We start from the raw sequence: 461373 nt of genomic DNA, 5'->3' as shown, positions 1-461373 counted from the left end.
GGAAACCCACGTGTCTTTTGGAAAATCGAAGACAAGCAATCAGGCTATGGCATCGTGAACCCCGAGCTGTATCAATATGTCACGAAAGTAGGTCACTACTTAGAACCTGAACTGATCCAATTCATGACGTACGATACCTACCAAGAGAAAGTCAATGCAGCATGGCGTCAAGGCGTCAATTACGAAACTGGTGAAAAACTAGACCCACTCTTAGGCAGTCTCGTCTCTACCTCACAATACGTCAAAGACGGCTACACATGGATCAATGAATCTGAACTGGGTCAAGCCTTGATGGTCTTAGGCTTTACTTATGCGTCTTACAAAGTATTGACGACTACTGGTGTGAAGCAGGTGGAAAATGGTAAAATTGGAGAGGTAGTAGATGCTAGGCTGGATAACCTAAGTCCTAAAGAGATTAGTCAGATGTCATTAAATGAATTAAAGAATAGTATACCGAAAGGTTGGCAAATATTTGAACACAATGGTCGAGTTCATATCAAAGACGTACAAGGTAATTTTAAAATTCGGATTGACCCACCAGATAAAATTACCAAATATAAACATATGCATATTTTTGATGAAAATAAAAATTCATTGGATATGAAAGGAAATATTGTAGACAAAAAAAGTTCTGATGCGCATATTCCTTGGTCTGATAATTAATTTTGGAGGTAAATGATGAATATTGAATTATTACAAAATAAAATTGATAATACTGAATACTGGGATATGTCAATATTGGATATTCAAACTCAGTATTATGGTGATGAGGTATACATTTTTATAGAAAATAATGAAGAAAGTTGTTGGAAAATCTGTTTTTTATCTTGTTATAAAGTCAGTTATGAGACCGATTCAAATTGGCGAACAATCGATAATGTAAAAGAAATGCGAGGGGGGCAACTTGGATATGAAGGACAAGATATTTCCTTGAAAAAATATGAAGGGAATGAGAACTTTGTAGAATGTTCTCTTGATCTATCGATGATGACAATGAATATCGTTTGTAAAGAGATTCAGGTGGAAAAATTGAACATGGAAGAAAATCGATTCTTTTGGCAAGAAAAATCAAGTTGAAATAAATGTTTTGGTTTCTGACGAAAGTTAGAGAATCGAGAAGTAACGAATCAACCGATTTACCAACAAGAGCAATCCACGTAACTATTTAAACTAGGAGCATGCGCATGTATAAACTACTTTCCATAGAAGCATCAGTAGCTACACGGAATTTAGAGTTGGAAAATTTAGATACAGCTACAATTGATTTATGTTTTGATGATTCTGCTGTTACTAGTTTTAAAAATTTTGATTTTATGCAAATAAATGAAGTATATGATTGTAAAATTTTTCTTTTTGGTGGACAAGATGATAGTGGTGAAAAATTTCAATATATTAATGATGTTTCAATCGGCAGAACAGTTTTATCAGAAGTTGCAAACGAAAAAGGGGATGTGTACTATATCAATAAAATTTCTGCAAGTGAGTCCTTTAGTAAACAAAAAAAGTTAAGTTACAAATATACTCGAAAAGATCTTATCCAAGTGAAGACTATTATTCATGCAGCTTTCGAATAATGCTATATTAAAACATTTTTGACTGATTACTATCATATAGCATAGACTTGACTAGTAAAAGATAAGTTTACTTATAAAATGAAGGACATAAATCACTTTTCTCATCCGTACCTCTCCAACATAGATTTTCAGTACCAGCTATGCTAAACTAGCTAGGACGAAAAAAGTGGAGGAATGAATAGATGTTTACAAATGAAATGAAAATCATGTTATACGTAGATGATGTTGAAAAAAATGCAGATTTCTGGCAGCAGATCGGTTTTGTTGTGTTGGATCGTCAAGAAATGGATGGTACATTGATTATTGAGATTGCCCAATCAAAAGATGCGGGTACTGCGTTTGTTTTATATGATCGTGAATTTATCGAACAGCATTCACCAGGCACAGCTAGTGGGGCACCTTCTTTGATGTTTTATAGTGCGGACATTTTTGGTTTATACAAAAAGATGCAACAATTAGAAGTGACATTAGGTGATTTAGTCCATTTAGGTGAAGAATATGTATTCAACTTTGCAGATCCTGATGGGAATTACTTTGCTGTGACAGGAAAATAACTTACTTAGTAAGAATGAAGCAAGAACTCCGACTGAAATTTTAGTCGGTTTTTTTGTGTCTATGAATACATAAAATTACAATATTTATATTATGTAAACTATACTTGCGCAAAAATGCACAAGCAGAAAAATCGTCATTTCAGTTAGACTTCTTTATACTATTATGGAATGAATTGTAGGAAGGAAGTAACTAAATGGATTACCAAGTACTATTATATTATAAATATACAACGATCACTGATCCTGAACTTTTTGCGAAGGAGCATCTTGCTTTTTGTAAATCTTTGAATTTGAAAGGTCGTATCCTTGTCGCAGAAGAAGGAATCAACGGCACGGTTTCTGGAACGATCGCAGAAACTGAGGCATACATGGAAGCGATGTTGGCAGATGAACGTTTTGCTGACACATTTTTCAAAATTGATCCTAGCGAGGGTCATGCATTCAAAAAAATGTTTGTTCGTGCGCGTCCTGAACTAGTTTCACTAAAACTAGAAGATGACATTGATCCAAAAGAAATGACGGGCGCTTATTTATCGCCTAAAGAGTTTAAAGAAGCGATTCTTGATGAAGATACGGTTGTGATCGATGCACGAAATGACTATGAATATGATCTTGGGCATTTTAGAGGAGCGGTTCGCCCTGATATCCGTAGCTTTAGAGAACTACCACAATGGATTCGTGACCATAAAGAAGAGTTTATGGAAAAACGGGTCGTTACTTACTGTACAGGTGGCATCCGCTGTGAGAAATTCTCAGGGTGGTTAGTGAGAGAAGGATTTAAAGACGTCGGTCAATTGCATGGTGGTATTGCGACATATGGCAAAGATCCAGAAGTCCAAGGGGAACTATGGGATGGCAAAATGTATGTTTTTGATGAGCGTATCGCTGTCGACATCAATCATGTAGATAAGCAGATCGTAGGGAAAGACTGGTTTGATGGTACTCCTTGCGAACGTTATATCAACTGTGCAAATCCAGAGTGTAATCGTCAAATGTTAGCATCAGTGGAAAACGAAGAAAAACATTTAGGATCATGTTCAGTAGCATGTGCCAAACATCCGCATAATCGCTATGTCAAAGAAAGAAATCTAACAACAGAAGAAATCGATGCACATTTAGCAGCATTTGTATAATTTTTCTAACAATAAAAGCAGACGTAGCTAGTGTTTATAAAATAAAATGAGAGTCATGAAAGTTGTTCTTCAAATTTTCGTGGCTCTCATTTTAATCTGAAATCAGGAGATTTTTCCTTTAACTATTCGGAAATTGTTGCTACCTATGATAGTGGAATTACGATATAATCAAATGAAAAGGTGGTGGTATCATGAATAAACCATTTGTCTATGCAATCGGGGATGTCCATGGAAGTTATGATCTTTTTCAAAAGCTATTAACACATTATGATCTACATCTTCATCAATTAGTCTTGATTGGTGATTTGAATGATCGTGGACCAAAAACAAAAGATTGCTTATTACTAGGAATGAAGTTAGTGAAAGAAACTGGTGCGATCTACTTGCGAGGCAATCATGAAGAGTACTTCTTACAGTTTCTCCAAGAACCAGAAGACTGGTATCCGTCTTATTTACGAAACGGTGGAAGAGAAACAATGGAAAGTCTTTTGCATCCAGGTGCAGCAGAAGAATATTCACCAACTGAGATTGCCATGATGATTCGTTCAAGATATCGTGAATTGGTCGATTTTTTATGTAATTTGCCTTTATATTATGAATGGGAAAACTATCTTTTTGTCCATGCGGGTGTTGATCTAACTAAAAAAGATTGGCGTGATACTAGCCCTAGAGATTTTTTATGGATCAGAGAGCCTTTTCATGAGCATAAGAATCGGACGGGTAAGACGATCGTATTTGGTCATACGATCACGCCACTACTCCATGGAGATATGCAGACAACTGATTTATGGATACAAGATCAGAAAATCGGGATCGACGGTGGGGCTGTCTTTGGCGGATCAATGCATGGTGTCGTTTTTGATCCAATTGGAATCATCCAAGATATCGAGTATCAAAACAATCAAGGACCATGGCAACCACGTGATTGATCAAAAAAAGTTTTTGATAAAAGTGTCCAGTTGTGATTTATAAGCCGAGAAACCCGAAATTTGTTTTTCAAATTTTTGGGCTTTTTCGCTTAGTCCTGAAGGTCAGATTTTGGAACACCGATAATTCGTTTTAAAATTAAAAACAAAAATGAATTTTATTTTTGTTCTAGACACTGTTTAGTTACATTTAGAAATACCAGAATCTATGCTAAAATAAATCAGTATGATTTTTTGATTCTTGCTTTTTAATGAGTAAACCGTAGCAAGAATCGATTTCGACTTAGAAAAGAGGCTATTTAATGACAGACAAAGTAAATCCAACGATTCTAGATCTTGTAAAGAAAGAATTGGCAGATTATCAAGCAAAACAGTTGACGACTGTTTTAAATCTATTAGCAGAAGGAAATACGGTGCCTTTTATTGCTCGTTACCGTAAAGAAATGACCGGAAGCTTGGACGAAGTACAAATCCGTGAAATTGAAGAGCGCTATGCTTATTTAGAAAATTTAGAAAAGCGTAAAACCGAAGTCTTGCGTTTGATTGATGAACAAGGAAAATTAACTCCAGAATTACAACAAAGTATTACACAATCTGTAAAAATGCAACAAGTAGAGGATTTATATCGTCCGTACAAACAAAAACGAAGAACGAAAGCAACGATTGCGAAAGAAAAAGGGTTAGAACCTTTAGCCACTTGGTTATTGACCTTTACATCTGAGGATGTTTTGACTGAAGCAGCTAAATACGTCACTGAAGAAGTTCCGTCTCCTGAAGAAGCCTTGCTAGGTGCCCATGAAATCATTGCGGAGCAGGTAAGTGACAATGCAAAATTCAGAACATGGGTCCGTTCCTATACGTACAACAAGGGCCTGTATGAAAGTACGGTCAAGAACAAAGAGAATGATGAAAAAGGCGTATACGAAATGTATTATGATTTTTCTGAACCGATTCATAAAATCGTTTCTCATCGCATCTTAGCGACCAATCGTGGAGAAAAAGAAGAAGTATTGAAAGTCAATTTAACGGTTGATGAAGCTGCACTTTTAACTTACTTGGAAAGACAACTGATTCCTGATACAGCTTCGCCTTCTGCTAGTTATGTACGTTTGGCGATTCACGATAGTTACAAACGATTCATCCAACCTGCGATTGAGCGGGAGGTCCGTAATGAATTGACCGAAAAAGCGGATGAACAAGCCATCGCTATATTTGGTGAGAATCTGCGTAACTTGTTATTACAACCACCTTTAAAAGGGAAAGTTGTCTTAGGCTTTGACCCAGCTTATCGTACCGGTTGTAAATTAGCAGTGGTGGATGCGACAGGTAAGGTTTTAGCGATCGAAGTGATTTACCCGCATAAACCGGCAAATCAAGCAAAAAGAGCCGAAGCAGGCCCTGCATTTGTGAAATTGATTGATCAGTACCATGTGGATATGGTTGCGATCGGTAATGGAACGGCGAGCCGTGAATCGGAGTTATTTGTGGCAGAACAGTTGAAGTTAGCCAAACATCAAGCGTTTTATGCCATCGTCAATGAAGCCGGAGCTTCTGTCTATTCTGCAAGTGATATTGCCCGTAAAGAATTTCCTGAGTTACAAGTCGAAGAACGGAGTGCAGTGTCGATTGCACGAAGACTACAAGACCCGTTGGCTGAACTAGTGAAAATCGATCCGAAGGCTGTTGGCGTTGGACAATATCAACATGATGTTTCACAAAAAAGATTAGCAGAACAGTTGGATTTTGTTGTTGAAACGGCAGTGAACCAAGTAGGAGTCGATGTCAATACAGCGAGTCCTCAGTTGTTGCAACATATTTCTGGTCTAAATAAGACGACTGCTCAAAACATCGTGACGTATCGAGAAGAAAATGGTGCATTTGCTTCTCGAACGCAATTGAAGAAGGTCCCACGTTTAGGGCCAAAAGCGTATGAACAAGCGATCGGTTTCCTGCGTGTGCCTGGTGGGAAACATGTACTTGATAATACTGCGATCCATCCAGAGAGTTATGCAGTAGCAAAAGAGATCTTACAGGCTAACCAATTATCTGAAAAAGACTTAGGAACAAAAGAAGCAATCGAAAAATTAAGTCAACTTTCTCCGCAACGTTTGGTGCAACAAGTGCCAGTAGGTGAAGAAACATTGAAAGATATTCTTGAAGGGTTGACCCAACCAGGACGAGACATGCGAGATGAAATGCCTGCGCCACTTTTGCGTTCAGATGTATTGAGTATGGAAGACTTGAAACCTGGCATGGAATTAAAAGGAACAGTCCGAAACGTGATCGATTTTGGGGCATTCGTCGATATTGGGGTGAAACAAGATGGTTTAGTCCATATCTCTAAATTAAGCAATAAATTCGTCAAACATCCAACTGACGTTGTTTCCGTTGGGGATGTCGTCACTGTTTGGATCGAACAAGTGGATACGAACAAAGGGCGCATCAGTCTGACGATGCTTTCGCCTTACGAGGATCAAGCGTGACACAAGAAGAATTACAACAGTTAGTCGAAGAGATTTCTTTGACAAGCTTCCAGCGTCCGTTCATGCACCAAGCAATGTTCAATAAGCGTTTGAAAACAACAGGTGGTAGGTATCATTTGAATGACCACCATTTGGATTTTAATCCGACGATGTTTGCAGTAGCCGATCAAGCTACGATCATCGGGATCATCAAACATGAGCTGTGTCATTATCATCTTCACTTGACTGGAAAAGGCTATCGTCATCGTGACTCAGATTTCAAACATTTATTGTTAAAGACGGGTGGGTTACGTTATGCACCTGCCATTCCTTCAAATAGAAGGCAAAAAATCGAAGGATATCAATGCCAAAAGTGTGCTGAATGGATTTATCGTAAAAGGAAAATCAATACAGATCGCTATTTGTGTGGGCGTTGTAGAGGACGATTGGTATGGAAAGAAACCACGTACTTGGATGTTGAATAATTGTATGAGGAGAGAAATAGAATGACAGGTGAACGATCAAGAAATGCAGACTGGAATTGCTTATTGGATTTTTTAGCCGACCCTGGCCCACAGGAGTGTTCGGAACTAAAAGCACCTACACTGATTTTAGCGGGGAATTGTCTGCCCGTCCTAGTAGATGAAGCAGCAAAGGCGTACTTGAATCAGCAGGTTGAGCAAATCGTTTTAGTTGGTGGGATCGGACATGCGACGAAGTATCTCTATAAAAATTTTGAAAAACAAGGATTCTTATTTGAACAAGGTTTAAGTGAAAGTGAGATTTGTGCCCGCTATTTGCTTGAAAAATATGAGTTACCAAAACAGGCGCTATTGTTAGAAACAGAGTCAACCAATTGTGGCGAGAATGCTTCATTTTCTTACAAGTTATTAAAAGCACAGGGCCCATTACCTGGACGTGTTCTTTTAATGAATGATCCGACCTTGCAACGGCGGACAAAGGCGACTTTTGAGAAGGAATGGAATAATGAGTCTGTACTTTTTTATAATTATGTACCGATACTTCCACAAGTGACAGAAAGTACCAAGGGATTCAACTTCTCTGATCAAAGACTAAATGACTTGTGGCCTTCTGATTATTTCCAAGCCTTAGTGTTTGGAGAAATGGTTCGTTTGAAAGATGATGCCCAAGGTTACGGACCTAATGGAACGGGATTTATCGGTCATGTCGACATCCCAGATGAAGTGTGGTCTGCTTATTTACGTCTCTTAGCGATGAATGAAAAAGTTTCGCTAAAAAGGTAATAAGAGCCCTAATATTCAAGGAACTAAAGATCATCCGAATAAATTTGGTTGAAATTTTTTATCGTTTATAAGATAATGGGTTTCGTGTTGAATGTATGAATAAAATAATGGATGATAGTTAAGAGAAGAGGATTCAAATGAAAAATCAAGAAAATTTGTACCACTTTGTTGGTATTAAAGGCTCAGGCATGAGCTCTTTGGCACTTGTATTACATGAAAAAGGATTAAACGTTCAAGGATCAGATATCGAAAAATATTTCTTTACCCAAAGAGATTTAGAAAAAGCCAATATCCCGATCTTGCCGTTTGATGCAGAAAACGTCAAACCAGGAATGATCGTGATCGCCGGTAATGCTTTTCCAGATTCACACGAAGAGATCCAACGTGCAAAAGAGCTTGGATTAGAAGTGATCCGTTACCATGATTTTATTGCAGATTTTATCCAAAATTATACGAGTATCGCTGTCACTGGTTCCCATGGGAAAACAAGTACGACAGGTCTATTATCACATGTATTGACAGGGATTCGTCCGACAAGTTACTTGATTGGTGACGGCACTGGTCATGGTGATCCAGAGGCAGAATTCTTTGCTTTTGAAGCATGTGAATATCGTCGCCACTTTTTAGCTTACTCTCCTGATTATGTGATCATGACGAATATCGATTTTGATCATCCTGATTATTATACAAGTATCGATGATGTTTTCTCAGCTTTCCAAACGATGGCAAAACAAGTCAAAAAAGCGATCTTTGCTTACGGAGATGACGACTATCTAAGAAAGTTAGAAGCGGATGTTCCGATCTATTATTACGGTATGAATGAAGATGACGATATCCAAGCACGTAATATTGAACGTACGACAACTGGTTCAGCTTTTGATGTGTTCCATGGCGAAGAATTTGTTGGACACTTTACAGTTCCAGCATTTGGCAAACACAATATTTTGAATGCACTTGGTGTTATCGCAGTTGCCTACTTCGAGAAGTTAGACGTGAAAGAAGTTGCTGACGAAATGTTGACATTCCCTGGAGTGAAACGTCGTTTTAGCGAGAAAATCGTGGCTGATATGACAGTCGTTGATGACTATGCTCACCATCCAGCTGAAATCAAAGCAACTATTGATGGCGCTCGTCAGAAATATCCAGACAAAGAAATCATTGCAGTCTTCCAACCACATACATTTACTCGTACGATTGCCTTGATGGATGAATTTGCCGAAGCCTTAGATTTAGCTGACCGAGTGTATCTATGTGATATTTTTGGTTCTGCCCGTGAAGAACAAGGGGACGTTAAAATCGAAGACCTAGGGGCAAAAATCAAAAAAGGTGGTCAAGTAATCAAAGAAGATAACGTTTCACCGTTATTAGACTACCATGAAGCAGTGATTATTTTCATGGGTGCTGGTGATGTTCAAAAATTTGAACAAGCCTATGAAAAATTATTGAGTAGTACAACGAAAAACGTTCTTTGATCAGTTAAGTGAATAAAAGAAGTTAGCGTCAAAAGGGATTGTCAGGTGGCAGCCCCTTTTGACGTTTATTTGTGGGTGATGGGTAGTTCGTTTTCAGTAATGTTTCGCCTGCTTATAGTGACCGTACGTATTCGATCGAATTAAGAAATCCTAAAGTATCCAGACAAAATACGAACGGTTTTTATTCAACTATGCTATAGTCTACAATAAATAATGTACGATCATCGAAGTGATTGCTTACATAAGTGAAAGACCAAAGCATGTTCTGTAACTTGCGTTTTTTGTATGATTTGGTACAATTGGTACGAATGAATAAATAAACTGGAGGGTTTAAACTTGAACATAAGTAAACCGCGTAAATTAGGAAAAACAATCAATGAAATCGAGGAAGGTGACTCGTTATCTTTAACAGAATCAATTGAAGATAATCAGTTATTATTGTATTTAGGATTAACAAACGATGCCAACCCTTTATATATCCAACATGATTTTGCACAGAAAACGGAATATCATCAACCCATTGTTCCAACTGTGATGCTAATGGGAATCATAACAAGTGCAGTGTCCAAACACTTGCCTGGTCCAGGTTCTCATGTGGTGAATTTTTCAGCTAATTTTGTCGAGCCGGTTTTTCATTATGAAACATTGACTTTTCAGTTTGAAGTCATTCGAGTGGATAAGATGAAAAATGTTGTGACTATTTCAGTGGAGGCCACGAATACACAAGACAATCGTGTATTAGATGCGGTAGTCATGGTACAACCACCAGAATTAGAACAAGAATTAACTCTTGAAAGTGAAGGTGAATAAGATGAACAATCAAATCATATCAAATAGTATCAACCGCTTTTATGCGAAAGTCTACGGATTTTTAGGAATCGGTCTAGCACTGAGTGCGATCACTTCCTATTTAGCGATCCAAGTCTTTCCTTATCAAGTAGCAAGTTTCATCAATAATTTTCCATTAGGTTTTATGGGATTATGGATCGTCCAAATCATTTTGGTTTTAGTTTTAGGAGCAAAAGCACAAAAAAATCCAAGCTTAGCAATCGGTGGATTTATCGCATATTCCTTGTTGAACGGTATAGTTTTAGCTGTTACATTAGCTTTCTATGATATCGGAACGATCACGACTGCTTTTATTTCAGCAACTGGGATGTTCATTGGGATGTCAGCAATCGGGATGTTCACTAAAAAAGATCTAACAGGTGTGGGTCGTGCCGGTATGGCAGCATTGATCGGTGTGATCATTGCGATGGTCTTGAATGTTTTTATTTTAAGAAGTAGTGCAGTTGAATTGTTCATCTCATTACTACTTGTCGTGATTTTTGCAGGTATCACTGCTTATGATAACCAAAAGATCGCAAATGTATATGTCCAATCAAATGGACAAGCAAATAGTGGGATTGCCGTATTCTTGGCACTTCAACTATATCTAGATTTCATCAACTTGTTCTTGGCATTCTTACGAATCTTTGGACGTAATAACTAAGCAATAAACGAAGAGCAAGATAAAAATATCTCTCATATGAAAAGAAAGAATCCACAGAATTTGATCGTCAAATTCTAGTGGGTTCTTTTTTTGGTCATCGATACCAGTAAGCACTATTATTTTATTTTTATCCTAAATTACTTTGTTTGCCATCTAGGATAAACGGTATTCAAAAAGTAACACTGATGTCTTCTACCTTAGTACGTACCGCTTTTCTAACAACCTTTTGCCTGTCCGTTTTTTCTTTTCGCATTCTTTGGCATTCTTTGTTAGAATGAGAATGAACTTTATAGTAAGGAGTTAAGCGGATGACTAAAAATAAATTATTGCTCGTTGACGGAAATAGTGTGGCCTTTCGTGCATTCTTTGCGTTGCACAATTCGTTGGAACGTTTTAAAAATCGTAATGGGTTGCATACAAACGCAATCTATGCGTTTCATAATATGTTTGAAAATGTCATGCAAAAAGAACAACCAACCCATGTTTTGGTTGCTTTTGATGCGGGGAAAACAACATTCCGAACAGAAATGTACGCAGAATACAAAGGTGGCCGTTCAAAGACACCGGGAGAATTCAAAGAACAAATGCCTTATATCCGTGAGCTTCTAACCGGTCTAGGGGTGAAGTATTACGAGTTGCCGAACTATGAGGCAGACGATATCATTGGTACTTTAGCAGAAAAAGTGGATAAAGAAACATTCGATGTAGTTGTCTTGTCCGGTGACCGAGATTTAACACAATTGGCATCAAAAGAAATCAAAGTCGATATCACTGTGAAAGGTGTAAGTGATATTGAAAGTTATACGCCAGAACATGTGGCGGAAAAATATGATGGACTTACACCGAAACAAATCATCGATATGAAGGGATTAGCAGGGGATGCTTCAGATAATATCCCTGGCGTAACAAAGATCGGTGAAAAAACAGCGATCAAATTATTGAATCAATATGGCTCTGTGGAAGGGATCTATGAACATATCGACGAAATGAAACAAAGTAAGATGAAAGAAAATCTGATCAATGACAAAGAGCAAGCTTTCTTGTCTAAAAAATTAGCAACGATCGATACCGATGCGCCGGTAGAAGTTGATATTGACTCCCTTGCCTATCAAGGGAAAGACTTAGATAAACTGGTGCCTTTCTTCAAGGAAATGGATTTCAAACAATTCCTTGCTAAATTAGATGTGGTCGAAGAACAAGTAGAAATGAAAGATATTTTGTTTGAAGTGGTCCATGAATATGATGAAAGCATGTTCCAGACAAATATGGCTTTATATGTCGAGATGATGGGCGACAACTATCATACAGAAGACATCGTTGGTGTGGCTTGGGGAACACCAGAGAAAATCTATGTGACAAATGACTTAGCGATTTTTGAAAATGAAGCCTTTCTTTCATGGATCGGGGACAAGACTCGCCTGAAAAATGTATATGATGCTAAGCGTACGTATGTGGCATTGAACCGCTATGCAACGAAATTACAAGGGATCGACTTTGATGTCTTACTAGGTGCATATTTATTGGATACGAACGAGAAAAGTGAGGACATCGAAGGGATAGCGTCACATTATGGGTACCACGATATTCAATCGGATGAAGCAATCTATGGAAAAGGCGCGAAGAAAGGTCTACCAGAAGATGAAGAAGTTTTCTTTGCCCACCTAGCACGTAAAGTTTCAGCAATCAATGGCTTGACACCTAAACTAAGTCAAGAATTAGCAGAAAAAAATCAAGAAGATCTTTTCCGAAAAATGGAATTACCTTTGTCGATCATCTTGGCTGAAATGGAAATCAGTGGGATCAAAGTGGATGCGACTCGTCTTCAAGAAATGAAAATCGAATTTTCGGATCGATTGAGAGAGATCGAACGAAAAATCTATGAAGAGGCTGGAGAAGAATTCAATCTAAACTCACCCAAACAATTAGGTGTCATCCTTTTTGAAAAGATGGGTCTTCCAGTGATCAAAAAAACCAAGACAGGGTATTCGACTGCGGTTGATGTCTTAGAACAATTGCGTGAGCAAGCACCGATCGTTGATGATATTTTGATTTATCGACAAATCGCTAAAATCCAATCGACCTATGTCGAAGGTTTACTGAAAGTGATCCAATCGGACGGGAAAGTCCATACTCGCTATGTTCAAACATTGACGCAGACAGGCCGTTTGAGTTCAGTTGATCCCAACTTACAAAATATTCCGATCCGTTTAGATGAAGGTCGCAAGATCCGTCAAGCATTCGTTCCTAGAAATGAAGATTGGTTGATCTATTCTTCTGACTATTCTCAGATCGAATTACGTGTATTGGCGCATATCTCAGATGACGAGCATTTAAAAGCTGCCTTTTTAGAAGGACAAGATATCCATTCAAGTACAGCAATGCGTGTGTTCGGCATTGAAAAAGCCGAAGACGTGACACCAAATATGCGTCGTCAAGCGAAAGCAGTCAATTTCGGAATCGTTTATGGAATTTCTGATTATGGGTTATCACAAAACTTAGGCATTACTCGTAAAGCGGCTCAACAATATATCGATACGTACTTTGAAAAATATCCAGGTGTCAAAGAATACATGGAGCGTATCGTTCGTGAAGCGAAAGATCAAGGTTTTGTTGAAACGTTATACCATCGTCGTCGTTATTTACCCGACATCAATTCAAGAAACTACAACATTCGTTCATTTGCTGAACGAACAGCGATCAATACACCAATCCAAGGAAGTGCGGCGGATATCCTGAAAATCGCCATGATCGAATTAGACAAACGCTTGAAAGAATCGGACTTGCAAGCGACGATGTTGCTTCAAGTGCACGATGAATTAGTCTTTGAAGTGCCAGAAAGTGAATTAGAGAGGTTAGATAAATTAGTCAGCGAAGTAATGGAACAGGCGGTTGCTTTACATGTTCCATTGATCACAGATAGCAGTTGGGGCAAAACATGGTATGAAGCAAAATAATTCTTTACTTTTATACTGACAGACAAACTTTGAGGGAAGCACTTGGATCGGGTTCGTTCGATGCGGGAGTAGATTGTGACTGAAATATCCAGCTCCGAGAATAAGGCGAGAAACCCGAAAATTGTTTTTTAAATTTTTGGGTTTCTTAGCTTATTCCTGAAGGAGTTGTTTCTGGAGTACCGTTTATCAAGGTTGTGATAAACGCATTTTGACCTGAGCCGTAAGATAGAAAATAAAAAAATAGTTTTTTATATTTTACAATTTTATTGCGTAATGTTGAAGGTCAGCTTCTGGAACACCGTTTATTCGGTTTTAAGCTCAGGAACAAAAAAGATTTTATTTCTGTCCCAAATAAGTTCAATTTAAATCAAATAAGTGAAAAATGTAGGTGAGAAAAAGCATGCCCGAATTACCAGAAGTTGAAACTGTCCGAAAAGGATTAGAAAAATTAGTGAAAAACAAAAAAATCAAAAACGTTCAAGTGCTGTGGCCGAGAATCATTGAACAACCGGAGGTACCAATTTTTGAAGCAACGTTAATTGGTGAAACCATCGAATCGATCGGTCGTAGAGGGAAATTTTTGATTTTTCACTTGAGTCATTATGAAATGATTTCCCATTTACGGATGGAGGGAAAATATCAATATTTTGAAAAAGAAGAACCAATCGATAAGCACACACATGTGATTTTCTCTTTTGAAGATGGCAGCCAATTACGATACCACGATGTACGAAAATTCGGTCGGATGACGATTGTTGAAAAAGGGGCGAGCAATACCTATAAAGGGATCTTGAAATTAGGTCCAGAACCTTTACCAGATTTGTTCTTGTTGAAAGACTTTACCTTAGGACTACAAAAGTCACACAAAGCTATCAAACCTTTGTTACTTGATCAAAAGTTGGTCACAGGACTAGGAAATATCTACGTAGATGAAGCATTATGGGAAGCGAAGATCCATCCAGAGCAACCAGCTGATTCTTTACGCCCAAAAGAAATCAAATTACTCCGTCAAGCAATCATTGATGTGTTGTCACGAGCAGTTGAAGCAGGGGGGACAACGATCCGAAGTTATCTCAATGCGTTAGGTGAGTCAGGGAGTTTCCAAGTGGCTTTACATGTCTATGGACAGACAGGAGAAGCATGTGTTCGTTGTCAAACACCAATCGTGAAAACGAAAGTTGCGCAAAGGGGGACGCACTATTGTCCAACATGTCAGAAATTAAGAATACCCAAGTAGGATTTGTTTTAGGTTTGACAGGAGGAATTGCGACAGGCAAGAGTACTGCCGCTGCTATTTTCCAACAATATGGCTTTCCAGTAATTGATGCCGATCAAGTGGCAAGAGCGGTCGTTGAACCGGATACGCCAGGACTTCAAGCGTTGGTTCAAGCGTTCGGCAAGGAGATCCTCCAACAGGATGGTCGCTTAGACCGGGCAAAACTTGGACAATTGATTTTCGGCTCTGTCACCGCTCGTGAGCAATTGAATCAAGTATTAGATCCATTTATCCGTGGGAAAATCACTGAAGAAATCATAGAGAAGAAAGTAAAATATCCGCTGATCGTCGTCGATATTCCATTATTATTTGAGGGACAGTATGATACACAAATGGATGCCGTCGCAGTGGTCTATATTCCAGAATCCCAGCAGATCGAACGTTTGATGGTACGCAATCAATTATCAAAAAAAGACGCAGAACAACGGGTGAAAAGTCAATTGTCGATCGAGGAAAAAAAACGACGTGCGGATATCGTGTTCGATAATCGTCAAACCAAGGAAGATTTATCCGCTGAAATCAAAAAATGGTTGTTACTTAATCGCTTTCTTTGAGTAAATCGCAACATTTTGCTATGCTATTTATATAAAGAAAGAGGGGGAGATGATACGATGGGTACATTCAAAAACCAAAAAGACAAAGTAGTAGGTTCTGCGAAAGAAAAGATTGGTGAGATTCTCCACAAAGAAGACTTACAGGAAAAGGGCCAGATCCAAGCAGAAGAAGGTAAAATCCGTGAAGATGAATACCGGGCGAGAATTGCTGAGTTAGAAGACCAACATGTCGAAAAAGAAGCCAAACGCCAAGACTTAACAACAGAACGCAAAGATCCAGAGACAAGTCCTGAAGAAAAACAAGCCCCCCAATTCGATCATCGTTCAACAGAACAAAAAATCGAAGAAGAACGAATGAAACATTATACGGGAATCGAAGATAAACTATAGAGATTACCCAATCATTTAGTAAAACAGAAAATCCAAAAGAAACAGGCTGGTGCTTAACGCCAGTCTGTTTTCGTTCGTTGAGATGAAAACACAACAAATCTTTCAGTTCAAGCGATTTTTTAACTGGGACAGTCGCATTGCTTAATTGTTTCATGTTATACTAAAGTTAGTAATAAGAAAACGTTTATTACGATCCACTTGAATTAGTTCAATAAAAAATCAGTGGGAAAAAATCTAACACAATTAAGCAGTGAAGTTGTAAAAATTATTTTGACCTGAGCAATAAGATATAAATTGAAAAAGTCCTTTTCATATTTTATAATTTTTAAGCTTAGTGTGAAAATCAGCCTTTTTAACACCAATGATTCATAGTAGGTGGAAGAGTTAACTGATGGAACAACTTCATTTGGTACATTCAAATAAGCGATCAAACTACACCAAGAGAGGTGAAAATTACGATGAGATGTCCTAGATGTCAACATAACAACTCAAGAGTGATCGATAGTCGTCAAGCTGACGATGGTCGAGCGATAAGAAGACGCCGGGAGTGCGAAAAATGTTCCTTCCGTTTTACGACCTTTGAACGAATTGAAGCGGCACCTTTATTAGTTATCAAGAAAAATGGTGAACGGGAAGAATTCAATCGTGACAAGATTTTACGTGGATTGATCCGTTCTGCCGAAAAACGTCCAGTAGCGATGGAACAAATGGAACAGATCGTCAATCATGTTGAAAATCGTGTAAGAAGTCTTGGCGAAAATGAGGTTTCAACTAATCTGATCGGCGAATACGTCATGGAAGATTTAGTGAACTTAGATGAAATCGCCTATATTCGTTTTGCGAGTGTTTATCGTCAATTCAAAGATATGTCTGTCTTTTTGAAAGAATTACAAGACATTGTTGATAAAGCCAAAGATTCGGGTAATAGTGAAAATGATGCGTAATTAATAAAGGAGGGAGCATTCCTTGGAAAATGCGTGGAAAGAATTACAACCGAAAAATATTTACCAAGGAAGAAAGAGCAGTCCTTTAAAAGAAGAAGGAAAGTCAGCCTTGTTATCCCTTTACCAACCATTGATCGGGGGAGAAGCGTTGAGTCTTTACTTGACGTTGTACTCGGAGATCTCGTTAGAAACTGGCGTAGGTCCTGAAGGATTACACGCCGATTTATTGAGTAGTCTAAGTTGTGGATTACCACAATTTTATGAGGCGCGAAAAAAACTAGAAGGAATCGGTCTTTTAGAAGTCTATTTCAAAAAAGATGAAAATTTGGGCAATTGTTTTCTTTATGAGTTGTTAGAACCGATGGACGTTCCTGCGTTTTTCAATGATACGTTACTTTCTTTTTTACTTCTAGAAAAAGTTGGTGAACGTCGATTCAACCAATTGACAGAGTTATTTAAGCCAAAAAATCTTTCGCATGAAGGCTATCAAAAAATTACTAAGAAGTTTTTGGAAGTCTATCGGTTCAATGAAACAGTCTATGCAGCAAACCAAGAACAAGTGGAATCGATCCAGCAAAAATTCACACCTGTTGAACCCAAATCATTGATAGCAGATTCAGACTCGTTTGACTGGACGTTTCTGACCGATTGGTTGAAGAAACAACACATCAATCAGTTGACAGAACCAGTCCTTCAACAAGTGAAAACATACCAACAACTCTATGGCTTTGATGAACTGACATTAGGAGAGTTGATTCTACAGTCGTTTGATTTTACGACAGAAGAAGTATCTTTAAAAGAACTTCAACGGATCGTCTTGCTACGGCAGCAACAGCAGAATGCGTTGCGACAATCGAGCAACACTCTGGATACCGATCAGCCTGCTGAAACTGGTGTCCCTGTCAATCAGGCGTTGCCTAGTGCTGCACAACAATTGATCCAAGTCGCACGACAAACCCCACCGATGCGTTATCTCGAAGCGATAAAAAAAGAAAAAGGCGGGTATGTTTCCAAACAGGAAAATTGGTTGTTGCAAGATTTGGTCACCCAATCCGGTCTGTCTAGCAGTGTCATCAACATTTTGATCAACTATGTGTTAGTCATAAAAAACCATGCGAGCTTGAATGCGAGCTTCGTGAATACGATCGCCAATGAGTGGGCGCAAAAAAAAATCAGTACGCCAGAAGATGCGATTGAGCATCTCCATACATTGAGTACGAAAGCAAAGCAACCAAAAGCGACAAAACAAAACAACACGTCAAATTATCGACGAAACGTAAGGCGAGAAAAATTGCCTGATTGGGTCAATCAACCAAAAGACGAAACGCAAATCAGTACAGAGAAAAAAGCCGAGATCGATCGTCGCTTCAAAGAGTATCTGGCTAAAAAGGAAGGTGAGAGCTAATGGAAGATGTAGGAAAAGAACTGAAGAAAATCATCAGTAAACGCAACTACCAAGAAAAGTATTCCGAGATGATTGCTGAAGTTTTGAATGATGCGGATGTTCAAGCCTTTCTATCAGCCCATCAAGACCGATTGACGCAAGCGGATATCGAAAAAAGCTATGCCAAACTCTATGAGTATGTCCAAGAAAAAAGAAAATATCAAACGAACGATCCAACGATGATCGCTCCCGGATATGAACCAAAATTGACATTGAATTTCCACTATGTCGATGTCACCTATGTGCCGACAGAAGCACTCTTAGCTCGTCAAAAACAAGAAGAGATCAAGAGTCGTGTGAAAGCAATGGATATGCCCAAAGACATCCAATCTGCTTCCTTTGAAAATTTCGAACGAACAGATGGACGTGGCTATGCAAGCTTAGAAGCATTAGACTTCGTTGAACAATATTCAGCTGATCCTAAAAACTTCCACAAAGGGTTGTACTTGGTCGGAAGTTTTGGTATCGGGAAAACCTATCTTTTAGGTGCAACAGCGAAAGAACTGGCAATCAAAGGATTCACCACAACGTTGGTTCATTTCCCAACATTTGCTGTTGAAATGAAGCAAGCCATCGGCAAAGATCAAGTGGCTGAGAAGTTAGATGCGGTGAAGAAATCGCCGATCTTGATGATCGATGATATTGGAGCGGATGCGATGAGTAGTTGGATCCGTGACGAAGTATTTGGTGTCATCCTACAGTATCGGATGCAAGAACAATTGCCAACATTCTTTTCTTCAAACTTCACGATGAACGAATTAGAACAACATTTGACGGTGACACAACGAGGCGATGAGGAACCGTTGAAAGCCAAACGGATCATGGAACGAATCCGCTATTTGACAAAAGAAATCGAAATGACAGGCCGAAATCGTCGAAATGGCTAATGCCAGCAATTGATTTTTACAGAAACAGGTTGGAGTATCTACTCAACTGTCACTGTTTTTCACCTTTTCAATAAAAATTCATAAAATGAACAAAGTTAAGATGAAACGAATCCATGGACTTGAAGAAATAACCGGATGGAATCATCAAAGCAGTAACGCAAGAAATTACACGGAGGATGTATGATGAAAGCTATTTTAACTGGTCTAGTTGCTGCCGGTCTCGTGTTTGCATTGGCAGGCTGCGGCAACGAAGAAGGAAGTACAGGTTCAATCGATTCGATCAATGCAGAATCGACAGTGGAAACAGATAGTTCTACCGAACAAAAACAAAGTGTGTTTACAGGTACGATCGAAAGCTTCGGCGAAGCGGAAGGTGATGTGTACCAAATCACCGTCAAAGATGTAGAAGAAATAGAAGATCCAGCAAATATCGGTACGTCCTTCAGCAATGATGGAGTGATCTTGAATGCTTCAGTGGATCAAATCACTGGTGGTGTCGATTCCTTAAAAGAAGGAGAAAAGATCGAATTTAAATTGGTAGAAATGGCGGTCATGACGATGTCGATCCCTCCACAAGTTCCTGGAAATTCGATCATTGAGATCACTGTCCAATAAAAAAGAATCAATTGAAATCTTTTGATTACTTGTTAAAAAAAGACTGGGATATTTTCCCAGTTCTTTTTTCTAGTGAACATAAACTAATGTTATGATAGGGACAAGAACAATAGTTATCCAAAAAGCGTAAATAAGTAGGATAACTTTAATAAGTAAGTGTTTGTCCAAAGTCATGACAAATTGGATGCTATCCAAACATTCAGTAGTTAAGGAGTGGAAAAATGAATCACACAGAGTTATCGAAACGTCTTGAAACTGTCGGACGTTTTGTACCAGAAGCTGCTCGTTTAGCAGATATCGGTTCAGATCATGCGTACTTACCCGTCGCATTGATGCTCAAAGGAAAAATCGACTTTGCTGTAGCCGGAGAAGTCGTTAAAGGACCTTTTGAATCGGCAAAACGACAGGTGATGAAAAATGGACTGTCTGAGCGAATTGAGGTACGCTTGGCCAATGGATTAGATGCCATCGAAAAGCATGATCAAATCAGCGCGATCACGATTGCTGGCATGGGAGGCTCTTTGATTCGTGACATCTTAGAAGCTGGTCGGCAAAACCAGCGCTTATCGGGAGAAGAACGTTTGATTCTACAGCCCAATATTGGCGAAAAAACGTTACGAACGTGGCTGAAAGAAAATAACTATCAGATCATTGCAGAAGAAATCATCGAAGAAAACAAAAAGATCTATGAGATCATCGTAGCTGAAAAGAAAGAACAGCCCATTGACTATTCTGAAAAAGAGCTGATGTTCGGGCCATTCTTACTCGAAGATAAAAACGCTACTTTTTCGGCAAAATGGCAACGGGAGCTCAAACAACGTGAAGTGATCTTAGAGCAATTAAAAAATGCGAGTGAACAAAACAGATATGAGACAATCCAACAAGAGGTGGAATGGATCAAGGAGGTTTTATGACATGTCCATTAAAGCACAAGATTTCATCAAAAAATTTGAAAGCTATTGCCCGCAATGGTTAGCGGAAGAAGGCGATCCAGTTGGGTTGCATATTGGCACTTTGGACAAACCGATCCAACGTGTGATGATGACTTTAGATGTCCGACCAGAAGTGGTGGCAGAAGCCATTGAGAAAAAGATCGATCTTTTGATTGCAAAACATCCCCCGATTTTTAGACCAGTCAAACGTTTGATCACTGATTCTCCACAAGAAAAAATGTACGCTGATTTGTTGAAACATGATATTGCAGTCTATGCAGCCCACACAAACATGGATATCATTGAAGATGGGTTGAACGATTGGTTTTGTGAGCAATTAGGAATTGAGGTCACAGGTCATCTTGTTCAAACGCATGAACGTGGCTACAAAAAATTGATCAGTTATCTTCCAGTGGAGGATGCTCCGCGTTTAAGAGCTGCCTTGGCAAAAGCGGGTGCCGGAGAACAAGGAGAGTATGATAGTACAAGTTTTACCTCGATTGGCCAAGGTCGATTCCGTCCAAAAGCTGGAGCGAATCCAACAATTGGTGAAGTCGGCCGTGGGGAACAAGTCCAAGAAGCCAAAGTCGAAGTGATCTTCCCAGAAAATATAGAAGAGAAAGTCTTACAAGCGATGTTTGCAGCACATCCATACGAAGAGCCGGCATTTGATTTGTTCTCGATCGATGCACCAGTTAAAACCTGGGGATTAGGTCGCATTGGGGAACTAGCAAAAGAACAGAGCTTGGATGATTTCGCAGCCCATGTAAAAGAAGTTTTTCAATTGGAAGGTTTACGTGTGGTTCGCCCAACGACAAGCCCACAAAAAATGATCAAACGAGTCGCTATTTGTGGTGGGAGTGGTGAGAAGTTTTATCCCGCAGCCTTGGCTCAAGGAGCGGATGTCTATATTACTGGCGATATTTATTTCCATACAGCGCAAGATATGCAAAGTGCGGGATTAGCTGCAATTGATCCTGGCCATTATATCGAATCATTGTGTAAGGAAAAATTTGTAGAGAAATTTGAAAAGTGGAAAAACGAAGAGAATTGGACGGTTGACTTTTTTGTTTCAGAAACATCGACCAATCCATTTGAATTTAAATAAAAAGGAGAGTCATTTATGTACGAGAACTTATTACCCCGATTTTTAAGATATGTCAAAACGGAAACACAATCCGATCCAACAAGTCGTACTACGCCATCTACGCAAACGCAAGTAGAGTTTGCGCAAGTCTTGAAAAAAGAATTAGAAGATCTAGGCTTGTCTGATGTAACATATAATACAGAAAACGGTTTTGTGATTGCTACACTACCTAGTAATATCGATCATGACGTACGTTCGATTGGTTTTATTGCTCACATGGATACAGCTGATTTCAATGCAGTAGGCGTAAATCCTCAGATCATTGAAAATTATGATGGAGAATCAACGATCGTTTTAGATAAAGAAGGGCGCTTTACATTGAATGTCAAAGATTTCCCTAATTTAAAAAATTATGATGGCCATACATTGATCACAACTGATGGTACGACATTATTAGGCGCAGATGACAAAGCGGGTATTGCAGAAATCATGACAGCTATGGAGATTTTGTTGAAAAATCCTTCCATTCCTCATGGGGAGATCAAAGTCGCTTTTGGTCCAGATGAAGAAATCGGAGTTGGTGCGGACAAATTTGACGTAGAACAGTTCAACGTGGATTTTGCTTACACGATCGATGGTGGACCTTTAGGAGAGCTACAATACGAAACGTTTAGTGCAGCGCAAGCAAACATCACGATCCAAGGGAAAAATGTCCATCCTGGTACAGCGAAGAATACAATGATCAATGCTTTACAAGTAGCGATCGACTTCCACAATGAATTACCAGCTGATGAAGTTCCTGAAAAAACAGATGGTTATGAAGGATTCTTCCATTTGATGGCTTTGAATGGAAGTCCAGAAGAGGCGAAAATGAGCTATATCATCCGTGACCATAAACGTGAGTCATTTGAAGCAAGAAAAGCAATGATTACAAGCATTCAAGAAAAAATGAATCAACGGTTTGACCAAGAGCGTATTCAAGTAGAAATGTATGATCAATACTACAATATGCGTGAAATCATCGAAAAGGATATGAGTATCGTTGATCTAGCTGAAAAAGCAATGATCGATTTAGACATTAAGCCAGTGATCGAACCAGTACGTGGTGGGACAGATGGCTCAAAAATCTCTTATCTGGGGATACCAACACCAAATCTATTTGCGGGTGGCGAAAACATGCACGGACGTTTTGAATTTGTGTCCCTACAAGTCATGGAAAAAGCGACAGATGTCATTGTTAAAATCGCGGAGTTGAATACGCAGGTGTAATCGATCCGTTTCATTGATAAAAAAGATTAAATTTCAACCAATAATCTCACATTATTGGTTGATTGCTACACTGCATTGACATATGATTGATTCGAGGCTATTTTAGTCAGTGCTCGAATCACTGTTCATGGGGGAGGGTGAGCGTTTATTTCGCATCCACTCCCTTTGTTTTTTGCAGGAAAGTAGGAGGAATATGGTTTATGAAGAAGTTACTGGTATTTTATAACAAAAGTTCAGGAAAGGATGAAGGGGAACAATTAGCAGAATGGTTCAAAGAGTATGTCGCAAAACATCGACCAGAACTAGAGGTTTATCTAACGGAAACTGGACCGTCGATCAAAGATGAAACATTGAGAGAAAAAGCAAAAGAACATGAGGTAGATACACTAGTCATCATTGGTGGTGATGGCACGATCCACCATATCATCCAAGCATTCCAAGATGAATTAGACCATTATCGTGTTGGCTTATTACCTGGTGGAACGATCAATAACTTAGCGAAAGTGTTAGGCATTCCTTTTGAGAAAGAAGAAGCTGCAGCGATGATGTTAGAGGAATCGATCCGCAAAATCGATTATGGGAAAGTGAATGATAAAGTAGTCATTTCTACTTTGACTATTGGCATATTAGCCGATACAGCGGTCTGGATCAGCCAAAAAGAGAAGCAAAAATACGGTTCATGGATCTTTATCAAACGTTTCGTGAAATTATTGCTAAAAAAGAAAAAATATCATTTAGATATCAAGACGGAAGAAGCGCATTGGAAGGGAAAAGCACAGTTGTTGACGATCACGATGTCCAACTCAGTAGGCGGTTTTACTGGTTTTGATGATTCCGCTGCGCCAGATGATGGCAAGTTCCACATCACCATCGTTCCTTCATTAGATTTTTTCCGGTTTGCATTTTATCTCCCACGTATGATCAAAGGTAAGATCTATTCTGTTCCTGGCATCAAATATCTGACAGCTAGTCAAGTCAATATCCAGGCACGAGAAAAGAAAGTGACAACTCGGACGGATGGTGACACTACAGATGACTTACCGATCGAATTAAAAGTCATCCCAGAAGGTATAACGATCTACGTACCAAAAGAAGAGCAATAATTGGAGGAAGTTGATGGAAGTATTGATGCATAATCCCTTATGGTTTTACTTATTCATTGTGAATGTTTATCTATTTGGCTTGATGGGTTATGATAAACGTCAGGCAAAAAAAGGCGCTTGGCGTGTACCAGAAAGTAATTTGTTGTTTGTTAGCTTGTTAGGCGGTGGTTTGGGCGGTTTGTTCGCACAACGCATATTCCGTCACAAAACTAAAAAAAAGAAGTTCACGATCGTTTTCATGTTAGGAATCATGATTGATCTCGTCTTGATCTATTTTTTCCATTAAGGAGTCGTACATGTCTACTAAAGGAACAAAAATCAAAATCATCATTAATTTATTATTATTGACTATTATTCTCGCTATTATTTATTATTTGATCAACCAATCTTTTGCGGATATTTTCAAAGAGTTGCTTTCAACAAGTGTCCAAGTGCTTCTGGCGATGTTTTTTTTCGGTACACTTTATCAAATTGTAGAAGGTCGCTCAATCAAAGAGATCGCCAAGCCGTTTTCCAAATCTTTCAGTACAAGTGATGGGTTCTGGACGTCTTGTTATATTGCCTTTTATCGGATCGTCTCATTTGGAACGGGTACACTGATCTCAGAAATTTATTTTTACAATAAAAAAGGGCTGAAGTTTTCTCAAGGAGCAGGAGTCACTGCCTTGCATATGATTATGTATAAATTAGCGGTGATCACTTATGCAGTCATTGGCTTGATCGTTCAATTTTCTTTGTTCTACGAAAAGGCACCCAATATGATTTGGTTTATCATTGCTGGGATCATTTTGACGGCTTTGATCATTTTATTTCTTGTGACCGTCTCCGTCAGTTTGAATCTTCAAGTTTTTTTCGTCAAAGTGTCCAATCGTTTATTCAAAACTGAACGTTTACGTCACTGGGTCGATACGTGCAACAGCCAGATCTATTCACTGAGAGAAACGGTACAAACGATCATCCAAGACCGCACCGCATTGATCAGGATCTATTGTTGGAACCTGCTAAAACTACTCTGTTGGTATGTGATGCCTTATCTGTTTTTAGTAGAAAACCATCCACATCTTGATTTTCTTTTGACATTTTCATTTATTAGCTTTGCAGTGGTTTTATCAGGAGTCTTACCAACTCCTGCAGGCATTGGCTCGTTTGAATTTGTCTATCTATTGCTCTTTCGACCTGTAGTTGGAACGTTGGATGCTGTTTCTTCCTTATTACTTTACCGATTTGGCTCGTTCATCTTGCCATTCATTTATGGTTTTTTCTATGTGATTGCAGAAAGACGGAATATCTTACGTCAAGAGATCCATGAAGTAAAGGCAGAAAAAAAGCGTACAAAGGGGAAAATTTAAATAATTTGAACAACTTTCAAGTAAAATTTAAATGGAGAATCAGTCTGAGCTGAAAATGCTTAGATTGATTCTTTTTTCGTTTGTTAAAAAATATCTGTTCAACAATTGTTTTCACGCAGAATAGGCTAGACGTTGCTATCTCTCAAACAAAACAGTCCCTCGAAATGTATGGAAGAAACAATCAACACCGGTAGGGTAAAATTAAAATCCCACGATTAGTTGCTGAAAGTCTATACTTAATGGTATATACTATATATAAAATCAATCGAAAACTTAGCTTTCGACAAGAAAGATTTTCTTGATTTTACTCATCCTACAAGCAGGATAAAAAACGATAGAAGTTGCTCTTTCATTTTGGACAGTTCAACTTTTAGACGTTTGACTTTTGATGTCAGAATGAATCGACTGTTTGATGAATGATATGTAGTTAGAAAGTAGGTAATAAAGTGAAAAAACAAGCGGTTTTCCAAGATATAGCTGAAAAAATTGCACAACGAGTCAATGATGGAACTTACGTGACCAGTCAAAAGTTGCCTTCAGATTATGATTTAGCGGAAGAATTTCAATGCAGTCGACTGACAGTACGCAAAGCAATTGATCTTTTGATCAGTCAAAATATTTTAGTGAAAGAAAGAGGAAAAGGAACTTATGTCATGAAGCAACCGAAGATCCAAAGCGGTTCCGGTGGCTTACAAAGTTTTACTGAAACTGCCAAGGCTCAAGGAAAAAAGACACGGACAGAAGTATTGCAAGTTGAGATCGTAAAAGAAGTACCGTTGAAGATTCGCCAGATGTTCGCTGACTATGGAAATGAAGCAATGGTATATCTGTCTCGTTTACGTTACTTTGATGATGAACCAATGACAGTAGAAAACCTCTATATACTAAAACGTTATTTGCAAAATGAAAGTGGTGAACTTCCTCAAGCTCAGCTGGCATCTTCATTATATGAAATAATTGAAGAGAACATTGAGATTGGCTACGCGCATCAAGAAGTCGAAGCAGTCATAAGTCCCCCAGATATTGCCAAGTTATTGCATGTATCAGAAGATGATCCAATGCTTCTCGTCCATTCGATGACTTATTCCCCTTCTGCTAAACCGATATTGTTCGACACGTCTTTTTATCGTGCAGATCAATATACGTTTAAAAATACATTGATACGTCAAAAATAAGAGGTGAAAAATGGATCAAATCAACACAGCAATCGAAGAGAATTGGCTAGATTTTCTGGATTTACTCAAACAAGTCATGCAAGTTCCTAGTGTTAAGTCAGTACCTGGACCAGGAGCTCCCTTTGGTAAAGAAGCACGCTCGGTTCTTTCTTTGGTCATGGACAAAAGTGCCGGGTATGGGTTCCAAACAAAAGTAATCGATGATGCGATCGGCTATGCCCAGTGGGGGAATGATGGAAGTGATTATATCTGGGTCCTGGGACATCTTGACGTGGTTCCTGCTGGTCAAGGATGGGAGTTTCCGCCGTTTGATCTCAGTGAGAAAAAGGGTCGTTTTTATGGTCGAGGAATATTAGACAACAAAGGGCCTATCATGTGTTGTCTGTATGGCATGAAACTATTAAAAGACCTAGGACACCAGCCAAAAAAGAATCTTCGGATCATCTTTGGAACGGATGAAGAAAGTGGCATGTCAGATATTTCTCATTACTTAGCCGAGGAAAGCCCTCCGTTATTCGGGTTCACGCCCGATTGTAAATATCCTGTGGTCTATGGCGAACGTGGGATCGTAAATGTGGTACTCCACTTTACTTTACCCGAAGAGGAACATCAACAAATCAGTCGATTCGAAGGGGGCCAGTTCCGTGATCATGTTCCAGACCAACTGCACGTGAGAATTGCCAAAAAAGAAATAAGTGCCAGTGGTAAACGAGCACCAAGTAACGCGCCTGAGTTAGGAGAAAATGCTATCACGATCTTGGTGTCAAAACTAGCTGAAGAACGAATGATCACGCCAATTGCACAGGGTTATTTTCGCTGGATTTGTCAAAGCTTTCATCAAAAACATTTTGGAGAAGGGATCGATTTAGCGTTTGAAGACGAAGATTCAGGCAAGTTGATTTTGACACCTGTTGTGCTACAAAAGTCTCCAGAAGGCTTGCTATTAGAAATTGCCTTACGTTACCCGGTGACCGTATCAGAAAAACAAGTCGTGTCACGTTTGAAAAACCAATTGCCTCTAGGTGTTGATTTAGAAGTGGTTCGTAGTATTCCTGGATTTTGTCGGACAGAAGAGCAAAAAAAAATCGATACACTGTCAATGATCTATCATCAAGTCACCGGTAATGATCCTAAACCAGTGACAACAACAGGCGCCACGTATGCGCGTAAAATGCCGAATATCTTAGCATTTGGTCCTTCATTTCCAGGGCAAAAAGGGATTGCGCATACGGCGAACGAATACATGGATTCCGCAGATTTGCGAACAAATTTAGAAATCTACATGCGCAGCCTCCAAGCATTAACAGAATAAAACATTCAGATAGAACGAACAATTGAAAAATAAATTTCACGTAAAACGAGTTTCTAATAAAACGATGAGTTTTAAAAAGAAACTCGTTTTTTAGTATAGACATAATAGTATATACCATATAGAATATACTTGAAAGCGCTACAAATGTTAGGTGATGGAGGGAAAGAAATGTGGGGAATGATTGCAACTTGGCGCATGGCACATGAAGGTGTCTTGGCGGCTAAACAACAATTAGAAGCACAGTTTTCATGTAAAGATGCTGTGGAAACGGCGATCAAAGTGGTAGAAGATTATCCATTTTATAAATCCGTTGGTTATGGTGGGTTACCAAATGAAAAAGGAATCGTAGAAATGGATGCTGCTTTTATGGATGGAGAAACATTTAAGATTGGTGCAGTTGCAGGGATTACTGATGTAGCCAATCCGATTTCTGTTGCTCGGCAATTAAGTGATGAAAAATTCAATAGTTTTCGAGTAGGACAGGGAGCAACAGAATATGCAATGCTATCTGGTTTTGAACGAAAAAATATGTTAACAGCACGTGCAAAAAAAATCTGGGAACAACGAGTAAAAGAAATCGCTACGTTGAATTTAGATCCTTACGATGGCCATGATACGGTCGGGGTTGTCGCGCTCGATACGCAACAACAGATGGCAGTAGGAACATCCAGTTCCGGTTTGTTTATGAAAAAACATGGACGTGTAGGAGATTCGCCATTATCTGGTTCGGGATTTTATGTGGATAGTACGATTGGCGGTGCGACAGCTACAGGCTTAGGGGAGGATCTTATGAAGGGCTGCCTCTCTTATGAAATCGTTCGATTGATGGGGAATGGATTTACGCCACAAGCGGCTTGTGATCGAGCCGTTTATGGATTTGATGAGCGATTGCGCAAACGTTATGGCAAAGCGGGGGCGTTCTCGTTAGTAGCATTAGATAAATATGGCGAATGGGGGGTAGCTACGAACGTTGAATTTACATTTAGTGTCGCAACGATGGCTCAAGAACCAGCAATTTTTATGGCCAATCCTGGTCCAGATCAGACGACAGTGATCACACCAATCACACAAGCATGGCTTGATGCCTATGAAGCACGTATCAAAGCACCAATTTAACAGCGAATCGGATAAACGGTTAACAAGAATAAAATGGAGGAATAAATATGACAACTAAAAAAATTTATTTGTTTTGTGAAGCAGGAATGTCAACAAGTATTATGGTCAATAAAATGATGGAGGTCGTCAAAAAACACAAAATGCCATTAGAAATTGCCGCTTTTCCTGCGATCCATGCGGAAGAAAAAGTCGCACAAGAAAAACCTGTGGCTATTTTATTAGGGCCTCAAGTCCGTCATTTAGCGAGTAAAATGAAAGAAACGTTTGACCCAATGGGGATACCTGTTGGCACGATTGCTCCAGAAACATATGGCATGATGGACGGGGAAAAAGCGTTGAAAGATGTCTTGGGCTTGATCAAAAAATCAAAAGCGCCAAAGTAGCTTAATAAAATGGGATTTCAATCGAAAAATTGTGTCCTCAAACAAAAATAAAGCAGCTGGATGGGAGGAAGAAACATGCAAAAATTTTTGGATTGGTTAGAACGTGTGTTAACACCAATGGCGAAAACAATCGGTGAAAATAAGTATTTGATTGCGATTCGTGATGGTTTTTTGCTATCAACACCCTTACTGATTGTAGGATCGCTCTTTTTAGTTTTGACTAATTTTCCAATTCCAAATTGGAATGAAACGATGAGCCATTTTCTCGGAGATAACTGGGCAACGATGTTGAATATGCCTGCCACGGCAAGTTTTGATATTATGACGATTTTAGCGGTTGGGGGTATTGGATATAGTCTGGCAAAACAATTTAAAGTAGATGCCATGCAAGCGGCAATTATTTCATTGGTCGCTTTTTTTATAGTGACCCCTTTTACAACCCTATTTACACCAGAAGGCTCCACTGAAGTCTATGAAGTAGGAAGCTTGCCATTACGTTGGATGGGTTCTAGCGGCCTGTTCTTAGGGATGGTCGTGGCTTTGGTTGCTACCCGATTGTTTGTCGCTTTATTACGTAAAGGTTGGACGATCAAAATGCCTGAAGGTGTGCCACCAACCGTCGTACAATCCTTTGAAGCGTTGATCCCAAGTTTTGTGATTGTTACTCTTTTTATGATTGTCAATTGGTTAGCAAATCTAACCTCATATGGTAATTTACAAGAAATACTATTTAAGTTCCTACAAACTCCTTTACTTAGCTTAGGAAATACTCTAGGCGCGATGATCATAGCCTACTTATTCTTGCATTTTTTTTGGTTTTTCGGTATCAACGGTTCGAGTGTAGTTGGGGCAGTATTCAATCCGATTTTACGAGCACTATCCGTTGAAAATTTAGATGCCTTCAAAAATGGCGCAGATATACCAAATATCATCACAGGTCAATTTCAAGATATGTTTGCTACTTTTGGTGGTGGAGGATCTACGCTTTCATTGATTTTAGTCATGATACTAGTATGCAAAAGCCAACGAGTAAAAAAACTGTCGCAATTGTCACTAGTACCAGGGATTTTTGGAATCAATGAACCGATTATTTTTGGATTACCGATTGTCTTAAATCCAGTCTTACTTATTCCATTTGCACTTGTACCCACGATCAATATTATCATTTCCTATTTTTGTATGGAGGTAGGTTTAGTTAATTATACGAATGGTATTCAACTACCATGGACAACGCCACCGATCATTTCTGGTTTTTTAGTTAGTGGTTGGCAGGCATCTGTTTTGCAAGCATTACTGATCCTATTAGGAATGGCTATTTATTATCCTTTTATTAAAGTGCTAGATAATCAGTATTTAAAAGAAGAAGCAGAGGCGGTACAGGAAGAAGAAGAAATCGATTTTGATGAATTCGATTTTGATGATTTATAGGAAAAGAGGCCATAGGAATGAAAAAAATAGTCTTGATTCTCAATCATTTGACTGCAGGCTTGGGCAGTGATGAAAATGCCCAGCTACCTCCTGGGGGCAAAAAAACATCTCTTGGACCAGGGCGTACCTTAAATCCACTTTTTCAAGAACACGATACAGAAATCATTGCTACATTGTATTGTGGTGATCAGTATTATCTTGATCACCAAGAAGAGGTAAACAAAAAATTTATAGGTTTTGCTAAAAAAATGGGTGCAGATGCTGTTCTTTGTGGTCCCGCGATGCATTATGCTAATTTTGGCATGATGGCGGCCCAATTAGCCTTGGTTTTCAGTGAACAAGGAATCCCAAGTGTAGCTGCGATGTCTGAAGAAAATCCTGCCTTTGTACGCTATGCTAAAAAGATCAATATAATAAAAATGCCTAAAAAAGGCGGAATTGGTTTAAATGATTCATATAAAAATATCAGCTACTTTATTTCAGCGCTCACTCATCAAAATCAATCCTCATGACTTGATTTTGATGAATCAACTAGTTTGTGCTAAGCAATCATCAGAAATAAATACCTCTAGGTCGGAATATAACCAGCCTCTAGAATGAAGGGTAACAACCACGGAATCGTTCTGTAAATGACTGTGGTTGTTGCCCTAATTTTATAGAGGTTTCTTTTTTTTGCCGTTTATTTGGTATAGAGTGACAGACAACATTTACTGTCACTTTTGTCTCAAATTTTTTTGATAATCCTGAGTATAATCTTTGACCAAAGCTGACCAAATGAGTATAATAATCATGTAAAGGTTAAAGAAAACGAGACTTTAGACGGATGTTATAGACGCTAGAGAAAGATATAGTTGACTTTGACCAAACAACTTCTACTACAGGAGGGAAATATATGAATAGTGAAAAAATGACAACTACGCTCCAAGAAGCGATTGCAGAAGCACAACAAGTAGCGATGACAAGAAAACATCAAGAAATAGACATCGTTCATTTATGGAAGATCTTTTTACAGCCAAATCATTTTGGCCGTAATCTATATACAGATGCAGGCATTGATGCAGATGCCTTTGAACAAGAGATTGATCGAGTGTTAGATGAATATCCAACAGTCTCAGGCAGCAATGTCCAATATGGACAAAATCTTAGTCAAAATCTTTTTCATTTATTGAACGAAGCGGATCAATTGAGAGAAAGTTTTGGCGATGAATTCTTATCCACTGAGATCGTGCTATTAGCTTTAATGAAATTAAAAAATTATCCACTGACGGTTTATTTGACCAAACAGGGACTGAATGAAAAAGAATTGCGTAAAAATATCGAAGACATGAGGGGAGGAGAGCGTGTGACCTCTAAAAATCAAGAAGAACAATATAAAGCGTTAGAAAAATATGGTGTCGATCTCGTCCAACAAGTCCGTAGTGGCAAAATGGACCCGATCATTGGCCGAGATGAAGAAATTCGTGATGTGATTCGGATCTTGTCACGTAAAACTAAAAACAACCCTGTGTTGATCGGGGAACCTGGTGTGGGTAAAACAGCGATCGTTGAAGGATTAGCGCAACGAATCGTCCGTAAAGATGTACCAGAAAACTTAAAAGATAAAACCATTTTTTCTTTAGATATGGGTGCCTTGATTGCCGGAGCAAAATTCCGTGGAGAGTTTGAAGAACGCTTAAAAGCAGTCTTGAAAGAAGTGAAGAAAAGCGATGGGCGGATCATCTTGTTCATCGATGAGATCCACAACATCGTCGGTGCAGGAAAAACGGAAGGTAGTATGGATGCCGGTAACTTGCTTAAACCGATGTTAGCTCGTGGTGAACTACATTTGATCGGTGCGACTACTTTAGATGAATACCGCCAATACATGGAAAAAGACAAGGCGTTAGAGCGACGTTTCCAAAAAGTATTAGTGAAGGAACCAACTGTTGAAGATACGATCAGTATTCTGCGGGGGTTGAAAGAACGTTTTGAGATTCACCATAGCGTCAATATTCACGATAATGCTCTGGTTGCGGCAGCTACATTATCCGATCGCTATATCACAGATCGCTTTTTACCTGATAAAGCCATTGATTTGATCGATGAAGCAAGTGCGACGATTCGAGTAGAAATGAATTCCATGCCAACGGAATTAGATCAAGTGACTCGTCGTTTGATGCAGTTGGAAATCGAAGAAGCAGCCTTGAAGAAAGAATCTGATGATGCAAGTAAAAAACGTTTGAAGAACTTACAAGAAGAACTAGCCGATCTTCGAGAAGAAGCCAATGCGATGAAGATGCAGTGGGAAACTGAAAAAGAAGAAGTAAATACCGTATCTTCTAAACGTGCAGAAATCGATAAGGCAAAACATGAATTAGAAGACGCAGAAAACAATTATGATCTTGAGCGTGCCGCTGTTTTACGTCATGGTACGATTCCACAATTAGAGAAAGAATTAGCAGAACTAGAAGCCAAAACAAAAGACAGTGACATCAAGATGGTACAAGAATCTGTCACTGAAAATGAGATTGCTCAAGTTGTAGGTCGTTTAACAGGGATTCCAGTAACGAAACTCGTGGAAGGTGAACGAGAAAAACTAATCAAGTTGAATGAAACACTTCATAAACGTGTCATTGGGCAAGATGAAGCGGTAGACGCAGTGAGTGATGCGGTCATTCGTTCTCGTGCAGGATTACAAGATCCAAACCGACCATTAGGTTCATTCTTATTCTTAGGACCAACTGGTGTCGGTAAAACAGAACTGGCAAAAGCTTTAGCAGAAAACTTGTTTGATTCTGAAGAGCATATGGTGCGGATCGACATGAGTGAATATATGGAAAAACATGCGGTTTCTCGTTTAGTTGGTGCACCTCCTGGTTACATTGGCTACGAAGAAGGTGGACAGCTAACAGAGGCTGTGCGACGAAATCCATATACGATCGTTTTGCTCGATGAAATTGAAAAGGCACATCCAGATGTCTTCAATATTTTATTACAAGTATTAGACGATGGTCGTTTGACGGATTCCAAAGGTCGTCTTGTTGACTTTAAAAACACGGTGATGATCATGACAAGCAATATCGGTTCTCAATTATTGTTAGAAGGTGTCACCGCGGAAGGTACAATTCCAGAAGAAGTCGAAGAACAAGTGAGAACGATCCTTCGTGGTCATTTCAAACCAGAATTTTTGAATCGTATTGATGACACGATTCTATTTACACCATTAAGCCTAAACAATGTCAAAGGGATCGTTGACAAGATGGTTTCTCATTTGGCACATCGTTTAGAAAATCAAGAAATCATCTTGGAAATCAGTGACGAAGCAAAAACATGGATTGCAGAAAATGCGTATGAGCCTGCATATGGGGCACGCCCATTGAAACGATTCATTACAAAAGAAGTTGAAACGCCGTTGGCTAAAGAAATCGTAGCTGGCAAGATCATGCCAAAATCGAAAGTAACGATCACTTTGTTTGATCACCACTTGGCATTCGCAACTGAAAACTTACCCGAAGACGAATAATAAGAAGCGCTTGTATCACCATTATACATGACAGAAGCGGAAATCATTACCTGTCAAAGTAGTGGACTATTACTGATAGTCTGCACTTTGACAGGTATTTTTTTTCGTCTATACTTTAATAAACAATTAGTTGGTTCATTGAAGAAACAGAAACTAAAAAATGAATGGCGTAGTCAAGTTAGCGACTAAACCTATGATTTACTGTATTCAAAACGGTAAAAGTAAGTGTTTTCATAAAACGGCAGACAAGCTAAGATAGAAAATGTAGATGAGGTGATAGTGTGATGATCAAGGAACGGGAAAAAGCAATCATTCAATATATTTTGATGAACGAACATACGACGGTCACAAAAATAGCAAAACACATGAATTTATCGAATAAAACAGTTTCACAATCACTAAAATTGATCGATGAGCTATTTAGCGGAACAACCATCGAACTAATTAGAAAACCACGAGTCGGTGTCTCGATCAACGGTGATCCAAACGAAATATTAAATCAGATCGATACAACGAACATGGTAACAGTTCCAGCTTCTAAAAAAGAACGTATTCAATTCCTCTGTTTTGAACTCTTGAAAAAAAAGACCTATTTCACTCGCCAAGAACTACAAGATACACTATTTATAAGCAAATCGACATTAGAAGGTGATATGATCCAAGTCCATGAGATTTTCCGCCATTTCAACGTTAGCATCGATCGACTGCCTGGTAAAGGTTCATTTCTAAACTTATCAGAGCAAGAAAAAAGACGCTTAGCCTTTGATCTGATTTACTATTTTTGGGGTAGTAATTGGAAAATCACCAAAAAGAACCAACTATATCTACACTCGATCCAAGGTATTCCTCCTTTTGTCAATGATTTCATCGACATGAAGAATATCACATTAGTTGATACAATGTTGCAGGAATATCTAAAAGATGCACAAATAAGGTTGAATGATACGACCTATCATTCATTATTGCTCCATCTGTTGATCATGATTGATCGCGTAAGAGAGGATAACTATTTAGAAAGTGAAGGAGTATTTGGAAAAGTCAGAGAAAATAAACCATTTGATTTATTCATTCTAAAACTAGAAAAAACTTTCTCATTGACATTACCTTCTTCTGAAGTCCGTTATATTCTCTTACACTTAGAAGGTGATACGTTGCTTGAACAAACGAAGCAAATGCAAGAAGTAACAGATGAACGCATTCGACAATTGATTCACGAAAATGTAACCCTTTACAATGAAAGTATCATTTTAGGATTAGTTACACACATCAAAGAAGCAGTCTTGCGTATCAAAAAAGGACTGTTGATCCATAATCCTTTTTTACAAGATGTGAAGAAAAACTTTCCTGTGGCGTTTACAGAAGCGATCCAATTAGCTAATGCCTTGAGCCAAGATTTTGTGATCAACGTCCCAGAAGATGAAGTCGCTTTTCTTGCTGTCCATATCCAAGCAATGAAAGAGCAAAAAGAAGAAAAATATCAGAAGAAAGTCAGTGTATTACTTGTTTGTAGCAGTGGCAAAGGCACATCACAACTCTTGGCTGCCCGACTTCGTAGAAATTATGAGAAGATCGAAATTTCTAGGATACTTTCAATCCAAGAGTTGATGCAGACATCGATCAATGAAGATCTGGTGATATCGACTGTCAACTTGAACCTAGAGACGATACCAACGATCAATGTTTCACCGGTTCTCAACAAATCAGAACGTCAAAAAATTGAGCGTTTTTTAAAGGATGCTCAAAATAATACCATCAAGCCAACGAATCACTTTGCGGACTTGATCAAAGAGGAATTGATCTTTTTGGATCATTCATTCTCAGACTATCAGGAAGTGATTCAATTCGTTGGACAACAATTGATTGAAAAAGGATACGCAGAAGAAAAAATCATCTCTTCTTCTTTAGAAAGAGAACAGCTTTCTTTTACCTCTTTTGGAAAATTTGCAACACCACACGGGGCCCCTAAATACGTTAAAAAATCGGCGATCGTCTTTTTACGCTTAGCTAATGAATTGATGTGGGGAGAAACGAAAGTCAAATATTTATTTTTCATCTGTATCAAAGATGAAACAGCACAAGAGCTGGAAGAAGTCTATGATGTCATGCTAGAGATCATCGAATCTGGTGAAAAAAAACATTTGCTAAAAGGAACAAAAAATGAGATCAAAAACTATTTGAAAGAGGAATTTTAATATGAGCATTGCAACTTTACTACCTTCTAATCATATTTTTTTAGATATGGAGAGTACAACCAAAGAAGAAACGATTCGTCAATTAGGGGAAGTTTTAACGAATAACGGCTTAGTCAACAATAAAGAAGCTTATATCCAGTCTGTATTAGAAAGAGAAGAACATTCGACGACAGGCATTGGGAACAATATTGCCATTCCTCATGGGAAAAGTGAAGCAGTCAGTGAGCCAGCAATTGTTTTTGCACGATTGAAACAACCAATCGATTGGCAATCGTTAGATGAAGAACCAGTTTTTGTGGTCATTTTATTGGCGATCCCAGAGTCACAAAAAGGGGATACCCATCTAAGAATCTTATCTGAAATTGCGATGAAATTAATGGATGATGACATTACGGCACAGTTAAAAACTGAGACAGATAAACAACAAATCGCGAAACTATTAAGCGAATAAACAAATGAAAAGAGGAAAAAGAGATGAAAAGAAAAATTATCGCAGTTACAGCTTGTGCTACAGGGGTCGCTCATACGTATATGGCAGCTCAAGCACTAAAGAAAGCAGCAGCAAAACGTGGAGATTTGATCAAAGTTGAAACACAAGGAGCAACAGGTATCGAAAATGAGTTGACTGAAAAAGATTGCAAGATTGGCGAAGTCGTTATTTTTGCAGTAGATACAAAAGTGAGAAATGAAGAGCGTTTCAAAGGCAAAACGATCTTAAAAGTGCCAGTTGCCGCACCAATCAAGAATGCCGAAAAAGTCATCGAAGAAGCTTTAGGAATGATCGACTAATCAATTAATCAGTGGGGGAGAAAGTAAATGAAAAAAATAGCAAGTGAAATCAAAAATCATGTTTTAACAGGAATATCTTATATGATACCGTTAGTGATCGCCGGAGCAGTAATCATGGCCATTTCTCGTGTGGGTGGTTCATTTTACGGAATTGTGGATATTTGGGACGGTTCTCATGGCGAGAGTGGGAATGCGATCATTCGTTTATTGCATAGTTTAGATGGTTTCGGTGGCACAGCACTTGGTTTGATGTTCCCAGTGATTTCCGCATTTATTGCCTATTCGATCTCAGATAAACTAGGGATTGCTCCTGGTTTAGTTGGCGGGATGTTAGTGAAAGATATCAATGCAGGCTTTTTAGGCGCAATCGTTTCTGGTTTGATCGCTGGTTATGCTTGCTTGTTGATCAAAAACAAAATCAAATTGCCAAAATCAATGGCATCAGTTGTACCAGTATTTCTAGTACCAGTTTTAGGTACATTGATCACCGTTCTATTAGTCAATTATGTGATCGGTACGCCATTTGCAGCATTGAACGTTGGGTTAGAATCATGGTTGAACGGTTTAAGTGGTGGAAATGCCATCGTTATGGCAGCAGTCGTTGGCGCAATGGTTGGTTTTGACTTAGGTGGACCAGTCAATAAAGCGGCGGTGACAACAGCAATGGCACTATTGACTAGTAATGTTTATGCACCAAATACTGCAGCACAAGTGGCCATCATCATTCCACCAATCGGGTTAGGATTAGCCACGATCTTTGCGAAAAATAAATACAACAATGAATTAAAAGAAGCTGGAAAATCAGCTGTGATCATGGGACTTGTCGGTATTTCTGAAGGAGCGATCCCATTTGCCGTTGAAAATCCATTAAAAGTTATCCCAATCAATATGATTGGTTCTGCCTTAGGTTCTGCGATGGCAGTTGGTTTAGGGGCAGTGAACACAGCACCAATCTCAGGGTTTTATGGCTGGTTCACAGTGGAAAAATGGCCGATCTATGTACTTTCGATCGCTACAGGTGCATTGTTCATCGCGATCTTAACTAGCGTGCTACGTTCAAAAGATGCTGGACAAGAAGTAGAATCAGCAGTAGAAGAATTTGACGAAGCTGCTTGGGAAGAGCAATGGGAAGCGTAACTATGACAAATATACACATTGTAAATCATACACATTGGGATAGAGAATGGTACTTTACTTCCATGGATTGCATCGTTTTAAGTGATCAGTTATTTACAGATGTTTTGGAAGAGCTGAAAAGACAGCCTAATGCTACTTTTGTATTAGATGGACAGCTTTCGATCTTAGATGATTACTTGGAACTATATCCAGAAAAATTACCAGAGATCAAAGAATTAGTTGCGAAGGGTCAATTATTTATTGGCCCTTGGTTCACACAAACGGATGCGTTTTTTGCCTCAGGGGAATCTATTTTAAGAAATGCAATGGTAGGAGTTTTTGAAAGTAAAAAATATGGGAAGTATCTACCTATTGGTTATCTTCCAGATACATTTGGATTCAATGCACAAATGCCGACGATTTTAAACGAGGCGGGGTTTGACAATATTATTTTTTGGCGTGGGATCGACTTAGGTGAACATGTCCAATCGCCATATTTCAAATGGAAAAGTCTAAGTGGAGAGAATGAATTGTATGCGGTGAACTTTCCTCAAGGTTATGGTGCGCAACAACAACTAGAACCAACGAAGAGTTATGTGGAAGGCCGATTAGATAAAGGCATCGATTTTATCAAGAGCTACGCAGATGAAACAGACATCTTGATTCCAACAGGAAACGATCAATTAGGCATCATCTCATCTTTAGAAGAGAAAATCAATAAAATCAATCAAATCGGTAAATATAACTATCAAACAAGCACGTATCAAGCGTTCATGGACTTGGTTCGTCAAAAAGATCTGGAAGAGTACCAAGGAGAATTTCGTGCACCTGTTTTTGCTCGCGTACACAAAACGATTGGTTCTGTCCGGATGGATTTGAAACGTGAGATTTTCAGATTAGAAAATAAACTGACATTAGAAATCGAACCAATGGTCGTGATTGCGAAGGAGCTAGGCATCGTTTTGAGCAATCGGTTAGTCATGAAGGCATGGAAAAAATTATTTGAGTGCCAAGCACATGACAGTCTAGCCGGCTGTGTGTCAGATAGTGTCTCGCAAGACATCGCTCATCGTTTGAAAGAAGTATCAGAAATCTGTGATAGTATCGAAAACTTAGTATTGAAAAGAATTTCTGAAGGACTACAGCTGACGGATCAACAATTCTTGATTTTGAATACTTCAGTTACACCTTTCAAAGGAAAAAAAGTGGTAAAACTCATCTCAAAAGTCAATCAAATCGAAGTATTGGGCCATGATTCTGTTGTCATCTCGATGGATTATGTACCTAGTCGTCAAAATATCATGGAAGAAACCCCAGCCGGCAATCGTTTTATCGAAGAGCCAGGATACTATATTTTACTAGTAGCTGTTGATTGTTCATTTGCTGGGTTAGGCTATCAAGTCTTCGATTTCGTCAAACAGACTACGGCTGGTCTACCTGACATGACCCCACGCATGATGATCTCAAAAGGTAACTATTCTTTGACTTTTGAAGAGGGACAACTTGCCTTTTCAGATGGTCATCATACGATCAAAGACTTCTTGACGATCGTGGATGATAGTAATGCCGGAGACACTTACGATTATTCTCCGATACCTAATGATCACCCATTCTCTTTGCCGTTTGATTCATGTAAAGGCGACGAAGAAACCTTGATCTTGGAAGGGAAACTGGCGCTTCCTTATACATTGGCAGAACGTATCGCCGGTCAAACAACGAAAATCTTCGCTTACCAGCTGACATTGAAGTTAACGGAACAGGGAGAGGTCCAAGGCAGTCTTTCTTTTAGAAATTCTGTGTTAAATCACCGTATTCGCATCAAAACAAAGTTGAATCAATCGATTGAAAAGGTCGTTTCTGCGATCCAATTTGGTTACTTGGAAAAAACAAACCAGTCGATGAACGATTGGGAACAAAAATATTCTGAAATGCCAGTAAATATCGAACCTTTTGAAAAACAAGTGATCGCGTATAGTTCCGAAGAGGCATTAGTGTTTTATACCGAACAAAGTAAGGAATACGAATATATCAATGACTCCTTATATGTCACCGTATTAGCCACAACGGATTCGTTAGGGAAACCAGATTTGATGTATCGTCCAGGACGAGCTTCAGGAGATACGACGAAAAAAGGGCATATCATGATGGACACACCGCTTGCTCAAATGGAAAATCAACGGATCGATTTTGACTTTTCTATGCGCATGGCACCAACTGATATTTCAGAAAACACGTTAGTGACATGGAAAGCAGAAAAAGAACAACCGTCGATTTCGTATCAATTGCAAGATTTGAATTATTTCGTTTATCGAATCGACAATAAGATCCAAAGTAGAATCCAACCACTTTCTTTGAGTGAACGTACGTATACGCAAATTTCGTTAGATTTAGCAGAAGGATTAGCTGTCAGTGCGATCCATAACGCTTATTATTCAGATGGTGTAGTGATTCGATTATTCAATGGCACTTCAGAAAAACGTTACCTTGAGCCAGAGAAGCTTTTTGCAGGATTTAAGTACACACGTATCAATGCCTTGGAAGAAGAAGTGACAGAGACAAAATCGATCAACGGCTATGGTTTAGCCACTTATTTATTAACAAAATAAAAAATACATTGAGGCACAAGTTGGTTCTCAAGGCGTTGCTTCTGGAACACCGTTTAGCGGGTTTTAGGAACAGCAAGTTGACTACTTGTGTCTTTCTTTAGTTGTGAAATTGAAAGAGGAGAAATTATGGCGATACACCATTTATTTTTAGCATTGATCCCAGCATTAGGGTGGGGCATGATGCCAATATTATCTAAGATCATGGGGGGCAAGTCAGAAGAACAATTGATCGGCACCACCATTGCTGCCTTACTATTTGGTTTGATATTTAGTTTGTCTCAACAAGTGACGTACCAAACGGTTTCATTTATTATTTGTTTTTTGTCCGGAGCATTTTGGGCGGTGGGGCAATACTTTCAGTTCCGCGCATTAGAAAAGGCCGAAGTATCAAAAGCCATGCCCATATCTGTTGGGACACAATTAGCCTTTGTTACGCTAGTCTCAGGCATTTTTTTGTTAGAATGGACGAGTATCTTTGTAGCTATTATGTCGATCATAGCTTTATCTGTCATCTTAGTTGGCATATTGTTGGTAACGAAAACAAGTAATAATAATGGCAAGATTGCCAAACAAGTCATTGTCTTTTTGTGCATTTCATCTGCGTTTTTGATGCTATATGTAACAATCACTAGTTATTTTGATATTCATGGACCACAAGTTTTTCTACCTCAATCCATCGGCATGTTTGTTGGAGGGATGGTCATCTCAATGAAGAGGATCAGACAATTGAAAGTCAATGCCATTGCTCGAAATATCATCACCGGTTGTTCTTGGGTGATCGCTAATACGACGTTATTTGTTGTATCTGCGTCTTTAGGTGTGGGTATTACTTACTCGTTTTCGCAAATGAGTTTGCTTGTCGCGACCTATGGAAGTATCATTCTTTTGAGAGAGAAGAAAACGGTATTAGAGAAACGTTCTGTGTATTTGGGTACACTGGTGTATGTCATCGGTGTAATTGGCATGAGCTTGTTGAAGTAAAAATTTGCAGAAAAAAAAGTGAGTCAGGAATCTTTAGGATCCCAAACTCACTTTTTTTAGTAAGGTTACTGTTGATACTAGCAATCAATCTTCCAATTTTTTTAATCGGTAGCTCTCAAAATGTGCTGGGTCTTTTTTCACTTGGACCCACGCATAAACACCCATGATAAAGGCGCCGACTGTATTTGTTAGTAAATCTCCCATTGTATCCATCAATGCTTCGCGTCCGACGAAGAGTGTACCATCAGAAGCAGCAAATCGTTGCAGGTTCATCCCTAAGAATTGATCGCATAGAAATTCCCAGAACTCCCAGAAAACACCGCATAATCCGGCAAAAGCAAATCCAAATAAAAGAAATAGCCAAGGACTTGTTTTCTCGATTGGCGCGTCTTTCAGCAAGAAGCCAATCAAACCGTAACCTAAGGCAGTCAGAACCATCGGGCTAACGGCGTGTAAGATTTTATCCCAAAATGAAATAATACTGATCAAGTGCATACCTGTTCCTAAAAAGACAGAGATAAACAAGAAAAACCAATAAAATAAAACAATTGCATCAGGAACATGGATCTTGAACAATCGGCGAATGATCTGTGGCAAATAAATCAATAAGATACCTGCCAAAGATTCGACGATAAAGGTGATTCCTTGTGTGGTCGAATATTTATTTGTTACAAATTCGAAAATGTTATAACCCACAACAAATAGACCGAAAATCGTTAATGCAATCTGAACTTTTTTTACTGTCTTACTCACTAATATTTCCCCCAGCTAGATATGATTTCAATGCTTCGAACAAAGCTTCTTCAGAAGACACGATCGTTCCGTTCAACTTGATCAAGCCGACCGTATAAAGATTTAAATAATGAAACTGATTTTCACCGGCCTGTTGCAAGGCAGCGACTTTTTTTGGATGAGTCGCTCCTTGTTGGCGGCTATCTGTATATAAACCAATGATCGGAATGCCTTTTGCATAGGCGACACCGATTTCAGAAGCAACTCCGGCATCGATTGTTAATCCATCTAAAAGAGCGATCATCAGGTCACTTTCTAGTACTTTTTCTGTATCAGCCAAGGCGATCATTTTGCTGTCTGCATAGGCAGTCTTATCATTGATTGCTTCGTTTTCTTGTGGTAGATAGATCGATAAATCAGAAGAAATCTCTCTGATTTTTTTTACAAGAGATTCGTTATAAAGCAAATCTCCTTTTGCAAATAGTGGTGCTGCAAAATAAATATTCATTCGTTTCAACATCCTTTGTATTAGAAATAGTCACTAAAATAAGCTTCCATGTTTGGGATGATCCGCTCTAATGTCTTGATCATGTCCTCATCCGTGGTTATGCGCTCGATTCGAGCAAGGTAAGAAGCACGACGATAATTCATCATTAGGCATGTCAAGGTTTGGATATCTAAGCGAACCATTTTTCCTAGGGGTTCGTTAACAATCGACAAACGACCATCTCGCCATGTCAAGCCAAATACGCCATTGTTCCAAGGTGCCACGGAATCTTCCACGATGAAATGGAAATCCTCTGCTGTACCAGAAAAAGGGAAGCGCTGGATAAATTCTTTGACGTCAACGATTCTTGCCATAAAATAAGGTTCGATCTGTTCTTTGATTTGACTATCTTCTAATAAGAAAGCGAGGGGTTCATTTTTGTAGATATCGCCATGTACCCAGTAAACCATTGAGAAATGTGCAGAGATGAAGTTCCACAACCCATTACGCGCCTCTTGGTTCAAATAAAACATCTCTTTGACATGGAAGACTTCTTCAGCGACCCAATAAAAAAGTACACCTGTTGGTTCATTGTCGCTATTGTAATAAATCGCCGCAGTCCGTTCTTCTTCATTTTCGAAACGCCAGTATTCTTCCCAGTGAAAGGCACTACGAAACAGTGCACCATGATTCTTTCCCGCAAACTGTTGATAGACACGGAAAACATCTTCGTGATCGACAGGCAGTCGTTCCACGATACCAGAAACAGGTACTTGTTTAGGTAGTTGCGTATCACGTATTTTAAAGGATAACTTATCTGACATGATTTCCCAACCTTTACGCCTGTAATAAGGGATATTGTAAGGATAAAGATATGAGATCCACTGTTTGTTTTTGCGCATGTTGTCTAATGCGACGATGATCAAGTCTTGCATCAATCCATGGTTGGCATATTCGGGATAGGTTCCAACGCCAGTCACACCACCCATTTGGTACCGTGTACCGTGGATATTGACCTCGCAAGGATAGATCGCGATTTGAGATATCAATTTTTCTTTATGAAACCAGCCGAATACATTGGATAATTCTAGAATCGGTCGCTTGGAACGTACAAATTCCCGTTTGTTTTCGAATCCACTTTCTTCAATATCAGAGTCAGTGACTTGAAAAACGTAGGAAAGTAACTCATTGAACTGGTCAACATGTTCCTCCGTGACAGGCTTCAACTCAAAATTTTCTCTAAAATCTGTTTGGTCCATTTTTTCAACTCCAATTTAGTTACTTGTTCACAGTATAACAAAAGTTTCTAAAAAAAACTTCTAAAGTCCTTAGAAGGAAAAAGTCTTTAAATTCCTCCTTTTCGTTGGTATAATGAAAAGTGCTGATTATATGAAAAGAGGAGACGCTATGGATATAAAGAAAATGAAACAACGCCAAGAGCAAATTCGAAATTTTTCGATCATTGCTCATATCGACCATGGGAAATCAACTTTGGCCGATCGGATTTTGGAAAAGACGAACACTGTGACGTCTCGCGAAATGCAAGATCAGTTATTAGACTCCATGGATCTAGAACGTGAACGTGGGATCACGATCAAACTAAATGCCGTAGAATTGAACTATACAGCTAAAAATGGAGAGACATATATCTTCCATTTGATCGATACCCCAGGGCACGTCGATTTTACCTATGAAGTATCCCGAAGTTTAGCTGCCTGTGAAGGAGCAGTCTTAGTCGTGGATGCCGCTCAAGGGATTGAAGCACAGACATTAGCCAATGTTTATTTGGCATTAGATAATGACCTAGAGATTTTACCAGTCATCAATAAGATCGATCTACCAGCCGCAGATCCAGAGCGTGTGCGTAATGAAATCGAAGAAGTGATCGGCATCGATGCCAGTGAAGCGGTGTTAGCAAGTGCGAAGTCTGGGATCGGTATCGAAGAAATACTAGAACAAGTAGTGGAATATGTCCCAGCACCTTCTGGCGATATCGAAGCTCCTTTGAAAGCATTGATTTTTGATTCGATCTATGACAGCTACCGCGGAGTTATTTTAAATGTGCGTATCACAGATGGTGTTGTCAAAGCAGGAGATAAAATCAAATTGATGAGTAATGGCAAGACCTTTGATGTGACCGAAGTTGGTGTATTCTCACCAAAAACCATTGCGCGTGACTTTTTGATGGTCGGTGATGTCGGTTATATCACTGCAAGCATCAAAACAGTCCAAGATACAAGTGTCGGGGATACAGTGACACTTGCGGATAATCCAGCTACAGAAGCATTACCAGGTTATCGTAAAATGAACCCAATGGTCTATTGTGGTTTATACCCGATCGACACATCACGTTACAATGATCTACGTGAAGCATTGGAAAAACTTCAACTAAATGATGCTGCTTTGCAGTTTGAACCAGAAACATCACAAGCACTCGGCTTTGGTTTCCGTTGTGGCTTCTTAGGATTGCTTCACATGGATGTCGTCCAAGAACGTTTAGAGCGTGAGTTCAATCTTGAATTGATCACGACAGCGCCTTCTGTAATCTATCATGTCAACAAGACAGACGGTTCGATGGTCGTTGTTGATAATCCTGCTGATTTTCCTGAACCAGTCACGATCCAAGATGTCGAAGAACCTTTTGTGAAAGCACAGATCATGGTACCTAATGAGTACGTTGGTGCAGTCATGGAACTTTCGCAACGTAAACGTGGCGATTTTATTACAATGGATTATTTAGATGATTATCGTGTCAATGTCGTTTATAACTTGCCTTTGTCAGAGATCGTCTTTGATTTCTTTGACAAACTAAAATCAAGCACGAAAGGCTACGCTTCACTTGACTACGAAATGTCAGGTTATCAAAAGAGCAAGCTAGTGAAAATGGATATCTTGCTGAATGCTGAAAAAGTTGACGCATTAAGCTTCATCGTTCATCGTGATTTTGCCTATGAACGCGGAAAAGCCATCGTTGAAAAACTGAAAAAACTGATCCCTCGTCAACAATTCGAGGTTCCGATCCAAGCAGCGATCGGTCAAAAAATCGTTGCCCGTTCAGACATCAAAGCCTTACGTAAAAATGTGCTGGCTAAATGTTACGGTGGTGACGTTTCCCGTAAACGTAAACTTCTTGAAAAACAAAAAGAAGGTAAGAAACGAATGAAACAAATCGGTAACGTCGAAGTCCCTCAAGAAGCCTTCATGGCTGTTCTGAAAATGGATGAGGATGAACCGAAGAAATAGCCTAATAGGCTATTGCAAAAAAAACTTAGCTCTTTGTCAAATGATGTTGGTGAAGAGGAATATTAGAATAATTATGACAGAAAGAAGTGGAGAATTTCTTTCTGTCTTTTTTTCTGGAAAACAATGTTTTTCCATGTTGAAACAAGATCCTTCATTTGAAAATGCAATGACTTCTATCACTTTAAAGGTTTCGCTTTAATATCTTAAGATAATTGTTAGCTATCCAAGCATTCTATATAGAATAGCTAAAACATAGTAGGTTCTTGATGCGTATTTTTTAGATTGATTACTTAATCTTTAGACATAATAAGGCTAAAGTCTAATTGTTTCTACAATTTTCTTATGCTACCTTAAATTTAGAAATACTAAATAAGGAGGCTGCTGGTAAATGTGTAAGTTAATTATTAAGCAATTTTTACAGCATTGGAAAATTTGGCTATCAATACTACCTATTTTTATTGTTTCTGGATTAATATTTAGCACTGCTTTTGTGATATTAAATGCTTTAAGTAGGGCTGATCTTAACAGTTCGGTTGATTATGGTGTTTTTATGCAGTTACCAATAGTTATAGGGATAGTAGTGTTGTTTTTATTGACTACCAATGCAATGAAACAGTGTATAGATTTTTTTGATGAAACAAATGACATATTGCTTCTTTTAGGAGCTTCTCCAGCTCAAATTAGTTTGGTAATGACCGGTCAAATGTCATTAATCGGTATGATTGGAGCGTTTTTTGGAAGCTGCTTTTCCTTAAAATCTTCACAGCTTTTTTTATCCACATTACCTTCGAGTGCTGCTAAAGAATCTCTTGTACATATCCCTCTTCAGTTCTCATGGAATATCATTTTTGCTGTGATAATGATTCAACTAGCAATTATTCTATATACATGTATGCGCTATTGTCTTAAAAATTACAAGAAAAGAAAGGGAAGCCTTTCCTCTCATAGAGCATCTAATAAAACGAAGAACAGTGGTAGATTTTTGGGAATAATTGCGTTACTCATAAGCGTAGGTGCGACAGTATATTTATATTTCAAAAATATTCCTGATCCAACTTTAATAAAAGAATATACTCAAAGTATGAGTAACTCAATGAATTTATTGCTCCTTCTGTGGCTTTCTATACTTATGACTATGAATTTTTTGATTCGTCTCATATTTCGAGGGATCGTACATATAATTGTTGGATTACCAAAAATGACAAAGAATCCGATGATCCGCACTGCATTTTACAATATGCAATACAATATAGAAGAATTAATAAAATTAATTCGTCCTGTCAGCATCATTACTTTGCTAGTTGGGAATTTTATAGCTTTGTTTCTCAACACTAAACTACTGATTGATGGTACAAATGATAACTCTTATATTTCAGATTTGGTCATCAACCTTATTTTTGTATTTGGCGCTCCAATACTCATCAGCTTGGCCAATGTATTTGTGTCAATTTTTCTTTTTAGAATTAAAACAAAAGTTGAATCTAAAGAATACTTTTATACTGGATGTACACCAAATTGGATTTTTAAAATGAGAATCATTGAAATCAGTATAGTTTCACTCATCTCAATAATAGTTACTTTCATTGGAATGATAATGTTTGCGATTCCATTATTAAGAGTGACCTATCTGGGTGGGGGCAATATTTTTAAGGCGAACTGGTCGATTAATATTCTATTATCGTTAGGAACTTTTGTTGTCTTCGGTTTGTGTTTTATTTCCATTTATTGTTTTGAACGTCATACATCAAAGAAGTATGTGGAGTAGATTTATTAGTATACTAAAAGAATCCATCTGTTTTCATTGATTTGAGCATAAGAGAATAATTAGTTTAGATTGAAAGATGTAAGGTAATAGCTGAAAGGGGAGATCCTTCTACTATCAGTGAGTAGTTTGCGCCCTACAGTTCTATATGAGAATTCGATTTATAAACTAGAATGATTTTGTGGTAAGGATAGTACTATAAGTATTATTAAATTTTTGGAGGTTAAGACCGATGAGAGAGATAGTGATTTCAATAACTGAATTAAAAAAAGAAATAGAGCTTGCGAAAGGAAATCTTTTACAAGTGCTTACTGATATTTCTTTTGATGTAAAACAACAAGAGTTTGTATCAATCGTAGGACCTTCTGGTTCAGGGAAAACAACGTTGCTTCATTGTATCTCTAGCTTATTACCTCCTACAGAGGGAGAGGTGATGATCTATGGCAAATCTCCTTATGGATGGAGTGCAGCGAAATTAGCAAAGTTTCGCCGTAAAAAAATCGGCTTTATTTTTCAAGATTTCCAACTCATACCTTCATTGTCAGCCTACGATAATATGGTACTCCCAGGAACATTGAATGGTCACAAAATAAAAAGGGAAAATGTTTATTCTCTGGCAGAACGATTGGAATTAAAAGCGGATTTACACCAACCCATTGATGCTCTTTCGGGTGGTGAACAACAAAAAGTGGCAATTGGTCGCACAATATTAGCAGATCCAGAAATATTATTTTTAGATGAACCTACTAGCGCATTAGATACTCACTCACGTGTCCTTATTATGGAAGTACTGAAAGAATTAGTAAGCAAAGGAAAGACAATCGTTATGGTGACTCATGACCTAGAGCTTGCCAGTCAATCTTCCAGAGCAATTGTTTTAAAGGATGGGCGCATTCATAATAATATATGTTCGCCAGCATTGGAAAACCTCATATTCTAAAAGATAAGATTCATTCATTCCTACCTTAGCTCCATCTAGTTTTACTCAATGAAATTAGCGTATGCTTTCTTTGGTTCTCAAATAAATTAAACAAATCATTCGGACAAAAAAATAGATTCATGTATAATTTAAACAATAGTATATATTACTATCGTTATAATATTTTTAGGAAACATCTTATGTAAAATCTATTGCTATTTTTTGTTCATTTATGAGGAGGAAAAAGATGAAAAGGGGATTTATTACTAAGGGGATTTGTGGGTTCACGATACTTGCGATTTTAGCGAGTTCGTTTGGTGTGAGTCAAGTTTTTGCAGAGGATTCGTCTACAATGGCTACCTCGACTGAATCGACTCAAACGTCAGCAGCTCCACAGATAAATAGTACAGAAACGACAGAAACAGAGGTACCAACGCAAGAGTCACAACAAACACCATCAGTACAAGCGAGTGAAGAAACAGAAGTTCAACCAGAGCAACCACAAACTGCAATCGTCGATGGAGTAGAAGTCGCTTTGGAAGCGCCAGAAAAAGCTGGTAAAAACGAAGCGGATATCACACAAGCGCCAAAAGAGGAATTGATCGAAGGCTCCCCAAGATTATTTCGAGCAGCTGTGCAAACGATTCCAATGTATCGTTTATTCAATCCACATAGTGGTGAGCATTTTTACACGAGAGATACTGGTGAACGAGATAATTTAAGAAGGATTGGTTGGAATTACGAAGGTGTTGGTTGGCAGGCACCGACAAGTGGTGATCCTGTCTATCGTTTGTACAATCGCTATAATGGGGAACATTTTTATACGTTGAACGCAAAAGAAAGAGATAGTATCACGAAACAAGGCTGGAAGTATGAAGGAATCGGTTGGTATTCCTATAAAGGAGCGAATGCCATTCCTGTCAGTCGTTTATATAGTAAACGAGTGAACTGGCACCATTACACGTTAGATGAAAACGAGAAAAAAGTAATCACGAAACAAGGCTGGGTCTATGAAGGTGTTGGTTGGTACGCAGTTGGTAGTGGTCAACAAAATCAAGAGGACTATAAACTATTGGGTGTGAAAAATTACAACCAATATGCGTTAGGTGCGCCAAGTGGATGTGAAGGGGCTTCTTTATTGCAAGCACTTCAATATAAAGGGAAGATCACAAATTGGAGTTTGACTCAATTCTTGAATACGATCCCTAAATCACCGAATGGTAATCCAAACAGCGGTTTTGTCGGCAGCCCATTCGTCGAAAATTCATGGACTTATTCTGCAATTTATCCTGCACCTTTGACGACGTGGGGCAAGAAGTACGGAAATGTCCAAAATATTTCAGGTAGCTCGATGAATACGTTGCTAAACGAAGTCAAAAATGGCCATCCGGTTGTTGCTTGGGTGACGATCAATTTCCAACCAATCCGTTGGGGGAATTGGAATTTTGGTGTCGCAGCGAATAATAATCATGCGGTCACTCTTGATGGATATAATAAAGGAAGTAATCAAGTCCATGTATCAGATCCGATCAGTGGTCCTTATTGGATGAATCGGACAACATTTGAGAATATTTATAATGCACGTAAATACGCGGTAGTTGTAAGATAGACTAAAGCTGAACAAACCAATTGTAGTAGTAATGCTTTTCTATAGCCTGTAAAATCCGAGAATATTTTGGGTTTTACGGCTTATTTTCATTATATTATTCTACCTAGGTCAAAATCAGTCACTAGATAAATTTTTATGACGTTAATGTAAGTTAAACATAGGAAGAATAGATTTCGAATCATTGTTTTATTTAGTATGATTTAGACAGGAAATGAAAAAGAATTAGGAAGTGGGAATGATAATGGGAAAATTAGTAAAAGGATTATTAGTAATTGCGCTTATTTTAGGAATTGGTGCATTTTTTATTGAATCAAAGACAGAAGGCTTTCAAGCATTAACGGATAATTTTTTATCTGATAAAGAAGTGAAAGAATACTATGTCAAAACAAGTAGTGGGGATAAAAAAGGGAAGGATTATCTCTACACGTTTGAAGGATACGATGAAGATGGCAATCAACAAACAGTAAAAAAATTAGTGGATCACGAGTTAAAACAAGGTAAATACTTAAAAATCTATGCAAAAGGAATGCAAGGAAAAGGATGGAGTGAAGTACCAGAAAACGAAGTGCCTACGAAGGCGTTGGAAAAAATCAATTCGTAATGGCTAGGATGTTGAATTCTTAGTGTCCATTTATTAATAGTAGAAAAAGCTCACAGTGATGTTAAGGATAAATATCATTGGAGCTTTTTCAATGTACTCGAAAGATGAGCTCAGTCTGAAGTCGTTAATAAATTGACTTTATTCGTATTTCTTTTTTGACAAACAAATAAAGAAGTGGTATTGTAGTTCTACACAAAACGTAATTGTTACGATTTGATAAATATAAAGTGGAATAAAGGAGCAGATTATTAGTGGCAAAAAAATCAAAAATTGCAAAAATGAATAAGCAAGTAGCTTTGATCAATAAATATAGTGAACAACGTCAAGAGTTAAAAGCAGCAAAAGATTATGAAGGACTAGCTAAGCTACCAAAAGAGTCTAATCCTAATCGTTTGAAACTGAGAGATCAGACAGACGGACGTCCTCGTGGCTACATGAGAAAATTTGGTATGTCTCGAATCACATTTAGAGAACTGGCGCATCAAGGATTGATCCCAGGAGTTAAAAAAGCAAGTTGGTAAAATAGGAGGAAAAAGTCATGGCAGTACCAGCAAGAAAAACATCGAAAGCAAAAAAACGTTTACGACGAACACACCAAGGTTTGACGAAACCAGAGATTTCTTTTGACGAGGTGACTGGTGATTATCGTCGAAGTCATCACGTCTCCTTAAAAGGTTATTATAAAGGACGGAAAGTGACAGAATAATCGATTGGACGATGCAAGGAGGCTGCAAGAAATGGAAATTATTTATCCGCCATTGGTCGAACAAGGAATCAAATATTATTCGGAAACGGAAAACGAACCTGTAGACAAAGGAGAATTCTATCGTGCGATGGTCGATAAGAAACTGATTACAGAAACTGGCCTTCCTACAGAACATGCGATAGAGCAAGGCTTTGTCAAAGACTATTACGAAAAACAAAACTTATCCTTTGAAGAATTTTTGAACATTTATCCTATTTTTCAAAAGTATGATGCCGATTTGTTCAAATCTATTGACGGCTTCTGGGAGATTCCTGTAGACTTGAAAATAGAATTAATGGAAATGCTTGAAACGGATCAACTGGATTATGATGACGAACAACAAATCAACATCTATTTAGAAGATCGGTAAAAGGATAGAATAAGAAAAGCCAAAAGGACAATCTATATGCACAACTTTCGTAAAACAGGAATAAAACCGTGGGATATCATCATTATTTTTGTTCTGGTAGTTGCTTCTTTCGCTCCGACAATTGTTTTTGCTTTGTCATTTGATAATGCAGAAACTGAAAATAGCGTGAAGTATGCGATAGTCAAAATCGACGGAAAAGAAGTCGAACGTTTTGATTTAGATGGAATCAGTAGCAAGATGGTGACTTACCATCCATCTGATACCCAATACAATATTGTCGAAATCCAAGAAGGTAAGATCAGAGTCAAAGAAGATAATAGCCCCGATCAAATCGCTGTAAGAACAGGTTGGATCTCGGAACCTGGACAGACTAGTATCTGTTTGCCTCATCGACTAGTGATAACCATTGAACAAGAAGGAAAGTCTGATTATCACATCTATTAAGTAAAAGAAAACTGCTATTGTCAGCTTGTAGAAAGTTGATGGTGGTAGTTTTTTTTCTCCAGAGTAACAGGGTACAATCGGATATGATCATACATTAAAAAATATGTATTTAAAAATTAAAGAAGATGGCATGAGCTATTTAAATGATTTCAAAATTTAGAATTTATCAACCAAGAAAAATCGCTCGTTAAAACTATAGCCTCACCTTTACATACGTGTTGGCACGTGCTATAGTTGTTTTTGTAAGGAGGTATAGTGCAGAATGCCGCTTACAGGAAAAGAAATGCTTCGGTTATTGAAGAAGAATGGTTGGATTGAGCGAAGGCAGGAAGGCTCTCATCATCATCATCACCTTTATAAAGATGGCGTTAGAATTACTGTCCCTGTTCATGCCAATCAAGATCTAGGCCGAGGACTTGAGCAAAAAATTTTGAAGGATGCGGGATTGAAATAATCTCGCATTTGATTACAAGAAGGGATTGACTGAAATGTTAAGCGAACCTTTAGCAAAAACATATCCTGCTATTTTTAAACCCGAAGAAGGTGGCGGTTACTTCATTGAATTTCCTGATATTCAGGGTGCTTATACAGGAATCAATGAAGATGATATCTCTTATGGAATTGCTATGGCACAAGAGGTGTTAGGTATGGTTCTAGCGGACTATATTGAGCACGAAGAGCAAATACCAGAGCCAACGCCGATCAAAGAAGTCTTTGCTGAAAAAGATTCCTTTACGACATTGATTCGTGTAGATGTTGCTAAATATCTAAAGGATACAGAACTTGTCAAAAAGACTTTAACGATACCACGATGGGCCGATACGTTAGGCAAACGTGCGGGGATAAATTTTTCAGTCCTTTTAACAGAATCCATTGCAGATAAAGCGGATGATATTCTTCATTCAGAGAAAAATAATAGATAAGAAAAGAACCTGGACAGACTAGTATCTGTTTGCCTCATCGACTAGTGATAACCGTTGAACAAGAAGGAAAGTCTGATTATTACATCTATTAAGTAAAAGAAAACTGCTATTGTCAGCTTTGAAAAAGTTGAGAATAGCAGTTTTTTGATCGCATAATAAATTATACCAAGCCGCAAATATTTGTTACTCCACTGGATCAAAAGCAAAATCCTTTTATTCATCTATGCTAGAATATAGTTATTATCAGATTGTAGGAGGTGGCAAATGGTAGCAAATGAAAGACAAATCGAACGAACGATCCAAGAGTACGTCCCTGGAAAACAGGTCACACTTGCGCATATTATCCCAAATGCAGATCGTGAAGTTTTTACAAAACTTGGATTAAGTGAAGCAAGTAATGCTATCGGTATTTTGACGATCACACCGAGTGAGGCGTCGATCATTGGTGCAGATATCGCAAAAAAATCTGGAGATGTGGCGATTGGTTTCATGGATCGCTTTAGTGGATCAGTCGTTTTTACTGGTGAGGTATCTTCAGTTGAATATGCTTTGCAACAAGTCATCCAAACAATGAGTACGGTTTTGGGGTTTGATACGCCTAATATTACAAAAACCTAAATGGTTGGTAGTTATTTATTTATGAGAGACGATAGGTGAAGAGATGCGTCGAGTGATTTTTATCGGACAAACAGGTAGCGGTAAAACTACATTGTCACAGTGGCTACAAAAGAAAGACATTTCTTATCACAAGACTCAACAAGTGTATTATCTGGATGAGTCAATTGATACACCGGGTGAGTTCATGGAAAATCAGTTTTATTATAATGCGTTGGTCAGTGCTTCAATCGAGGCGGAGGTAGTGGCATTCGTTCAAGATATTACAAGCGCACAAAACTATTTTCCACCTTATTTTTCATCGAGATTCAACAAAGAAGTGATTGGTGTGATCTCCAAAGTCGATTTAGCAGATCAGCAGACGCTAGCAAAAGCCCGTGAATTATTGGAGTTAGCCGGTGCTTCTAAGATATTTGAAGTTTCTACGATAACAGGTTTTGGTTTAGATGAGTTAAAGAAACACTTGTCTACGAATGGATAAAAGCCAAAAACATTTTTTTAAAATAAATCGTTTCCGTTATCTATTGACCGCGATTGTGAATTAATGTATAATTGAAAATAATAAAATATGAGCACATGATGTGAAGGGAACAAGGTGCGAATCCTTGACAGACCCTTTTTACTGTATATGCAGACGACCCCTCAATTTAGCCACTTACGGGAAGGCGAGGTAGTAGGATGAAGCAAAGTCAGGATACCTTACATGATGTGAAAGTGATTTTATTGGGAAAATTACTTTGCGAGCCAAACCGATTCCTATTGAACGGTTTGTTTAGTGAAGTGTTTTTTCGAAGACACTTCATTTTTTTATTAAACAAAAAGACAGTCGGACAACTGTCTTTCAGTGGATCAGCTCGTTCTTCGAAAGGAAGCAGGAGTTGTTCCGGTCTCTTTTTTGAATAACTTACAGAAATAGCTCGGTTGGGTATAACCGATGCGATAAGCAATTTTTTGAACGCTTAAATTGGTTTGGCGTAATAATTCTTTTGCTTGTTCGATTCTCTGTTTATTAAGGTAGTTGACAAAACTGATGTCTAATTCTTTTTTGAAGAGTCTGCTGAAATAATAATGACTTAAATAGACATGATTTGCCACTTCATCTAAGGTAATATTGCGAGAGAGATTTTTATTGATATATTCGATTGCTTTATTGATTTCTCCATGGTCGGAGTCGATTCGTTTGTTTTTAGACTTAATCGGTTTATGTTCAGCTGTTTTGATATTGAATTTGATTCGATCTCTGGGATGGTTTTCTTCTTTCTCATAATGTTGAGCAATCGTTTCGAAAAGTGAGGCGGCAGCCGTGACCTGTTTTCTGTTCACTACGCGTACCTTATTACGTGCATGCCTCAACTCCGCATGCTCTTTCCAATTCGTGATGGATGGATGAATGCGGTCGATTTGATGATCTTCAATATCTGATACTTTTACTTGCCCAAAAAGTGCAAAACCGTGCAGTTGTCGATCATGGATCAAAGGCAATGAAATATCCGTCAATCCAGCATGGCATTGATAAATGTGTGGTTTTCCAGTCTTTGATGCTTCTAAACCACCGTAAGCATCACACTTTTGACAGAGATGTTTGAATTGTGGATTTGCTCGCATATTTTGGCAAAAAGGAGAAAAATTAAATAGATTTGACGTTTCTTTGCCGTGAATATCAACTAAAACAGCGCCATAATCGACTGCTAATGCAAATTCTTCCAATATCTTTGTTAGTCTATCTGAATGAATTCCTTTTGGATGACCTTGAATCATGCAACAGCCCCCTTTCATGGCACTTATTTTAACAGAAAAACAAAGGTTATTGTATAAAACATCACAAATACCACAATTTTGACTATCAAATGACAAGAATTTGATAGATTATTTGGCTTGAATTATTTAAATTTAAGCCTATTTGTCGTGTTTTCTTTTTTTATTCACAGCAAATTATTATTATTATATCAATAGGTACAAAAAAGATGGGGCAATTATTTCCCATCTTTTTTTATTATGATAGTTTTTGTAAGCGCTACTAAAATTAGGAGGTATGACAATGGGTCAAGAAGCTTTAGGCATGATTGAAACTCGCGGTTTGATTGGATCGATCGAAGCAGCAGATGCGATGGTGAAGGCGGCAAATGTAACGCTGATCGGCACTGAAAAAATCGGTTCAGGTTTAGTCACTGTTATGGTCAGAGGAGATGTAGGTGCAGTAAAAGCCGCAGTTGACGCTGGCGTGACAGCAGCTAGTTCTGTGGGAGAAGTTGTTTCAAATTACGTGATTCCACGCCCTCACTCTGAGGTTGAGAGAGTACTCCCAAATTTAACTGACTGAGGTGATTAAATGGTTGAAAACAATGCAGCAGTAGAAGAAATCTTGAAAAAAGTTTTGAATAAAATCGAATCGAATGAAACAAAGGAAACTACATCGGGAGGAACAAGCAAAATGATTGAAAAACATTGTGGATTAACAGAATTTGTCGGTGCATCAGCATTTGGAGATACTATTGGTTTAGTGATCGCAAATGTTGATTCAGCCTTATTGGATACGATGAAATTAGAGAAAAAATATCGCTCGATTGGTATCGTAGGTGCTCGTACCGGTGCTGGTCCGCATATTTTAGCGGCAGATGAAGCAGTCAAAGCAACAAACACAGAAGTCATCTCGATCGAAATGCCAAGAGATACTAAAGGTGGCGCTGGTCATGGCTCGCTTATCATTTTTGGTGGGGATGATGTTTCGGATGTTAAACGAGCGGTAGAAGTGACGTTAAAAGAAGTGGATACTCGCACGTTCGGAGATGTGTATGCGAATGAAGCAGGCCACATTGAATGTCAATACACTGCCAGAGCGAGTTATGCATGTAACAAAGTATTTGGAACTCCAATCGGCAAATCATTTGGTTTGATCGTTGGTGCACCAGCTGCAATTGGTGTAGTGATGGCGGATACAGCCATGAAGGCGGCGAATATTGAAGTGGTCAGCTATGCGACTCCACAAAATGGACAGAATTTCTCAAATGAAGTCACGATGACATTTAGTGGTGATTCAGGGGCTGTCCGTCAGGCTGTTATTTCTGCTCGCGAAATCGGTATCAAACTATTAGCGACATTAGGTAGTGAGCCAACAAATGATCAGCCATCATATATTTAAATTGGAGAGTGAGTAAATAGATGAAATCGAAACGATTTGAAGAATTATCAAAAAGACCAGTGAACCAGGATGGATTTGTTGATGAGTGGATAGACGAAGGTCTGATTGCCATGCAAAGTCCTAATGATCCAAAACCAAGCATCAAGATCGTTGCGGGTGAGGTCGTTGAATTAGATGGGAAAGCAAAAGAAGACTTTGATTTGATCGATGCTTATATCGCACAGTATGGCATCGACATCACTCGTGCGGAAGAAGTCATGCAAATGTCATCGAAAGAATTAGCGAATAAAATCGTTGATCCGAACATTTGTCGTGAAGAAATCATCCAATTGACGACTTCTGCTACACCGGCAAAAATCAATGAAGTGGTTGGCTACATGAACGTGGTTGAAATGATGATGGCTGTGCAAAAAATGCGTGCTCGCCGTCGTCCTACCACCCAATCTCACGTAACAAACTTACGCGACAACCCAGTGCAGATTGCTGCGGATGCCGCTGAAGGCGCTTTACGTGGCTTTGATGAGCAAGAAACAACAGTTGCGGTTGCACGTTATGCACCATTTAATGCCATCTCGATTATGATTGGTTCACAAGTTGGACGTCCAGGGGTGTTGACACAGTGCTCATTGGAAGAAGCAACTGAACTTGACCTTGGTATGAGAGGATTCACAGCTTATGCTGAAACGATCTCAGTTTATGGAACAGAGAAAGTATTTACCGATGGCGATGATACGCCTTGGTCGAAAGGATTCCTTGCCTCATGTTATGCGTCTCGCGGCTTGAAGATGCGTTTCACCTCAGGGACTGGTTCAGAAGTACAAATGGGTTATGCAGAAGGCAAATCGATGTTGTACTTGGAAACTAGATGTATTTATCTGACAAAAGCAGCGGGGGTTCAAGGGTTACAAAATGGTTCGATCAGTTGTATCGGTATTCCAGGTGCGGTGCCATCAGGGATTCGTGCGGTCTTAGCGGAAAACTTGATCGCTATGTTGCTTGACCTTGAAGTGGCCTCTGGAAATGACCAAACATTCTCTCACTCAGATATCCGTCGAACAGCTCGTTTATTGATGCAATTCTTACCAGGGACTGACTATATCTCTTCTGGCTACTCTGCAACTCCGAATTACGACAATATGTTTGCGGGTTCAAACTTTGATGCAGATGATTTCGACGATTACAACATTTTACAACGTGACCTTCGTGTTGATGGTGGTTTACGACCAGTCAAAGAAGCAGAAGTGATCAAAGTTCGTAATAAAGCAGCGAAAGCGATGCAAGCACTATTTGCAGAGTTAGGGTTACCAACGATCACAGACGAAGAAGTAGAAGCGGCGACTTATGCTCGTGGTTCTGATGACATGCCTGCTCGTGATATGGTTCAAGATATCAAAGGTGCAGAAGAGTTGTTGGCTAGTGGAGCAACTGGTTTAGATCTAGTCAAAGCATTATCTAAAACAGGCTTTGAAGATGTGGCGGTCAGTGTATTGAATCTATTGAAACAACGCGTTGCCGGAGACTTTTTACAAACTTCTTCTATCTTTGATAAAGATTGGAATGTCATTTCTGCTGTCAATGATAAAAATGACTATGCTGGACCAGGAACTGGACACCGTTTAGACGGCTCAGAGTGGGAAAAAGTGAAAGCAATTCCTAACGCAATCAACCCGCAGGATATATAGGAGGAGTATGAAATGGCAGAAATCAACGAAAATTTACTAAGATCGATCATTCAAGAAGTCTTGACTGAAATGGATACAACGAAAAGTGAACAAACAGTTGCATTCAAAAGTACACCGTCAACGGTTGTAATGACAGACAACAATTCTGAATCTTGGTTCCGTTCAATCGGTGTCGCACAACCTGGCAATGCACAAGACGAAGTGGTTATTGCAGTTGGACCTGCATTCGCAACATCTCAAACAACGAATATCATTGGTGTGAGCCATAAAGATATCTTGAAACAAGTGATTGCAGGAATCGAAGAAGAAGGGTTGAAAGCCCGTGTAATTAAAGTTTTCCGTTCATCTGATGTGGCATTTGTCGCAGTTGAGGGAGATAAGCTTTCAGGTTCAGGAATTTGCGTGTCGATCCAATCAAAAGGAACGGCGATCATTCACCAAAAAGATCTACAACCATTGTCAAATCTTGAATTATTCCCGCAAGCGCCACTGATCACGCTGGAAACGTATCGTGCAATCGGTAAGAACGCTGCGAAATATGCAAAAGGCGAATCACCAAATCCAGTGCCGATGATGAATGACCAAATGGCACGTCCGAAATACCAAGCACAATCTGCTTTACTTCACATCAAAGAAACAAAGCATGTTGTCATTGGGAAACCAGCAGAAGAAATTGCTGTAACATTATAACGAGGTGAAACAGATGAACGAACAGACATTAGAAAGCTTGGTAAGAAATATCTTACAAGATATGAATAATAAACCGACTGGGACAACTGAAGTTGCGAATGGCGCCCAAGCGACGACTGCTGACTACCCAATTGCTGTCAAACATCCAGACTGGGTGAAAACAAAAACGGGCAAAACATTAGAAGATATCACTTTAGCTAATGTATTGAACGGTTCTTTAACGCCAGAAGATTTGAAGATCACACCATCGATCTTAAAAGCGCAAGGTGAAATTGCTCATAGCGCGGGTCGCAAGACGATTTCTTCTAACTTCGATCGTGCCGCAGAATTGACAGCAGTCCCTGATGAGCGTGTCTTAGCAATGTACAATGCGTTACGTCCGTATCGCTCAAGTAAACAAGAATTGTTAGATATTGCCGACGAATTAGAAACGAAATACCATGCGAAAATCTCTGCTGCTTATTTCCGTGAAGCAAGTGAACATTATGAAACACGTAAGAAGCTCAAAGGGGATAATTAAAGGATCGCCAGTTATCGGGAGGAATGTGCATGAAACGTATTATAGGTATTGATATTGGAAATTCCTCAACGGAGATCGCACTTGCAGAGATCGATACGAATGATCAGGTTCATTTTCTACAATCGGCTATTACTGAAACAACGGGGATCAAAGGAACGAAGAAGAATCTCTTTGGGATCTATAAAGCAATCAATGAAGCTTGCACTAAAAATGACCTTACGATCTCTGATATCGATTTGATCCGTATCAACGAGGCAACGCCTGTCATTGGTGACGTGGCGATGGAGATGATCACTGAAACGATCATCACCGAATCGACGATGATCGGTCATAACCCAAAAACGCCTGGCGGTCATGGCTTAGGCGTAGGAAAAACGATCAAATTATCAGAATTAGTCCAAAAAAAATTCAGCGATGATGACTATGTCGTCGTCGTTGAAAAAGAAATCGAATTTGATCAGGCGGCAAAATGGATCAACCAAATCGTTGAAAGTAACATTCGGGTCACAGGTGCGATTCTTCAAAGTGATGATGGGGTTTTAGTCAATAATCGTTTGACCCATAAGATCCCGATCATAGACGAAGTTGCTTATATTGAAAACATCCCACTAGGCATGTTAGCTGCGGTAGAAGTAGCGCCTGCCGGTCAAGGGGTTGCTCAATTATCGAATCCATATGGTATTGCGACAGTTTTTGAACTGGATTCAGAAGCAACGAAAAGTATCGTTCCTATGGCTCGTGCGTTGATTGGTAATCGTTCTGCCGTTGTGATCAAGACACCTCAAGGGGATGTACAAGCACGAGTGATCCCGGCAGGAAGTATTGAGATTACAGGTGGCAATCGTCGCAAGATCGTTGAAATCTCTGCTGGTGCAGAAGATATCATGACTGCGGTGAGTTCGTTTGCAGAAATCGACAATGTGACTGGTGAGTCAGGAACCAATGTCGATGGGATGCTCGAAAAAGTTCGACTAACGATGGCGAATTTAACGGAACGCCCCCTCGCAGAAATTTTCATCCAAGACTTACTGGCAGTCGATACTTTTGTTCCTATAGAGGTCAAAGGTGGTGTTGCCGGTGAGTTCTCGATGGAGCAAGCAGTAGGGATTGCTTCGATGGTCAAATCGGATCATTTGCAAATGTCGAAAATCGCACAATCCATTGAAGAAGATTTGAAAACACCTGTTGAAATTGGCGGAGCAGAAGCAGAAGCGGCTATTTTAGGCGCCTTGACGACACCTGGTACAAGCACACCTTTAGCTATTTTGGACTTAGGTGCTGGTTCGACTGATGCGTCGATCATTGGGGAACAAGCGATTTCTGCTACACATTTGGCTGGTGCAGGAGATATGGTGACATTATTGATCAAGTCGGAGTTAGGGATCGACGATATTTACTTGGCAGAAGATATCAAAAAGTATCCTTTGGCAAAAGTAGAGAACATCTTTTATATCCGACATGAAGACGGTAGTGTGCAATTCTTTGAGGAACCGTTAGATCCTCATTTATTTGCGAAAGTTGTCGTTGTCAAACCAGAGGGTCTCATTCCAATTCCACTTGATCTTTCGATCGAAAAAATCAAATTGGTTAGACAGACAGCGAAAAAACGAGTATTTGTAACAAACACGATTCGAGCATTGAAACGAGTAAGTCCAACTGGCAACATCCGTGATATTCCTTTTGTTGTGATCGTTGGAGGATCAGCACTTGATTTTGAGATTCCCCAAATCGTGACAGATGCGTTATCTCACTATGGGTTAGTTGCTGGACAAGGAAATGTCCGTGCGTGTGAAGGTCCTAGAAATGCGGTTGCCACTGGGTTGATCCTTTCACATTTGAGGAGGAATGAACATGGATAGACCGTCGATCATCATCTACGTAGATGGAATAGACGAAGAAATCTTGACTTCCTTACTCTATGGGATAGAAGAAGAAAGCATTCCGTATAAGCTAGAAGCAAAAGTGTTTGAGGATGCAGCACAAGCGGCGTATGAAGCGGCTTTAGCTTCTCCTTTACAAGTAGGTATTGGTGGGAGCAGGGACACTCTTTGCATACATCATAAAAGCTTGAAAAAAGAGAAACCTTATCAAGTGTTGGAGCATGTTTCAATTGTCCCTTCTGCGATCTTGAGAAATCTAGGAAGTAATGCTGCTCGAATCGTCAAAGGTATTCCATTAAAATCCTTGGAATTATTGGAGGTGAAACAATGAATCAAGCAATCGGAATGATCGAATCAACAGGATTAGCCAGTGCCATCAACCTTTCTGATATCATGGTGAAATCCGCAAATATTGAACTTTTGAGTATAGAAAAAACAAAAGGTTTTGGCTGGATGACCGTGATGATCCAAGGGGATGTCGGGGCGGTCAAAGCAGCGATCGATGCAGCAAAGTCAGCTGCCATTGGTCTGGATGCTTACGTCTCTTCTCTAGTTATACCAAGACCAGGAGACAATATCCTTGATGTCTTTTCTTCAAAAGAAGAGCAACATGAGCCGATCCAAGAAGAGACACCTGTCACTATTGTTGAGGAAACAGCAACGAAGCAAGAATCCTCATTAGACAAAACCACACCAGTGAAGAGTGAAAATGTACCTGTTATCAAGGAAGATAAGAAAGAACCTACTTCACTTAGCACTGATGAAGTGGCAAGCAAAGAAAAAAAGTCAAAAGATTCTTCAAAAAAAGGAAATAAAACTGCAACCAAAAAAAATAAGAAAAACTAGGAGGAACACATAAATGAATGACGCATTAGGAATGATCGAAACAAAAGGTTTAGTAGGGGCTGTCGAGGCAGCTGATGCAATGGTGAAAGCCGCTAACGTACAATTGATCGGAACGGAGAAAATCGGTTCTGGTTTAGTAACGATCATGGTTCGTGGAGATGTTGGTGCGGTCAAAGCAGCGACAGATGCAGGTTCTGCCGCAGCTGAGCGTGTAGGTGAAGTGGTTTCTGTACACGTGATTCCTCGCCCTCATCATGATGTGAACAAACTATTAGTAGGTCAAAACAATGCTTGATTTTTCAAAAGCTGAGTTGAAAGAAATCGTTCGGAAGGTGATCGCAGATCTTGATCAAACCTTTCCGATCGGTATCTCTAATCGTCATATCCATTTGACACCTGCTCACTTTGAACAACTTTTCCCAGGACAATCCATCGAAAAATTGCGTGATTTAAAGCAACCAGGTGAATTTGCGGCAAAACAAACGGTGACGTTGATCGGTCCAAAAGGAAAGATCGAAAGAGTGCGGATTCTGGGTCCGTTCCGCAATCGCTCACAAGTAGAAGTATCAAAAACAGATGCACGTCTATTAGGGATCAATCCACCAATCAAACTTTCTGGTGATCTTGATGAAGCAGTAGAAATCACTTTGATGACCGAAGCTGCTTCAATTACGATCCCAGCTGCAATCATCGCACAACGTCATATCCATTTGAATCATGAAGATATGAAACGTTTGGATCTGCATAAGGATGAGAGCGTTTCAGTCGAAATTTTATCTGGCGAACGAGGAACTGTCTATCATGAGGTTGCGCTACGCCCGCACGAAAAATTTATCATGGAAATGCACATCGATACAGATGAAGCCAATGCGGCCAATGTCACTACCGAAACTAGAGCAAGGATCATTCGTTGATCAGAAGGAGCAAAAGATGCAAGGAATTGAGAAAGGCAATGAGTTACTAGAATCTTTCAATAAAATCGTCCATTCTTTTGTGCCAACTGGTCACAAAGCGGCCGATGGCTATAAGGTTGGTGTGGATCTGGGCACAGCTTCGATCGTCTTAGTTGTCTTAGATGCTGACAATCAACCATTGTTCGGTGCGTTCAAAGAAGCCAAAGTGATACGTGATGGCTTGGTCGTTGATTATCAAAAAGCAGTAAAGATCGTTGAAGTATTAAGGGAAGAAGCGGAAGCGGCTTTAGGGTTTGCACTTAAAGCCGCTTCCGGGGCTATCCCCCCAGGAACGATCGGCAACAACAAAAAAGTCGTGGCAAACGTCATTGAAAGTGCCGGCATGGAAATCGACCAGTTAGTGGATGAGCCATCAGCGGCTGCCTTGACACTTGGCATTGCAGATGGGGCCGTCATTGATATCGGGGGCGGTACGACGGGGATCAGTGTCCTTAAAAATGGAGAAGTTGCCTTCGTTGATGATGAACCAACTGGTGGTACACATATGACTCTAGTGATCGTCGGTTATCATAGCGTAGATATAGATGACGCAGAAAAAATAAAGAGAAATCCCAAAAATGAAGCAGAAAATTTTACGATTTGTCGTCCAGTGATCCAAAAAATGGCGACCATCGCCAAAAAAATGCTAGATGAACATCCAATCGAGCCGATTTTTGTTGTCGGCGGGGCTGCCTATTTTTCACAGTTTGAAGAAGAAATGAGTAGCGTCATTGGTAAGAAAGTATTGAAACCTGTTCATCCGCAATTCGTTACACCGATCGGCATAGCGATGGCCTCAAAAGTCATTGTGGAATAGGAGTTTCGTATGGAAGATATTGTTCAAAAAGTAGTGGGTTGGCTAATAAAAAGAGAAAAAAGTACATTGTTCGTATCAACTGATTCCGTTCAAACGGATTCGATCAGCCCTTTTTTGTCGAATAAATATATCTATGTCAAAAATTGCGACTGCTTCTTTTTAACGAAATTTGCAACAAAAAATGAGAACGACCCATTCGTACGATGGCTATTTCGTAGCTTGGACTACGGTTGTGAGCTTAGATTTCAATGCTCTTTTTCGGATCTGACTTTGATACCTGTAGAAATCTTCCATTATAACGTCGAAGTTTTTACAGTTGCTGAAAAACCATGTTATGCCTTTTCGAATCGGTATATCACTTACAAGCAAGTGGCTGTTTTACCGAATCAAGCAGCGTTGATACTTTCAACGAATCAAAACTTTACATTATTGGCGCAAGAAAAAATTCAGGAAAAACAGATGACTATCTGTAAAAGGAGCGGATCGCAATGTTAATGGGAAAAATTATTGGTAGCGTTGTTTCTACTCAAAAAGATTCCTCTCTTGTAGGCAAAAAATTAATGATCGTGCAACCGATAAATGCTCAAAAAGAGGCAGTACGTTTTCAACAAGTGGCAGCTGATACGGTAGGTGCTGGAATTGGTGATTATGTTCTGTTAAATAGCGGTAGTTCAGCGAGACATTTATTCTCGGAGCCATCAGAAGCGGTGGATTGTGCGATTGTTGGTATCATCGATACGTTTGATATGTAAGGAAGTGAAAAGAATGCCGATCTATACAAAAACTGGTGATCAAGGAATGACGAGCCTTTTTGATGGGACACGAGTAAAAAAAGCAAGTTTACGAGTAGAAGTCTATGGAACGTTTGACGAGTGCTGTGCGCAAATCAGCTTGGCACAAAAAATGTTGAAAAATCCAGAAAGCCAACAAGCGCTTAACTGGGTGCAAAATAAACTTTTTCAGATGAACGCAGAATTAGCGACAGCAACAAAAAAGGATAAATTAGCGCATAAAAGCGACTTGATCTCTGCGGAAGATATTCATCAATTGGAAATCTGGATCGATGAAAAAACAGCAAAACTACCAGAAATCCATGAATTTATTTTGCCTGGAAAAAGTCTAGCAGGGGCGCAGTTGCATGTTGCTCGGACGGTTTGCCGTCGTGGGGAACGTGTTCTTGATCGCTTTATGGAAAACGAAGAAGTCCGTTCAGAACTCAGCAAGTTTGCCAACCGTTTATCTGATTGTCTGTACTCTTTTGCCCGTGAAGCAGATCATGAACAGGAACAAGAAGTGCTGCTTAATCAAATCATCCGTCGTTATCAAAAACGGGTGCAACAACCAAAGATCAAACTTGATTTTGAAGAGATCGTTCACGCGTGTATCGATCATGCGAATTGTTTGAGCGTACCGGTTTCTATTGCAATCGTTGATAAAAACGGGGCTTTGAAACAATTCTATCGAATGGACGATGCACTGATTGTGAGTGAAAGCATGGCAATCAAAAAGGCTTATACAACGGTCTCAATGAAAGCTGACACCCACGAACTAACGGAGTTGGTACAACCAAACCAGCCGCTTTTCCAATTAGAAACATTAAGTGATGGAAAGCTTGTGACCTTTGGTGGTGGATTCCTTCTCAAAGATGGGCAAGGAAACATTGTTGGTGGTATTGGTGTGAGCGGTGGTAGTCCAGATCAAGATAGGGCAATTGCAACAAAAGGAATTGAAAAGTTTAAGGAGCGAGCATGATGGGCGAAGAACAATTAAAAGAACAAATCATGAAAGTGATTCAAGGAATCCTTTTAGAAGAACCGACTACCGCAACAGTTGCAACTTCTTCCGTCGGGATTTTTCCAACGGTTGATGCAGCAGTTGCCGCAGCAAAAGTAGCACAAGATCGTTTAGATGACTTGTCATTGGAACAACGAAGAGCAATCATTGCTACGATTCGTACTGGAATGACACCTCATATCGAAACAATTGCTCGTGAAACAGTGGAAGAAACGAAAATGGGAAGATATGAAGATAAGATCCAAAAATTGACTCTTGCGATCAACAAGACACCAGGTGTCGAAGATCTTATTACTGAAGCGGTCACTGGTGACAACGGAATGACCCTTTATGAGTTATCTCCGTATGGCGTGATCGGTGCGGTGACACCAAGTACTAATCCGGCAGAAACGTTGATCTGTAACGCAATCGGAATGATTGCAGCAGGCAATGCTATTTATTTCAGTGTTCATCCAGGCGCGAAGCGCATTTCTGGCTGGGTCGTTTCAAAATTGAATGAATTGATTTATCAAAGCTGTGGCATCCATAACTTGGTTGTAACGATCGAAAAACCTTCGATTGAAGCTGCTCAAGAGATGATGTCCCATCCAGACATTTCACTATTAGTGATCACAGGCGGTCCTGGTGTGGTGAGACAAGCAATGAAGAGTGGTAAGAAAACGATTGCTGCTGGAGAAGGCAATCCACCTTCACTTGTTGATGAAACCGCCGATCTTGATAAGGCAGCGGCAGATATTGTCTTGGGTGCATCTTTTGATAATAATATTTTATGTACGGCAGAGAAAAGTGTCGTTGCTGTCGAACAAGTCGTTGACTACTTGATTTTACAAATGGAAAAACAAGGGGCTTATTATGTAGGTGATGAACAAATCATTCAACGATTGATCGAACAGATGATTGCGGAAAATGGTGCGCCTAACCGACAGTTTGTCGGTAAAAACGCGAGCGAGATCTTAGCCGCCGTAGGTGTCCATGTATCAGCGGACATTCGAGTGATCATCATGAAAACAGAGAAAGATCATCCATTTGTTGTCAAAGAAATGTTGATGCCGATCTTACCGATCGTGACTGTAAAAGATTTTGATGAAGCATTACCGACAGCATTAGGAATCGAAAATAAATGTCACCATACAGCAACGATGCACTCCCAAAATATTCAACGATTGAACCTTGCAGCGAAAAAATTCCAAACCTCGATCTTTGTAAAAAATGGCTCTTCATTTGCAGGATTAGGATTTGGTGGCGAAGGTCCAACCACATTCACGATTGCAACACCAACCGGCGAGTGTACGACGACTGCTAGAAATTTTGCTAGAAAACGTCGTTGTGTATTAACGGACGGATTTTCGATTCGTTAGGAGGAAACAGTTTTGAATCAATGGTCAATGAAAACAAAAGTAGCTGTAACAACGGACATCGTTAAAAGGTTCGAACGTTTTTCAGACGAAACTGTCTTGTTCGTTTTTGATCCTTTTTTGAAAAGCAATCAAAAAGTACGTGAAATGATTGCATATCTAGAACAAAAAAATCGCGTGATCACTTTTACGGAGATCGTGCCAGATCCGCCGATTGAAAAAGTGGTAACAGGCATGCAAATGGCTTTGCAAGCTGAACCAACCGTTGTGATCGCAATTGGCGGTGGTTCAGCGTTAGACACGGCAAAAGGGATCATCTATTTCTATCAGAAGGTAGCAAAGCAATCAATCAATTATTTTGTTGCGATCCCAACAACGAGTGGCACTGGATCTGAAGTGACCAGTGCAGCTGTGATCACCGATACGGCAAACAAAATCAAATATCCGATATTTGCTGAAGAGTTGATTCCTGACGAAGCAATCTTGTCCATTGATTTTGTGATGACAAGCCCACCTTCGATCACGGCATACAGTGGTTTGGATGTCTTGACTCATGCCTTAGAAGCATTGGTCGCAAAAGGTCGAACAAATTATTCTTCTGCGCTTGCAGAAAAAGCAATCACGCTTGTCTTTTCGAATTTAGTTGAGTGTGTCAAAAATGGCCAAAATGAAGATGCACGCATCCAAATGCACGAAGCAGCAACACTTGCTGGAGTGGCTTTTGACAATGCTGGTTTAGGTGTTTGCCATGCTTTAGCACATCAAGTCGGCGCGCTTTTCAAAGTTCCTCATGGTTTAGCAAATGCGATGTTGTTACCACATGTCGTTTTAGCGAATGCCAAAGATTGGACGGCAAAGTCTTTATACGCTGATGTGTCAAGAAAACTTAAATTATGTACGAACGGTCTTTCAGACGAAGTGGCTGTGATCAAATTAGTAGATGCCATCAAGCGATTGAGTAAAGATTCTGGGGTGCCAGCAACATTGGCCGAATGGAACATCGAAGAATCAACAGCGATCAGAGCAGCGGAACAAGTAGCTGACAATGCGATAAACGATTTTACTTTCCAATCGAATCCAATCTCGTTTGATCGTACAAAACTAAAAGAAATCTATCATAAAATCGTTTGAAAAGGGGTACAAAAATGGATAATACAGTATTAGGTGAATTTATTGGAACGTTAGTCTTAACACTTTTCGGTTGTGGTGTTGGTTGTAGCATCAACTTGAAGAAGACTTTGGCCAAAGCAGTTGGTGCCAACTGGGTATTAGTTGCGTTTGGCTGGGGTGTTGCCGTAATGTTAGGGATTTATTCTGCGGGCTACTTTGGATCGCCAGGTCATTTGAATCCTGCGGTTTCGATTGCTTTTGCGATTGGCGGACTTTTTGAATGGAATATGGTTGTACCATTTGTTTTAGCGCAATTTGCAGGTGCTTTTTTAGGTGCATTGATCGCTGCAATCTCATTTATGGCTCACTTTAAAGAAACCGGACCAGATGAAGGAAACTCCGTAGGCATCTTTGCTACAGGTCCAGCAATCGACGCACCTATTGCGAATGTCATCAGTGAGATCATTGCAACATTTGCATTTATCTTCACCTTATTGTTACTTCCAGCGGGAGACTTCCCAGGAGGATTCCAACCAGTTGTTGCATTGTTCTTGCTAGTAGGAATTTCATTTTCATTTGGTTCGACAACAGGCTACGCGATCAATCCAGCGCGTGACCTTGGTCCGCGTTTGATGTATACATTGATGCCATTACCAAATAAAAACACTGACTATAACTGGAAATACGCATGGGTACCATTAGTAGGCCCGATCGTTGGTGCAACGATTGCTGTGCTTTTAGTAAACATTCTGTAAAAGATTAGATTGAGGGGTAAAGCATTGAAAGAATTAATTATTGCAATCAATTCAGGAAGTTCTTCGTTAAAGTTTCAAGTCTATGAGTTTCCTGAAGAAAAAAAGATCGCCAAGGGATTGTTCGAACGAATCGGGTTAGCAAGCTCCATGGATTTGACGTATTCTTTAGACGGTGGTAAAAGCAGTCGCTCAGTTAAAGGTGAAACACATGAAGATGCAGTCAAGTATTTACTAGATTTTTTATTGGAAGAAAAAATCGTTGCTGATTTGTCAGAAATCACTGGTGTCGGCCATCGTGTCGCTCATGGTGGAGAATTCTTCAAAGGGTCCTGTATCGTTGAGGATGAATCATTGAAAAAAATCAAATCGCTTTCTCATTTAGCACCGTTGCACAACCCAATCAACATCATGGGGATCGAAGCGTTCAAAAATAATTTGCCAGCTTGTCCGCAAGTGGCTGTTTTCGATACGTCATTCCACCAAACAATGCCAGAAGAAAACTATCTTTATCCAATTCCTTATAAATTATATGAGGAAGAGGGAATTCGCCGTTTCGGATTTCATGGGACAAGTCATCAATTTGTGGCGACGGAAGCTGCCAAGTCTTTAGGTAAAAAGCTTGAGGATTTAAAAATCATTTCCTGTCATTTAGGAAATGGGGGGAGTATTTGCGGGATCAAGAATGGCCAGTCTGTTATCACTAGTATGGGATTCACTCCTTTAGCAGGTATTATGATGGGTACTCGCTGTGGCGATATCGATCCTTCCATCGTGACCTATCTAGGCAGAAAAAAACAGATGAGCTTCGCAGAAATCGAGCAGATGATGAACCAAGACTCAGGATTCAAAGGAGTTTCTGGCATCAGTAGTGATGCTCGTGACATCGAAGAAGCTTTTGAGCAGGGCGATCCAAAAGCGGTTTTAGCAATGAACATGTTTTGTGGTCGCGTAAAACAAATGATCGGTGCTTACGCTGCTGAACTAGGCGGACTTGATGTGTTGATTTTCACGGCTGGCATCGGAGAGAACTCGCCAATCATTCGTCAACTATCTTGTGAAGGATTGTCATTGTTTGGCATAACTGTTGACGAAGAAAGAAACAATACAAGACAAGCAATTGTCAGTCAAGAAAATGGTCGAGTGGCTGTCATGATTGTACCGACGAATGAAGAACGTATGATTGTCCGTGAGACGAATCAATTGATTTCGAAATAAAATAGTCGATCAACCTCCTTATGAATACATGATGTAAAACGCATTCTAAAAGACTTTAAAAAGCTTTTAGAATGCGTTTTAAAGCTGATACATTTGTTTTACAAGTAGTGGAAAAGACCATTAAAAGTTTTCAGCAGATGACAACCAATAGTGAGACAAAAGGACCCATCTACGTATTGATTTAGATGGGTCCTTTTTCTCTGATGTCAAGTAAAAACTAGTTGGATCGGGCTATAGTTATTTCTAGGAGTGTAGCCCTTATAAGCATATCTTGACTGGTCTGCTACTGTCAGCTGGCGATGATTTTTAATGCTCGCTAGTACGTTTTCTTGCTGCTTTTCAAAGGTTACTGTAATTTGAAAAAAATCCTATTTGTAAAATCATTAAATTCAATAAGCGTATCGTCCCCAATCGGAACGAGCAATGCAACTTTGCCTTTGTCCGTACCACCTTCGTACAAATCTTTGTTCCCAAATTCTTCGTTGCCTAAGTAGCTATAGCTTTCCTGATTGACTTCTTCACCAGTTGAACTAACTGGTACGAATCTAGAAAAAGCGCGATATGGCTCATCTTGGCTCCCTTTATTGACAGTTAGCTCTGCATCAAAAACTACCCATTCTTTTCCTTCTGGTGCTGGTTCATTGTACTCATCCATGCTGATCATATAATTATACGCTTCTTCACCACGGACAACGTTACTGATGGTTAAGGAAATATTTGTATCGATTTCTTCATATTCGTCATCATAATAAACAGTGTCGAACGTGATCGGGTTGTCGAGGGGCACAGGGTTTGAGCGTTTGCCAAAAGCAGAATCACCTGACGCGTCATCCGAGCCGCTTAGTTCAGTTGAGTTATCAGTGATATCTACGAGAGATGAATCATCTGTTGCGTCTTTATCAGTTGTGGAGCTGTCTGAAGAAGTAGAAGATGTTGCTGTTTTACTTTTATCATATGGCTTCAGAACAATTTTTTTATCTTCCTCGTTATCTTTGGTAGGTGTGAGAATAATATTTTTATCTTCTTTTGTTACTGTATACTTGCCTGTTTCCCCGTCGTTTTCCCAGGTCATGATATTTCCTTCTAACGTGTATTCAAACTTATGTTGAAATTCTTCAAGCATGCTTTTCGCAAATTCTTCACCCAAGGCTTCCCATTCATTGGTAGCGGTCGATTGGTAAGAAGAAGGATCAATGCGAAACGATACCACATGATTTGAGAAAGAGGCAATCATGTCTACTTCCTCCAATTCTTCAATCAGCCAATCATTGGCTTTCAGGTCATCAACACTGACTTGCTTTCCACAGGCAGCTAGAAATAGTAGAACGAACAATAACACGGAACGACTAACGATTTTTTTCATTTTTTTCCCCCAAAAAATTATTTTCACTACTATGTAAATGTAGTAGTTTCCAAAAATGGTTAACACAAGGTGCGGTTAGAAAACGTATTCAATTTGTGATGAACGAGCTTTTGTATCTAATTTTTTGTCGCTTCATCGAAAACACACTAATATTATATCTTTATCTAATGAATAATACAAGACGTGATAATATTACGTTGGTTTTTTATAGTTTTAAAAAATAGAGAATATGTAAATTAGTGTAAAATAATTGTTGTTTAGGATTTTTCGAAGTTAAATATATTTGAAAAATAGAAGCTTGTTAAATGATTTTACATTAAAAAATAACAATAAAATGTAAAGTTAAAAGATTGCCTATGGTATAATCAATATCTAAGCACTTGATACTGGAGCAATATTTAGTATGTAGGAGAATTGCAATGAGAGAAAAGGACAAAAGAAGTGAATTGTTGAGTATCGGGGAAATGGCGAAAATAACCGGTGTCAATATTAAATCGTTAAGATATTATGAACAAGTCGGAGTGTTGTTGCCGGTATACATCAATCCAGATTCTGGCTATCGCTATTATTCCTTAGCCCAAGTGAGCGCGGTCGAGCTGATTCAAGCATGTGTAGAGATTGGTTTACCATTAAAAGAACTGCATCGCTTTAGTGATCCAAATAATTCCATCGATTATCTATCTTTTTTATCGTATAGTGAAGAATTGATGAAGCAAAAAATCGAGTTACTTCAACAAAACTTAAAAGGGATGCAAGAGGTCAAAGAGGAAATCAAATTATTAAAAAAATACAGACATTCTAAAAAGCAACATATTCGCCAATTGTCAGAAAAGTACTTATATGTTTTTCCTTACCAACCGACTGATAACAAAAAGACTCTTTATACAGAAGCAGCCCATTTGTTTGATCGCTCAATGGAAGCGGGGTATGAGCCTTTATATGATTTTGGCATTCTCTATGAATTTATTGATAAAGACGTGCAGCAGTATATGTATATAGAGATCAAGCCTACAAAAAATGTCGGTAACAATATCAAGATTTTACCTAGTGGAGAATACGTATGCCGATTTAGTCCTAAAAGTTACGGTGAGCGCCTTCCAGAGTTGTTTCCAGAAATCTTTGAAAAAAAAGCGGCAGTTCTTGCGATTGAAGCAGAAGCTTCCACTGGAACATTAGAAGAAATCGTTTATGAGATTCGTGTTTTCAGTGATGGAATGAATGAGTGAAAAATCCGTCATCACTGAACAAACGACGAAAAGTCAAATGTTGAAGTAACTATCTCCATGAATAAAGGTAATACCATTGAAGTAACTAATCATGCTGACCTACAATACAAGTTTTATTATAGTTGATTGGTTTCATGAGGGTTTCAAATAAAATCTATCGTAAAACGGCATAATAGCGAATCAAAAATACAAAAACTGATTTCGATCGACGATCAAAATCAGTTTTTTATTCATGTTACCTATAATTTGTTGTGAAAGTTCTATGCTTTGTTCATATACCCATGCTTAAGAAAGCGTTATCATTTTTGTGTATCAATTAAATTTAGGGGGAGCGGAGATGAAGAATAAGAAAAAAATAGCAGTCGGACTCTTTTGTGCAGTAGTAATATCAAGTGCAATTGGTAGTGGGACAACGTATCACGCAGAGACTAAAACGTTTGATTACAAAGAAACAGAAGCAGCAACTTATCAACGAGGATTGGATAATCAGCCGGAATCGTCTTACTGGTTTCCTGAAGAATTGTTAGAATGGGAATTTTCTAAAGATCCGGATGCACCTTATAACGTCAGTAAAGTGCCTTTAGCAAAACGGATCGATAAAAAGGCACTGACAACTTCAAATGACACGCAAACACCAGAAATGAAAGTGGTCGCTTTGTCGATCATGAATAGAAGTACAAGTGGGAATGCGCCTAGAGGTATCAATACTTTTGATGCCAATGTATTTTCCAATTGGCAATATATCGACCAACTTGTGTATTGGGGTGGTTCGTCTGGTGAAGGGATCATTGTACCGCCAAGTCCTGATGTCATTGATGCGGCCCATAAAAATGGTGTGCCAGTATTAGGGACAGTTTTCTTTCCGCAGTCCGCTCATGGTGGTAAAATCGAATGGTTGGATACATTCTTGCAAAAAGATGAGGATGGTACCTTTCCTTTAGTTGATCAATTGATCGAAGTAGCTACTCGATATGGGTTTGATGGCTGGTTTATCAATCAGGAAACGGACACACTAGTCACAAGTTTTGATGATGCAAACAATCAAAAAAAGGTAGAAGGGGCAAATACAGCAGGAGGATTGAGTAAAGAACATGCGGATTTGATGCAAGAATTCATCAAACAATTCAAGCAAAAAGCAGCAGCTTTAGAAATCATGTGGTACGATTCGATGACTTCGGAAGGGAAGATGGATTGGCAAAATGCGCTGACAGATAAAAACCAAGCGTTTTTAGTCGATGCGGAAATGAATCCTTTAGCTGATAGCATGTTTTTGAATTTTTGGTGGAATACCGATCGTTTAGCGAGTCAAGAATTATTGAAAGCTTCAAAGAAAAAAGCCAATGAATTAGGGATCGATCCTTATCAATTATATGCGGGAATCGATGTCCAACAAAATGGGTATGATACCCCTGTGAACTGGCGGCTATTCACAGATGAAACTGGCACTCCTTATACTTCATTAGGACTGTATGTCCCGAGTTGGACCTACACATCAGCAAGTGATCCTGCTGATTTTCAACGTCGTGAAATGCGTTTTTGGGTCAATGAACAAGGTGATCCAACGAAAGGGAAGGCACCGGTAGAAAAAGAATGGCCTGGGATCTCTACGTATGCAGTAGAGCAGAGCGCTATTACCAGCATACCTTTTGTAACGAATTTTAATGTGGGGAATGGGTATGGTTACTTCATTAATGGAAAAAAAGTATCTAATCTACAGTGGAATAATCGCAGTATGCAAGACGTGATGCCAACGTATCGTTGGATCTTTGAACATCAAGGAGAAAATCAATTAGCAGTTGAGATGGATTATGATGAGGCGTTTCGTGGCGGGAATTCTTTGCTTCTTAAAGGGAGTATGGTGAACGAGGCATCAAGTACAATCAAACTATATCGAATGGATGAAACCATTTCCGACAAGACTTCTGTCACAACAACGGCAAAAGCAACGAGTATTAGCCAGCTTGATTTAGTTTTAGAAATGGCTGACGGGCGAAAAGAAATCATCTCGGCAAGTGAACCAATCGGTCGGGATTGGACAACTGTCAGCTATGATGTCAGTCGGTTGGCAGGAGAAAAAATCAACACACTCTCTTATCAGCTTGCTTCTTCAGAGACTCAGTCCGATTACGCGCTACACTTGGGTCAATTAGCACTGACAGAGGGAAAGGAACTTCCAACCGCAAAAGTTTCGGGACTGACGCTTGAAGATGTTGCATTTGATGAAGAAGAAGGGCGATACGCTGGCATACGACTTGCTTGGGATGAGACGAAGAGTCAAGCAAGCTATTATGAGATCTACCGGTTGAATCCTGATAACTCAAAATCTTTCTTAGGAGCAACACCAGCTACGAATCATTATATCAATGCCCTTGAACGAACCTTAGACACCACGCAAACAAAATTGATTGTCGTGCCTGTTGATGCGCTGGGTAATCAAGGTGAACCTTCAGAGACCGTTTCTTTTGATTGGCCGGATAATAAAGTGCCGAGAGCTAATTTTACTGCTTCAAGAACGTTAGCCGCTCCAGGGTCAGCGATTACTTTTACAAACACGTCATCTTTAAATACCGAAACGGTTACTTGGGAATTTGAAGGTGGGGATATTACGACAAGTCATGAAAATTCGCCAGTTGTCACTTACCACAAAGAAGGTGTTTATAAAGTCAAATTAACGGCAAGCAATCAAGCAGGGGAGACACCTGTCGAAAAAGTCGGTTTGATCACAATTTCTGATAAAGTACCAACTGAGTTGCCGCTGTTATCACGAGACGCGAAAGCGACCGCTTCTTCTTACACCAATGAAGCGGAAGCACCTCATTTTGCAATAGATGGCGACTTGACGACTAAGTGGTGTGCAACGGGTACGCCGCCACACGAATTGACACTTGATTTAGGGCATGTTCAAACCATTAGTGAAGTTCGTATAGACCATGCGCAAGCAGGTGGAGAAAGTCCTGATATGAATACAAAAGCATATGTGATCGAACTAAGTGAAGATGGAGAGATATATAAAGAAGTCGCCAAAACTACCAATAATACGGCGAGTAGCTCGGTCGAGACTTTTGCGGTACAATCTGCACGATATGTCCGATTACGTATTGACAAACCAACACAAGGATCAGACACTGCAGCAAGAATCTATGGATTTGAAGTATTTGGATTGCCAGAATTATTACAATAGCTTGGTGGTATAAAAAGCGTATTTGTCATCCCATCAGTTCTATCATTTAATATAATTGAGATCCACTTCATTATAAAATAAGCGTCACCCTTTTCGAAACCATAAAAATGATTTTCGAGAGGTGGCGCTTATTTTTAACTATATTTCTAATGCAGTTTTCGTTGCCTTTACATAATCAAACGAGTTTTATTTATTAAGGTTGGAACGTCGTTTTTTTTCATAGAACGTCAATCCAGCAATAATCAATACTACAACAAAGTATGTTGTCCAACTAATCACATTAAAAAGTAATAAAGCTAATCCAATGATCAAACATAATAGTAAAGTCCATACGGTTAGATTCTTTTCCATATCAAATTGAAAACATGGAGACAGCCATTTTTTCTATCACGTGAAGAGTGAACTGTCGCTGTTTTCATTTCTAAACCTCCTTGTAAACGGCTTCTAAAGACAAAAATATTTTTTTATCTTGAAAAAGAAATTTTAGCATAAAGCAAAAAAGATTGTAAGGATTAGTTGAAGATTAGTGCCAATAAGGTCATTATTCCAGTTGCTGAAAATAGGATCGAATAATTTAAAAAAGAATATTCTTAAGAATAAGCTAGGATCATCCGATCATCATATGTAAAATAAGAGAAGAGTTTCGTCACGCATATAAAATTTAAGACACCTACTTTGATCTTTCAAGTAGGTGTCTTATTGTGAACTAGAGTTGCAATCGTCCATTCGAGGTTTTCACTCCTATGCGGATTTTTTAAGTTCTTGCACTGCTTGTTCGATCGTTACACCAGTCGCTACACGATTGCTATCTTCTTTGTCGAACACGACGAAAAGATTTAAATCGGTATTAAGAGTGACACGATATTGTAATTCTTTGTTATAGAATGTCATAGTCATTCTCCTTTCTTATTGTTCTGTTGAAAGGCAACGATACGTTGATAACGAAATTCCATAACTATTATAGCACAGATAGTTGAATTGAATCAACTGTATTTTTATTAAATAATAATGATTATTATTTAAAGGGCAACATTGACACAAAAAAATTGGATTATTTAAATGAAAAGAAAGGATAAGAAGATGTACACTAAATTATAAAGTTGATAAGAAAAAAGCAGTATACGAGATCGGTAGCGATCTCGTATACTGCATAAATTATTTTAGTAACATTTTTCGCAAGGGGTCAATCCGCGTGCCAATGCTTCACTCATTGTCGCAGGATAGTAGTCACCGTTACCACACTTATGCGTATGGTACTTTGCTCCAGTTCTGGTAACTAAGACTTGTGCTTCATTCGCTTGTGCTTGTTGCGCTTGAGCTGCGGCTGCTTGTTCTTGTGCCACGCGTTGGGCTTCTGCTTGTTCAGCGGCTACACGAGCTTGTTCAGCGATACGCGCTTGTTCCGCTGCCTGTGCTTGTGCTGCCTGTTCTGCTTCAAGACGAGCTTGTTCTTCCTGTGCTTTCTTTTCTGCTTCAAGACGAGCTTGTTCTTCTTGTGCTTTCTTTTCTGCTTCAAGTTTTGCTTGTTCTTCTTGCGCTTTATTTTCCGCTTCACGTTTCGCTTGTTCTTCTTGTGCTTTCTTTTCTGCTTCACGTTTCGCTTGTTCTTCTTGTGCTTTTTTCTCAGCTGCTAATTTTTCTTCTTTCTTTTTCTCTTCTAATTCTTTTTTTTCAACCGCTTCTCGTTGGGCTTTATCTTCACTGGATGTTGAAGTGGTTTCCGAAGTAGCAGTATCTGCTTTTGACGCTTGATTGGTACCAGATCCGCAAGCGCTACTGATTAGTAGTAAACCGAATAAAGCACTAAATAAAATGAGATGGCGCTGCCAAGTTTTTCCATTTCTTTTACTTGATCGGCTAAATAGATGGAGACCAAGTATCAAACTGATTAATCCTAACAATAACAACAATAAATTCATTTTTTCCTCCTGTTTCTACAAAAAATAGATCGCTTTCATACAAAGCTCCCCCTAATAAAAGCGATTGGTTTTATTTACGGCGCTTGACCGTATTCTCTATGTCGGAATCGAACCGACGAAAGCCAGTTAGAGAGTGTAGATAAATCAAAAAAGAATAGTAGTACAAGAAAGCGCAACGTTATAATTATATAAAGAAATAATAACAAACAAACTTTATTTTATCATTAAGATGAACATAATAACAGAGAGTTTTAATGGATGATGATTTTTTTAATATTTGTTTTTTTAATGTAAAAAATGTTATATTTGATGAAGAAAAGTATCGTTTTGATATCATAATCGTTTGAATATAAAAATTAACCAAGAGTTCATATGAAAAAAAGAGTGAGGATGAAAAACTGGGTAGAGGAGGAGATAATATGCGCATTTTGTTTATTAATGCAAGCCCGAACAAAGAGGGGATGACCGTTAAATGGGGAGAAAAAATCTTAAAAGATATCGACTATACGGTCCTGCATTTAGTTGATTATTCGATCAATCAGTTAGGACAGATGACCGAAGAGGATGAATTTGACAAAGTCATGGGAGTAATCAAACAAGCTGACGTCTTGGTGATTGGTACACCTATCTACTGGTGGGATGTGACCGGTCTGTTAAAAACATTTATTGATCGCTGGACGGATCTATTTGAGTATGGGTTAGACACACCAGAGGCTCCTTTGTATCAAAAATCTGTTTTCTGGTTTGTTCAAGGATCTGCTGCAGAAGAAGCTATCAGCGGAATTAGACAAATGTTGTCAAATGTGAGTGAGCGTTTTTTGATGCAGGAGTTAGGGATGATTTATCAAAAGAAAGACATTGCTTCATCTAATGAACGAATCAAACAAATGAGATAAATAGAGAAATTGAAAGTACCGAGGGTTTATAGTTGTGTTTTATGAAAGGGCATGCTATAGTATAAAAGTAATCTATTTTGAAACGTAATTTGAGCTATAAGTTAAACATTATAAGACTCCTTTTGCCTATCAAATATTTATTGCACTATAAACGTACGTTGATACGTATCAGGAGGAAATATACATGAATAACGGTACAGTAAAATGGTTTAACGCAGACAAAGGTTTTGGATTTATCACTGGTGAAGATGGAAATGACGTATTCGCTCATTTTTCAGCTATCCAAGGTGACGGTTTCAAAACATTAGACGAAGGTCAAGCTGTGACTTTTGATGTTGAAGATGGACAACGTGGCCCTCAAGCAATCAACATCGTTAAAGCATAATCAAACGATTGATATCTTACTGCTCTTTCTTATGAAAGAGCAGTTTTTTTGTGTCTAATTTCAATAAAAGCCTCTCGATTCAGTAATCGAGAGGTTTGATAGAGCCATGAGTTATTACTTGTTTATAAGATGATCCCTTTCTGTTCTAAGTTTGCCACGCATTCGGCTAAGTAGATCTGATCATGTTCTGGATAAAGGGGTGAGGTCCATTCGATAGGGGAAAGGGTAGGATAAGGTTCGCAGATCTTCCCACGATACAAGGGATCAAACCATTCTTCACCAGGTTTATAATTCTGTTTCTTCATTTCTTCCATTACTAACAAATGATATTGAAATAATTTATAAGGCGAATGTGTAAAAACGTAATCGACAGTTGCATGTTTTCGTCCCCAACCATTGCCTCTCAGAGCACAACATTCGCGATGTTGTCCTAATAATTGTTGGCGTGGAAGTGATTGCAAGAGGCTTTGATGCCATAAGCGCATATAAGATTTCCTTCTTTCTAAAACAGTGAATTGAGTGTTTAGGATGCTTCCGTTCGACCAATCAAATAATCGATGGTCGTGTCGTAAAAATCTGCGATAAAGATTAATTCGATAATACTAGGTATATTTTTTCCATCTTCATAGCTTTTATATGTCTCAATCGGTAAGTTCACTTTTTCAGCAACCTGTGGTGTAGTTAAATGCTTTTTATCTTTGAGGAAGTTTAAACGGCAATGCAGTGTATCCAGTAAAATCGCTTCTTCAATGGTCATTTTACCTCACCTTTCTCTAAATAATTATCTATGAGAGTTAACGTTTATTTTTTCTGTTTAGATAAAATAAATACCCAATGACAAAGAGTATGGAGAAAATGAACCCAACTAAATTAAACGTGAAGATCTGGAAGGGTTCGAAAAACTGATAATTTAATACTTTGTACATAAAATAGATCGCAGGAAAACTAGCCAAAGCGATTTTTTTTCGTTCTTTTGTCCATTTGATAAATGAAAAAACGATCGGTACAAAGATAAAAACAGGAAAAATAAAAGCAAGTCGGCTCAATTCCAGCATAATAAATAAACTCCCATAGCTATATTTTATTCGTGCATAAATTGTGTTTTGAGTTATTCTATTTGAGAATATACTAGATTTATATTCACTAAATAAAAGATAGCATGTTATACGATTCTGAACAAATATTTCGATAAAAAACATGATTTTTCTGTAGACGTATCATTTGAAAAAAATAAAAAAAGGTGGAACCTTCATTCCACCTTTTTTATGCTTTTCGATTGGTTTCGACCATTTACTCTTTAACATAAACATTAAAGTCTTTTAGAAGTTTAAGTGCTTGTGGCTCATGATTACGACTGCTGACTAGTGACGAATCAATGATAAAGTCAGCTTCTGGAAAGGCGCTTTGTAAAGCAATCGTGTTGGATAAGACACACAAATTCGTTTCGATCCCAACTACTTCAATTGTTTTTTGTTCTTCTTTACGTTCAAAAAGTGAATGTTTGATCTCTGTTAATATTTCTGGAGGCAGAGTGAAGTAGTATTTTTTGATTTCACGCTCATCTGATAGAGGGGAGAGAGCGGGAATGATTTTAAGATCTTCACTCTCTGCCTCATCTTTCCGTTCGATAGGGATATCTCGAGTGAATAGTACGTATTCATTCGCTGCACGTGCTTGGTTTAAGCGTGTGTTTACACGTTCAACTAATGCTTCACCATCTTCTAAATAAAATTCACTAGTTGGATCTAAAATATGATTTTGCATATCGATAACCACTAACATCTATCATCTCTCCTTATAAAAAGTGATCATTCAAAAAGTTTGCGACACCGGCTTCGTCATTAGTTTCTGTCACTTCATCTGCTAAATCCTTCACATGTTCTTGCGCATTGCCCATAGCCACGCTTAATCCACTGAACTCAAGCATTGCCAAATCATTTTCTTGATCACCAAACGCCATGACGTCTTCTGAAGATAAACCTAAGTACTCAGTTAGGAATAAGAGAGAGTGTGCCTTTGTAATATTTCTAGGAGTGATTTCCAGGAAATGTGGGTCTGAAAAGACAGAATCAATTCCTTCTTTCTCCAACTCTACTTGGATTTTTTTTAGTTTTTCCTCATTTTTATCCGTCAGTGCCAGTTTCAAATAGCTCAATGAAGGATCGTCCAACTGTGCTGTGATCTCATCGAAAGAATGATTTTGCAAGTTAAAGTGTTGATAATAAGGGTCGTCTTTTACTAAGGCATTTTCGTTAAAAGTGATTTGGTCATCTTGTGTTTCTCGGCTTGCGATGATCGATATTTTTGCTTCTTTTGCTAAATAAAAGGCCTTTTTTAGTATAGGTACTTCAATTTTTGAGCGTCTTAATACATGATCGATCTTGCCGTCTTTCATTTCCGAAATTAATGCACCGTTAGAAGAAATCAAATAGCCACTAACTCCTAATTGTGCAAAGACATCCTTTGCAGAAATACTATTTCTTCCTGTAGCGATCGTTACGATTCCTCCATTAGAGGAGAATGCTTTTAATGCTCGAATATTTTCTTGTGGGACAACTCCTTGGGAATCAAGCAAGGTCCCGTCTAGATCGATTGCTGCTAATTTCATCTTTTTACGCTCCCTTAGTCTTTTTTCTTTCACCAATAGCTTAAATGAGAAACTTCTAAAATAAAAATAAAATGCTTTAACTCTTTGAATTTTTTCAAAAAAGATTTTTCATAAAGGGTGAAAAGGATATTAGTAAGTAAATGGTTAAGACCGCTGTATAAAAAAGCATAACAATCTTAATGTTTTCGTTTTCATTTTCATAAAAAAGGTCAAATTTAGGGTAATATTCATAAAAAACAAAGCATATCTTTTGCTTTCAGGAAAAAGTAGGCATATTGTAGATGTAGAACAGGTTAGAAAAAGATTAAAAAAAGGAGTGATTTTGATGGAGATTAAGTATGGGACTGTACCGGTTGTGACTGCTTCAGATGAAAATTATGCTCCTTATCTAAGCGTAATGATTGCAACGGCACTGGAAAATGCGAATAAGATGAGACATATATATTTTTATGTGATTGATGATGGCCTATCAGAATATAGTAAAGAAGGATTGCGTCAGACAGTTGCACAACACTCAGAACATGCAAGCATCCAATTCTTGACAGTGGAGAAAGATGTATATGAAGATTTCTTAGTCAGTGACCACATTACAACAACTGCGTATTTACGAATTTCTCTACCTAAGATCTTAGCAAAATACAATTATAAAAAAGTGTTGTATCTAGATGCAGATGTTTTAGTATTAGATGATATTGTTGCATTATATGATGAATCATTGAACGGTAAAACAATTGGGGCAGTAATTGATCCAGGACAAACGAAAGCGTTGAAGCGCCTAGGGATCGATTCAGAAGAATATTATTTTAACTCAGGTGTTATGGTGATCGATATTGATCAATGGATTGAAAAAGACATTACAGATAAAACGATCCAATTCCTAAAAGAAAATGGTGATCAGATTATCTATCATGACCAAGACGCATTGAATGGTGTCTTATATGGAGATTGGGAACAACTTCATCCAAAATGGAACATGCAATGTTCGTTGATTTTTGAACGACACCCAGCTCCAGATAAAAAATATGAAGAGTTATATAAGAGTGGAAATGAAGCTCCTTCAATCGTTCATTTCACAGGGCATGATAAACCTTGGAATACATTGGAGGATCATCCTTATACACAAATCTATCTAAAAAATCTAGCGCATAGCGTATTAATGAAAGTAGGCGAGGTAAATGAATAGAAGAAAAGAAGTAGCAGTTGTCTCTAGTTGTAATACAAAATTTGTGCCTCATCTAGCAGCACTGTTCGTGTCGATTTTAGAAAATAGTGACCCAAAAGTGTTTGTACGATTCTATGTGGTTGATGATGATATTGAATTAGAAAGTAAAAATCTTTTACGTTATTCAGTGAAGAATTCACGAATGAATACAGATGTAGAATTTTTGAAAATCAATAAAAAATTCTTCAAAAACTTAGTAACAAGTGATCGTATTCCTGAAACAGCATACTATCGTATTGCAATCCCTGAGTTGTTTAGAGGGAAAAATGTGGAACGTGTCCTTTATATGGATTGTGACATGATCGCGTTGAACGATGTCAGCAAACTATGGGATTTAGAGTTTAACGGCGCAGTCATGGCAGCAGTTGAAGATGCTGGTTTCCACCAACGTCTTGAAAAAATGGAGATCGAAGCAGACTCAATGCGTTACTTTAACTCAGGCTTGATGCTGATCAATGTTGAAAAATGGTTAGAACAAAATATCACGAAAAAAGTTCTTAACTTCATTGAAGAAAATCCAGAAAAACTTCGATTCCATGACCAAGATGCATTGAATGCTATCTTACACGATCGTTGGATTGCTTTGCATCCAAAATGGAATGCACAAGGTTACATCATGGCGAAAGCAAAACAACATCCAACAGCTGAAGGAGAAAAAGAGTACGAAGAAGCACGTCGTAAGCCTTATATCATCCATTACTCTGGACACATCAAACCATGGAGTGAAGATTTTAAAGGTGCTAGTAAAAAATACTATGAAAAGTATGCAAATATGACCGCTTTTCGTTGTGTTAAATCATTCCCTAAATATCCAATGTACGCTCGTGTTAAACGAAATACAGAATTAAGTCATTGATCGATAATAGAAAAACTTACTATTATATAGAGGAGATGATCGATATGGAAATCACGCTGACAAGAAATGCGATGGACATCTTGAAGGAAAAAGCAGGCGAACAATCAAAATTAGCACTTGCATTGATCAATAGTAAAGATCCTTTTCTTAGAGACAAAGGAGCTTGTGCGAAAGGTAGCTTTTTCCAAATTATCCCTTTTGTTACTGAATTTGGACTATACGTCACAAAAATCAATCATCCTTCGCTAGAAATCTATACATCACAAAGTGAACAATGCTATTTAGGCAAATATTTGACGATGGATTATGATCATGTATTGAACAGTTTCTCATTAGAAAATGAGATTGCTGTACTAGATCATAATATCAAACTAACTAATTGTTTCTTTAGTTGATTGCATACTGGAAAGGACGATTCACCATGCTGGAATATTACTTGATTGATGAAAACAAGAAAGTAATAGCCGCAGATGAAGAACATTTTAATTGGCTTGTTATTGATACGAGCGATACTGAGGAAATCGAACAGGTTACTCGAACCTATCAGCTTCCTGAAGATATTTTTGTCGGTATGACTTATCCAGAAGAGGTCTCACGGCTTGAACATCTATCAGGAACAAGTTTGAACAACCCGATTTCCTTAGTACTGCTCAACCTTTCAAGTGAAAAAGAAAAAATCGAACGTCGCCTGACGCCATTGTCGTTCGTCATATCAAATGACTTATTGATTACTTGTCGGGACGAAAAAACCAATTTTATCGATCGGCTGATTGAACATCATGGTAATAAAATCGATTCTTTCGAAAAAGTGATTGTTTATGCGGCATTAGATATCTATACCCATTTTGTCAAAGAACTTCGTGAAATGAAAACGCGTATTGATGCGTTAGATCAAGAAGCTCGAAAAACGACAGAAAATGAAGAGCTATATAAGCAAGCTGATTTAGAAAGAGACATTGTTTACATCGATCATACGTTGCGGGATCAAAAAGAGACAATGGAACTATTGTGGGAAACACCTGAATTCAAAGAACGTGTCAATGACGAACAGCTTCTTTATGACGTTCGTTTAAGGCAACGCCAAACAGAGAAGATGATTCTGATTTATCGCGATCTGTTAGAAAGTATCGGCGATCTGTTCAATGGAATGATGGACAACAATTTGAATCATCTGATGAAATATCTGGATTCTACCGCATTGATCATCTCTGTACCTGCGATGATCGCTGGTATTTGGGGAATGAATACCGGTGGATTACCAGGAGAAGATTCAGCAACTGGTTTTCTTTTAGTATTAGGAGGATCAATCCTTGCGGCTGCTGCGCTAGGGTATCATTTATTTAGAAAAGATTACACAAAATAATTAATATGGGCTTTTATGCCCAAATTTATAACGTCAGTTATGACTAAAAATTAGGAGGATCAACATGACAGAACCAAATTTAATCGACCCAAGAAAACTATACCACACAGAAGAATTTCCAAAACAGGATCAAGAAACTCCGGCTTTGCAAAAGGATATGAAACCAGTGCCTGATTGCGGTGAAGAAAGTTATAAAGGTACGGAGCAATTAGCAAATCGACGTGTCTTGATCACAGGTGCAGACTCTGGTATTGGACGTGCCGCTGCCATTGCCTTTGCACGAGAAGGCGCAGATGTAGCCATTCAATTTTTCCCAGGTGAGGAAGAAGACGCGCAACAAGTAGCCCATTATATCGAGGAAGCTGGACGTAAAGCATTACTATTACCTTATGATTTGCGAGATGAAGCTGCACCAAAAGAAATCATCCAAAAAACAGTGGATGCATTTGGTGGATTAGACACACTTGTTCTGAATGCGGCGCAACAAATTTCGTCTCCTTCAATTGCAGAAATCCCATTAGAACAAGTAAAAGATACTTTTGCTGTAAATATCATCGCAATGTTTGCACTTGTGAAAGAAGCAATTCCACATATTCCAGCAGGAGGAGCAATCCTTACAACGACTTCTGTCCAAGCATTCAATCCAAGTGAACACTTGTTAGATTATGCAGCGACTAAAGCTTCGATTGCAAACTTCACCATTGGTTTAGCAAAACAATTAGCACCAAAAGGAATTCGTGTCAACGGCGTAGCACCAGGACCAATTTGGACACCATTACAACTAGATGCAGGTCAACCAAAAGAAGATCTACCTGAGTTTGGTCAACAAGCATTGTTGGAACGTGCAGGTCAACCAGCTGAGCTAGCACCTGTTTATGTCTTTCTTGCATCCAACAAAGCAAGCTATGTCACAGCACAGATTTACGGTATCACTGGTGGAGAAGCTATCAATCTATAATCAGTGACTAGAAGCTAGGAGGGCGAGAAAATGAACAAAGGAGCCAAAACGATAGGAGCGATCTTACTGATCCTTCTGCTGTCTGTTTTAATATTTGCAATGTTGCTAAGCTCAGTGTATCCATTGCCGTTTAAGTTAGAAGAATTTCGCTTTTTATCATTAACTAACTTTTACGTACAACAATATGTCTTTTGGGTAACCGCAGCGTTTGCTGTGTTGACGTTGATATTGATTCTAGTCTTATTATTCTACCCAAAAACTTACCGGTCATTCTTATTAAAAAAAGGTGATGGAGAGTTAACATTAGATAAAAAAGCAATCGAAGGAATGGTTCGTTCACGATTGACGAAAGAAGACTTTGTTTCTTCCCCAAAAGTAACGATCAAAGCAACAAAAAATAAAATTGACGTAAAAGTAAAAGGCGAGTTGAAACGTACGTCATCATTAATCGGTAAAACAGGAGCACTAATGACAGACATTGAGCGCGATGTAAAACAAATCATCGGCACAGATGAACCAGTGAATGTCCTGATCAATTATACCGGTTTTGATTCACCACAATCAAAAAGAGTTGAACACTCACGAGTACAGTAAGGGGGAGAGAAAATGAACGAGATCTTTTCGACATACAAGCTCCCAATTATTTGTGGCGCGCTTGGATTGATATTAGCTATTTTGCTAGTAGCTGTCGGATTTTTTAAAACATTGCTGATCGTGATCATGGTTGCACTTGGCGTAGCCATCGGCATGTATTTAAAAAGAACCGGAATTTTAGAACATTACTTTAAATCTTAGGAGGCTTTACCATGGAAAACAATCATACAAATACAAACGGAAATACACCGAAATCAGCACATCCAGATCCAACAACGCCAAATCAAGCGCAAGGGATCAAGGATGAAAAAAATAAAACAGCACCGGTATCTGCACATCCAGATCCAGTGGTGCCACATGTAGAAGAAAAAGTAGCGCATGATCAAAAAGAACACCATGATCATCCACATCATGAAGCAAAAAATCCAGGTGTGCATACTCCAACTCATGAGGCAAGTAAACAGACAAACGAAGTGAAGGGCAGTGAGGAATCAATGAACGGTGAAGTAACTTATGATGACAAAGTCATTCAAAAAATTATTGCGATCGCATTAGAACGTATCGACGGACTATTAACAGTAGATGGAGGCTTTTTCTCAAATGTTGCTGGTAAATTAGTCAATACGGACAATGAAACAGCAGGCATCGAAACAGAAGTTGGAAAAAAACAAGTGGCTGTTGATATGTCGATCGTCGTTGAATATGGCAAGGACATCGAAGATATCTTTAAACAAATGAAAGAGATCATCAGTGAAGAAGTAGCGAATATGACACATTTAGATGTCATCGAAGTGAATGTCAATGTCACAGATATCAAATCAAAAGAAGAATTTGAACAAGACCAAGTCACTGTTCAAGATAAAGTGACAGATGCTGCAAAAGCAACTGGAGAATTTGCGTCAGAACAAACAGACAAAGCAAAACATGCAGCAAACAAAGGAACGGAAAAAGTAAAAGAAAATAACGAACCAAGAGTACAATAAAGTATCTTGGTGAGTCAAAAAAACTTTTAATTAAAATAAATAAGATGTCGCATTGAAAAAATCGGCTAGACACTATAGGAGGAAATACAGATGGGTTTTATTTGGTCATTAATCGTAGGTGGAGTTATCGGAGCAATTGCAGGAGCAATCACAAATAAGGGTTCTTCAATGGGTATCATTGCAAACGTCATTGCAGGACTTGTTGGTTCAGCAATCGGGCAAGCAGTGTTAGGATCATGGGGACCAGTAATTGGTGGTATGGCAATCGTTCCATCATTGATCGGTGCGATCGTCTTAGTATTGATCGTGTCATTCTTTGCACGTAAATTATAAGAATAAAGAAGAAATTTGCAATGAATGCAAAAATTCTTCTACTTTGAAATAATCGGTAACATTCAATTACCAGTTATTTGATTGAAGGATCTTTACAAGTTGACTTGTTCAACGAAGTGAAGATCCTTCTTTTTTGTTGTCCTTTCGGCGTTTTAGCAAGTAGATAAGCAAAAGATTATTTTCTCACAAAAAACCTCCTTTCAATTACTCCCAATCGAAAGGGAAAAAATGGCGTTACACAAGATGCGGATGACCGATAAGCTTGAATAAGTAAAGCTTTTCGATGCTTTTCTAAATGATTTGAAAAAGGAGTGAATAGTAAAAAGACGATTAAGAAACGGAAAATACATAACGTTTTTAATAAAAGAGTCATTTGAGATACTACGAACATCCTTTGAAGGTAAAATAAATGACTACCAACAGAGAATGAAACAGACGAAATGTTTATTCTCTTGTTGTTTGAGAATAGGGAGGTAATGATTTGAGAACAAGAAAAAAACTGTTGAACAGTGCTTTGATCCTAGGATTGACTTTAGGTAATCTTAATGGCACAGTTGTTCAGGCAGTGACTGCATTCAATAATTTAGGAATGAGTCAAAATAGACAAGTTAGTAATAGGCAAAAAAATGATGACTCTGACAAGGCGATAGAAAACACTGAAGATAATAAAAAGGTAAATAAAAACGCCAGTAGAACAACAGATAGTACATCAAATAAAGAAGAAACAAATTCTCGCACGGTATCAGAGAAAGAATCAAAAGAAGAACAAGAACGAATTTTGGAACGATTATTAAATCCTAGATATGCGATAGACGTTCCAGATAGTATCCTAGTTGCTCCTAGTACTAATTCAATTCGTTTAGGTGAGTTTTTAGTTAATGAGATGCAAAAAGGGATCAATGAACAATTCAATACAGACAATGATAATTTAAGTGTTAATGACACAATGATATTTAGAAACGTGACACCTATTTTTTATTATTCCTCTAGTGTGAGTACACCAGGAGTAACAATCAATAATCTGAGCCCATTAAGGGCGAATGGGGATTCTGCACCAAGAAGAGTTTTCAGGATCAACGCCATTTCACGTAGTGGAAATTGGCGAATGGAAATCACCCCTACGGAAAGTTCTACAGCTCAAAATTTGAATATTGGAGAAATAAATGTTGTATTTACTCGTCTAAGAGTAGCTCCACCTCAAGAAGAAATATTTGATGTAGAGAGATTTCCGTATTCTTATTATTGGTATATTGAACCCTGGAATGAAGCTTGGAGTACGGTAAGAATTGCGACGGAGTTTAAATTTGATTTTTCAACTACGGATATTGGTGATCTACGTGCGAATGTCAAGCCAGGTACACATACACTTAGCCATGGGGAGACAGTTCCCGATCCTGAAAGCTATGTAAACGTAGTAAATTCTCGTGGAGATGTCAGTTACCGATGGTTAACGGAACCAGATACGAACAGAATAGGTAAGCAACAAGTACGCATAGAAGTCAGGGATCAAACTGGCAGACCTCCAGTAATCGTGACTTTTGATATGGAAGTCCTACCATTGATTACTACAAAAGAAGATCAAATACAAGTTTATCAAAATGATCCAGTACCAGCTTTGGATGAACTTTTTGACGTCAATTATCAAGGTTCCTATCAGTTGTCATGGATTACTCCGACGAGTACAGCGACCCCAGGTTCCTTCGTATGGCAAGCGCGAGTTCGTACACAAGATGGCAGAGAAGCAACCGCTTCTGTGAATGCTGAAGTAATACCAGACCAAGGAATAATGATTGAGTTACATCCAATCAGAGCTCAACAGCTAGGTAATACAAGATCTTTATTGAATAGTAATGCATTCAGAGATTTAATCAAATCTGCATCTTTTAGAGGAACACCACTAGATATCGATTCTCTTAGATTGGTTGCTTCAGAATCATTTGAGCCAGATTATCAAACAGTTGGTGAACATCAATTAAGATTAACTGTTGAAGGACAACGACCAGACGTAAACGTGAGAACCACAGGAACAATTGAAACTACTGTTAACGTGCGTTGGGATAACACAATTTTGATGAGATCGATCAACGGTCAATCAGCTGGGGCATTTTCATTATTATTAAGTAATTCAGATTCTAATAATATTCCCCTAAGAATTACTAATGGCTTAGCAACAGACATGGACGCTTCTGTAGGACGATTAACTTCTCCTTTTTCTACATACTATTCGATCCAAATTATGCGTAATAACAATGTAATCTACAATCAAGAGATGTCGAATCGTACGACTCTACAACAAATCATGGATCAATTTGGTAACACAGACAATATTTTCAATGTCCAATTGGGCGATGTAATTCGTATCCATCATCCGGAACGAACAGCCAACAGCTCAGTTTTGATGATGAATGAAGAAGAGCATGATTTTACCTATGACACAGAATATGCATACTACGAAGTCACCTCTTCTGGTTTTAGACCTGCTCCGGTCATGGAAGCGCAAGCTTCACAAAAAAACTTTGCATTAGGTGAAAACACCTCCAACATTGATCCTAGCTCATTGATCGATAATGTGACGATCAATGGTCGAAGAATTGATAATAGCCAATATACAGTAGAATCACTGATTGATTTTGACACGAGTACGATCGGCACACGTAATATGCGTCTAAGACTAAATATGAATGATGGTCTTGCCTCGAATGAAATGGAAGTAGAATACGGTGTGAATTGGGGCCATACTTTTGTGTTAAGAGGACTGAATGAAGCAACGGTTGGTGCGTTTAGTTTGCTTAAAGAAGACGGACAATTGGCACTCCATGCATCTCAAGGCGTAAGTGGTACGAACCTTGCCAATCCAGTCAACAATCACTTTGGTCGCGATACGTATTATTCGATCGAGATCATGGGAGGAACTAGCTCGAATTTTACATATGAAGTAGCAGGTAACTCCTCGATCCGAGATGCGATCAGTGGCTTCAATAATGGACAGCCTTTACCAGTTGAAAAAGGCAATGTGATCAAAGTTTACCATGCAGATCCTCAAGGTGCTTCGCAAGGGCGAAACTTGCTCATGCAAGACGAATTAGTTCGTGATTACACGATTGGTTCAAATTATGCTTATTACGAAGTGACAGATAATGGGTTAGAACCAATTATTACCGTGGCTGCAGAATCTTCACCACAAGAATTTACTTTAGGCGATAGTACAGCAGGCATCAATGGAGCAAATCTGATCGATCATATCACAGTCAATGGGGTCGAATTAGCACCGAGTCTATATACAGTGACTCAATTAGAAGAATTTGATACATCCACTGCTGGTAAGAAAGATTTACGCATCCAATTTGAAACAAGAGATGGATTAGTTTCAAAAGAAATCACTGTCCCTTATGAAGTCAAGTGGGGGAATACGATTGTGATGCGTTCAGCCAATGGCGGTGCGGCAGGAGCTTTCTCTTTAAGACCAGGAAGTAATAATTCGGTGCGTCAGTTAACGATGTTCCCGGGGATTGATTCACCGTTAAATGAGCAGTTGAGTCCAAACTCTTCCTTGTATTACTCAATGGAGATCATTCGTGGCGATCGTACAATTTATTCTCAAGATATGCCAGGACGAGCAACGCTACAACAAGTGATGGATAATTTTGGAACCAATCGCGCGGTAACCGTTCAATTTGGAGATATCATCAAAATTTATCATCCGCAACGTTCAGAAGGAAGTTCAGTGTTATTTGTTAATGAGGAAGAAAAAGACTTTACTCATAATTCTTCTTATGCCTACTATGAGGTAACCGCATACGGATTTGAACCAATGGCAGTAATGGATGCTCATACAGCAAATAAGGAACTTGTTTTAGCGCAAGATACAACCAACTTTGAATTGGAAGAATTATTAGATAGCGTGACGATCAATGGAGAACCTGTGGCAGAAGATACCTATACGATCGAGCGCTTATCTGATTTCGATACTTCAACCATTGGTAAACGAGAAGTTCGTTTGAGAATGGCTATGAAGGACGGTCTAGCCTCCGTGGAGCTGGAGATTCCTTATGAAGTGAAGTGGGGTAGTACGTTCTTATTGAAGGGCTTAGAAAATGCAACAGTTGGGGCATTCAGTATCGTCGAGCAAGATGGGCTATCAAAAATCCACGCCACTCAAGGCGAGGAAGGAACGATTTTAAACAATGCGGTGAATAATGTTTTTGGTCGTGATACGTATTATCGAATCGAAATTTTAGCTGATCCAGAGCAGCCAGAAAGTCGCCTGTTTCCTGATAATATCAAATACAGCTATGAAGTGACAGGACATATGACGATCAGACAAGCAATCCAAGGCTTTAATAATGGGCAACCGTTAGAAGTAAATGAAGGGGATATTTTCAAAGTTTATCATGCGGAAACAGAAAATCGTAACTTGTTGATGCGTGATAACTTGGTCAGAAACTTTACGGCGGGATCTAATTATGCCCATTACCGAATCCAAAACGGTGAGTTTGAACCAATCACTATGATCCATGCAGAAAAACAAAATCAAAGCTTGGTTTTAGGTGAAGATGCAAGTGAATTGGATGCAACAAAGCTGATCAATGAAGTCCGCTTTAACGGACACCAATTATCTAGTTCGTTATATAATGTGGAACAAATTGATGCGTTCGATACACAAACAGCTGGTCAAAAATCAGTGACCGTTCGTGTATCCACAGCAGATGGTGTAACCGCAACAGATATTGAAGTGCCTTATGAAGTCAAATGGGGTAGCACGATCCATTTAAAGAATCGTCAAAATGAGACAGTAGGTTCATTTGGTTTAGTGAAAAGTGGTCGCCAAATCGAGATTCAATCCATTCAAGGTTCGGATCGTACGATTTTAAATAATCGAGTAACGCAAGTGGACGACAATAATGTGTATTATGGAATCGAAATCATCGGCCAAGATGGACGGTCGAAATATCAATATGAAGTTCGTGGAACACAAACGATCCAACAAGCTATTTCACGGTTCAATAGTGGAAGTGCCTTTCCAGTAGTTGAAGGAGATGTTGTCAAGGTCTTCCACCAAGATGCGAACAACAATATCTTGATGCATGAAGAACAAGAAAGAAACTTCACTTATGGAGGACAGTTTGCTGTTTATAATGTGACAGAATATGGCTTTGAGCCAACAGGGGAGTTAGATGTTCGAACACGAGTAGCTTCTATTGCGATTGGCACAGAAAGAGTCGATCCGAAATCTATGGTTGAAACAGTAAGAGTAAATGGTCGCGAAATTCCAGCCAATTCTTATACGGTTCAGTTACAAGAAGATTCACAAATCGATACATCTGCACTTGGAAGTAACAATGTTGTTGGTTTAGACATCCAAGTCAATGAAGCACATGGTGGTTTTACAACAAGTGCTGAAGGAAGATACTCAGTGGTTGAACAAGGTGCAGAAGATACTCCAGGTGCTGCTGGTGAAGAGGGGACTGGAAGTGATACCGGCGAGAACGGAGAAAGTGGACCAAATGACGGAAGTGATCAAGAAGCAACAGGCAACTTACCACAAACAAATGCCACTAGAAACACGCTTCTCTCTGTATTGGGTACCATATTACTGACATTGGTTGGCGGCATCTTCTTTTGGAAAAAACGATCTACTGACGAGGTGGAAGAAGAGTCAAATGAATAAAACAACTTTTTATCCACTTTTTATCCATTGGAGAAAAAATAGTTTTTAGAGAAGAAAAAAGACCACTAAAATTAAATAAGGGAAACACTCAAAGGAGGGGAGACCCAAATTTGAGTGTTTTTTATTTGTTAGTGAGGTGAATAGAAATGTTGAAAATTTTGTCAAAAAAATTAAAAAGACAATTGAAATTACTAGAGTACTTATTTGAAGGCAATACCTATCGTTTTAACGACTTAGAAAATTTACTTGGTTGTTCAGCAAAAACTTTGAGGAATGACTTACTTGATCTTAACTCTTATGCCAGTGATATTACCATTCAAATGACACGAGAAGAAGGGGTTAAAGCAACAATTCTACCTCATGTAACAGAAGATTATATTTATCAAGTGATCAAGCAAGAGTCGATCGAATATCGTTACTTAGAAGCTATATTATTACATAAGTTTAAGAATTATCTAGAATTAGCAGACTATTTATTTATTTCTGAAAGTACCTTGCGACGAATTGTCGATAAAATCAATCCGATGTTACAAAGTTTTGATCTGAAAGTACAAGCATTGATTAAGCTTGTTGGTAACGACCAAATCATTACTGAAATGACTGTACAGTTCTTAATGGAAAAATATCATTATTTTGAGGATGCTTTCCCTGCGACTTTTCGGTTGATTGTTACTCAACTAGCACAGGAGTTTGTTGAAGAAAATAACTTGCAACAAACGCTGATTAGTTTGGAGCCACAAGAGAAAAAAATATTTCATTTTTGGATTGCGAGCCGTATACTATTGCTCCAAAATGATAGTGCGCTAGTTTCAAACAGTAAAAAAACAAAGAAATTCAAGTACGAAATATTAACAACTAAGCAATTGCACCTACCTAAGAAGAACGAATTGATTAATGAGCACTTGGCACGGTTTATATTCGATCAACCTTTTATTTTCCAATTATTCGATATAGATACTTTGAATCAAAAAAATCCCATTATACTTGCATTAGATAGCTTCATCAAAGAGGTGGAAGAGAAATATGGAATTGTATGCGAAGACAAAACAAAGATCTTCCACAAGATCACTATTTTATTACAACAAAATACGGTGCCATTTTCCATAAATTACCAAAAGCACTCACTTTTTTTAAAAAACACTCACTCAGAAATGAATAAAATCCAACTTCGATTATGGAATAAGTTAAAACATTACGTCCATACGCATAATATTCTACTAAATGATTTCGAAGAATTTGCGACAACTGTATTTACAGAAATATTATTGTACTGGCCAGATCTAATAAAAAAATTCGAAGATAATAAACATGTACGTGCATTAGTCATAACCAATTCTACCCTTAAATATGACGACTATTTGCTCAGCAAGCTAGAACACCAGTTGGGCAATCAATACGAATTTGTCGTGAAAAACAATAAAGTATTATCTCAGGATCTAATTAATTATGAGAATTTTGATTGTATTATTTCAAATATTACGATTGATAAAACATATAATATCCCTATATTCGGTATCTCCGTTTTCCCTAAAACAAGGGAGATACATAATCTGATAAACTTTTATCAAGAATTGCTTGCTTGATAACGAATAAAAAAATGCAAGTCCTCCAAATCTTGAGATTATGGGGCTTGCATTTTTATAATAGCTGAAATAGTTAGATTTCTTTATCTTTTTCAAAGACAAGAAGGTCACCTGGTTGACAATTTAAAACTTCACAGATTTTATCTAACGTAGTGAAGCGGATCGCCTTTGCTTTTCCAGTTTTCAATATTGAAAGATTAGCCATGGTTATGCCAACTTTCTCACTTAGTTCAGTTACTGACATTTTCCGTTTTGCTAACATCACGTCTAAATTAACAATGATCGCCATCCCGCACCTCACACTGTCAATTCGTCATTTTTCTTCAAACGAATTGCTTCTTCCAATATTTTGATCAAGACATTCATTAATACTAACCCTGCAAAAGGTAAGAAAACCAGTGCAAGGCCTAATAGCATCAATCCAGGAGCATCATCCGCATCTGCCATTTGGTAGAATTTTGGTAAAATACCAAAAGCACTGAGTGATAAGAAAATCATTACTTTCCGGATATAGCTAACTAAACGATGGGAATGCTTTGAAAATGTCTGGTCTTTAGATACGATTGTTAATAATTTAAAAATGATGCCACCAATGATGATACCTGATAGCAGAGTAGTGAAAATGACTAAAATCATAAGAATGGTTTGCCAATCTAAGTGGGTGTTTGATTCATTGGTTAATAACTGAGTACCAAATAATAGACCAAATAGACCGAAAACGACACATACTCCGATAGTAGTTGTTTTTAAAAATAATGAATGTATTTTCATTTGTTTAACTCCTTAAATAAATATATATTGATATTCAATTATTATTTATCGTTTTTCGATAAACAAATAGCTGAACGATTGCCTTTCCCGAAGAAAAGGCAATCTAACGAAGCATTTGTGTTACTTAAAACCTCTAAAGAGGCGATTACTCTATATTAACTCTTTCTCATTTAAACAATGTATTCCCTAACCACTAATACATCCTTGTAACCCTTTAGTTACGCCAGTGGGATTAAATTTCATAAAAACAAATTAAGATGTCGTATAACATATGATCCGTAATAACTCTATTATAGCACAACATGCTATAGATGTAAATAGACTATAACTTTCAGAAAAAAACATTGGCTGTACCGAAAAAATGAAAAGTTCTACGCAGTTTATTAATCAACATGTAATCCAAAAGACTAGTGAAATGTGCTACAATCTTTTTTGTTGAAAAGGATTAAAACGTTTTTGTTATCGAAAGATACATAAAATGAAGAACTTAGGCTTTGTTTAAGAAAAATAGGTTAAGAAGCAATTCTTTGTTGTTTTTGGTTTGTTGTGTACGTGAGGACTTACTTAAATTAGGGGGACATTTTGTGAATTTAGACACGCTGGAAAGCTTGTTGATTGTCATCGTTCAAACGGCTTGCATCTTTTGGGTGACTAGCTATTTGGATACGCATTTAAAAAATCGGTATTACGTCATTTTGTCGATCATTGGAATCATTTGCTATATGGCACTTTATTTTGTGATCAATGTTTTTGCAACTGCAGTTTTATGGGCTAGTTTATGTGCCGTAACTTATTACTTCCGGCGAAATATTTATATTGCGCTATTTATCCCTTCTGTCACATTCTGTTTATATATTTTTTCCGATTATATCATCAATTTCAGTTATACGATTCTTCACTTGGTTCTAAATATAAGATTAACTGTGATTTTAGGAACCCTTCTTTTTTTCTTCTTTGCATATATTTTCAAAACACGGTTATTAGAAAAGTGCTACAAAGATCTCTTGACGATGAAAATCAGCGGAGTCATTGCGACAGCGACGATTTGTGTCTATTTTAGTCTAGTGGTCATAGAAAGATTTCCTAATTTGCGCATTTATTTGATCGATGCACATGAGCTATTCATGATATTGTATGGGCTGTTGTCAGCAATCATTTGTTTTTCTTTTATTTTCATAAAAAGAACGGAATATGAAAATAGAGAACAAAAACGCCAAATGAGTTACTTGATCGAATACAGTGAACAAGCTGAAAAAAATTATCTAGAGATTCTAAAATTTAAACACGATTACAAAAACATTCTTATTTCATTAGAAGAGTATATCGAAACTGAAGATCTAGCAGGACTAAAGGATTATTTTAGAAATAGTATCAAGGCGACAGGTTCGATTTTTGATCAAGAAATTTTCAGGATGTCTTCGATTTCGAATATAAAAATCCGAGAAATCAAAAGTGTGATCATGAGCAAGTTATATATGGCACACCAGAAAGGGATACATGTGAGTATTTCGGTGCCTGAGGTGGTCAATCATGTGGAAGTGTCTACGATGGTACTCGTAAGAATGCTGGGGATCATTTTGGATAATGCAATTGAAGCCTCAGAAGAACTTGAACATCCAGAGATCGAACTAGCAATCGTGGCAGACCATAAAGACTGTACCTTTATGTTGATCAATAACTGTCCAAGTGATTTGCCTAAATTACATGATTTAAAGAAAGCAAGTTTTACAACAAAACCCGGTAATTCTGGGATAGGTTTGACAAATCTGGATGAGCTAGTCCAGTTGAATGCAAATGTGTTTTTAGATACAAAGATCCAAGATGATAAGTTTATACAAATCATAACTATATGTGAGGTAGAGGGGTAAGTATGTTAAAAATTTTTATTTGTGATGATGAAGAGATCCATCGTAACCGCATCACCAACATTATTAAAAATTACGTAATGATGATGGATTATGATGTTGAGTTCCAACTAGCTGCAGATAACCCGTATGATATTTTATCTTATGTATCAACTAACAAAACAGAGGGTATCTATTTTTTAGATATCGATTTAAATTCAGATATCAATGGCGTAGAACTAGGGAAGCAGATCCGACTGTATGATCCAACAGCCAAAATCATTTTTGTTACGACGTACACCGATTTTGTCTATCTTACTTTTCTTTATAAGGTAGAGGCGTTGGATTATATAATCAAAGATAATGAAGAACAATTGCAACAAAAAATCATCAGTTGTATTGATATTGCGATTGAACGATATATGAATACTGCGTTGTCTACTAGAGAACAGATCTGGCTAAAAAGCGGTGCCGTCGATGTAAAATTATATGTTGATGAAATTCTCTTTTTTAGTTCAAGTCCAACACCACATAAACTGATCGTACACTTGGACAATCGCATGATTGAGTATGCGGGGAAAATCAAAGAAATCGAAAAATTAAGTGATTCTTTGTGTCGTTGTCACCAATCGTTTGTCGTCAATTTGGCAAACATAGCAGAAATCAATAAGAAAGAGCGAAAAGTGATCATGACGAATGGGGAAGAATGTTTAGTCTCTACCAGGTATTTAAAAAAATTAGTCACTCGCTTTGAAAATGAGTTTTCGCCCAAAGCATAAATGCATCGATTTTTGCACTTTTGACAAAATTAGAAACACTTTTGATAAAATAATCTATAGATTAGTAAAATAGGTATAATAAACTGCGAAGGAGCGTGAAAGATGACTGAAGAGTACATTTCAATAGAGGAAAAATTATCAAAGAAAATAAGTGGACATTTCGCTTCACAATTAGGCCTTTCACCGATTGAACAAGCAAAGATGGAATATGGGTTATCGATCCTATTTGTTGATCTGTTCAAGATGATCGTGATGTATGGGATTGCGTTTCTCTTACACATTGTGGGAGCAGTGTTCATCACACACCTTGTATTCATCTCAGTTCGTTTGACAACGAAAGGATTTCATGCAAGTAATAGTGCAGTTTGTACAATACTTAGTGTGCTGTTCTTGGTTGTTTTGCCTTGGATCACCGCTTCGATTGGTTTTGAATTGACTCGTCCTTTGTTTGTTCTCGGAATTCTATTCGTTGGCTTAGGAATACTCGTAAAAGAGCGAACGATCAATCAAACAAAAGGACCTTTCCGATTAAGAAAAACGGTCTTTATCATTCTGTTCATCACAACGATCGGCGTGCTTTTACCTAGTGACAGTATTCGTACATATCTCTTGTTAGGTCTAGCAATTGCTACATTGTTGATGTTTATTAAAAATAAAGGGGTAGAGTAAATATGTTAACAAGTCTAAAAACAAAGAAATTACAAATGATGCAGGTTATCTCAACAATGGCGATTGCTATCGCAACTTATGCAATGGGAACGATCGGTGCGGATTGCACATTCGTTATCTACGAACCAAAAATGCCAGAAGCATTAAAAAATGAAATGAATAAATAAAAATAAAAAAGCAATTTAGAAAAAATCTAAATTGCTTTTTTTTTTGTAAATGTCAATTCATTTCTTTCGATAATTTTGTAGTAAGAGAACGAATAAAAAGAAAAATAATGATTCCCACAACGTAGTTGTCCAGCTAAATTCTTTTGACACCCCAAAAAATAGATTGCCAGCATTGGAAACAATCAAATAAATAATCGTTATTATAAATGCGTATATGGATTTTTTTAACATGTGACACCTCTTTCTAAGAATAATAGCTTAACTAAATCAAATTACTATTATTCTAACATTTTTCTTCAACTTATTATAAAATATTTCAATGATTTTTGAAAAGGGTATCATCCTTTATAATAAAAGATTAAAACATTTGGTTTGAAAGCGGGAAATTATCGGTTCTCGCTGTATTTTGTCATTTTTATTTTTTATTTTGTAATATAAATGAGCATTATCTTTGCAATTTTTAATCTTGAATACTATTCTTGTAGTATAGCCAGCAAGAAACAATAGAAGTTATATAATAATTGTTACTGTTATTTAAGATTTCTATACAGGGGAGAGTACCAAAGTTATTTTGAGCCTGCACTTTTTGGTAGCGCTTACTTAAAGTAGGTATTCCTATAGGTTCCTCAAGCGATATACTTGTTGGTCATGTGTTGAAAATAAAAAATAAGATACTTAGGAGGTGGAAAATGAATAAGGGGGTAAAGATCATCGGTGTAATTGTAAGCATAATTTTACTTTCAGTACTTTTGATCATCGCTCTAGTTAATGCACCATATGTCTTACCTGAACAATTGGAACGTTTTCGCTTTTTTACGATAACAAATTATTATATGCAACAATATATTTTCTGGGCTGCAGTCGTATTTGCAATTGTTGTCGTTCTCATCTTATTATTTGTTCTTTTCTATCCAAAATCGAAAGGAACCTTCGTATTAAAGCACAAAGATGGAAAATTGACGTTGGATAAAAAAGCCATTGAAGGACTGACTCGTTCGTATCTACACGAAGAAGAATTCATTCAATCACCAAAAGTCAAAGTACGATCAACAAAACAGAAAATCAATATTCATGTAAAAGGCGATCTAAAACGTACTTCTTCTCTTATTGGTAAAACAGAAATGTTGATGCAAGAAGTGAGAGAGCAAGTTGCCAATGTCCTTGGTTCAGAACAAGAGATCAAAGTAGCTGTCAATTATAGTAGTTATCAAGATGAAAAAGAACATGAAGACAACCAGCACTCACGAGTAGAATAGGAGGGCACACAAATGAAAGAATTCTTTTCACTATATAAGCTCCCTATTATCTTTGGGGGTCTTGGCTTACTATTAGCCGTTTTATGGTTAACAGTTGGATTTTTCAAAACTCTTTTAATATTGATCATGACCGCTATTGGTGTGGGTATTGGTTTTTATTTAAAAGAAACAAGATTATTAGATGAATATTTCAAATCATAGGAGGAATTTAATATGGAAAACAAAGATTTCAAAAACGTGAACACTACTACAGGTACAAATCCAGTTGCTGACACTGCAGCAAAAGGTGAATTGACTTATGAAGACAAAGTCATTCAAAAAATCATTGGTTACGCATTGAAAGATGTTGACGGTTTGTTGACTCTTGATGGTGGATTTTTCTCAAACATTGCTGAAAAATTAGTCAATACAGACAACGTGACTGCTGGAATCAATGCAGAAGTTGGTAAAAAACAAGTTGCTGTTGATTTAGATGTAGTTGTTGAATATGGCAAAGATATCGAAAACATTTATGATCAAATCAAAGAATTGATCAGTACAGAAGTGAATGAAATGACTCATCTTGATGTGATCGAAGTCAATGTAAATGTTGTTGACATCAAAACACAAGCAGAATACGAAAAAGATCAAGAAACAGTTCAAGATAAAGTAACTGATGCAGCAAAATCAACTGGTCAATTTGCTTCAAAACAAACTGACAAAGCAAAATCAGCTGTTGGCAAAGGTGCGCAAAAAGTAAAAGAAAACAATGAACCACGCGTACAATAAACTTAATTTTTTAGAATTTTAGGAGGAAACAATTATGGGATTTATTTGGTCATTAATCGTTGGTGGTATTATCGGAGCAATTGCAGGAGCAATCACAAATAAAGGTTCTTCAATGGGCATCATTGCGAATGTAATCGCAGGTCTAGTTGGATCAGCTATTGGTCAAGCACTTTTAGGTACTTGGGGTCCAGTGATCGGTGGAATGGCAATCGTACCATCACTTATCGGAGCAATCATTTTAGTATTGATCGTTTCATTCTTTGCACGTAAACTTTAAGCAAAGGGCGCTTACTCAGATTGAATGATTTGAGATTAAGTAATAGATCGACTAAACATTCTAACCGACCACAAAGAGTAGTTTCTGTACTTACTCTTTGTGGTCGGTTTATTTGTACATATTTTCGAACATCCATTGTTTGTGTGTTTCAATCGATTGATTAATTTGAATCGCTGTGTTGCCCATAAAAATAATATGTAAACTATATTTTTTTGATATTAAAAAAATAACAAAATGTTTTATCCATAGCATTCTTTGAGGTTTAACTGTTAGACAACTGTTATTTCTTGTCTTAATGTTAAATGTTGCTATAGATAAAGCATTTTTTCTTTGTTATCCTTTTATTGAAATATTATATGAAGAGTTTTCATAAGTATCATTTTATAACATTGATTTCAATTTTTACCAAAAAACAACCATAAAAACAAGGAGTTGAGAATATTTTCAAGATATTTACATATAATATATGTAATCTAAATATTCGAACGTTAAGATGAAGATATAGAAAGAAAACAGCTGTCATAAAAATATATGGAAGAGTGGAGGGTCACTTATGATTGAGGTGATCGGATTACAAAAAACTTTTGATAATGGCTTTGAAGCATTGAAGCAAGTGGATTTTACGATAGAAAAAGAGGAACTTGTTTGTCTTTTAGGTCCTAGTGGTTGTGGTAAATCGACAATGTTGAACCTCATCGCAGGACTGTTACAACCGACAGATGGTGATATTCGTTTTAAGGGGGAATCGGTCATAAAAACGGAGCCCAAAGATCGAAATATCGGATTCGTATTTCAAAATTACGCATTGTATCCACATATGACTGTTTTAGAGAACATCATGTTTCCATTATTAGTTGGGGATAATAAAAAGAAAAAAGGTGATGCTAAAGCGATTGCTGAAAAATATATGGAATTAACCAATATCAAAGAGTTACAGAATAAGAAACCTGGAACTTTATCTGGTGGGCAACAACAACGAGTAGCTATCACGAGAGCGTTAGTACAAGAACCAGAAGTCTTATTATTGGATGAACCTTTAAGTAATCTGGATGCTCGATTACGCTTGAAGATCCGTGAAGAGATTCGCAGGTTAGTGAAAGATGTGGGGATCACAACGATTTTTGTCACCCATGACCAAGAAGAAGCTTTATCGATCAGTGACAAAATCATCTTGTTAGAAGATGGCAAGATACAGCAAGAAGATGATCCTCAAAATCTCTATTTAGAGCCAGAAAATTTATTCGTTGCAAAGTTCATCGGTAATCCAATCATTAATTTTTTACCAATTGAAATTGTCGATGATCGGGTCAAACATGCGTCATTTGATTTACCACTCACTCATTTTATTGAAAAGCGTTTCAAAAAATCGATCACAAATGGGAAATATTACTTAGGCATGCGTCCTGAAGATATTTTACCAAGCGATAGTGGTCCTTTAAAAGGGAAGATTGAAAGTGTTGAGTTGATTGGTCGTGAACGAATTTTACACTTTGAACTCGCAGGAGAGCGAGTAAAGTCAATCGTAGGGGTGGAAAATGAGATCACTGAAGGAACTACGGTTACGTTTGACTTAGCTTATCACAAAGTGTTCCTATTTAGCTTTGATGGAGAGAGGATCTATTGATGGGAAAGAAAAATTATAATTCTGAAAATCAATTAAAAGCTTGGTATTTTTTACTTCCAGCATTACTTGCAATTTTTGTATTCAATATTTATCCGCTTTTTCGGGCTTTTTTTATGAGCTTTCAAAAAGGGACATTGATCAATCCTCGATTTGCAGGAGTTGAGAATTATCAACGTTTGCTTAGTGATCCAGTATTTTTCCGCGCGTTGAAAAATACTGCGTTCTACAGTTTTACCGTCGTACCAATTGCTTTGATTCTTTCACTGGCGATTGCGTGGGTGATTTTTGAAAAAGTAAAGTACAAGTCATTTTTTGAAGCAATTTTTTTTATGCCTTATGTCACGAGTACGATTGCGATCGGTATTGTTTTTCGCTATTTTTTCAACGGATCATACGGGCTCATCAATTACTTACTTGAATTTTTTGGGCTCCCACGAGTGAATTGGTTAGATAGTGTATCAATGAGTATGCCGACTTTGATCCTCTTTGGCATTTGGACGAGTTTAGCTTTCAATATTATCATATTATTAGCGGGATTCCGTAACATCGAGAAAGAGCATTACAAAATCGCGAAGATGTTTGGCGCAAATGAATGGGAGATTTTTGTGAAGATTACTTTGCCACAATTGCTTCCTACACTCACGTTCCTCTTAACAGTCAATTTGATTGGTGCATTTAAAATCTATACGCAAGTTTACGCACTATTTGGTGGTCAAGCTGGGATTGCTAAAAGTGCGATGACCGCAGTATTTTACATTTATGATAAGTTCCATGTTGCAGGTAGACCAGGTCTAGCTATGGCAGCAACACTTGTTTTATTCTTGCTTATTCTAAGTATTACTTTTTTCCAACAGTTGATTTTGAAGAAAGTGGGGAGAAAAGGATGAAAAAAATCGTTACATTGCTCTCACTCTTATTTTTGACACTCCTAGGAATCATTACGGTGTTTCCATTTATCTATATGATACTTGGTGGATTGATGACATATCGGGAAGCGACAAGTATTCCACCAACTGTTATACCTGATTCCTTTCAATGGGTGAATTATTTCACAGTATTCGAAAAAGCGCCATTTATCCAATACTTCATCAACACTTTATTTGTATCGTTAGTGACCACAGTGGCAACCGTTCTCACTTCACTGTTTGCAGCATTTGCCTTAGCAACTTTGGAATTTCGCTACAAGAAAGTAGTGATGGTAGGATTGATTTCTTTGTTGATGATTCCATACGAGTCGATCATATTTACGAATTATAATACAATCGCACGTTTAGGCTTATTGAACTCTTATACAGCTTTGATCTTGCCGTTTTTGACGAGTATTTTTTATATTTATTATTTGACTAATTACTTGAAAAGTATTTCGCGTTCCTTTTATCAAGCAGCTAAGATCGATGGAGCTTCTGATATGGAATATATCAAAAAGATCCTTATTCCGATGTCCAAGCCAGCACTGGTCACAGTAGGGATTTTGACTTTCATTTCGAGTTGGAACTCCTTTTTATGGCCGTTATTGGTCACAAATGACAAAAAATTTCGATTATTGAACAATGGCTTATCTGCATTTACGAGCGAAAGTGGCAGTGACGTTCACTTACAATTAGCAGCAGCTACTTTAACCGTATTACCAATCGTGCTTATTTACTTTATTTTTAGAAAAGAAATCATCCGAGGAGTGGCAAAAAATGGGATCAAAGGCTAATCAAAAAACCAGCATTACCTTTCACAGTGGGCTCTTGACGATTGGTGGGACAGTCATTGAAGTTGCTTACGGCGACGATAGAATCTTTTTTGACTTTGGAACAGAATATCACCCTGAAATCAACTTACCAAATGAAGAGCTATCGACTTTACTAGATGTGGGATTTATTCCAGCAATTGATATTTATGATCCGCGATTGACCACACGCAAGAGGGATTCTAAGTTTGTAAATACCGCCGTATTTTTATCGCATGTTCACTTGGATCACACAAAAATGATCAATTATCTTGATCCAGAAATCCCATTGTATACATTAGAACCAACCAAAGTTTTATTGGAAAGCTTAAATCGTAACGGAACATTCTTGCTGTCTTCACCTTATATAGAAGGAAATACACGAACGATCAAAACGATTGCGCCTTGTCAGGATCTTCACATCGGCGAATTGATGATTCGTTTGTTTCCTGTAGATCATGATGCGTATGGTGCGGCAGCCTTTCTTATCGAGACACCAACTGCTTTGATTGCTTATTCTGGTGACCTTCGACTTCATGGATTTGATCGACATTTGACAGAGACCTTCTGTGAAGTGGCACAGAAGGTCGATGTATTGATGCTTGAAGGAGTCAGCATTAGTTTCCCGGAAAAAGAGAAGAAAAATGAGGCATCACCAGACAGTGAACGAGCGTTGACGGAGCAACTGGTGAAGATGATCCAAGAAAACGAGAATCGTCAATTGACTTTCAATTTTTATCCAGCCAATATCAAACGCTGGGAAGCTTTGATTGATGCTTCCCCACGACGAGTAGTTGTCGAAGCAGAAATGGCTTTACTCTTACAAAAAGTCGCAAAACGAGAAGTCCCTTATTACTACGCTGAGAAGAAAGAGCGGATCGGTACATTAGACCCCCGACTTGAGTATTCTTACGAAACTTTATTAGCAGATTCGACGGATTATTTCTGGCAATTTGTTGGTGAGGTTGATTCATTACAAAAAGGAGGTCTGTATATACACAGTGATGCCCAACCATTAGGCGAGTTTGATCCCCAGTACGCGATTTTTAGAGGAGCATTTGAAAAGCAACAAGTGGAGTTTAAGCAGTTATCATTATCAGGTCATGCAAAACCAGCGGATCTAGCTGAAATCATCGATCGGATAAAACCAGCTATGTTGGTTCCCATCCATACTTTAAAACCTGAGAGTATGCACAATCCATATGGAAGCAGAGTATTAGTAAAAAGAGGCGAAACCATTCAACTATAATCGGAGGAAAATGAAAAATGAAATGGACAACTATTAGTAAGTTTTTGGTAGCATCAGCAGCTGTAATGACTTTAGGCGCTTGTGGGAACACTGGCTCGAATGCCTCTTCATCTAGTGAAGAAATCGTCACTGATCTAACAGAAGAGACGACGATCACTTTTTGGCACGCAATGAATGGTGCGCAAGAAACAGCGTTACAAAAAATGACCGATGATTTTGTCAAAGCAAACCCAACTATCAAAGTCGAATTGCAAAATCAAGCCCAATATTCTGATCTACAAGCAAAGATCAATGCTACTCTTCCATCAGCAGGAGATCTTCCAACAATCACTCAGGCATATCCTGGTTGGTTATATAACGCGGCTCAAGATGAGATGCTCGTCGATCTACAACCTTTGATCAATAATGACACGATTGGATGGCAAGACCAAGAAGAGATTCGCACCTCTTTGATGGATGGCGCCAAGATCGATGATGTCCAGTATGGTATTCCTTTTAATAAATCGACTGAAATGCTCTTTTATAATAAAGATATGTTAGAAAAATATGATGTCCCTGTGCCCACGACATTAGATGAACTAAAAGAAGCATCAAAAACGATTTATGAAGCAACGAATGGCGAAGTGGTAGGAGCCGGATTCGATTCTTTGAACAACTATTATACGATCGGTATGGAAAACAAAGGAGTCGAATTTGACAAAGAGACAGATTTGACTAGTGACGAATCCAAAGAATTGATCAACTACTACGCGGAGGGTGTCAAAGATGGGTACTTCCGGATCGCAGGATCGGACAACTATTTATCTGGTCCGTTTGCCAATCAAAAGGTAGCGATGTTTATTGGTTCGATTGCAGGGGAAGGCTATGTAAAGAAAGATACGGAAGGTGTATTTACGTATGATGTTGCTCCACGTCCTGAAAAAATCAATTTACAACAAGGAACGGATCTTTATATGTTCAGTAGTGCCACACCAGAAGAACGGACAGCAGCATTTTTATATATGAAATTCTTATCAGAGCCAGAAAACCAGTTGTATTGGGCAACCATGACTGGCTATATGCCAACGATCGAATCAGTATTAGAAAGTGATGACTACAAAAATTCATCTGAAACAAAAGTACCACGACAGTTAGAGGGTGCAACTAAAGAATTGTTCTCGATTCCAGTTGTGGAGAATAGTGACAATGCGTTCAATGAAATGCGTACGATCATGGAAAATATATTAGCTAATACGAATCAAGATACAGATCAATTGATCTCAGATTCAGTACCCCAGTTAGAAGACGCTTGGAATCAATAAAAACGACTGAGAGGATGAGATAATGGAAGTGACAATCCTTGCAACAAGTGACATGCACGGTTACATTCTGTCGACGAATTATGCCAGTGACTTAGAACAACCATTTGGCGTGGCGAAAGTAGCCGGAAAACTGAAGGAATTAAGACAGGCAGTAAGCGGTCCGGTATTCATGATTGAGAACGGTGACTTTATCCAAGGTTCGCCACTTAGTTATTTTGTTGCAAAACAATCGGAGTATTCTGTCTCGACGTTAACGAAGCTTCTAAACGGCATGAACTATGATGTTGGTGTGTTAGGCAATCATGAATTCAATTATGGCTGGTCCTATTTGAATGAAGCAATCCAATCCTATGATTTCCCAATAGTCGTGGCCAATATGTTGAGGAAGAATCAACAGGAATCAGTTTTACCTCCGTATCAGATCATTGAGAAACAAGGGATCAAAGTGGCTGTTTTGGGACTCGTGACCCAGTATATCCCCAACTGGGAAAACCCTGAAACAATCAAGGATCTTCATTTTATGTCGGCTGTTGAAACCGCCAAAAAATACGTGCCTTTATTACGTGAGTTAGCAGACTTAGTCGTCGTCGCATACCATGGCGGTTTTGAAAAAGATTTAACAACAAACGAGCCGACTGAAGCATTGACCGGTGAAAATGAAGCCAGTCGGTTGTTACAAGAAGTGCCTGGGATCGATGCGTTAGTCACAGGGCATCAACATCGTGAGCTTGCTGAAATCGTCAATGGGGTACCTGTGATCCAGCCAGGCTATCGTGGGGCTTTTGTAGGAGCAATCCAACTAACTGTCAAAAAACAAGACAACAAGTTTGTCGTCTTGGATCACTCGTGTAAACTTTATCCAACGAAAGAGGGTTCTCCAGATCCTACAATCCTTAAACAAATTGAACCGGTTTCTAAAGCATTAGATATGTGGCTAGACCAACCAGTGGGAGAAGTGCTGGGCAATCTACGGATTGTTGATCCTATAGCAGCAAGAGTCAATGAGCATCCATATATTGAACTGATCAATCGAATACAGATGGATGCAACTGGAGCAGAGATTTCAGGAACAGCCTTATTCAATAATGAAGTGACGGGATTCCCACAATCTGTCAGCATGCGTCATATTCTTACGAATTATATTTACCCGAATACTCTGGCTGTTGTACGTGTGACTGGACAAGAACTGAAAGCAGCGCTCGAACAAACAGCTGGTTACTTAATGGCAACCGATGAAGGAATTACGTTTGACCCAAAGTATATCCAGCCCAAGCCTCAATATTATAACTATGATATGTATGAAGGTATAAATTACACGATTGATTTAAATCAACCAATCGGTCATCGTGTGACACGCTTTGAAAAAGCAGGAGAGCCAATTCCCTTAGATAAACCACTAGAAGTGGTGATCAATCAATATCGAGCAGTAGGTGGTGGTAATTATAAGATGTTTTCAGCGGAGAAGATCGTAAAAGAATGTCCAATCGATATGACCGAATTGATTGCCGACTATCTCAAACGAAAAAAAGTGATTGTTGCAAAGGTGAATCATAATTTCAACGTGATCGGCAAATAAAAATATTAGCATGAAAATCTCCCTCGAATGCGTGTACATCGCATTTTAGGGAGATTTTTCAGCGCTTATATTTATTTTATGATTGAGTCAGTTGTGCCAATATCTTAGTATATCCCAGTTCTCTAGCATAATCTTCCGCAGTTTTTCCTTGATTGTCACGTAATGTTTTGTTTGCGCCATGATTCAACAGTTCTTTAACGATTTGTTGATAGATTTCAGACCCATCTCGTAAAGCAACTGCTTCAATCAACGCGGTATAACCATAATTATTTTGATGGTCGATGTCCACACGTGCGTCGGTTAATAGAAGTTTCACATTATCTAAATGGCCTTTTTCAGCTGCTGGAATCAAGGCATTACCGCCAAAACGATTGACAATTGCTTGATTTGGTTCACGATGTTCCAACATATAAGATAGAATCTCTGTTTTTCCTTGTGCGGCAGCGTAAAGGTAAGGGCTGTCTTGGATCGTATCCTGGATGTCGATCGACGCACCATGATCGATCAGAAGTTTGGCGATTTCAACAAAATCATGATGGGTGGCAATCAGTAAAGGTGTCTCACCTTTGTCATTTTGTTCATCGATTGAATACTCTGTTTTTAGAATATCCTCAACTTTCTTTCGATCGTTGTCTTCAACTGCGGCTAATAAACTGCCAGATGCGTAACTCATAAGCGATTCCTCCGTTTCTTCAATTAAATGATCGGTTTGTTCAGTGGTTGTTTGCTCGATAGTAGAAGTGGTCCTTTTCGTTTGATCAGGAACGGTCATCTGCTGTGGCTCTTCACAACTCGTTAATGAAAACAGTAAAACTGCAAAGGGTAAGATCAGCCAAGCGCTCATACATACACCCCCCTTTGTATCATCATATGATGAAGCAATTGATACCGCAAATGAATGAACTTACACCAGCAAAAGAGCAAGGGGATAGATGTTATTATAGCTAGAGTTATAGTTTTTTTTACAAATAAGAAATAACGAAAATTGAATCATTCAAACTTTGTTAATTTATAATAAAAAAATTAAGAATAGAAACAAGTAATATTTTTTTGGAATATCTATTACTAAAATACGTCCATAAAATCTTGTTTATACAACATTTTGTACGGTGTTTTAACATTTTTTTTGTAATTTATTATTACCTTGCTTGCGGTAATAACCGGTTAGATTTAATCATATCTGTCTGTTATTCTTAATTTAAGATAACAAAAGCAAATACATAATAGAATTTTTTTGAAAAATCTGGAGTTATCTATATTAATCGTTAATTATGGAGGGAAACATGAAAAAACAAATTTTAGGAACCATTTTATGCTCAAGTATTTTATTTGGAGCAAGCTTAGCAATTGGTGGGAATGAAGCATCTGCACATGGATATGTACAGTCTCCTATCAGTCGTGGGTATCAAGGACATTTAGACAGAAATTCAAACTGGACTGCTGCTTTTCAAAAATATGGGGCTGTTATCAACGAACCTCAATCTTTAGAAGCATTAAAAGGATACCCACAAGCTGGACCAGCCGATGGACAAATTGCATCAGCAGGTGGTTCGCTTGGTGATTTCAATCTTGATCAACAAACCTCAACTTTATGGACAAAACAAGGAATCAACCAAGGTGCGAATTTATTTACATGGCGCTATACTGTCGGACATGCGACGACAAAATGGCATTATTATATGACGAAAGCTGACTGGAACCCAAATGATAAATTGGAACGTTCTGATTTTGAATTGATCGGTACAATCAACCATAATGGAACACCAGCATCAACGACACCACACGCAATCAACGTACCAAGTGATCGTTTAGGTTACCATGTGATTTTAGCTGTTTGGGATGTAGCGGACACAGCTAATGCATTCTATAACGTGATTGACGTGGATGTAAAAGGTGATTCAGCTATTCCTGTGAAACCTCAGGCTCCTCAAAATGTACGTGCTGAAAATGTGACTGCTTCTTCTGTAGAATTAGCATGGAATGGACAAGCAAATACTGTATCATATAACGTTTACCGTGACGGTGAATTAGTTGGCAATACAAATGATCCAGAATTTAAAGATGCAGGACTAAATGAAGAAACAACCTACAACTATGAGATCGAAGCAGTTAGCCAAACTGGATTGACATCTGACAAAACAACGATTTCAGTAACAACTAGAGCGACAACTGCGGAAGAAAAACCAACTGCTCCTAAAAACTTACATTCAATGGGTGAAACGACTTCAAGCGTATCATTGATGTGGGGAGCTTCAACACATACACAAGGAATCAAACAATATGATATTTATCGTAATGGTCAGTTAGTGGCTTCAACACCATCTACGAGTTACACAGATGAGAACTTAGCTTCTGGTACAACCTATTCATACGTGGTACGTGCAATCAGTACTACAGACGAAGTTTCAGACGCAAGTAACACTCTATTAGTGACAACGAAACAAGATGAAACAATCGAAGGTGTCCGTGAATGGAGATTAGGTTCTATGTCTTCACCGGAACTTTATACTGCAAACGAAGAAGTAAGCTTCCAAGGACGAGTATACACAACCCTTGTAACACATTTTAACTTTGGTGATGTAACATGGTCTCCAAATCAAGCGCCGACATTATTCCGCTTGAAATAATCAAATTCACACTCAGTGCATCTAACTGCACTGGGTGTTTTTGTATCAAAAAAGCTAGTAGTAAGAACGTTTAGTTGACAATGCTTTAGATTGTTCGATACCATGATTATCATCAGAAATGGTCATTCAACCAGAAAGTAGGAAAAGAAATGTTCAAACGAGTACCTTCAGACTTAACAGAAAGAGAAAATTATAAACTATTGATCGGTTCAGTTATCCCTCGTCCGGTGGCAGTGGTTGCAACAAGATCTTTACAAGGAGTGACCAATGTTGCACCATTTAGTTACTTCAATATTGTTAGTTCAAATCCACCGATTCTTTCTTTAGCTATCCAAAGAAAAAATGGGGAGTGGAAAGATACGGCAAAACATCTTATCGATACAAAAGAAGCAGTGATCCATGTTCTAGACGAAAGAATTCTGGTAGATGCTAATCAGACAGCTGCTAGCTTATCGAGCGAAGAAAGTGAATTGACGTTGACTTCTTTCACTACTTCCGAATCAGATACTATCAGCGTCCCAAGGATCAATGAAGCAAGTATTGCCTTTGAAACGACACTATACCAACACGTGCCGATCAAAAAAAAACAAGAAACGACCGCTGATTTATTTTTACTGCAAATTTCTACTTATCAAATAAGTGAAGCTGTTTATGATGAACAAACAGGCTATATTGATCCGAAACAGTTACAACCAATCAGTCGCTTAGCAGGAAACGACTACGGAAAGTTAGGTGAGATCATTCGCTTGTTGCGTCCGGAATAAATGTACGTCGATAACGCAGTTTTTTCTAACGTAAAAATGATTTATGGATCAAATGATATCCTCATATTTATTAAATAAAGTTTAATTTAGTTATTTTATTCTTTATTTTATTGATTATCGATGCGAAGAGGAATATGATAAATTTTGTGAAAATCAAATAAGTACTAACCTTGTTAGGTGAGGCTCCTATACAAACATAGGCTATTGCCCAGAAACGTCGAAAGACGCCAATGGGTCAAACAGGAATTGTCGGATTAAGGCTTTTTCCAATAGCTAAGAATACGTTCTTTACGTTGTATAGTGCTAAAACTCGGACGATGAGATGATGCTAGGTCAGAAATCTTGTTCGAAAAGGTTTCTGGCCTTTTCTTATGCTTTCTTTCCCTTTTTTGCTCGCTTTGCCTAACTTGTGTCTGGAGAAGAAAGGGGATGCGCTGGAACAAGCTATTTGATTTTATCAACAGAGGTATTCATATCACTACAAAGAATGCTGCACGAAATAAACCAGATAGACAAACAAAAAAGGTCGACGAGTTGCAGCTCAATCGACCGAAAGACATGAAAGAGAATAAACTCTTTACTTGACTCATCATAATAGACAAAGCTACACGTTTCAAGTAGAAGAGTTTGAAAGGAAGGGTCAACTGAATGAAACCATTTCAAAAAATCGTATTAAGTATCTTGTTAGTACTTGCAATGGTCATTGGCTTTTTTTCTTTTGAATTTATTCAAGGGTTCTCATCAGTGAAACAATCTGCAACAGTTGAGAAAGTCAATGCACAAGATGTCCCATCGATCATCAATGTGGCATTGATCGGTTCTGATGCACGATCAAAAGAAGAAAATGGCCGTTCAGATTCTTTGATGGTCGCCCAATATGATCAAAAGACCAAACAAGCCAAATTGATTTCTATCATGAGAGATTCTTACGTCTCTATTCCTGGTTATGGAATGAATAAGATCAACGCTGCCTATTCTTATGGTGGTATCGACTTATTGAACCAAACCTTACAAGAAAATTTCAAGTTGGAGACCCCTTATTATGCAAGTATTACGTTTCAAGATTTTATTGATTGTATCGATGAATTGTTTCCAGATGGCGTAACGATCGATGCAGAAAAAGATTTAGATTTAGATGGGGTAGCTATCAAAAAAGGAAAGCAAACGATGGACGGAAATACCTTGCTACAATATGCTCGTTTTCGTGAAGATGAAGAAGGTGATTTTGGACGTATCCGTAGACAACAACAAGTTGTTGAGGCGGTAGCCAGTCAATTGAAAGATGTCACATCGATCATCAAATTACCTAAGGCGATCGGTAAACTTTTAGGTAGTATCCAAACAAATCTACCGGAAAGTGTTCTGTTAGATTGTGGGTTAGATTTCCTAAATGACGAGAAGAAAATCGATACACTATCCGTGCCCGTTGATAAAAGTTGGGACTTCAATGATAATACACCAGCTGGTAGTGTCTTGGAAATCGACTTAACTAAAAATCAACAAGCGATACACGAGTTTTTAGATAAATAACTAAATGACTATATTGATAGAGATCGAGGCATAAGTGTTTAGCCTCAATAAATAAGGCACCATCCACGAAAATTGTTCCTCAAATTTTTATGGATGGTGCCTTATTTCCTATGAAGTTACATCTGTCCCCACCGTTTATTCGATTTTAGCAAATGCGAGAGGGCAAATGTCCCACTCTCTATTTTTGATTAAAATAAAGTTAATATAAGAACAGTACTGATTAAGAATCATTTGGGCTGCTATTCTATTTCCCCTTCCATGTGTTAGAATATCTTTGATTCGTACTTTTAATAAAGAGAGGTATTCAAAACATGAAGAGGAGTGACAGACAAAAGAAAAAATCGACTGGCATCTATATTGGAGCGGGAATCGTCGTCTTGCTTGCAGCAGCTGGTGGTGGCTTCTTTTATTATCAACACGTCCAGGAACAACAAGCGGTAAAAGCTGGAGAAAAAACGATTGAAGGATTTATCGACTCTCTGAACCAGGAAAATTATGAAGAAGCGGTGAAATCACTTCAAGTAGAAAACGGTAGTGATCTTACTGAACAAGATATTTTAGAGAAATATCAAAATATTTATGGTGCAGCAGAAATCAGAGGGATCAAACTCTCAGATTTATCCGTGACGAAAAAAGAGAATGATACGTATGAATTTACGTATAAAGCTAAAATGAATACGACGCTAGGTGAATTGAAAGACTTAGCATACGAAGGAACCTTGTCGCAAGAAGGAGATCAAACCAAAATCAATTGGCAACCTAATTTGATTTTTCCGCAAATGGAAGGGCAAGATAAAGTCAGCTTAAGCACAGACATAGCGGCTCGTGGTGAAATCTTGGACCGCAATAAACAGCCCTTAGCCACGACCGGAAAATTAAAACAATTAGGTGTCGTACCTGCAAAATTAGGTGAGGGTGAGGAAAAAACAACAAATATCAAAGCAATCGCTGAAGCCTTCGATTTGACTGAAGACAGTATTGAACAGGCGATTTCTCAAGGTTGGGTCCAACCCGATTACTTTGTTCCTTTAAAGATCATTGAAGGGGAAACACCAGAACTTCCAAGTGGAGCAACGATCCAAGAAGTTGACGGTCGTTATTATCCGTTAGGGGAAGCCGCTGCCCAATTGATTGGTTACGTAGGAGATATCACCGCAGAAGATATTGAAAAAAATCCTGAGTTGAGTAGCACAGGAAAAATCGGGCGTTCGGGCTTAGAGATGGCTTATGACAAAGAATTAAGAGGAACGAACGGTGGGAAATTAAGTGTGACAGATGAAGAAGGAAATGAAAAAGCTGTCTTGCTTCAACATGAAGTGAAAAATGGTCAGGATATCCAGTTGACGATCGATGCCAATGCGCAAAAAACGGCATTCGACAGTCTAGATGGAAAACCAGGTTCTACTGTGGCGACAGCCCCTAAAACTGGAGATTTGTTGGCACTTGTCAGTTCACCTAGCTATGATCCAAATAAAATGACGAATGGTATTTCACAGGACGATTACAAAGCTTATGAAGAAGATCCCAATCGTCCGTTTATTAGCCGTTTTGCAACAGGTTATGCTCCGGGTTCAACATTTAAAATGATCACCGCAGCCATCGGCTTAGATAATGGGACATTGAATCCAGATGAAATATTAACGATCAATGGATTGAAGTGGCAAAAAGATAGCTCTTGGGGTTCTTACCAAGTGACACGTGTCAGTGATGTACCACAAGTGAACTTGAAAAATGCTTTAGTTTATTCTGATAATATCTATATGGCACAAGAAACATTGAAAATGGGGGAAGAAGCCTTTAGAAAAGGACTGAATCAATTCATTTTCGGTGAAGAGCTAGATTTACCGATCCAAATGGATCCTGCGCAAATCTCAAATGAAGACTCATTCAATTCGGAGATTCTGTTGGCAGATACTGGCTATGGTCAGGGACAATTGTTGATCAACCCGATCCAACAAGCTGCGATGTATAGTGTTTTTGCAAATAATGGCAGTTTAGTTTATCCACGATTAGTCATGGATCAGGAAACTAAAGATAAGAAAAATGTGATCAGTGAATCAAGTGTCCAAACGATTTTGCCAGATTTAGTCGACGTTGTGCAAGATCCTAACGGAACTGCACATTCTTTAGCTGCTCTAGGCATTCCGCTTGCCGCGAAAACAGGAACAGCTGAAATCAAAGAAAAGCAGGATGAAAAAGGACAAGAAAACAGTTTCCTTTATGCGATCAATCCTGATACAAATGGCTACTTGGTGATCAGCATGTTAGAAAACAGAGAAGAAGGCGATTCTGCTACTAATCGAGCGCCTGCTTTATTACAATATTTGAACCAAAATTACCAATAAATATAGAGTTTGAAATCGGATACAAAATCATTGGTTATTTTCCTTTTCTAGTGATACACTAGTCTATAGAAACGAGTGTAAATAACAAGAGGAGGAGACAAAATGACTGATGTTCCAAGAGCATTAAAAGCGGAGATGGCAGCAAGCATGTTGAAGATCCAATTTGATAATGGGGAAACAAGATATTTAAAATCACATTTAGCCAAAGAACATGCAGAAGCTTTTTCGATGAAAAATGGCAAGAGAAAGAATAGTTTATTGGCTTCACAAACAACCTGGGTAGGATCGACCATTGAAATTCAACCAGATGGCACTCTTGTTCTGAATGAAAATGATTATTACTCGCCAGAAGAGTTATGGAACGATAGCAAAGAGCATATTATTTAATCAAAAATAGAGCCTTTCTATTAGATTCGAAAAATCTAGTAGAAAGGCTCTCTATTTATCTGAGAACGAATCACCCATGATACACTTTTCTAGTAAAGTATTTAAGAATCAATGGAGAGATCAAGGTACTTAATAAGATTACGATCACAAGTGGAGAATAATATTTTGCTTCAATCAATTGGCTTTGTTGTCCAATTTGTAAAATGATCAGCGCCATTTCCCCACGTGAGATCATGCCAGCTCCTACCATAAAGGCACTATTCGTTGAAAAACCGGCTACTTTCGCCCCTAGATAACCACCACCAAGTTTAGTCAAGACTGCAACAGTCGTTAGGATCAAGATAAAAATCAATTGTTCTCCAAAGTTAGAGAAATCGACTTCTAGTCCAACACTGACAAAAAAGACTGGGATAAATACGGCATAACCTAATGCCTCGACATTATGATACACTTCTTCTTTGACCGAGGTTTGACTTACCGCGATCCCTGCAAAAAATGCACCAATGACTGAACTTAGTCCAATCAAATCAGCAATGTAGGACATACCTAGACATAAAACCAAGGAAACAATGATAATCGCAGAGTTAGCATAGATTTTTCCAGCTAGTGACATCAAAAATGGGGCAATCCATTTGACTAATAAAAATATAAAAATAAAGTAAATCACTTGCTCCAATAAAAGAAGCGGTAAAGGGAGGCTGCTGCCAGATTCTCCCGTCAAAAATGATAAGCTGAAACTTAACACCAATACAACAAGAATGTCATCAACTACTGAAGCGCCTAAGATAGTCGAACCTTCTTTTGTATTGACTACATGAAGTTCTTTCAATACCTCAACAGAGATACTTACAGAAGTTGCTGCGAGGATGATTCCAAAGAAGATAGCTTCATTCCTAGTCACTTGGAAAATTTCACCTGTCAACCAACCAAATAATACGGGGAGTATGATCCCTAATAAAGCAACGAACATTCCTGGTCGAAAGTATTTTTTCAAAAGAGAAAGATCGCTTTCCAATCCAGCTAAAAACATCAATAAAATGACACCTATTTCTGAAAAATCGTGGACGAGAATATTTGGATGCACCCATCCCAGACCCGCACCACCAAGCAAGACGCCAACGAGTAGTTGACCAATCACCGCAGGTACACCAAACCTCCGTGAAAGGTGAGAGCCAATGGTTGTCGCTAACAAGATCAAACAGAGAATACCTATAAATTCCATTCTTTTCATCCTTCCTTTCTCAAAAAAGAATTTATTTTATTCGTGTCAAATGACCTCCTAAACAGGATAACATAAATAACGTTATTTATGTAGTATCGTCCATTGTGTGGATAGATGAAAGCGCACGACAAAAAAGGCTAGGCATTAAGCCCAACCTCGAATTTAAATAACTAATCAATTGACATACATATTTCTTACTTTAAAGTAGTTGATGATTTCAGAAATCCCCATAAAGATCAAGATACCGCCAAAGATTTGGAAAAGTACCATCAAGCTTTGGAATGGATTAAATAATAAAATCAATCCGCCAATCAGTAAAATCACGCTGTATAATGACCATCCTTTTGATTTCGTATTCAAACTGATGAATAATTGAAATGCGCCATTTGCCAAAATCATCAAGCCTAAAAGAATTGGTAAGATCGAAACGATTGCTGATGCAAATAAGAACACGATCAGTCCGAAAATCAGAAAAGCAATTGCACTGAAAAGTCCAAATCCCCAAGCACCCGTTTTTTGCTTGTTTTTATAGGCTTCAAATAAATTGATCAGACCTAATAAAACAAAATAAGCAGTGATAAGATAGCCGACAAAATTAAATACGGCAGTTGGATTGATGACTATGGCGATACCAGCAATGATATAAATAGCTGCTCGTAAAATAGCATGTCTTTGAAAATTACTTCGAATAAGTTCATACATTATTATAATCTCCTTTTTTTTATTTTAACGGTTATTGATGTATAAACCAACTAATAACTAGTAATTCCATTATTTTCTAAGGATTTTTTCCATTTTCTTTCCTTTGGCTAACTCATCGATCAACTTATCCAAATAACGAATTTCTTGCATCAATGGCTCTTCAATATTTTCTACTCTAACACCACAAATGACGCCAGTGATCAATTTTCGGTCAGGATTCAATCTCGGTGCCTCAGCAAAGAAAGTTTTGAAGTCCTTTTCCAGTTTGATCTGTTCTTCTAATTTAGTTTGTTCATAGCCGGTCAACCAATAAATGATTTGGTTAACTTCCTCTTTTGTACGATTTTTTCGTTCTGCTTTTTTTAGATAAAGAGGATAGACAGAAGAAAAAGGCATAGTAAAAATTCGATGTTCAGTCATAAAGAAGCTCCTTTTTCCATTATTATATAATGAACTGTTCAAAAAGAATAGCTATAGTGTCAAGTCTCATGAAAGTTCAGTGAACAAGGGGATAGATAGTAAGAATGCTACATGATACTAATTGTATCTGTGAAGATCAATCAAAATCAGCGTAGTCACGTTCTTGTTTGATCTCAAAAATAAAGGTAGCTAACTGAGCAATCATCTTTTTCCAATCATCTGGACGAACGATGCCGTTTAACAAATAAATCTTTTTGATACTCTCAGGTAGCTGGTTTAGCGGGCAATCACTAATGACGATATCGCATTGTTCCATATAGTAACGTTGGATGACGATTGCCTCTTTTGAAAAAATTTGTTCGATTTTAACAATTAAATCTTTACTGATATAAAAGTCTTTCGTATGATTCACACCGATGATGATCGGTGGTTGCTTTTTGAAACGGTCGTAGAAATGGAGTAATTCTTCGATTACCCATGAAATATTTTCTTTTTCTAGAAAATCTGGTAAGTAATGCCAATTTTCTTGCCGGAAATTCTCATAAAATTCAGCTACGACTTTTTTTAAGTGTTCATAGTTTTTCTGATCTTTATAAAGTAAGAAAGTCGGTAAAGGCGTATTTGGCTGTTCGCTATCCAAAAAGGTATTGTGAAGTTTATTGATCGTAAAGGACAGTGCATATAACTTTTTTTGTTTTTCAGGTAGCTCTAAAGCGAAACGCTGACTGAATGCTTCAACTAATTTCTTGGAATAAATCAAATAAGGAAAATCGATCGCTAACAGTCTTTGATAGTGCGTCAAACTTTGCTCTTCACTATCCAACTGAGAAATCGTTAGGCGTGCTAATAAATTGAGTATGATTCGTTGTTCCCGACAAATCGGTAAATCAGGATTCAAAATATCCACATCAGGTTCAATCAAAAGATCAATATACTTAAACTGACTTAATTCTTTTTGAACATTTTCTAAAGAAGTCATAGGAAAGTTGTCTTGGCAAAGTTTTAAGAGAAGATACAACTTGTCCAAGACGCCACCATTCATCCCATCCAATAACTCTTTCTTGAAGAAGACATGGAGTGTGTACTCGATTTTTTTTGGCTCTTCCTTGTGATAGGGAAGGGAGGTATTAGCAAAAATCGTCCAATAGACATCTAGAAAACAATATTGGATTTGAACTTCACTACCAGTGATTATTTTTTTTCCTTTACTTGAAAACTTGAAGGAGATTCCATATAAAGCTAAAAATTGGTTGATTGCTTTCATTTTAGAATAGAGATATGAAGGACTGTAATTTGTCATTTGGCTGATCGTGACCATTGAGTTGACTTTTTGTCGAAGTAAGGCAGCGATGATTTGAAAATTAGTTGATTCAAAACAATATTTACCAAATAATTCGTAATAACACTTCGCAAGGTCAGCATCGTTCAAAGAAATTTTGACAAACTTTTTGTTTTTCACTACTTCAAGATTATTTATGCCCAAAGCATGGAAGTCCTGTTCGATTTCATGAAGATATAAAAGAAAATTTGAATCAGACATCTTAAAATGGTCGGCTAGATAGTGCGTGGTGATAAAGAACTGATGCTCAGTTAAAAAAAGAAAAATCTCAAGTTTTGTTACATTTTTCTTCTTTAATAAAAACGTTTTGATTGCTTCTTGTGTTTGCATTGAAATTCCTCCGGTTGAAAATTTTACTGAAAATTTCTTTATTTTACACAAAAAAACAGTAAATCTTCCGTCTCAATCTATATTATCTTATGTTTAACATGATAATGATATTAAATAGGAGGAATTCTCATGAAATATTTAAGTCTTCTCTTTGCTTCTGTTTTACTGAGTAGTGTTTCTGTACCAGTCGAAGCTGCACAGACAGATGAACAACCTAGCAATGATGTCGCTCAACTAGCTTCTCATTCCGTCTGGGCAAATGTGAATCAAATCAAATTTTTAGAAGAACATGTTTCAGCAAACTCTGGTATTATGAGACTTAAACTAGGAGAGACGATCACGGTGAAGGCACTGGTGACTTATTCAGGGGATATTCAACCGATTTTACAGTCTGTTGTCCAATTTGAAAACGTTGATCCAGCATTGAAGATCGAACACGATCCATCTTCACTTGTATTCCACAACAAACTAGCAACTTTTACGTTTAATATTACATTAACACAACCAATCAATAGACCTGCTTTATTCTCTGTAAAGGTGGCAGATGGTCAACCTGGAGATAGACATCATTTGACACCATATAGTCAATGTCAAACAGTTGAACAAAAAGCGGGAGGAACAGGTGGCGTGACTGATCCAGATCCTAATCCAAATCCTAAACCGGATAATCCAGATGAAAACCCAGACGAGACACCGGATAATCCAGATGAAAATCCAGATGTGACACCGGACAATCCGGACGAGAACCCAGATGTGACGCCAGATAATCCGGATGAAAATCCCAATGTGACACCGGATAATCCAGATGAAAATCCAGATGAGACACCGGATAATCCGGATGAAAATCCCGATGTGACGCCAGATAATCCGGATGGAAATCCTGATGTGACACCAGATAATCCGGACGAGAACCCAGTTGTGACGCCAGATAATCCAGATGAAAATCCCGATGTGACACCGGATAATCCAGATGAAAATCCAGATGAGATACCGGATAATCCGGATGAAAATCCCGATGTGACGCCAGATAATCCGGATGGAAATCCTGATGTGACACCGGATAATCCAGATGAGAATCCAGATGCAAAACCGGATAAACCAGAGGGGAACAATGGAAACTATGAAGGAGATAACGAGGAAGATGGAAATGGTGGACATGGTGGTGAAGAAGTGATTAAACCACAAATCCACCCTGAAGGCAGCAATCCAACGATCACAATACCTGAGCAAGTAAAACCATTGTCTCAAATTCGAAAACAATCAATTCCATCTGTTGGTACGACAGATGTACTGGTAAATAAAAAATCGTCTGAAAATGCGAAAGAAATTCTACCAATGACAAAAATAGCTCACTCTTCAAATCAAGCAGCTAATTATAAAAATTCTTCAACAGCAACAGAGGAAGCAACGAAGCAATTACCTAAAACGGGCGAGCACAATCGCTTCTTTACATGGATATTTGGTCTGCTGATCACAGGAATGAGTATGGTTACTTTTAGAAAAATCAACTAATGATTGTAATAGGTAAAAAACGCCTTGAAACGGAATGTTTCAAGGCATTTTTGCGTAGAAAATGATTAATAATCAGTTAACATAGTGGACTTGTTCTTCTTCAATCAATGGATAGGTAAGTAATTCTGTACTATCTAAATCTTCTTTCGTCATATCGACTGCATTAATTTGGCTATTTGTGTAAGTCGTGTAGTAATAGATTCCTTTATCCACATTGCAACAAGAAGAATAGATCGTATACTCAAATTGACCATTCCCAACGTCACATAGTCCTTTTTGTTGTTCGACCGATTTTAGGATATGGAAGAATTGACTAACGCTTTCCTGTTCAGTCGTTGCTTTGACAGAATTTAATTTTGTAAATGCAACTTTGACAAAACGAGAAGCAGATGATAAATCTCCAGGTAAACCTAATCCGCCCATACCGCGAGAATAGACCGATAAATCAAGTTCATCGGAGAAATGATTTTTAAGGGTAGTCGGTGAGACTGACCGATAGTTGTTCAAATTAAATAATTGATAGTCAAAGGTTGGATTATTTGTTAGTACACCGATTGGATTATCATAAATTTTTAATCCTTCGGCAACTGATTCAATAACAATCGATGTTTTTTGATCTGCTAATATCCAATGAAGAGGAGATAACGGTAGTTCTTCACTGAAATTGATGTTGACTAAATTGATATCCGCTAATAACGTACGAGCTTCTTCCACGTTTTTACATTGACTCAATATCCAAGGAATAAATTCAAATGGTGTGATATTGGTCTTTTCGGCATCTTCGTCAAAAAAATGGGCATTTCCAGGGAAATTCAAACCAGCCATACTCAAACCTTTTTCATTTGTTGCATCATAATAGAGGGGGTAGTTATCTACAACTGCTGCCATACCGATGATCGCATAGTGAGACTCTTGTTTTGGTGCTTTCCGATAAACAAAAGGAAAATTTCTTGGAGTGATCGTCACCTGTTCATTATAAGAAATCTCTAAATCCAAATTCCGTCCAAAATAATGATCGTTTGTTGTGTAAGTAATAGATGTACACATTATAATAACCTCCTTTGTTTAATTCTATATTAAGACGATAAAGGAAAAATTACTAATAAAATGATTCTCTTTTCTTATAAACTGGTCAATCAAGCGAAAAAAACTCGGTAATGTGATTACCGAGCGTGTTGTTCTTTATTAAAATTTTTAAGCATTTTTTTAGTCAAGTAAAGTAGCATAGATAATTCTTCTTCATCTAAAGGTAAAAAATCAAGGATCTTTTCTGGAATGTCTTTTGCTTGTTCTTGCAACAAAAGTCCTTGTTCAGTTAGAGATAGGATAGATACTCGTTCATCTGAATCATCTCTTTTACGAGTGATATACTGCTTACTAGTTAATTTCTTTATTACGGGAGTCAAAGTTCCTGAATCCAAACACAAGATCTTTCCTAATTCCTTCATGGTGATTTGTTTTCTCTCCCATAAAACAAGTAAAACAAGATACTGCGTATAAGTAAGATCCAGTGGCTTCAACAAGGGCGTATAGTAACGAGTAATTTCTTTAGAGGTGGCATATAAAGGAAAGCATAATTGATTTTTTAGTAATAACTCCTCCAAATAGACCACCTCCTAATGTGCTACTTTATAGCATACTTGTTTTTTCTAAAAAAATCTAGTTCTCTACGGCTGTCAAAGTGACTTCAATATTGCCAGCTATTGCTTTTGAATAAGGACAAACTTTATGTGCAGCTTCTAGTAATTCTTGTGTTTCTTCGAGTGATAAACCTTCAACTGAACCTTCGATCTCAACGCCTAACACAAAACTCATTTCACTTTCTGCATATAGAGACACTTGAGCGCTGATTGTTGATGCACCGTCAATATTTTTTTGTGTTTTGATCAAGTCTAGTGCGCTGTTGAAACATGCACTAAAGCCAGCGGCAAACAATTGTTCCGGATTTGTTGCATCTTCTACACGTTTACCTGGAGCTGCAATGTTAAGCTCGAATGAGTGATCTGGACTGTGTACTTCACCAGAACGTCCGCCAGTATTGATCATTTTTGTTGAATACATTTTTTTCATTAAAAATCACTCCTCTTTTTATATTTGATACAATTAAATTGTACACAATTTATTTAGGTAGAGCAACTAACTTGTTTTGAAAAAAAGTCTACTCCTGATTTATGAATAAAAACCAAGAGTAGACTTTTTTATAGGAATAGGCCGTTCATTTTAATTGGGACATCATTCGATCGGATGGTACGTAAATCCACTACCCATGACTTCTGCTACACTATTGACGATGACAAAAGCATTCGGATCGATTTCTTCAATTATCGGTTTGACTTTAGAAAATTCTTGGTCAGTTACGACCATCAATAACACTTCTTTTGATAGATTACTATAACCGCCTCTAGCTTCTAGGATCGTGAACCCTCGTCCAATCTCCTGACTTAAACGTGTGTGGATTTCTAAAAGATGATTCTCGCTTAGCACCATGATCGATTTTTGACGATTTGTTCCTGTTTCAATGTAATTCATCACGATGGATGTAATTACGATCGACAGAATCGCATAGAGAAATTCATCAAATCCAAAAACAAATAAGGTTAACGAAACAACGACAGCATCGGTCAACAAAAGTCCAATGGAAGTACTTAAATTGAAGTATTTTTTGAAGATAAGGGGAGGGATCGTGGTACCGCCACTAGATGAATTATTTTTGTATAAGATAGCTACACCTAAAGCAAAGATCGCACTACCGAAAATGACTGATAAGAGACGATCCGGCGTGATCATATATTCTGGGACGATCTCAATGATCGCTGGGAAGACTAAACTACCAAATAATACTTTAAAGAAAGGTTTCTTGCCTAAAAAAATCAAGGCCAAGATCAACATGATGATATTCAAAACCAGTATAACTGTTGCTCGGTTCAAACCTAAAGCTGACTCAAGTAAAATACCAAGTCCACTTACACCACCAGCTGCAATATGATGCGGACCTAAAAACATGTTGATACTGATAGCTAAAATAGTTAAAGCAAACACTATTTTAATGTATGTCCAAATTATATTTCTACCGTGTTTCATTTATCCACTTCCTACTATACATTTATTTCCAACTATTCTCATTATACATTAATTTTGTATAAAAGTTAACAAAGTTGAAAAAGAAAGTTAGATAAACCTAAATTTATAATGAATCGTTCAAAGCTAAAATGGGTCGAAATAGTGGACACCAATCAATAAAAACAATTATGAAATGGAACAAAGAATGAGATTTTTAGAGCTGGTTCAATCTTTTTTTAATTTTCCTTATAAGAGTTAATTGACCAGCAAAGTGCATTGGCCAGTGGCGATTTTCAAATCATTATCTAAATAAACCGTTGCCTGCCAAAAGTGAATAGTTTTCCCGACTTTCTCAGGATGTGCGACCACTTTCAAGGTACCTGTAGAGGCTTTATTTAAATGTTGGACTTGCAGATCGATCCCTACAGCAAAGTGGGGGGCTTGTAAATATTCGTTAGCCCCAATGCTACAAGCCGTTTCGATCAATACAGCATTGATTCCTCCATGCAAATAGCCATAAGGTTGGTGATGCTTTTCTTCAATTGCAAAAGTCAATTGGACTTCTTTTGAACTGACGGATAGTATTTCGATTCCAAGATATTGTAATAGATCCATAGGTATGCTCCAATCTTGTTTTTTTTTAGTATAACAGAAATTCTAAATTTATTTTAAGATACTCAAACGTTTTCTTTTTTCTTGTGTATAATAAATTTAATGAATTTTAGGAGGAGATAGAAATGAGAGAATGGAAAACAATCAAGGAATACGATGAGATCCTATTTGAACAATATGGGAAGATTGCTAAGATAACAATCAATCGCCCAGAGGTCCATAATGCTTTTACACCAAAAACAGTCTTTGAGATGATTGAAGCTTTTACAATCAGTCGTGATCGTCAAGATATCGGTGTTATCATTTTGACAGGAGCTGGTGACAAAGCATTCTGTTCAGGTGGTGATCAGAAAGTTCGAGGAAATGGTGGGTATGTTGGTGAAGACCAAATTCCACGTTTGAATGTATTAGACTTGCAACGGTTGATCCGAGTTATTCCTAAACCAGTGATCGCGATGGTCAAAGGTTGGTCGATCGGTGGGGGCAATGTCTTACAACTTGTGTGTGATATCACAATCGCAGCGGAAAATGCGAAATTTGGTCAAACAGGGCCTAACGTTGGTAGCTTCGATGGTGGATATGGCTCAGGTTACTTAGCTCGGGTCGTAGGACATAAAAAAGCGAAAGAGGTTTGGTTCATGACGAAGCAATATAGTGCTGAAGAAGCATTGGCAATGAATTGGATCAATACGGTCGTACCAATCGAACAAGTGGAAGACGTGACGATTGAGTGGGCAGAAGAGATGTTGAAGAAAAGCCCGCTAGCTCTACGAATGATCAAAGCGGCAATGAACGCAGATACAGATGGCTTAGCAGGTATCCAACAATTGGCCGGAGATGCGACGCTTTTATATTACACCATGGATGAAGCACAAGAAGGGCGCGACGCATTTAAAGAAAAAAGAGAACCTGATTTTGACCAATTCCCTAAGTTCCCTTAAACCTCAACCTAATAGCTGGTTGCAAAAACAAACAATGCTTCATCCAGATGCACCAGCTTGTCAGTGGAACGATCAATGTTTGTCTTTTCGCGAACTGACTTCCCACGTTCAGAGTTTTGCAGAGTATTATCATCGAATATTACCCAAAGCGAGTGAACGAGTTGCCTTGTATTGTGAAAATGATCTAGATGGCTATTTATCGATCTTAGCATTATGGGAATTAGGAAAAGAGATCCAGTTTGTCAATACACGCTTGACAACGAATGAGATCAGTGAACAGATGGCAGATGCAGGGACATTTATTCTTATTTCCGCCAAAAAATTAGCGGTCAACGAACAAATCACTTGGTATTCATTTCCCGATCCTTCGGAATTACACGTTCTACAGCCGAAGGATTGGTTTGATGAGGGGTATCAAGAAGCGTCAATCGCATCAATCATGTATACTTCTGGAACGACAGGTAAACCGAAAGGCGTACCGCAAACATTTGCCAATCACTATGCGAGTAGCCAAGCGACTGCGCTAAGTTTAGAAGTAGATCGTTCAGATAGCTGGATCTGCTGTGTGCCACTCTATCACATTAGTGGCTTATCTATTTTATTACGCTCACTTGCTTTAGGCATCCAAGTGACTCTGTTGCAGGGATTCTCTCCTCAACAAGTCCATCAACTTTTAGCAAATGGAAGTGGCAACTATATTTCTTTGGTCAGCAAAATGTTGAAAGACCTTGAACCATTGATCCCAGAAAGTGGTTATGCTCCCTCATTCAAAAAAGTATTATTAGGGGGAGGGCCGGGAGAAAGACGAGTCATGCAAGCATGTATGGAAAAACAGGTGCCTGTGATGCTTTCTTATGGCATGACAGAAACCTGTTCACAGATCGTCGCCCTTTCTCCGGAGTCATTCGGAGCAAAAACCGGTTCTTCTGGTAAAGCTTTGTCTGAGGTATCGATCCGTATTCAAAAAGATAAGAATTCAGATCAAATGGGAGAGATTTTAGTCAAAGGGCCATCGATCATCGACCACTATTTGAATTGCGTCAATCCGGATTCTTGGACAGAGGATGGTTGGTTTCACACTGGCGATTGGGGGTACCTTGATGAAGAGGATTATCTTTATATTGTCAGTCGCATGAGTGAACGTATTATTTCGGGGGGAGAGAATATTTTCCCAGTTGAAATCGAGCGAGTACTTTTAACTTGCAATAAAATTGCGGAGGTCGCTGTCGTAGGCACTTGGGATGAAACGTGGGGACAAACTCCTGTGGCTTATGTGCGATTGAATGAACCCCTTACTGATAGAGAAATCACAGAGCTATTAGCGCCATTAGCACGTTACAAGCATCCTACTAAAATCTACTGTGTCTCTGAAATTCCAAAAACTGCGACCGGAAAACCAATCAAACGTCTTTTAATGACAGAAGAAAGAGTGAATTACATTGAATATCAAATTAGATAGCTCAATCGATGATCAGCTTTTGGGAAATCATCTTTATTTTACTTATAGCTACGAGCTTGGTGAACAAACGGTTAAAAAACTCTTGTCTCTTGTCCCCTCTAAAGGAGATCGCTTTTATTGGTGTACTCCTGATGAGGAATGTGAATTATTAGGGCTAGGAGAAAATTTATTTGTTGGGGAATATGATGACATACCCAGTGCTATAAAAGGATTCTCTCTTGAGTTTTCTAAAAGTTTTTTAAACGTATCGAGACAGAAGGGGGGACCTTTGCTTTTTGGAGGCTTTCCATTTGATCCAAACAACCTAAAAGAAAAAATTTGGAGTAAGCTTGAATCTGGCTTTTTCATTTTACCAAGTATTCTTTTCAAGCGAATAGGTTCAAAGACTCAAGTTATTCTGACAATCAGAAAAGAAGCTACAACAATCAGAAGTCTTTTAAAAGGTTTTTCGTATTTAGATAGTCTTGTTAGTGAATTGTTAAAAGGCAAAGAACAAGAACAATCTGCAAATATCTTTGTGTCGTCAGAAGAGCTGGCAATTCCAGCTTTTCTATGCAATGTAGAGGATGCGAGGAAAGAAATCGTACTCGAAGCAACTTCGCTTAAAAAGGTCGTCTTAGCGAGACAAATGGCAATACACGGATCATTCCAGTCGACAACTCAAATTCTTCAGCGTTTATCTGAACAACAACCACAAACTTATCTATTTCTTTTAGCATCCGATCAACATGCTTTCATTGGTGCTACACCAGAACGATTGGTCCAAGGAACGAAAAGCCAATTTATGACTGCTGGGATAGCTGGTTCGGCACCTAGAGGATCGACTGTGCAGGAAGACGATGAAATCGGTAAAGAACTTTTAAAAGACTTTAAAAATACACAAGAACACGGAATTGTTGCTCAACGATTAGAGAATCAATTAGCGAATATTGTCGCCGGTGATGTCGCTGTCTCATCCCGCCGTTTATTGAAAAACCGCGATATTCAGCATTTAGCGATGACTTTCTCTGGAGAACGTAAGCAGGGAGTCTCATTGATCGATGCAGTAAAATTGATCCATCCTTCTCCTGCTTTAGGTGGTGAACCGAAAGAACTGGCGTTGCAATGGATCAAAGATCATGAACCTTTCGGTAGAGGGTTATACGGGGCACCAATCGGGTGGTTGGACCCGATCGAGGATGTCGGAGAGTTTGCTGTAGGCATCCGCTCGGGTATCTTGACTGAAACCGAAGGAATATTATATGCAGGTTGTGGCATTGTTGCGGATTCTGATCCTGAGGCAGAACGCCAAGAAACATTGCTAAAATTTCAACCTATGCTTAGAGGAGTGAAGGGATGACTAAACAACAAGAAATGACTGCGTATTTATTGGCTTTCATCAAGGGAATGAAAGAAGGCGGGCTTAAAAATGTCGTCATCAGTCCCGGTTCACGATCGACCCCACTTGCCTTGTTACTTCATAGAGATCCGGAAATCAAAACAACGGTGATTGTAGACGAGCGATCTGCGGCATTTTGTGCATTAGGTATGGCGAAAGCATTAAAGCAACCAGTTGGAGTTCTTTGTACGTCGGGAACTGCCGCAGCGAACTTCTTTCCAGCAGTTTGTGAAGCAAAAGCAACAAACATTCCTTTGCTAGTGCTTACAGCAGACCGTCCACCAGAAGCACGTGGCGTTGGGTCGCCACAAACGATGGACCAACAAAAGTTATTTGGTTCGCATATCAAAAAGTTTATCGAATTAGCACTTCCTGAAGCCACTCCGGAAATGATACGGTATAGCTACTGGCATGGCGCCAATTGTGCCTATGAAGCAATGCGTGTACCGGCAGGGCCAATTCAGATCAACTTGCCTTTTAGAGAGCCTTTATTGCCTGATTTAACTTTTTCTCTTGATGGATCTTTTCATCCCAAAAAACTGGTTACTCAAATTGTGTCGAAGCAAATGCCAGAGCTTGTTCCTTGGTTATCAAAAAAAGGGATTATGATCGTCGGTAAAGAATTGACACCTGATGAGGCAAAAGCGTTACTTACTTTAGCAACATCTTTACAATGGCCAATCATTGGTGATCCCTTGGCAAATTTAGGTGCTTGTCAACAAATGAGCGATGGCTATCTTCCGCATGCAGATTTGATTTTTTCTGGACCGGTTCCTGAAACTCCTGAAGTCATTTGGCAATTTGGTAATCTTCCTGTAGCTAAAAATGTGATGCTTTATTTAAAAAAAAATCACGAAGCTATTTCTGACTATGTGTTGATCGATGAGGAAGAATGGCGTGATCCATTGCATTTAGGAACAAGTTTTATCCAAATCGGTGTACTTGATTTCTGTAAACTAGTATCGGAAACTTTGGATGCACTACCTAATTCGCCAACCTCTGACGAATGGTTGGCGCAATGGAAAAGAGCTTATCAAAAAGCGAGAGAAGTCATCACTAAAGAATTGTCTATCGATGAATGGAGCGAAAGCAATGCTAGTTGCCAGTTATTGCAAGCGATAAAATCAGAGGAAGCTTTATTTTTGGCAAATAGTAACGCGATCCGCTTTGTTGATCGTTTTGCTTCGCGTACTGGAGAATCATTTCCAATCTACGGAAATCGAGGGGTCAACGGGATCGACGGGTTGATTTCTACAGCGGCAGGAATCGCTTTGGTAAGGAACAAGCGGATGTTTGTCTTGATCGGCGATCTTGCGCTGTTTCATGACATGAACGCGTTGGAGCTAATTCGACGTTATCACTTACCTGTTACTTTAATCGTATTGAACAACAATGGTGGGGGAATCTTTTCTTTTCTTCCTCAAAACCAACTCCCAGAGACTGATTTTGAACCATTGTTTGGTACGCCACTTGATTTAGAATTAGAGAAGGTAGCAGATTTATATAATGGTCATTATATACAACCAACTTCAAGTAAAGAGTTTGAGCAAGCGATTGAAAAAAGCCGGAATCAAAGGGATTGGACATTGATTAAAATTAGAGGGCAACAACAAGAACCTGTCCAGTTATGGGAACAGATGAAGCGTCGTTATCAGGAGGAAATAGGCTGATGCCAGTTAAGACTGTTCGAGCTGCTACTTACCATTACCGTTGGTTACAGCATACTGATCCAAAGCAACCAACGGTTGTTTGTTTGCATGGCTTTACCGGTAGTGCACAAACGTTCATGTTTGAGAATCCTCAGTTTAATTACTTAGCCATTGATTTGATCGGTCATGGAAAAACAGCGGTTTACCTGCATCCTTATCGTTACCAACTTACGTCATTAGTAGCCGATTTGACGAGTTTTGTCTCATTATTAGAAATTTCCTCTTTTTATGTATTAGGCTACTCGATGGGTGCACGAGTGGCACTTGCTTGGGCAATCGAACAACCACAAGGAATCAAAGGGCTCATTTTAGAAGGTGGAACTGCCGGGATTGCGGATGAACAGCAACGAAACAGTCGTAAAAAAGCTGATCGAAAACTTTCTTTACGTTTAATGAGAGAGCCTCTGATTGATTTTGTTGATGATTGGGAGAAGTTACCACTATTTGCTTCACAACAGGCGTTACCCTTGGAACAAAAAAGCAGAGTAAGAAACGAGCGACTTGCTCAAAATAAGCTAGGTTTAGCATTAAGTCTTTACTATATGGGAACTGGCGCGCAAAAAAATTATTGGCCAGATTTAGCGAGTATCGAATGCCCACTATTGTATCTTGTTGGTCAAAAGGATGAGAAGTTTCAAAAGATCGGTAAACAAATGACAGATGTTAAAGAGATTTTTTGTTGCCAGGTCCTTGCGGATTGCGGGCACTGTTGTCACATCGAGCAACCTAGGCTATTTGAAACAACTGTTACTACTTGGATCAATGAAATGGAAAGGGAGTGGACGCCATCAAAATAGTCAACATCCAACAGTACTGTTTGCGACTACCCTTAGTGACACCTTTTAGAACGAGCTATGGTCGATTGGAAACAAAAGCTTTTGATTTGTTGATCGTGGAAGACGAGTTAGGGAATCAGGGGATAGGCGAGCTGGTCGCTTTTGAACGAGCAGATTACATTGAAGAAACGATTGATATGAGTCGATCGGTATTACAAAAAGAGCTGATTCCTTGTTTATTCGAACTTGACTTCTCGCATCCCTCAGAAATTTGGTCAGCTTTCAAGCATACGCAAGGGAATTTTATGGCAAAATCAGCAGTTGAAACAGCTGTTTGGGATCTTTATGCTCGTCGAATAGGACGCCCATTACAAAAGTTGTTTTCTGCCGAACGATCAGCGATTCCCGTAGGTGTCAGTATTGGTGTCCATGACAACCCGATAGATTTACTTGCGACTGCAAAAACTTATGTTGATCAAGGGTACCAACGAATCAAGTTGAAAATCACTCCTGGCTATGACTTAGTGCCACTGCAAGCGTTGCGTGAGCAATATCCAGAGATCCAATTGATGGCAGATGCAAATTCTGCTTATACGATCAACGATCTGCCGTTATTCAAGAAAATGGACGCCTTGAAGCTTGCGATGATCGAACAACCTTTTCACCCTCGTGACTATGTTGACCATGCCATACTTCAAAAGGAAATCAAAACAGCTGTTTGTCTTGATGAGAATATCCGAACACTGGAAGACGTAAAAACAGCTCATGCATTGGGAAGTTGTCGGGCAATCAATTTAAAGATTCCCAGAGTGGGAGGGATCACTGAGGCTTTAAGGATCGTTGATTTTTGTCAGGAAAATGACTTGCTCGTTTGGTTAGGTGGCATGTTTGAATCCGGAGTCGGTCGAGCGATGAATCTGCATTTTGCAAGTCAAGATTGCTTTACTTTTCCAGGAGACTTGTCTGCTTTTGATCGCTATTTCCATGATGATATCGTCGAACCAAAAGCTAGAATCACAAATGGACTTTTGATGATTCCTGGTCAATCAGGGATTGGTGTCACATGGCAAGAAAAGCAGTTGTTGAAGTATGCGTACGATAAAAAAACATATAGAATTAAATAGTATTTAAGAAGATGAATCACGCGTGTTTTGTAAACAGTGTGTCATTCATCTTTTTTTTTGATAAAAATCTTGTTACCGATAACAGGAATGTAAGCGTTGTCTTTCGGTTATTTATCTTTTATAGTTGTTTTTGTTAACTGAAAGACAAGGGAGGACTGAAATGAATACTGCAGCAATTTATCATCGACCCGAAAGTGAATTTGCTTATTTATACAGTGAGACAACAATGCGGATTCGCTTACGTACAAGTAAAGATGATGTCAAACACGTTTCTGTGATCAGCGGAGATCCATATACGATTTTCTCAGAAAATTGGTATTTAAAAGAACAACCAATGAAAAAAGGGTTAAGTACACTTCTTCATGATTACTGGGAAATCGAGTTGACGAGTGATACTAGACGATTGCAATACGGGTTTCACATCGTGGGAATTGATGGGATGGATTGTTTTTACGGAGACCAAGGAATATTCCCTTATCAAGAAGAAACATTGGCGAATGCAAACTATTATTTCCGTATGCCATATTTTCAACAAATCGATCGCTTCAAAGTACCTGAATGGGCAAAACAAACGATTTGGTATCAAATATTTCCTGAACGCTTTGCGAATGGTGATCCAACAAATGATCCTAAAGGGACGTTGCCTTGGGGAAGTAAAGACCCGGATCGAGAAGATTTCTTTGGCGGAGATCTTCAAGGGGTGATCGATCATCTCGATTACCTAGCTGATTTAGGGATCACAGGGATTTATTTCTGTCCTGTTTTTGAAGCAACCTCGAATCACAAATATGACACGATCGATTATTATGCGGTCGATCCACAATTTGGTGATAAAGAGTTATTGAAAGAGTTAATCACAAAAGCGCATGATAAAGGAATCCGAATCATGCTGGATGCCGTGTTCAATCATATGGGTAGTCATGCACCACAATGGCAAGATGTGATCGAAAATGGCGAGAAATCCCGCTACAAAGACTGGTTCCACATCCATTCATTTCCAGTGGATGCCTATCAAATGACAGATGTTCCTGAAACAGCCGAAAATCTGGCATATGATACGTTTGCATTTACGCCATTTATGCCTAAGCTCAATACAGCAAATCAAGAAGTACAAGATTATTTATTAGATATTGCCACGTATTGGGTCAAGGAATTTGATATCGATGGATGGCGGTTAGATGTAGCAAATGAAGTGGATCATCATTTTTGGAAGAAATTCAGAGAAGCGGTCACTACGATCAAACCTGATATTTATATTTTAGGTGAAATCTGGCATTCTTCTCAAGCTTGGTTACAGGGCGATGAATTCCATGCGGTGATGAACTACGCCTTTATGGATTCGATCAAAGACTATTTCGTCCATAAAAAAATCACACCCACTCAAATGGTCAGTGGCATGAATCATCAGCAAATGCTATATCGTGATCAAGTCAATGAAGGAACATTCAATCTATTGGATTCTCATGATACAGCAAGAATATTGACTTTGTGTAAAGAGGACAAGGAACTGATGAAATCAGTGTTAGCTTTCATGTTCTTACAAAAAGGGGCGCCTTGCATCTACTACGGAACAGAAATCGGCATGACAGGTCATGATGATCCTGACTGTCGAAAATGTATGGTCTGGGAAAAGGACCAGCAAGATCTTGAATTGAAGGGGTTCGTCAAAGAATTGATCTGTGTGCGTAAACAAGTGCAACAAGTGTTGATTGAAGGGGATCTGACTTGGCGATCGGTCGACGATAAAAACGAACAAATTCATTTGACTCGTCATCTCGATCAGCAAACCATTCATGCTTATTTCAATCAAGGAACAGAACCGTACTTGGTCGATTTAGAAAATGATGTTTTATTCAGCCAAAATTGTGACATCTTAAAAGACGGCAAAGCTGAAGTCCAAACGAATGGATTTTTGATCCTTTGTTAAGTTGTTATCGGTAACATAGAGAAAGCGTTTGCAAATCAAGCTTTTGTAAACATATAATCAAATTGTAAGAGGAATAGAATAGAATCGGAGGAAAAAAAATGAGTAAACAGTTGCTAAAAAAATTCGGGTTAGGTGCATTATCTTTAGGGTTTATCGGGGGACTTGCTGCCTGTGGTAATGGCGGTTCTTCAACTGCAGCAAATGAAGAAGATGGAAAAACATTGACGATTTCTGTCGATTCTGGCTACAAAGATTATGTCAATGAGATCAAAACAAAATTTGAAGAAGATAACGACGTAAAAATCAAGTTAGTCGAAAAAGACATGTTCGAACAATTAGAATCGCTTGCGTTAGATGGTCCTGCAGGAAAAGCACCAGATGTCATGATGGCAGCTTATGACCGGATCGGAGCATTAGGGCAACAAGGACATTTGGCAGAAGTGAAATTGGGGAACGAAGCAGATTACAATGATACGGATAAAGCTCAAGTAACGTACGAGGATAAAATCTATGGAGCACCGGCAGTTATCGAGACACTAGTTTTATACTATAACAAAGATCTAGTTGACACTGCACCGACAACTTTCAAAGATTTGGAAGCGTTAGCAAAAGATGAACGTTTCAATTTTGAATCTGAAGAAGGAACGAATACAGGATTTTTAGCAAAATGGACTGATTTTTATTATTCATATGGCTTGATTTCTGGTTACGGTGGGTATGTATTTGGTGAAGATGGAACAGACCCATCTGAAATTGGGTTAAACAATGCAGGAGCAGTAGAAGGAATCACTTATGCCACAGATTGGTTCCAAAATGTTTGGCCTAAAGGAATGCAAGATATCAAGAGTGCTGGCGACTTTGTCAACCAACAGTTCATGTCAAACAAGACAGCAGCGATCATTGATGGACCATGGCAAGCACAAACTTATCAAGAAAACGACATCAATTATGGCGTATCAAAAATCCCAACATTGAATAATGGTGAATCTTATCAACCATTTGGTGGAGGAAAAGGTTGGGTCGTAAGTAACTACTCTAAGAATAAAGAAGTGGCTCAAAAATGGTTAGATTATGTAACCAATACAGAAAACCAAGAAAAATTCTTTGAAATGGTCAACGAAGTACCAGCCAATCAAGCGGCTCGTGAAACAGCAAAAGGCACAAATGATGAATTGACGACTGCAGTTATTGAACAATATGAAACAGCACAAGCAATGCCAAATATTCCAGAGATGGCAGAAGTTTGGACAGGCGCAGAAAACTTGATGTTTGATGCTGGTTCAGGCAGAAAAACACCAAAAGAATCGGCTGACGACGCGGTGAAGACGATCAGCGAAGCAATTGAGCAAAAATATTAATTAGATCATCAAAAAGGTTGGAGCTGTGAAGGAAATTGCTTCTCAGCTCCATGTTTTACCTTTGATGAACGTGAGATGATTTTATAGAAAAGGCGCTTCAACATATAGCACCTGTTTTTAGTATCAAGAGGGGGGAACAACACCATGCAACAAGAAGATACAGCGGTCAATGTCAAAGGCACGATGTTACGTTCGATCATTCCAGGATTGGGTCAATTTGCAAATGGTCAAGTATTTAAAGGGGTCGTATTTTTAGCACTATTTATCGGATTTATCATCCAAATGGTTTTAGGTGGTTTTCAATCCTTAATTGGTTTAGTTACTTTAGGTAGTGTACCAATGGAAGATCACTCATTATTTATGTTGATCCAAGGAACTTTGCAATTGATTGTGACTGCCTTGTTTTTATTTTTTTATTTCATCAATCTAGTAGATGCAAAACGTGTCGCAGTCATGAGAAAAGAAGGAAAAAAGATCAATCGAACAATGAAGGAAGTCATACATAATGTGGGTGATGAAGGCTTTCCTTATCTCTTGACGCTTCCAGCGTATCTATTGATGATTTTCACGATCATCTTTCCGGTTCTAGTGACATTATTTACAGCATTTACAAATTATGATTTCAAACACATCCCACCAGCAAGTTTGATCGATTGGGTGGGAGCAGAAAACTTCTTCAGTATTTTCTTTTTAAGTTCTTATCGAAACACGTTTGTTGCCGTATTCTCTTGGACCGTCATCTGGACGCTTTGTGCAACTACCTTACAAATCACGTTAGGTGTATTTACAGCAGTAATTGCGCATCAGAAATTTATCAAATTTAAACGTGTTTTTGGAATTATTTTCCTTTTACCATGGGCAGTCCCAGCATTTATCACGATCATGAGTTTTTCGAACATCTTTAACGATAGTGTGGGAGCAATCAACACGCAAGTCATTCCATTCTTGAATAATATCCCTTTTGTAGATATTGCCTCCGTTCCTTGGAAAACTGATCCGAACTGGACAAAAGTCGCAATCATCTTGATACAAGGCTGGTTAGGTTTTCCTTACATCTATGTGATGGTCACAGGTATCTTACAATCGATTTCTGAAGATCTTTACGAAGCAGCGAAAATCGACGGTGCGAATGCTTGGCAGCGCTTCTCAAGTATCACGCTTCCAGCAATCTTTCTTGTAGCAGCACCAACGTTCATTACGCAGTATACAGGGAACTTCAATAACTTCTCCATGATCTACCTCTTCAATAATGGGGGACCGGGAAGTGTCGGTGGTGGTGCAGGATCAACAGATATCTTGATTTCGTGGATCTATAAATTGACCACTGGGACCTCGCCACAGTATTCGATGGCTTCTGCGATCACGCTGATCATTTCGATGATCGTCATTGCCGTTTCTCTGTTGGTATTCAAGAAAACTAATGCGTTCAAAATGGAGGACTAGTCATGAAAAAATTTAGTACGAGTGCTAAGTTCCAACGGAGACTTTCGCATTTCTTTACTTATGTGTTTTTGATCCTATTGTCGATCATTATCATCTATCCGTTATTGATCACAGCTAGTACTGCTTTCAAACCAGGGAATATTGCTGCTTTTAGTTTGGATTTCACCGGTGATTGGACCTTAAATAATTTTTCTCGCTTATTCAATGAAACCTTGTATGGCACGTGGTATAAAAATACGTTGATCATTTCTGTTTTAACGATGGTCATTCAAGTAACTGTTGTGACACTTGCCGGTTATACGTATAGTCGTTATCGTTTCATCGGAAGAAAATCAAGTTTGATGTTCTTTCTAGTGATCCAAATGGTACCAACGATGGCAGCATTGACCGCTTTTTATGTGATGGCCTTTCTATTAGGTGCATTGGATCGTTATTGGTTCCTGACAATGATTTATATCGGTGGCGGAATCCCAATGAACACTTGGCTGATGAAAGGGTACTTCGATACAGTCCCAATCGATTTAGATGAATCAGCTAAATTGGATGGCGCAGGACACTTTAGGATTTTCTTGCAAATCGTCTTGCCATTAGTCAAACCAATGATCGCAGTCCAAGCGCTTTGGGCATTTATGGGACCATTTGGTGACTTCATGTTGGCACGTTTCCTACTTCGTACGCCTGAAAATCAAACAGTCGCAGTTGGATTACAAACCTTTATTTCTGATGTAACCAACCAACGCGTTTCTCTGTTTGCGGCGGGAGCGATCTTGATTGCTGTACCAATATGTTTATTGTTCTTCTTTTTACAAAAAAACTTTGTGACCGGACTGACATCAGGCGGTACCAAAGGTTAGGAGTCGTTTGCTATGGATAAATTCCCACTCAATTACTTTTCAAGCTTAAGAAGTCCAAAACAGTTGTTTCTAGGTAGAAAACAACTCACTTGGCCAAAATTTATCATGATCTTTCTGTTTCTGATTTCTTTTATGGTCATGCCCATTACTTTATTTTATACGAATCAAGTCTCGGCGATCCCGATGGAACAATTCTTATCGGTGAATACGTTGATCGATCAGGAAGGGGTGGCACGCTTACGTGAACTACAACTTACCAACGGTCGCTTAACAGCTGACTCTGAGATCATCAGTGTAACAAACGATGTCATCATCGGAACAGCACTGACAACAGAAGAAATGGCAGAAAGAGGAGCCGCAATCAATTTTGAAGAGACCAGTTGGACGATTCGTCAAGAAGAGGATGGACAAACACGAGAATATAGGATGTCGTATCCCTCCTCATTTGATTTTATGAGAATGACAAGTCCTAAGGAGTTTGAACAGTTTTTAGAGAATGAATTTTATGCGAGTAATCGACCGATGATCATTTTATCTTACAGTTTGACGTTGGGTATTTTATTATTTATCATGACTGGCTTGATTTTGTTCGGCGCTGCCTTCTTTTTATGGCTAACAAGAAAAAGCAAATTTTCTTCTATAAAAAACTTTAAAGAGAGCGCAAATTTGATGTTGAATGTTCTAGGTGTGAGTTCGATAATTGCTGGTTTTGTCGGTTTCATCCATTTTGATTTTGTCTTGATGATGGGAATCCAGTCGACCATAGCCGTTTTATTGTTACTATGGATTTTTGCTAAAACTGGCTTCAAAGATTCAAAAGCGATCCAAGTCTGATCGAATCAAAAAATGAAGAATGTAAGAGGGGAAGCAGAAATGTCTCCGTCCTTGCATTCTTTATTTTTGTGTTTCTGAAATTTTCAAAAAGCTTTTATTTATTACCTGTAATCTGTTGATTCTTTGGCGAAATAGGTATAACGTAATAGTGTAATTTTTGTTTTAGGAGGATCATTATGTTAGAAAAAACAATTTATCATCAACTATTTTCGCACTCTTTTTCACTTCCAGTAGAAGTCACATATTGGGATGGAACGACGAAGCAGTATGGGGATACCGATAACCCTCCGCAAATCAAGATCACGTTCAATGAAGAGATCCCAATCAAAGAGTTGACTAGAAATGCTTCTCTTTCTTTAGGGGAAGCTTATATGGATCATCGCATTGAAATCGAAGGAAACATCCAATCATTGATCAATGATGCTTACAGTCATACCGATAGTTTCTTGCGTAGCAAAGATTATCTGAAGTGGTTACCAAAAAAAGAGAAACACACAAAGCAACAAAATAAAGCGGATATCCATGCTCATTATGACTTAGGCAATGATTTTTATCGCTTATGGCTTGATTCAACGTTGACGTATTCTTGTGCTTATTTCAAAACTCCAGAAGATAGTCTGGAGCAAGCACAGATCAATAAAGTCCATCATATTTTAGATAAGCTATTTATCAAAGAAGGGGAATCCCTCTTGGATATTGGTTGTGGCTGGGGAACGTTACTATTTACTGCTGCAAAAGAATATCATGTCAAAGCGACTGGTATTACTCTTAGTGAAGAACAATACAACTTCATCACCAATAAAATCAAAGAAGAGCATCTAGAAGACCAATGTCGTGTGTTTCTAATGGATTACCGTGAGTTGAAAGGGGAGACTTTCGATCATATCACCAGTGTGGGGATGTTCGAACACGTAGGGTCAGAAAATCTACCTGAATATTTCAAAGTAGTCAAAGATTTGTTGAAACCTAAAGGAACTGCTTTGATCCATGGAATCAGCCGACAACAAGGTGGTGCAACGAATGCGTGGATCAATAAATATATTTTCCCTGGCGGTTATGTACCAGGTGTGACGGAACTGATTAAGGATATCACGGAAAACGATCTACAAGTGATCGACTTAGAAAGTTTACGTCGTGATTACCAATGGACATTACAACATTGGACACAACGTTTCCATGCGGTTCAAGAGCAGGTGACTCAGGAGATGGGTGATCGGTTCTATCGTATGTGGGATCTTTATTTACAAGCCTGTGCCGCATCCTTTGAATCGAGCAATATCGATGTGATCCAGTACTTGTTAGTCCATCCAGGGAACAATTCGATCCCAATGCATCGAAAATAACTAACTAATTTTTTGTTTTTTTTATTTAAATGAAAAGAACCTGTTTTTACTTTTTTACGTAAAAACAGGTTCTTCTTTTTTTTTAAAATCAGACTGTAGACCGATTTTTCATGGTATCGGCTGACAGTATTCACTCTTTTCGTTATACTGAGAATAGATACCTAATAAAAAGGAGAATTGTTATGAAATCAAAAGTTATTTTTACAGGCTTATTTTCTTTACTACTTTTAGCGGGGTGCCAGCCAAACCAAACAAATACCCCTTCAAGTACGACCAACCAGTCGTCAGAAACGACCGTAACTTCTACGAATAAGACAGAAGAATCTAGCACAACTGCTGGTTCTGCTGCTTCTAGTGATTCATCCTCTTCACAAACAGCAAACCCTGATATTCAAGTTTCTGCGGATCGCGCGATTGAATTATTCCAAAACAAATACCCAGATGCAGCAATCACTAGCTTAGAACTCGATAGTGATTGGGGAAGCTACTTCTACAAAATTGAAGGTGTCGATGATCAAAACGAATATTCAGTGAAAATCAATGCGATGGACGAAAAACTTGAGGCAGAGAATCCAGAGCAATTAGATCGTGACGAACAAAACGGCCAGAAAAAATCAGAAGACGGTTTAGATGTCAGCAATCTGATCTCGATCGAAGAAGCTGGGAAAATCGCGGTTGAAAAAGTTGGCGCTGGAACTGCTACAGATTGGGACCTTGATAAAGAATTAGGAACTACTTATTGGGATGTCAAAGTGAAAAATGGCAACCAAACGACAAATGTAAAAATCAATAGTCAAACAGGAGAAGTATTGTCTTCAGAAATCGATGATTGATCGAACATTCGATAAATTTTTGTTGATTTTGTTCGCTTAAATGATACACTAGAAAAAACGCTTTATTAAAAGGAGAGAATAACTTGAGCTTAACGACTACTTTCTTAAATCATTCTTTTGAAAATCCCTTGATGAACGCTTCTGGTGTCCATTGCATGACTACAGCGGAATTAGATGAACTTGCACATTCGAATGCGGGGGCGTTCATTACAAAAAGCTGTACCATCAATGAGCGAGCAGGAAACCCTGAACCTCGTTATTATGATGTGCCACTGGGGAGTATCAATTCGATGGGCTTACCAAACTTAGGTTTTTCCTATTATCTGGATTATGCATTGGCCTACGAGAAAGAGCATGGACAAGAACAACCATTGTTTTTCTCGATTGCCGGTATGAGTGCAGAGGAAAATCTGGAAATGTTGAAGTTGATCGAAGAAAGTGATTACCAAGGGATCACTGAGCTGAATCTTTCATGCCCGAACGTTCCAGGAAAACCGCAGCTAGCTTACGATTTCGAGGCAACAGCAGCTTTATTGAAAGAAGTCTTTCAAGTGTTCTCAAAACCGTTGGGGATCAAACTTCCTCCTTATTTTGATTTCGCCCACTTTGATCAAATGGCGGAAATCTTGAATCAGTACCCGATCGCCTATGTGAACTCGATCAACAGTGTGGGAAATGGCCTTTATATCGATACTGAGAGTGAAACAGTCGTCATCAAACCAAAAGATGGTTTTGGTGGACTTGGAGGAGAATATATCAAACCTACTGCGTTAGCGAATGTCCGGGCATTTTATACCCGCTTGAAACCAGAGATCAAAATCATCGGTACTGGCGGTATCCGCAATGGACAAGATGCTTTTGAACATTTATTATGTGGCGCAAGTATGTTACAGATCGGCACGGAACTTCACAAAGAGGGAGTAGCTATTTTTGATCGTATCAGTAAAGAATTGGAGACGATCATGGCGGAAAAAGGCTACCATTCAATCGACGAATTTAGAGGGAAATTACGCTCGATGTCGTAATACCTCTTTCATTCTTATAACTAGAGTAGAACACTTGAAGCATTCAGCTGCTTTAAGTGTTTTTCTATTTAGAATAAGAGACTAGGCGTAAACATTGTTGCTTTTTCTGTCATATGAGAAAATAACCGTAACTGAGGAGGGAGAGCATGAAAGATGCAACATATCTTGCGAATGGTTTAAAAACAAAGCAATTCAGCTCGGAAGAACTTTTTACAGAAACAAAGCGAAAAATCGAAAAGCTCAATCCAGAAATCAACGCATTTGTCACACTTGAATCACTTGATTTCCAATCAAATGGAAAACAACCACAATTGGAGAGTGATTCGCTACTAGCAGGAATCCCATTTCCTTTAAAAATGCTAGGACAAGAAAAAAAAGGCTGGTTAGCAACTTCTGGTTCACGGATTTTTGAACAACACCGAGCGTCTAAAAATTCGAATTATGTCCAAGCAGTTGAAAAAGCTGGTTTAGTTCCATTTGGACAAACGAATGCGCCTGAATTTGGCTTTAAGAATATTACCGATCCACAATTATATGGCCCAGCACGAAACCCATGGAACTTGGCATACTCTCCAGGAGGATCAAGTGGCGGAGCTGCAGCGGCAGTTGCGGCAGGGATCGTTCCGATGGCAGGTGCCAGTGACGGGGGTGGTTCGATCCGTATTCCAGCCTCATTTTCTGGCTTGATCGGCTTGAAGCCATCAAGAGGAACAATGCCAGTCGGTCCAAATGCTTGGCGAGGCTGGCAAGGAGCGTCCATCGACTTCGGATTAACGGTTTCCATGAGAGATACGAAAGCGTTGTTCCACGCTTTACAAGGAATCAATAGTGGGGCACCTTATCAAGTGACACCAGCATTTTGGCAACAGCATCCAGTAAAGGAACGTTTGAAAATCGCTGTCTGTGTTGATTCACCAATCGGCTCGAAAGTAAGTGTAGATGCTCAAATTGCTATTCAAAATGCACTGCATTTTCTAGAACAATCAGGACATGAAATCGTTGAGATTCCATATCCTTTAGATGGACGTACATTGATCAACTCCTATTATCAAATGAATGGTGCTGAAACGGCAGCAATGATCGAGTCGATCGAAAATGGGTTGCAGCGAGGGATAGAAAGCAACGAGCTGGAGCCAATCTCATGGACAATATGGCAATATGGTAAAAAACTTTCTGCAGCAGACTATGTGCATTCATTGCACGTATGGGATCATGCAGCTGTCACAATGGAAAGCTTGTTTGAGTCCTTTGATTTGTTTCTTTCGCCAACCACTGCGGATACTGCGCCTAAAATCACAGCTGACTTACAAAGTGACTTGATCCGTCAACAGATGGCTGATGTCCCTCATTTATCGGCAGATGAAGGGTTGGCAGTCGTGTCAGCGATGTTTGAAGAGAGCTTGACGATCACTCCTTATACACAATTAGCGAACTTAACTGGGCAACCTGCAATCAGTCTACCTACACATGTTAGTGAAGAAGGATTGCCACTAGGGATTCAGTTTATGGCTGCCAGAGGAAGAGAAGACTTACTGTTTCAGATTGGGGAATTATTTGAAAAACATGGTTTGTTTTATCTTCCACCAGAAATCGAGAAAGCGTAAGAGAGTATAGAACAAATGAATCGTGTAATTTTTAATACGGCATAGCACTCAGGTAGAAGATTTTACCGTTGAGCTGATCGATCAATAAAAAACGAGTTCAATTGAAAAGACGAAAAATGTGATGTTTTAGTTGCATTTTTCGTCTTTTCTATGTTGCTTTTTTATTGTTAGACAAGTCGCATACAAAAAAATAAAATGGTAGTTGGATTATCTTGGCTTTTCAGGTAGAATAAAAAGCGAAAATATGTTCGGAGGTGAAATGTATGAAAACTCCTTTAACGATCGAGCTGGAATCATCGTTGTATCATTATTGTATCGAACAGGGAGGGATCGTGGTCGAGGAAGTGACAATGCCTGAGGATCATGGAATCGTGGACACATTAAGTTGTCTGATGAAATTTGACGGAACAAGAGAATGGCGCTGTTATGAATTGAAAGTCACAAAAGCTGATTTTCGTTCAACTGCTAAATTGTCCTTTGTTGGCCACTATAATTATTTTGTTTTACCAAAAAATTTATATGAAGAAGTCAAAAGTGAGATCCCACCAGAAATTGGTGTATTAGTTTATCGTTCGTATGCACTAGAAGAGGAAATGCCTGTTCCTGGAACTTTTATTATTGCAAAAAAAGCAATGCGCCGTGAGTTAGGTGTAGCAGAAGAGGCATTGACTAATCGTTTTATGGCTTCATTGTTTAGAGAAGTCAGAAAGGCCAAACAAATGGAACGGGGAGTAAAATATTTCCCTTCAGATCAGCTGTACAAAGAATTAAAAAAACGCTCAGAAACGCAAGATCCTTTCTCAAAAGAACGCTACTATGAACGGTTTATTGAAGAAATCGAAAGTCAAGCAATCCATGATCTGCAAGAAGAAAATCGTGCCTTGCGACAAGAACAGGACTGGTTGCGCCAGCAACGTCATATTCGACGTCTGCCAACTGAACCAATGGAGTGAATAATATATGTATTATCCTTATTTACGTGGCAAACAATTCGATCTACTTGCATTAAAGGAAAGTTTGAATCGTGGACTTTTATCCACTAAGATTCAGCCAATCATCGAGCCAGTACGTGATTCGGCGACGCTAAAAAATGTTGTCGAGTTGTTTCAAAAAAAGAATCATCCGCTGATTATCATAAAGAATCCGCAAGTGGGTCAGTTCAAACTGTTCGATCAACCGATTCACACATGGGTGACCAGTGAAGATAGCTCGTTAGCAGAGGCAGAGATCATTACGCCGAGCAATTATGAAAGAATGATTGAATCACCCCCGCCATTCATTATTTTTGATGGACAACATCAACCTAGAGAAAATGCGATTTGGCAAGCTTTGATCAAAACTAATGCGACATTTTTCATTCCTGATTCTAGTCGCTTACGCATGCAATTGCCTAAGAATAAAATCATTGTCCGTGATCAATTTCAAACGAGACGGCATGTGGAAAATTATGCAGAAAAAAATGATGATTTTTTTAGCGATGATCATCTTTTCTTTCAAATGGATGGCTATCATGGGTTTTCCGATTTTACGATCGAAGGCAGTCGTTACTTCGATAAAGGATTTCCCAGTCGAGCGTTGGCCTTGCATATTACATACGTCGATGCTTATGGGAATATGCGAATCAAACACTTCATTTCAGATACCAATGATTCCGCAAAAGATCAAGCATTGAAATTTATGGAAGCAGCCAATAAAATGTACGGTTGGTTGATGAGGAACCATCAACAAATTTATATCACGGAAGGATTACTTGAGCTTGTCAGCTTGTATCGCCAACAAAAATTCCCGGGTCTGGGAGTTTTGAAGAAATGGACATTGTTACATCATCTTGAATTAGTTAGTCAGCTTTTAGATCATCCGACAGACTGGTTACGCAGTGGTTCAAGAATAGACAAGCTATACAAGTTGATCACAGATCAATAAAAGGAGCAGAGATATGTACCTTAGAAAAACTACATTAGATGATGTGCCGAGAGTGCTACAAATCATTGATCAAGCTGCAGCATACCTTGCTGAGCAAGGATTGCCTCAATGGCAGGGAGAGCAAAAACCATCAAAAGAACGAATCATCGAAGACATTGAAAGGCAGGAAAGCTTCGTCTTGATTGACGAAGAAGACATCGTTGGCACTGCGGCGCTTGTTGCAGGCATTGATCCGGTCTATACAGCAATTGCAGGAAATTGGGAGGGGAGAGAGCCGTATCTTTCCATCCATCGAGTTGCTCTTGATCAAAATGTAAGAGGAAAAAGACTTGGCAAACAATTATTAGAACATTTATTGACCGTTGCCGCATGTCAAGGAATCAAGGACGTTCGGATCGATACTTTCCCCACCAATCATCCAATGGAAAAAACGATTTACTCGGCAGGTTTTCATTATTGTGGCATGATTGAATTTCCATTCACACACGGAGAAAGAAAAGCCTATCAAAAATTATTGTGAATTGCTCAAAACCAAAAGCAAGCCAACTGTTCAGCGATGATCCGCTGCATGGATGGCTTGCTTTAAATTTTTTGTTTCGATTTCTAACGTCTGATTATTTTCAAATGAGATCAAGGTAGGAATAAGTGTTAATTTTTCAAGTTCTTTTTGATCTTTTTCAAAGAGAGCGAGCCTTTGCCTGATTTTATCTGGTGAGTCTCCGCGAAGTACAAATCGTTCATACAACTTTTCTTTTGCTACTGTGATGAAGACAGGTACGATACAACGACCAAATTGTTCATACAAGTGCCAAAAACCTGGGGCTGTAAGGACCGTGAAGCAGTCACCCTGTGCAAGCTTCGTTGAGATCTCTTGTTTACTTGAGCCATAATAGTGATCGGCGTACCGATCCCATTCGGCAAATTCCTGATGGGCGATCATTTCTTCAAAGGTCTCTTGAGAAACAAAATGGTAATCAAGGTGATTTTTTTCATTTTTTCGTGGGGGGCGGGTCGTATACGTAATGATCTTTTGTTGTGGAGAAAAAATTGCATGAGCTAGTGTCGTCTTTCCGGAACCAGAAGGCCCAATAAATACATAACATTTATTCATAGGAAATATTCCTTTCTATAGTTACATGATCAAAGACATGTACATAACTAATATATACCGAAAAGTGGAAATCTGTCATTTAAAATAAAAAAACTTAACCAATTTAAACAGGTCATCTGTTCAAACCAGCCAAGTTCAGTATACTTAAATGTTAAAATAAAAGATAGCTTTATACCAGTATACCAGTAACAATTGCGCTTAAAAAGCTGACTAATGAAGCGGTGAACAAAATTTTCAATCCATGTTTTGCTACAAGATTACCTTTTTCTTCATTCAACCCTTTCATTGCCCCTGAAATGATCCCAATTGAAGAGAAGTTCGCAAATGATACTAAGAAGACTGATAAGATAGCGGTGGTACGTTCTGTAAATTCAAAAGTCCCAGTCGATAATTCAGTCATTGCTACAAACTCATTTGTCACAAGTTTTGTTGCCATGATACTACCGGCATCAACCGCTTCTTTCCAAGGAATCCCACTGATAAATGCAAATGGCGCAAAAATATACCCTAAAATCTGTTGGAAGGTAATCCCAAAAATCCCGTTGAACAAGGCATTGATCATAGCAATCAAAGCAACAAAACCGATCAACATTGCAGCCACCGTGATCGCTACATGGAAACCATCTAAAATATATTCGCCTAACATTTGGAAAAATGTTTGTTCTTTGTCTTCTTCAATCACTAATTCATCTTCTTTTTCGTCTAACTCATAAGGATTGACGATCGAAGCAAGAATATACCCACCAAAAAGATTCAACACTAAAGCAGTGATCACGTATTTTGAATCAATCAATGCCATATAGGAACCCACGATGGACATCGAAACAGTTGACATTGCAGAAACACTCATCGAGAACAGACGCTTTTCTGTCAAGAAAGGTAGTTCCTTTTTGATGGAGATAAAAACTTCTGATTGGCCTAAAATTGCTGAAGCAACACCATTATAAGATTCTAATTTACCCATTCCATTGATTTTACTCAATCCTAAACCGACTGCTTTCATAAATAAAGGAAGAATCTTGATGTAACGCAAAATCCCAATAATTGCAGAAATAAAGACGATTGGCATCAACACATTCAAGAAGAATGGGGCACTTCCAACGTTTGTTACACCTCCAAAGACGAAATTGACACCTTCACCGGCAAATGCCAGTAAGTGATCAAATAGCTTGGCTAGCATCGCAACAACCGCTGTACCAAAAGTCGTACGTAGTAAAACAAACCCAAACGCAAATTGCAAAACGAGCATGATGATCAATGGTTTGCGTTTGATGGCTTTTCGATCGCTACTGATCAAAACCGCTAACCCAAAAATTAAAAGTAAACCTATTATTCCAATAAACTGACTCAAAAAAATCACTCCTTACCAAATTCCGTTTAATTCTACATGTTATTTTTAAAGAATACGAATCTTTTGAGAGAAATTTCATGAGATTTTTAGACTAAAGCGTATACATGGAAGAGAGGGGAAAGACAGGTGTCTTTTAATGGGGAGGAGTGGATCAGGAAATCCTAAATTATTGATTTACTTTAACGGTGGTGGCATATATATCTACTTATATTTATTAGCTAACTATGACCTGAACCTGTTAGATAAATAACACCTTTACTTTATTATTTTCCTTTGAAACCTGTAAAAGTCAGAAATAGAAGCAGCTTCTAAAAAAAGAGTACCCACAAAAATTTGAGCAATTTTCATGGATACCACCTTATTTTTCGAGGTAACTTCTATTTTTCTATCTTAGCCATCTTCGAAGAATTATTTATTGATAATACAAGTTTTCTGAAGGGTAAACAGGCGCACTAGTGATGTCGATACCTAATTGTTTCAGGTTTTGTTCATCATTCTTATTGATCATCACAGTTGAATGTGCTTGCGCACCTTCAAGTTCTGCTAATTTTTCATAAGCAACTTGTGCGATTGGATTAGTTACTGCACTGATTGATAAAGCAATCAACACTTCATTGAGATTGAGTGTATCGATCGAAGAGTGCAATGCCTTACTTTTAAGTCCTTGGATCGTTTCCAAGACGAGAGGCGATAACAACGGAATGTCATCAGAGATGTGGGCGAGATATTTGATCGCATTCAAGACAACAGCAGCCGAAGCATCCATTAATTGACTTGTCCGACCGGTAAGGATCACTTGGTCAGGAAGTTCGATCGCAATCACTGCCATCGATTCAGTACTAGTCGCTTGACTAGTTTTTGCATACTCATGAGCAGGGGTCACGACTTTACGGTCTTCGGGACGTAAACCGACTTCCTCCATGATCAATTTGATACGATTGACGGCATCTTCATCTGTCAAACCTTTTTTAAAGTCACAAGCCGTTTGGAAATAGCGTCTGATGATCTCTTGTTTCGAGGCTTCCTGTACGACTTCATCATCCGTGATACCGAAGCCTACGCGGTTGACGCCCATATCAGTAGGAGACTGGTAGACCGATTCCTTACCAGTGATTTTTTCGATGATCCGTTTAATGACTGGGAAAGTCTCTATATCACGATTGTAGTTGACTGCCACCTTATTATAGGCATCAAAATGAAAAGAATCGATCATATTGACATCTTTCAAATCGACTGTTGCTGCTTCATAGGCAATGTTCAAGGGATGTTTCAATGGAACATTCCAAACAGGGAAAGTCTCAAATTTAGAGTAACCTGCTGCATTGCCTTTTTGGCTTTCGTGATACAGTTGGTTCAAGCAAGTAGCTAATTTCCCACTACCTGGACCAGGAGCTGTCACGACAACGATTGGTTTCGTTGTTTCGATGTATTCGTTCTTGCCGAAACCCTCCTCTGAAACGATTTTTTCAACATTGATCGGATAATCCTCGATTTCAGCGTGTTTATAGACTTTGATATTCCGACGCTCCAATTTATTGATAAATACTTTAGTTGCTGGCTGTCCGTTATACCGGGTGATCACTACACTATTGATCGATAATCCATATCCTCGCAATTCATCGATCAAGCGCAAGATATCCATATCATATGTGATCCCATAATCACCACGAATCTTATTCCGCTCGATGTCACCAGCATACACACAAATCAAAATCTCCGCTTGGTCACGCAACTTTTGCAATAATTTGATTTTAGCATCTTCTTCAAATCCTGGTAAGACACGTTTGGCATGCTTATCATCGACTAATTTTCCACCAAATTCTAGATACAACTTATCATAATGATGAACGCGTTCAAGGATATACGCAGATTGCTCTTCGATATACTTTTCTGAGTCAAAACCAATTTTTTTCACTTGTTTCCCTCCTTAGCTACTCTCGCATTTTTTCATTTTTTGAAGGTTTCGTCAACTATCAATTAAGTATATAAAGAAATTTCAAAGAAAAAACAAAAGAAACATGCTTGTCTCAGAAGGCATTCATTGGTATGATAGGTTTGATAAGGAAGGTGTCCTATGAAAAAAAGACAAAAAAAGAAAAACGCGTACAAACAGTATATACGCTCAATTTTTACAGGATATGAGCATATGCTAGAAGATAGTGAACTAAATGAATTAAAGTTCTCTTACTTAAATGAAGAAACATTACTTACACGAGATGAAAATCAACGCATCCATTTTACAACAAGAGATTTACCCAAAAAATAAAGCTAAGAGCGGGGAATCGCTGACCCGCTCTTTTATGTTTTCTAACTTTCAATTAATACGAGTAAAAGTAATTTTTGTTCTAAGTCAGCGCATACTTAGTAACACTTTTTTCTTAGAAAATGATACTATTGGATTACATAGAATAATTGATGGAAAATTGATGCGTTCAAAAGCAAGAGGAGGCCAGTAAGATGATAGACCCACAGACGAACGAACATTATGATGAAAACGAACAAGAGGAAGCATCTTCGTTTTACGATATCAAAGAAAAAGCAAGTATGAATCTTTCACAATTATTAGAAGATCTACAAGCTTTTGAACAAGCTGTCCGCGAGGAGAATATTCCCGCGATCTATCAGTTATACAATGGACGCTTGAACGATGAGCTTAAAAAAAGCTCAAATGAAAATCATGAGATCGATCAGCTGTTGATGCGTAAGATCCATGACCGTTTCTTGCAAGAATTTCCCTTCATGAAACACACAGAGACCATCTCTCCGACGATGAGTTATTACCAGATCGGCACCTATTTTCATGAGCGAGCAACGATCGGGATCGATGCTAGCTTACCTGAAATCTTTGTATTACCGCAAATCGATGAGGAATGGGAGAACTATGCGACACAACAAACCCATGATTTTGATAAAAAAATCAATGAGTTAGAGGCAAAAGTGATCACTGCAAAAACAGAGATCGAGCGTTTAGAAGAGACCATCAAAGAGATCGATCGACAAATCACTGAGTTAGATGATACGAAAGGATTCTTAAATCGTAAAAAAATAGACGAAGAAATCCAAGCGTTAGAACAAAAGAAACAAGCACTCGAAAATGAAAAATTAGGTTGGTTGCCTTATATCGAAGAACCAGAAAAAATCCAAAAACAAAAGCAAACCTTATTACATGAAGAAAAAGCGGACCAGTTACGCGCTGCAATCGTTGAAAAAGAACAACGTCAAATCAAAAAGTATTTTGGTGACATGGAAGGTTTCAGACAGTCGATCCATCATTTCTTGATGTCGTACCTTGGCAGTGAAAACCCTGAAATAGTAGAAGAGGGAGGGGACGAGTGATGACAAAACAAGAAGATTTAGACCTACAAGAAGTAACAGCTGAAAATCATGGAACGACCGAGCCAGTAGAAGAAGCATCAAGCACCGACAAAGAGATGGCGAATGAAGTAGAAGAAATTCGCGAAGAAGCCAAAATCCATGAAAAAGAAAAAGTCGTCCCAAACTCGACGAATCAAACAGATAATGCGCGTTCAACGATCGAGCAAGCGGTCAATGAAAATCAAGCATATCTTTCTGGTAAACAACATGATCACGAAGACATCGTTGACTTGATTGCAGCCGCAGAAGAAGAGTTAGCTGATTTACGATTACGCAAATATTTGATCGAAGCGGATTTCAATGAGTTATTGGTCGCATATCATCGCTATGTGTTAGAAGATACACCGATTTCTGCCATTGCTAAGACAAGTTTGATCGAATACTTCGCTTACGAGATATTAAAACCATTGAATGATATCGGCTTGGAATTATCCAAACAAGCATATGATGTATGGGAAACAAGATATTTTTCAATCAATTATAGTTTGACCCCACAAAAAGAATTGATGTTCTCATTTGTGTTACCGACGATCGACCAACGATACCAAGTAGAATCCATCAATTTGATGCGAGTATCCCCAGAACAAATGACGATCGAGATCGATGATGACCGAGTGTTAGCATTGATTCGTCATTGGTCTGTTGAACGAGTGTTTTCGGCTAGTCAGATCACGATTTTCAATCACAAATTGAATCAATTATTTGCTTATGCACGTAAATTAGGCTTTACGGTCGATCAAACCTTGTTAGACAACACGAAGCCACTAAGATTAGATATTGCAAGTAAGTTTCCAGCCACGCAAGAAGTGTTAGATGATATTTTTATTGTCACAATGAAAAATCCACAGTATGATATGGAGAAATTAGACGACACGACTTATAAGGTGTTGCTTGATAAAGGACAGTCGCTCCAAATTTCTCTTAAAGACACAACACGGACAGATCTAGCGATTTCTTCTGGTGACTATCATCGTTCAGTGATCGATTTCTTTATCAATTATGAATTTTTAGTACCTTTGATGGTTCGCAAAGATTGATGGAAAAAGAGCAATCGTGCGATATATATTTCAGAATGATCGACTCAGATGATCGATGAAAAAAGAGCCAAGGAATCGGGTTTCTCCTTGGCTTTTTTATACTTAGGAGGAGTAAAATGAAAAGAATAGGAACCAGTTTGCTCATTGTCTGTTCGATGTTGCTTTTCTTTACCGGTTGTACAGATCAAGAGACAAAAAAAGCGGATCCAAAACCGTCATCCATGGTGTCGAATGAAACAGCAACTATCACCTTGCAAGAAGATGGGGTCGATACCTTAGTAAAAAAAGTGACTTTCCATACAGGAGAAAACCTACTGGATGTGCTGGAACAAAACTTTAGTGTGGAAGAAGACAAAGGATTTATTACTTCGATCAATGGCCAGAGCCAAAATACTGAAGAAAAAAAATATTGGATGTTCAGTGTGGATGGTAAAAATACAAAAATGGGCGCAAAAGAAACGATTTTAAAAAATAATCAAACCGTCATCTTTAATTTAGATACTCTTTGATGTTGTTAAGAATGAAAGGAAGAAAAAGCAATGGAGAATTTGAAGAAGAGCGGAATGTTTTCTGTATTGGCAGCGTTGGGTGCTAATCTCTTAGTTGCGTTTAGTAAATTTGTCGGTTATGCCATCAGTGGCAGTGCCGCTATGTTGAATGAAAGTATTCATAGTATCGTTGACTGTAGCAATCAAGTATTACTACTAGTCGGTGACAAACGTGCGAATCGTGGTCAAAGTGAATTACACCAATTTGGCGAAGGACGAGCAAAGTATTTTTTCAGTACGATTGTTGCCATGATGTTGTTTTTTGGCGGGGGGGCGCTAGGTGTGATGGAAGCTTTTGAAAAACTTACCCATCCCGCCCACGAAGTTGGTAATCCTTGGATCGTCATCCTGATTCTATTATTTGGTCTCGCTATAGAAGGTAGTTCATTACGAATCGCAATGAAGGAAATCCACGAATTGAATACTGAAAACCTTTCAACCATGCGCTTTTTACGCGAAAGTCGCCACAGTGAGATCCTCGTGATCTTCACCGAAGATCTCTGTGCTGTAATTGGTCTCGTTCTTGCCTTAGTCGGCACTGGGTTGACCATGGTGACAGGGATCGCTGCTTTTGATGCCATCAGTGGACTATTGATCGGCTTTTTATTGATGGGTGCTGCTATCTTTCTGGCAAAAGAATTTTATAGTTTGATTATTGGCGAGAGCGTGACTACAACAGATTTGAAAAAGATCAAATTTGCTTTTGAGCGAAATGAAGTGAATCGCGTCATTGATATCAAAACTGTGCACTTAAGTCCGACAGAGATTTTAGTTGCGGCAAAAATCGATCTAGATGAAAACAAAGAATACCAAGTACACATGATCATCAATGATATTGAGCGGACGATCCGTGAACAATTAAAGGATAAAAAAATCTATATTTACATTGAAACAGATAAATATGATCCAAATTATTCGCAAATAAAGAAAACACAAGAAACGACGATAGAGAACGTCGAGAAATAATTTAGAAACTAGTGTTATTTTTTACTTATAAAAAAGTTTGATAGCAAAAAAAAACTCGTTTATATATAGAATAAAATCATCGGAAAAGTAGGAGGAAAATGAATTTCCTCTTATATTTTTCGATGATTTTTATTTTTTTTAATAGTTGTGCTTTGAAAATGAGAAAAATATCATGTTGTTTAACGATAAAACGGCTACATTTTTATTTATTTATGTTACAATTAGTCCGCTATTTATTTGTTGTAAATTGAAGGAGATATCGTTAATGAATAAACAGAAACGGGCGCCTTGGCAGGATTCGCTACATGCTTCGTTGCCACTTTGCCTTAGTTATATCCCAGTTGGGTTAGCTTGCGGAGTCTTACTGCAGCAAGTTGGCTTTGATCCACTCTTAGCTGGTCTATTATCTATCTTAGTATTTTCTGGTGGCGCACAATTCTTAGTTGCCTCTATGTTAACCACACAAGCGCCATTTTCAACTACACTTTTGATGGTTTTTTTCTTAGAACTACGGTATATTTTGCTAGGGTCGAGTCTTTCAGGCTTTATGAAGAAAGAAAAGCGATTCTTTTTAGCTGTGTTCTCTCAATCATTGAATGACGAAAATTATGCAGTCAATTATTTGAAGTATTCCACTGATCCCACTTGGGACAAGCGAAAAGCTTTATATGTCAATTGGTTTTCAATGGGGGCTTGGGCGATCAGCAACATGGTCGGAAATATTTTTGGATCAGTGATCCGAGTGGATACGGATTTGGTGCATTTTGCCTTAACTGCTATGTTTATTTTTATGTTCATCATGCAAATGAAAAATGCTTTACTCATCTTCACAGGGATCTTTTCTGGGATACTCAGTGTCATATTCATGGTACTTTTCCAAAACACTTTCGGTTTGATCGTTGCAACATTGATTGCTTCTTCAGCAGGTTTTGTATTAGAAAGAGCCTTCAAGAAGGAAAAAGAAAAGAAATCCAGCAAAGAGACCCAACCTTTGAATGAGCCATTGTTCCATTTCCCAGAACAGGAGGTGCAACATCATGAATGAGTGGTACTTGTTGTTATTGGTGATCAGCTTATTTGTCGTTGCCTACATTCCACGAGTTTTTCCTATGCTTTATTTTACACATCGAAAAGTGCCTAAATGGTTTAGCGAATGGATGAAATATGTACCAGTTGCTTTGTTTGCAGCGTTAGCCTTCAAAGATGTTTTTATCACGCATGAACATTTAGATATTGCGTGGAACATCAAAATTGTTGCAATGCTATTTGTAGCAGGTGTTGCTTATAAGACTCGCTCAATGGCGTTGTCTGTCATTACAGGACTTGCGTCTGTGTTTTTATTATCAATGTTATAGAATTTCTTAAGCTTCTCCAAAAAATTGGGGAGCTTATTTTTTTGTTTTCCTCAACGAGTTGTCCTCCATGTTTTTTTTGTTATAATAGGGAAGATGTTTATTCTAATAGAGATAGTTGAGGTTGACATATGAATAAGAAATTGATGCAAGGGACATTTTGGCTTACCTTTGCCAATCTACTCTGTAAAGTTTTAGGTGTCGTTTATTTGATTCCTTGGTTAAGTATGATGGGAAACAATCAAGATGGCATGTTAGCAACTACCCTTTATAATGTGGGCTATTTACCATATGGCCTTTTCCTGATGTTAGGTACTGTTGGGTTTCCAAATGCGATAGCAAAAAAAGTCGCGGTGGCGACAAAAAATGGTGATGAACAAGCTTGTCGGGTCATTTTTCGCAGTACGATCAATATCATGTTCGTTATCGGGATCATATCTGCCGTATTGATGTATTTGTTTGCTCCCGCTTTGGCGAAAATCAGTCCGATCTCGAATGTCGATAACGGTATTTTAGCGATTCGTAGTCTCTGTCCTTCCTTAGTAGCGATCCCAGTATTAAGTGCGATGCGCGGTTACTTCCAAGGAAAAAATCATCTTCGCCCTTACGGTACTTCCTTGATCATTGAACAGGTGATCCGTGTGATCGTGATCTTAGCTGGTACGTATTATTTGCGTGTGTTGACAGATGGCACGATTGTGCAAGCGGTATTGATCAGTACTGTTGCTTCTTTCTTCGGTGGACTTGCGGCTATTGGTCATATGTTTGTTGTCGGACGGCAAAACGATTATTTCCGTTTAAAAGATTTCTGGATCTCAAGTCGCTATTTCCAAAAAGACAATCGTTCTGCGTCTGTTTCGATCATTCGAGAAACCTTACCATTCATCTATGTTGGTTCGGTGATCACGATCGTGCAAATGATCGATCAGGTGACGATGAAACCATTCTTACATTTATTCAGACCGGAAATTGCCGACCAACAACTCGAATTTTTGTTTAGTCGTGCATCAGTCAATCCGAACAAATTGACACTGATCTTGATTTCAATGGTCGGAACGGTCGCAATCAGTAGTCTGCCGATCCTAAGTACATTAGGAAAAAAAGACCGACTACAGATTGAAAAAACAGTCGGGGACAGCTTCTCGATTGCTTTATTGATCCTTTTGCCTTCGCTAGCAGGGATGTCCTTATTAGCAGGACCGTTATACACCTTGTTTTTTGGCTATGATCCAGAGAGTGTCGGCTACTTCCAGATGGCACTTTTAGCTTCCTTGTTCTTCTCGTTGTTTACGATTTTATCGACGATGCTCCAATCATTGAATCATCATTTGGTTGCGATCAAACTGACAACAGAAGCTATTATTTTAAAAGTCGTATTCCAAGCGATTGGGTTAGCTTTATTTGGCGGATACGGAATGAGTTTATCTAATACAGTGGCTTTTGCTTTTGTGTTTGTTCGTGGGTATCTTTATTTATCAAAAGAATACCGCATCTCGCCATTCGCAAAGATCAGTCATTTCTTCTTGAAGACGTTTCGTTCGACAATGGCCATGTTGCTTCTATGCTGCATTCTTTTCTTCGTGTTGAGTCTTTCCTTATCCATGACATCAAAAACGCATGCAGTCATTTATTGTGTGGTGATCGGTGGTGTCGGCGGCTTGACGTTTGCCTTTGCCCAATTTGGCAGAAATGCCATGCAAATGGTCAAGAATTTCAGACGATAAAGGGATGCAGTGGCAAACACCACTGATTCTATAGGTAACTAAGAGTGCAAGCTAATTTCAAATAATAAGTCAGGACTTTAGAAAAATTCTTTCAAGTCCTGGCTTTTATTCGTTCTTATAAAGGATGAAAGTGATAAAAACCTTAGATTTTAATAAAAAACATGGGTTGCTTTTTCTATAATCCGGACAAAGGTTCAAATCTTTTCTTACTTATGATATAGTATTAAGGACTGGTAAAATTCTTTGAAACGAGGAACTTAAATAAATGAAATTAGCAATCGTAACTGACAGTACAGCTTTCCTGCCAACACGTATCAAGAACCATCCTGATTTATATGTGATTCCTATCCCTGTAATCTTGGATGGAAAAATTTATAACGAAGGCATTGACATCGAAGCAGACGAATATTACGGACTATTGAAAAACAGTAAAGATTTTCCAACAACTTCCCAACCTGCTGTAGGTGAAGTTTTGGCACTATATGAAGAACTAAAAGCCAAAGGCTATGATACGATCTTAAGCATACACTTATCAAGTGGGATCTCTGGATTCGTCAATACATTATTTGCGATGAAAGACGACGTCAAAGAGATGACGATTGTTCCTTATGATTCAAAAATCACCAGTATGCCAATGGGGCATATGGTTGAATCTGCTTTAGACTTGAATGATAAAGGGTATTCACTTGAAGCCATTTTAGCTCACATCGATCGAATCAGAGACAATACATACGCCTATTTGATCGTTGACGACTTGAACAACTTAGTCCGCGGAGGTCGCTTGACTAATGGTGCTGCGCTGATCGGGGGGCTATTGAAAATCAAACCGATCCTGACTTTTTCGGAAGGAAAGATCATTTTATTCGAGAAGATCCGTTCAAGCAAAAAAGCTTTTGCCCGTGCAGAACAAATCATTGGCAAACGAAATGAAGAAATCAAGCCACCAGTAAAATTGTATGTGATCCATGCAAACAATTTAGAAGTTGCCGAAGAAGAAAAAGCAAAACTTCAAAAACAATATCCACAAGCAGAAATCGAGATCGGCCACTTTGGACCAGTGATCGGTAGTCACTTGGGTGAAAAAGCAATCGGTATTGCGATCTCTGCACAATAAAAATGCCAGAAAGCAAAAAATATAAAAAAAAAGAACAGTTTGAGCAATGATTTGCTTGGACTGTTCTTTTTGCATTTCTCACTTTATTATCTTATACTATCTTTAATTATCTAGTAATTTACTAAATCACTAAATTACTAAAAAGGAGTAGAGAAGGATGGAAATACCAACAAATTTGAAACATAAACCAGTGATCGTCGTCGAAGATTATGATAAAGTTGATGGCAGAAATGCCTTGCATACAGATGCAAAAGGACTATCTTTAGGATTAGCTCAGTGGAATGATCGAGGCAAAGTCGATATCTCAGGAAAAGTGTGGCGTCATACAGGAGAAAAGTGGTCACGTCAATCAGAAGAATTACCGATCACTCGTATTCTTGACTTAGCGATCTTAGTGGCGCAAGGAAGTGTTTACTTCCAGGATGCCTACCGCCATGAAAAATTTTACGACCCTGAAAATCCCGTCGTTGATATCATCGGTTTGCAAGGAAACCGGATGACGGTGGAAGTGGACACGAAAAACCCTAAAATCGATGAAGATATCATGTTATACTACGATGCTTTACAAAAAGATGGCGAATTACTTGGTGAACGTTTTCGTATCTTGAAACGTCTATTAGATGATCTAGGGTATTAATGTTATAAGGAAGTGTTTAATCATGGAAAACTTTTCACTCACCAATCAACGAACGTTTACACCGATCGAAAAACAAATGATTTGGAAAAAACCAACAAGTCATCAAACAAGTGCTGAAGAGCTGCGTATTGCAACTGAAATCAAAGCAAACTGGCTAGATCCGGAAATGAAAATCAGCAATGTGCTATTAGAAGGGGATGCAGGTTCTGGGAAAACGCAATTAGCAAAAGCTTTGTCTTTTGATCTGCAGTTACCTTATACGAAAGTAACATGCTTTGCTGATATGGATAAATCAGATGTCTTTGGTGCGTTACTACCTGTCATTGATTCAGACCAAGAAGAGGATCAAGAGTTATTGACCGCTATTTATCAAACGGATACATTAGCTGCGGTATTGACGTTGATCGAACAATATTACTCCGTCGATCCACTCACGGCAAAACAGAAATTAGCCGATCTCGTGCAACGAATCGAAAACAACCAAGAAAGTACGATCCACTATAAATACTATCCGTCAGAAATCGTTCGTGCCATTGAAAAGGGCTATCTTTTAGAAATCCAAGAGCCGACTGTAATACGTGATGCTTCGGTCCTTGTCGCCTTGAACTCTGCCTTAGAAACAAACGGTTTGTTGAACTTACCTACTGGTGTGATCAAACGACACCCAGACTGTATCATTATCATTACAACAAATCGTAACTATCAAGGGAACCGACCATTGAATGAATCGCTTCGAGATCGTATGCAACATGCTGAGAAAATGGATCTGCCAGAGCTTTCAGTCATGGTGGAACGTGCTATCAGCAAGACACAAGTTAACGAGCCGATACTTTTATTGAAAATGGCAGAAGTGATCCGTTTGTTAGATGAAACTGCAAAAGCAAATGCCATCAAAGGTGTGGCAGGTATGCGTTCTTATTTTTATTGGGTCAATACAATGAAACAAAATCAAGACATTTTCGTATCGCTCTATCCTAAAGTCTTATATAAACTGACGACTGATCCAGATGAATTACACATTTTGACGACTGCACTAACTGATAGTGGGCTTTTAGATGAACTGAGAGACTTACTTCGTCAAAAGAAATGGGGGGACTTATCAGACGAATCCCCACGAATCAAAGGACGGACCATAGGTGCAGAAGAAGCGATAGAACGTCAAATCGATCAGTTGGCAGAAGAAACAACATCCCTTGCTGAACAACCCTCAGAAAAAGAGGAAGTGTTGCAAGAAGAAGAACAGACAAAAGAAGCAACGGCGAAAGAAGAAACTCCGATAGACACGTTGCCTTTATCGGAAGAGCGGAGCCAAGAAGTCGAAGGGCGTAGTCAACAGCAATCAGATGACGAATCCCAAGAGATGTCAGCTTCAGATATGGAAGCCTTGGACAAACAGCTCAAGCGTGAACTTAATAAAGAAGCGCGGCAGCTGATGAAAGGTACGATCCATGAAAAAGAAGGAATGATCGTTCATCGCCCTAAGTTTGCTGTCATAAATCCTGAAGTAGCGACTATCCGACAAGAAATCGATCCGATCGTGGATTCATTGAGTCGGCAAATCCTTGATCTTTTGGAAAATGAACAAAGTGAAACTTACCAAAAAGGAAAGTACGAGGGACAACGTTTTAATGCTAGTCGAGTAGCTTATGGTGATTTACGGCAATTTGATAAAAAAAATCCCCCTCATGAACAACCTTCTTTGGCAGTGGCTCTACGAATCGATGAATCTGGTTCGATGGTTCGTGAAGACCGCATGACAGCTGCAAAAAAAGCCGCATTTGCCATCGCCGCATTTGCTAAAAAAGTACGTATTCCTTTGTTGATCTATGGAGATACAGCAGATGTTTCGACAAGAGAAAAAACATCTGTCTTTTCGTACAAAGAATTTTCGGATTCATTTGAGTGGTTGGAACAGAAATTAGTGACTATGAAGCCAAGACAAAATAATCGTGATGGCGCAGTCTTGCGTCTGATTGCTGGAAAGCTGACAGAACAACCTGCGACAACCAAACTGATCGTTAACATCAGTGATGGCCAACCTAAAGCGTTACCTGATTATACAGGCGCTAAAGCAAAAAAAGATATCCAAGAAGTGTTGACCGAATATGAACGCCAAGGTATCGTCTTTATTTCTGCGGCAATTGGACAAGATAAAGAAGAAATCAAAGAAATCTACGGCGCAAGTCGCTTTGTAGATATTACCGATTTATCGACATTTCCCAAACAATTGATCCAATTGATTTCTCGTTATTTATAAATAAATAGTAAGCGAATATCAAAGATGATGCGTCACTCATGGTCTTTGATGTTCGCTTTTTTGAGTTCTTTCATTTATGATAAGCACTACTCCAACTGATGTAAGCATAAAAAAGTTAACGGTAACAGATATGTAACCGCTTGAAATTGAGCTATAATAAAGAAAAAAGGGGGATAAGCATGAAGCAGTCAGAAAAGTGGTGGAAAGAAGCAGTTGGTTATCAAATCTATCCAGCGAGCTTCAAAGATAGCAACAACGACGGTATTGGTGATATCAACGGGATTCGCCAAAAACTTAGCTATTTGAAAGAGTTAGGGATCGACTTTATTTGGATCAATCCTATTTATCAGTCCCCATTTGTCGATAACGGCTATGATATCAGCGATTATCAAGCAATTCTCAAGAAGTTTGGTACAATGGATGAGTTTGATGCTTTATTAGCTGAAGCCCATCAGATGGGGATAAAGATCATCATGGATCTAGTCATCAATCATAGTTCCGATCAGCATGAATGGTTTATTGAATCTCGTCAGTCGGTCGATAACCCTTACCGCGATTACTACATTTGGGTCGATGGTACACCTGATCAAGCCCCGAATGAATGGCAGTCGATCTTTGGTGGTTCAGCATGGCAATACGATGAGCAAACTGGTCAATACTATTTACACATTTTTGCGAAAGAGCAGCCTGATTTGAACTGGGAAAGCGACAAGCTAAAAGATGAACTCTTCACGATGATTCGCTGGTGGTTAGATAAAGGGATCGACGGATTCCGCTTAGATGCAATTTCTCATGTAAAAAAAGATGAATATTCTGTCAAGGCAACTGAGAACCCATTTTCTCCTTTTCAAAATGTCTCCGGCATCGAAGATCATTTGACAGAATTAAAAAATGTCTTTGATGAATATGATATTATGACGGTAGGAGAAGCGAGTGGTGTATCCGCAAGCGAAGGTCCTGAGTGGGTAGGCGAAAACGGCTATTTTGATATGATTTTTGAGTTTGACCATATTTCGATCTGGAAACATGAAAAAGACGGGGATCTAGATGTATTGAGTTTGAAACAATCATTGAGCGCTTGGCAACGAGCACTGGATGGCAAAGGTTGGAACGCTCTTTATATGGAAAACCATGATGTACCAAGATGTGTGTCTGTCTTTGGAGATACGTCTCCTGCATATTGGCAAGTTTCTGCAAAAGCAATCGCCATGATGTATTTCTTTTTACAAGGTACGCCATTTATTTATCAAGGACAAGAAATCGGTATGACGAATCTACCATTTTCCTCTATTGATGAGATCGATGCAGTAGATTCGAAACGATTGTATCAACAATTGCTTGATGAAGGACGTTCTGAAGAAGAAGCATTGGATATCGTTGCCAATACGACAAGAGATAATAGTCGTACACCGATGCAATGGAATGATCATTTGTATGCTGGTTTTTCTGAGGTTGCCCCTTGGTTGCTCGTCAATCCGAATCATCAAATGATCAACGTTGCTGATCAAACCAATGACCCCGAATCGATTTTATCTTTTTACAAAAAAATGATTGCTCTACGTCGAGAAAACAAAGGGTTGGTTTATGGTAGTTTCAACGAATACCTACCTGAAAATGAACAGCTCTTTGTCTACGAACGAGTCCTAGAAGAAGAACGTTATCTGATCATCGTCAACTTGACTGATGAAGCAGCGACTTATACATTACCAACGGAAATTAAAACAACTTGGGAAGTATTATTGGAAAATCAATCCGGTCAAGAATTTCAATCAAGTGGTACATTCGCCCCATATGAAGCGCGTCTTTATCGAAAAATTTAGCTGACATGAAAAAAAACTACGAACATAAGAAAGGGAACACCCTCTTATTCGTTCGTAGTTTTTTCTTATTCGTATTGCGCGCGAGGTCCGCCAATGTATTTAGGACGAGACCGTAAAGCAGTGACATGCGCATGACCTAATGTGTTAGAACGAGGACGTACAGGCACTTGAACATGCTTGATGTGCATCCCGATCGCAGTATCACCGATGTCGATTCCTGCTTGAGCAACGACATGTTCCACTTCGACGGGATCGCTGAATTGTTCAAATGCTGAAACTGAGCAGGCACCTCCTGCATGGAGTGCCGGAATGACAGAGACGATCTCAAATTGTTTCTTTTCCGCTACTGGACGTTCGACGACTAATGCTCGATTAAGGTGTTCACAGCCTTGGACTGCTAACGAAATGTCAAGAGGGTCTAATTGTTCTTTCAATGTTTCGATGACCCATTGTCCGATTTCTGCATTTGAGTTTTTACCAATATGTCCACCAACAATTTCACTAGTACTGCATCCTAGAACGAATAGATCGCCAGCTTTAAGATTGGCTTCATCGAGGACGTCAGAAACTATTTCAGATAATTGTTGTTTGAAACTGTCTTTTGATACTTCCATTTTCAATTCATTCCTTTTATTTGTTTTTTACCGTTGATTGTTGCAGAGGTAAACGCATCAATGCCTTTATAAGTGGAATCGCCACCACGATACCGACGATATTTTGGACCAAATTACTTGGTAAAGATGCGACACCGACGGGCCAGTCATAAAGCAACCAACTAGCAAAGAAGTAGCCTGCCACCATGATGATCGTACCAAGTGATAGCCCAATGCCCCAACGTACAGAACCTTTACCTGCAAAAGAGCCAGCAACCAGTCCTTGTAAGCCGTGGATCAATAAAGAGAAGATCGCCCATTGGGGATAGCCGGATAATAAATCAATAAACAAGCCACTTCCTGCACCAACGATCAATCCACCCATCGGACCAAAAAGGGCAGCTGCGGTATAAATGCCGACTTCACATAAGGTGACAAATCCGTTGGTTCCAGGTATTGGGATCAAGATGACCAAAGAGATCCCCACAGTTAAAGCCGTCAGCATGGCATAAATCGCAATTTTTTTAGTATTCATTCGTTATTTCCACTCCTTTTCCTTTTGACCAAACACTTCCTGTTTGGTCATTCATCATGACACCATTCAAGATACAGTCATAAACAAAAGCCTTACTCCGGGCAACCGCATCTGCCAAAGGATAATCTAAGGCCAGATTTGCAGCAATCGCGGAAGCAAACGTACATCCTGCACCGTTGACAGTCTGTTCTTCTAACTTTTCTCGCCTAAAGGAAATTGTTTCCTTTCCATTGAATAAAACATCCAGTGCTTCATTACCAATAATCCTAGTGCCACCTTTGATCACTACGTTCTTAGCACCAAGTGAATGAATATATTTTGCACAATCGATCATTTGAAGAAATGTCTGAACTGGTTGACCATAGAGCAGGGAGGCTTCTTTCAAATTTGGGGTCAATATATCCGCAAAAGGAAATAACTCCTGTATCATTTTTTGCATATAGGCTTGATTCAAGGTATTTGATGTTTCCTTAAAGGCAAACACAGGATCGATCACAATGGGAATATCCTCAAAATATGTAAGGAAATCCTTCACAACGTCAATGGCTTCCAATGAATGCAATAAGCCAATTTTTATCCCATCTAAATCTGTCATACGTTGAATCGAATCTAACTGCTTGGCTAACCATTCAGGCGGGATCGTCTCTAATATAAACGAACCATCTGAGTCAAGCATTCCGATACAGGTCAATGCACTCATCCCAAAAATATGATGGTTTTCAAATGTTTTTAGATCGGACTGTATGCCGCCACCAGCAAACGGATCAGAGCCGCCAATCGTTACTATTTTCTTCACTTTCATCCCTCCACAAAAAGAGTATACCTTGTTCCATTAAAAAGAAAAACAGCCAATTGGCAGATTATCAGGTCAGCCACTTTAAGTCGGAGAGGGAAAAGAAAACTATATATAAAAAAAACAAGCACTTTCCTCACTAGAGGAAAAGTACTTGCCTGAACCACTGGATCAGTAATTATTTATTGGCTTCTTTAAATTCCTTTTCAATTTGTAACCGTTGGACTTTCATGGTTGCTGTTCTTGGAATATCTTCGTAAGCACGAATGATCGGTGTATTCAAACGTGGCAATTCATGGACTTGGTTCCACCAACGATCCCAATCCATCTCTTGATTCGGCGCTAAAGCAATGATTGGTTGTGGTGAATTGTCTTTATCGCGAACGATGACGACTTCAGCTAAAAATTCCAATGAATCCAACAAATAATCTTCGATCGCTAAAGTACTGTTGATCGTATCGATCAAGTCAACTTGACGATCTTTCAAATGCAGATGGCCATTTTCGTCGATACAACCATAGTCGCCACTATCCCACCAAACACCATACACATTTTCTTGGAAACGAGCATCTTCTTTATAATAAGTCAATGCGCGACCTTTTGATAACAAGTGGATATGACCATCTGTGTTCGCAGGTAATTCATTACCTTCTTCATCAGCGATTCTTGCTTTGGTCAAGTCACCTAGACCGACCCCCATATCACGTGCATCACTTGTTTTTAAGCTCTCCAACGTATGAGCTTTCAAAATCATCGGTCCACATTCACTTTGTCCGTAGACTTGCAAAAAGATTGCTTCTTTTGTTGCTGACGTTTGAAGGAATACTTCCATTGTTTGATTGTTGATGGCATCAAATGTAGAGTGATAGTAGCGAATACCTGAAAAAGCTTCTGGATGCTCTCTTGCAGTGAAACTCCACTGAACAAAGTTATTTGGATGTGTCTCTAAAGCAATTGGTGGATTTTCTACTAACAGTTTCACTACATGTTCACCTTGAGGATCTGCGATTGGCATCATCGGAAAGCCCATCGCCATAAGAGAAGAGATGCCGATGTTGAATCGTGAATGAACCGGCGAAATATGAAAAGCGACTAATTTCTTCTCGGCGATCTTAGTAAATACCGTTTTTTGCCACTTTGTCCGCCAACCCATTGAATGTGCAGAGTGGCAAATCAATTTAGGGATGCCGGTCGTGCCAGAAGTGTGAGTCATATAAGAGATTTCATCATTATCTAATTTCTTTTGTTCCACAGAAGTTGCGGGTTGTTTGAGCAAATCAGCTACAGCTAATTGTTTGCTCTTTGTACCATTAGTGATTCCTGCAACACGTTCACTTGTCACTTCGTCGAATAAGATAAAAGGATCTTCCAAACGATCAACAAATACTTCTAAGGTACTTGTTGGCAAATGATAGGAAGGCATGACAGGAACTGCACCTAGATAAGACGCAGCAACGGCCATCAAGTAGGTATCAAAAGCAGAGCTTTTGTAAATCATGATTTTATCACCAAGTGTCACACCTAAACTAGCGAGTTGATAGGCACGCGTTACTACTAATTCATGACATTGCTTGTAAGTGCTTTTAAAACCAAGCTCCGGATAAGCCACTAATGCCTGATCAAAAATCATTGGGACATCAGGTGTGCGTTCAGCAGCTTCTTGAAAATTCGTATAAAGATTAAGTGGGGTATAGTCGATTGTTTCCATCTTTCACGCTCCATAAATAAATTTGTTAATAAATGTACAAAGTCTAATTTATGATAGCATATCCTCAAACTAAATAACAGAAAAACCTGGATGTAAAGTTATCTATCGAATCGAGAGAAAGACCGGGAAAAAACTACACATCCACTTGATATGACTTAAAGAGGGGATCTTTTGAGAAAATACTTGCCCCATCGCTTTTTCAATTTTTTAAACTGCTAAGAGGGGAAACTCCTACTAATGAATTTTTATGAACAAAAATATACCATAGACTTCTATACCTTTCATATTTTATCACTCAGATAATTAAATGGAAGCTTTGTTAATACATAACAATTTTCTATTACATATAAATAAAAAAGCTTATAACAAAGGGTTTTTTCGACATTTTTTTATTTTTTCCAAAAAAATAGTACTTAGAATCAGTTATTTTTTTAATAATATAAACTAAAATAATAGATATACCACTTTAATTAATCAGCTGTATTGAAAAGGAGCGAAAAAAATGCCAATCGAAGAACATCGTAAAGCAGTCGGTACATTTGAGAATAAACGCAATAAAAATTCTGATCAAAATGCAAGGCAAGAATCAGTCAATTTCATCTCTAGCACTGCAAATAACCAGCTAACGGAACGTATTAGATGGTCTCCATTACTTTTCTTTCAACTATTAGTTATTACTGATTCTTTAGCTGTGAGAGGGGAACCACTGAGACCTCTGCGCGCAAGTAGGCCGGCTTTTGAAGCCGATACCACTGTTGAGATCGGACCATTAGAAACAAATGCGAACAAAACCACGATCCATTCACTCTTTTTTCGTTCGAGTGTGAATACGACCCTCGTTCAACCAGCTCAACCGATCAATGCTTCTGAATACCTTTCTGATCCTGTAAAAAATGCAACCTTACAAGAACCTATTTCTTTAGCTGAATTTACACACCATTGGACACTGCAGGTCCATAAAACCATTCATAATCTGGAAAAGATCGATAAGTGTAATACCACCGTCACGCCCATGTCCGTACTTGAGTATGGGTTGTGGGAGAAGAAAAATCATACACTCTATCATTTTAATACGATCTGTGAAGAAGCGAAATCAAAATCACTTCAATTAAGAGAACAAGCAAAAGACGATCAGCAAGAAATCCAGCATTTTTCTTTTAAAAATAAAGATTCAAGGAATAAAGTAGACTTGGGTAAGATCCAACGTGAGTCAAAAAATATTGCTCGTATGGTTCTATCATCTTACTATGATCATGAAGCGGAACCTTCAAGTAGTCACAGCGAAAACAATCATACTCGGCCGTTCCTGCCAACCTCTTTTTGGGACAACTTAACAGATACTTTCACTTCTTTTTTTCACGAATACCAGAATAGTAGTCACACGACTGGTTCAGGTGAACCACCAGTGGAGAGCGTATTATCAACGTTTTTTACAGTATTAGCACGGACATTCTCAGCGGAACATCTTGCAACTGAACATGCTCAAAAAGAAAGTAGAAGGGGCGCTGGGGCAGCGTATTTTCCTCAAGTACTCATGAGTGAACAACCTCAGTCATCTATGCGCCACCAAGATCAGGCACCCAAGAACGACCAAGCAACTGAGGCACCGATTTTGGAAGAAGAAGAAGAATATCTCGCAGCGCCATTATTAGAATTAGCAAAAAAATTCAACGAACGAATCGATCAATTCTTTGAAAAGAGCAACTTTCAGATATTTCCTGGAGCAGAAGCGTTACCAATACCTAAAAAAAATCCGACTGATCACTTTTTACCTTATGCCTCTAGTACGAGTGTTTTAATGAATTATATGGAAGAAGAACCTTCTGTGGAACTAAAAGCAACAGTCAATGAGGTACTAAAGCGTTACGTGAATATTGAACCTTCACTTTCAATAACTGTTAAACAATTGACACCCTTTTGGTTTCATCTAGTGCTCTTTCAGAAGCGATATAAAGTGGATGCAGTAATGAATACCCTCAGAAAATCGCTTTGCGAGTTGTCCGATGCCGTTTGTTTCTCGAATAGTATTTCCACAAAAGAATTGTTTCGTGGGCTTCAGGAATGGGGAACTTCAAAGGACCCAAGTGATTACGAACAAGTCCTAGAAAGAAGACAAAAGATAGCCAAACTCATTTTAGAAGCTTATGACGTAAAAGTAGATGGGATTACTGATATCGAAGCAGTCAAAATCTTTCTACAAGCGCGAAATAATCATGCCTTTAAGTACTATACATTTCATGAACCTAAATCATTGGATACAGCCAATCAACAAACAATTAGTTCATCCTCCTTACCTGATGTCCGCCCTTATGATGCTAGTCAAACGCCACTGAACTCAGCCGTAGCAATATCAGCACTAACTCGAGCCTTCTTTGACCAAACAATGGATGCCTATATGAAAGATCAGCCTTTACCTATTCCACCAAAAGAACCAATAAACGCCATGTGGTTTGACTTAGATGTCTATCAGCAGCGTACCAAAACTGAAATCGCTACAAATAAAATGAAAGAGAATGTTTGTGAATATCTCGGATTATGTTTGATTGATGATCTGTCGACCAAAGATTTTTTCCTTACCTTACAAAAATGGGGAAGTAAAGGGATGTCAAGTACTAGCATACTGGAGAAGAGACTTCAAATCGCTCACCTCATCCTTCAAAGTTACGGTTTGAAGGACGAGGTGATTTCCGACGAACGTGCGATTGCGATTTTCATCCAATGGCTTCATAACGACGCCCTAAAACATGTTCCATTTACCGAACAGCATCTAATAGACCTACATCCTATCCAATCAGTTCATTTAGAGCATAAGAAACTTTTACCTTATGACATCAGCGCGCAAGTATCGTTAAAATCAACGAGAGAGCTTTCAGAAGAAGAACAATCAGTCGTCAATAAAATAGTCATGGCTCATTTGAAGAATCAGCCTTTACCAGACAATTCCTCTGTGCCTTTACCTCCGATATGGTTTGATTCAGAGTTATTTGATAAAAGGGAAGAAACTGAAAAAGTCAACGGCCTCATTATTAGAGAACTTAGTAGCCAGTATGTTGAATTAAACCAATTATCGGAACTAGCACCAAATGATTTTTCGCTAGTTTTGCAGAATTTTGCTAGTAGAGGACGATCAGATGCGGTGATCATTGCGCGGAGACTTCAAATTGCCAAAACGATTCTTGATAAGCATGGGTTACCTGCCCATAACTTATCGGAAAAACGCGCAATCGCTATTTTTATGCAATGGCGCTATAACAATGCTTTTAGGGGCTACAATTTCAAAGAAGAACGCGAGAAACACTTCATCCAAAAACGTACAGGGGGAAGATCAGATAATCCTTACCCAGGAACTTCATTGTATGAAACTGCTCAAAGTTTACAAGCGCCATTATTTTCATATGAGGAACTGCACATAGATGTAGAACACAAATTAAAATTATGGACTATCTCCTATCTTGACACGAGATACTTGTACAATACATTGATACCACATGTCATACTAATGCCATTCTGGTATCATTCGATCATTTTTGAAGAGCGAAGCCAAACTGAAACAATCAATGGGGCTGTGAAAGATTATCTGGCTCATGAAGAGGGGGATTTCCGTCAATTAAACGACTCAGTCATACGCTATACCTTCATTGAGCTAGCCTCACTGGAAAGTGAAGAAAGTCCTGATCAGTCATTGATTCGAAGGAGAAAAATCGCACATGTCATACTTGATACACTCAGACGTCCAGCGACAAAATTGACGGATGCAGAAGTAAATGCGATTTTCTTACAATGGCGAACGAACAACGTGTTTATTGCTGCCAACTTTAAAAATATAAAAACGATTCCTTTACTTGAATCCCCACAAGTTGATGAGATAGCAACTACGGATCAAACGGTGAATCCTTCTCTTTCATCTCAAGAGAAGGATTTGATACAAATCAAGAGAATCGTGCAAGAAATTAGCAATAATAGGCAACCCTCGGAGGCAGATAGACAGAATATCCCGAATTGCTATTTTGTTTTTTCAATTTATCAAAATATCTATAGAACGCATGTAGTCAAAGAAAAAATTAGGAAATACCTACGCCAGCAAAATATTGTTGGCGAACTCGATACGTCTGAGAAATTGATTAACGAAGTGGACAAATGGGTAGGGGAAGAATGGGAAGTTGAAAATAGTGTCGATGCGGGAAAGATGCAATTTCTCACGTACATGATCTTGGAAGAATATCGTGTGGAGTTTATGAGATTTGGAGAGGTCCTTTCAACAAGAAAAATGCAGGCAATTTATATGCAATGGAAAATGAATACATTACTTGAAGGTGGCACATATAAAGACACGGATGAACAAACGATTTATTACAAATTATCTCCTCCAGAATCTCCATATGTTATCAGTAACTTTCAACATAAACAGGACAGTGATCAAATCTATAGAGCCTTTAGTAGGGGGTATAATTCCGAACTTTCTACTGAAAAACCAATCATTCCATATGTCTATTATAAAAATATTTTCGATAAACAGGAAGAAACGTATTCCGTCAATCCAGGGGTTAGAAACTATCTTCTTACACAAAAAGTCCCGACCATACCTCAAGAAACCGAAGGTTTGACAAAAGCATTGGAAGACTGGATACTTTCCGAACCAAACTATTATCACATGGTTGAACGTGTAAAAAAAGCGGCAAAAATCATTCTGCAAGAATACAACGTTAATGAAGAGGATTTAACCCTTAACAAGGCGTATGCGGTAATCCTTCAGTGGGTTAACAATAATGCGCAGTTTGATTTCACTTTTGATATGCAGAAAATATGTTTTGCCTATGGAACAGAAGAAGCTAGCAAAAATCAAGAAATACTTGAAAAAGCGAAAGCATTTATTTCTGAAAACAACATCGAACAAAGTACGGAAACAATCGGGCAAGCAGAAATTGATACATTCGGAAGATCTGCGATACAAGTGGAAGCAACATTTAAAAAAATAGCTGATTTTTTAACTTCTGAGGGATATCCTTGTGATACTGACGATACAGATAACTTAGTAAGAGTGGCATCTTATTGGACACTTAAAGAGGGAACGGCAGAAGAAATACTTGATTTCGGTAAAATCAAAAAATTAGTCGTAATGATTCTAGGCGCAAGACAAGCACAAAGACTTTCAAACAATGAGCTGCAACAAGCATTCGTCAAATGGGCCGTGGAAACCTTAGAAATGGCTGCTCCACCAACAATAACTTCTGCACCAGTAATCACTCCCGCGCCTGCTCCTATCGATCAATCCTTTGGTACTAGAGAAGACCGTGAATGGCGTGATCTAAGCATCAGAAAGCAAATCGAAAGTTTCTTTCAAGACAAAAAGTTACTTCCTGATAAAGCAGCAAAAGAGGATATATTGATTGCTTTTGCCAAATGGTTTTCACAAGATGGGGCGGGAATCACACTAATGCCTGACAAAACCCAAGAGATTGCAAAAGTCATTCTAAGAGCCATGAACCGATATGGTGGTGAAACAAGCGAAGTAATCAGTCACAAAAATGCAGAATTAACGGTAACAAAATGGATTTTTGAAAATATATTAGGCTGTTCAATCGAAGCCTATGTCGCTAAGAATATCCTTGCTTCGTCAAATCCATCCGTCTTTACCATCGGTCAGCTAAGGAAATTGTTTGAGATCGACGAGATGCTTAAAACAGGCACTATCTCATTTGGTCAACTACGCACGGCTAATGCAACAGAAGAATCTTTGATACTTTTAAAAAAAATGTGGATTCTTTTGGTTCAAAAAACATTACCGAATTATTTTCTTGAGACGAGTCAGTTAGCAGACGAGTTACTGATTTCTGAATTTGGCTCATTGGTTCAGCTGGTCGGATCGAAATTACTTGATAATGAAGGCTACATCAGCCAGTTCAATCAAACTGAGATTCGTAAATTAGGTGCCGCGTTCTGCGAGACGATTAGTGTACAAGGCATTTCAACTCTGGACGAATTGAATCATGTCTTAATAGCAGCGTTGATTGCTACAGCGCAATTCGATCCAGAAGGATTACGAGAAGCAGGTAAGACCGGAGATTATAAAGGCTATGCGTTAAAAGTCTTTCTAGGGTATTGGCAAAAGCGGCATGAACTGAGTTTACAACTTCAAGAAGAAGTCCAAAAGCGATTTTTGACTTTTCAAGCAGCGATGATCAACTGGCGACGAAAACAAGTGATCACAGAAGAGGTCGTCCAGGAATGCGTACGGCTTGGTGCACAGTCAACCTTTGGCATAGGGGAAACCTACCTAGGCGGAGGTAGCCCATGCCCAAGTCTATACACTCCTGTAAATATTGAAGTTGCTTATACAAGCTTGACAAAACAGGTGTCAGAAACTTATTTCAGCTTTGATCAAAAGATCATTGAATTTTCATTTAATACGATGAATCTAGTAGAATACGATTTTATATTTTCTCCTACTACTCAAATTTACGGCGCAACTGCTCAATTAAAAAATAAAGTGCACTATTACGCTCCCTCTGGTCCTGGAGTGATGCCTCCCGTCTTTTTTGCTCGACGTGAAACATGGTTAGACACCACTCTTTCTCTCGATCAAACCGATTTATTTGTGGCGATAAATGGGACAGAAGAACGATTATATGCGTTGAAAAAGCTACCAGATGAAGGTGGCTACATTATCTATCGTGTGGATAAAAAACCATTACTCTACCTTAACTTTGGTTTATTCAACAACAAAAAAGTTTGGGGCCAGGGTTATCAAGCAGAAGGGGATAAGATTCGCATTGGAGATAAACTTTTTACCTTTACTGTTGAGATCAATAAAGAGAAGAAGCTCAGTCAAGGAATCGATAATCAACCGTTAATCGATTATTTTGCTCATCTACACAAAGATATACTATACAAGCTTTTGTATGATTTTGGAAACGATAAAACCATCAAGGAGAAAGTATGGAATATCGTTAAACACTTTATTCCGTTTTATGATTGTGTCGTCGGCATTATTGATCAAAATGTAGGTGAAGCAGCCACGTCTTGTGCCATTGATGCTATTTTCTTGATCCCTTTCCTTGGCCAAGTGACCTCTGTGACTTCAAAATTTGCTTTAGGGACAGCAAAAGCAATGGCAACGGGTGGTATGAAATCAGTCATAAAAAATGCTCCTCATTTTCTTCCTACCATAACTGATGTAAAGTTCTTATTGAAAAGCAGTGCTCGTTACGTAGATCCGGGATTTGAGTTATTGATGGGCGGCGGAAAAATAGCTATCAAGCGATTGATCAATTTGCAATATACACATTTAATTACAGAAGAAATGAAATTGTTACTAAAAAAACTAGAAAAATATCAAGGGGCAAAGATGGCTAAATCAATGGAAAAAGACATGGTTTTAGCTAAATTGACAAAAGATGGTCCGTACATCTTTGTTAAACGTAAAAAAGGTCACTTGTATCTGCAGGTAACAAATATAGAAACAGGTGATGTCTTTGGTCGCTACTATACATTGAATGGTGATCAATTGAAAGTATTTGAAGGGCCTATTCCTTCAACCCCTGAACAAATTGAATTGGTTAAACGGTTAACAAGCTCAGTAGTTGTTTATAAATCGTTTGGAGAGGAAAAAAATTTAAATCCAAAAGGGTATGGTGAGGGTACCATTTTAACGATCACAAAAGTAGATCAACCAATTGAGTATTATATCAAGATCAATGCACAGACCGTTCCAGTCCGAGTGACGACGATTGATGGTCAAGGTACTCGCTATGACGTGTGTGAAGGAAATAAAGTATTTCCTGTAATGTATAATGGGATCGAATGGGGGTTTGAGCCACCCTCATCCCAAACGGTGACAAAAGAACTCATCGAGTCGCTGGAAAAACAGCTGGATCAGTCTGAAACATTGAAAGACCCAACCACGCTTTCACCACCCGATGAAAACGGATTGATGTGGAATGCTCAAAAGAACGCCTACATCAAGATCAAGGATCAGTATGTCCCAATTCAATTACTTGATGCAGAAGAAAGTCGCTATTCTATAGTAAAGAAAAATGCGAATGCCCCAATGACAGTTTTACGTTTTGAACCTGAGATGAATCAATTTCGCTTTGAAACACCAGAAGAAAAAAAAATGATTGACCTAAAAAACGCGATACTAACGGCTGGAAAGAGGAAGAAATACGAAGAAAAAGTCATTCCTAGCACGTCAAAAGACGCTTCTTCAAGTTCACAAGCTGAAGGACCACCCAAAAAAACGCCTCAGTATATTGAATATAACACTCTTCCACCAAAAGCTGGAATGGAAAAAGAATGGAATGCACTACGAGATACTGTCCCATATGCAGACAGTATCGCTAGAACGATCGATCTTAGCATCAAACTTGAACCTTTGACTGCTTTTATCCCAGAACTACCCAACCGAGTCTTAACAAACCAAGAAGAGCGCCTAGTAAATGAACTCACTGGCGGAATCAACTTACTTTTACCAAAAAAACCTGCGCTTCTTTATCGCGTATTTACAGGGCTTGATCCAACTACATTTCCAAATTTTCTCCAACCATTTATCAATAAATTTAATGAAGAAGTAGAAAAATCTTCAGCAGTTTTTCAAACGTTTATAGAAAAAGCGGACGAGTGGTTAAGTCATGATAATATCGCGGATACAGAGGCTGCCAAACTCTTAATTCCATTCTTTGAATTGCAGGGTGTTGCAAACAGGGAAGCAATCATGAGAGCAACGCTCAACAGACTCAAATCAGTGTGTGAAAAAGGGAACCAATTTATTCAACAATCGTCTGCTTTTGGCTTTAATAATATTTTGACAGTATCGACTAATTTAGTTTACCAAAAAAAAACAAAAAAATACCTCTCTCGGTATAGCACCCCGCCACAAGCAAATGCCTTTGTTTTGCGCTACGATCCAGAGGCTCGAATTATTATTCTAGCAGATTCTTTTCATGTAAATCCAGCTCTAGCGGAAGGCAAGGATACAGAATCTATGGTAAAGCAAACCCTTATCCATGAAATAACACACCTTGTATCTCTCACAGATGATTGGCTAGCCTTTGATTTTCCAGACATAGGTGAGGATATGCTTAGTCTCAAACAAGTATTAGATGAATATAAGGAGGATGCGGCTAATCTAATAGTATCAAAGCCATTTAACGACTTCGTTGATCAAATTTCCAAACAGCTCAACTTACCAGGTCTATCACCCGAAAGCGTCAGAGAGGCACTAAAAACAGATCCTTTTCTACAAGCAAATATCAAAATGACTGATGCAGAAACAGTGACAATCCTACTTATAAGTCTTGCTGAGGGATTACCGTTCGAAAAAGCAAAACTAAACAAAAGAGACATAGCGAATAGTCAACTAGGGTCTGGTTATCTTATGCTTGCTATTGCCTTATCAAGTATCCTGAATTATACCGCACATAAGAAAGAAATCCAGCTGGAACAAACCCAAACGATTGAAAATAATAAGACTACAACTTCTGCTCCAGTGAGTGAAGAACATCCTAGAGAAAAAAGAGGGATCAACACCATAATCACTTATGGGAAAACAGCTAGCACTATTACCAATACACAGGGAGCGATCACAAAACAAAAAATGGAAAAAAATTTCTACAACCCATTCAGATTGTACAAAAAGAATCAAAAGGAACAATATCCTTATGATCCGTCCAAGTCTGGCAAGAATAAATCAATGAAGCGCAGCGATTTGAATCTATCTCAACGATGAAGTTCCAATAAATGTGTTAATCCGGCAATAACCATGATTTTCTCAGAAGATGGTCAGTAACCCTAGTTGTAAAAGAATGATGGAAGCAAGAACAGGTAGATCTTCTTGATTGTCTAAACCAAAAAATGCCATTTTAAATAGGTTATAACGGAAAAACACAGCTCCGAGTAGTAAGTAGGCAAGAATCTGGGACACCCCCCATGTCGCTAACGTACCTACCTCACAGGCTGAAAATAATAAGAAAGAAGACCTAAGATCCATTTATGTCGATAAAAAATCAACCTAGCAAGTTGATAGAACCAGATAACACAAGCAACTTGCTAGGCGATTAATTTGATTATTTGTTTATTTCAGTGTCGGAGAAATCACACTTCTTTGCACCGACAGCAGCAAATGAGTGGGAATGAGTGGGAATGAATGTAACGATTGCTGCAGAGATAATTCACTGCATCTTTATCTCCTAAGTATAATTTAGTTTAGTAGTGGAAGGTTGTCCGATGCAATTTCGGTGAAATATTGTTGTATACGTGATTCACTCAAGAATCTGGCGAATCGTGTTGGGGGAGATTTGTTCATCGTGAGAAGAGAGAAAAAAGGAGTCTCCAAGTCCGCCTTTTTATGTTGGATAGAATAATTTGTTAGTATCGGAAATCCCGTCATTTGGAACAGGTAGCCGATACACAGGATGGGTTCTGTACCACTATACTTTTCAAGTAAAAAAAAACGAAAAACTGTATGACTAAATGATGTGCTTCTAATGGATCGGATATAAAATGATCGTTGAATAAGATGTTCATTCAACATTATTTATTCTTATATAAAAAATAGGACTTGGTACGAGTTATTTTCTATATATGATTAATTTAAATAGAAGGTATACCAATATCAATGATAAATAGAATTAAAAAGGAGTGGAAACATGCCAATCGAAGAATATCGTAAACCTGTCGGAATGCATTATAATAAGCTGAACAAAGGATCGAATCCAAAAGATAGACAAGAAGCCGCGAATTTTATCTCTAACCAAGCGAATACCAAGATAAATGAACGGATCAGGTGGTCCCCAATGCTCTTTCTTCAGCTATTAGTCATCACTGATTCTCTGGCTGTGAGAGGGACCCCTCTAAGAGCCCTCCGAACAAATAGACCTGCCTTTGAAGCTGACACCTATGTGGATATTGGTCCAGTAAAAACTGACGAGAATCATATTATGCTGGATCACCCCCCAGTAAATCAGACCGCAACGAATCAGACCAAGACATACCAGCCGACGATCCATTCTCTTTCTTTTCGTTCAAGTGTAAATCCGGCCCTCGTTGAACCAGCACAACCGATCCATGCGACGGAATACTTTTCTAATTCAATAAAAAACGCAACCTTACAAGAACCGATTTCTTTAGCTGAATTCACCCATCATTGGACACTGCAGATACACAAAACTATTCATAATTTGGAAAAAATCGATCAATGCAATACGACAGTTACAACTCAATCAGTACTTGAGGGAGGAATGTGGGAAAAGGAAAATCACACACTTTATCATTTTAATACGATCTGCCAAGAGGCGGTGTCAAAATCCTTAAAACTAAGACAAGAACCAAAAGATGATGTACAAGAAATCCACCATTTTTCCTTTAAAAATAAAGAGGCAAAAAATAGAGTCGCTTTAGGGGAAATTCAAAAAAAAGCCAAAAATATCGCTCGTCTGGTTATAGATTCATATTATAAGAATCTAGCAGGATCACCAAGTAATCACAGTGAAAATAATCAAACTCATTCGACTCTGCCAACATCTTTTTGGGACAATTTGACAGATACCTTTACTGCTTTTTTTTACGAATATCAGAATAGTAGTCACACAGCAAGTTCAAATGACGTGCCGACTGAGAGTATCTTATCAAAATTTTTCACAGTCTTGGCACGGACATTCTCAGCGGAACATCTCGCAACTGAGCAGATATCAAAAGAGGAGAGAAAGATCCGTGAGGTGCCTTACCTTCCTCAGACATCTAAAAGCAACCAAATTCAGACACCCAAGAGTAGCCAAGCAACTGAAACACCGATATTGGAAGAAGAGGAAGAATATCTCGCAGCCCCGCTGATAGACTTAGCAAAAAAATTCAATGAACGGATCGATCAATTCTTTGAAAAGAGCAACTTTCAGATATTCCCCGGAGCGGAAGCGCTACCGACACCTCAAAATAATCTGAATGTTCCTATCTTACCTTATGCCTCCAGTATGAGTGTTTCAATGAATTATCTGGAAGACGAACCTTCTCTTGAAATCCAAAAAACAGTCAGTAAGGTACTGAAATCCTATGTGAATATTGAACCTTCACCATCAGTCACTACGAAAACATTAACGCCCTTTTGGTTTCATTTAGTGTTATTTCAAAAGAGACATAAAGTAGGCATGGCAATGGAAACGATTAGAAAATCACTTTGCGATTTGTCTGATGACGTTTGCTTCTCTAATAGCGTCTCCACAAAAGAACTGTTTCAAGGTCTTTATAATTGGGGGACTTCAAAGAATCCAAGTGATCAGGAGCTAGTATTAGAAAGAAGACGACAAATTGCGCAGGTCATTTTAGAGGCTTATGGCGTAAAAGATGAGCCAATTACAGATGTCCAAGCAATAAAAATATTTCTACAAGCACGTAACAATCATGCCTTCATGAACTATAAATTTCAACTTCCAGACACATTGGAACAAGTGACACAACGAATCGATACGCCTTCCGCCTCAGCGGATGTGCCCCCATACGATGCGAGTAAAATACCACTGAATTCAGTGAAAGAAATCACACAGACGACTCGATCCTTTATTAACCAAAGAGTGGATATGTATACAAAAGGGCAACCTTTGCCTATACCAAAAACCGAATCGATTGACGCATTTTGGCTCGACTTAGATGTCTTTCAACAGCGCATGAAAAGTGAAGTCGCAACCAATCGGATCAAAGAGCGTGTGTGTGAATACCTTGGTTTCTGTTTGATCGATGATTTGTCTACCAAAGACTTTTTCCTCGCTCTACTAAAGTGGGTGGATAAAGACATATCAAGTGTTGCCATCCTGGAAAAAAGACGCCAGGTCGCTAAAGTTATACTTCAATGCTACGACATAAATGATGACACCATTTCAGACGAGCGAGCCATAGCCATTTTCTTTCAGTGGATTTACAACGATGTGTTTAGCGACATCCAGTTCAATGAACTGAGCCTAACAGACATACAACACTTAAAATCATCTTCTCCAACACAAAAAAAACTATTGCCTTATGACATCAGCTCGCAAGTATCTTTGAACTCCTCTAAAGACCTTTCGCAAGAAGAACACGCTGTCGTAAATAAAATAGTCATGGCTTATTTGAAAAATCAGACTCTACCTGAGGAATCAGGTGTGACTTTGCCCCCGATATGGTTTGATCGAGAATTATTTGATCGAAGAGCAGAGACGGCGAAAGTCAATGATCAAATCATCGAGGAACTTGTCGATCAGTATGAAGAATTAAAAGGATCATCAAGACTAGCGTCAAATGATTTTTCACTTGTTTTGCAAAATTTTGCCAATAACGGAGGCTCAAATGCGGCGATTATCGATCGGAGATTACAAATTGCTAAAACGATTCTAAAAGAACATGGACTACCTGCACATAATTTATCAGAGGAACGAAGTATCGCTATTTTTTTACAGTGGCGCTATAACAACGCGTTTAGTGGCTACGCATTCAAAAAAGAACCCGATCATTTGATTCAGAAACGGTCAGGCGAACATATCCCAGGTACCGATTTGTATGAAAGTGATAAAAGCTTACAAGCGCCATTATTGTCATATGAAGAGCTAAATATGGACGTTGAACATGAGTTAAAATTACGGCTCATATCCTATCTTGATATAAAGCACTTGTACACGAACTTGAAAATGGATGCCGTGTTAACACCCTTCTGGTTTCAATATGAGATTTTTAGAGATCGATATCATACAGAAACAATTAATGAATCCGTAAAAGAGTTTTTATCCCTTGAAGAAAATCGTTTTAGCAAACTGAGAGGATCACTCATACGCTATATCTTTATTGAATTGGCTAAATTAGAAAGTGAAGAAAGTCCGACTCTATCACTGATTAGAAGGAGAAAGATTGCCCATGTCATACTTCATACACTTAGTCGCCCAGTGACAAGATTATCTGATGCAGAAGTAAATGCAATTTTCCTACAATGGCGAGCGAATAATGTCTACCAAGATGCCAAATTTCAAGACATAAAAACAATCCCTTTTTTTGAATCTCCTGAGTATACTGAAACAGCAACGACAAATCAGACGGAGAAAGTGATTCCTTCAGATCAGGAAAATGATTTGATAAAAATCAAAAAAGTGGTGCAAGAAGTCATCAATAACAAGCAACCTTTAGAAGCCGAAATACATGATCTGCCAAATTTTTATTTTGTTGGTTCTATTTATCGAAATCGAAATAGGACCGCTAATGTAAATCAGAAAGTAAGAAATTACCTTATCCAGCAAAGAATCGTGGAAAAGCTAGACACCCCCGAGATTCTAATTGAGCAAGTCGAAAAATGGATAGGTAAAAACTGGCAAACTGAAAATAGTGTTGATTCAGAAAAAATGCATTTTTTTGCATACATGATCTTGAAAGAATACGATGTACCACTGATAAGATTAGGTGAACGGTTATCAACAAGAAAATTGCAGGCAATTTATATGCAATGGAAACTGAATACTTTAGTAGAAGGAGCGACCTACCGAACGATAAATGAAAAAACAACCTATTATAAAATATCTCCAGATGAATCACCATACGTTTTAAGTAAATTCCAACAGAAGCAGGAAAGCGACCACATCTTTAGGCTATATAGTAAGGGCGTGACGCCCAATATTTCTAATGAAAAACCACTCATTCCATATGTGTATTATCTCAATATTTTTAATAAAATGGAGAGAACATTCTCTGTTAATAGAGGGAAAACATTGTCTGTTAATGAGGTAGTTAGGAAATACATGCTTACAAAAAATGTCACATTGAGGCGTGTAGAATCCCGCTTTTTAACCAAAGCAGTGGAAGACTGGATACTCTCTGAGCAAAGATATCATTTTATGGTTGGAAGGGTGTATAAAGTAGCCAACATCATTCTTACTGCATACAATATTAATGAGGAAGATTTGACTCTTGAAAAAGCATATGCAGTGATACTCCAATGGACAAATAATAATACGCAGTATGGGTTCACTTTTGATATGAAACAATTGAATTTTGCCTATGGAAATGATGAGGATAGCAAAAAGCAAGAAATGAAGGAAAAAGTCAAAGCATTTATTTCTGAGAATGGCATCAATAAAAGTGGGAGACAAATCAGTGATGTAGAGATTGATAAATTCGGAAGTTCTGCAATACAGGCTGAACAAACATTACAAAAAGTAGCTGATTTTTTAACTGGCTATGGCCATCCTTGCAGTCCCGATGATAAAAATAACTTAGTAAAAGTGGCCACCCACTGGACGCTCCAAGAGGGATCATCCACAGAAAAAGTGGATATGAACAAAGTCAGAAACTTATTAGTTCTTTTTGTCGGAATCTTTAAAGTTCGAGAACTCTCAGATGAAGAGGCGCATCAAGCATTTCTTAAATGGGCGATGGATACACTAGAAACAGCTGCTCCACCGATAGAGGGAATACCGGAACCTCCTCCAAGCGATCCATCATTCGTCATCTCTGAAGATGGTCGCTGGCGAGATAAAAATATTAGAAATCAAATCGAAATATTCTTTCAACAGAAACAACTGCTGCCTAGAAACCCAAGTAAAGAAGAATTGTTGGTCGCTTTCGGCAAATGGTTTTCTCAAGATAGCGCAGGGTTCGTCCTCATGAATGATAAAACGCAACCTATAGCAAAAATCATTCTGAAAGAAATGAATCGATATGGTGGGGAAGCAGACGAAAAAATCAGTGAAAAAAATGCAGAATTAACGGTGACCAAATGGATATTTGAAACGATATTAGAAAACTCAGTCGAAGCTTATGTCACAAAAAATATTCTCGACGCACAAGATCCATCGATATTTACTATTGGGCAACTACGAAACTTATTTGAGGTGGATGAATTAGCAAAAGCAGGTGTGCTCAATTTGTCAAAAACAGATGCGAAAATATCAGAGGACTCCCTAAGCATTTTAAAAAAAATCTGGATTCTATTTGTTCAAAAGACCCTACCAAATTATTTCCTTGAGACGAGTGAAATTTCCGACGATTTACTGATATCGGATTTTGGATCGGTGATACAGCTGATCGGATCGAAATTACTTGAAAACGTAGGCTATCGTACGAAATTTGATCAAACTGAAATTCGCAAGTTGGGCGCTCTGTTCTGTGAAACGATCAGTACCCAAGGAATCACAACAATTGATGAACTAAATCATCTGTTGATCCCCGCATTGATCACGACGGCGCAGCTCGATCCAGAAGGACTACGCAAAGCAGGGAAAGAAGGAAGCTATAAAGAATATGCGCTGCAAACCTTTATTGGTTATTGGAACAAACGAGATAAAATACGTCTTGATATTCAAAAAGAAATAGAAAAAAGATTTATACCCTATCAACAAGCAACCATCCATTGGCGCAGAAAACAAGCGATAACAAATGATGTCGTTCAAGAGTGTGAGCGACTTGGTGCTACCTTTTCTATTGGAATGAGCGAAATCTATCTAGGTGGTGGAAATCCATGTCCTCACCTATTTACGCCCGTCAATATTGAGGTCGCCTATAAAAGCTTGACAAGAGCTATTTCTGATAGTTATTTTGACTTGGATCAAAAAATAATTGAACTTTCATTATATTCACTAAATACGGAAGATCAGCATTTTATCTTTTCTCCGAATACTACTGTTTTTTTAGCATCTGCCAAATTATACAACAAGGTACATTACTATGCTCCTTCTGCCCCTGGTTCAATGCCTATGATCTTTTTCAAACATGATCCATGGTTAGACACCATACTTGAACTTGAACAGACGGATCTATTTGTGGCAAATAACGGAAAGGAAGAACGAATATACGCGTTAAAAAAACTGGCAGATGAAGGGGGATATATTATCCATCGCGTCGATAGAGACCCCTTACTATTCCTTGAGTATGGTTTGTTTAATAACAAACATCTTTTGAAACAAGGCTATACAAAGGAAGGCGATCGGATTAAAATAGGCAAGAAATTATTTACCTTTACCATTGACATCAAAAAAGATAAAAAGCTATGTCAGGGATATGATACAAAACCCTTTATTGATCAACTTGCACGTCAACACAGTGATTTTCTCTATAATATCATGTATGAATTTGGCAATGATAAAACAGTTACTGAAAAAGTCTGGAATATAGTCAAACATTTTATCCCATTTTATGATTGTGTTGTGAGTATCATTGATCAAGATGTTAATGAAGCGGTGACATCCTGCACGATTGATGCGGTTATGATGATTCCTATTTTTGGTCAAGTCACAGCACTCAATTGGAAATTTGCGCTAGGTGCATCTAGAGCGCTAGCGAAAGGGGGAATAAAATTAGTAATCAAAAATACTACTTATTTTCTTCCTAGTATATCTGACATAAAAGCATTGATGAAAAGCGTTGCGCGATCTGTCGATCCAGGATTTGAGTTGTTAGTCGGAGGAGGACATTTGATCATCAAACGGTTGATCAGTTTTAAATACAGTTCACTGGTTACGACAGAAATGAAAATACTATTAAGCAAATTAGAACGATTTGATAGTGCATCTAAAGCGAAATTTATAGAAGAAGAGATATTACTTGCTAAGCTAGCAAAAGATGGACCACATATCTTTGTCAAGCGTACAAAAGGTAATTTGTTTTTACAGGTGACCGATATTGAAACTGGTGATGTCTTTGGCCAATATTATACGTTGCACGGCGATCAGTTAAAACGCTTTGAAGGGCCTATTTCCTTCACTTCAGAACAAAAGGAATTAATCAAACACTTAACAAGTACAGTTGCTGTATATAAATCTTTTTCTGAGGAAAAGAATTTAAACCCAAGAGGGTACGGAGATGGTCCAATCTTAGCAATCAAAAAAACAGATCTACCAACAGAGTATTATATCAAGTTAAACGGTCATATAGTCCCAGTCAGAGCGACAATTATCGAAGGTCAAGGAATCCGTTATGACGTATGTAACGGAGACAAAATATTTCCGGTAAAATATAATGGAATCGAGTGGGGATTCGAGCCACTAACATCACCGATGGTTACAAAAGAAGTAATCGAAACAATTACAAAACAGTTGGGACAAACAGAAACGATAAAAGATCCAAGTACGCTTTCACCACCAGATGAAAATGGTTTGATGTGGAATGCTCAAGGAAAATCCTATCTCAAAATCAATGATCAGTATGTTACAACCGTATTACTCAATCCAGAAATAAATCGCTACGGTTTATTGAAGAAAAACGGGAGTGATCTGCTGAGGATTTTACGCTTTGATTTAGAAAATAATTATTTCCGCTTGGAAACCTCCGAAGAAAAACGACTGTTTGAGCTGGAAAAAACGATCCGAAGATCTGGAGCAAAAGACATCCCTTCGCAAGAGTTACCAAGTAGTTCGCAAGCAGGGACGTCAGCTGGCGCATCGAGTTCACAAACTACAGGTACAAACAAAGAACCAGACTACTCTGTTTTTCCGAAAAATCCTGGAAGAGAAAAAGAGTGGAATATGATTCGAGATGCTATCCCTTACATTAATATTGATGCACTCAGATTTGTGGATCATAGCGTAAAACTTCCTCCTTTAGAAGGGTTTATTCCACTACCTAGAAACCGAGTCAGAATAGACGCAGAAAAAAATTTGTTAAGTGATCTAGCAGAGGTCATCCAACTATATTTACCTAAAACGCCCGAGCTTCCCTACAAAGTTTTTTCTGGTCTTGAACAGAGTAAGCTTCCGCCTTCTCTCAGACCGTTTGCAAAAAAATTCATAGAGGAAGTTCAGGAAACGGCATCTATCTTCGAAAATTATATAAAATTAGCGGATTTCTGGCTAAGTCATGACAAAATAGAGACTACAGATGCAGCCAAACTTTTTATCCCGTTATTTGAACTACAGAACGTTGAAAATAAGGAAGAGGTCATGCGAGCAGCAGTTAAAAGGTTATTATATATCGCTAAAAAAGGTCTTCAGTTCGTTGAACAATCTGCTGCTTTTGAATTTGAAAATATTTGGATAGTTTCTACTGATTTGGTTTTTCAAAAAAGCACCAATAGTTATTTTTCTCAATATACAACACGCCCACTTGCAGATGCATTTGTTTTAAGCAATGATCCGAATTGTCGCATCCTTATTTTTGCTGATACTTTCCATATGGATTCAAAAATAGATTTGAATCGACAAGTACGTCCGGGTATAAAGGAAACCTTTATTCATGAAATCACACACACTATGGCCGGAACAGAAGATTGGATATGTTACACCTTACCCCCTCGAGGAGTATTCATGAACAGTCTGGAAGAGATACGAGATTCATTTAATAAAAATCAAAATAAGCTTTTACTATCCCCATCATTTCAAGAATTCGTCAAGCAGGCAGCGATGTGTTTTGGTTTACCAGAACTATCACCAGAAAGTGTCTTGGTGTCCATAGGTACAGATCCTTTTTTAAGTGCAAATATTAAATTGACTGATGCAGAAACTGTAATGAACCTTATCATCAGTCTGGTTAAAGGACTACCTTTTGCGCGGGCTAAAGTACAAAAAAGAGAAACAAAAAGCATGGATCTAGGGAATGGATATCTTATGATGGCGATTGCCTTATCAAAAATATGGGACTATAAGGCGAATGAGATAGAAATTCCATTGGACAATGTCCATACGCTCCTAAATAATAAAACAGTCACTGCCACTCCGGAAAGAGACACTGGTCATAGAGAAAAAAGAGGAATCGAAACCATCATAAACGAAGGAAAAGAGAATAGTGAAATCGTTAATGTATTCGGCTTGACTGGAAACACGGAAAATAAACGGAATGTCTTGGATCCGTTTGGATTGATCAGGAAACAAAAGATGAAGAAAAAACAAAGAACAGTCCGAAAGCAAAGTCCTTTTAATCTCTTTGGACAAGGAGGGAACAACGATAAAAAAATGAAACGAAGTGATTTGAATGTATCACAAAGATAAGTTAGTCACTATGATTGAACCGCTTCTTAATCAGTCAAGTGCAACTGTTTAAGATCTCAGTAGGATGAACAGTTACGACATACTTTCCTCATTTCAAAAAAATAAAACATCAAATTGATCGTTTTAAAAAAACTTGAAGTGAGGTTAACTACCCGTTAATAAAAATCATCGACAAGAAATAGTTCGCATAGAAAGTGAAGAAACAAACTAACTTTCTATGCGATGTTTTCATTCCATAGATCGTTGAACGATTTAGCGATAGGAGAAGTCACGCATCTTCTCGTAGATTTCTTCAAATGAGTGAGGACGTACGTAGCGATTGCCACAGAGATAATTCACTGCATCTTTGTCGCCTAAGTATAATTCAGTATAGTAGCGGAACGTTTTCCGACACAATTCCGGTGATACATTTTTGTACACCGTGATTCGATCAAGGATTTGGCGAATCGTGCGCGGTGAGATTTGTTCATCGTGTGAAGAGCGGAAAACATAGGATTCACCAGATGCGCCATTTTTATGTTGGTTGGCATAATTCGCTAGTACCGGGAGTGCTTCATTTGGAATAGGTACTCGCTCCAAACGATTCGCTTTGCGATCAACGACTAAAATCTGTTTCTTAAAATCAATGTTTTTCCACTTTAATTCAACGACTTCATGGATTTTCAACCCACAATAGAGAAGAACAGCTACGATTGCCAGATTTCTTGCACGATTTTTTTGTTCAAAAAGTGCTTCACGTGGGGAATTAAATCCTTTTTCCGGAATGAAAAGTGAATCGAAATTACTTAATAAAGAAGCGTCGATATAACGAGGAGCGGAAGAGGTAGTTTCTGGTAAACTATCCCCTAACAAGGAAATCTCTTTTTCAACAAGGCCTTTTTCATACAAAAAGCGTAGAAAATGATTCAAAGCATATTGCTTACGGGAGATCCCGTAGTAACCATTTTTGAATTGCTGTTGCGTTTCTTGGGCAGCAGCTGTATGGAAAGCTCGCGTGTGAAGATAAACTTCACTCAAAAAATTAAGATAGACTTGTTTTTCCAATTGGATAATCAACTGATCATTGATTTCCTGCTTATGGGTTTTTCGTAAGTAATCTGTAAATAAATGGAAATCTTTTGCATATTCGTAGCGACTAGCTAATGATAATTTTTTTGCGTTTGCCTGCAAAAAATCATTGAAGATCGGTGGTAACTGGAGCATCCGTTGTTTCAACTTTTCTTGTATCTGTTTTCTTGTTTTGACATCCATGCAAAAAACCTCCATTTCTTATCCAAGGTCAAGGTAACAGTAACTAGTGTTTTTACTGCAAAGATTACGTCTGCTTCCCAAAATGTATTAGCCTTTTAGGGTGAGCAATGAAGGACAACTGTTGCTGGTTATCCTAGCCTCATTTTACTACAATCATTCACTTAATACTAAAAACTAAATCAACAAAAAAGACACTTCGATGTAGCAGCAGCTATTTTTCAAAGTGTCTTAGTCATATATCACAAAAATTTATTTGATAGGCAACTGAATCTTAAAATCAACACCCATAGGAAGGTGATCAGACACAGTCAATTGCCCCTTATGTTGCTCGATCAATTGTTTCGCAATCGCTAATCCTAGCCCATAGCCGCCAGTTTCTTTCGATCTTGCTTGGTCTTCACGGTAAAACCGATCAAAAATGCGTTTTTTGTCTTCATCACTGATCGAAGGACCAGTATTTTTGACATGGATCACCCATTCTTTATTCGTACTAATTGAGGTCACAATGATTTGGTCGTGTTTACTCGTGTATTTGAGTGCGTTATCAAGCAAAATAACTAATACTTGATGGAGTTTTTTCGGATCGACTAAAACGCTCATATCAGCATGGTTATCTATTAGAAATTCTTTTTGATCGATCGTTGCCATCTCTTGGAACGGTTTAGTCAGCTCAGCGATAAAACCTTTTGTTTGTAAGGCTTGTTTTACAAGCGTATCTTGACTCGAATCGCTTCTAGCTAAGGTCAACAAGTCAGAAGTTAAACCAGTTAGACGTCTCGTTTCAGACAATGCTTGCGCAATACTTTCAGATTCTTCGATGATCGTATGATTTGGTTTAGTGAATAGGTGTTCCAAACTATTTTGGATGATTGTTAATGGTGTTCGCAATTCATGGGAAGCATTTTCCACAAATTCTCTTTGTCGACGCCATGATGCTAAGATTGGACGCATGTTTAATTTAGACAAATAGTAGCTGACGCCAATGGAGCCTAACCAAAAGACGATCATACAAAGGATCAAAATCGTTTGGAATGTCCCGAGAGAGGAGTTGATTTGATTGGTATTTTCCAAAACTTGGACATAGGCAACTTCTCCTTGGTTTGTTGCTTTTTTGGTAATTGAACGAAAATAAAGGGACGTTCCTTGATCAGCTTGTGCCAGATCAATATTTTGGATCGTATCTAAATGGGTAGTATCCAATTTGATTTCTTCGATTTGGTTAAAACGCCCACCAATGGTTTCTTTATTCAATACTTCCCCCGATGCAGACCATAAAATAACCTGAGTATTGAAACGATCTCCTTCAGGTAACGAATCCGCTTGTCGCGGGGGGATCTGAGAGTTTAAAAAAGGATCTCCTTGTTGGTAGCGTTCGATCTCTAGTTGCACCATATGTGAGTTTATCGAGATATTCTTCAACATTAGATCCGTTTCTCGATAGGCAGATTGATTCAATAATTGTAGAATGATCCCCCCAAGCAAGAGAAATATCAAAGCAAAGGCTGTCACATTGGCTGCGAAAAGTTTCGTACGTTGTTTGTTGAAAATACTGTCTGTCATCGCATCACTCTCCTTGTAGAATATAACCGACATTACGTAACGTTTTGATTTCTTTATCCAAACCGGTCTCGCGAAGATGCTTTCTAAGATTACTCATATAGACTTCTACGACAGTGATCGTAGTATCAGAATCAAATCCCCAGATACGGTCGAAAATCTGTTCTTTCGTCAAAATGATCCCTTTATTTTGCAAGAAATAAACAAGCAACTCAAATTCTTTCCCTTGGATCGGAAGTAGTTGTTTCTTGTATTCGACGGTATTTTGTTGCAGGTCACAGACGATTCCTTGGTATTCTAACGTGTGATCACTGAAAAGACCTAATGAACGTTTCAACAATGCTTTGATCCGCATCAGTAATTCTTCACGATAAAATGGTTTGGTCAAATAGTCATCCGCACCACGCTCGAATCCTTCAATTTTATCTTCTAAGCCATCTTTAGCTGTCAAGATCAGGACAGGGGTCAAGATGTTCTTTTTTCGAAGATGCGCTAATACTTCATACCCATTCATTTCTGGGATCATCAAATCAAGAACCGCTAGATCATAAACACCAGATTCCAATTCATATAAGCCTTCGCTGCCATCATAGACTTGAGTTACTTCACCAATTTCAGAAATGATCTCTTTGATATTATCCGACAATACGTGATCATCTTCGACCACTAATAACTTAATCATACATTCCACCTCTATTGTTTTCACCATATAGTTTGATTTTACCATGATTAGCATAAACAAAACTTAAATTTCGGATTAAGTTCCATTTAAGCTAACCTTTGTATGCTAGGTGACATCACTTGATAAGACAGGAGGAAGAAAATGAAATTAAAAAATGTATTCCAACGCAAAGAAACAAAATATCTGATCCCAACGACACAGTTCCATTCTTTTTTAAAAGACTTGAAAAAACAGATGCAGATCGACGAATACGGGCTGCATACCATTTTATCGTTGTACTTTGATACACCAGACGATCGTTTCATTACCAATTCTATGACGAAACCAAAATACAAAGAAAAATTCAGAGTAAGAAGCTATGGTATTCCAAAGGAGACATCGATGGTCTTTCTAGAAATCAAAAAGAAGGTCAACGGCATCGTCTATAAAAGAAGAATGCCACTCACTTATGCTGAGTATCTGCAATGGCTTGATCAAAAACATTTCCCTAAAAATGAAGACGAACAAATCCCACAGGAAGTGAACTGGTTGTTCAAAAGAAATCCAGATTTGTCGCCTAAGACAATGATCATCTATGAACGAATGTCACTATTTGGCACGTCAGATCCAGATTTCCGTGTGACGTTTGACCAGAATATCCGTTTTCGCAGTACCAATTTGGATCTATCAATCACAGGGGAAGAAACTTTGGTTGCTCCTGAGATTGGCGTATTGATGGAAGTGAAAGCGCTAGGGGCGTATCCCTTGTGGTTTGTGGAGCTATTGAACGATTATCAGCTAAGAAAAGGGAGTTTTTCAAAATACGCAGAAACGTATCAGCGACATTTATTCGTTCGTACAAAGGAGGGAAATAACTATGCTATCTAGCTTGATCGAATCAGGGGCAACCATTCAACCTAAAGAATTATTGATTTGTATTGCCACTTCATTAGTTTTAGGGTTATTAGTTGCAACTATCCATATGCAACGTAACGTCTATACGAAAAGCTTTGTTGTGACTGTTGCAGTCTTACCGATACTGGTTCAATCAGTCATCATGTTGGTCAACGGCAATCTTGGAACAGGCTTGGCGGTCGTCGGCGCTTTTAGTTTGATACGCTTTCGTTCGGTTGCGGGCGGTTCAAGAGAGATCACTAGTATTTTTTGGTCGATGGGTATCGGGATTGCAACAGGGATGGGCTATGTTGCATACGTGGTGATATTCTCAGTTATCGTCGCGCTCTTTTTACTACTGCTTTATCTTTCACCTTTTGGCAATCAGAATAATGTAGCCGAGCGAGAATTGAAGGTAACGATTCCAGAAGATTTGGACTACCCTGAATTATTTACCGATATTTTTGAAGAGTATACGTATACGCATCATCTCAGCTCTGTTCGAACAACAACAATGGGAAGCTTATACGAGTTACGCTATATTCTTCTATTGAAAAATCAACAGCAGGAAAAAGAAATCATTGATCAAATACGTGTTCGCAATGGTAATTTACCAGTCGTGCTTGGTAAAGTAGCCACGAATCGTGAAGAATTATAAGGGAGGAACTCGCATGAAAAAAATGTATTCATTGATCGCTACCAGTCTCTTATTAACAGCCTGTTCCTCAGCAAACTCCGCTTCTTCGGGTAAGACTAGCACAGAGAAAACAGATACAAGTACAGTGACAAATCTCTCGACAGATACGACATCTACGGAATCAGAAACGACGTTCGGTAATTATGAGACAGAAGATCTAACAACTAGCTATGACGAAAGTTCCGCTATCGACATCCAATTAGGGGAGGAGACAGAAGTGACAGGAGAAGGTGTCGAAGTAGCAGATAAACAAGTAACGATCACACAAGGAGGGACTTATGTCATCAGCGGAACATTGACTGACGGTCAATTGATCGTGAACGTACCGAAAGAAGAAAAAGTCTATCTGATTTTCAACGGTGTATCGATAACCAATTCTAACGGACCCGCAGTGGATATCCAACAAACAGAAAAGGCGATAGTGACTTTGGCAGACAACACCGATAATCACTTAGCTGATGGAGAGACATATACTCTAGCTGAAAACGAAACTGAGCCAGATGCCACATTGTACAGTAAAGAAGATTTGACGATCAATGGTACTGGCGCGTTGACTGTCGATGGCAATTATAGCAACGGTATTCGCAGCAAAGATGACTTAGTTTTGATCTCTGGAACCTATACGATCAATGCGAAGAACAACGGATTGAAAGGAAAGGATGCGGTATCCATCAAAGGCGGGAGCTATCAGATCACTACTGAAGAAGGGGATGGTATCCAAGCAAATGGGACAGAGGATGAAACAAAAGGTGCGGTGGCAATAGACGGTGGGACTTTCAATATAACCAGTGGAAGAGACGGTATCCAAGCAGAAACATCCATCCGTAGCCAAGGAGCAGATATCACGATCCAGACGGCAGACGGAGCCGATAGCACGAACTTAGATACAAATGAAAGTTACAAAGGGATAAAAGCTGGGAATAACGTACTGATCAGTAGCGGAACGTATAGCATCAATAGTGCCGATGACAGTATCCACACCAATAACAGTGCTGAAATAACAGGTGGCACACTTACATTAAACTCTGGGGATGATGGTATCCATACAGACAATGAGTTGACCTTTAACGGTGGCACAATTGACATCCAGCAATCCTATGAAGGAATTGAATCCGCAGTTATCACCTTCAATGACGGAGAAATAACAGTCACTGCCACTGATGATGGGATCAATGCCGGTGGTGGCAGTGACACAGAAACAACTACTGGACAGTTTGGCGCTGACAGCTTTGGTGGCCCACCGGATGAGGCAGATGAGAACAAAGAAGTCACGATCAACGGTGGCACAATCTACGTTAATTCAGAAGGAGACGGTTTAGACAGCAATGGAAACATTCAAATGTCCGGTGGTACAATGCTGATCGACGGCCCCGTAAATGGTGGTAATGGTGCATTGGATTATGGTGGGACATTTACTCTAACAGGTGGGACATTTGTCGCTGCTGGTTCAAATGGGATGGCGCAAACAGTTAGTGATAGTTCTACTCAAGCAACAGTAGCGATCAGCTATGACACTGTCCAACAAGCAGGTACACTTATGAGCCTTCAAACAACCGAAAGTGAAGCAGTGATTGCGTATCAACCTGCTAAAAATTATCAAACAATCGTTATATCATCACCACAGCTTACAGTAGGGGAAAACTATACGATTGCTACCGGTGGCACGACTCAGGCTGAACTGACTAATGGTTTTAGTGAACAACTATCAATCAGTGACGCAGAAGATTTAGGCACGTTCAGCTTCACAGATACTTCAATGACGATTTCTCAATCTGGGGAAGCAGTTTCCTTTGGTCAAATGGGGCCAGGAGGTTTTTAGTTCCATCATAGAAGATAACGAAGGATAATGATCCCAACAATAGCGGGCGAACAAACGCTATTGTGGGGATCATTATTTTGTTCATTCCTACTTTCGTAAAAGATAGCAAACGCTTGTGGTACTTAGAAAATGGCTATCTAGTGTTCTTTTTTCTTAAAAATACGATTATTATGAATGAATTCATCAAACGCAGCAATTGACTTATTGTATACACAAGCGCTATACTTTTCTCCAGTGACACTTTGTCACTCATAAATAAATCGAAACGGAGGAATCAAAAAAATGTTTTTAGCGATAAAGGAAATGCGCTATGCCAAACTACGTTATGGGCTGATTATTGGGATCATGTTCTTGATCGCTTATGTCGTGTTTATGTTAACTGGTTTAGCAAGTGGACTCTCCGAAGAGTTCAAAAAAGCAATTGTTGACTGGCAAGCACAAGAAATCGTGTTGTCAGAAGATGCCAATAAAGTCTTTGCTGCCTCTCAATTGACGAGAGAAGATCTGGATCAAGTAGACGCAAAAGACAAAGCGCCTATTGGCTTATTCAGCGGAGCAGTCAAAGCAGAAGAAAAGGAAAATATCACTGTATTCGGTACGACAAGAGATGCGTTTTTATTGCCTGATTTATTAGACGGTGAGATGTTCGAACAAAAAAATGAAATCATTATTTCCAAAAATATGGCAGATCTAGGTTTTTCGATTGGTGAAAAAATCAAAATCGGTAGCTATGATGAAGAACTAACGATCGTTGGGATCTTCCCTGAAACTTATTACACGGTTGGTCCGGTCGTTTATACAGATCTTGATACATGGACACAGTTGAAATTTGGCGATCAGCCTTTTGCTTCTGATGAGAAGAAGCCGATCAATGCCATCGTCACGAAACAAGCTGCCACTATTCAATCAGATGGGGCATCAAAAACATTACAAAAATTATCGATTGAAGACTTTATTCAAAGTCTACCAGGTTATTCTGCACAAAACATGACATTGAATGCGATGATTTATTTCTTGTTTGTCGTTGTTGCAGCAGTTGTAGGCATCTTTATGTATGTGATCACCTTACAAAAAACAGCGATTTTCGGTGTCATGAAAGCACAAGGGATCAGAAATTCATTTATCGCCCGTTCCTTACTAGCACAAGCATTCATCGTAGGAGTGGTTGGTGTAGCATTCGCAGTAGGGCTTGCGTTCTTGACTAGTTTGATCTTACCGGCTGCCATGCCTTTCGCGATCATGTGGCCTCAGTGGCTTTTATATAGTGGGGTATTGATACTCGTAGCAATGATCGGTGGACTATTCTCCATTCGGACAGTCGCTAAAGTTGATCCAGTTATTGCGATAGGAGGGTAATAGAAAAATGAAAGAAATCTTGACAATGAAAAATATCGTCAAAAAATTCGGCAACGGCCGAACAGAAGTGACTGCACTAAAAGAAATCAATTTTTCAGTGAAACAAGGAGAATTTGTCAGCATCATCGGCCCTTCAGGTTCAGGGAAAAGTACATTTTTAACCATTTCTGGTGGACTTCAAACACCTAGTTCAGGTGAAATCCATATTAACGGTCATTCGTTTTCCGAATTAAATGAAAAAAAACGAGCAGACTTACGCTTTAAAGAAATTGGCTTCATTTTACAAAGTTCAAATTTGATCCCTTTCCTAAAGGTCAAAGAACAGTTTTACTTAGTCGATCGTGTCGCTAAGAAAAAAGCAGGGGATGAGCGAATCGACGAATTGCTGAAGTCATTGGATATCTATGAATTAAAAGACAGTTATCCAAAAGATTTATCCGGTGGAGAAAGACAACGAGTAGCGATTGCGAGGGCTTTATTCAATGATCCAAGCTTGATTTTAGCGGATGAACCCACAGCAAGCTTAGATACCGATCATGCCTATGAAGTTGTCAAATTGTTAGTCAAGGAAGCCCATGAGAAGCAAAAAGCGACCGTCATGGTCACGCATGATTCTCGGATGATCCAATGGAGCGACCGTGTCTATCGTATGGAAGATGGTTACCTAACAGAACAAGCTAAAGCTTAAGCAGTAAGGAGAGTGCTTATGCCAAAAGAAACATTTTTCAATATTTCCAAAGAAAAACAGCAATGGATCTTAGAGATTTTATTAGATAAATTTTATGATCAGCACATCAGCCAAGTCAAAGTTTCAGAAATCGTTGAAGCAATGGGCATGTCTCGTGGGGCATTTTATAAATATTTTCAGGATTTAGAAGATGCGTATACGTTCACTGTCCGAAACTACTCCAATCAAGTCCATGGAGATATCATTGCTTCAATCAATCGAAATCGAGATCATTTTTTCTTAGGAATCGAAGAATATCTCGCTTGGTGTGGAGAGCTAAGTAAAGAGAGTTCTTACTGGCGATCCATCAAATTACTCACACGAGCAAACGATCTTGGTTCAACGAAGCGTTCAAATGAGCAAAGTGACACATCAATGGTTGAACAATGGCTTGATTTGTTGAAAATCAACCAGATTGCCATGGCTACAACGGAAGAAGCCATTAGCTTTTTATATTTCGTGATGGCTCTTGTCATGAATTCTTTGACAGATTATATGATCAACCAATGGACAGCGGAAGAATTGGTGGAGGATTTCCGCTATAAAGTCAAATGGCTAGAGATAGGAATAAAAAGCAAGACTGATAGCTAGATAAAATCTACAAATAAAAAAGAAGCGACTACTTCCCCAGAATTTTCCGATGTTGGGAGTAGGCGCTTCTTTTTTATACAGTCGCTGAATAACTATTATTAAAGCTTGATGGTAAACATCTGGAGCATTGATCATTTCAAGTCAAGACAACTTGTATACCAACCACATCGAAAAAAATAGGTTTTCTATTGACTTGGAGTTTACTCCAGAGACTATACTAAATAGTGAAGATACATATTCAAATCGACAGGAGGTCTTTAAATGAAAAAACTTTATCTCATGCGCCATGGTCAAACCTTGTTCAATCAATTAGGGAAAATCCAAGGGGCTTGTGACTCTCCCTTGACAGAAGCTGGGATCAGACAAGCAGAGGTGGCAAGAGACTATTTTGAAACCAATCAAATCACCTTTGATGCGTATTATTCATCCACACAAGAACGAGCTTCCGATACGCTAGAAATCATTATCGGGCAAAAAGAATATCAGCGAAGTAAAGGATTAAAAGAATGGAACTTTGGCCGATTTGAAGGAGAAAGTGAAGCGTTGAATCCTAAACGACCAGTTGGCGAAACTTCTTATGGTGATTCATTTGTTCCTTATGGCGGGGAGTCTTCAAAAGAACTCCAACAAAGAATGAACACGACCTTGATCGACATCATGGAAAAAGAGCACCAAAGCGTGTTAGCAGTTAGCCATGGTGGTGCCATGTATTTATTTATTCAAAAATGGTTACCTTATGAGCAAGTAGCCAAGATAAAATTTTCAAATTGTTGTATTTTAGAATTCGAGTATAGCGATCGTCAATTTACATTTATCCAAGCAATCAATCATCAATTTTAAGTTATTTTGATAAATGAAGCGCTATACGCCCATACTAATAGCCCAAAGACTAAACGAAGGATTCAGTCTTTGGGCTATTTCTTTGTTCCTACAACGCTTACTTCTTGTATTCCTTTAACAAGCCTTTTTGGATCAGTTCTTGTTTTTCTTTCAAATTCAATAAATTTTCTTGGTAGTTTTGCGTATACATCAAGGAGTACAAGGTATTCAAGACATAGTCGAAGGCAATTTGAGAAGAGAATGTAGCAACTTTCGCAAAATCATACTCTTCTTGGGACACGACCAACCGCATGGCTGCTTTCTTTGCCATTTCAGACTGTTCATTTCCTGTGATTAATAAACTAGGTGCACCAATATGTGCCAGATAGGTAAGAATACGTTCGTAATGATGGATGCGTCCACTATAGCTAATAAAAATTGCGCAGTCATTTTCCGTCAAATTAGCTGCATTCCAGGACGAATCGCTATATTCTTCGGCTAAGATCAAGAACTTATTTAGTTTGACTAATTTGTTTTGGAATTTCCGAGCGGTTGTTTGCGAATCACCTTTTGCAAATAAGAAAATGCGCTCTGCTTTGTTTAAAACAGTCGCGATGGTTTCTAACGATTGATCTTCCATTTGGAATTGCGCTTTTTTGATGGCTTGAATGGATAGATCCGCCATTTTTTTGGCAATCATCTTCGCATCATCATCAACGGTAAAAGGAAAATTAGGATCGATGACTTGATTGAACTGAGCAACCAGTTGGTGGACTTCTCGCCCTAATTCAAAGCGAAATTCTTTAAATCCGCTATAGCCGATTTTTTTACAGAAGCGGATAATTGCGGAATGGGAGGTATAGGTCTCCTTTGCCAGCTCTTCAATCGTCATATAAACTGCTGCTTCCAAGTTCATACGTAGATAATCGGCGATCCGTTTTTCATTTGTAGTAAATGTTTCTTGTTGGGTTAATTTTTCTTCGATAAGCATCCATCACACACCTCCAAATCTATCTTACTGAATAACTAGAAAAATAACCACTTCTTTTTAGATTAGTCTAAGATTGAACATCTTTTTCAAAAATATCGTCATTCTTTCAATTTCTTTGAACATTTCTACCAAAAAAACTAGAATCGGCTTTCTTTTATCTATTGTGCGCTATACTCAAGAAACGAAATCATTCGAAAGTAGGAGGAAACGACATGTTAACAATCGCATATTTAGGCAATGGCAAAAGTACCAATCGCTATCATTTACCGTTCTCAAGAAGACTACCAGATAAGATCAACGTCAAAAAAATCTACTCTCCATCAGCACCTATTTGGAAGACTTTTGATGAAATCGAATATACCGATCAGTTGTCTGATCTGTGGAATGATCCTGAGATCCAATTAGTGGTCATCACGACACCTAGCCAATTTCATGCAGAATACGCAAAACTTGCTTTGGAAAATGGTAAGAACGTATTAGTCGAAAAACCTTTTGCAGAAACTTCAAAAGAAGCAAAAGAATTATTCGACTTAGCAGCGGAAAAAGGACTATTTATCCAATGTTATCAAAATCGCCGCTTTGATTCGGACTTTTTGACCGTTCAAAAAGTGATCGAAAGTGGCAAACTTGGTGATATTTTAGAAGTGGAAATGCACTATGACTACTTCCGCCCAGAAATCCCAGAGGGTACAAAGGAATTTTCAGTTGCCAATAGCTACTTATATGGCCATGCTTGTCATACAGTGGATCAGGTCCTTTCTTATTTTGGTGAACCAGATGATATCCATTACGATGTCCGTCAATTACTAGGTACCGGCCGAATGAATGATTACTTTGACTTAGACTTTTACTACGGTCGAATGAAAGTTTCGATCAAATCAAGTTACTTCCGTATCAAAGAACGTCCTAGTTTTGTTGTCTATGGCAAAAAAGGGATGTTTGTCAAACAAACAAAAGACCGACAAGAAGAACACTTGAAAATGTTCTATATGCCTGAAAATGCTGACTTTGGGATTGATCAACCGGAACACTATGGTGTATTGACCTACATTGATGAAGAAGGAACTTATCATGAAGAGAAAGTTGTTTCTGAAGTCGGAGATTATCGCCGCGTGTACGAAGGAATCTACGAAACGTTGATCAATGGCGCAGAAAAAATCGTAAAAGATGAAGAAACGTTATTACAAATGAAAATATTAGAAACAGGTATCCAACAGATCGAAGAAGCAAAAACTGCATTTGAAAATTAAGGATGTTGTTACATCCAAAAGGGGAGACACTTTTTCCAAGTAATGAAAGAATCGAGCCGTAAATCCAAATGGTGATTTACGGTTTTTTCGTTTATTCTACCCACTGATTCACACAGAACAACAACAAATCCTCAGAGAATGAATGCTAAATTTTTCATTCGCCTTTTGTTTAATCATCTGTTACTATTTAGTAAACAGTAAACAAGAGGTGAGTAAATGGCATCTATACGTGATATTGCCAAAATCGCTGGGGTTTCAGCAGCGAGTGTTTCCCGTATCCTGAATGAAGATCCCACATTTAGCATCAACGAACAAACAAGGATACGTGTGATTGAAATTGCCAATCAATTAAACTATTCAGTCGACAAAAATAAACGTGGCAGTCGAAGTCTAGGAGATGAAATGACGATCGCCTTGATCGTTCGACATCAAGAAGAAGCAGAATTAGATGATCCCTATTTTCGCAAAATCCGTGGTGGCATCGAAAAAGAAGCGGCAAAGTGGCGCTTTCGTACAATACGTGCTTTTCATATGAGAGATGCCCATAAAGAGTGGAAAGAGTTAGCAAAATATGGTGCAGTGATCATGATCAGTGAAATGACGATTGAAGCAACGAAAAAAATCGCTACGATCAATCCCAACTTGATCTTGGTCGATAATTACTCTAACTCTGAAGAATTTGACTGTATCCAAACCGATTTCCAACAAAAAACCGTTGAAGTTTTAGAGGTCCTCTACAAGAAAGGCCATCGAAACATCGCATTTATCGGTGGATACAGCAGTCAAGTAGCTGAAAACGGTGAAGTTCATAAAAACAAAGAGGAGATCCGGGCGGAATCTTACCTGAAATGGATGAAATTAAATGGCCTGCAACATTATGCCAACACCTATCAGGGAAACTGGAAACCTGAAGATGGCCTTCGGTTAGGCAAAGAGTTATTGGCGCAATCCTCACCGCCCACAGCAGTTATCGTCGCCAGTGATCCGATGGCAGTAGGTGTTTATAAAGCAATCAGTGAAGCAAATAAAAAAATCCCTGATGATATTGCTGTCGTGAGTTTTGATGATATCGAAATGGCTCAATTCATGACACCAAGCTTATCAAGTATTAAGGCAAACCCGGAAGAAATGGGGCGTTTAGCTGTACGCTTAGCGAAGGAACGCATGCTAAAAGAACGAACGATGCCGATCCGTGTGATCTGTCGCAGTGAACTCGTGTTACGAGACTCCATCGGACAGGACATCCCGCTTTAGATTAACTCATTTTACACATTTATCCCTTGAAAAAGTTCGAGAATCTCTCTTTCTCGAACTTTTTTTGTTTTCTCACTTGTGTAAACATTAAGTAAACAATTATACTCACCAAGTAAACGTTTGCACATATTAAATAAAAGGAGTTATCACACATGAAATTTGTCGATAAATTAGCTGAAAAAATGGTGCCCGCTGCAACGCTGATCGCAAATAATAAATATCTACTCAGTCTCCGAGATGGTTTTATGATGGCTTTTCCTGCAACAATGTTTGCTTCCATCATGATCATTATCCAAAATTTGCCAACAACATTTGGCTTCGCTACTTTTCTGCCAGAAGCATTCAATACCTTTTTAAATGAGTTCTTTGGACCTGTCGGCAATGCGACAATGAGTATTTCAGCACTTTTTATTGTATTTGGGATCGGTTATCAATTGGCTGGTCACTACAAACAACCACAAATCTTTGCTGGTGCCATTTCACTTTCTTGTTTCATCATGCTGTTACCGTTTGGGAGCGATGAAACCATGGGTACGTTTATTCCTTTATCGAAACTAGGTGCTGAAGGGATGTTCGTGGGTATCTTGACAGCAATCGTCGCTACAGAAATCTATAGTCGGATCAGTCGCACAGGGTTTACGATCAAGATGCCAGAATCCGTTCCACCGATGATTGCTGAATCTTTTGTGGCCATCATCCCTGGAGCTGCTCCTTTGTTTTTATTCAACATCATCCGCTATCTATTTACTTTTACCACCTGGGGAAATGCAGTCGATTTCGTTTATCAGATGTTGCAACAACCTTTGATGGGACTTGGCGGAACTTTACCCGCTGTATTGATCGCTGTTTTCTTTACGCAACTTTTCTGGTGGTTCGGTATCCACGGCACGTTAGTCGTCAATGCAGTGATTGATCCAATCATGGGTGCTTTAGCAATTGAAAACTTTGAAGCATATAAAAATGGCGCAGAACAGTTGCCACATATCATCAACACGACCTTTATGGGCGTGTTCGTCAATCAAGGAATGCAACTTGGTATTTCGATCACAATGGCATTCTTTATCGCTCGCTCAATTCGTATGAAGAAGACGATGAAAACGATCATTGCACCAGCGATTTTTAATGTATCAGAACCAATGACTTTTGGCCTGCCCGTCGTGTTGAACCCAGTGGCATTCATTCCTTGGATTTTAGCGCCACTAGCTTCTACTACGATTTCATACTTTGCGATTTACTTTGGCTTAGTTCCTCGTCCAATCGGGGCAACGGTTGTCTGGACGACGCCGATTTTACTGTCAGGTTGGTTAGGAACTGGTTCGATCACCGGCGCACTTTTACAAATCGTGACTGTAGTTGTGATGACACTGATTTGGGTGCCTTTCTTAGTTGCGATGGACCGTGAATATTTGAAGGAAGAACGCCAACAAGTGAAACAAGAAAAAGAAAACCAACTGATGGATGGAAAAATCACCATAGAAGAACAGTAGGGAGTGAACCCCATGCGGATCGATACCTTGAACTACCGAAAGAAAATACCGACACAAGCCACACATTTTTACCAAATACTACTGGAAGAACAATTAAGCTATTTTCACAGCAAGGACTCTTCGATTACCGAGCTGACAGAAGGAGCAGCCGTCACGACTGCGCTTCGAACAAAACTCGGGCAAGCGACTGTCGAAAGCACGATGACGATCCAACGTTTAGTCAAAGATGAACTACTTGAAATGACTACTGATTACTCCGGTGGAAAAATCGTTCAAACCTACCAACTGAAACGTCAAGATGAGCAGGAGTTCACGTTGCATTATTCTGAAAGAAATGAACTGATTGATGCCAAAACGCAGCTGAGTTTGCTTTTTGTCCTGCCATTTTATAAATTCTTTTACAATCATCAGTTAGCTAAAAGAGTCAATTATTTGATACAAAAGCTCTGATTTCTCCACAAACAAGGAATGGAGGAACAAAACGTCGCTCTCTTCATTCCTTGTTTGTTTTACTAACTAAAAATTAAGAGGTGTTGCCTTCCATGATTGAACAATTAAACAATCGCATATTTCACATGAATAATTCGCAAGTTAGCTTTATTCTCCATGTCATGCAAAATGGACAGATCGAGCAAATTTATTACGGAAAATCTTTACATGGTTTATCTGTCGAAGAAATCGACTACTTGGTCACAGATCAAAATAAATCTGCTGGAACAGTCAAGTTTTTTGAAGATGACCCTAACTTTACCTTGACCGATCATCCACAAGCATATCCTGTGTATGGTTCTTCTGATTTCAAAGAAGGAGCGATCGAACTTTCAAGTAACCAAACGCCTTACTACACCGATTTTCGTTTTGTCGAAGCAACGACTAAAAAAGGCAAGGAAAGAAACTTAAAGTGTCCGGCTGCTTATGGGAAAGAGGAAGAAACGGAAACACTCTCTTTGCGATTAGTGGATCAGGAACGTCAGTTAGAGCTGATACTTCATTACACATTATTTTGCGATTCCACCGCCATCGTTCAAAGTCAGACGCTGATCAATCAATCTGAGACAGATTTACAGATCCATCGCATGCTTTCAGGCGTCTTGAATCTTTCTACCAAAGCGTATGATTTCACTCATTTTTCAGGTGCTTGGTTAAAAGAACGACATGAAAAGAAACGGCCGCTTGAACAAGGAGTCGTAGCGATTGGGTCACTAAAAGGTGCAAGTAGCCATCAGCATAATCCCTTTATCCGGCTGGAACATCAAAATTCAACGCTTGATCAAGGAGAGGTCTATGGGATGAATCTCGTTTATTCCGGCAATTTTCTCGCTCAAGCAGAAGTGGATGAATGGGATAAAACGCGAGTGATGATCGGTATCCATCCGACACAATTTACTTGGACATTAACGCCTAAGGAAAGCTTTACGACACCAGAAGCAGTCTTGATGTATAGCGCTGCAGGTACGAATGGTCTTGCCAAACAATTTACGCATTTTATCGAAAACTATTTGATTGATCGTCAATGGCAAAACACGCCAAGACCAATCGTGTTCAATAACTGGGAAGCAACATATTTTGATTTTACCGAAGAAAAACTCTTGTCGCTTGCGACCATTGGAAAAAAATTAGGAATGGAATGTTTTGTCTTAGACGATGGCTGGTTTGGCAAACGAAACAACGATCGGTCCTCGTTAGGTGACTGGACGCCTGATAAGCAAAAATTCCCACACGGATTGGCTGCCTTTGCAACAAAGCTCAAAAATATGGGCCTTCAATTCGGCATGTGGTTCGAACCTGAAATGATCTCTCCTGATAGTCAGTTATTGGAAAAACATCCTGATTGGGTAGTGAGACATCCCTATTCACGTATCTCGGTGGGACGTGGGCAATATGTCCTTGATTTTGCGAATCCGGCCGTTGTTGAAGAGATCTATGAGCAAATGGCAAAGATCATTGAAGAAACAAATTTAACTTATATCAAGTGGGATATGAACCGAAATATTACTGAAGCCTATTCCGCCTATTTAGAAAAACAGGGGGTTCATCAACAGGAGTTCTTCCATCGCTATGTCCAAGGCGTCTACACGCTTTATGGCAAATTATTGACCAGCTATCCTGATCTTTTGATCGAAGGTTGTGCTGGTGGTGGAGGCAGATATGATTTAGGTATATTATTTTATAGTCCGCAAATCTGGCCTAGCGATACCAGTGATGGGTTGGAACGATTAAGTATTCTTAGCGGAACATTAGCAGGATATCCCCTTTCTAGCTTTAGTAATCATGTCTCTGCTTCTCCGAACCACCAAGTGTTACGTGACACTTCCTTAGCATTCCGCCAAGATGTGGCGATGTTTGGCCCTTTAGGCTACGAATTAGACCTATTGGCTTTGACAGAAGATGAAATACAACAGATCAGTGACCGGATCACTTTTTACAAAGCCCATCGTCATTTGCTGACTCATGGGGAATTTCTCCAGATTTTGCCAAACCATCCTGCTGATAATGAAATTTGCTGGGGTGTTTTCAGTCACGATCAGTCAGAGGCAATCATTGGTTATTATCAAAAATCGGCACGTGCCAATCCAGCCGCAAAGGCATATTTACCACTTCCAGAATGCCTGAATAAGGATAGTTATTATCAAATCAATCAAAAAGAAACGATTAACGGTAATTTCCTGATGAATGTCGGTCTGAAAAAACCACGTTTGTTCAATGGAGTGAATCATACCACTTACCAACTTGCAGGAGACTGTCAATCATTCATCTATCATCTTGTAGAAAGGAGGAAATGAAGTGAAGACTTATAATGACACACGTTTACTCCATGGTGGGGATTATAATCCGGAACAATGGTTGAATCACCCTGAAATCTTGAAAAAAGATTTTGAGTTGATGGATAAAGCACATGTCAATACCGTAACTGTAGGGATCTTTTCATGGAGTACATTAGAACCAGAAGAAGGGGTTTATCACTTTGAGTGTTTAGATAAAGTATTTGAAGAGATGCACAAACGTCAAGGACGTGTGATTTTAGCCACACCAAGTGGTGGACGCCCTCAATGGTTGAGTGAAAAATATCCAGAAGTGAATCGAACGAATGCACAAGGACAAAAGCATCATCATGGTTTTCGCCATAACCATTGTTACACATCAACTGTTTATCGGGAAAAAGTCCAGCAAATCAATCGCCGTTTAGCTGAACGATATGGTGACCATCCGGCATTATTGCTGTGGCATATCAGTAATGAATACTCCGGAGAATGCTACTGTCCACTTTGTGCAGCCAAATGGCGTGAGTGGGTCAAAACGAAATATCAAACCTTAGAAGCAGTGAATGACGCTTGGTGGATGACATTTTGGAGTAATGATTATTCCAGTTGGTCCCAAGTTGTGCCGCCTTCACCTCTTGGAGAACATAAAGTGCATGGCATGGATCTAGACTGGAAACGATTTGTGACAGATCGGACGATCGATTTCTTTTTACATGAAATCGAACCGATTAGAGAAATCACACCAGCTATTCCAGTAACGACTAATTTTATGGCAGAAGGCCATGACCAGCATGACTTTATTCCCCTGGAAGGACTTGATTATTCTCGATTTGCAGAAGTTGTTGATATCGTCAGTTGGGATAGCTACCCCGACTGGCATAACCCGTACGAACCTTTACATGTGACCGCCATGAAATCAGCTTACGTCCACGATCAATATCGTTCATTGAAGAAACAACCATTTCTCGTGATGGAATCGACGCCTAGTTACGTGAATTGGCACGCATTCAACAAGGCGAAGAAGCCAGGAATGCACCTGCTAAGTGGGATGCAACAACTGGCACATGGGTCAGATAGCACACTCTATTTTCAATGGCGGCAATCACTAGGAAATTCCGAAAAATTCCACGGGGCAGTAGTTGAACATGACAATTCAGAAAACAATCGAGTCTTCCAAGAAGTAGCGGCTTACGGAAAACGATTAGACACTTTGTCTTCGATCAAAGGTACACAAACAGAGGCAAAAGTCGCTATTTTATTTGACTGGGAAAGCAATTGGGCATTAAAAAGAGGCGGTGGTTTTGGTCGTCCAACTCGTCGTTATATCCAAACACTACAAGAACATTACCGATTCTTTTGGGAAAGAGATATAGCTGTTGATATTTTGACGCCAAATCAAGACTTCTCTAATTATGCCTTAGTCGTTGCACCAATGCTCTATTTGATGCGTGAAGAAACGATGGTCAAACTCTCAGAATATGTGACAAAAGGTGGCACCTTGATTGGTAGCTATTTTACCGGAATGGTCAATGAACATGATCGGTTACATCTTGGAGAATGGCCACAAGTTTTGCAAACACTTTTTGGTGTCCTTCCAAAAGAGCTTGACACGCTTTATCCAGGAGAACACAATCAAATCCTTTACAAGGAACAAACATATCAAACAAAAGACTACTGTGGCATCGTCAACGAAACGACAGGGAAGGTGAGAGCTACTTACAAACAAGATTTTTATGCTGAAACGCCAGCTCTAGTTGAAAATCAATTAGGCGAGGGAACTGCTTATTACTTAGCAGCTCGTACCGATCTCGATTTTCTAGAAGTGTTTTACCAGCCAATCATCGAAAAATTACAGTTGCAGCAAGGAATCGTTAAGAGTTCAAATCCAAAAATTTCGATTCAATCGCGAACCGATGGAACACACTGCTATTACTTTCTAATGAATTTTTCTGAGGAGAGGCAACAGCTTGAGTTGCTTGATCCTTACTTGGCTATCGAAACAAATCAAACGCTTACTGGTATCCAAACGTTTGCACCTTACGAAGTGAAAATTCTAAGGAAAGAAAATTAATACGAATGTTCCCGCCTTTATGTTTTGACAGTTATTTTATTCTTGTTGTAGGATAGAGACAGAGCAACAAGGAGGACGAGAAACATGACAAATTATGATGGAGAAAAAGAAAAACGTTTAAGAGGTTCCATGGCGCCTAAAACAGATGATGAAGTTGCGTTAGCTGGAACTAATTCAGGTGAAACAACAGATAAAGAAGAGGCGTTAGCTGGAACCAACTCCGGTGAAGAAAAAGAAGTCGCGATGTCTGGTTCAAACGCAGTGGAAGAAGAGTCCGAGCATCCAACAAAAAAACATCATTTGAAGGATGAACTAGAAGAAGTGGTAGAAGAAGCGAAAGAAAAATTTGACGCTTTTAAAACGAAACACAAAGAATAAGTAAAAAAAGAACTTGTATCCGCGTGAGCCATGTTGAAGGCTTACAGATGCAAGTTCTTTTCTATTTTTTCAAAATAAGCAAAAAAAAGTTTTTTTAAAATCATCCTTTCATTATAAACTATGATTGCTTATTGTATGTCTAAAGGAGGTGAAAAATAGTGATTGGTCAAACAGACATGATTCAATTAATCACAAAATATTTTGTCAATAACACATCTATGATCATTGGTATCACGAGTTTTGTTATTGTTTTATGTGTTTTTATTTCTGTAAAAATGGTTGCACAACCTAAAATGGAGAAACCATCTAAACAAGCACTTGCTAAAAGTCGGTATAAAAAGACTAAGTAAGTACTGGAGCAAAGAAGAGTAGGGGGAAAAAAATGGGAATGTACTGGGTTTTAACATTTATTGCGCAACAACAGGAAAATTTTCCATCAGCTAGTCAAGCAGGTAAGCTTGCTGCCTTTCTTATGTCATTTATTATTCAGTTTGGCTTTTCTGGCTTTTTCACGGTTTACTTACTTGTCGTGATCATTTGGCAAATATTCAAATATATAAAAAGGGTGACTCGTAAAGACCGCAGACACTTCAAAAAAGAAGTTGCGGCTTCTTACAAAGTCCAAGAAGAAAGAGTTAAGAGCAATATAGAAAAAGAAAAGGCCAGAGCGAGTAGACAAAGAGATGTCTTTGAGCCATGGCATCAGAATGAGGAGCAAGAAGATTGAGGGATTTTATTTTGTATCAGTTGCATCGATTATTCAATACAAATACATATCGGGAAATGCTATTCCAACGAATCAACGAAGCCATCTATTCGACTTATCATGCTACAAACTATCCCAAGTATACTGGTGAAAATGAAATGGAACGGTTAGCTAACAAACTCAAGCGCAGTGAAAGAAGAAAAAACTGGTTCCCTAAACTTGGTGATCCACTCTATAAAAAACCTTCTTCAAGAATTTATGTCGAAGATCTACAACTAAAAATTTCTCCTATTCGTTTGGAAGGGGTTCCTAATCTTAGTCATATCTCACGACAATTCAGTACCAGTTCCTTACCTAAGGAACACCAAGCTTATCAAACAGCAAAACCTGAACCTATGCCTTTACAATCAAAAGTTACAAACCTTTCACCGCAAATGAGCGCTTCCGCAAAAACAAAGAATCCATCAATTAATGACTTGTCCACTTCTCGTAAAGAAATACCAAGAGTGAGAAGAACACAATCCGATCATGGACGTTATTGATTTTCTATAAAAAATTATTATAGTATATATAATTTCTATATTATTGAAAAATGATAGCAACCGATTTATAATTTTCATGAAAATAACAAAGAACGGATGAAAGGTGTGTTAGACATGAAAAAAACAAGTCGTAAAGTTGTAATCGTAGGTACAGGATTTGTCGGTACAAGTATTGCTTATGCGATGATCAATCAAGGTGTTGCCAATGAACTTGTCTTAATCGATGTCAACCAAGAAAAAGCAGAAGGAGAAGCTTTAGACTTACTAGATGGAATGGCATGGGGCGAAAAGAACGTTTCCGTATGGTCTGGCACGTATGAAGAATGTAAAGATGCAAATCTAGTGATCTTAACTGCTGGCGTGAACCAAAAACCTGGTCAAACTCGCTTAGATCTAGTGAAAACAAATGCAGCGATCACTCGTCAAATCGTTAAAGAAGTCATGGCTTCAGGTTTTGATGGTATCTTCGTTGTTGCTTCAAACCCAGTCGATATTTTAACTTACTTAACATGGCAAGAATCCGGCTTACCAGCTTCAAGAGTGGTAGGAACTGGAACAACTTTAGATACAACTCGTTTCAGAAAAGAAATTGCTTTGAAACTTGCAGTTGATCCACGTAGTGTACACGGTTATATCTTAGGTGAGCATGGGGATTCAGAAGTAGCTGCTTGGTCACATACTACAGTCGGTGGTAAACCAATCATGGAATACGTTGAGAAAGATCATCGTTTAGAAGAAAATGATCTAACAGTACTTGCTGACAAAGTAAAAAATGCAGCTTATGAAATCATTGACCGTAAAAAAGCAACTTATTACGGTATCGGTATGAGTACGACTCGAATCGTCAAAGCCATCCTAAATAATGAACAAGCTGTACTACCAGTTTCAGCTTACTTAAATGGCGAGTATGGTGAAGAAGATATCTTTACTGGTGTGCCATCGATCGTTGATGAAAATGGGGTAAGAGAAATCATTGACCTATCGATCACACCTCAAGAAAAAGCAATGTTCCATCAATCAGTCAGTGAATTAAAAGCCGTACTTGATACTGTACGCTAAACCCATAAATTCTCCTTTCTTTTCTATATACTCTTCTATCATCAAAAAAAAAACGGGAATAATCGGAAATGATAGTTTGCTATTTCCCGATTTTCCCGTTTTTTGTTTATTTCATTGCTGATGTTAGCTATTGTTAATGAAAAAATAATGCCTTTGGTTGGTATTGCACTATTATTATGGTTTATGATTCTCAGTTTGTTGCTTGTATCTTTACTATGGAAGAATAAGAAAGCAACGTACAGCTGGGATAAAAAAGGAGCCAAGGTCGTTCCGTTAGTTTTTGCTGTTGTTTTACATATTCTATTTGGCGTATTTATCGGGATTATTTTTTATCATATTTCTGTGATCCGTTTTTAGTGAATTATAAGAACATTTGAATGGAGAAGAGGGCATTCGTAGATAGAGAAAAAAGAGGCTATAGGGCTTAGACTCTTACAATTTGTTGAATTTATCAACGATTTTCTTCTTCTCCATTGCGATTTTTTCTAAGTCTAAAATCGCTTTCTTTGCACGCATCAGCTCGATCATTTCAATCATATCTTGTTCATTGGCTTCATTTAATATGTACTGTTTGATTTTTTCTTTCTCTAGTTTAACAATTTTCATTTTTTATCACCTCAGTTATTATTCTATAGATAACATATCACATTAAACTTGGCCTAAGAGAACCAAAAACATGAATAAACATATAGAATTAGCAAAACATATTATTAGAATGGATGATATAGATTAGTTGATGATAAATACATAAATTGACGAAGTCATAAAAAATTCTTGAGTCCAACTTAAATCTGATGACAGAACGTCAATCTAATTTTTTGTAGATTGCAGGAACATAGATTTAAAATCATTGGTTTCTAGTAAATGAGTAATGAATAACTAGTCAGAGAAAATAAATCAAGTGCAAAATAATTTTAAAATTTTGCAGAAGGGTCAAAAATCGGTTTTGTGGTAAAATTCGGATTAATTCAGGTTGATAACGGTTCATACTTCATTTGAATCTACTTTGTATAATATATATTATGTAAACTAGAATAAATGAAAAATGATTACCTTTATAATTCCTCGTTCTAACCTCTTATACTAGTCATAAATTCCCATAATTCTCTAGTTTTTTTGTTATCTGTATTTATTTTTATCATTTGCGCTTTTTTAAGTCATTTTAAGAAAAGTTCGTCCGTAGCTTCGGGAAAAATAAACTACAGACGAACAAAATTAAACTTAACTAAGAGAAAATCCTTCAGGTAATTCTTTAAAACAGATGTGTCCATTTTTTCACTTCGATATAGGCTACTGGAATAAAAGATAAACCAAGAACCCATAGCCAGTTGGAAAGTCCAATCGTAACAAATCCAAAGATATGTTGTGTCAGAGGGATTGTCACTAATAAGACAATAATCAATGCACCAATTGCTGTAGTTAAGACTAACAATGGATTGCCCAAAAATTTCAATCGTAAAATAGATACTTCACTGCGACAATTATACATATGGCTGATCGTGGATAACCCTAAGACAATAAATGTCATTGTTTCAGCAATCGCTACTGATTGTGTACGACCAATAACTATAGCCAATAATGTTACGACGGTAAACACAACAGAGATTTCAAGGATCTTAAAGGTCAATCCTTGTGAAAAAATACTGTCGTATTTATGGATCGGTTGTTTTTCCATATTTTTTTCCTCTGCAGGTTCGACACTTAAACTAAAACCAGGGATGCCATCTGCGACTACTTTGATGATCAACAATTGGATTGCTGTGACTGGCGCGCCCCAACCTAAGATCAGAGAAATCAATACGATCGTTAAAGCTGAAATATTACAACCTAACATGGCATATAGAGATTTACGGATATTTTGATACACTCTTCGCCCCTCTTCTATCGCTTGGACGATCGTTGCAAAATGATCATCTACTAAAACCATGTCAGAAGCTTCCTTCGCCACTTCCGTTCCACTCCCCATAGCAATGCCGACGTCCGCTGCTTTTAATGCCGGAGCGTCGTTCACTCCGTCCCCCGTCATGGCGACGATTTCGTCATTTTGTTGAAAAGCTTTAACGATTCGTATCTTGTCCTCAGGTGACGTTCGAGCAAACACTCGATACATATCGATCGTTTCGGCTAACTGTTTATCACTCATTCTTTTCAGTTCTGCCCCTGTCATTGCCCGGTCTCCTTCTCCCATTATCCCTACTTCTTTAGCAATACGTGAAGCTGTTAATAAATGATCGCCAGTGATCATAACGGTTTTAATTCCTGCTTTTTTGGCTACTTCCACCGCTTTTGCTGCTTCTTTTCTCGCTGGATCAATGATGCCGATAAAGCCGGCAAATGTCAGCTCCTCCTCTAATTTTTCCTCTGATAGTTCTTCGATTGATTGTTGGAATACCTTGTAAGCTACCCCTAATACACGGTACGCTTGATCAGCAAGTTGATCATGTTCTGCTTGATAATCTTCGTTTAGATTCACCAAGTGTAGTCGATCGAATGCTCCTTTTGTGACTGAAAAATATTCTTGACCCATACGATAGACGACAGTCATACGTTTTCTTTTTGAATCAAAGGGCAACTCTTTGATTTTTTCCAAATCTGAAAGATGTTCCTGTAATTCCTTCTCTGAAAAGCGATTATTTACAGCTTTTTGAATCGCTAATTCCGTTGGATTGCCCCCTCCTTCGTTCTCAAAAAAACCACTCGCAAGATAAAACAGCAAAAGTAGATTTTTTTCCTTGTCTTTAGTGAAGTCTAAAAGAGTAGGTATTTCTATTAATGGAGCGATTTTTTTCACAGACATTTTGTTTTCAGTGATCGTACCGGTTTTATCTGAGCAAATCACAGAAACGCCACCTACTGTTTCAACCGTTGATGGTGTCCGAACAATGGTTTTCTTAACTGCCATATTCCCCATACCTACAGCTAGAGAAATGGTTACGACAACAGGTAATACTTCTGGTATTGCTGCAACTGCCATTGAAATTGCAGTCATGATACTTGATTCTAGGCTCAAACCTTTTACTAAACCAATTACAATTGCCAAGAAACCAGCAGTGATTGCGACTAGCCCTAGCACTTTACCCAGTCTTTGCATTTTGATTTGCAGTGGTGCGACAAGCGTTCCTTCATTCGTGATCAAATGAGAGATTTTTCCGATTTCTGTAGCATTGCCAGTTTTTTCAACTAAGACTGTCGCTTTACCTGTCACGACTAATGCACCAGAAAATACTAGATCTTTACGATCACTCAATCCTTCATTATCAGTAGGTTGATAAGAAGCGTCTTTTTCACTCGGTTCACTTTCTCCAGTCAAAAATGATTCGTCAACAAAGAAATTAGTACTTGTAATTACTTTCGCGTCAGCAGGGACACGATCACCCAATTTAAGTTGTACGATATCACCAGGAACGATCTCAGAGCTGTTAATTTCTTTAACGGAACTTTCTCTCAAGACACGGCTAGATGGCGTACTCATTTTTTTCAGTTGATCCATTGATTTTTCCGCACTTTTTTGTTGCCGTATCGATAAATAAAGATTTAATAGGACAATTGAAAAGATGACAATTGGTTCTGTAAAATCGTCCGGATGTGTTTGATAAGCAATAAACGTAGATAGTCCTGTGGCAACAAGTAAAATCAAAATCGAGACATCTTTCATTGCTTCTTTGAAATAAACAATAAAAGATTTAGTTGACTGAGTGTCAATCGAGTTTACACCGTAGTATTCTAATCGATCGTTTGCTTCTTGTTCCGTTAATCCTTTTTGTCTATCTGTCTGTAAGTTTTCTATTTTCATTCTGCCTATTCCCTCCCAAAACAAAAAGGAGCCAGGCAAACGAACCATTAAAGCCTACGGTTCGTTTGTCTGACTCCTACAAGATCGTTCCGGCGAACGCTCTTAAGTCATAAATTTTTTATGAAGTTATTATTTCACAGTTCAAGCAATGGGTCAAGGGAGAAGTTGATAAAAGAATGTTCCTCTGAGTACAAAGTAAATTGACCCTTCCGTTCATTTGTATTACGATAAATAAACACGATAGAAAAGGAGCCTTGTCCGATGCTGATCCGAGAAATCAAACCACAAGATGATCCAATCATCAAAGAAATTATTCAAACTTCCCTAGAATCACTCGATTTAGCGATTGAAGGAACTGCCTATTTCGACCCACAATTAGACCATTTAACAGACTACTACCATGCTCTCCCCTGTGCTGCTTATTGGGTGGTGGAATTAGAAAATAAAGTAGTTGGCGGAATCGGAATCGCACCTTTCGACGAGCAAAAGCAGATATGTGAATTACAAAAATTGTACTTAGCCCCAGAAGCAAAAGGTTTAGGAATTGCCAACCAATTGATGGAAACAGCATTGTCTTATGCCACTCAACATTACCGTCAATGCTATTTAGAAACGATGCATTTATTAAAGCCTGCTTGTAAACTGTATGAAAAGTTCGGCTTTCACTTGATAGCTGATCCACTAGCAGGTTCTGAACACTCCACGATGGACGCTTGGTATATTAAAGAGTTAAAAAAAGACGGCGAATAAGGAAATTTTTCTCTTATCATCGTCTTTTTTTATCTATTTATATGAACTGTTGAATAAATTGAGTAATCACTGGTAAGAAATAAACAACACCCGCCGCAGCTAATACGAAAAGCAACTGTTTCCGTTGTTTCTTTCTTTTCAGTAGACTACTCGTTGTATGCAACAAGTAAGTGCCGCTCTTAGCTGCTGCGGTCAAAGTTGTCAAAATGACCGTCGGTGAGTAGCCAGTCGGATGTTTTGTAATAGCTAATAATTTGGTTCCGTATTCTGGATATGCGATTACCGCTTGATATAGCGCAACCAACGTTAACAACCCCATTGCATAATTCAAAAGCGAATTGATTTTTTTCACGTACAAGTACTCCTCTAATAATGATTACTTTAGTATTTTTTGGTTTAGGTATTATGACTTTTCGGAATATATATACCTACTCTTGTTTTTCCATCCAAGGAAATGAAAAGCCGATCGTTAAATCTTCTTTCAAAATTAGGACTGCATCAAACTTTCCTTTTTTACCAGTGAATCCTTTGACCACTTTACTAGTCTTTCCTTTTGAGAGTAACTCTCTAAGATTTGTTTTGGTCAATTTCTTCTTAGCAATCGTAGGCCATAATTTAAAATCACATTCCTTATTCGTACATGTCGCGATTTTTGGATACAACATCACAATGCCTTTTTTACATTTCGGACAGCGCCCGATTTGGTCATTCTTCTTCTCCATTGCTTCGATTTGCATCAAGCCGCTTTGCTCGTCAGACAAATCGACTGTTTTTACTTGTTCTGGGACGACTTCTAATAAATGCAGAATAAATTTTTTGATATTTTCTAAAAAGACTTCCGGCGTTCCTTGTCGTTCACCGATTTTTTTCAAATAACTTTCCCACCGTGCCGTCATCTCAGCGCTTGTCAGTAAAGATTCTCCTGCTACTGCTTTACACAAAGTGATACCTTTGGCAGTCACTTGAATATCATTTTTATTGACTTCGATATAGTGCCGTTGTTTCAAGTTTTCAATAATGCTCGCGCGGGTAGCTTCCGTCCCGATTCCTTCCACTTCTTTCAGAATCTCTTGCGCTTCTTCATCGTCTAAGGTCTTTCCTGCGGTTTTCATCGCAGTGATCAGCGTTCCCTCATTGTAGGGCTTAGGCGGTTGAGTCTCTTTCTCAAGGCTTCTCAGATCAACAGTCACTACCTCTTGCTCACTGACTTTAGGCAAAAGCTGACCATCTGATTTTTTCTTGCTTTTTACGGTCAAGATTTGTTGCCAGCCTTCTGCAATTGGACGTTTCCCGACACTTTTTAAACGCAATCGTTCCACTCCTGTAAGGATCACGGTTTCTTCATAGCGATAATTTTCTGCAAACATTGCTAAAGTCGTACGCATCACCTGCAAATAGATCGCTTGCTCTAGTCGGGAAAGCTTCGCAAAACGTTCCTTCGTCGGTATCGTTTTGGTTGGAATGATCGCATGATGCTCTTGGACTTTTTTTGCATCCACATATCGTTTTTTAGGAAATGTTTCTGGTGTCGCTACCTCTGTGATCCCTAAAAACGCTTTATAGCGATCAAGATTTTGGACAAGATACTGGTGTTCGCTTTCTGTAATGTAAAAAGAATCTGTTCGAGGATAACTCAAAAACTTACTTTCGTACAAACCTTGAACTGCATCAAGTGTAGCTTTCGCACTGACTTTCATCAGTTGATTCATTTTCGATTGCAAACTAGACAAAGAAAACAAACGTGGACTACTTTGTTGTTTTTCTTTTTTTGTTACTTGTAAGATCGTTCCTTGTTGTTTCCCTAAATGCGCACCTTTTCCCTCAATCGCAGCAACTAATTCGTCCGCAGTCTTAAAGGTTTGCTTCGGCTCGATTTTACCAACAAACTGACCATGTTGACTTTTGATCTGCGCTTCTCCTTCGAAATAAGGCTCTTTTTTAAACTTCCTGATTTCTTCTTGTAACTGGTAGATCATATAAAGCGTTGGCGTCTGCACGCGCCCTAAGGAGAAGCTCCCTGAGATTCCTTTTTGTTGCAGCAGCAAACTATACAGTGGACTGCCATTCATCCCGATCAGCCAATCCGCATGTTGACGTGCTTGTGCTTCTTTATATTTTGGATAAAATTGCTCCGCCGGTTTCAGTTGTTTGAACCCTTGATAGATGGCTTCTTTTTCCAATGAATTGATCCATAAACGTAAGTACTGCTTTTGCTTCGTAAAGGCTTTCGCTTGCTGGATGATCGACCAAGCAATCGCTTCACCTTCACGGTCGCTATCTGTTGCGATAATGATCGTATTCGCCGCTTGCAATTGTCGTTTAACGATCGCAAATTGGGCCCGCTTCTCTGGAGGGACCGTATATTTGAACTGATCTGGAAATATCGGCAAGTTGGGCAATGACCACTTAGCCCAGCGTTCTTCATACTCTCCAGGAGGAACCATTTCCACTAAATGACCAAATCCATAAGTGATCGTTACTTCACCTGTGAATAGTGGATCGCTGACTTCAAAATAACCTTCCTGCTTTTTCCTTTTTTTGAACGTTTCCGCATATGCTTTTGCTTGAGAAGGCTTTTCAGCAAGTATCACTGTTTTCATGTTTTCCCTCCTCTTGATAAAATAAGAATTCCTTAACAGTTTACCAAATGGTTTTCAAAAAGAATAGCGAAAAAATTGAAGATGTTTTTGTTGAATGGAAAAAAGCGTTACAAAAAAATAACTATAATCACCTAAAGAAGAACATTTATCTTTTTATTATTATCATCCTGTTATTTTTAAATAAGAATATAAACATTGATAAAAGAACAGCAAGACTTAACATATAATTAGTATTTGCAAAGAAAATAACTATATAAAAAATGAGTTTTTTTATAATTATAATTTTAAATAAACTTGAAGTTTGTTGTTATATTTTGGAAAATATAATTAAGCAATCTACGACACAAATAAGGAGGTTTTTGGTAGTTGAACTGTTGGTAGTCACTCAAGCCATTTGATAAAAAGGAGTAAATGAAAAAATTTTATCGCCTATTACTTGTTGGTCTGTTGCTCGCACCTTTTGCCACTTTGCCACTTGATGTCCACGCCCAAGAAGCGATCGCTAGCGAAATCACCCAACCTGACGAAGCCATCGTTCCGATCGATACCACCTCACCGATCCCTTCGTCCGCAGAACCACAAAATGCAGCAGTTGCCTTAAACGTTTTTAATGGAATCAGCATGTCTGCTTATGCATCTGGTTTATCAGGTAGTACACTTAGCGCTGGCTTACTGTCGACCGCCGCCTCCGCTGTTCTTGTCCCCGCTCTGCTAGGAATTGGTCTAGGGGTCGGCTTTTATCAGCTCGGTGCCTCTTTAGGCGTCGCAACAGCTGATTTAGCGAAAACAAACAGTGGCTTATTTGAATCGATCGGTAGCAGTGCCTCCACTCAAAATGAACTGAACGCTTTTGCAATGTCTGGAATCGATTCGACAACAAATACCTACAATTTCTCCGCAGCCTTACAAAACCGCTACGCAAAAGATGTAACAAGCAATGCGTTGATGCGTGAGTACTTAACTGGCGAGAGCGACCACGGAATCTTTACTTTCAGCGTCAGTGACCGTGTTGAACTTTATCGTCGCTACATCAACTACACCATCCCTTGGACACTACGAGAGCAAGCAGCGGTGGTCGGACGTAACACGGCACTAGCCGATTCTCTCTCCCAGAATGAGTTCTTCGTTTTAGAAAGCATCCAGTATGGCGAATCCGTTCGAGGTGCAGATGATGCCATCTTGAACATCACCGGTTCTTCTTACTACGGCTATGATTTCCCAGAACCTTTTAACTATCAAGTCAAGCTTGATACGAGTATCTCCACGCTCTTAACAGAGATCACAACAAAAGAACAATTGCTCGACTACGTCCAAGCAACCACACCATTTGAATTTGGGGTCGTCAATGAACCTTCTAAAACCTTAGCTATTGAAACTGCCCAAGAAATGGCTGTCGCATATGATGAACGAACCAGCCAAATCAGCCAAAGTTTAAGCGAAGCCTTAGCTCCAAACAACAATGGATTAGACTTTGACCCCTCAGGAATGATCGCTACATTATATGGTGCCGCAGTTGTATTGGATCACGCTGGGAACTTTATCTATGCACAAACGCAAGAAGCCGTTCCAGCGCATTTAGTTGGAGCGATTGAGTTTTCTTATAGTGATGAGGCACTACCAAATGATGATTCGATCACTATTGATGGAAAACGTGGGGTGTTGGATGAAGAGACTGGAAATATTATAGATGATAAGACAAAAGAAATTTTAATCCTAGGCGCAATGGGAGCTAGTTGGCTCTCTGAAAGTTTAGAGAAAATTTATCAAAAGATTAAGGAATTAGCAGATGTTGATGTTGAAGATGAAGAAATTGAGTGGTACACTCCTGTTGATTTATATTACGATGAACATTTTGCAGATGGAGGGAAGGGGCATACGATTGCTAGTCATATAGGGAAAAATCATGGAGAATTAAAAGGACGTTTAGATATATCGCATGATTTAAACTATACATCGACTTTTAATGATCCCATTCAAGCGTTGGTATATATTAATATCGCTATTTTTACTGCGAATCAAAATTACTTAGACGGAAAAATCAAGCTTCCTTTAGGAGAATGTCGTTTAAAAACATCAAATAATCGTGTTATCTATCAGTCTCATGCCTATATTTCTGGAATAGTCCCGAATGGCTGGGGACTTTGGAGAATAGTTGAAGGAAAAAATGATTATTTACCTGTTAGCAATATTACCTACTCTTGCGTAGTAATCCAGCGTACTCGTAATGTGATACGAAAAAAAAGAAAGTATTATATTCTCACTGCCTATCCAGATCTAAAAAAAATGATAGAAATGAACCCGCTATTAGCGGGTTCTATTTAAAAAAAATACTAATCTGCATAGTCATTTTCTGTAGATTAACGCCAATTATTTAAAATTTTTAATTCAATAATCTGTAAATATGAACCTATATTATCTCATGATACCTTATATTACGCCGGTTCTGCTAAATAAATACTGATGATCGTAAAGATTTGGGTTCTATAATCATAAACACTCCAAAGATAGGCGCCCCAGCCCACACGCGCATAATTGAAATAATTTGTAAACTCTGTATTCCATGAATAGATGATTAATTTGTCTTTTGAAGGAAAGAACCGTTGATTTACCAGATTAAAGTCTTTCTTAGATAACTTTGTACCATGAAATTCATTAAAAAAAGCTTCCTCATATACCCCGCCTTCCATAAAAAAATCTTCCGCAGTAAGTTCAGTGCCTTCCATCATCTCTTCGTTGACTTCAATGGGGTAGCCATCTAAATTTAACGTAGTAGGATCAATTTCTGTGTATGTAATTGAATCAGAATTCAGTTCACGAAATTTCGCTACATACATTTCACGGGTAACAGTTTTTCCAGTTTCTTTGCGTTTTTTTGATGACCAAAGATTTGTTTTTGCTAAACGACTTAAATAATTTAGGTAGGCTATGATTGCCTCTTTATGGGTGCTCTTTCCTTGGTAATTATTTTCCTTAAAGAACGTATAACCAACGTAATACGGAAAAAGTATATCCCTTTTTTTTCTTAATTCTAATGTTTCTTTTACCAATAATTCCATGTCTTTTCCTCCTCGAAGTTTTATGTATTACATGATACCTATTTCGTCATAGTTATTGTTTTTCTTGAAAATGTTAATCAACAATGATTGTGACTGGATTTGCCTACTAAGTAGGATAAAAATTTAAAAATCTTAATTAAACTCAATCTGTCATAGAAGATCCTATGACAGTCAGTTTATTCGATGCAGTATCGTAAATCGTCCAAAGAAAGGCATCCATCCATTCTCTCCCAGGAGAAAAGTAATTCGACCAATTGTTATTCCAAGCATAAATGATCAACGCACTTTTCTTAGGGAATAATAATTTATTCAAGGAAATAAAATCTTCTTCGTTCCCACTATATGAATATGGTGGAAAAAGAAATGTTTGTGCATACCAATTTAAATAGCTTCCAGAAGCTGTTTTTTCAACAGAAAAGAAAACATCTGTCTTCATCTGTTTTCCATACATTAACTCTGGATTTACGGCATAACTCAACTTAATTGGGCTACATACTATGGGTAAGTGATCGAAATAATGCAAATCTGTATATAGAAGACCTGGAATATTTCTTTTTTCATTCATTACTTTGATAAATTCAAGAGCGGCTTTACGATGACTGGAGTATCCACGATAACCTGTTTCTTCAAAAAATACATAATCGAGTAAAAGTCCATTGATTGGAAATTTTCTTAAATAGAGTTTTTGTTTAAATTGATACGTATCTTCTTTTAATAACTTCATTCTGTCCTCCTCATTCACATGATTAATGATTCAATTGTTTAACCTAAATATAGGTTTGTTATCATTTTACCCCTGTTCCGCTAAATAAATTTCGATGATCGTAAAGATTTGGGTTCTAGGATCATAAACACTCCAAAGATAGGCGCCCCAGCCCACACGCGCATAATTGAAATAATTTGTAAACTCTGAATTCCATGAATAGATGATCAATTTATCTTTTAAAGGAAAGAAACGTTCATTTACCAGATTAAATTCTTTCTTAGATAACTTTGTACCATGAAATTCATTAAAAAAAGCTTCCTCATATACCCCACCATCCATAAACAATTCTTCCGCAGTCAGTTCTGTACCTTCCATCATCTCTTCGTTGACTTCAATGGGGTAGCCATCTAAGTTTAACGTAGTAGGATCAATTTCTGTGTAAGTAATTGAATCAGAATTTAGTTCACGAAATTTCGCTACATACATTTCACGGGTAACAGTTTTTCCAGTTTCTTTGCGTTTTTTTGATGACCAAAGATTTGTTTTTGCTAAACGACTTAAATAATTTAGGTAGGCTATGATTGCCTCTTTATGGGTGCTCTTTCCTTGGTAATTATTTTCCTTAAAGAACGTATAACCAACGTAATACGGAAAAAGTATATCCCTTTTTTCTTCTAATGCTAATGTTTCTTTTACCAATAATTCCATGGCTTTTTTCTCCTCTAAATAATGTTGTATGTACTCAATAAGTATAATTCCTATACTTTACAAAAAGACCTATTTATCTTTGGATCACCAAACGTATACTTAAATTTCATAATCATCCTCCGAACCTCTAAAAAATTAAACAGAAAACCCAAAAATTGTTTTTAAATAGTTATTTTATATATATTTGAGTAGAATAACCATCTTAATAAGTTTATATTATCGCATGATAAAGAAATCGACAAGTTTCCTCAATTGATTTATCTTGTTTTTTTATCAAGTCATATCTGCGAAACAAAGATTTATTTTTTAAGAAATAAAAGTAAAAAAATAAGCTCATAAAAAATGTAAAATTGTAAAAAAATTCAATCTGAATAATAAGTGGATTTTTGCGAGGAGGATAAACTGGAGCTATTGGAAAAAGAAACACTAGCATGCCGGGATAGGAGTGGAGAAAATATTCCAATTTATGTTAATTATGCCTTCTTTATTGAAAATAATGATCAAGGAATTCATAGTCACCAACAAGCCGTACTAGAATATCTAGAATTTCTAAATCGAATCGTGCAATGTAACCGCTGGGCATCAGACCTCAGAGGAAAAACTGGGAACCCTGCAAGTATAGAACAATTCAACGAGTATTTCTGTTCAATAAAAGCTAACCCACTTATCTATATCAAGCGAGACCCTAATTACTTAGGTTGGAAAACAAACCCAAATTACGTCAATAAAGAAATGATGAAAGCAGAAGAAGTCAAACCCGATAGTCTATTTAAAAATAGAGGAATCTTTTAAAAAACCTTTTTCCATGAAACTCAAACAACTAATGTGAGTAAAGAACAATTTTTAGTGCTTAATCAACGATTCTTTCCTGAAAGAGAGCATTTAAAAATCTACGAGTGGGATGCATCCTTCTCCAATCGCTTTAATCGTGCGCGTGATTGTTACGGTGCCTATTTATGGAGTATTTACGATGAAAAAAAAAACGATTTACAGTAATCAGTGTATTTTTGAATCCTTAGTGATGAACCCGAATTTGAAAAAATGCTTTTTCTTCATTTATTTATATATGCCACTGAATGTCATATGATGACTTTCAGTGGCATATTATTGTATAGTTTGATCGATTATTCATAGTGAGTCCATGCAGAGTATATCTCAACAATTTTTTCTTTCTCATTTATTTTATACACCACTCCATGTTGGCGATTCAATCTTCTTGAATACCTTCCTTCATGAGTTGGCTTTAGCTTTTCAAATGCTTGTTTAGGGCAATAAGGATCAGTTTTTAACGTTTCGATAATAGCAAGAAATTGATTTTTTTAAATTAGAGCTCTTTAGCTTTTTTAAAATCTGTTTCAGCTGAGTTTTTAACCACTACCTTATAACTCCCCATCAAAGGTCATCCCAATCAATATCGTCTACATTTATAAATCTCGTATCGTCTTGTTCTCTTTTCTTTACGATGTCAAGTGTACCAATTTGTTCCAAAAATAGCGTTTCTTTGATTGCTCGCCAATCTTCTAAACCAATCAAGACCGCGTTATTCTCATTACGCTCACTAATAATCTCGATTTCTGTATGATTTTCATTCACTTCTTTTAACAATTGATAAAATTTTTTTCGTGCAGTACTCGGATTTAAAGTAGTATTAGACATTTTTTTCTCCTTTTTGCATTTATTACCTATATTTTGACGTACTCAATTAAGTAAATCAATTATAAAACTATTCTTATAGCAAGCAAAATAAATTCACATCACAAAAAGACTCTTCTAGAACTAAATACTTCTAGAAAAGCCTTTTAAAAAAACATCAACGATCATTCACTCAAAAATTGTTCAATCTTTTCACGGTTCATTTGTTTATCTAATACGAGGATACTACCCGCATAATCACTTTGACCATAGCTCCAAGTATTATCAGCTGGGACGCTTAACCGGTCGATTCCGCCAGCACCACGTAAGATAGAGAAACTGTTTCTGACTAAAAAAGTCATCGGTACATCGGTGGATGTATAACCGATTGCTTTTCCGGCAGCATATGGCGCGCGGATCAAGTTCAATGGATTTTTTAGTTGTCCAAAAATCGCATCCATTACTTGTTGCTGTCTGCGGACACGACCGAAGTCGCCTTCTTCATCCATACGGAAACGCGCATATTGCAACAGCACATGACCGTCCATACGTTGTTTGCCTTTAGCGATATCAACACCGTCTAGATTCAAGTCTTTTTCAGCATCGAGCGACACGCCGTTCATGAACATGGCATCGATCACTTTTTCAAATGATTTGAAATCGACTTTCATATAGTATTGACAGTTCAAGCCAAAGTTCTCTAACAAGGTCTGTCGAACTAATTCAGCGCCACCATAAGCATAAGCTGCATTGATTTTATTGTCTCCGACGCCAGGGATCGTCACGAAGCTATCCCGCATGAATGAGATCAATTTGGGTTTACGAGCTGGTCCATCTAATTGCAGAACCATGATCGTATCTGCTCGTCCCGCATCTTCACCCCTTGTATCACTGCCTAAAATCAAAATGTTGTGTGCGCCGCTTGTTGATTGGGTGCCATTGAATGTTTCTGAAGTCGCTGGTTCCAGTGACTGATCATTTTCAGCCACGAACTTGCCGACGAAAAATGAAATCAGTGAAAAGACAAACAAGACTAGTAAAATACCTAAAATGATTTTCCACCAAGACCGCTTTTTACGTGGACCTTTGGGCTGTTTCTTTTTAAAGAGTCCTTTTTTCTGGGGTGGTTGTTCTGAATGAACGTGTTCTTCGTAAGGCGTTGAGTATCGAGAATCACTTGGACGTTCTTCATAAGTTTGTTCGTAAGAAGGGATTGCTTCCTCTTCAGGCTCCGCTTGTTCCTTACTTGCGCGTCGCCAAGATAGCGGCGATGACTTTTCTTTGATTGGTTTTGCTTTTTTATGGATGTTCTGATAGCGATCCATCCGACTCATTTGATTTCCTCCCTTTGTTCAACTCAGTAAAATCATACGATACTTCTTAATGAAAAACAGTAAGATCGTTGTAAATTTAACTAAAAGCTAACGAATCCTTTGATATCACGCGTTTCATTCCTTTGAAACGAGTAAAGGTTGGATTTCCTCAATCGGCATGGTCTCGTCTGTCCAAAGCTCAAAGGCAATTGCTCCTTGGTACATCAGCATCCCTAGCCCATTTCGTGTGAGACAGCCGATTGCTTTGGCTTCTTTTAGAAAGCGTGTTTCTTTAGGGGAATAAATCAAATCAAAAACTGCGATTTTCTTATGGAGAAATTGAGGATCAATTGGCATCAACGCTTTTTTTGCGCCCATGCCCATATCGGTACCATTGATCAAAAGGTCCGCATCTTCTAGATCTTTTTTCAACTGTTCAGTATCTGCATAATCTTTGACGATGATAGGACAATTGGTTTGTTCCGCTACTCTCTCAAAATCCGCAACGACACTCGCAAAAGTAGCATTCTTCCTTTTATAGATGACGATTGCTTTTGCTTGATCTAATGCCGCTTGAACAACGATTGCTTTCGCTGCGCCACCTGCACCTAGCATGATTATTTTTTTGTTTTTGATTGAGACACCCGCTTCGTGTACTGAACGCATGAAGCCCATTCCATCCGTATTATAGCCGATCAAGCGGTTGTCTCGATGAACGATGGTATTCACAGCGCCTATCAACTGCGCTTCTTGACTTAATTCATCTAAATAAGGAATAACTGCTGTTTTGTTAGGCATGGAAAGATTGACACCCAACATGTTGAATGTACGAATGCTTTCAACCGCCTGCATAAGATTCGTCTGATCGACTGTGAATGCCAAGTAAACAGCATCGATCGAACGCGCTTGAAAGGCTGTATTATGCATCAATGGAGATAAACTATGGGTAACGGGAGATGCAAAAATCCCTGCTAATCTTGTTTTTCCTGAAATCATGTAACGCCTCCTATAATACGCTAAAAATGCCGCGTCCATTCGTAGAACCTACGAAGGAACAAGCGGCATCAATCATTTTTCTAATATGAATCGTATTGATTTTGATTGTTATTATACCTGCTATCACAAGTATAAATTGAAGGAAACAAACTTGTCAAACGGAGATAGCGTTCTCGAATGACTAATCGATGACTTCCTCGAAGAAGTGTAAGAGATCGTTCATGGATAATGCTTGTTTTTCTTCTTTCGCTAAGTCTTTGACGATCCGGCCTTTTTGTAAGACGATCAAGCGATTCCCATAGTTCAAAGCATCTTCCATACGGTGCGTGATCATCAAGCATGTTAACTTTTGCTCTGTGATGCGTTGGTTGGTCAATTCCATCAGCAGCTTGGCTGTCTTAGGATCTAGTGCTGCGGTATGCTCATCTAATAAAAGTAATTCTGGCGCTTTGATCGTTGCCATCAATAAACTTAACGCTTGTCGTTGCCCCCCTGACAATTCGCCAGCAGGTGTATCCAAATGTTGCTCTAATCCATTGCCTACTTCTTGGCATATTTTATAGAACGCTTCTTTTTGGGTTTTCAATTGACGCAAACGAAGCATCCGTTTCTCACCACGTTTTTGGGCTAACAATAGATTTTCTGCCACCGTCATTCGTGGTGCAGTCCCCATTTTTGGGTCTTGGAATACGCGTGATAGAAATAAAGCTCGTGCTTCTTCTGACAACTTAGTGATTGGCTGGTCTTTAAAATAAACCCCGCCTTGACTTAATTGCAATGTTCCGGCAATCGTATTGAACAAAGTACTTTTGCCCGCCCCATTACCGCCAAGAACAGTGATAAAATCTCCTTCATTGATGGTCAATTGGATATCATCCAATAATACTTTTTCTTCGTGCATCCCATTGTTGACTACTTTTCTACCATTTTTGATCGTTAAGATAGCTGTCATCGTTAGACCTCCTTTTCAAAGCCAGTTTTTAATTTCAATGCTTGTTTTACTTGTGGGATCATCAGGCAAGCCGCTAAGATGATCGCTGAGAATAATTTCAGATAAGTTGTATCAAAACCTAATTTGATAACAGCTAAAATCAATAATTGATAGATGATGCTTCCGACAACGATTGCTAATAAACGCTCGATCAGTGTCAACTCCTGGAAAATGACTTCCCCGATGATGATCGAAGCTAGTCCGATCACGATCACGCCGATTCCTTTGTTGACATCCGCATAGCCATCGTTTTGAGCGATCAATGCGCCTGATAAAGCAATCACTCCGTTAGATAAAGTCAAACCTAAGATTTTCATACGGTCGGTTTTGATTCCTAATGAACGTGCCATTGTCTCATTATCTCCAGTGGCAATATAGCCTTGCCCTAGATCTGTATTGAAGAAAAAGATCAACACGCTGATCAATAAGCCCAGCGATAATAATCCTAATAAGACAGTGTCAAAATAATTCGGTAAATGTAGTGCGTGGAACACATCTTGTAAGACTGGATGATTCAACAATGAAAGGTTGGGTGTGCGCATCACGAACAAGATGACTGAGTTTAAACCTGACATTACTAAGATACCGGCTAAGATGACTGGAATCTTTCCTTTTGTATAAAGTAAGCCTGTGACAAGGCCAGCTGCCATTCCGGCCAAAACACCTAGAATCGTTGCCAATAATGGACTAACGCCATGCGTGATTGCTGTTACACAGACAGCCCCACCAAGAGGGAATGAACCTTCTGTTGTCATATCAGGGAAATCTAAAATGCGGTAAGTCATAAAAATCCCTAAACCTAATATGGCCCATAACATACCTTGTGAAATTGCGGATACGATCATTGTTCTTCCTCCTTGATCTCTGTCAATACTTTTGCATCTTGTTTGATGGATTCAGGAATCGTGATTCCTAATAGTTCTGCTTGTTTTTCATTGACGATGATATCGCCTTTATCAAAGACATAGACAGGGGTTGTGGCTGGTTCTTTCCCATTTGCTAAAGCGGCTGCCATTTTACCTGTTTGTACACCTAATTCGTATTGATTGATTCCAATTGTCGCTAACCCACCTTGTTCGACCATCGTATCGACAGAAGGAATTACTGGGATATCTGCTTTATTTGCTTCTTTGATGACCGTTTGCATCGCGTTAGCAATCGTGTTATCTAAAGGAACATAGATAAAATCAACTGATTGGCTCATTACTTGGACGGTTTGCGCAATTTCATTCGTTGAAGGGACGGCATACTTCACTGGTGTTAGTCCTTTGGCTTTTGCCGCTTCTTCTGCTTGGCTGACTTGATAACGTGAATTGTCTTCTGATGATGCATAAAGAATCCCGACCGTTTTTGCTTTTGGTAATAGTTCTGTCGCTAATTGGATCTGCGCTTCCACAGGTGGTTGATCCGACACTCCTGTGATGTTGCCTCCTGGTGCTTCTAAACTTTGTACTAGTCCTGCCCCTACAGGATCAGTTACTGCGCCCAAGACAAGTGGGATATCCTTTGTAGTGTTTGCGATGGCTTGTGCTGCTGGTGTCGCAATACCTACGAGAACGTCTGGATTATTTTGAACCAATTGTTGACTCATAGTAGCTAACTTACTTTGGTCGGCTTGACCATTTTGGAAATTGATTTCTAGGTTTCGTCCTTCTTCCAAACCTGACTCTTTTAATCCATCTTTAATCCCCCGATAGATTTCATCTAACGCAGGGTGACTAACGAACTGTAAGACCCCAACAACTTTCTTATCATCTGTTCGATTTCCTTCAACAGGTGGCTGATCCTTGATCGTTTCGTAGATAAATGTACCGGTCAAATAGATAAGTATCAGTGCGATTACTGCGATCAATCGTTTATTTTTCATTTTTATTTCCCCTTTTTGTTATGTATTTTTTTTAAATAAATCGGCTACGTGTGTAACTTCGAGCGAATGAACAAAAAAAGACAATCACCGCTGGTACGGTCATTGTCTTTTACCAACAAAAAACCGCATAGAGCCATCTATGCGGTCATCAAATTCTTGTCCAGCATAGATACAAACTTTAGAATCGTACATTGTTGTACTCTAAAAAGTTGTATCTACGAAAAAGTTCGCCCTTGATACAACTTATCTACGCCAGTTACGCCAATTATTTTTATGTTCTGATAAAATTTGAATTGATAAGTTCATCTTGGACCATCCTTTCCTTTAAGTGTTATCCTAAGTCTAATCGAATTTTATTTATCCGTCAACTAATTTTTTATTTTTTTGACTTTTTGTTATTTATCACTAAGTATTCCGCTACACTTACTCCAAGGTACTCTCTGTTGTTTCTTCCGCTTGTTCGCCGTTTGCTAATTCTTTTTCAAGTTGTTTGATGTTGATCAATGGCAATCGATTCAATGCAGGAACCAAGGTTTTCTCAAGTTCTTCTTTATTTTGGTCAGAAAGGACTAAGCGATTTCTCTCTTTTCCGCCATCAAAGAAAATAATAGTGATTTTATCTTTTTCGATCCCATACCGTTGTTCTAATTCTGGGGTATCATAAATGAGTGGATAGAAGAAAATCTTTCGATTCAACTCACTACTTTGTTGCGGATCTTCAAATATATCCATCACTTGTTTGTAAAGCTCACCCTTTGGCAGACTAAACATGACTGAGATGGCTCGACTATCAGTAATCTCTTGATGCGCGGAAGAAAATGGCAAAGGCTGTAACTTTTCGGAATGGATCGAGGAATAAATCAATGAATCCACCTGTGCTTCTTTAATTTTACTTGGCAAAAAAAACATTGCAGCCGTCAACAAAAATGAACAGCTCAGAAGAAGACCGATCCGTCTGAAGTATTTTTGAGGATGTTGTTCAAAATCCTCTGATAAATTCGTGTAGCTCATTATGATTTTTTCCTTTATTTCTACCATCAATCGCTGCATCTTCTTTTCCCCCACCTGTCCTTTCTCTAATTATACCTAAAATCAAGCGAAAGAACGAAATAAAACACTAGTTTTTCATGTAAATTCTTTCGTTGTTCTCTCTTTTACAGAAGAAATCATCCGGTCCATTGGTCTTTCCTTTCTTTTTTCGTTATAATAAGTGTACTTATGAATAGAAATGAGGAATGAATCATGTCCTTTGATGGTGTATTTACCCATGCAATGATCCATGAATTGCGCGAAACACTATTATCTGGTCGGGTCTCAAAGATCCACCAACCGTATGAAAATGAAATCATTTTGGTGATTCGTTCTCGTGGAAAGAACCACCGATTGTTGTTATCTGCTCATCCAAGCTATGCCCGTGTCCAGATCACAGAGATCGATTATCAAAATCCAGAAAATCCGCCGAACTTCGTGATGATGTTGCGCAAACATTTAGATGGTGCGATTTTAGAAAATATCAAGCAAATCAAAAATGACCGAGTCATCCACTTCCATTTTTCAAAACGGGATGAACTAGGTGACTTACAAAATATTGTTTTGATCGTTGAATTGATGGGACGACACAGTACCATCGTTTTAGTGAACCAACAAACACAAAAGATTTTAGACGCCATCAAACATATCGGCAGCTCACAAAACACGTATCGTTCGTTACTCCCTGGTGTCGAATATGTCGCACCACCTGAACAAGCGGTACTTGATCCTTTTGAAGCAACAAAAGAACAAGTATTTGAACGTCTATCAAAAATCGAGCCAAATGCCAAAGCACTACAACAAGCCTTTCAAGGATTAGGCCACGACACTGCGTTAGAATTAGTCGAACGGATCAATCAGCGACCGAATGAAAAAATGGCTGTCTGGGAAGAATTCTTTACTGCAATCGATCAACCTACACCCACACACTATGAAGTGGGCACAAAAGAATACTTTACGCCGATTGCTTATCAAGAATTGGCGAAACAAGCCGATTCAGTGCAAGAATACGCAACTTTAAGCGCGTTATTAGATGCGTTTTACCAAGAAAAAGCGGAAAAAGATCGAGCGAAGCAACAAGGCGGCGAACTGATCCGTAAAATCGAAAATGAACTGAAACGTAATCGCAATAAATTGAAAAAGCGCGAGCAGACCTTGCTTGATTCAGAAAATGCGGAAGAATTTCGTCGTGATGGCGAACTATTGACGACTTTTATGACTCAAGTTCCTCGTGGTGCGACTGAAGTGACCTTAGCGAACTATTATGAAGAGAATCAACCAATCCGGATTGCTCTTGATCCCGCCTTAACACCTAATCAGAATGCGCAAAAGTACTTTCATCGCTACCAAAAACTTAAAAATGCGGTCAAATTGATCGGGAAACAAATCGAAGAAGCGAAAAGCGAGATCCAGTACCTTGAATCTGTCCTTTCGCAATTGGAGATTGCTGGACCGATGGATATCGAAGTGATCAAAGAAGAGCTATTAGCAGAGGGCTACTTGAAAAAGAAAACAAACAAAAAACAAAAGAAAGCAAAACCTTCTCAACCTGATCGCTACTTCTCTTCTGACGGCACTGAGATTTTAGTTGGTAAAAACAATCTGCAAAATGATCAATTAACCATGAAAACTGCAAGAAAAACGGATCACTGGTTGCACGCGCAAAACATTCCAGGGTCTCATGTGATCATCAAGAGTGATCAACCTTCTGATGAAACCATTACGGAAGCTGCGGAACTAGCTGCGTATTACTCAAAATATCGCCACTCTGCACAGGTGCCTGTGGATCTAGTGCAAGTCAAACATATCCGCAAACCGAATGGCGCAAAACCTGGATATGTGATTTACGAAAACCAAAAAACGATTATTGTAACACCAGAAGAAGAAAAAATCCAAGCAATGACAAAAGATTGATTTTGCTGAAAAAAACCGACGTCAAGAAGTCATGACTTCTGACGATCGGTTTTTTTGTGGTTCAAAATGCGAATGACAAATTAAATTCGATAGCCTGTCGCAATGATTTCTTTTGTGCCAGTCGTTCGATCGAAGGCTTCTAAGACAAATCCTGAACCATAATCGACACGATAGGTACCAGCACCAATTTTTTGTCCTGCCACATTTGCATCGACTTTCTTCCAGTTATTACGACTTTCTGTGATATAGCGATCCCAATAACTATCTGACAGCACTTGACGGTCGCCAACTACCGTTCCAAGTCCGTATGTATGGATACGCCCAGCAGAATCTTTTTTATACGGGATATCTGCTCGGATGCGTTCTTGTAAATCAACCGTTCCTGTTGCTTCACCCGTATAAAATACCCAATTGACTTCGACTGTATGTCCCGGTCGAACATTGATGGCTTGACCAGGAACAGTCCAGCCTTTTTGTGTTTCCCGAGTATGTGAAGTGGTTGTACTAAAATTGTAACTTAATTCAAGACCCATACTTGCCGAACCAAACATTGGTACGCTGATTTCAGTACTCGCTGATGTAGAAATACCTGCAGAATGTGTGGTTGATGTCGTAAGCGAATCTATATAAGTTTCGGTATAAGAAGGTGTGGTAAACGTTTGATCTTGATTTGTTTGATTATGAAAAACACTTGTATTCACAGTTTTTGACGTTTGTTTCGTTCCCATATCACTATTGACTCCTACTGAATAGGATTGACTGGACACATTTTTTGGATTGTATTCATTGCCAGTGAGTCTTTCATTCACACCAATATCTCCCCATTGATACATTTGGTAGGACAAAGCATAGGCCATCGTACTCATGCGATCGATCGTGCTTTGATTGACCGATTTCAAATACCCTTCTCCGATTTGTGGAAGCGAATCATCCGCACAAGCAACCGACTCCCCTTTAAATAGTCCTACACTCGTCGCTCCAACTACTCCTAACATTAATTTTATTACTTTTTTCATTTTGTTGATCCCCTTTATCATTATTGATAAACCAATGGTGAAATCGTTCCCAATCGATTTATTAATGACAGTATGAATCATTTTTTTAACTATGTAACATTATGTACTTTACTGCAACAATACAGTCAGACTTGAACGAACAAAAAATAAGCCTGAAATCAACATTCGCTGATTTCACGACTTATCTTTTGCTTCATCTTCTTTTCCAATGAAAGGATTGATTCGATTTTAAACGTTCACTTCATCTGTTTCATCACCTGTTGGATACTTGTGATAAACTTCTTGGCGATATCACTTAATGGCTGCTTTCCAGAATAAATGACATATAACTCATTCATCGGACTATCAGCTAATGGAATCAAGCGTAAATATTCTTTGATCTCCCCGATCACGATGCCAGAACCTGAAGCGTAAGCATCTGTTTCTAACACAATGTTCATCAATGTGCCACGATCACTCGTATAGATCACCGATTCTTGTTCAGGGATCTCAATTAGATCTTCATAAAAGTAAGGGAAATTATTGCCATCTTGTGTAAACCGAACTTGCGGAAATGCTGCTAGCTCTTCTACCTTTATTTCTTCTTGCTGGGCAAGTGGATGGCGCTGTCTAAGAAAGATATGGGTCTTAAATGTTCCTAAAGACTGCGCGATCAATTCCCCTTGTTCTAAGTAACGCTTGATTCCTGTGCGATTATGGTCATTCATATAAAGGATACCTAACTCGCTTTGCTGCTGTTGGACTTCTTCGATCACGTTTGCTGTCGTCGTTTCCATGATCCGAAACTGCTTCACTTCTGCTTTAAAGGTCTCGATCAGTTGCGCAGTCAATGGCCCTAAAAAATCATAGTGTTGTGAAGCAATCGAAAAGCTTTCTCGCTTTTCACTTTTCTGGTAATAGTTTTCCAAAGAATCTAATTGTACTAAAATCCGTTCCGCCCGTTTTAAAAAGGCTTGACCTTCTTCTGTTAGATAGGCACCTCGATTCGTGCGGGTAAATAAAGTGATACTTAATTCGTTTTCCAATTCTTTGATCGCTGCAGAAAGGCTTGGTTGAGAAACAAACAATTTTTTTGCTGCTTCTCGAAAACTTCCATTATTCGCTACCGCAGTGACATATTTCAATTGTTGGATGTTCATTTCGTCCCCTTGTAATAATAAATTTTTCGTTCCTTTACTGGTTGTAATGGACGATTATTTGGCTGCGCATATTGTCCTTTGAATGGGATCAGAAAATCACGATTCAATTGACCGACTTGATCCATGACGAACCATTGGATCGGTCCACTCGTTGGGGGAGTGGTCAATGAACCAACGTAATGATAATGACTTTTCTGCTCAGGGAAAAAGACAGAGGCATCGGTCCAATGTTCATGTGCATCAAGGTCCCATTTGTCGCCATTTTGGCGATCATATAACCAACCCTTATCATTTGATAGATGGTACATCGCACCAACCACTAAGTTTTCTTGTCGTTCGTTCGTATGGACAAAGTGAAACTCGATATCTTCTTGTTTCCCATTGATGACGTGTTCTGACGGCATGTGAAAATGGATGTCGGTCAAATAGTATGTCTCTTCATTGAAAAGAACGTAACTAATTTGATCGTATGGCACAAGATGGATCGTGTTCTTGAACTCCTTATCCGTGAAGCGTTGCTTCTGATAGTGAAAAGACAGTGTTTCTTTCGTGTCACTGCTTTTTTCACATGTAACTAGAGGAATGGGCGATTGCAACTCAAATTCGGCTCCTTTTGCAAACCAATCGCACAACTCTGCCCAATGTTCCGGTCCTCTTTCACCAGAATAACCCCACTCAACATCCATATTCTTCTTCAACTAAAATTCCTCCTGAATCAGTTACCTACAAGGCACTTCGACTATTCTTTTTCTTTTTTGACAATATTTGAAACAGCTGCTAAGAAATCCTCTTTTCCATAGAATTCTTGATTGAGCAACTCCGGAAAGATCTCCTTGAAAAAATATTGGACGGACGGTCGATGGTCAAAGCCTTTGATCGTTGTGACCGCCTCAATAAACATCTCTTTATAGACTTTTTCCGGATTATTTTTACTGATCTCATCAAATGATTCATACAACAAATCGATTTTATCTGATACAGCTAGCAATTCGCCTTCGACCGTATCGTCTTTTCCTTCGAACAAGCGGCGACGATAGACGTCTTGTAATGCTTCGGGAATTTCTTGATTGATAAACTCATCCGTCATTTTTTCTTCGACGGTCTGTAGCATCCCTCGCAATTCTTTACTTGCATATTTTACTGGAGTTTTGATGTCGCCGATAAAACGTTCCGTGTAATCATGGTTCAAAGCTTTTTCATACAAGAGTTTCCAATCGATTGGTTGCCCATGGAGTTCTTCAATATCACCTAAGACTTGCGCAATTGAAGCCACACGATAGGAATGAGCAGCAACAGTATGTTCAGTATGTTTGAAGAAACCTGGCGCCCGTGTGATTCTTTCTAAGTTATTTAGTCCTAAAATAAATTCATTCAATCCCATAAAGATTCCTCCTCCTTGAGATGACTTTTCCGATAATCTTATCATTAAATAACTTGAATTCGCAAATTTTCAGCTTATTATCTTTAGAGGTTTTCATTTATAAAAGATTAGTTTTTACTATGTACCGTCAGGATTTGGCTAGTTCACAAATAGAAAAAGGGCTGAAACAACAAATGTTTTCCCGCCCTTTTTTCAACTTAATCCGTTACCCAATTCTCAGGATCTTTTTTCCATTCTTTTAGTAAAGCTAATTCTGTTTCGTCGATGGTTTTGTTTTCTAAAGCAAATTCGATCAGCACAGAATAATTCGTCAAAGTAACCAATGGCAGACCCGCTGCTTCAAAGTTAGCTTTTCCTTTTGGCAACTCGTAAGTAAAGATAGCTGCAACACCTAAAACATCCGCCCCTTCTCGTTTTGCTGCTTCAGCGGCTTCTAGCACACTTCCACCTGTTGAGATCAAATCTTCAATGACCACCATTTTTTGTCCTTCGAAGATCCGTCCTTCGATTTGGTTCCCTTTGCCATGAGCTTTCGCTTTGCTGCGAATATAGACCATTGGTAAGTCTAAGATCTCAGCTACCCAAGCTGCATGAGGGATTCCTGCAGTTGCTGTTCCAGCAATCACTTCGACTTCTGGAAATTCTTGCTTGATTTTTTCAGCTAATCCTTGAGCGATTTCTTTTCTGACTTTTGGGTAACTCATCGTGATGCGATTGTCACAATAGATGGGGCTTTTGATGCCACTTGCCCAAGTAAATGGTTGATTGGGGCTTAAGAAAACAGCTTCGATTTCTAAAAGGTCTTTCGCAATAGTTTGTTCGATATTCATAGATCAACGACTCCATTCTGCTTTGATTGTTTGATAGGCTTGATAAGGATCTTCTGCTTGTGTGATCGGTCGTCCGACAACGATAAAGGTTGAGCCGATTTCTTTTGCGCGGGCTGGTGTCACGATTCTGGTTTGGTCACCAGCAACTGTTCCTTCTGGTCGGATGCCAGGGGTTAGACACGTAAATGTGTCACCTGTTTTTGCTTTGATCGATGCTACTTCAAGTGCTGAAGATACGACCCCATCTAAACCTGCTTCTTTTGCACAAGCTGCGTAGTGGATCACACTTTCTTCTAAGGGCACTTCGATCAGTTGATCATGGTGCATCTCTTCTTCGCTCGTTGAAGTCAGTTGCGTGATTGCTAAAAGTAAAGGTCGTTTCTTACCTTCGGGTGTGCCATCTGTCAAACCACGCATCGCCGCTTCCATCATACGGATACCGCCGGCAGCATGGACACAAGTGATGTCTACGCCTAATTTTGCTAAGCCACGCATCGCTTTTTCCACGGTATTCGGGATATCATGTAATTTCAAATCTAAGAAAACATCATGTCCCGCGTCTTTTAACCAACGAACGATGATTGGTCCTTCTTGATAAAAGAGCTCCATACCGATTTTAACGAATAACTTTTCGTCTTCTGGGAAACGTTGCATAAAGGTTTCTACTTCTTGCCAAGATGAAAAATCTAAAGCAATAATTGGTCGTTGATTCATTGATTTCTACCTTCTTTCACTTCTTTGATCAATTGCTCTAAAGACTCAATGCCTAACTCGCTCATTCTCGCTGGTAGGTCTGCAATCAGTTTTGGACAGATATAAGGGTCGGTAAAGTTGGCTGTCCCAACAGCAACTGCACTTGCACCTGCCATATACATCTCCAGTACATCATCAACGGTTTGCACACCGCCCATCCCAATGATCGGCAAGTTAGAGACACCTGCCACTTGATGGATCAAACGAATAGCCACCGGTTTGATCGCTGGCCCTGAGAGACCGCCTGTTTGATTGGCAAGAATCGGTTTTCTAGTTTTCAGATCGATACGCATCCCCAGCAAGGTATTGATCATCGTAAACCCATCGGCGCCGCCAGCTTCAATAGCCTGTGCCACTGGAACGATATCCGTAACATTAGGAGATAATTTGACATAGACAGGGACATTCGCCACTTTTTTCACCGCTTGTGTCAGTTGGAACGCCACATCTGGGTCAGTACCAAAAGCAATTCCGCCGTGTTTGACATTTGGACACGAGATATTAAGTTCGATGGCATGGACATTCGGTGCATCACCGATCTTGCCACAGACTTCAACATAGTCTTCTTCACACGCGCCAGCGACATTTGCTATGATCGGCAAATCTTTATAGGTGGCTAATTCAGGTAGCGATTTTTCCATGACCACTTCCATTCCAGGATTTTGCAATCCGATCGCGTTGAGCATACCAGAAGGTGTTTCTGCTACTCGCGGCGTGGGATTACCAAAGCGCGCTTTAGGTGTCGTCGCCTTGACCATAATCGCGCCAAGTTGGTTCAAATCGTAGTATTTGCCATATTCTTTGCCAAATCCAAAGCAACCACTTGCTGGCATGATCGGATTCTTCAAGTTTAGGCCTGGAAGTTTAACTGCTAAAGGGTTACTCATAAAATCACCTCTCCTGCTTGGAAAATCGGTCCTTCATCACAGACTTTCAAGCTTTTCGTTCCTGTTTCATCGTCTGGGACATGACAGACACATGCGTAACATGCACCGACACCACAGGCCATGCGAGACTCTAATGACAGTTGGACGTTAGGGTGACCGGCGAAAAGCTGTTCCACTGTCTTTAGTAATCCATTTGAACCGCATGCAAAAACAGCAGCAGGCTTATCTTTTGCCGCAAGCAATAGATTACCGACATTCCCATGCAGTCCATAAGTGCCGTCATCGGTTGCGATCCTTGTATCACCTAGTTTTAGAAATTCTTCTTCATAATACATTACTTCTTGTGAAGCAAAGCCTAGAAAGTGAATCGCTTTGACGCCTCGTTCCTTCAGCTGTTTCGATAGTTCGTATAAAGGAGGAACACCAATCCCTCCACCGACAATGAAGACCTCATCTTCTTTTGTTAATCCTGAAAGATCGAAGCCATTCCCTAAAGGTCCTAAGACGTCTAAAGAATCACCAGCAGTCAATTCTGCGAAATGCTTTGTTCCGTCTCCTTCTACACGGTAGATGATACGACAAGTTTTTTGTGATTGATCGATCTGGTTGATACTGATTGGTCGGCGCAACAACAAATCTGCTCGGGGTACGCGAATATGAAGGAATTGTCCAGGGCGTGTCATTTCTTGGACTAATTCCCCAGTCAGTGTCATTTCATAGATTCGTGGTGCTAGTTGCCGTTGGTGAACGATTTTCATTACTTCTTGTTTCATCTCTACACTCCTATGTTTTGGGACTTTTTCGCTAGACTGCTTTGCTTTTTTCATTTTTTAAATAGGAGGGCAATTGCCCTCCATGATTAGATTGCTTGTGTTGAAAATGCTCGGGATTCCATCACGCGGACGATCGCATCCGCGGTATCAAGGGAGGTAAACAATGGCGTGCCATGCTCTACTGCTTCACGTCGAATGATAAAACCATCTTTTGACGCATTCCCACGATCTTTATCAATGGTATTGACGACCACTTGTGCTTTGCCAGCACGAATCAGGTCAACGACATTTTTCTCTTTTGTTTCTTCAGAAATTTTAGCCACTGGGGTCACCACAAGTCCGTGTTGTTCAAAGAACGCTGCAGTATTTTTCGTTGCCAATAAGCTATAGCCGATTTCTGCAAAGCGTTTTGCTAGACCTAAAGCTTCTTCTTTCGTTTCATCGGCGATCGTAAACAAGACAGCCCCATAATCAGGCAAGCGTAAACCAGATGCTTCGAACGCTTTATACAGCGCTTTGTCTAAGTTTTGATCCGAACCCATGACTTCACCTGTCGATTTCATCTCTGGTCCTAAATAAGTGTCCACTTTATGCAACTTCGTAAATGAGAAGACTGGCGCTTTGACATGGACGTTGGCAGTTTCAGGGTACAAGCCATCTTCATAGCCTAAGTCTTTCAATTTTTCTCCTAAGATGGCTTTTGTCGCGATCTGTGCCATCGGGATATTCGTCACTTTGCTCAAGAAAGGAACCGTTCGACTCGCACGTGGGTTCACTTCGATAACATATACTTGGTTGTCGTGGATCACGAATTGGATGTTCATCATCCCGATACAATTCAACCCTCGTGCTAAACGGATCGTGTAATCTTCGATTGTTTGCTTGATTTCCTCTGACAGCGCTTGTGGTGGATAAACCGCCATCGAATCGCCTGAATGGACACCTGCACGTTCAATGTGTTCCATGATTCCTGGGATCAAGACGGTTTCACCATCACAGATCGCATCGACTTCGCACTCACTACCGATCAAGTAACGGTCGACTAAGACTGGATGTTCTGGTGAAGCTTTCACCGCATGTTCCATATAATCTTCTAAGTCACGTTGATTCTCGACGATCTCCATTGCCCGACCTCCCAAGACATAGCTTGGACGAACGAGCACTGGATAACCGATTTTGTTTGCGACTGCCACAGCTTCTTCTTTACTTGTCGCAGTATCTCCTAGCGGCTGAGGCACCCCTAATTCTTGTAACGCTTGTTCGAATAGATCACGGTTCTCCGCACGATCAAGGTCTTCGATCGTTGTTCCTAGGATTTTTACACCTGCTTTTGCTAATGGTTCAGCTAGATTGATCGCTGTTTGTCCTCCAAATTGGACGATGACACCGATTGGTTGTTCCAACTCGATGACATTCATCACATCTTCAAAAGTCAAAGGCTCAAAGTAAAGTTTATCAGAAATCGAGAAATCTGTCGAAACGGTTTCAGGATTACTATTCATGATGATTGCTTCATAGCCTGCTTGTTGAATGGCTTTCACTGAATGAACTGTCGCATAGTCAAATTCTACCCCTTGTCCGATACGGATCGGTCCAGAACCAAGTACTAGAACAGACGGTTTTTCTGAACGATGGCTTTCATTTTCGATTTCATACGTACTATAGAAGTAAGGTGTGTGGGATTCAAATTCGGCAGCACACGTATCGACCATTTTGTAAACAGGCTGAATGTTCTTTTCTGTACGTAATTGGCGAATCGCTTCCGTCGTCGTTTTCCACAATTCCGCAATTTTTCGATCTGTGAAGCCATTTTGTTTCACAGTAAGAAGTAGATCCAACTGATTCGGTTGTTCCGAAAGCTCGGCTTCTAATTCAACGATGTGCAACAATTTATCCAAGAAGAATAAATCGATTTTCGTCAAGTCTGCCAACTCTTGGATCGGATAGCCACGACGGATTGCTTCGGCTAAGTAGAATAAACGATCATCTTGTGCCCGAACGATTTTCTCCATCAAACGTTCTTCACTGACTGTCTTCAGTTCAGGCAATTCAAGGTGGTGTGCCCCGATTTCTAATGAACGAACCGCTTTTAATAAAGATTCTTCGATGTTACGACCAATCGCCATCACTTCGCCGGTTGCTTTCATTTGCGTGCCTAAGACACGTTCACCGTTTTCGAATTTGTCGAAAGGCCAACGTGGAATCTTGGCTACTACATAGTCCAATGCGGGTTCAAATTCAGCAAAAGTCGTTCCTGTTACTGGATTTTTCATTTCATCCAAGGTCAAGCCTAACGCGATTTTAGCTGCTAATTTTGCGATCGGATAGCCGGTCGCTTTACTTGCTAAAGCAGAGGAGCGTGAAACACGAGGGTTCACTTCGATGACATAGTAGTTGAAACTATGAGGATCTAATGCTAACTGAACGTTACAGCCACCTTCGATTTTCAATGCACGGATAATCGATAGTGATGCATCTCTTAACATTTGATATTCATGGTCTGCTAATGTTTGACTTGGTGCAAAGACGATCGAATCCCCTGTATGGATACCGACTGGATCGAAATTTTCCATGTTGCAGACGACGATGGCATTATCGGCAGAGTCGCGCATCACTTCATATTCGATTTCTTTGAAGCCTGCAATACTACGTTCAATCAAACATTGTGTGACAGGCGACAAGCTCAAGCCATTTTCCGCGATTTGGCGTAGTTCGGCTTCATTCTCACACATACCACCACCAGTCCCCCCTAATGTGAAGGCTGGTCGAACGATGATCGGATAACCGATTTTATTGGCAAAGGCAACTGCTTCTTCCACCGTTGTCACGATTTCTGATTCTGGGATCGGTTGATTTAATTCTTCCATCAACTTTTTGAACAAGTCACGATCTTCTGCTTGGTCGATCGCACTTAATTTTGTCCCTAATAATTCGATGCCTAATTCGTCCAAGATTCCTGATTCAGCTAATTCCATCGCCATATTCAAACCTGTTTGCCCACCTAATGTCGGTAAGATCGCATCAGGACGTTCTTTTCGCAAAATTCGTGAGACAAATTCTAATGTGATTGGTTCTAGGTAGACTTGATCGGCGATTTCTTTATCGGTCATGATCGTTGCTGGATTGGAGTTGACTAAGACGACTTCGTAGCCTTCTTCTTTTAAAGCAAGACAAGCCTGTGTGCCTGCATAGTCAAACTCAGCGGCTTGACCAATGATGATCGGACCAGAACCGATCACCATGATTTTATTGATATCTGTGCGTTTTGGCATTAGAATTGCTCCTTTCCAGCGTCCATCATTTCCATAAATTCATCAAATAAATGTAGTGCATCATGTGGGCCAGGTGCTGCATCTGGATGGAATTGCACACTGAAGGCAGGATAGCGACGGTGACGGACACCTTCGACTGTGCCATCATTGACTTCCACATGAGTGACAAGTAATTGTTCCGGATCGATCGTTTGTTCATCTACCGCATAGCCATGGTTTTGTGACGTAAAATCGATTCTTCCTGTTGCAACTTCACGAACAGGATGATTCAGTCCACGGTGACCAAATTTCATCTTGTACGTATCTGCACCATTTGCTAGTGCAAAAAGTTGATGCCCCAAGCAGATGCCGAAAATCGGGATCTTGCCTTGGATTTGTTTGATCATCTCGATCGCTTCTGGTACATCTTTCGGATCCCCTGGTCCATTCGTCAACATCACGCCGTCTGGCGATAAGGAAAGGATCGTTTCCGCATCCGTATTGTACGGTAAGACGGTTAAATTACAGTCACGCTTACTCAATTCACGTAAGATGCTATGTTTCAATCCAAAATCAATGACTGCCACATTTCTTCCTGTTCCTGGGCTAGGATAAGGTTTATTGGTTGAAACTTGTTGGACTTGGTTCGTTGCCAAAACGGTTGCTTTTAGTTGGTCAAACGCATGTTCAAATGTGTCGCCTGCATCCACGATACTGGCTTTCATCGTCCCAACTTCACGGATCTTTCGTGTCAACGCCCGTGTATCGATGCCAGAGATACCAGGGATTCCCTTTTGTTTCAAGAACTCGTCTAATGTCATTTGGTTACGCCAATTTGACGCAACACGTGCATGCTCTTTGACCACTACACCTTTACACGTTGGTGCAATCGATTCATAATCATCACGGTTGACGCCATAATTCCCTACCATCGGGTACGTAAATGTAATGATCTGTCCATTAAAACTTTGGTCTGTGATCGTTTCTTGATATCCTGTCATACTTGTCGTAAAGACGATTTCTCCAAACACATTGGCTGTCGCGCCAAATGATTTCCCTTTAAATACTGTGCCATCTTCTAAAATCAGCAACCGTTCCATCCAATTATTCCCCCTTATGCCAAACAAGTTTTCCGTTGACAAATGTCATCAATGTTTCCCCTTTGATTTCCCAACCGACGAAAGGTGTGTTCTCGCCTTTTGATAAGAAATCTTTTTTATCGATTACTGCAGCATGCGCAATATCGTAAACTGCCAAGTCTGCTGGTGCGCCGATCGTCAAGGTGCCAGCTTTCAAACCAAAAATGGCTGCTGGTTTGACTGCCATCCAGTCAATCACTTGCTCTAGTGTGAATTTTCCGGTTTCAACAAAATGTGTATACACGAGTTGGAAGGCAGTTTCACTTCCAACGATACCGAAAGGTGATTGCAAGAAACTTTGACTTTTTTCTTCTAATCCGTGAGGGGCATGGTCGGTGGCAATACAATCGATCGTGCCATCAAGCAAGCCTTCGATCAATGCCTCGCGATCGGCTTTGCCTCTCAATGGTGGATTCATTTTCCAAAAACCAAAATCTTCTGGGATATCTTCATCGATCAAGATCAGATGATGTGGTGAAACCTCTGCAGTCACGTGGATCCCGGCCTTTTTCGCATCGCGGATCACTCGCACACTTTCTTTTGTTGAAACATGGCAGACATGATAGTGAACGCCTGTTGCTTCCGCTAATAGGAGATCACGAGCAATTTGAGAAGACTCAGTCACACTCAAAATACCTGGCAACCCTAGCTCTTCTGCTTTTTCCCCTGCGTGCATCACACCGCCAAATAATAATGATTCATCTTCTGTGTGAGCAACGAGTGCTTTATTGTTTTTTGCGGCTTCTTTCATCGCTAAGTACATCGTGCCTGCTGTTTGCACGCCGACACCATCATTGGTAAAAGCAAATGCGCCTTCATTGATCAATGCTTCTTGATCGACCAGTTCTTCACTTCGAAGATTCTCAGTGATCGGTGCATACTGTAATACTTTGACGACCGCATCACGTTTAATGATGTCATAGACTTGTTTTAATTTTTCCGCTGTATCAGGTACTGGGTCAAGATTTGGCATCGCACAAACAGTGGTGAATCCCCCTCGAGCAGCTGCTTTCGTGCCAGCTTCGATCGTTTCCTTGTAAGTAAAGCCCGGCTCTCTCAAATGGACATGGACATCCACTAATCCAGGTGTGATCAACTGCCCTTGTGCATCAAACACTTCATCAAATTCAGCCTCAGGAAAGCCTGTACCGATTGCTTTGATCTTTCCTTCTTCGATCCAAATTTCTGCTGGAGTTGTTTCATTTCTTTTTGTATTGATTTGACCGTTTTTAATGAGTGTTTTCATGTTTCTTCCTCCTCTTATGTTTATGCTTTTCCACTTAATACAGCTTCTAAGATTGCCATTCTGACAAACACGCCATTGCTCATTTGTTGAATGATCCGTGACTGTAACCCTTCAACCAGTGAATCCGCCAACTCGACATCTCGATTGACTGGTGCCGGGTGCATGATGATTGCATGTTTTTGCATTTTTTTAGCGCGTTCGACCGTCAAGCCGTACTCTTGATGATAGCCTTCTTTTGAAAAACTTTCTTTTCCATCGTGGCGTTCATGTTGCACCCGCAACATCATCATGACATCGACTTGATCCAGCAAGTCATCTAGTGGTAAGTAATGACCGTAAACTTCAAATTCATCGTCATACCATTCTCTTGGACCTGAGAAGAAAACCTGCGCACCAAGACGTTTCAACATCTGCATATTCGATTTTGCGACACGAGAATGTGTGATATCTCCGACGATCGCCACTTTCAAGCCTTCGAAATAGCCAAATTCTTCATAGATCGTCATCAAATCAAGTAAGCACTGCGTTGGATGTTGCCCACTACCGTCACCGCCATTGATGATTGAGCATTGGATCGTTTTACTTTGGATCAATTCGTCATAGTAGTTTTCATCTCCATGACGGATAACAGCTACATCCACCCCAAGTGCAGACATCGTTAGAACGGTATCGTATAATGTTTCACCTTTTGTAACTGAACTTGTACTTGCTTCAAATTCGATCACTTCAAGACCAAGTTTCTTTTCTGCTACATCAAAACTTTTATGGGTTCGTGTACTGTTTTCAAAGAACAAGTTTGTTGCAAAATATTGGGATTTTTGTGGTGACCAAGTTGCGCCTTGCTTGAACTCTTGTCCTCGTCGGATCAACCCCATTACTTCTTGGTCTGTCAATGCCTCTACCGTTAATAAGTGTTTTAAACTGATGCGTTCTGATTTGATGATCATGCGATGTCCTCCTTAATTTTCTTCGCTGCGTGAAGTTTCTGGTAAGATAAGATTCAAAATGATTCCTAAAACTGTTGCTAATGCCATGGCAGATAAAGTGAATGTTCCTACTTCAAGGACTAATCCCCCGATACCTACGACTAAGATGACTGAAGCAATCAATAGATTTTTCTTTTTATCAAAATCGATTTTGTTTTCGACTAAGATTTTCATCCCGCTTGCCGCAATCACTCCGAATAGGATGAAACTGATACCTGAAATGACTGGGCCAGGAATACTTAATATCAAAGCACTTAGTTTGCCAATAAAGCCAAGGATCACTGCGAAGACCGCTGCGCCTCCGATCACGAACACGCTGTGTACACGAGTGATTGCCAAGACTCCGATATTTTCACCATAACTTGTCACTGGAGGTCCACCAACGAAAGCTGCCACTAACTGAGCCAATCCATCTCCTGTCAATGTACGGTGTAAGCCTGGATCTTCAAAGAAATTACGTTTCGTCAATTTGTTCAAGACCATCAAATGGCCGATGTGTTCGGTCATTGTGACAAAGGCGATCGGTGCCATTGTGGTGATTGCTCCTATATATAACTTCGGTTGATATTGGACAAATGGAATCTCGAAGTTAGGTAGTGCGAACCATGGTGCGTCAATGATTGGTTGTGTGTCAACGATCCCGAAAAGTAAAGCGACGATGTAGCCAGAGATGATGCCAAGCAAGATCGGTAACAATCCTAGGAATCCGCGTAGAAACATATTGAAGAAAATCGTCAATCCTAAAGTGATCAACGCAACTGATAGATATTTGAAATCATAATGGTCTTGATTGAACATCGCGTTGTTTGCTGCATTGGCAGCTAAACCTAAACCGATGACCATGATGACTGGGCCAACCACGATCGGTGGCAAGATTTTGTCTAACCAGGCGGAACCGATTTTCTTGATGATCAACGCAACGATCAGATAGACGAGTGCTGTCGTCATTGCACCTTGGGCAATCGCCGGGAAGCCGTCGGTTTTCATCAACATCTGCATGGCTGCGATGAACGCAAAACTACTGCCTAGATAAGCTGGGATCTTCCCTTTCGTTGTAATCAAGTAAACGATTGTTCCTAATCCTGAACTGACCAAGGCAATCCCTGGGTCGATTCCAACTAAGATCGGTACTAAGACAGTTGCACCGAACATCGTGAATAAATGCTGTAAACTTAATCCCACCCAGTGTCCAATGGTTGGTCGATCATGGATGTCTAATACCACACTATCGTTGTGGAACTTTTTTTCTTCTGCCATCTTGCCTTACTCCTCTACTTTTCCTCGTTTAAGATCATGATGCGATCTTGTCCATCTAATTCTTGCATCTCTACTAAGATTTCTTCTTTTTTTGCTGTAGGAATATTTTTTCCTACGTAATCTGCGCGGATCGGTAATTCTCGGTGTCCGCGATCAACTAGAACCGCTAGTGAGATTTTTCTTGGACGACCAAAGTCCATGACCGCATCCATTGCAGCGCGGATCGTCCGTCCTGTGTATAACACATCATCGATCAAGATAACTTCTTTTCCTTCTAAACTGACTGGAATATCTGAAGAATGCAATTCTGGTTCTTGAGCGATTTCTTTTTTATCGTCACGATACAATGTGATATCAAGTTCTCCTACAGGTACTTCAATATTTTCGAGTTGTTTCAGACGTTCGGCAATTCGAGCAGCGATATAGATCCCTCTCGTTTTGATTCCGACTAAAACGATCTCTTCGATACTTTGATTTCTTTCGATGATTTCGTAAGTGATACGTGTTAGCGCTCGTTTCATCGTTACTTGATCCACTACTTCTTTTGCTTGCATCATTTTTCCCCCTCTATTTTTTACACAAAAAAACTCCTGCCCTAAGAGGACAGGAGGAATGTTTAGACTGAGTGTATACTACTACACTGGTCGCTTTGTGTATGCGACGTCATTGAGCAAGTCTCGCTATGGCGCACCACAGGAATTCTTACTCACACCCTTCTTAGCCTCACGGGACTAAACTTAAAGGACTTCTATTAAGTTTTTCTTTTATTGTTTAATACTATACCGTTAAGTACTTTAAAAAGCAATATCTTTTCTCAACTTCTCTAAAGTTTTTTCAAAAACTTCTGGCAATGGTGCCTCAAAGGTCATTCGTTCATTTGTTTGAGGATGAGTGAAACCTAATAATTTCGCATGTAAAAATTGGCCATTGCCTTTGAGAGTTTTCTTTGGTCCATATACGGGATCACCTGCTAAAGGATAACCAATATACTTCATATGCACACGGATCTGGTGCGTGCGCCCTGTCTCTAATTGTAATTCTACTAAAGTAAAATTCTCAAAACGTTCTAGTACAGTAAAATGCGTCACAGCTGGTTTGCCATCTTCACGGATGGCTTGTATTTTTCGATCGACTTTTGAGCGGCCGATAGGTGCATTGATCGTCCCTTTTTCATGTGGAATGACGCCATGGACTAAAGCAATGTATTTTCTTAGGGAAGTTTTATCTTTCAATTGCTGTGCCAACGCTTCATGGGCTTGATCATTTTTGGCGATCATCAATAATCCAGACGTGTCTTTATCGATTCGATGGACGATCCCTGGACGGATCACGCCATTAATCGATGAAAGATTTTTCATATGGTACATCAACGCATTGACTAGTGTTCCTTGGGCATGACCAGCAGAAGGATGAACGACCATGCCTTGTGGTTTATTGACCACAGCTACGTCGTCATCTTCATAGACGATTTCTATTGGTAAGTCTTCTGCTACGATCTCAAGTTCTTCAGGCTCTGGTACTTCAACGATGATCGCATCCGCCGATTTTACTTTGTAATTCGCTTTTACTGGTTCACCATTTACGGAAACGGCACCGTCTTTTAACCATTGTTGGACTTGTGAACGACTATGATCCGCAAATAATGCTGTCAGAACTTTATCGATCCGGCCTTTTTCTTCTTTGATAGTTGCTTTTAATTGTGTCATTTTTTTCGTTGGTCCTTTTCATCTAAAATAATATAAATCAATACGCAGATCACACCGATTACTAGAGAAATGTCTGCCACATTAAAAATCGGGAAATTCATGAAATCAGTTTGGAACATATCGATCACATAACCTAAACGAACACGATCGATAAAGTTACCGATTGCTCCTGCTAGAATCAATGTCAGACCGATCATGAACCAACGATTTCCGTTGCTGCGATTTTTGATCATCAACGTCAAGATCACTACAACTGCGATGATCGTCACGACAGTAAAAAACCACATTTTTCCTTCTAGTAAACTCCAAGCTGCTCCGAAATTACGGATATGATTCAAGGACAAGATCCCTGGAATCACTGATTTCGTTTCTCCTAAAGCAAAGTTATCGACGATCAACCATTTTACCCATTGATCTAATCCGATGATCAACGCACTTATAATCCAATATATCGCTAACAAACAATCATTCCTTTTCTACTTCATGATAAATATCTCTTGGTCTGATGATCCCTAATAAATTTCCGTTAGGGTCGCCGTTTTTGGTGATCAACACAGCTTCAAGCGTACCCTGCTCACCAAACATTTTTTCTACTTCAGCAATCGTTGTCTGAGCTGAAACAAAATGATAATTGGTGTACTTGCCATCTTGTGTGATCAGATCGGCAGCTATTTTTCCTTGAAGATCGATCACACCATGGTGACTTTCTTTGGCCAACCAAAAACCTAACATACGCAACGTCACTAATCCTTTGAATGTTCCTTTATGATAAAGCGGGAACTGAGAATAACGCTTTTTAGCAACAGTCTCCAATAAACTAGGTAATGGGATGTCCCATTCAAACCCAGTCACATGCTTTGCGAAACGCGGTAACACTGTTTCTGGGCGAATCAGTTCTTGCTCGATTCTTTGGATACGCTTCGTCGCCCATTCATTAGGCTCAGCGATGATAAAATCGACGGCGATCCGATCATGCACGATCGCATTACGTAATTGAGCCAACTGTAGTAAGTCATCCTCATATTTTTTTATACTTTGGTGTTGCTTTTGTGCTAAACGACGAACGAGTTCAGTAAACCCCATATTTCGTGGATTCCCCATCTCTTCTTGCATCCATTTTTCGATCCGATTAAAGCTACTCAAAAAAAGATCAGAATTCTTCATCACTAGCCTCCTTGATGACATATGCTTTATTTTTTATAAATAGAAAGAAACCAATCATTACGACGACGATCAGTAAACTATAAAGGATACTTTGAATAACAATAGCACTGATCCCTGTAAACAAGAAAAGCAAGGGATACAACTGTAATAGTAATAGATTCATCGTGATCCGATAATTTTTAGTTGGTTCTGCTATCGTATAGACTGGACTTTTCAACCAAAAAAAGGTGACTTGCATCTGAAACGGGGGCTCAACATCTAGAGTAACAGATTGGTTTTGCCCCAAACTGATTTTCCGACCATCCACCCGCAATGTGATTGGACTACCCATTCCGTAAAATCCCGTATCTCTAGTAACATTCACTTCCATTTTCGCTCCTCCTATTATGCGTTAGTCTCTATCAAAACACAAGCGGAATCTCTGTTATCTCCTATGAATCGATCCTTATGCCATCTTTTTCAGAAGTCATTTTTCCTCATTCTCATCCTCTATTTTACTCTCCAGTCTTTTCTGTCCAAATCGGTTGACAGAAGAAACCAAGAATACTAGGCCAGACATAAATAAAACCGAGGATATAAACGTAATCCCTAAAACGGCTAAAAAATGAGGATCAAAATAACCAGTATATAAATCATGGTATAAGGTATAATTTCTGACTCCCGTCACTATGGAAACAAATAAACTCGCAACAATCACTGCTGACACACGCAATTTCTTTGCATGTTTGGATGGATCAATGAGCTCATGACCAATCAGCGAACCTCGAATCAATAGATAGATGAACGCTATTCCTAACAATAATAACTCAGTCAACAATTCAGAAACAGGTTGCTCCAAAAGATAGCTCTTTACAAAGATAGAAGTCGTTAATAATACCAATAATAATAAAAAAGCTTCGCTTTGTATTTGATTATTGATCTGTACAATACGTTCGTCTTTAGGCTTATTCTTTTTCATCTTTATCCTCCCAAAATAGATCATCTAGTGTTTGATTTAATTCATGGCAGATGGCTTGACACAATTTAAGTGTCGGATTATATTTCCCTGCTTCAATCAATCCAATCGTTTGCCTTGTCACCCCAACACGTTGTGCTAATTCTTCTTGGCTTAAATCATTTGCTAAACGTGCGAGTTTCATTCGGATGTTCTTCAACTTGATGACTAACCTCCATTCTTATCTCTTACTCATATTGTAAACTATACATTACTAAATGTAAAATATATATTGCTAAAATAAGCGTAAACGTAAAATAGGAATAGCAAAAAGACTGGTTGGTTAGCCCTCTCGTCCGAACTCTGAATAAACGACAGGAACAGAAGTCACCGCTTCGGAAAACAAGGCGCCATCCATAAAAATTTGAGGAACAATTTTCGTGGATGGCGCCTTGTTTTTTGAGGCTCAACAAAAAGTGTTTAACTTTGACTAGTTTCCATTACTTTTGAAGATTTAAGTCGCTCTTTTTTTTTGCAGGGGTGTTTACTTGCCCACCATTCACAAATCCACTGATTTTTGTGCTAAATCCAACCAGTTTATTTATTCGCGTTTTTTTCTGTAGGGGCTTGTTCTGATTCGTCTTGCTAATTGGTAAGGGACTTGTAGTTGTCTTCACCGACTGTTTTTGTGTAATTGTCAACTCCGAATTTCTTTCTGCTGTATGAAACTGTCCAGAATTCATCAATGCAAGAGTGACAAGCATTTCCCCATTGATTTTTGGTTTGTTTTGATTATTACTGAGGTCTCGTTTCAAAAGTTTTGGTCGTTGATTGACTGGACGCTTATTGAAAGGATTTCCTAATGCAACATCTCTGATCATTATCATTAGAGTTTCTGCATCAAGGATTTGAATATTCATACTCATCATCGCATCAGATTTTTCTGCAAGAATAACCGCCTCCTCTGATAATGTCGGGGACTGCTGATAATCTGCTAACTGATCAACATAGCGAGTGAACTGGTTTGTTTTGAAAAAACCTGTATATTTTTTAAAATATTGGTTGCGAACATCTACTCCAGATTTTGAATACCCCGGCACCATATACGGATAACTTGGAATAACATCATATGCCATAGCCACGATATGAGTTGTTTCATGGATAAGGGTTTCTTTTGGATCTACAGATATCTGCATTTTTGGCATATAATCTGGATCAATATGATTGGTATCAGCAATAAATATGATTCGACATTCCGGATCATGACTCAATATGAACGCATATGCTTTCGGAATTGCCTCGACCTTTGAATAGAATGCCTGCGTTGTTTCACTTTTTGCTAATTCAGTAGATACGATCCAAATATTTTTAAATCCCCAATCTGCTGATTGCCGTAGAAAGCGCTCGCCTTTTTCCGCTACAGTTAACAATCTTTTAAAAATTTCTTTTAAATAAGGTTCACGGTTTTCAATCAGATACATGTCAAACATCTCTACTGCATACTTACCTTCCGGTGTTTCCGCAATGTTATGTAGCTTCAACAACTCGATACATCTTTCTTTTGTAGTTTTGAAATAATTGATTGCTTCAAAAAATCCATCTGACATTTCTTTAAAGTAGGGTTTAAGATAATCTGGTACCTTGCTAATATCCAAACCAGAAAAAACTTGGTAATCTACAGGTTGCGAATGATACATCATTTCAATTCCTTTAGAAATTGCTATTTGCGTACTTTTTTCATCCAAAATAACCTCGATCTGTGGTTCTGGGATAAAAGCAGTTAATTTTTTACATTCTACATTTTTATCAGTCACCCTTGGCAGCGGATCAGTGCCCACTACCACTGCTTGTCTAATTTCATTCCATTCTTTCCATCTTCCTGGCGTGTTTGGTAACAGCTGGGAGGGAGCGGTTCCCTCTTGTGACGAACCAGCAGCATCGCTTGAAGTACCAGGTAGCGACTTATCAGCTGTTCCGGTCCTTCTTATTTGATTTTGAATATCAATCGTTTGTTTTTCTAGCTCAGATTCAAATCTAAAAGAGTGATTGATTGGATCAAACCTTAAAACAGTCATCGTTTCAAGGAAATCTTTTTTTACTAAATGATACCGATCTACTTCCTTATCCAATAAGATCAACGGGAGATACCGGTCATTGATCTTGATGTAGGACCTGCCATCCATGTTCCACATCAAACCTCGTTCATCTGGGGGCGAAAGAATACTTGGATCCCATAATGCTTCAAATTGATTGATTCGGTTCGTTACGTCTATTTCTACAGATTTCATAACAATTGGCGATGTAGGAGGTTCAAAATACCATTCAATCCCATTGAAATTGACGGGTAACAGCTGTTCTCCATCAGAAACATCGTAGCGTACGCCATGCTTTTTGAGCACAGTTATTTCGACAGGAATCATATGCCCATCCATTTGAAGCACAGAAACTCGTTGACCATCTCTTTTTTTGAATGTAAAGACGTTCCCTTCTCCATAAGCTTTAGGATTTAAATTAGGTTCTTCTACGAATACTTGATCAACATCCAATGTTCTTGAAAGTCGTTGGATCACTACCTTTTGTCTTGGTGTAAAGGTAGCAGGTCCTTCGAATTCTCTCAACTGATCACCTCTTAAAGTAAAGTACTTCCCAGAAACATCCCCATTTCTAAGATCACTTACCCTTAAATATAAGTTATTTGGCATGCGCTTCACTCGAACTTCTGGGCCATCCTTGGCCAAGCGTGCAGTCACATAACTTTTTGTCCAATCGGTCTGTTTACTTCCTAAATCATCTAATTTTGTCAATGCTGCTTTCAATTCTTTCCCTATAAATTGTTCATTGCTAAAATCCACTAAACGTTTCAAAATGAAACGTCCACCACCTGAGAGCAACTCTACTCCTGGATCTAAATAGCGTATAGCATTTACTAACAGCCCTCTAAGCTCGGTTAGAGTCGGAAGAAAGCGCGTGCTCGTTTTTAGCGTAACACTCAGCCCACTTTTAACGACGGATTTTGCAACTCCTAGGGCAAACCTCATGTTGAAAGTAGTTACTTGACCTAGAATAGGAATCAATGAGACAGCATCAATCAGACAATTAGGTACCGCTTCTTCGACATTTTGCTCGGAAATGCCGACAACACAATCATAAAAAGGAATCACGTGTTTTAAGACGTTCCAGACTTTTGTAGCGGTCGTTTGTTCATTTCCTGAATCATATAATTGTTGATAAAGCGCATCTCTATGTTTCAAACTGATTTGATTGGCTAATGTTTGTTTCGCATCCCCAAGAGAAAATTCCTTATCAGTATACACTTTCGTGGTAAATGAATAATCTTCCTTTCCAATCCGGATCTTATCTCCATTTTTTCGAAATTGCCCATCCCAGAGATCATTTTGATCCATCAGACCATAGGTAAGGAATAAAAATGGATCTTTGTCAACACGATAAAAATTGTATCCCCCTTTTTCTACTTGTTTCAATGCATACCAGCGCTCTTCATTTCCCTTGATGACGACAATCAGATCTGTTTGATTCAAATGGAGCGTCGAGTTCAATAATTCCTCCTGTTTATAAAATAAAAGCGGAGGAACTGAACGTAGATTTATTGGAAACTGATATTGCCGGACTTCACTTTTAAATTGAGCCGAAGCTGGATAAATTCGGCTATCTGGAGAAAATAAAAAATCCAACTCCTGTTCCCCGATCGATTGAATGGACAGTTGGATAAGGAACTCATTGAGCAAGTGAAAAGAGTCTGAGACATCTTTGGTCAGTCGAGTATACCATCTTTCAAGATCTGGTGGTATCCATGGACCGGGACACGGGTTTCCGCCAGCTAGATACACTTGACTCGCTGCCAAATCAAGCCTTATTCCAAGTCGATTGCACTCTGCTAATACTTCATCTACTAACACTACTTTTCGTCTGTTGACCACAGCTTGTCGGTACGTAAAGACAAGATCATCAGCAATCGCTTGCGTTTTCATCATTTGGAGATACCCTTTGTGCGAATAACCAATAAATGTAGTAAGTGCTACTTCGATATAGTCTCCCTTCACTAGCGCTTCTTGCATTTTATCAGGTTCTAGTTGCGCCACAGTAAGCAAGGCTGGTGTCAAAAGGAAGGACAACTCTTCGAAGTGATGGATTCCCTCAAAACTAAGTGTTTCTAAGAAAAATTCACCTAGCAATCGTGTTTCAGTCTGATTGAACTGTTTCGAAAAACCTAAATCGGCCATTAAGCTCGCACCTGTTAGTTGAGTTAACGAATGATAATCAGAAATCAATAACTTGTCTGGAAGATTGCTTGATTTCAGTAAGTAATGGGGCAACGCTCGATTGGATAAAGAAATCCAAAGTTTCTTTAGATACATCTCTGCATCCTCAGCTCGAATGCCATGTTGTAAGGCTACTTGTGTCTGAGAGAGGTTGATCAATCCTGCTTTTTTTAATTCTTCAAACATAAACAAGCTTCTTAGTTGACCAATCGTAAAAGCTGATGGGTCAGTGGCTTCAACGATTTGCTTTGCGATATAGGCTTCAATCGAGCTACCTAAGACATTCTCAAACGTCCACTTCATCACCGTTCTTTCGGCACTGGAATCAGAGATCATTTCATCTGGACTACCACCATACAATTTCAGTTCTTTTAAGATAACTGAAGCAACTGCCTGAACTTTCTCAGGCATGATAATCGTTTCCTTCTCAGCTTCGATGAACCATCTTCCCATCGCACTCAATACATCCTCTTTTGTTGCCATACCAATGAGTAGTCCTTTGTTACGAAAAAAATCTTCGACTTGTTTCATTACTTTTGGACTACGCCACTGTTCTTTATTTACTGTTTCTTTCGATTCCTTGTCTTCTTTATTCGTTGATTCTGTCAGAGTAATCCCGTTCAAGTCTGTAGAAGATGAGACTGTACTATTTTCAACTACCGATTCATTGCTCACTGATCGTGGCACTACAGTCAATAATGAGTCATTCGCTTTAATCAGATCCCACAACCATTTTGTAAAAGTGATTTCAGCATGTTCATTTGAAATAACCCCATCTACCTTTTCATTGAGGATCACTTGGGCGATTTGCTTGACTTTTACCATATCGATAATGTCTTGAGTAGCTCCCTCAAGTAAAATCCAATGTGATACTGTCTCAGCAAGTACATTTTGATTTGATGCATGACACACAACACCCTGTTCAGATAAAAATATCGCCACTCTTTGACGTACCATATCGTCCTCATTTGTTGAATGCATATCCGGTGATTTTTCTGGTTGTTCCAGATTATTTATGGATGTATCTATATTATTTTCACGAAGAAACAATTCGGTTTTTTGTTTCACTTGTTCTTTACGTTCTTTTTCCTGATCCTTTTTGATGTTATTGATATCAATGCCCAGAATTTTTTTCTTAATTTTCTTATATGTATAACCGGTCTGCGCATTGTTGTCTTCCCATTGCAGCAAAATCGCTCTTGCCTGATTGACCATTAAATTTTTCTCTGTCATGCCATAGGCTTGCAAAAGTAAGGTGGCTGCTGTTCGTTCTCTTTGCAGGATTTCGTCGTACAGTTTCCCATTTAAAATCCATTTTTGCATCCCAGAAACTAATCCTGCAGGCGTTGGCTTGTTCAAATAAATTCGTTGCTTATAAAGAAATTTTTGAACGATATCGTTTACTTCGACTGTTTTTGTTCGCAGGTTGAAAGTATTTTTATGATAATAGATCGCTGGAATTTTTGTATCCTTAGAAACACTTCGTGGCCGCTGATGTATAAAATCCGCATAGATTTGATTGTTTATTTTTTTTTGATTTTGGAATTGATTCACTGTAGCTGTCTCTACAGGTGATAAGTGATACTGCTTCGTTTGTTGATTGATTTCTAAAAAAAGATAATCAATCAACAAAGTATTCGTTTTCCATTGCTTATAGATCGACTGTAATCTTATGTCCGATAAGAAGTCACCTAATCGTACATCTTCTATCCCATATCCTTCAAGTATTCGATAAGCAAGATACTGTGCTCTAGCGGAGTACAGCGAATCTTCATTTTTCCAATTCATTCCGGCCCATCTTTGAACAACTTCAATCAACTCTAGATCAGTTGCCTGTGATCCAAGTAAACTCTGATCAACAAAAAATTCTTTTAAATGAGTATTTACTTGGGCTGTTTGATTCCTTCTTTGAGAAAGCAACACGTCATAATGAAAATTCGGTAATGGGGACAAAGCGCCTGGAGGTTTTTTATTTTTAGAAATAGCTTCAGTGATTTGAATGACTTGTTCATATTCAGAGTCCTTAGAAGGAAACAATGGTTGATCCTCTAGACTTATTCCCACAGAATGAAGAGTTGTAGATTGGTCGGACGTTGCTCGACCAATGGTAGGCGCTGCTTCAGCGCCTCTTGTGACTAAAAAATCATATTTTTTTACAAAGTAATCAAGTTTTTCTGTCAATTTGTTGGTGAGTTTGAGTTCCCTTAAAGGAGCCATGATTCCCGCCTCAACTTCCTTTACGGCCGGTTCGTTCATTGAAGCTTGAGTTTGCGTTTGATCAGATAAAACTGACGCTAGAGGAATATGCGCATTCTGATTTATTTGGCTATCAACTGTATCATAGGTCGAATAATTGACCGAGAATGTTTGGCTCATCCATTCAACAAAATAAGCCATCGCCGAGTAGCCATTAGCATCATCTAGTGGTTTCTCTGTATAAGTAGCATTCTCTGCTTTGCCGAAAAAGGTCGTAAAGAGCTCGGTTAGTTCTCCCCAAAAAGCATCAATGACTAGCGTCTCTTGAATAGGAATACTCTGCTTTTTCATCTTTTCTGTCGTTCTTCCATTATTTGTTTGATAGAATTCTTCCACAGTTGATTCGAATACCGTTTTCATTTTTTCAGCTGCTTCTTCGGCAGTGAACGTGCGTGTCTCCTTCTCTATTGCTTGCTTCTTAAAAGAAAACTTTTGAATGTTCGCAGGCATATCTTTCCGTTCTTCATTTGTTGTTTGTGATTTTGTAATGGCTGTCTGACAAATCGTTTTAAAATGAGCTTGTGTATGATTGGCACTATTCCACAAGCCAAGAGGGTTTTGATGAAAAATCTCACTCGTAGTCGTACAATTTTCTACTTGCGCCATTCGATGCGCCATTTTGTGCATCCCAATGCTCCATTGATGGGCCTTTTCGACTAAATAGATGAGCGGATTCGAAGGCAGGGCCGCGTCAATGAACGAGCTCGTAGGGATAGGTGCATTATTCACCATAATTGGAATAAATCGCTGGGGATTCGCGGTAGAACTTGACAATAAAGAATCTAAAGTGATCTCCGCGCCTTGTTGTCGTGCTCCTACAAAAGTATCCACTTCAAACGCTGCAGTAGTTTCTTGCACTGCACGCTGTCGATTAGGTAAATTTGTGTCCGATATTCGAAGATTTTGACCAATACTTAATAAGTAAAGTATCCCTGTCGACGACCAAACGCCTCTACCGACAGGATAATGCCCAAAACTTTGAGCAAGTAAATTCAAGTTTCTTCGTTGCTCATTGTCAGTTATATATCTCTGAGACTTGTTGGTGAATTGACCGATTCTTTCTCGATGTTGTTCGATAGGCATCCTCTAACTCCTTTATTTATTAGGTCTTTGCACACATTTCAATAAGAGATAGATTGTATGCACAACTGAACCAAAAATTTGCATCATTAAATCAATACTTGACTGAGTAAAACTAAATTTATTTGAACGGATTTTAGGAATAAAAATATACTACTTCTACCTAAATATATGCCAATAATCATTAAATAACCATCGTCCACATCGAAATTATCAACGCACGTTTTACTCTTCAATAGCATTCATACATCGTGATTGTAGTATCTTAATTTTGTAAATTTATTCCAAACTGTTTCCTTTTATTCTGTCTAATTGTTGAAGTTCTATTTAGCGTCTGGCTTCTTCTGATTCCTCTATTTATCCTTGCGAAGAAATTATCATAAACCGCAGGATTGGTACTCACGGGGTGAGCTGAGGTTGTTTGTTGGGCAGGTATCGGTTGAAATGTTCCCTGATTGATCTCCCCTTCCGATAAATTCAAATCACTTCGTTTCACTCTTGATTGTTGTGAAGGACTCTCTCTATTTTGCGATTGACTATTGGGCATTTTTGCGTCTATCGCTGAAGCAGAACTTGCCTTTTTCGAACCTACTACGGCAGAAAATTCTGTTGTGGTAGCTACTCCACTAAGAGTACTTCCTAAAGAAGGTTCTTTCGTCACTTCCAATCCAATATTTTTTTCTGCAGTTCCAAATTCACCGATTGACATCAAGGACAGACTTATAAGTATATTGCCACTTCCAAGCTCCTGAATGGGTTCTTGACTTGGTTCATCAACAGAGCGTTTCGGTCGCAAGAGCGGTTGATCATACTTATATCCATAGGCAACATCTCTTAGTAGAGTCCCCACCATTTCCGCATCAGTCAGCATATAATTAGCAAACAACATAGAATCTTTGCCAAAATTTTGAAAAACGGCCATCCTTGATAAACCATCTAATCCTAAATAATCAGCGATCAGTTGAACAAACTGGATAAAACTAGCCGTTCCGAAATTAGTATGATACTTTGAAATGAAGTCTATTTGTGCATCTTTCCCACGTTTTAATAATCCACGGTAAGACGGTCCGTACGTGACGATATCATTAGTCATTGAAACAAGATGAGTCGTTTCATGGAGCAACGTTTCTGAAACAGGTGGTGCTATTTCAGCTTCTGGCCAAATCTTAGGGTCCTTATTGAAAGAATCAGCGATAAGCACGATTCGATTTTCAGCATCATTTCTAATCACAAATCCATACGGCGAAATACGTTGTTTGCTTAATGAATAGAATGCCTTGGTAGTCGCATCTTTTTGTAAATCGGTCGAAGCAATCCAAATATTCTTAAATCCCCAATCTGCTGACTGTTTAAGAAACGCTTTGCTTTTTTCTGCGATTGACTTAAGCCTTTTGACTCCTTCTTTTAATACCGCCTGTTCTTCGGGTTTGCCATATACATTAAACATATTAGATAAATAGATTCCTCTCTTTGTGGAACTTATTTTTTCTAGTTTAAGCATATATGTACATTCTTCGATAACTTGATCTAAGATAGTCAGTGCTTCATTATATTCTTTTGCAACTACGTCCCGAAATGCTTTTAGATGTTCAGGCATCTTAGCGGCATCTAAACCAGCATACACGCGAAAATTTTTTTTCAACTCATCGGGTAAACAACTTTGGATTCCCATCGCGATTTTTTTTAGGGTCAACGCTTCATTTGTCCTTATCTGTTTTTGTGGTTCTGGTATGAACTTAGTTAGTGGTGGAAGTACCACTCGGCTATCTTCCACTATAGATACAGTACTGGGACCAGCTATCTCAATTGCGTTCATATGCGTCTTCCATTCCGGCCACTTTTCAGGTATTTTAGGCAGCCCCATATATGGTGGATATTTAGGATTGTTAAGCGTTAAAGTGGATAGCTGGCCTCTGACAGGGACATTTCCACCTTTGGAAGTGCTTGCGCCTTGATCAAAGCCACCAGCCAGTAATAGATCGTCCAGATGTTCAACTACCCTTTTCTCCAATTGAGTTTCAAAACGGAACTGATCGATTCCAGGATCCAAACGCAAGACAGTCATTGGCTCAAGTATATCTTTTTTCACTAAATGATATCGGTTGTTTTCCTTATCTAATAACGCTAAAGGAATATAGCGTTCCTGGATTTTAATATAGGATCGACCTTCTGCACTCCACATCAGCCCATTTTCATCTGGTGCCGAAAGGGTGCTTGGATCCCATATGGCCTCAAACTGATTGATACGATTCGTCACTTCGATTTTTACTGGTCTCGAAATTATTGGGGATGTATCTGGTTCGAAATACCATTCAATACCATTAAAGTTCACTGGCAATACCTTATCGCCATCTAATACGTCATAACGCACACCGTATTTTTTGATTGTTTGGATTCTAACAGGAACAAGTTGATCGTCCATTTCAATCACAGTCATTTTTCTTTCGCCGTTTTTCAATATGTCCATGACCGTTCCTTCACCATAACCCTTAGGATAAAAATTTTGCTTTTCGATAAACATCTCATCAGGCTGGATATTTATTTTTAAAGAGTTGATGATTTCCTTTTGTTTTTGAGAAAAAATTGCTGGACCTTCAAATTCTCTCAATTGTTCTCCTCTTAAAGTAAAATATTTCCCATAAACTTCACCCTTTTTAAAATCTGAAACTTTGACATATAAACTGTTCTTCATTTTTTTTACAAGAACTTGCGGACCATTTCTAGGTAAACGGGCGTTGATACCCATTTTTGATATAACTGGTTCTGGTATCTCTTTTTCAAATTTTTCTAGTTTTATCAATACAGGTCCAAAATGAATATTTCTCGCAAGAATTGGTTGGTCTTTAAGTTTCAATAAGTTCTTGATCACAAATCGTCCGCCATTAATTGCTGCCTCTATACCTGGGTCGATATACCGCACGACACTTGCCAAAAGACTTCTCAGATCGGAAAGTTTTGGAAGCACTTTTGCGCTATATTTTATTAATCCCGTTACCCCATTGTTTGCAATAACTCTTGCTGCTCCCAATGCAAAACGGATATTGATAGTAGTGACTTGTCCTAATACAGGAATGACAAGAAGCGCATCAATGATACAATTTGGCACTGCACTTGCAGCATCCTTATTGACAATGCCAATTACGCAATCGTAAAAAGGAATGAAATGACTAACAGTATCCCACACTTTACTAGCTAACGTTTGGTCATTTCCTGAGTCATATAGTTGTTGATACAGTAAATCTTTATGTTTCGTACTGATATTATTGAATAACGATTCTCTATCATCACCATGAGATAATTGTTTATCCATGTGGATCTGTGTCATAAAAGAATAAGAATAATCGCCGATCCGAATCTTATCCCCTTCTTTTTTATATTTCTTCCACCAAAGTGATTTTAGGTCCATTAAATCATGCTCTAAAAATAAAAGAGGATCTTGGTCAACACGATAAACACTATACCCCCCCCTCTTTTTCTAACCGCTTCAATGCATATGTGCGTACTTCATTGTCCCGAATAGCCACTAACAGATCAGTCTGTTTAAGGGGGAGGATCAAATCATCCCTATTTTCTTTTCTGCTAGCAATCATCAAAGACGGAATCGATCCAATCGGGTTCGAAGCAAGAGCAGCCTCATCTCTAAACTCAGCCGTCCCTTCATAGACACGAGTTTCAGGAGAAAACATAAAATCTAACTCTGTCTGATTGAATGAATCGACAGATAGCCCAATCAATTTTCGGTTCAATAGATGATACGACTCTGCCACATCACTTGTTAACTCTCTATACCAAGGTTCGATACTACGCGGAATCCATGGTCCTGGACAAGGATTACCTCCAGCTAAATATACTTCTCCTGCAGAGGGAGGCACTCTTATCCCAAGTCTTTCACACTCTTTAAGGACTTCATCCACTAATGCTTGTTTTCGCCTAAAGTTGATGACAGCTGTTTTATAGTTTCGATAAAAGCGGTTAAATTCTTCTTCGTGAACCATAACCGTAAAGTAGCCTCTTTGATAGTAGCTTATGAATGTACTAATAGCTACTTCCCGATAGTCACCCGCCTCCATTGCTATTCTTAATCGTGGCGCATCTAACTGAGCCGTCGTGAATAATGCCGGTATCAACAGATGATCTAATTCTTCGATATCCTGTACTCCTTTTTCACTGACTGACTCAAAGAAAAGTGCACCCAACGTACGAATTTCCTCTTTTTCAAATTTATTAAGAATACCTGAAGCTACTAGTATTCTTGAGCCTGCAATCTGTAACAATGAACCATAGTCGGAAATCAGCAGATTATCTGACAACGCACTTGATGTGAGAAAGTAATTAGGGAGTAGATAGTTCAGACAACCAATCCACAAAGATCTTATATTAGCTTCTAATTCTTTATACTTTTTAGGATCGCTTTTTTTATTAAGCATGATCCGTTTGTCCTTAATCAATTCATTCAGTTTAAATGAATCTCTAAGCTCACCAATCGTAAAGGTAGCAGGATTAGGATGATCAAGGATTTTTTTTGTCGCATATTCTTCAACTGAGCTACCTAGCACATTTTCCATGACCCATTTCATGACTGTTTTTTGTGCATCATTGTCAGAAATCAACTCATCCTCTGCTCCACCATATAAGTTCAACTCTTTCAATATGACTGTTGCTATAGCTTGTACCTTTTCAGGGTTTATCTCCCCATTATTATTATTTTGTGCAAACAATTTCCCAATTCCACTCAGAACTTCCTCTTTTGTTGCCATCCCTGTGATCAAATTATTTTGACGTAAATATTGTCCCACTTTATCAATCACTTGCTGACTTCTCCATTTGTTATCTTCATTTATTGACACCGGTTTAACAGTTTTGGGTTGATTTTCAGGCAAACTAGGAGATTCTTTCTTTGCCATTTTTTTCTCTAACCAATTTGAAAATGTCAATTCTGCTTCCTTATTTGAAATAAGACCATTATCTTCTTGATTCAGTATCGTTTGAGCGAGTTCCTTTAGTTTAACAGGATCGATCACTTTTTGAACAGCACCCTCAAGCATTAGCCAATTTGATACCTTGTCAGCTAACAACTGAGGATTTGATATATCACAGACAATACCCTTTGTTTTTAAAAAATGACAGATTCGTTTGTCGATGACTTCTGATGGTTCATCAGGGAATTTTTGTTGTTTATTTTCTTCGTTGACATGAGTGGTTGCATTCATAGGTATGATATGATTTTCTTTAAGGAAAGATTGAACTTGTTGTTCCTCGGTCTGATCTGATTTATCCTTGCGAGCATCCGGCGCAATCGCATTTATACGATTTTTTTTATACCGATAACCCGCTTGCGCATTATTATTTTCCCATTGGAGTATGACCGCTCGTGACTCGTTTGTTCCCGCAAGTGTCATATTTGATCCATATGCTCTCAATAACTCTTTCGCTACTAGTTCTTCTCGACTCACGATCTCTTCATATTTTCCTAATCTCAATAGCCACATCCGCGTCCATCGGACCAATTCACTTGCAGTAGGATTCTTTAAAATGAAGCCTTGCTTTTGTGCAAAATCAATCAATTCTTTATTCACTGATTCTGTTTTCTCTCGATTGTTAAAGAGATCGCGATTGTAAATAACTGCAGTAATCGTCTGTTTTTTTGGTACAGTAGCAGGAGCATCATTGATGAAGTCCGAAAAAATTTGATTGCACACATTTATTTCTGTTCGATAATAAGCCTCAATCGTTTTTTCCACTGGTGACAGTTGGATTGGTTTCGATTTTTCTTGGTAGGTATAGTTTGCCAAGTACACATTGACTTTCAATTGCATAAAGATTGCTTGTAGTTGTGTCGTCGTCAAAGCATCACCTATTCTGATATTCTTGAAACCATAGTTTTTACGAATGAGAGAGGCGGCAAATTGGACTTTGGAAGCGTCTTGTGAAATATCATTAATACGACGGATTCTAACCCAATTTTCAAGCGCTTTGATCACTTCCACATCATTAGCATTTTTAGTCACAGCTTTTTGTTTGATCAAAAAGACTTTCAACTTTCTTACTACATTCTTTGTCTCGCTCTTACTCCGAAATAAATATTTATCGTAAAAAAAGTTGGGTAAAGGCTCTTTGTATCGACTAGTTGGGACTCGATCATGCTCAATATCCTCTATGATTCCTTTCACGATTTCAATCTTAGTAGATCCAGGATTCTTCATTGTTCCCTGTCCCCGCTGATTATCTTTAACTGTCTCGACTTCACTTTCCTCTCTAGTATTGAAGCGCGGATCATTGATCGGCCTTCCCTCAGCCCCTCGAACAACGAATAGATCCCACTTTTTTATAAAATTGGTTAGTGTTTCATCCATTTTGCTAAACAACATCCAAAATTGTGTCGCAAATCCTTCCTCTTCCTTATTCAAAGTTGGAACTTCACTTGAAAAGGCATACGCTCGAAAAGAATGAGGAACATTCATACCATTTGAAGGTTTAGCTGTATCAGGAATTTTTTCTTGATAGGAAATACTTTGAGCCATCATGGATAAAAAGCGAGTGATCAGCGAATCTCCTTTTAAACTTTCAAGTTTTTCTGTATAGATTGGTTGATCAAAATCATGAAAAAATGTAATGAATGCCTCTGTTAAACCCTCAAAGAAACTAGCTGACTCAGGAACATCATTTTTCACATTTTCTGTTGTCTGTTGCTTCGTCTGATTGGTTGTTTTGTTAAATGATTGTTGAAAAATTTTTTTCAATTTTTCCGCCGCATCTTCAAATAAAAATTGTTGTTCTGAACGATCACTTACACCTTTCTTGAAGGAAAAATGATGTAGATCGGCGGGTTTATCTATTTGTTGTTGATTCATCTTATGAGATTCAGCAATCGCACTCTGACAAACGGTTTTAAAGTGGACTTTTGTATGCTTGAGTTGTGTGTGATTAGAAGTAGTTGACCCTTCCCATAATTTTGTGAGGTCTGTGATAGTCTTATTTGTTGTGCAACCATATGTTTCTGCAATGCCATGTGCTATTTTATGTACGTTCAAACTCCAGTGATGAGCAAAATCTGTTAAATTATAAGCAGTATTATCATGAAAAGCTCGTGAAGGCAAAGAAACAATTGCAGTTGTATTCTCTGTCAAAGCTGGGGTGATCAACGTACTGTTCACTGTCGAATGCGAAGTAAGCGCATGTAGCACTTCTGTTTGATTCGCATGTTGCTTCACTTCGACAATAGTATCTGCTTCAAAAACAGCGCCACTATTATGTATTGGTTGGCGTTGATTAGGTCCCTCACCTCGCACGACCACATTTCCTAAAATGCTCGAGACGTATAATGACAATAACAATGGTGAATGAAGAATCTCTGGTGTAGGGGCATGACCGACACCAGAAGAAATTGCTTTTACTGCATCTTCAAAAGCCTGCTTATCTTCTTTATTATTCTTTTCATTGTTGAATTGACCATTTCGTTTTCGATTACTTTGATTATCGATTGGCATAACTCTCTCTCCTTATTTTGTTGATGAGATACAAACCTAAAGGTAGATTTTATGCCACAATTATACATGGTAGTCTGTTCAGCCTCGTGACTAGTTTTTTTTTAATAATAAAAACTTGAACTTTTTTGTCATTTAAATATACATCAATAAGTATAAAAAAAGCGTAAAAGCTAAAAATAGATCAGCTATTTTTTAGCTTTTACACCTTCGTATTGAAAAGTTTAGTTAGGACTACTTCAAAATTTTTCGATTAGAATAAACCGACTACCTCTCCCTTATTCGTCACATTCATATTCAATGCAGCTGGTTTCTTTGGCAATCCTGGCATTGTCATCACATCACCTGTCAAAGCTACTAAAAATCCTGCACCCAATTTGGGTACAAATTCACGGATCGTGATCGTAAAATCTTCCGGTGCACCTAGTAATGTTGGATCGTCAGAAAAAGAGTACTGGGTTTTCGCCATGCAAATCGGTAGGTCAGACCAACCATTTTTCTCAAACTCAAGGATTTGATTCTCTGCTTTTTTGCTAAAAGAAACTTCTTTACCACCGTAGATTTTTTGAACGACTGCATTTACTTTTGATTTGATTGAATCACTAGATTGATACAATGGAACGTAATTCGCGTCTTTTGTATCGATCAATTCTACAACTGCTTTTGCTAATTCAACTCCCCCTTCGGCACCATTTTCCCAAACACTTGCCCGTTTTGCTATGACTCCTTCTTTTTCGCACAATTCCTTCAGTAACTCTAATTCAGCCTCTGTATCAGTCACAAATTCATTGATTGCAACGATCACTGGGATCTTGTAACTTCTCATATTACGAATATGCCGCTTCAAGTTAGCAAATCCTTTGTGTAAAGCCTCAAGATTTTCAGTTTGTAGTTCTGCCTTATCCAGTCCCCCGTGCATTTTCAACGCACGAACAGTCGCTACGATCACAATCGTATCTGGCGCTTTTTGCAAATTAGGAACTTTGATATCTAGGAATTTTTCTCCGCCTAAATCTGCACCAAAACCAGCTTCAGTAACAACATAATCAGCAATTTTCAATGCAGTTTTAGTTGCCAATACACTATTACAACCATGAGCAATGTTTGCAAACGGTCCACCATGGATAAATGCGGGTGTACCATAGATCGTTTGCACGAGATTCGGTTTAATCGCATCTTTTAACAACAAAGCAAGGGAACCCTCTGCTTTTAAATCACCAGCTGTTACAGGACGACGATCGTAAGTATATCCAATAACGATTCGTGCTAATCGAGCTTTTAAATCATCTAAATCAGCAGCTAAACACAATATCGCCATGATTTCACTCGCTACAGTGATATCAAATCCGTCTTCTCTTGGAACCCCCTGAATCGGTCCACCTAATCCAACGATCACATTTCGCAATGCACGATCATTCAAATCCACGACACGCTTCCAAATGACACGTCGCGGATCGATCCCTAGCTCATTTCCTTGGTGGATGTGGTTATCTAATAAGGCAGACAGTGCATTATTTGCAGAGGTGATTGCATGCATATCTCCAGTAAAATGCAAATTGATATCTTCCATTGGTAATACTTGCGCGTAGCCTCCTCCAGTAGCTCCACCCTTGATTCCCATAACTGGACCTAAGGATGGCTCACGTAATGCAATCACAGCTTTTTTATCTAATTGATTCAAGGCATCACCTAATCCGACTGTAACTGTTGATTTTCCTTCACCAGCTGGTGTGGGATTGATAGAAGTTACCAGAACGAGGCGACCATCCTCTTTTTTCGAAAAATTCTTCATTGTGGTAAAATTTATTTTTGCTTTGTATTTCCCATATAATTCTAGATCATCTTCATTGATTCCGATGCTATCCGCAACTCTAATTATCGGTTTTAGCTGTGTTTCTTGTGAAATCTCTAAATCACTTTTCATCAAAACGCCCCTTTTCACGAACTATCTATACGAATATTTATTTTTTGTTAAGTTATACTTATTATACCTGTTTTCATTGTAAAAAAAAACAAAAAAAACTGATTTTTGATTTATTTGACGTACCTATTAATTCTCTTTATAATATAGGCTATGATCAGACATAGAAAGGTCGTGAGTGTTTTGACCACAGGAATGGTGAAATGGTTCGATAACAAAAAAGGATATGGCTTTATTAGTTATGATGAAACAGAAGAGATCTTCGTACATTTTACTGCAATCGAAGAAGAAGGATTCAAAACACTTGAAGAAAACCAAGTGGTAGAATTTACCGTTATTGAAGGGAATCGAGGCGTTCAGGCGGCCCATGTCAAAAAGATCAATGAATAAACACAGCCAAAGCAAATAAAAAAAGCTATTCCAATTGATTGGAATAGCTTTTTTATTTTTTATTCCTTTTCATTATTTCTGCCTGACTACTAGATTAGTCAGGTTACTACTCTCTGTTACTATTCTCTGCTACTACCTAGTATTCTTGTTTCGATTCTTACTGGTGCCTCTAAACTCGTACAGAATCTTTATCTTATTCAACTACATCTTTCGTATTCTTAAGTATTGATGGCATCGTTACCGTTTTTTTCATAGGATATTTCAAGTGGTCCAGTAATTCTACTTGCGCCTTTCTTTTTACAAAAATCACAAATGGCTCTTTATTTTTTTCAATTGTTAAAGATAATTTGCGTTTTTGTACATGGACGTCCTTGATTTGATCAATTGGTATTTCACGATCTCTCCAAAAAGCAGCATATTTTATTTTTATTGCCTCTTTTTTTAAAACTAGTGAGCGTCGTAACCCTAGCAAAAGGAAAATAAAGAATACCCCCATTAAAATATTACTTTTCCAATAAGGTCTTGTATTTTCTAACGATAAGATCAAACTCAAAAATAAAATAATAAATGTTGATGACCAATAAATGATCGACTGTGCCGTTTCGGGCTGCCAGCGAATATTTTTTTTCATTCTTCAACCTCGTGTCTTTATCTGTAATGGTATAATAAGTCGAACCGACAATTTTTGAAGGGCGTGTTTTTCCTTATGTTAAAAGTATACATTGATGCATCAACAAAAGGCAACCCTGGACCTAGCGGTGGAGGAATATTACTAGTCGCTGATCATCAACAAGAACAGTTGTCTATCCCTTTATCCTTTGGTTCAAACCATCAAGCCGAGTTTGAAGTCTTTTTAAAAACTTTAGAAATTCTAAAGAATAGACAGATGACCGAAGAAATCATTCTCTGCTATTCCGATAGTAAAGTGCTTGTATCAACCATCGATAAAAATCATACTACTAACCAAGATTTCTTGCCCTATTTAGAAAAAATACAAAGTCTATTAAAAGATTTTTCAATGTTGATTCTTCAGTGGATACCTGAAAGTAAAAATAAAGGCGCAGATAATCTAGCTAGACAAGCTTTACAAAAATCATTATAAAATATTGTGCGTGGAACATGACTCCTCTCGCGTATTCTAAACCCGAATAAACGACGGGAACAGAAGTAACCTCTTCGGAAATAAGGCGCCATCCACGAAAATTGTTCTTCAAATTTTTGTGGATGACGTCTTATTTCTCTAGGCTAGACACTTCAGTTCTGATCTCTTCTTAGGTTTGACTTTCCTCTTTTTTATCGATCTCTGAATGTATCCTTTTTAGTTAAGGCTTTTCACATTCAATTCTTTTTTATTTACATTCGGAAATGAAAAAGTTAACGTCCTATTTACTTCCTTGCTATTTGTTGATGCTTGTTGGATGATGGCAGCAAAGCTTCTTTTTTCACGAACATTCGTAGTAGTTGGAAGCGTTGGGTGATTATGGTCCTCGCTTGAATTCCCTGCTTTAGTTTGGTTTTTTTCTATTTCATATTCTTTTTCTAAGATGAAAAAATTTCCCGTGTGCATCAGCGCAAAAAACATGAGAATTGTAGGATCGATTAAAGGCCCATCATTCAACACTCTTTTCACACGTATGCGATTGAAAAAATCATTATCTAATACAAGATCTCTAATAATCGTCATCACAACTTCCGCATCTAAAAGCAGAAAATTAGCAGCTAACATTGGATCAACTAAAAGCTGCTTAACCACCTCACTACGTGCTAATTTAGGCAAATCAAATTCTTGAGCCAAATGGCTAACAAAGAGATCAAAATTCTCAGAGAATGTTATGTCCAGGTATTCAAAGTCAAACCGTTTTCTGATATCTTCCCCACTACTTTGAAATCCTTTCGGAGGATCTGCAAATCTAGCATAATCCAGTGTGCTTGATACAACATGCGTTGTTTCATGGATCACTGTTCCAAATAAACTAGGTCTAGTTTGAGTATCTGGCCTATCTGATGGCTTTATATGGAATTTATCCGCCATGATCAGTATTCGACATTCTGGATCAGCATTTACGACAAATGCTACTGTAGTAGGAGGTTTCACTTTGGCTGTATAATAGTTTTTCGTTTTTTTGTCATAGACTAAATCGGAAGAGACGATCCAGATATTTTGATAGCCTAAATCTTTTGATAAGTTGAGAAATTGTTCGCTTTTATCAGCGATAAGGAGTAATCTTTTGATGACTTCTCTCATTACTTGTTCTTTATTTTCACTAGTTTCTAGCTTTAACATGTGATTCAAATATTGACCTGGCGTTATTTCTGCTAGTGTTTCAAGTTTTAACCACTCCTCTGCTTTTTGCTTGAATGTTTGGAGATAGGTGACGGCCTCATCGACTCCCGAAGCTACTTCTTTTTGGAATTCATCAATGTACTCTGGCACTTTATCAGAGGTAAAACCAGGAAATATTCGATAAGGAAGCTCGGGATCATTCGCTAGTATTCTTGCAATTTCATACTTCATAGCTGCCTTTGCCATACCATCAGTACGGGAACTTAAATTCGCAAATTCTGAAACAAAAGAAGTCAACCTTGGAAGCTTCACTTGATCATCCTCATACCTGAACTTCTTTGGATGATCAGTAAGTATGGTGGCTTGTCTGAATTGATTGAATGTTTCCGCTACACCAAGTGACTCTGGTAATTGGTAATATGGTGGGTATTCCAACATTTTAGCAATCTTTGCTAAATCCTCTGTATCGCGAGATGTTCCAGCTTTTCCAACTTGTGGAATCGGTTGCTTTGCTTTTGTACTTCCAGCTGTATTTTTCGTTGATTTATTAGGAATACTTTTCTTCCCACCCGCTAAGATTGCATGGTGTGGCTCAGCAATCATTCTTTCTAATGGGGTCTCAACACGGAAGTAGTTATGTCTCTCATCAAATTTCAAGATTATCAGCGGTCTAGTTACTTTTTTCTTAACAAGATGATATCGTTGATTTTCTCGGTCGATTAAAATTAATGGAATATAGCGATTGTTCACCTTGATATAAGATCTACCTGAGGAGGCATGCATCAAGCCATATTCATCGGGTGGAGAAAGAGTAGTGGGGCTACTTATACTTTCAAACTGTTCTGGTTGACTGATCACATAGTCGCTGACTTCTTTCGCTAATCTTGGCGAAGTATCCGGTTCAAAATACCAGCCTACGCCGTTAAATCGTATAGGAAACAATTTTTCTCCTTCATATACGTCATAACGTAAGCCATGACCTTCAATCGCATGGATTTGAACTGGGACCTTTTGTTGATTCATTTGAACGAATGAACCAATGACTTCTCCATTTTTCTCTACAGTGTATACCTTCCCTTCACCATATCCTTTGGGGTTCAAATTTTTTTCTACTACAAATATTTGTGAAGTATCCACTTGATGTGCGAGCCTGTTTATACGCTGAATCTCCTCCTCATTATAAAACAAGTCCCCTTCAAAAGATCTGAGCTGACTGCCATGTAATGTGAAATATCCCCCAAAAATATCACCATCTTTTAGATTCATCACCTGCATGTACAACGAGTCTTTCACACGTCTCACGATGCTGTAGGGGCCCTTTCCAGGCAGCTGTGCCCGTACATGATCATCAGGCAACGGAGGTATTTTTTTTGTTAAAGTTTCTAGCTTCGTTAATAAAGGTTTCAAATGAGCAGGAATGAACCATTGACTTCTCAATTCAGAAAATCCTTTAAGTATCAACTTTGCTCCATCAGTGACTAACTCAAATCCAGGATCTGCATAGTGTGCTGTACTTTTAAGAATCGCTTTTAGTTCTAAACGAGTTGGTGTGAATCTCATTCCATTACGGATAGCGTGTCTGACTCCACTTTCTGCAGCGGCTTTTGCCATCCCCAGGGCAAAATTTGTACTTAGTCCCATCACTTGACCAACGACAGGGATCAAGAAAACCACATCAATTGTACACGAAATGACCGCATCAGAGACATTTTCATCAATGATTCCGACGATACAATCATAAAAAGGGATAATATGTTTGACCACATCCCCAATTTGTTCAGGTACGGACTTGTCATTTCCAAACTCATATAGCTGGCGACAGAAATGATCTCGCTGTATTTGACTGATGGCGATACTCAGTCTTGCTTGATCCAAGCCTTGTCCTAGTTCATGCTCCCGAATGATTTTTGTAGAAAATGTGAAGTCTTTCTTACCAATTCGGATTTTTTCTCTGTTTTGCTTATAACCATTGCGCCAAAGGTCTTTTTGATCAAACAATCCATATTTAAGATATAATAGCGGATCTTTATCTACTCGATAAAAAATATATCCCCCATATTGTTCCAATCTCTTCACAGCATACAAACGTTCTTCCCCTCCACGGATCGCTGCAAAAAGATCTGTTTTTTCTAGATTCAAGTTAGTATCCAACCATTTCTCACGCTCACCGAAATTGACTATTGGAATTCCTCCAATAGCTGGTGGTGCATAGTAATGTTGCTGATGCCTAAGTTCAGCCGTTGCACTATAAATCTGTGTTTCGTTTGAAAATAGAAAATTTTTCTCTGACTGATCTAAACCATTTAAAGCGGTGCCGATAAATCGCTGATTTACTTTGAAAAAAGCGTCGGCTACGTCTTTCGTTAGCTGTGTGTACCATTCCTCTAGATCTGGTGGTTGGTAAACATCGGGACAAGGTGGTAAGCCTAATAAATATGCTTGGTCTAATAATAATCTGTTTTTTCCTGAACGTTTGTTGCATTCTTTATTCACACTTTCTGCCAGTGCTTTTTTTCGGCGCCAGTTGGTAACTGCGTCCTCATATTCCCCCACCTCATGATAGAGTATTTTTTCATTCTCAACGATTGTCTCCGTCATTTCTTGCCAGAAAGTGATAAACTTTTGTAAGGCATAAACTTTATGATTACCATTCTCTAAAGCCTCTCTTAATCCTTCAGGATCTAATTGAGCAGTAGCTAGTAAAGCTGGGGTTAGGAGGTATTGTAACCCTTCAATTTGCTTTATGGATTGTATTTTAAGAGAATCGCAAAAAAATTTACCAAGTGTAATCTCATCTTTATTGCTGAATTCTGACAAATAACCAGCATCTGCCAACAGTTTTGCTCCTGCTAGTTGCATCAATGAGCCAAAATCAGATATCGATAGATCATCGGCTAATTTGCTAGACTCAAGAAAATAATTAGGTAATATTTTTTCGATAAATTTTATCCATAGTTTTTCAAAAACCACCTGATCTTTTCTTAACATTTGTTCTTCTCTGCTATCTCTTCCGACAAGGCTATGGATATTGATAACACCCTCTTTTCTTAACGAATCGACCTCTAAAAATTTTCTGACTTGTCCAATCGTAAAGCTTGATGGATCGGGTGAGTCGAGAATTTTTCTTATCATGTATTCTTCGACCGAGCCACTTAATATATTTTCAATCGCCCATCTCATGACAGTAGCTTCAGCAATTTTTGCAGAAATTTTATCTTCTGATGATCCGCCATACATCTTCAGTTCTTTTAGAATGATTTTGGCGATGGCCTGAAATTTATCTGGCATAAATACCATGCCAACACCATCTTGTGTCAACCACTTTCCCATAGATATAAGTATTCGTTCCGATGATTGATCATAAGGAACAACCCCTTGTTGAATAAAAAACTGATTCAACTGGACACGTATATTTTTATTCTGCCATTGTTCCTTGCCTACACTGAGATTTAGTGGTTCCCCCGCGGTTTGTTCATTTTCAGTTAAATCAATGTGGACAGGTATTACATCTTCATCAGTTGGCGTTGACAATTCAAGTGACGGATCGTCGAAGTCAAATGTTTCAAATAACCATTTTGTATAGGTTAACTCGGCATGTGCGCCTGAGATGACTCCATCATTTTTTTCGTTCAAAATCACTTGTGCCAATTGTTTGATTTTGACTGGATCAATCACCTCGATCGTCGCCCCCTCTAACAACACCCAATGAGTAATTGTTTGTGCAAACGCACTGGAATCAGACATGTTCCAACTCCTACCTTGTCCTTTGAGAAAATCAGCAACTCTTCGCTTGGTCTCCTCTTTTTGGTTATGTATATCTTCAACATGCTTTGTTGCCTGAACACTTTGGGAATCATCTGCTTTTTTTTGTAGGTGATTTTCTTTAAGAAATGTATTGATCTTCTCTTTTTTATTACTAAGGTCACTCTCTTGACTCTCATTGATAAGGTAATTTAACTGAGCATTATTGTCTTCCCATTGAAGAATACAAACCCGTGCATCCTGGACAGTCAATAATCGCCATTCAATCCCGTAATGCTTTAGGAGTAGTTCTGCTACCTCTTTTTGTCTTTGGACAGTTTCCTCGTAGTTTCCTGCGCTAAGCACCCAACTTTGCATTTTCCTCACTAATTCACTGTTTGACACATACCCAAGGGATAACTGTTTTGCAATAAGAAAAATCCTGACTTCTCTGTTTACCATTAGTGTTTTTTCACGTTGATTGAAAATCTGATAATCATAACAATATGGCTTGATGGGTTCAACATTCGATATAGTCGCTGCCTGATCATTTATGAAGTCATTATAAATGATCCCACTAATGTTTTTTTGTTCTTGAAGCTGTTCAGTATAGGGGAGTTCTGGTGCAGACAATTGATAATGAACTGTTTGTTCTGTATTTTCTTTGTAGGTACACCCTTCTAATAGTAAATTCGTTTGCAATTGTTGTTGCACAGCTGTTTTTTTAGTTAGCAAATAGGGATCACCTAACCGAATATTTTTTACCCCATAGGCTTTCATAATATAATAAGTGATGAATTGTTCTCTTGATTCTTGTTCCAAAAAATCAGAAGTTCCACCCGACTCCACAAAATCGTTGAGACCATCAATTATTTCTTTAGCTGTAGCTTCTTCCTTGCTCGCAATTTTATTTTTTTCGAAGAACTCATGAAGAAGTTCTTTTACCTCAATCGTTTTGTTTCGATTTAAAAAAAGATCATATTCATAATAAAAGATCGGTAAATTTTGAAATACTACTCCTTCAGGCATCAGATTATTTTTCAGGATTTCTTTGATATTGTTTACTTGATCTAAATCAGAGACTGGTGGTGCCGTTGTCGTGAGATTGCTCATCTTTACTTTAGGAGCCGTCAAATGAACCATCACACTACTCACTTCAATAAATGTAAATCCTTTAAAAATATTGTTTGTTCGCCACTGAAGTACAATTTCTATGGCTTCTCTATAAGTTAATGCACGATCTGGTACCCCATATTTTTTTAGAATAAGATGCGCAAGAGAGATTCTTTTCTCTAAGACAAGGTGAAAGGCAAATCTATCTTGTTCCCAGGTATCGATTAGAATAAACAAGTCTTGAATAGAAAGATCCCCCATAAAATCTTTGACCGCTTCATTGACCTCATCTGTTTTAGCACGCTGTTGATACACATCGTGATCGTACCAAAAAGGCATCATAGGCTCCAAGTCAACATCTGGAAAAGGTTGTCTCTTCAAGTATGTATCGATAATACGATTGATTTTATCCACCGTTTTCTCAGGGATATCTTCATAAGAAGTAAAGCCTATTTTGGGAATCTGTTCCGAAAGAGGTTCAGGTGTCATGCGATTAGAAGGAAGTGATGTGGCACCGACACCAAATAAATTTGTTTTCTGATCAAAAAATGTGCTAACACTTTCGGCAAATCTACTCGTTAATTGCCAGATAGTCGTTGTAATTTGTTCGGCTTCTTCATTTGATAATGGCAGCCTGACAGGTAAGGGATGCGTAAAAAAAGAATGTTCGATCAGATGATTATTTCTTCGCTCTTTACCAATCTCTTCATGCCCTCTTGGTATCCCCTCAGATTTACCTTTTATCCATTCATCAAATGGACGAGAAGGTTCCCCTTCTGATTCCTCAGCACTAGGATTCGATAGATTGTTACGAACAAATGAGCGAAAACTATCAACTACATAGAACCAATAATCTTCAGTCACATCGTGAAAATAGTTATCGTTTGTGTTGTCTGTCTCATTTTTTTTAGTAATATTATCGTTGTGAGATTCATCAGCGAATCCTTCAAACACATTTTTAAGTTTATCCGCGATATCTTTTAATTCAAAGTAGTCTCTGGCATTTGTTGGGGGGATTTTTTTGAAATAGAATTGTTGAAGGAGGGGTGAATGCTCTTTGTCCTTTTCATTTATCTTTTGAGATTTAGCAATTGCTACTTTACATATGGTTTTAAAGTGAGTTTGTACTTTTCGAGGTTGTTCCCATAATCCCCATTTCCGACCGATTGTTTCTTTTTTTGTCGTCGTGCAATTTTCTAGTTCAACTAGACCATGTACGAATTTATGAACCTCTAAACTCCATAAGTGTGCTGCTTCGGCCAAAGGAGTTGACGTATTTATCTTGGGTTCAAATCCACCATGTGTACTGTTTTTATTCAATACATCGGAAGTCTTTCCGCCATCGAACGTTGAACTTGAGGTTAACGAGTGGACTACTTCATCTTTATGATTGATCCAATCATCTGTTACGACAAAAGTATCCATCTCAAAAATAGCACGCTCTTCTTGAACAGCCCTTTGCTTGTTTGGCATCTCTTCTTCTAATTTGAAATTTTGAAACAGACTGAATGCGTAAAGCATTCCAACCGCCGTCTTAAGACCTTCTCTTGTTGGTTGTTTCCCAGAATGATTAGAAATATAGTTGACCATTCGTTGTTCGGCTTTTGTGTTGAAATTTTTATATCTTTTATTATTGAATGTTCCTATTGGTTTACGATGATCTTCTATTGGCATCTTATTCACTCCTCAATTCATTCGATTGACAGACTTCCAAGACTTCAGCAACAGCTGAACGTTGCAACAAGAATTTTTACCTTGTGAATGATAAGAATCATTGAAACTCATTATTTCTTAAAATACACAACCTACATCCATTATTATTCCTATTGTCAATACTGAAAATTCAAAAATCATTGATGGAACAAAATATTTATTTTTATATTACTTGATAGTATTTATACAACAACTACTATTATTTCTTGATCCAGAAAAAAAAATCTGGTTTTTATTCATAGAATTCAAAATTATTTGGTAAAGAAATATAAATTTTAAAAATACACATCTGTTAAAAGATACTTTCTATTGCACGTCTACGATGCCACCAGCTATGTTCATTTTATGTAATCAAAAAGGAACCCCTCGTTCAAGAAAAAAATAACCTGAAAATCTAGTCTAATCCTCCTTTATCCTTTCCCAACTATAAAGTGACGATATTCCAGATTCCTTCTTGCAAAAATAAGCAAAAAACCCAAAAATACAAAAATATTTTCAGGCTTTTTGCTTATTTTATTTAAGTCAAACTCTTTTATTAAAATCTTATGGCGCCAGATGTCCACATGAATGACAGAACAGCCCATATCTTTTTTTAAGCAAAGTGTTAAAAAAGCAAATAGTTATGGTCAAAGGTGATATCCAAATGATACTCACCAACTCTCTTTTCTATTTGGATACGCATCATGCGCTCTAATTCCTCATCTGACAAACGTGTACCTTCAGGAACAACGACATCAAATTGTAGGATCTGGCCTTTATGGATCATGCGAAAATCATGGATTTTCAAGCCTTCTGCTGTCTCATTGATGATTTTTTTCAACTCATTGAGAATCTCTTGATAATTCTCATTATCAACTGGTACCGGATCTAGATGACAGACTAATTCTACACCCAAAGATTTTTTGAAGTCTTTTTCGATGATGTCCATGATCTTGTGCGCTTCATTTAAATCTAGCCGATCATCCACTTCCACATGAACAGAAGCAAAGCGCTGATTTGGTCCGTAATTATGAACTAACAAGTCATGATAACCGAGGATTTTCGTATAGCCATTCAGCTGCTCCTCCATCGCCTGGATCTGTTCGACAGTGGGACGGCTACCTAATAATTCATACACGAATTCTCTTAACATCATTACGCCGCTGTACAAGATGTAAAGTGCTAACAAGAAGCCAATATAGCCATCCACGCGCCAACCTGTTAACCATTCGACAGAAGCTGAGAGTAAAACAGCAAATGTCGTATATACATCATTATAACTGTCTTTGGCAGTTGCATGTAAGGTTTCCGAATCGATCATTTTTGCAGTTCTCTTGTACATACGCCCCTGAATAACTTTTAAAGCAATCGAAAAGACTAAAACTAAAAAGATGATCGGTGATAGCGCAATATTTTCCGGATCGATGATTTTTTCAATTGAGGAGTGTAAGAACTGGAATCCGACGTACGTGATGATGAGAGACACGAATAATCCACTAATATATTCAAAACGTTCGTGTCCATAAGGATGCTCCGGATCTGCTGGTTTTGCCGCGATTTTGAAGCCAATCAAAGTCAAAACAGAAGAAGCGGTATCCGACAAACTGTTGATGGCATCCGCCATGATTGACACACTTCCAGAGAGTAGTCCGATCATCAATTTCGCAACGAATAGGATCACATTAGTTAACAGACCCCATACTCCTGCCATCAATGCTTTTTTTGTTCGTTCTTTTGCTGTCAGTGTTTCTTGTTTCTTTGCCAAATTTGTGACTCCTTTTATCTGTGATTGCTGATCTTATATCATTCAGGTTTTAAAGGTGTTGCTGCAAATAATGCTTTGGCGAGTAATGGTGTGATGATCCCTGCGCCGATAGCTTCTGGAATCCCATTGATTGCTGCAATTCCAGCAAGTGTCTTGAACAAGACCGAAGCATCGACACCATAAGCTTGAGCTGTGGCATTCGTATAAAATAAGCCCATCAATCCTAAAACAAGGACCGTATTGACTAAAGAGCCTAGTATTCCAGCTACAACAGCCGGTACGACGATCGTCGATGAACGCTTATACAACCAATGGAATACAAAGCCAGCAACGAGTCCCACTAAAACTCTGGGTACAACTGAGATGATTGGATTGGTGAAAACCAATGTATCGAAGGGTGTAGTTGGCATCGCGTAGGCACGGATGATCGTCGCAATTCCCCAGAACAAGCCGATCAACATGCCATCTTTCGGTCCTAATACTACGGCCGCTACGATCACTGTGATATGGATGATCGTCAAGCTAATAAAACCTAATGGAATAAAGCCTAACCATGGAATCATTGATTGAACGATAATGATGGCTAACAAAATGGCACGAAGTACTAACCGAAATGTTTTGTTTTTGCTATTCATTGAATCTCCCCCTGTTTGCTTTACTCTAATCCTATAGCGTTTTGTTGATTTGTCAATAAATGTGTACATAGCAATAACCGTTGAGCCAATGAAAATAAAGCAACGAGTTTGGGAAATCAGCCCAAACTCGCTTGCCATTTATTTGTAGTAAAAACCTACGCTTGCTTCTATTTATTTTCTAACCATGTTTTTGCTTCTGTCAATGCGTCTGAGATACCCGCTGGGTTTTTTCCACCTGCTTGCGCCATATCTGGACGACCACCGCCACCACCGCCGACTTTCGGTGCGATTGCTTTGATCAAATCGCCGGCTTTTAAGCCTGCTTCATTTGCTTCAGGTGTCATTGCTGCTAACAAGCTGACTTTACCTTCTTGTTCGTTTGCCAAGACAAGAATATCTGAAACTGCTTTTTGTTTCCATTGATCAGCTAATTGACGCAATTGATTCATATCTTTTACTTTAACTTGCGCAGTGATGATCGTTTTGCCATTGATCGTCTCTGGATTTTTGAAAATATCCCCTGCTTGTTGGTTGGCTAACTTACTTGCCAATTGTTCATTTTCTTTTTGTAGTTCTCTTACTTGTTGTTGCAATTGTTCTGCTTTAGCTACGACTTCTTTCAATTGTGGTGATTTCACGATTGCCGCAACTTCTTTTAGTTGTTGTTCTTCGCTTTCCAACAATTCATAAGCTTCTTTACTTGTCACCGCTTCGATCCGACGAACCCCTGCACCGATCCCTGATTCAGAAACGATTTTAAAGATTCCGATGTTTTCGGTATTACCGACATGCGTACCACCACATAATTCGATCGACCAACCGCCGATATTGACCACGCGGACTTCATTGCCATATTTTTCGCCAAACAATGCCATTGCGCCCATGTTTTTCGCTGTGTCGATATCTGTTTCGATGGTTTCGACAGGAATCGCTTCCCAGATTTTTTCGTTCACGATTTGTTCCATTTTCGCCAATTCTTCACTTGTGATCTGCCCAAAATGTGTGAAGTCAAAACGTAAATGGCCTGGTGCAACCAATGAACCTGCTTGGTTGGCATGATCGCCTAATACTTCTTTTAATGCTTTGTGCAATAAGTGAGTAGCCGTATGGTTTTTGACGATTCGGTTACGTCTTGGTTCATCGATCAATAAATGATAGGTGTTTCCTTCTTTGATTTCAGAAAGGACTTCTACTTTATGCAAGAATTGTCCATTTGGTGCTTTACGAACATCGGTCACATTAGCTACTGTTTCACCAGCTGCATCAATGATCCAACCTTGATCGGCTACTTGTCCACCCATTTCAGCATAAAATGGTGTTTGATCAAAGATCAATTGAGCTTCCCCATCCGATAGTTCACTGACGATTGTTTCGTCTTGGACGATCACTAGTAATTCACTGTCAGATTCAATATGGTCATAACCGATGAATTTGCTGTCTACTTTGATATCTGTCAATAAAGCAGATTGAACACCCATCGATGTTTCTGTATTACGAGCCGCACGCGCGCGCTCACGTTGCGCCTGCATTTCTGTTTCAAAGCCTGCGTGATCGACATTCAATCCTTCATCTTCCGCCACTTCTTCTGTCAATTCGACTGGGAATCCATACGTATCGTAAAGTTTAAAGATATCTTTTCCAGCAAGCGTTGTTCCGTTTGCTTGTTTTACCTCTTTGATCACTTGATTCAAGATCTCAAGACCTTCGTTGATCGTTTCATTGAAACGTTCTTCTTCCGTACGAACGACTTTTTCGATAAATTCTTTTTGCTCCAACACTTCAGGGTAGTAGCTCTCCATGATTTCGCCAACAACAGGCACTAAACGGTATAAGAAAGCTTGCTCGATCCCTAATTTTTTTCCGTGCATGACTGCTCGACGCAACAAACGGCGCAACACATAGCCGCGTCCTTCATTTGAAGGCAATGCCCCGTCACCGATTGCAAAAGATAATGCGCGGATATGGTCTGCGATTACTTTATATGAAATATCAGTTAAGGCATCCTCACCGTATTTTACTTTGTTGCTCAATTGCTCAACTGCATGGATGATCGGCATAAATAAATCTGTTTCAAAGTTGGTTGGTGCATCTTGAACGATGGAAACCATTCGTTCTAAGCCCATGCCCGTATCAATGTTTTTATGTGGAAGAGGTTCAAACGTATTATCTGGTTTGTGGTTGAACTCTGAGAATACTAAGTTCCAGATTTCAAGATAACGTTCATTTTCGCCACCAGGATAGTTTTCAGGATCATCTTCTTCCAAGTCATTATAGGCTTCGCCACGATCATAAAAAATCTCTGTATCTGGACCACATGGTCCAGCACCGATATCCCAAAAGTTATCTTCTACATCCACGATATGGTCAAGAGATAACCCAACTTCTTCGTGCCAGATACGTTTTGCTTCTGTATCTTTTGGATAAACAGTGACATATAATTTCTCAGGATCAAACGCCATCCATTTTGGACTTGTTAAAAATTCCCATGCCCAGTGGATTGCCTCTTCTTTGAAATAATCGCCGATCGAGAAGTTCCCTAACATTTCAAACATCGTATGATGACGAGCTGTTTTCCCAACATTTTCGATATCATTCGTCCGAATCGATTTTTGCGCATTCGTGATTCTTGGATTGTCTGGTACAACAGACCCATCAAAATATTTCTTTAGTGTCGCCACTCCTGAGTTGATCCATAATAAGGTTGGATCATTGACCGGTACTAGTGAAGCACTAGGTTCGATCGTATGTCCTTTTTCTTGGAAAAAGTCTAAAAACATTTGACGTACTTCTGCACTGCTTAATTTTTTCATTGTTTTACCTTCTTTCTACATAATAAACGACAAAAAACACCATTACAGCCAAGGACGAAAACTCGCGGTACCACCTTGATTGCAATGATGTTTACTCATTACCTCTTAAACTCGTTAACGCTGAGTCGCGTTGATATTTCTATCAAATTGAAAAAGGGAGCAGTTTGAACAGTGACTATTCTTTTTTCAGCCGAGAAAGAATTTTCTGTGAGTCAGTCTAAAACAAACTATGTCCTTTTTGTACTTTATCAGTATACGTATTCTTAGCGATGCTGTCAATCCTACTTTTTGATTTTTCATTGTTTGCGGTCTACGTTTTCCTTGCTATAATCAAGAAAGAATCCAAAAGGAGGCAAAATAATGGAAACGTATTTTGGAACCGAAGAATGGATAAAAGCCAGCAGTTACGTTTTACGTTATGACGTATTCGTGTTAGAGCAAGAAATACCTGCTCATTTAGAATTTGACGGTAAGGATGCCTATTACCCGAACCTTGTCATGATCCATAACGAACAGCCAATTGCTACCTTGCGTTACCAAAAACAAAGCGATGAGCAAATCCAATTTGATCGTTTTTGTGTCGCAAAAGACTGGCGCAAACGTGGGATTGGCAGAGAAATGCTTCAATTGGCAGAAAAACGAGCAATAAATGAAGCATTCAAAGAAATCTATTTGATTGCAGAGCTCCCCGCCGTTCCTTTCTACGAAAAGCAAGGCTATCAGAGTTTCTCAGACCCACTGATCGAAGACGGTATCCTTTGTCAACAGATGCGAAAACAGTTCTCCTAATATAAACTGTTTATTCATAAAAAAAATCAGCCCCAAAACCAAAAATAGATTTACTATTTAGGTTTTTGGGGCTGATAGTCAAGGGCAGCGTGATTCGCTCATGACTGCTTTTATTTGTTGGAATTCTTTTTATTTTTTCTGGCTGTACGCGTTTGTTGACGTTTTTCGATCTTACGGTCTTTTTTATTTTTCTCCGCAATTGCCCAGTCGATTTTTTTCTTGTAACCAGGTTTGATCTTTTTCTTTTTCTTTTTGACTAAACCAATCAGTGTTGGGTCAAGACTATCTTTTGATTTTTCTCGTTTCGTCCGACGGTTACGGTCATAGGTTTTAACGATTTCACCATTTTTGATTTCCATTGGCTCAAAGACAACCCCGATTTTTTCGATGCCTTCGATCAATGGCTCATCACTTGGTGCATATAAAGTGATCGCTGTTCCTTTTAAGCCATTTCTACCAGTACGACCGACACGGTGGATAAAGAAATCTAGATCTTCTGGAACCTCCGCATTGATGACATGAGAAACACCTTCGATATCAATACCACGAGCAGCTAAGTCTGTCGCAACTACATATTGATACTCTAAGTTTTGCACTTGGCGCATCACACGCTTACGTTCACGAGGAGTGATATCTCCATGGATCTTCGCTATTTTCAGTCCTTGGTTTTTCAAGTAATCAGCGATTTCATCTACATGTTGTTTCGTGTTTGCAAAGACGATTGCTAAATAAGGATGCCCGATCGTCAGTAATTGATAGATCGTTTGATTCTTATCTTTTCCTTTTGTTGAAACTAACCAATTCTCGATATCTTCTGAGATCACTGCTTTTGGCTTGATTTCTTCGATGATTGGATTTTCCATATATTTACGCAAGAATGGGCGTAATTTTTCTGGAATCGTTGCTGAGAAAACTAAAAATTGTAATTTTTCTGGCAAGCGGCTAGCGATTTGATCAACTTCATTCAGGAATCCCATATCTAAGGTCATATCTGCTTCATCCACGATGAAAGCAAAGGCTGTATGGATCTTTAAAGCTTGCTCATTCATCATGTCAAGGATACGCCCTGGTGTACCGACAACGATTTGCGGTTGTTGGTGATTCAAGCGATTTAATTGACGTTGTTTGTCTGTTCCGCCGACAAAATTCGATACGCGAATCTCTGGATCGGAAAACTTAGCGATTTGAACAGCAGCTTCATAGATCTGTGTCGCCAGTTCACGACTTGGTGCTGTGATCACCACTTGGACTTCTTCTTTATTGGCATTGATTTTTTGAAATAGAGGCAAAAGAAACGTATGCGTTTTTCCTGAACCAGTTTGTGATTGTCCGATGATATTTTTCCCTTTTAAAATCAAAGGAATCAATCGTTCTTGCACTTCTGTTGGTTGTTGGAACCCTTTTTCTGCTAACGCTTCGTTGATAAACGGATGAAAATTGAATTGTTTAAAATGACTCATTTCGACACCTCTTCTCTTTGTATTTTTCACGACTTTGGAATTATACCATAAATTTGCTTATTTTGCTTGAAAAGGTCAGGCTTTTCTATCTTTGATCGTACTGATCGTGTAAGTATGACTCGCTTTCTCATAGAATAAAACTCTCTTTTTGCGGATAAAAGATAAGAATAGATTCAGACCGAAAATGAACTGTGCGACCAAGGTACATAAGAAAATGAACACTGCACTCATCTGTGTGACACCAGTCGCTTGATTGATGACTGGACCAACTAATTGACTCAACCAGCCTAGCCCATAAAACAAGAAATAGAGATACGCATAGCGAATGAACAACGCACGAAATCTGATTCGTTCTCTGCCATCTTCAACTAGCTTGATCCGGACGATTTTTTTTCCAAGTGTTCTGCCATTCGTTAAGAAAGGAAGGATCATGAAATATAGAAAGACTTGCACGAACAACCACCAACTGTAGGAAGTGAACTCGCTACTTCCAAACGATAATCCGGCTACCAATCCGATGATCGACGAACAAATAGATAAGAAAAACCAATCGATCAAATAGGCAAGCAGACGGCGTGTCAAAGAGACTGTCTTGCCTTTTTCATACGATACTTCATCCATTCTCGCTCTTGTTGGCAACATAAACGTAAAGATTGGCGTCACAAGATAGCCAAGCATTCCGCCAAATGTATTCGTTAGTAAATCATTGACATCGAATAATCGATACGGACGTGGATAGATAAAGTAAAGACCTGTTAATTGTGTCAACTCAAAAAATAGAGAGAGGCAGAAACTTGCAAAGACCGTTTTGACAAAGGACAGTCGGAAATAATACCTTAAATAGATGCCAAACGGTAAAAGTAAAAAGACATTGAATAATGGCTCTAAAAAAACACTTTGTCGCATCGCAGGTAAATAGGTACTCGGATCGGACAAGACGAGGACTGTATTCGCTCTGAAGTTCTCCCAAGACGCAAATAGGTGTAATTCCATTTTTGGACCTGTCATTTGCGCAACAGCTTCCTTAGTAGGTAAAGGTAAAATCACTAAAAAGTAAGCACATAATAGATAAAAGACAAATGAATATAAAATGACCGCTCTAGTTAGGAGAAACGTTCCATACTTTCGGTATTCATAAATAAAAAAGATAGCAGAAATCGCCAATGCGAGAAAAGGAAAGACAATCAACGCAAAACGAATCGGCTCGATATAACTTGCCATAAAACAAAAAGACCTCCTTTGAATACAGTTATCTTAGCAATATTGGTGAAAAGAATGCAAGTAATGACTAAATTATTTTTAAATTCCTATCAATTGAAGTATGATTATTATGAGGAGGCGATTCATTTTGCTTAATATTTATTTTGTATTTGGTGTTCCAGCATTTTTACTTATTCTGTATTTAGTCTTTGCATTGATTCGTAAGCGGACATCGATCCATTACTTAGGCTTTATTCTATTGATCATCGCAGGCTTTATGCTTGTTTTCAACCTACAGACATGGCAACAAGCACTCTCTGAGCTTTCACATACTTCAAGTGCAGAACTTTCTGCAGAACTTGGCTATTCTGTCTATTTGATCTGGGTACCGATTGGTATTGCTACTTTATTATTTTTGTTGAATATCTTCCGAGCTTTGTTAAGGATCAAGCAAATTCGAAAAAAAAACAAATAGAAAGATGAGGTCGAGACAGACGTGTTTAGCCTCAAAAAATAAGGCGTTATCCACGAAAATTGTTTTTCAACTTTTTGTGGATGACGCCTTATTTTACGAAGAACTTCCTTCTGTTCCCGCCGTCTATTTGATTTTAGATGACGCAAGAGGACGAATGGTCAAGACATGTCTTTTGATTTAATTATCGGTTACGCCAGGTTTGTGCATCAAGTGAATCCTCGCCCACAAACCATTCTTTGTAGAACTCCTCTAGAAATTCACGCATGAACGCTTCACGTCGTTTTGCTTCTTGCTTCGCAAATTCCGTATTCATTTGATCTGGCAGTAACAACAATTTTTCATAAAAATGATTGATGACTGTCGAACCTTTACGATACTCTTGTTTGTTCGTATAATTGATTGGCTGGATAACTGGGTCAAAAATCGGATGCCCCTTATGTCCTCCATAATATGCTGTACGTAAGATACCCATCGCACCTAACGCCTCTAAACGATCTGCATCCTGTACGATCTTGCCTTCTAAGGACAATTCGACGTTATCAGACAAACTTTTTGAAAAAGACATATTTTCGATGATATGAAAGATTTGATGAATCTCTGATTCTGCCACTCCGATGTTTGCCAAAAAGACTCTGAGTCCTTCTTTCGCTTGCTCTTCATCTTCGACCACTTTATCATCGATCGTATCGTGTAGATATGCCGCTGCCAGCGTGATAAAAGAATCGGCTTGCGGTAGTGTCTCAAGGACTTGTCGAGAAAGTTCGACTACTCGATTCGTATGGTCCACACCATGTCCTGAACGATCCAAAGACAATTGTGCCATGCTGTAGTTAGCAATTTCACTTAATTTATCCACTGCCGCTTTCACCTTCTATTAGAGAATTTTTTAGACTTCTTCAACACCATAAACGCTAAAGTAAAGTTTTCGCATAAAATCGATCAAGTACTGCGGATTCAATGCTTCTCCTGTCGCATCTTGGATCAATTGATTTGGTTTTCTTGATGCGCCGTACTGATGGATTTTTTCTGTCATCCACTCTTTGATCGGTGAGTAATCATCAGAAGCTAAAATCTCATCAACAGCGATATCTTTTTTCATTGCATGTAATAATTGTGCAGCATACATGAATCCTAACGCATAAGATGGGAAGTAACCAAAACTTGCACCTGACCAATGGACATCTTGCAAGATCCCTTCTAAATCGTTTGTTGGACGGATACCTAAATACTCTTCATATTTTTGGTTCCATACTTCTGGTAATTTCTCAACTTCTAACCCTTCATTGAACATCATTTTTTCGATCTCATAACGTATAATGATGTGTAATGGATACGTCAAACTGTCTGCTTCGATCCGAATCAAGCTTGCTTTTGTATACTGTAATGAACGATAGAAATCATCAAAAGAAATATCATCAAAGGTTCCTTCAGCACACTCTTGGAAGAATGGGTACTGCTTTTCCCAGAAACTGCGGTTGCTGCCGACAATGATTTCATTGAAAAGTGATTGCGACTCATGGATGCCCATTGATGTGCCTTCGCCTACTGGTGTATACGTATATTTTTCATCAATATTTTGTTCATACATCCCGTGTCCGGCTTCATGGATCACTCCAAACGTTGCCATTTTGAAGTCCTCTTCATTCCAACGTGTCGTGATGCGGACATCATTACGGTTGATCCCGATCATAAATGGATGGATCGTGTCATCTAAGCGACCTCTAGAAAAATCATAGCCTAACTGTTTGATCACACCGACTACAAAGCGTTTTTGTTGTTCCTTCGTCATTTTACGTGAAAGAAAATCCGTTTCGGGTGCTGTTCCTTTTTCGACTAAGGCTTGACGGATGGATATAATACCTTCTTTGACTTGGTCAAATACTTGGTCTAAGATCTCTACAGTCATTCCTGGCTCATATTGATTCAACAGCACATCATAGTCTGTTTTCTCCTCTTTACGCCAATATGGGATCAACTGTTTTGTGATCTTGATGTTCTCAGATAACGCGGATTCAAAATCAGCAAATTGGTTTGATTCACGCGATTCTTGCCATTTTGTGTGGGCTTTAGAAGTCGCAGAAGTTAATGCAATCATCAATTCTTCCGGTACTTTATGCTCTAATTCATAGTCTTCTTTGACTTTCTCAAAAACCGTTTTTCCGACTTCAGACAACTCGTCAGGGTGCGCAGAGAAGTATTCGATTGCTTCTGCGATTTTCGGTCCGACTTTTTTTGAGAAATATAGCCCATATAAATAACTGTTGACTTCACTGCGTTCTTCACTTGATTTTTCTGGCATACCTGTTTGGATATCCCAGTCCAATACTGTTAACGCTTGACTCATTAAATCGATTTCTTTGACTTCTTTCAAAAATTCCTTTTCATTCATCCAAAAATCCTCCAACTTATCCTAGTTATCATTTATCCAATAGTTATCGCTCACTTACATTTACTACATTTCCTTTGCGTTGATTAATTCAAACCGTTCAACAGCAAGGGGCATCTCTTCATAAAATTCTTTTCCAATTTGGGGCATTAATTCCCTAAAAAATTTTTTATGAACTTTATACCAGTAATCATAGCTCAAATCACCCTCACCCTCAGCACGGGCAATTTCTTCTGTTACTTCATTCATCGGCATTATCGTCATATCTGTATATTTTATGATGCCTACAGGTTCGTCTTTACTATTTAAAACAATGGTATAACTTCCGATTTTAGACAAAGGGTCTTCATCGTAATACAGGCATTCATCGTATGATGAACATGACGCCGTTTTGATCCCCTTTAAAATCAAGTCTGCCAACTCATCTGCCATCGGTGTTCCTTCCCAACCCCACTGCTCTGCAGTAACATTTGTTGGAGGGAGTTCACCTTGCCAAAATTCTTTCCAATACTTTTTTGCTTGTTCATTCATTTTCAATTCCTCCAAAAATCATAGGGTCAAAGGTCTTAAAGTCCCAACCATGTTTTTTAGGTGTCCATACTTATATCCTAGTTATTCGTTTTCAGTCCGTTCTTTTCTTGGTGGACGAGTTCCCCAATATTGGAACAGATCTGTGCGCAATGCACCATTGTATAATTTACGTTTTTTTGTTGCTTTTTGTCCGTAAAATTCTTCAAATGCCAAATCACTTGTCAAGATGTACTTACTCCACGTTTTCAATGGTCGGAAAACCTCACCCATTTCTTTGTAGAGACGACGAACGGATTCTTCTTCGCCTAAGCGTTCACCATAAGGGGGATTAGCAACGATCACGCCGTATTCTTTTTCCGTTTTGAAGTCCTTCACTGCCCGTTGTTGGAAGGTGATGGAATCGCCTAAACCGATCTCTTCCGCATTGGCTCTGGCGATACCGATCAATTGACCATTGATATCAGACCCAGTGATATCTAATTCGATATCATAATCTGCCTGTTCTTCTGCTGCTGCACGAACTTTTTCCATGATAGCCGGATCGAACCAATCCCACGTCTCACACACAAATTCACGATTGAAACCAGGGGCGATATTATGACCGATCAGTGCAGCTTCGATACACAGTGTTCCTGAACCACAAACTGGATCATAAAACGGACGATCTTTTCGCCAGTTCGTCAACATCACTAAAGCTGCTGCCATATTTTCTTTTAATGGGGCACCACCTTTTTCTAAACGATAACCGCGTTTGAATAAACTTGGACCAGTCGTATCAAGGGTCACTAACACATGATCTTTCAGTAAAGCAACTTCTAGTTGGAAATGTGCGCCGGTTTCTGTCAACGGCACAGTAGACGGACGATGATAATACGTACGTAGTCTTTCAACAATTGCTTTCTTAGTGATGGCTTGACAGTCTGGTGTACTATAAAGCGTCGATTTGATCGATTTTCCTGCAACAGGGAAAGAGGCGTCTAACGGAAGGTAGTCTTCCCATGGTAACGCTTTGACTTGCTCAAATAACTCATCAAACGTACGGGCATCAAACTCACCCACGACGATCTTGATGCGATCTGCTGTACGTAACCATAGATTTGTTGTAGCAATCGTTTCCATCGTTCCTTTGAAACGCGCACGACCATTTTCGACTTGGCACTCGATGCCAAGATCTCTAAGTTCTTTTCCTACTAATGCTTCTAGCCCGCTTGCCGCTGTCGCTATTAAATTGAATTCTCTATTTTTATCCATTGTATTCTCCTTATCAATCAAAAAAGAGGCATGATGACCTTCGTCCTCTATAATCAAACAAATGGTGTGGCAGAAGCAGCCCTTAGAAAATAAGCAACAACACCCAAAAATACGATAAGCTATTTTCGTATGTTGCTGCTTAATTCTTGGAGCTGTGCGCTTCCGTCACACCCTCTTCTAAATTCCCTACATCCGATCTTTTCAATGTGAAAAGGCCTGACGTAGAAAAAAAGCTATTCTTAGTACTGATTTTTTAGGCTGTTATTCGCCTATCGATTTATTCCCTGAAGATGTGGTTTTCTATAAGCCATGTTCTGTACTTTGTTTTTCCAGGGAGAAAAAACAAAGCGGTAACCATCTATCTGCAGATCAACTGCCCTTTTGTCTCGTTCTGATTCCCCGACAAAAAGCGCCCCTACCGTTGTTTGGGTTGCTCGCTCGAGGGGTTTACCGCGTTCCACCGAACAAGTTTCCTCATTCGCTTCGTCACTGTGGCACTTTCAAGGATACTGAAGCATAGCCGAAACCTTAGCTTGTTTTCCTGCCGTTACTCTAAAAGAGTACCTTAGCTTATTTTTTCGCTAAGCACGAACACTACAGGCATCACAGCCTGTGCGAGCATGGACTTTCCTCAGTCTGGTCAAAGCCAGACCGCGATTACCCGAAAACCACAAATCGATTCATTGCTTAAAACTGACGTGTTGCTTCGTTGTCATGTTCATTTGTTGATGTATAGTTGTTTGGATTAGGTGTTACTGGTGGTACATTTCCTGCTTGTGCATCTAATTTTTTACCAAATACTTCACGTTCAAGATTTGATAAACGTTTTAAAATATCAAAATTCGTTACTGCCGCACTTTTAGGAGTTTCTGTTTGTTGTGCACGACTTGGAGCTGCTCCTTGGTTTTTCGACAATTGAGCGACTTTTGCACTTAATTTATCGTTTTCTTCTTGTAAAGCAAGGAGTTGTTTGCTGTAATTCTCATAATCTTTGATAATATTGTCTAAGAATTCGTCCACTTCGATCGGATCATATCCGCGCATTTTTGTTTTGAATTCTTGTTGTAAAATGTCTTTAGGACTATAAATCAAATTCGCCATATTTACACCTCTAGTTCTCATTTACGTATTAACGTTTCTACTTTTTTATTGTATCGGAAAAGACTTGATAAATCAAACACTATATTATTTTATTCACTAAAATTTTGCAAATCATCCATGCTGACGGTTCGAATCTCATAAGGATGACTCCCTTGATATTTTTGTGCATCCTTAAAAAAATAGTCTGTTTTTCCAGGATATTCTGGATCATAAATCAATAGTGTCCCGTCCGTATGTTGTAGAATAAATTGGGTATGATTTCTTAGTTGACTTGGTGATTGATAGGGTTGGTGACTCACCGACTCACGATAGTCAGAAAGCTGTTCTACCAGCCTTTTCTTTTCCTGATTGTTCTCATTCCAGCCATTGCCAAACTCTGCAAACGGATAAATGATCCCAAGCTTCAATTCTGGATAATCCGTCTTCATTTCAGCGACGACTTCACCTGCCCATAATTCGACGCCTAAGTTACCGCTGATGATCACCCATTCCAATCCTTCTTCCACCAATTGGGTCAATTCATTTTTTAAAACTTTTTTAATAACTGTCATTTTAGGGTCATTATCTTTGAATATACCTAATTCAAAACTGCGATAACCAGAGATATACATTACTTTTATTGTATCCATTCCAGTTTCCTTTTCTTTCTCTGTGCTTTTTTGCTATAATGTGGCCTAGGAGAGTGATTCGATCATGGTTTTACGCTATCCAAATGGCCGTCCTTATATCAAGGATGCCTCGTCCAAAGAAAAAAAACAAGTAAAAAGGAACCCAAATACGGAGTTTGGCAATCGCGGGATGCGATTTGAAGAAGCCATCAATGAAAGCAACGAGTATTATCTGGCACATCAAATGGCCGTTATCCATAAAAAGCCAACACCGGTTCAAATCGTAAAAGTTGACTATCCTCGACGTAGTGCCGCTGTCATTAAAGAAGCTTATTTTACACAGGCTTCCACAACTGATTATAACGGTGTCTATCGAGGTTTCTATTTGGATTTTGAAGCAAAAGAGACAAAAAACAAAACTTCATTTCCATTTAAAAATTTTCATCCCCATCAAATCTCACATATGGAAGCTTGTCAAAAACAAGGAGGAATCTGTTTTGTCCTTTTATGGTTTTCTGCCTTACAGCGTTGTTTTTATTTAGATAGTACACATTTAGTCCACTATTGGCACGAACAACAGACACAAGGAAGGAAATCCTTGCCGCTTTCATTGATTGAAGAATTAGGAATCGAGATTCCAAGTGGCTTTGCCCCTCGTGTTCCATACTTGCAAGCAATCGACCAGTACTTAGAATCTAATGAAGGAGAACCAAAGAATGCCAACTAATCAAACGAGATCTTCTAAAAGAAGCACCTCCTCTTCTTCTCCAAAGAAAAGAGGAAAACAATCAACGAAAAAAGGCACTGGAAAAGATCGAAAAGGATTGATCACACGTATTCTTTTAATTGGTCTTTCCTTGATCTGTGTCGCTTTTCTCGCAGGGGTCGGACTTTTTTGGTTTTATGCCAAAGATGCTCCTGCTTTGACAGACGAAAAACTGGATGCAACAGTTTCGTCAAAACTTTATACGAAAGATGGCGAGTTATTTGAGGATCTAGGAGCAGAAAAAAGAGAAAAAATTTCTGCCAATGAACTGCCAAAGACACTTGAAGATGCCATCGTTTCAGTCGAAGACCGAAGATTTTACAAACATATCGGTGTCGACCCTGTTCGGATCATCGGTGCCGCATTATCCAACTTTACATCTGGCGGCTTACAAGGTGGTAGTACGTTGACTCAGCAGCTGATCAAGCTCTCTTTCTTCTCGACTAGTACCGAAGACCAAACAATCAGACGTAAAGCCCAAGAAGCCTGGATGGCTGTCAGACTGGAACAAACGAAATCAAAACAAGAGATATTGACCTACTATGTCAACAAAGTCTATATGTCTAACGGTCTTTATGGCATGGAAACAGCGGCTCAATCTTACTTTGGAAAAACATTAAGCGAATTGAATTTACCGCAAACCGCGCTTTTAGCAGGAATGCCTCAAGCACCGTCAGCTTATGATCCTTACCAGTTTCCAGAGCAAGCAAAAAAACGTCGTGATACTGTCTTGTACACGATGCTCCAAAACGAAAAAATCTCTCAAACAGAGTACGATACAGCGATCAATACACCGATCACGGATGGGTTACAAGAATTAACCCAAGAAGACACTAATACACGGATCGTCGACAATTATGTCAAAGAGGTCATCAATGAAGTCCATGCTAAAACAGACAAGAATGTCTATACCGATGGCTTAGATATTTATACGAACTTAGACTTGAATGCCCAAAAACACTTATATGATGTGGTGAATACAGATCAATACGTTGCATATCCAGATGATCAAATGCAAGTAGCCACTACGTTGATCGATGTCAATACTGGACAAGTCACCGCGCAGATCGGTGGAAGAAACATTCCGGATGATGTCGCTTTAGGTAATAACTTAGCTGTTAATACCTCTCGTGACTTTGGTTCAACCATGAAACCGATCACTGACTACGCGCCAGCATTTGAAGAATTGAACTATTCTACTGGCAAATTGATCGCCGATGCACCTTACAATTATGAAGGAACTTCTATTCCTGTTTCGAACTGGGACAACCGTTACATGGGAATGGTCACCTTGCGCCAAGCGTTATACCTTTCAAGAAACGTCCCAGCAGTCAAGCTCTTCAATGAAGTTGGCGCAGATAAAGTTGCAGAATTCTTGAGTAGCTTAGGGATCGAATATAGCACGATCCATCAGTCAAATGCGATTTCAAGTAATACTGAACAACAAGATGGTACAAAATACGGTGCTTCTTCTGAAAAAATGGCCGCAGCATACGCTGCCTTAGCAAACGGTGGTACTTACTATAAACCACAATACGTTAATCGGATCGTTTTCCAAGATGGCACTGAAGAAACATTTGAACCAGAAGGAACAAGAGCGATGTCTGAAGAGACAGCGTATATGGTTACTGACATCTTGAAAGATACGATTACTCGCGGAACCGGTACGAATGCCGCAATCCCAGGGTTGATCCAAGCAGGTAAAACAGGAACATCTAATTATACGGACGAGGAATATGCTAAGTTAGGTACCTCAACGGGCGTTTATCCAGATATTTTATTTGCTGGTTACACACCGAATTATGCAATTTCTGTGTGGACGGGATACAATGATAAAATGACTCCGATCACTTCCACTGGAACAGATGTAGCTTCAGATGTTTATCGCGAATTGATGAAATTTGTCTCCGCAAATGTGACAAATACGGATTGGACGATGCCTAACGGACTGTACCGTTCTGGTGGTGAATTATTCTTTAGAAATGCATCATCATCTGGCAATTCAAACGCTACGGTGCCGTCAACGACGATTCCTTCTTCATCTGCGGTCGTCCCTGTAACTCCTGTTCCAGATTCTTCAACGAGCGAAACTGTTCCTGAGACTTCTACAAGCTCAACGACTGAACCTAGTAGCTCTGAACAGTCAACGCCACCAAGTAGTGAACCAACTGAACCAAGTAGTGAGCCTTCTACAGAACCACCAGCATCTTCTAGCGAGGAAGCACCACCTGAATCCTCTGCTACGCCGCCAAGTTCCGAAGATACAAATGCTGCTGGTGGTGACAGCGGGACACGAACTGCACCTTCTACTCGATCTTCGTCTAGAAACAGTAGTGATTGACCATAGAAAAAAGCCATCCTCTGCGGATGGCTTTTTTGTTTACTCGTTTTCTGTCATTTTTCAACGCTCATTTCCCTACTAGATCGATCATTTTAAGTATTCAATAGGATAGTTTCGTTTTCTAGAAAACAAAACTACTCCCCCAGAAATACCAATCAACAGATAACCTAAGAAAACAATTCGTTGATTTACTACTGTTCCTGTTTCGGGTAGATTTTGTTTTGTGATCGCAGAAAGATCAGCGACTAGTGTCTGGTGCTTGTTTGCTTCTTTTGTTTCTTCAACAGTTGATCCAATCGTACCAGATACTCTGATATTGTGAGTAGATTGCACCTCTTCTGCCTTAACTATGGTTGAACAGGATAAGCTGATAATAAAAAGTATTTGTAGTACCGATAAAACTTGCCATTTTTTACTTCTAGACTTCCTCATCGTACTATCTGATAGTAGATTTTCCATTCGCTTTATTCCTCTACTGCAAAATTCAATACTAGTTTAAAGCTCGGATTACTTTCTACGGAAGCATTTCTCGGTGTCGCATCCCCACTAAATTGGAAGTTACCGACTGTATGATTCCCCTCATTACCAGATAAGGTGAATAAAGGCGTAGCTGTAACTGTCGAAACTCCTTTGTTGAATAATTCGATCGTGTTGATCGTTAGTCGATCCACTTCGCTCATTTCTTTGACTTCTGTCACATTTGAGACGGAAGCCCGCACACTTAGCGCAGAATGGTTCGTCACGTGATAAGCCGGAGAAGTAATCTTTTTATGCTCAGATTCTTCTGTTGTCCGGAAAATAGCTGTCGTCGGTAGGGTCACATTGATCCATTGATCGAGATTTTCTGGATTTGGACCAGGCTTTGTATTATCAAATTCACCGATGATCCCCTTTATAGTGATATCTCCAGAAGTTGCACCTTCTCGCCCATCGATGGTTTGGACTGGACTAGCAAAAGCGGTAATTCCACTAATACATACTCCTGTAATTGTTAGAATACTTAACACTAATTTTGTTGCTTTTTTCATTTAGGTAGCCTCACTTAAATTGGATTAATTTTTTATCAATATGCTGATTTCTGCTTCGGTTACGCCTTGTTTTTCTTTGGTTTCTGGATCATAGATATTGACTGTCGCTGTTGCTGGATATTCTCCTTTTTCTAAAGGTCGCTTCAAATACACCGCTTCAATCAATTGATTGGGATAAATCGCGCCAGAAGAATAAATCACTTCTTTCGTATCATTGATCGTGATATCGACCGCAATCGGATAAACATTCGTGCCAGGATTGACGATTTCGATCGATCCACGACTTCTGCCATTTTCGAAAACTGCTTCTGGGTTGATCTGCAAGGTGAAATAATTTGCATCTGCTAGTTCTTGCGCACGCTCAGAAATCCGTTGATCACTCGCATCACTGATTTCAGGCAACAAATCTGCGCTGATAACTGGAGTGGGTTCTTTGTGACCAAACCAATACCAACTAGCAACAGCCATCACCAACAAAGAAACAAACAACAATAAGACGCCGTTCTTCCGTCGTTTCTTTTGTTGATTCCTTCGTTTTGTTTTACTCATTGGTTGAACGTCTCCTAGTCATTATCATTCTTTTATCTCGTACATCTATGCCCGCTATCTGGGAACAAATCGTAAAATCATACGATAGGTGGGAACGAATGACTCTTGATAATAGCCCCCTTGTTCATTTTCACTTTCCGAGATCCACTTAGGATATGGCCCATAAAATCGACCGGTCAAATGGAAAGGGACACTTGAATATGGTGCAACTTGTGCCAAGCGTTGTTCACTTCTTCGTCCATATAAAGAAATTTTGGTTTCATTAGACATCAACTGTAATTCCAATAGTGGTTGTTTGATATCAGAGAATTTTTTCGGTTGTCCTTCTTGCAATGGCGCGTGATCTAAAGGATTTTCATCCTCCCTTAACAAGGTGACCCCTGCATCATCTTCAACAATGAACTGATTCACATACGTATCAACAGAAAGATCTGAATGATTACGTATCTCGTAATCTGGACTAACAAATTCACGATTAGTTTCCTCGCCTTGGTAGAGGGATTCGAACACCATTTTCGTCGGTATGGAAACTTTTAGATGATGGATCTTCGAACTAACATCAATGCCTATTGTAAACTGATAGGCTTTGTTCCCTACTTGAAATGTAGAAAAATACGTGCCATCGTCCACTTCATCCTTGGTTAAATCCGTAGCTACGATTTTAATTTCCTGACTGCGATCGTCCTGTGTCAAAACATCGTGTGCTGTTGCCTGACTTTCCTTCAGAATCAATTCATGGAGTTCTGCTTCACTGGTTAATCCCTCTAACTTATTACGTTCTAATGTAAAGTGATTTGCAGTGTAGTCGATCCCTTTGATTACCTTTTCGTCAATCGTCAAATCACCAGTTGTTTCGACGGATGGTTTAGCAATAGCGAGCGTTACCTGTGTGTCTGTTGCTAAACGCTCATTTTCTGCTAAGGGTATCTCAAACTGTCGAATCCGTTGATCTGCATCTTGGTAATCTCCCCACTTGATCCTCGGTGATTCTTTAGTTACACTGACTGTTTGTCCCGCTGTATTTTGGTAAGTGATTGTTCGACTATCCGTTACTTCTGTCATCCAGCCAGTGATTGCTGTTGATTGGTCACTTAATGGCTCTAATGTTGCCACTAATTCTTCCGGACGAGAACGTTCCCATACATAAGTTCCTGGATGATTTCCGTCGTAATTTGCCATAAATTCGTTTGAATTCTCAAAAGCGATTGTTCGAACTGAACTATCCAAACTTTCTTCAAGCACCCATCGTCCTGTATATTCCGCTGTAGGAACGATAGTTCGTAAGCTGGTATTTCCGATAACTGATTCTTCTCCTAATTTAAGGGATGAAAGTCTTAATGCAAGATAGAACATGCCACTAATATTTTTATTTCTTGTGTCCCAATTGCTCAAATCTAATTCAGCTAGCGAAGAGGAAGACATAAATAAATTCCCCATATCGATCACATTCCCAACATCCCATTGACTGACATCTAGCTTTCTTAAATTGGTCATCCAAGCAAATGTGTGACTCATGCTAGTTACATTAGACACATCCCATTGACTAATATCTAGCTCTTTTAGCGCCGAAGTACGTGCAAACATCTCATCCATATTCGTTACCTTAGATGTATTAAAGTTTCCTACACCTTCAATACTTTCTAACTGTCTTGCCCCGTTAAAAAGAGATGCGCTATTTTCCGGTAAAAATACCTCGTTGGTGACAATGATCGTTTCAACTTCAGAATGGCTTTTCCATGGCGCTTCTGGGACCGATCCAGCGATTCCACCATACAAATGGATCGTTTTCGTTGCCTCGTCGTATTCCCAAGGGACAGTTCCCCATAACTGCTGGTTCTTCCGATAAGTATAGGTGACTATTTGCTCCACATTCGTGAAAACCCCTGTTGCATTTTCCGGTTTAACAAGCAATTCCCACCCTTCGATTTCTTTTGCTTCTGTACGATATGCTTCTCCGCTAAATCCCGTTAAAATATCGCTTTGAGCTAACTCATTACCCTCTTCGTCCACATACCTTACGACGACACTACCTTGTTGCAAGCGTTCATAATTGGCTTGGACGCTCACAGGTCCCGTACCCATTCGTAAACTGGTATTCGCCAGATTACTATTCGTTATGGTTGCCCCATTTTGGGTTCGAAACTGCCAATTGACAAAACGATAACCGGTAGCTGGATTTGCATTCAAATTGATGGTTGCTCCTTGGGCAGCGGATGAAGCTGAAACCCTAGGATTGCCACCAATCGTTGGATTTGCCTGCACACTCACACTATGGGTGATTTGTTCGTAGACTGCTCGAATTGACGAATCTCCTGCCCCCATCGTAATGGATGTACTTTGACTCGTTCGGTTTGCAATAGTCGCGTTTCCAGAAACAGGCTCCCATTGAACAAAGCGATATCCATTCGAAACGTTGGCATGGATCGTGGTCGTTTCACCTTGTGCCAGTATTGTTTGATCCGCTCTTGGATTTCCTCCAGCATTTGGAGAAGATTGGAAAGTTAAATTGTAAACCCTCTCATATATTGCTCGTATCGTTATCGTCTCATGTACTGGTGGTCCTATAGGGCCACCAGTAGAGATATTAAGACTTGTTGTTTCTGCATTTAGATTGCCTATCGAAGCATTCCATCCGTTGATTAGCTCCCATCGAACAAAACGAAACCCTTGGTTCGGATTTGCACTGATAGTGTATAATAAACTTCCCCCAGGCGGAGTTATATGTGGCATAGAACGAGGTCTACCACCTTCTGAAGGGCTTGTTTCAAATGTGATTGTTGCATTTCTCTCTACTCCTAAACTTGGATCATTTTGGCTTTCGGGTGCAGGTTCACTAGTTTCTGATCCATAGGCAAAATGAAAAGGTAGATGGGTCAAAAGAATCACTAATACGGTCATTAAGATGATTATTTTACTATTTATTTTGCTTTTCATTGGTACTCCTTAACTTTTAGCTGTTGCAACAAGCGAATATTCTTTCTTTGTTAGAGTTCTTATAAATTAACAACGTGACTATTCATCAGACAATTAATCATTGATATCTCTAATCGATAAAATTTTTATCGATTAGAGATACTTTTTTTTATGCGCGTTGCTCTTTAGGGGAAGAACTACGCAATTTCTCTGAACTCTTGCGTTGCATGATTTCTGCTGATTTGCTTATGCTTGCTTCCATTTTGTTTTGCAGTTTACTAGGACCAGGAATACTTGTAGCCAAGGAAGGCGATAACGTTTTTTGAGTAAGTCTTCGCTGCTTCACTTCATGAGAAGTCCCTGTGCGTTCACTCACATTGAATAAAGCCTCTGCTTTTGTGAAATCGCCTTTCATAGCTAGTGATCGAGCTTCTCCTATAATATTCAATTCGTTTTTTAATTCATGGATCTGATTTTTTAATTGACGATATTTTTCGCGGTTAAAAATATACTTACTAAAAAAATTGATTCGCTGTTTTTTACTTTGTAATTCGGCTAATTCATTTTGTTTTGTGTTGACTTTCATACTGTATTTCTCTAAATTATGATTTTTTACAATTTTTTCTTTCAATTCATGGATTTTTTCAATAGCGGAATGAGTATCTCGATGGTAGCCTTGGTCTTCTTTCCAGGTTTCGATAAAATTTCCGAGTGCTAGTTCACTTTGTTTTTCATTTTTCTTAAACCTGCCATAGAAACCCGCGTCATTAAAACTATTTTTCATCTTCAGGTCATATCTTTTTTTATGCATGTCGATATTCTCACCTAATTCCTTGATGTTTTTTTCATCCTTTGATGAATCATACTGAAATTTATACTCCTCAAAAAAATTAGATAGTTTTTCAAATTGTTGATCCAGATCGTGGTGGATCATTTTTTGGACATTTTTTAAATCTGTTTTGACGATCGTTGAGTCCCTATTCGCTTGCCCAGCTATGCCTGTTTTGTCTGTAAGTTCATGACTCTTAGCTGATTTGAGACGTTCAGTTTCTCTTTCTCTGATCAACTGTGTTTTCTCCGCTTCTAATTTTTCATAGCGGGGATCACTCATATCTTTGATACGGTTTATTTGCGCTTGTTTCTCTGAAATTTTTTCCGTTAATTGCTGAATCTTTTTAGGATCAGTTTTTACTTCAGTTACTCTCGAGGTACTGGATGAAGCGGCCGACTGTCTTTCATTCCGCGCAGCGATTTGTTGTCGCACCTTATTTCTCTCTGCTACTAAGCGATCGTATTCAGGATCATTGATATCTTTTATGCGTGCAATTCTTTGGTTTAATTTTATGAGTTGTTCATCCATTATCATTCCCACTTTCTTAAAGAAATCCTTTATCTGTCTTCGCGATATTATTTATGAACAAAATGACTTATTTCTTATTTTTATTTTTCTTTTGTAACGAACGTTTGAATCCCTCTGACGATCGAACACTCTCCAAATAAACGCGTTCTTGCTCTCTCTTGTTTTCTTCTATCCTTTTCGTTGTTTGGATTCGCTTAGTTTCGCGACCGTTTCTTCGTTGTTCATCACTCATACGCTCATATTCCATTCTTTCTCCTCCAATCAGGATGCCTCCAATTGATCATGAGAATTCTTTATGATCTTTGCAATGACGGTCTTCTAGTTAACTGATTATTTTTTGATAATTGATTGATTTTATTACTTTTACTGATTGCCTCTTTTTTTACTGTGGAAAAGCTCAATTTTTTGATTTTAGCAACGGATTGTTGTTTTGCCGCTTTCACTGTTTTGACTTCGGCTGATTTAATTCTTCGTTGTGAAGAGGTAGCACCAATACCGAGTGTCTTTATACTCTTTAATAGATCAAACTTCATGAAGTTCGCTCCTAATTTGTATAAAAACTGAAAAAGGTTCCGATTGGTTTTTGTTGCGATATTTTTTACAACAGGCGCTTTTTCTTTCGCAGCTTCCAACTTGACAGGTTGTTTTTTAGTTGCCTTCGTCGTATTAGCAGATGCTTCTAAAGGTGATTGCTCTTTTTCTTTCTTTTTTGTGATTCTATTTTTGATCATCTTCGTCACTTTTACGACAAATCTTCCTAAATATTTCAGTCCCATAAAACCAAATTTAGGTGTTTTCAAGGATGTTTTTTGTAGCATTTTTACCTCTGGATCTGGCTGTTCATTGGTGATCATCGAACTCCTCCTTTAAATCAAACGTTTGGTATCATTTATTTTTACATTTAGTTCGCTTTTTTAGTTGTTTCCAAAAGACAAATGCAACCATTGACGTCCCTACTACAGTTAAGGAAATACCTGCTTGACTATTCAATCTTGGTAGCGAACGCTTCTCTTCTTTTCTTCTGATTGCGACCCCATCATTCTTTTTAGTTGAAGTTTTTTTGTTAGTTGTTTGGTCCACCGGTTTTGTCTCAGGGTACTTATCCTTATTATCATTAGGTTTGTCTTCCTCTGGTATCGGCTGCTCCTCATTCCTAACATAGATGAAATTTATCTCTTGCTTCTCATCTGTAAATACACCTGTAGGTTGGCCGATGGTTTCTTTTACTTCCCAACCAGCTATTTGCATTGGCTCCGCCTTAAAAGCTTCTCCCCAACGTCCAAGTAGAATGTCCATTCGATTTTTTTCAGGTGCTTCCTCAAAAATGTGGTTGACGACTACTTGACCGCCAACTTTACGCTCGTATTGGATCGTTAACGTTTGTGCTTGTTCTGTCACTATCACTTCTGGCAACTCACCTTTTACTTGCCAACCCGCTTCTTTTCGTGGCGTCATTTCAAAACGATCACCGACATTCCCGACATCTGTAATCACTTCGTTCGTATTCATAGAAGAATCGCCAATGAATTCATGATTGACGGTGATGGCACCTCCAGGTTTCCGCTCGTATTGGATCGTCACCGTTTGTGCTTGTTCTGTCACTATCACTTCTGGCAATTCACCTTTTACTTGCCAACCCGCTTCTGTTCGTGGCGTCAATTCAAAACGATCACCGACATTCCCGACATCTGTAATCACTTCGTTCGTATTCATAGAAGAATCGCCAATGAATTCATGATTGACGGTGATGGCACCTCCAGGTTTTCGCTCGTATTGGATCGTCACCGTTTGTGCTTGTTCTGTCACTATCACTTCTGGCAACTCACCTTTTACTTGCCAACCCGCTTCTTTTCGTGGCGTCATTTCAAAACGATCACCAACATTCCCGACATCTGTAATCACTTCGTTCGTATTCATAGAAGAATCGCCAATGAATTCATGATTGACGGTGATGGCACCTCCAGGTTTTCGCTCGTATTGGATCGTCACCGTTTGTGCTTGTTCTGTCACTATCACTTCTGGCAACTCACCTTTTACTTGCCAACCCGCTTCTTTTCGTGGCGTCATTTCAAAACGATCACCGACATTCCCGACATCTGTAATCACTTCGTTCGTATTCATAGAAGAATCACCAATGAATTCATGATTGACGGTGATGGCACCTCCAGGTTTTCGCTCGTATTGGATCGTCACCGTTTGTGCTTGTTCTGTCACTATCACTTCTGGCAACTCACCTTTTACTTGCCAACCCGCTTCTTTTCGTGGCGTCATTTCAAAACGATCACCGACATTCCCGACATCTGTAATCACTTCGTTCGTATTCATAGAAGAATCGCCAATGAATTCATGATTGACGGTGATGGCACCTCCAGGTTTTCGCTCGTATTGAATCGTCACCGTTTGTGCTTGTTCTGTCACTACCACTTCTGGCAATTCACCTTTTACTTGCCAGCCAGCTTCTGTTCTAGGTGTCAATTCAAATCGATCGCCCACATTCCCCACGTTTGTGAATCGTTCACTGCTATTCATACTTGAAGCACCGATAAATTCGTGGTTCACCGTGATCGCTCCGCCCACCGTTGGATTCTTTGTATAGACAAATTCAACAAGTCTTTCCGGACCAGCTGCCATCTGACCGGAAGCACTTGCGCTTCCAGATGATAATCTGCTGAAGGTATATCCCGGAATGACTGGAGGTGTATACGCATAGTTTTGACCAACCTCCATTTGTTCTACCAGTGGATCTCGGAGTTCATTACTTTCCTCATCGATATATCTCACTCTGATTAAATTTTTTGTTCGCAGTGACAATGTGCCCAAATTAAGATTAGTAAGTGTAATACCCCCTACATTAATCGGGTTGTTTCCAAAAAAATCAGCAGTTGTTGGATCAATTGCCCATGTATCTAAATAAAGCGAACTCAAGTTAAGATTGATTGAGTTAGTATGGCCATTTGCCGCACTCACCTGTGACCTAGTAACTGTCACATCAACTCTTGTAAGATTTCCCGTAGTCGGGCCAACTACCCTGCTAATGGTCACTCCCGAAGGAAGATTTGTCGCGGTCACCTCACCTATGCTAAAATTACCTGGCAGATTTGGTGACTTTCCATAACGCATCTGAGTATAAAAGTAATTGGGGACAGGCGTATTTCCACTCTTACCTCCCGTCAGTGCTGGAATCCAACCACCTCGGTCTGCCACCAGGGCGTAGGTAGGAATATTAACCGAAAAACTCACACTATCCCCCACATCAACCCCCAAAGAACCATCTACTTGTGGTGTAGCATTGATTTGTTGAGAGATTGCGTTTTCTCCTTCGTCATACAACCATGCACGTAAGCTCTTTCCTTGATGGATCTCATTGAGCATATAATCATTAAAAGTAGCATAAACACTCACTGGAAAATGCAAGAGCAACAAGATGACGCTAAATATGCTCATTAGTTTGATTTTATTCATTGAATCTCTCTCCGTATTCTTTATTTTTCAAAAGATATTTGACCTTTCAGTAGGGGCTTGCCACTGACATTATTACTCTTCGAAATTGCTTTTTGTTTGATTGAATCAAATGCCTCTTTGACGGCCGGCTGACGATTGATTCCCTTATTCTGTTCAGTAATCTGTGGATTACTTTCAGATTTTGTATTATCCAACCGATGTCTTGCGGCTTCACCTAATTGATTCGTCGTACGGTTATCACGAGAGGACTGTGATGGTGGCTCATGAATATCCGCTTTCACATGAAGTGTTTCATGGGTATTGAACGAATTCGACCGACTTGAACGATTCGCTTCATTTTGGGTTTTGTTTTCTGTCTCTTGACCATAGACCCATGCATATGGACTTTTTTCCATTGATTTCGTCTCATTACTAGCGAGTTTTATGCCATCTTCTTTTGAACCAGCACTTTTTATTGACGAATTATCATGGGCAGGTGCCCGATCATCCTTATCCACTTTTTCATAGGCTTTATCAAAATTCTTATCTACCTCTAAAGAATTTTTTTCGATTGTTTCTTTTTGTGTTGTGGTTTCTAATGTTTGATCTTCTTTTTTATAAAACTTTCTTTGTAGTGCATGCAGTCCTTTACTCAAGGCGGTCACACCAAAGGAAACCGCAAGTGCCATTGCAATAACTGAAGTTACTTTGTACATAAATAACGGAGTTGAAGTGGCTATCGCAAATATATATGGTGCTATTACTGGTGTCAGTGCGATACCAATTCCTGCTACAACTATCCCAACACCAAAGATGATGGCGAGAGATTTCCAATTTCTTTTAAAATAACCCTTTACAGATTTGTCTTTTTCTGAATTTTCAGGACTGACTTTTTCTGATGAGTGATTCTGTTGTTTTGTTTTTGCTGTTTCTTTCTCATGAGCGGCAGTTTCTCTTTGAATTGATTTTTCTTTTGGATCAATCACTCGATCTTCTAAGTTTCTCTGTCGACTTCGTTCTGCCTGGCGATAGGTTTGTATTCTAGAACGAAGTTTAAGAATATAGTTGATGAGTTTTGGTCCATAAACGGCAATCAAAATAGTCACGTAAATAAACCGAGTTAATGGTAGTCCATACATAGCAAAGTAAATTGGAACGATACCTAAAATGCCAGTTACCCACATACTGATCAACGGCCAAGATGCTAATGGTAGTAAGTTCAACAAAAGTCTTCCGATTTGAATCGCTCGGCTTTTTTTTGTATGGATTTTCTTTTTTTCTGTAAGCGGTACTGATCCTGGCAATTCTACATCGTCGTTCATAGAATCGGTCTCAGTAGATTTATCCGTTTTATCTGAAGCATTCTCATTTAAACCAAAAGTATCACTACTCACGTCTATTCCAAGTTTATCTAAAGAATCAACTGTGCTTTGCGACTGCTTTTTATCCATTCCTCCAGTTGCTGTACTCGTTCCATCCAGTTTCGTTGATCTCAGTTCACCACCTTCACGCATCTGATTTCTCATTTGGCTGTTTTGAGTGTCAGAGGCAGATTCCTCTACTGGTGGATGGGAACTATCTATTTGAGTAGCTGTTTGGGTATTTGTTTCAGGTGGTACTTTCTCTACTGGATTAAATTTGAGTTTATCAGCTAACAATTCACGGATTTTTTTCGTATTACCAGCAGCGATACCTGTTTGATCAGCAGAGTTAGCAGTAGGTTGGTTGCTTGTTTCTTTTCTACGATCTAGCTGATCGGCTATAGCAGTTTCTTCTGATTTTGATCCATCACTACTTGTTACAACAGGATTTTCAAATTGGTCTCGGCGTTGACGAAATCTTTCATTAGCCAAGCCATTTTGTTGTTGGAATGTTTCGTTAGAGACACTAGCTTCAGTTTCTCTCCCATTTCTGGACTCGTACTGTCTTCGCATCTCTTCAACTCGACCCGTTGATTCGGAAACTGGTCGGTCATTGGGAAGATTACTCGCTTTTTCAAACTGGTCTCTCGCTGCCCTCACTCGACCCGTTGATTCGGGAACTGGTCGCTCATTTGGATGGGCATTCGCTTTTTCAAACTGGTCTCTCGCTGCCCTCACTCGACCCGTTGATTCGGGAACTGGTCGCTCATTTGGATGGGCATTCGCTTTTTCAAACTGGTCCCTCGCTGCTCTCACTCGTCCCGTGGATTCTGGAGCTGGTCGGTCGTCAGGAAGGTCACTCGCTTTTTCAAACTGATCTCTCGCTGCTCTCACTCGACCCGTTGATTCGGGAACTGGTCGCTCATTTGGATGGGCATTCGCTTTTTCAAACTGGTCCCTCGTTGCTCTCACTCGTCCCGTGGATTCTGGAACTGGTCGCTCATTTGGATGGGCATTTGCTTTTTCAAACTGGTCCCTCGTTGCTCTCACTCGTCCCGTGGATTCTGGAGCTGGTCGGTCGTCAGGAAGATTGCTCGCTTTTTCAAACTGGTCTCTCGCTGCCCTCACTTGACCCGTTGCTTCTGTTGCAAGGCGGTTATCACTTTTTACACTAGGATTTTCAAATCGAGCGCGACGGTTTTGGAATTCTTCATTCGTCAAGCCGGTTTGATTCGATTTTATTTTATTTGCAGATGATGAATCATTCGTATCAACTGCGCTTTCGTTTACTTTACGTACGCTTTCACTACTGTCATGCCTGGTGATAGCTCTATGATAAGAAGTTCCTTGATGTTCACTCTCTCCACGACTCTTTTTCTTTGAAAGTGATGGTTCACTGCTTGTACCAGTCAGGTTTTCAAATCGAGCACGAAGATTTTGAAATTCTTCGTCAGCCCTACCAGTTTGACTCAATTCTGCATTGTTTGTCCTTAATGAGTCATTGTTATCTATCCTACTAGCTTGACTTTCTTGCACTAGCTCACTACTTCGTTGCTGCCTAGGTGGATTTTGATAAGTAGCTGTCTGATAATTATCCGGTTCGCTTTGGGTTGTTCTCTCGATGACTGGTGGTTCGTTACTTGGTCCAGGCAGATTACCAAATCGGTCTCGATATCTTTGAAATTCTTCGTTCGCCCTACCAGTTTGATTCCATTCTGCATTGTTTGTCCTTAACGAGTCATTGTTATCTACCCTACTAGCTTGAGCTTCTTGCACTAGCTCACTACTTCGTTGCTGCCTAGGTGGATTTTGATAAGTAGCTGTCTGGTAGTTAGCCGGTTTTCTTTGATTTGTTCTCTCAATGACTGGTGGTTCGTTACTTGGTCCAGGCAGATTGCCAAATCGGTCTCGATATCTTTGTATTTCTTCATTCGACCTACCAGCTGAACCCGATTCTGCATTATTTGTCCTTAAGGTATCGTTGCTATCTACCCTGCTTGCTCTGCCTTCTTGTACTAGCTCACTACTTCGTTGTTGCCTAGGTGGATTTTGATAAGTAGCTGTCTGATAATTATCCGATTCGCTTTGAGTTGTTCTCTCGATGACTGGTGGTTCATTACTTGGTCCAGGCAGATTGCCGAATCGGTCTCGATATCTTTGTATTTCTTCATTCGACCTACCAGCTGAACCCGATTCTGCATTATTTGTCCTTAAGGTATCGTTGCTATCTACCCTGCTTGCTCTGCCTTCTTGTACTAGCTCACTACTTCGTTGTTGCCTAGGTGAATTTTGATAAGTAGCTGTCTGGTAGTTATCCGGTTCGCTTTGGGTTGTTCTCTCAATGACTGGTGGTTCGTTACTTGGTCCAGGCAGATTGCCAAATCGATCTCGCCGTCTTTGAAATTCTTCGTTCGTCATGCCGGTTTGATCCGGCTCTGCTTTATTTGTGGGTGATGATTCATTCGTATAGACTGTGCTTTCGTTTCCTCTACGCACAAATTCGCTAGTACCTTTTAATGAAGGAGCCTTTTGATAGGACGATGTTCCTTCATCTCTTTGGCTCCGTCGATCTGTCGGTTGATTTTGCCTATTTTGAACGTTCAGCGAATCGTTCTTTTGCGGGGTTCTCCATCTAGATGACTTTCGACTTTCTAATGGTGAATGATCATTTGATGAATGATTCAGACCTTCATAGTATTGTCGCAATCTGTTGACTGTTCCTGATGGTACTCCAGCTGAATGCGGTTCTTTATTAAAAGAACGTTCTTTTTCAAATTGTTCTTTTAAATCACTCACTTTAAGCCTTTCATGGTGTTCTTCTTTTGTATATTGATTCGTCGTGTGGACAGAATTTACGTGCATCGAGACATTCTCTTTGATCTGCTCATTAGATAAAACTTCTTGCTTTACGTTGTCTCTCTTATTGAGTGAGGCTTGTTCTGCAAATCTTCTTTCTTGTTCAGCCACTAATTTAGGACTTACTAATTCGTCAGATGCTTGTAACTGTGTGTTTGACGTAAAAGTGGGTGCCGCATCTTTTGTCCTTGTTTCTTGCTCACGTATATCTTGTTTTAAGACGATCATCCGCGATTTATAAATGGAGAATCTCAACGTATTGTAGTCTGATGGATCAATGTTTTTGAGCATCCTTTCAAATGATTGTTTTAAATCATTTGTCTTTTCTTCGTTCACTTCTTTTCTTGAAGAAATCAAGTCTAGAACGAAGTGGAATTCTTCTCTGAAAGTTTCAGGATTACTATCCAATATTGCTTTTGCTTGAAACTCATTGAATACTTTTTCTTCATGAGGTTTTACTGATTTTATTGAAATATCTTTGTTTATATATTCTTTAAGATAGTCTTCGTATTTTTTATAAAACATCGGTCTCCTCCATTCAATGAAGAATTTTTTAGAGTCGATTAACCATTCAAGCGATGTTCAAGTAATTGTTCTAAAGATGAATTTTCTTCTCTAAAAATACCTGTTTGAGTTAATCGCACAGCTTGATGTGGTTTTTCGTAATCATTTACCCATAAAAACATCCCTGGGAGGGAATGCATGCGATAACCGAATTGTGTCTCTTCTAAGGTGACCTCAAATGTCATCACTGCTGAATTTTCATCTGTGACTGATAGTTCAAGTACACATAGCGTCTCAGAAATATCTTCAGAAATGACGCGATAGTAAAAAATTCGACTTATTTCGTTTCCGTCTTCCACTTTTCTTTGGACAAATGTGTCTTCTGTAAAATCAATCAACACTTGACTATTCATCGTCGTTCCCGTCCAACTACCTTGAAGTAACACGTCATTCCATTTTTGACTGATTATCTCATCGATTTCTTCCCCACTGGAATCAATAATTTCTTTGGCCCTTTCCATCAATGCAACACTAGGATAGAAATAGGTCGTGTTCCCTTCATTGTCTTCATAAAAGAAAATCGTTTCGCCTAACCTTGTCATCAGCTCAAAAGAAACTTCCTCTTTCTCTTTGTCCGTCAGAACAAGCTTTGTATCTACTAAGCGATACTGACCCGTTGTGAGCCAACTGGTACTTTGATAAGTTCCGTCATTTTTTAATTCCAAAACCATGCCATCCGCTCGATCAGAATACCAAATACCTCTATAAACTAAGGCTTCATTTCTTTCTACTAAATTTAGGTCCTCTTTTCTTTGCTCGCTTGCAGACAAAGGCTTACTACTAGCGGTACCTTCCGAGTTTTCATTCGTACCGCTATGAAAAAATAGCGAGTAAAAAATAAAACTGAACATGGTGATGAAAATGCCGATAGCTATAAACACGATTCTTTTTCCTTCTTTTGACTCAACTATATTTTTTATTTGTTTCATTGTTTATCTCTTTCTCTCTTTATTGAAGAATACCGTAACCTGAAATGCTTGGATCATTGATAAAATAGGTCCTTCTAGCTACTTTATCAGCAGTATTACCTTCGACGGTCTGGATGATATTACCATCTGTAAACTCTACGATCCCAACGTGATCTTTTCCAGTACCACCTCCATTCCAATCAAAGAAAATCAAATCACCTGGTTGTGGATGATAGTTCTCTGAAGCTTTCTTATAGTTCCCTTTTTCAGTAAACCAGTTGATCATTTGTAAACAGTTAGCAGACTTGATTATTTTTTCTTGGTTGAGATACCCTACTTGATCTGCTACCCAACTCACAAAGATCGCACACCACTCTACTCTTCCTTCAAATCCATACCATCGCCAGTACTTCTCTCCTTGGATCGTGCCAATCTCATTGATTGCAGCCTCAAGGAAATCTGAGTTTTCGAGCCATAGATAGTTAGTTACTATAGGAACATAGAACATATTTCCATAAGCATATCGCCATGAAAATCCATATGCTAACGCTACTGGATGGGTATAAGTAACAGTCTGTCTGTTGCTTTTTTCCCTTGCATATAACTCTGCCTGAAAGAAGCTATATTGGTTATTGGTAGTTGCTAACCAGTTTAAAAAGTCTTCTCCGTAGTTATAGGCTTGAAGAGCCGCACGATCATCAAGATGTAAGTCTCTCGCTTTGCTTAATAATTGGGCAAAATAGTGGGTGCCTCGATCAATTGATAGTTCTGGATCATCGATCGTATTAGGAGACAAACCTTGTGACTCACTAGCCTGCATAATATCAGGGAATCTTTCTGCATCACCACCGGATTCTACTTGGATGATTGCCAAAATCATGTTGACATACTCTGGAATCCCATACTTTTCACAAGCTTCTCGAACAAGATGTTCCCATTGTAAAATCATTTGTCCAGGATTTTTAAGACTTCCTGAGATCGTTCTTGAAGAATGATGTGTAAATCCTTCTATCTCAGAAGGATATTGAAATTCCAGATCAAAAATATAAGCAGATGGATAAATATGTCTGTTTGGCCAGAATGTTCGACGTTCAATGACTTCAACCTTTAAATTTCCTGTGGTTTCTCCTACGATTGTATCGGCATCTATCCACTCACCATTTCTCACTCGGACATTTTTTAATGGAGACAACACAACTCTTTTGCTCAAAGAAGTATTGATAGTGACATAATCATTGCCAGCAGCATGTACTCTTCCTGATCCAGAATTATCGATGCCATAGACAGGCGTGCCAGGCTCAGCCAACAGCTCGATATGATCATGTCTATTTCTGTCATTTGATCCTCGATAGCCATATTTTTGAACAACGATGGCGTCTTGGTTCATGCCAAAAGGACTTTGCAAAAATACTTTATTCTCAAATCGGTCCAATTCTTGGATCGGTCCAAACTTATCTAGTTCTTCCTCTGTCAGCGTATCTGAATTTTCATCAATAAACTGACTGATTGTTTTGATCTCAATATTGATCAACGCCACTTTTATCGTACGATGCGTTGGACGATCTTCTTCATTACGAGGGGTAGGGGGTTGGTCCCCATTTAGAGTGTCATTCGTTTGATTTTCTTCGGAATCATTCGGTTCTTCTTCTGAGTCCTCGTCTTCTTCTGAATCATTCGGTTCTTCTTCTGAGTCCTCATCTTCTTCTGAATCATCCGGTTCTTCTTCTGAGTCCTCGTCTTCCTCCGAATCATCCGGTTCTTCTTCTGAATCCTCATCTTCCTCCGAATCATCTGCTTCTTCTTCTGAGTCCTCGTCTTCTTCTGAATCATCCGGTTCTTCTTCTGAGTCCTCGTCTTCTTCTGAATCATCCGGTTCTTCTGATTCATCATCGTCTTCAGAGTCTTCCGATCCATCCTCTTCTGGATCAGTCTCATCAGGATAAATAATTGGTACTTCTCTTGTTTCGATTTTCGTTGTGTAACTAAAGGTATACCCATGGATTCCTTCTACTTCTCCACGAACTCTTGTTGCACCAAAGATATTGCTACTCGCTGAGATACGTTTACTGATGTTATAATCTTCATATTTTGCATTCAGGTAATAGAGGTACGTATCTGCATCAGAGCTATAGATAAAATTGTTATCTGGTCTTGCAACACCATTTACAACAAAATATACTTCTTCGATTTCAGAATTTTCTGAAAAATCTTCAAAAACTTGTTGCACTTCTTTGTTCTTTCTGGCATCCAAAAGTGTGACATGCTCATACGCCTCTGCTAATGCCATATCTTCCGTTTTTATAGTAAATATACTAGCGATAAAATTAAAGATGGCGATAATCACGACGATAACGACGATGACGACCGCCAAGATCATCATTACTTTGACGGACAACAACATGAGGATCAGTTTGAGAATAATAAATAAGACTAAAAGAACTCCAAGAATATTCAATTCGCCATCTTTGTTCCTGCCAACTGTGTCTATGGCTGTTTGTGCCAGATTTTTTTTCAGTTTGGGTTTGAATTTTTTTTTCGATGGCATTTTTGTTTGCTTTTTTAATCGTTTAACTTTGTTGGAGTTACTTAACACTTGATGTTTACGTTCAAGTTTGTCTTTGATGCCGAATAGTTTCTCTTCAAGCTTCTTTGCTCTGGTCTGCTTATTCGTAGTAAGTGTATTCTTTATGCCAGATAGATTGAGAACATTTTTACCTAGCTTTTCTTGTTTCTTATGGTAGAATTTTTTTGATCCTAGTTTTTGTTTATTGATTTTTTCAGAAAAAAGCTGACTTCGCTGATTCGTTCCACTATTATTAGGTGAAGTTTGTCTTTTTTTTATTCCTAAAAGCGCATGATTGATTTCTTTAGGAGAGCGATGTTTATTCTTTATGAAATAGGCCTTTTCTCTTGTGGTACTATGTTGTTTGTTACTATTGATTTTGTTTAACTTTTTTTTATTTGTTATAAGATGACGCTTTTTAAAATGACTAGCATATGGTTTTTTGCTTGTTGCGCCTTTACTTAATGGCTCTTTTCTTGACTGGCTATTCACCATATGTTGTTTGAAATCAACGATATTTCTATTTTTCGGCTGTAAGCTATCTCTTTTTTTTCTCGCTAATTTTTGTTGACGTTTTTTGAATCGGAGTCGTTTTTTCAGTGCTTTCTTTTTTTGCTCTTTCGTACTGACACGTTTCAATTTGATCGATAACAGATCTTGCTGCTTGTTGTTTTCTTGTTTATTCCCCTCGTATGTTTCATTCATAATCTTGCTTTGTTTTTACCTCTTCACCAGGTTTAGTTGTCATGATTTGATAGAGTTTCGTCTCTTTAGGCAGTCGGTCTTCAAATGGAATGATCGTGTCCCCAAACACCATCAAACCAGTACCTTCACTCCCATTTAAAACATACTTTTCCTGCTCTTCCGATATATCGAATAAACGAGTCAACTCTGAGCGATCAGATTTTGCTTGATTGAACATGACAACGAAATCGCTATTAGAAAGCATTCTTCTGGCTAGATCCGACAATAATAGCGTCTCGACATTTTGGGTGATCCCTGTCGGTATAGCCCCCCATTTTCTTGCTCTACTCCACAATTCAAAGAAATAATTTTCTGAATATTCATTTGTAAAGAGCAACTGTAATTCATCTATATATAACCATGTACGGATTCCTGATTCTCGATTTAATGTGATTCGATTCCAAATTTGATCTAAAACGACCAACATTCCGAATGGTTTGAGTTGTTTCCCTAAATCTTTGATGTCGAAAATGACCAAACGTTTATTTAAATCCACGTTCGTTTGTTTGGAAAATAGCGCTAGACTACCTTCTGTATAAAGCTCCAATTCAATCGCCAATTGCTTTGCCTCTTCTTCTGGCTGTGCATTTAGCGCCGTATAAAAATCTTTTAATGTCGGCAACTGTGTCTGTTCTTGGTAAATTTTTCGGCATACTCGGTCGATGATCGTCTTTTGTTGGGAAGATAGCCCTAAAATCCCCCCCGTGATCAACTCACAAAGTGAAATCAAAAACTGTGTTTTTAAAGCGATCGGGTCTGCATCATCGCCATAGTTACTATTGATATCCATCGGATTGATGCAGGTGTTTGAATTACCAGCCAATCGAACCATTTGACCATCAAATTGCGAGCAAATATGCTGATATTCTGATTCAGGATCAATGACGATCACTTCGTCTTTGGCGTTTCTCAGTAAAACATTGACGATTTCCCGTTTGACAGAGAAACTCTTACCTGATCCTGGTGTGCCCAAGACAAACCCATTGGGCGCCATTAGTTTTTTCCGATCAAGAATCGTCAGATTTTTTGTCACAGAATTGATCCCATAATAATTGCCATTCTCATGAAGCATTTCAGAAATCGAAAATGGCATCAACGCCGAAACCGCAGAAGTTGCCAATAAGCGATTTAAAGGAACATGATTCTTTCCTATTGGTAATATTGTATTTAAAGCAAATTTTTGTAAATACGCTAGTTCAATGATCGTGCAACCAAATCTTCGCCCTACCGACTTGATTTTACTCGCGATTTTATTTAAGTTATCCTGATTCTCTGCGGAGAAATTGATCAACACAGTTACTTCAAATAGTTTCTGGCTTTTACTTTGTAATGAATCTAAAAGCTCTTTTGCTTCATCCAGGGAATAAGTCAGGTCATAGGGTAGCATGTCATAATCGTACCCACTATTTAAGGCTTTTCGCTGTTCATCCACTTTTTGCTGATCCATGTAAGCCATTTTAGTCTTTACTAAGTCGAAACTGCTTGCCATCGGTATCGGCCTGCAACTAACCGTAAGAGTGATTTCTTCATCGATCTCCATAAGACCTGTTAAGCATTCATCAGATAGTTCGGCAGGGTAACCATTCAAATAGAGGGTCTGATTTAGTTTGTCATCGATCTTGATCAGGCGCTTATCTAATTTGAGATCGACTTGTTTCGGTAGTAATGTATGATTCTCATTATTTATGATTTGACCGATCAATTCTTTCCGTTCTTCCCCTTTTAAAATATGGATGGTCGAACCAATTTTTCGAGCGAATAGATCCAATTGATCGGCAATCAAGAATAACTCTCTTTCCGCAAATTCCTGATTCTCATGTTTTTGAGTAAACGTAATAAAAATTTTCTTTTCAAACGCATTCTTCTTTTCGTTGATTTTCGCTGTTAGATAGTCATTCATTTCTTGGCGGTACTTATCATCATATTGTTCATTTTTTTCTTTAAACAGCACATGAGTCAATTCTTCGACTGTTTTTTTCTTTTTTACTAACGTGACTTTGTAATCAATGGAAGCTTCCAAAGAATTTAGGAACTCACAATATTTAATGAATATCTGCATACGTTGTTCTTCGGAACAAAGTTGATAACTGATATCGTCAATATGGATCGTTATTGAGTATTCATTCTCAGTAATTAAACAAATACCGTTATCATAGATTTCTTCATAAAGTAAAAAAGATTTTTTTTCTTCTTGCATATTTTTTTTATTCTTGTTTTGCCTGAAGTTCACCTTCATGAAATTGGGACGTATCAGATTCTTCATAAACAACTACTCCTTGATCAAAATGGTAAATAAAATAGTATTTCAAATAGCGTTCAAAAGGCAGTCCCTCTTTTTTTAGCCACCCAAAAGCGACGATTGGCATTGAAACGAGAATCATCAGCCAACTGATCACGTCCATGGAGTAACCAAAAAAGCGCACAAACACAAAACTGATCACGATGTTAGTCAACACCGCCACAGACAGAAAGCCTAATTGTCGTACGCTCATACCTGCTACGATCCGTTCTTTATATTCACGTACATCTTTATGGACTTTGACTTCAATTGCCATTGCTTTTATTCCTTTCTATGAGGCGGATACAATCATTTTCGCCCATCCTTTTGTCTTATTTATTGCAAACATCAAAGCAATCATGTAAATCGTCAAACCAAAAATCAGCGACCACATGCCACTCCTATGACTATTTAAGAAATTCACAAAAATCAAAGGATAAATGGTCAATACTAATGCGATCATTACAGCATGTAAGGAGGAAGCTGCAAAATTCTTGAAAAATCCTTTTGCCATCGATGAAAACTCTTGATGGGGTAATGCCGCCATCGAAATAGGAGCAATCGCACTGAATATATATAATTCAAAAAATCTTATATAAACGATGACATTGATAAAGACCCCTACTACTAAAGAAACTAAAAATAGAACAACAAAAATCATTAATACGACCATTACTTCCCACCACGAAAGATTGCTTACTGCTGAATTGACTACATTGCGATAAGAACTTAAAAAATCATCTCTATTTAGGGCCATTATTTGCCCTGCTAACATTGCCCCTAATGCGACAATGGCATCGAGAATCACTTGGATTCTTAAGATGACAATATAACAAATAATAAATTTTACAAATGCTTTCATGATCATTTCAAATCCCAAAGTTGGAGCACCACCTGCATTCTCTACTTTTAAAGAAATTTTTTGAAATTCAAATAAGATGAATATCGCTAGTATTGAAAATGCAACTGGAGCTATGATCGTTTGTTGGATGATTCCTGCTACTCGATAGGCATCTGCCATGTAATCTTGCAAACCACGGCTTAAGGTTTCTGCAATATTGTCCCCATTCAAATATTCCATCATTCGATCAAATAGCATCATTATCGCTGAGCGCACTGATTAACCTTCTTTCTATAAAAAATTTTCTACCTACTTAAAAGTGAGCCGACATCAAATGCGGTCACGAACCAAACTGCGGCAACTAAAATCAATGCACCGCCGACGACCTGCCAAATTCCTTGTTGTAGTTGCGGGCCATTTTTATCTTTTAACGCACCAGCTAAGATCACGGTTCCCCAAATGATCCATAATCCTCCGCCAACCATCGTAAATCTTGAAATCAAATTAAATACATCCTGTAATAATTGTTGATTATTGTTCATTTCTATCCATTCTCCTCTTCGTTTTTCGGTGATTGATTTCGTTCGTACCAATTCTCTGGAGTCACATCTCCTAGTTTTTTATAATTTTTATGTTTGGTAATATCATATTTTTCTGATATAAACGGAACTATTCCACGAATCTTCAAAATCGCTTTTGTTCCACTTAGGTTCGCCACTTCATCTACATCCAATAAATTTCGACCCATTTTTTGATAGTTCTCACTGTAGTTCCCATTACTACCTTTGGTGATACTAATGTTCTTGTGCTGGATCGTTTTCTTCCCTAGTAATTTGGAGATATACTCATGCGTACTTAACTCCATTCCACCTAAATACAGAAAAACGTCACTGGTCCCGATGATTGTTTCCCAAGTATCTTTATATAAATTTTTAAGCTGACTGATGTTTTGTAAGATCACATTGACCGATATCTCGCGACTTCGAATCACTGAAATCACTTTTTCAAAGTCTGGAATCTGTCCAATATTGGCAAATTCATCTAAGACACATCGCACATGATGTGGTAGACGACCTTTGTAGACATTGTCTGCTTTGTACACTAAACTATCGAATAATTGTTGGTACAACATACTTGCTAAGAAATTGAAACTTGTATCTGTATCTGATAACAAAATATAGATGATCGTTTTCTTGTCCCCAACAGTGTCTAATGCTAAAGTATCTTTACTCACGATTTTTTTGATATTCGGAATATCAAAAGGCGATAATCGTACTCCCAAGCTGACTAAAATACTTTTTGCGGTGCGATCCCCTGCTAATTTGAAAATTTTATATTGCGCGACTGCAAAGTTGGCAGGATCTTTTTCTTCAAGTTCATTGAAAATCACATCCAGTGGGGAAACATAATCAGGCACATCCTCTGGACAGTTTGCTAAGCGGACCATTTCAACGACGTTCGTCAATGTTTGATCTTCCTCATCAACTTCTTGTAAAAGATAACTAAACGTAGCCATCAATAAGGCCGTTTCAGCTTTTTCCCAAAAATCATCGCCACCCTTTTTTTCAGGATCTGAAGTATTTTTGATCAAGTTGTTGACGACTTTTAAAATATCGTCTTCGGTCCGGATGTAAGTAAAAGGATTATAATAATCTGTATTTTCCCGCGTGATCAAGTCAAAAACCTTGATTTCATAACCTGCTTCTTTAAACATCGTTGCTGTTTCACTTAACAAGAGTCCTTTAGAATCACTGACGACATAAGAGGAATGCAGTTGCATCAAATTAGGTTTCACATAGAATCTTGTTTTACCTGACCCGGCTCCTCCTACTACGATCACATTCTTATTCCGATTAAAGTTATTAGATTTAGTGATCTTCATACGACCAGACATAGACAGCGATTCACTTTTTGTGAGAATGATATTGTTGTCTTTTTTTTTATCCATCATCGGCTTGATGTCTTTTTTGTTGCCCCATCTGGCACTTCCATATTCAAACTCTGTATGTTTCGGCATACCTGAGTGATACAAGATACCAAGAGCAAGCCCCCCCACGATTGTCAATGTACCAATAATACTTGCTAAACTATAACTAAAGTCAAACTCAAAGCGACTGACTTCTAGTCCAAATTGATCGATTGTGCGAACCAAGACTTGTGCGATATCTTCTGTCTGTTGTCGGAAATTCTCGTAAATCAGGATGGTCCGATTTGCCGTATACGCGAATACAAGAAATAAAAATAGTAAAAGTAATTTATAATACCAAGTCTTTGAGTTTTTCAACTTGCCCTCCTAAATGACATAAGTGATCTTTGTTATTATCTAAAATCCGTAACGAGCAAGTCTGAAACGATGTCCATCGTTCGGTCAATATCTGCTTTTTCTGGTAGATAAAACATTTTGGTTTTATCACCAACTTGATACGGAAATGGTAGTATATTTGTCACTAATATATCTACGTCAAGTGGATTTTCAATGGTTTCCAATTGTTCCTGGTACATGATGCTTGCTCTGGTGTGTAGATATCTTTCAATAATTTCATTTAAAGCAAAATCCGTTAAAAATCCTCGTTTCAATGCAACAACAACTGTACTTAAAACTTCACATGCCTTGTTCGTATATAAGAAAAGTAATAAGTCAGAAGTAAATGATGAAGCACACCTTTTTTGCAGGAAATTCTTTTGGATCGCTTTATTTCTTTTGATGACTGTATTCATTTCTTTATATAGTCGCCGGTTGATTGAATCAATCAGTATCGCCGATTCTTCATCGTTATATGAAAAATCAATTTCAAGTTCCTGTTTGATTTTCTCTTGAAATAAAAAGCAATTGACAATTGAATACAGTTGCTCATTATCAACTTGGATCCGATTCCCCAGAACACTCTTGAGATCTAAAACCAAATGTTTGACTGTCTCAGAAAAACCAAAGTATTCTGCAAATCCTTTATTGTGTTTTTCAATCTCTGTGTAATAACATTCATGTAAATGGATCATACAAGCTATAAAACAACATTCTTCAAAAATGACTTCTTTAGAGTAGGTCTTGAAACAATCTAATTGAATAAATTCAACGAATAATTGATTCGTTAAGGGATTGTTTCTAAACCAATCTAACAATCGCGACTGGATATATAATTTGTCTTTTCCAAACCGGATAAAAGTTAAAGCAAGTATTTTCTTTGTGATTGATTGGGAAACATCCGAACATAACGCCAAAACGATTTTGGTTATTTCTTCCATTTCATTTTTATAGGGGCAATAATCTTCGATTTCTAGATATGCTGATTTAATGTAAAGATCAATAAACAGTTTTCTGATTCTGATTTCTTTCCCTATAAATTCAACCGGTGAAAGTTTTAAATTCAAACCATATTGATGGCAGATTTTCTTTAGCTTTCGCATTTTTTGGATCACTGTTTTCTCACAGTAGTGTAATTCCCAGCTCCAATCGATCACCTGCTTCAGTTCACCTGTAAGGATACTTGTTGTCACTTTTACTAAGTCTTCATTCATGTAATAAGATTTTTTTTTCTCGAATAACTTAAAATGGTTCAATACAAACATGCTGACCCCTTTATAGGAAGTCAATATTTCAATTGTGTCGGAAAATTCATCTTGAATCGTTTTTAAATCATTGGTAATCGTTCTTCTAGTTACTTTGAGACTTTTTGCAAGATATTGAACGGTCACATTTTTTCTTCTCTCTAAAGTATTCAAGATAAATACGACACGTTTTTTGTAATCATTCGATATTAATCGTTCAAGAATCTCTTCCACTTACCTTCCCCCTTTCACATAACAACTTCACTATAAACAATATGTTTTTTTATTTCGAGGTATTGTATTTCCCGACTTAGAGAAAAAAATTTCTTTAGAAGACGAAGTTTTTTTAAAGTTTTTTTATAGATCTTAGATTTGAGAGATAACAAGAAAAAAGAGGCTATACAAATTGTATAGCCTCTCTAAGGCGTAATTAATAACGATATACCACTGTTTTTATTTATCTACAATAAATGGCCCTCTGATGTTTTTAAGCTTTCTACAAAAAAGTTATTCTATTAGAATCCTAAAATAATCCAAAAGGCTAAAAGACTTTTAAAAGTTATTTAATTCTAAATAAACTAGCTGCACTATCTGGCGCCCAAGATGGATCACCATAATTAAAATGAGTCACTAATGTTGTATACAGTTTCCCCTCATGGAAGATGATTTCATCTTTTGTGTACAACACAGGATTAGTTAAACTTCCTAATTCAAATTGACGATGTTCACTTGGTGGCGCAATTTCATTTGTTTTTGTTGAAATCACTAAACGGTTGCTGTCCTCTGATCGAATAGAATCATTACTCACTGCTCTGATTGTATACGCATACTGAGTCCCAGCATTCAATCCAGTATCTAGATAAGTTGTATTTGCAGTTTGACCAACTAATTGGCCATCTCTATAGATTTCATATGTTTTGATTCCTGCAGAGTGGCTAGAAGGATTCCACATCAATGAGATTGAGTTCACTGTTTCTCCCATTGAATGTAAGTTACCTGGTCTTGTTGGCACTTCTACTTCGTTATCTGCTAACGTTGTTACCTGAAGCGCATCACTTTTTTCAGATACTTGTCCGGTAAACGATACTGCTTCGATTTCGTACTTGTACGTGGTATTTGCTGTTAATTGATTATCTTGATAGTTGTTCGCAGAAGTTGTAGTAATCAGTTGACCATCACGATACACATTGTATTTTTCAGCAGCTGCTTGTGCATCCCAAGAAAGTGAAACTGACTGTTTTGTCGTATTCACTGCTCTGACATTTGTTGGTTTATTTGGTACGACTGGTATTGCTCCATTACTTTTGATATTCGCATCAATCACATTGTAAAAGGCATTCGCAGTATCACTAATATCCCAAATTGCTAAAATAACGTGATACCCCATTCGGTCTTCTGGAATATTGACTGTGTGCGTTGCGCTAATATTCGCAGAAGATTGTCCGCCACCATCGATTTCCGATAATAGTTCTAGATCTTCTCTCGCAAGTGGTTTGTTTTGATCCCAACCATTTTTCGTGATGTAGTAATGATATTTCGCAGTCCGGTGATTTGCCGTAAAATGCCAAGTGAAATTATTAGGACCAGTACTGATATCTTGCTTTGTCCATAAAGTTGCTGTTTGTTGATCTAACTGAAAACCTAATGCGCCATTTGCAGAAGCAATTCGTCCATCCGCTGGTCCTGCTACTGGGAAGCCTTTCAATGCTTCTAAAGATTGTGGCTCATTGATCACTGCCCCATACTTCTGAAATGCTGCAGTCCAGTTGGTGCGGGCATCTAATGACCCTTGGTATCCTCGACTAATTGGCTCCCTTACATACCCATGTGCAGAAACATCTTTTGTCGCACCAAAAATTATTCCTCCTAGACTTAAAACCAATACCACACTACCCAATAATCTTTTTTTCATATCATACCTTCCTTCCAATATTTTTTTGTTACATTATTTTTATAACATAATAACTTATTTAAAAATAGCGACCTTATATTGTTCAATTAATCACAATATAGTGTATTATATACAAATAAACACTTATATATAAATATTTATATCTTGTGAAAAACAAAACTATTATTCAGTTATTGTTCATTTAAACCAAGAGATGATAAACAGATTTGGCAAATAACTTCGATTCATTGTATCTGATTATGTTATTTAGTCAATCGGTTGTCAAAATTTGTACGTATTTACGATGACTTTATTAAAATACGATCCCAACCTCGTCCATGAATCCTTATCTGAGATATGCTTAAAATAAAATAAATCTTTATCTTCGTATCCATGGGTATCCGAAATAACGATATCAGCATGATGATACGATTCTACGATTTTTATTCGTTTATTATTGTAGTAATGTGTAATAACATTTTCGACTATATTTTTAGATTCTGGAAGGTTAAAAAATTCCACATAAACTTTATGTTCAGATTTAAGACTGTTGGAGACCAAGCTTCCTAAGATGACTTGCACAAAACTATTTTTGATGTGATTGTAAGAAGGCTCATTTTGGTAAGATTTTAAGTTTTTATCGATGCAACGCTCTATATAGGACCCATAACGATTTGTTGGTAGTGCATCATGGTATATAGGCATAAATTTATATAATTCCAAATGATGGATAGTGACTAATTTGTTTGTCAAATAATAGAGTAATTGATAAAAAATCGTTTCTGGTATATGAAAGTAATCAATCATGCACATAAGTAATTTTTTACATTTGGTGACGATCGAATTCTTCTTTAGCTCCCCTAGCTTTCTCCCCAGTTCTTCTTTTTCTTCTTTCTTATTTAAATCTTGTGCAAAATAGTTGGATAGAAAGGCGAAATGGATACATTCATTTCGTGAATTTGTTCCATCTATCATCTTTTTGACAGTCAGCTTTTCTAAACACGCATCCATCTCCTCCTTATAGACTGTTTCTCCTAGCTCTACGAGTTCTGAGGGTAGATCATGGATTTGGTACCCGTTTTTCAATGATATCAAACAGACCGCTAATAAATAGTTGATACGCTTTTTCCCAAGCGGAGATAAATTTTCGTAATGATCAAAGTTGATTGACAACCGGAAATCGATCACTTCTTCTTGAGTAATCGTTTTGAACAGCCAATAGTTTCCTTTTGAAATGACAGCAATCCCCAGATAATGCAACATACGTATAGTAGATTCACTACCTGTTAATTCAATCAATGTTTCATTGATCTTCATCAATCGAATATCGATTTTTAATAATTGAAACAATTCTTTCAACTTTCCTAAAAGTTTGTATACATGTGACTCACTATAGATTAGATATTTTGCAATATCTGAAACACTGAATTTCCTTTTTTCCAACACATATAACAATGTCTGATATAAATTTGATTCTGCAAAATATCTTTCTTGGAAAATATTGATCAATTCGAGATATTCCGTATCGGTTAGTTGTGGCATACAACGCAATTCATCTTTATCTAGAATCAAAGAGGTGTGCGTTTTTTTTGAGAATCCGATTTCTTCATATTCTCTCATCAAATTTTGAAGTATCTTTCTTGCTTGTCTTTTTGTTAGATCCATTTCATCTTCCAGCTTTTTTATTGAGACTGCTCCATGTTTCATTTCTTTTAATACCTTCATTTGTAAAAATTGTGTTTTTGTAATGAATAATAATATTAATTTATCTGGCAGCATATTTATTTTCTCCTCAATCTATAGTTGAAATGTAAAATTCAAATAGTATAACATCACCTCAATCTTTCCTTGTCATTTTTAAATAGCAAAAATATTCTTACTATTCAGAAAATAAAAGATACTTGTTGATTTATAGTAATTATTTGACATGAGAACGGTGTAAACCTTCGTTCGCTTTTAAGCGATAACCTAAAATAACTATTATAAAAAAACAAGTACAATTTAATATTAGAATATTTCTGCATAAAATTCCAATAATTATATTCTTGAATTTATTTTATTCCAATAAATTTAAGAGAAATTTATTGATTTATTTGCATGCGATACCTAGCAAAAAAACTGAAGAACCAACGAGTTGCCTCGTTTGATCCTCCAGTTGCTTTACAAATATTGCTTAAAATCATTTCAGTTAGTGCTGATAATTTATTGCGATGATTCGTTTGACTATCCTACATTATGTATCAATCTTACATGGTGGAAGTGTTAAAAGATCAAGCAGGATAGTCAGTCATTTTGTTGATTTAACCATACATCTTTTCTTATCCGAATGGCACACTTGAGTGATGTAACTGAATTTTTAAGTCGCCATCCTCATCCATGATATAACCAAATGTGTATTCAACTTTGACTTCTTCGTTGGTTTCCCCAGAAGTAAAATAATAGACACCTGAAGAAATCGCTGTATCACCGTTCAAGATCGTGTCGTGATTATCAAAGCGGATATCTGTCCAAGGCTCTAAGGCAAATCCACCATCTTCTGCGATGTCCCCACCAACAAAATAAGATAGTGCTTCATCTTTTGTTCCACGAAATGGTACTTCCGCAGCTTTCGTTGGTTTGAAGAGCACTTGACCGTCATCGTAAGCATATAGATTTTCCAGTGTCTCAAGCGCTTTTTCTTCGGCTTTTTCGTCACTTTCCAAACTAGCTTCACCAATCGCAATAATATTCTCTGCCCATTCTTGTTGTGCTTCTTCTACATCCGAAAGGGTAATGACCGGTGTTTCCTTCTGTGACTCATTTGTTGTACTAGTTGTATCTTCTCCTTGGGCAGATGTAGCGCATCCAGCCATTGTTAAAACTAAAGTTGATAAAAGTAATGTTTTTTTAATCATATAATTCCTCCTCTATAATTAAATTCTAACAGAAAACTCTTTTATTTAAAACTAAAAATATAACATACTTAAAATAAAATAAATAAATTAAACGTGTTATAATTTCCTGATTCTAATATACTTATTTTATAAAAACATCATAATAAAATAACTGATTTATTTTATCATCCTAATAATGTTTTATTATTTATTTCGTCGAAATAATTCTCGTTTGTATCATTCAGCAAATTTGCTTGTAATGTTATAAACAATTATTTATTCTTTTACTCTCATTTGTTTTTCTCAATATTTGTTTTTTACAAAAAAAGTGGGATTTTCCTCCGCTCACATATTCAAAAATCGAATAAATGGCAAGAATAAAAGTAACTAATTCAGAAATAAGGCACCATCCACAAAAATTGGACGAACAATTTTCGTGGATGGTGCCTTATTGATCGAGGCTAAACACTTCTGTCATGACCTCTTCTTTCTTATTTTAAGTGTTTGTTTGCAGGATTTTTCATTCGCATTTTCCCATCTTGGCACATATCCAGTAAAGGACATACTTCACAACGTGGGCTTCTAGCAGTACAATGATACCGCCCAAAGAAAATCAATGTATGATGCGTTTTTACCCATAGATCTTCTGGTACCTTTTTCATCAATGTTTGTTCAACCTCTTGTACTGAAGCATCCAATTTGCAGATCCTCAATCGTTTTGTCACACGTTCTACGTGAGTATCGACTGCTATAGCTGGTACTCCAAACGCATCTCCAAGCACGACATTCGCTGTTTTTCTACCTACACCAGGTAGTGAAACAAGCTCTTCTCTTGTTTGAGGAACCTGTCCTCCAAACTGATCAAGCAGCTGTTGCGCACATGCTTTGATGTTTTTGGCTTTATTTCGATACAATCCAATTGTTTTTATCTTAGGAATGATCTCTTCTAGTGGGGCTTTAGCTAACGCCTCAGGAGTTGGAAAAGCTTCAAATAGAGCAGGTGTTGCCTTGTTGACCGAAACATCTGTCGCTTGTGCGCTTAAAATGACTGCAATCAATAATTCATAAGGATTTTTATGTTGTAATTCTCCATGCGCTTCTGGAAACATCTCATACATTTTCTCAAAAGCTTCCATTGTACGTTGTTTACCTAACATATTACTCCCATTCTTCCAGCCAATTCTTTAATGATACTTTTGGCAGCTCTTCTTGTTGGGCTGGCTGATCGATTTCTTTTTGAAGCAGTTGCTGCTTTCTGCGTTTTTGATCTTCTTCTACTTGCTGTTTGGTTTTTAAATTTTTCCGTTCCCAAGATAATAAGATACGGTCGATATAATTGAAACTATACGCTTGGTTCAATACAGCCTCCCGTAAAGCTAGTTTCAAAATCTCAGGATGATAATGATCCTCTTCCAACCACTGTCCGATCCGTTGGAATTCAATAGAGGATAAGGGACGTCCAAACTCTTGTTCAAATAATTGATAGACTGAACGTGTCGTTTTTTCTTGGACTTCTTCTTCTTGCTTTAGAGAGTCTTTTTCTAATAATCTTTCTAAATGCACATACGTTGGTGTCAAATCATAGCGATCCGCTTTACGTCCATCGATAAGTGTCGTTTCGATCGCTATGAAATGACCACTGACCAATCGATTCAAAATTTGAAAAACTTTTTCTTGCTTGACACCCATATTCTGGGAAATATTCATCAGATCCGGGAATGAATCACCTTCTGATTGCGCCATATGCAACTGTAATATAAATAAAAATTCATCTGCTTGTAAGCCAATACGATGATAATTTTTAAGCAAAAGATTGGAAACGATCGTTTGACCAGCTTTTAAATAGTTTTCTAAATTCAACATTATTATCCCTCTCTTTAAAATTAGTATACGTAAAAACAAGATTTGAAGCAAGAAAGGATTATTTGAATTTTTTTAAAATGTTTTAGTGATTTTTATATTGCATTTCACTTTTCGGAATATATGTACATCAGAAGAAAATGCTGCTTGTACTAGGATATGCTCTCCTCTATAAAAAGGTCTCATATCTTTACAAGCAGCTTAGAGAATGACGCGCACGATCGATAGAACGTTTATTATTGTACCTCGTCATCCGTTCGTAGCTCGTATGGTTGTCCTTCATACGTATACTCTGTATTCAATGTTCCATCATTTTCATCGGTATAGATCCGTCGACTAAATGGGAATTGATGATCCTCACCATCTTTTGTTTCATCACCAGATAAAACGAATTCTTCTGCTTGGGTTTCGTTTAATTGATTGATCACTTCTTCTGCTAAAGAATCAATATCGATCGTTTCACTGCCTGTCACCTTTTTGTAATCTTCAATAAAATTATCCTGCTGTACAAAATATTCTTTTTCCATAATGATCCTCCTCTAGTCCAACTCACTACATCTGCTTTGTTGGAAATTAATTACATCTATTATTTTGACAAAAAAAACAAAGGAAAACAACTAATTGCAACTGGTGAAGTCTGCAACAAACCATTCCTGTCTCGTGAGAAATAAAACAAAAAGTGTCAATAAAAAATTTTGACCTTTAAATAGCCGGTTGAGTTCCAAAAAAAAGAACCGTCTGGAAACAATATTGCTTCCAGATGGTTCTTCTATGACACTTTGACAAATTATTGAGCTGTCTCGATTTCTCCTAGAGCTGCTTGTGCAAGAAGATTCAAGTAGTTCCAAGGACGGTCAAAATGAGGTTGGAAGAAGAAGTCTGAAAGAGCTAAGTCTTCAACAGTCATTTTATTTTGAACCGCTAATGACATCGTATTAGCAGATTGAGTGATGTCGTATTTAGACATGAATTGTGCACCTACGATACGATTTGTTCCTTTTTCATATACTAGTTCCATCATGACTTTTTCAGTCGTTGGCATGAATTCTGGACGATAGTTATCTTCGAATAGTGTTGCTTGGACATCCAAGTTATTCATTGGGGCACTTTCTGTTGTCACACCTGTTGAACCGATTGTCCAACCAAATAAGTACAAACCAGAAGTTCCTTGTGTTCCACGGTAAGCCATTTTTTGCTCTGTTAAATTGTTTCCTACTAACAATCCTTGACGGACCGCATTTGTTGCTAAAGGAATGTAGTTTTGCGTACCACTTGGGTTATAATTGACAACTGCTGAATCGCCCGCTGCAAAAATATCTGGATTGCTTGTTTGCATGTACTCATTTACTTTGATTGCGCCATTTGGCAATGTTTCTACTTTACCTTCTACTAATTTTGTATTTGGTCTGAAACCAACACACAAAATAACCATATCCGCATCAAATGTTTGGCTAGCTGTAGTTACTTGTTTTACTTTACCATTCTCATCTGGAATGAACTCAGAAACGTTTTCACCTAAAGCTAAAGTAACTCCACGATCAACCAATTCTTTTTCTAACACATCCGTAAATGGTTTATCAAGATATTTGTTCAAGATACGATCTAAACCATCGATCAATGTCACTTCTTTGCCAGACTCGACAAACGCTTCGACTAATTCGATCCCAATATAACCACCACCAACGATCACTACTTTCTTCGCTTCTTCTGCTTTAGCAATGATTTCGTTTGCTTGGTTATAGTTTTTACATAAAAGAATATTTTCAGATTCGATCCCTTTGATTGGCGGGATGATTGGCCATGAACCAGTAGTCATTACTAATTTGTCATAAGAAACTGTTTCAGTTTCGCCAGTTTTTAAATCTTTCGCTGTGACTTGTTTGTTTTCTGTGTCAACATCAGTGACATCATGTTCCATTTTCACTTTCGCACCTAACGAAGCTAACTCTTCAGGGTTTGAATAGAACAAGCCTGCTGGGTCTTTCACGACGCCTCCAACATACAATGCGATCCCACAAGATAAAAATGAAACATTGTCGTTACGTTCATAAACTGTAACATCTGCTTCTGGGTTGTTTTTTAAGATGCTTTTTACTGCTGCTGTTCCTGCATGGGTACAGCCGATTACTACTACTTTCATGTGTGTCCCTCCGATAAACGATTTGTCCTTTGACAATTTTTACTATAGCAAAATTAAAACGTATCCAACAGTTTTATGCTTGTGAATTCACAAGGTCTTACTTATCATATTTTGCGCATTTTCGATTTGAAACACTGATAAATAAACGTTCTTTTTGTGAATTTTTAAACTAACACCTCTGTGCTTGTGAATGAATACGAAATCGCATAAAAAATTGCATAAATATTTTCACCTTTCTTAAAATTGTTAGTGTGTTTTCCTCTTAGTTTCACAGGAGTAGGTATTCCTTGTTTTTCTACACGTCACAAATGAAAGACAAAAAAACATCAACAAAGTCATTTGACCTTATCGATGTTTCAGATGTTCGCACGATTTATTTTTTGCAATTCGGACATAGCCCATATAATTCTAAACGATGATCATGGATTTCAAAATCAGTTAAGCGCCCCGCCGCCATTTCAATATCTTCTAGCCCAGGATAATGAAAATCGACGATCGTCTCGCAATTTTGGCAAATCACATGATAATGTCTTTGTGAACTAAAATCAAATCGGCTTGATGCATCACCATATTTCATTTCTTGAACAAACCCGATCGATGTGAACAATCGTAAATTATTGTAAACTGTAGCAACACTCATATTAGGAAAGCGATGCTCAAGCGCCTTGTAGATTTCATCTGCCGTTGGATGTGAACGATGCTCAATCAGATACTCTAAAACTGCGTATCTTTGCGGCGTAATCCGAATATTTTCTTTTTTCAGCTGCTCGATCGCCGCTTCTACTTTTTTATTTTCCATATAAACAAAACCCCACCTTATTGTTCTTTTATTATCATACTATTTTTATTTTTTTAAATCTACATATTATGGAAAGAAAAAGAAAAGAATTTTATAATTTTGCCTATTTTATACAAAAAAAGTGTAAAATAACGGATGTTTCACCATTATTTCACACTTTTTATTCAGATTTTCACGTAGACTTACATATCCTGATACAAAGGAGTAGACAAATAACGTTCTCCATTATCAGGAATAATCGCAAGAACTTTTTTTCCAGCCCCTAGTTCTTTAGCTACATTAAGCGCAGCTTCAACTGCGGCTCCTCCTGAAACACCAACTAAGATTCCTTCTTCTTGCCCCATACGGCGAGCTGTGATCATTGCTTGCTCACTAGATACTGATAAGACTTGATCATAGACATTCGTATCTAACGTATCCGGGACAAAACCTGTTCCGATACCTTGGATTTTGTGTGGCCCAGGTTCTTTGCCTTCTAAAACGGCAGATTCGGCTGGTTCAACTCCAACGATCTTAAGCGCTGGATTGATCCGTTTTAATTCGTGTCCCGCACCGGTGATTGTTCCACCAGTACCGATTCCTGCGACAAACGCATCCAACCCATTCACACCAAACGCCGCTTGGATTTCTGGCCCAGTCGTTTTTTCATGAACTAATGGATTAGCAGGGTTTTCAAATTGCAGAGGTAAGAAATAGCCATTTTCTTCCGCTAGACGTTTTGCTTCTTTGATTGAACCACTGATGCCTTCTGTCCCTGGAGTCAAAATTAGTTCTGCTCCGTAACCCTTCATCAATAAGCGACGCTCGATACTCATCGTTTCAGGCATGACAAGTTTCACATGATATCCTTTTGCTACACCGACCATCGCTAAACCAATACCAGTGTTTCCTGAAGTAGGTTCAATGATTGTATCACCCGGTTTCAATAGCCCATCATGTTCTGCTTTTTCAATCATATTCAAGGCAATACGGTCTTTCACGCTTCCACCTGGATTGAAGAATTCCAACTTAACAAAAACATCCGCAGCTCCTTCTGGAACCATTTTATTTAATCGAACGATAGGTGTTTTACCGATCAATTCTGTGATCGATTGATAAATCTGTGTCATGTTTTTTCCCCCTTCATTTGCTTCTCTATTAATCATAATACAAAAAAGGTACTTCTGCGAGTGATTCTTACTGGAGAAGTAAAAAAAAGAGACACATCTTTTGATATGCCTCTTTTTTAAGTTGATATAAAGTTAGACATTGATTTCTTGTCCAACCAATAATGAATAATTTGACATCGTCATGCCATTTTTTGCCATCAGATCATCGACGGACATACCGAATTTTTGAGCAATATCCCAAAGTGTATCGCCAGAGACGACAGTATAAGTTTGGTTACTACTTGTCGTAGTCGTTGTAGAGGTTGTCGTACTAGTCGTTGTGGTACTTGTCGTACTAGTTGTTGTTGAACCAGTTGATGGTGTATCAAAGCGAGTCAGATTATATGTGCTGATCAATTCATTTAATTTGTATGCGTAATTAGGATCTGTTGCATAACGTCCAGTTAAATAAGCTGTTGCATCATAGTAGCTGGTAGTATTACTTTTCCATACACCTGAATAATGATAATCGCCTGTCGAAAAACTAGTAGAACGTAAAACATTCGCATGATCTTGGAATGACTCCCAATAAGATGAATAGCGACGGAAAGGTTCGTTCATCGTTACCCATTGACCATTCAAATATTCTTGCGTATTCATATATACCACAGATTGACCTGCGCTACCTTTGACTCCAAATAAGTTGTAATATGGTGCACTTGATAATCCAGATGTACCATACGCACTTTCAAGTAATGCTTGTGCAATCATGACAGACGCATATAAATCATTGCTTGCTGCAACTTCAGAAGCAGCCCATCCGATTTGATTGATAAATGCTTGCGGATCGGCAGAAGATGCGACATCTAACTCATCCGCACGTACAGTTTGTGGTGTTGCTGTGACCAACATTGGCCCAACTAATAGGCTTGTCCCCACTAAAGGTGCAATGGCTTTTTTATTGATGGTCATTTTCCTTTTGGGCCTATGGTGTCGAGCGCTACGGGTTCTCAGCTCTTGCATTCAAATTCCTCCTCAAATGAAACAGTAAATAAAACTTCCTCTTAAACGAAACTTAATCATTTAAATTATACGTTTTATTTTATTGAAACTCAAACGAATCTTCAATCATTTACTTTTTGTAATCTTCACGTAATCAAAAAGTAACACAAAAGTAACGACAATTATCCCTTTTTACTAATTTGTACCTAAAAAAATAGAAAATTGGAGGCTTGGAAAAAATCTCCAAGCACTCCAATCGAACTGCTTTCAGTATTTGTCTATAATTGATTGAAGACGTTGACTACATTATCTACTGTAAAACCAAATTCTTCAAGTATTTTGTTTCCAGGAGCAGATGCGCCAAAGTGATCAATTGTGATCGTTTGACCTTCGATACCCACATAACGTTCCCAACCGAATGGTGAAGCTGCTTCAATCGCAACACGCTTCGTCACTGCTTTTGGCAAGACGCTTTCTTGATATTCCGCGGATTGTTGTTCAAATAAATCAAAACTTGGCATAGAAACCACTGAAACATCTTTTCCTTGTTCCGCCAATACTTTTTGCGCTTTAACAGCTAGATCCACTTCTGAACCTGTCGCGATCAAGATTCCTTCTGGTTGTTCCCCTTTAGCTGGAGACAAGACATAGGCACCTTTTTTAACCATATCATCCGCCACTTCTTTCGTTGTTGGAAGAACTGGTAGATTTTGACGACTCAAGACTAAGATCGTTGGTGTATCTGTAGATTCCATCGCTACTTTCCATGCCGCACGAGTTTCGTTCCCGTCCGCCGGACGTAAGACATGGACACCTGGCATACTTCTAACCGAAGCCAATTGTTCCACTGGCTCATGCGTCGGGCCATCTTCACCAACTGCTACAGAGTCATGGGTCAAGACATAAATGACTGGCGTGTTTTGGATCGCTGCTAAACGCACAGCTGGTCGCAAGTAATCCACAAAGACAAAGAATGTTCCCCCATAGATCCGGGTACCGCCATGCAATTGGATCCCGTTCATCGCTGATGCCATCGCAAACTCACGAACACCAAACCAAATGTTGCGGCCTTCATAGTGTTCAGGCGTGAAGTCTTTGTCTGCTGTGACCATCGTATTGTTTGATCCGGATAGATCGGCAGAACCACCCCAGAAACTTGGGATCGCTTTTGATAATGCTTGGATCATCTCTTTACTTGAGACACGACTGGCTTGGCTTTCACCTTCGTCGTATGTTGGAAGCTCTGCATCCCAATTCTCTGGTAATTTTCCAGCAAAGGCATCTTCGAATTGTTGCGCTAATTCTGGATACGCTGCTTTGTATGCTGCGAACATCTCACGCCAAGCATTTTCAGCTTTTTCGCCTTCTTCAACCATCGTTTGACGGAAGCGTTCCGCCACTTCTTCTGGTACGGTAAAGTCAGGGTATTCCCAACCATAGATCTCTTTGGCTTTTTGAATGCCTTCTAAGCCAAGTGGTGCGCCGTGGACCGCAGAAGTTCCTTGGTTTGGTGCACCAAATCCGATGACCGTTTTCACTTCGATCAATGTCGGTTTGTCTGTTTCGGCTTTCGCTTCTTCAATTGCTTTTGAGATGGCTTCTAAATCATTGCCGTCTTTTACCAAGAGATGTTGCCAACCGTAAGCTTCATAGCGTACGCCAACATTTTCAGTGAAGGCTTTTGAGGTTGGTCCGTCTAAAGAAATATCGTTTGAATCGTATAAAACGATCAATTTCCCTAATTTCATATGACCAGCCATCGAACTTGCTTCTTGAGACACGCCTTCCATCAAGTCGCCATCGCCACATAACGCATAGGTATAATGGTCAACGACGTTGAATTGGTCTTTGTTGTAGGTCGCTGCTAGATGCGCTTCTGCCATTGCCATCCCCACAGCCATCGCGATCCCTTGACCTAAAGGACCAGTCGTTGCTTCGACGCCGTCCGTATGGTTGACCTCAGGGTGTCCCGGTGTTTTTGAATCCCATTGACGGAATTGTTTCAAGTCATCAATCGTCACTTGGTACCCTGCTAAGTGCAACAAGCTGTACAACATCGCTGAACCATGTCCCGCAGATAAGACAAAACGGTCACGGTCTGCCCAGTTTTTAGAAGTTTTCGGATTCACTTTCAAGTGTTTCGTCCAAAGGGCATAAGCCATTGGCGCGGCACCCATTGGTAACCCCGGATGTCCTGAATTTGCTTTTTGTACTGCATCGACACTCAATGTACGGATCGTATTCACACCAAGCTGATCAATTTTATCAAACAATGTAACCCCTCCTGTAATTTAGGTTTTTTTTACCTATATTTCTACTTCTAATTTTATAGTATCTCCTCTAAAAAAGCAACGACTTTTAGTTTTTTTTACTAAAACTTGCTATTTCGGTCGTGGAGGCCTTTTTTCTTCTGGATTTCTTTCAATTTTTCTGGTGTGACATCATTTCCATCGGGATCAACAACTTTCATCCCTTCAATATGATGTCTCATGCCAGAACGAAAGGCTGTCAGATATGCTTCTCGTAATTCCTTTTGCTCTTTGACTTCAGCTGGTGTCAATCCTTCTGCTTTTTTCTTTTTAGCTAACTGATTGATACGTTCGATTTTTTCAGGCGATAACACAACTATTCCTCCTCGCTTTTGCTTCTCCTACATCTTATATAAAAAATGAAAAAAAAACAACTACATCAATAGTCTTTAATGCGAACATTTGTTTGAAATCAAGTATTTTCTATGGTACTATTTAGTTATCAAGTGAAAGAAGGTGTACCTTGTGGCCCGACAAACTGAAACAAGACAAATCGAAGTCTTACGATATATTCACGAACAAGTGACCCAAAAAGGCTATCCACCGACTGTCCGTGAGATCGGAGAAGCTGTTCAGCTTTCTTCAACATCGACAGTCCATGGTCATCTTGCCCGATTAGAGAAAAAAGGCTTTATTCAAAGAGACCCTACGAAACCACGTGCCATCGAATTGACGCAACAAGGATTATCAAAAATCGGGATTCGCCCAACAACGATTCCTGTTCTCGGAGTTGTTACTGCCGGAGAGCCGATACTAGCTGTTGAGGAAGCTTCTGACTTCTTTCCAGTACCACCAAACCTTTCATCAGAAGAAGGTAGTCTGTTCATGTTGACGATCCGAGGAGAAAGTATGATCAATGCTGGGATATTGGATGGCGATAATGTCATTGTCCGCAAACAAGAAACTGCACAAAATGGTGATATCGTTATTGCGATGACTGCAGAAGACGAAGCAACTTGCAAACGGTTCTATAAAGAAAGAGATCATTTCCGTTTGCAACCCGAGAATGATTTACTGGAACCGATCATTTTAGATGAGGTGTCGATCTTAGGTCGAGTCGTTGGTCTGTACCGTAGTCATATTTATTGATAAGAAAAGAAAATTTAGTTATTTATTTACGAGCTTGAGATCATGATCTCAAGCTCGTCTTTTCCTCTTTTAGCAGATATCTTTGTTCTTTTTGAACTTCCCTCTTTACAAACCGAACAAAAGTTCGTATACTAATGATACGAACTTTTGTTCGCATTCTATAAAGAGGTGAAAATCATGAAATCAATGAGACGTTTTGGTTTAGTATTGATCGTTTTGTTTTTAGGTATTATTATTGGTAATTTTGGTCTACGTACAGCGCTGTTGGTTTTTGTTCCTTTGTTTACATTGTGGTTTATGTTGTGGGATGAAAAAAAATACCGTCAATCACAACGTCGTCAATCCCATGAAGACTCCTTCTATCACGAAACCTATTACAGCTCCAGGCACTCGTAAAAGTAAATAAGATCGCTTCTATGAAAAATCCGTCCAAGCAAACGATGATCGCTCGTTTGCTTTTTTAACGACAAACTGACTACCTACCCTTGCACTCATTTGTTCCATCAATAAATTGAGGCTACTCATCCAACGAACCCCCCCTTCCGCAAACGGTTCATCCGTTTGTGGAAGGGGGGGTTCTGTTCAATATTTTATTTGATTAATACTCCATCAAAGTAATCATGTCGTAGCCTTCGATTTTGTCACGACCATGCAAGTCCATCAACTCGATCAAAAAGGCACAACCAACAACAACTCCGCCAAGTTCTTCGATCAATTCGATTGTTGCTTTGATCGTTCCACCTGTTGCTAATAAGTCATCACAGATCAAGACTCTTTGTCCTGGTTGAATTGCATCTTTGTGCAGCGTCAAGGTATCTGTACCGTATTCAAGTCCGTAAGTGACTTCGATCGTTTCACGAGGTAATTTTCCTTTCTTACGAACAGGAGCAAAGCCCACACCTAATTCATAAGCTACTGGACAACCTACGATAAATCCGCGCGCTTCTGGTCCAACGACCATATCGATACGTTTTTCCTTCGCATAATCAACGATTTGCTTCGTTGCTTCCCGATAAGCATCTCCATCAGCCATCAATGGCGAGATATCTCTAAATATAATTCCTTTTGACGGATAGTCAGGAATACTAGCAATATAATTTTTTAAATCCACTTTATTGTTTCCTCCTAGGTTGTTAACCATTTTTTTATTGTGGGAATGTCACTTAATAGTAAGAATTCCTCTGATTTGATTTTTTTCAATCGCTTCTGATAGCGGTCACTTGCAGTCAAAGGATGACTCGCCGGATCTGCGACTTTCTCCAAAACACCATTGTTTATTGTAACAAACTTCAACTCAAAAAACACCTGTATCATAAAAATTAATAATTTTTGTGGGATTTTTAAATAGTTGGCCATTGCACCTAATTTATGTCGGATATCGATCCGTTCTTGCGCATGGATCAATTTGAAGAGTCGTGCATATTGTTCTCTTGTTCCTACACCGTTCAAGTATGCTTCATCAACAGAAATACCTAAGAAGTAAACTCGACTAAATGCCCCAAAAGATAAGATCTCTTTCAAGTCGGTCAGATTCGTTGGACAATCGATCACTACTAATGCTTTTGGGTCATTTTCCTGAATCCATGATTGAATCATTTCTTTATCTGTCCCAAGAATGATGTGTTTTTGTATCGACTCATTTAGTTCTTTGATCGATGCTTCATCAAACGCTAAATAGAACGGACTTTCGATTTCATTTGCTAATGTTCGGTAACGTTTCGCCCGCCAATCAAATACTTGCAATCCTTCTACTGCAAAGTCAGAAACCATCAGCTGCGGTTTTTTACGCCCATTCCATTCATTGATCGATAATTGTCCGACAATATCAAGTGAATCATCTACAAATTCGTTTTCTTGTGGACCAAAACCAAACGCGACAGCATCTAATTGACTATCATCATCCACTAAAGAAAGCTTCAAGTGCTGTTGGTTCGAACCGATTCGTTTTACATTTTGGACAGCAACCTGTTTGAATAAGAAGTTAGGTACAGGATTATCTGTTCCGAATGGTGCCAGTAATTTCAATGCAGCGATTTGTTCGACCGTTACATCCTTTGGGGAGACGATTTCATCGATCGCCAACACAGGACCTTTGGACAAGTCAATTTTCTTTTCTTCTATATAGGCATTCATCCGGTCTTGTAACTGAGGGATATTCTCCGTTGGCATTGTTAATCCGACTGCTGCGTGATGGCCGCCAAAAAATGTAAACAATTCACGCATCTCATTCAGCATATCGAAAAGATTCAACGCTTCGATACTTCGACCTGATCCTTTTGCAATGGTCTGGTCTTTGATGTCTAGAACGATTGTCGGTTTACCTGTTTGGTTCATGATTTTTCCAGCGACGATCCCTAGTACGCCTTCATGCCAGCCTGGATGTACTAACAAATGGATCTGGTTCTCGTCATTGATCATCGCCAATGCTTCTGAGGTGATTTGCTCAACGATCGCTTTACGTTCTTCATTGACCGTTTGTAACTGCTCGGCTAATGTCTGAGCTTGACTTTCGTCGAATGTGGCTAGTAATTCAACCGCTGGATTAGGGTCTCCCATCCGGCCGATGGCATTCAAACGCGGGGCAATCGAAAAACCGATCATCGTTTCATCCGCTTCATTCGCACGTACACTACTTTTCGCAAACAGTGCCTGTAAGCCTACTCGCTCGGTATGACGAATTGCCTCTAAGCCTAACGCCACTAGCGTCCGATTCTCATCAGTCATAGAGACAAGGTCAGCGATTGTTCCAATTGCGACTAAATCTAAAAATTCTGCTGGTGGTTCTTCCAACAAAGCGGTCGCTACTTTAAATGCGACACCGACACCCGCTAATTCTCCAAAAGGATAATTGCCTTGTGGATGGCGGGGATGGATGATTGCATAAGCCGCCGGTAATTCACTAGGCAACTCATGATGATCTGTCACGATCACATCTACTCCCTGCTGTTGTGCATAAGCAATTGCTTCATGCCCAGCTACACCATTATCGACAGTCACGATCAATTGGGTACCTGCAGCTATTTTCTCTTGATAAACGGTTAGATTAGGTCCATACCCATGTTCAAATCGATTAGGTAAAAAGACTTCAACTTGAGCACCTAGCAACTCTAACGTTTCTTTCATGACGGTCGCACTGGTGATACCATCTGCATCGTAATCTCCATAAACTAAGATCTGCTCGCCGTTGATCACCGCTTCTTGGATACGGCTGATTGCCTTGTCCATGTCAAACATCAAATAAGGATCATAGAGTTTTTGTTCTTTTGGATGTAAAAACTGATGGATACTTTCTTCCTCTCGGTATCCTCTTTGCCACAGTAATTGCCCGATCAAAGGAGACAATTGCTGCTGTTTGATTATTTGGATAAAAGATTCAGAAGGTGTTGTTTCATTGACCTTCCAATCAAAATTTGCTCGTCTCACATGCTCACCCCTAACTTAGTCATTATAGCAAACGTCTTCTCTAAAAAAAAGAATTTCAGAAGAATAGATTCTGACAAATCCAACTAAAAGAAACCAAAGTAGACAAAACAGATTCGTTTGCCCACTTTGGTTGCCTGCTAGAAATTGGATAAAACATCCTCTAATAATTTCTGAGATAGTGATTTCTATCACTTTCTTCTATTTGCTTTTAGAAAATCAACAGTGATCCTTGATCAATCAAAGTAATTGACACTTTGCTTTGGTGTTTGAGAAGGTGATTCAGAAGGTGTTTGCATTTGTTCGATCTGTATTTGCTTTGCTTGTAATTCTGCTTGATAGGCCGCTTCAAGTTCCGCACGTTCATTACGAAATTGTCTTTGTTGTTCTTCTGTCGCCTCTTCGATTTTCTTTTGGATATCTGCTTGGTTCTCTGCTAATTCTTTTGTTAGTTGTTTCAATTGTTTCTTCTGTTGCCACAGTGTCGTAAAGGCTGTTAAAAATACAATCAATGCACCAATCAATGCTGAACCAATGATCACTAGAATCAATGGCGCATTAAAAGAAGCAAATCCAAAGCTTACAGGAACATTTTGATTGTTCAACACAGCGAACACGACAATGACAAGTACAAGTAAAAAACCAACGATCACACTACCTTGCTTTTTCATTTACTTCACCTACTTTTTATTAAAAATTCCACCTGCAAAATAATCCCCAATGGTTGGGAAAAGTGCATAAAATTTAGACGCGATTTCTAGCAATACCGGCTGATTGATCTCACGTTTAGGGTGTTTCATCGCTCGCACGATCGTTTGTGCTAATTTAGTTGAATCCAAAACTAAGTGACCGACTTTTTCCAAATAACTACCACTTGGATCAGCCTTATCAAAAAATTCCGTTTCGATTGGTCCAGGATTCACCGTCGTGACCGCAACACCTAGTGGTTTCAACTCTAAACGTAACGCATTGGAAAAGCCCAGAACAGCAAATTTAGTAGCAGAATAAATCGTAGATTTAGCTGTCGCCATTTTTCCTGCCATGGATGCCACATTGATGATATGTCCTTGACGTCTTTCTGCCATATCGATTGCAAATTTTTGTGTCAATACCATCATCCCCAAGACATTGACCTCGAACATATCGTAGGCTTTTCCTAAGTCAAAGGATAAGAAATCCTCAAAGATACCAAATCCAGCATTATTGACTAAGATATCGACACGTCCGACCTCAGTCATCACCTTGTCGTACAATTCATCTACACTGTCAGGATTACTAACATCTAGTTGATACGCGTATGCTGGTTTTCCACTTAATTCTTGACAAACCGCCTTCACTTCGCCGATTTGTTGGATTCTTCTCGCACATGTTACAACGATTGCCCCTTGTTTTGCTGCTTCATAACAGATCTGTTCACCTAAACCACCAGAGCCACCAGTGACTAATACGACTTTATTTTCTAAATTCAACTTTTTTCCTCCTCTTGAAACGGAACGTCCACAACCTCAAAATCTTTCATGACTTTTGTATTTGGAAAGATTTCTTGTGCTTCTTGTTCAAGTTCTTGTGTTGCTTTTCCTAGATATCTCGCACTGATATGGGTCAGTAATAATCTTTGGACATTTGCTTCTTTCGCCACTTCTGCGGCTTGATGAGTCGTCGAATGGAAATAGTTATGGGCCATTCTTGCCTCGTTTTTATTGAACGTACTTTCATGCACCAAGACATCTGCATTTTTTGCTAATATAACAGAATTGGTCGTTTTTCGAGTGTCTCCTAAAATGGTCACGATTCGGCCTTTTTTATCTGGACCGACAAAATCACGTCCATTGATGAGCTGTCCGTTATCTAATTGGACCGTCTCCCCTTTTTTTAGTTTTCCATAAATGGGGCCAGCTGGAATATTCAGTTCTTTAAGCTTATCCACTTGTAATTCGCCTTTGTGATCATGCTCAACGATCCGATATCCGTAGCTATCGATACCATGGCTTAATTTTTTTGCATACACAGAAAAGTGTGCGTCTTCAAAAATAGCTTGATCTTCTGATAAATCAATAAAAACAAGGGGATAACCTAGTTTTGTTTGAGAAATCGTCAGCGCATTGCGTACAAATGCTTCCGTTCCTTTAGGGCCATAGATTTCTAATGGTGTTTCGCCACCCTGAAAAGAGCGACTACTGATTAAACCTGGCAAACCAAAAATATGATCCCCATGAAGATGAGTGATAAATATTTTTTCTATTTTTCTTGGACGGATATTTGTTCGTAGAATCTGCATTTGCGTGCCTTCCCCACAATCAAACAACCAAACCTCATTTCGCTCGTCCAAAAGTTTCAATGCGATACTTGAGACATTTCGATGTTTAGCAGGAACCCCTGCGCCTGTACCTAAAAATTCTAGTTCCATAATTTACCTAACTTTCTATTCATTCTTATTAATTCTAGGGTAAAATCAGTCGACAATCAACTGAAATTCGCAGGATAATTTTTAGAAGACTGTCCCTATAAATGAAAAGAGTGAATAAGCACCACTATTCTTACATCCATTCTTTTTATCGTTATTCAGAAGGTGTAGCATCCTCTGAGCTATCGGTTGGTTTTTTGTGCTTTTCATCCCAATTTTTCTGCGCTGTTTCTTTTGCATGTTTTTCTACCTCAGTAGCATCTTGAACATCTTGTTCTACTTCTTCATAATCCAATCGAGTGATTTCTCCACCTAATTCCATCATCACAAGTTGGTTCAATGGGCGGTTGTCCTCTTCTTCTGCGATCAAGATCAGACCTGTTGCGCCTTCGCCGATCTTATTCCCGACAAAATCAAACACCGTTTGTGCATCTTTGATTTCTTTGGCATCTTGGCTCGCACCAATCATTCCACCCGCAAACCATCCTAGCAAGATCCCTAATGGGCCACCTAAAACGCCAACTAGCATTCCGATCAGACCACCTTTAGAGGATTTATTGTTCCCAGTAAAATCTAAGAAGTCTTCGATTTTGAATTGATGGGCGCCATTAGACTGATGGCTGATGACCGCCATTTGTTCGCCTTTGATCGCTCTCGTCATGTGAAGCTTCTTGATTTCGGAAAATGCTTGGTAAGCTTGACTTTCTAACTCAAAATTCAATATGATCACTCGTTTGCTCATGGAGATCGCCTCTTTCTCATTTTCTTTTAGTGTACCTTGGAATAAACAAAAATAAAAGGGAAAACCTTTAAAAAATAACGCAGTATACAAAAAAAGGAGTTTGACATTCGTCAACTCCTCAAATCCGCTAAAGGTTCTACGAAAGCTTGCTCCTAAGAGAGTAAGTCAAAACCAAAAAAAATGAACGATTATTTTCTTAAATTTTGCCTTACTACTTGGAACTGAACGGCTCTCTAGTCACCTAAATATGTGGTGTATCCAATACTATTCGACAAATTCAAACTCAAACTCACCAATACGCACCAAGTCACCATCTTTTGCACCTCTGGCACGCAAGGCTTCATCGACACCCATCCCACGTAATTGGCGAGCAAAACGCATCACCGTTTCATCGTGGTCAAAGTTAGTCATTTGGAATAACTTCTCGATCTTCTCACCTGACAATACCCATGTCGCATCTGGTTCACGATCGATCGTAAATTCAGGACCTTCTGGATTGAAGCCATAATGAACGGTTTCTTCTTCGATCTCTTCCTCATACAATGGGAATTCTGGTGTTACTTCCAATAGATCAGCTGTCGCATTCAGTAAGGCATCCAGTCCTTTACGAGTCACGCCAGAAATCGGGAATACTGGGATGTCATCGGCAAATTCATCTTCTTTGTTTTTATTTAGTTGTTCTTTGAATTTCACTAGATTTTCTTCTGCATCTGGCATATCCATCTTATTTGCTACAATGATCTGTGGACGTTCTAGCAAGCGCAAGTTATGAGAAGACAACTCATGGTTGATCGCCAAGTAATCTTCGTAAGGATCGCGCCCTTCCATTCCACTCATATCGATCACATGCAAAATGACACGAGTTCGCTCGATATGACGCAAAAATTGTGTGCCTAATCCGACGCCTTGTGAAGCTCCTTCGATCAGTCCTGGAAGATCCGCCGCCGCAAAACTACGTCCGTCACTTGTAGTGACCATTCCTAGATTTGGCACAAGGGTAGTAAAGTGATACGCACCGATTTTTGGTCTTGCCGAAGAGATCACAGAAAGCAAAGTCGATTTTCCAACCGATGGAAACCCAACAAGACCTACGTCTGCTAGTACTTTTAATTCTAATTCGATTTTACGTTCTTGACCAGGTTCGCCGTTTTCAGCGATTTCCGGCGCAGGGTTTCTTGGAGAAGCAAAACGGATATTTCCGCGACCGCCGCGGCCACCTTTTGCTACTACTAAAGTCTGGCCATCTTCAATCAAATCTCCTAAGAGTGCCCCTGTTTCTGCATCACGTACAGTTGTTCCTTGAGGGACTTTGACATACGTATCATCAGAACCACGTCCATGCATTCCCTTACTCATGCCATTTTCACCGGGCTGAGCCTTAAAGTGACGATTGAAACGGAAGTCCATCAACGTACGTAAGCCTTCATCAACGACTAAGATCACATCGCCTCCTTGACCGCCATCACCACCAGCCGGTCCTCCATCAGGTACATATTTTTCTCTACGAAACGCAACCATCCCGTCTCCGCCTTTACCAGCCTTCACGTCGATTGTTACTTGATCTAAAAACATGGACATATTATCGTCCTCCTATTTCCTTTTATCTATTCTAACTATACTGACTACCTGAATTTCCACAATAAACACAAGTCCTGTCTATTTTATCGGTGAATGGCCCGTTTGTCCATCATTAAACTGAAAGTTTCACGGAAATTCGTGGCTCTTTCTTTATTTTACTGCAAGAACGAATGGAGACAAAATAAAACGTTGTGACCAAAAGTTTCAAGAAAGTTCTTAAAGTTCTTTAAGAAACACTTTGGTCACAACAGTTATTTTACATATTTTTCTAGGAAACTACTTACAGTCTTTTGATAATTCTCAGGATCGATCGAATATGCTTTGGCATGCTCTGCTCCTGGGACGATATATTTTTCTTTTGGTCCGTTCGTCGCTTGGTAGACTTTGTCCAACATTTCGTAAGGAACAAATGTATCCGCATCCCCATGGATAAACAGCATCGGTAATTGGTTTTTTTCTAATTGTTTGATTGCATCAGCTTCTCCAAAGAAATAGCCGGCTCTGATTTTTGTCATCAAGCTAGTTACTTGGATCAATGGGAACGGTGGTAAGCTAAATAATTCATTAAGCTGATAAGCCAATTCTTCGTTAACAGAGGAATAGCCACAATCTTCGATGATCGCTTTAACATTTGTAGGCAATGGTTCTCCGCTAGTCATCATCACAGTAGCTGCCCCCATACTAATACCGTATAAAACGATTTCTTCAGATTGACCGTTTGTTTCAAGCACTTGATCGATCCATTTCACATAATCTTTCCGTTCGTGCCAGCCAAAGCCGATATAATCCCCTTCGCTTTTTCCGTGGCCGCGGGCATCAGGGACTAATACGTTATAGCCAAGATCATGGAACATCTTTGCGTAATTTGCCATCGTTTCCGCATTTCCCATATATCCATGAGCCACGATCGCTGTTTTATGACTGTCTGTTGCTGGTAGATAAATGGCTGATAACTTCAATCCATCCGCAGATGTCTGTTGCCATTCTTTACGATTTTCAGGATTCGCAAACCAAGATTGTGCACTCGATTCTTCATTTGTTTTTGTTGTGCCAGGAGTATCGCCTTCTAAAAAGTCTTTTTCTGAAGGAACAACGGCATAGTTATAAAAATAATTACCCGCAAAGACTAATACGACTGTCACGAGTAATGTCACGCCGATTAAAATTTTGATCCAAAGTTTCATCTTATACCTTCCTTGCTTTTACATTGATGTACTGTCTAAAATTAGTATAAACAAAGAGGACGTGTGATGCAATCTAGAATAAATAATAATCGTCATTGAAAAGCCCCGTAAAGCTCTGATCGCTTTACGGGGCTTTTCAATATTTATAATTACACAATTATTTACTTTCGATCAACTTGAAGTTTGACCATGGTTTCAAGAAATCAAGTAAGAATAACTCATCGTCTGAGATACGTCCGACGACATTCACTCGTCCATCATTCTTCATTTCTTTTAAAGCAATTTGTGTTTCACCTTTATATTGTCCGTAACCAACGTTATCGATCAATACATCCCCACGGGTCATATCTTTCGTATTATGCGCTGGGAATGGTTTGTCTTTGTAATAGATGCGTGTCATCGTTGAACGCAAGATATACTCTGAGCGATCTCCACGATAACTATGAAGATTATCGAATAGACAAATACGTTCATCTTCTGTGATATCTTCTGCTACATCAACTTTTAATGTAGGATAGCTTGCAAAGAAAGCTTCAGACATTGCACGTAATTCCTCTTCACTCGCATAAGCATTTCCTACAGAGATATCATCGATCAAACCTGTCAACATCAAGTGTTTGACTTGCGTCGCGATTTCAAGATCACGATGGTCTTCTAATGAGCAAAGTCCGTCTTGCGTCGGCCATGGGCCAAAGTCAGCTGTTTGTGAATTTACGAATGCCATCGTATTCAAATTATATTTGCGGAATTTCTCCGAACAAGCGACAAAATGATCATAGCCTAAACCAGAATAACGATGAGGGTAAAAGTTATGTGAACCTAGTAAGTTATCTGTGTTCGGCGAATAACTCATGATATTGTCAACATAATTCGTGCCTGAACTCATGTTGATCTCGATTTTGATATTGTATGGATTCCGAGTCATTTTTGCTTCTTCTGCTCCAGTAAATCCAATGTCCAAACGAATGCCGTCGGCGCCCATCTCATCGAAGAACGATAGATCATCATATGAGATCTCTAACTGTTCAAATAACGCTGGATTGATATCCACCATGACTTCCATCTCTAATTGATTGGCATAATCGACGACTTTTTTAAAGTCTGCTAAGACTTTTTCTTTATCGTCTGCAATTTGTAATAAACTTGTGAATACACGTTTAAATCCGTATTTATGTGCTAAATCTAAATATTCTTTGTCCTTTTCAAACGTTGAACGTTCTGGATAAATTGAAATTCCTAATTTTCCCATGTGTTGATACCCTCCTGGATGTGCGTTTTTGTATCCACTTACATTATAACAAACCGCTTTCAAATGGTCTACACCTTTTACTATTTATTAAATAATTTCGCTTATTGTTCGAAAAAGTGTAGGTATTTATCTGATAATTTGCTATCATTAAAGATAACAACGAACAAAAAAAGAAAGGAATTACTTATGAAACACAAAAAATTATTTTTAACTATGAGTATGGCTGCAACGCTATTATTTGCAGCTGGTTGTACGTCGAACGGTTCAGATACCGCCTCTTCAAGCACGAAAGAATCAACAGAAAAAACAACAGAGACTAGCACTGTAGAAAGTATTGATTTAAATTCTTTAGAGTTACCTCAATTGAATACAGAAGTCGCTGATAACGAAGATCTAGTTGAAATGGTCACAACTAAAGGAACGATCAAGATCAAACTATTCCCAGAGCTTGCACCAAAAGCTGTGGAGAACTTTATGACTCATGCCAAAGATGGCTACTACGATGGCGTCACTTTCCATCGTGTCATCCAAGACTTTATGATCCAAGGTGGCGATCCTGATGGGAACGGAACTGGTGGAGAAAGTATTTGGGGAGAAGGTTTTGAAACGGAGATCTCAAACCAACTTTATAACATCCGCGGCGCCCTTTCAATGGCTCGTACACAAGACCCGAATAGTAATGGTAGCCAATTCTTCATCGTACAAAACTCTCATGATATGCATGATGGTTTATTGAAAGATGATTACCCACAAGCCATTATTGACGCCTATAAAAACGGCGGCTACCCTAGTTTAGATGGTGAATATACGGTCTTTGGTCAAGTCGTTGAAGGAATGGACGTTGTTGATGCGATTGCTGCTGTCGAAACAGATAGCTCAGATAAGCCAACAGAAGATGTGAAGATCGAAAAAATCAACATCTTACAGGAAGCAAAATAAACACACATTTGATCACTTTCTACTGAAACATCAAATGAGGTGGAGACAGAAGTGTTCAGCCTCGAGAAATAAGGCGCCATCCACGAAAATTGTATTTCAAATTTTTGTGGATGGCGCCTTATTTTCGAAGAGGTTACTTTTTGTTCCCGCCGTTTATTCGGTTATAGGTGGGAGAGGTGAACGAATGTCCCACTCCCTTTTTTTAATTAAAAACTTTTGATGGCTGGGACTTTACAACTATTTTTTATATTTTCGCTAAAAAATAGTTGTTTTCATATTCACCTTTAGTAAAACTTAACATTTTCAAAACAGTCTTAAATAGACAAAAAAAGACCATCCAAGAATAGAAAACTATTCAGAAGATGATTCTTTTTTTGTGGAAAGCTGCTTTCCGCTCCCCTATTGCCATATCTATTGATATTTTTAGAACCTCTCTATGGGTTCCTAAAGTTTATTTTTATCTTTATGCTTGCTCATTGACGATAAATGTAAATTCACATTCACACACTTTTGTATCGTCAACAAAAGCTTCAGAAATCGCAGTCCCTACAGGTCCTTTCATTTTGATGATCTCAAAATGACACTTCATCACATCCCCAGGAACGACTTTTTGGCGGAATTTTGCTTTGTTGATCCCACCGATATACGCACGTTTCCCTAGGAACTCTTCTGATTTTAAAATCAAGATCGAACCTGCTTGTGCAAGGGTTTCTAGGATCAACGCTCCTGGCATGACCGGATTGTCAGGGAAATGCCCTTGGAAAAAATCTTCATTGATCGTTACATTTTTTGTTGCAATGATCTTCTTTCCTGAATCGATCGAATCCACGTAATCGATGTAACAAATTGGGTAACGGTTTGGAATAAGATCCATTACTTCCGTTGCTGATAATGCGTATGACATAGTTTACTCCTTCTTTCGGGCAATAGCCGTAATCAATACTTTGATTATCAAAGTATCATATTCTTGATTATTTGGCAATCATTTTTTATTCATCAAAAAAATAGTTTGACAATCAAAGCATTTTACTGAATAATAAGAAATCAAGAAGTTATTTTTTTGCACTTATATTATCGTCAAACAAAACTTTTATTGAATCAAAGGAGTGTCTATATGTCTTTTTTAGAAGGAAAAAAAATCGTGATCATGGGTGTTGCGAATAAACGCAGTATTGCTTGGGGTTGTGCGGAAGCAATGATGCAACAAGGCGCTGAGATCATCTATACGTACCAAAATGAACGGATGAAGAAATCGTTAGTCAAATTAGTCGGTGAAGATGCCTTCACTGTAGAGTGTGATGTCGCTAGCGATGAGAGCATCGAAAAAGCGATGGATACGATTGGTGAATATGCCGGTGAGATCCATGGTTTGGTCCACGCTGTTGCTTATGCCAACAAAGAAGAGCTTTCAGGTAACGTTTCTGATATTTCAAGAGATGGTTATCAATTAGCACAAGACATCAGTAGCTATTCATTGATCGCTGTATCGAAGTATGCCCAAAAGTACTTAGCTCCTAACAGTGGGATCGTAAGTATGTCTTATCTTGGTTCACAACGAGCGATCCCTAACTATAATATGATGGGCATCGCGAAAGCTTCACTAGAAGCTGCCATTCGCTACTTAGCCGCTGAATTCTCACCTAAAGGAATCCGTGTCAATGGGATCTCTGCTGGTGCGATCAAAACGTTAGCCGTGACTGGTGTGAAGGATTACCAAAAATTGATCGAGTTATCCGAATCACGCACCCCCGATCAACAAGGTGTGACGATCGAAGAAGTCGGAAATACTTGTGCCTTTTTGATCAGCCCCCTATCTAGCGGGATCATCGGTGATATCATTTACGTAGATAAAGGTGTTCACTTATCTTGATCCAATAAAAAATCAGCCCTCCAATGTGAGAGCTGATTTTTTTGTAGTTATTTTTAAAGCCAGACATTATTCGACGACTTCGATCCAACCTTCTGGTGCTTCGATATCCCCAAACTGGATACCCGTCAATTCTTCATACAAGCGCTTAGTTACTGGTCCTACTTCTGTCTCACTATAAAAGACATGTAAATCATTTTTATAGTAGATTCCACCAATCGGTGAAATCACCGCTGCGGTTCCACACGCACCTGCTTCTGCAAATTGATCAAGTTGATCGATGTAGATATCTCCCTCAACTGCTTTAAGTCCCAAACGTTCTTCCGCAATCTGCAACAAGGAATACTTCGTAATACTTGGTAAAATCGAAGGCGATTGCGGTGTGATGAACTGGTTGTCTTTAGTGATACCAAAGAAATTCGCCGCGCCGACTTCTTCAATTTTTGTGTGCGTCGCTGGATCTAGGTAAACGCAATCTGAATAATTTAATTCTTTCGCTTCAGTTCCTGGTAATAAACTTGCTGCGTAGTTTCCACCAACTTTGGCAGCTCCCGTACCATTCGGAGCAGCTCGGTCATAACCAGAAACGATAAAGTTCGTTGGTTTCAATCCACCTTTGAAATAGGCTCCTACAGGCGTACAGAAAACCACAAACAAATACTCAGGCGCTGGATGAACACCAATGTTTTCTCCGACACCGATCAGGAAAGGACGTAAATATAACGTTGCTCCTGAACCATAAGGTGGCACAAAGGATTCATTTGCCTTTACGACTTCTTTCACTGCATCAACAAACATTTTTTCTGGAACCATGGGCATCAATAAACGTCTGGCACTCTGGTTCAAGCGACGACTGTTTTGCTCTGGACGGAATAAATTGATCTTTCCATCTTTTCTGCGATAAGCCTTTAATCCTTCAAAGCACTGTTGGCCATAGTGAAGTGCGGGCGATCCTTCATGAAGTGACAGATAATTATCCTCGGTCAATTCGCCTTTTTCCCACTCTCCATCTTTCCATTTGGCAACGAAGCGCCAAGGTGTTTTGATGTAAGAAAATCCTAAGTTATCCCAATCTATTTGCATGTTCATACCACCAATCGTCAGTTTTGAAATATTTTAGCACTATCTCTCCCATTTGTCATCGTTTATTTTAACCACTTGTTATTGCAAGTGTGATTGGTAGCTTATCTAATGATTTATTTTGATTTTTATGCTGTTCTTGTTACAATACAAAAGAGACTAATTAGAAAAGGGGATTTTATGTTTTCATTCATTGCAACAGCAGAAACAACAAGCTCAACCGGAGAAAATTTGACCGATCAAGCGGTCAGTCAACTTAATGCGTTCCAACGTTTTTGGAATAATATTGATTGGGATGGGATTTTTTCTACAATGATCCAAAAAGGATTATTCCTTATTTTTTTGATTATTCTTTTTGGACTCATCAATCGAATCGGTAAATACTTGATCGACAAATCTTTTAAACAATATTCAAAAAAAACCGTTCTTAACGGTAGCCGCTTAAAAACGTTACAAAGTCTTTTAAATACCATTTTCAATTATACGATTGGCTTTTTCTTTATTTATGCCATCCTATCCGTGATTGGTGTGCCGATTGGTTCACTATTAGCCGGAGCAGGGATTGCCGGAGTAGCCATCGGTTTAGGGGCACAAGGCTTTATGAGTGACGTAATCACTGGCTTCTTTATCATCATGGAACAACAAATGGACGTAGGCGACTATGTCAAATTAACGAATCTAACTATCGAAGGAACCGTGGTATCCGTTGGTATCCGGACACTGCAACTCAAAGGTGTTGACGGTACCGTTCACTTCATTCCAAACCGTAGTATCACAACGATCAGTAACCTCTCTCGTTCCAATATGCAAGTCGTTCTTGATATTCGGATCGTTCCGGAAGAAGGCTATGATAAGATCTATGAGATCATTCAAAAAGTCAATGAAACGTTAGCTGTAAAATACGAAGAGGAATTACAAACTGAGCCATCGATCTTTGGATTGGTCGATATCGGCAACAGCAACTTTGCGATTCGGACGATCTGTTACGTTTTAAATGGTAAACAGTTCGAATTGAAAGAAGAATTTTTGAGTTCATATGTCAAAGAACTGACAGCTGCCGGTTACAGCATCCCAAATACACCAATCGTGTTGAAATAGTTTATGTAGTGTCTACGCTGGGAGTGGGACATTAGCCCTCTCCTACCACTTAATACCGAATGAACAGAAGTGTTTAGGTTTGACCTCTTTTTTTAATCATTAGAAAAATGTCTAAAATGACTAAAGTATTTGATTCTCAGGACAAACTTTATTACCACTCGTGTCATTCCTTAATACAACAAATAAAGCGACGTCCAAAAGTTAGAAATATAGTCTAACTTTTGGGCGTCGCTTCGTTTGTTTTATGTCTTTATCTTTAGTGAGTAGGATCAATTACCTTTAACTAACGATATCGATTCTTTCTCTCAATTCATCTACATCTATTTTAGGTGATACAATATTTTGGCGTTCTAATTCGTGTACCATGTAATTGACTGCTTTCAGTAACTCTTTTCGTGTGATGATTCCTTTGAACACTTTATCCTCTGTGACGACTGGCAAGAACGAAGCATCAACTAGTAAATGAAGAACTTCTTCTAGTTCCCAATTTTCATCAATGGTTGGTACATCGGTTTCCATTACATCAGCCACTGTTAGGCCTTCTAATGGTTCCATACTGATTGTTTGTAGATCCATCATCTTATTGACAACATTTGATAGACTGACTAGACCAACAAAGCGATCATCTTTCCCTAAGACAGGGATTTTAGTGTAGCCCACTTTCGATAAAACTAATAGTCCATGCGATAACGGATGTTGATACATAACATTTGCCACGTTTTCTGCTGGAACCAAAAATGTCTCTTGATTTTGCAGTAATAACTCTCTTACAATTGGTCCAATCATGTATTGGCCCTCCATTTCAAATTCTTTCAATATCTCTATTTTACCGAAAACGGATGCAAAATCTATACAAACATTTCTATTTTTAGCAAAAATTAGAGTTTGTTTGTCAGCGTTTATATTCAAATGCCATGTTATCGATTTTTTTGTGTGATCGATTATAGTACTGGACAGCAAGTGTCTCTTTCGTACTCTCGATGATTGCGTATGCTGGGATTTGGATCATTCCTCGAGGTTGGGAGATGCTTCCTGGATTCAAGAACAAGATACCTTCTTCAAATTCACACCCTAGTTGATGGGTGTGACCAAAAAGAGCAATCGTTGCGTGTTGCTCTTTTGCTTCAAGGGCTAACTGAGTCAAACCAAAGCGGACATTCGATAAATGGCCGTGAGTCATATATACCCGATCAAGCCCAGTATCTACAACTCGTTTAGTCTCAAAGTCTGTGCCGAAATCACAATTGCCTTGTACACCGAAATAAGTTTCCCAAACTTCATCTGTTGCGTCAAGTTCTGAATCACCGCAATGAAAAAAATAATCAACTTGATTTTGGTATTGGGACAGCAATTCTTTGATGATTGCTCGATCCCCATGATTGTCACTAACGACTAAATAGCGCATCTACTCCACTCCTTCCAACCATGCCTGCCAAACTTGGCTTAGTTTTGCCATGGCCATGCCTCGGTGACTATGGTTATTTTTTTCTTCACTTGAGATTTCTGCCGCTGTTTGAGTGTACCCATCAGGAATGAACAAAGGGTCATAGCCAAAGCCATTTTCGCCTTTAGGTATCCGACCAATTCGTCCAGGCCACTCTGCTTCCACGACTAAACTTTCTTTATTTGGTTCAGCAAAAACCAACGTACAATGAAATTGTGCGGTGCGTTCTTCATCAGCTACATCGGTTAATTCAAAAAGCAGTTTTGCGTTATTTGCCGCATCACTCTTATGTTCGCCAGCAAAACGGGCAGAATAAACTCCTGGTCTGCCACCTAACGCATCGACTTTCAGGCCAGAGTCATCCGCCAATACTGGCTGGTTCAATACTTGAGCAATCGTTTCTGCTTTTAACCGGGCGTTTTCTTCGAATGTTGTACCTGTTTCTTCGACATCAGGTATCTCAGGATAATCGAACAATGTTTTGACTGTATAGCCTTCCTTCGCAAATAAGGTACGGAACTCTTCTGCTTTGCCTGCGTTTCGAGTAGCAATCACAATCGTTTTTTCTGTCGGTTCAGGCGTAGTGTCTGACCATTCGCTCAACAAAACATTTTTTTGTTCAAAAATCAGTGATTCGATCGCTGTTTTACCATAAACAAGCATTTCGTTCAATTGTTCACCATCAAAGGTAGCTTCTTCGCCTGTGCCTTGGATCTCCACAAATCTGCCTGATTCCGTCATCACTAAGTTCATGTCGACTTCCGCTGCCACGTCTTCGTGATAATCCAAATCAGTCACACATGTCCCATCAGCTAAAATCCCTACACTGATGGCGGCTAAATGTTCTTTGATTGGATCATTCGCTAACACTTTTGTCTGTAATAATTTTTCGATTGCTAATCTTAAAGCCACAAATGCACCTGTAATACTTGCTGTTCGGGTGCCACCGTCTGCTTGGATCACGTCACAATCAACGATGATACTACGTTCACCAAGTTTCTCGAGATCGACGACCGCACGCAACGAACGACCGATCAAGCGTTGGATCTCCATCGTCCGTCCACTTAACTTACCTTTGCTGCTTTCACGACGATTTCTCGTATTCGTGGCGCGAGGCAACATACTGTATTCTGCTGTCACCCATCCTTTACCAGTCCCTTTTAAAAAGGGGGGCACTGACTCTTCAACCGTTGCCGCACAAATCACTTTCGTATCGCCAAAGCTGATCAAAACTGATCCTTCTGGATGCTTTAGCACATTTGTTTCAATCGTGATTTTACGTAAATCTTGGACATTTCTTCCGTCATGACGCATCATTGCTCTTTTCCTCCTAAATCAATCGATTCAACGATCAGTTCTTTTAATCCTAACCAATCTTGGGCAATCTCATGGAACATTTTAGCTGATCCTGTCGTATAAAACTGACAAAGCGTTCGGCCATTTTGTGGTGAATTACTGATTTCAAAATAGTCAAGTAACATCGAAACTTCGCCAATCGTTTCTGCTCCTGAATCGATCAGCATGACTTTATCCCCCATAACATTCTGAATGATTGGGCGAAGGAGCGGATAATGGGTGCAACCTAAAATCAAGGTATCGATCCCTTTTAATTCTAATGGAAGCAAAGTTTGAGCCACGATTTTTTTAGCGACTGATGATCGGTATTCTTTACTTTCTACGACTGAAACAAACTTTGGACACGCCAAGCTGGTAACTTTCAGTTCGGGTGCTTTATCCAATAATGCCGTCTCGTAAGCAGCACTTTTGACGGTACCAATTGTTCCAATCACCCCTACTCGATGATTTTTCGTCTGCTTGACTGCCGCTCTCGTTCCTGGCAAAATCACACCGATCACTGGAATCGAGAGTGTTGCTTTGATTTCTTCTAATGCGACCGCAGTTGCCGTATTACAGGCAATCACAAGCATCTTTATGCCTTTTTCAACTAAATAATTCGTCATTTCCCATGTATAAGCGATCACTTGCTCTGCGGGTCTTGGTCCATATGGACAGCGCGCGGTATCGCCAACGTATAATATGTTTTCATTCGGCAATTGCTTCAATGCTTCTTTGACGACTGTAAGACCGCCAACCCCTGAATCAATAAAACCGATCGGACGTTTATCTGTCAATCGAATCATCCTTTTTCAAAAAAATTCTACCTTCTATATTGTGGACTTTTTGACGTGAATTATCAAGTCCTACAATCTGCTTTCCGGCTCTTTTCCAACATTGCGATCCTACTTGTATATCGATGGAATTTTTGGATGACAGTAAGAAGGAATCCACAAAAAATTTTTTTAAAAAATTTCGTGGATTCCTTCTTAATTACCATTTAAAATACGATTTTTTCTACTAATAGCTGTACTTTCTTCTTTCTAGGTAAGAAGAAAGTAAAGAAAGTGCGTAACATACGACAAAATACATGAAAGTCATCATAACGAACATTGGTAAGACATAATTAGTATTTTGGCCGTAAATGATCCGCGCTTGGTGCGTCAACTCTGGTAACGAGATAATCACCGCTAAAGAAGTGTCTTTGATCAATGAGATCAACTGACTGACAATGGCAGGGATCATTGACTTGAATGCTTGCGGCATGATGATCGTACGCATCGTTTCCACATAGCTTAACCCCGTAGAAAGTCCTGCTTCCATCTGACCTTTCGGCACAGCATTCAAACCTGCACGGAAAATCTCTGATAACATGGCAGATTCAAAAATCGTCAATGCTGCAACTGCTGACCAAAAGATGTTCATTTGGATACCGATTTGCGGCAAAGCAAAATAAGTGAAAAAGATGATAAGCAATAATGGCAGATTACGAATGATGTCGATAATCAAACCTACTATTTTTGATAAATAAGGAATACTCGCAAAACGAAGAACACCTGTCAGCCCACCGATCAAAAAACTAAAAATGATGGAGAAGAGCGAAACTTCGATCGTTACTTTTAGTCCTTCCAGTAAAAAGCGAATATTCATCCATGAAAATGCACCACTAAAATCCATTGAGATTCTCCTTTCTATGAACGAACTGCCCATTTTTTCTCAAGATAAACCATCAAATAAGACAATGGTAAGGTAATGATCAAGTAAAATAAACCGACAATGATATAGGTATCAAACGTGTTGAACGTCTCACTGGCAATCAAATCCCCTTGGTACATGATATCCAAACCAGCGACAATTGCTAAAATCGATGAATTTTTGACCAAATTGATAAATTGATTGCCTAATGGTGGGATAACGATTTTAAATGCCTGTGGCAATACGATGTATCGCATTGTTTCTGAGTAAGTAAACCCCGATGAAAGACCAGCCTCCATTTGACCTTTTGGCACAGTTTGGATGCCAGAACGAACAGTTTCTGCAATAAATGCGGAAGTATAGATCGTCAGCCCGATCGTTCCTGCTTGAAAACCGTCAAAGCTGATCCAATAAAGTGGTAATACGACATAGAAGAACATCACGATGATCAATAACGGGATATTCCTAAAAAATTCAACATAGGCTTTCGCAAAACCACGAATCCATTTATTGTGTGACAATTGAAAAATCGCCATCAACGTTCCGATGATCAAACTGAATAAAAGCGCCAAGACACTTGATAGGATCGTTACTTTAAATCCATCAAGGAAGGCTGGCCCATAAGTTTGTATCAATTCACTCATTTTATTCCCTCCTTAATCAATTTTTCCCTGAGTCGTATCTGGGAACCATTTTTCATAAATCTTATCGTAGGTGCCGTCTTCAACCATTTCTGCTAATGCTTGGTTGACTGCATCCAAGAAATTTTCTTGTCCTTTGTTGATTGCAATCCCATAAGGCTCTTCGGTAAATGTTCCTCCTGCTAATTCATAGCTAGGGTTCTCCGCTGCCATTCCGAGTAAGATCGCATTATCTGTTGTCATGGCATCGCCTTGCCCCGATTGTAAGGCAGTAAATGCTTCGGCATAGTTCTCTAACTCCAAGATCCGTGCATCAGGTGCATGTTCTCTGATGTTGGCAGCTGAAGTCGAGCCTTTTACCGCTAAAACAGTCGTTTCAGCGTTTAGATCCTCCACACTTTTGATGGGACTACCCTTTTCAACGAGCAATGATTGTCCGGCGTCAAAATAAACTGAAGAGAAATCGACTTGCTTTTTACGTTCTTCGGTAATCGTCATCGTCGCAATGATTGCATCGATATTCCCATTTTTTAATAATGGGATTCTTGTTTTAGAAGTGACTTCGACAAACTCTGCTTTTCCGTCCTCTCCTAAAATCTTCTTCGTGATTGCTTTGGCGATATCGATATCAAACCCTTGAACTGTGCGGCTTTCGATATCCATCATCCCAAACAATCGTGTATCGTATTTGACACCCCAAATGATCTCGTTCGTTTCTTTGCTACGAGTCAAAATATCTTTTTCTGCCAAACTGCTACCTTTACAGCCGCTCAATACTAGAAATACTAGCCCAAAAAGAAATAATAAACGAGTGAATGTTGTCTTACGCATATCGTTCCTCCTATCAATGATTGATTACTTTACTGATAAATTGTTTTGCACGTTCTTCTTTTGGATCATCGAAGAAATTGCGCACATCGCGACTATCTTCTAATACTTGTCCATCCGCCATAAAAATGACACGATCTGCCACTTCTTTCGCAAAGCCCATTTCATGGGTGACCACGATCATTGACATGCCGTCTCTTGCCAATTTTTTCATTACGTCCAAGACATCGCCGATCATCTCTGGGTCCAAGGCAGATGTTGGCTCGTCAAATAACAGCATTTCGGGATTCATCGCTAAGCCACGAGCAATCGCTACACGCTGTTGTTGTCCACCAGATAACATGGAAGGATAGGAATCTTTTTTATCTAGCATATTGACTGTCTTTAAAAACTTTTCCGCATTTTTTACAGCAGTTGCCTCATCTTGTTTTAATACTTTGATTGGTGCCAATGTGATGTTTTCTAAAACTGTTTTATTGGGGTAAAGATTAAAATGTTGAAAGACCATTCCGACATTTTTTCTAATCTCCGTCAATTTTGTGTTTTTATCGCGAATATCAACATCATTGATCAAGAGCTTTCCTGAAGTGATTGTTTCCAAGCCGTTGATACAGCGAAGCATCGTACTTTTTCCTGATCCTGATGGACCAATGACAACGACAACTTCCCCTTTTTCAAACTCAAGATTGATGTTTTTCAACGCATGGAATTTGCCGTAATACTTTTCCACGCTATCAAATTTAATCATTGTCATAACATTACACTCCCATTATTATTTAGTAAGATTTCATTTAAAGATATATAATAGAACACATTATATCCGAAAGCGAAGCAACTTGTAAAGTTTCCAAGAAAATTCCTTTGTCTGTTTTCTTTTACCATTTGTATAAATAACGATTTCCTAATTGATTTTTTCAATGATTTTCGGTTTATCCTGTTGTTAATTCTGCAAAAAAACGGTAAGATATTAAGTATTAGTCTTAGAAATTACAAAGAGGTGTTCTTTTTTGAAAAATATTATTTTAACAGGAGACCGTCCTACTGGCAAACTACACTTAGGCCATTATGTCGGGTCTTTGAAAAAACGTGTAGAAATGCAAGCGGATGAGAACAATCAGTTGTTCGTAATGATCGCAGATATGCAAGCCTTGACTGACAATGCGAAAGACCCTGAAAAAGTGTCTTCCAATGTATTAGAAGTTGCTTTAGATTACTTATCGGTTGGTTTAGATCCTGCCAAATCAACATTGTTTATCCAGTCACAGATCCCTGAATTAGCTGAGTTGACAATGTATTACTTAAACTTAGTGAGTGTTGGTCGTGTGCGTCGTAACCCGACCGTAAAAACAGAGATCGAGCAAAAGAAATTTGGCGAAAGTGTCCCAACAGGATTTTTTATCTACCCTGTCTCACAAGCTGCTGACATCACTGCGTTCAAAGCTAATTTGGTACCAGTTGGTGAAGACCAAAAACCAATGTTGGAACAAACGCAAGAGATCGTCCAAAGCTTCAATCATACCTACGGTGAAGTGCTAGTTGAGCCGAAAGGCGTCTTCCCTCCTAAAGGGATGGGCCGTTTACCTGGAATCGATGGCAACGGAAAAATGAGTAAATCATTAGGAAATGGCATCTACATTTCTGATCCTGCCGATGTCTTACAGAAAAAAGTCATGAGTATGTATACTGATCCAAATCACATCCATGTCCAAGATCCAGGACAAGTCGAAGGCAATATGGTCTTTACTTACTTAGATGTTTTTGGTACAGACAAAGAAGCAATCGAAGAGATGAAAGCCCACTATCGTCGTGGTGGACTCGGTGACGTGAAAATCAAGCGTTACTTGATCGACGTATTAGAAGCAGAGTTCGCACCGATCCGCGCACGTCGTGAAGAATTGGCGAAGGACCCACAAGCCGTGATGGATATCTTACGTCATGGTAGTGAAGAAGCCGCTAAAGTTGCGGCAGCCACACTTTCTGAAGTGAAAGCGGCAATGGGCATCAATTATTTCAATCAGTAATCACACAAAAAAGCTGGAACAAAAATCATTGAATGATTTTTGTTCCAGTTTTTTCTTCTATTATTAAGGTTTAACGAATACTTGCATCGACTGTTTCTGTCAACGCCTTTTCAACCTTGCTCATTGCTTGGTTGATTTCTTCATCTGTCAACGTTGCTTCGGGATTTTCAAAGCTTAACGTATAGGCGACTGATTTATGCCCTGCTTCAATATTTGCTCCTTGGTAGACATCGAATAGTTCGACATTTGTCAAGAATCGGCCAGCAGCTGCTTGGATCGTGCGAACGATTTCTTGATTCGTCACTTGTTCAGCTACTAACATGGCAATGTCACGCGTCACACTTGGGAATTTTGTGACTGGTTGGAAAGTGATGCCTTTTTGTGAGGCTTCCACGACTGTTGCTAAATCAAACTCTGCCACATACGTTTCTGGAATATCGTAAGCTTTAGCAGTCATAGGATGTACTTGACCAACAAACCCGATCATTGTTTCACCTAAATAAATGGCTGCTGTACGACCTGGATGAAGCTCATCAATCGTTGTCAACGCTTGATAAGTGATTTCCTCTTTGATGGAAAGTTGTTCGAATACATTCTCTAATATTCCTTTTACTGTAAAGAAATCAACCGCTTGTGGCTTACTTTGCCAACTTTTCTCTTCCCATGTGCCAGATACCGCAAGAGCTACGTGAGTGACTTCTTGTGGCAGATGAGTCAACGGATCATTTTCTTGATAGAAGACGCGACCCACTTCATAAAATGCGACATCTGCATTTTTACGTGCAGTGTTATATTGGACGTTATCCAATAGACCACTGATCAGGTTCATACGTAAGACAGAACGGTCTTCGCTCATCGGCCAATCCAAGCGAGTGATGGCTGTTTCTTTCAAAGCGAATTGACGAGATTTATCTTCCGTTGTCAGTGCATAACTAATGGCTTCAGTTAGACCACTGCCTTCGAGTAATGTACGGATCTTTCGTGTTGTCGCTTGTTCTTGTGTCAAACTACCTGCAACTGTTTCGCCGCTTGGTAACGTTGAAGGCAAACGATCATACCCATAAATACGTGCCACTTCTTCGATGATGTCTGCTTCGATCTGGATATCCCAACGTCTTGGAGGCACAACAACAGTATAAGTTTCTCCATCGACGTGATAGCCGAATCCTAATGCTTCAAAGATCTCACTTACTTCAGCGACATTTAAGGCTGTGCCAAGGTACTGGTTGATGCGGTTCAATGTGATCTGTACTTCGACTTCTTTTGCTTGATACTCAGAACCTTTGACCGCTCCTTGTAATACTTCTCCTCCTGCTAAAGCAACGATCATCGCCGCTGCAACATCACTTGCTTCGCCAACGGTTCCTTTATTGATACCTTTTTCAAAGCGCGCAGATGATTCACTACGTAAATTGAAACGTTTTGCTGTGCGACGAATCGAGATTGGATCGAATAGAGCAGATTCTAACGCAACGGTTGTCGTTGTTTCTGTGATCTCTGAGTCTTGTCCGCCCATTACCCCAGCTAAGGCGACTGGCACTTGTCCATTCGTGATGACCAAGTCTTCTGAGGTCAATGTGCGCGTTTCACCATCTAACGTCACGATGTTCTCTTTTTCTGCTGCATGACGTACCACGATTTCTTCTGAACCTAACTTATCATAGTCAAATGCATGTAACGGTTGACCGAACAATAACAAGATATAGTTTGTGATATCAACGACGTTATTGATTGGTCGGATTCCTTCGTTCATCAAGATATTTTGCAGCCATTGTGGACTCGGTTGGATCTTGACGTTTTCAATGATACGGATTTGGTATGCTGGTACCAATTCCTCATCTTCTACTTTTACCGCAATTTTTTCTGAAGCTTTACGTTCAACTTCTACTAACTTTTCATCATTGAATGTTGGTTTTTGGCGATAGATCGCGCCAACTTCATACGCCACACCTCTCATTGATAGTGCATCCGCACGGTTTGGTGTGATGGATAATTCGATGATGGCATCGTCCATATCTAGATAAGAAAAGACTGGTTCCCCATTGACCGCTTCTTGTGGCAAATAGTAGATGCCTTCTGAATATTCTTTCGGTACGACACTGTCAGAATAACCGATTTCTTGCAAAGCACAGATCATCCCATTTGAAACTTGTCCGCGCATCTTGCCTTTTTTGATTTTGACATTGCCCGCAATCCGTGAATTTGGTAAAGCCACGATGACTTTGATTCCTGCTTTGACATTCGGTGCTCCACAAACGATTTGTGATAATTCCTCTTCGCCGATATCGACTTGACAGATCGATAGATGATCCGAATCAGGATGCGGAATACATTCCTTCACTTCTCCGACAACGATTTTCTTCAAGCCTTCTTCAGGTACAGTCACACCTTCGACTTCGATTCCTGTGACGGACATTTTGTCTGCAAGTTCTTGCGGTGTCACATTTGATAAATCAACGTATTGATTCAGCCATTTATATGATACTAACATTCTTTTACTCCCCCTTGAACTGACTTAAGAAGCGCAAGTCATTTTGATAGAAATTACGAATATCGTTGACCCCATAACGTAACATTGCGACACGATCTGGGCCAAGTCCAAAAGCAAATCCGGAGTATTCTTCAGGATCGATCCCTGACATTTCCAAGACATTTGGATGAACCATACCAGCACCTAAGATCTCGATCCAACCTGTGTGTTTGCAGACGTTACAGCCTGAACCACCGCATTTGAAACAGCTGACATCGACTTCAACAGATGGTTCTGTAAATGGGAAATAGCTTGGGCGTAAACGGATTTGGCGATCTTCCCCAAACATTTTCTTCATCACGACTTCAAGTGTTCCTTTTAGATCACCCATCGTCACGTTCTTGTCAATCACCAATCCTTCGATTTGATGGAATTGATGGCTGTGTGTTGCATCATCCGTATCACGTCGGAAAACTTTTCCTGGTGAGATCATGCGTAGCGCACCTTTTGAAAAATCATGTTTTTCCATGGTACGTGCTTGGACAGGCGACGTATGCGTACGGATCAAGATTTCTTCTGAGATATAGAAAGTATCTTGCATATCACGCGCTGGATGGTCTTTTGGTAAATTCATTCGTTCAAAGTTGTAATGGTCTGACTCGACTTCATATCCTTCAACGATTTGATACCCCATGCCGACAAAAATATCTTCGATTTCTTCCATGATCTGCGTCAAGATATGGCGTGTCCCTTGTTTGACTGAGCGACCTGGAAGCGTGACATCGATTGTTTCTTTTTCTAATGCTTCATTCATTGCAGCGGTTTCCAATACTGCTTTTCTCTCTTCGATTTCTTGTGTCAATAGATCACGGATCTCATTGGCAAAGCTTCCCACTTTCGGACGTTCTTCGGCACTTAGATCTTTCATTCCTCGTAAGACCTCAGTGATCGGTCCTTTTTTCCCTAATGTTTCGACACGGATTTGATTTAGTTCTTTCAAATCCTGCGCCTGCTTGATCTTGACGATCGTTGCTTCTTTCAAGCTTTCGAGTTGTGCTTGTAAAGACATGCGATTTCCTCCTTTAAATTCAACTACAAAAAAGACCTCATTCCTATCAAGGAACGAGGTCTTCGCGTTACCATCCTAATTTACGATCCCAACGAGATCGTACACTCATTTTAATAACGACAGATATACTGCCGGTCTGAAAAATCTCTCAGACGAACTCGGAAAGTGAACTTCATTTTTCAAACACAGGATCTGCTTTCAGTCCATGACAGATCTCCCTATACTGGTTTAGCCAAACTACTCTTTTTCGTCAACATTCTTTTTGTCTATTCAACTAAAAACTAGTGTACAAGATTTTTGATGCAAAATCAACTGCATTCTTCGGGTGTGACCCATTTCTCACTCCAAAGCTGCAACTGGACCATCGCTTTTTGTAGATCTGCCCCTTTTTCTGTCAGCATATATTCTGAACGGCTGGATTCATTACACGAAAAATTACGGGTAACGATCTTTTCTTTTTCAAGCTCTTTTAATCGTTCGACCAAGACACGGTCACTGACCATCGGGATTTTTGCAGAGAGATCAACAAAGCGCTGCGGACCATTTTCGAGTAATACATCGATAATCAATCCATTCCATTTTTTCCCTAAAATCGAGAATGTTTTTTCAAATTTGGGACACAGAATGAATTCTGTCTGTGTTAGCTCCATCTTACTCACCTCTTTTCATGAGTATAGCATATTACTTACAAAGTGTAAGTCCAGTTTGCTCACTTCTTATTCTTTATTAAGATTTATTATTTTCTTCGCCTGTAACAAAACCAAAAAGACATCTTGAACGGGTTTATTCAACGCTTCACTCAATGCACGTTGGTATAAGTTCAATTGCCCGCGGTATTTGCTGATGACCTTAGTGATTTCCTCTGGGTTTTCAGGATGTAAAATAAAATCAGTCTTGAAATCATAAAGCTGCACGTACTCCCCAAAATCAAGGTATCCATCGACGATCCCATGGATCAATAATTCATCGTCTTCATTCGGGTAGTGATCGAATACCTTTTCTGCTTGTAGAAGCATTGAAAATGGTTGTTCGCGTTTCACTTTTTCTGGATGTTCGATCAGTGATCGGCCAAGGGTAGATTCATAAAACCATAAGATCGAATCAATCGGCACACGTTTCGCTACTTGTTCATCGACTAAACGTTTTTTGACGAGGGTTGTCAATTCGTTTTCGATGCTTTGTTTCGTCACATTTTCTAGCGGCAGCACTTGTAATAGGAAATGTGTCGCTGTCCCAATAGCTGTGGCAGAAACTTTACGCTCTTTTTGTACAAAGCGTGGTTCAGCTAATTGGTCTTGTGTATACCTGAAAGGCTGGGCAAAGGCTTTTTTATCACTGCTTTCCCAAGTCAAACGTGCCTCTGGAGAATCATCTGGATCTTCAAACAGCCGTTTGATCTCAGAAACCGATTGATAACTTGTTGTTTGCGAAGAGGCTTCATAAGGATAAGTGAAAGCTAAACGAGCTTGTAGTTCAGCGGTTAATGGTGTTTGATCTCCTTTTTGTTCCTCTGCTTGCTCTTCTTTGACTGTCAATGCTTGGCGTTGTGCTAAAATCACTTGTTGATCCATCCAGGTGATCGTAAAGTCTCCCGGTGAATGTTTCAGTTGTGGCAAAGGCGTGGCTTCTGGAAAATATTCGGTCATTTTAGGATGACGGATCAAGCTGTAACCGATCCAATTCATCAAGCTACTCGAACTTTTTAGGCGAATCACAGGGTCTAACACTACATCCGTTTGTTCACTTGCCTCTGACCACGCTTTGAACGTGTCTTCTTTACTTTTGTACGAACCGACAATAAACAGTTTTTGCTCGGCACGTGTCAATCCAACGTATAATTTACGCATTTCTTCAGAAAGCAATTTTTTCTGCTTAGCCAATTTGATGGCTTGATAAGGTAAGGTGTCAAACAAGACCCGCGTGTCTGGCTCCATGTAGCGCACGCCCGCACCTAGTTTTTCTTCAAAGGCATAACGGTTTTTCAAGTCTTGTAGATTGAATTGCTTCGTCATATCTAATAAGAAAACGATAGGAAACTCTAATCCTTTACTTGCATGGATGGTCATGACGCGAACGGCATTGTCACTAGAAGCAATCACTGGTTCCGCCAAGTCTTTGTCTTTCTCCTGCATTTTCTCAATAAATCGTACAAACTGATAGAGACCGCGAAACGAGCTTTGCTCATAAGCTTTGGCACGATCCACTAACGCATACAGATTCGCTTGTCGTTGTGCACCAGCTGGCAACCCAACGACATATTCTAAATACCCTGTTTGGTAATAGATTTCCCATAATAAGTCCGTGATCGAAGAACGCCGCGCTAACTCTCGCCATTGTTCCAATTGCTCATTGAAATGAAGCAATTTAGCCGCTAATTCATCTTGGTTATTATTTTGATAAGCTAAGACTGCATCATAGTAAGTATGTGCCTTATCGGCTAATCGGATACGTGCTAACTCTGGTTCGATCAAGCCCACGACTGGTGAACGTAACACTGAAGCTAATGGGATATCCTGATAAGGATTGTCGATCAATTGGAGCAATGAAATCATGATCCTGATTTCTGTCGCTTGGAAATAATTTTGGGCATCATTGAGTTCCAACGGAATATCAAACGTTTTGAATACTTCTAAAATCGTCAAATTATTTTTCTTCGTTGGTGTCAATAACACGATATCTTTGAATTCGATTGGGCGCTCTTCTTGACTTTTTTTGTCGTAGATCATGAATTTTGAATCGATCAATTCACGGATCTTCAAGCCAGTCATCAAGAGTTCACCTTCTGTTTTGTCTTCCAACATATCGTCTATCGGCAACTCGATTTCTGTCGTTTCTTGTTCCTTTTCATAGATCAAGACTTCTGGTGCAAATCGTTTATTTTCTGGGAATCCAGAAAAACCTAGAACCAGCCGAGCCGCTTCATCATAGGCGATTTGTCCGACGGTTGGGTCCATCAACTGTTCAAAAATCAAGTTGGTAAACGCTAAGACTTCCTGCCTTGAACGGAAATTTTCAGCTAAGACGATTCGTCGTCCCCCATTTTCTTCCGAGAATTTCTCATATTTATTGATAAATAGAGTTGGATCTGCTAAACGGAAGGAGTAGATCGACTGTTTGACATCTCCCACCATAAAGAGATTGCCTCTCTCCTCATCTGGCTCTCTGACCCAATAGAGCAATTCTTCTTGCAATTGATTGACGTCTTGGTATTCGTCGACCATGACTTCTTTAAACTTTCTGCGATAATAATCCGATGCTTCGCTTGGTAGCCACTCTTCCTCTGTTTGTTTCGTCAATATTTGCAACGCCAAGTGTTCCAGATCATTGAAATCTAGCACGCCTTTTTCACGTTTGCGCGCACTGAAACCTTCCATGAAAAGCTTTGTGACTGCTGTCATTTGTTCAACGAGGGGTAATGCTTTTTGACTCAACTCTTCGATTTGTGCAGGCGAAACTGGGAAATAGCTTTTGCCAATTTGTTGTAAGATTTTTTTGGCGCGGTCTCGCAAGTTTTTGACTTCAGCAGAACGTTCTTTCAACTCTGCTTTCCGACTGCTTTTGAAGGTCGAAAACGTCAGGTTTTCTAAAGCTTGATAAGCTTCGTCCAACTCATCCCCAAGGAAACGTTCATAGATTTGTTGGATACTTGCTTGCTCTTGTGAGACTTGATCAAACATCTTTTCAAGTCCTTCTTCTTGTGCCAAAACGACCATTTCTTCGTATAACTGCGTACAATGAAGGAGATCAGCTAAGACAAGTGGCCGGATCTGTTCTTGATACAATGCAGAAGCTGCTAATCCCTCTTCTAGCCGATACGCTTCTGGTAAACGATCCAACCAAGCCAACGGATCAGGATTTGCTCGAGCAAAATCATAGAGAGAAAATACGAGGTTAGTCAAACCGTCATCTGAGCGATCATTTGAAAAATTCATCGTCAGCTGAAAAAAACCTTCGCGATTTTCTGCATAAAGTTGTTCTCTGATCTCATCCCAGACATCTTCTTTCATCAAGATCGTTTCCGTTTCATCCGTCAGCATCCGAAAGACTGGATCGATATCGATCAAATAGTAATATTTACGGATCACCGTTAAACAAAACGCATGGAGTGTCGAGATATTTGCGGTCGGCAGTAAAACAAGCTGTTTCGTAAAATGTTTTTGCCAGACCGGATCACTTTCACTATTGACCGCTTCTTGCAAGGCTACTTGAATCCGCTCTTTCATTTCTCTTGCTGCCGCTTCTGTAAATGTCACGATCAGCAACTCATCGATATTGACGCCCATTTTCAACTTTTCGATCACACGGCGGACTAACACAGTCGTCTTACCTGAGCCGGCGGAAGCCGAAACAAGCAGGTTGTCGCCTTGGTCAAAAATGGCTTGCCATTGTTCATCGGTAAAACGTTCATTTTCCGGTTTTAAAGGAATTGATGTCACTCGTCTTCACTCCTTTTTAGTATTCTGCGCAATGCTTCATCTTTATCCAGCTTTTCTAAACGATGATAATTATTTTCTTTAAGCATGACGTCAAACGTACATATACTTCTGAACGGACAATGCTCACAAGCAATCCGTTGTTTATCTTTGTAAGCTGGATTCAGTTTGATCTCCCCTGAGGTGATCGCTTCACCCGCTAAACGCATATTCTCACGATTATGGTTCATAAATAATTGAAGTTCTTCTTCTGTATAGAACTTCTCTTTACTATAACTACCCTTTTGTAATTCGTCTTTGGCGTTTTTCTTCACTGGATAGATCAACGAACTTTCTTTTGCTTCCAATGAATGATCGAGCACTTCTAACAGACCGGGATCATCGACAAAAACACCGTCATAGCTGAATTTTTTCAACGTATTTTTCTCGACATCTGTCGTATCTGTCAAAACTGGATTATGCACATGCAAGTAATAGGAGCCTGCTGGTTTGACTGCAGCTTTCCCAGTCAATCGTACAGCATCCATCAATGCCACATCAAGATATGTCAATAGTTGCATCGCCATGCCGTAGTAAGCTTCAGTCACATCAAAAGAACGACCACTTGATTTATAATCGACTACACTTAACCACGTATCACTTTGTTCAGTTGCCACATCGATGCGATCGATTTTTCCGCGAACGTGGAGTTTCCCGCCTTTGTCTAAAGGTATTTCCAAACCTGGAATCCCTCGTGCGCCAGCGATCTGTCCGAATAAAATCTCTGTCTGTAATGGCTTCATGCCCGTATTCTTACTTTGTTTTTGTAACGCCCATGCCACTTTTTGGATCGTTTGCCCTAATTGGTAACGGATATAGTTCATCCGTGCAGAGCTATCTAAAATCTCAAAGCGCAATTCACCAAATACTTCTTGTAAGACTTTTTCGGTAAATTCTTGTCGCTCTTTCTCCGACATCGCCACAAGTGACAGTTGATTCGAGAATAACAATTTGAAGAAGCGATCCAATGATTCATGATAGAAGTCGCCAGTGGCAGCTGGTGTCAACCCATAAATATTACGTTCTTTCAGCTTCAAGCCAAACTGGACAAAGTATTTATACTCACAGTTATAAAAGTTTTCCATGCGTGAGATCGACGTGTAGATTTCTTTGCCATAGAGGGCTTCTGCCATCTCTTCTGATAAGGAAACTGGTATATTCAGATGATCTTGACTTTCAAAAATCGTCAATGCAAAATTTCGTTGGTCAGAGCGTAGAACTAACCCTTTCAATTGTTGCCAATAAAGGGGTACTGCTTGTTTGGCTTCTTTTGCTAAACGATAGACCCGATTGATCGTATTGATCCCGCTGCGGTAAGTGCCCACGTAACAATCTGGTTCACTCGTCAACTGCAACTGACATTTTGGTTCAACTGGAACACCTAGATAGTCAACGACTCGTTTCAAGTACGGAGACATTTTCAAGCGATTGGTATCATAGCTTTGCGCATAACTCAAGTACAAGCGTTCCGTTCCCGAAGCAAAGACTAAATACGCTTGGAAAGGTTCGAAAGACATACTTTCTTTTGCTGGATCAAATAAAAATTGATCCTCGCCTAAACCTTGATTCAACGCTTCACGTTCTTCGCTCGATAATAAGCCTTTGGTTTCATGACGATCTGGAAACACTTGGTCATTCAAACCGACCGCAAATGTTACTTTTGCTTGATTAGGTCGCACAAGTTCCAAGCGGTTGATCCTCACCTGGTCGATTGCCGTAGGGATTTTCCCATAGCTAAGATTTTCTAGCCCACTCGTGATGATCTCTTGGAATAATGCCCAGTCGAACGCTGTTTCTCCGTAGATCAATGAATACTCGTCCAAAAGATCCATCAACGCGCCCCACGTTTGCTCATGATTTCTAGCTGCAGCTAATCCACCACGTGCCACTTCTTGGTCTCGCCAGAAAAGCAATTGTTGTTGCACGCCGCTTTCGATCAAGAAGCGATAAAACAAAGTGACAGCTTCTTGACCTGTTTGGCATTTTTTGATGTTCTTCAAAAATACCGGCACCATGTCACGAAAAAGTCTCCGGATCGTATTTGATTGCTCTTCCAGTTGTTTGACGTCTTCTAGCTGTTCTGCTTCAAAATCATAGGCAACAAATTGCCAATCTTTTTCTCGAAGCCAATAATTTCCTTGATAGTTGTAAGCTAACGCTACATTTTCCGTAATATCTAAGTTCGTGCGGAATTGATTTCTAGTTGCTTCCCAAGTCTCAAGATCCAGGTCTTCCGCTGGGGCACCGATCGTCAACTCTGTCTTGAAGAAACGCATGATATCGTTTAAGCGGTATTGGTAACGATCCAATGCAAATAAGCTGTTGATCCATTCAATCAATGGATGATTTTCCATCAGTTGCTCTTCATCCAGATAAAAAGGGATCGACATCTCTTGAAAAATCGGACGCAGTAGATTTCCATAAAGCGTCATATCCTTCGTCAACACTTGGATATCTCGATACCGAAAGCCTTCTTGACTGACCAAACGTCGGATCTCCACCGCTAATTGCCGGACTTCTTCCGTTGGATTCTCCGCCTCCCACAGATGTAGTGTCTCTTGCGCGCCAAGTTCAACAGATTGGCTTTTCTGATGGCTGGAGGTCTCTTCCCACATTTGTTGTAAGGTTTGAAGTTCTTTTGGATATTCCCGATTCGGTGCATAATGATCGACAGAGACAGGAACATTCAATTCTCTTGCTGCGTTAAGTAGTTGGAAATAGACCTTCCCTGTATTGAAAAACAAGGTCAACGGATCTGGTAGATCAGATTTGTAGGGGCGATCCAATAGCAAATCCACCACAAGATGCCCTTTTTCCATCATTTTTTGCAGCAACTGGTATTCTTGAGCATTGATCCGGGCAAAACCACTCACTAAAAACTTGATCTTGTGGTAATCCTGTGTCGCCATATAATTTGCTAGTACAGTCAACGCGTCTTCAGATTGTAGCGCACGTTGGACTAATTCCTCTTCGAATGCCGAGAAGATCAGTTGTAGATCCTTCATTTTCAATTGTCGGTCTTCTTCTTTTGGCGACTCTCCTGTCACAGAAGTGAGCAAATCAACAGGCGAAATTTTTCCGACTTGCAGTTCGCTGTATAGCTCTTGTAGTTGACGGATAAACCCTTTTTTACGGATTTCTCCACGAAATATCGTCAATTCTTCTTGTTTTTTTTCTAGGATTTGGCGAAGGATCATTGCTGAACCAGATTCGGTCAATTCACTACCTGTCAGCAACGTGGTTTGTTGTAATAAGTACCAAGCCAAACGATAGAAACTGAATACTTGCATATTCGTTGTGCTAAATGAGCTTTTTCCGCTTTTTTTTCGCATCTCAGCGAGTAATTCTTGCTCTTGTTCAAATTTATTATAGTTAGGTACAAGGAAAAATACTTGATTGTCTTCATCTTTTTCAAGCCAAGCGGCGGCTTCATCGATCAGTGCTTTGCGGTGGTCTTTTTGACCATTCCCTAAGATAAATTGTAACGACACCTTATTGCCTCCTTTTCCTGGTTGATATACCTCTTCATTATAACAAAGATAATTGAACATTTGTTCTATTATCGTTTGAATTTTGGAAAATAAAAAAGCCGGAGATGGACGACTGTCCTCTCCGACAAATGACGCTGATCCAATCAGTGGATCGAGCCCATTAATTTTTTGATTGGTTCTTTGATTGCAAATAAAATCACTGCACCAACGATTGCTACGACACCAATGATCCCAAAGTACGCTGATTCGGTACCAGGTGTATAAAAACGAGCGATTTGTGCATTGATGGCTTGTGAAGAAGCATCGGCTAAAAACCAGATCGCAATCGTTTGCGATTCAAAGGCTCTAGGTGCTAATTTCGTCGTAACAGAAAGACCGACAGGTGATAAGCAAAGTTCAGCGATCACGATGATGAAGAAGCTACCGATCAACCAAAGTGGGCTGACTTTTCCAGCTGTTCCATATAACATTCCTGGCAACATCAGTAATAGGTAAGACAATCCGGCAAATAACAACCCTAGAGAGAATTTCACGACAGTTGATGGTTGACGTTTGCCTAAACGAGTCCATAAAGTAACGAACACAGGTGTCAAAATAAAGATGAAGATCGGATTCAATGATTGATACCAACTTGCTTGGATCGGAACACCCATCAAGGTCGATTGTGTTCGTTCACTCGCAAATAACGCAAGGATCGATGACCCTTGTTCTTGCAATGACCAAAAGATGATTGCTGCTAAAAACAACGGGATATATGCCCATACTCGTGGTTTTTCTTCCACCGACACATCTTTTGAAGTCAACATTTTAATAAAGTAATATAATGGTAGAACGATTCCTAAGACACTGATCGTATTAACAAAGAAATCGATCGTTAAATGTCCAGTTAGTTGTGCTCCACCAAAAATAATAGCAAATACGACCAAAGCGATCACAACATTACGGATAAATCCTTTGCGTTCTCCTTGTGTCAAAGGATTTGGAGGTGTCATACCCACTCCATCCAATGTCTTACGTCCTTGGATCACATATTGCAACAATCCGAAGAACATACCGATAGCGGCTAATGAGAAACCTAAATGGTAGTTATACTCTTGACCGATCGTACCGACGATCAACGGCGCGAGCAATGCGCCTAAATTGACACCCATATAAAAAATCGAAAATCCTGCATCTCTTCTTAAATCGGTTTTCGTATACAAATGCCCAACCATTCCCGAAACATTTGGTTTTAAGAAAGCTGTACCGATGATGATCAGTGCCATCGAGATAAATAAAGTAGAGACACCAAACGGCAATGCCAAAACAACATGACCGATCATGATGAAGATCCCACCAATAAAGACGGTTTTTTTGGCTCCTAACACACGATCTGAAAACCAGCCGCCTACGATACTCGACATATAAATCAACGAACCGTAGATCGACATGATCGACAACGCTGTGGCACGAGGTAAACCAAGTCCACCATTTGCTACCGTGTCGTACATATAATAGATCAGTAAGGCACGCATACCATAATAACTGAATCGTTCCCACATCTCTGTGAAGAACAATGTAGACAATCCCTTCGGCTGACCGAAGAACCCTTTGTCTTGTTTTTCCATATTCCCATACCCCAATTCTTTTAATTTTCAGAAAATAATACACATATTTACCGAAAATCCGTGTAAAAATATTTATTTAAGAAATATATACTTATTTTCTATAAATACAACAAAATTTTAATGGGAAAACGATAAGAAAAAACATAGGTTATTTTTAATAATTATATAGTCTACTTCATGTCATGAAGCTCAAATGTCGGTATATTCAGTATGTAAACGGTCTCGTAACGAATTTTTTATGTAAAAGAACATCTTTTTTCTATTCTTACATTTTGTTGAGCGTTTTGTTTTACTTACTTTTTGTAAGATGATATACTTCGTTTTGTCATCAAGAAAAAAACGCAGAAAAGCGAATTAAAGGAGAACTAATCTATGACTGAATTTACAAATATCTTAAAAAACCGCCGTTCGATCTATGATCTAGGCCGTAACGTATCACAATCAAATGAAGAATTAACAACATTGATCCAAGAAGCAATCAAAGAAAGCCCTACTGCTTTCAATGCGCAATCAACACGTGCAGTAATCTTATTTGGCGATGCACATGAAAAATTATGGGAAATGACAGAAGAAGCTTTACGTCCATTGACACCTGCTGATGCTTTCCCAAATACTCAAAACAAATTAGCTAGTTTCAAAAAAGGTTACGGTACTGTCTTGTTCTTCAAAGACACAGATGTGATCAAAAACTTGCAAGAGCAATTTGCATTATATGCAGATAACTTCCCTGATTGGTCAGAACAATCAAATGGTATTGCTACAGCCAATACTTGGGTGGCATTAAGCGAAGAAGGTTTAGGTGCAAACCTACAACATTACAATCCAGTGATCGATGAAGCTGTCGCAAAAGAATGGTCGATTCCTACAAACTGGAAATTACGTGCACAATTAGTCTTTGGTTCACCTGAATCTCCAGCTGGCGAAAAAGAATATATGAACGATGCTGATCGTTTCCGCGTGTTTGGCTAATGCCACTAATACAAAAAGACAGCTCCCTCTTTTAAAAGAAGGAGCTGTCTTTTTTGTCATTTCAATGGATCATTCATCCTCATGCTCGATCATGATATCAAGTTCTGCATCATCATTTAAGTGTTTTGCTAAAAAAGGAATCAATTCTTCTAATGAGACAGAAAATTTCAATAACGGGCCACGCCAACCGTTCCGGAAAAAATTCATTTTGACTTCTTTCGAATCTTTTGGTTGGTAAAGAACGACTTTGTTGATTTCAGAATATGGCACTCCACGGCGGTCAAAGCTGTTCAAAACTAGCCCTTCTGTAGTAAGTCCTCGACTATCTAACAAGAAACTCAATAACACAAGAGAAGCCAAGATGCCTTTCACTAACTCATCAGTGGTTGGTTGACTAACCAATGTATACCATAGAACCAGTACAGCAAGGAAAGGAACAACTAAATAGACCCAGCGATTCCGAACCGTTTTATAAACGATCTCTCGTCGTACAAGCCATAGAAATAAGCACATGACGATGACAAATAAAAAAAGAACTATTGTAAAAAAGGAAACCATCTTATCGATCCACACCTTTATTTTCAACTCTTGAAACTAGAAAATCAAAGGGGTAAATCATGTCCCCTCTAACTGAACAAACGGTATTCAAGGAGCAGCACTTCGGTCATAAGCCAAAAAACTCAAAAATGAAATAGGCATTTTCGTTTTTTCTGTCTGATACCTTAGTGTTCAATGCTCCTTTCATAACCTTAAAAGGACCTGCAACATTATCATTCGATGTTGCATGTCCATATCTTCTTATTCAAATGTATCATATTTAGCTACTACCATGCTAGCTTTTTCTTCTAATAATTCTTGATCTTCTATAGCGCATTGGGCAACTTTGACTACGGCGCAATTCGTCATTTTTGAAACAACTTCTCCAACAACTGATTTGGTAAAACCAATGGGCCTACATGAATATTGTTCTCCTAAATTAATCATTTCTTCCGTCATCAAAATCCTCCTAAACTACTCAAACAGTTTGCCACAGAAAATCATTTCGTTTTATCTGTGTGTTTCGTTAGTGGTGTTTTGATCAAACTCTTATTTGATCTATCCGCATTATAGCGTACTGTTTTCGTTTTCACAAATTTTAACAGCTAAACATAATAAAAAAATCGTTTTTGGGACTGTTTTTCCTTGTTTTTTTACATCTGATCAGGCAGATTCATGTAGTTTTTTTTAAAAAAACAATTATAATAGAAAGAAGTCTGGGGGAGTCTTTCATGTCAAAACAAAAAAGTAAAAAACGATTACTACTAGGTGGGGCAACGCTAGTGTTGATTTCAAGCGTCTTTTACTTTACAAATAAACAATTAGAAGATCAGAAATCAATAACGGAGGAAAACATAGAGCAGACAAGCAAAACCGAAGAAAAACAAGTACTACTCGACGTACCTCTTGAAAATCAATTCGATGAACCTGCACTAGAGAATGGCTGTGAAGTAACCGCCTTATCGATGTTGCTGCGCTTCTATGGCTACGAAACCACCAAGAATCAATTAGCCGAACAATTAAATTATGTCCCCGTTTTCAATGCTGATGGCACTCATGGCGATCCAAATGAAGGGTTCGTTGGTGAGATTTGGGGTGGTGACTGGGCAATGGGTGTCTATGTTCCACCAATCGCTACGTTAGCGCAAGAAATCCTACAAACCGATTATCATACCGAACCGCAAACGGATGCAAGCTTGACTGACATCAAAAATGCATTAAAAGAAGAAAAACCTGTGTGGGCTTCTGTCACGATCGATTTTCAAGGGCCGACAGAAAATGATTTCATGACTTGGACGACTGCAAACGGTGAAGTACAAGTCACGCCATTAGTCCATGCCTGTGTTGTAACTGGCTACGATGATCAATCGATCTATGTCAATGATCCTTATGGCATAAAAAATCGTGCGGTACCAATCGATGACTTTGAGCAAGTATTTACTGCTATGGGCGGACAAATGCTTACTTTAGAAAAGAACTAGTATTTCCTAGAAAAATAGCTTATACTCAAGCTAACAACGCATGGAAGGAGCAAGAATCTGTGGAACGATTTATTCATAAAAAGGCGGATCCAAATGAAATCCCAATCATCTTCGTCCGTGATACTGCTGGGAATATCCAAAAAAAAGTGTCAGTCAATGAATGGACGAACCGATACAGCCCTGCTTCCCTCGATTTACTTGAAATCAAACTTTATCGACAAGCATTGACTTATTATTCAGAGCAAGACTACGAGAAAGCCATTGATTTGTTGAAATTTTTGATCATTCAAACTGGCTATACTCATTTTGAGTACATCGAACGTCTAGCCACCATTTATCGTAAAACCCATGCAGAAGCACTTGAATATCAGTTGCTCTCTTCTGTCTTGGCATCCGCAGAAATCATTGGCTTGCCTGCTGGATTGATCAAAAAATTGGAACGGCGGATCGATCAATTGAAATTGAGCATGGCAAGAAAATAAAATAAACCTAAGAACGAATGATTAAGTCATTAATCAATTATTCTTAGGCTTATTTTTTAATCCAATACTTAGTTTACATAATAAAAATAAAATCAACCAATTATAGCTAATGCTTCTTTAGGTACCTCTTCTTTGGGAATTTCTTCGTATGTTTCAACATGAGCGCCTTTATTCGTCAATCTCAAGTAACGGTCTTTTTTTAAAACAGATAACCCATTAAATTCAATCTCGCGTTCGTTACCATTTGCATCAACTGCTTTTTGGATATATTTTGCTGTACCGAACGAATTGACTTCATCGGGCTGTTTTGTTTTGACATACACTTCTCCCTTTGTGACTAACGGATTCAATTGGTCAATAACTGCTGGCAATTCTCCACTAGCACCCTGCGTATAAAACTTTAAGCCAAATAACGCTAAGCCACTGAATACAACGGCACCTACTAATACTTTGATTACTTTCATTTTCCTACCTCCTCTTTACTCTTTGAGTATAGCCTGTAAAAAAATCAGATTCATCCGTCTCTAGATCGAGTTTTTTATCGGACTTGAGCACAGAAGTTATTTTTATAAAATTTCATAGATTTTTGCTATTATAATAGGAAAGAAAGGATGTGTTTCATTATGAATAAAGAAGAAATACTTCAGAAAATCAAAGATCTGGTCCAAAGTGGCAATTTCACTGAAGCCAAAACATTTTTCGAAGAGCATAAAGAACAATTAGGTCCTTACAAAGAAAAAGCCCAAGAATTTCTCCAAGGTGTCGATTTTCAAGGAATAACGGATAAATTCAAAAATCTGTTCAAATGAACAATCATCTTTTCGTAAGGTGGTTCGAGCCAGAATATCACATTTAGAAACAAAAGATCCCTGACAATCAACGATTGTCGGGGATCTTTTAAGGTTCTGGCGACTCTAAAACATCATGAGTATTTGCAAAAGCCACACTTTTATCAAAACCTGCTTTTAGTACAATCTTGTTGGATCATAGTGATACGTCACATTGCCATTCAGCTCGGCCTTTCCAACAATAAACTTGCGATTCTCAATTTTTAACCATGCTTCGCGAAAAGCCATGACTTCCTCACGTTTGACCTCTATTTTTTGGATTTTTCCATCCATCAACTCTTGGATCATTTGTTCATAGGGATTCATCTTTGATTGCCTCCAGCTTATTTCAATAATCAGTGAATATCGGCGCATGTATTTCTTTCGTATCTAAATCTTTCCGCACATTCACTTTCGTGTAAATTACCTTTTCCACTGGAATACTATAGTAACTCTCTTCCCCATCATTAAATTGATGGAAATCTGTTTTTGATAAAATACCGTCGATTTTATTCATTAAAACTCGCGGTTCCACACTATTACTTACGATATAATAGCAAATACGGATATCGTTTTCTAAATGTAGATCAACTTCTAAAACAACTTGGTCCATGAAACATTACACCCTTTCTTTAAAAGAATTATAACAATAAGTACGTTCAGAATCAAAAAAACAACTTTTTTGTTGAAATCAAGAAATTTTATGACATCTCCCCTTGTGCATGTACGTACAAAGTGTTATTTTTAATTAAGTATTTCATTTTTCTTGGAGGCGTATATTGTATGGACACTATGGGACAACTGGTTTTTTATGTTCCTTTTTTTCTTATGACAACTTTAGCAATCTACTACACGAAATGGACGAAGCGGAAATTTTCCGTATTGCTGACACTTTTACCAGTCGCTTATTTTTCCCACAAAATATTTTCCCTTCGGCATTGGGAACCCACCCCAAAATTACTGTCACATGAATTAGGGTTGATTATTTCATTAACGATATTGATCTTATGGATTTATTACCTTTACAAACATCCTTAGTTACCAGTACTACTCTTCACGACTAAAAAAGCCACGTTGGAAATCAGCAACGTAGCTTATCAGGAATCGGAATTTATTTAACGACCAACACATTGCAAGGCGCATGTGTCACTACATAAGAAGCCGTTGATCCTACCAATGCTTGTTGGATCGAGCCTTTACCAGTCGCCCCCATCACGATCAAATCAATCGACTCCTGTTTCGGCAATACTGTGGCGAGCAAGGTTCTTGGATCACCCGTTTCCACGATTGCATGGATCGTTTCGATTCCAAATTCTTTTGCATCATTGATCCTCTTCAATAGTTCTACTTCTGTTTTTTGCTTTTCTTCCGCATAAATTTTCGAGAATGCATACGCACTGTGTGTCAATTCGATTTTATTGATAATTGAAACGATCAATAATTCTGATTGATTGTCTCTAGCTAATTCTAACGCTTCGGCAAATGCCTTCTCTGCTTTTTCTGAACCATCAATTGCCACCATTATTTTTTCATACATATTCGTCATCCATACCATCTCCTTGTTTCTTCTATTGTATCATTTTGATCGATTTTTATAAAAATTTCACTTTTTTACCGACAAATCAAAATTAATTTGCCGATTTTCTACTTTTTTGTTTTGCATTTTTCTAATAAAAAACAAATGTCAAAAACGCATGAATATCCTTTTATGATGTTTTTCTAATTAAAACGCACATTATTTATACATATCCTTGTTACAAAAAAGGAGCATTTGTCACAAACTGTCACGTATCTTTCACCTATGAAATATAATCCCATGGTAAAGTATTACTCGTTAGCGAAAACAGCTAACCAAATAACTTTTTAAAACACGAAGGAGATCTTTCATGAAATCACTTAAAACAATTCTTTTTGGAACAACTTTGGCTGCCGGCGCTGCATTATTTATGGGTACTTCTGCACACGCAGACGAAGCCTACACTGTTCAATCAGGTGATACTTTATCAACGATTTCTCAAAAATACGTTGGTGACAACTCCTTGATCCAAACAATTGCCGAAGCGAACTCAATCTCAAACATTCACCTGATCTTTTCAGGTCAAGAACTAACTATTCCTACTGGTGAGCAAGCAGCTGCTCCTGTCGCTACTCAAGCGCCTGTAGAACCTGTTCAAGAAACAGCTCCAGTTGTGGAAACACCTGTAGTGGAACAAGCTCCTGTAGTAGAAGAAGCGCCAGTTGTGGAACAAGCACCTGCTACTGAAGTAGCTGTTTCAACTGGTACGAACGATGCCAAAGAATGGATCGCACAAAAAGAATCTAGCGGTTCTTACACAGCAACAAACGGACGCTATATCGGCCGTTACCAATTAGACTCTTCTTACTTGAACGGTGACTACTCTGCTGCCAATCAAGAAAGAGTAGCAGAACAATATGTTGCCTCTCGTTATGGCTCTTGGGACGCTGCAAAAGCTTTCTGGTTAGCTAACGGTTGGTACTAAAAAGAGCGATTTTGAAAAAATGGGAATCTTATTGATTCCTATTTTTTTTGTTCTTATTTCGCGTTAGTTCCCTTTTGTTTTTGCCTTTGACTTTGTTTGATTTTTTTGATCGCCCAATCATAATGGCTCGATGTAGCCGAAACAAAATAACCGCCAAGTGTCGTATTTCCTACCCAAGGATACTGTTTTTTTTGGAACAGCTGATCGTCATCGAAGGTTTTCGCCAGTAACATCACTTCTGCATGGCTTTCCTTCAACCAGTCAGACGCTTGCCGTAACGTAGTAGACTGGTGTTTTTTTGTAAAGGCACGATTCATTTCGGCTGTCGTTCGCCAATTATACGGCTCCGGCAAAAAAGGCACCGCTTCTCCCATTTGATTATCAGTCACCCACTTTAATAGCAAACAATGCCACTCGTATAAATGGATCAACACGTCTTTGATCGTTTGATCCCTTCGCCAATGTGCTTCTTTTTTCTTTTCAAGAAATACTTCCTCAAAATCAAATGTCGCTTCTCTTTGTTCCTCAGGTATTGAATCGATCAACTGCTGTAACTTCTCATAATTTTCAGCTGCGAGTATCAATAATTCCTCTTTTGACTTTGGTCTCATATTCATCTCCTTATTAAAAATACATACGTTTTAAATCGTTTCCAATCTACCTATAATTCTAGTATGCCTGATTTCTAAAAAAAAGACGAGTAATATCCTAGAATGAATATACATTCTAGATGATTACTCGTCTTTATCCACTTGATTCAACGATCTTCATTCCATGTCTTGACTGAGAACCGCCTATCACTATACGCTTTTTTGAGCAAGTCATTTAACGGTACTCGCTTTGATACGCTGACAATGGCAAAGGCACCTTTTTCTTTATTTCAATACTCCATTGAATTCTCGTTACCAAAAGAATAATACATATTTCTTCATTATAGACAGGTGTTTTTTACCCTTAGTTAGCCATATCCTTTATTTTTTCCTTGATGACTTCACGGGTCTTTCTAAATTCAGCAATAATTTCTTCTTCTGTCCCAGTAGCTTTTGCTGGATCTTCTAAATCCCAATGTTCATGACGGATATGAGCTGGAATCACTGGACATTTATCCAACGCATCGCCGCACAAAGTGATGATCAGGTCGGCATCTTTAAAATAATCTGGGTCAATCAAGTCTGAGGTTTGCCTCGTAATGTCGATGCCATCTTCTGCCATCACTTTTACGGCACGTGGATTCAACCCATGTGTCTCCACTCCAGCACTGCGAACGTCAAATTGCTCCTCCAAATATGCATGACCATACCCTTCAGCGATCTGACTTCTGCATGAATTACCGGTACATAAAAAATAAACTTTCTTCTTTTCTACACTTGTTGTCTTCTCCAAAACCATTCCTCCAATCCATTAATCCTTTCAGGATTAAGTGTATGATATCATATATTTAAGGGATCGTTGGTTCATTCAAAAAAAACGTATTATTTTTAATAAACCAATGATCAGCCATTTACATAATAAATAACTAGTAAATACAGAAAAAAACAGCATTTTAAAGCATGTCAAAGACTTTTTACATGCTAAATCTGGCAATGACAAACACCTTTGATCGTCGATTTTGACCTCTTCGATCACACTGAGATAAGAAGGAGCGGATACTATGGACTTGAGTCATCAAATAAAAAAATATCGTAAACAGCTAGCTTTCTCCCAAGAAGAATTAGCCGAAAAATTATATGTTTCAAGACAAACGATTTCAAACTGGGAGAACGAACGTAGCTACCCCGATATCCATAATTTATTGTTACTGAGTGTCCTGTTTGACGTTTCTTTGGATCAATTAGTCAAAGGAGATGTGGAAAAGATGAAAGAAAATATGACACTTCTGGAAATAAACAAATATACTAAAGTCATGCTCGTATCAATGCTCCTTGCTTTGATTTCAATTGGGCCATCCTTGTTTTTACCTGGTAATTGGCGATTAGCTCTTCCCTTGATCTTTTGGATCGTCAGCATGTACGGTGCAATAAAAGTCGAGGGACTCAAAAAACAAGAGAATATCAAAACCTACAAAGAAATCGTTGCATTCATGGAAAACAAAGAAGTAGCACCTCTACGTAAACAAAGAGACAAGGTTAGAAATCGGATCGAAAAGGTAGGAATCGTCCTTTTGTTTGGATTGATTTGTGGGGTGATCGCATTACTCACAAGTCTGCCGTTTGTGCTATTCAATCGCTAGTAATATCGCAAAAAAACAAGATCAACCTTCAAGGATCGATCTTGTTTTTTGTTAATCGGAACCAAAACAAATTTTTTTGTACTCATTAGATCTGTTTAATGTTTTCCCAGATCATAAGGTATTCTTTCTCACCCGTCGATTCATCCATTTGTTCATCCACTTTTATAAAGCCATTTCTAAAGTAGAATCGTATTGCTCCTTTATTCTTACCATAAACATGCAAGCTTATTCGTTCTTTTTCTTTTTTAGCAGCTTCAATCAGTTTTTGTCCGATTTTTCTATTTTGATATGTTGACTCTACAAAAATACCAGCTAAATAAGATTTGTCCACGATTCCCATAAAACCAACAATCTGACTATTCATTTCACAATAATAAATTTCTGCTTTTGGCAATTCTTTTTTCAACACCTCTTTTTTCTCATACCAATATGTCGCATCAATAAAATCATGTGTCCTGATATTGGTCGTTAACCAAATAGTTAGTAGCCGATCCATTATCTCTCGGTCTAGTTTCTTCACTTTTTTAATCATCCCATTACTCCTGAAAACTTATAGTTATTCTTCATACCTCTTCAAACGATCATTTAGATTGCCCGCATGGATGTCTACTGCTACCCGCGAAGGTCCTTCTTCAATTTTGAGGTCTAGAAGACGAAGTTGTTCTGTATAACAAAGAAGTTGTTCCGGAGTGATTTGAAAATCAATATGATTGTAGGTTTTGAGAAGCTTTGTCTGCTTATCTTCCATCAACGCCACCCACAGATCACCGATCAATAAGAATGTTTCTGGAAATAAGGAGTATTGTTTTCCTTACTCGAATACACTTCTTTTGCATCAAAGACCTCCGTAAAGACTTCTGTCGAACATTTACGACCACGAATGACAACTGTCATGTGCGAGAGTTCCATCTTCGCTTTCTTTTTTAGTTAAGACTTTTTATCATTACCAAACATGGATTCCATTCATCCCATAAGGTTGGGAACACTTCTAGCTCAACAAAACCCATCCTTCGGTAGAAGTGAATCGTCTGATCATAGATAGCGTAATGCCCTTCGGCGACCGTTTTCACTTGTAAAAATAGGTAATGTTCTCTTGCATACGATTCTAGCTCCCCTAGTAATCGCTTACCTAATCCTCGATGATGATAGGCTTTTTTGATTCCCATACAATAGATCTCACCGGTGGCTTTACTTGTTTCTTTCAAACTGATGAACCCTATTGGCTCGCTGGTTTCTTGTAAGACCCACAATGGATACTTTTGGCATTCCTCAACATATTCTTGTGTCGAATATGGCAAGCCAAACCACTCTGGCAAATCATTCAAGATTTCTTGGACGATTTTTTTCTTTTCTATTGCTTCTTCTACTAAATCAATACGCATTGGTTTCCTCACTTTTCGGCAAATATCGATCAACAAGTTGGAATCGTTCAAAGACGATTTTCGTTTCTTCATTGAGCAATAGTCCATGTTCTTCATAGTAAGGTTTGAAATAATTGTAATGTCCCTTTTGCCAATACATAAGAGATAAGTCGCCTTCACCTTCTGTAGCTGCCAGTTCTTCGGTGATTTCTTTCCAAGGTAGGATCAACACTTCGACAGTCTGGATAATGCCTATCGGTACTTTAGAGCTATTCACAACGACGGAGTAGTCACCAACTTTAGGTAATGGTTCGTTATCCATTTGGTAAAGCTCATACCCTGAGCTTGTCCCTGTTTTCTTCCCTTCCAATACCAAATCTGCTAATTCATCTGCGTGTTCTTTCGTATTTCCAAAAGCAAAAATTTCATATAATGACGCTTGTGGCACACCATTTTTTAAGCAAAAGCTTTCCCAATATTTTTGTGCTTCTAGGTTCAATCTGTCACCAACTTTCTGATTGATAGTAAATCAAGTGTACCAAAAATAGGAAAACTAAGCCATTCACACTCAATTTTTACAACTCCTATAGTCAAATTTATAGTTACTCACCAACTTCACTTCTTAAATACAAGAAATAAAAAACTAGCTTCACTTTTTAGAGAATCTAGTTTTGTTTTCAGGATGAAATGGAAAATTAGACATCCACTTTGATACAATAAATGCAACCAAAGAAAAGGAGAAAATCCATGGAACTTTATTTCAAAGAATTTTTATTGATCACGCAAAAATTAAACAAGCAACAGATTACTCCGCTACTACTAGGTTCATTAGGCTTGTCTTACTTAACAGATATCGACTGGCAACCAAGAGACATTGACATCCATGTTCCTGGCGATCCACGGGGTTGGGAGGCACCTGATGAAGATCGGTTGCACAATTGGCAAAACATCTTAAAAATCATGGAAACGTTGAATTACCATCTAGTTGATTTACACGAACATGAATTTGCAAAAGATTCTTATACCATCCAATTTGGCAGTATGGACAGTCTTCTCACCTTTGCAGGTATTCCACTTAATGAACTCTCTCTAATCAGGATCGACGACTGTTCCTTTTACTTACCTACAGCGGAACAATATTTAAAAATCTATCAACGTTCCGCTAAAGATAGTTACCGTGCAGATAAAAATAATCACAAGGATCTAGCAAAGATTGAGTATTTGGAAAAGTACTTAGATGGGAATACGTAATAAGTGATTTTAAATAAGACGGTGCAACACCTACCTTACTCGGCGATTTTCCGTTAAATACTAATTTCTTTTTCTCTTTTATTTCAAGCTTGCTAATATCTAAATCTTTGATTGCTAACGTAAAAAAACCTAAGAGATGTTCTTGTGTTTCGTCTTTAAAAATCAAGTACGTCCTTGTCGCATGATAAAGCTCTTTTTGTATGGCATCATGTTTTAAAATTCAGTCATTTCTGAATTGTTTCCACAAAAAAAGAAGATTCTACAAAGTTCGAAAAGCGTTCTCTTACCTTCTTTCTAAGAGCTTTATTTCCAATCTCAATTTCCTCTTCTTTAATTACTTCAACCAGCATTTTGATCTTTTTACTTAATGAAATCACAGTATAGTCCATATTATTTTTTTCTCATCCAATTAGGTACTTGATCCTTGTTACTAATACGATCACTAGATTTCTTTTCTAATAAGTCATAGAATTTTTTTGTAGGATGCGTATTTTCAATAATTTTGACATCTTCATTAGATAAAATAATTGGACGTTCCAAACTTATGTTTGCCATAAATACCGACTCCTTATTATTATTAACTACATGATAGATTATATTATTTCTTCGCAGTAATTTAAATACGTTACATACAAAGTACACACGTTATCCCTAACGATACTTAAAATTTTAAGCAGAGTTTCATTGATCGGATAAACATTTCTGTCATCTTCCATTTAAAATTTGGTTATCTCTAAACTAAAAAGTGTCACATAATTAGTAAAAAACAAAATGATTTTTTTTGAACTGTTTTATTCACTTTCATCCTTATAGTAGTACTATCTAAGACAAAAAAAGATTCAACGATTTTGAAACATAATCACTCATATTCACTCTTTTGGCGTTTATTAGAAATCACTCAAAAAAATTGAAATATTGTTCAGGTGGTTCTCCCACACTTTTTAATACTTCATAGCCTCCTTCATCATCTTCAATGACACGTAACACTTTGCATTGAAATCTCCAATCATCACCAAAATCAAAGACAAACTTGAATTTATCTCCTTTTTTCAGACCGAGTTGATAAAGTTTATAGTCACAGGTATGAAGGTATTCGTGTCCCATGTCAACTTCTGCCATGTAGTAACATTTATTTCCACTCCAAGCAGAATTGTCCATAAAAAATGCATGTGCGTGATCATTGATAAAATCAAATGAATCCAAGATAATTTCAGCAAAATCTTCAAGTGTCTCATCTGTTGACACACTAATGTGCCGATAACAACCTGATCCTATTGAAATACTAAATACAATTGCTACAATTGCTTGATTGTCTTTTTGAGAAATCATTTTAATCCAACCTTTCTAAAGTAACCAAAAATTTTATAAGTTAACAACCTACCCGTTCTATGTACAGGTTTTTACATCAAAATTGATCATGAGAATAGCTACTATAACTATTATATCGTTTGTAAGAGTGAAAACGTACTAATTTATTTATTTTCGATTACATTAAAGTTTGCTAATTTTCGTCTGTATCGTTCAACTAACCCAACATTTTTCATAATAAAAAACTCTTTAATCAACTTTTCAAAAAAAGTTGGTTAAAGAGTTCAACGTTTACTTCATCATTCGTTATATTACAGATCCGATCTACCTTCTAAAGAACCATTACCTAACGAATCCCAAGCGCAATTCGTGCATAACGACTCATTTTATCGGTCGTCCAAGCGGGATACCAGACTAATTTGACTTCTGCTTTCGACACTTCTGGCACTTCTTTTAGTGCATCATGGATCGATTCAGTCAAGATATCAGCTAACGGACAGCCCATCGTTGTCAAAGTCATTTTAACAACGGTATCTCCATTTTCAGGGTCAAATTCGATTTCATAGATCAAACCTAGGTTCACGATATCGATTCCTAGTTCTGGGTCAATCACCATTTCTAACGCGGTGAGAATTCGCTCTTTGATTTCATCTACTTCTTCAGCAGACCATTTTTGTTCACTCATTCTTCGGATTCTCCTTCTCACAATTTTTGTTTATCATACCTTTTTTTAAGGGGTTTGTAAATATTCATTTGGCTAGCAAGGTCTGGACAGAAGTCTTTCACTTCAAGAACTAAGGTAACAGCTACGCAAATTGTTTTTCAAATTTTTTATAGATCCTCTTAGTTCCTAAGAAGTTACTTCTTTTTCCACTAGTTATTCGGTTCAAAGGTGACAAACAAGGGGGTAGATTTGTTTGTCTATCCCTTTTTTATTTGCTTTTCGCCTTTTTAGATGCATGTTTGATTTCAGGAAGAACCCCTGTTGAACGATACATTTTTTGTTCGTTCTCATTGGCAAAGCGACCAAAAACGGAATGCGTTGGTAAAATATTGATGAACGCATCTTCGTCGATTTCATGGACGATTTGATCAAGATCATACATTTCATAACGTGTGATGACCATCATGATCATTTTTCCTTCACGTTTTGAATATCCACCAACTGAAGGTAAGAGAGTCATCCCCCGAACCATGCGTTGCGCAATTTCAGCAGTCACTTCTTCTGGTCTCACTGTGACGATCATGGCGGTCACTTTTTGGTGACTCGTATGGATCGCATCGATGACTTGTGTCATTGCATAAATCGAGATGATCGTATACAAAGCACTTTCCCAATTAAAGAGGAAGCCAGCTGCTACGACGATAATACCATTTAAAATCAGCATATAGTTTCCTACGGTTTTCCCTGTCGTTTGAGAAAGAACCAATGAAATGATGTCCATTCCACCAGTCGTAAAACCCATTTTTAGAGAAATACCGACGCCGACGCCAAGTAAAACACCACCGACTAATGCATTCATTAGTATATTATCTGTTACCTGTCCTGTCGGTAAAACTGTCGTCATGACTGACACACAAACAACGTTGATGAAACTAAGTACAGTTGCGCGTTTTCCGACTTTTAGAAAGCCTAGTATAAATACAGGAATATTCAATAGAAAAATAAACGTTCCAGTATCGACATCTATATGGACCCATTCAGATAATAGTGAAGCAATGATTTGGGCGATCCCGTTCATTCCTGCAGAAAAGACGTTGGCTGGAATCAAAAAATAATTCAATGCCACCGCTGCAGACAAACCGGTCATCAAGATAACCACTATTTTCTTAAGATTTTCGTTTCTTTGATAGACAGTCATGAATCTGCTCACAAGCACCTCTCCTTTTCAAGTTTATTCCAAATGTAAGAATAACAGTTTCTTCCAGAAAATAAAATAGTGACTACTTAAATGAGAAGAATTTTAGTAAAGATGTCACAAAAAAAACAAGCCTATGCTACAATAAAAGAAAACCGAATGAACGAGGAGGACATTATGGCAAAAGATGCAAGTTTCGATATCATTTCAGAAGTATCTGTTGAAGAAGTAAAAAATGCAATCCAACAAACCACGAAAGAATTAACTAACCGTTTCGATTTCAAGGATTCAACGGTTGAGATCAAGTTAGAGAATACAAATAAATTAGTTGTGTTAAGTGATGATGAATTTAAAATCGAACAAATCAAAGATGTTTTGTTTGGAAAATTGAATAAACGCAATGTGCCAATCAAAAATATCCACTTTTCTGAAACGGAACACGCTTTAGGTGGTAAAGCGCGCCAGTCTGCTGATCTAGTCAATGGGATCGACCGAGATAATGGTAAGAAGATCACGACAGCGATCAAAAATGAAAAACTAAAAGTGAAAACACAGATCCAAGAAGACCAGATCCGCGTAACTGGTAAGAATCGTGATGACCTCCAAGCAGTGATTGCACTTTTACGAAAACTAGACTTGCCGATTGAATTGCAATTTACGAACTACCGTTAGTTCATGGGTACTATTGAGATATCATCAAAAAAGGACAAGCATTTTGCTTCGTCCTTTTTTAGTGGTCTTGCCAAAACTGATGGATAGTTTGTGATAATGCCTCAACTGTCCGAACTTCTTTTGCTTCGTGCCAATGTGGCGGGAAAAGTTTACGATAATTTGATGAGGCAAAGCGTTGATCGGCTAAAAGCACAATGCCTTGATCTTCCATATCTCTGATTACTCGCCCAGCTGCTTGCAATACTTTATTCATTCCTGGTAACTGGTAAGCATAAGCAAAACCTAGCTGTTCTTTTTCATCATAGTAAGATTTGATCAACTCTTGCTCATGATTCATTTGTGGTAAGCCAACACCCACGATCATACTACCAATCAAGCGTGATCCGCGTAGATCGATTCCTTCTGAAAAAATGCCGCCAAGTACACAAAAGCCGACTAATGTTTCTTGCGGTTCGACTATAAATTCTGCTAAGAAATCTTCTCGTTCTTGCTCATTCAACTTGGTTCCTTGGATAAGTGTGCGAGTCGAAGGGTAAGTTTCTTTGAACACTTCGGCGACTTGGTCCAGATATTGATAGGAAGGAAAGAAAATCATATAATTGCCCGTCTTCCCTTGAATGAAACGTTGAATCGTTTCTACTAAACGTGGTATACTCTGCTCTCTTTTGCGATACGTCGTTTCAAGATAACTTGCTATAAGTACTTGTTGATTCTCAATTGGGAATGGACTAGGTAAGCGATACGCTAAACTCTCTTTGCCCCCTAATGTTTCTTGATAATAAGAAAGTGGTGAAAAACTCGCGGAAAACAAAAGGCTACTCCGCCCTTTATTCAACGATTGTTCTAAAAATAAACTAGGATCGATGCAAAATTGCTTCACGATCAAATCATGGTAACTTTTCTCTACAGTTGTTTCATAGTGATCGTCATAGAATTCACTGATTTTTAAAAAATGATTCAAGTCAAAATAAAATCCTAAAATTTGCTCTTGCATCGGATGCTCAGGATATTCAGCCAACCATTCTTGAATAAATTCACCGAGTTGAAACCCTGCATTGATCAATGAATCTGCTGGGGCTTTTTGATGATGATAGTTCCATCCTTCTTCAAGAGCAATTTCTTGAATCTGATCAAAAGCTTTTAAAAGACGATTCCATCGACGACGTAGTTTTTTAAATTCCTTTGGGATCTCTCCATAGACCTTACGTGCTTTCCCATAAGATAACTCAGCAGAATACATTTCTCTTGAACGATTGACTAAATTGTGTGCCTCATCGATCAAGAAAAGATGATCTTCATTTTTCTCTTCATCAAAAAATCGTCTCAAGTAAACCGTTGGGTCGAAAAGATAGTTGTAATCTCCGATAATCACGTCACACCATAAGCTGACATCTAAAGAGAGTTCAAATGGGCATAAAGTATGTTTCTTGGCATATTTCTCAATCACCTCACGAGTGATCTGGTTTTCGTGGTTCAATAAATCCCATAGCCCCTCGTTGATTCGATTATAATAGCCATTTGCATAAGGGCATTGGTCGGGATTACACGTTGTCTCATCTAAGAAGCAAATCTTATCTTTCGCTGTCAAGGTCACACTTTTTGTCTCAGCCCCAACATCTTTTAACGCTGTTAACGCATCTTCAGCCACCTGTCTCGTAATGGTTTTCGCGGTTAAGTAAAAAATACGTTCTCCTTCATCTTCTCCAATCGCCTTTAAGGCTGGAAATAATGTAGAGATCGTTTTTCCAGTACCAGTGGGGGCTTCTGCGAACAGCTTTTGTTTTGTCCGGATCGTTTTATAGGCAGCAACTGCCAGTTCCCTTTGTCCTTTACGATACTCTTCGTATGGAAACTTTAGCGCCATCAATGAGGCATTACGTACAGTACGCCAATTTTCCTGAAAAATCAGCCACTCTTGGTAATCCTCGGTCAGTTTTTTAAAAAACACTTCCAGTTGTTCTCTCGTCTGATGTTCAACTTTCCGTGTGATTACTTCTTCTGTGGTTTGATAATAAGTGAGCTGGAGGTTGATCTCCTCTAAGTTGTTTTCTTGACTATAAATATAGGCGTACACTCTTGCTTGATGAAAAAACAATTCGACTTGATCGGGTTCTAAATCTTCAAAGCGCGGTTCCGACGTTTTGATTTCGTCGATGTGGTACACGCCATCTTTTTTGAAAATACCATCTGCTCGTCCTTCAACGATTAGTTCATAAGGATCAAGCTGTACACTGGTTTGTAAGAACACTTCTTTTTGATACTCTTCGCCTGCTTCTTTTTGGAGCTTGCGGTGGATTTTTGCACCTTCTAAGGCGGTATGATTACTTTTCTTTCGATTATCGATACTTCCGCGACGCAAGATGAACTCGACTAAGTGACGGACGGATATTTTAGATTTTTTCACCATGGTCGCCTCCTTCTTGTATTAGAGTACCGCAAAATAGACCGTTTCGCAAAAAACAAAAACACCCTGCTCGGATAAGCAGGGATATAGGATATAGAATTTGGATTTTTGGATACACTCAATGTAACAAGACTAAATGAAAAATCAATGAAAATTTTCTATTCTTCCGTTTAAAATTTTTAAACACTTTTCATATAATCTGACAATTCAGATAACTACTGTTATAAAAGTAGACACTTTTGTTTCTGATCTCTATTTGCGTTATACTTATATCGAACGATAGAAGAAAGAAATTTTTAAAAGTTGGAGGTTTCCTTTTATGCATGTTTTACAATTGAAAACTGGAACAATCGAGGAAAACTGTTACCTTGTCTACAACGACGAAGCGCTTCTGATCATTGATCCAGGTGCTGACGCTGAAATGATCCAAGAACAAATCAAGAAGACCCAGCAACAACCTGTCGCTATTTTACTAACGCATACGCATTACGACCACATTGGCGCTGTCGAAGCATTGAGAAATACCTATGACATCCCTGTCTATGTCAGTCCATTAGAACAAGAATGGCTTGGAGATCCCATCTTGAATCTCTCAGGACTTGGTCGCCATGATGATATGGATAATATCATCGTTTCTCCTGCGGAATATGAATTTGAAATGAAACAATACCGTCTTGGGAATATGTCATTTGAAGTCGTTCCAACACCTGGTCATTCAGCCGGCAGTGTTAGCTTTATTTTCGATGACTTCGTGATATCTGGAGACGCACTCTTTAAAGGGAGTATCGGTCGCACCGATCTCTACACCGGTAATTTAGAGCAGTTACTCTATAGCATCACGACACAACTTTTTGTTCTACCAAATGAATTTGTGGTCTATCCTGGCCATGGAGAACCAACAACGATTGAACACGAGAAAAAAACAAACCCATTTTTTAACGCTTAATCAAACTTAGGAGGTCGTTCAACATGAGTGAAACAACCCTGTATATCGTCCGTCATGGTAAAACAATGTTCAATACGATTGAACGTGTGCAAGGCTGGTGTGACACACCATTGACGAAACAAGGACAAGAAGGTATCCATTTTTTAGGTAAAGGTCTAAAAGATATCGATTTTTCTTACGCCTATTCAAGCGACAGTGGCCGAGCAATCGAAACGGCACGGATCATTTTAAGCGAACATACAAAAGGAAAAGAAATTCCTTACTTTATTGATAAACGGATTCGTGAATGGTGTTTTGGTTCGCTAGAAGGTGGCTACGATATGGAGATGTGGGGTGTCATTCCTCGCGTACTAAATTTTCAAACATACGATGAGATGTTCACCACAGATGTTACCTTTGAACAAATCGCTAATGCCATCTATGAGACGGATACTGCTGGCTGGGCGCAACCTTATGCAGAATTAAAAGAACGTGTCTGGTCAGGTTTTGAAGATATCGCTCATCAGTGTGAGAAGAACAATGGTGGCAATGTTTTAGTCGTCTCCCACGGCCTAACGATTGCTTTTCTTCTTAGCTTGATCGATCCTTCTCAACCAGTTCGTGCTGGCTTGTTGAATGGTAGTGTCACAAAAGTAACCTATAAAAATGGTCGTTTTTCAATTGATAGTGTCAATGACACAAGCTATATCGAACAAGGAAAGCAACAAACAAGAGAATCCTTTATGTGATGACTCGTTGAATAAGTGCATTGAAGTCTTTTGATTTCAATGTACTTTTTTTGAACTCCTTTATTTTTGTTTTAATCTCAAAGAAACAATTTGGCTTTGGAAACAAAGAACGGTATACTAAATGTTGTATTTTAATTGGGAAGGAAGGAATTTATGTTTTTTGCAAATATCATAAAAGCAGCGATTCTAGGAATCATTGAAGGAATCACAGAGTGGCTGCCAATCAGTAGTACAGGACATTTGATCTTAGCAGATGAATTTATCAAGCTTGATGCGAGTTCACAATTCATGTCGATGTTCAATGTCGTGATCCAATTAGGAGCGATCTTAGCCGTCGTTGTTTTGTATTTCCACAAGTTGAATCCTTTTGCGCCAAGCAAATCCTCGATCGAGAAAAAAGATACGTGGGTTTTATGGTCAAAAGTACTTGTTGCTTGTGTGCCAGCAGCTATTATTGGTTTATTATTGGACGATTGGTTAGATGCCCATTTTTATAAATTTTTACCAGTAGCGATCGCCTTGATTGTTTATGGTATCGGCTTTATCATTGTTGAAAAGCGAAACAAAAATAAAACACCTCGTTGGTCAAACCTGAATGATTTGACTTTCCAAGCAGCGATTCTGATTGGGGCTTTCCAAGTCTTGGCTTTGATCCCAGGGACTTCACGCTCCGGCGCTACGATCCTTGGAGCAATCCTGATTGGTGCATCCCGCTTCGTTGCAACTGAGTTCTCATTTTTCCTTGGCATTCCAGTGATGTTTGGTGCCAGTGGATTAAAGATCGTGAAATACCTTGCTGATGGTAACAGTTTCCAAATGGAAGAAACAGTTATTCTTTTAGTGGGTACTGTCGTTTCATTTGTCGTATCGATTTTTGCGATCAAGTTCCTGATCAACTACTTGAAACGTAATGACTTTACTGTTTTCGGTTGGTATCGTATCATTCTAGGGATCATCTTGATCGGTTACTGGTTCATCGCAATGTAATGGATCATTGATATGCTCATCGCAAACCAGCTAAATGATTGGTAAACGCAACAGCAAAAAAATAGTAGTAAGCTCACACATCGCTGAGCTTACTACTTTTTTTATATACTTCTTTGATCTAAAATGAATGATCCTCATACAACAGCTTTTCGATTTTTTCATTTTCCACTAACAATATCTGATCAAAATTCTTTCGCAAGAAATAGCGATCATGAGTAACTGCTAAAATGGTACCGGTAAATGTAGACAATAATTCTTCGATTTCTTCTCTTACATAGATATCTAAGTGATTCGTAGGCTCATCTAAGATCAATACATTGATTTTCTTTTGGAATAGTTTCAAGAGGTACAGCCTTACTTGCTCTCCTCCAGAAAGATCTTTGATCCTTTTAGTGACATCTCCACTGAAGAATCCAAAATTCGCTAATACTTGTCGTGCTTTCTGTTCATCGGGTATCAGGTATTTAGCATAATTCAATATCCGTTGTTCTGGTTGATCAAACGTTAAGCGTTGAGGTAAATAGCCAATTGACAGACTTGCGCCAGTTTTAATAACCCCTTCATCTACTCCTATTTCCCCCATCACTACTTTTAATAGCGTTGATTTACCAGAACCATTCTTACCTAATAGAGCGATCCGCTCACCACGATAGACCATAAAAGAGCTATCTGAAAACAAACATTTTTTACCTACTGTTTTCTTTATATTTTTGGCAACCAACACTTCTTTCCCCGACAGATCTTCTTGACTGATTGTAGTTAGTTTTTTGCGGGGGTCCTTAGGCGCATTTATCAGTATCATTTTTTCTAATCTACGCTCGATTTCTTTTGCTTTTTTAAAGAATGCTTCGTTGTCTCCTTCATTCCCCCATTGGCGATAGCGTCGTATCATTACTTTCAATCGTTTGATTTCTTTTTGCTGAAGTTCATGATTTTTTTGAAGTTCCTGTATCCGTTGTTTCTTCAACGTCATGTAACGACTATAATTTCCCGAATATTCGATGAACTGACCATCCTCGATCTCTATGATTTTTTTGACTACATTGTCAAGGAACGCACGATCATGGGAAATCACGAGGAACGCACAATTTGTCAATCTCAGATATTCTTCTAACCATTGTACGGAGTCGAGATCAAGATGATTGGTTGGCTCATCTAATAGAAGGACATCATTTTCTTGTAATAATACTTTGGCTAATTCTACTCGAATACGTTCGCCTCCACTTAATTGATCAAGGGGTGTTTCAATTTGTTCTGCAAGATCTAATCCTTTCAAAACACTCGTGATTCGATCTTCTAATCCATATCCGCCCATCATCTCAAATCGTTGCTGCAAGTCACCATATACTTTCATGATATGGTCCAGATCTTCCGTTGCGATACACATTTTTTCTTCATAGTAATTGAGTTGTGTTTGCAATTCTTGGATGTCTTTGAAGCTCTGATACACATAGTCAAAAGTAGCGATTGAGCCATTTTCCATTTTCTGTGGAATATAACCAATCGACAGCCCTTTTTTCCTACTAACTGTCCCTTTATCAACACCTTCAGACCCGATCAACATTTGAAGAAGAGTTGTTTTCCCAGTTCCATTTTGTCCGATCAATCCGATTTTGTCGTGCTTATTGAGTGTGCAACTCAAATTTTCAAAAAGAGGTACGCCACTATACTTTTTACTGATCTTATTCGCTTGAATATACATTTTCTCGCTCCTTAAGACCAATCAAAAAAGCCATGAAAAAATTCATGACCTGTTGTTATTTCATTTATCTGGTACTTAGCTAAAAATGGAATAAACATATTGAATGGTCATTTATTTTTGATTGATTTTTCTATTTTTAAGCGCACTGATGCCTTGGATAGAAAATACAAAAATAATTGCATGACTAAAGCTAATATGATATCTAGAATAATTATCTGTTTCTGTTATTTTAGTCAAGCTGCCCATTAAATATGTCCCTCCTTTTCACTATATTTATATCAATTGTACCAAATCACTCATAAAAGCTCAAATGAGACTAAAAGAAATAAACATCTAGACTGAACATTGCTACATTTCTACATGTATTGTCTCTAGTGATCGATTTCTACCAAAAAGACTCAGACCTAAGACTGAATTCTAAGTAATTCATTTTATTTACTTTACCTGTCGTAGTAATTGTTTTATAATTATTACGACAGATGTAGTAATTATGAAGGAGGCGATCGAGTGATATCAAGTGATGCAATTCGTGGGTATAATGATGCCATCATCTTATCGATTCTTTCCAAAGAAGATTCCTACGGGTACGAAATCTCTAAACAGATTCGCGAGGGAACTGATTCAATGTATATCATCAAGGAAACAACCTTATACTCCGCGTTTACACGCCTAGAAAAGCAAGGGCTGATCCTTTCTTATCCTGGCGAAGTCACCCATGGCAAGAAACGAACGTATTACCGAATCAGTAGTGCTGGGAAGAAATTATTAGAAGAAAAAAAAGACGAGTGGCAGCAAACAAAAATCGTTGTTGACCGTTTTCTACAAGGAGGAGAAACATGAAAACCATTAAGGATTATCTAGATAGTTTATTTTTAAATGTACCGAATACACCTGAAACAAAAAAAGCCAAAGAAGACCTATTGGCAATCATGGAAGATCAGTATCACGGATTATTAGAAGAAGGAAAATCAGAGCATGAAGCCATTGGCGCAGTCATCAGTGAATTTGGTTCTATTGATGAGATCCTCCAAGAATTGGAACTTTCTCGGTCCTCTTTTGGCGAAGAAGTCTGGGAAAACGAGATTGAACTCGATGAAGTGATTTCATTTTGGAACCAAGTCCGTCGTTTCTCCCTTTTTCTTTCAACTGGAATTGCTAGTTGTATCTTAGCTGTGGGAATGCTCGTATTTTTTGCTAATAGTATTAGTGAGATTCTCGGTTTTCTGGCAATGTTTCTTCTGATTGCTTTAGGCGTTGGTTTGATTATTACTACAAGTTTGAGCTATTCAGCTAGTAAGAAGAAACTAAATGATCGTCCCTATTCACAGCAAGTAAAAATCGAAGCAAGACAACAAACAGAAGCCTATGCGAAAAGTTTTCGAGTAGGATTAGTTTTCGGTATCATTTTATGTATTCTTTCGGTCACACCTATCTTGACGAATAGAGCCTTTGGCTTACCGATTGGATTCGCTTTATTACTTTTCTTTGCTTCCGTGGCACTCGGCGTCTTCTTTATCGTCTATGTCAGCATCATCTATACTTGGTTTTCAAAAGTGGCAGAAGGCACGTTCTTTATCTCAGATGAAGACGAGCCAGGACCACGTGCGTCTCAACATATGTATGGCGACTCAGCGGAAACGATTCGTTTATTTGAACGTTTATACTGGCCGGGCATCTTCATCGTTTACATGGTTTGGTCCTTTATGACCCGAAGCTGGGCTTACTCTTGGCTCATCTTTGTGCTAGGCGGTGTATTGGAAGACTTTTTCCTTGAAAGATTGAAACGTAAATAACTTCTCAATCGCGGTCGGGACAGAAGTGTTTAGCCTCAAGAAATAAGGCGCAATCCACGAAAATTGTTTTTCATATTTTTATGGATTGCGCCTTATTTTTCGAAAAGGTTGCTTTTGCTCCAACCTTTTAAGCATTTTTTATGTGGTGCGAGAGGTCGAATGTCCCAGAGACTTTTAAATTTTCTAACTAAAAGCTTTTGTTATGTCTTTCACCACGCTCATTGCCTGATCGACCCATTCTCCTTTTGCCGCATCAGTTAAACGATCGGTATACTGTTTTGTTCTATCTTTTAACTCTTGGTTCGTGAGATCTCGCGTGACTTGGATCGTTTTCTTTTTTGTATCTGAACTGGCACGGCTATGACTAGCAATAAACCAAGAAATCAATGCTTTTTCTAGTCCCTTTATTTGCTCATCAAACATTGCTATCTTTCCCTTCCATTTATTGATTTTTATGATTTAATTTAGCTGACTGATAGTTTTGCTGATTTTCTGCTAATTCATCTTCAATCCTATATAATGCTTTACGTACAAGATATTGCCCTTCTTCGCTTGCATCATTGATCAAACGATACGCGATACGAGGATCAATCGTTCCTCCGTCTGAAAATGTTCGTTGTGTCAAAGGGATTTTTTCTCCTAATTGATCTAAGTAGCGTGCAAATGAACGTTTTTCTGCTTCAAGATCCGCTATTTTATTCTCTAATTCATCTTTCTTGTGCCAATAATCTTCTTCGATTTTTTTCATTTCTTTCGACTCATTATTAGCCATCACTAAAATGTTCCTTTCTTGAATTGGCTCGCTAATTCACTATCCAATTGTATTTGCTGATCAATCGTCTGATTGATTTGGTAGATCAGATCTTCGTAACTTGATTTGATCGAGCGAAGTTGATTCAACGCCGCTTCATAGTCGATGACTGGTTCAATTAGTACGTGTTGTCGAGTCACCCCTCCTTGCTCTAACGCCTCTAGCTGTTCCATCTCTGTAAGATTGCTTCCATATGAACGCGCATTAGCGATTGTATCTTGCCACAGTTGATTCGCCTGATCGATGCCTGTTTGATAGACCGTCATCAGTTCAGTGATTTTTTCATCAATCACTGTCTTCATTCCTGAAACAATGCTTTTCGCTTGAACTGCATCCAGGTAAACTTCTTTAGCTGCCGACATTCCACCTGTTTGTCCACTCCATTCACCTTTAATACTAGCAATCGATCTTTTTTTCAATCGTCTTTGATACTCTGCTAATACGGTGCCACTGCCATTCGTTGTTAATAAAGCACCATCTTCCTCAAATTGGTAACCTCCCCACATATGTTGATCGATCGTGCGTCTCAAGCCCAGCCGTTCAGATAGTGGATAAACGATCTGCCCAACTGCCTTTTTGCCTTCCCCATAACCAATCGCAACTAAGTCTTTTGAGTCAATGTAATTCAAAAGACGATACTCTTCGGTCAAATAATCCGCTTGCCGTTTTTGCTCAGGCGTTAATACCTCATAGATATTTGGCCCCTGATACACGTAGCCATATACACGATCCGCATCTCTTGAAGAAATACTTGCTAACGCATATTGCGCATTCATTGACCCTAAAGAATGACCATATACATTAAATTCAGCATTTGGATAAGCTTCCAATGTTTGTTGTAGTGTTGTCGCAGAAGATTGAAGCTGAGGCATCGCTGCTGCCCCACCACCATTGATTACCTGAAAAGCTGTAAAAATATTATTGTACTGCCAATCTAATTTGGCATCCAATGAAGAATCAAACGACGAACCACGATATAAAACCGTGACTTCTTTTACGCTTTCCCTTTCGCTAAGCGGTGCTGACAACGGAACATATTTGTCGGTGATGATAAAGGATTGTTCGCCGGTGATTTTACTGTTGATGTGGGAGACGTAACCGATGAACTCTTTATTAGTATTTATAAAGAGTTCTCCTTTTAGATGTAAAGCTTCGTATTGTTGCTTGGCTATTTCAACCTTTTCTTCTTCACTATTCTTCACTATCTTCCGCTCCTTTTTTCAATAATTCATGTAGTTCATAGGTAGTATTTGAGCTACCAATTTTTAGCTCACCTAGCTTGCCATTTGCCAAATTGCGACTTAGGAGGTTGGAAATAAGTAGCTTATCATTATCATTAATAATTAGGGGTACACTAATCCCACCCATTGGATTTCTCTTGATATTTTCATAATCAATTTTATAATTTTTTATTACTCCTTCAGATGTCAACGCATTAGGATCTAGATTTTTTAGCCCTGTTTCCAAAACTTTTTTTGCTTCTTCACTATTCACAACTTGAATCATTTCTTCTTCTAACTTCAAATGGTCCATATACATTGTTCCTCCAATCCATAATAGGCATATGCCAGTGATGATCAACAAGATTTGGCGTTTATTGATCGGTTTTCGTTTCATAAATGACCTCCTTTTTTATTATGTCTATCATAATTTTGTTGTAAGCAGTACGTCACAGTTTTTATGTATGTTTAATTGATCAATCAATGTATGGAATGACATGCCACATAATCTTCTTCTCTTTTTCCCATCTCCTCTTATTTAATTACGCCATTTCTGCTGAGTCTTACAAATATTCACTCTTTCTCTTTTATCTATTGTTGATCTGTTACTTTTTTCACATCAAGTATACATGAGAAATCACACCCTCTATTCTTCACCTCATAAAAACATGTTTTGACATCATCAACGTAGCTATTTTTCTCATTTTTATCTTTTCGTCTAATTCTTCACACCCTTTTGTTCCTTCTATGCTCTATCAAACATTTTACTAATGACTCTTTTGCATCATATAAAAAAAATGGTATGATGAATAATTAGAAAGTGAGGTTTTTTGATGGAAAGTTGGTTATTTCTTGGGTTGATCATGCTGGTTGCCGTCCTTGCTAAAAATCAAAGTCTGATGTTAGCGACTGGTTTTATTTTACTTGTTAAGTTTATTCCTGCATCGAAAGATTTTTTGACATGGCTCCAAGGGAAAGGAATCAATATTGGCGTGACGATCATTACTGCGGCGATTTTAGTGCCTATTGCTACAGGTGATATTGGTCTAAAAGATTTGCTTGATGCGTTCAAATCACCTATGGGTTGGGTAGCGATCTTCTGTGGTGGCTTAGTTGCTGTTTTATCGTCTAAAGGCGTTGGCTTGATTGCTACAGATCCACAAATCACTGTGGCTCTAGTTTTTGGAACGATCTTAGGCGTTGTTTTCTTAAAAGGGATCGCAGCAGGCCCTGTGATTGCTTCTGGGATTGCCTATTGCATTCTCCAATTGTTTTCTTTTAATAAATAATGATGCATCTAGTGGTTGAGAAAAGGATAATTTTTTTGTTCGTGGTATACTAGTTTTGAGGTGATCGCATATGCAAAAACTAAAATATTTCTTTGGGACTGTTGGATGGTTTTTATTGGCTGTTCTATTGATTATTGGATTGACCTACTTACTATTTCCTGATTTGATCCAAAACGTCTTTGATGCCAATTTTTAATATACGTAACTATTTTTTCAACTATTTATAAAAAAAGGCGGAAAACTTGACAGATCGTTGGATTATTCAAGTTCTTTCGGCTTTTTTTTGGCTTGGTGCATCTTTTTTGTTATACTAGGTGTGAGTGCACCTCTTTTATGCAGGAAATTTTATAAGAAGTGCGAAATGTTTGATTTAGAAGAAAGGAAGACGCTCGTGGAAACTTTTGAAGGTCTTTTGATTGATACGTATGTTTTACAAGAACAACCAATGATGTTGACTGGTTTGAATCTCCAACTTGAAGACCGGGTAATCAATTGTCTAATTAAAGATCGCTACTTGGCAAAATATGTTTTACGTTTACCTTTAAACAAATATGTATTGGAAGTTAGTGGAAAATGGAATCGCCGAAATCAATTAGTCATCAAACGAATGATGATCAAAAACATCGACGAATACATCAAAATCATTGGAACACCTGAATAGCTCATTTTCATGCATTCGAATTAGTTATAAAATAACTAATCTATGTTAACGGTATGATTCGTTGATTTGAAGCAATCGTATCCCTTTTCAAAAAAAACTTTGCAAACGGTTGACTTTGTTATATACTATTTCAGTACCAAACATCCCATTCAATTATTTATTTACCAAGATAAATTAAACCACGTTTGGTTAAGCGCTTGTTGTCTCCCACAACAGCGCTTTTTCTTTTGTTTTCTTGTTCTTCTACCTCTCATAAATCCACTCTCTCTGATATTTCTTACGTGTTAAGGAAAAAAACTTGTCATGTTGATATTGCAATGCGCGCTCGCATTAGGTATAATAATGAATGTTGAATTATGCGGTAACACGCGTAAGAACTTTACTTATCGGAGGTGAAACAAATGCCAAACATTGAATCTGCAATCAAACGTGTTCGCACAAGCGAAAACGCGAATGTAAAAAATTCATCTCAAACTAGTGCTATGCGTACTGCAATCAAAAAATTTGAGGATGCTGTAGCTTCAGGTGCTGACAACGTAGATGCGTTATATAAAGACGCTGTTAAAGCGATCGATATGGCTGAAACTAAAGGTCTTATCCACAAAAACAAAGCAAACCGCGACAAATCTCGTTTAAGCAAAAAAATCGCTAAATAAGGAAATCGGCTACGGCCGGTTTTTTTATTTGCTTTTTCTATACACAAATACACACAGTTTGGCTGATCCTTCTGATGACCAACCAAACTGTGTGTATTTGTGTTGCTACTGTTTTTACTTATTTTTTAATCTTTCAGCTGCCTGAAACACAAATAATTGAAAACTCAATTTCTTTTCGATCTGCCCACTTTTTACTTGATAGTCCATCTCGACTAATTGGTCGAACAATTGGACTAATATTTGTTCATCGAACTTTCTGACTTCTTGCATCGCCAATTTTACCCGATAAGGATGGATTTTCAAAGTTTCCGCAATATTTGCTTGTTGATACCCGATTTTGACTAAAAATTTCGTTTGGAGATACAATCGTAGTTGGGAGAGTAAAATCGCATTGATCTTGATGATCTCTTCCCCTTGTGTGACTAAATCTTCAAATAATCGCAGGGTATGTTCCGTATCTCCAGAAAGCATATATTGTGTCATGTCAAAGATATTATGTTCCAACGTCTTAGGCACTAATTGTTCGATTTCTTTCGCAGAGATGGCTGATTGATTCTGCCCATATAACATCAATTTATCTAATTCTGCCATCATTTTTGATAAGTCTAAATCAGTCAATCGTAAAATAAGATCGATTGCTTTACGATCTAGAGTAAGCGGTGTATTTTCTAATGTATTCAATAAATACTGTCGCACTTCTTTTTCATTCAATTGCTGAACATTGATCGATATCGCTGTTTTCTTCAATTGTTTCGTGACTTTTTTTCGTTCATCTAGTTTTTCATAAGGCGCAAAGAAGACGAGAACGGTTGATTCGAGTGGTTCTTTTAAATAGTCTACTAAAAGATCTGTGTTTTGTTCGAGACTGTTGTTGTTTTTTTCACCCGTCAAAAAATAAGGGTTTTCGACAAACACTACTCGTTGATCACCGAAAAACGGTAAGGTTTCTGCTTCAGCGATTACGTCATCGATCGTTGCTTGGGTCATATCAAATTTCAGAAAATTGAGATCATCTTCTCCTGATATTTGTATTTTCTTAAGGATTTCTGTACGCACTTGGTCTTGTAAAAACTTCTCCGTTCCTAAAACGAGATAACAAGGTGCGAGCTTTTCTTTACGAATTTTTTGTAGTTCAACTTGGATACTCACATCTCTCACCACTTTCCAATTTATCCTATCACGAGAAAACAAAAATTACTAGTCTATCATTTTCTGAAGTCGGCCATTTTTTGTCCAAACAGGATGCCAATAAAAAGTGATCGCTCCATTTTTATCTGTCCGATAAATAGTACTCTCTAAATTTTCCAACGTGTTGAGGACTTCAGGATGTGGATGTCCATAGCGATTGTCCAGCCCGTTAGATAATATTCCCATCTTCGGTTGTAAAGCAGCCAAGAACATTGGATGACTCGAACTACGACTCCCATGATGTCCTAGTTTCACGACCTCCGCCCTTAGCCTTGGGTAAGCATTCAACATCTCGATTTCCCCTTCTTGATCCAAATCACCCAGTAACAAAAAGCGCTGCTTCTTATAGGTGAACCAAAGAACCACTGAATCTTCATTTTTCCCTTGCCCTTTTTTACTTGGCATCAAGACGTACAAGTCAAAGTAGGCAGATATTCGATCCCCTTGCCTGACTTCTATGATCTTGGTTCCTAACTGACTAATTTTTATCAATCGTTCACGAAACTTTGGCTCTGTGGCAGCTCCCCAACCAATGTATATTTCTTCGATGGTAAAATGTGACGAGAGTGTTTCCAATTCCCCGATATGATCAGTGTCGTTATGTGTGAGAAATAGTTTTGTGATCGTGGTGATCCCTTGTCCTTTTAAATATGGAACGATATTATTTTCTGCATAAGGACGAGTAATACGTTGCTGCCACGCTTCTGTTTCAACATTTAATCTGCCCCCAGTATCGATTAAAATCACATCTTGTTTCATCGGACTTTTTAGTAGGATACTGTCGCCTTGTCCGACATCGATAAAGGTAATCGTAGTCGAAGCATCAAGTAATGGTATCAAGAAATAACTGATGAGGATTAGTGATGAATAAATGATTTTTTTCCATGGCAGAATCGTTTCGCTCTCAAACAAGAGTAAGAAGACGATGATACTCAACATAACAAAATAAAAAGCGGGTTGCCCGATGGTCAGTGTGGAGAAATCAAAATAAGAGAGGAAGTCTTCAAAGTGAACCAAACAAGATTCGAGGATTTCAAATAAGGCCTGTGGAATGATGCTGCCTGCTAAAAAGAGAATGATCATCCCTGGAAGAAGGACGTATTGGAATAATGGAATGCCTAGTGTTGTGAATAAGCCACCTAAAAACGACCATTCATAGAAATACCAAGCACTTAAAGGTAATTGGATTGCACTTGTTTGGAATAGGTAGAATAAACGATTGCTCCAACCTTTTGATGCGTGAGAAAATGTCATAAATAATAAACTCATCCATATACTTAATTGCGCACCCATTTGAAGCAGGATCAACGGATCGAACAATAAAAGCAACCATAGATTCAAAGAAAAACAATCCAGCGTAGATAGTTTGATTGATGTCAATTTGAGTACAAGCTTCAAAATAAAGAAACTGCCTGCTCTAACCACTGAAAATGAGCCGCCAGCTAATAGGATATAAATCCCTGTAAGCAATGTCAGCGGAAGAATCGTAACAGACAAAGGACAGTCACTTCGTCGAAAAACATAATATAAAAAACCTAAATAAAAATGGACATGCATCCCAGAAACTGCGAATAGATGCAGTAATCCAGTTGCTTTAAAAATTGTTTCGGCTTCGCGAAAAGAAGCATCACGATAACCGAAAAGCAACGCGTTCATATACATCCCTATTTTTTTAGGATATCGTTTTTTTACATAATTGATTGCTTTTCCACGGAGGTCACGAAATCGAGTCACCCCTCGCCTTGTAGAAGGCAGGACTTGAAAATCCTTTCCATGGAACTGACCACTGATTCGTGATCCCTTCAGATAATTGACCGTATCAAATGCATAACGATTGCGCAACGATCCGGGTGTCTGATAACTGCCAGTTACTCGAAGTTCGATCGGATACCCTCGAAAGTCCTCCCATTGTTGTGCTTCTGCTTTTGTTTTGGCTTGATAACTTAGCTGGACTTTTTGTTTCGTTGAGATTCTGCGTGCTTCTACAGTCAACCAATCGCCATTCCGTTGAATCGTATCGGTCATCAATAGAAACTCTTCAGTTGTTCTTGTGTGATCAATCGAGGGAAGCTCTGAACGAAGACAAGCAAACCAAACTGCCAGACTGCAAAAACAACAAAGATAGATCACCGCTTGCTTGTGTTTGAATAGAACCAGAAGAAAAAGACCAGCAACGATCAAGCGAGACAGATCATGCTCCTTATAGTAAACGAAACATAAAATGACCGAAGACATTGCTGGTAAAATCAAGTAATTACGAACTTGTTCGCCAAATTGTTTAATCAAGTTCACCTGTTGATTCTTGTTGAAGTTTAGCAAAATATTTCATATCTAAATTGACTTGATGGACGGATGCACCTAATTGGGTAATCAATGACTGTGCATAAGGGTCATTGCGATAATCATGCAAGTAATGGATTTTCCTGATTCCAGCTTGAAGCAATGCTTTTGTACAGGCCAAACATGGAAAATGGGTGACATAGATCTCTGCCCCTTCTGTAGGGACTCCGAGTTTTGCACATTGGAGTAACGCATTCATTTCTGCATGGATCGTTCGTAAACAGTGACCATTCACGACATAGCAACCTTCGTCGATACAATGAACATCCCCACTCACTGCGCCGTTATAACCACCCGCAATGATTCGTTTCTCTCTAACTAATGTGGCACCTACTTCTAATCGTGTACATGTACTTCTTAATGATAATAATACGGCTTGTGCCATAAAATACTGATCCCAAGGAATTCGTTCATTGCTCATAATTTGTCACCTCATTGGTTTATTCTATTGTAATTGTAACGAAGTTTTTCAGTTTTTCAACTGTCTTTTCGCCAAATCCCGATATTTCTTTCAAACTTTCAATTGTTTGGAAGGAACCGTTGGCTTCGCGATAGTTGATGATCTCTTGTGCTTTCATTGCCCCGATTCCCGGAAGCTCCTGTAATTCAGCAAGGCTGGCAGTATTAAGATTGACTTTCTTTTCCTCTGTCTGCTCTTTTTCCTTTACTTCCTCTACGAACTGAGGCATCTCTTCGCCAACTTGGGGAATATAAAGCACTTGTTGGTCCGAAACTTTTGCAGCAAAATTGATCTGTTTTTCATCAGCTTGTGCAGTCAGTCCTCCTGCTTTTTCAATGATATCAAAGACACGTTCCTCGTCTGTAAAGGCGTATATTCCAGGTCGATTGACATTGCCTTTCACGTCTACATACATGATAGGGTCTTTTGTCGTCGTTCCGGTTGTCGCAGTCTTTTGGTAACTATCCGAGCTTGTAGCGGTTATCAACGATATGTTACTAGATTCATTGATCTTAGTTGGACCGATCTGACGGTATATGACCACTCCTATTAGCATACTAACTGATACACTGCATATAAAAAATAGAAGGAGGCGTTTTGGCGAATCAAAGATTTCTTGAACTATTTTCTTCATTGGTATTCTTTCTATTTCATTTTCCTTTCTAAAAAATAGTGAAAAAACATCTACACTGCGATGTTCCTTCACTATTAGATACGCCTCAAATGATTATTTCTTTTATTTTTATATTCACGATTTACCTAGCTGGTTCTATCCTTGGTTTCGGCTTCAAACTTGGAGAAGGCGGAGCTGGTGGTCGATTTCCCCCAGACTTACTCATTGCTGCTTGTTTGGTCATGCCAAATGAACGTTTGTCCGAGGCAATATGACTGTTAAATACCATGCGGTCGGACTTCCCAGATCCGTTCTCTATTTCCCAGATTCGTTGTTTCACCGATTGCACAGGGCTCTCTCCAGATATTGCTTTTGACGAAATAAGGCCTTGATTGATCGCAGATTTTACTTCTCGAAGTTTCGAATCACGTCGTTCAAACTCATCTTTCAATGAATTTTTTCTCCCATTATTTTCTTGCAACTCTGAAATTGGTGATAACCGTCTTGGTTGTTTGATTTGTTGCTCATGATGACCAGTAAATGCTACCTCGCCATGAACGGAAGGATTTCTGTGGTGTCCCACTATAGGTTTTTCGATAAGTTTCTCTTTATTATGGGACACCTCTATATTTAATGAAATTTTCTCCCCATTGTTCGCTCGTCGGATCACTGCGTAAATGACAGGGTCATCTTTTCTATTGATAATTACCTTGCGAGACTTCTCGCTTTCTCTGCCTTCCTCTAGGAAAGATAGGGTACTGTAATGTAATTCATCTTCTGTTTCAGGTTGACGCCATTTTTTTTGCTCTAAAGGTTGTGCACGAAGCTGCTCCCTTAGTTCCAATCCGCGAGCCGTAGGGATAGATTTCGCTCTTGAAGCTAAGTGCTTGATTTCATCAACGATTTCTTTTGGATCAATCCATACATCTTTATCAACAATCGATTGAATATATTCTGATTTAAAATATTTACTGTTCAAATCCTTTAGTGTATTCTCATATTTTTCAGGTTCTTTATTCTTACGCCTAAGAATAAAATTGAAAACTCTATCCGTTTTACTCAACTTTTTCTGTCGAAAATCTGCAAGTAAGCGCCTGGTCCACAACACACCGTTTCGATGTTTTGACAGTTGATCTTTCGTTTCTTCCAATTGTTTGTCAAAATCAGTTAATACACGTTTAAAGTCTGCTGTTTTCCGCAAGTGCCCAAAATTTTTTTTATACTTTTTTTCGGAGTAATATTCTCCGATATCGAATGATGATTGGCGATTGCTTGATTGTTCCATGTTTTTCTTGCCCCTTTCTAACTCTTTTTTTAATATGGTAGCAAACTTACTTAGAATTACCTACAAAATAACAAAACGTTTTTTTGTAATTATTGAAAAAAAAGAAAAAGAGGGAGACATTAGCCCTTTCGCACCACCTAAACCGAATAAACGGCCGGAACAGATGGAACCTCTTCGAAAAATAATACGCCACCCACAAAAATTTGAAAAACAATTTTCGTGGATGGCGCATTATTTCTTGAGGCTAAACATGTCTTGTCCTCGCTTTAAAATATGAGTACAAAACGTTCAAGTCGAAACCGTTTATTTCATGTTCTCAAGATACTCTAAGGCATCTTGCACTGTTTTGACCGGAACGATCTTCATCGATGTATTGAGTTTTTTAGCCGCAGCTTTGGCTTCTTCATAATTCGTTTTGATATCAGGATTTTCTTTTTTCACTTCATCAGAAATCGTATCATCTGGCGCAAAAAAGATATTCATTCCTGCTTCGTCTGCACTTGCCACTTTTTTATCGATTCCACCGATCCGTCCCACTTCACCTGCACTATTGATCGTACCTGTACCGGCTATTTTTTTCCCTTTACGGATGTTTTGATGGGTCAACTGTTCATAGATCTCCAAAGTAAACATCAAGCCTGCTGAAGGGCCACCGATTGAACCAGAATTGATTGCCACTTCTGTGTCTGTGGCGATTTCTGTATGATCAGTCAAAGTGATCCCGATTCCTGGTTTTTTATCTGTCGATAACTCGATCAGTTTACCTGAAGCTTCTTCTTCTTTGCCATCGTGGATGAAGGTGATTGTGACAACTTGTCCTACTGCTTGTCCTTTCACGTACTCCATAAATTCTTCCGCACTCTTGAAACTCATCCCATCTACTTTTGTGACTGTATCACCAACAGATAATTTCTTGTAAAAGCTCGAATTTTTTTCGACGCCCATGACATAGACACCTTTAAATTCCATCGTATAAGGAATATTCGCTAGTTTCAAGGCTTGCTCAATGGCGGCATTTTGTGAGGATTCCATATAATATTTTTGCATCTGATTATATTCTTCATTTGTCGCTCCACCAGTCAACTCTTCTTCACTGATAACATCTTTGAAATCTGACATTAGTGCGGAGACGACACCAAATCCTGTTGCTCTTCTGATTCCTACAGAAGTGAGAGAGAAAGAGCCTGATTCTTTATCTTCTTGATCATTGACTGTGATCATATCTTTAAGATCGATCGTGGCACCTGGAGCTTCCACGTAATAGGGTAAAGGCACAATGACAAAGCCTGCTAATAATGTGCCTAAAAGGATTACCGATAACGTTTTCCACCATTTCTTATTCTGCATCACTTTCACGCTTTCTAGCTAATGCTTCGTTGATCACAGTAGGTAAATAGGTGCTCACGTCCCCACCAAAATAAAGAACCTCTTTAAGCATACTTGAGCTGATATGGCTATACTCTGGTTTTGCCATAAAAAGCACCGTCTCCAATTCATGACTCAAATGATGATTCATTTGCGCAATGTCACGTTCATATTCAAAATCTTTGAAGCTACGAACACCTCGAACCAACGCTTGAACACCTAGTTCTTTTGCCGTCGTCACTGTCAACTGTGTCTCTTGGTGGATCACTCGGACATTTTCTAAGTGTGCGACTGCTTGTGTGATCAATTCCAAGCGTTCCTCAGCCGTGAACAATGTTTTTTTTGATGTATTGATAAAGATACCGATGATCACTTCATCAAACAACTTCGCAGCTCGTTCGATCGTGTCTAAATGACCCATAGTCAATGGGTCGAAACTCCCTGGAAATAACGCTCTTCTCATTTATATTTCCTCTTTTCTATAAATGGTCACCGCAGAGATGCCATAGGTCTGCTGTTTGATTTGTTGAAAATTTCCTATTGTCTCAGGAAGCTCCACTGACTTATCTGTTTCGCATACGATCAAGGCAGCGTCCTGAAAAAGAGCCAATTCTTCCATACGTTCAATTTGATCGACGATTTTTTGTTTGGCATAAGGTGGATCTAAAAATAGAATATCAATCTTTTGATCCTCTTTCGCCAGTGACTCAATCGCTTTATCAGCATCTAATTTCATTGTATTGAATTTGTTCGGTTCTTTTGTGATTTCAATATTTTCTTTGATTATTTTTAGTGCTTGATAGTTTTTCTCCACGCAGATTGCGTAGCTACAGCCTCTGGAAACAGCTTCGATCGCTAGACCCCCGCTTCCTGAGTAAAGATCCAAAACGACCTCTCCATTAAAATAAGGACCGATCATGTTGAATATCGACTCTTTGACTTTATCAGACGTCGGTCGAGTATTTGGCCCTGCTAAACTTTTTAAACGGCGACCGCCGTAATCTCCTGAAATTACTCGCATCTACTCACTCCTTGAAACATACTGTTATTAGTATACCAAAAAAATAGACTTGATTCCGACTAAAATCGCCAATTCTCAAGTCTATTTTTTCTTAATTTAACTTTTTATAACTATTCAAAATCTTTTTATCACATTTTCTTCATTTTCGTCGATTTTATTAACTATAACGCTAGACTCTCTTTACTAGAAAACGTGATCAGCTAAGCGGATTTTTGTGTTTAATTCTTCGATCTCGAAGCCTTCTTCTTTTGTGTCCGCCTTTTTACCGATTTTTTCAGCAAAATTCATTTCGATATCTGGTCGATAAGAACGTTCGACATTTCGTACGAAATGTAATTTCTTGATCCTTTCTTCCGTTTGTTCATAGTTGTCTTCATTTAAATACATGATCACATACTTCATTTTACGAGAGACATAATGCACTAAACCAAATTTGCGAAGATTTTTCAATTGTTTTAAACTATATACCCACACGACTAACCCTCGCCGATGTGTTTGTTCAAATTCTTTATTTTCTATGTCCATGGCAGTTTCCTCCGCACCCTTCACTTTTTTCAAAAAATGGACTACCTGCACTGATTTTGATCTCCGTCGAAATCGTATGTGCAAGTTGTTTTCCAATGGAATCTAGTATCTTTTGTAATTCTGTTTCACTTATTCGAAAAGCAGCTACTTCTTCATTTAGATCCAGCTGCCTTTTGGCTTGTCGTACAGTTCGTTGTTTTTCACGAAACTCTGGAACGTACTTTCCATAAGGTGAAATTTCTTCAAATGCTTGTCTGCTTACAATAAAATCATTTTTTAACTGGTTGACGTTGATAGAAGTTTCCATCTCTTTTTTAGTTTTGAGATATTGTTCCATCATTTCACTTGTTACAATCGTTTGAACAAGCTGATGACACTGGTCCTCCAGTTCAAACAACTCCTCATTGATTATCACTGCTTTCACTAGTCTCCTCTTTTTCCTTCATTAAGACTAACATGTTTTCTTTCGAAAACGCAACGCCTAACTGTGTTGGTTCTTTTTCCAAGAATCGATCATGATAATAAGGATCAGTATATAACAATAAAACTGAAAAAGTCGGATCAATGATTGGATGCATGAAAATTCCAGTTGTTTGATCTAATTGTCGTTTTTCCACTAAGCGATTGATTTCATCATTTGACAACGTAAATTTAACTGTCGTTTGGGAAGTCTGTGTTGCCATCTGCCACTCTGCCAAACGATTTTCTGCCAACCATTCTTCTGGCTGGTCGATAAAGTCTGTTAACAGTACATTCGTTTGGATCATAAAATCTGGAGAGTAATGATAATTAGGCAGTTCAGCTTCTTGGCGTAATCTCGTCAATACTCGAGTGATTACACGCTCTCTTGACTGATTGATACTTTCCCAGTCTGCTGAACTCTCCATTTCGTAGTGGGGCAATCCTTCTCCGAAGACCTGGTAAGGCATTAATTTCAATAAGCTTTTCTTGTTTAAATAAACTGTTGAAAATAATCCACCTGTGTCTTGATCAAAGAAAAGCATCGCAAATGTACCGTTGTCAAAAGCAATCAAGGGACGATAATTCATGTCTTCTTCAGTTAACTCGATTCCGACTTCTGTCTCTTCATACTCGAATGTGAAGTTCGGAAAAATCGTTGTAATCTCTGTCAGATCCTGCATAGTCATGCCAACGGCAAATGGGGTCAAACTAGTTGCGTTCGCATTTAAAACTTTGATAGCCTCCACTCGGTCATTTTGTATATTTGCTTCAAGTACGATTTGTTGAATTGGATCTTGATAATATCTAATCTCAAAGCCGAATCCGCTCGTCAAACGATCTTTAGGTGAACCAATCTCTGCTTCTAATTCGGTGACTGATCGACCAATATATGTAGAAAAGCCAGTCGCATTTAGCTCCTGGTATTTCCAAGACGTTACCTGATTTTGATTTCCTATCAGTTGTTGGTCTTGCGTGGATGTTTCAAGTTTGGGAGGGAACACTACTGGCTCCAAATATAAAGCCGATGTGACGAATAGTAGTGTTGCTATAAATAGACCTAGTCGTTTCAAATGTTCCCTCTCCTTTCTTATTTTTCTGTAACTTCGATTAATAGATCTCCTGAGGAAATGGGGTCGCCAGCAACAACATAGAGATGTGCTATTTCTCCATCGAATGGTGCTTCAATGGCTGTTTCCATCTTCATTGCTTCAGTGACCATCAATGTATCGCCTCTTTTGACTGTATCGCCTTTTTTCACCAAGACGTCTAAAACTGAACCGGACATCGTCGCACCGATTTGTTCGCGATTTGTTGGTTCTGCTTTTCGTCTAGTTTTTACCGCACTGACGATCGACGTATCTTTGACGGTGATTTCTCTTCGTTGACCGTTCAAATTAAAGAATAACACACGATTCCCTTCAATATCAGGTTCACCGATTTCGTCTAAGCGAATGATCAGGATCTTGCCTTTTTCGATTTGAACGTTGACCGTTTCCCCTAAACGAATCCCTTGGAAGAAAGTCGGTGTATCCAGTAATGTGACATCGCCAAATTGATTATAAGCGGTTTGATAATCCAAGAAGACTTGTGGATACATCAAGTAACTCAAGACTTCTTCTTGTTTTGGTTCATAGCCGATCTTTTTAGCTAATTCTGCTTTGACTTTTTCGAAGTCCACTGTTTCAGCGAACAATCCTGGACGTTCAGTGATTGCTGGACGACCTTTCAAAATGATCTTTTGGAGTTTTTCTGGGAATCCGCCAACTGGTTGGCCTAATTCACCTTGGAAGAAGGTAACGACTGATTCCGGAAAACTCAAGGTCTCGCCTTTTTCATAAATGTCTTCTTCGCTCAATTCATTTTGGACCATGAACAAAGCCATATCGCCTACAACTTTAGAAGAAGGCGTGACTTTGACGATATCGCCAAACATCAGGTTCACCGTGTGGTACATTTTTTTGATGTCATCCCAACGATGACCTAAACCAACTGCTTTGGCTTGTTGTTGTAAGTTCGAGTATTGTCCACCTGGCATCTCGTGCATATAAACTTCAGTTTCAGGGGCATTCAAGCCATTCTCAAATGGTTTGTAATACATGCGAACATCTTCCCAGTAGTGATTCAACTGTTGCGCATTTTCAATATTGATTTCTGGTACACGTGGCCCATTGACCAAAGCGTAATACAAACTGCTCATACTTGGTTGGCTAGTATTTCCGCTCATCGCACTCATCGCTACATCGACAATATCGACACCCGCTTTGGTTGCTGCTGAGTAAGTGATGATGCCATTGCCACTCGTATCATGTGTGTGTAAATGGATTGGTAGATCCGTTGTCGCCTTCAATTCACTGATCAAGCGATAAGCAGCTTGCGGTTTCAACAGTCCTGCCATATCTTTGATGGCGATCATATGAGCGCCTAACTGTTCCAGCTCTTTTGCCATGTCCTTGTAATATTGCACATTGTATTTCGCACGACTTGGATCATTGATATCACCTGTGTAGCAAATCGTCGCTTCTGCAATTTTCCCTGTATCACGAACGGCTTGGATACTCTTTTCCATTTGCGGTACCCAGTTCAGACTGTCAAAGATCCGGAAGACATCGATCCCTTGTGTCGCTGCTTCTTTGATAAATTCAGCGATCACATTGTCTGGGTAGTTGGAGTAACCGACAGCATTCGATCCTCTAAAGAGCATTTGCAATAAAGTATTCGGCATCAATGAGCGAATCTTTCTCAGGCGTTTCCATGGGTCCTCATTCAAGAAACGATAGGCGACGTCAAACGTCGCGCCACCCCACATTTCACTTGAAAACAGCTCTGGAAGTCCTTCACCAGTCAAACGTGCGATTTCTTTAAAATCTTTTGTACGCACACGAGTTGCCAATAAGCTTTGATGGGCATCTCTAAACGTGGTATCTGTCAATAACACGTTTTCTTGTTGTTTGACCCAATCGACTAACGCGGAAGCACCGTCTTTGTCTAAGACATTTTTAGCTGTGATATAATCTGGGCGAGTGATCAGCTCTTTGGGCATACGTGGTGCATCGTAATATGGTTTTTCACCACGTTCGATACCAGGAAAACCATTTACCGTGATTTCTCCGATATATTTCATTGTTTTATTTCCACGGTCACGTAAGCGTGGGAAATCAAATAATTCATTGGTACTATCGATAAACGTCGTTTTGGCTTGTCCTGATTGAAATTCTGGATGCAAGATGACATTCAACATAAATGGAATATTTGTTTTCACTCCACGGATACGGAATTCTCTCAAACAACGTTCCATTTTTTGGATCGCTGTTGCAAAGTCAGCCGCATGTGTACAAACTTTTACTAAAAGTGAATCAAAATATGGGGTAACGATGTAGCCTGCATAGGCATTCCCTACATCTAAGCGGACGCCCATTCCACCTGGTGAGCGATACGTATCGATCTTACCAGTATCTGGTAGAAAGTTACTCAATGGGTCTTCCGTTGTGATCCGACATTGGATGGCTGAACCTTTGATTTTTATTTCGCTTTGCTGTGGCAATCCGATTTCTTTATGCAGATCTTTCCCTTGTGCAATCAATAATTGAGTCGTCACGATATCGACATCCGTGATCATCTCAGTGATCGTATGTTCCACTTGAACACGTGGGTTGACTTCAATAAAATAAAATTCGTCATTCTCCACTAAAAATTCGACTGTTCCTGCATTGACATATCCCACATGCTTCATCAATTGGACAGCGGCATCACATATACGTTGACGTTGCTGCTCATTCATAGAAACGCAAGGAGCGACTTCTACGACTTTTTGATGACGCCGCTGGACCGAACAATCACGTTCAAATAGATGGATGATGTTCCCATGGGTATCCCCTAAGATCTGGACCTCGATGTGTTTTGGATCAGCGATATACTTTTCAACATAGACTTCATCACTACCAAATGCGGCTTTCGCTTCGCTTTTTGCACGCTCATATCCTTCACGAGCGCCTTTTTCGTCATATGCTACACGCATCCCACGACCGCCACCGCCTAGTGCTGCTTTGATCATTACTGGATAGCCATGACGTTCAGCAAATGATAAAACTTCTTCAATTGACTCTACTGGTCCATCTGTCCCAGGGATCGATGCGATACCAGCTTCGATTGCTGCTGTTTTCGCTTTGATCTTGTCACCAAAAATATCAAGATGATGTAGTTCTGGCCCAACAAAAGTGATGCCTTCTTCTTTACAACGTGTAGCAAAGTGTAAGTTCTCAGATAATAATCCGTAGCCGGGATGGATCGCGTCTGCTCCACTAGCCTTAGCAATCTCAAGAATCCCTTCAATATCAAGATACGCATCTATCGGTCTTTTTCCTTTACCAACCAGATATGCCTCATCCGCTTTAAAGCGATGCACGGAATATTCATCTTCTTCTGCATAGACACCTACAGTTTGGATCCCTAATTCTGTACACGCACGAAATACCCGTACAGCAATTTCTCCTCTGTTAGCTACCAAAACTTTTCTCATCGAATCACTCCTACGTCAATTTTAGTAAATACCTAAACTCTTACGTTTCTCATCTGCGCTGATATTCAGGACGAAACCTACGCAGATCGAAAGCATCAGTAAACTCGAACCACCTTGACTCAAGAATGGGAATGTGATCCCTGTCAGTGGGATGATCCCAGTGATCCCGCCAAGGTTGACAAATACTTGGATCAGAAACATCGAACCGATTCCGATACATAGCAAAGAATTGAATGGATCTTTTGAGCGGATCCCCACTAAGATGATACGGGCGATCATGAACATCAATAAAGCTAAGATCAAAATACCCATGATCACGCCTAATTCTTCTACTACGATGGCATAGATAAAGTCGGTTTGCGCTTCTTGTAGAAATCCTTTTTTCTGGATACTATTCCCTAATCCGCGACCGAATAGACCACCGTTGAACATCGCATAATAACCATTCACCATTTGGTGTCCGTTATTCAATTCATCAGAAAAAGGGTTTTGAAAAATCTCAAAACGATGATAGATATATTGTAAGCGACCTGGGAAAAGTTTCCCTTGGGTCACGTTGATCAACCAAATTGTTATCACACTAAAAATGATTCCTCCGACACCAACGATCAAGGTGTAAAAATAATTGACGCCGCTAGCTAAGAGTAACACGATGATGATCAAAAAAATAACCGTTGCATTCCCAAAATCGGGTAGACTTGCCACTAACACAGTCAAGGCAAGAACTAACAATAAAGGTCGTTTGACCGTTGCAATGAAGTTTTTTTGCACACTCATTTGTCTCTGTGACAAAGTAAAGGAAAGATACCAGATGGCAATGATTTTTAGGTATTCGGCGGGCTGGATAGAAAATCCGGCAATCTCAAGCCAACCTTTTGCCCCATTTCGTTCTTCCCCAAAAAATAAGACGATCAATAATAAAATCGTCAAGACTGCGATAGCCGCCATGATCAATCGCTGATTTTTCAATACACCGATTTTCATTTTGTATAGGAGTGCAATAACGATCAAGCTAAGCACCCAAAAAATACTCTGATTGATGACCGATGACGCTGGATTGCTCCCATTTGCTAATAACAAGTAGGACGTAGAACTGTAAACCATGATCAATCCGATGATACATAAAATCAAATATGGAATTAAAATACTGTAATCCAACAGATGCCTTTTTTTTACTTTATTCGGCAAGCTTATTCCCCCTTGCCACTTTCTTTTTTATCATAATTTTCTCGGTAAACTTCATTGTATAAGTGATTCAATTGACGTTCTAACTCACTGAGCATCAGTTGCCCTTCTTTTTTTTCAATGATCCCTACACGTATTGCAAAACTCACTTGTTGAGAAAATCCATACATTTGTGTATCGACTACCTCTTCAAAGGCTTTACATTGTGAGATACAAAGACTGTTTGTTTGATTTTGGATCAAACGCTTGATGCGATCTGCCTCATCAATCAACACATTAAGTGCCGTCTCTTTTGAAAGAGAATCCATTTGCCTTTCCCTCCATTTCTAAGTTCATTCATTATAGCATATTTTACGCGATAACTGAGCAAGAACCTAGATTTATCTAGGCTTTTTTTTATGTTTTTTCACTATCACTTTGCGTAGCGCTTTCTTGGAAATTTTGGATTGATTGCAAGAACATTTCACCATACTTATCGAGCTTGCTTTGTCCTACCCCTTTGATTTGGAGAAGTGCCAATCGGTCTTTTGGACGATTACGACTCATTTCTTTGAGTGTTGCATCTGAAAAAACAACGTATGGTGGAACGCCCGCGTCAGCAGCTAAATCGGTCCGTAACTGGCGTAATACTTCAAATAGACCATCTGTTTCATCATGCGACAATTGTTGCACTTTTTTGGGTTCCTTTTTGTGTACAGTTACTTTTCCCATAAGCACTTGCACCCCAAGATCGCTGACTTTCAAAACAGGGTATTCACCACTAGCCGCAAGTAAGTAGCCACTTGAAATCAGATAGTCGATCAACTGCAATATATTTTTTTGTGACAGATTCCTTAGTAGACCATACGTAGACAATCGATCAAACTGAAACTGTTTGATTTTCTGATCTTTTGATCCGGCAAGGACTTTCATTAGTAATTGTTTTCCGTAGTTTTCACCCATTCGTTTCAAACAAGACAAAACCATTTGCGTTTCTGTGGTCACATCGACCAGTTCACGATCATCAAGACAGTTGCCACAACGCTGACAAGGCTCGCTTGCTTCTCCAAAGTAAGAAAGAATATATTGTTGCAGACAGGATTCGATATGGACGTATTCAGTCATGGCTCGGATCTTGTCGTATTCCTTATGTTTTTGTGCTTCCTCACGTTGCGATTGTTGAACAAAAAACTTTTGGACTTGCACATCTTGTGGCGCAAATAGCAAAATGGCTTCACTAGGTAAGCCATCTCTTCCGGCACGACCAGCTTCCTGATAATATGCTTCTAATGAACCTGGTATTTGGTAGTGAATGACAAACCGAATATTACTTTTATTGATTCCCATTCCAAAAGCGTTGGTTGCTACTAATAGTTGGATACGATCATAGAGGAAAGCTTCTTGCATTTCCGTCCGTTCCCTTTCTGAAATACCGCCGTGGTATCTGCCAACGGAAAAACCAAATTTCGCCAACAACTGATATAGTCGATCCACTTCTTTTCTAGTCGCGGCATAAATGATGCCTGATTGATTTTGATTCACTTTTAAATACTCGACCAAATATTGTTCTTTTTTTTGATCTTTGATAACCTGCAACCTTAGATTTTCTCGTGCAAATCCAGTTTGAATATGGTTCTTTTCAGGGATTTTTAAAAGTCTTTTGATATCTGTTGCTACAGGGACAGTAGCAGTTGCTGTCAAGGCCACGATGGGCGGACGCTGAGGAATACCTTCTAAAATATTCGCCATCTGCAAATAACTGGGTCTAAAATCATGCCCCCATTGCGAGATACAGTGGGCTTCATCAATGGCAATCAAGCGAACGGACCAACGATTCATCGCTTGGATAAAATCAGGCATGATAAAACGTTCTGGTGCAACATATAACAATTGATACTTTCCCTCATCTAATGAACGAAAACGTTGTGCCACTTCATATCCTTCTAATGAACTATTGATAAACGTAGCAGCAATCCCCAGTTGATTCGCAGCATCCACTTGATCTTTCATCAAAGAGATCAAGGGAGAAACGACGATCGTCAACCCTTCCAAGGCTAGCGCAGGTAGCTGATAACATATTGATTTTCCGCTTCCAGTCGGCATGATACCCAAGACATCTTCTTGAGCCATGATTTTTTCAATGATTTCTTTTTGGCCTGGGCGGAAAAGCTCATATCCAAAATATTTTTTTAATAACTGCTCCACATGCGCCCTCCTCGATTTCTGTTTGTTTTTACACTTTCAAGTTTTACTTCTTTCATCTAACTATTAATTACGCATTTTCTCCAATGATTCATTTGACATGTACTATCTATTCTACTTCTGTCTGCTCATAAGAGCAAGTCTCACTCCGTGAAACAAAATACCGTTTGTGAAACTAAAAATAGAGCATTCCGAGTCTTTTAAAAGTTCTTTAAAAAATTCATCTTGCCATTCTTGCTTTCATTTTTTGTTTCTTTAAGTTCTCCACAGCTAATGATTGACTTCCTATTATGAGAATTTTGTTTTTTGCTCATAGGATTTATTTTTATATTTCTTGTCCGTGACTCCTTTAGTGATCATAAAAAAACAGTTGAAAGGATGCCAAAGTAATTATCACTTTCGCTCTTTCAACTGCTTCGTTGTCATTTTAACTATCGGTTACTGTTTATCAAACGATTTTTTAGACATTTTTCGTTTCCATAAAACAAATCCTACTACTAGTACGAAACATGCACCAATATATGGCAGTACTCGATTGATGGTTTGATTGGTTTGTGGCAATTTGCTCTCATCACCTTCTGCTGCGGAACCCTCACCTAAACCAGTCTCTGCTGAAATTCCATCTGCATTTGGGTCGTTGGATGTGCCAGTACCATCTTCTGCACTAGCGTCCTCTTCTCCTGGCGTTGTTTCTTGGCCAGGTTCAACGATTTCATAGGAAGATTCTGTACGAGTAGATAAACTCCCATAACTACGGTCCACTTTGACATCGAGAGAAACAAAGCGACTTCCCATAGTTTCTGTATCGATTTCAGATGACCCATCTAAAGAAACAGTATAGACATTTTTAGGTATTACACGTCCATTGACTTTAACTTCTTTTACTAACGATTTCAGGTCAACTCTTTCAGTGCCTTGTGCAAAAGAAGGCTGAGCAGGTTCAACTGTTAACTCACCTGTAGGCTCAAAACCATAATCTGTTACCTTATAATAAGCGTAATTACTGCCATAGGTGTAGTTTCGTTCGTTCTCTTCTGCCATCAATAAATTGTTACTAGTATCTACGTGATAAACCTTCACGATATCACCTGGGGTCACCGCCAGTGATTTACCAGTATTAAAACGTGAAATTGCTTGCTCGATCGTTTGTGTACCACGAACCTCGTATTGATATTTGCTTTGCTTACGTTCGTTGAGAATTTCGATTCCATAATATACTTCGGTGTCATCGTATTCATTCACTCGATTCTTCAACACTGTTTGATCGGTTCCTTGGACAGATTGGATCTCGATTTGTTTGCTGTTTTTAAGTAGTCCAAATGATCCAACCGTTTCACCTTTACGATTTTTTAAATGGATCGTGCTGCCCCATTTCACTTCATATGGCACTTCGATGTCAGTCGAAGAAACACCATCTGCCGTTGATACTTTTACCGTTACTGTTTTTTCTCCTGTCGTATGCGTATCAAACGCTCCCGTTTGTTCTACTTTATAAAGCTCTGTGTTCAAACTCTGTCCGTTAAATGCAACATTGTCAATCAACGTTGTCACGTCTACTTCACTGGTATCTTCACCTAAGACAAGTTCCTGACTAGCAACATCTGCGTGGATCATCGTAATTGGCTCAAACTCTCCATTCTTGACTTCATAATAAGCGTAATTCAACCCAGCTGTATAGTTTTTGACGATATCATCCCACATCAGTAAGTTCTGGTTATCTGTTTCTGCATGGTAGACACGGAAAATGTCTCCTTCTTCCACAGGTAATGATTGCCCATTATTGAACCCTTCGATTGCTTGACGAACCGTTTGATTACCTGCCACTTCATAAGTATATTTGATGTTATCGGGAAATAAACTATTGGCTTTATTTTTAGGATCTGCTAGGATATCGATTCGATAATAGGCATTACGACCATAAGCAGAATTGACTGGCGCATTAAGTTCTGTTTCATCTTCACCTTTTGTGGCATAGATAGCCAACTGGTCATTTTGATCAAGCAGACTAAAAGAACCGACGATACCTTTTTTCCCTTCTTTTTCTTCACCTTTCAGAATAAATGTACTTCCCCATTTGACTTGATAAGGAAGTTCAACTTGTACACTAGTTAAACCATCGTTCATTTTCACACGCATAGCGACGTTTTTATTTCCTACCGTCGTCGTATCGATTTCTGAACGTCTTTCGATTGTGTATTCCTCTGGATCAACTGTTTTGCCGTTGATCGTCACACGATCAATTAATTCAGCATCAGCTGCAGTAGTCACATCTTGCGCGAGATAAAATGCTTTATTAGCTGTATGGACTTCCATGACTGGCATTGCTTCAAAACCATAAGTCGTTACTTTGTAATACGCATAATCTGAACCATACGTGAAGTCCTCTTCTAGTTCATCGACCATCAGTACCGAGCTACCAGGAGATTTTTGCGGGTGATAAATTTTGATCACATCATCTAACTGGACAGTGACAGCTTGAGTACCATTAGTTCCAAAACCGTTGATGACGTCTTGTAGCGTGACACGACCTGGGACTTCTTGACTATACTGGACTCTTTCGCCACGTAAGACTTCAATTGAATAATAGAGGTCTTGATCGTTTCCTAAGCGCTCATCTAATGGCGAGTCAAACCCTTGATGGATTTTCAATTGTCTGGTCGTATTAGTAGTTTGCAGTGAGAAAACACCTGCTGAACCACCAGTGCTAGATTTCATCACAATCGTTCTGCCCCATTTCACTTCATAAGGCACTGTGATGACTTTTGATACTACCCCATCTTTCGTGTCAAATTGGATAGCAAGTTCTTTTTGACCGACTGTGGTTGTATCGAAGTTTCCTAATTGTTTCACTGTATATAGATCCGGTGTTAGCTCGGTACCGTTGATCGTTACCTGATTGATCAGTTGCGTTCCATCAATCCCCGTGGCATCATCACCTAAGCTAAATTCTTGTGGTTTGGTATCCGTAGAAATCGCGAGGATCGGTTCTAACCCATGTTCTGTGACTTCGTAATAGGCATCATTTGAACCCATCGTAAAGTCTTTTGCTAATTCATCTTGCATCAATAAACTATTACCTGTTGGTTCTGCATGATACACTTTGATGACGTCGCCTTGTTTGACATTCAAAGGTTTTCCTTGATTGAACCCTTCGATTCCTTCTCTAATCGATTGATTCCCTAGTACGTTATATTGATACTTGGTGGTAATATTTTCGATCACTTCAATGCCATAGTAGGTGTCTCGTCCAAAATGATTATTGACCGGTTGACTCAAGTCCGTCCCACTTACACCTGGACTAGCATGCAATGCCCATTGATCGTTTTCTTTCAGTAGACTAAATGCTCCAACGGTTGCATTATCCAAGCCTTTCAATACAAATGTGCTTCCCCATTTGACTTGATAATCGACTTCGAATTCTTTCGTTGCTAGACCATCATTCGTTGTGACATTTAGATTCATTTTTCTCGCACCAATCGCATGAGTATCAAAATCAACAAGAGCTTCTACGGTATAATCCTTACTATCGATTGTACGACCATTGATGGTTACATTTTTCAATAAAGAGGCTGGTTCAATCATAGAGGTATTTTCTCCAAGTACAAAGCTTTTTTGCGAAGATTCTGCATCTAATACCGGAAACGGATCAAATCCATACGGTGTGATCTTATAGTATGCATACTCAGAATCATAGGTATAATCCTCTTCTTTTTCATCGATCATCACGACTGAACTATTCGGCGTTCGTTCTGGATGATAGATCTTAATGACATCATCGTAACGGACATCGATCGTTGATGAGGTGTTTCCAAATTGATCCATGATTTGTTGTAATGTGGCACGATTTGACACATCTTGACTATAAACAGTGGTTGCTCCTCGTAAAACTTCAAATGAGTAGTACAAAGAAAATGGTGACGTCAGTGGTCCAACAGCTGTATTCATCGTAGAAGGAATACCGGTACCGAAGACGATTTTTGCAGTAGAGCTTCCTGAATTATCTGTTTTTAAAGAAAATGCACCAGCTGAGCCACCGCTTGCAGACCTCATGAAAATCGTATGACCCCAAAGCACATTGATAGTTGTTTCTCCTGAACCTTTGATCATCACGCCACTATTCGGGTGTCTTGTTTGAACAGTCAGCTTAACGGTTTGAGCTCCAGTGTATGTGAAATTAGGCTCACTCGATTCCTCAGCAACAAATTCCAAGTCTTCAATAGCTACAGGTTCTCCTTGCATAGTGACTGAATCGATATAATCCTTAAAATTAGAAGCAAATGATGGATAATCATTGCCCATCACTCGCTCTTCAATGGGTTTTAATTGGACCTTTAATCCCTCATGAGGTTTTACATTGATCGATACAGAAGCTTCAGCGGTACGTCCATCTTCTGCGGTTGCTTTTGCCTGCCAAGTTTGTAGGCCTGCAACATTGGTATTCGTATTGCTAAACCATTGTACTGTATAGGAACCATTTGGATTAGGTACATCAAAATAATTGATCGCATCTGGTAACTCATCATATTGATTGATTTCAAAGTTACCAGATTTAGCAGTCATTTTTAGCGGACCAGGTTTCACATTAAAGGGGATTTCAACCACTGTTTCTCTAGAAGTAATTGAATCCGTGACTTTTACTTTTCCCTTTTGTTCGCCGACCTTTGCTGTATCAGGTTTTTCTACCCAGTTTGCAGCAACTGTTCCTTTCGCATTCTTCACATCGAGGTAACTAAGCAACTCAAGATTATTCACGTTCTGGCCTTCATCCAAATTGTGTGGACCATTTTTAACGGTTACTTCAATGTCCCCTAAAGCTTGTTCAGCGGATAAAAACGACACATTACCGTTTTTCTTGTATAGCTCTATTCCAAAGCCATTGCTCATTAGAGAATAGGCATGATCTAACCTAACATTTTCAAGCAATTCATTTCAATTAACCGAATTGTTAGCCAATCTAGTCATAGTTATAGTCGCTTTATCATCATTAAGAACAGTACCACGATTGCTCAACTCAAAGTGAACATGCCAATTTCCACTTTTAGTAATTCCTTCACTAACCCACTGTGTGTTTAAATTTATTCGATTGATTAAATAAATTTGACCAACTAAATAACTACCTGGAAGAGGTAAAGCAGGTTCTTCAGTTTGAAAATGCCAAGTTCGGTAATCTCCCTCTAATTTGATGACTTCACCAATTTTAAATTCATGATCATAGGACTTCATTGCTTCAGAATAAAGATAACCAAACCTCTCATTTATACCATCTGAAATGATTTTTTTAACCTCATCTTCCGTATATTGTGGTGCTATACTTTGACTGTTACTCTTTTTCTCATTGGTAGATTTCGTTGTTTTATTCTGTTTTTCTCTATTTGTATTATTACTTGACTCATTTGTTTTCTTACTTGTCTCCGTTTTCAATTGTCTAGTTTGGCTGTTGTTTTTTTCATTGACAGCTGATATGCCTTGGACGATCACCCCATTCAAATTCCCTAATATCATGCCAACAATCAATGTACTATGTATTAACTTTTTTCGCACAGTCACCTTTCGTTCCTCCTTTATTTTACCCATCAGGAGGAGCGTCAGTATTCAGTTGGTGTCTATTATCCTTACTGAAGGTCATCGCTTCCTCCTTTTCAAATGATTTGTGTCTCAAATCGTTTGCTTGTTGATTAGTCGCATGGTTTTATTCCATATTATTCATCGCAGGCTTCTCCTCCTTATCAAATCTATAATATATGTAAACTTTACTTTTCTAGTTTAGAACGAAAACCCTTTTTTTATAACGCCATTTTTTCTATTTCAATCAGTATATATTGAAAGAAAAGCGTTATTTAAATTGAGTTTACTAAAAAAAACATACTTTTTTAGTATGCTATTGAATAATCAAAAAAACACCAGCTCCAAGAATGGTATTTCTTTACCCGTTAATTATTTTAATTTTTCCTAAATTATTTTTTCTCTACAATGTAATAGGTGTTCTAAATTTTCCATGTTACGACTACTATTCGATTTACTTCCCAAGATAGTACTTTACTTTGAGAAATGTGTGTTTTGTTAATCATGAATGAGCACCTTCATATGCACAAATGAAGTTTATAATTTCTATATTGGTTGTGCTTTGAATATAAGACGAACATGGACTTTCGCATGGCTCCATCAAAAAAAGGCAAGTGACAAAATTCTGCAGTTCGTTCACAATAGTTTTTTAGGAAATTTAGTTGTTTCATCATCAATCACTTGTCTACGGTATTTTGTTACCAGTACAAGAAGATAATACAGAAGAAACACTGAATGATTATTAGTATCTCATTCCATTGTTAGATCAGCTCTTTTCTTTTATAGACTGATTATAATGTAGAATAAAATAGAAGGGCAATGCGCCTTACATGTCGGTTTTCGAGTTGCCAACGGCAATCCTCATACTGAACGGCATTCATCACCGACCTATAGAGAATGGGCGATTTCTGCCTCATTACGTTAAAAAAGATAAAAAAAGGAACAGACAGAAAGTAGTGCCCTTCTGCCTGTTCCAATCATTCGATTATTTCTTTTCACTAACATCATTTTCACAATGAGCTAGTTTCCCTTTAAACTTCGATCAAAAACATTATTTTTTCTTTTTAGATGCTTTTTCACGTGCATTTTTTTCTAAGATTTGTTTTCTTAGACGGATGTTTTCTGGAGTTACTTCACAGTATTCATCGTCATTCAAGAATTCTAGTGATTCTTCAAGTGTTAATTGTTTTGGTTTTTTGATGACTGATGTTTGGTCTTTGTTAGCTGAACGAACGTTAGTCATTTGTTTTGCTTTTGTGATATTGACTGTCAAGTCATTCTCACGGCTGTTTTCACCGATGATCATACCTTCGTAGACTTCTGTACCTGGTTCAACAAATACAGTACCACGTTCTTCGATACTCATGATTGAATACGTTGTTGCTTTACCTGTATCGATGGATACTAACGCACCTTGGTGACGTCCGCCAATTTGGCCAGGAAGCATTGGCAAGTATTGATCAAATGTATGGTTCATGATTCCGTAACCACGAGTCATTGACAAGAATTCTGTTGAGTAACCGATCAATCCACGAGCAGGTGTCAAGAATGTCAAACGAATTTGACCATTTCCTGTATGAACCATATCTTGCATTTCACCTTTACGTTGGCTCAATGATTCGATGACACTACCCATGTATTCTTCTGGTGTGTCGATTTGAACACGTTCAAATGGTTCACATTTTACGCCATCGATTTCTCTTTCGATAACTTCTGGACGTGATACTTGTAACTCATAACCTTCACGACGCATGTTCTCGATCAAGATCGATAAGTGAAGTTCACCACGACCTGAAACTGTCCAAGCATCTGGTGAATTCGTTGGTTCAACACGAAGTGAAACGTCTGTTTGTAATTCTGCCATCAAACGTTCTTCGATTTTACGTGATGTCACGTATTTTCCTTCGCGTCCAGCAAATGGAGAGTTATTGACTAAGAAAGTCATTTGTAATGTTGGTTCATCGATATGCAAGATCGGTAATGCTTCTTGATGATCGACTGGTGTAACTGTTTCCCCAACGAAGATATCTTCCATTCCTGAGACAGCGATCAAGTCACCAGCTTTAGCTTCTTGGATCTCTAAACGTTGTAAGCCAAAGAAACCAAATAATTTTGTCACACGGAATTTCTTCACTGTGCCATCAAGTTTGATCAGTGATACTTGGTCACCAACTTTGATTTTCCCTCTGAAGACACGGCCGATACCGATACGTCCAACATAATCATTGTAATCAAGTAATGATACTTGGAACTGTAAAGGTTCATCGCTATTGTCAACTGGTGCAGGAATAGCTTCGACAATTGTATCAAAGATCGGTGCCATTGTTGGTTCTTGGTCCGCTGGATCATCGGATAAGCTTGATGTTCCGTTCAAAGCAGATGCGTAGATCACTGGGAAATCCAATTGATCATCGTCTGCGCCTAATTCGATAAATAATTCTAAGACTTCATCTACCACGAACTCTGGACGAGCAGATGGTTTGTCGATCTTGTTTACAACAACGATCGGTGTGATATGTTGTTCTAAAGCCTTTTTCAATACGAAACGTGTTTGTGGCATGGTGCCTTCATAGGCATCTACAACTAAGACAACGCCGTCTACCATTTTCATGATACGTTCTACTTCACCACCGAAGTCCGCGTGTCCAGGTGTATCCATGATATTGACGCGAATCCCTTTATAATCAACAGCTGTATTTTTCGCTAAGATTGTGATTCCACGTTCTTGTTCAAGTGCGTTTGAGTCCATCGCACGTTCTTGTAATTGAGTGTGGGCGTCTAATGTGTCAGATTGTTTTAATAGTTCATCAACTAATGTTGTTTTTCCGTGGTCGACGTGGGCGATGATCGCTACGTTACGGATGTCATTTCTTTTATTCAATTTAAGTAACTCCTTTTTTATCGATTCTTTATCACAGGGCAATTTTACTCGACTGTTTATTATACCAAACTTTTTTCATGAAATATAGTGAAATGTTTTCATTTTTTCGAGAAAATTAATAATTCGCCCTTTTTCTAATCAAAACAGCACGAAAAATCCGAATTTATGTAAAAAAAAGTCATTACAAAAACTTTTCCATTAGCCTATTCTATAAATGAATGTTCCGATACTATCATCGATCAAAAAAATAAGCGAAGGATTACATTGCTCAAAAAAGCAATTTTATCGTCCCCCACTTATTTTATAAGAACTTTTTGATGGATGTATCTCAAAGCTAGAAAAATAATCAATCCAATTGAAGCATGTCGAGTATGGTTGCATAGGCTGTTGGAGTTGCGGCTAAGTAATATTCTCTGCCACTGAAACTCAATGGTGCACCGGAAAACCCACTATATCGCATACCGAACTCTTCCAACAAGACATTGCCAGCTGCGTAATCCCAGGGACTTAGATTGGAGATATAGCCGATGTGGTTGCCTTTTAACATCGCAATCAATTCTAAGCCTGCACAGCCACACATCCGAACGCCGATACTTTGTTCACCAATCGCATGGATATTGAATCGATCATGACCGAAGAGATAGCTATTGATTGCTACTAATCCTTTGTCTAATGGAAGGTCTTGCGGTTGGGGTAATTTCACATCATTTTTGTAAACACCGATTGTTTTACCGCCCCAGTATAATTCATCTCGCATGACATCATAGATGAATCCTAGCTGTCCCACTCCATCTTCGTAATAAGCAAGCATGATACAAAAATTTTCTCCTTGTACCACGAAGTTCAACGTACCATCAATGGGGTCAATGATAAAGACCTGACCACTCAAATCAGATAAGTTGTTGTATCCTTCTTCTTCTGCCAAAATTTTTGCTTGAGGATAGGCAGAATGGATTTTATTGATCAGAAATGCTTGGATTTCTCGATCCATGTTTGTCACTAGATCTTTATGATTCGTTTTTTCTGCGACTGTTAGTTGCTCATTTTGTGCATGGAGGATCTTTTCTTTTGCTGCTACCAACCAGGCAATTATTTCCTCAATCATTTTCTCCATCGTCTCACCCATTCATTTTTAGCATTTTGTTGGTGTTCTTCTTTGCCTCTTGAATAGTACGGTATAGCGAATAGCCAGAAGCTTTTTCAAACTCACGTCCTAACCGTTTTTCTTCTCCGATCGATTTGATCACTGTTTTGAATTGTTGATAGGTTGTTAGAAATTCCTGATTATTGATTCCTTGTTCATTCGCTTTTTCGAGGGCTTCCCACATGTTCATCACGATGACCATTTCTTCAGTGGTCCAGTCCAAGTCTAATGGATATTGATACTCATTCATAGATATTATCTCCTATTCTATTCATCCCTTTCAGTTTATCATAGAAAGAAGACTTCTTCCAAGTGGTTTTGCTCTATTTTAGTTTACATAATAATTTTATAGTCGCTATTTAGAGTAAAAAAACACAACTCTCTCTTCTCAGAGAAAGTTGCATTTAGTTGAATGATTAAATATGGATTGGTAAGCCTAAAGCTAATTCAGCTGCGTCCATTGTGATCTCACCTAAAGATGGATGTGGATGGATCGTCAACGCGATATCTTCAGCGTTCATACCTGATTCGATTGCCAAAGCAAGTTCAGAAACCATATCACTTGCTCCAACTCCACCGATTTGCGCACCGATGATGACATTGTCTTCATTCGTTGTCACTAAACGGATAAAGCCTTCTGTTTTACCTAATGATAAAGCACGACCGTTCCCAGAGAATGGGAATTTGTAAGCTGTTGCTTCTAGTCCGGCTTCTTTTGCTTCTTTGATCGTCATCCCTACTGATGCTAATTCAGGATCAGTAAAGGCAACTGCTGGCATTGCTTTGTAGTCAACTGCTACTTTTTTGCCAGAGATTGCTTCTGCGGCGATTTTTGCTTCATAACTTGCTTTATGTGCTAAAGCAGCGCCTGGAACGATGTCGCCGATTGCAAAGATGTTAGGTACGTTTGTACGTCCTTGATTATCAACTGGGATCAAGCCACGTTCACCGATTTCAACACCAGCTTGTTCTAAGCCCATGTCTTCAGTATTCGGACGACGTCCAACAGTGACCATCACGTAGTCAGCTGTTACTGATTCTTCTTTTCCGTCTACTGCATATTTGACAGTTACGCTATCACCATTGTCGATTGATTCTTTAGCCATTGCATTTGTAATGACTGTTACGCCTTTTTTCTTGAAGTCATCTTCCACTAATTTCACCAAGTCTTTTTCATACGTAGGTAAAATTTGTGGTGAACCTTCAAGGATCGTTACTTCAGAACCTAAGTTTGCGTAAGCCGCACCAAGTTCAGCACCGATTACCCCGCCGCCGATGATGACGAATTTCTTAGGAACTTCTGTTAGGCTTAATCCACCTGTAGAATCTAAGACACGGCCACCAAATTTGAATCCAGGGATTTCGATTGGACGAGAACCTGTCGCAACGATAGCATGGTTGAATGAATAAGTTTGAGCAGAATCCGGATGGATCACACGTAATGTATGATCATCTACGAAGAATGCTTCGCCTTCGATCGTTTCAACTTTGTGTTTTTTCAACAAGTAGCCGACACCTGAAGTCAATGTTTTCACTACTTTGTTGTCTTTCCACTCTTGTGTTTTTGTAAAATCTAGTGAGACATTTTCACTTGTTACACCGAACATCGATGAATCAAGTGATTCTTGATAATGATGACCTGCTGCGATCAACGCTTTAGAAGGAATACAACCAACGTTCAAACAAACGCCGCCGATATATTCTCTTTCAATGATCGCTACTTTTTGGCCCATTTCAGCAGCGCGGATGGCAGCAACATAGCCGCCAGGTCCCGCACCGATTACAACTGTATCTAATTCAACAGCAAAATCTCCAACTACCATTTGTTTCTCATCCTTCCATCATTAATAGCTCTGGATCAGCTAATAAACGTTTGATGTTATTCATTGCTTGTTGTGCTGTCGCACCATCGACGATTCGGTGATCGAAACTCAATGATAATTTCATCACTCGGCCAACAACGATTTCACCTTCAGCATTGACGATTGGTTGTTGAGCAATTGTTCCTACCCCTAAGATTGCTACTTCAGGGTAGTTGATTACTGGTGTGAACCAGCCGCCACCAACTGAACCAATGTTACTGATCGTGATCGTTCCGTTACGCATATCGTCTGCCGCTAGTTTGCCATCATGAGCAAGTTTTGCTTTCTCGTTGATTTCGTCTGCGATCGCAAACATTCCTTTACGGTCAGCATCTTTCACGTTTGGCACATACAAACCATGGTCTGTATCTGTTGCGATACCGATATTGTAATAGTTTTTATAAACGATTTCTTGTTTTGAATCATCGATTGACGCATTCAAGATTGGGAATTTTTTGACTGTTGCAGTCAACGCTTTGACAACGTAAGGCAAGAACGTTAATTTCGTGCCGTTAGCAGCTGCCACTTCTTTGAATTTCTTACGGTTATCCCAAAGATTTGTGACTTCAACTTCATCATGTAAAGTGACATGAGGTGCTGTTTGTTTGCTGTTGACCATTGCTTTGGCAATTGCTTTACGTGTTGGTGTCAATGCCACACGTTCTTCTAGATCGCCTAAGTTTGATTTGAATGCTTTTGCTGGAGCAGCTTTTGTTTCAGCTGGTTTTGCAGCAGATGCTTCTGTTGGTGCAGCTGATTCAGCAGGTTTGCTTGCAGCTGCTGGAGCGCCTCCGCCAGATAAGAAGTTTTCGATATCTTCTTTTGTCACACGTCCGCCTTTTCCAGTTGCAGAAACTTGGCTGATATCCACGTCTTTTTCGCGAGCGAATTGACGAACAGATGGCATTGCTAATACGCGTTTATCTGGGTTTGCCGCTTCAGGGATACTTGAAGAACCTGAAGTTTCCACTTTTGCATCAGAAGTTGCTGCCGCTGGTTTGCTTGCAGGTGCACTATTGTGTCCTGGCGCATCGATCTCAACCAATACGTCACCAACATTTGCGACTGTACCTTCAGAAACAACGATTGTTTTCACAGTTCCTGTTACTGGAGATGGAATTTCTTCCACTGATTTGTCATTTTGCACTTCTAATAATGTATCGTCTTCATTGATCGTGTCACCGGCTTTAACAAACCATTTAACGATTTCACCTTCTGCGATACCTTCACCGATATCAGGTAATTTGAATTGGAATACGCCGCCGTCAGAAGCTTCTGCTGATGCAGATGAACTTTCTGTTGTTGGTTCAGCAGCAGGTGCTTCAGGTGTTTGCTCAGTAGCTGCCACGCCTTCGCTTCCGCTGTCTTCGTTTCCTTCATGTCCTGGTGCATCGATCTCAACTAATACGTCACCAACATTTGCAACTGTACCTTCTGGAACAACGATGCTTTTCACTGTTCCTGTTACTGGAGATGGAATTTCTTCCACTGATTTATCATTTTGTACTTCTAATAATGTATCGTCTTCATTGATCGTATCGCCTGGTTGAACGAACCATTTAACGATTTCACCTTCTGCGATACCTTCACCGATATCAGGTAATTTAAATTGGTAAGCCATGGGTTTTTAACGTCCTTTCTTTCCTTAAAATTCTGCGATTTCTTTTACTTTTGCTTCGATGTCAGAAGCATTTGGCAACCAGATGTTTTCTGCTTGACCGAATGGGAAAACAGTATCTGGTGCAGAAACGCGTCCGATTGGTGCTTCTAATGAAAGAATTGCACGTTCAGAGATTTCAGAGATTACTTGAGTGCTTACGCCTGCTTGACGTTGTGCTTCTTGAACAACAACGACACGTCCTGTTTTTTCAACAGATTTGATGATTGTTTCAACATCTAATGGAGCAACTGTTCGTAGGTCAACGATCTCAACAGAGATACCTTCTTTTTCAAGATTGTCTGCTGCCTTGATGGCTTCACGTACCATTGCACCGTAAGTGATGATTGATACATCTGTTCCTTCACGAGTCACTGCGGCTTTATCTAAAGGCACTTCGTACGCTTCATCTGGCACTTCCTCACGGAATGAACGATAAAGTTTCATATGCTCCAAGAAAACAACAGGGTCATTACTTCTAATAGAAGCAATCAATAATCCTTTTGCATCATATGGGTTTGACGGAATCACTACACGGATACCAGGAGATTGAGCAATCAATCCTTCTAAGTTATCTGAGTGTAATTCAGGTGTATGCACACCACCACCAAATGGTGAACGGATCGTTACTGGAATATTTCTTGTTCCACCCATACGGTATCTCGTACGAGCCATTTGTGCTACAACTTCATCCATTGCTTCAAAAATAAAGCCAAAGAATTGGATTTCAGGGACAGGACGGAATCCTTCAAGTGCTAAACCGAAACCTAATCCGGCAATACCTGATTCTGCTAAAGGAGTGTCAAATACGCGGTCTTCACCGAACTTTTCTTGCAATCCTTCAGTTGCACGGAATACGCCTCCGTTTTTGCCGACATCTTCACCAAAAACGAGTACGTTTTCGTCGTTTTCAAGTTCAAGTGCTAAGGCATCTGTGATTGCTTGAATCATTGTTTTTTGTGCCATGGTTATTTCGACTCCTTCGCTTCATAGATTGCAATTTGTTCTTTGATTGTTTGTGGTGTTTCTTCAAACATATTTTTCAAGAAATCTGAAACTTTTTGTTTTGGAACTTTATCTGCTTCAGCAATTGCTGCTTTGATTTCTTCTTTTGTTTGTTCGATGACTGCTTCTTCTTTTTCTTCGCTCCATAAACCTTTTTCAGTTAGGTATTTACGGAAACGGATCAATGGATCTTTTAATTGCCATTCATCGTCAACATCTTTTTCACGGTAACGTGTTGGGTCATCACCAGATAATGTATGTGGACCGTAACGGTAAGTCAATGTTTCGATCAATACAGGTCCGTTACCAGAGACTGCCCAGTCACGTGCCATTTTTGAAACAGTATAAACAGCTAATGGGTCCATACCATCTACTTGGATACCAGGGATACCAGCTGCTACTGCTTTTTGCGCTAATGTTTTTGCTGCTGTTTGTTTTTCACGAGGTGTTGAAATCGCAAATCCATTGTTTTGGATGTAGAATACAGCATTCGCATGGTAAGCTCCAGCAAAGTTGATTGCTTCATAGAAGTCACCTTGAGAAGAACCGCCATCACCTGTATAAGTGAAAACAACATTTTTCTTGTTACGTTTTTTAAGTCCTAATGCAACACCTGCTGCTTGGACGTATTGTGCACCAATAATGATTTGAGGTGGTAGAGCTTTCAATTCTTCTGGGTAGAAGTTTCCAGCTGCATGTCCACGAGACCATAGAAATGCTTGAGATAAAGGTAAGCCGTGTTTAATCAATTGTGGAACATCACGGTAACCTGGTAATAATACATCTTCTTTGTCAAAAGCGAATGCACTAGCTAATTGACTTGCTTCTTGTCCAGCAGTAGGAGCAAAAAATCCTAAACGTCCTTGACGGTTCAATGCTGTTGAGCGTTGATCCAATACACGAGACCAAACCATGCTAGTCATCAATTCTACTAACTCTTCATCTGTCAAATCTGGAACAAGATCAGGGTTTACTACTTTCCCATCTTGATCAAGTGCTTGGTATACCGGAAAATCTGAATTGACTTCTTCAAGCAACGCTTGGAAGTCGATAGGTGTTTTCTTGTTTGCCATTTATCACACATTCCTCTCTCATCTATAAGAAACTCTCTTCATTCCGCGGTTGAAACAGCGACGATATCTGTATCACTATTTCTCCGGCTTCACTAATAAATTATCACGTATTCCTCCGAAATACAAGCTTTAAGCACAAATTTTCACCATTAAAAAAAATTATAACAATCCCTATCTCTGTTAAAATAGTGAAGGTAATCACAAGGTAGTAAGCGGTTTACATTTTTTCTAAAAAAACATAGAGATGTTTCTCCCCTTTTATAACAATCGTTTCTTTTCTGTATTCAAGTTGTTACAACCTTTTACCAATCACTGTATTAATTTTTTTCTCGATAGTGAGTGATTACACAAATCGCTTACTTTAATTTTATCCTTAACATAGGTTTTTTTACAAACAATAAGCCTGTCCAACTACATATTTCTTTTAATTGACAGGCAATACGTCAACATTTCCAGAAATTTCTTCACAAAATAAAAAAGAAAAGAAAAAATAACAAAAGTACTCTTTCTTTTCTTACTATTGCTTCTCTTTCGCTTCCAACCATGTACGTAGTTTGTCCATTCGTGAAACGAACAGTGGTAGGTCATCAGGACTCATACGGCTATAGTTGATTCTTAAACCAATGTCTTCGCCAAAAAGATAACCTGGAGCCACACCTAATCCCTCACGCAATAATCTTTCTGCTAATACTTTCGTGAACTTTTCACCCTCCCAAGTCAACCAGCCATAGTATCCGCCTGCAAGAGGGGCTAAATGAAAGAAGTCTTGCGAATCGACCCAACTACGTAAAAGCTGACTGTTCTTTTCTAGTCGTTGACACAGACTCGCCATGTTTTGGTCAAAAGAAGAATCAAAAACAGCAGTTGCGGCCATTTGTGTAAAGATACTCAAAGAGACATCCATCATTTTTTGTGCCTCAGACAATCGTTGGATCAGAATAGTTGGGCCCACGATCCAACCAATTTTAGTCGTTTCCCCTAACAAACGCGATAACGAGCCGACATACAAGACATTTTCCGGATCAATCGCATGGATCGGAGCGATCGAAGCTTGTTTCTCCGGAGAAAAGGCTAAATCTGCAAACACATCATCTTCTATGATCGGCAATTGGTATTTGCGGCACAGCGCGACTAAACGTTGGCGACGTTCAGCAGCCATCACTGTACCTGTCGGATTTTGAAAATTTGGATTGACTAAGACCGCTTTGATCTTATGCTTATGAATAGCTTCTTCCAATTTCTCTAGATCAATCCCTTGATCATCCATTGGAATACCGAACAAGCGGGTACCAAGTGCTTTAAACAATGGTAAGCGGTAGAAAAAAGTGGGGGATTCCACCGCGATGGCATCTCCTACCGACAAAATGGTTTGTAAAATCAGAAAGATCGCTTGTTGTCCCCCACCAGTGATTAGCAATTGACTTTTTTTAAACGAAAATCCGTTATTTCTGATCAAGCGTTCTCTGATCTGCGCCATCAGCGGTTGATACCCAAACACGGAAACGGCTTGTTCTTCTTTTAAGATACCTTCTAACGTATAATTGGGCATCTTCATATTAGGTAATACATCAAGCGGCATTTCACTTGAATATAAATCTAAAAAATCGGATTTCCGACTTGCTTCTTTGACTTTTTCTCCGTAACTATCAACGATTTTATCGTATCTTGCAGAGATCAATTGACGCCAATCGATCCGTGGCTCTGAAAAATCACCCCAAGTCACCGAAGAAATAAACCGACCACTCCCTTGACGACTTTCCAATATCCCAAGTCCACGCAATTCATCCAACGCATGAACAACAGTCGTACGATTCACACCAAAAAAATCAGCAAACATTCTTTCAGAAGGTAATTTATCTCCTGGTTGCAATTGCCCATTTTCGATTTTCTTCAAAATTTGATCCATGATCTGTTGGTAAGCAGAACCTTTATGTTTAGTTATTCTCGTCCACATGCGCATTCTCCAAATATTTACTTTCTACTATTGTAGCTTAGTTTCAAAAAGAAAGAAAATGTAAAAAAAGGGAGTGGGACATTTATTCACCTCACCCACCTATAACCGAATAAACGGCGGGAACAAAAGTAACCTCTTCGAAAAATAAGGCGCCATCCACAAAAATTTGAAAAACAATTTTCGTGGATGGCGCCTTATTTCTCGAGGCTGAACACTTCCGTCCCGACCTCTCTTACTTCGAATTAAATCGTATCTCCATTGAAAATCGAGTTTTTAACGACGACATAATCGACTTTACGAATCGATTCTAAATCACGACCACCGGCATAAGAAATCGAAGATTGTAAATCTTGTTGCATTTCAACTAACGTATCTTTTAAAGATCCTTTGTGTTGAATCCAAATTTTCTTACCTTCAACATTTTTCTTTTCGCCTTTTTGGAATTCAGAAGCTGATCCAAAATATTCTTTGTAAACGACACCGTTCTCAACTTTTGTTTCTCCTGGTGATTCTTCGTGTCCTGCAAACAATGAACCGATCATCACCATCGTCGCACCAAAACGTACTGATTTCGCGACATCTCCAGGTGTACGGATGCCACCGTCCGCAATGATAGGTTTGCGGGCAGCTTTTGCGCACCATCTTAGTGCCGCTAATTGCCAACCACCAGTACCAAAACCAGTTTTGATTTTTGTGATACATACTTTTCCTGGGCCAATGCCGACTTTCGTTGCATCTGCTCCAGCGTTTTCTAATTCTCGAACGGCTTCTGGCGTGCCGACGTTCCCTGCAATGACAAACGTATCTGGTAAGTGCTTCTTAATGTGTTGGATCATCGCGATCACAGCATTTGAATGTCCATGGGCAATATCAATTGTAATATAATCTGGTACAAGCGATTTTTCTGCTAATTCTTCTACAAAAGCATACTCGTCTTTTTTCACGCCTACACTAATAGAAGAAATTAAATTTCTTGCTTTCATTTTTTCGATAAATGGGATTCGTGCTTCTTCTTCAAAACGATGCATGATATAGAAATAACCATTTTCAGCTAAAAATTCCGCAATCGTTTCATCAATGATCGTTTGCATATTTGCTGGTACAACCGGCATTTTAAAGGTATGTGAACCTAAAGTCACAGTTGTATCACATTCTGAACGGCTGTTTACGATACATTTATTAGGAATCAGTTGAATATCTTCGTAATCAAATACTTTCATCATATCGTCCTCTCGATTTCATATTCGTAAAAAACACGAACATTATCTGCTTTTTACGTGCTTATTTTTAGCACCTCAAGTAATTTAACGTAATTTCAATAAAAAATCAAGCTTTTTTGTTATAAAAAAGTTTCACTTTACCTTTAATTAAGTTTTCGTACAAAAAAAGCGAACGTTAAAAAAATGTTCGCTTTTTTTGATTTTACTTTACTTATTTGTTTGTGAAATCACAATGATTCCTAACGACTTTTTTCGTGGTTGCTTGTTGTTGGGCGATTTTGTTGGAAATCTCCCGCCATTTTTTTCGCACGATTCGCACGGTCGGCGAAAGAGCCTTGTGCTTTTAGCTGAGATACTTGTTGGAGTTTTCTGTCCGTCTGTACATGCTTATCTACATCAACTGTTCTTAGTACTCCTGCACCTAGACCACGTACATAATCGATCGCTGACAGCACTTTAGGAGTATAATATTCTTTGCTTATTGCTTTTAGATCAGTTAGTGCCTGACCACGCTGGTAATTCAAGCTTTTCAGCGTATGACTCCCATTGACATACTGCTCTTTCCCGTTGATTTGCGCTCTGGTTTCAAAAAGTTCTCCCTCTTTTTTATTTAAATGGATCAAACTTTCTGCGTAATTCAACATACTTGAATGGAGCGATTCGATCGAATTGATGACAGGGCCTGCAATATGTTCAATAGAGTGATGCGATTCCAAACCTCTTTTAAAATCCATGCGAAGATCAGGATTTTCTAAATCTTTACGATGCTGTAACACTTGTTTCGTTAAGGTTTTTAAATCATTTTTCCATTCATTTGATTCTTTATGTAGTACTTTAAATTCAGCTGATAAACGATCTTTACGTGTTTGTAGCGTTTTTTTACTTAGGTTTAGATCAACCGATTGTGGAATTTTTGCTTCACCACGGGCGAAAGTTACATCCTGACCAAGGAAGGAAGTGATATTTGAAATCAATTGTTGAAACACCTTGGGATAAAACTGTTCACTACGTTTTTCAAGCATGATTCTAGCCGAATTTTCCTGATAACCCATTCTTTCGAAAGCCTTGCTTGGTTGATGAAAGCCCGCATGTAATTTTAATCGGATAGATTGGATATGTTTCTCCATTTTTTCCATCCGCATGGCGTTGGCTACCCACATTTCGATCTTATTTTCATAAGAATTGATTGGGTCGATAAGTTTTTTTGCTTGTGTTTCATTTTCAGGAAATTTATTCAATAAGTTATTTTGTTCTTTGGTGATCTCATTATATAGTTTTTGTTGTGTTTTATGTAATGTACTAAAATCGGCGTATAAGTATTTTCTCTCATCTTGCAATAGTTTCCTTAACTGTTTATCCATTGATTCTCCTCTTTTCTTCGATACTGTTCATCGTTTTTCTATTTTTGTAAAAACCGACTCTCTTTCTCATAAAAAACAGAGAGTCGGCTAACGATATCTTTTATTTTATGGCAAAATATTGCCTGCAGCACGATACAATGCATACCAATCTTCTCGGGTCATATCGATCATCGATGCTTTCGCGATTTCTTCAATCCTTGTCAGATTCATCGTTCCAGCGATCACCTGCATATTTGCAGGATGACGTAAGATCCACGCCGACGCTAACCCTGTTGGTGTCGTCTGATATTTTTCTGCCAGTTCGTTTAACGACTGATTCAATTCTGGGAATTTTTCATTTCCAATGAATACACCTTCAAAGAAGCCATATTGATAAGGCGACCACGCTTGGATTGTCATCTCATGCAAACGAGAATAATCTAGGATACTGCCATCATGGTCAATACTTGCTTGATCCGTCATGTTCACATGGATTCCCTGATCGATCATTTCGGAATGTTTCAGACCAAACTGTAATTGATTTGCCAGTAACGGCTGTTTCACATATTTTTTCAATAACTCGATCTGCATTGGCTTTTGATTGCTCACACCAAAGAAACGAACCTTGCCAGATTGTTCCAACTCATCAAACGCTTCCGCCACTTCTTCGGGTTCAACGAGCGTGTCTGGACGATGAAGTAACAAGGCATCAACGTATTCCATATCTAATCGACGCAAGCTATCTTCAACCGATTGAATGATGTGTTTTTTTGAGAAATCAAACATCTTTCCTGGTACGATCCCGCATTTCGTTTGGATAAATAATTCATCACGTTTTAGCGAAGTTTTTGCTAACGCTTGAGCAAAAATTGTTTCACAGTCCCCACCACCGTAAATATCCGCATGGTCAAAAAAGTTGATGCCATTTTCAAAAGCTGTTTCAATCACTTTTTCAGGTTGCTCAGAACCATTCAACCGCATACAACCTAAAATGACGGAGGATACGAGCTGGTCAGAAGTCCCTAAACGAATCTTTTTCATCAAATCTCATCCTTTCTTACCAACTCGATTTTACCATAATCACCATGAAAAGGCTTCAAAAAAAATAAAACTATTTTTCCTATTCAGCAAAAAATAGTTTTATTTCTTTATTTAGATTTTACTTTTGTACCAAGGCTTTTGAGCCGACATCCGTCCGATAGAATGTATGATCAGTATTCTTGACTTTTAAAACCGAGTATATTTTTTCTTGCGCTTCCTCGATTGTCTGACCACTAGCCTCCACCAAATAGATCCGTCCTCCTGCACCTACCAATTCTTCTGCTCGTTCCTCTACTCCGGCATAATAGATGGACACATCTGGATCAGTTGAAAAATCTGGAAGTAAGGCGCCTTTTTGGTAGTTTTCTGGATAACCTTCCGCAGCAACGACTACCCCTAAGCAAAACCCTTCTGACTCCCATGATAACTCGACTGCCTTTCCTGATAATAGACGGTCAATGATTTCTGCTAGATCACTTTTGAGTCGTGGCAAGACGACTTGCGTTTCAGGGTCACCAAACCGAGCATTGAACTCGATTACTTTTGGTCCTTCTGCTGTGGCAATTAACCCTGCATATAAAATACCAGTAAACGGACGTCCTAGTTCCTTCATTCCTCGCACTGCGGGTTTCAGCACCTCTTCGACAGCTTGATCAACCATGGTTTGAGGGATTTGTGGTACAGGTGTATAGGCACCCATTCCACCGGTATTTGGACCTCTATCACCATTATACGCTCGTTTGTGATCTTGCGAGATCACCATGGGATAAACTTCTGTATCTCGGACAAAAGCAAGTAAAGAGAACTCTTCACCAGACAAGAACTCTTCCACAACGATTTGTTGCCCACTAGCACCAAATCGATTATGTTCTAGCATCTCTGAAGCGGCTTCGACAGCGGCTTCGAGGGTTTCTGCCACAACGACCCCTTTACCAGCAGCTAATCCGTCTGCTTTGATAACGATCGGTGCGCCTTTCGCTTCAATATATTTTCTTGCTTCAGCAAAACGGCTAAACGTTTGTGACTCTGCCGTAGGAATACCTTGACGTGCCATTAACTCTTTGGCAAAGCTTTTTGAACCTTCAATCAAGGCAGCTGCTTTAGTTGGACCAAAAATCGCTAATCCTTCCGCTTGAAAATCATCAACGATCCCATTGAGTAGAGGGATCTCTGGACCTACAAATGTCCAGGCGATTCCTTCAGATCGAACAAACTCGATCAATCCTTCATGTTCTGTTTCAGCAAGATTTACCAAACGAATCCCATCTTTTTTCATCCCTGCATTTCCAGGTGCGCAATACACCGCTTCGACTAACGGACTAGCTGCAAGTTTTTTACTGATTGCATGTTCTCGTCCGCCCGAGCCAATCACTAAACATTTCATTTTATTCGCTCCTTCTTAATGTCTAAAATGACGCACGCCGGTAAATACCATTGTGATACCATGCTTATTTGCCATATCGATTGAGGCTTGATCTTTGATACTTCCTCCTGGTTGGATGATTGCTTTGATACCATGATTCGCAGCGTATTCGACAGAGTCATCCATCGGGAAGTAAGCATCACTTGCAAGCGCAGCTGTTCCGGCTTTAGCACCAGCTTGTTCGATTGCAAGCTTGACCGAACCCACACGATTCATTTGACCGGCACCAATACCGAGGGTTTGCTGTTGATTTGCAACGACGATCGCATTTGATTTCACATGTTTGACTGCTTTCCAAGCAAAAGCCATCGCTGCTTGCTCTTCTTTTGTGGGTTGACGATCGGTGACTACAGTCCAACTTTCGGGTTCTTCCATTGCACGATCATCTTGTTGGATCAGTAAACCTCCTAAGACAGAGACCATTTCGTTAGCATTTCCCTCCACATTTGAGAAATCGACTTGCAACAGACGGAGATTTTTCTTTGTTTTCAGTACAGCTAGCGCCTCTTCACTGTAACTAGGAGCGATAATGATTTCTAAAAATAATTGGGTCATTGCTTGTGCACTAACCAAATCGACTTCCCGATTCAATACGATAATACCGCCAAAGATCGATACCGGATCAGCAGCATAAGCTGCTTCCCACGCAGAGAAAATCGTCTCGCCACTTCCGATACCACATGGATTCATATGTTTTAGCGCAACGACCGTTGGTTCCGTGAACTCTCTCATGATACGTAACGCAGCATCCGCATCACGAATATTATTGAAAGAAAGTTCCTTACCGTGCAATTGTACTGCACTTGCAATCGAGTAGCTCATTGGTAACGCCGCCTGATAAAACGCTGCTTCTTGATGGCTATTCTCACCATAACGAAGGTCTTGTTTACGCGTGTAGGTAAGTGTTAGATTCTCAGGTTCTTTCTCACCCACTGCCTCTGTGAGATATTGTCCGATCAAGGCATCATAAGCCGCCGTATGACGGAAAACTTTTGCTGCTAGTTTTCTGCGCGTCGCAAGAGTCGTGTAACCTTCTTGCTGGATTTCTGCTAAAACGATCGCATAATCAACGGGATCAACGATGGCTGTTACGAAAGCATGATTTTTTGCAGCACTTCGCAACATGCTCGGTCCACCGATATCAATATTTTCGATCGCATCTGCTTCGGTCGTTTCTGGTTTTAAGATCGTTTCCTTGAATGGATAAAGGTTGACACAGACAATATCGATTGGTTGGATGGCTTCTTTTTCCATTGCCTCCATATGGCTTTCACTATCTCGACGCCCTAATAATCCTCCGTGGATTTTTGGATGTAAAGTTTTTACTCGGCCATCCATCATCTCAGGAAAACCAGTCACTTCATCGATAGAAATAGTTTCGATTCCTGCTTCTTCCAAAGCTGTTTTAGTTCCACCTGTGGAAATGATCTCTATACCGGCAGCACGTAGTCCTTTTGCAAAGTCAATGACCCCAGTCTTATCTGAAACACTTATTAACGCTCTTGTCATTTGTTTACATCTCCCATATTTACTATTTTTGCGATTACTTCTGGAAAGATCTGATGTTCGATTTGATGGATTTTTTGTTCCAATGTAGCTAATGTATCTTCTTTTTCGATTACTACTTTTTCCTGACGAATGATCGGTCCAGTATCCACACCACGATCGATATAATGGACAGTCACACCTGTTTCTTCCACGCCTGCTTCAAAAGCATCGCGAATCCCATGAAGACCTGGAAAATTTGGTAATAACGAAGGGTGGATATTGATCATTTTATTTTCGTAAATAGACAATAAGCCTTCACCAACGATTCGCATATAGCCAGCCAATACGATCAAATCAATCTCTCGGTTTGCTAATTCTTCAAGGATCGCTTGTTCGTACTCCGTTTTGGATGCAAACTCTTTCGGTGAAAAACATGTGCTCGGAACTTGCGCTTTTTTTGCCCGTTGTAAAACATAGGCATGTGGCTGATCACAAAACAACCACTCGATTGTCGCAGAAAGTCGGTTTTTTTTAAAATAATCGACCAGCGCTTGAAAGTTACTGCCATTTCCTGAAGCAAAGACGGCAATCTTCATTTTTTCCCCTCTGCGATCACGACTTTTTGCTCCTCAAAAGGTACGACTTGCCCGATTTGATAGACTTCTTCGCCAGATTTGCGGATTTGATCAATGATTTCACTGGCTTTTTCAGGAGCAACTGCAATGACCATTCCAATGCCCATGTTAAAGATCTCATACATTTCATGTGCAGGGATCTCACCATACTTTTGTAAACAATCGAAGACCGGTAAAACTGGCCAAGTGCCTAGATCGATACTGGCAGCAACGTTTTCTGGCAACATCCGTGGAATATTCTCAATAAATCCACCACCTGTAATATGTGCGGCACCTTTGATCTTCTCTTCTTTGACTAATGGCAGTAAAGTCGAAACATAGATTTTGGTTGGTTCAAGCAACACATCTGCCAAAGAGGAATCCAACCCTTCGATCGTTTCTTCTAATGAAAAACCATGCTGGTCAAAAAAGATTTTACGAACCAAAGAGTACCCATTGGAATGGATGCCACTAGAAGGCAAACCTAGCAAGATATCACCTGTTGTGATCGATTGACCAGTAATCAATTGCGCTTTTTCCGCGATCCCTACCGCAAAGCCTGCCAGATCATAATCGTCCCCTTGATACATGCCTGGCATTTCTGCTGTTTCGCCACCGATCAATGCCATGTTTGCTGAAACACAGCCAGCGGCAACGCCTGCTACGACTTTTTCTAAACGTTCCGGATCATTTTTACCTGTTGCCAAATAATCTAAAAAGTATAAAGGTTCTGCCCCTTGTGCCAAAATATCATTGACACACATCGCGACACAATCGATACCGATCGTTTCATGGCGATCTGCGGCGATAGCTACAGCTAACTTAGTACCTACACCGTCTGTTCCGGAAACTAAGACAGGTTCTTTTAATTGGAATCCACTAAGGTCAAAGCAACCACCAAATCCTCCTAATGCCCCCATCACACCGATTCTTTCTGTTTTCTTCACATGTTTTTTGATGCGATCCACGACTTCATAACCCGCTTCTACGTCCACACCCGCTTTTGCATAAGCATTACTCATTTGATTACTTGCTCCTTTCATTTGCTCCGTTTAAAAAAATGATACTTTTTCTTTTAAAGATTCTTGGTATTTTTCTTCGTAGTCATATAGCGGTGTCGGATAATCGCCGTTGAAATAAGCCATACATAACCCTGAATAAGGGGCATCTTTTTGTAGGCCGATTGCTCCAATCAAACCTTCTTCACTCAAGAAATCCAACGAATCTGCACCGATACATTCTCTGATTTCTTCGATTGAATGATTCGCTGCGATCAGTTCTTTCCTCGTTTGGATGTCGATCCCATAAAAACATGGATATTTCAATGGTGGAGATGCAATTCGTACATGGACTTCCTTTGCTCCGGCTTCTTTTAATAGATTGACGATTCTTCGGCTTGTAGTGCCGCGAACGATCGAATCATCGACCATAATGATTTTTTTTCCTTCAACAACTCCTCGAACCGCTGAAAGTTTCATTCGCACACCTTGTTCTCTTAATTCTGGCGTTGGTTGAATGAACGTACGCGCCACGTATTGATTTTTCACCAAGCCGATCTCATAAGGGATTCCACTTGCTTCCGCATACCCACTGGCTGCTGACAACGAAGAATTCGGCACACCAACTACCATATCTGCTTCGATCGGCGCTTCAGCCGCTAAACGTCTCCCCATATTTTTGCGTGCTGTATGCACATTGATCCCTGCAATATCAGAATCCGGACGTGCAAAGTAAATATATTCCATCGAACAAATCGCCAGTTGAGTATCTGTCGTGTATTGTTCGATCGTATAGCCATCATCATTGATGATGACGATTTCTCCTGGCAAGACATCACGTACGAAGCGCGCACCGATTCCTTCCAGCGCACAGGTTTCAGAAGTAATGACATATGCGCCATTTTTCATTTGACCAATGGCTAATGGGCGAAAACCATTAGGGTCCAGTGCCGCAACCATGGCGTCTTCTGTCAGTAATAAGTAGGCAAACCCGCCTTTTACCTCAGCTAAGGCTTCCTTTAATCTGTCTAAAAATGTTTCTTCGTTACTACGACGGATCAAATGCATCAAGATCTCTGTATCTGAATTTGAATGAAAGATAGCACCATCTTTTTCTAAAGACGTCCGCAAAGAGCGAGCATTCGTCAGATTGCCGTTATGAGCCAACCCAATCGATTGATCGTAAAATTTGAATAAAAAAGGTTGGATATTATCTACACTGCCATTGCCCGCAGTAGCATAGCGAACGTGACCGATCGCTGCTTGTCCAGATAAAGCTGCTAGTTTTCTTGGATCTTTGAATACCTCCGAAAGAAGCCCAAGATCACGGTGACCATATAATTTCCCATCATCATTCGATACGATGCCAGCGCCTTCTTGCCCACGATGCTGCAAACTATGCAAACCAAAGTAAGTGACATTGGCAGCTTGAGGATGTCCCCAAACACCGAACACTCCACATTCTTCATTGATGCTTCTTACTTCATAAGACATTCGATCGCTTCCTCCCAAGACTGTTTCGCCGAAGCGACTGCCAAGTCAACTCTTCCATCATTTGCTTGTACCACTAATTGTTTTTCTTCCGTCACGTGACCAAGAAATGTCACACGATCACCAGCTAGTTTTTCAAATGCTTGTTTGTTTTCTCTTGTTACTGATACGACAAAACGTGATTGTGTTTCAGAAAACAGATGAGCAACTGGCAGATCAATTGTCGTTGATACCCCAAATCCATTTGTAAACGCTGATTCAGCGATAGCTACCGCTAACCCACCTTCTGCACAGTCATGCGCACTTTGGATCAGTCCAGCTTTGATTGCTTCTAACACCAAGGTTTGGTTTTCTTTTTCGGTGGTTAGATCAAAATGCTCCACCATTCCTTCGATCCTGCCAAGCTGCATCTTTTGTAATTCACTGCCGTTAAAGTCTGCAAACGTCTGGCCGATCACATAGATCAAATCTCCCGCTTGTTTGAACTCTTGGGTAGTGATATGTTCGTGCGCTTCGATCAATCCGACCATACCGATCATCGGCGTTGGATAGATCGCTTGGCCATCTGTCTCGTTATATAAAGAAACATTTCCTGAGATCACGGGTGTTTCCAACATTTCACATGCTTTGGCAATCCCATCAGCTGAGTACGCTAATTCCCAGAATACTTCTGGTTTATCTGGAGAACCATAGTTCAAACAATCCGTGATCGCTAACGGTTGTCCACCACTCGCGACGATATTTCTTGCTGCTTCCGCAACAGCGATCTGACCACCAATTTCTGGATCTAGATAAATATAACGAGCATTACAATCCGTCGTCATCGCTAACGCTTTTTTCGTGCCACGAATACGTAAGACTGCGGCATCACTACCCGGAGCAACGACTGTATTCGTTTGGACACGAGAATCGTAAGTTTCATAGATCGAACGTTTTGAAGCAATCGTTGGTTGTTGCAATAAATCTAGCAACACGTTATTTGGGTCATCGATCACTGGTTGATATTGCCCTAATTCACGGAATTTTGCCATCCGTTCTGGTTCAACCATTTCTTTCTGGTAGACAGGCGCATCTTCTGCTAAGGCATCTACCGGAAGATTAGCTACTTCTTTTCCATGATGATACAAACGGTACTGACCATCATCTGTTACTTTTCCGATCGTCACCGCATCTAAATCGTATTTTTGGAATAGTTCTTGGACGCGCGCTTCTGATCCTGCCTTCACACAGATCAACATCCGTTCTTGTGATTCAGACAACATCATTTCATAAGGGGTCATCTGTGATTCACGCTGAGGTACATCGTCCAAGGTCAATACCAAACCAGAGCCTGCTTTTGAAGCCATTTCTGAACTAGATGAAACAAGTCCTGCCGCACCCATATCTTGGATACCGACAAGAATGTCTGAGTGGTCAAAAATCAATTCCAAACAAGCTTCTAACAATAATTTTTCCATAAAAGGATCGCCAACTTGGACTGCTGAACGTTGTTGTTCTTCTTCTTGACTAAATTCTTCGGAGGCAAATGTCGCACCGTGGATACCATCTCGACCTGTCTTAGCACCCACATACATGATCGAATTGCCCACACCTGATGCTTGTCCTTTTTGGATATCTTTATGGTCGATCAACCCGACACACATCGCATTGACCAATGGATTTCCTTCATAACAAGGATCAAAGGCGATCTCACCACCAACCGTTGGTACGCCGATACAATTACCATACCCTCCGATACCAGCAACAACTTCTTCTAAAAGGTATTTTGTACGAGGATTATCTAATTCACCAAAACGCAGTGAATCAAGTAGAGCAATCGGACGTGCACCCATACTGAAAATATCACGAATAATACCCCCAACACCTGTTGCTGCGCCTTCATAAGGTTCGACTGCCGAAGGATGATTGTGGCTTTCTGCTTTAAAAACCACTGCTTGTCCGTCTCCAATATCAACGATGCCCGCACCTTCACCAGGCCCTTGTAAGACATTCGGCCCACTTGTTGGGAATTTTCTCAAGATCGGCTTGGAATTTTTGTAAGAACAGTGTTCACTCCACATGACTGAGAACAAACCGGTCTCCGTATAATTAGGCATCCTACCTAAGATGTCTTCTTCGATCATCCGGTATTCTTCATCCGTTAGTCCCCATTGCGTATAAATCTTTTGTTCTTTGATTTCTAATGCAGTTGGCTCCATCATTGTTTTCATTTATGCAGTCACCTTTCCGAAATTCTTCAATAGCGAAGCGAAGAAACGTTTGCCATCTTCTGAGCCAAGTAATGCTTCCATTGCTCGTTCTGGGTGGGGCATCATCCCTAACACATTTCCTGCTTTGTTTGTAATCCCTGCAATGTTGGCCACACTGCCGTTGATATTTTCTCCCTCGTAGGTAAACACGATTTGGTTGTTGTCGATCAGTTCTTGAAGCGTCTCTTCGTCACAAAAATAATTGCCTTCTCCATGGGCCACCGGCAACTGGATCACCTCATTTTTGTCGTACTCTGAAGTAAAAGATGTTTGATTGTTGACTTTCAATGACGCTGACTTACAGATGAAACGCAGTGAATCATTTCTTCTTAATACGCCTGGTAACAATCCAGCCTCCGTCAACACTTGGAATCCATTACATGTACCAAAAACAGGTTTTCCTTCTTCCGCAAAACGAATCACTTCATCCATGATTGTTGAAAAACGAGCAATCGCCCCACAACGTAAGTAATCCCCGTAAGAAAAGCCGCCAGGGATCAATACTCCGTCATACCCTTCAAGAGAAGATTCGTCATAACGAACATAGTCTGCTTCTGCGCCCATTACATCACGGATCGCCCAAAGCAAGTCCGCATCACAATTCGATCCAGGAAAAACAATCACGGCAAATTTCATGCTAAACTTCCTCCATTTTGTTGATTTCATAACGATACGTTTCCATATTGATATTTGCTAATAAACGATCGCAAATCGCTTCGATCGTTGCTTCTACTTCTTCTTCACTTGCTGAGACTTGGATCTCAAAATACTTTCCGATACGAATATCTTCAATGTTGTCGTAGCCTAAACGATGTACCGCATTTTTAACTGCCTCTCCTTGTGGGTCTAATACTGAGTCTTTATATGTTACGTACACTTTTACAAAATACATGATTTATTCTCCTTTATTTTCGAGTGATAATTGATTTAAACGATCGAGCACTTCTTGATAGACAGGAATGATGTTGCCAATCTTTCGCCGGTAGACATCTTTATCCATATGTTTGTTTGTAGCAATATCCCATAAGCGACAGGTATCCGGGGAAATCTCATCTGCTAATTCGATTTCTCCTATATCCGTTCGGCCAAATTCCACTTTAAAATCGACTAATTGTAAATCGATCTTTTTGAATAGTTTGATCAGCTGTTCATTGATGAGTAACGCTTGTTTTTTTAGTTCGGCGATCTCTTCTGGAGTTGCTAGCTTTAAGAAAGCAATATGTGAATCATTGATGAATGGATCATCTAATTCATCTTTTTTGTAGTAAAATTCAACGATTGGTGACGGTAGCACTTGCCCTTCTTCTACTCCTAGGCGTTTTGAAAAACTTCCAGCTGAAATATTTCTGACGACCACTTCTAAGGGGATGATCGACCGTTTTTTTATCAATTGTTCGGTTTTTGACAATTTCTCAAGAAAATGATTTTTTATTCCTTGATTCGATAAGTATTCAAAAATAGCACTTGTGATTTGATTGTTCAATTCTGCTTTTCCTTGCATCTGGTCTTTCATTCCACCGTTGAGGGCAGTCACTTGGTCTAAATACTCCACCCATAAGACAGTTTCATCATTCGTGTTAAACATTCTTTTTGCTTTTCCTTCATAGAGCAAATTCTGTTTTTCCATGTCTACGACTCCTTGTTTATTAACGTTGTTTTACAAACACACATTATTTGTTCGTCTTTTCACTTTAAATTTTACCAAGGGTCAGGAATCAAATCAATACAAAAGTGTACATTTTAACCATTAAAAACACTTAATGTTCGTTTTTCGTACTTTTATTAAGAAAAGTTGTTCTTCGCTAAGAAGCGTTTACACATTTATTAATTGGTGATATAGTAGATTTAAAGAAAACAGTTAGAGGTTTCAAGGAGGTAACTAAATGGAAGATCCAAGTATGTCTGCCCAACGCTTTTTACTCGATTTATCTGTTGAAGAAAAATCACGCTTGTACAATGATCTGCTTGCTATCAAAGATGTTGATGCCTGCATGAAGGATCGAAGTTTTTATACATTTAGAAAACTTCGTCGTGCAGCAAAACGACAATCGGAGTGTCGAAAACGAACATTCCATTACTTAACCCAAAACAACCATGAACTAGTGATCAAACAAATCCATGAGCAAAAGCTATTCAAGCATCATTACCGCTTGCTCGTGACCTTCGATCAACAAGAATTTGGCTATACATTTGTTGAAACATTATTGAATCTTCTACACTCCCAACATTTCAATTTGGGTCATCAAATGGCTTATGCTTAAACCAAAAAGAACATCCCTCAGAAGTTAGTCTGAAGGATGTTCTTTTTTTCTTTCATTAAAAAAAATAGTTCTAGCTAGTGATTGTTCGTCTTTTCCTCGATCAATCGAGAAACAATGTTAACCTACATTCTTGCTGAGTAGTTTATGCTAAACCGACACGTTCAAAAATGACATCCACATTTTTCATATGGTGGTTGTAATCAAATGCTTCAGCGATTTCTTCTGGTGTCAAAACAGAAGTGATCGCTTCGTCTTCTTCAAGTAACGGACGGAAGGACACTTGGTTATCCCAAGCATACGCTGTCTTAGGTTGAACAAGATCATAGGCTTCTTCTCTTGTCATCCCTTTATCGATCAATTTCAACATAACACGTTGGCTATAGATCAAGCCAAATGTCGCATCCATGTTACGTTTCATGTTTTCTGGGAATACCGTTAGATTTTTAACGATATTGCCGAAGCGGTTCAACATGTAATCAAGTAGGATCGTTGTATCAGGCAGAATGATCCGTTCTGCAGAAGAATGGGAGATATCTCTTTCGTGCCATAATGAAACATTTTCATAAGCGGTAATCATATGCCCACGGATCACTCGCGCTAAGCCAGCCATATTTTCTGAACCGATCGGATTACGTTTATGTGGCATAGCAGATGAGCCTTTTTGTCCTTTGGCAAAAAATTCTTCGACTTCTCGTGTTTCAGATTTTTGAAGTCCACGAATCTCAGTCGCAAAGCGTTCGATACTGGTCGCAATCAATGACATCGTCGCAAAATATTCGGCATGTAGATCACGTGGTAAGACTTGCGTGGATACTTCTTGCGGACGGATGCCTAATTTTTCACACACGTATTCTTCAATGAACGGAGGGATATTCGCAAACGTACCAACAGCACCGGAGATTTTTCCTGCTTCTACGCCTTTTGCTGCATGTTCAAAACGTTCGATGTTTCGTTTCATCTCAGAATACCAAGTAGCTAATTTTAGGCCGAAAGTCGTTGGCTCAGCATGCACACCATGCGTGCGTCCCATCATGACTGTATACTTATGCTCTTTGGCTTTTTCACCAATGATCGCTGTGAAACGTTTCAAATCTTCGCGCAAAATGTCATTTGCTTGTTTGATTTGGTAACCATAAGCTGTATCAACCACATCTGTACTTGTTAATCCATAATGGACCCATTTACTTTCGTCGCCAAGAGTTTCTGAAACTGCTCGAGTAAAAGCAACGACATCATGACGCGTCGATTGCTCGATCTCTAAGATACGAGCGATATCAAAAGACGCGTGTTCACGGATTTTCGCTACATCTTCCTTAGGTATTTCTCCTAATTCTGCCCATGCTTCATCTGCAAGTATTTCTACTTCTAACCATGCTTGATATTTATTTTGCTCTGTCCAAATATTGCCCATTTCAGGTCGTGTATAACGTTCTAACATCAACTATTCTCCTTTAATCCCAAATATTCGTTTTTTCGATTTCTTTCAATGTCGACTCGATATCTTCTGTCAAAATCGTGATGTGTCCCATCTTACGACCTTTTTTCGCTTGTTTCTTGCCATAGAAATGGAATTTCCAATCTTGTTTTTTCGCAATCAAATTGTAACTTTCTAAGAGTTGCTCACCTAAAACGTTGACCATGACTGCATCACTTAATAATGGGACTTTTTTAGGTAAAGGCCAACCGCAAATCCCACGGATATGCGCATCGAATTGTGTCATTCCGCATGCTTCTAAGGTGTAATGGCCTGAATTGTGTGGACGTGGTGCCAATTCATTCACATACAATCCACCAGTCTTCGTCAAGAACATTTCGACGCCCAGTACACCGGACAAACTCACTGCTTCAGCAATCACTTTAGCAATTCTTTCTGCCTCTTCGATCACATCCGCTGAAACAGTTGCTGGCGCAATCGTTTCATGGAGAATATTATTACGGTGGATATTTTCAACAACTGGGAATGTCGTATATTGCCCTTGCCCATTGCCTGCGACCATGATCGATAGTTCTTTTTCAAATGGGATCCAAGCTTCTAATACGCAAGTTCCTTCTCTTAAAAGATCCATCGCAGGAGCTAAGTCTGCTCGACTCTTCAGTACATATTGCCCCTTACCGTCATACCCGCCTCGAGTTGTTTTCAAGACACAAGGATAACCGATACCATCGATTGCATCTTGGATATCTGTAGGACTGACGATCGTTGCATGTGGAGCGATCACGATGTTATTTGTTTCTAAAAATGATTTCTCTAGTAGACGATCTTGCGTGATTGCCAATAAATCTGTTCCTTGAGGAATAAATGACATCGGCAAAATCGCATTCAGTGCTTCCACACTCACATTCTCAAATTCGTAGGTGATGACCTCAGTTCGTCTTGCAAGTTCTTCTAAAGCAAACGTATCATCGTAGGAACTTTCAATGTGCCAGTCCGCTACTTGAGCAGCCGGGCAATCATTCATCGGATCAAGTACACCGACTTTGAAGCCCATTTCTTTTGCACTGATCGCCATCATGCGACCTAACTGTCCACCACCGACGATTCCGATCGTCGAGCCTGGTAATAATGGTTTAACCAAGTTGATCACTACTTTCTATTACAGATTCAACCGACATTGCGCGTCGTTTCGCTAATGCAGCCTCCAACTCTAAATCATACATTGAAAGCATCTGTATCGCAAGTAGACCAGCATTAATTGCGCCTGCTTTTCCAATCGCTGTCGTCGCCACAGGCACGCCACCTGGCATTTGGACAATGGATAGCAAAGAATCCAATCCGTTCAATGTTCGGCTTTGAACAGGAACACCAATAACCGGTAATGTCGTCTTTGCAGCAACCATCCCTGGTAAATGAGCTGCTCCTCCCGCACCTGCAATAATCACTTTTATACCTTTTTCTCGAGCTTCTTCTGCATATGAAAACATCAAATCTGGTGTTCGATGTGCTGAAACTACTTTCTTTTCAAAAGAAACGCCAAATTCTTCAATGATCTCACACGCATGTTTCATTGTTTCCCAATCCGAGATACTCCCCATTATTACAGAAATTTTTGCAGCCATTCGTTTCTCCTCTCGATTCGTATTCACTTATATTTTATCAATCGCCCCTCTGTAAATCAAGATAAATTCGAATGAAAAATAGATAAAAAGGCTTATTGTTCGTCTTTAACAAATTGACTTTTGCTTGTTGAAATCAAGTTTTTCTGATCCAAATCATTTGTTTTTTTTAAGGATATCACACTTTTTCTTCATGTATCCAAAAGTAGGGAGAATCTGTTCATGACTATGCTACAAATAAAAAATTCGTCTGGGTCATTCGTCTTCTTGCACCACCCAAAACCAAACAAATGGCAGGAACAAAAGTAATCTTTTCGAAAATAAGGCACCATCCACAAAAATTTGAAAAACAAATTTCGTGGATGGTGCCTTATTTCTGTAAGCTAAAAAAGTCTCTACCCTATTAAGTTACTAGCTATGATTTATAGAAGTGATCTATATTATTACTTCAATGCTTCTTTAATGATTCTCTCGTCTTGTTTTAGTCCGTTAAAAACTAAGTTCAAAACAATTGCTGTGATACTGCTCATAACGATCCCGTTTCCTGTGAACATTTGAACTGTTTCAGGTAACTGGCTGAATAATTCGGGCATCAGATTGAAGCCTAAACCAAAACCAATCGACACTGCAGCAATCAATAAATTTTTGTCATTTGTAAAATCTACTTCTAACAACATCCGGATTCCCTGGATCGCCACCATTCCAAACATGACCAACATCCCGCCACCAAGAACTGGTTCAGGTATGATTTGAGCCACTGCGCCGATTTTAGGGAATAAACCCAAGATGATCAAAAAGAAAGCGGAAAAGTAAATTGGTTTTCTTGTTTTGATTCCTGAAAGTTGTACCAATCCGACATTTTGTGAAAAGCCTGTATAAGGAAATGTGTTAAAAATACCACCTAAGATGACGGCTAACCCTTCTGCTCGATAGCCTTTTTTCAGTTGCTCTTCTCCAACTTTTTTTCCAGTGATATCTCCTAAGGCAAAATAGACGCCTGTTGATTCTACCATGCTTACCATCGAAATGATGATCATCAATAAGATCGACCAGATTTCAAATGTCGGTTTCCCAAAGTAAAAAGGTTGCGGCACGTGAAAAACAGGGGCTTGTCCAATTGCTCCTAGATCGATTCTACCTAAAAAGGCAGCTAAGATACTTCCACCGATCAAACCGATCAATACCGCAATCGATCGAATGAACCCTTTGCCTAATAATTGCACACCAACGATCAGTAGGATCGTGACAAACGCTAATAGTAAATTCGTCAAATCACCAAAGCCTGGAGCAGTTGCACTGCCACCACCCATTTTTTCGATAGCTACTGGAATCAACGTCAAGCCAATCACTGTGATCACTGTTCCAGTAACAATCGGTGGAAATAGCTTTTTGATCTTTGAAAAGAAACCAGCAACTAGCACAACAAAAATCCCTGATGCGATAATCGAGCCATAGATTGCACCGACACCTTCTGTACTACCAATCAAAATCAACGGGGCAACTGCTTGGATCGCACAACCTAAAACAACTGGTAAACCGATCCCGAAAAACCGGTTGACAGTCAACTGCAAGAGCGTTGCTAATCCACACATGAAAATATCGATTGAGATCAGATAAGTCATTTGTTCTTGATTAAATCCTAACCCCGTACCGATCAATAACGGTACAGCGACTGCTCCCGCATACATCGCTAATAAATGCTGTAACCCTAAGACAGCTGCTTTTCCATTTTGTGTTTCTTTCTCCACGCTTACGCATCCTCCTCAAGAAAATCTACTTGACCATCAGAAAGTGATGCAACGCGGGCAAGTGAGACCACTTTTAAGCCCATTTCTTCAAGAAGTTGACGACCGTCTTGGAAGGATTTTTCAATGACGATCCCGATTCCCTCAACACTCGCACCTGCTTGTTGACACAATTCGATCAACCCTTTTGCTGCTTGACCATTGGCTAAAAAGTCATCAATAATCAGTACTTTATCTTCAGAAGACAAGAATTTACGAGAAATCGATATCGTGCTTGTTACTTGTTTTGTAAATGAATAAACGGATGCCGTCAATAATTCTTCATCCATCGTCAAACTTTTGGCTTTCCTTGCAAAGATCATCGGTACACCGAGCTCTTTGGCCGCAAATAAAGCGGGGGCGATGCCAGAAGCTTCAATCGTCACCACTTTAGTGATTCCTTGTTCTTTAAATACTTCCGCAAAACGTTGGCCCATTTGTTCCATCAAAACTGGATCTACCTGATGGGTAACAAAACTATCTACTTTCAACACGCCTTCACCCAAGACTTGTCCATCTTTATTGATACGTTCAACTAATTCTCTCACTTTATTTACTCCTTTTCTTGCTAAATTCATGCCACTCAACATAGAAAAAAACATCTCTACTGCTCATGTATAAGCAAAAAAGATGTCTCACTACTTTTTCACTTATAGTCCAACATTTACGGTGCTGGCTAGAAACTGTCATCCTTATTATGACGATATATAAGTTGTTCGATATTCGATTGATAAATGATATTTTTAGAAATAAAATAGTTTATTTTTTAAACGATGAAAACAGTCTAACACTTGTTTCTGAAACTTACAACTATATTTCTTGTTTTTCTCATGAAGGATTTATCTTTGGATTATTCTTGATAAACCTCATAGTTTCATCCTAGCAAACAAAATAGTATTTATGAAATAAAGCAACCTATCCCATAAAGGAAAAGGTTGCTAAAGCCAAGATTGTATCGGTAACTATTATCTATGGTTGGTTGAATGATATTTATTTTCGTTTGGTACTCAATTTGTTTTCTCGATTTTTCGATACTTGTCCATTTTGCGGCTGAATAACTCCCCGCTACTAGGTGGTGTGTAGGTGATCGCATTGGCGCCAGCTTCAATCGTTTCTTTGATGCTTTCTTCCGTGGGACCTCCAGTCGCAATAATCGGTAATTCTGGGTACTTTGCTCGGAAAAAGCGAACAGTGTCTGCTGTATCTTTTCCCGCACTGATATTGATGATCGTAATGCCGGCTGCCAATTTTTCGTCGATTTCCGAGTATTTAGACGTGACTGTACTGATTACCGGTATATCAACCACTTGACAGACATCATGGACAGTCTCTACTGGTGTTGGGCCATTCAAGACTACGCCTAATGATCCTTGTGCTTCTGCAAAAAGGCTCATATATGCCGAACGCATCCCTTGTGTCAAGCCACCGCCGACACCTGAAAACACAGGGATATCCGCTGCTTCAATGATGCTTTTCGTAATCGCCGGATGGGGTGTAAAAGGATAAACTGCGATCACCGCATTTGCATTGGTGTTTCTGATGATCGCAATATCCGTGGTGAAGATAATCGAACGTATCAACTTGCCAAAAATTTTAATACCACTTGCTTCCATAATGACCTCTGGGACTCTCACGATATCCTTACGTAATTCTGTCATTATTTCTGGAACAAATAAATCTGCCATCCGTCCACTTCCGTTCTTTTCTGATTATTGATCGTATTGATTTAACTGGTAAGTTTCAATCACATGTATGATTTTATCAGCATATGTCGGATCTGTCGCATATCCTGCCGCCTGTAACGCATGAGCTGCTTCAATATAATTGGTCGCAGTGATCACATTCGCATACAATGCAGGATTCCAATCGACACCATTGACAAATAAAGCCGTGTGGTCATCCATTGATTGTTCCCACGAAGAATAGACTCGAAAGTCTCCTTGGATGGTGATCCATTCTTCATTGATATATTCTTTTGTTTCCAGATTGACTTTTTCTTCGTTCCCGAACGCTTTGATTCCAAACAAGTTCTTATATTTACTGGCAAGCGTACTATTGCCCCAATCAGATTCAAGGATGGCTTGCCCAATAATGATACTTGGCAAAACGCCATAGCCTTGTTGTAGTTCTTTCGCATGTGGAACTAATGCGTTGATAAATTCTTGATGAGTCAGTGTTTCTTGTTGCTGTGCTTCCGTAGAGTAGGGCGATGACAAACTTCTCAAAGAAAAAACAAAAGCCATCATGATCAACATACTCCCTAAAACTACAGCAAACCAGCGATTATTTTTACGCCTTTGTTTTTTCCATTTATTTTTTGCCATCTCTTATTCCTACTTTTCTTTTAGTTGGTCCAAGTACTCCTCCATCGTTAAATCGTTTGATGTGATATATTCTGCACTTTCTTTGCCTACATAACGTAAGTGCCAAGGTTCATAAGTGATTTTTGTAATATCTTCTCGACCTTTTGGGTAACGGATAATAAAGCCATATTTAGAGGCATTGTCCGCAAGCCATTTCGCACCTGGTTCGTCACCATATTTTTCATCCAATACAGTATTGGGATAATTGTTATACCATGTTTCATCGACCACATCCACAGCTAAACCTGTATGGTGTTCACTGTAACCCGGTTCTGTCATAGTTTTTTTCGTAATCGCGGTCGCCTCTTCTTCAGTGACGCCCTGACTACTCATCACCTGTTGGACATTTTGAGCGAACACCTCTTGTTGTGTCGCAACGGAGCGGTAAGCCGATACCATAACTAAAGGAAAGCCCGCAGCTTTAGCTGCGTTAGCCAGTTCTTCATAATCAGCCTTAATACGTTTGTCGATCAAATAGCCATTATCTAGCGCAGCCAATTGGTTAGCTTCATCGATTTCTGTCTCGATTTTGTGATCAGGTCCGACCAATACCAGCGACCAATCATCCAACTTAACATCTGGCAAATCACTAGAGGTTGGTTTTTTTGTTGCTTTTTCTGTACTTTCTTCTGTCGCACTCGTCGTGTTTGTTTGTTCTGTCTTTGAATTATCAGCTTGAGCTTTCGTATCCGTCCGACTCTCACTAACAACCAGATAGCCCATCGCAACAATCATGATCACGACTGAGATAACGCCTAAAATTTTATTCACGTAAAAAATCCTTTCATTCCCTTTCTGGTTCCACTTTCTCACTCACGTAAGTTTCTTCCAGACTTTCATTTACCCAATCTAACAACTCGATTTTCTCCCCTTCGATTTGCTTTTGAACTTCTGATGGTAATCGAAAGTTCAAAATGTCATCATAACCCCACTCATCATATTGAATACTGACTTTCAAGTCAAGATATCCATTGACAATTTGATCATTTTTTAAAGGGAGCAACTCTACATTCGCACTGCCGCTACTTACCCATTTCTGAGCAATACGTGTTTTGATTTGCTTATATTCGGCTACTGCAACGTTTCTTTTTTCAGGGAAAATAATGGTTTGACGTAGAATTTTTTGCGTCAACATCCATTCATAGTCCGTAAAAAGATTTTTCACTTTTTGCATGGCCTCGGATGGTAAGTTTTGTTCACCACGCTTCCAAGCTTGCCAAGTTGTTTCATCCACCAATAGATAAGTATCTAAGAAATTTTCTTCTGTTTCAAATTGTTCGAGTAAAACACTCATAATAAGATCAACGTATACTTGATGCATCGCAATCTCCTCCTCCTTCTTATTCTACTTAAATTAAGTTAAAAAATCATCTATTAGAACATTTCTTTCACCTTTTTTTAGAAAGCAATTCTTCAGAACGATTGGATGTCCTTTTTTTGATATAATAATAGCGAAACCAAGAGTATTCAACTAAATACCCTTATATTAAATATATCACGTCAAGGAGAGATGAAAAATGAAAAAATACCAATGGGGCATTGTCGGTCTAGGATCGATTGCTAACGAATTTGCAGAAAACTTCGATCAAACATCAAGTGAATTGGTTGCTGTTGCATCACGAACTTTGGAAAAAGCACAGGATTTTGCTACACGCCATTCTATCAAAAAAGCGTATGGCGATTATCATGATATGTTGCAAGATGCTGAAGTTGATATCGTGTATATCGCCGTTCCGAATCGTCAACATATCGACTACATTCTTCCTGCCTTGGAAGCTGGGAAACATGTCTTATGCGAAAAAGCCATCACGATGAATAAGGCAGAACTTCAACAAGCCATCCAATTAGCGGAACAAAAAGAGCTGATCTTGGCAGAAGCGATGACGATTTTCAACATGCCTTTGTATCATCAACTTCGTTCAATGATCGATTCAGGCAAGTTAGGTGCATTAAAGATGATCCAAGCACCTTTTGGCAGTTACAAAGAACCTGATCCGACCAATCGCTTCTTCAACCCTGATTTAGCAGGTGGGGCATTACTTGATATTGGAACCTATGCTGTTTCATTTGCTCGATTCTTTTTGAGCTCACAACCGGAAGTCATCGCCTCTCGTATGATTCCATTTAAAACAGGTGTTGATGAACAATCTGTAACGATCTTGCAAAATAAAGAAAATGAACTAGCTACGATCAGCCTGACCTTCCAAGCAAAAATGCCAAAAGTCGGAATCGTTGCTTTTGAAAATGGGTATATCTCAATCAATGATTATCCTAGAGCTGACCAAGCAGAGATCATTTATACTGATGGTACAAAAGAACTGATTGAAAGTGGCCATCGTGCGCAAGCAATGAATTATGAAATTGAAAATATGGTAAAAATGATCGAAGGAGAACTGCCAAACCGTTCCCTGTATTTAACCACCGAAGTGATTGCACTTTTAGATGATATGCAAGAGCATTGGAAGAGTAACAGATAAACAGAATAAGAATAAGACGAAGCAGAGGATGGTTACCTCATCGCTTCGTCTTATTTATTCACCTTTACGCATCCACTATCATCTGCTGAGAAAATTCTACTTTTATTTCAATAAAACTTTTGAATGACTGTAAAAACTGAAACAATTCCGCACGATCCTCAAATTCACTTCGCGTAGTCGGCAATGGCATTTGACGATACATTCCATAGACCTCTTCGATCCTTGTCAATATTTCTTTGCCATCATTTGATTCAGAAAATGTCTCAGCTGTATAGATCAACAAGCCGTATATATGGTCGCTATAAGGCACTGGGTCCTGGATATAAGCTAAATTTTCTTGCATATCTTGGATCACATTGATCTGAGCCCGTCGCATAGAAAAATAGGTTTCATAATATTGATTTTGTCTAAGCAAGTTATTCTCTTGGTGATTCCGTGCATATGCCTGGCTTTCTCGAATATAAACTTGTAATTCTTTGCATAACCCTTGATTTTCGTAGGCTTCGCCAGAAAGCAAAAAGTCTGCCATGTTCTTCAAAAGAAGACGAAATCGCTCTTCGATGATCACTTGATTTTCCTTTAAACTTTTTTTACTATCTGGCATGTAGACATTAGATAACAAAGCAAATCCTACACCAATGATCATCAAGGCTGCTTCGTTTATGATCAATTGCCAACTCATACTTTGTTCACTAAGATAATGAGTGATCAAGACTGAGTTTACAACGATTCCTTCTGTCAATTTGAACCGCACGGCGATTGGAATAAAAAATAATAGAAAGATACTGAAACTGATGATTCGATAGCCCAAAAGTGTAAAACACATAAAGGCAATAAGTGTAGCGACAATAAATGCAGCGATTCGATAGATCCCAGTCATCAAGGTGGAGCGACGAGTATTCCCGACACTTAACAACGCAATAATACCGGCAGATGGCCAGAACAATAAGGAAAAGTAGTTTGCAACCAACATGGAAGCAAATACTCTGATGACCGTTTTTACCGTTCTCATTCCAATACGCATGATCGGCTCCTTTCTTTTTATTGAATTATACTAAATTCGTTCATGAAAAACTAGCAATCCATGGTAAGTTTAGTTATGATATTGTAAAGAACGTAAAGGAGAGTATACTATGCAATTTGGACGCTTTCGACTTGGTATGCGTACAATGAAGAGTGCTTTAGCCGTTTTCTTATGTATTTTGATCTTTCATCTCTTTGATCGTGGCATTCCAATGATTGCTGCCCTATCTGCTGTTTTTTCCTTGCGCCAAGATTTGACTACGACCTTTTCTTTTGGTCGCTCGCGTATTATTGGCAATCTACTTGGTGGCGGATTAGGTATTTTCTATTTTTTTGTAAAAAGTTACTTCCACAATGATTTTTTAGTTGAACTGATCGTTCTCCCACTTTTAGTGATCATTGTGATTGTCTTATCTGACGGTATCAATAATAATTCTGGGATCATTGCTGCTATTGCTACATTATTGCTGATCTCTTTAAGTATCCCTCAAGGAGAGTCAGCCTTCTATGCGATTGAGCGGGTTTTCGATACATTTATCGGGACATTTATTGCTATCGGTATCAATTTTTGCTTGCGTCCGCCAGAAGTTGAAAAAAAAGAAGAGATTGTCGAGGACTTAGAAGAATTAAGAAAAAAAGAGCAGGCTTTACTTGAAAATCTGGAAGAAGTAAAGGCACAGATCCGTGAGCAAAATGAAAATAAATAGCGAACCAATAAAAGACTCAAAGGACATGATCCTTTGAGTCTTTCTTAAGTTATTCTTTCGGTTCATTTGTTCCTTCGTAGACATTCAATTGTCTAGAATTTCCACGAGTGGAAAGATTCTCAATGATATCTTTGATGTCCAATCCAGTTGTTTCTTTCAACGTTTCTTGTGTCGTCGACAACAAGTTTGTCGCATAGCTTGTCACTCGATTGGCGCCACCTGCTTCACCTGAGGAATTACCTGTGTCAACAACAGAGATTTTTTCGATATTGCCTAGCGGTTGTGCCGCTTCACGCATCAGTTGAGGCAACATTTCGATCACCATGCTAAGCACAGCGGCTTCTCCGTATTCTTTG

General features: G+C 38.9%; 405 protein-coding genes, 1 other RNA gene, 2 pseudogenes and 3 riboswitches (2 of these 411 cut by a window edge). Of the genes and pseudogenes, 193 read left to right on the top strand and 215 right to left on the bottom strand.

Features of this window, described 5'->3' with window-relative positions; genetic code table 11:
- The 39 genes from EM4838_RS07440 to EM4838_RS07250 all read left to right on the top strand — a co-directional run.
- Nucleotides 1–663, top strand: the end of a protein-coding gene (locus EM4838_RS07440) for an LXG domain-containing protein (RefSeq protein ID WP_169925658.1). The gene continues 738 nt to the left of window position 1, outside the view; the window shows 663 of its 1401 coding nt (coding positions 739–1401); its start codon lies beyond the left edge, outside the window; it ends in the stop codon at nt 661–663.
- Between the two features lie 15 nt (nt 664–678).
- The gene (locus EM4838_RS07435) at nt 679–1077 is read left to right on the top strand and encodes a hypothetical protein (RefSeq protein ID WP_233433774.1); all 399 of its coding nucleotides are present in this window, start codon (nt 679–681) and stop codon (nt 1075–1077) included.
- A gap of 107 nt (nt 1078–1184) precedes the next feature.
- Nucleotides 1185–1574: a hypothetical protein gene (locus EM4838_RS07430; protein WP_071867661.1), complete on the top strand. Its 390-nt coding sequence runs from the start codon at nt 1185–1187 to the stop codon at nt 1572–1574.
- A 182-nt stretch (nt 1575–1756) separates the two neighbouring features.
- Nucleotides 1757–2128, top strand: a complete 372-nt coding sequence (locus EM4838_RS07425; protein ID WP_019724568.1) for a VOC family protein — start codon at nt 1757–1759, stop codon at nt 2126–2128.
- Between the two features lie 194 nt (nt 2129–2322).
- Nucleotides 2323–3261: an oxygen-dependent tRNA uridine(34) hydroxylase TrhO gene (trhO, locus tag EM4838_RS07420; RefSeq protein WP_071867662.1), complete on the top strand. Its 939-nt coding sequence runs from the start codon at nt 2323–2325 to the stop codon at nt 3259–3261.
- A gap of 191 nt (nt 3262–3452) precedes the next feature.
- On the top strand, nt 3453–4190 hold the full coding sequence (locus EM4838_RS07415) for a metallophosphoesterase family protein (RefSeq protein WP_071867663.1): 738 nt from the start codon (nt 3453–3455) through the stop codon (nt 4188–4190).
- A 299-nt stretch (nt 4191–4489) separates the two neighbouring features.
- The gene (locus tag EM4838_RS07410; RefSeq protein ID WP_071867664.1) at nt 4490–6670 is read left to right on the top strand and encodes a Tex family protein; all 2181 of its coding nucleotides are present in this window, start codon (nt 4490–4492) and stop codon (nt 6668–6670) included.
- Nucleotides 6667–7134, top strand: a complete 468-nt coding sequence (locus EM4838_RS07405; protein ID WP_071867665.1) for a SprT family protein — start codon at nt 6667–6669, stop codon at nt 7132–7134. Before EM4838_RS07410 ends, EM4838_RS07405 begins: the two co-directional genes overlap by 4 nt.
- A 21-nt stretch (nt 7135–7155) precedes the next feature.
- A complete protein-coding gene (locus EM4838_RS07400; protein ID WP_071867666.1) occupies nt 7156–7914 on the top strand; it encodes a YdcF family protein in 759 nt (252 codons plus the stop codon).
- A gap of 137 nt (nt 7915–8051) precedes the next feature.
- The gene (murC, locus tag EM4838_RS07395) at nt 8052–9386 is read left to right on the top strand and encodes a UDP-N-acetylmuramate--L-alanine ligase (RefSeq protein WP_034688780.1); all 1335 of its coding nucleotides are present in this window, start codon (nt 8052–8054) and stop codon (nt 9384–9386) included.
- 336 nt (nt 9387–9722) lie between these two features.
- Nucleotides 9723–10196: a MaoC/PaaZ C-terminal domain-containing protein gene (locus EM4838_RS07390; protein WP_019722649.1), complete on the top strand. Its 474-nt coding sequence runs from the start codon at nt 9723–9725 to the stop codon at nt 10194–10196.
- A 1-nt stretch (nt 10197) separates the two neighbouring features.
- Nucleotides 10198–10878 (top strand): Bax inhibitor-1/YccA family protein, encoded by a 681-nt coding sequence (locus EM4838_RS07385; protein WP_034688779.1) that lies wholly within the window; start codon nt 10198–10200, stop codon nt 10876–10878.
- Between the two features lie 308 nt (nt 10879–11186).
- Entirely contained in the window at nt 11187–13832 is a 2646-nt protein-coding gene (gene polA / locus EM4838_RS07380) for a DNA polymerase I (RefSeq protein WP_071867667.1), read from the top strand.
- 400 nt (nt 13833–14232) lie between these two features.
- Nucleotides 14233–15069 (top strand): DNA-formamidopyrimidine glycosylase, encoded by an 837-nt coding sequence (gene mutM, locus EM4838_RS07375; protein WP_071867668.1) that lies wholly within the window; start codon nt 14233–14235, stop codon nt 15067–15069.
- Entirely contained in the window at nt 15042–15662 is a 621-nt protein-coding gene (gene coaE, locus EM4838_RS07370) for a dephospho-CoA kinase (protein WP_071867669.1), read from the top strand. The genes mutM and coaE overlap by 28 nt, the downstream gene beginning before the upstream one ends.
- Before the next feature lie 57 nt (nt 15663–15719).
- On the top strand, nt 15720–16052 hold the full coding sequence (locus EM4838_RS07365; RefSeq protein WP_071867670.1) for a CsbD family protein: 333 nt from the start codon (nt 15720–15722) through the stop codon (nt 16050–16052).
- 458 nt (nt 16053–16510) lie between these two features.
- Complete coding sequence (gene nrdR, locus EM4838_RS07360) at nt 16511–16996, top strand: transcriptional regulator NrdR (RefSeq protein ID WP_071867671.1); 486 nt, start codon at nt 16511–16513, stop codon at nt 16994–16996.
- A 22-nt stretch (nt 16997–17018) separates the two neighbouring features.
- Nucleotides 17019–18401, top strand: a complete 1383-nt coding sequence (locus EM4838_RS07355; protein ID WP_071867672.1) for a replication initiation and membrane attachment family protein — start codon at nt 17019–17021, stop codon at nt 18399–18401.
- On the top strand, nt 18401–19327 hold the full coding sequence (dnaI, locus tag EM4838_RS07350; protein WP_071867673.1) for a primosomal protein DnaI: 927 nt from the start codon (nt 18401–18403) through the stop codon (nt 19325–19327). The genes EM4838_RS07355 and dnaI overlap by 1 nt, the downstream gene beginning before the upstream one ends.
- A gap of 183 nt (nt 19328–19510) precedes the next feature.
- Nucleotides 19511–19942, top strand: coding sequence for a hypothetical protein (locus EM4838_RS07345; protein WP_071867674.1), 432 nt, complete (start codon nt 19511–19513; stop codon nt 19940–19942).
- A 221-nt stretch (nt 19943–20163) separates the two neighbouring features.
- Nucleotides 20164–20856, top strand: coding sequence for a tRNA (adenine(22)-N(1))-methyltransferase (locus EM4838_RS07340; RefSeq protein WP_071867675.1), 693 nt, complete (start codon nt 20164–20166; stop codon nt 20854–20856).
- 1 nt (nt 20857) lies between these two features.
- Nucleotides 20858–21982: a Nif3-like dinuclear metal center hexameric protein gene (locus EM4838_RS07335; protein WP_071867676.1), complete on the top strand. Its 1125-nt coding sequence runs from the start codon at nt 20858–20860 to the stop codon at nt 21980–21982.
- 15 nt (nt 21983–21997) lie between these two features.
- Entirely contained in the window at nt 21998–23230 is a 1233-nt protein-coding gene (gene pepT, locus EM4838_RS07330) for a peptidase T (RefSeq protein ID WP_071867677.1), read from the top strand.
- A gap of 200 nt (nt 23231–23430) precedes the next feature.
- Nucleotides 23431–24333, top strand: coding sequence for a diacylglycerol/lipid kinase family protein (locus tag EM4838_RS07325; RefSeq protein ID WP_071867678.1), 903 nt, complete (start codon nt 23431–23433; stop codon nt 24331–24333).
- A gap of 13 nt (nt 24334–24346) precedes the next feature.
- Nucleotides 24347–24619, top strand: a complete 273-nt coding sequence (locus tag EM4838_RS07320; protein WP_010735321.1) for a DUF1294 domain-containing protein — start codon at nt 24347–24349, stop codon at nt 24617–24619.
- A 10-nt stretch (nt 24620–24629) separates the two neighbouring features.
- Complete coding sequence (locus EM4838_RS07315; RefSeq protein WP_071867679.1) at nt 24630–25682, top strand: lysylphosphatidylglycerol synthase transmembrane domain-containing protein; 1053 nt, start codon at nt 24630–24632, stop codon at nt 25680–25682.
- 446 nt (nt 25683–26128) lie between these two features.
- Nucleotides 26129–26857: a GntR family transcriptional regulator, LSA1692 subfamily gene (locus tag EM4838_RS07310; RefSeq protein ID WP_065095944.1), complete on the top strand. Its 729-nt coding sequence runs from the start codon at nt 26129–26131 to the stop codon at nt 26855–26857.
- 10 nt (nt 26858–26867) lie between these two features.
- Complete coding sequence (locus EM4838_RS07305; protein ID WP_071867680.1) at nt 26868–28169, top strand: Sapep family Mn(2+)-dependent dipeptidase; 1302 nt, start codon at nt 26868–26870, stop codon at nt 28167–28169.
- 168 nt (nt 28170–28337) lie between these two features.
- The gene (locus EM4838_RS07300) at nt 28338–29285 is read left to right on the top strand and encodes a glycosylasparaginase (RefSeq protein WP_071867681.1); all 948 of its coding nucleotides are present in this window, start codon (nt 28338–28340) and stop codon (nt 29283–29285) included.
- A 47-nt stretch (nt 29286–29332) separates the two neighbouring features.
- Nucleotides 29333–29668: a PTS sugar transporter subunit IIB gene (locus EM4838_RS07295; protein ID WP_071867682.1), complete on the top strand. Its 336-nt coding sequence runs from the start codon at nt 29333–29335 to the stop codon at nt 29666–29668.
- 75 nt (nt 29669–29743) lie between these two features.
- Nucleotides 29744–31096: a PTS cellobiose transporter subunit IIC gene (gene celB, locus EM4838_RS07290; RefSeq protein ID WP_071867683.1), complete on the top strand. Its 1353-nt coding sequence runs from the start codon at nt 29744–29746 to the stop codon at nt 31094–31096.
- Nucleotides 31097–31113: 17 nt separating this feature from the next.
- Complete coding sequence (locus EM4838_RS07285) at nt 31114–31608, top strand: GrdB-related putative oxidoreductase (protein WP_071867684.1); 495 nt, start codon at nt 31114–31116, stop codon at nt 31606–31608.
- 380 nt (nt 31609–31988) lie between these two features.
- Complete coding sequence (gene clpB, locus EM4838_RS07280) at nt 31989–34598, top strand: ATP-dependent chaperone ClpB (RefSeq protein ID WP_071867685.1); 2610 nt, start codon at nt 31989–31991, stop codon at nt 34596–34598.
- 284 nt (nt 34599–34882) lie between these two features.
- Nucleotides 34883–36790: a BglG family transcription antiterminator gene (locus tag EM4838_RS07275; protein ID WP_071867686.1), complete on the top strand. Its 1908-nt coding sequence runs from the start codon at nt 34883–34885 to the stop codon at nt 36788–36790.
- A 1-nt stretch (nt 36791) separates the two neighbouring features.
- Nucleotides 36792–37241, top strand: a complete 450-nt coding sequence (locus EM4838_RS07270) for a PTS sugar transporter subunit IIA (RefSeq protein ID WP_071867687.1) — start codon at nt 36792–36794, stop codon at nt 37239–37241.
- A 23-nt stretch (nt 37242–37264) separates the two neighbouring features.
- On the top strand, nt 37265–37579 hold the full coding sequence (locus EM4838_RS07265; RefSeq protein ID WP_071867688.1) for a PTS fructose transporter subunit IIB: 315 nt from the start codon (nt 37265–37267) through the stop codon (nt 37577–37579).
- Nucleotides 37580–37606: 27 nt separating this feature from the next.
- Nucleotides 37607–38716 (top strand): PTS fructose transporter subunit IIC, encoded by a 1110-nt coding sequence (locus tag EM4838_RS07260; protein WP_019723575.1) that lies wholly within the window; start codon nt 37607–37609, stop codon nt 38714–38716.
- Between the two features lie 2 nt (nt 38717–38718).
- Nucleotides 38719–41301, top strand: coding sequence for a glycoside hydrolase family 38 N-terminal domain-containing protein (locus tag EM4838_RS07255; RefSeq protein ID WP_071867689.1), 2583 nt, complete (start codon nt 38719–38721; stop codon nt 41299–41301).
- Nucleotides 41302–41427: 126 nt separating this feature from the next.
- A complete protein-coding gene (locus tag EM4838_RS07250) occupies nt 41428–42282 on the top strand; it encodes a GRP family sugar transporter (RefSeq protein WP_071867690.1) in 855 nt (284 codons plus the stop codon).
- An 84-nt stretch (nt 42283–42366) separates the two neighbouring features.
- Here EM4838_RS07250 and EM4838_RS07245 read toward each other — a convergent pair whose 3' ends face one another.
- Genes EM4838_RS07245 through EM4838_RS07235 form a run of 3 tightly spaced genes read right to left on the bottom strand, consistent with a single transcriptional unit; the run spans nt 42367 to nt 44760 of the window.
- Complete coding sequence (locus tag EM4838_RS07245; RefSeq protein WP_071867691.1) at nt 42367–43035, bottom strand: DUF2238 domain-containing protein; 669 nt, start codon at nt 43033–43035, stop codon at nt 42367–42369.
- Nucleotides 43028–43522, bottom strand: coding sequence for a nucleoside 2-deoxyribosyltransferase (locus EM4838_RS07240; RefSeq protein ID WP_071867692.1), 495 nt, complete (start codon nt 43520–43522; stop codon nt 43028–43030). Before EM4838_RS07240 ends, EM4838_RS07245 begins: the two co-directional genes overlap by 8 nt.
- Before the next feature lie 20 nt (nt 43523–43542).
- On the bottom strand, nt 43543–44760 hold the full coding sequence (locus tag EM4838_RS07235) for a GNAT family N-acetyltransferase (RefSeq protein ID WP_071867693.1): 1218 nt from the start codon (nt 44758–44760) through the stop codon (nt 43543–43545).
- 148 nt (nt 44761–44908) lie between these two features.
- On the opposite strand from EM4838_RS07235, the gene lepA reads away from it, so the two are divergent.
- The 13 genes from lepA (at nt 44909) to EM4838_RS07165 (ending at nt 55213) form a co-directional block, all read left to right on the top strand.
- Nucleotides 44909–46744 carry a translation elongation factor 4 gene (lepA, locus tag EM4838_RS07230; protein ID WP_065095933.1) on the top strand — a complete coding sequence of 612 codons (1836 nt, stop codon included), beginning with the start codon at nt 44909–44911 and terminating at the stop codon, nt 46742–46744.
- 388 nt (nt 46745–47132) lie between these two features.
- A complete protein-coding gene (locus EM4838_RS07225) occupies nt 47133–48509 on the top strand; it encodes an FtsX-like permease family protein (RefSeq protein WP_071867694.1) in 1377 nt (458 codons plus the stop codon).
- 229 nt (nt 48510–48738) lie between these two features.
- A complete protein-coding gene (locus tag EM4838_RS07220; protein ID WP_071867695.1) occupies nt 48739–49446 on the top strand; it encodes an ABC transporter ATP-binding protein in 708 nt (235 codons plus the stop codon).
- A gap of 226 nt (nt 49447–49672) precedes the next feature.
- Entirely contained in the window at nt 49673–51034 is a 1362-nt protein-coding gene (locus EM4838_RS07215) for a C39 family peptidase (protein ID WP_071867696.1), read from the top strand.
- Nucleotides 51035–51275: 241 nt separating this feature from the next.
- Entirely contained in the window at nt 51276–51635 is a 360-nt protein-coding gene (locus EM4838_RS07210; protein WP_071867697.1) for a YxeA family protein, read from the top strand.
- 251 nt (nt 51636–51886) lie between these two features.
- Nucleotides 51887–52156, top strand: a complete 270-nt coding sequence (gene rpsN, locus EM4838_RS07205) for a 30S ribosomal protein S14 (RefSeq protein ID WP_065095743.1) — start codon at nt 51887–51889, stop codon at nt 52154–52156.
- A 17-nt stretch (nt 52157–52173) separates the two neighbouring features.
- Nucleotides 52174–52341, top strand: a complete 168-nt coding sequence (gene rpmF / locus EM4838_RS07200; protein ID WP_071867698.1) for a 50S ribosomal protein L32 — start codon at nt 52174–52176, stop codon at nt 52339–52341.
- Between the two features lie 31 nt (nt 52342–52372).
- Nucleotides 52373–52750: a hypothetical protein gene (locus EM4838_RS07195; protein ID WP_071867699.1), complete on the top strand. Its 378-nt coding sequence runs from the start codon at nt 52373–52375 to the stop codon at nt 52748–52750.
- 36 nt (nt 52751–52786) lie between these two features.
- Nucleotides 52787–53194, top strand: a complete 408-nt coding sequence (locus EM4838_RS07190) for a NusG domain II-containing protein (RefSeq protein ID WP_100917255.1) — start codon at nt 52787–52789, stop codon at nt 53192–53194.
- 262 nt (nt 53195–53456) lie between these two features.
- Complete coding sequence (locus EM4838_RS07185; RefSeq protein ID WP_071868107.1) at nt 53457–53648, top strand: type II toxin-antitoxin system HicA family toxin; 192 nt, start codon at nt 53457–53459, stop codon at nt 53646–53648.
- Nucleotides 53649–53682: 34 nt separating this feature from the next.
- Nucleotides 53683–54117 carry a type II toxin-antitoxin system HicB family antitoxin gene (locus EM4838_RS07180; RefSeq protein ID WP_071868108.1) on the top strand — a complete coding sequence of 145 codons (435 nt, stop codon included), beginning with the start codon at nt 53683–53685 and terminating at the stop codon, nt 54115–54117.
- Nucleotides 54118–54381: 264 nt separating this feature from the next.
- The gene (locus EM4838_RS07170) at nt 54382–54735 is read left to right on the top strand and encodes a BMC domain-containing protein (protein ID WP_071867470.1); all 354 of its coding nucleotides are present in this window, start codon (nt 54382–54384) and stop codon (nt 54733–54735) included.
- A gap of 43 nt (nt 54736–54778) precedes the next feature.
- Nucleotides 54779–55213, top strand: a complete 435-nt coding sequence (locus EM4838_RS07165) for a EutP/PduV family microcompartment system protein (RefSeq protein WP_071867469.1) — start codon at nt 54779–54781, stop codon at nt 55211–55213.
- 71 nt (nt 55214–55284) lie between these two features.
- A riboswitch (cobalamin riboswitch) is annotated at nt 55285–55452 on the top strand.
- 129 nt (nt 55453–55581) lie between these two features.
- On the opposite strand, the gene EM4838_RS07160 is transcribed toward EM4838_RS07165, so the two are convergent.
- Nucleotides 55582–56490, bottom strand: a complete 909-nt coding sequence (locus tag EM4838_RS07160; protein WP_071867468.1) for a PocR ligand-binding domain-containing protein — start codon at nt 56488–56490, stop codon at nt 55582–55584.
- Nucleotides 56491–56770: 280 nt separating this feature from the next.
- On the opposite strand from EM4838_RS07160, the gene EM4838_RS07155 reads away from it, so the two are divergent.
- From EM4838_RS07155 to EM4838_RS07070, 18 genes are read left to right on the top strand one after another with little or no spacing between them, the layout of a single operon-like run.
- Nucleotides 56771–57052, top strand: a complete 282-nt coding sequence (locus EM4838_RS07155) for a BMC domain-containing protein (protein WP_071867467.1) — start codon at nt 56771–56773, stop codon at nt 57050–57052.
- A gap of 9 nt (nt 57053–57061) precedes the next feature.
- Nucleotides 57062–57871 carry a propanediol utilization microcompartment protein PduB gene (pduB, locus tag EM4838_RS07150; protein ID WP_071867466.1) on the top strand — a complete coding sequence of 270 codons (810 nt, stop codon included), beginning with the start codon at nt 57062–57064 and terminating at the stop codon, nt 57869–57871.
- A gap of 20 nt (nt 57872–57891) precedes the next feature.
- Nucleotides 57892–59553, top strand: a complete 1662-nt coding sequence (locus EM4838_RS07145; protein ID WP_071867465.1) for a propanediol/glycerol family dehydratase large subunit — start codon at nt 57892–57894, stop codon at nt 59551–59553.
- A gap of 12 nt (nt 59554–59565) precedes the next feature.
- Entirely contained in the window at nt 59566–60243 is a 678-nt protein-coding gene (locus EM4838_RS07140) for a propanediol/glycerol family dehydratase medium subunit (RefSeq protein ID WP_071867464.1), read from the top strand.
- 13 nt (nt 60244–60256) lie between these two features.
- Nucleotides 60257–60763, top strand: coding sequence for a diol dehydratase small subunit (locus tag EM4838_RS07135; protein ID WP_071867463.1), 507 nt, complete (start codon nt 60257–60259; stop codon nt 60761–60763).
- Between the two features lie 29 nt (nt 60764–60792).
- Nucleotides 60793–62622 carry a diol dehydratase reactivase subunit alpha gene (locus EM4838_RS07130; protein ID WP_071867462.1) on the top strand — a complete coding sequence of 610 codons (1830 nt, stop codon included), beginning with the start codon at nt 60793–60795 and terminating at the stop codon, nt 62620–62622.
- Nucleotides 62615–62974: a glycerol dehydratase reactivase beta/small subunit family protein gene (locus EM4838_RS07125; RefSeq protein ID WP_071867461.1), complete on the top strand. Its 360-nt coding sequence runs from the start codon at nt 62615–62617 to the stop codon at nt 62972–62974. The genes EM4838_RS07130 and EM4838_RS07125 overlap by 8 nt, the downstream gene beginning before the upstream one ends.
- A complete protein-coding gene (locus EM4838_RS17085; protein WP_071867460.1) occupies nt 62971–63489 on the top strand; it encodes a BMC domain-containing protein in 519 nt (172 codons plus the stop codon). The genes EM4838_RS07125 and EM4838_RS17085 overlap by 4 nt, the downstream gene beginning before the upstream one ends.
- Nucleotides 63490–63502: 13 nt before the next feature.
- Complete coding sequence (locus EM4838_RS07115; RefSeq protein ID WP_071867459.1) at nt 63503–63784, top strand: BMC domain-containing protein; 282 nt, start codon at nt 63503–63505, stop codon at nt 63782–63784.
- The gene (gene pduL / locus EM4838_RS07110; RefSeq protein WP_071867458.1) at nt 63777–64403 is read left to right on the top strand and encodes a phosphate propanoyltransferase; all 627 of its coding nucleotides are present in this window, start codon (nt 63777–63779) and stop codon (nt 64401–64403) included. The genes EM4838_RS07115 and pduL overlap by 8 nt, the downstream gene beginning before the upstream one ends.
- Before the next feature lie 16 nt (nt 64404–64419).
- A complete protein-coding gene (eutJ, locus tag EM4838_RS07105; protein ID WP_071867457.1) occupies nt 64420–65259 on the top strand; it encodes an ethanolamine utilization protein EutJ in 840 nt (279 codons plus the stop codon).
- 9 nt (nt 65260–65268) lie between these two features.
- A complete protein-coding gene (gene pduM, locus EM4838_RS07100; protein ID WP_071867456.1) occupies nt 65269–65754 on the top strand; it encodes a PduM family microcompartment protein in 486 nt (161 codons plus the stop codon).
- On the top strand, nt 65748–66011 hold the full coding sequence (locus tag EM4838_RS07095; RefSeq protein WP_071867455.1) for a EutN/CcmL family microcompartment protein: 264 nt from the start codon (nt 65748–65750) through the stop codon (nt 66009–66011). The genes pduM and EM4838_RS07095 overlap by 7 nt, the downstream gene beginning before the upstream one ends.
- A 13-nt stretch (nt 66012–66024) precedes the next feature.
- Complete coding sequence (locus tag EM4838_RS07090; protein ID WP_071867454.1) at nt 66025–67011, top strand: cob(I)yrinic acid a,c-diamide adenosyltransferase; 987 nt, start codon at nt 66025–66027, stop codon at nt 67009–67011.
- Nucleotides 67011–68411, top strand: a complete 1401-nt coding sequence (locus EM4838_RS07085) for an aldehyde dehydrogenase family protein (protein ID WP_071867453.1) — start codon at nt 67011–67013, stop codon at nt 68409–68411. The genes EM4838_RS07090 and EM4838_RS07085 overlap by 1 nt, the downstream gene beginning before the upstream one ends.
- Nucleotides 68412–68423: 12 nt before the next feature.
- Nucleotides 68424–69539 carry a 1-propanol dehydrogenase PduQ gene (locus tag EM4838_RS07080; protein ID WP_071867452.1) on the top strand — a complete coding sequence of 372 codons (1116 nt, stop codon included), beginning with the start codon at nt 68424–68426 and terminating at the stop codon, nt 69537–69539.
- A 14-nt stretch (nt 69540–69553) separates the two neighbouring features.
- Nucleotides 69554–70273, top strand: a complete 720-nt coding sequence (locus EM4838_RS07075; protein WP_071867451.1) for an MIP/aquaporin family protein — start codon at nt 69554–69556, stop codon at nt 70271–70273.
- A gap of 24 nt (nt 70274–70297) precedes the next feature.
- The gene (locus EM4838_RS07070; RefSeq protein WP_071867450.1) at nt 70298–71488 is read left to right on the top strand and encodes an acetate/propionate family kinase; all 1191 of its coding nucleotides are present in this window, start codon (nt 70298–70300) and stop codon (nt 71486–71488) included.
- Nucleotides 71489–71834: 346 nt separating this feature from the next.
- Here the strand turns inward: EM4838_RS07070 and EM4838_RS16835 are convergent, their stop codons facing one another.
- Complete coding sequence (locus EM4838_RS16835; RefSeq protein WP_071867449.1) at nt 71835–72851, bottom strand: hypothetical protein; 1017 nt, start codon at nt 72849–72851, stop codon at nt 71835–71837.
- Between the two features lie 419 nt (nt 72852–73270).
- Between EM4838_RS16835 and EM4838_RS07060 the strand changes: the two genes are divergently transcribed.
- Together EM4838_RS07060 and EM4838_RS07055 are read left to right on the top strand one after the other, a co-directional pair.
- Entirely contained in the window at nt 73271–74077 is an 807-nt protein-coding gene (locus EM4838_RS07060; protein WP_071867448.1) for a MerR family transcriptional regulator, read from the top strand.
- Nucleotides 74078–74414: 337 nt separating this feature from the next.
- The gene (locus EM4838_RS07055; RefSeq protein ID WP_071867447.1) at nt 74415–77258 is read left to right on the top strand and encodes an endo-beta-N-acetylglucosaminidase; all 2844 of its coding nucleotides are present in this window, start codon (nt 74415–74417) and stop codon (nt 77256–77258) included.
- A 741-nt stretch (nt 77259–77999) separates the two neighbouring features.
- Here the strand turns inward: EM4838_RS07055 and EM4838_RS16580 are convergent.
- Together EM4838_RS16580 and EM4838_RS07050 are read right to left on the bottom strand one after the other, a co-directional pair.
- Nucleotides 78000–78149, bottom strand: a complete 150-nt coding sequence (locus tag EM4838_RS16580) for a hypothetical protein (protein WP_010735353.1) — start codon at nt 78147–78149, stop codon at nt 78000–78002.
- Between the two features lie 269 nt (nt 78150–78418).
- Complete coding sequence (locus EM4838_RS07050; protein WP_081367453.1) at nt 78419–79177, bottom strand: hypothetical protein; 759 nt, start codon at nt 79175–79177, stop codon at nt 78419–78421.
- Between the two features lie 419 nt (nt 79178–79596).
- On the opposite strand from EM4838_RS07050, the gene EM4838_RS07045 reads away from it, so the two are divergent.
- Together EM4838_RS07045 and EM4838_RS07040 are read left to right on the top strand one after the other, a co-directional pair.
- On the top strand, nt 79597–80073 hold the full coding sequence (locus EM4838_RS07045) for a flavodoxin family protein (RefSeq protein ID WP_071867446.1): 477 nt from the start codon (nt 79597–79599) through the stop codon (nt 80071–80073).
- Between the two features lie 184 nt (nt 80074–80257).
- A complete protein-coding gene (locus EM4838_RS07040; RefSeq protein WP_010735357.1) occupies nt 80258–80458 on the top strand; it encodes a cold-shock protein in 201 nt (66 codons plus the stop codon).
- A 122-nt stretch (nt 80459–80580) separates the two neighbouring features.
- Here EM4838_RS07040 and EM4838_RS07035 read toward each other — a convergent pair whose 3' ends face one another.
- The 5 genes from EM4838_RS07035 to EM4838_RS07015 form a co-directional block, all read right to left on the bottom strand.
- The gene (locus tag EM4838_RS07035) at nt 80581–80943 is read right to left on the bottom strand and encodes a TIGR02328 family protein (RefSeq protein WP_071867445.1); all 363 of its coding nucleotides are present in this window, start codon (nt 80941–80943) and stop codon (nt 80581–80583) included.
- A 38-nt stretch (nt 80944–80981) separates the two neighbouring features.
- Nucleotides 80982–81215 carry a helix-turn-helix domain-containing protein gene (locus tag EM4838_RS07030; protein ID WP_071867444.1) on the bottom strand — a complete coding sequence of 78 codons (234 nt, stop codon included), beginning with the start codon at nt 81213–81215 and terminating at the stop codon, nt 80982–80984.
- A 37-nt stretch (nt 81216–81252) separates the two neighbouring features.
- Nucleotides 81253–81513, bottom strand: coding sequence for a hypothetical protein (locus tag EM4838_RS16720; RefSeq protein WP_071867443.1), 261 nt, complete (start codon nt 81511–81513; stop codon nt 81253–81255).
- Nucleotides 81514–81748: 235 nt separating this feature from the next.
- The gene (locus EM4838_RS07020; protein WP_071867442.1) at nt 81749–82240 is read right to left on the bottom strand and encodes a cysteine hydrolase family protein; all 492 of its coding nucleotides are present in this window, start codon (nt 82238–82240) and stop codon (nt 81749–81751) included.
- Between the two features lie 13 nt (nt 82241–82253).
- Complete coding sequence (locus tag EM4838_RS07015; protein ID WP_071867441.1) at nt 82254–83066, bottom strand: Cof-type HAD-IIB family hydrolase; 813 nt, start codon at nt 83064–83066, stop codon at nt 82254–82256.
- Nucleotides 83067–83391: 325 nt separating this feature from the next.
- Between EM4838_RS07015 and EM4838_RS07010 the strand changes: the two genes are divergently transcribed.
- The 11 genes from EM4838_RS07010 to EM4838_RS06960 all read left to right on the top strand — a co-directional run bounded on the left by EM4838_RS07010 (nt 83392) and on the right by EM4838_RS06960 (nt 96626).
- Entirely contained in the window at nt 83392–84249 is an 858-nt protein-coding gene (locus tag EM4838_RS07010) for a glycosyltransferase family 8 protein (RefSeq protein WP_071867440.1), read from the top strand.
- Nucleotides 84242–85144, top strand: a complete 903-nt coding sequence (locus tag EM4838_RS07005) for a glycosyltransferase family 8 protein (protein WP_071867439.1) — start codon at nt 84242–84244, stop codon at nt 85142–85144. The genes EM4838_RS07010 and EM4838_RS07005 overlap by 8 nt, the downstream gene beginning before the upstream one ends.
- Before the next feature lie 44 nt (nt 85145–85188).
- A complete protein-coding gene (locus EM4838_RS07000) occupies nt 85189–85539 on the top strand; it encodes an iron-sulfur cluster biosynthesis family protein (protein WP_071867438.1) in 351 nt (116 codons plus the stop codon).
- Nucleotides 85540–85565: 26 nt separating this feature from the next.
- Nucleotides 85566–86507, top strand: coding sequence for a magnesium transporter CorA family protein (locus tag EM4838_RS06995; protein WP_071867437.1), 942 nt, complete (start codon nt 85566–85568; stop codon nt 86505–86507).
- A gap of 64 nt (nt 86508–86571) precedes the next feature.
- Nucleotides 86572–87465 carry an SDR family oxidoreductase gene (locus tag EM4838_RS06990; protein ID WP_023519734.1) on the top strand — a complete coding sequence of 298 codons (894 nt, stop codon included), beginning with the start codon at nt 86572–86574 and terminating at the stop codon, nt 87463–87465.
- Nucleotides 87466–87495: 30 nt separating this feature from the next.
- The gene (gene amaP, locus EM4838_RS06985) at nt 87496–88059 is read left to right on the top strand and encodes an alkaline shock response membrane anchor protein AmaP (RefSeq protein ID WP_071867436.1); all 564 of its coding nucleotides are present in this window, start codon (nt 87496–87498) and stop codon (nt 88057–88059) included.
- Nucleotides 88060–88071: 12 nt separating this feature from the next.
- Nucleotides 88072–88260, top strand: coding sequence for a DUF2273 domain-containing protein (locus EM4838_RS06980; protein ID WP_010735369.1), 189 nt, complete (start codon nt 88072–88074; stop codon nt 88258–88260).
- Between the two features lie 11 nt (nt 88261–88271).
- A complete protein-coding gene (locus tag EM4838_RS06975) occupies nt 88272–89042 on the top strand; it encodes an Asp23/Gls24 family envelope stress response protein (RefSeq protein WP_071867435.1) in 771 nt (256 codons plus the stop codon).
- Between the two features lie 90 nt (nt 89043–89132).
- Nucleotides 89133–89375: a GlsB/YeaQ/YmgE family stress response membrane protein gene (locus EM4838_RS06970; RefSeq protein WP_071867434.1), complete on the top strand. Its 243-nt coding sequence runs from the start codon at nt 89133–89135 to the stop codon at nt 89373–89375.
- A gap of 481 nt (nt 89376–89856) precedes the next feature.
- Nucleotides 89857–95043: a putative mucin/carbohydrate-binding domain-containing protein gene (locus tag EM4838_RS06965; protein WP_071867433.1), complete on the top strand. Its 5187-nt coding sequence runs from the start codon at nt 89857–89859 to the stop codon at nt 95041–95043.
- Nucleotides 95044–95189: 146 nt separating this feature from the next.
- On the top strand, nt 95190–96626 hold the full coding sequence (locus tag EM4838_RS06960) for a helix-turn-helix domain-containing protein (protein WP_071867432.1): 1437 nt from the start codon (nt 95190–95192) through the stop codon (nt 96624–96626).
- 73 nt (nt 96627–96699) lie between these two features.
- Here EM4838_RS06960 and EM4838_RS06955 read toward each other — a convergent pair whose 3' ends face one another.
- Nucleotides 96700–96915 carry a helix-turn-helix domain-containing protein gene (locus EM4838_RS06955; protein ID WP_019723937.1) on the bottom strand — a complete coding sequence of 72 codons (216 nt, stop codon included), beginning with the start codon at nt 96913–96915 and terminating at the stop codon, nt 96700–96702.
- Between the two features lie 8 nt (nt 96916–96923).
- Complete coding sequence (locus tag EM4838_RS06950) at nt 96924–97397, bottom strand: DUF2975 domain-containing protein (protein ID WP_071867431.1); 474 nt, start codon at nt 97395–97397, stop codon at nt 96924–96926.
- A gap of 584 nt (nt 97398–97981) precedes the next feature.
- On the opposite strand from EM4838_RS06950, the gene EM4838_RS16480 reads away from it, so the two are divergent.
- The 14 genes from EM4838_RS16480 to EM4838_RS06880 all read left to right on the top strand — a co-directional run bounded on the left by EM4838_RS16480 (nt 97982) and on the right by EM4838_RS06880 (nt 110624).
- Entirely contained in the window at nt 97982–99265 is a 1284-nt protein-coding gene (locus EM4838_RS16480) for a GHKL domain-containing protein (protein ID WP_071867430.1), read from the top strand.
- 2 nt (nt 99266–99267) lie between these two features.
- A complete protein-coding gene (locus EM4838_RS06940; RefSeq protein ID WP_071867429.1) occupies nt 99268–100020 on the top strand; it encodes a LytR/AlgR family response regulator transcription factor in 753 nt (250 codons plus the stop codon).
- Nucleotides 100021–100122: 102 nt separating this feature from the next.
- Nucleotides 100123–100689 carry an accessory gene regulator B family protein gene (locus tag EM4838_RS06935; protein WP_071867428.1) on the top strand — a complete coding sequence of 189 codons (567 nt, stop codon included), beginning with the start codon at nt 100123–100125 and terminating at the stop codon, nt 100687–100689.
- A 2-nt stretch (nt 100690–100691) separates the two neighbouring features.
- Nucleotides 100692–100856 (top strand): cyclic lactone autoinducer peptide, encoded by a 165-nt coding sequence (locus EM4838_RS06930; RefSeq protein WP_010735382.1) that lies wholly within the window; start codon nt 100692–100694, stop codon nt 100854–100856.
- Between the two features lie 689 nt (nt 100857–101545).
- Nucleotides 101546–102112, top strand: coding sequence for an alkaline shock response membrane anchor protein AmaP (gene amaP / locus EM4838_RS06925; RefSeq protein ID WP_071867427.1), 567 nt, complete (start codon nt 101546–101548; stop codon nt 102110–102112).
- A 12-nt stretch (nt 102113–102124) separates the two neighbouring features.
- Entirely contained in the window at nt 102125–102313 is a 189-nt protein-coding gene (locus tag EM4838_RS06920) for a DUF2273 domain-containing protein (protein ID WP_065096371.1), read from the top strand.
- 12 nt (nt 102314–102325) lie between these two features.
- Nucleotides 102326–102880: an Asp23/Gls24 family envelope stress response protein gene (locus tag EM4838_RS06915; protein ID WP_019724584.1), complete on the top strand. Its 555-nt coding sequence runs from the start codon at nt 102326–102328 to the stop codon at nt 102878–102880.
- A 34-nt stretch (nt 102881–102914) separates the two neighbouring features.
- Nucleotides 102915–103157: a GlsB/YeaQ/YmgE family stress response membrane protein gene (locus EM4838_RS06910; RefSeq protein WP_010735387.1), complete on the top strand. Its 243-nt coding sequence runs from the start codon at nt 102915–102917 to the stop codon at nt 103155–103157.
- Nucleotides 103158–103710: 553 nt separating this feature from the next.
- Nucleotides 103711–104781, top strand: a complete 1071-nt coding sequence (locus EM4838_RS06905; RefSeq protein ID WP_071867426.1) for an ABC transporter ATP-binding protein — start codon at nt 103711–103713, stop codon at nt 104779–104781.
- Complete coding sequence (locus EM4838_RS06900) at nt 104781–105668, top strand: carbohydrate ABC transporter permease (RefSeq protein ID WP_071867425.1); 888 nt, start codon at nt 104781–104783, stop codon at nt 105666–105668. The genes EM4838_RS06905 and EM4838_RS06900 overlap by 1 nt, the downstream gene beginning before the upstream one ends.
- On the top strand, nt 105665–106483 hold the full coding sequence (locus EM4838_RS06895; RefSeq protein WP_071867424.1) for a carbohydrate ABC transporter permease: 819 nt from the start codon (nt 105665–105667) through the stop codon (nt 106481–106483). The genes EM4838_RS06900 and EM4838_RS06895 overlap by 4 nt, the downstream gene beginning before the upstream one ends.
- On the top strand, nt 106467–107747 hold the full coding sequence (locus EM4838_RS06890) for an MBL fold metallo-hydrolase (RefSeq protein WP_071867423.1): 1281 nt from the start codon (nt 106467–106469) through the stop codon (nt 107745–107747). Before EM4838_RS06895 ends, EM4838_RS06890 begins: the two co-directional genes overlap by 17 nt.
- A 17-nt stretch (nt 107748–107764) precedes the next feature.
- Nucleotides 107765–109048 (top strand): extracellular solute-binding protein, encoded by a 1284-nt coding sequence (locus EM4838_RS06885; protein WP_071867422.1) that lies wholly within the window; start codon nt 107765–107767, stop codon nt 109046–109048.
- Between the two features lie 22 nt (nt 109049–109070).
- Nucleotides 109071–110624 (top strand): bifunctional metallophosphatase/5'-nucleotidase, encoded by a 1554-nt coding sequence (locus EM4838_RS06880; RefSeq protein ID WP_071867421.1) that lies wholly within the window; start codon nt 109071–109073, stop codon nt 110622–110624.
- A 76-nt stretch (nt 110625–110700) separates the two neighbouring features.
- Here EM4838_RS06880 and EM4838_RS06875 read toward each other — a convergent pair whose 3' ends face one another.
- Complete coding sequence (locus EM4838_RS06875) at nt 110701–111468, bottom strand: ankyrin repeat domain-containing protein (protein ID WP_071867420.1); 768 nt, start codon at nt 111466–111468, stop codon at nt 110701–110703.
- Nucleotides 111469–111907: 439 nt separating this feature from the next.
- On the opposite strand from EM4838_RS06875, the gene EM4838_RS06870 reads away from it, so the two are divergent.
- The 6 genes from EM4838_RS06870 to EM4838_RS06850 all read left to right on the top strand — a co-directional run bounded on the left by EM4838_RS06870 (nt 111908) and on the right by EM4838_RS06850 (nt 118277).
- Complete coding sequence (locus EM4838_RS06870; protein WP_071867419.1) at nt 111908–113251, top strand: lytic polysaccharide monooxygenase; 1344 nt, start codon at nt 111908–111910, stop codon at nt 113249–113251.
- Between the two features lie 149 nt (nt 113252–113400).
- The gene (locus tag EM4838_RS06865; protein WP_071867418.1) at nt 113401–114015 is read left to right on the top strand and encodes a flavin reductase family protein; all 615 of its coding nucleotides are present in this window, start codon (nt 113401–113403) and stop codon (nt 114013–114015) included.
- A gap of 162 nt (nt 114016–114177) precedes the next feature.
- Nucleotides 114178–114344: riboswitch (M-box (ykoK) riboswitch) on the top strand.
- A gap of 100 nt (nt 114345–114444) precedes the next feature.
- On the top strand, nt 114445–114600 hold the full coding sequence (locus EM4838_RS16475; RefSeq protein ID WP_157811373.1) for a hypothetical protein: 156 nt from the start codon (nt 114445–114447) through the stop codon (nt 114598–114600).
- A gap of 63 nt (nt 114601–114663) precedes the next feature.
- Complete coding sequence (locus EM4838_RS06860; RefSeq protein WP_071867417.1) at nt 114664–115545, top strand: LCP family protein; 882 nt, start codon at nt 114664–114666, stop codon at nt 115543–115545.
- A 311-nt stretch (nt 115546–115856) separates the two neighbouring features.
- Nucleotides 115857–117890, top strand: coding sequence for a penicillin-binding protein PBP4(5) (gene pbp4, locus EM4838_RS06855; protein WP_071867416.1), 2034 nt, complete (start codon nt 115857–115859; stop codon nt 117888–117890).
- A 102-nt stretch (nt 117891–117992) separates the two neighbouring features.
- Nucleotides 117993–118277 (top strand): hypothetical protein, encoded by a 285-nt coding sequence (locus EM4838_RS06850; RefSeq protein WP_071867415.1) that lies wholly within the window; start codon nt 117993–117995, stop codon nt 118275–118277.
- 70 nt (nt 118278–118347) lie between these two features.
- On the opposite strand, the gene EM4838_RS06845 is transcribed toward EM4838_RS06850, so the two are convergent.
- The 4 genes from EM4838_RS06845 to EM4838_RS06830 all read right to left on the bottom strand — a co-directional run bounded on the left by EM4838_RS06845 (nt 118348) and on the right by EM4838_RS06830 (nt 122290).
- Entirely contained in the window at nt 118348–119499 is a 1152-nt protein-coding gene (locus EM4838_RS06845; RefSeq protein WP_010735399.1) for a cation:proton antiporter, read from the bottom strand.
- 174 nt (nt 119500–119673) lie between these two features.
- A complete protein-coding gene (locus EM4838_RS06840) occupies nt 119674–120201 on the bottom strand; it encodes a DUF308 domain-containing protein (RefSeq protein WP_071867414.1) in 528 nt (175 codons plus the stop codon).
- 69 nt (nt 120202–120270) lie between these two features.
- Nucleotides 120271–120621 carry a DUF2200 domain-containing protein gene (locus EM4838_RS06835; RefSeq protein ID WP_071867413.1) on the bottom strand — a complete coding sequence of 117 codons (351 nt, stop codon included), beginning with the start codon at nt 120619–120621 and terminating at the stop codon, nt 120271–120273.
- A gap of 136 nt (nt 120622–120757) precedes the next feature.
- A complete protein-coding gene (locus EM4838_RS06830; RefSeq protein ID WP_071867412.1) occupies nt 120758–122290 on the bottom strand; it encodes a helix-turn-helix domain-containing protein in 1533 nt (510 codons plus the stop codon).
- A 129-nt stretch (nt 122291–122419) separates the two neighbouring features.
- Here EM4838_RS06830 and EM4838_RS17080 point away from each other — a divergent pair, with 129 nt between their 5' ends.
- A complete protein-coding gene (locus EM4838_RS17080) occupies nt 122420–123802 on the top strand; it encodes an LPXTG cell wall anchor domain-containing protein (protein WP_100917254.1) in 1383 nt (460 codons plus the stop codon).
- A gap of 72 nt (nt 123803–123874) precedes the next feature.
- Here EM4838_RS17080 and bsh read toward each other — a convergent pair whose 3' ends face one another.
- The 5 genes from bsh to EM4838_RS06800 all read right to left on the bottom strand — a co-directional run bounded on the left by bsh (nt 123875) and on the right by EM4838_RS06800 (nt 127477).
- A complete protein-coding gene (gene bsh / locus EM4838_RS06820) occupies nt 123875–124849 on the bottom strand; it encodes a choloylglycine hydrolase (protein ID WP_071867091.1) in 975 nt (324 codons plus the stop codon).
- A gap of 116 nt (nt 124850–124965) precedes the next feature.
- The gene (locus EM4838_RS06815; protein WP_071867090.1) at nt 124966–125406 is read right to left on the bottom strand and encodes a MarR family winged helix-turn-helix transcriptional regulator; all 441 of its coding nucleotides are present in this window, start codon (nt 125404–125406) and stop codon (nt 124966–124968) included.
- A 55-nt stretch (nt 125407–125461) separates the two neighbouring features.
- Nucleotides 125462–125872, bottom strand: a complete 411-nt coding sequence (locus EM4838_RS06810; protein WP_071867089.1) for an organic hydroperoxide resistance protein — start codon at nt 125870–125872, stop codon at nt 125462–125464.
- 162 nt (nt 125873–126034) lie between these two features.
- Complete coding sequence (locus EM4838_RS06805; RefSeq protein WP_071867088.1) at nt 126035–126883, bottom strand: YitT family protein; 849 nt, start codon at nt 126881–126883, stop codon at nt 126035–126037.
- Nucleotides 126884–127117: 234 nt separating this feature from the next.
- A complete protein-coding gene (locus EM4838_RS06800) occupies nt 127118–127477 on the bottom strand; it encodes a PaaI family thioesterase (protein WP_071867087.1) in 360 nt (119 codons plus the stop codon).
- Nucleotides 127478–127599: 122 nt separating this feature from the next.
- On the opposite strand from EM4838_RS06800, the gene menB reads away from it, so the two are divergent.
- From menB to EM4838_RS06710, 18 genes are all read left to right on the top strand, one after another.
- Entirely contained in the window at nt 127600–128415 is an 816-nt protein-coding gene (gene menB, locus EM4838_RS06795; RefSeq protein ID WP_065095843.1) for a 1,4-dihydroxy-2-naphthoyl-CoA synthase, read from the top strand.
- Complete coding sequence (gene menE / locus EM4838_RS06790; RefSeq protein ID WP_071867086.1) at nt 128390–129874, top strand: o-succinylbenzoate--CoA ligase; 1485 nt, start codon at nt 128390–128392, stop codon at nt 129872–129874. Before menB ends, menE begins: the two co-directional genes overlap by 26 nt.
- Nucleotides 129855–131213, top strand: a complete 1359-nt coding sequence (locus tag EM4838_RS06785) for an isochorismate synthase (protein ID WP_233433772.1) — start codon at nt 129855–129857, stop codon at nt 131211–131213. Before menE ends, EM4838_RS06785 begins: the two co-directional genes overlap by 20 nt.
- Entirely contained in the window at nt 131210–132922 is a 1713-nt protein-coding gene (gene menD, locus EM4838_RS06780) for a 2-succinyl-5-enolpyruvyl-6-hydroxy-3-cyclohexene-1-carboxylic-acid synthase (protein ID WP_071867085.1), read from the top strand. The genes EM4838_RS06785 and menD overlap by 4 nt, the downstream gene beginning before the upstream one ends.
- Entirely contained in the window at nt 132922–133758 is an 837-nt protein-coding gene (gene menH / locus EM4838_RS06775; protein WP_071867084.1) for a 2-succinyl-6-hydroxy-2,4-cyclohexadiene-1-carboxylate synthase, read from the top strand. The genes menD and menH overlap by 1 nt, the downstream gene beginning before the upstream one ends.
- Nucleotides 133749–134861 carry an o-succinylbenzoate synthase gene (gene menC / locus EM4838_RS06770; protein WP_071867094.1) on the top strand — a complete coding sequence of 371 codons (1113 nt, stop codon included), beginning with the start codon at nt 133749–133751 and terminating at the stop codon, nt 134859–134861. The genes menH and menC overlap by 10 nt, the downstream gene beginning before the upstream one ends.
- A 160-nt stretch (nt 134862–135021) precedes the next feature.
- On the top strand, nt 135022–136788 hold the full coding sequence (locus EM4838_RS06765) for a glycoside hydrolase family 13 protein (RefSeq protein WP_071867083.1): 1767 nt from the start codon (nt 135022–135024) through the stop codon (nt 136786–136788).
- Nucleotides 136789–136886: 98 nt separating this feature from the next.
- On the top strand, nt 136887–138146 hold the full coding sequence (locus EM4838_RS06760; RefSeq protein WP_071867082.1) for an extracellular solute-binding protein: 1260 nt from the start codon (nt 136887–136889) through the stop codon (nt 138144–138146).
- 144 nt (nt 138147–138290) lie between these two features.
- Nucleotides 138291–139589, top strand: coding sequence for a carbohydrate ABC transporter permease (locus EM4838_RS06755; protein ID WP_071867081.1), 1299 nt, complete (start codon nt 138291–138293; stop codon nt 139587–139589).
- Between the two features lie 2 nt (nt 139590–139591).
- Complete coding sequence (locus tag EM4838_RS06750) at nt 139592–140443, top strand: sugar ABC transporter permease (RefSeq protein WP_071867080.1); 852 nt, start codon at nt 139592–139594, stop codon at nt 140441–140443.
- Nucleotides 140444–140455: 12 nt separating this feature from the next.
- Nucleotides 140456–141277 (top strand): maltodextrose utilization protein MalA, encoded by an 822-nt coding sequence (locus EM4838_RS06745; RefSeq protein ID WP_071867079.1) that lies wholly within the window; start codon nt 140456–140458, stop codon nt 141275–141277.
- A 176-nt stretch (nt 141278–141453) separates the two neighbouring features.
- Nucleotides 141454–142620, top strand: a complete 1167-nt coding sequence (locus EM4838_RS06740; RefSeq protein WP_071867078.1) for an SAM-dependent methyltransferase — start codon at nt 141454–141456, stop codon at nt 142618–142620.
- Between the two features lie 182 nt (nt 142621–142802).
- Nucleotides 142803–143453 (top strand): PepSY domain-containing protein, encoded by a 651-nt coding sequence (locus tag EM4838_RS06735; protein WP_071867077.1) that lies wholly within the window; start codon nt 142803–142805, stop codon nt 143451–143453.
- Nucleotides 143454–143536: 83 nt separating this feature from the next.
- Nucleotides 143537–144478: a dihydroorotate oxidase gene (locus EM4838_RS06730; protein WP_071867076.1), complete on the top strand. Its 942-nt coding sequence runs from the start codon at nt 143537–143539 to the stop codon at nt 144476–144478.
- Between the two features lie 146 nt (nt 144479–144624).
- Entirely contained in the window at nt 144625–146082 is a 1458-nt protein-coding gene (locus EM4838_RS06725; protein WP_071867075.1) for an amidase, read from the top strand.
- Between the two features lie 263 nt (nt 146083–146345).
- Entirely contained in the window at nt 146346–147035 is a 690-nt protein-coding gene (locus tag EM4838_RS06720) for a hypothetical protein (protein WP_071867074.1), read from the top strand.
- A gap of 7 nt (nt 147036–147042) precedes the next feature.
- On the top strand, nt 147043–148005 hold the full coding sequence (locus tag EM4838_RS06715; protein ID WP_071867073.1) for a sce7725 family protein: 963 nt from the start codon (nt 147043–147045) through the stop codon (nt 148003–148005).
- A 13-nt stretch (nt 148006–148018) separates the two neighbouring features.
- The gene (locus tag EM4838_RS06710; RefSeq protein ID WP_071867072.1) at nt 148019–148525 is read left to right on the top strand and encodes a GNAT family N-acetyltransferase; all 507 of its coding nucleotides are present in this window, start codon (nt 148019–148021) and stop codon (nt 148523–148525) included.
- Between the two features lie 30 nt (nt 148526–148555).
- Here EM4838_RS06710 and EM4838_RS06705 read toward each other — a convergent pair whose 3' ends face one another.
- The 3 genes from EM4838_RS06705 to EM4838_RS06695 all read right to left on the bottom strand — a co-directional run bounded on the left by EM4838_RS06705 (nt 148556) and on the right by EM4838_RS06695 (nt 152382).
- Nucleotides 148556–149116 (bottom strand): guanylate kinase, encoded by a 561-nt coding sequence (locus EM4838_RS06705; protein ID WP_071867071.1) that lies wholly within the window; start codon nt 149114–149116, stop codon nt 148556–148558.
- Nucleotides 149117–149285: 169 nt separating this feature from the next.
- Nucleotides 149286–150467 (bottom strand): NupC/NupG family nucleoside CNT transporter, encoded by a 1182-nt coding sequence (locus EM4838_RS06700; protein WP_071867070.1) that lies wholly within the window; start codon nt 150465–150467, stop codon nt 149286–149288.
- 412 nt (nt 150468–150879) lie between these two features.
- Entirely contained in the window at nt 150880–152382 is a 1503-nt protein-coding gene (locus EM4838_RS06695) for a DUF1846 domain-containing protein (RefSeq protein ID WP_071867069.1), read from the bottom strand.
- A gap of 159 nt (nt 152383–152541) precedes the next feature.
- Between EM4838_RS06695 and EM4838_RS06690 the strand changes: the two genes are divergently transcribed.
- From EM4838_RS06690 to EM4838_RS06635, 12 genes are all read left to right on the top strand, one after another.
- Nucleotides 152542–152733: a hypothetical protein gene (locus EM4838_RS06690; protein ID WP_010735437.1), complete on the top strand. Its 192-nt coding sequence runs from the start codon at nt 152542–152544 to the stop codon at nt 152731–152733.
- Nucleotides 152734–152924: 191 nt separating this feature from the next.
- Nucleotides 152925–153803, top strand: a complete 879-nt coding sequence (locus EM4838_RS06685) for a viral A-type inclusion protein (RefSeq protein WP_071867068.1) — start codon at nt 152925–152927, stop codon at nt 153801–153803.
- Nucleotides 153803–154879 carry a hypothetical protein gene (locus tag EM4838_RS06680; protein ID WP_071867067.1) on the top strand — a complete coding sequence of 359 codons (1077 nt, stop codon included), beginning with the start codon at nt 153803–153805 and terminating at the stop codon, nt 154877–154879. The genes EM4838_RS06685 and EM4838_RS06680 overlap by 1 nt, the downstream gene beginning before the upstream one ends.
- 116 nt (nt 154880–154995) lie before the next feature.
- Entirely contained in the window at nt 154996–155388 is a 393-nt protein-coding gene (locus tag EM4838_RS06675) for a DUF4430 domain-containing protein (RefSeq protein WP_071867066.1), read from the top strand.
- A gap of 30 nt (nt 155389–155418) precedes the next feature.
- Complete coding sequence (locus tag EM4838_RS06670; RefSeq protein WP_071867065.1) at nt 155419–156393, top strand: cation diffusion facilitator family transporter; 975 nt, start codon at nt 155419–155421, stop codon at nt 156391–156393.
- A 265-nt stretch (nt 156394–156658) separates the two neighbouring features.
- Complete coding sequence (locus EM4838_RS06665) at nt 156659–157438, top strand: AzlC family ABC transporter permease (protein WP_071867064.1); 780 nt, start codon at nt 156659–156661, stop codon at nt 157436–157438.
- Entirely contained in the window at nt 157431–157748 is a 318-nt protein-coding gene (locus EM4838_RS06660) for an AzlD domain-containing protein (RefSeq protein ID WP_071867063.1), read from the top strand. The genes EM4838_RS06665 and EM4838_RS06660 overlap by 8 nt, the downstream gene beginning before the upstream one ends.
- 128 nt (nt 157749–157876) lie before the next feature.
- On the top strand, nt 157877–159469 hold the full coding sequence (locus tag EM4838_RS06655) for a polysaccharide biosynthesis protein (RefSeq protein ID WP_071867062.1): 1593 nt from the start codon (nt 157877–157879) through the stop codon (nt 159467–159469).
- Between the two features lie 265 nt (nt 159470–159734).
- The gene (locus EM4838_RS06650; protein WP_019723210.1) at nt 159735–160583 is read left to right on the top strand and encodes a DegV family protein; all 849 of its coding nucleotides are present in this window, start codon (nt 159735–159737) and stop codon (nt 160581–160583) included.
- Between the two features lie 157 nt (nt 160584–160740).
- Nucleotides 160741–161220, top strand: coding sequence for a DUF6530 family protein (locus tag EM4838_RS06645; RefSeq protein WP_010735448.1), 480 nt, complete (start codon nt 160741–160743; stop codon nt 161218–161220).
- A gap of 22 nt (nt 161221–161242) precedes the next feature.
- Complete coding sequence (locus tag EM4838_RS06640; protein ID WP_071867061.1) at nt 161243–163477, top strand: AAA family ATPase; 2235 nt, start codon at nt 161243–161245, stop codon at nt 163475–163477.
- 179 nt (nt 163478–163656) lie between these two features.
- Nucleotides 163657–165297, top strand: coding sequence for a glycoside hydrolase family 13 protein (locus tag EM4838_RS06635; RefSeq protein ID WP_071867060.1), 1641 nt, complete (start codon nt 163657–163659; stop codon nt 165295–165297).
- A gap of 65 nt (nt 165298–165362) precedes the next feature.
- Here EM4838_RS06635 and EM4838_RS06630 read toward each other — a convergent pair whose 3' ends face one another.
- The 4 genes from EM4838_RS06630 to EM4838_RS06615 form a co-directional block, all read right to left on the bottom strand.
- The gene (locus tag EM4838_RS06630; protein WP_071867059.1) at nt 165363–165911 is read right to left on the bottom strand and encodes a TIGR01440 family protein; all 549 of its coding nucleotides are present in this window, start codon (nt 165909–165911) and stop codon (nt 165363–165365) included.
- Between the two features lie 16 nt (nt 165912–165927).
- Nucleotides 165928–166425 (bottom strand): ECF transporter S component, encoded by a 498-nt coding sequence (locus tag EM4838_RS06625; RefSeq protein WP_071867058.1) that lies wholly within the window; start codon nt 166423–166425, stop codon nt 165928–165930.
- Complete coding sequence (locus EM4838_RS06620; protein ID WP_071867057.1) at nt 166415–167221, bottom strand: bifunctional hydroxymethylpyrimidine kinase/phosphomethylpyrimidine kinase; 807 nt, start codon at nt 167219–167221, stop codon at nt 166415–166417. Before EM4838_RS06620 ends, EM4838_RS06625 begins: the two co-directional genes overlap by 11 nt.
- 175 nt (nt 167222–167396) lie before the next feature.
- On the bottom strand, nt 167397–168926 hold the full coding sequence (locus EM4838_RS06615) for an AMP-binding protein (protein WP_071867056.1): 1530 nt from the start codon (nt 168924–168926) through the stop codon (nt 167397–167399).
- Between the two features lie 502 nt (nt 168927–169428).
- On the opposite strand from EM4838_RS06615, the gene EM4838_RS06610 reads away from it, so the two are divergent.
- Nucleotides 169429–178650, top strand: a complete 9222-nt coding sequence (locus EM4838_RS06610; protein WP_071867055.1) for a QWxxN domain — start codon at nt 169429–169431, stop codon at nt 178648–178650.
- Nucleotides 178651–179015: 365 nt separating this feature from the next.
- Here the strand turns inward: EM4838_RS06610 and EM4838_RS17120 are convergent.
- Nucleotides 179016–179242: pseudogene (locus tag EM4838_RS17120) on the bottom strand (hypothetical protein); the annotation flags it as partial.
- A 327-nt stretch (nt 179243–179569) separates the two neighbouring features.
- Here EM4838_RS17120 and EM4838_RS06605 point away from each other — a divergent pair.
- Nucleotides 179570–188845: a QWxxN domain gene (locus tag EM4838_RS06605; RefSeq protein ID WP_071867054.1), complete on the top strand. Its 9276-nt coding sequence runs from the start codon at nt 179570–179572 to the stop codon at nt 188843–188845.
- Nucleotides 188846–189097: 252 nt separating this feature from the next.
- Here EM4838_RS06605 and EM4838_RS06600 read toward each other — a convergent pair whose 3' ends face one another.
- The 3 genes from EM4838_RS06600 to EM4838_RS06590 form a co-directional block, all read right to left on the bottom strand.
- A complete protein-coding gene (locus EM4838_RS06600) occupies nt 189098–190096 on the bottom strand; it encodes a tyrosine-type recombinase/integrase (protein ID WP_071867053.1) in 999 nt (332 codons plus the stop codon).
- Between the two features lie 249 nt (nt 190097–190345).
- Entirely contained in the window at nt 190346–191656 is a 1311-nt protein-coding gene (locus EM4838_RS06595; RefSeq protein WP_071867052.1) for a sensor histidine kinase, read from the bottom strand.
- Nucleotides 191657–191660: 4 nt separating this feature from the next.
- On the bottom strand, nt 191661–192335 hold the full coding sequence (locus EM4838_RS06590; RefSeq protein WP_071867051.1) for a response regulator transcription factor: 675 nt from the start codon (nt 192333–192335) through the stop codon (nt 191661–191663).
- 141 nt (nt 192336–192476) lie between these two features.
- On the opposite strand from EM4838_RS06590, the gene EM4838_RS06585 reads away from it, so the two are divergent.
- The 7 genes from EM4838_RS06585 (at nt 192477) to EM4838_RS06555 (ending at nt 199238) form a co-directional block, all read left to right on the top strand.
- Nucleotides 192477–193202 (top strand): polyphosphate polymerase domain-containing protein, encoded by a 726-nt coding sequence (locus EM4838_RS06585; protein ID WP_071867050.1) that lies wholly within the window; start codon nt 192477–192479, stop codon nt 193200–193202.
- Nucleotides 193192–193866 (top strand): DUF4956 domain-containing protein, encoded by a 675-nt coding sequence (locus EM4838_RS06580; protein WP_071867049.1) that lies wholly within the window; start codon nt 193192–193194, stop codon nt 193864–193866. The genes EM4838_RS06585 and EM4838_RS06580 overlap by 11 nt, the downstream gene beginning before the upstream one ends.
- Nucleotides 193867–193879: 13 nt before the next feature.
- A complete protein-coding gene (locus EM4838_RS06575; RefSeq protein WP_071867048.1) occupies nt 193880–195724 on the top strand; it encodes a carbohydrate-binding domain-containing protein in 1845 nt (614 codons plus the stop codon).
- Between the two features lie 282 nt (nt 195725–196006).
- A complete protein-coding gene (locus EM4838_RS06570) occupies nt 196007–197080 on the top strand; it encodes an ABC transporter permease (RefSeq protein WP_071867047.1) in 1074 nt (357 codons plus the stop codon).
- Nucleotides 197081–197087: 7 nt separating this feature from the next.
- Nucleotides 197088–197768: an ABC transporter ATP-binding protein gene (locus tag EM4838_RS06565; protein WP_071867046.1), complete on the top strand. Its 681-nt coding sequence runs from the start codon at nt 197088–197090 to the stop codon at nt 197766–197768.
- A gap of 18 nt (nt 197769–197786) precedes the next feature.
- Entirely contained in the window at nt 197787–198398 is a 612-nt protein-coding gene (locus EM4838_RS06560) for a TetR/AcrR family transcriptional regulator (protein WP_071867045.1), read from the top strand.
- A gap of 261 nt (nt 198399–198659) precedes the next feature.
- Nucleotides 198660–199238, top strand: coding sequence for a histidine phosphatase family protein (locus EM4838_RS06555; protein ID WP_071867044.1), 579 nt, complete (start codon nt 198660–198662; stop codon nt 199236–199238).
- Between the two features lie 97 nt (nt 199239–199335).
- Here EM4838_RS06555 and EM4838_RS06550 read toward each other — a convergent pair whose 3' ends face one another.
- Nucleotides 199336–200208 carry a MurR/RpiR family transcriptional regulator gene (locus EM4838_RS06550; RefSeq protein WP_071867043.1) on the bottom strand — a complete coding sequence of 291 codons (873 nt, stop codon included), beginning with the start codon at nt 200206–200208 and terminating at the stop codon, nt 199336–199338.
- Between the two features lie 212 nt (nt 200209–200420).
- Between EM4838_RS06550 and EM4838_RS06545 the strand changes: the two genes are divergently transcribed.
- The 11 genes from EM4838_RS06545 (at nt 200421) to EM4838_RS06495 (ending at nt 211717) form a co-directional block, all read left to right on the top strand.
- Entirely contained in the window at nt 200421–201458 is a 1038-nt protein-coding gene (locus EM4838_RS06545) for a Gfo/Idh/MocA family oxidoreductase (protein ID WP_071867042.1), read from the top strand.
- 216 nt (nt 201459–201674) lie between these two features.
- A complete protein-coding gene (locus tag EM4838_RS06540) occupies nt 201675–202712 on the top strand; it encodes a LacI family DNA-binding transcriptional regulator (protein WP_071867041.1) in 1038 nt (345 codons plus the stop codon).
- Nucleotides 202713–202864: 152 nt separating this feature from the next.
- A complete protein-coding gene (locus tag EM4838_RS06535; RefSeq protein WP_071867040.1) occupies nt 202865–204199 on the top strand; it encodes a PTS sugar transporter subunit IIC in 1335 nt (444 codons plus the stop codon).
- A gap of 12 nt (nt 204200–204211) precedes the next feature.
- Nucleotides 204212–204649: a DUF3284 domain-containing protein gene (locus tag EM4838_RS06530; RefSeq protein WP_071867039.1), complete on the top strand. Its 438-nt coding sequence runs from the start codon at nt 204212–204214 to the stop codon at nt 204647–204649.
- A 92-nt stretch (nt 204650–204741) separates the two neighbouring features.
- A complete protein-coding gene (locus EM4838_RS06525) occupies nt 204742–206982 on the top strand; it encodes an alpha-galactosidase (protein ID WP_071867038.1) in 2241 nt (746 codons plus the stop codon).
- 1 nt (nt 206983) lies between these two features.
- Nucleotides 206984–209032 carry a beta-galactosidase gene (locus EM4838_RS06520; RefSeq protein WP_071867037.1) on the top strand — a complete coding sequence of 683 codons (2049 nt, stop codon included), beginning with the start codon at nt 206984–206986 and terminating at the stop codon, nt 209030–209032.
- Nucleotides 209033–209116: 84 nt separating this feature from the next.
- Nucleotides 209117–209410: an rRNA processing protein gene (locus tag EM4838_RS06515; protein WP_071867036.1), complete on the top strand. Its 294-nt coding sequence runs from the start codon at nt 209117–209119 to the stop codon at nt 209408–209410.
- Nucleotides 209411–209568: 158 nt separating this feature from the next.
- Nucleotides 209569–209760, top strand: a complete 192-nt coding sequence (locus tag EM4838_RS06510; RefSeq protein WP_071867035.1) for a hypothetical protein — start codon at nt 209569–209571, stop codon at nt 209758–209760.
- Between the two features lie 32 nt (nt 209761–209792).
- Nucleotides 209793–210137, top strand: coding sequence for a hypothetical protein (locus tag EM4838_RS06505; protein ID WP_065095801.1), 345 nt, complete (start codon nt 209793–209795; stop codon nt 210135–210137).
- Nucleotides 210134–210658 carry a hypothetical protein gene (locus tag EM4838_RS06500; protein WP_071867034.1) on the top strand — a complete coding sequence of 175 codons (525 nt, stop codon included), beginning with the start codon at nt 210134–210136 and terminating at the stop codon, nt 210656–210658. Before EM4838_RS06505 ends, EM4838_RS06500 begins: the two co-directional genes overlap by 4 nt.
- 114 nt (nt 210659–210772) lie before the next feature.
- The gene (locus tag EM4838_RS06495; RefSeq protein WP_019724600.1) at nt 210773–211717 is read left to right on the top strand and encodes an L-lactate dehydrogenase; all 945 of its coding nucleotides are present in this window, start codon (nt 210773–210775) and stop codon (nt 211715–211717) included.
- A gap of 432 nt (nt 211718–212149) precedes the next feature.
- Here the strand turns inward: EM4838_RS06495 and EM4838_RS16470 are convergent, their stop codons facing one another.
- Both EM4838_RS16470 and EM4838_RS06485 read right to left on the bottom strand, forming a co-directional pair.
- A complete protein-coding gene (locus tag EM4838_RS16470) occupies nt 212150–212323 on the bottom strand; it encodes a hypothetical protein (protein WP_010735481.1) in 174 nt (57 codons plus the stop codon).
- 646 nt (nt 212324–212969) lie between these two features.
- Entirely contained in the window at nt 212970–215510 is a 2541-nt protein-coding gene (locus EM4838_RS06485; protein WP_071867033.1) for a cation-translocating P-type ATPase, read from the bottom strand.
- 261 nt (nt 215511–215771) lie between these two features.
- Here EM4838_RS06485 and EM4838_RS06480 point away from each other — a divergent pair, with 261 nt between their 5' ends.
- Nucleotides 215772–216260, top strand: a complete 489-nt coding sequence (locus tag EM4838_RS06480) for a GNAT family N-acetyltransferase (protein ID WP_071867032.1) — start codon at nt 215772–215774, stop codon at nt 216258–216260.
- Between the two features lie 37 nt (nt 216261–216297).
- Here the strand turns inward: EM4838_RS06480 and EM4838_RS06475 are convergent, their stop codons facing one another.
- Together EM4838_RS06475 and EM4838_RS06470 are read right to left on the bottom strand one after the other, a co-directional pair.
- The gene (locus tag EM4838_RS06475; protein ID WP_010735484.1) at nt 216298–216612 is read right to left on the bottom strand and encodes a hypothetical protein; all 315 of its coding nucleotides are present in this window, start codon (nt 216610–216612) and stop codon (nt 216298–216300) included.
- A gap of 76 nt (nt 216613–216688) precedes the next feature.
- Entirely contained in the window at nt 216689–218860 is a 2172-nt protein-coding gene (locus EM4838_RS06470) for a type IA DNA topoisomerase (protein WP_071867031.1), read from the bottom strand.
- A gap of 411 nt (nt 218861–219271) precedes the next feature.
- Here EM4838_RS06470 and EM4838_RS16815 point away from each other — a divergent pair, with 411 nt between their 5' ends.
- The gene (locus EM4838_RS16815; RefSeq protein WP_233433771.1) at nt 219272–221182 is read left to right on the top strand and encodes an RNase A-like domain-containing protein; all 1911 of its coding nucleotides are present in this window, start codon (nt 219272–219274) and stop codon (nt 221180–221182) included.
- A 110-nt stretch (nt 221183–221292) separates the two neighbouring features.
- On the opposite strand, the gene EM4838_RS06450 is transcribed toward EM4838_RS16815, so the two are convergent.
- The 3 genes from EM4838_RS06450 to EM4838_RS06440 all read right to left on the bottom strand — a co-directional run bounded on the left by EM4838_RS06450 (nt 221293) and on the right by EM4838_RS06440 (nt 223330).
- Entirely contained in the window at nt 221293–221916 is a 624-nt protein-coding gene (locus tag EM4838_RS06450; protein WP_100917251.1) for a hypothetical protein, read from the bottom strand.
- A gap of 142 nt (nt 221917–222058) precedes the next feature.
- Nucleotides 222059–222640, bottom strand: a complete 582-nt coding sequence (locus EM4838_RS06445; protein ID WP_071867279.1) for a hypothetical protein — start codon at nt 222638–222640, stop codon at nt 222059–222061.
- Between the two features lie 66 nt (nt 222641–222706).
- Entirely contained in the window at nt 222707–223330 is a 624-nt protein-coding gene (locus EM4838_RS06440) for a hypothetical protein (RefSeq protein WP_071867278.1), read from the bottom strand.
- 411 nt (nt 223331–223741) lie between these two features.
- Between EM4838_RS06440 and EM4838_RS16810 the strand changes: the two genes are divergently transcribed.
- Complete coding sequence (locus EM4838_RS16810) at nt 223742–224122, top strand: hypothetical protein (protein WP_233433770.1); 381 nt, start codon at nt 223742–223744, stop codon at nt 224120–224122.
- 332 nt (nt 224123–224454) lie between these two features.
- Here EM4838_RS16810 and EM4838_RS06430 read toward each other — a convergent pair.
- The 8 genes and pseudogenes from EM4838_RS06430 to EM4838_RS06395 all read right to left on the bottom strand — a co-directional run bounded on the left by EM4838_RS06430 (nt 224455) and on the right by EM4838_RS06395 (nt 231179).
- Nucleotides 224455–224723: pseudogene (locus EM4838_RS06430) on the bottom strand (Txe/YoeB family addiction module toxin).
- Nucleotides 224723–224986, bottom strand: a complete 264-nt coding sequence (locus EM4838_RS06425) for a type II toxin-antitoxin system Phd/YefM family antitoxin (RefSeq protein ID WP_071867277.1) — start codon at nt 224984–224986, stop codon at nt 224723–224725. Before EM4838_RS06425 ends, EM4838_RS06430 begins: the two are co-directional and overlap by 1 nt.
- 161 nt (nt 224987–225147) lie before the next feature.
- Nucleotides 225148–226296 carry an LCP family protein gene (locus EM4838_RS06420; RefSeq protein WP_071867276.1) on the bottom strand — a complete coding sequence of 383 codons (1149 nt, stop codon included), beginning with the start codon at nt 226294–226296 and terminating at the stop codon, nt 225148–225150.
- A gap of 114 nt (nt 226297–226410) precedes the next feature.
- The gene (gene aroE, locus EM4838_RS06415; RefSeq protein WP_071867275.1) at nt 226411–227271 is read right to left on the bottom strand and encodes a shikimate dehydrogenase; all 861 of its coding nucleotides are present in this window, start codon (nt 227269–227271) and stop codon (nt 226411–226413) included.
- Between the two features lie 181 nt (nt 227272–227452).
- The gene (locus EM4838_RS06410; RefSeq protein WP_071867274.1) at nt 227453–228223 is read right to left on the bottom strand and encodes an ABC transporter ATP-binding protein; all 771 of its coding nucleotides are present in this window, start codon (nt 228221–228223) and stop codon (nt 227453–227455) included.
- Between the two features lie 2 nt (nt 228224–228225).
- The gene (locus EM4838_RS06405; protein WP_019722826.1) at nt 228226–229107 is read right to left on the bottom strand and encodes an ABC transporter permease; all 882 of its coding nucleotides are present in this window, start codon (nt 229105–229107) and stop codon (nt 228226–228228) included.
- Nucleotides 229104–230129 (bottom strand): tryptophan ABC transporter substrate-binding protein, encoded by a 1026-nt coding sequence (gene trpX, locus EM4838_RS06400; protein ID WP_071867273.1) that lies wholly within the window; start codon nt 230127–230129, stop codon nt 229104–229106. The genes EM4838_RS06405 and trpX overlap by 4 nt, the downstream gene beginning before the upstream one ends.
- 423 nt (nt 230130–230552) lie before the next feature.
- On the bottom strand, nt 230553–231179 hold the full coding sequence (locus EM4838_RS06395) for a hypothetical protein (protein WP_071867272.1): 627 nt from the start codon (nt 231177–231179) through the stop codon (nt 230553–230555).
- A 192-nt stretch (nt 231180–231371) separates the two neighbouring features.
- On the opposite strand from EM4838_RS06395, the gene efbA reads away from it, so the two are divergent.
- Nucleotides 231372–233072 (top strand): fibronectin-binding protein EfbA, encoded by a 1701-nt coding sequence (gene efbA / locus EM4838_RS06390; protein ID WP_071867271.1) that lies wholly within the window; start codon nt 231372–231374, stop codon nt 233070–233072.
- A gap of 80 nt (nt 233073–233152) precedes the next feature.
- On the opposite strand, the gene EM4838_RS06385 is transcribed toward efbA, so the two are convergent.
- The 24 genes from EM4838_RS06385 to EM4838_RS06270 form a co-directional block, all read right to left on the bottom strand.
- Entirely contained in the window at nt 233153–234088 is a 936-nt protein-coding gene (locus EM4838_RS06385; protein ID WP_071867270.1) for an ETX/MTX2 family pore-forming toxin, read from the bottom strand.
- 236 nt (nt 234089–234324) lie between these two features.
- On the bottom strand, nt 234325–235227 hold the full coding sequence (locus EM4838_RS06380; RefSeq protein ID WP_071867269.1) for a LysR family transcriptional regulator: 903 nt from the start codon (nt 235225–235227) through the stop codon (nt 234325–234327).
- Nucleotides 235224–235925, bottom strand: a complete 702-nt coding sequence (locus EM4838_RS06375) for a carbonic anhydrase family protein (RefSeq protein WP_071867268.1) — start codon at nt 235923–235925, stop codon at nt 235224–235226. The genes EM4838_RS06380 and EM4838_RS06375 overlap by 4 nt, the downstream gene beginning before the upstream one ends.
- A 41-nt stretch (nt 235926–235966) precedes the next feature.
- Nucleotides 235967–236608, bottom strand: a complete 642-nt coding sequence (locus EM4838_RS06370; protein ID WP_019722833.1) for a YfbR-like 5'-deoxynucleotidase — start codon at nt 236606–236608, stop codon at nt 235967–235969.
- A 197-nt stretch (nt 236609–236805) separates the two neighbouring features.
- Nucleotides 236806–237438 carry an orotate phosphoribosyltransferase gene (pyrE, locus tag EM4838_RS06365; protein ID WP_010735509.1) on the bottom strand — a complete coding sequence of 211 codons (633 nt, stop codon included), beginning with the start codon at nt 237436–237438 and terminating at the stop codon, nt 236806–236808.
- 3 nt (nt 237439–237441) lie between these two features.
- Nucleotides 237442–238152: an orotidine-5'-phosphate decarboxylase gene (gene pyrF, locus EM4838_RS06360; RefSeq protein WP_071867267.1), complete on the bottom strand. Its 711-nt coding sequence runs from the start codon at nt 238150–238152 to the stop codon at nt 237442–237444.
- The gene (locus EM4838_RS06355; protein ID WP_065095779.1) at nt 238149–239078 is read right to left on the bottom strand and encodes a dihydroorotate dehydrogenase; all 930 of its coding nucleotides are present in this window, start codon (nt 239076–239078) and stop codon (nt 238149–238151) included. The genes pyrF and EM4838_RS06355 overlap by 4 nt, the downstream gene beginning before the upstream one ends.
- A complete protein-coding gene (locus tag EM4838_RS06350) occupies nt 239075–239851 on the bottom strand; it encodes a dihydroorotate dehydrogenase electron transfer subunit (RefSeq protein WP_071867281.1) in 777 nt (258 codons plus the stop codon). The genes EM4838_RS06355 and EM4838_RS06350 overlap by 4 nt, the downstream gene beginning before the upstream one ends.
- Before the next feature lie 86 nt (nt 239852–239937).
- A complete protein-coding gene (carB, locus tag EM4838_RS06345; protein WP_071867266.1) occupies nt 239938–243123 on the bottom strand; it encodes a carbamoyl-phosphate synthase large subunit in 3186 nt (1061 codons plus the stop codon).
- The gene (locus tag EM4838_RS06340) at nt 243123–244202 is read right to left on the bottom strand and encodes a carbamoyl phosphate synthase small subunit (RefSeq protein WP_071867265.1); all 1080 of its coding nucleotides are present in this window, start codon (nt 244200–244202) and stop codon (nt 243123–243125) included. Before EM4838_RS06340 ends, carB begins: the two co-directional genes overlap by 1 nt.
- Nucleotides 244203–244206: 4 nt before the next feature.
- Nucleotides 244207–245487 (bottom strand): dihydroorotase, encoded by a 1281-nt coding sequence (locus tag EM4838_RS06335; RefSeq protein ID WP_071867264.1) that lies wholly within the window; start codon nt 245485–245487, stop codon nt 244207–244209.
- A 20-nt stretch (nt 245488–245507) separates the two neighbouring features.
- Entirely contained in the window at nt 245508–246434 is a 927-nt protein-coding gene (locus EM4838_RS06330; protein ID WP_023519624.1) for an aspartate carbamoyltransferase catalytic subunit, read from the bottom strand.
- 12 nt (nt 246435–246446) lie between these two features.
- Entirely contained in the window at nt 246447–247730 is a 1284-nt protein-coding gene (locus EM4838_RS06325) for a solute carrier family 23 protein (RefSeq protein WP_010735517.1), read from the bottom strand.
- Between the two features lie 14 nt (nt 247731–247744).
- On the bottom strand, nt 247745–248284 hold the full coding sequence (gene pyrR / locus EM4838_RS06320; RefSeq protein ID WP_029594119.1) for a bifunctional pyr operon transcriptional regulator/uracil phosphoribosyltransferase PyrR: 540 nt from the start codon (nt 248282–248284) through the stop codon (nt 247745–247747).
- A gap of 240 nt (nt 248285–248524) precedes the next feature.
- Nucleotides 248525–249436, bottom strand: coding sequence for an RluA family pseudouridine synthase (locus tag EM4838_RS06315; RefSeq protein WP_071867263.1), 912 nt, complete (start codon nt 249434–249436; stop codon nt 248525–248527).
- A complete protein-coding gene (gene lspA, locus EM4838_RS06310) occupies nt 249433–249897 on the bottom strand; it encodes a signal peptidase II (RefSeq protein WP_071867262.1) in 465 nt (154 codons plus the stop codon). Before lspA ends, EM4838_RS06315 begins: the two co-directional genes overlap by 4 nt.
- Before the next feature lie 4 nt (nt 249898–249901).
- Nucleotides 249902–250600, bottom strand: coding sequence for a CBS domain-containing protein (locus tag EM4838_RS06305; RefSeq protein WP_071867261.1), 699 nt, complete (start codon nt 250598–250600; stop codon nt 249902–249904).
- Nucleotides 250587–250970 carry a hypothetical protein gene (locus EM4838_RS06300; protein ID WP_071867260.1) on the bottom strand — a complete coding sequence of 128 codons (384 nt, stop codon included), beginning with the start codon at nt 250968–250970 and terminating at the stop codon, nt 250587–250589. The genes EM4838_RS06305 and EM4838_RS06300 overlap by 14 nt, the downstream gene beginning before the upstream one ends.
- Nucleotides 250971–251066: 96 nt before the next feature.
- Nucleotides 251067–251558, bottom strand: a complete 492-nt coding sequence (locus EM4838_RS06295) for a DUF6773 family protein (protein ID WP_071867259.1) — start codon at nt 251556–251558, stop codon at nt 251067–251069.
- Nucleotides 251545–251739, bottom strand: a complete 195-nt coding sequence (locus tag EM4838_RS06290; protein ID WP_196768995.1) for a helix-turn-helix transcriptional regulator — start codon at nt 251737–251739, stop codon at nt 251545–251547. The genes EM4838_RS06295 and EM4838_RS06290 overlap by 14 nt, the downstream gene beginning before the upstream one ends.
- Before the next feature lie 295 nt (nt 251740–252034).
- Nucleotides 252035–259153, bottom strand: a complete 7119-nt coding sequence (locus EM4838_RS06285) for a QWxxN domain (RefSeq protein WP_071867258.1) — start codon at nt 259151–259153, stop codon at nt 252035–252037.
- Between the two features lie 262 nt (nt 259154–259415).
- Nucleotides 259416–262556: a hypothetical protein gene (locus EM4838_RS06280; RefSeq protein WP_071867257.1), complete on the bottom strand. Its 3141-nt coding sequence runs from the start codon at nt 262554–262556 to the stop codon at nt 259416–259418.
- A gap of 49 nt (nt 262557–262605) precedes the next feature.
- The gene (locus EM4838_RS06275; protein ID WP_071867256.1) at nt 262606–266637 is read right to left on the bottom strand and encodes a QWxxN domain; all 4032 of its coding nucleotides are present in this window, start codon (nt 266635–266637) and stop codon (nt 262606–262608) included.
- A 250-nt stretch (nt 266638–266887) separates the two neighbouring features.
- Nucleotides 266888–268558, bottom strand: coding sequence for a formate--tetrahydrofolate ligase (locus tag EM4838_RS06270; RefSeq protein WP_071867255.1), 1671 nt, complete (start codon nt 268556–268558; stop codon nt 266888–266890).
- Nucleotides 268559–268738: 180 nt separating this feature from the next.
- On the opposite strand from EM4838_RS06270, the gene EM4838_RS06260 reads away from it, so the two are divergent.
- Nucleotides 268739–268945 carry a cold-shock protein gene (locus EM4838_RS06260; RefSeq protein ID WP_071867280.1) on the top strand — a complete coding sequence of 69 codons (207 nt, stop codon included), beginning with the start codon at nt 268739–268741 and terminating at the stop codon, nt 268943–268945.
- Between the two features lie 193 nt (nt 268946–269138).
- Here EM4838_RS06260 and EM4838_RS06255 read toward each other — a convergent pair whose 3' ends face one another.
- Nucleotides 269139–269576, bottom strand: coding sequence for an EbsA family protein (locus tag EM4838_RS06255; RefSeq protein ID WP_071867254.1), 438 nt, complete (start codon nt 269574–269576; stop codon nt 269139–269141).
- A 75-nt stretch (nt 269577–269651) separates the two neighbouring features.
- On the opposite strand from EM4838_RS06255, the gene EM4838_RS06250 reads away from it, so the two are divergent.
- Entirely contained in the window at nt 269652–270047 is a 396-nt protein-coding gene (locus EM4838_RS06250; RefSeq protein WP_071867253.1) for a ribonuclease HI family protein, read from the top strand.
- A 216-nt stretch (nt 270048–270263) separates the two neighbouring features.
- On the opposite strand, the gene EM4838_RS06245 is transcribed toward EM4838_RS06250, so the two are convergent.
- From EM4838_RS06245 to alaS, 4 genes are all read right to left on the bottom strand, one after another.
- Nucleotides 270264–277757 (bottom strand): QWxxN domain, encoded by a 7494-nt coding sequence (locus EM4838_RS06245; RefSeq protein WP_071867252.1) that lies wholly within the window; start codon nt 277755–277757, stop codon nt 270264–270266.
- Nucleotides 277758–278400: 643 nt separating this feature from the next.
- Complete coding sequence (locus EM4838_RS06240) at nt 278401–279540, bottom strand: cation diffusion facilitator family transporter (RefSeq protein ID WP_071867251.1); 1140 nt, start codon at nt 279538–279540, stop codon at nt 278401–278403.
- Between the two features lie 38 nt (nt 279541–279578).
- Nucleotides 279579–280175, bottom strand: a complete 597-nt coding sequence (locus tag EM4838_RS06235; protein ID WP_071867250.1) for an ECF transporter S component — start codon at nt 280173–280175, stop codon at nt 279579–279581.
- Nucleotides 280176–280342: 167 nt separating this feature from the next.
- On the bottom strand, nt 280343–282985 hold the full coding sequence (gene alaS, locus EM4838_RS06230) for an alanine--tRNA ligase (RefSeq protein ID WP_071867249.1): 2643 nt from the start codon (nt 282983–282985) through the stop codon (nt 280343–280345).
- Nucleotides 282986–283345: 360 nt separating this feature from the next.
- Between alaS and EM4838_RS06220 the strand changes: the two genes are divergently transcribed.
- Complete coding sequence (locus EM4838_RS06220) at nt 283346–283774, top strand: GNAT family N-acetyltransferase (protein WP_071867248.1); 429 nt, start codon at nt 283346–283348, stop codon at nt 283772–283774.
- A 110-nt stretch (nt 283775–283884) separates the two neighbouring features.
- Here the strand turns inward: EM4838_RS06220 and EM4838_RS06215 are convergent, their stop codons facing one another.
- Together EM4838_RS06215 and EM4838_RS06210 are read right to left on the bottom strand one after the other, a co-directional pair.
- Nucleotides 283885–285234, bottom strand: coding sequence for a DEAD/DEAH box helicase (locus EM4838_RS06215; protein ID WP_071867247.1), 1350 nt, complete (start codon nt 285232–285234; stop codon nt 283885–283887).
- Between the two features lie 75 nt (nt 285235–285309).
- Complete coding sequence (locus EM4838_RS06210) at nt 285310–286455, bottom strand: VanZ family protein (RefSeq protein WP_071867246.1); 1146 nt, start codon at nt 286453–286455, stop codon at nt 285310–285312.
- Between the two features lie 127 nt (nt 286456–286582).
- On the opposite strand from EM4838_RS06210, the gene EM4838_RS06205 reads away from it, so the two are divergent.
- A complete protein-coding gene (locus EM4838_RS06205; RefSeq protein WP_071867245.1) occupies nt 286583–286909 on the top strand; it encodes a hypothetical protein in 327 nt (108 codons plus the stop codon).
- Between the two features lie 181 nt (nt 286910–287090).
- Here the strand turns inward: EM4838_RS06205 and EM4838_RS06200 are convergent, their stop codons facing one another.
- The 7 genes from EM4838_RS06200 to EM4838_RS06170 form a co-directional block, all read right to left on the bottom strand.
- Complete coding sequence (locus EM4838_RS06200) at nt 287091–287765, bottom strand: HD domain-containing protein (RefSeq protein WP_071867244.1); 675 nt, start codon at nt 287763–287765, stop codon at nt 287091–287093.
- Between the two features lie 30 nt (nt 287766–287795).
- Nucleotides 287796–289298 (bottom strand): carboxypeptidase M32, encoded by a 1503-nt coding sequence (locus EM4838_RS06195; RefSeq protein WP_071867243.1) that lies wholly within the window; start codon nt 289296–289298, stop codon nt 287796–287798.
- Between the two features lie 63 nt (nt 289299–289361).
- On the bottom strand, nt 289362–289826 hold the full coding sequence (locus EM4838_RS06190; protein WP_071867242.1) for an ASCH domain-containing protein: 465 nt from the start codon (nt 289824–289826) through the stop codon (nt 289362–289364).
- An 81-nt stretch (nt 289827–289907) separates the two neighbouring features.
- Nucleotides 289908–291077, bottom strand: coding sequence for a THUMP domain-containing class I SAM-dependent RNA methyltransferase (locus tag EM4838_RS06185; RefSeq protein ID WP_010735544.1), 1170 nt, complete (start codon nt 291075–291077; stop codon nt 289908–289910).
- Between the two features lie 298 nt (nt 291078–291375).
- An RNA gene (gene rnpB / locus EM4838_RS06180) (RNase P RNA component class B) lies at nt 291376–291746 on the bottom strand.
- Nucleotides 291747–291764: 18 nt separating this feature from the next.
- Nucleotides 291765–292178 carry a cell division regulator GpsB gene (gpsB, locus tag EM4838_RS06175; RefSeq protein WP_071867241.1) on the bottom strand — a complete coding sequence of 138 codons (414 nt, stop codon included), beginning with the start codon at nt 292176–292178 and terminating at the stop codon, nt 291765–291767.
- 89 nt (nt 292179–292267) lie between these two features.
- Complete coding sequence (locus EM4838_RS06170) at nt 292268–292807, bottom strand: SLOG family protein (RefSeq protein ID WP_010735546.1); 540 nt, start codon at nt 292805–292807, stop codon at nt 292268–292270.
- Nucleotides 292808–292871: 64 nt separating this feature from the next.
- Here EM4838_RS06170 and recU point away from each other — a divergent pair, with 64 nt between their 5' ends.
- Nucleotides 292872–293513 (top strand): Holliday junction resolvase RecU, encoded by a 642-nt coding sequence (recU, locus tag EM4838_RS06165; RefSeq protein WP_071867240.1) that lies wholly within the window; start codon nt 292872–292874, stop codon nt 293511–293513.
- Nucleotides 293503–295893 (top strand): PBP1A family penicillin-binding protein, encoded by a 2391-nt coding sequence (locus EM4838_RS06160; RefSeq protein WP_071867239.1) that lies wholly within the window; start codon nt 293503–293505, stop codon nt 295891–295893. The genes recU and EM4838_RS06160 overlap by 11 nt, the downstream gene beginning before the upstream one ends.
- An 87-nt stretch (nt 295894–295980) precedes the next feature.
- Here the strand turns inward: EM4838_RS06160 and EM4838_RS06155 are convergent, their stop codons facing one another.
- The 29 genes from EM4838_RS06155 to EM4838_RS06015 all read right to left on the bottom strand — a co-directional run bounded on the left by EM4838_RS06155 (nt 295981) and on the right by EM4838_RS06015 (nt 335121).
- The gene (locus EM4838_RS06155) at nt 295981–296352 is read right to left on the bottom strand and encodes an LPXTG cell wall anchor domain-containing protein (protein WP_071867238.1); all 372 of its coding nucleotides are present in this window, start codon (nt 296350–296352) and stop codon (nt 295981–295983) included.
- 5 nt (nt 296353–296357) lie between these two features.
- Nucleotides 296358–296921 (bottom strand): hypothetical protein, encoded by a 564-nt coding sequence (locus tag EM4838_RS06150; RefSeq protein ID WP_071867237.1) that lies wholly within the window; start codon nt 296919–296921, stop codon nt 296358–296360.
- A gap of 24 nt (nt 296922–296945) precedes the next feature.
- On the bottom strand, nt 296946–297470 hold the full coding sequence (locus EM4838_RS06145) for a hypothetical protein (RefSeq protein WP_071867236.1): 525 nt from the start codon (nt 297468–297470) through the stop codon (nt 296946–296948).
- A 54-nt stretch (nt 297471–297524) separates the two neighbouring features.
- The gene (locus EM4838_RS06140; RefSeq protein ID WP_071867235.1) at nt 297525–300404 is read right to left on the bottom strand and encodes an InlB B-repeat-containing protein; all 2880 of its coding nucleotides are present in this window, start codon (nt 300402–300404) and stop codon (nt 297525–297527) included.
- Between the two features lie 148 nt (nt 300405–300552).
- Nucleotides 300553–301743: a hypothetical protein gene (locus tag EM4838_RS06135; RefSeq protein WP_071867234.1), complete on the bottom strand. Its 1191-nt coding sequence runs from the start codon at nt 301741–301743 to the stop codon at nt 300553–300555.
- A gap of 67 nt (nt 301744–301810) precedes the next feature.
- Nucleotides 301811–301990: a hypothetical protein gene (locus EM4838_RS06130; protein WP_071867233.1), complete on the bottom strand. Its 180-nt coding sequence runs from the start codon at nt 301988–301990 to the stop codon at nt 301811–301813.
- A gap of 46 nt (nt 301991–302036) precedes the next feature.
- Nucleotides 302037–302597, bottom strand: coding sequence for a hypothetical protein (locus EM4838_RS06125; protein ID WP_071867232.1), 561 nt, complete (start codon nt 302595–302597; stop codon nt 302037–302039).
- A gap of 31 nt (nt 302598–302628) precedes the next feature.
- On the bottom strand, nt 302629–305205 hold the full coding sequence (locus tag EM4838_RS06120; protein WP_100917249.1) for a MucBP domain-containing protein: 2577 nt from the start codon (nt 305203–305205) through the stop codon (nt 302629–302631).
- Between the two features lie 20 nt (nt 305206–305225).
- Nucleotides 305226–309926, bottom strand: a complete 4701-nt coding sequence (locus tag EM4838_RS06115; RefSeq protein ID WP_100917248.1) for a hypothetical protein — start codon at nt 309924–309926, stop codon at nt 305226–305228.
- A gap of 38 nt (nt 309927–309964) precedes the next feature.
- On the bottom strand, nt 309965–310894 hold the full coding sequence (locus EM4838_RS06110) for a hypothetical protein (protein WP_071867944.1): 930 nt from the start codon (nt 310892–310894) through the stop codon (nt 309965–309967).
- A gap of 19 nt (nt 310895–310913) precedes the next feature.
- On the bottom strand, nt 310914–314141 hold the full coding sequence (locus EM4838_RS06105) for a lysozyme family protein (protein WP_100917247.1): 3228 nt from the start codon (nt 314139–314141) through the stop codon (nt 310914–310916).
- Nucleotides 314134–316443, bottom strand: a complete 2310-nt coding sequence (locus EM4838_RS06100) for a VirB4-like conjugal transfer ATPase, CD1110 family (protein WP_071867945.1) — start codon at nt 316441–316443, stop codon at nt 314134–314136. Before EM4838_RS06100 ends, EM4838_RS06105 begins: the two co-directional genes overlap by 8 nt.
- On the bottom strand, nt 316385–316735 hold the full coding sequence (locus EM4838_RS06095) for a PrgI family protein (RefSeq protein ID WP_071867946.1): 351 nt from the start codon (nt 316733–316735) through the stop codon (nt 316385–316387). The genes EM4838_RS06100 and EM4838_RS06095 overlap by 59 nt, the downstream gene beginning before the upstream one ends.
- A gap of 15 nt (nt 316736–316750) precedes the next feature.
- On the bottom strand, nt 316751–317575 hold the full coding sequence (locus tag EM4838_RS06090; RefSeq protein ID WP_071867947.1) for a VirB6/TrbL-like conjugal transfer protein, CD1112 family: 825 nt from the start codon (nt 317573–317575) through the stop codon (nt 316751–316753).
- Nucleotides 317576–317604: 29 nt separating this feature from the next.
- Entirely contained in the window at nt 317605–317841 is a 237-nt protein-coding gene (locus tag EM4838_RS06085) for a hypothetical protein (protein WP_010735554.1), read from the bottom strand.
- A 2-nt stretch (nt 317842–317843) separates the two neighbouring features.
- Complete coding sequence (locus tag EM4838_RS06080; RefSeq protein WP_071867948.1) at nt 317844–319583, bottom strand: VirD4-like conjugal transfer protein, CD1115 family; 1740 nt, start codon at nt 319581–319583, stop codon at nt 317844–317846.
- 35 nt (nt 319584–319618) lie between these two features.
- The gene (locus EM4838_RS06075) at nt 319619–321079 is read right to left on the bottom strand and encodes an HTH domain-containing protein (RefSeq protein ID WP_081367473.1); all 1461 of its coding nucleotides are present in this window, start codon (nt 321077–321079) and stop codon (nt 319619–319621) included.
- 325 nt (nt 321080–321404) lie between these two features.
- Nucleotides 321405–322757, bottom strand: coding sequence for a lytic polysaccharide monooxygenase (locus tag EM4838_RS06070; RefSeq protein WP_071867949.1), 1353 nt, complete (start codon nt 322755–322757; stop codon nt 321405–321407).
- Nucleotides 322758–323018: 261 nt separating this feature from the next.
- Nucleotides 323019–324515 carry a helix-turn-helix domain-containing protein gene (locus tag EM4838_RS06065; protein WP_071867950.1) on the bottom strand — a complete coding sequence of 499 codons (1497 nt, stop codon included), beginning with the start codon at nt 324513–324515 and terminating at the stop codon, nt 323019–323021.
- 539 nt (nt 324516–325054) lie between these two features.
- On the bottom strand, nt 325055–325630 hold the full coding sequence (locus EM4838_RS06060) for a hypothetical protein (RefSeq protein WP_071867951.1): 576 nt from the start codon (nt 325628–325630) through the stop codon (nt 325055–325057).
- Nucleotides 325631–326100: 470 nt separating this feature from the next.
- Nucleotides 326101–326766: an endonuclease III gene (gene nth, locus EM4838_RS06055; RefSeq protein ID WP_071867952.1), complete on the bottom strand. Its 666-nt coding sequence runs from the start codon at nt 326764–326766 to the stop codon at nt 326101–326103.
- 1 nt (nt 326767) lies between these two features.
- Nucleotides 326768–327472 (bottom strand): DnaD domain-containing protein, encoded by a 705-nt coding sequence (locus EM4838_RS06050; protein WP_010735563.1) that lies wholly within the window; start codon nt 327470–327472, stop codon nt 326768–326770.
- Nucleotides 327473–327705: 233 nt separating this feature from the next.
- Complete coding sequence (locus EM4838_RS06045; RefSeq protein WP_071867953.1) at nt 327706–327996, bottom strand: DUF5960 family protein; 291 nt, start codon at nt 327994–327996, stop codon at nt 327706–327708.
- Between the two features lie 260 nt (nt 327997–328256).
- Entirely contained in the window at nt 328257–329609 is a 1353-nt protein-coding gene (locus EM4838_RS06040) for an NADH oxidase (protein WP_010735565.1), read from the bottom strand.
- Nucleotides 329610–329982: 373 nt separating this feature from the next.
- Complete coding sequence (locus tag EM4838_RS06035) at nt 329983–330408, bottom strand: Fur family transcriptional regulator (protein WP_019724202.1); 426 nt, start codon at nt 330406–330408, stop codon at nt 329983–329985.
- Nucleotides 330409–330590: 182 nt separating this feature from the next.
- Nucleotides 330591–331517 carry a cysteine synthase A gene (gene cysK, locus EM4838_RS06030; protein ID WP_071867954.1) on the bottom strand — a complete coding sequence of 309 codons (927 nt, stop codon included), beginning with the start codon at nt 331515–331517 and terminating at the stop codon, nt 330591–330593.
- A gap of 132 nt (nt 331518–331649) precedes the next feature.
- Complete coding sequence (locus EM4838_RS06025; RefSeq protein WP_019724201.1) at nt 331650–332519, bottom strand: glucosaminidase domain-containing protein; 870 nt, start codon at nt 332517–332519, stop codon at nt 331650–331652.
- Between the two features lie 257 nt (nt 332520–332776).
- Complete coding sequence (gene tkt, locus EM4838_RS06020; RefSeq protein WP_100917246.1) at nt 332777–334771, bottom strand: transketolase; 1995 nt, start codon at nt 334769–334771, stop codon at nt 332777–332779.
- A 98-nt stretch (nt 334772–334869) separates the two neighbouring features.
- On the bottom strand, nt 334870–335121 hold the full coding sequence (locus EM4838_RS06015) for a DUF896 family protein (protein WP_071867806.1): 252 nt from the start codon (nt 335119–335121) through the stop codon (nt 334870–334872).
- Between the two features lie 151 nt (nt 335122–335272).
- Between EM4838_RS06015 and lexA the strand changes: the two genes are divergently transcribed.
- The gene (gene lexA, locus EM4838_RS06010) at nt 335273–335896 is read left to right on the top strand and encodes a transcriptional repressor LexA (RefSeq protein WP_010735571.1); all 624 of its coding nucleotides are present in this window, start codon (nt 335273–335275) and stop codon (nt 335894–335896) included.
- Between the two features lie 177 nt (nt 335897–336073).
- Nucleotides 336074–336292, top strand: a complete 219-nt coding sequence (locus EM4838_RS06005) for a hypothetical protein (RefSeq protein WP_023519576.1) — start codon at nt 336074–336076, stop codon at nt 336290–336292.
- A gap of 202 nt (nt 336293–336494) precedes the next feature.
- On the opposite strand, the gene EM4838_RS06000 is transcribed toward EM4838_RS06005, so the two are convergent.
- The 9 genes from EM4838_RS06000 to EM4838_RS05960 all read right to left on the bottom strand — a co-directional run bounded on the left by EM4838_RS06000 (nt 336495) and on the right by EM4838_RS05960 (nt 346473).
- Complete coding sequence (locus EM4838_RS06000; RefSeq protein ID WP_010735573.1) at nt 336495–337007, bottom strand: adenine phosphoribosyltransferase; 513 nt, start codon at nt 337005–337007, stop codon at nt 336495–336497.
- Nucleotides 337008–337021: 14 nt separating this feature from the next.
- Nucleotides 337022–339319: a single-stranded-DNA-specific exonuclease RecJ gene (gene recJ, locus EM4838_RS05995; RefSeq protein WP_071867807.1), complete on the bottom strand. Its 2298-nt coding sequence runs from the start codon at nt 339317–339319 to the stop codon at nt 337022–337024.
- A 233-nt stretch (nt 339320–339552) separates the two neighbouring features.
- Nucleotides 339553–339987, bottom strand: coding sequence for a LapA family protein (locus EM4838_RS05990; protein WP_023519574.1), 435 nt, complete (start codon nt 339985–339987; stop codon nt 339553–339555).
- Nucleotides 339988–339996: 9 nt separating this feature from the next.
- Nucleotides 339997–340785, bottom strand: coding sequence for an SDR family NAD(P)-dependent oxidoreductase (locus tag EM4838_RS05985; protein WP_071867808.1), 789 nt, complete (start codon nt 340783–340785; stop codon nt 339997–339999).
- Nucleotides 340782–341723, bottom strand: coding sequence for a ribonuclease Z (gene rnz / locus EM4838_RS05980; RefSeq protein ID WP_071867809.1), 942 nt, complete (start codon nt 341721–341723; stop codon nt 340782–340784). Before rnz ends, EM4838_RS05985 begins: the two co-directional genes overlap by 4 nt.
- A 151-nt stretch (nt 341724–341874) precedes the next feature.
- Nucleotides 341875–342462 carry a DUF1269 domain-containing protein gene (locus tag EM4838_RS05975; protein ID WP_071867834.1) on the bottom strand — a complete coding sequence of 196 codons (588 nt, stop codon included), beginning with the start codon at nt 342460–342462 and terminating at the stop codon, nt 341875–341877.
- Nucleotides 342463–342726: 264 nt separating this feature from the next.
- On the bottom strand, nt 342727–344040 hold the full coding sequence (obgE, locus tag EM4838_RS05970) for a GTPase ObgE (RefSeq protein ID WP_034689254.1): 1314 nt from the start codon (nt 344038–344040) through the stop codon (nt 342727–342729).
- A 251-nt stretch (nt 344041–344291) separates the two neighbouring features.
- Entirely contained in the window at nt 344292–345224 is a 933-nt protein-coding gene (locus EM4838_RS05965) for an alpha/beta hydrolase (RefSeq protein ID WP_071867810.1), read from the bottom strand.
- A gap of 157 nt (nt 345225–345381) precedes the next feature.
- Nucleotides 345382–346473, bottom strand: a complete 1092-nt coding sequence (locus tag EM4838_RS05960) for a DUF871 domain-containing protein (RefSeq protein WP_071867811.1) — start codon at nt 346471–346473, stop codon at nt 345382–345384.
- A 186-nt stretch (nt 346474–346659) separates the two neighbouring features.
- On the opposite strand from EM4838_RS05960, the gene EM4838_RS05955 reads away from it, so the two are divergent.
- Entirely contained in the window at nt 346660–347412 is a 753-nt protein-coding gene (locus EM4838_RS05955; RefSeq protein WP_071867812.1) for a peptidylprolyl isomerase, read from the top strand.
- Between the two features lie 463 nt (nt 347413–347875).
- On the opposite strand, the gene fabZ is transcribed toward EM4838_RS05955, so the two are convergent.
- Entirely contained in the window at nt 347876–348316 is a 441-nt protein-coding gene (fabZ, locus tag EM4838_RS05950; RefSeq protein WP_071867813.1) for a 3-hydroxyacyl-ACP dehydratase FabZ, read from the bottom strand.
- A gap of 210 nt (nt 348317–348526) precedes the next feature.
- Here fabZ and fabI point away from each other — a divergent pair, with 210 nt between their 5' ends.
- Complete coding sequence (gene fabI / locus EM4838_RS05945; protein WP_010735584.1) at nt 348527–349282, top strand: enoyl-ACP reductase FabI; 756 nt, start codon at nt 348527–348529, stop codon at nt 349280–349282.
- 66 nt (nt 349283–349348) lie between these two features.
- On the opposite strand, the gene EM4838_RS05940 is transcribed toward fabI, so the two are convergent.
- The gene (locus EM4838_RS05940; RefSeq protein WP_071867814.1) at nt 349349–350362 is read right to left on the bottom strand and encodes a branched-chain amino acid aminotransferase; all 1014 of its coding nucleotides are present in this window, start codon (nt 350360–350362) and stop codon (nt 349349–349351) included.
- A gap of 177 nt (nt 350363–350539) precedes the next feature.
- Between EM4838_RS05940 and EM4838_RS05935 the strand changes: the two genes are divergently transcribed.
- The gene (locus tag EM4838_RS05935; RefSeq protein WP_010735586.1) at nt 350540–351457 is read left to right on the top strand and encodes a mechanosensitive ion channel family protein; all 918 of its coding nucleotides are present in this window, start codon (nt 350540–350542) and stop codon (nt 351455–351457) included.
- Between the two features lie 279 nt (nt 351458–351736).
- Here EM4838_RS05935 and cbpB read toward each other — a convergent pair whose 3' ends face one another.
- The 8 genes from cbpB to EM4838_RS05895 form a co-directional block, all read right to left on the bottom strand.
- On the bottom strand, nt 351737–352243 hold the full coding sequence (cbpB, locus tag EM4838_RS05930) for a cyclic-di-AMP-binding protein CbpB (RefSeq protein WP_071867815.1): 507 nt from the start codon (nt 352241–352243) through the stop codon (nt 351737–351739).
- A 106-nt stretch (nt 352244–352349) separates the two neighbouring features.
- Nucleotides 352350–352862 (bottom strand): metallophosphoesterase, encoded by a 513-nt coding sequence (locus tag EM4838_RS05925; RefSeq protein ID WP_071867816.1) that lies wholly within the window; start codon nt 352860–352862, stop codon nt 352350–352352.
- The gene (gene rph / locus EM4838_RS05920) at nt 352863–354215 is read right to left on the bottom strand and encodes a ribonuclease PH (RefSeq protein ID WP_071867835.1); all 1353 of its coding nucleotides are present in this window, start codon (nt 354213–354215) and stop codon (nt 352863–352865) included.
- Nucleotides 354215–355042, bottom strand: a complete 828-nt coding sequence (gene racE, locus EM4838_RS05915; protein ID WP_071867817.1) for a glutamate racemase — start codon at nt 355040–355042, stop codon at nt 354215–354217. The genes rph and racE overlap by 1 nt, the downstream gene beginning before the upstream one ends.
- 214 nt (nt 355043–355256) lie before the next feature.
- A complete protein-coding gene (locus EM4838_RS05910; protein WP_071867818.1) occupies nt 355257–355913 on the bottom strand; it encodes an amino acid ABC transporter permease in 657 nt (218 codons plus the stop codon).
- A 14-nt stretch (nt 355914–355927) separates the two neighbouring features.
- Nucleotides 355928–356575 carry an amino acid ABC transporter permease gene (locus EM4838_RS05905; RefSeq protein ID WP_071867819.1) on the bottom strand — a complete coding sequence of 216 codons (648 nt, stop codon included), beginning with the start codon at nt 356573–356575 and terminating at the stop codon, nt 355928–355930.
- Between the two features lie 12 nt (nt 356576–356587).
- On the bottom strand, nt 356588–357403 hold the full coding sequence (locus EM4838_RS05900) for a transporter substrate-binding domain-containing protein (protein ID WP_019724510.1): 816 nt from the start codon (nt 357401–357403) through the stop codon (nt 356588–356590).
- Nucleotides 357404–357416: 13 nt separating this feature from the next.
- Nucleotides 357417–358154 carry an amino acid ABC transporter ATP-binding protein gene (locus EM4838_RS05895; protein WP_010735594.1) on the bottom strand — a complete coding sequence of 246 codons (738 nt, stop codon included), beginning with the start codon at nt 358152–358154 and terminating at the stop codon, nt 357417–357419.
- A 253-nt stretch (nt 358155–358407) separates the two neighbouring features.
- Here EM4838_RS05895 and trpS point away from each other — a divergent pair, with 253 nt between their 5' ends.
- Entirely contained in the window at nt 358408–359421 is a 1014-nt protein-coding gene (gene trpS, locus EM4838_RS05890) for a tryptophan--tRNA ligase (protein ID WP_019724057.1), read from the top strand.
- Between the two features lie 70 nt (nt 359422–359491).
- Here trpS and pheT read toward each other — a convergent pair whose 3' ends face one another.
- From pheT to EM4838_RS05860, 6 genes are all read right to left on the bottom strand, one after another.
- Complete coding sequence (gene pheT, locus EM4838_RS05885; protein WP_071867820.1) at nt 359492–361912, bottom strand: phenylalanine--tRNA ligase subunit beta; 2421 nt, start codon at nt 361910–361912, stop codon at nt 359492–359494.
- Nucleotides 361913–361916: 4 nt separating this feature from the next.
- A complete protein-coding gene (gene pheS / locus EM4838_RS05880; RefSeq protein WP_071867821.1) occupies nt 361917–362960 on the bottom strand; it encodes a phenylalanine--tRNA ligase subunit alpha in 1044 nt (347 codons plus the stop codon).
- A gap of 308 nt (nt 362961–363268) precedes the next feature.
- A complete protein-coding gene (locus EM4838_RS05875; RefSeq protein WP_019724054.1) occupies nt 363269–363610 on the bottom strand; it encodes a winged helix-turn-helix transcriptional regulator in 342 nt (113 codons plus the stop codon).
- Between the two features lie 66 nt (nt 363611–363676).
- Nucleotides 363677–367396 carry a helicase-exonuclease AddAB subunit AddA gene (gene addA / locus EM4838_RS05870; protein ID WP_071867822.1) on the bottom strand — a complete coding sequence of 1240 codons (3720 nt, stop codon included), beginning with the start codon at nt 367394–367396 and terminating at the stop codon, nt 363677–363679.
- On the bottom strand, nt 367393–370923 hold the full coding sequence (locus EM4838_RS05865) for a PD-(D/E)XK nuclease family protein (RefSeq protein WP_071867823.1): 3531 nt from the start codon (nt 370921–370923) through the stop codon (nt 367393–367395). The genes addA and EM4838_RS05865 overlap by 4 nt, the downstream gene beginning before the upstream one ends.
- Before the next feature lie 143 nt (nt 370924–371066).
- Nucleotides 371067–372530: a peptide MFS transporter gene (locus EM4838_RS05860; RefSeq protein WP_071867824.1), complete on the bottom strand. Its 1464-nt coding sequence runs from the start codon at nt 372528–372530 to the stop codon at nt 371067–371069.
- A 372-nt stretch (nt 372531–372902) separates the two neighbouring features.
- On the opposite strand from EM4838_RS05860, the gene EM4838_RS05855 reads away from it, so the two are divergent.
- Nucleotides 372903–373499: a nitroreductase family protein gene (locus tag EM4838_RS05855; protein WP_071867825.1), complete on the top strand. Its 597-nt coding sequence runs from the start codon at nt 372903–372905 to the stop codon at nt 373497–373499.
- A gap of 69 nt (nt 373500–373568) precedes the next feature.
- Here the strand turns inward: EM4838_RS05855 and EM4838_RS05850 are convergent, their stop codons facing one another.
- Together EM4838_RS05850 and EM4838_RS05845 are read right to left on the bottom strand one after the other, a co-directional pair.
- A complete protein-coding gene (locus EM4838_RS05850; protein WP_071867826.1) occupies nt 373569–374057 on the bottom strand; it encodes a hypothetical protein in 489 nt (162 codons plus the stop codon).
- A gap of 240 nt (nt 374058–374297) precedes the next feature.
- On the bottom strand, nt 374298–374495 hold the full coding sequence (locus EM4838_RS05845) for a hypothetical protein (RefSeq protein WP_010735604.1): 198 nt from the start codon (nt 374493–374495) through the stop codon (nt 374298–374300).
- A 272-nt stretch (nt 374496–374767) separates the two neighbouring features.
- On the opposite strand from EM4838_RS05845, the gene EM4838_RS05840 reads away from it, so the two are divergent.
- Nucleotides 374768–375517, top strand: coding sequence for a C39 family peptidase (locus tag EM4838_RS05840; RefSeq protein WP_071867827.1), 750 nt, complete (start codon nt 374768–374770; stop codon nt 375515–375517).
- A gap of 59 nt (nt 375518–375576) precedes the next feature.
- Nucleotides 375577–375999 carry a hypothetical protein gene (locus EM4838_RS05835; RefSeq protein WP_071867828.1) on the top strand — a complete coding sequence of 141 codons (423 nt, stop codon included), beginning with the start codon at nt 375577–375579 and terminating at the stop codon, nt 375997–375999.
- 92 nt (nt 376000–376091) lie between these two features.
- Here EM4838_RS05835 and EM4838_RS05830 read toward each other — a convergent pair whose 3' ends face one another.
- Nucleotides 376092–376463 (bottom strand): YxeA family protein, encoded by a 372-nt coding sequence (locus tag EM4838_RS05830; protein ID WP_071867829.1) that lies wholly within the window; start codon nt 376461–376463, stop codon nt 376092–376094.
- A gap of 159 nt (nt 376464–376622) precedes the next feature.
- Between EM4838_RS05830 and EM4838_RS05825 the strand changes: the two genes are divergently transcribed.
- Nucleotides 376623–376808, top strand: coding sequence for a hypothetical protein (locus tag EM4838_RS05825; RefSeq protein ID WP_071867830.1), 186 nt, complete (start codon nt 376623–376625; stop codon nt 376806–376808).
- Between the two features lie 156 nt (nt 376809–376964).
- On the opposite strand, the gene EM4838_RS05820 is transcribed toward EM4838_RS05825, so the two are convergent.
- Together EM4838_RS05820 and EM4838_RS05815 are read right to left on the bottom strand one after the other, a co-directional pair.
- Entirely contained in the window at nt 376965–377153 is a 189-nt protein-coding gene (locus EM4838_RS05820; RefSeq protein ID WP_065095892.1) for a hypothetical protein, read from the bottom strand.
- Between the two features lie 22 nt (nt 377154–377175).
- Nucleotides 377176–377439: a hypothetical protein gene (locus EM4838_RS05815; RefSeq protein WP_071867831.1), complete on the bottom strand. Its 264-nt coding sequence runs from the start codon at nt 377437–377439 to the stop codon at nt 377176–377178.
- A gap of 170 nt (nt 377440–377609) precedes the next feature.
- Between EM4838_RS05815 and EM4838_RS17115 the strand changes: the two genes are divergently transcribed.
- Complete coding sequence (locus EM4838_RS17115; protein WP_071867832.1) at nt 377610–377864, top strand: glucose uptake protein; 255 nt, start codon at nt 377610–377612, stop codon at nt 377862–377864.
- Nucleotides 377865–377937: 73 nt separating this feature from the next.
- Here EM4838_RS17115 and EM4838_RS05805 read toward each other — a convergent pair whose 3' ends face one another.
- Nucleotides 377938–378372, bottom strand: coding sequence for a universal stress protein (locus EM4838_RS05805; RefSeq protein ID WP_071867833.1), 435 nt, complete (start codon nt 378370–378372; stop codon nt 377938–377940).
- 340 nt (nt 378373–378712) lie between these two features.
- Here EM4838_RS05805 and apf point away from each other — a divergent pair, with 340 nt between their 5' ends.
- Nucleotides 378713–379327 (top strand): aggregation-promoting factor, encoded by a 615-nt coding sequence (apf, locus tag EM4838_RS05800; protein WP_074799681.1) that lies wholly within the window; start codon nt 378713–378715, stop codon nt 379325–379327.
- Nucleotides 379328–379380: 53 nt separating this feature from the next.
- On the opposite strand, the gene EM4838_RS05795 is transcribed toward apf, so the two are convergent.
- Nucleotides 379381–379938, bottom strand: coding sequence for a ClbS/DfsB family four-helix bundle protein (locus tag EM4838_RS05795; RefSeq protein WP_071867096.1), 558 nt, complete (start codon nt 379936–379938; stop codon nt 379381–379383).
- 343 nt (nt 379939–380281) lie between these two features.
- Nucleotides 380282–380716 (bottom strand): arsenate reductase (thioredoxin), encoded by a 435-nt coding sequence (gene arsC / locus EM4838_RS05790; protein WP_071867097.1) that lies wholly within the window; start codon nt 380714–380716, stop codon nt 380282–380284.
- Nucleotides 380717–380978: 262 nt separating this feature from the next.
- Between arsC and EM4838_RS05785 the strand changes: the two genes are divergently transcribed.
- Complete coding sequence (locus tag EM4838_RS05785; RefSeq protein WP_071867098.1) at nt 380979–381557, top strand: helix-turn-helix domain-containing protein; 579 nt, start codon at nt 380979–380981, stop codon at nt 381555–381557.
- An 85-nt stretch (nt 381558–381642) separates the two neighbouring features.
- Here the strand turns inward: EM4838_RS05785 and EM4838_RS05780 are convergent, their stop codons facing one another.
- From EM4838_RS05780 to EM4838_RS05765, 5 genes are read right to left on the bottom strand one after another with little or no spacing between them, the layout of a single operon-like run.
- Nucleotides 381643–382089 carry a GNAT family N-acetyltransferase gene (locus EM4838_RS05780; RefSeq protein ID WP_071867099.1) on the bottom strand — a complete coding sequence of 149 codons (447 nt, stop codon included), beginning with the start codon at nt 382087–382089 and terminating at the stop codon, nt 381643–381645.
- Nucleotides 382090–382113: 24 nt separating this feature from the next.
- The gene (locus EM4838_RS05775) at nt 382114–382305 is read right to left on the bottom strand and encodes a VOC family protein (RefSeq protein ID WP_071867100.1); all 192 of its coding nucleotides are present in this window, start codon (nt 382303–382305) and stop codon (nt 382114–382116) included.
- A gap of 23 nt (nt 382306–382328) precedes the next feature.
- Complete coding sequence (locus tag EM4838_RS17055; RefSeq protein ID WP_254905409.1) at nt 382329–382451, bottom strand: VOC family protein; 123 nt, start codon at nt 382449–382451, stop codon at nt 382329–382331.
- A gap of 29 nt (nt 382452–382480) precedes the next feature.
- Entirely contained in the window at nt 382481–382939 is a 459-nt protein-coding gene (locus EM4838_RS05770) for a GNAT family N-acetyltransferase (RefSeq protein ID WP_071867101.1), read from the bottom strand.
- Nucleotides 382929–383417, bottom strand: a complete 489-nt coding sequence (locus EM4838_RS05765; protein ID WP_071867102.1) for an ASCH domain-containing protein — start codon at nt 383415–383417, stop codon at nt 382929–382931. Before EM4838_RS05765 ends, EM4838_RS05770 begins: the two co-directional genes overlap by 11 nt.
- 248 nt (nt 383418–383665) lie before the next feature.
- Between EM4838_RS05765 and EM4838_RS05760 the strand changes: the two genes are divergently transcribed.
- Nucleotides 383666–384169 carry a phosphoribosylanthranilate isomerase gene (locus tag EM4838_RS05760; protein ID WP_071867103.1) on the top strand — a complete coding sequence of 168 codons (504 nt, stop codon included), beginning with the start codon at nt 383666–383668 and terminating at the stop codon, nt 384167–384169.
- Between the two features lie 390 nt (nt 384170–384559).
- Here the strand turns inward: EM4838_RS05760 and EM4838_RS16465 are convergent, their stop codons facing one another.
- The 4 genes from EM4838_RS16465 to EM4838_RS05745 form a co-directional block, all read right to left on the bottom strand.
- Nucleotides 384560–384724, bottom strand: coding sequence for a hypothetical protein (locus EM4838_RS16465; protein ID WP_019723294.1), 165 nt, complete (start codon nt 384722–384724; stop codon nt 384560–384562).
- Between the two features lie 339 nt (nt 384725–385063).
- Entirely contained in the window at nt 385064–385498 is a 435-nt protein-coding gene (locus tag EM4838_RS05755) for an IS1096 element passenger TnpR family protein (protein WP_081367441.1), read from the bottom strand.
- Nucleotides 385499–385823: 325 nt separating this feature from the next.
- Nucleotides 385824–386162, bottom strand: a complete 339-nt coding sequence (locus EM4838_RS05750; RefSeq protein ID WP_019723739.1) for a metal-sulfur cluster assembly factor — start codon at nt 386160–386162, stop codon at nt 385824–385826.
- Between the two features lie 247 nt (nt 386163–386409).
- Nucleotides 386410–387339 (bottom strand): YitT family protein, encoded by a 930-nt coding sequence (locus EM4838_RS05745; RefSeq protein ID WP_071867157.1) that lies wholly within the window; start codon nt 387337–387339, stop codon nt 386410–386412.
- A 174-nt stretch (nt 387340–387513) separates the two neighbouring features.
- Between EM4838_RS05745 and EM4838_RS05740 the strand changes: the two genes are divergently transcribed.
- Nucleotides 387514–388008 carry a YajQ family cyclic di-GMP-binding protein gene (locus EM4838_RS05740; RefSeq protein WP_019723741.1) on the top strand — a complete coding sequence of 165 codons (495 nt, stop codon included), beginning with the start codon at nt 387514–387516 and terminating at the stop codon, nt 388006–388008.
- A gap of 58 nt (nt 388009–388066) precedes the next feature.
- Here EM4838_RS05740 and EM4838_RS05735 read toward each other — a convergent pair whose 3' ends face one another.
- Nucleotides 388067–390415, bottom strand: a complete 2349-nt coding sequence (locus tag EM4838_RS05735) for an ATP-dependent DNA helicase (protein WP_071867104.1) — start codon at nt 390413–390415, stop codon at nt 388067–388069.
- 316 nt (nt 390416–390731) lie between these two features.
- Here EM4838_RS05735 and EM4838_RS05730 point away from each other — a divergent pair, with 316 nt between their 5' ends.
- The 3 genes from EM4838_RS05730 to EM4838_RS05720 all read left to right on the top strand — a co-directional run bounded on the left by EM4838_RS05730 (nt 390732) and on the right by EM4838_RS05720 (nt 393073).
- Nucleotides 390732–391358, top strand: a complete 627-nt coding sequence (locus EM4838_RS05730) for an MBL fold metallo-hydrolase (RefSeq protein ID WP_010735633.1) — start codon at nt 390732–390734, stop codon at nt 391356–391358.
- A 23-nt stretch (nt 391359–391381) separates the two neighbouring features.
- Entirely contained in the window at nt 391382–392086 is a 705-nt protein-coding gene (locus tag EM4838_RS05725) for a histidine phosphatase family protein (RefSeq protein ID WP_071867105.1), read from the top strand.
- Nucleotides 392087–392239: 153 nt separating this feature from the next.
- Entirely contained in the window at nt 392240–393073 is an 834-nt protein-coding gene (locus tag EM4838_RS05720) for an undecaprenyl-diphosphate phosphatase (protein WP_071867106.1), read from the top strand.
- A gap of 118 nt (nt 393074–393191) precedes the next feature.
- On the opposite strand, the gene abc-f is transcribed toward EM4838_RS05720, so the two are convergent.
- Nucleotides 393192–394775: a ribosomal protection-like ABC-F family protein gene (gene abc-f / locus EM4838_RS05715; protein ID WP_071867107.1), complete on the bottom strand. Its 1584-nt coding sequence runs from the start codon at nt 394773–394775 to the stop codon at nt 393192–393194.
- Between the two features lie 111 nt (nt 394776–394886).
- Nucleotides 394887–395021 (bottom strand): hypothetical protein, encoded by a 135-nt coding sequence (locus tag EM4838_RS17050; RefSeq protein ID WP_010735637.1) that lies wholly within the window; start codon nt 395019–395021, stop codon nt 394887–394889.
- Between the two features lie 261 nt (nt 395022–395282).
- On the opposite strand from EM4838_RS17050, the gene EM4838_RS05710 reads away from it, so the two are divergent.
- Together EM4838_RS05710 and EM4838_RS05705 are read left to right on the top strand one after the other, a co-directional pair.
- A complete protein-coding gene (locus EM4838_RS05710) occupies nt 395283–395615 on the top strand; it encodes a PadR family transcriptional regulator (RefSeq protein ID WP_019723123.1) in 333 nt (110 codons plus the stop codon).
- A complete protein-coding gene (locus EM4838_RS05705) occupies nt 395612–396568 on the top strand; it encodes a permease prefix domain 1-containing protein (protein ID WP_071867108.1) in 957 nt (318 codons plus the stop codon). Before EM4838_RS05710 ends, EM4838_RS05705 begins: the two co-directional genes overlap by 4 nt.
- A 183-nt stretch (nt 396569–396751) precedes the next feature.
- On the opposite strand, the gene EM4838_RS05700 is transcribed toward EM4838_RS05705, so the two are convergent.
- The 4 genes from EM4838_RS05700 to EM4838_RS05685 are packed head-to-tail and all read right to left on the bottom strand — an operon-like array spanning nt 396752 to nt 398996.
- The gene (locus EM4838_RS05700) at nt 396752–396991 is read right to left on the bottom strand and encodes a hypothetical protein (RefSeq protein WP_071867109.1); all 240 of its coding nucleotides are present in this window, start codon (nt 396989–396991) and stop codon (nt 396752–396754) included.
- A gap of 19 nt (nt 396992–397010) precedes the next feature.
- Nucleotides 397011–397340 (bottom strand): hypothetical protein, encoded by a 330-nt coding sequence (locus EM4838_RS05695; RefSeq protein WP_071867110.1) that lies wholly within the window; start codon nt 397338–397340, stop codon nt 397011–397013.
- Nucleotides 397341–397342: 2 nt separating this feature from the next.
- Entirely contained in the window at nt 397343–398581 is a 1239-nt protein-coding gene (locus tag EM4838_RS16805) for a hypothetical protein (protein WP_081367442.1), read from the bottom strand.
- Nucleotides 398571–398996, bottom strand: coding sequence for a DUF1310 family protein (locus tag EM4838_RS05685; RefSeq protein ID WP_071867112.1), 426 nt, complete (start codon nt 398994–398996; stop codon nt 398571–398573). The genes EM4838_RS16805 and EM4838_RS05685 overlap by 11 nt, the downstream gene beginning before the upstream one ends.
- Before the next feature lie 436 nt (nt 398997–399432).
- Here EM4838_RS05685 and EM4838_RS05680 point away from each other — a divergent pair, with 436 nt between their 5' ends.
- From EM4838_RS05680 to rpsT, 4 genes are all read left to right on the top strand, one after another.
- Nucleotides 399433–399888: a DUF441 domain-containing protein gene (locus EM4838_RS05680; RefSeq protein ID WP_010735644.1), complete on the top strand. Its 456-nt coding sequence runs from the start codon at nt 399433–399435 to the stop codon at nt 399886–399888.
- Nucleotides 399889–399958: 70 nt separating this feature from the next.
- Entirely contained in the window at nt 399959–400084 is a 126-nt protein-coding gene (locus EM4838_RS17045; RefSeq protein WP_010735645.1) for a hypothetical protein, read from the top strand.
- Nucleotides 400085–400279: 195 nt separating this feature from the next.
- A complete protein-coding gene (locus tag EM4838_RS05675; protein WP_010735646.1) occupies nt 400280–400549 on the top strand; it encodes a hypothetical protein in 270 nt (89 codons plus the stop codon).
- Between the two features lie 401 nt (nt 400550–400950).
- Nucleotides 400951–401205 carry a 30S ribosomal protein S20 gene (gene rpsT, locus EM4838_RS05670; RefSeq protein WP_010735647.1) on the top strand — a complete coding sequence of 85 codons (255 nt, stop codon included), beginning with the start codon at nt 400951–400953 and terminating at the stop codon, nt 401203–401205.
- Between the two features lie 114 nt (nt 401206–401319).
- On the opposite strand, the gene holA is transcribed toward rpsT, so the two are convergent.
- The 37 genes from holA to purC form a co-directional block, all read right to left on the bottom strand.
- Nucleotides 401320–402366, bottom strand: a complete 1047-nt coding sequence (gene holA / locus EM4838_RS05665; RefSeq protein WP_071867113.1) for a DNA polymerase III subunit delta — start codon at nt 402364–402366, stop codon at nt 401320–401322.
- Nucleotides 402367–402402: 36 nt separating this feature from the next.
- The gene (locus EM4838_RS05660) at nt 402403–404685 is read right to left on the bottom strand and encodes a DNA internalization-related competence protein ComEC/Rec2 (protein ID WP_233433769.1); all 2283 of its coding nucleotides are present in this window, start codon (nt 404683–404685) and stop codon (nt 402403–402405) included.
- The gene (locus EM4838_RS05655; protein ID WP_034689319.1) at nt 404672–405154 is read right to left on the bottom strand and encodes a ComE operon protein 2; all 483 of its coding nucleotides are present in this window, start codon (nt 405152–405154) and stop codon (nt 404672–404674) included. The genes EM4838_RS05660 and EM4838_RS05655 overlap by 14 nt, the downstream gene beginning before the upstream one ends.
- 19 nt (nt 405155–405173) lie before the next feature.
- Nucleotides 405174–405827: a helix-hairpin-helix domain-containing protein gene (locus EM4838_RS05650; RefSeq protein ID WP_071867159.1), complete on the bottom strand. Its 654-nt coding sequence runs from the start codon at nt 405825–405827 to the stop codon at nt 405174–405176.
- A gap of 121 nt (nt 405828–405948) precedes the next feature.
- A complete protein-coding gene (locus tag EM4838_RS05645) occupies nt 405949–407091 on the bottom strand; it encodes a hypothetical protein (RefSeq protein ID WP_233433768.1) in 1143 nt (380 codons plus the stop codon).
- 303 nt (nt 407092–407394) lie between these two features.
- Nucleotides 407395–408438, bottom strand: coding sequence for a SepM family pheromone-processing serine protease (locus tag EM4838_RS05635; protein ID WP_071867115.1), 1044 nt, complete (start codon nt 408436–408438; stop codon nt 407395–407397).
- Nucleotides 408428–408919, bottom strand: a complete 492-nt coding sequence (gene coaD / locus EM4838_RS05630; protein WP_071867116.1) for a pantetheine-phosphate adenylyltransferase — start codon at nt 408917–408919, stop codon at nt 408428–408430. The genes EM4838_RS05635 and coaD overlap by 11 nt, the downstream gene beginning before the upstream one ends.
- Nucleotides 408920–409477, bottom strand: coding sequence for a 16S rRNA (guanine(966)-N(2))-methyltransferase RsmD (gene rsmD, locus EM4838_RS05625; protein ID WP_019723134.1), 558 nt, complete (start codon nt 409475–409477; stop codon nt 408920–408922).
- Nucleotides 409478–409660: 183 nt separating this feature from the next.
- Entirely contained in the window at nt 409661–410002 is a 342-nt protein-coding gene (locus EM4838_RS05620) for a YlbG family protein (protein ID WP_034689324.1), read from the bottom strand.
- A complete protein-coding gene (locus EM4838_RS05615; RefSeq protein ID WP_071867161.1) occupies nt 409986–410417 on the bottom strand; it encodes a YlbF/YmcA family competence regulator in 432 nt (143 codons plus the stop codon). Before EM4838_RS05615 ends, EM4838_RS05620 begins: the two co-directional genes overlap by 17 nt.
- Nucleotides 410404–411534, bottom strand: coding sequence for a CAP-associated domain-containing protein (locus EM4838_RS05610; protein WP_071867117.1), 1131 nt, complete (start codon nt 411532–411534; stop codon nt 410404–410406). The genes EM4838_RS05615 and EM4838_RS05610 overlap by 14 nt, the downstream gene beginning before the upstream one ends.
- 17 nt (nt 411535–411551) lie before the next feature.
- On the bottom strand, nt 411552–414980 hold the full coding sequence (locus EM4838_RS05605) for a pyruvate carboxylase (protein WP_071867118.1): 3429 nt from the start codon (nt 414978–414980) through the stop codon (nt 411552–411554).
- Nucleotides 414981–415001: 21 nt separating this feature from the next.
- Nucleotides 415002–416168 carry an FtsW/RodA/SpoVE family cell cycle protein gene (locus tag EM4838_RS05600; RefSeq protein ID WP_071867119.1) on the bottom strand — a complete coding sequence of 389 codons (1167 nt, stop codon included), beginning with the start codon at nt 416166–416168 and terminating at the stop codon, nt 415002–415004.
- Between the two features lie 2 nt (nt 416169–416170).
- On the bottom strand, nt 416171–416473 hold the full coding sequence (locus tag EM4838_RS05595) for an Fpa/YlaN family protein (RefSeq protein ID WP_010735661.1): 303 nt from the start codon (nt 416471–416473) through the stop codon (nt 416171–416173).
- Nucleotides 416474–416561: 88 nt separating this feature from the next.
- Nucleotides 416562–418349: a DNA helicase RecQ gene (gene recQ, locus EM4838_RS05590; RefSeq protein ID WP_071867120.1), complete on the bottom strand. Its 1788-nt coding sequence runs from the start codon at nt 418347–418349 to the stop codon at nt 416562–416564.
- Between the two features lie 435 nt (nt 418350–418784).
- Nucleotides 418785–423269: an LPXTG cell wall anchor domain-containing protein gene (locus tag EM4838_RS05585; RefSeq protein ID WP_143141823.1), complete on the bottom strand. Its 4485-nt coding sequence runs from the start codon at nt 423267–423269 to the stop codon at nt 418785–418787.
- A gap of 6 nt (nt 423270–423275) precedes the next feature.
- On the bottom strand, nt 423276–423893 hold the full coding sequence (locus EM4838_RS05580) for a hypothetical protein (protein WP_071867122.1): 618 nt from the start codon (nt 423891–423893) through the stop codon (nt 423276–423278).
- Between the two features lie 1066 nt (nt 423894–424959).
- Entirely contained in the window at nt 424960–426789 is a 1830-nt protein-coding gene (typA, locus tag EM4838_RS05570; RefSeq protein WP_065096760.1) for a translational GTPase TypA, read from the bottom strand.
- Between the two features lie 346 nt (nt 426790–427135).
- Nucleotides 427136–427903 carry an inositol monophosphatase family protein gene (locus EM4838_RS05565; protein ID WP_071867162.1) on the bottom strand — a complete coding sequence of 256 codons (768 nt, stop codon included), beginning with the start codon at nt 427901–427903 and terminating at the stop codon, nt 427136–427138.
- Nucleotides 427904–427907: 4 nt separating this feature from the next.
- Nucleotides 427908–428183 (bottom strand): UPF0223 family protein, encoded by a 276-nt coding sequence (locus EM4838_RS05560; protein ID WP_019723241.1) that lies wholly within the window; start codon nt 428181–428183, stop codon nt 427908–427910.
- Between the two features lie 166 nt (nt 428184–428349).
- Nucleotides 428350–429756 carry a dihydrolipoyl dehydrogenase gene (gene lpdA / locus EM4838_RS05555; protein ID WP_010735668.1) on the bottom strand — a complete coding sequence of 469 codons (1407 nt, stop codon included), beginning with the start codon at nt 429754–429756 and terminating at the stop codon, nt 428350–428352.
- Between the two features lie 7 nt (nt 429757–429763).
- Nucleotides 429764–431416: a dihydrolipoyllysine-residue acetyltransferase gene (locus EM4838_RS05550; RefSeq protein WP_100917244.1), complete on the bottom strand. Its 1653-nt coding sequence runs from the start codon at nt 431414–431416 to the stop codon at nt 429764–429766.
- Between the two features lie 24 nt (nt 431417–431440).
- Nucleotides 431441–432418 carry an alpha-ketoacid dehydrogenase subunit beta gene (locus EM4838_RS05545; RefSeq protein ID WP_010735670.1) on the bottom strand — a complete coding sequence of 326 codons (978 nt, stop codon included), beginning with the start codon at nt 432416–432418 and terminating at the stop codon, nt 431441–431443.
- Nucleotides 432419–432420: 2 nt separating this feature from the next.
- Nucleotides 432421–433530 carry a pyruvate dehydrogenase (acetyl-transferring) E1 component subunit alpha gene (pdhA, locus tag EM4838_RS05540; protein WP_010735671.1) on the bottom strand — a complete coding sequence of 370 codons (1110 nt, stop codon included), beginning with the start codon at nt 433528–433530 and terminating at the stop codon, nt 432421–432423.
- Between the two features lie 517 nt (nt 433531–434047).
- A complete protein-coding gene (locus EM4838_RS05535) occupies nt 434048–435484 on the bottom strand; it encodes an aminotransferase-like domain-containing protein (RefSeq protein WP_071867126.1) in 1437 nt (478 codons plus the stop codon).
- A 242-nt stretch (nt 435485–435726) separates the two neighbouring features.
- The gene (guaC, locus tag EM4838_RS05530; protein ID WP_071867127.1) at nt 435727–436704 is read right to left on the bottom strand and encodes a GMP reductase; all 978 of its coding nucleotides are present in this window, start codon (nt 436702–436704) and stop codon (nt 435727–435729) included.
- Nucleotides 436705–436943: 239 nt separating this feature from the next.
- The gene (locus EM4838_RS05525) at nt 436944–438065 is read right to left on the bottom strand and encodes a hypothetical protein (protein WP_071867128.1); all 1122 of its coding nucleotides are present in this window, start codon (nt 438063–438065) and stop codon (nt 436944–436946) included.
- Between the two features lie 105 nt (nt 438066–438170).
- Nucleotides 438171–439085 (bottom strand): aldo/keto reductase, encoded by a 915-nt coding sequence (locus tag EM4838_RS05520; RefSeq protein WP_071867129.1) that lies wholly within the window; start codon nt 439083–439085, stop codon nt 438171–438173.
- A 118-nt stretch (nt 439086–439203) separates the two neighbouring features.
- Nucleotides 439204–440469 carry a phosphoribosylamine--glycine ligase gene (purD, locus tag EM4838_RS05515; protein ID WP_071867130.1) on the bottom strand — a complete coding sequence of 422 codons (1266 nt, stop codon included), beginning with the start codon at nt 440467–440469 and terminating at the stop codon, nt 439204–439206.
- A 15-nt stretch (nt 440470–440484) separates the two neighbouring features.
- Nucleotides 440485–442017 carry a bifunctional phosphoribosylaminoimidazolecarboxamide formyltransferase/IMP cyclohydrolase gene (gene purH / locus EM4838_RS05510; protein ID WP_071867131.1) on the bottom strand — a complete coding sequence of 511 codons (1533 nt, stop codon included), beginning with the start codon at nt 442015–442017 and terminating at the stop codon, nt 440485–440487.
- Nucleotides 442014–442592 carry a phosphoribosylglycinamide formyltransferase gene (gene purN / locus EM4838_RS05505; RefSeq protein WP_071867132.1) on the bottom strand — a complete coding sequence of 193 codons (579 nt, stop codon included), beginning with the start codon at nt 442590–442592 and terminating at the stop codon, nt 442014–442016. Before purN ends, purH begins: the two co-directional genes overlap by 4 nt.
- Nucleotides 442589–443632: a phosphoribosylformylglycinamidine cyclo-ligase gene (gene purM, locus EM4838_RS05500; RefSeq protein WP_071867133.1), complete on the bottom strand. Its 1044-nt coding sequence runs from the start codon at nt 443630–443632 to the stop codon at nt 442589–442591. Before purM ends, purN begins: the two co-directional genes overlap by 4 nt.
- Nucleotides 443633–443662: 30 nt before the next feature.
- Nucleotides 443663–445102: an amidophosphoribosyltransferase gene (gene purF / locus EM4838_RS05495; protein WP_071867134.1), complete on the bottom strand. Its 1440-nt coding sequence runs from the start codon at nt 445100–445102 to the stop codon at nt 443663–443665.
- The gene (gene purL / locus EM4838_RS05490; protein ID WP_071867135.1) at nt 445087–447309 is read right to left on the bottom strand and encodes a phosphoribosylformylglycinamidine synthase subunit PurL; all 2223 of its coding nucleotides are present in this window, start codon (nt 447307–447309) and stop codon (nt 445087–445089) included. Before purL ends, purF begins: the two co-directional genes overlap by 16 nt.
- Nucleotides 447310–447984: a phosphoribosylformylglycinamidine synthase subunit PurQ gene (gene purQ / locus EM4838_RS05485; RefSeq protein WP_019724081.1), complete on the bottom strand. Its 675-nt coding sequence runs from the start codon at nt 447982–447984 to the stop codon at nt 447310–447312.
- Between the two features lies 1 nt (nt 447985).
- Nucleotides 447986–448240, bottom strand: a complete 255-nt coding sequence (purS, locus tag EM4838_RS05480; RefSeq protein WP_071867136.1) for a phosphoribosylformylglycinamidine synthase subunit PurS — start codon at nt 448238–448240, stop codon at nt 447986–447988.
- Nucleotides 448241–448243: 3 nt separating this feature from the next.
- Nucleotides 448244–448975 carry a phosphoribosylaminoimidazolesuccinocarboxamide synthase gene (gene purC, locus EM4838_RS05475; RefSeq protein ID WP_071867137.1) on the bottom strand — a complete coding sequence of 244 codons (732 nt, stop codon included), beginning with the start codon at nt 448973–448975 and terminating at the stop codon, nt 448244–448246.
- Between the two features lie 256 nt (nt 448976–449231).
- On the opposite strand from purC, the gene EM4838_RS05470 reads away from it, so the two are divergent.
- Complete coding sequence (locus EM4838_RS05470) at nt 449232–449609, top strand: hypothetical protein (protein WP_071867138.1); 378 nt, start codon at nt 449232–449234, stop codon at nt 449607–449609.
- A 142-nt stretch (nt 449610–449751) separates the two neighbouring features.
- On the opposite strand, the gene purB is transcribed toward EM4838_RS05470, so the two are convergent.
- The 9 genes from purB to EM4838_RS05425 form a co-directional block, all read right to left on the bottom strand.
- Nucleotides 449752–451047 carry an adenylosuccinate lyase gene (purB, locus tag EM4838_RS05465; RefSeq protein WP_034690182.1) on the bottom strand — a complete coding sequence of 432 codons (1296 nt, stop codon included), beginning with the start codon at nt 451045–451047 and terminating at the stop codon, nt 449752–449754.
- A 13-nt stretch (nt 451048–451060) separates the two neighbouring features.
- A complete protein-coding gene (gene purK / locus EM4838_RS05460; protein ID WP_179948054.1) occupies nt 451061–452185 on the bottom strand; it encodes a 5-(carboxyamino)imidazole ribonucleotide synthase in 1125 nt (374 codons plus the stop codon).
- Nucleotides 452178–452666, bottom strand: a complete 489-nt coding sequence (gene purE / locus EM4838_RS05455; RefSeq protein ID WP_010735688.1) for a 5-(carboxyamino)imidazole ribonucleotide mutase — start codon at nt 452664–452666, stop codon at nt 452178–452180. Before purE ends, purK begins: the two co-directional genes overlap by 8 nt.
- 440 nt (nt 452667–453106) lie before the next feature.
- Complete coding sequence (locus tag EM4838_RS05450; RefSeq protein ID WP_019723457.1) at nt 453107–454411, bottom strand: nucleobase:cation symporter-2 family protein; 1305 nt, start codon at nt 454409–454411, stop codon at nt 453107–453109.
- 2 nt (nt 454412–454413) lie between these two features.
- Nucleotides 454414–454995, bottom strand: a complete 582-nt coding sequence (locus EM4838_RS05445) for a xanthine phosphoribosyltransferase (protein ID WP_019723458.1) — start codon at nt 454993–454995, stop codon at nt 454414–454416.
- Nucleotides 454996–455080: 85 nt separating this feature from the next.
- Nucleotides 455081–455178: riboswitch (purine riboswitch) on the bottom strand.
- Nucleotides 455179–455454: 276 nt separating this feature from the next.
- On the bottom strand, nt 455455–456132 hold the full coding sequence (locus EM4838_RS05440; RefSeq protein WP_071867140.1) for a beta/alpha barrel domain-containing protein: 678 nt from the start codon (nt 456130–456132) through the stop codon (nt 455455–455457).
- 24 nt (nt 456133–456156) lie between these two features.
- Nucleotides 456157–456771: a glycoside hydrolase family 73 protein gene (locus EM4838_RS05435; RefSeq protein WP_071867141.1), complete on the bottom strand. Its 615-nt coding sequence runs from the start codon at nt 456769–456771 to the stop codon at nt 456157–456159.
- Between the two features lie 9 nt (nt 456772–456780).
- Complete coding sequence (locus tag EM4838_RS05430) at nt 456781–457581, bottom strand: M15 family metallopeptidase (RefSeq protein ID WP_071867142.1); 801 nt, start codon at nt 457579–457581, stop codon at nt 456781–456783.
- Nucleotides 457582–457594: 13 nt separating this feature from the next.
- A complete protein-coding gene (locus tag EM4838_RS05425) occupies nt 457595–458131 on the bottom strand; it encodes a hypothetical protein (protein WP_071867143.1) in 537 nt (178 codons plus the stop codon).
- Nucleotides 458132–458327: 196 nt separating this feature from the next.
- On the opposite strand from EM4838_RS05425, the gene EM4838_RS05420 reads away from it, so the two are divergent.
- Nucleotides 458328–459287 carry a Gfo/Idh/MocA family protein gene (locus EM4838_RS05420; RefSeq protein ID WP_071867144.1) on the top strand — a complete coding sequence of 320 codons (960 nt, stop codon included), beginning with the start codon at nt 458328–458330 and terminating at the stop codon, nt 459285–459287.
- Nucleotides 459288–459351: 64 nt separating this feature from the next.
- On the opposite strand, the gene EM4838_RS05415 is transcribed toward EM4838_RS05420, so the two are convergent.
- Entirely contained in the window at nt 459352–460311 is a 960-nt protein-coding gene (locus EM4838_RS05415; protein WP_071867145.1) for an aromatic acid exporter family protein, read from the bottom strand.
- 109 nt (nt 460312–460420) lie between these two features.
- Here EM4838_RS05415 and EM4838_RS05410 point away from each other — a divergent pair, with 109 nt between their 5' ends.
- Nucleotides 460421–461017, top strand: a complete 597-nt coding sequence (locus EM4838_RS05410) for an FUSC family protein (protein ID WP_071867146.1) — start codon at nt 460421–460423, stop codon at nt 461015–461017.
- 49 nt (nt 461018–461066) lie between these two features.
- Here the strand turns inward: EM4838_RS05410 and EM4838_RS05405 are convergent, their stop codons facing one another.
- Nucleotides 461067–461373, bottom strand: partial view of a flotillin family protein gene (locus tag EM4838_RS05405; protein ID WP_071867147.1) — the end only. It continues 1175 nt past the right edge of the window; 307 of the gene's 1482 nt are visible here — the last part of the coding sequence; its start codon lies off the right edge, out of view — the gene reads right to left on this strand; the stop codon is at nt 461067–461069.

The sequence above is a fragment of the Enterococcus mundtii genome, from assembly GCF_002813755.1.
GTDB lineage: Bacteria > Bacillota > Bacilli > Lactobacillales > Enterococcaceae > Enterococcus_B > Enterococcus_B mundtii.
Note: the sequence above shows the minus strand (reverse complement) of the source record. Positions and strands in the feature narration are given on the sequence as shown.

Bases quoted from the DNA above. Each gene is read 5' to 3' on its own strand.
- EM4838_RS07435 (WP_233433774.1), top strand. From the start codon at position 679: ATGAATATTGAATTATTACAAAATAAAATTGATAATACTGAATACTGG.
- EM4838_RS07430 (WP_071867661.1), top strand. From the start codon at position 1,185: ATGTATAAACTACTTTCCATAGAAGCATCAGTAGCTACACGGAATTTA.
- EM4838_RS07425 (WP_019724568.1), top strand. From the start codon at position 1,757: ATGTTTACAAATGAAATGAAAATCATGTTATACGTAGATGATGTTGAA.
- trhO (WP_071867662.1), top strand. From the start codon at position 2,323: ATGGATTACCAAGTACTATTATATTATAAATATACAACGATCACTGAT.
- EM4838_RS07415 (WP_071867663.1), top strand. From the start codon at position 3,453: ATGAATAAACCATTTGTCTATGCAATCGGGGATGTCCATGGAAGTTAT.
- EM4838_RS07410 (WP_071867664.1), top strand. From the start codon at position 4,490: ATGACAGACAAAGTAAATCCAACGATTCTAGATCTTGTAAAGAAAGAA.
- EM4838_RS07400 (WP_071867666.1), top strand. From the start codon at position 7,156: ATGACAGGTGAACGATCAAGAAATGCAGACTGGAATTGCTTATTGGAT.
- murC (WP_034688780.1), top strand. From the start codon at position 8,052: ATGAAAAATCAAGAAAATTTGTACCACTTTGTTGGTATTAAAGGCTCA.
- EM4838_RS07385 (WP_034688779.1), top strand. From the start codon at position 10,198: ATGAACAATCAAATCATATCAAATAGTATCAACCGCTTTTATGCGAAA.
- polA (WP_071867667.1), top strand. From the start codon at position 11,187: ATGACTAAAAATAAATTATTGCTCGTTGACGGAAATAGTGTGGCCTTT.
- mutM (WP_071867668.1), top strand. From the start codon at position 14,233: ATGCCCGAATTACCAGAAGTTGAAACTGTCCGAAAAGGATTAGAAAAA.
- coaE (WP_071867669.1), top strand. From the start codon at position 15,042: ATGTCAGAAATTAAGAATACCCAAGTAGGATTTGTTTTAGGTTTGACA.
- EM4838_RS07365 (WP_071867670.1), top strand. From the start codon at position 15,720: ATGGGTACATTCAAAAACCAAAAAGACAAAGTAGTAGGTTCTGCGAAA.
- nrdR (WP_071867671.1), top strand. From the start codon at position 16,511: ATGAGATGTCCTAGATGTCAACATAACAACTCAAGAGTGATCGATAGT.
- dnaI (WP_071867673.1), top strand. From the start codon at position 18,401: ATGGAAGATGTAGGAAAAGAACTGAAGAAAATCATCAGTAAACGCAAC.
- EM4838_RS07345 (WP_071867674.1), top strand. From the start codon at position 19,511: ATGAAAGCTATTTTAACTGGTCTAGTTGCTGCCGGTCTCGTGTTTGCA.
- EM4838_RS07340 (WP_071867675.1), top strand. From the start codon at position 20,164: ATGAATCACACAGAGTTATCGAAACGTCTTGAAACTGTCGGACGTTTT.
- EM4838_RS07335 (WP_071867676.1), top strand. From the start codon at position 20,858: ATGTCCATTAAAGCACAAGATTTCATCAAAAAATTTGAAAGCTATTGC.
- pepT (WP_071867677.1), top strand. From the start codon at position 21,998: ATGTACGAGAACTTATTACCCCGATTTTTAAGATATGTCAAAACGGAA.
- EM4838_RS07325 (WP_071867678.1), top strand. From the start codon at position 23,431: ATGAAGAAGTTACTGGTATTTTATAACAAAAGTTCAGGAAAGGATGAA.
- EM4838_RS07320 (WP_010735321.1), top strand. From the start codon at position 24,347: ATGGAAGTATTGATGCATAATCCCTTATGGTTTTACTTATTCATTGTG.
- EM4838_RS07315 (WP_071867679.1), top strand. From the start codon at position 24,630: ATGTCTACTAAAGGAACAAAAATCAAAATCATCATTAATTTATTATTA.
- EM4838_RS07305 (WP_071867680.1), top strand. From the start codon at position 26,868: ATGGATCAAATCAACACAGCAATCGAAGAGAATTGGCTAGATTTTCTG.
- EM4838_RS07300 (WP_071867681.1), top strand. From the start codon at position 28,338: ATGTGGGGAATGATTGCAACTTGGCGCATGGCACATGAAGGTGTCTTG.
- EM4838_RS07295 (WP_071867682.1), top strand. From the start codon at position 29,333: ATGACAACTAAAAAAATTTATTTGTTTTGTGAAGCAGGAATGTCAACA.
- celB (WP_071867683.1), top strand. From the start codon at position 29,744: ATGCAAAAATTTTTGGATTGGTTAGAACGTGTGTTAACACCAATGGCG.
- EM4838_RS07285 (WP_071867684.1), top strand. From the start codon at position 31,114: ATGAAAAAAATAGTCTTGATTCTCAATCATTTGACTGCAGGCTTGGGC.
- clpB (WP_071867685.1), top strand. From the start codon at position 31,989: ATGAATAGTGAAAAAATGACAACTACGCTCCAAGAAGCGATTGCAGAA.
- EM4838_RS07275 (WP_071867686.1), top strand. From the start codon at position 34,883: ATGATCAAGGAACGGGAAAAAGCAATCATTCAATATATTTTGATGAAC.
- EM4838_RS07270 (WP_071867687.1), top strand. From the start codon at position 36,792: ATGAGCATTGCAACTTTACTACCTTCTAATCATATTTTTTTAGATATG.
- EM4838_RS07265 (WP_071867688.1), top strand. From the start codon at position 37,265: ATGAAAAGAAAAATTATCGCAGTTACAGCTTGTGCTACAGGGGTCGCT.
- EM4838_RS07260 (WP_019723575.1), top strand. From the start codon at position 37,607: ATGAAAAAAATAGCAAGTGAAATCAAAAATCATGTTTTAACAGGAATA.
- EM4838_RS07255 (WP_071867689.1), top strand. From the start codon at position 38,719: ATGACAAATATACACATTGTAAATCATACACATTGGGATAGAGAATGG.
- EM4838_RS07250 (WP_071867690.1), top strand. From the start codon at position 41,428: ATGGCGATACACCATTTATTTTTAGCATTGATCCCAGCATTAGGGTGG.
- EM4838_RS07240 (WP_071867692.1), bottom strand. From the start codon at position 43,522: ATGAATATTTATTTTGCAGCACCACTATTTGCAAAAGGAGATTTGCTT.
- EM4838_RS07235 (WP_071867693.1), bottom strand. From the start codon at position 44,760: ATGGACCAAACAGATTTTAGAGAAAATTTTGAGTTGAAGCCTGTCACG.
- lepA (WP_065095933.1), top strand. From the start codon at position 44,909: ATGGATATAAAGAAAATGAAACAACGCCAAGAGCAAATTCGAAATTTT.
- EM4838_RS07225 (WP_071867694.1), top strand. From the start codon at position 47,133: ATGTGTAAGTTAATTATTAAGCAATTTTTACAGCATTGGAAAATTTGG.
- EM4838_RS07220 (WP_071867695.1), top strand. From the start codon at position 48,739: ATGAGAGAGATAGTGATTTCAATAACTGAATTAAAAAAAGAAATAGAG.
- EM4838_RS07215 (WP_071867696.1), top strand. From the start codon at position 49,673: ATGAAAAGGGGATTTATTACTAAGGGGATTTGTGGGTTCACGATACTT.
- EM4838_RS07210 (WP_071867697.1), top strand. From the start codon at position 51,276: ATGGGAAAATTAGTAAAAGGATTATTAGTAATTGCGCTTATTTTAGGA.
- rpmF (WP_071867698.1), top strand. From the start codon at position 52,174: ATGGCAGTACCAGCAAGAAAAACATCGAAAGCAAAAAAACGTTTACGA.
- EM4838_RS07195 (WP_071867699.1), top strand. From the start codon at position 52,373: ATGGAAATTATTTATCCGCCATTGGTCGAACAAGGAATCAAATATTAT.
- EM4838_RS07190 (WP_100917255.1), top strand. From the start codon at position 52,787: ATGCACAACTTTCGTAAAACAGGAATAAAACCGTGGGATATCATCATT.
- EM4838_RS07185 (WP_071868107.1), top strand. From the start codon at position 53,457: ATGCCGCTTACAGGAAAAGAAATGCTTCGGTTATTGAAGAAGAATGGT.
- EM4838_RS07180 (WP_071868108.1), top strand. From the start codon at position 53,683: ATGTTAAGCGAACCTTTAGCAAAAACATATCCTGCTATTTTTAAACCC.
- EM4838_RS07170 (WP_071867470.1), top strand. From the start codon at position 54,382: ATGGTAGCAAATGAAAGACAAATCGAACGAACGATCCAAGAGTACGTC.
- EM4838_RS07165 (WP_071867469.1), top strand. From the start codon at position 54,779: ATGCGTCGAGTGATTTTTATCGGACAAACAGGTAGCGGTAAAACTACA.
- EM4838_RS07160 (WP_071867468.1), bottom strand. From the start codon at position 56,490: ATGATTCAAGGTCATCCAAAAGGAATTCATTCAGATAGACTAACAAAG.
- EM4838_RS07155 (WP_071867467.1), top strand. From the start codon at position 56,771: ATGGGTCAAGAAGCTTTAGGCATGATTGAAACTCGCGGTTTGATTGGA.
- pduB (WP_071867466.1), top strand. From the start codon at position 57,062: ATGGTTGAAAACAATGCAGCAGTAGAAGAAATCTTGAAAAAAGTTTTG.
- EM4838_RS07145 (WP_071867465.1), top strand. From the start codon at position 57,892: ATGAAATCGAAACGATTTGAAGAATTATCAAAAAGACCAGTGAACCAG.
- EM4838_RS07140 (WP_071867464.1), top strand. From the start codon at position 59,566: ATGGCAGAAATCAACGAAAATTTACTAAGATCGATCATTCAAGAAGTC.
- EM4838_RS07135 (WP_071867463.1), top strand. From the start codon at position 60,257: ATGAACGAACAGACATTAGAAAGCTTGGTAAGAAATATCTTACAAGAT.
- EM4838_RS07130 (WP_071867462.1), top strand. From the start codon at position 60,793: ATGAAACGTATTATAGGTATTGATATTGGAAATTCCTCAACGGAGATC.
- EM4838_RS07125 (WP_071867461.1), top strand. From the start codon at position 62,615: ATGGATAGACCGTCGATCATCATCTACGTAGATGGAATAGACGAAGAA.
- EM4838_RS17085 (WP_071867460.1), top strand. From the start codon at position 62,971: ATGAATCAAGCAATCGGAATGATCGAATCAACAGGATTAGCCAGTGCC.
- EM4838_RS07115 (WP_071867459.1), top strand. From the start codon at position 63,503: ATGAATGACGCATTAGGAATGATCGAAACAAAAGGTTTAGTAGGGGCT.
- pduL (WP_071867458.1), top strand. From the start codon at position 63,777: ATGCTTGATTTTTCAAAAGCTGAGTTGAAAGAAATCGTTCGGAAGGTG.
- eutJ (WP_071867457.1), top strand. From the start codon at position 64,420: ATGCAAGGAATTGAGAAAGGCAATGAGTTACTAGAATCTTTCAATAAA.
- pduM (WP_071867456.1), top strand. From the start codon at position 65,269: ATGGAAGATATTGTTCAAAAAGTAGTGGGTTGGCTAATAAAAAGAGAA.
- EM4838_RS07095 (WP_071867455.1), top strand. From the start codon at position 65,748: ATGTTAATGGGAAAAATTATTGGTAGCGTTGTTTCTACTCAAAAAGAT.
- EM4838_RS07090 (WP_071867454.1), top strand. From the start codon at position 66,025: ATGCCGATCTATACAAAAACTGGTGATCAAGGAATGACGAGCCTTTTT.
- EM4838_RS07085 (WP_071867453.1), top strand. From the start codon at position 67,011: ATGGGCGAAGAACAATTAAAAGAACAAATCATGAAAGTGATTCAAGGA.
- EM4838_RS07075 (WP_071867451.1), top strand. From the start codon at position 69,554: ATGGATAATACAGTATTAGGTGAATTTATTGGAACGTTAGTCTTAACA.
- EM4838_RS16835 (WP_071867449.1), bottom strand. From the start codon at position 72,851: ATGAAAAAAATCGTTAGTCGTTCCGTGTTATTGTTCGTTCTACTATTT.
- EM4838_RS07060 (WP_071867448.1), top strand. From the start codon at position 73,271: ATGAGAGAAAAGGACAAAAGAAGTGAATTGTTGAGTATCGGGGAAATG.
- EM4838_RS07055 (WP_071867447.1), top strand. From the start codon at position 74,415: ATGAAGAATAAGAAAAAAATAGCAGTCGGACTCTTTTGTGCAGTAGTA.
- EM4838_RS16580 (WP_010735353.1), bottom strand. From the start codon at position 78,149: ATGACATTCTATAACAAAGAATTACAATATCGTGTCACTCTTAATACC.
- EM4838_RS07050 (WP_081367453.1), bottom strand. From the start codon at position 79,177: ATGAATTTATTGTTGTTATTGTTAGGATTAATCAGTTTGATACTTGGT.
- EM4838_RS07045 (WP_071867446.1), top strand. From the start codon at position 79,597: ATGCGCATTTTGTTTATTAATGCAAGCCCGAACAAAGAGGGGATGACC.
- EM4838_RS07040 (WP_010735357.1), top strand. From the start codon at position 80,258: ATGAATAACGGTACAGTAAAATGGTTTAACGCAGACAAAGGTTTTGGA.
- EM4838_RS07035 (WP_071867445.1), bottom strand. From the start codon at position 80,943: ATGCGCTTATGGCATCAAAGCCTCTTGCAATCACTTCCACGCCAACAA.
- EM4838_RS07030 (WP_071867444.1), bottom strand. From the start codon at position 81,215: ATGACCATTGAAGAAGCGATTTTACTGGATACACTGCATTGCCGTTTA.
- EM4838_RS16720 (WP_071867443.1), bottom strand. From the start codon at position 81,513: ATGCTGGAATTGAGCCGACTTGCTTTTATTTTTCCTGTTTTTATCTTT.
- EM4838_RS07020 (WP_071867442.1), bottom strand. From the start codon at position 82,240: ATGTTAGTGGTTATCGATATGCAAAATCATATTTTAGATCCAACTAGT.
- EM4838_RS07015 (WP_071867441.1), bottom strand. From the start codon at position 83,066: ATGAAATTAGCAGCAATCGATCTAGACGGGACCTTGCTTGATTCCCAA.
- EM4838_RS07010 (WP_071867440.1), top strand. From the start codon at position 83,392: ATGGAGATTAAGTATGGGACTGTACCGGTTGTGACTGCTTCAGATGAA.
- EM4838_RS07005 (WP_071867439.1), top strand. From the start codon at position 84,242: ATGAATAGAAGAAAAGAAGTAGCAGTTGTCTCTAGTTGTAATACAAAA.
- EM4838_RS07000 (WP_071867438.1), top strand. From the start codon at position 85,189: ATGGAAATCACGCTGACAAGAAATGCGATGGACATCTTGAAGGAAAAA.
- EM4838_RS06995 (WP_071867437.1), top strand. From the start codon at position 85,566: ATGCTGGAATATTACTTGATTGATGAAAACAAGAAAGTAATAGCCGCA.
- EM4838_RS06990 (WP_023519734.1), top strand. From the start codon at position 86,572: ATGACAGAACCAAATTTAATCGACCCAAGAAAACTATACCACACAGAA.
- amaP (WP_071867436.1), top strand. From the start codon at position 87,496: ATGAACAAAGGAGCCAAAACGATAGGAGCGATCTTACTGATCCTTCTG.
- EM4838_RS06980 (WP_010735369.1), top strand. From the start codon at position 88,072: ATGAACGAGATCTTTTCGACATACAAGCTCCCAATTATTTGTGGCGCG.
- EM4838_RS06975 (WP_071867435.1), top strand. From the start codon at position 88,272: ATGGAAAACAATCATACAAATACAAACGGAAATACACCGAAATCAGCA.
- EM4838_RS06970 (WP_071867434.1), top strand. From the start codon at position 89,133: ATGGGTTTTATTTGGTCATTAATCGTAGGTGGAGTTATCGGAGCAATT.
- EM4838_RS06960 (WP_071867432.1), top strand. From the start codon at position 95,190: ATGTTGAAAATTTTGTCAAAAAAATTAAAAAGACAATTGAAATTACTA.
- EM4838_RS06955 (WP_019723937.1), bottom strand. From the start codon at position 96,915: ATGGCGATCATTGTTAATTTAGACGTGATGTTAGCAAAACGGAAAATG.
- EM4838_RS06950 (WP_071867431.1), bottom strand. From the start codon at position 97,397: ATGAAAATACATTCATTATTTTTAAAAACAACTACTATCGGAGTATGT.
- EM4838_RS06940 (WP_071867429.1), top strand. From the start codon at position 99,268: ATGTTAAAAATTTTTATTTGTGATGATGAAGAGATCCATCGTAACCGC.
- EM4838_RS06935 (WP_071867428.1), top strand. From the start codon at position 100,123: ATGACTGAAGAGTACATTTCAATAGAGGAAAAATTATCAAAGAAAATA.
- EM4838_RS06930 (WP_010735382.1), top strand. From the start codon at position 100,692: ATGTTAACAAGTCTAAAAACAAAGAAATTACAAATGATGCAGGTTATC.
- amaP (WP_071867427.1), top strand. From the start codon at position 101,546: ATGAATAAGGGGGTAAAGATCATCGGTGTAATTGTAAGCATAATTTTA.
- EM4838_RS06920 (WP_065096371.1), top strand. From the start codon at position 102,125: ATGAAAGAATTCTTTTCACTATATAAGCTCCCTATTATCTTTGGGGGT.
- EM4838_RS06915 (WP_019724584.1), top strand. From the start codon at position 102,326: ATGGAAAACAAAGATTTCAAAAACGTGAACACTACTACAGGTACAAAT.
- EM4838_RS06910 (WP_010735387.1), top strand. From the start codon at position 102,915: ATGGGATTTATTTGGTCATTAATCGTTGGTGGTATTATCGGAGCAATT.
- EM4838_RS06905 (WP_071867426.1), top strand. From the start codon at position 103,711: ATGATTGAGGTGATCGGATTACAAAAAACTTTTGATAATGGCTTTGAA.
- EM4838_RS06900 (WP_071867425.1), top strand. From the start codon at position 104,781: ATGGGAAAGAAAAATTATAATTCTGAAAATCAATTAAAAGCTTGGTAT.
- EM4838_RS06895 (WP_071867424.1), top strand. From the start codon at position 105,665: ATGAAAAAAATCGTTACATTGCTCTCACTCTTATTTTTGACACTCCTA.
- EM4838_RS06890 (WP_071867423.1), top strand. From the start codon at position 106,467: ATGGGATCAAAGGCTAATCAAAAAACCAGCATTACCTTTCACAGTGGG.
- EM4838_RS06885 (WP_071867422.1), top strand. From the start codon at position 107,765: ATGAAATGGACAACTATTAGTAAGTTTTTGGTAGCATCAGCAGCTGTA.
- EM4838_RS06880 (WP_071867421.1), top strand. From the start codon at position 109,071: ATGGAAGTGACAATCCTTGCAACAAGTGACATGCACGGTTACATTCTG.
- EM4838_RS06875 (WP_071867420.1), bottom strand. From the start codon at position 111,468: ATGAGCGCTTGGCTGATCTTACCCTTTGCAGTTTTACTGTTTTCATTA.
- EM4838_RS06870 (WP_071867419.1), top strand. From the start codon at position 111,908: ATGAAAAAACAAATTTTAGGAACCATTTTATGCTCAAGTATTTTATTT.
- EM4838_RS06865 (WP_071867418.1), top strand. From the start codon at position 113,401: ATGTTCAAACGAGTACCTTCAGACTTAACAGAAAGAGAAAATTATAAA.
- EM4838_RS16475 (WP_157811373.1), top strand. From the start codon at position 114,445: ATGCGCTGGAACAAGCTATTTGATTTTATCAACAGAGGTATTCATATC.
- EM4838_RS06860 (WP_071867417.1), top strand. From the start codon at position 114,664: ATGAAACCATTTCAAAAAATCGTATTAAGTATCTTGTTAGTACTTGCA.
- pbp4 (WP_071867416.1), top strand. From the start codon at position 115,857: ATGAAGAGGAGTGACAGACAAAAGAAAAAATCGACTGGCATCTATATT.
- EM4838_RS06850 (WP_071867415.1), top strand. From the start codon at position 117,993: ATGACTGATGTTCCAAGAGCATTAAAAGCGGAGATGGCAGCAAGCATG.
- EM4838_RS06845 (WP_010735399.1), bottom strand. From the start codon at position 119,499: ATGGAATTTATAGGTATTCTCTGTTTGATCTTGTTAGCGACAACCATT.
- EM4838_RS06840 (WP_071867414.1), bottom strand. From the start codon at position 120,201: ATGTATGAACTTATTCGAAGTAATTTTCAAAGACATGCTATTTTACGA.
- EM4838_RS06835 (WP_071867413.1), bottom strand. From the start codon at position 120,621: ATGACTGAACATCGAATTTTTACTATGCCTTTTTCTTCTGTCTATCCT.
- EM4838_RS06830 (WP_071867412.1), bottom strand. From the start codon at position 122,290: ATGCAAACACAAGAAGCAATCAAAACGTTTTTATTAAAGAAGAAAAAT.
- EM4838_RS17080 (WP_100917254.1), top strand. From the start codon at position 122,420: ATGAAATATTTAAGTCTTCTCTTTGCTTCTGTTTTACTGAGTAGTGTT.
- bsh (WP_071867091.1), bottom strand. From the start codon at position 124,849: ATGTGTACATCTATTACTTACACAACAAACGATCATTATTTTGGACGG.
- EM4838_RS06810 (WP_071867089.1), bottom strand. From the start codon at position 125,872: ATGAAAAAAATGTATTCAACAAAAATGATCAATACTGGCGGACGTTCT.
- EM4838_RS06805 (WP_071867088.1), bottom strand. From the start codon at position 126,883: ATGAAACACGGTAGAAATATAATTTGGACATACATTAAAATAGTGTTT.
- EM4838_RS06800 (WP_071867087.1), bottom strand. From the start codon at position 127,477: ATGGATCTATTACAATATCTTGGAATCGAAATACTATCCGTCAGTTCA.
- menB (WP_065095843.1), top strand. From the start codon at position 127,600: ATGAGAGAATGGAAAACAATCAAGGAATACGATGAGATCCTATTTGAA.
- menD (WP_071867085.1), top strand. From the start codon at position 131,210: ATGACTAAACAACAAGAAATGACTGCGTATTTATTGGCTTTCATCAAG.
- menH (WP_071867084.1), top strand. From the start codon at position 132,922: ATGCCAGTTAAGACTGTTCGAGCTGCTACTTACCATTACCGTTGGTTA.
- EM4838_RS06765 (WP_071867083.1), top strand. From the start codon at position 135,022: ATGAATACTGCAGCAATTTATCATCGACCCGAAAGTGAATTTGCTTAT.
- EM4838_RS06760 (WP_071867082.1), top strand. From the start codon at position 136,887: ATGAGTAAACAGTTGCTAAAAAAATTCGGGTTAGGTGCATTATCTTTA.
- EM4838_RS06755 (WP_071867081.1), top strand. From the start codon at position 138,291: ATGCAACAAGAAGATACAGCGGTCAATGTCAAAGGCACGATGTTACGT.
- EM4838_RS06750 (WP_071867080.1), top strand. From the start codon at position 139,592: ATGAAAAAATTTAGTACGAGTGCTAAGTTCCAACGGAGACTTTCGCAT.
- EM4838_RS06745 (WP_071867079.1), top strand. From the start codon at position 140,456: ATGGATAAATTCCCACTCAATTACTTTTCAAGCTTAAGAAGTCCAAAA.
- EM4838_RS06740 (WP_071867078.1), top strand. From the start codon at position 141,454: ATGTTAGAAAAAACAATTTATCATCAACTATTTTCGCACTCTTTTTCA.
- EM4838_RS06735 (WP_071867077.1), top strand. From the start codon at position 142,803: ATGAAATCAAAAGTTATTTTTACAGGCTTATTTTCTTTACTACTTTTA.
- EM4838_RS06725 (WP_071867075.1), top strand. From the start codon at position 144,625: ATGAAAGATGCAACATATCTTGCGAATGGTTTAAAAACAAAGCAATTC.
- EM4838_RS06720 (WP_071867074.1), top strand. From the start codon at position 146,346: ATGAAAACTCCTTTAACGATCGAGCTGGAATCATCGTTGTATCATTAT.
- EM4838_RS06715 (WP_071867073.1), top strand. From the start codon at position 147,043: ATGTATTATCCTTATTTACGTGGCAAACAATTCGATCTACTTGCATTA.
- EM4838_RS06710 (WP_071867072.1), top strand. From the start codon at position 148,019: ATGTACCTTAGAAAAACTACATTAGATGATGTGCCGAGAGTGCTACAA.
- EM4838_RS06705 (WP_071867071.1), bottom strand. From the start codon at position 149,116: ATGAATAAATGTTATGTATTTATTGGGCCTTCTGGTTCCGGAAAGACG.
- EM4838_RS06690 (WP_010735437.1), top strand. From the start codon at position 152,542: ATGAAAAAAAGACAAAAAAAGAAAAACGCGTACAAACAGTATATACGC.
- EM4838_RS06685 (WP_071867068.1), top strand. From the start codon at position 152,925: ATGATAGACCCACAGACGAACGAACATTATGATGAAAACGAACAAGAG.
- EM4838_RS06680 (WP_071867067.1), top strand. From the start codon at position 153,803: ATGACAAAACAAGAAGATTTAGACCTACAAGAAGTAACAGCTGAAAAT.
- EM4838_RS06675 (WP_071867066.1), top strand. From the start codon at position 154,996: ATGAAAAGAATAGGAACCAGTTTGCTCATTGTCTGTTCGATGTTGCTT.
- EM4838_RS06670 (WP_071867065.1), top strand. From the start codon at position 155,419: ATGGAGAATTTGAAGAAGAGCGGAATGTTTTCTGTATTGGCAGCGTTG.
- EM4838_RS06665 (WP_071867064.1), top strand. From the start codon at position 156,659: ATGAATAAACAGAAACGGGCGCCTTGGCAGGATTCGCTACATGCTTCG.
- EM4838_RS06660 (WP_071867063.1), top strand. From the start codon at position 157,431: ATGAATGAGTGGTACTTGTTGTTATTGGTGATCAGCTTATTTGTCGTT.
- EM4838_RS06655 (WP_071867062.1), top strand. From the start codon at position 157,877: ATGAATAAGAAATTGATGCAAGGGACATTTTGGCTTACCTTTGCCAAT.
- EM4838_RS06650 (WP_019723210.1), top strand. From the start codon at position 159,735: ATGAAATTAGCAATCGTAACTGACAGTACAGCTTTCCTGCCAACACGT.
- EM4838_RS06645 (WP_010735448.1), top strand. From the start codon at position 160,741: ATGGAAATACCAACAAATTTGAAACATAAACCAGTGATCGTCGTCGAA.
- EM4838_RS06640 (WP_071867061.1), top strand. From the start codon at position 161,243: ATGGAAAACTTTTCACTCACCAATCAACGAACGTTTACACCGATCGAA.
- EM4838_RS06635 (WP_071867060.1), top strand. From the start codon at position 163,657: ATGAAGCAGTCAGAAAAGTGGTGGAAAGAAGCAGTTGGTTATCAAATC.
- EM4838_RS06630 (WP_071867059.1), bottom strand. From the start codon at position 165,911: ATGGAAGTATCAAAAGACAGTTTCAAACAACAATTATCTGAAATAGTT.
- EM4838_RS06625 (WP_071867058.1), bottom strand. From the start codon at position 166,425: ATGAATACTAAAAAAATTGCGATTTATGCCATGCTGACGGCTTTAACT.
- EM4838_RS06615 (WP_071867056.1), bottom strand. From the start codon at position 168,926: ATGGAAACAATCGACTATACCCCACTTAATCTTTATACGAATTTTCAA.
- EM4838_RS06610 (WP_071867055.1), top strand. From the start codon at position 169,429: ATGCCAATCGAAGAACATCGTAAAGCAGTCGGTACATTTGAGAATAAA.
- EM4838_RS06605 (WP_071867054.1), top strand. From the start codon at position 179,570: ATGCCAATCGAAGAATATCGTAAACCTGTCGGAATGCATTATAATAAG.
- EM4838_RS06600 (WP_071867053.1), bottom strand. From the start codon at position 190,096: ATGGATGTCAAAACAAGAAAACAGATACAAGAAAAGTTGAAACAACGG.
- EM4838_RS06595 (WP_071867052.1), bottom strand. From the start codon at position 191,656: ATGACAGACAGTATTTTCAACAAACAACGTACGAAACTTTTCGCAGCC.
- EM4838_RS06590 (WP_071867051.1), bottom strand. From the start codon at position 192,335: ATGATTAAGTTATTAGTGGTCGAAGATGATCACGTATTGTCGGATAAT.
- EM4838_RS06585 (WP_071867050.1), top strand. From the start codon at position 192,477: ATGAAATTAAAAAATGTATTCCAACGCAAAGAAACAAAATATCTGATC.
- EM4838_RS06580 (WP_071867049.1), top strand. From the start codon at position 193,192: ATGCTATCTAGCTTGATCGAATCAGGGGCAACCATTCAACCTAAAGAA.
- EM4838_RS06575 (WP_071867048.1), top strand. From the start codon at position 193,880: ATGAAAAAAATGTATTCATTGATCGCTACCAGTCTCTTATTAACAGCC.
- EM4838_RS06570 (WP_071867047.1), top strand. From the start codon at position 196,007: ATGTTTTTAGCGATAAAGGAAATGCGCTATGCCAAACTACGTTATGGG.
- EM4838_RS06565 (WP_071867046.1), top strand. From the start codon at position 197,088: ATGAAAGAAATCTTGACAATGAAAAATATCGTCAAAAAATTCGGCAAC.
- EM4838_RS06560 (WP_071867045.1), top strand. From the start codon at position 197,787: ATGCCAAAAGAAACATTTTTCAATATTTCCAAAGAAAAACAGCAATGG.
- EM4838_RS06555 (WP_071867044.1), top strand. From the start codon at position 198,660: ATGAAAAAACTTTATCTCATGCGCCATGGTCAAACCTTGTTCAATCAA.
- EM4838_RS06550 (WP_071867043.1), bottom strand. From the start codon at position 200,208: ATGCTTATCGAAGAAAAATTAACCCAACAAGAAACATTTACTACAAAT.
- EM4838_RS06545 (WP_071867042.1), top strand. From the start codon at position 200,421: ATGTTAACAATCGCATATTTAGGCAATGGCAAAAGTACCAATCGCTAT.
- EM4838_RS06540 (WP_071867041.1), top strand. From the start codon at position 201,675: ATGGCATCTATACGTGATATTGCCAAAATCGCTGGGGTTTCAGCAGCG.
- EM4838_RS06535 (WP_071867040.1), top strand. From the start codon at position 202,865: ATGAAATTTGTCGATAAATTAGCTGAAAAAATGGTGCCCGCTGCAACG.
- EM4838_RS06530 (WP_071867039.1), top strand. From the start codon at position 204,212: ATGCGGATCGATACCTTGAACTACCGAAAGAAAATACCGACACAAGCC.
- EM4838_RS06525 (WP_071867038.1), top strand. From the start codon at position 204,742: ATGATTGAACAATTAAACAATCGCATATTTCACATGAATAATTCGCAA.
- EM4838_RS06515 (WP_071867036.1), top strand. From the start codon at position 209,117: ATGACAAATTATGATGGAGAAAAAGAAAAACGTTTAAGAGGTTCCATG.
- EM4838_RS06505 (WP_065095801.1), top strand. From the start codon at position 209,793: ATGGGAATGTACTGGGTTTTAACATTTATTGCGCAACAACAGGAAAAT.
- EM4838_RS06495 (WP_019724600.1), top strand. From the start codon at position 210,773: ATGAAAAAAACAAGTCGTAAAGTTGTAATCGTAGGTACAGGATTTGTC.
- EM4838_RS16470 (WP_010735481.1), bottom strand. From the start codon at position 212,323: ATGAAAATTGTTAAACTAGAGAAAGAAAAAATCAAACAGTACATATTA.
- EM4838_RS06485 (WP_071867033.1), bottom strand. From the start codon at position 215,510: ATGAAAATAGAAAACTTACAGACAGATAGACAAAAAGGATTAACGGAA.
- EM4838_RS06480 (WP_071867032.1), top strand. From the start codon at position 215,772: ATGCTGATCCGAGAAATCAAACCACAAGATGATCCAATCATCAAAGAA.
- EM4838_RS06470 (WP_071867031.1), bottom strand. From the start codon at position 218,860: ATGAAAACAGTGATACTTGCTGAAAAGCCTTCTCAAGCAAAAGCATAT.
- EM4838_RS16815 (WP_233433771.1), top strand. From the start codon at position 219,272: ATGAAAAAATTTTATCGCCTATTACTTGTTGGTCTGTTGCTCGCACCT.
- EM4838_RS06450 (WP_100917251.1), bottom strand. From the start codon at position 221,916: ATGGAATTATTGGTAAAAGAAACATTAGAATTAAGAAAAAAAAGGGAT.
- EM4838_RS06445 (WP_071867279.1), bottom strand. From the start codon at position 222,640: ATGAAGTTATTAAAAGAAGATACGTATCAATTTAAACAAAAACTCTAT.
- EM4838_RS06440 (WP_071867278.1), bottom strand. From the start codon at position 223,330: ATGGAATTATTGGTAAAAGAAACATTAGCATTAGAAGAAAAAAGGGAT.
- EM4838_RS06425 (WP_071867277.1), bottom strand. From the start codon at position 224,986: ATGTCTAATACTACTTTAAATCCGAGTACTGCACGAAAAAAATTTTAT.
- EM4838_RS06420 (WP_071867276.1), bottom strand. From the start codon at position 226,296: ATGAGTCGGATGGATCGCTATCAGAACATCCATAAAAAAGCAAAACCA.
- aroE (WP_071867275.1), bottom strand. From the start codon at position 227,271: ATGATTTCAGGAAAAACAAGATTAGCAGGGATTTTTGCATCTCCCGTT.
- EM4838_RS06410 (WP_071867274.1), bottom strand. From the start codon at position 228,223: ATGACAGCTATCTTAACGATCAAAAATGGTAGAAAAGTAGTCAACAAT.
- EM4838_RS06405 (WP_019722826.1), bottom strand. From the start codon at position 229,107: ATGATCGTATCCGCAATTTCACAAGGTATGTTATGGGCCATATTAGGT.
- trpX (WP_071867273.1), bottom strand. From the start codon at position 230,129: ATGAAAAATAAACGATTGATCGCAGTAATCGCACTGATACTTATCTAT.
- EM4838_RS06395 (WP_071867272.1), bottom strand. From the start codon at position 231,179: ATGCAGCGATTGATGGTAGAAATAAAGGAAAAAATCATAATGAGCTAC.
- efbA (WP_071867271.1), top strand. From the start codon at position 231,372: ATGTCCTTTGATGGTGTATTTACCCATGCAATGATCCATGAATTGCGC.
- EM4838_RS06385 (WP_071867270.1), bottom strand. From the start codon at position 234,088: ATGAAAAAAGTAATAAAATTAATGTTAGGAGTAGTTGGAGCGACGAGT.
- EM4838_RS06380 (WP_071867269.1), bottom strand. From the start codon at position 235,227: ATGAACATCCAACAATTGAAATATGTCACTGCGGTAGCGAATAATGGA.
- EM4838_RS06370 (WP_019722833.1), bottom strand. From the start codon at position 236,608: ATGGGATTGAATGAATTTATTTTAGGACTAAATAACTTAGAAAGAATC.
- pyrE (WP_010735509.1), bottom strand. From the start codon at position 237,438: ATGAATATCGAACAAACTATTGCGAAAGACCTTTTAGAAATCGAAGCT.
- pyrF (WP_071867267.1), bottom strand. From the start codon at position 238,152: ATGAATCAACGACCAATTATTGCTTTAGATTTTTCATCTTGGCAAGAA.
- EM4838_RS06355 (WP_065095779.1), bottom strand. From the start codon at position 239,078: ATGAGTAACCCTTTAGCAGTTAAACTTCCAGGCCTAAACTTGAAGAAT.
- EM4838_RS06350 (WP_071867281.1), bottom strand. From the start codon at position 239,851: ATGAAACAAGAAGTAATGAAAATCGTTCACCAACGGCAACTAGCACCA.
- carB (WP_071867266.1), bottom strand. From the start codon at position 243,123: ATGCCAAAACGCACAGATATCAATAAAATCATGGTGATCGGTTCTGGT.
- EM4838_RS06340 (WP_071867265.1), bottom strand. From the start codon at position 244,202: ATGGAACGGTTGCTGATTTTAGAAGATGGCACAGTATTTAAAGGGAAA.
- EM4838_RS06335 (WP_071867264.1), bottom strand. From the start codon at position 245,487: ATGAAAACACTCATTAAAAACGGTCAAATCAATACAAAAAGAAATGAA.
- EM4838_RS06330 (WP_023519624.1), bottom strand. From the start codon at position 246,434: ATGATCATCAAATCAGAACGCATCAGTTTAAAACACTTATTAACGGTA.
- EM4838_RS06325 (WP_010735517.1), bottom strand. From the start codon at position 247,730: ATGGCAGAAGAAAAAAAGTTCCACAACGATAGTGTGGTATTAGACATC.
- pyrR (WP_029594119.1), bottom strand. From the start codon at position 248,284: ATGCAAGCAAAAGAAGTAGTGGATCAAGTAACGATGAAACGAGCGCTA.
- EM4838_RS06315 (WP_071867263.1), bottom strand. From the start codon at position 249,436: ATGACACAATTAAAAGCAACTATCAAAGAAGAAAAAGGCCGGATCGAT.
- EM4838_RS06305 (WP_071867261.1), bottom strand. From the start codon at position 250,600: ATGAAGAATTCTGATCTTTTTTTGAGTAGCTTTAATCGGATCGAAAAA.
- EM4838_RS06300 (WP_071867260.1), bottom strand. From the start codon at position 250,970: ATGGAAGTGAATGTTACTAGAGATACGGGATTTTACGGAATGGGTAGT.
- EM4838_RS06295 (WP_071867259.1), bottom strand. From the start codon at position 251,558: ATGAAAAAGAATAAGCCTAAAGACGAACGTATTGTACAGATCAATAAT.
- EM4838_RS06290 (WP_196768995.1), bottom strand. From the start codon at position 251,739: ATGAAACTCGCACGTTTAGCAAATGATTTAAGCCAAGAAGAATTAGCA.
- EM4838_RS06285 (WP_071867258.1), bottom strand. From the start codon at position 259,153: ATGCCTATCGAACAACATCGAGAAAGAATCGGTCAATTCACCAACAAG.
- EM4838_RS06280 (WP_071867257.1), bottom strand. From the start codon at position 262,556: ATGGACCTAAAATCACTTTGGTGGAAGAAATATAAAAAAGAAGGGGAT.
- EM4838_RS06275 (WP_071867256.1), bottom strand. From the start codon at position 266,637: ATGCCAATCGATAATCAAAGTAATCGAAAACGAAATGGTCAATTCAAC.
- EM4838_RS06270 (WP_071867255.1), bottom strand. From the start codon at position 268,558: ATGAAAAGTGATTTAGAGATTTCACAAGAAACACAGCTAAAACCGATA.
- EM4838_RS06255 (WP_071867254.1), bottom strand. From the start codon at position 269,576: ATGAAAAAAAATATTCGCTGGCAGCCCGAAACGGCACAGTCGATCATT.
- EM4838_RS06250 (WP_071867253.1), top strand. From the start codon at position 269,652: ATGTTAAAAGTATACATTGATGCATCAACAAAAGGCAACCCTGGACCT.
- EM4838_RS06245 (WP_071867252.1), bottom strand. From the start codon at position 277,757: ATGCCAATAGAAGATCATCGTAAACCAATAGGAACATTCAATAATAAA.
- EM4838_RS06235 (WP_071867250.1), bottom strand. From the start codon at position 280,175: ATGAATAGCAAAAACAAAACATTTCGGTTAGTACTTCGTGCCATTTTG.
- alaS (WP_071867249.1), bottom strand. From the start codon at position 282,985: ATGAAAAAATTAAGCAGTGCAGAAGTACGTCAAATGTTTTTAGACTTT.
- EM4838_RS06220 (WP_071867248.1), top strand. From the start codon at position 283,346: ATGGAAACGTATTTTGGAACCGAAGAATGGATAAAAGCCAGCAGTTAC.
- EM4838_RS06215 (WP_071867247.1), bottom strand. From the start codon at position 285,234: ATGAGTCATTTTAAACAATTCAATTTTCATCCGTTTATCAACGAAGCG.
- EM4838_RS06210 (WP_071867246.1), bottom strand. From the start codon at position 286,455: ATGGCAAGTTATATCGAGCCGATTCGTTTTGCGTTGATTGTCTTTCCT.
- EM4838_RS06195 (WP_071867243.1), bottom strand. From the start codon at position 289,298: ATGAATGAAAAGGAATTTTTGAAAGAAGTCAAAGAAATCGATTTAATG.
- EM4838_RS06190 (WP_071867242.1), bottom strand. From the start codon at position 289,826: ATGAATGAACAAGCAAAAAAGTATTGGAAAGAATTTTGGCAAGGTGAA.
- EM4838_RS06185 (WP_010735544.1), bottom strand. From the start codon at position 291,077: ATGGATAAAAATAGAGAATTCAATTTAATAGCGACAGCGGCAAGCGGG.
- gpsB (WP_071867241.1), bottom strand. From the start codon at position 292,178: ATGGCGAATTTGATTTATAGTCCTAAAGACATTTTACAACAAGAATTC.
- EM4838_RS06170 (WP_010735546.1), bottom strand. From the start codon at position 292,807: ATGGATACAATAAAAGTAATGTATATCTCTGGTTATCGCAGTTTTGAA.
- recU (WP_071867240.1), top strand. From the start codon at position 292,872: ATGGTTTTACGCTATCCAAATGGCCGTCCTTATATCAAGGATGCCTCG.
- EM4838_RS06160 (WP_071867239.1), top strand. From the start codon at position 293,503: ATGCCAACTAATCAAACGAGATCTTCTAAAAGAAGCACCTCCTCTTCT.
- EM4838_RS06155 (WP_071867238.1), bottom strand. From the start codon at position 296,352: ATGGAAAATCTACTATCAGATAGTACGATGAGGAAGTCTAGAAGTAAA.
- EM4838_RS06150 (WP_071867237.1), bottom strand. From the start codon at position 296,921: ATGAAAAAAGCAACAAAATTAGTGTTAAGTATTCTAACAATTACAGGA.
- EM4838_RS06145 (WP_071867236.1), bottom strand. From the start codon at position 297,470: ATGAGTAAAACAAAACGAAGGAATCAACAAAAGAAACGACGGAAGAAC.
- EM4838_RS06140 (WP_071867235.1), bottom strand. From the start codon at position 300,404: ATGAAAAGCAAAATAAATAGTAAAATAATCATCTTAATGACCGTATTA.
- EM4838_RS06135 (WP_071867234.1), bottom strand. From the start codon at position 301,743: ATGGATGAACAACTCATAAAATTAAACCAAAGAATTGCACGCATAAAA.
- EM4838_RS06130 (WP_071867233.1), bottom strand. From the start codon at position 301,990: ATGGAATATGAGCGTATGAGTGATGAACAACGAAGAAACGGTCGCGAA.
- EM4838_RS06125 (WP_071867232.1), bottom strand. From the start codon at position 302,597: ATGATCACCAATGAACAGCCAGATCCAGAGGTAAAAATGCTACAAAAA.
- EM4838_RS06120 (WP_100917249.1), bottom strand. From the start codon at position 305,205: ATGAATAAAATCAAACTAATGAGCATATTTAGCGTCATCTTGTTGCTC.
- EM4838_RS06115 (WP_100917248.1), bottom strand. From the start codon at position 309,926: ATGTTTTATAAAAAATACGAAGACTATCTTAAAGAATATATAAACAAA.
- EM4838_RS06110 (WP_071867944.1), bottom strand. From the start codon at position 310,894: ATGAAACAAATAAAAAATATAGTTGAGTCAAAAGAAGGAAAAAGAATC.
- EM4838_RS06105 (WP_100917247.1), bottom strand. From the start codon at position 314,141: ATGAATGAAACATACGAGGGGAATAAACAAGAAAACAACAAGCAGCAA.
- EM4838_RS06100 (WP_071867945.1), bottom strand. From the start codon at position 316,443: ATGAAGAATCTGATACGTCCCAATTTCATGAAGGTGAACTTCAGGCAA.
- EM4838_RS06095 (WP_071867946.1), bottom strand. From the start codon at position 316,735: ATGGCAATTGAAGTCAAAGTCCATAAAGATGTACGTGAATATAAAGAA.
- EM4838_RS06085 (WP_010735554.1), bottom strand. From the start codon at position 317,841: ATGAACAATAATCAACAATTATTACAGGATGTATTTAATTTGATTTCA.
- EM4838_RS06070 (WP_071867949.1), bottom strand. From the start codon at position 322,757: ATGAAAAAAAGATTATTGGGTAGTGTGGTATTGGTTTTAAGTCTAGGA.
- EM4838_RS06065 (WP_071867950.1), bottom strand. From the start codon at position 324,515: ATGCTGCCAGATAAATTAATATTATTATTCATTACAAAAACACAATTT.
- EM4838_RS06060 (WP_071867951.1), bottom strand. From the start codon at position 325,630: ATGATTAAAAAAACATTACTTTTATCAACTTTAGTTTTAACAATGGCT.
- nth (WP_071867952.1), bottom strand. From the start codon at position 326,766: ATGTTAGGTAAACAACGTACAATGGAAGCTTTTGAGAAAATGTATGAG.
- EM4838_RS06050 (WP_010735563.1), bottom strand. From the start codon at position 327,472: ATGTTGAATTTAGAAAACTATTTAAAAGCTGGTCAAACGATCGTTTCC.
- EM4838_RS06045 (WP_071867953.1), bottom strand. From the start codon at position 327,996: ATGGAAAAAGAATATTTTGTACAGCAGGATAATTTTATTGAAGATTAC.
- EM4838_RS06040 (WP_010735565.1), bottom strand. From the start codon at position 329,609: ATGAAAGTAGTAGTAATCGGCTGTACCCATGCAGGAACAGCAGCAGTA.
- EM4838_RS06035 (WP_019724202.1), bottom strand. From the start codon at position 330,408: ATGGAAAATAAAAAAGTAGAAGCGGCGATCGAGCAGCTGAAAAAAGAA.
- cysK (WP_071867954.1), bottom strand. From the start codon at position 331,517: ATGACACAGATTTATCAATCGATCACAGAATTGATCGGTAAAACACCT.
- EM4838_RS06025 (WP_019724201.1), bottom strand. From the start codon at position 332,519: ATGCAAGAGCTGAGAACCCGTAGCGCTCGACACCATAGGCCCAAAAGG.
- EM4838_RS06005 (WP_023519576.1), top strand. From the start codon at position 336,074: ATGAAATCAATGAGACGTTTTGGTTTAGTATTGATCGTTTTGTTTTTA.
- EM4838_RS05990 (WP_023519574.1), bottom strand. From the start codon at position 339,987: ATGAAAAAGCAAGGTAGTGTGATCGTTGGTTTTTTACTTGTACTTGTC.
- rnz (WP_071867809.1), bottom strand. From the start codon at position 341,723: ATGGAACTAGAATTTTTAGGTACAGGCGCAGGGGTTCCTGCTAAACAT.
- EM4838_RS05975 (WP_071867834.1), bottom strand. From the start codon at position 342,462: ATGAGCAAACGAGTGATCATATTGAATTTTGAGTTAGAAAGTCAAGCT.
- obgE (WP_034689254.1), bottom strand. From the start codon at position 344,040: ATGTCCATGTTTTTAGATCAAGTAACAATCGACGTGAAGGCTGGTAAA.
- EM4838_RS05965 (WP_071867810.1), bottom strand. From the start codon at position 345,224: ATGAAACTTTGGATCAAAATTTTAATCGGCGTGACATTACTCGTGACA.
- EM4838_RS05960 (WP_071867811.1), bottom strand. From the start codon at position 346,473: ATGGGAAAATTAGGAATTTCAATTTATCCAGAACGTTCAACGTTTGAA.
- EM4838_RS05955 (WP_071867812.1), top strand. From the start codon at position 346,660: ATGAAACACAAAAAATTATTTTTAACTATGAGTATGGCTGCAACGCTA.
- fabZ (WP_071867813.1), bottom strand. From the start codon at position 348,316: ATGTCATACGCATTATCAGCAACGGAAGTAATGGATCTTATTCCAAAC.
- fabI (WP_010735584.1), top strand. From the start codon at position 348,527: ATGTCTTTTTTAGAAGGAAAAAAAATCGTGATCATGGGTGTTGCGAAT.
- EM4838_RS05940 (WP_071867814.1), bottom strand. From the start codon at position 350,362: ATGCAAATAGATTGGGATAACTTAGGATTTTCTTACATCAAAACACCT.
- EM4838_RS05935 (WP_010735586.1), top strand. From the start codon at position 350,540: ATGTTTTCATTCATTGCAACAGCAGAAACAACAAGCTCAACCGGAGAA.
- cbpB (WP_071867815.1), bottom strand. From the start codon at position 352,243: ATGATTGGACCAATTGTAAGAGAGTTATTACTGCAAAATCAAGAGACA.
- EM4838_RS05925 (WP_071867816.1), bottom strand. From the start codon at position 352,862: ATGCGCTATTTAGTCGTTAGTGACAATCATGGGGATCGAGCAATCATC.
- rph (WP_071867835.1), bottom strand. From the start codon at position 354,215: ATGCGTCATGACGGAAGAAATGTCCAAGATTTACGTAAAATCACGATT.
- racE (WP_071867817.1), bottom strand. From the start codon at position 355,042: ATGATTCGATTGACAGATAAACGTCCGATCGGTTTTATTGATTCAGGG.
- EM4838_RS05910 (WP_071867818.1), bottom strand. From the start codon at position 355,913: ATGGATTTTAGTGGTGCATTTTCATGGATGAATATTCGCTTTTTACTG.
- EM4838_RS05905 (WP_071867819.1), bottom strand. From the start codon at position 356,575: ATGAGTGAATTGATACAAACTTATGGGCCAGCCTTCCTTGATGGATTT.
- EM4838_RS05900 (WP_019724510.1), bottom strand. From the start codon at position 357,403: ATGCGTAAGACAACATTCACTCGTTTATTATTTCTTTTTGGGCTAGTA.
- EM4838_RS05895 (WP_010735594.1), bottom strand. From the start codon at position 358,154: ATGACAATGATTAAATTTGATAGCGTGGAAAAGTATTACGGCAAATTC.
- pheT (WP_071867820.1), bottom strand. From the start codon at position 361,912: ATGTTAGTATCATATAAATGGCTGAATCAATACGTTGATTTATCAAAT.
- pheS (WP_071867821.1), bottom strand. From the start codon at position 362,960: ATGTCTTTACAAGCACAACTCGAAAGCTTGAAAGAAGCAACGATCGTC.
- EM4838_RS05875 (WP_019724054.1), bottom strand. From the start codon at position 363,610: ATGGAGCTAACACAGACAGAATTCATTCTGTGTCCCAAATTTGAAAAA.
- EM4838_RS05860 (WP_071867824.1), bottom strand. From the start codon at position 372,530: ATGGAAAAACAAGACAAAGGGTTCTTCGGTCAGCCGAAGGGATTGTCT.
- EM4838_RS05855 (WP_071867825.1), top strand. From the start codon at position 372,903: ATGACTGAATTTACAAATATCTTAAAAAACCGCCGTTCGATCTATGAT.
- EM4838_RS05850 (WP_071867826.1), bottom strand. From the start codon at position 374,057: ATGGTTTCCTTTTTTACAATAGTTCTTTTTTTATTTGTCATCGTCATG.
- EM4838_RS05845 (WP_010735604.1), bottom strand. From the start codon at position 374,495: ATGACGGAAGAAATGATTAATTTAGGAGAACAATATTCATGTAGGCCC.
- EM4838_RS05840 (WP_071867827.1), top strand. From the start codon at position 374,768: ATGTCAAAACAAAAAAGTAAAAAACGATTACTACTAGGTGGGGCAACG.
- EM4838_RS05830 (WP_071867829.1), bottom strand. From the start codon at position 376,463: ATGAAAGTAATCAAAGTATTAGTAGGTGCCGTTGTATTCAGTGGCTTA.
- EM4838_RS05825 (WP_071867830.1), top strand. From the start codon at position 376,623: ATGAATAAAGAAGAAATACTTCAGAAAATCAAAGATCTGGTCCAAAGT.
- EM4838_RS05820 (WP_065095892.1), bottom strand. From the start codon at position 377,153: ATGAATCCCTATGAACAAATGATCCAAGAGTTGATGGATGGAAAAATC.
- EM4838_RS05815 (WP_071867831.1), bottom strand. From the start codon at position 377,439: ATGGACCAAGTTGTTTTAGAAGTTGATCTACATTTAGAAAACGATATC.
- EM4838_RS17115 (WP_071867832.1), top strand. From the start codon at position 377,610: ATGGACACTATGGGACAACTGGTTTTTTATGTTCCTTTTTTTCTTATG.
- EM4838_RS05805 (WP_071867833.1), bottom strand. From the start codon at position 378,372: ATGACGAATATGTATGAAAAAATAATGGTGGCAATTGATGGTTCAGAA.
- apf (WP_074799681.1), top strand. From the start codon at position 378,713: ATGAAATCACTTAAAACAATTCTTTTTGGAACAACTTTGGCTGCCGGC.
- EM4838_RS05795 (WP_071867096.1), bottom strand. From the start codon at position 379,938: ATGAGACCAAAGTCAAAAGAGGAATTATTGATACTCGCAGCTGAAAAT.
- arsC (WP_071867097.1), bottom strand. From the start codon at position 380,716: ATGGTTTTGGAGAAGACAACAAGTGTAGAAAAGAAGAAAGTTTATTTT.
- EM4838_RS05785 (WP_071867098.1), top strand. From the start codon at position 380,979: ATGGACTTGAGTCATCAAATAAAAAAATATCGTAAACAGCTAGCTTTC.
- EM4838_RS05780 (WP_071867099.1), bottom strand. From the start codon at position 382,089: ATGATTAAAAAAGTGAAGAAACTAGACCGAGAGATAATGGATCGGCTA.
- EM4838_RS05775 (WP_071867100.1), bottom strand. From the start codon at position 382,305: ATGGAAGATAAGCAGACAAAGCTTCTCAAAACCTACAATCATATTGAT.
- EM4838_RS17055 (WP_254905409.1), bottom strand. From the start codon at position 382,451: ATGACAGTTGTCATTCGTGGTCGTAAATGTTCGACAGAAGTCTTTACG.
- EM4838_RS05770 (WP_071867101.1), bottom strand. From the start codon at position 382,939: ATGCGTATTGATTTAGTAGAAGAAGCAATAGAAAAGAAAAAAATCGTC.
- EM4838_RS05760 (WP_071867103.1), top strand. From the start codon at position 383,666: ATGGAACTTTATTTCAAAGAATTTTTATTGATCACGCAAAAATTAAAC.
- EM4838_RS16465 (WP_019723294.1), bottom strand. From the start codon at position 384,724: ATGGCAAACATAAGTTTGGAACGTCCAATTATTTTATCTAATGAAGAT.
- EM4838_RS05755 (WP_081367441.1), bottom strand. From the start codon at position 385,498: ATGATTTCTCAAAAAGACAATCAAGCAATTGTAGCAATTGTATTTAGT.
- EM4838_RS05750 (WP_019723739.1), bottom strand. From the start codon at position 386,162: ATGAGTGAACAAAAATGGTCTGCTGAAGAAGTAGATGAAATCAAAGAG.
- EM4838_RS05745 (WP_071867157.1), bottom strand. From the start codon at position 387,339: ATGACTGTCTATCAAAGAAACGAAAATCTTAAGAAAATAGTGGTTATC.
- EM4838_RS05740 (WP_019723741.1), top strand. From the start codon at position 387,514: ATGGCAAAAGATGCAAGTTTCGATATCATTTCAGAAGTATCTGTTGAA.
- EM4838_RS05735 (WP_071867104.1), bottom strand. From the start codon at position 390,415: ATGGTGAAAAAATCTAAAATATCCGTCCGTCACTTAGTCGAGTTCATC.
- EM4838_RS05730 (WP_010735633.1), top strand. From the start codon at position 390,732: ATGCATGTTTTACAATTGAAAACTGGAACAATCGAGGAAAACTGTTAC.
- EM4838_RS05725 (WP_071867105.1), top strand. From the start codon at position 391,382: ATGAGTGAAACAACCCTGTATATCGTCCGTCATGGTAAAACAATGTTC.
- EM4838_RS05720 (WP_071867106.1), top strand. From the start codon at position 392,240: ATGTTTTTTGCAAATATCATAAAAGCAGCGATTCTAGGAATCATTGAA.
- abc-f (WP_071867107.1), bottom strand. From the start codon at position 394,775: ATGTATATTCAAGCGAATAAGATCAGTAAAAAGTATAGTGGCGTACCT.
- EM4838_RS17050 (WP_010735637.1), bottom strand. From the start codon at position 395,021: ATGGGCAGCTTGACTAAAATAACAGAAACAGATAATTATTCTAGATAT.
- EM4838_RS05705 (WP_071867108.1), top strand. From the start codon at position 395,612: ATGAAAACCATTAAGGATTATCTAGATAGTTTATTTTTAAATGTACCG.
- EM4838_RS05700 (WP_071867109.1), bottom strand. From the start codon at position 396,991: ATGTTTGATGAGCAAATAAAGGGACTAGAAAAAGCATTGATTTCTTGG.
- EM4838_RS05695 (WP_071867110.1), bottom strand. From the start codon at position 397,340: ATGGCTAATAATGAGTCGAAAGAAATGAAAAAAATCGAAGAAGATTAT.
- EM4838_RS05685 (WP_071867112.1), bottom strand. From the start codon at position 398,996: ATGAAACGAAAACCGATCAATAAACGCCAAATCTTGTTGATCATCACT.
- EM4838_RS05680 (WP_010735644.1), top strand. From the start codon at position 399,433: ATGGAAAGTTGGTTATTTCTTGGGTTGATCATGCTGGTTGCCGTCCTT.
- EM4838_RS17045 (WP_010735645.1), top strand. From the start codon at position 399,959: ATGCAAAAACTAAAATATTTCTTTGGGACTGTTGGATGGTTTTTATTG.
- rpsT (WP_010735647.1), top strand. From the start codon at position 400,951: ATGCCAAACATTGAATCTGCAATCAAACGTGTTCGCACAAGCGAAAAC.
- EM4838_RS05655 (WP_034689319.1), bottom strand. From the start codon at position 405,154: ATGAGCAATGAACGAATTCCTTGGGATCAGTATTTTATGGCACAAGCC.
- EM4838_RS05650 (WP_071867159.1), bottom strand. From the start codon at position 405,827: ATGAAGAAAATAGTTCAAGAAATCTTTGATTCGCCAAAACGCCTCCTT.
- EM4838_RS05645 (WP_233433768.1), bottom strand. From the start codon at position 407,091: ATGGAACAATCAAGCAATCGCCAATCATCATTCGATATCGGAGAATAT.
- EM4838_RS05635 (WP_071867115.1), bottom strand. From the start codon at position 408,438: ATGCAGAATAAGAAATGGTGGAAAACGTTATCGGTAATCCTTTTAGGC.
- coaD (WP_071867116.1), bottom strand. From the start codon at position 408,919: ATGAGAAGAGCGTTATTTCCAGGGAGTTTCGACCCATTGACTATGGGT.
- rsmD (WP_019723134.1), bottom strand. From the start codon at position 409,477: ATGCGAGTAATTTCAGGAGATTACGGCGGTCGCCGTTTAAAAAGTTTA.
- EM4838_RS05620 (WP_034689324.1), bottom strand. From the start codon at position 410,002: ATGGACATAGAAAATAAAGAATTTGAACAAACACATCGGCGAGGGTTA.
- EM4838_RS05605 (WP_071867118.1), bottom strand. From the start codon at position 414,980: ATGAGAAAAGTTTTGGTAGCTAACAGAGGAGAAATTGCTGTACGGGTA.
- EM4838_RS05595 (WP_010735661.1), bottom strand. From the start codon at position 416,473: ATGGATTCTCTTTCAAAAGAGACGGCACTTAATGTGTTGATTGATGAG.
- EM4838_RS05565 (WP_071867162.1), bottom strand. From the start codon at position 427,903: ATGGAGAAAATGATTGAGGAAATAATTGCCTGGTTGGTAGCAGCAAAA.
- EM4838_RS05560 (WP_019723241.1), bottom strand. From the start codon at position 428,183: ATGAATGAGTATCAATATCCATTAGACTTGGACTGGACCACTGAAGAA.
- lpdA (WP_010735668.1), bottom strand. From the start codon at position 429,756: ATGGTAGTTGGAGATTTTGCTGTTGAATTAGATACAGTTGTAATCGGT.
- EM4838_RS05550 (WP_100917244.1), bottom strand. From the start codon at position 431,416: ATGGCTTACCAATTTAAATTACCTGATATCGGTGAAGGTATCGCAGAA.
- EM4838_RS05545 (WP_010735670.1), bottom strand. From the start codon at position 432,418: ATGGCACAAAAAACAATGATTCAAGCAATCACAGATGCCTTAGCACTT.
- pdhA (WP_010735671.1), bottom strand. From the start codon at position 433,530: ATGGCAAACAAGAAAACACCTATCGACTTCCAAGCGTTGCTTGAAGAA.
- EM4838_RS05535 (WP_071867126.1), bottom strand. From the start codon at position 435,484: ATGTGGACGAGAATAACTAAACATAAAGGTTCTGCTTACCAACAGATC.
- guaC (WP_071867127.1), bottom strand. From the start codon at position 436,704: ATGAAAGTATTTGATTACGAAGATATTCAACTGATTCCTAATAAATGT.
- EM4838_RS05525 (WP_071867128.1), bottom strand. From the start codon at position 438,065: ATGGATAAACAGTTAAGGAAACTATTGCAAGATGAGAGAAAATACTTA.
- EM4838_RS05520 (WP_071867129.1), bottom strand. From the start codon at position 439,085: ATGAAAAAGATTCGTTTAGGGACTTCTGACCAGCTCGTATCCTCCGTC.
- purD (WP_071867130.1), bottom strand. From the start codon at position 440,469: ATGAAATGTTTAGTGATTGGCTCGGGCGGACGAGAACATGCAATCAGT.
- purH (WP_071867131.1), bottom strand. From the start codon at position 442,017: ATGACAAGAGCGTTAATAAGTGTTTCAGATAAGACTGGGGTCATTGAC.
- purN (WP_071867132.1), bottom strand. From the start codon at position 442,592: ATGAAGATTGCCGTCTTTGCTTCAGGAAATGGCAGTAACTTTCAAGCG.
- purM (WP_071867133.1), bottom strand. From the start codon at position 443,632: ATGAGTAATGCTTATGCAAAAGCGGGTGTGGACGTAGAAGCGGGTTAT.
- purF (WP_071867134.1), bottom strand. From the start codon at position 445,102: ATGTCTTATGAAGTAAGAAGCATCAATGAAGAATGTGGAGTGTTCGGT.
- purL (WP_071867135.1), bottom strand. From the start codon at position 447,309: ATGAAAACAATGATGGAGCCAACTGCATTAGAAATCAAAGAACAAAAG.
- purQ (WP_019724081.1), bottom strand. From the start codon at position 447,984: ATGAAATTTGCCGTGATTGTTTTTCCTGGATCGAATTGTGATGCGGAC.
- purS (WP_071867136.1), bottom strand. From the start codon at position 448,240: ATGTATTTTGTAAAAGTGTACGTAACATATAAAGACTCAGTATTAGAC.
- purC (WP_071867137.1), bottom strand. From the start codon at position 448,975: ATGGAAAAACAGAATTTGCTCTATGAAGGAAAAGCAAAAAGAATGTTT.
- EM4838_RS05470 (WP_071867138.1), top strand. From the start codon at position 449,232: ATGGAAGATCCAAGTATGTCTGCCCAACGCTTTTTACTCGATTTATCT.
- purB (WP_034690182.1), bottom strand. From the start codon at position 451,047: ATGTTAGAACGTTATACACGACCTGAAATGGGCAATATTTGGACAGAG.
- purE (WP_010735688.1), bottom strand. From the start codon at position 452,666: ATGGCTGCAAAAATTTCTGTAATAATGGGGAGTATCTCGGATTGGGAA.
- EM4838_RS05440 (WP_071867140.1), bottom strand. From the start codon at position 456,132: ATGGCAGATTTATTTGTTCCAGAAATAATGACAGAATTACGTAAGGAT.
- EM4838_RS05435 (WP_071867141.1), bottom strand. From the start codon at position 456,771: ATGGCAAAAAATAAATGGAAAAAACAAAGGCGTAAAAATAATCGCTGG.
- EM4838_RS05425 (WP_071867143.1), bottom strand. From the start codon at position 458,131: ATGCATCAAGTATACGTTGATCTTATTATGAGTGTTTTACTCGAACAA.
- EM4838_RS05420 (WP_071867144.1), top strand. From the start codon at position 458,328: ATGAAAAAATACCAATGGGGCATTGTCGGTCTAGGATCGATTGCTAAC.
- EM4838_RS05415 (WP_071867145.1), bottom strand. From the start codon at position 460,311: ATGCGTATTGGAATGAGAACGGTAAAAACGGTCATCAGAGTATTTGCT.
- EM4838_RS05410 (WP_071867146.1), top strand. From the start codon at position 460,421: ATGCAATTTGGACGCTTTCGACTTGGTATGCGTACAATGAAGAGTGCT.